General features: G+C 64.6%; 318 protein-coding genes and 2 tRNA genes (1 of these 320 running past the window's edge). 188 read left to right on the top strand and 132 right to left on the bottom strand.

What is annotated here, in order from left to right:
- Both VSR72_RS06420 and VSR72_RS06415 read left to right on the top strand, forming a co-directional pair.
- Positions 1-1,067: ABC transporter permease subunit (locus VSR72_RS06420; RefSeq protein WP_342951547.1), on the top strand; the 1,067-nt coding region annotated here is incomplete at its 5' end.
- Positions 1,068-1,081: 14 nt separating this feature from the next.
- Positions 1,082-2,416 carry a nitrate/sulfonate/bicarbonate ABC transporter ATP-binding protein gene (locus tag VSR72_RS06415; protein ID WP_342951546.1) on the top strand — a complete coding sequence of 445 codons (1,335 nt, stop codon included), beginning with the start codon at positions 1,082-1,084 and terminating at the stop codon, positions 2,414-2,416.
- 87 nt (positions 2,417-2,503) lie between these two features.
- On the opposite strand, the gene VSR72_RS06410 is transcribed toward VSR72_RS06415, so the two are convergent.
- The 3 genes from VSR72_RS06410 to VSR72_RS06400 all read right to left on the bottom strand — a co-directional run bounded on the left by VSR72_RS06410 (position 2,504) and on the right by VSR72_RS06400 (position 6,605).
- Positions 2,504-2,902 (bottom strand): FKBP-type peptidyl-prolyl cis-trans isomerase, encoded by a 399-nt coding sequence (locus tag VSR72_RS06410; protein WP_342951545.1) that lies wholly within the window; start codon positions 2,900-2,902, stop codon positions 2,504-2,506.
- 77 nt (positions 2,903-2,979) lie between these two features.
- Complete coding sequence (locus VSR72_RS06405; protein ID WP_342951544.1) at positions 2,980-3,441, bottom strand: cupin domain-containing protein; 462 nt, start codon at positions 3,439-3,441, stop codon at positions 2,980-2,982.
- A 245-nt stretch (positions 3,442-3,686) separates the two neighbouring features.
- Entirely contained in the window at positions 3,687-6,605 is a 2,919-nt protein-coding gene (locus VSR72_RS06400) for a mechanosensitive ion channel family protein (protein WP_342951543.1), read from the bottom strand.
- A gap of 446 nt (positions 6,606-7,051) precedes the next feature.
- Between VSR72_RS06400 and VSR72_RS06395 the strand changes: the two genes are divergently transcribed.
- A complete protein-coding gene (locus tag VSR72_RS06395; protein ID WP_342951542.1) occupies positions 7,052-8,341 on the top strand; it encodes an MFS transporter in 1,290 nt (429 codons plus the stop codon).
- 10 nt (positions 8,342-8,351) lie between these two features.
- Here the strand turns inward: VSR72_RS06395 and VSR72_RS06390 are convergent, their stop codons facing one another.
- Both VSR72_RS06390 and VSR72_RS06385 read right to left on the bottom strand, forming a co-directional pair.
- Complete coding sequence (locus VSR72_RS06390; protein WP_342951541.1) at positions 8,352-9,353, bottom strand: 2-dehydropantoate 2-reductase; 1,002 nt, start codon at positions 9,351-9,353, stop codon at positions 8,352-8,354.
- Positions 9,354-9,357: 4 nt separating this feature from the next.
- Positions 9,358-10,128 carry a class II aldolase/adducin family protein gene (locus VSR72_RS06385; RefSeq protein WP_342951540.1) on the bottom strand — a complete coding sequence of 257 codons (771 nt, stop codon included), beginning with the start codon at positions 10,126-10,128 and terminating at the stop codon, positions 9,358-9,360.
- A 166-nt stretch (positions 10,129-10,294) separates the two neighbouring features.
- Between VSR72_RS06385 and VSR72_RS06380 the strand changes: the two genes are divergently transcribed.
- Entirely contained in the window at positions 10,295-10,738 is a 444-nt protein-coding gene (locus tag VSR72_RS06380) for a MarR family transcriptional regulator (protein WP_342951539.1), read from the top strand.
- Positions 10,739-10,744: 6 nt separating this feature from the next.
- Here VSR72_RS06380 and hpaI read toward each other — a convergent pair whose 3' ends face one another.
- The 7 genes from hpaI to VSR72_RS06345 are packed head-to-tail and all read right to left on the bottom strand — an operon-like array spanning position 10,745 to position 16,659.
- Entirely contained in the window at positions 10,745-11,527 is a 783-nt protein-coding gene (gene hpaI / locus VSR72_RS06375) for a 4-hydroxy-2-oxoheptanedioate aldolase (RefSeq protein ID WP_342951538.1), read from the bottom strand.
- Between the two features lie 16 nt (positions 11,528-11,543).
- Complete coding sequence (gene hpaH, locus VSR72_RS06370; RefSeq protein WP_342951537.1) at positions 11,544-12,347, bottom strand: 2-oxo-hept-4-ene-1,7-dioate hydratase; 804 nt, start codon at positions 12,345-12,347, stop codon at positions 11,544-11,546.
- Positions 12,348-12,364: 17 nt separating this feature from the next.
- Positions 12,365-12,766 (bottom strand): 5-carboxymethyl-2-hydroxymuconate Delta-isomerase, encoded by a 402-nt coding sequence (locus VSR72_RS06365; RefSeq protein WP_342951536.1) that lies wholly within the window; start codon positions 12,764-12,766, stop codon positions 12,365-12,367.
- A gap of 15 nt (positions 12,767-12,781) precedes the next feature.
- Positions 12,782-13,645: a 3,4-dihydroxyphenylacetate 2,3-dioxygenase gene (hpaD, locus tag VSR72_RS06360; RefSeq protein ID WP_342951535.1), complete on the bottom strand. Its 864-nt coding sequence runs from the start codon at positions 13,643-13,645 to the stop codon at positions 12,782-12,784.
- Positions 13,645-15,102, bottom strand: a complete 1,458-nt coding sequence (hpaE, locus tag VSR72_RS06355) for a 5-carboxymethyl-2-hydroxymuconate semialdehyde dehydrogenase (protein WP_342951534.1) — start codon at positions 15,100-15,102, stop codon at positions 13,645-13,647. The genes hpaD and hpaE overlap by 1 nt, the downstream gene beginning before the upstream one ends.
- Positions 15,103-15,136: 34 nt before the next feature.
- On the bottom strand, positions 15,137-15,892 hold the full coding sequence (locus VSR72_RS06350) for a fumarylacetoacetate hydrolase family protein (RefSeq protein ID WP_342951533.1): 756 nt from the start codon (positions 15,890-15,892) through the stop codon (positions 15,137-15,139).
- On the bottom strand, positions 15,889-16,659 hold the full coding sequence (locus tag VSR72_RS06345; protein ID WP_342951532.1) for a fumarylacetoacetate hydrolase family protein: 771 nt from the start codon (positions 16,657-16,659) through the stop codon (positions 15,889-15,891). Before VSR72_RS06345 ends, VSR72_RS06350 begins: the two co-directional genes overlap by 4 nt.
- A gap of 194 nt (positions 16,660-16,853) precedes the next feature.
- Between VSR72_RS06345 and hpaR the strand changes: the two genes are divergently transcribed.
- Positions 16,854-17,252: a homoprotocatechuate degradation operon regulator HpaR gene (gene hpaR / locus VSR72_RS06340; RefSeq protein ID WP_133183917.1), complete on the top strand. Its 399-nt coding sequence runs from the start codon at positions 16,854-16,856 to the stop codon at positions 17,250-17,252.
- A gap of 100 nt (positions 17,253-17,352) precedes the next feature.
- Here the strand turns inward: hpaR and VSR72_RS06335 are convergent, their stop codons facing one another.
- Entirely contained in the window at positions 17,353-17,664 is a 312-nt protein-coding gene (locus tag VSR72_RS06335) for a thioredoxin family protein (RefSeq protein ID WP_342951531.1), read from the bottom strand.
- Between the two features lie 629 nt (positions 17,665-18,293).
- On the opposite strand from VSR72_RS06335, the gene VSR72_RS06330 reads away from it, so the two are divergent.
- Positions 18,294-18,569, top strand: a complete 276-nt coding sequence (locus VSR72_RS06330; protein ID WP_158760740.1) for a hypothetical protein — start codon at positions 18,294-18,296, stop codon at positions 18,567-18,569.
- A gap of 46 nt (positions 18,570-18,615) precedes the next feature.
- Here the strand turns inward: VSR72_RS06330 and VSR72_RS06325 are convergent, their stop codons facing one another.
- From VSR72_RS06325 to VSR72_RS06300, 6 genes are all read right to left on the bottom strand, one after another.
- Positions 18,616-19,884 carry a crosslink repair DNA glycosylase YcaQ family protein gene (locus tag VSR72_RS06325; RefSeq protein WP_342951530.1) on the bottom strand — a complete coding sequence of 423 codons (1,269 nt, stop codon included), beginning with the start codon at positions 19,882-19,884 and terminating at the stop codon, positions 18,616-18,618.
- Positions 19,877-21,622 (bottom strand): FAD-dependent oxidoreductase, encoded by a 1,746-nt coding sequence (locus tag VSR72_RS06320; RefSeq protein ID WP_342951529.1) that lies wholly within the window; start codon positions 21,620-21,622, stop codon positions 19,877-19,879. The genes VSR72_RS06325 and VSR72_RS06320 overlap by 8 nt, the downstream gene beginning before the upstream one ends.
- Positions 21,623-21,668: 46 nt before the next feature.
- Positions 21,669-22,658, bottom strand: coding sequence for a DedA family protein/thiosulfate sulfurtransferase GlpE (locus VSR72_RS06315; protein ID WP_342951528.1), 990 nt, complete (start codon positions 22,656-22,658; stop codon positions 21,669-21,671).
- A gap of 253 nt (positions 22,659-22,911) precedes the next feature.
- Positions 22,912-23,157 carry a hypothetical protein gene (locus VSR72_RS06310; protein ID WP_028207914.1) on the bottom strand — a complete coding sequence of 82 codons (246 nt, stop codon included), beginning with the start codon at positions 23,155-23,157 and terminating at the stop codon, positions 22,912-22,914.
- A 123-nt stretch (positions 23,158-23,280) separates the two neighbouring features.
- Complete coding sequence (locus VSR72_RS06305; protein ID WP_342951527.1) at positions 23,281-23,505, bottom strand: hypothetical protein; 225 nt, start codon at positions 23,503-23,505, stop codon at positions 23,281-23,283.
- Between the two features lie 100 nt (positions 23,506-23,605).
- Entirely contained in the window at positions 23,606-25,255 is a 1,650-nt protein-coding gene (locus VSR72_RS06300) for a methyl-accepting chemotaxis protein (RefSeq protein ID WP_342951526.1), read from the bottom strand.
- Positions 25,256-25,854: 599 nt separating this feature from the next.
- On the opposite strand from VSR72_RS06300, the gene VSR72_RS06295 reads away from it, so the two are divergent.
- Both VSR72_RS06295 and VSR72_RS06290 read left to right on the top strand, forming a co-directional pair.
- Positions 25,855-26,163 (top strand): hypothetical protein, encoded by a 309-nt coding sequence (locus VSR72_RS06295; protein WP_342951525.1) that lies wholly within the window; start codon positions 25,855-25,857, stop codon positions 26,161-26,163.
- A 147-nt stretch (positions 26,164-26,310) separates the two neighbouring features.
- Positions 26,311-27,177: a transporter substrate-binding domain-containing protein gene (locus VSR72_RS06290; protein WP_342951592.1), complete on the top strand. Its 867-nt coding sequence runs from the start codon at positions 26,311-26,313 to the stop codon at positions 27,175-27,177.
- A 58-nt stretch (positions 27,178-27,235) separates the two neighbouring features.
- On the opposite strand, the gene VSR72_RS06285 is transcribed toward VSR72_RS06290, so the two are convergent.
- Entirely contained in the window at positions 27,236-28,531 is a 1,296-nt protein-coding gene (locus VSR72_RS06285; RefSeq protein WP_342951524.1) for a gallate dioxygenase, read from the bottom strand.
- Between the two features lie 108 nt (positions 28,532-28,639).
- On the opposite strand from VSR72_RS06285, the gene VSR72_RS06280 reads away from it, so the two are divergent.
- From VSR72_RS06280 to VSR72_RS06265, 4 genes are all read left to right on the top strand, one after another.
- The gene (locus tag VSR72_RS06280; RefSeq protein WP_342951523.1) at positions 28,640-29,653 is read left to right on the top strand and encodes a LysR substrate-binding domain-containing protein; all 1,014 of its coding nucleotides are present in this window, start codon (positions 28,640-28,642) and stop codon (positions 29,651-29,653) included.
- Between the two features lie 375 nt (positions 29,654-30,028).
- Positions 30,029-32,230, top strand: a complete 2,202-nt coding sequence (locus VSR72_RS06275; RefSeq protein ID WP_342951522.1) for a TonB-dependent siderophore receptor — start codon at positions 30,029-30,031, stop codon at positions 32,228-32,230.
- Positions 32,231-32,370: 140 nt separating this feature from the next.
- Positions 32,371-33,054, top strand: a complete 684-nt coding sequence (locus VSR72_RS06270; RefSeq protein WP_342951521.1) for a Fe2+-dependent dioxygenase — start codon at positions 32,371-32,373, stop codon at positions 33,052-33,054.
- Positions 33,051-33,761: a PepSY-associated TM helix domain-containing protein gene (locus VSR72_RS06265; protein WP_342951520.1), complete on the top strand. Its 711-nt coding sequence runs from the start codon at positions 33,051-33,053 to the stop codon at positions 33,759-33,761. The genes VSR72_RS06270 and VSR72_RS06265 overlap by 4 nt, the downstream gene beginning before the upstream one ends.
- Positions 33,762-33,815: 54 nt before the next feature.
- Here the strand turns inward: VSR72_RS06265 and cobF are convergent, their stop codons facing one another.
- A complete protein-coding gene (gene cobF, locus VSR72_RS06260) occupies positions 33,816-34,589 on the bottom strand; it encodes a precorrin-6A synthase (deacetylating) (RefSeq protein WP_342951519.1) in 774 nt (257 codons plus the stop codon).
- A 162-nt stretch (positions 34,590-34,751) separates the two neighbouring features.
- Here cobF and VSR72_RS06255 point away from each other — a divergent pair, with 162 nt between their 5' ends.
- The gene (locus VSR72_RS06255) at positions 34,752-35,339 is read left to right on the top strand and encodes a LysE family translocator (RefSeq protein ID WP_342951518.1); all 588 of its coding nucleotides are present in this window, start codon (positions 34,752-34,754) and stop codon (positions 35,337-35,339) included.
- Between the two features lie 16 nt (positions 35,340-35,355).
- Here VSR72_RS06255 and VSR72_RS06250 read toward each other — a convergent pair whose 3' ends face one another.
- Positions 35,356-36,183 carry an AraC family transcriptional regulator gene (locus tag VSR72_RS06250; protein ID WP_342951517.1) on the bottom strand — a complete coding sequence of 276 codons (828 nt, stop codon included), beginning with the start codon at positions 36,181-36,183 and terminating at the stop codon, positions 35,356-35,358.
- Between the two features lie 136 nt (positions 36,184-36,319).
- On the opposite strand from VSR72_RS06250, the gene VSR72_RS06245 reads away from it, so the two are divergent.
- From VSR72_RS06245 to VSR72_RS06220, 6 genes are all read left to right on the top strand, one after another.
- Positions 36,320-36,862 (top strand): GNAT family N-acetyltransferase, encoded by a 543-nt coding sequence (locus tag VSR72_RS06245; protein ID WP_342951516.1) that lies wholly within the window; start codon positions 36,320-36,322, stop codon positions 36,860-36,862.
- A gap of 189 nt (positions 36,863-37,051) precedes the next feature.
- On the top strand, positions 37,052-39,421 hold the full coding sequence (locus tag VSR72_RS06240) for a HAMP domain-containing protein (protein WP_342951515.1): 2,370 nt from the start codon (positions 37,052-37,054) through the stop codon (positions 39,419-39,421).
- A gap of 19 nt (positions 39,422-39,440) precedes the next feature.
- The gene (locus tag VSR72_RS06235) at positions 39,441-40,187 is read left to right on the top strand and encodes a methyl-accepting chemotaxis protein (protein ID WP_342951514.1); all 747 of its coding nucleotides are present in this window, start codon (positions 39,441-39,443) and stop codon (positions 40,185-40,187) included.
- Positions 40,184-40,717, top strand: coding sequence for a hypothetical protein (locus VSR72_RS06230; RefSeq protein WP_342951513.1), 534 nt, complete (start codon positions 40,184-40,186; stop codon positions 40,715-40,717). The genes VSR72_RS06235 and VSR72_RS06230 overlap by 4 nt, the downstream gene beginning before the upstream one ends.
- A gap of 17 nt (positions 40,718-40,734) precedes the next feature.
- Complete coding sequence (locus VSR72_RS06225) at positions 40,735-41,721, top strand: chemotaxis protein CheX (RefSeq protein ID WP_342951512.1); 987 nt, start codon at positions 40,735-40,737, stop codon at positions 41,719-41,721.
- 40 nt (positions 41,722-41,761) lie between these two features.
- Entirely contained in the window at positions 41,762-42,127 is a 366-nt protein-coding gene (locus VSR72_RS06220; RefSeq protein WP_028229743.1) for a response regulator, read from the top strand.
- A 66-nt stretch (positions 42,128-42,193) separates the two neighbouring features.
- Here VSR72_RS06220 and VSR72_RS06215 read toward each other — a convergent pair whose 3' ends face one another.
- On the bottom strand, positions 42,194-44,521 hold the full coding sequence (locus VSR72_RS06215) for an FdhF/YdeP family oxidoreductase (protein ID WP_342951511.1): 2,328 nt from the start codon (positions 44,519-44,521) through the stop codon (positions 42,194-42,196).
- Positions 44,522-44,711: 190 nt separating this feature from the next.
- Here VSR72_RS06215 and VSR72_RS06210 point away from each other — a divergent pair, with 190 nt between their 5' ends.
- The 7 genes from VSR72_RS06210 to VSR72_RS06180 all read left to right on the top strand — a co-directional run bounded on the left by VSR72_RS06210 (position 44,712) and on the right by VSR72_RS06180 (position 52,245).
- Positions 44,712-46,184 carry a PLP-dependent aminotransferase family protein gene (locus VSR72_RS06210; RefSeq protein WP_342951510.1) on the top strand — a complete coding sequence of 491 codons (1,473 nt, stop codon included), beginning with the start codon at positions 44,712-44,714 and terminating at the stop codon, positions 46,182-46,184.
- An 11-nt stretch (positions 46,185-46,195) separates the two neighbouring features.
- Positions 46,196-46,513 carry an ArsR family transcriptional regulator gene (locus VSR72_RS06205; RefSeq protein WP_342951509.1) on the top strand — a complete coding sequence of 106 codons (318 nt, stop codon included), beginning with the start codon at positions 46,196-46,198 and terminating at the stop codon, positions 46,511-46,513.
- 39 nt (positions 46,514-46,552) lie between these two features.
- Positions 46,553-47,479 carry a LysR family transcriptional regulator gene (locus VSR72_RS06200; protein ID WP_342951508.1) on the top strand — a complete coding sequence of 309 codons (927 nt, stop codon included), beginning with the start codon at positions 46,553-46,555 and terminating at the stop codon, positions 47,477-47,479.
- A 93-nt stretch (positions 47,480-47,572) separates the two neighbouring features.
- Positions 47,573-47,998: a MarR family transcriptional regulator gene (locus tag VSR72_RS06195; protein ID WP_342951591.1), complete on the top strand. Its 426-nt coding sequence runs from the start codon at positions 47,573-47,575 to the stop codon at positions 47,996-47,998.
- Positions 47,999-48,087: 89 nt separating this feature from the next.
- Positions 48,088-49,173, top strand: a complete 1,086-nt coding sequence (locus VSR72_RS06190; protein WP_342951507.1) for an HlyD family secretion protein — start codon at positions 48,088-48,090, stop codon at positions 49,171-49,173.
- Positions 49,174-49,237: 64 nt separating this feature from the next.
- Complete coding sequence (locus VSR72_RS06185; protein WP_342951590.1) at positions 49,238-50,773, top strand: DHA2 family efflux MFS transporter permease subunit; 1,536 nt, start codon at positions 49,238-49,240, stop codon at positions 50,771-50,773.
- An 8-nt stretch (positions 50,774-50,781) separates the two neighbouring features.
- Positions 50,782-52,245, top strand: coding sequence for an efflux transporter outer membrane subunit (locus VSR72_RS06180; protein WP_342951506.1), 1,464 nt, complete (start codon positions 50,782-50,784; stop codon positions 52,243-52,245).
- A 29-nt stretch (positions 52,246-52,274) separates the two neighbouring features.
- Here VSR72_RS06180 and VSR72_RS06175 read toward each other — a convergent pair whose 3' ends face one another.
- Entirely contained in the window at positions 52,275-53,210 is a 936-nt protein-coding gene (locus tag VSR72_RS06175; RefSeq protein ID WP_342951505.1) for an AraC family transcriptional regulator, read from the bottom strand.
- 149 nt (positions 53,211-53,359) lie between these two features.
- Between VSR72_RS06175 and VSR72_RS06170 the strand changes: the two genes are divergently transcribed.
- From VSR72_RS06170 to VSR72_RS06140, 7 genes are all read left to right on the top strand, one after another.
- On the top strand, positions 53,360-53,896 hold the full coding sequence (locus tag VSR72_RS06170) for a carboxymuconolactone decarboxylase family protein (RefSeq protein ID WP_342951504.1): 537 nt from the start codon (positions 53,360-53,362) through the stop codon (positions 53,894-53,896).
- 163 nt (positions 53,897-54,059) lie between these two features.
- Positions 54,060-55,244: a thiolase family protein gene (locus tag VSR72_RS06165; RefSeq protein ID WP_342951589.1), complete on the top strand. Its 1,185-nt coding sequence runs from the start codon at positions 54,060-54,062 to the stop codon at positions 55,242-55,244.
- Positions 55,245-55,307: 63 nt separating this feature from the next.
- Positions 55,308-55,742, top strand: coding sequence for a MarR family winged helix-turn-helix transcriptional regulator (locus VSR72_RS06160; protein WP_158760710.1), 435 nt, complete (start codon positions 55,308-55,310; stop codon positions 55,740-55,742).
- Positions 55,743-55,869: 127 nt separating this feature from the next.
- Positions 55,870-57,228 (top strand): TAXI family TRAP transporter solute-binding subunit, encoded by a 1,359-nt coding sequence (locus VSR72_RS06155; protein ID WP_342951503.1) that lies wholly within the window; start codon positions 55,870-55,872, stop codon positions 57,226-57,228.
- Between the two features lie 301 nt (positions 57,229-57,529).
- Entirely contained in the window at positions 57,530-58,846 is a 1,317-nt protein-coding gene (locus tag VSR72_RS06150; RefSeq protein ID WP_342951588.1) for a DUF3300 domain-containing protein, read from the top strand.
- 26 nt (positions 58,847-58,872) lie between these two features.
- Positions 58,873-59,814, top strand: a complete 942-nt coding sequence (locus VSR72_RS06145) for a DUF2950 domain-containing protein (protein ID WP_342951502.1) — start codon at positions 58,873-58,875, stop codon at positions 59,812-59,814.
- 197 nt (positions 59,815-60,011) lie between these two features.
- On the top strand, positions 60,012-60,599 hold the full coding sequence (locus VSR72_RS06140) for a YSC84-related protein (protein ID WP_342951501.1): 588 nt from the start codon (positions 60,012-60,014) through the stop codon (positions 60,597-60,599).
- 110 nt (positions 60,600-60,709) lie between these two features.
- On the opposite strand, the gene VSR72_RS06135 is transcribed toward VSR72_RS06140, so the two are convergent.
- Positions 60,710-61,933 carry a YeeE/YedE family protein gene (locus VSR72_RS06135; RefSeq protein WP_342951500.1) on the bottom strand — a complete coding sequence of 408 codons (1,224 nt, stop codon included), beginning with the start codon at positions 61,931-61,933 and terminating at the stop codon, positions 60,710-60,712.
- A gap of 336 nt (positions 61,934-62,269) precedes the next feature.
- Between VSR72_RS06135 and VSR72_RS06130 the strand changes: the two genes are divergently transcribed.
- Together VSR72_RS06130 and VSR72_RS06125 are read left to right on the top strand one after the other, a co-directional pair.
- The gene (locus VSR72_RS06130) at positions 62,270-63,901 is read left to right on the top strand and encodes a methyl-accepting chemotaxis protein (RefSeq protein WP_342951499.1); all 1,632 of its coding nucleotides are present in this window, start codon (positions 62,270-62,272) and stop codon (positions 63,899-63,901) included.
- Positions 63,902-64,044: 143 nt separating this feature from the next.
- Entirely contained in the window at positions 64,045-65,322 is a 1,278-nt protein-coding gene (locus VSR72_RS06125; RefSeq protein WP_342951498.1) for a D-amino acid dehydrogenase, read from the top strand.
- Positions 65,323-65,349: 27 nt separating this feature from the next.
- On the opposite strand, the gene VSR72_RS06120 is transcribed toward VSR72_RS06125, so the two are convergent.
- The 3 genes from VSR72_RS06120 to VSR72_RS06110 all read right to left on the bottom strand — a co-directional run bounded on the left by VSR72_RS06120 (position 65,350) and on the right by VSR72_RS06110 (position 67,492).
- A complete protein-coding gene (locus tag VSR72_RS06120; protein WP_342951497.1) occupies positions 65,350-66,312 on the bottom strand; it encodes a TauD/TfdA family dioxygenase in 963 nt (320 codons plus the stop codon).
- 228 nt (positions 66,313-66,540) lie between these two features.
- Positions 66,541-66,617: transfer RNA gene (locus tag VSR72_RS06115), tRNA-Val, on the bottom strand.
- A gap of 71 nt (positions 66,618-66,688) precedes the next feature.
- Positions 66,689-67,492: a DNA-binding transcriptional regulator gene (locus VSR72_RS06110; RefSeq protein ID WP_342951496.1), complete on the bottom strand. Its 804-nt coding sequence runs from the start codon at positions 67,490-67,492 to the stop codon at positions 66,689-66,691.
- Between the two features lie 193 nt (positions 67,493-67,685).
- Between VSR72_RS06110 and VSR72_RS06105 the strand changes: the two genes are divergently transcribed.
- The 8 genes from VSR72_RS06105 to VSR72_RS06070 all read left to right on the top strand — a co-directional run bounded on the left by VSR72_RS06105 (position 67,686) and on the right by VSR72_RS06070 (position 77,270).
- The gene (locus tag VSR72_RS06105) at positions 67,686-69,536 is read left to right on the top strand and encodes a bifunctional 3-(3-hydroxy-phenyl)propionate/3-hydroxycinnamic acid hydroxylase (RefSeq protein ID WP_342951495.1); all 1,851 of its coding nucleotides are present in this window, start codon (positions 67,686-67,688) and stop codon (positions 69,534-69,536) included.
- A gap of 2 nt (positions 69,537-69,538) precedes the next feature.
- On the top strand, positions 69,539-70,483 hold the full coding sequence (locus VSR72_RS06100) for a 3-carboxyethylcatechol 2,3-dioxygenase (RefSeq protein WP_342951494.1): 945 nt from the start codon (positions 69,539-69,541) through the stop codon (positions 70,481-70,483).
- Positions 70,484-70,512: 29 nt separating this feature from the next.
- The gene (gene mhpD, locus VSR72_RS06095) at positions 70,513-71,301 is read left to right on the top strand and encodes a 2-keto-4-pentenoate hydratase (protein WP_342951493.1); all 789 of its coding nucleotides are present in this window, start codon (positions 70,513-70,515) and stop codon (positions 71,299-71,301) included.
- A gap of 13 nt (positions 71,302-71,314) precedes the next feature.
- Positions 71,315-72,265, top strand: coding sequence for an acetaldehyde dehydrogenase (acetylating) (locus VSR72_RS06090; RefSeq protein WP_342951492.1), 951 nt, complete (start codon positions 71,315-71,317; stop codon positions 72,263-72,265).
- Between the two features lie 4 nt (positions 72,266-72,269).
- Positions 72,270-73,295 (top strand): 4-hydroxy-2-oxovalerate aldolase, encoded by a 1,026-nt coding sequence (dmpG, locus tag VSR72_RS06085; protein ID WP_342951491.1) that lies wholly within the window; start codon positions 72,270-72,272, stop codon positions 73,293-73,295.
- Positions 73,296-73,389: 94 nt separating this feature from the next.
- Positions 73,390-74,637: a 3-(3-hydroxy-phenyl)propionate transporter MhpT gene (gene mhpT / locus VSR72_RS06080; protein WP_342951490.1), complete on the top strand. Its 1,248-nt coding sequence runs from the start codon at positions 73,390-73,392 to the stop codon at positions 74,635-74,637.
- 65 nt (positions 74,638-74,702) lie between these two features.
- The gene (locus tag VSR72_RS06075; RefSeq protein ID WP_342951489.1) at positions 74,703-75,572 is read left to right on the top strand and encodes an alpha/beta fold hydrolase; all 870 of its coding nucleotides are present in this window, start codon (positions 74,703-74,705) and stop codon (positions 75,570-75,572) included.
- Between the two features lie 345 nt (positions 75,573-75,917).
- Positions 75,918-77,270 carry an MFS transporter gene (locus VSR72_RS06070; protein WP_342951488.1) on the top strand — a complete coding sequence of 451 codons (1,353 nt, stop codon included), beginning with the start codon at positions 75,918-75,920 and terminating at the stop codon, positions 77,268-77,270.
- On the opposite strand, the gene VSR72_RS06065 is transcribed toward VSR72_RS06070, so the two are convergent.
- The 3 genes from VSR72_RS06065 to VSR72_RS06055 form a co-directional block, all read right to left on the bottom strand.
- Positions 77,267-78,169, bottom strand: a complete 903-nt coding sequence (locus VSR72_RS06065) for a DUF1932 domain-containing protein (RefSeq protein WP_342951487.1) — start codon at positions 78,167-78,169, stop codon at positions 77,267-77,269. The genes VSR72_RS06070 and VSR72_RS06065 overlap by 4 nt on opposite strands.
- A 48-nt stretch (positions 78,170-78,217) precedes the next feature.
- Complete coding sequence (locus VSR72_RS06060) at positions 78,218-79,519, bottom strand: cation:dicarboxylase symporter family transporter (protein ID WP_342951486.1); 1,302 nt, start codon at positions 79,517-79,519, stop codon at positions 78,218-78,220.
- A 171-nt stretch (positions 79,520-79,690) separates the two neighbouring features.
- A complete protein-coding gene (locus tag VSR72_RS06055) occupies positions 79,691-80,608 on the bottom strand; it encodes a LysR substrate-binding domain-containing protein (RefSeq protein ID WP_342951485.1) in 918 nt (305 codons plus the stop codon).
- Between the two features lie 119 nt (positions 80,609-80,727).
- On the opposite strand from VSR72_RS06055, the gene VSR72_RS06050 reads away from it, so the two are divergent.
- Positions 80,728-83,778 carry an FAD-binding and (Fe-S)-binding domain-containing protein gene (locus VSR72_RS06050; RefSeq protein ID WP_342951484.1) on the top strand — a complete coding sequence of 1,017 codons (3,051 nt, stop codon included), beginning with the start codon at positions 80,728-80,730 and terminating at the stop codon, positions 83,776-83,778.
- 6 nt (positions 83,779-83,784) lie between these two features.
- Here VSR72_RS06050 and VSR72_RS06045 read toward each other — a convergent pair whose 3' ends face one another.
- Entirely contained in the window at positions 83,785-84,063 is a 279-nt protein-coding gene (locus VSR72_RS06045; RefSeq protein WP_342951483.1) for a hypothetical protein, read from the bottom strand.
- Positions 84,064-84,357: 294 nt separating this feature from the next.
- Here VSR72_RS06045 and VSR72_RS06040 point away from each other — a divergent pair, with 294 nt between their 5' ends.
- Both VSR72_RS06040 and VSR72_RS06035 read left to right on the top strand, forming a co-directional pair.
- Positions 84,358-84,693: a response regulator gene (locus VSR72_RS06040; RefSeq protein ID WP_342951482.1), complete on the top strand. Its 336-nt coding sequence runs from the start codon at positions 84,358-84,360 to the stop codon at positions 84,691-84,693.
- Between the two features lie 176 nt (positions 84,694-84,869).
- Positions 84,870-86,606: an ATP-binding protein gene (locus VSR72_RS06035; protein ID WP_342951481.1), complete on the top strand. Its 1,737-nt coding sequence runs from the start codon at positions 84,870-84,872 to the stop codon at positions 86,604-86,606.
- A gap of 13 nt (positions 86,607-86,619) precedes the next feature.
- On the opposite strand, the gene VSR72_RS06030 is transcribed toward VSR72_RS06035, so the two are convergent.
- Complete coding sequence (locus VSR72_RS06030) at positions 86,620-87,864, bottom strand: DUF1479 domain-containing protein (protein ID WP_342951480.1); 1,245 nt, start codon at positions 87,862-87,864, stop codon at positions 86,620-86,622.
- Positions 87,865-87,963: 99 nt separating this feature from the next.
- On the opposite strand from VSR72_RS06030, the gene VSR72_RS06025 reads away from it, so the two are divergent.
- From VSR72_RS06025 to VSR72_RS06000, 6 genes are all read left to right on the top strand, one after another.
- Positions 87,964-88,935, top strand: a complete 972-nt coding sequence (locus VSR72_RS06025) for an AraC family transcriptional regulator (protein ID WP_342951479.1) — start codon at positions 87,964-87,966, stop codon at positions 88,933-88,935.
- A gap of 197 nt (positions 88,936-89,132) precedes the next feature.
- The gene (locus VSR72_RS06020) at positions 89,133-90,377 is read left to right on the top strand and encodes a branched-chain amino acid ABC transporter substrate-binding protein (protein ID WP_342951478.1); all 1,245 of its coding nucleotides are present in this window, start codon (positions 89,133-89,135) and stop codon (positions 90,375-90,377) included.
- Positions 90,378-90,417: 40 nt separating this feature from the next.
- Positions 90,418-91,365, top strand: a complete 948-nt coding sequence (locus tag VSR72_RS06015) for a branched-chain amino acid ABC transporter permease (RefSeq protein ID WP_342951477.1) — start codon at positions 90,418-90,420, stop codon at positions 91,363-91,365.
- Between the two features lie 39 nt (positions 91,366-91,404).
- The gene (locus tag VSR72_RS06010) at positions 91,405-92,679 is read left to right on the top strand and encodes a branched-chain amino acid ABC transporter permease (protein WP_342951587.1); all 1,275 of its coding nucleotides are present in this window, start codon (positions 91,405-91,407) and stop codon (positions 92,677-92,679) included.
- Positions 92,676-93,443 (top strand): ABC transporter ATP-binding protein, encoded by a 768-nt coding sequence (locus tag VSR72_RS06005; protein ID WP_342951476.1) that lies wholly within the window; start codon positions 92,676-92,678, stop codon positions 93,441-93,443. The genes VSR72_RS06010 and VSR72_RS06005 overlap by 4 nt, the downstream gene beginning before the upstream one ends.
- The gene (locus VSR72_RS06000; protein WP_342951475.1) at positions 93,443-94,162 is read left to right on the top strand and encodes an ABC transporter ATP-binding protein; all 720 of its coding nucleotides are present in this window, start codon (positions 93,443-93,445) and stop codon (positions 94,160-94,162) included. The genes VSR72_RS06005 and VSR72_RS06000 overlap by 1 nt, the downstream gene beginning before the upstream one ends.
- Before the next feature lie 24 nt (positions 94,163-94,186).
- Here the strand turns inward: VSR72_RS06000 and VSR72_RS05995 are convergent, their stop codons facing one another.
- Together VSR72_RS05995 and VSR72_RS05990 are read right to left on the bottom strand one after the other, a co-directional pair.
- A complete protein-coding gene (locus VSR72_RS05995; protein WP_342951474.1) occupies positions 94,187-95,374 on the bottom strand; it encodes a DUF2235 domain-containing protein in 1,188 nt (395 codons plus the stop codon).
- Between the two features lie 254 nt (positions 95,375-95,628).
- Positions 95,629-97,029, bottom strand: coding sequence for a GntP family permease (locus VSR72_RS05990; RefSeq protein WP_342951473.1), 1,401 nt, complete (start codon positions 97,027-97,029; stop codon positions 95,629-95,631).
- 203 nt (positions 97,030-97,232) lie between these two features.
- On the opposite strand from VSR72_RS05990, the gene VSR72_RS05985 reads away from it, so the two are divergent.
- Together VSR72_RS05985 and VSR72_RS05980 are read left to right on the top strand one after the other, a co-directional pair.
- The gene (locus VSR72_RS05985) at positions 97,233-97,838 is read left to right on the top strand and encodes a BON domain-containing protein (RefSeq protein ID WP_342951472.1); all 606 of its coding nucleotides are present in this window, start codon (positions 97,233-97,235) and stop codon (positions 97,836-97,838) included.
- 107 nt (positions 97,839-97,945) lie between these two features.
- Positions 97,946-98,227, top strand: a complete 282-nt coding sequence (locus VSR72_RS05980) for a hypothetical protein (protein WP_342951471.1) — start codon at positions 97,946-97,948, stop codon at positions 98,225-98,227.
- 17 nt (positions 98,228-98,244) lie between these two features.
- On the opposite strand, the gene VSR72_RS05975 is transcribed toward VSR72_RS05980, so the two are convergent.
- A complete protein-coding gene (locus VSR72_RS05975; RefSeq protein WP_342951470.1) occupies positions 98,245-99,486 on the bottom strand; it encodes a helix-turn-helix transcriptional regulator in 1,242 nt (413 codons plus the stop codon).
- A gap of 384 nt (positions 99,487-99,870) precedes the next feature.
- Here VSR72_RS05975 and VSR72_RS05970 point away from each other — a divergent pair, with 384 nt between their 5' ends.
- The 4 genes from VSR72_RS05970 to VSR72_RS05955 all read left to right on the top strand — a co-directional run bounded on the left by VSR72_RS05970 (position 99,871) and on the right by VSR72_RS05955 (position 105,159).
- Complete coding sequence (locus VSR72_RS05970) at positions 99,871-100,098, top strand: hypothetical protein (RefSeq protein WP_342951469.1); 228 nt, start codon at positions 99,871-99,873, stop codon at positions 100,096-100,098.
- Between the two features lie 105 nt (positions 100,099-100,203).
- Positions 100,204-100,497 carry an H-NS histone family protein gene (locus VSR72_RS05965; RefSeq protein ID WP_069261447.1) on the top strand — a complete coding sequence of 98 codons (294 nt, stop codon included), beginning with the start codon at positions 100,204-100,206 and terminating at the stop codon, positions 100,495-100,497.
- Positions 100,498-100,945: 448 nt separating this feature from the next.
- Positions 100,946-102,547 (top strand): peptide chain release factor 3, encoded by a 1,602-nt coding sequence (locus tag VSR72_RS05960; protein WP_342951468.1) that lies wholly within the window; start codon positions 100,946-100,948, stop codon positions 102,545-102,547.
- 248 nt (positions 102,548-102,795) lie between these two features.
- Positions 102,796-105,159: a GNAT family N-acetyltransferase gene (locus VSR72_RS05955; RefSeq protein ID WP_342951467.1), complete on the top strand. Its 2,364-nt coding sequence runs from the start codon at positions 102,796-102,798 to the stop codon at positions 105,157-105,159.
- Positions 105,160-105,168: 9 nt separating this feature from the next.
- Here the strand turns inward: VSR72_RS05955 and VSR72_RS05950 are convergent, their stop codons facing one another.
- Positions 105,169-105,714 (bottom strand): hypothetical protein, encoded by a 546-nt coding sequence (locus VSR72_RS05950; protein ID WP_342951466.1) that lies wholly within the window; start codon positions 105,712-105,714, stop codon positions 105,169-105,171.
- Between the two features lie 244 nt (positions 105,715-105,958).
- On the opposite strand from VSR72_RS05950, the gene VSR72_RS05945 reads away from it, so the two are divergent.
- Entirely contained in the window at positions 105,959-107,950 is a 1,992-nt protein-coding gene (locus VSR72_RS05945; RefSeq protein WP_342951465.1) for a tetratricopeptide repeat protein, read from the top strand.
- A gap of 28 nt (positions 107,951-107,978) precedes the next feature.
- On the opposite strand, the gene VSR72_RS05940 is transcribed toward VSR72_RS05945, so the two are convergent.
- Positions 107,979-108,812, bottom strand: a complete 834-nt coding sequence (locus VSR72_RS05940; RefSeq protein WP_342951464.1) for an IclR family transcriptional regulator — start codon at positions 108,810-108,812, stop codon at positions 107,979-107,981.
- A gap of 233 nt (positions 108,813-109,045) precedes the next feature.
- On the opposite strand from VSR72_RS05940, the gene VSR72_RS05935 reads away from it, so the two are divergent.
- The 9 genes from VSR72_RS05935 (at position 109,046) to VSR72_RS05895 (ending at position 118,261) form a co-directional block, all read left to right on the top strand.
- Positions 109,046-110,128 (top strand): sugar ABC transporter substrate-binding protein, encoded by a 1,083-nt coding sequence (locus tag VSR72_RS05935; protein WP_342951463.1) that lies wholly within the window; start codon positions 109,046-109,048, stop codon positions 110,126-110,128.
- On the top strand, positions 110,125-111,735 hold the full coding sequence (locus VSR72_RS05930) for a sugar ABC transporter ATP-binding protein (protein ID WP_342951462.1): 1,611 nt from the start codon (positions 110,125-110,127) through the stop codon (positions 111,733-111,735). Before VSR72_RS05935 ends, VSR72_RS05930 begins: the two co-directional genes overlap by 4 nt.
- Positions 111,725-112,765, top strand: coding sequence for an ABC transporter permease (locus VSR72_RS05925; RefSeq protein ID WP_342951461.1), 1,041 nt, complete (start codon positions 111,725-111,727; stop codon positions 112,763-112,765). Before VSR72_RS05930 ends, VSR72_RS05925 begins: the two co-directional genes overlap by 11 nt.
- A gap of 15 nt (positions 112,766-112,780) precedes the next feature.
- Positions 112,781-113,110, top strand: coding sequence for a UxaA family hydrolase (locus tag VSR72_RS05920; protein ID WP_342951460.1), 330 nt, complete (start codon positions 112,781-112,783; stop codon positions 113,108-113,110).
- Positions 113,111-113,152: 42 nt separating this feature from the next.
- The gene (locus tag VSR72_RS05915) at positions 113,153-114,457 is read left to right on the top strand and encodes a UxaA family hydrolase (protein WP_342951459.1); all 1,305 of its coding nucleotides are present in this window, start codon (positions 113,153-113,155) and stop codon (positions 114,455-114,457) included.
- Between the two features lie 46 nt (positions 114,458-114,503).
- Complete coding sequence (locus tag VSR72_RS05910) at positions 114,504-115,541, top strand: aldo/keto reductase (RefSeq protein WP_342951458.1); 1,038 nt, start codon at positions 114,504-114,506, stop codon at positions 115,539-115,541.
- Between the two features lie 3 nt (positions 115,542-115,544).
- On the top strand, positions 115,545-116,429 hold the full coding sequence (locus tag VSR72_RS05905; protein WP_342951457.1) for an amidohydrolase family protein: 885 nt from the start codon (positions 115,545-115,547) through the stop codon (positions 116,427-116,429).
- A gap of 169 nt (positions 116,430-116,598) precedes the next feature.
- Entirely contained in the window at positions 116,599-117,342 is a 744-nt protein-coding gene (locus VSR72_RS05900) for an SDR family oxidoreductase (protein ID WP_342951456.1), read from the top strand.
- 70 nt (positions 117,343-117,412) lie between these two features.
- On the top strand, positions 117,413-118,261 hold the full coding sequence (locus VSR72_RS05895) for an ureidoglycolate lyase (RefSeq protein ID WP_342951455.1): 849 nt from the start codon (positions 117,413-117,415) through the stop codon (positions 118,259-118,261).
- Positions 118,262-118,356: 95 nt separating this feature from the next.
- Here the strand turns inward: VSR72_RS05895 and VSR72_RS05890 are convergent, their stop codons facing one another.
- The gene (locus tag VSR72_RS05890; protein ID WP_342951454.1) at positions 118,357-118,791 is read right to left on the bottom strand and encodes a PaaI family thioesterase; all 435 of its coding nucleotides are present in this window, start codon (positions 118,789-118,791) and stop codon (positions 118,357-118,359) included.
- 290 nt (positions 118,792-119,081) lie between these two features.
- On the opposite strand from VSR72_RS05890, the gene VSR72_RS05885 reads away from it, so the two are divergent.
- Positions 119,082-120,641, top strand: a complete 1,560-nt coding sequence (locus VSR72_RS05885) for a methyl-accepting chemotaxis protein (protein WP_342951453.1) — start codon at positions 119,082-119,084, stop codon at positions 120,639-120,641.
- A gap of 64 nt (positions 120,642-120,705) precedes the next feature.
- Here VSR72_RS05885 and VSR72_RS05880 read toward each other — a convergent pair whose 3' ends face one another.
- Complete coding sequence (locus tag VSR72_RS05880) at positions 120,706-121,791, bottom strand: AGE family epimerase/isomerase (RefSeq protein ID WP_342951452.1); 1,086 nt, start codon at positions 121,789-121,791, stop codon at positions 120,706-120,708.
- 134 nt (positions 121,792-121,925) lie between these two features.
- Here VSR72_RS05880 and VSR72_RS05875 point away from each other — a divergent pair, with 134 nt between their 5' ends.
- The 5 genes from VSR72_RS05875 (at position 121,926) to VSR72_RS05855 (ending at position 125,274) form a co-directional block, all read left to right on the top strand.
- A complete protein-coding gene (locus VSR72_RS05875) occupies positions 121,926-122,612 on the top strand; it encodes an MgtC/SapB family protein (RefSeq protein WP_342951451.1) in 687 nt (228 codons plus the stop codon).
- 293 nt (positions 122,613-122,905) lie between these two features.
- Complete coding sequence (locus tag VSR72_RS05870) at positions 122,906-123,718, top strand: hypothetical protein (RefSeq protein WP_342951450.1); 813 nt, start codon at positions 122,906-122,908, stop codon at positions 123,716-123,718.
- A gap of 200 nt (positions 123,719-123,918) precedes the next feature.
- The gene (locus tag VSR72_RS05865; RefSeq protein ID WP_169739096.1) at positions 123,919-124,074 is read left to right on the top strand and encodes a hypothetical protein; all 156 of its coding nucleotides are present in this window, start codon (positions 123,919-123,921) and stop codon (positions 124,072-124,074) included.
- Positions 124,075-124,257: 183 nt separating this feature from the next.
- The gene (locus tag VSR72_RS05860) at positions 124,258-124,872 is read left to right on the top strand and encodes a flavin reductase family protein (protein WP_342951449.1); all 615 of its coding nucleotides are present in this window, start codon (positions 124,258-124,260) and stop codon (positions 124,870-124,872) included.
- Between the two features lie 105 nt (positions 124,873-124,977).
- Positions 124,978-125,274 carry a hypothetical protein gene (locus VSR72_RS05855; protein WP_342951448.1) on the top strand — a complete coding sequence of 99 codons (297 nt, stop codon included), beginning with the start codon at positions 124,978-124,980 and terminating at the stop codon, positions 125,272-125,274.
- Here VSR72_RS05855 and VSR72_RS05850 read toward each other — a convergent pair whose 3' ends face one another.
- A complete protein-coding gene (locus tag VSR72_RS05850; RefSeq protein WP_342951447.1) occupies positions 125,275-126,447 on the bottom strand; it encodes a porin in 1,173 nt (390 codons plus the stop codon). It lies immediately after the preceding gene.
- A gap of 280 nt (positions 126,448-126,727) precedes the next feature.
- On the opposite strand from VSR72_RS05850, the gene VSR72_RS05845 reads away from it, so the two are divergent.
- Together VSR72_RS05845 and VSR72_RS05840 are read left to right on the top strand one after the other, a co-directional pair.
- Positions 126,728-129,265, top strand: a complete 2,538-nt coding sequence (locus VSR72_RS05845) for a transglycosylase domain-containing protein (protein WP_342951446.1) — start codon at positions 126,728-126,730, stop codon at positions 129,263-129,265.
- Positions 129,266-129,480: 215 nt separating this feature from the next.
- Complete coding sequence (locus VSR72_RS05840) at positions 129,481-130,365, top strand: peptidylprolyl isomerase (RefSeq protein ID WP_342951445.1); 885 nt, start codon at positions 129,481-129,483, stop codon at positions 130,363-130,365.
- A 112-nt stretch (positions 130,366-130,477) separates the two neighbouring features.
- Here VSR72_RS05840 and VSR72_RS05835 read toward each other — a convergent pair whose 3' ends face one another.
- From VSR72_RS05835 to VSR72_RS05820, 4 genes are all read right to left on the bottom strand, one after another.
- The gene (locus VSR72_RS05835; RefSeq protein ID WP_342951444.1) at positions 130,478-132,478 is read right to left on the bottom strand and encodes a Cache 3/Cache 2 fusion domain-containing protein; all 2,001 of its coding nucleotides are present in this window, start codon (positions 132,476-132,478) and stop codon (positions 130,478-130,480) included.
- 267 nt (positions 132,479-132,745) lie between these two features.
- On the bottom strand, positions 132,746-135,226 hold the full coding sequence (locus tag VSR72_RS05830) for a heavy metal translocating P-type ATPase (protein ID WP_342951443.1): 2,481 nt from the start codon (positions 135,224-135,226) through the stop codon (positions 132,746-132,748).
- 183 nt (positions 135,227-135,409) lie between these two features.
- A complete protein-coding gene (locus tag VSR72_RS05825) occupies positions 135,410-135,748 on the bottom strand; it encodes a hypothetical protein (protein WP_342951442.1) in 339 nt (112 codons plus the stop codon).
- Positions 135,745-136,110, bottom strand: coding sequence for a tlde1 domain-containing protein (locus tag VSR72_RS05820; RefSeq protein ID WP_342951441.1), 366 nt, complete (start codon positions 136,108-136,110; stop codon positions 135,745-135,747). Before VSR72_RS05820 ends, VSR72_RS05825 begins: the two co-directional genes overlap by 4 nt.
- 516 nt (positions 136,111-136,626) lie before the next feature.
- Between VSR72_RS05820 and VSR72_RS05815 the strand changes: the two genes are divergently transcribed.
- Entirely contained in the window at positions 136,627-138,090 is a 1,464-nt protein-coding gene (locus tag VSR72_RS05815; protein WP_342951440.1) for a DUF1254 domain-containing protein, read from the top strand.
- Between the two features lie 360 nt (positions 138,091-138,450).
- Positions 138,451-142,230, top strand: coding sequence for a DUF748 domain-containing protein (locus VSR72_RS05810; RefSeq protein ID WP_342951439.1), 3,780 nt, complete (start codon positions 138,451-138,453; stop codon positions 142,228-142,230).
- Between the two features lie 41 nt (positions 142,231-142,271).
- Here the strand turns inward: VSR72_RS05810 and VSR72_RS05805 are convergent, their stop codons facing one another.
- Positions 142,272-143,804 (bottom strand): PLP-dependent aminotransferase family protein, encoded by a 1,533-nt coding sequence (locus VSR72_RS05805; RefSeq protein ID WP_342951438.1) that lies wholly within the window; start codon positions 143,802-143,804, stop codon positions 142,272-142,274.
- Positions 143,805-143,961: 157 nt separating this feature from the next.
- On the opposite strand from VSR72_RS05805, the gene VSR72_RS05800 reads away from it, so the two are divergent.
- The 4 genes from VSR72_RS05800 (at position 143,962) to VSR72_RS05785 (ending at position 148,428) form a co-directional block, all read left to right on the top strand.
- Positions 143,962-145,053: an ABC transporter ATP-binding protein gene (locus tag VSR72_RS05800; protein WP_342951437.1), complete on the top strand. Its 1,092-nt coding sequence runs from the start codon at positions 143,962-143,964 to the stop codon at positions 145,051-145,053.
- Positions 145,054-145,198: 145 nt separating this feature from the next.
- Complete coding sequence (locus VSR72_RS05795; RefSeq protein WP_342951586.1) at positions 145,199-146,224, top strand: ABC transporter substrate-binding protein; 1,026 nt, start codon at positions 145,199-145,201, stop codon at positions 146,222-146,224.
- A gap of 73 nt (positions 146,225-146,297) precedes the next feature.
- Entirely contained in the window at positions 146,298-147,575 is a 1,278-nt protein-coding gene (locus VSR72_RS05790; protein ID WP_342951585.1) for an ABC transporter permease, read from the top strand.
- A 13-nt stretch (positions 147,576-147,588) separates the two neighbouring features.
- Positions 147,589-148,428: an ABC transporter permease gene (locus tag VSR72_RS05785; protein WP_342951436.1), complete on the top strand. Its 840-nt coding sequence runs from the start codon at positions 147,589-147,591 to the stop codon at positions 148,426-148,428.
- 68 nt (positions 148,429-148,496) lie between these two features.
- Here VSR72_RS05785 and VSR72_RS05780 read toward each other — a convergent pair whose 3' ends face one another.
- The 6 genes from VSR72_RS05780 to VSR72_RS05755 all read right to left on the bottom strand — a co-directional run bounded on the left by VSR72_RS05780 (position 148,497) and on the right by VSR72_RS05755 (position 155,389).
- Positions 148,497-149,972 (bottom strand): amidase, encoded by a 1,476-nt coding sequence (locus VSR72_RS05780; RefSeq protein ID WP_342951435.1) that lies wholly within the window; start codon positions 149,970-149,972, stop codon positions 148,497-148,499.
- Positions 149,973-150,090: 118 nt separating this feature from the next.
- A complete protein-coding gene (locus tag VSR72_RS05775; protein ID WP_342951434.1) occupies positions 150,091-151,596 on the bottom strand; it encodes an efflux transporter outer membrane subunit in 1,506 nt (501 codons plus the stop codon).
- A 16-nt stretch (positions 151,597-151,612) separates the two neighbouring features.
- The gene (locus tag VSR72_RS05770; RefSeq protein ID WP_342951433.1) at positions 151,613-152,755 is read right to left on the bottom strand and encodes an ABC transporter permease; all 1,143 of its coding nucleotides are present in this window, start codon (positions 152,753-152,755) and stop codon (positions 151,613-151,615) included.
- A complete protein-coding gene (locus tag VSR72_RS05765) occupies positions 152,752-153,705 on the bottom strand; it encodes an ABC transporter ATP-binding protein (protein ID WP_342951432.1) in 954 nt (317 codons plus the stop codon). The genes VSR72_RS05770 and VSR72_RS05765 overlap by 4 nt, the downstream gene beginning before the upstream one ends.
- A complete protein-coding gene (locus tag VSR72_RS05760) occupies positions 153,702-154,622 on the bottom strand; it encodes an HlyD family efflux transporter periplasmic adaptor subunit (protein ID WP_342951584.1) in 921 nt (306 codons plus the stop codon). Before VSR72_RS05760 ends, VSR72_RS05765 begins: the two co-directional genes overlap by 4 nt.
- Positions 154,623-154,648: 26 nt before the next feature.
- Positions 154,649-155,389, bottom strand: a complete 741-nt coding sequence (locus tag VSR72_RS05755; protein ID WP_342951431.1) for a TetR/AcrR family transcriptional regulator — start codon at positions 155,387-155,389, stop codon at positions 154,649-154,651.
- Between the two features lie 177 nt (positions 155,390-155,566).
- Between VSR72_RS05755 and VSR72_RS05750 the strand changes: the two genes are divergently transcribed.
- Positions 155,567-156,169 carry a response regulator transcription factor gene (locus VSR72_RS05750; protein WP_342951430.1) on the top strand — a complete coding sequence of 201 codons (603 nt, stop codon included), beginning with the start codon at positions 155,567-155,569 and terminating at the stop codon, positions 156,167-156,169.
- Between the two features lie 111 nt (positions 156,170-156,280).
- Here the strand turns inward: VSR72_RS05750 and acnA are convergent, their stop codons facing one another.
- The 5 genes from acnA to VSR72_RS05725 form a co-directional block, all read right to left on the bottom strand.
- A complete protein-coding gene (gene acnA / locus VSR72_RS05745) occupies positions 156,281-158,998 on the bottom strand; it encodes an aconitate hydratase AcnA (RefSeq protein WP_342951429.1) in 2,718 nt (905 codons plus the stop codon).
- A 76-nt stretch (positions 158,999-159,074) separates the two neighbouring features.
- Positions 159,075-160,526, bottom strand: coding sequence for a bifunctional 2-methylcitrate dehydratase/aconitate hydratase (locus VSR72_RS05740; protein ID WP_342951428.1), 1,452 nt, complete (start codon positions 160,524-160,526; stop codon positions 159,075-159,077).
- A 19-nt stretch (positions 160,527-160,545) separates the two neighbouring features.
- The gene (locus tag VSR72_RS05735) at positions 160,546-161,073 is read right to left on the bottom strand and encodes a hypothetical protein (protein WP_342951427.1); all 528 of its coding nucleotides are present in this window, start codon (positions 161,071-161,073) and stop codon (positions 160,546-160,548) included.
- Between the two features lie 287 nt (positions 161,074-161,360).
- On the bottom strand, positions 161,361-162,374 hold the full coding sequence (locus tag VSR72_RS05730; RefSeq protein ID WP_342951426.1) for an aldolase/citrate lyase family protein: 1,014 nt from the start codon (positions 162,372-162,374) through the stop codon (positions 161,361-161,363).
- 201 nt (positions 162,375-162,575) lie between these two features.
- Entirely contained in the window at positions 162,576-163,562 is a 987-nt protein-coding gene (locus VSR72_RS05725) for a malate dehydrogenase (protein ID WP_254337501.1), read from the bottom strand.
- A 602-nt stretch (positions 163,563-164,164) separates the two neighbouring features.
- Here VSR72_RS05725 and VSR72_RS05720 point away from each other — a divergent pair.
- From VSR72_RS05720 to gltA, 7 genes are all read left to right on the top strand, one after another.
- Positions 164,165-164,962, top strand: coding sequence for a GntR family transcriptional regulator (locus VSR72_RS05720; RefSeq protein WP_342951425.1), 798 nt, complete (start codon positions 164,165-164,167; stop codon positions 164,960-164,962).
- A 149-nt stretch (positions 164,963-165,111) separates the two neighbouring features.
- Positions 165,112-165,528, top strand: coding sequence for a succinate dehydrogenase, cytochrome b556 subunit (sdhC, locus tag VSR72_RS05715; RefSeq protein WP_133183855.1), 417 nt, complete (start codon positions 165,112-165,114; stop codon positions 165,526-165,528).
- Positions 165,529-165,531: 3 nt separating this feature from the next.
- Entirely contained in the window at positions 165,532-165,900 is a 369-nt protein-coding gene (sdhD, locus tag VSR72_RS05710) for a succinate dehydrogenase, hydrophobic membrane anchor protein (protein ID WP_342951424.1), read from the top strand.
- A 4-nt stretch (positions 165,901-165,904) separates the two neighbouring features.
- Positions 165,905-167,680: a succinate dehydrogenase flavoprotein subunit gene (sdhA, locus tag VSR72_RS05705; protein ID WP_342951423.1), complete on the top strand. Its 1,776-nt coding sequence runs from the start codon at positions 165,905-165,907 to the stop codon at positions 167,678-167,680.
- A gap of 28 nt (positions 167,681-167,708) precedes the next feature.
- Positions 167,709-168,410 carry a succinate dehydrogenase iron-sulfur subunit gene (locus VSR72_RS05700; RefSeq protein ID WP_158760580.1) on the top strand — a complete coding sequence of 234 codons (702 nt, stop codon included), beginning with the start codon at positions 167,709-167,711 and terminating at the stop codon, positions 168,408-168,410.
- Positions 168,411-168,425: 15 nt separating this feature from the next.
- Complete coding sequence (locus VSR72_RS05695; protein WP_028202905.1) at positions 168,426-168,692, top strand: succinate dehydrogenase assembly factor 2; 267 nt, start codon at positions 168,426-168,428, stop codon at positions 168,690-168,692.
- A gap of 90 nt (positions 168,693-168,782) precedes the next feature.
- A complete protein-coding gene (gene gltA, locus VSR72_RS05690; protein ID WP_342951422.1) occupies positions 168,783-170,084 on the top strand; it encodes a citrate synthase in 1,302 nt (433 codons plus the stop codon).
- Positions 170,085-170,201: 117 nt separating this feature from the next.
- Here gltA and VSR72_RS05685 read toward each other — a convergent pair whose 3' ends face one another.
- Positions 170,202-170,666, bottom strand: a complete 465-nt coding sequence (locus VSR72_RS05685; protein WP_342951421.1) for a VOC family protein — start codon at positions 170,664-170,666, stop codon at positions 170,202-170,204.
- Between the two features lie 174 nt (positions 170,667-170,840).
- Here VSR72_RS05685 and VSR72_RS05680 point away from each other — a divergent pair, with 174 nt between their 5' ends.
- From VSR72_RS05680 to VSR72_RS05665, 4 genes are all read left to right on the top strand, one after another.
- Positions 170,841-171,689: an alpha/beta hydrolase gene (locus tag VSR72_RS05680; RefSeq protein ID WP_342951420.1), complete on the top strand. Its 849-nt coding sequence runs from the start codon at positions 170,841-170,843 to the stop codon at positions 171,687-171,689.
- A gap of 242 nt (positions 171,690-171,931) precedes the next feature.
- Entirely contained in the window at positions 171,932-172,438 is a 507-nt protein-coding gene (locus tag VSR72_RS05675) for a hypothetical protein (RefSeq protein WP_342951419.1), read from the top strand.
- Positions 172,439-172,510: 72 nt separating this feature from the next.
- Positions 172,511-173,878, top strand: coding sequence for a HAMP domain-containing sensor histidine kinase (locus VSR72_RS05670; RefSeq protein ID WP_342951418.1), 1,368 nt, complete (start codon positions 172,511-172,513; stop codon positions 173,876-173,878).
- A 41-nt stretch (positions 173,879-173,919) separates the two neighbouring features.
- Positions 173,920-174,576, top strand: coding sequence for a response regulator transcription factor (locus VSR72_RS05665; protein ID WP_342951417.1), 657 nt, complete (start codon positions 173,920-173,922; stop codon positions 174,574-174,576).
- 121 nt (positions 174,577-174,697) lie between these two features.
- On the opposite strand, the gene VSR72_RS05660 is transcribed toward VSR72_RS05665, so the two are convergent.
- From VSR72_RS05660 to VSR72_RS05645, 4 genes are all read right to left on the bottom strand, one after another.
- Positions 174,698-175,105, bottom strand: a complete 408-nt coding sequence (locus VSR72_RS05660; protein ID WP_201696117.1) for a TerB family tellurite resistance protein — start codon at positions 175,103-175,105, stop codon at positions 174,698-174,700.
- A gap of 55 nt (positions 175,106-175,160) precedes the next feature.
- Positions 175,161-175,445, bottom strand: a complete 285-nt coding sequence (locus tag VSR72_RS05655; RefSeq protein WP_342951583.1) for a zf-TFIIB domain-containing protein — start codon at positions 175,443-175,445, stop codon at positions 175,161-175,163.
- 128 nt (positions 175,446-175,573) lie between these two features.
- The gene (locus VSR72_RS05650) at positions 175,574-176,560 is read right to left on the bottom strand and encodes a TerC family protein (RefSeq protein WP_342951416.1); all 987 of its coding nucleotides are present in this window, start codon (positions 176,558-176,560) and stop codon (positions 175,574-175,576) included.
- 408 nt (positions 176,561-176,968) lie between these two features.
- On the bottom strand, positions 176,969-177,817 hold the full coding sequence (locus VSR72_RS05645; RefSeq protein WP_342951415.1) for a MipA/OmpV family protein: 849 nt from the start codon (positions 177,815-177,817) through the stop codon (positions 176,969-176,971).
- A gap of 721 nt (positions 177,818-178,538) precedes the next feature.
- Between VSR72_RS05645 and leuC the strand changes: the two genes are divergently transcribed.
- The 17 genes from leuC (at position 178,539) to VSR72_RS05560 (ending at position 198,278) form a co-directional block, all read left to right on the top strand.
- Positions 178,539-179,948: a 3-isopropylmalate dehydratase large subunit gene (leuC, locus tag VSR72_RS05640; protein WP_342951414.1), complete on the top strand. Its 1,410-nt coding sequence runs from the start codon at positions 178,539-178,541 to the stop codon at positions 179,946-179,948.
- Between the two features lie 12 nt (positions 179,949-179,960).
- On the top strand, positions 179,961-180,611 hold the full coding sequence (gene leuD / locus VSR72_RS05635; protein WP_158760568.1) for a 3-isopropylmalate dehydratase small subunit: 651 nt from the start codon (positions 179,961-179,963) through the stop codon (positions 180,609-180,611).
- Between the two features lie 34 nt (positions 180,612-180,645).
- Entirely contained in the window at positions 180,646-181,713 is a 1,068-nt protein-coding gene (leuB, locus tag VSR72_RS05630) for a 3-isopropylmalate dehydrogenase (protein ID WP_342951413.1), read from the top strand.
- 336 nt (positions 181,714-182,049) lie between these two features.
- Positions 182,050-183,171: an aspartate-semialdehyde dehydrogenase gene (gene asd / locus VSR72_RS05625; RefSeq protein WP_342951412.1), complete on the top strand. Its 1,122-nt coding sequence runs from the start codon at positions 182,050-182,052 to the stop codon at positions 183,169-183,171.
- 166 nt (positions 183,172-183,337) lie between these two features.
- Positions 183,338-185,683, top strand: a complete 2,346-nt coding sequence (locus VSR72_RS05620; RefSeq protein ID WP_342951411.1) for a FimV/HubP family polar landmark protein — start codon at positions 183,338-183,340, stop codon at positions 185,681-185,683.
- Between the two features lie 16 nt (positions 185,684-185,699).
- Entirely contained in the window at positions 185,700-186,515 is an 816-nt protein-coding gene (truA, locus tag VSR72_RS05615) for a tRNA pseudouridine(38-40) synthase TruA (protein WP_342951410.1), read from the top strand.
- 46 nt (positions 186,516-186,561) lie between these two features.
- Positions 186,562-187,251 (top strand): phosphoribosylanthranilate isomerase, encoded by a 690-nt coding sequence (locus VSR72_RS05610; protein ID WP_342951409.1) that lies wholly within the window; start codon positions 186,562-186,564, stop codon positions 187,249-187,251.
- A 63-nt stretch (positions 187,252-187,314) separates the two neighbouring features.
- Positions 187,315-188,508 carry a tryptophan synthase subunit beta gene (trpB, locus tag VSR72_RS05605; RefSeq protein WP_342951408.1) on the top strand — a complete coding sequence of 398 codons (1,194 nt, stop codon included), beginning with the start codon at positions 187,315-187,317 and terminating at the stop codon, positions 188,506-188,508.
- Positions 188,509-188,529: 21 nt separating this feature from the next.
- Positions 188,530-189,423 carry a site-specific DNA-methyltransferase gene (locus VSR72_RS05600; RefSeq protein WP_342951407.1) on the top strand — a complete coding sequence of 298 codons (894 nt, stop codon included), beginning with the start codon at positions 188,530-188,532 and terminating at the stop codon, positions 189,421-189,423.
- A 54-nt stretch (positions 189,424-189,477) separates the two neighbouring features.
- Positions 189,478-190,287: a tryptophan synthase subunit alpha gene (gene trpA, locus VSR72_RS05595; RefSeq protein WP_342951406.1), complete on the top strand. Its 810-nt coding sequence runs from the start codon at positions 189,478-189,480 to the stop codon at positions 190,285-190,287.
- Between the two features lie 156 nt (positions 190,288-190,443).
- Complete coding sequence (accD, locus tag VSR72_RS05590; protein WP_342951405.1) at positions 190,444-191,316, top strand: acetyl-CoA carboxylase, carboxyltransferase subunit beta; 873 nt, start codon at positions 190,444-190,446, stop codon at positions 191,314-191,316.
- A 190-nt stretch (positions 191,317-191,506) separates the two neighbouring features.
- On the top strand, positions 191,507-192,817 hold the full coding sequence (gene folC / locus VSR72_RS05585) for a bifunctional tetrahydrofolate synthase/dihydrofolate synthase (RefSeq protein ID WP_342951404.1): 1,311 nt from the start codon (positions 191,507-191,509) through the stop codon (positions 192,815-192,817).
- A 62-nt stretch (positions 192,818-192,879) separates the two neighbouring features.
- The gene (locus tag VSR72_RS05580; RefSeq protein ID WP_342951403.1) at positions 192,880-193,803 is read left to right on the top strand and encodes an SPOR domain-containing protein; all 924 of its coding nucleotides are present in this window, start codon (positions 192,880-192,882) and stop codon (positions 193,801-193,803) included.
- 7 nt (positions 193,804-193,810) lie between these two features.
- Positions 193,811-194,305 carry a CvpA family protein gene (locus VSR72_RS05575; RefSeq protein ID WP_069261374.1) on the top strand — a complete coding sequence of 165 codons (495 nt, stop codon included), beginning with the start codon at positions 193,811-193,813 and terminating at the stop codon, positions 194,303-194,305.
- Positions 194,306-194,430: 125 nt separating this feature from the next.
- Positions 194,431-195,975 (top strand): amidophosphoribosyltransferase, encoded by a 1,545-nt coding sequence (purF, locus tag VSR72_RS05570; protein ID WP_342951402.1) that lies wholly within the window; start codon positions 194,431-194,433, stop codon positions 195,973-195,975.
- A 149-nt stretch (positions 195,976-196,124) separates the two neighbouring features.
- Entirely contained in the window at positions 196,125-197,321 is a 1,197-nt protein-coding gene (locus tag VSR72_RS05565; protein ID WP_342951401.1) for an O-succinylhomoserine sulfhydrylase, read from the top strand.
- A gap of 81 nt (positions 197,322-197,402) precedes the next feature.
- Entirely contained in the window at positions 197,403-198,278 is an 876-nt protein-coding gene (locus tag VSR72_RS05560; protein ID WP_342951400.1) for an MOSC N-terminal beta barrel domain-containing protein, read from the top strand.
- Positions 198,279-198,293: 15 nt separating this feature from the next.
- Here the strand turns inward: VSR72_RS05560 and VSR72_RS05555 are convergent, their stop codons facing one another.
- Together VSR72_RS05555 and VSR72_RS05550 are read right to left on the bottom strand one after the other, a co-directional pair.
- The gene (locus VSR72_RS05555) at positions 198,294-199,097 is read right to left on the bottom strand and encodes an AraC family transcriptional regulator (RefSeq protein WP_342951399.1); all 804 of its coding nucleotides are present in this window, start codon (positions 199,095-199,097) and stop codon (positions 198,294-198,296) included.
- A 65-nt stretch (positions 199,098-199,162) separates the two neighbouring features.
- Complete coding sequence (locus tag VSR72_RS05550; protein ID WP_028202932.1) at positions 199,163-199,504, bottom strand: FKBP-type peptidyl-prolyl cis-trans isomerase; 342 nt, start codon at positions 199,502-199,504, stop codon at positions 199,163-199,165.
- A 155-nt stretch (positions 199,505-199,659) separates the two neighbouring features.
- Here VSR72_RS05550 and VSR72_RS05545 point away from each other — a divergent pair, with 155 nt between their 5' ends.
- Entirely contained in the window at positions 199,660-200,424 is a 765-nt protein-coding gene (locus VSR72_RS05545; protein ID WP_342951398.1) for a HAMP domain-containing sensor histidine kinase, read from the top strand.
- 102 nt (positions 200,425-200,526) lie between these two features.
- Positions 200,527-201,942 (top strand): hemolysin family protein, encoded by a 1,416-nt coding sequence (locus tag VSR72_RS05540; protein ID WP_342951397.1) that lies wholly within the window; start codon positions 200,527-200,529, stop codon positions 201,940-201,942.
- A 2-nt stretch (positions 201,943-201,944) separates the two neighbouring features.
- Here VSR72_RS05540 and treY read toward each other — a convergent pair whose 3' ends face one another.
- The 8 genes from treY to VSR72_RS05500 all read right to left on the bottom strand — a co-directional run bounded on the left by treY (position 201,945) and on the right by VSR72_RS05500 (position 221,451).
- Positions 201,945-204,833, bottom strand: coding sequence for a malto-oligosyltrehalose synthase (treY, locus tag VSR72_RS05535; protein ID WP_342951396.1), 2,889 nt, complete (start codon positions 204,831-204,833; stop codon positions 201,945-201,947).
- Positions 204,830-207,067 carry a 4-alpha-glucanotransferase gene (gene malQ, locus VSR72_RS05530; RefSeq protein ID WP_342951395.1) on the bottom strand — a complete coding sequence of 746 codons (2,238 nt, stop codon included), beginning with the start codon at positions 207,065-207,067 and terminating at the stop codon, positions 204,830-204,832. The genes treY and malQ overlap by 4 nt, the downstream gene beginning before the upstream one ends.
- Positions 207,064-208,965: a malto-oligosyltrehalose trehalohydrolase gene (gene treZ / locus VSR72_RS05525; RefSeq protein WP_342951394.1), complete on the bottom strand. Its 1,902-nt coding sequence runs from the start codon at positions 208,963-208,965 to the stop codon at positions 207,064-207,066. The genes malQ and treZ overlap by 4 nt, the downstream gene beginning before the upstream one ends.
- Before the next feature lie 31 nt (positions 208,966-208,996).
- Entirely contained in the window at positions 208,997-211,225 is a 2,229-nt protein-coding gene (glgX, locus tag VSR72_RS05520; protein ID WP_342951393.1) for a glycogen debranching protein GlgX, read from the bottom strand.
- Between the two features lie 73 nt (positions 211,226-211,298).
- Positions 211,299-213,515, bottom strand: a complete 2,217-nt coding sequence (glgB, locus tag VSR72_RS05515) for a 1,4-alpha-glucan branching protein GlgB (RefSeq protein ID WP_342951392.1) — start codon at positions 213,513-213,515, stop codon at positions 211,299-211,301.
- Positions 213,508-216,840, bottom strand: coding sequence for a maltose alpha-D-glucosyltransferase (gene treS / locus VSR72_RS05510; protein ID WP_342951582.1), 3,333 nt, complete (start codon positions 216,838-216,840; stop codon positions 213,508-213,510). The genes glgB and treS overlap by 8 nt, the downstream gene beginning before the upstream one ends.
- A 119-nt stretch (positions 216,841-216,959) precedes the next feature.
- Entirely contained in the window at positions 216,960-220,460 is a 3,501-nt protein-coding gene (locus tag VSR72_RS05505; RefSeq protein ID WP_342951391.1) for a maltotransferase domain-containing protein, read from the bottom strand.
- Between the two features lie 334 nt (positions 220,461-220,794).
- Positions 220,795-221,451 carry a DUF1345 domain-containing protein gene (locus VSR72_RS05500; protein WP_342951390.1) on the bottom strand — a complete coding sequence of 219 codons (657 nt, stop codon included), beginning with the start codon at positions 221,449-221,451 and terminating at the stop codon, positions 220,795-220,797.
- A 318-nt stretch (positions 221,452-221,769) separates the two neighbouring features.
- On the opposite strand from VSR72_RS05500, the gene VSR72_RS05495 reads away from it, so the two are divergent.
- From VSR72_RS05495 to VSR72_RS05480, 4 genes are all read left to right on the top strand, one after another.
- Positions 221,770-222,351 (top strand): sugar dehydrogenase complex small subunit, encoded by a 582-nt coding sequence (locus tag VSR72_RS05495; RefSeq protein WP_342951581.1) that lies wholly within the window; start codon positions 221,770-221,772, stop codon positions 222,349-222,351.
- 81 nt (positions 222,352-222,432) lie between these two features.
- Positions 222,433-224,034 carry a GMC family oxidoreductase gene (locus VSR72_RS05490; protein WP_342951389.1) on the top strand — a complete coding sequence of 534 codons (1,602 nt, stop codon included), beginning with the start codon at positions 222,433-222,435 and terminating at the stop codon, positions 224,032-224,034.
- A gap of 13 nt (positions 224,035-224,047) precedes the next feature.
- On the top strand, positions 224,048-225,451 hold the full coding sequence (locus VSR72_RS05485) for a cytochrome c (protein ID WP_342951388.1): 1,404 nt from the start codon (positions 224,048-224,050) through the stop codon (positions 225,449-225,451).
- 179 nt (positions 225,452-225,630) lie between these two features.
- Positions 225,631-226,371, top strand: a complete 741-nt coding sequence (locus VSR72_RS05480) for a metallophosphoesterase (RefSeq protein WP_342951387.1) — start codon at positions 225,631-225,633, stop codon at positions 226,369-226,371.
- 15 nt (positions 226,372-226,386) lie between these two features.
- Here the strand turns inward: VSR72_RS05480 and VSR72_RS05475 are convergent, their stop codons facing one another.
- Positions 226,387-227,088 (bottom strand): RES family NAD+ phosphorylase, encoded by a 702-nt coding sequence (locus tag VSR72_RS05475; RefSeq protein ID WP_342951386.1) that lies wholly within the window; start codon positions 227,086-227,088, stop codon positions 226,387-226,389.
- The gene (locus VSR72_RS05470; protein WP_342951385.1) at positions 227,085-227,513 is read right to left on the bottom strand and encodes an MbcA/ParS/Xre antitoxin family protein; all 429 of its coding nucleotides are present in this window, start codon (positions 227,511-227,513) and stop codon (positions 227,085-227,087) included. Before VSR72_RS05470 ends, VSR72_RS05475 begins: the two co-directional genes overlap by 4 nt.
- Positions 227,514-227,631: 118 nt before the next feature.
- On the opposite strand from VSR72_RS05470, the gene VSR72_RS05465 reads away from it, so the two are divergent.
- The gene (locus VSR72_RS05465) at positions 227,632-228,132 is read left to right on the top strand and encodes a hypothetical protein (RefSeq protein ID WP_342951384.1); all 501 of its coding nucleotides are present in this window, start codon (positions 227,632-227,634) and stop codon (positions 228,130-228,132) included.
- A 7-nt stretch (positions 228,133-228,139) separates the two neighbouring features.
- On the opposite strand, the gene VSR72_RS05460 is transcribed toward VSR72_RS05465, so the two are convergent.
- The gene (locus tag VSR72_RS05460) at positions 228,140-228,991 is read right to left on the bottom strand and encodes a LysR substrate-binding domain-containing protein (RefSeq protein WP_342951383.1); all 852 of its coding nucleotides are present in this window, start codon (positions 228,989-228,991) and stop codon (positions 228,140-228,142) included.
- Between the two features lie 101 nt (positions 228,992-229,092).
- Here VSR72_RS05460 and VSR72_RS05455 point away from each other — a divergent pair, with 101 nt between their 5' ends.
- Positions 229,093-229,476, top strand: coding sequence for a tautomerase family protein (locus VSR72_RS05455; RefSeq protein WP_342951382.1), 384 nt, complete (start codon positions 229,093-229,095; stop codon positions 229,474-229,476).
- 65 nt (positions 229,477-229,541) lie between these two features.
- On the opposite strand, the gene VSR72_RS05450 is transcribed toward VSR72_RS05455, so the two are convergent.
- Complete coding sequence (locus VSR72_RS05450; RefSeq protein ID WP_342951580.1) at positions 229,542-230,093, bottom strand: TetR/AcrR family transcriptional regulator; 552 nt, start codon at positions 230,091-230,093, stop codon at positions 229,542-229,544.
- A 142-nt stretch (positions 230,094-230,235) separates the two neighbouring features.
- Between VSR72_RS05450 and VSR72_RS05445 the strand changes: the two genes are divergently transcribed.
- Positions 230,236-230,898, top strand: coding sequence for a DUF3313 domain-containing protein (locus VSR72_RS05445; protein ID WP_342951381.1), 663 nt, complete (start codon positions 230,236-230,238; stop codon positions 230,896-230,898).
- A 24-nt stretch (positions 230,899-230,922) separates the two neighbouring features.
- Positions 230,923-232,497: an MlaD family protein gene (locus VSR72_RS05440; RefSeq protein ID WP_342951380.1), complete on the top strand. Its 1,575-nt coding sequence runs from the start codon at positions 230,923-230,925 to the stop codon at positions 232,495-232,497.
- Positions 232,498-232,510: 13 nt separating this feature from the next.
- Here the strand turns inward: VSR72_RS05440 and ppk2 are convergent, their stop codons facing one another.
- Both ppk2 and VSR72_RS05430 read right to left on the bottom strand, forming a co-directional pair.
- Positions 232,511-233,548 carry a polyphosphate kinase 2 gene (gene ppk2, locus VSR72_RS05435; RefSeq protein WP_342951579.1) on the bottom strand — a complete coding sequence of 346 codons (1,038 nt, stop codon included), beginning with the start codon at positions 233,546-233,548 and terminating at the stop codon, positions 232,511-232,513.
- 247 nt (positions 233,549-233,795) lie between these two features.
- Positions 233,796-234,014: a YdcH family protein gene (locus VSR72_RS05430; RefSeq protein WP_201696158.1), complete on the bottom strand. Its 219-nt coding sequence runs from the start codon at positions 234,012-234,014 to the stop codon at positions 233,796-233,798.
- A gap of 233 nt (positions 234,015-234,247) precedes the next feature.
- On the opposite strand from VSR72_RS05430, the gene VSR72_RS05425 reads away from it, so the two are divergent.
- Both VSR72_RS05425 and VSR72_RS05420 read left to right on the top strand, forming a co-directional pair.
- A complete protein-coding gene (locus VSR72_RS05425) occupies positions 234,248-235,915 on the top strand; it encodes a CHAD domain-containing protein (RefSeq protein WP_342951379.1) in 1,668 nt (555 codons plus the stop codon).
- 82 nt (positions 235,916-235,997) lie between these two features.
- Positions 235,998-236,924 (top strand): TOBE domain-containing protein, encoded by a 927-nt coding sequence (locus VSR72_RS05420; RefSeq protein ID WP_342951378.1) that lies wholly within the window; start codon positions 235,998-236,000, stop codon positions 236,922-236,924.
- Positions 236,925-236,984: 60 nt separating this feature from the next.
- On the opposite strand, the gene VSR72_RS05415 is transcribed toward VSR72_RS05420, so the two are convergent.
- Positions 236,985-237,686 carry a phosphatase PAP2 family protein gene (locus tag VSR72_RS05415; protein ID WP_342951377.1) on the bottom strand — a complete coding sequence of 234 codons (702 nt, stop codon included), beginning with the start codon at positions 237,684-237,686 and terminating at the stop codon, positions 236,985-236,987.
- Between the two features lie 296 nt (positions 237,687-237,982).
- Between VSR72_RS05415 and VSR72_RS05410 the strand changes: the two genes are divergently transcribed.
- Both VSR72_RS05410 and VSR72_RS05405 read left to right on the top strand, forming a co-directional pair.
- A complete protein-coding gene (locus tag VSR72_RS05410; RefSeq protein ID WP_342951376.1) occupies positions 237,983-239,164 on the top strand; it encodes a PHB depolymerase family esterase in 1,182 nt (393 codons plus the stop codon).
- A 101-nt stretch (positions 239,165-239,265) separates the two neighbouring features.
- Positions 239,266-239,445, top strand: a complete 180-nt coding sequence (locus VSR72_RS05405; protein WP_042269847.1) for a DUF3563 family protein — start codon at positions 239,266-239,268, stop codon at positions 239,443-239,445.
- 98 nt (positions 239,446-239,543) lie between these two features.
- On the opposite strand, the gene VSR72_RS05400 is transcribed toward VSR72_RS05405, so the two are convergent.
- From VSR72_RS05400 to VSR72_RS05390, 3 genes are all read right to left on the bottom strand, one after another.
- Entirely contained in the window at positions 239,544-240,347 is an 804-nt protein-coding gene (locus VSR72_RS05400; RefSeq protein WP_342951375.1) for a BPSS1780 family membrane protein, read from the bottom strand.
- Entirely contained in the window at positions 240,338-241,345 is a 1,008-nt protein-coding gene (locus tag VSR72_RS05395; protein WP_342951374.1) for a homoserine kinase, read from the bottom strand. Before VSR72_RS05395 ends, VSR72_RS05400 begins: the two co-directional genes overlap by 10 nt.
- Before the next feature lie 173 nt (positions 241,346-241,518).
- Positions 241,519-241,926, bottom strand: a complete 408-nt coding sequence (locus tag VSR72_RS05390; RefSeq protein WP_342951373.1) for a hypothetical protein — start codon at positions 241,924-241,926, stop codon at positions 241,519-241,521.
- Positions 241,927-242,141: 215 nt separating this feature from the next.
- On the opposite strand from VSR72_RS05390, the gene VSR72_RS05385 reads away from it, so the two are divergent.
- Together VSR72_RS05385 and VSR72_RS05380 are read left to right on the top strand one after the other, a co-directional pair.
- The gene (locus VSR72_RS05385; protein WP_342951372.1) at positions 242,142-243,668 is read left to right on the top strand and encodes an AMP nucleosidase; all 1,527 of its coding nucleotides are present in this window, start codon (positions 242,142-242,144) and stop codon (positions 243,666-243,668) included.
- Between the two features lie 83 nt (positions 243,669-243,751).
- The gene (locus tag VSR72_RS05380) at positions 243,752-244,966 is read left to right on the top strand and encodes an MFS transporter (RefSeq protein ID WP_342951371.1); all 1,215 of its coding nucleotides are present in this window, start codon (positions 243,752-243,754) and stop codon (positions 244,964-244,966) included.
- A gap of 19 nt (positions 244,967-244,985) precedes the next feature.
- Here VSR72_RS05380 and VSR72_RS05375 read toward each other — a convergent pair whose 3' ends face one another.
- Positions 244,986-245,513, bottom strand: a complete 528-nt coding sequence (locus VSR72_RS05375; RefSeq protein WP_201696166.1) for a chromate transporter — start codon at positions 245,511-245,513, stop codon at positions 244,986-244,988.
- Complete coding sequence (locus VSR72_RS05370; protein WP_342951370.1) at positions 245,510-246,127, bottom strand: chromate transporter; 618 nt, start codon at positions 246,125-246,127, stop codon at positions 245,510-245,512. Before VSR72_RS05370 ends, VSR72_RS05375 begins: the two co-directional genes overlap by 4 nt.
- Positions 246,128-246,227: 100 nt before the next feature.
- Here VSR72_RS05370 and VSR72_RS05365 point away from each other — a divergent pair, with 100 nt between their 5' ends.
- Entirely contained in the window at positions 246,228-247,154 is a 927-nt protein-coding gene (locus tag VSR72_RS05365) for a transcriptional regulator GcvA (RefSeq protein ID WP_342951369.1), read from the top strand.
- Positions 247,155-247,242: 88 nt separating this feature from the next.
- Here VSR72_RS05365 and VSR72_RS05360 read toward each other — a convergent pair whose 3' ends face one another.
- A complete protein-coding gene (locus VSR72_RS05360; RefSeq protein ID WP_342951368.1) occupies positions 247,243-248,016 on the bottom strand; it encodes a TIGR00730 family Rossman fold protein in 774 nt (257 codons plus the stop codon).
- Position 248,017: 1 nt separating this feature from the next.
- Here VSR72_RS05360 and polA point away from each other — a divergent pair, with 1 nt between their 5' ends.
- From polA to VSR72_RS05345, 3 genes are all read left to right on the top strand, one after another.
- Positions 248,018-250,819, top strand: a complete 2,802-nt coding sequence (polA, locus tag VSR72_RS05355; RefSeq protein WP_342951578.1) for a DNA polymerase I — start codon at positions 248,018-248,020, stop codon at positions 250,817-250,819.
- A 250-nt stretch (positions 250,820-251,069) separates the two neighbouring features.
- Complete coding sequence (locus VSR72_RS05350) at positions 251,070-252,446, top strand: NAD(P)/FAD-dependent oxidoreductase (RefSeq protein WP_342951367.1); 1,377 nt, start codon at positions 251,070-251,072, stop codon at positions 252,444-252,446.
- 71 nt (positions 252,447-252,517) lie between these two features.
- Entirely contained in the window at positions 252,518-253,390 is an 873-nt protein-coding gene (locus VSR72_RS05345) for a dienelactone hydrolase family protein (RefSeq protein WP_342951366.1), read from the top strand.
- A gap of 27 nt (positions 253,391-253,417) precedes the next feature.
- Here VSR72_RS05345 and VSR72_RS05340 read toward each other — a convergent pair whose 3' ends face one another.
- Together VSR72_RS05340 and VSR72_RS05335 are read right to left on the bottom strand one after the other, a co-directional pair.
- Positions 253,418-254,287, bottom strand: a complete 870-nt coding sequence (locus VSR72_RS05340; RefSeq protein WP_342951365.1) for a sulfurtransferase — start codon at positions 254,285-254,287, stop codon at positions 253,418-253,420.
- Positions 254,288-254,424: 137 nt separating this feature from the next.
- The gene (locus VSR72_RS05335) at positions 254,425-255,531 is read right to left on the bottom strand and encodes an aromatic ring-hydroxylating dioxygenase subunit alpha (protein WP_342951364.1); all 1,107 of its coding nucleotides are present in this window, start codon (positions 255,529-255,531) and stop codon (positions 254,425-254,427) included.
- A gap of 306 nt (positions 255,532-255,837) precedes the next feature.
- Here VSR72_RS05335 and VSR72_RS05330 point away from each other — a divergent pair, with 306 nt between their 5' ends.
- From VSR72_RS05330 to VSR72_RS05310, 5 genes are all read left to right on the top strand, one after another.
- Positions 255,838-256,152: an exodeoxyribonuclease VII small subunit gene (locus VSR72_RS05330; RefSeq protein ID WP_321909706.1), complete on the top strand. Its 315-nt coding sequence runs from the start codon at positions 255,838-255,840 to the stop codon at positions 256,150-256,152.
- Entirely contained in the window at positions 256,149-257,030 is an 882-nt protein-coding gene (locus tag VSR72_RS05325) for a farnesyl diphosphate synthase (protein WP_342951363.1), read from the top strand. Before VSR72_RS05330 ends, VSR72_RS05325 begins: the two co-directional genes overlap by 4 nt.
- A gap of 84 nt (positions 257,031-257,114) precedes the next feature.
- Entirely contained in the window at positions 257,115-259,016 is a 1,902-nt protein-coding gene (dxs, locus tag VSR72_RS05320) for a 1-deoxy-D-xylulose-5-phosphate synthase (RefSeq protein ID WP_342951362.1), read from the top strand.
- Between the two features lie 161 nt (positions 259,017-259,177).
- Complete coding sequence (folE2, locus tag VSR72_RS05315) at positions 259,178-259,987, top strand: GTP cyclohydrolase FolE2 (RefSeq protein WP_342951361.1); 810 nt, start codon at positions 259,178-259,180, stop codon at positions 259,985-259,987.
- A 331-nt stretch (positions 259,988-260,318) separates the two neighbouring features.
- Complete coding sequence (locus VSR72_RS05310) at positions 260,319-261,434, top strand: porin (RefSeq protein WP_342951360.1); 1,116 nt, start codon at positions 260,319-260,321, stop codon at positions 261,432-261,434.
- 20 nt (positions 261,435-261,454) lie between these two features.
- Here the strand turns inward: VSR72_RS05310 and tsaD are convergent, their stop codons facing one another.
- On the bottom strand, positions 261,455-262,489 hold the full coding sequence (tsaD, locus tag VSR72_RS05305; protein ID WP_342951577.1) for a tRNA (adenosine(37)-N6)-threonylcarbamoyltransferase complex transferase subunit TsaD: 1,035 nt from the start codon (positions 262,487-262,489) through the stop codon (positions 261,455-261,457).
- 169 nt (positions 262,490-262,658) lie between these two features.
- On the opposite strand from tsaD, the gene VSR72_RS05300 reads away from it, so the two are divergent.
- The 5 genes from VSR72_RS05300 to dnaG all read left to right on the top strand — a co-directional run bounded on the left by VSR72_RS05300 (position 262,659) and on the right by dnaG (position 267,187).
- Positions 262,659-263,879: an NAD(P)/FAD-dependent oxidoreductase gene (locus VSR72_RS05300; protein ID WP_342951359.1), complete on the top strand. Its 1,221-nt coding sequence runs from the start codon at positions 262,659-262,661 to the stop codon at positions 263,877-263,879.
- A 172-nt stretch (positions 263,880-264,051) separates the two neighbouring features.
- Complete coding sequence (locus VSR72_RS05295; RefSeq protein WP_342951358.1) at positions 264,052-264,183, top strand: hypothetical protein; 132 nt, start codon at positions 264,052-264,054, stop codon at positions 264,181-264,183.
- Positions 264,184-264,338: 155 nt separating this feature from the next.
- The gene (gene rpsU, locus VSR72_RS05290; protein WP_237575346.1) at positions 264,339-264,551 is read left to right on the top strand and encodes a 30S ribosomal protein S21; all 213 of its coding nucleotides are present in this window, start codon (positions 264,339-264,341) and stop codon (positions 264,549-264,551) included.
- Between the two features lie 226 nt (positions 264,552-264,777).
- Positions 264,778-265,224: a GatB/YqeY domain-containing protein gene (locus VSR72_RS05285; RefSeq protein WP_342951357.1), complete on the top strand. Its 447-nt coding sequence runs from the start codon at positions 264,778-264,780 to the stop codon at positions 265,222-265,224.
- 82 nt (positions 265,225-265,306) lie between these two features.
- Positions 265,307-267,187 carry a DNA primase gene (gene dnaG / locus VSR72_RS05280; protein WP_342951356.1) on the top strand — a complete coding sequence of 627 codons (1,881 nt, stop codon included), beginning with the start codon at positions 265,307-265,309 and terminating at the stop codon, positions 267,185-267,187.
- A gap of 52 nt (positions 267,188-267,239) precedes the next feature.
- Here the strand turns inward: dnaG and VSR72_RS05275 are convergent, their stop codons facing one another.
- Positions 267,240-267,449 carry a hypothetical protein gene (locus VSR72_RS05275; protein WP_342951355.1) on the bottom strand — a complete coding sequence of 70 codons (210 nt, stop codon included), beginning with the start codon at positions 267,447-267,449 and terminating at the stop codon, positions 267,240-267,242.
- 34 nt (positions 267,450-267,483) lie between these two features.
- On the opposite strand from VSR72_RS05275, the gene rpoD reads away from it, so the two are divergent.
- From rpoD to VSR72_RS05245, 6 genes are all read left to right on the top strand, one after another.
- Positions 267,484-269,742: an RNA polymerase sigma factor RpoD gene (rpoD, locus tag VSR72_RS05270; RefSeq protein WP_342951354.1), complete on the top strand. Its 2,259-nt coding sequence runs from the start codon at positions 267,484-267,486 to the stop codon at positions 269,740-269,742.
- Between the two features lie 171 nt (positions 269,743-269,913).
- Positions 269,914-270,001 (top strand) — tRNA-Ile (locus tag VSR72_RS05265).
- A gap of 374 nt (positions 270,002-270,375) precedes the next feature.
- Positions 270,376-271,533 (top strand): CoA transferase, encoded by a 1,158-nt coding sequence (locus tag VSR72_RS05260; protein WP_342951353.1) that lies wholly within the window; start codon positions 270,376-270,378, stop codon positions 271,531-271,533.
- A 119-nt stretch (positions 271,534-271,652) separates the two neighbouring features.
- Complete coding sequence (locus VSR72_RS05255) at positions 271,653-272,954, top strand: citrate:proton symporter (RefSeq protein ID WP_342951352.1); 1,302 nt, start codon at positions 271,653-271,655, stop codon at positions 272,952-272,954.
- A 35-nt stretch (positions 272,955-272,989) separates the two neighbouring features.
- Complete coding sequence (locus tag VSR72_RS05250; protein WP_342951351.1) at positions 272,990-274,156, top strand: acyl-CoA dehydrogenase family protein; 1,167 nt, start codon at positions 272,990-272,992, stop codon at positions 274,154-274,156.
- Positions 274,157-274,202: 46 nt separating this feature from the next.
- A complete protein-coding gene (locus VSR72_RS05245) occupies positions 274,203-274,955 on the top strand; it encodes an IclR family transcriptional regulator (RefSeq protein ID WP_342951350.1) in 753 nt (250 codons plus the stop codon).
- A gap of 64 nt (positions 274,956-275,019) precedes the next feature.
- Here VSR72_RS05245 and VSR72_RS05240 read toward each other — a convergent pair whose 3' ends face one another.
- Entirely contained in the window at positions 275,020-275,238 is a 219-nt protein-coding gene (locus tag VSR72_RS05240) for a hypothetical protein (protein ID WP_342951349.1), read from the bottom strand.
- 248 nt (positions 275,239-275,486) lie between these two features.
- On the opposite strand from VSR72_RS05240, the gene VSR72_RS05235 reads away from it, so the two are divergent.
- Both VSR72_RS05235 and VSR72_RS05230 read left to right on the top strand, forming a co-directional pair.
- Positions 275,487-275,654, top strand: coding sequence for a hypothetical protein (locus VSR72_RS05235; RefSeq protein WP_342951594.1), 168 nt, complete (start codon positions 275,487-275,489; stop codon positions 275,652-275,654).
- Positions 275,655-275,665: 11 nt separating this feature from the next.
- Positions 275,666-275,845, top strand: coding sequence for a hypothetical protein (locus VSR72_RS05230; protein ID WP_342951593.1), 180 nt, complete (start codon positions 275,666-275,668; stop codon positions 275,843-275,845).
- A 20-nt stretch (positions 275,846-275,865) separates the two neighbouring features.
- Here VSR72_RS05230 and VSR72_RS05225 read toward each other — a convergent pair whose 3' ends face one another.
- Positions 275,866-276,078, bottom strand: a complete 213-nt coding sequence (locus VSR72_RS05225; protein WP_342951348.1) for a hypothetical protein — start codon at positions 276,076-276,078, stop codon at positions 275,866-275,868.
- Between the two features lie 348 nt (positions 276,079-276,426).
- Between VSR72_RS05225 and VSR72_RS05220 the strand changes: the two genes are divergently transcribed.
- On the top strand, positions 276,427-276,963 hold the full coding sequence (locus VSR72_RS05220; protein WP_342951347.1) for a Uma2 family endonuclease: 537 nt from the start codon (positions 276,427-276,429) through the stop codon (positions 276,961-276,963).
- 19 nt (positions 276,964-276,982) lie between these two features.
- Here the strand turns inward: VSR72_RS05220 and VSR72_RS05215 are convergent, their stop codons facing one another.
- Positions 276,983-278,275 (bottom strand): D-amino acid dehydrogenase, encoded by a 1,293-nt coding sequence (locus VSR72_RS05215; RefSeq protein ID WP_342951346.1) that lies wholly within the window; start codon positions 278,273-278,275, stop codon positions 276,983-276,985.
- A gap of 356 nt (positions 278,276-278,631) precedes the next feature.
- On the opposite strand from VSR72_RS05215, the gene VSR72_RS05210 reads away from it, so the two are divergent.
- From VSR72_RS05210 to VSR72_RS05175, 8 genes are all read left to right on the top strand, one after another.
- A complete protein-coding gene (locus VSR72_RS05210) occupies positions 278,632-279,744 on the top strand; it encodes an alkene reductase (protein ID WP_342951345.1) in 1,113 nt (370 codons plus the stop codon).
- 668 nt (positions 279,745-280,412) lie between these two features.
- The gene (locus VSR72_RS05205) at positions 280,413-280,868 is read left to right on the top strand and encodes a ribonuclease (RefSeq protein WP_342951344.1); all 456 of its coding nucleotides are present in this window, start codon (positions 280,413-280,415) and stop codon (positions 280,866-280,868) included.
- 376 nt (positions 280,869-281,244) lie between these two features.
- Positions 281,245-281,961, top strand: coding sequence for a transposase (locus VSR72_RS05200; protein ID WP_342951343.1), 717 nt, complete (start codon positions 281,245-281,247; stop codon positions 281,959-281,961).
- 248 nt (positions 281,962-282,209) lie between these two features.
- Positions 282,210-282,746: a DUF488 domain-containing protein gene (locus tag VSR72_RS05195; RefSeq protein ID WP_342951342.1), complete on the top strand. Its 537-nt coding sequence runs from the start codon at positions 282,210-282,212 to the stop codon at positions 282,744-282,746.
- 297 nt (positions 282,747-283,043) lie between these two features.
- Entirely contained in the window at positions 283,044-284,945 is a 1,902-nt protein-coding gene (locus VSR72_RS05190; protein WP_342951341.1) for a hypothetical protein, read from the top strand.
- Between the two features lie 355 nt (positions 284,946-285,300).
- Positions 285,301-286,380 (top strand): hypothetical protein, encoded by a 1,080-nt coding sequence (locus VSR72_RS05185; protein WP_342951340.1) that lies wholly within the window; start codon positions 285,301-285,303, stop codon positions 286,378-286,380.
- 197 nt (positions 286,381-286,577) lie between these two features.
- Positions 286,578-286,847: a DUF4148 domain-containing protein gene (locus VSR72_RS05180; protein WP_342951339.1), complete on the top strand. Its 270-nt coding sequence runs from the start codon at positions 286,578-286,580 to the stop codon at positions 286,845-286,847.
- Between the two features lie 290 nt (positions 286,848-287,137).
- On the top strand, positions 287,138-288,292 hold the full coding sequence (locus VSR72_RS05175) for a porin (RefSeq protein WP_342951338.1): 1,155 nt from the start codon (positions 287,138-287,140) through the stop codon (positions 288,290-288,292).
- 98 nt (positions 288,293-288,390) lie between these two features.
- Here VSR72_RS05175 and VSR72_RS05170 read toward each other — a convergent pair whose 3' ends face one another.
- Positions 288,391-289,407: an ABC transporter substrate-binding protein gene (locus VSR72_RS05170; protein ID WP_342951337.1), complete on the bottom strand. Its 1,017-nt coding sequence runs from the start codon at positions 289,405-289,407 to the stop codon at positions 288,391-288,393.
- A 197-nt stretch (positions 289,408-289,604) separates the two neighbouring features.
- Here VSR72_RS05170 and VSR72_RS05165 point away from each other — a divergent pair, with 197 nt between their 5' ends.
- The 14 genes from VSR72_RS05165 (at position 289,605) to VSR72_RS05100 (ending at position 305,881) form a co-directional block, all read left to right on the top strand.
- On the top strand, positions 289,605-290,555 hold the full coding sequence (locus VSR72_RS05165) for a LysR substrate-binding domain-containing protein (protein WP_342951336.1): 951 nt from the start codon (positions 289,605-289,607) through the stop codon (positions 290,553-290,555).
- A gap of 258 nt (positions 290,556-290,813) precedes the next feature.
- Complete coding sequence (locus VSR72_RS05160; protein WP_342951335.1) at positions 290,814-291,854, top strand: hypothetical protein; 1,041 nt, start codon at positions 290,814-290,816, stop codon at positions 291,852-291,854.
- Positions 291,855-291,926: 72 nt separating this feature from the next.
- The gene (locus VSR72_RS05155; protein ID WP_342951334.1) at positions 291,927-292,781 is read left to right on the top strand and encodes an amidohydrolase family protein; all 855 of its coding nucleotides are present in this window, start codon (positions 291,927-291,929) and stop codon (positions 292,779-292,781) included.
- Positions 292,782-292,840: 59 nt separating this feature from the next.
- Complete coding sequence (locus VSR72_RS05150; RefSeq protein ID WP_342951333.1) at positions 292,841-294,847, top strand: tripartite tricarboxylate transporter permease; 2,007 nt, start codon at positions 292,841-292,843, stop codon at positions 294,845-294,847.
- A gap of 188 nt (positions 294,848-295,035) precedes the next feature.
- Positions 295,036-295,566 (top strand): carboxymuconolactone decarboxylase, encoded by a 531-nt coding sequence (locus VSR72_RS05145; RefSeq protein ID WP_342951332.1) that lies wholly within the window; start codon positions 295,036-295,038, stop codon positions 295,564-295,566.
- A 31-nt stretch (positions 295,567-295,597) separates the two neighbouring features.
- Positions 295,598-296,614: a LysR substrate-binding domain-containing protein gene (locus VSR72_RS05140; RefSeq protein ID WP_342951331.1), complete on the top strand. Its 1,017-nt coding sequence runs from the start codon at positions 295,598-295,600 to the stop codon at positions 296,612-296,614.
- 300 nt (positions 296,615-296,914) lie between these two features.
- On the top strand, positions 296,915-297,886 hold the full coding sequence (locus VSR72_RS05135) for an ABC transporter substrate-binding protein (protein ID WP_342951330.1): 972 nt from the start codon (positions 296,915-296,917) through the stop codon (positions 297,884-297,886).
- Positions 297,887-297,917: 31 nt separating this feature from the next.
- On the top strand, positions 297,918-298,943 hold the full coding sequence (locus tag VSR72_RS05130; protein ID WP_342951329.1) for an amidohydrolase family protein: 1,026 nt from the start codon (positions 297,918-297,920) through the stop codon (positions 298,941-298,943).
- 22 nt (positions 298,944-298,965) lie between these two features.
- On the top strand, positions 298,966-299,814 hold the full coding sequence (locus tag VSR72_RS05125) for an amidohydrolase family protein (protein ID WP_342951576.1): 849 nt from the start codon (positions 298,966-298,968) through the stop codon (positions 299,812-299,814).
- A gap of 66 nt (positions 299,815-299,880) precedes the next feature.
- Entirely contained in the window at positions 299,881-300,738 is an 858-nt protein-coding gene (locus VSR72_RS05120; RefSeq protein WP_342951328.1) for an aldolase/citrate lyase family protein, read from the top strand.
- Positions 300,738-302,288 carry an acetolactate synthase large subunit gene (locus tag VSR72_RS05115; protein ID WP_342951327.1) on the top strand — a complete coding sequence of 517 codons (1,551 nt, stop codon included), beginning with the start codon at positions 300,738-300,740 and terminating at the stop codon, positions 302,286-302,288. Before VSR72_RS05120 ends, VSR72_RS05115 begins: the two co-directional genes overlap by 1 nt.
- A 31-nt stretch (positions 302,289-302,319) precedes the next feature.
- Positions 302,320-303,213, top strand: a complete 894-nt coding sequence (locus VSR72_RS05110) for a phosphate ABC transporter substrate-binding protein (RefSeq protein WP_342951326.1) — start codon at positions 302,320-302,322, stop codon at positions 303,211-303,213.
- A gap of 25 nt (positions 303,214-303,238) precedes the next feature.
- A complete protein-coding gene (locus VSR72_RS05105; protein WP_342951325.1) occupies positions 303,239-304,546 on the top strand; it encodes an MFS transporter in 1,308 nt (435 codons plus the stop codon).
- Positions 304,547-304,681: 135 nt separating this feature from the next.
- Positions 304,682-305,881 carry an MFS transporter gene (locus VSR72_RS05100; protein WP_342951575.1) on the top strand — a complete coding sequence of 400 codons (1,200 nt, stop codon included), beginning with the start codon at positions 304,682-304,684 and terminating at the stop codon, positions 305,879-305,881.
- Between the two features lie 45 nt (positions 305,882-305,926).
- Here VSR72_RS05100 and VSR72_RS05095 read toward each other — a convergent pair whose 3' ends face one another.
- Entirely contained in the window at positions 305,927-306,256 is a 330-nt protein-coding gene (locus VSR72_RS05095) for a hypothetical protein (RefSeq protein ID WP_342951324.1), read from the bottom strand.
- Between the two features lie 128 nt (positions 306,257-306,384).
- Between VSR72_RS05095 and VSR72_RS05090 the strand changes: the two genes are divergently transcribed.
- Complete coding sequence (locus VSR72_RS05090) at positions 306,385-307,974, top strand: aldehyde dehydrogenase (NADP(+)) (RefSeq protein ID WP_342951323.1); 1,590 nt, start codon at positions 306,385-306,387, stop codon at positions 307,972-307,974.
- Between the two features lie 83 nt (positions 307,975-308,057).
- On the opposite strand, the gene VSR72_RS05085 is transcribed toward VSR72_RS05090, so the two are convergent.
- Positions 308,058-309,221, bottom strand: coding sequence for a DegT/DnrJ/EryC1/StrS aminotransferase family protein (locus VSR72_RS05085; RefSeq protein WP_342951322.1), 1,164 nt, complete (start codon positions 309,219-309,221; stop codon positions 308,058-308,060).
- 165 nt (positions 309,222-309,386) lie between these two features.
- Between VSR72_RS05085 and VSR72_RS05080 the strand changes: the two genes are divergently transcribed.
- Entirely contained in the window at positions 309,387-310,919 is a 1,533-nt protein-coding gene (locus tag VSR72_RS05080) for a methyl-accepting chemotaxis protein (protein WP_342951321.1), read from the top strand.
- 49 nt (positions 310,920-310,968) lie between these two features.
- Here VSR72_RS05080 and VSR72_RS05075 read toward each other — a convergent pair whose 3' ends face one another.
- From VSR72_RS05075 to VSR72_RS05040, 8 genes are all read right to left on the bottom strand, one after another.
- Complete coding sequence (locus tag VSR72_RS05075) at positions 310,969-312,048, bottom strand: lactonase family protein (protein ID WP_342951320.1); 1,080 nt, start codon at positions 312,046-312,048, stop codon at positions 310,969-310,971.
- 332 nt (positions 312,049-312,380) lie between these two features.
- A complete protein-coding gene (locus VSR72_RS05070) occupies positions 312,381-313,502 on the bottom strand; it encodes a helix-turn-helix domain-containing protein (protein ID WP_342951319.1) in 1,122 nt (373 codons plus the stop codon).
- On the bottom strand, positions 313,432-314,457 hold the full coding sequence (locus VSR72_RS05065; RefSeq protein ID WP_342951318.1) for a porin: 1,026 nt from the start codon (positions 314,455-314,457) through the stop codon (positions 313,432-313,434). The genes VSR72_RS05070 and VSR72_RS05065 overlap by 71 nt, the downstream gene beginning before the upstream one ends.
- A gap of 141 nt (positions 314,458-314,598) precedes the next feature.
- Complete coding sequence (locus VSR72_RS05060; protein ID WP_342951317.1) at positions 314,599-315,456, bottom strand: aldolase/citrate lyase family protein; 858 nt, start codon at positions 315,454-315,456, stop codon at positions 314,599-314,601.
- Entirely contained in the window at positions 315,453-316,454 is a 1,002-nt protein-coding gene (locus tag VSR72_RS05055; RefSeq protein ID WP_342951316.1) for a protocatechuate 3,4-dioxygenase, read from the bottom strand. Before VSR72_RS05055 ends, VSR72_RS05060 begins: the two co-directional genes overlap by 4 nt.
- Before the next feature lie 133 nt (positions 316,455-316,587).
- Complete coding sequence (locus tag VSR72_RS05050) at positions 316,588-317,868, bottom strand: MFS transporter (RefSeq protein WP_342951315.1); 1,281 nt, start codon at positions 317,866-317,868, stop codon at positions 316,588-316,590.
- 87 nt (positions 317,869-317,955) lie between these two features.
- Complete coding sequence (locus VSR72_RS05045; RefSeq protein WP_342951314.1) at positions 317,956-318,807, bottom strand: amidohydrolase family protein; 852 nt, start codon at positions 318,805-318,807, stop codon at positions 317,956-317,958.
- Positions 318,808-318,880: 73 nt separating this feature from the next.
- Positions 318,881-319,858, bottom strand: coding sequence for an ABC transporter substrate-binding protein (locus VSR72_RS05040; protein WP_342951313.1), 978 nt, complete (start codon positions 319,856-319,858; stop codon positions 318,881-318,883).
- Positions 319,859-320,196: 338 nt separating this feature from the next.
- Here VSR72_RS05040 and VSR72_RS05035 point away from each other — a divergent pair, with 338 nt between their 5' ends.
- Both VSR72_RS05035 and VSR72_RS05030 read left to right on the top strand, forming a co-directional pair.
- On the top strand, positions 320,197-321,585 hold the full coding sequence (locus tag VSR72_RS05035) for an MFS transporter (RefSeq protein WP_342951312.1): 1,389 nt from the start codon (positions 320,197-320,199) through the stop codon (positions 321,583-321,585).
- The gene (locus VSR72_RS05030; protein WP_342951574.1) at positions 321,575-322,489 is read left to right on the top strand and encodes a LysR family transcriptional regulator; all 915 of its coding nucleotides are present in this window, start codon (positions 321,575-321,577) and stop codon (positions 322,487-322,489) included. The genes VSR72_RS05035 and VSR72_RS05030 overlap by 11 nt, the downstream gene beginning before the upstream one ends.
- A gap of 26 nt (positions 322,490-322,515) precedes the next feature.
- Here VSR72_RS05030 and VSR72_RS05025 read toward each other — a convergent pair whose 3' ends face one another.
- Positions 322,516-322,779, bottom strand: coding sequence for a hypothetical protein (locus VSR72_RS05025; RefSeq protein ID WP_342951311.1), 264 nt, complete (start codon positions 322,777-322,779; stop codon positions 322,516-322,518).
- Between the two features lie 167 nt (positions 322,780-322,946).
- Here VSR72_RS05025 and VSR72_RS05020 point away from each other — a divergent pair, with 167 nt between their 5' ends.
- The gene (locus VSR72_RS05020; protein WP_342951310.1) at positions 322,947-323,171 is read left to right on the top strand and encodes a hypothetical protein; all 225 of its coding nucleotides are present in this window, start codon (positions 322,947-322,949) and stop codon (positions 323,169-323,171) included.
- A gap of 77 nt (positions 323,172-323,248) precedes the next feature.
- Here the strand turns inward: VSR72_RS05020 and VSR72_RS05015 are convergent, their stop codons facing one another.
- The 6 genes from VSR72_RS05015 to VSR72_RS04990 all read right to left on the bottom strand — a co-directional run bounded on the left by VSR72_RS05015 (position 323,249) and on the right by VSR72_RS04990 (position 328,559).
- Positions 323,249-323,611, bottom strand: coding sequence for a copper resistance protein CopC (locus VSR72_RS05015; protein WP_342951309.1), 363 nt, complete (start codon positions 323,609-323,611; stop codon positions 323,249-323,251).
- Positions 323,612-323,639: 28 nt separating this feature from the next.
- Positions 323,640-324,479 (bottom strand): hypothetical protein, encoded by an 840-nt coding sequence (locus tag VSR72_RS05010; protein ID WP_342951573.1) that lies wholly within the window; start codon positions 324,477-324,479, stop codon positions 323,640-323,642.
- 185 nt (positions 324,480-324,664) lie between these two features.
- Positions 324,665-325,063: a DUF2946 domain-containing protein gene (locus VSR72_RS05005; RefSeq protein ID WP_342951308.1), complete on the bottom strand. Its 399-nt coding sequence runs from the start codon at positions 325,061-325,063 to the stop codon at positions 324,665-324,667.
- 73 nt (positions 325,064-325,136) lie between these two features.
- Positions 325,137-326,564, bottom strand: coding sequence for an aldehyde dehydrogenase family protein (locus tag VSR72_RS05000; RefSeq protein WP_342951572.1), 1,428 nt, complete (start codon positions 326,562-326,564; stop codon positions 325,137-325,139).
- Positions 326,565-326,639: 75 nt separating this feature from the next.
- Positions 326,640-327,590, bottom strand: a complete 951-nt coding sequence (speB, locus tag VSR72_RS04995) for an agmatinase (RefSeq protein ID WP_342951307.1) — start codon at positions 327,588-327,590, stop codon at positions 326,640-326,642.
- Between the two features lie 138 nt (positions 327,591-327,728).
- Positions 327,729-328,559 (bottom strand): helix-turn-helix transcriptional regulator, encoded by an 831-nt coding sequence (locus tag VSR72_RS04990; protein WP_342951306.1) that lies wholly within the window; start codon positions 328,557-328,559, stop codon positions 327,729-327,731.
- 173 nt (positions 328,560-328,732) lie between these two features.
- Here VSR72_RS04990 and VSR72_RS04985 point away from each other — a divergent pair, with 173 nt between their 5' ends.
- The 5 genes from VSR72_RS04985 to ampC all read left to right on the top strand — a co-directional run bounded on the left by VSR72_RS04985 (position 328,733) and on the right by ampC (position 334,526).
- On the top strand, positions 328,733-329,077 hold the full coding sequence (locus tag VSR72_RS04985; RefSeq protein WP_342951305.1) for a cupin domain-containing protein: 345 nt from the start codon (positions 328,733-328,735) through the stop codon (positions 329,075-329,077).
- Positions 329,078-329,142: 65 nt separating this feature from the next.
- Complete coding sequence (locus VSR72_RS04980; protein ID WP_342951304.1) at positions 329,143-330,579, top strand: FAD-dependent oxidoreductase; 1,437 nt, start codon at positions 329,143-329,145, stop codon at positions 330,577-330,579.
- Positions 330,580-330,591: 12 nt separating this feature from the next.
- The gene (locus tag VSR72_RS04975; RefSeq protein WP_342951303.1) at positions 330,592-331,521 is read left to right on the top strand and encodes a LysR family transcriptional regulator; all 930 of its coding nucleotides are present in this window, start codon (positions 330,592-330,594) and stop codon (positions 331,519-331,521) included.
- 165 nt (positions 331,522-331,686) lie between these two features.
- Complete coding sequence (locus VSR72_RS04970; RefSeq protein WP_342951302.1) at positions 331,687-333,255, top strand: cytosine permease; 1,569 nt, start codon at positions 331,687-331,689, stop codon at positions 333,253-333,255.
- Between the two features lie 98 nt (positions 333,256-333,353).
- Positions 333,354-334,526 (top strand): class C beta-lactamase, encoded by a 1,173-nt coding sequence (gene ampC / locus VSR72_RS04965; protein WP_342951301.1) that lies wholly within the window; start codon positions 333,354-333,356, stop codon positions 334,524-334,526.
- Positions 334,527-334,546: 20 nt separating this feature from the next.
- Here the strand turns inward: ampC and VSR72_RS04960 are convergent, their stop codons facing one another.
- The 10 genes from VSR72_RS04960 to VSR72_RS04915 form a co-directional block, all read right to left on the bottom strand.
- Complete coding sequence (locus tag VSR72_RS04960; RefSeq protein WP_342951300.1) at positions 334,547-335,941, bottom strand: ATP-binding protein; 1,395 nt, start codon at positions 335,939-335,941, stop codon at positions 334,547-334,549.
- The gene (locus VSR72_RS04955; protein ID WP_342951299.1) at positions 335,938-336,600 is read right to left on the bottom strand and encodes a response regulator; all 663 of its coding nucleotides are present in this window, start codon (positions 336,598-336,600) and stop codon (positions 335,938-335,940) included. Before VSR72_RS04955 ends, VSR72_RS04960 begins: the two co-directional genes overlap by 4 nt.
- A gap of 89 nt (positions 336,601-336,689) precedes the next feature.
- Positions 336,690-337,739, bottom strand: a complete 1,050-nt coding sequence (locus tag VSR72_RS04950) for an Ldh family oxidoreductase (RefSeq protein ID WP_342951298.1) — start codon at positions 337,737-337,739, stop codon at positions 336,690-336,692.
- 102 nt (positions 337,740-337,841) lie between these two features.
- Complete coding sequence (locus tag VSR72_RS04945) at positions 337,842-338,756, bottom strand: dihydrodipicolinate synthase family protein (RefSeq protein WP_321927761.1); 915 nt, start codon at positions 338,754-338,756, stop codon at positions 337,842-337,844.
- Positions 338,757-338,925: 169 nt separating this feature from the next.
- Entirely contained in the window at positions 338,926-339,708 is a 783-nt protein-coding gene (locus VSR72_RS04940; protein ID WP_342951297.1) for an AraC family transcriptional regulator, read from the bottom strand.
- 91 nt (positions 339,709-339,799) lie between these two features.
- Positions 339,800-341,068 (bottom strand): FAD/NAD(P)-binding oxidoreductase, encoded by a 1,269-nt coding sequence (locus tag VSR72_RS04935; RefSeq protein WP_342951296.1) that lies wholly within the window; start codon positions 341,066-341,068, stop codon positions 339,800-339,802.
- Positions 341,065-341,340, bottom strand: a complete 276-nt coding sequence (locus VSR72_RS04930) for a 2Fe-2S iron-sulfur cluster-binding protein (RefSeq protein WP_342951295.1) — start codon at positions 341,338-341,340, stop codon at positions 341,065-341,067. Before VSR72_RS04930 ends, VSR72_RS04935 begins: the two co-directional genes overlap by 4 nt.
- Complete coding sequence (locus VSR72_RS04925) at positions 341,333-342,508, bottom strand: FAD-dependent oxidoreductase (protein WP_342951294.1); 1,176 nt, start codon at positions 342,506-342,508, stop codon at positions 341,333-341,335. Before VSR72_RS04925 ends, VSR72_RS04930 begins: the two co-directional genes overlap by 8 nt.
- Complete coding sequence (locus VSR72_RS04920; protein WP_342951571.1) at positions 342,490-343,449, bottom strand: 4-hydroxyproline epimerase; 960 nt, start codon at positions 343,447-343,449, stop codon at positions 342,490-342,492. Before VSR72_RS04920 ends, VSR72_RS04925 begins: the two co-directional genes overlap by 19 nt.
- Before the next feature lie 118 nt (positions 343,450-343,567).
- Complete coding sequence (locus tag VSR72_RS04915) at positions 343,568-344,284, bottom strand: TetR/AcrR family transcriptional regulator (RefSeq protein ID WP_342951293.1); 717 nt, start codon at positions 344,282-344,284, stop codon at positions 343,568-343,570.
- 64 nt (positions 344,285-344,348) lie between these two features.
- Between VSR72_RS04915 and shc the strand changes: the two genes are divergently transcribed.
- Complete coding sequence (shc, locus tag VSR72_RS04910; protein ID WP_342951292.1) at positions 344,349-346,394, top strand: squalene--hopene cyclase; 2,046 nt, start codon at positions 344,349-344,351, stop codon at positions 346,392-346,394.
- 39 nt (positions 346,395-346,433) lie between these two features.
- On the opposite strand, the gene VSR72_RS04905 is transcribed toward shc, so the two are convergent.
- The 3 genes from VSR72_RS04905 to VSR72_RS04895 form a co-directional block, all read right to left on the bottom strand.
- The gene (locus VSR72_RS04905; RefSeq protein ID WP_342951291.1) at positions 346,434-348,113 is read right to left on the bottom strand and encodes a metallophosphoesterase family protein; all 1,680 of its coding nucleotides are present in this window, start codon (positions 348,111-348,113) and stop codon (positions 346,434-346,436) included.
- A gap of 214 nt (positions 348,114-348,327) precedes the next feature.
- Positions 348,328-349,500 (bottom strand): porin, encoded by a 1,173-nt coding sequence (locus tag VSR72_RS04900; RefSeq protein ID WP_342951290.1) that lies wholly within the window; start codon positions 349,498-349,500, stop codon positions 348,328-348,330.
- Positions 349,501-349,706: 206 nt separating this feature from the next.
- On the bottom strand, positions 349,707-349,922 hold the full coding sequence (locus VSR72_RS04895; protein ID WP_342951289.1) for a TOBE domain-containing protein: 216 nt from the start codon (positions 349,920-349,922) through the stop codon (positions 349,707-349,709).
- Between the two features lie 236 nt (positions 349,923-350,158).
- Here VSR72_RS04895 and VSR72_RS04890 point away from each other — a divergent pair, with 236 nt between their 5' ends.
- Genes VSR72_RS04890 through VSR72_RS04880 form a run of 3 tightly spaced genes read left to right on the top strand, consistent with a single transcriptional unit; the run spans position 350,159 to position 354,908 of the window.
- Positions 350,159-353,071 carry a molybdopterin oxidoreductase family protein gene (locus VSR72_RS04890; RefSeq protein WP_342951288.1) on the top strand — a complete coding sequence of 971 codons (2,913 nt, stop codon included), beginning with the start codon at positions 350,159-350,161 and terminating at the stop codon, positions 353,069-353,071.
- A 13-nt stretch (positions 353,072-353,084) separates the two neighbouring features.
- Positions 353,085-353,951 (top strand): 4Fe-4S dicluster domain-containing protein, encoded by an 867-nt coding sequence (locus tag VSR72_RS04885; protein ID WP_342951287.1) that lies wholly within the window; start codon positions 353,085-353,087, stop codon positions 353,949-353,951.
- Positions 353,952-354,908 (top strand): DmsC/YnfH family molybdoenzyme membrane anchor subunit, encoded by a 957-nt coding sequence (locus VSR72_RS04880; protein ID WP_342951286.1) that lies wholly within the window; start codon positions 353,952-353,954, stop codon positions 354,906-354,908.
- Positions 354,909-354,961: 53 nt separating this feature from the next.
- On the opposite strand, the gene VSR72_RS04875 is transcribed toward VSR72_RS04880, so the two are convergent.
- The 8 genes from VSR72_RS04875 to VSR72_RS04840 form a co-directional block, all read right to left on the bottom strand.
- Positions 354,962-355,138 (bottom strand): DUF1328 family protein, encoded by a 177-nt coding sequence (locus VSR72_RS04875; protein ID WP_342951285.1) that lies wholly within the window; start codon positions 355,136-355,138, stop codon positions 354,962-354,964.
- 242 nt (positions 355,139-355,380) lie between these two features.
- The gene (locus VSR72_RS04870; protein ID WP_342951284.1) at positions 355,381-355,677 is read right to left on the bottom strand and encodes a YciI family protein; all 297 of its coding nucleotides are present in this window, start codon (positions 355,675-355,677) and stop codon (positions 355,381-355,383) included.
- Between the two features lie 12 nt (positions 355,678-355,689).
- Entirely contained in the window at positions 355,690-355,974 is a 285-nt protein-coding gene (catC, locus tag VSR72_RS04865; RefSeq protein WP_342951283.1) for a muconolactone Delta-isomerase, read from the bottom strand.
- A gap of 52 nt (positions 355,975-356,026) precedes the next feature.
- Entirely contained in the window at positions 356,027-357,358 is a 1,332-nt protein-coding gene (locus VSR72_RS04860; protein WP_342951282.1) for a TIGR00366 family protein, read from the bottom strand.
- 60 nt (positions 357,359-357,418) lie between these two features.
- Positions 357,419-358,387 (bottom strand): 3-hydroxyacyl-CoA dehydrogenase, encoded by a 969-nt coding sequence (locus tag VSR72_RS04855; protein WP_342951281.1) that lies wholly within the window; start codon positions 358,385-358,387, stop codon positions 357,419-357,421.
- 2 nt (positions 358,388-358,389) lie between these two features.
- Positions 358,390-359,091 (bottom strand): SDR family oxidoreductase, encoded by a 702-nt coding sequence (locus VSR72_RS04850; RefSeq protein WP_342951280.1) that lies wholly within the window; start codon positions 359,089-359,091, stop codon positions 358,390-358,392.
- 46 nt (positions 359,092-359,137) lie between these two features.
- Positions 359,138-360,190, bottom strand: coding sequence for a cyclase family protein (locus tag VSR72_RS04845; RefSeq protein WP_342951279.1), 1,053 nt, complete (start codon positions 360,188-360,190; stop codon positions 359,138-359,140).
- A gap of 64 nt (positions 360,191-360,254) precedes the next feature.
- Positions 360,255-360,998: a helix-turn-helix domain-containing protein gene (locus VSR72_RS04840; protein WP_342951278.1), complete on the bottom strand. Its 744-nt coding sequence runs from the start codon at positions 360,996-360,998 to the stop codon at positions 360,255-360,257.
- A gap of 290 nt (positions 360,999-361,288) precedes the next feature.
- Between VSR72_RS04840 and VSR72_RS04835 the strand changes: the two genes are divergently transcribed.
- Positions 361,289-362,611 (top strand): MFS transporter, encoded by a 1,323-nt coding sequence (locus VSR72_RS04835; RefSeq protein WP_342951277.1) that lies wholly within the window; start codon positions 361,289-361,291, stop codon positions 362,609-362,611.
- 42 nt (positions 362,612-362,653) lie between these two features.
- On the opposite strand, the gene VSR72_RS04830 is transcribed toward VSR72_RS04835, so the two are convergent.
- A complete protein-coding gene (locus VSR72_RS04830) occupies positions 362,654-363,619 on the bottom strand; it encodes a LysR family transcriptional regulator (RefSeq protein ID WP_342951276.1) in 966 nt (321 codons plus the stop codon).
- A gap of 141 nt (positions 363,620-363,760) precedes the next feature.
- Here VSR72_RS04830 and VSR72_RS04825 point away from each other — a divergent pair, with 141 nt between their 5' ends.
- Positions 363,761-365,953, top strand: the 5' portion of a protein-coding gene (locus VSR72_RS04825) for an NADP-dependent malic enzyme (protein ID WP_342951275.1). The gene runs 93 nt beyond the window's last position; the window shows 2,193 of its 2,286 coding nt (coding positions 1-2,193); its start codon is at positions 363,761-363,763; its stop codon lies off the right edge, out of view.

Here is a 365,953-nt window from a genome sequence, read left to right as displayed (position 1 = left end):
TCGGCGCGTATCTCGCCCAGGCGATTGCCGAGAAGAACCTGCACGCCGTGGGCTGGGTGATCCTCGCGATGATCGTGGTGATTCTCGCCTACGACCAGTTCCTGTTCCGCCCGCTCGTGGCGTGGGCGGACAAGTTCCGCATGGAAAACACGAGTTCGGGCGACGCGCCGGAATCGTGGCTGCTCGACCTGATTCGCCGTACGCGCCTCATTCACCGCCTGCTCGTGCCGATGGGCTTCATGCTCGCGACGCTCGCGCGCATTCCGTTGCGCGTGCAACTGCCGAAGTCGCTGCCCGTCGTCACCACGATCAGCAAGCGCTCGCGCATCGGCGACATCGTGTGGGCCGTGTTCGTGATCGCGCTGACCGTGTTCGTGGTGTGGCGCGTAGTGGCCTACGTGCGCACCGGCGTGACGCTCGACGAAGTCTGGCACGTGTTCGTGCTCGGCCTCATCACGCTGCTGCGCGTGATGCTGCTGATCGCCATCGCCTCGGTGATCTGGGTGCCGCTCGGCGTGCTGATCGGCCTGCGCCCGGCGCTTGCCGAGAAGGTCCAGCCGCTCGCGCAGTTCCTCGCCGCGTTCCCGGCGAACCTGCTGTTCCCGGTGTTCGTGATCGTGATCGTGCGCTTTCACCTCAACCCGGACATCTGGCTGTCGCCGCTCATTGTGCTTGGCACCCAGTGGTACATCCTCTTCAACGTGATCGCGGGCGCAAGCGCGTATCCGAACGACTACAAGGAAGCGGCCACGAACTTCCGCATTCGCGGCTGGCAATGGTGGAAGAAGGCCATGCTGCCGGGCATTTTCCCGTACTACATCACGGGCGCCATCACGGCTTCCGGCGGCGCATGGAACGCGAGCATTGTTTCCGAGTTCGTGCAGTGGGGCGACACGAAAGTCGTTGCGCATGGCCTCGGCTCGTACATCGCACAAACGACCGCCGCCGGCGACTTCCCGAAGATCATTCTGGGCATCGCGATGATGTCCCTGTTCGTGACGCTGTTCAACCGCGTGCTCTGGCGTCCGCTGTACACGTATGCCGAGTCGCGGCTGCGCCTCGATTGAGATGGAGTGACATCATGCTGAATCCGAAAATCGTCTCATCCGACCTGCTGCCTATGCGCCCCGTTCCCGGTCAGGAAGTACTTGACGTCAAGCATGTCTCGCGCGGCTTCGCGAAGAAAGAGGACGAGCGCCTCGTGCTAGACGACGTGAACCTCACGCTGCGCGAGGGCGAGATCGTTGGCTTGCTGGGCCGTTCGGGCTCGGGCAAGTCCACGCTGCTGCGCATCATCTCCGGACTCATCGAGCCGACCGAAGGCGAGGTGAACTGGCTCGGCAAGCCGCTCGAAGGGCCGGCCGAAGGCGTGTCGATGGTGTTCCAGACCTTCGCGCTGTTCCCGTGGCTCACGGTGCTGCAGAACGTGGAAGCGGGCCTCGAAGCGCAGGGTGTGGGCGCGCGCGAGCGCCGCGAGCGGGCGCTGGCAGCCATCGACCTGATCGGTCTGGACGGCTTCGAAAACGCCTACCCGCGCGAGCTTTCGGGCGGCATGCGCCAGCGCGTGGGTTTTGCGCGCGCGCTCGTGGTGGACCCGACGCTCCTCCTCATGGACGAGCCGTTCTCCGCACTCGACGTGCTGACCGCCGAAACGCTGCGTACCGACCTGCTCGATCTGTGGACGCAAGGCCGCTTGCCGATCAAGTCGGTGCTGATCGTCACGCACAACATCGAGGAAGCGGTGTTCATGTGCGACCGCATTCTCGTGTTGTCGTCGAACCCGGGGCGCGTGTCGGCCGAGATCAAGGTGCCGTTCAAGCATCCGCGCAACCGTCTCGACCCGGCGTTCCGCAAGCTCGTGGACGACATCTACGCGAAGATGACCGCGCGCGAAGCCGCTGAAGCGACGCATCGCCGTCTCGAAGTGGGCAGCCGCTTGCCGGACGTGTCGACCAACATCATGGCGGGTCTGATCGAAACGCTGGCGGCCGCGCCGTACCATGGCCGCGCCGACATGCCGGAAATCGCGCGTTCGCTGCATCTGGAAGTGGACGACCTGTTCCCGATCGTGGAAATGCTGCAGCAGCTCGGCTTTGCCGACGTGCGCGAAGGCGACGTGCTGCTCACGCCGCCCGCGCGCGTGTTCGCCGAGATGGGCACGCAGGCGCGCAAGCTCATGTTCGCCGATCACCTGCTGCGCAACGTGCCGCTCGCGGCGCGGATCAAGAAGGTGCTCGACGAGCGGCCCGGCCATCGCGCGCCGCGTGTGCGCTTCGAGCAGGAACTGGAGGACGTGCTTTCGGATGTCGCTGCGGAAGAAACGCTCGATACCGTGGTCGAATGGGCGCGTTATGGCGAAGTGTTTTCGTATAACGACCAGACTGAGATCTTCAGTCTCGAGGACGTCGAGGCGTAAAGCGTAAGTCTTCGTAAAGACAAAAACGGGCGGCTTGAGGTGTGAACCTCAAGCCGCCCGCTTTTTTTCGGGCAGAACCTGCTTGCCTTACTGGCCGACGCCGAGCAGTTCGATTTCGAACGTGAGGTCGCTGTTCGGCGGGATCGGGCCGACTGCGCGATCGCCATAAGCGGTCGCCGCCGGGCAGGTCAGCTTCGCCTTGCCGCCGACCTTCATCTTCTGCACGCCTTGCGTCCAGCAGGGAATCACGCGATTGAGCGGGAACGACGCCGGGCCGCCGTGCTTGTCGGAGCTGTCGAATTCGGTGCCGTTCGCGAGCGTGCCGCGATAGTTCACGCGCACGACGTCGGTGGCGGCGGGTTGCGGACCCGTGCCTTGCTTGATGTGTTCGACGACGACGCCCGACGGCAACTTTTCGATGGTGTTGGCGGCGAACGCGCTCGTTGCGACAGTGGCAGCGGCGACCAGGGCAATCAGTGATTTCATGAGATGTCCTCGTTGAATGGCAAATCGATTATATCGGGCGCGCGGCCCCGGTCCCGTTTCGTGGCCGGTGTGATGTTTCAGGGGCTGGCGTACGGCGTGCCGTCCTTGTGCAGAAACCGCCCGTCGCTGCTCGGGCTGATCATATCGACGTCGGAGCAGGTGATGACATCTGCCGGCGAACGCGAGCCGACTTCGAGATAAACGGCGACGCGATCCGACCGGTTGATCATGTGATGCCCGTTGCCGGAGTTTTTCGGAAACGCGGCACAGTCCCCCGCGCGGAGCACGGTTTCGCCATCGTCTTCGATCAAGGTCAACTCGCCTTCGAGAACGTAGACGAATTCGTCTTCGTCGGAATGCCAGTGGCGCTGGCTCGACCAGTTCCCCGGCGGCAAACGCATGAGGTTGACGCCAAAGTCGCGCAGCCCTCCGGCGTCGCCGAGCCGTTGTCGTATCCGCTCGGCGCATGGCGCGTCGAATGGAGCGGGATAGCCCGTGCCTCTACGCTCAGGCACGTGAACGACGTCGATCTTCGGCATAAGCGACTCCACGAATTGCGAAGGCAGTTGCAAAGGTGAGCTTCTTCGGGACCTGCCGCGCCAAGCGTGCGGCGCACCATGCCACTGCGCGCAGACCTTTGATTTGACGGAGAACTTTACCCCGCCCGCGTTGCGCCGCGACGTTGCTGGCGGCGTAATGGTGAGCTTTTTCGGGAGATGAGTGGTGCGAAGCGAAGGGTGAGGCCGGTGCGCGCGAGACGCGCACCGGCTGCGATGTCAGCACATCAATTCGGCTTGCCGCTCGACGACGACCCGTTACCGTCGCCCGACGCACCGGTGCGGCCATTGCGCGGCTTGCCGCCTTGCGAGGAAGTCTTCGAAGCGCCGCGCGACTGCGCCCGCGCACGATCGTCGTCGCTGGCTTCGTCGTCGTGGTCGTCACCGTACTCTTGGCCTTCGGCATCGTCACCGCGCGCCATGCCCACGAGGAAGTTGCGCTGCGGATTCGCCAGCTCGATGCCGCGCTCCGTGAAGCGCAGCAGCACGCGCTTGTTGAACTCGCGCTGCACGCCCCAGCGCGCCGAGTCCTTGCACTGGATCTGCCCGACGAGCGTCACGGTCGCGCCATCCACCTGATCGACGCCCCAGTACGCGAAGTCGCTGAGAATGCCGTTCTTGAACGCGTCTTCCTTGCGGATCTCGGCGCCGATGTCCTTGAGCGTGTCGATGGCGCGCTGCAGATCCGCGCCGTGCGCGATCTGCACCTTCACCGCCGCGTTGCCGATGCCGCGATTCGTGTTGTTCACGGTCGTCACCGAACTGAACGGCACGGTGTAGAGCGAACCGTCGCCGCCGCGCAGACGCACGGTGCGGATCGAGAGAAACTCGACGGTGCCCGAGACGCCTGCGACGGTCACCCAGTCGCCCACCTGCATGGCGTTTTCCGTCAACAGGAAGATGCCGGTGATGAAGTCCTGCACGAGCTTTTGCGAGCCGAAGCCGAGCGCCACGCCGAAAATACTCGCGCCCGCGATGAGCGGCGCGGTGTTTACGCCGAGCTGCGAGAGCGCGGTGAGGCCGACCACGACGAGGATCGAGACGAGCAGCGTGGTGCGGAACATCGGCAAGAGCGTGCGCAGGCGCGCGGCGCGCACGAAGTCGCCGGCGTCGGTCCACGCGTTCAGGCGCCGCTCGGCCGCGCCGTTCGCGAACTCCCAGATCGCGACGGCGGTGACGATGGCGATCACGATAGTCAGGAGTGCAGATCCCAGCAGATGCCCCATCGGCGCGAGCGCGAGCAGGCGTGCAGGACGCAGGCCCCAGACGTGCAGCAGCAGGTCGAGCGTCACGATCCAGATCGCCGCGACGACGATGCGCCGCAGCGCCGGGTAATAGCGATACGCACGGCGCTGGCCGAAACTCATCTTCTCCTGATCGTCGCTGAACCCGAACGCACGGCTCAACGCGCCGAGCAGCACGATGGCGCTCACGCGCGCGGCGAGCAGGACGACGAGCGAGAGCCCGCCCGCGCGCAGCAGCGCCGCGTAGCCGCCGCGCAGATCGAGCGCCCAGACGAACCACAGCGCAAGCACCACGAAGAGCGCGAAGCCGACCCAGATGTCGGCGAACCACTGCATGAACCACGCATACGAGCCGTGGCGCGCGGCGGCCGCGCGCATGGCGTCGGCCACGGGGCGGCGCAGTTGCAGGATCATCACGGCGAGCGCGAGGTGGCCGATCAGCGTCACCACTTTCACGAGCGCGAGATGCGCGTCCTCGGTCATGCCGAGCGGCACCGCGCCGCCAATCGCCCCGCCCACGCCGCCGATCACGACGATGCGCACGACCCAGCGCTGCGCGTAAGCGGCCCAGTCGTCGGGCAGCGGCACGAGGCGCAGCGCGGCCGCGTCGGGCGCGAACAGCAGCTTGCCGAATATCGCGACCACGCGGCAGATCACATAGGTGTCGACGATATGGCCCACGGCTTCGGCGGGCGCGGCGTCGTCGGCGCCGAAGAGCGAAAGCACGCCCGCGGCGCACAGGCCGAAGGCGATCACGGGTACGACTTCGAGCAGCATCACGAGCAACGCGCCCGGCAGACGCTGCAGGAGGCGCCAGTGATGCGCGCCGCGCAGCGCGTGGTATGCCTCTTTCGCGCGGTCTGCAGCGGTTTTCGAAGCGGCGTTTGCGTTGTCCTCCGCTTGCGCTGCGACCACGGTCGCGCGCGCCGCCGCGTTGGCGCTTGCGTTCGCGTTGGGGCCGGCGTTCGGATCGCTGTCCTTTTTGTCCTTGCCCTCGGCCGGTTCCATGCCGGCGGCTTCGCGCAGCGCCTCGTCCTGCGCCTCGGCTTTCGCATCGGCTTTCGCATCGGCGGCTTTCGCTTGCGAGGCGAGCGCGACGCTCGTGCCTGTCGCTTCGGGTGTTTGTGGCTGCGGCGTGGATGTGCCGTCTTGCGGGGGCTGCGCGTTCTCGCGCTGCTTCGCGGCCTGATGCGCGGCAATGGCACGCTCCGGCGCGGCGATGACGCGGCGCAGTACTGTGGCGAGCGCGAGCGCGGGCACGAGCGTGAGCAGCAGCACGCGCAGCAGGGCGAGCAGCAGCGCGTGGCCCTGCGGCGTGTTCAGATGGTCCTGCCACCAGTTGCGCGAGGACCAGAGGCCGAGCAGCGTCGCGAACGTATGGTTCAGATGCTGGCCGATCATGTGCGCGCCGTGCGCGGCGTTAGCGGCGACCTGTGCGACTAGACCGTTCGAGCGCAGCGCGCCCGCGAGCGGCGTGGATGCGGCCGTGGCCGCCGACGCGCCGGAGGCCGCCGCGGGCGCACTGGCCGGCGTCGTTGCGGAAGCGGGCACGGCCAGCGCGCCGGCGGCCGCGATGGCGCGCAGCGTGTCTTCCATGTGGCCGCGCTGCACCGGGTCGTCGAGCACCTTGAGTGCGGATTGCGCCTGGCTGGGCGTGAGCGCGACGGGGGCGGCGGGGTTGGCCGCGTTGGCGTCAGGCGCGGGTGCGGCCGGCTGGGCAGGATGCGCGGGGCTCGCGGCGGGCTTGAGCGCTTCGGCTAAGGTGGCCGGTGTCGCCGCGGTTGCGCTCGACGCGCCCAGCGTGAGCGTCAGGCCGGCAGAAACGGCGAGAACGGCAACGAGGGCATGCAGTCGCTGCAGGCGAGACGAGCGCAGGGACCGAAAGGCAGAAGAAAGGGACATCCTTGTCATTGGCTTACGGGTCGCGGCAGCGGCGACCCTTCAGTGGCGGCGGAGGAAAAGACAGCGAGACGAAACGGGGCGACACGCGCGGCTGGAAGCGCATTGGCGCGGCGCACAGCCTGCCGTCGCCCGATTCGTCGGAACGTTCGACGCGCTGCCGCAATTTTGGTGCCCACTTTGTGCCCAGATGGGCCACATGGCGTTTGCGGGACCGCAAAGAACGGCGCGGCGCGCGAAACGTGAGTGCTGACTATGGCGGGAGTATGCCTCTTTTAGCTTACGAACGCGGATGAGGCGCACACGCTGCGCGCCGATAAAAGGGACGCTTCAATGCCGTACACGCTGCGCCAACCACGCGGGTTTTGATCAGTGGCGCACGCGCCCGGACGAATGCTACCGTTGCACAGTCCACTATCCAGGCCCGCCAGAGGCCGACGAGGAGAGCCATGAACAGCGTCAGCATGACCGGAGTTCGCAAGGCCAAACTGAGCCGCACACAGTTGATCGTCGCCGCAACCATCGGCAATGCGCTCGAATTCTTCGATTTCACCGTCTACAGTTTCTTCGCGCTGACCATCGGCAAGCTGTTCTTTCCGACCATGTCGAGCTACGGGCAGTTGCTGGCATCGGTGGCGACTTTCGGCGTGGGCTTCGTCATGCGGCCGCTGGGCGGCATTGTGATCGGTGCGTATGCCGACCGCGCCGGACGCAAGCCTGCCATGACGCTCACCATCTTCATGATGGCGCTCGGCTGCATGCTGATCGGCCTCGCGCCCACCTACGCGCAGATCGGCGTGGCCGCGCCGGTCCTGATCGTGTTCGCGCGCTTGTTGCAGGGCTTTTCCGCGGGCGGCGAAGTGGGCGCTTCCACTACGCTGCTGATCGAAGCGGGCACGCCCGCCAATCGCGGCTTGCTCGGCAGCTGGCAGTTCGCGAGCCAGGGGATGGGCGTTTCGCTCGGCGCGTTAACGGCGGGACTCCTGACGACTTTCCTCGCCGCCGACACGCTGCTCGCCTGGGGCTGGCGCGTGCCGTTCCTCATGGGCGTGGCGATCGCGCCGATCGGCATGTGGATTCGCCGGCGTCTGGACGAACAGTTGCCGCAGCAGGCGAGCGCGGTGCGCATGCCGGTGCTCGCCGTGCTGCACGACCACTGGCGGTGCGCGGCGCTCGGCATCCTGCTGACGATCGGCTCCACGGTCACGGCCTACGTCGTCACGTTCTATATGCCGACGTATGCGATTCACGAACTGAAGGTGCCCGCGCCCACGGCCTTGCTGGCGGGGCTCGTTTCGGGCGTCGTGACGTTTCTGGTGGCGCCCGTATCGGGGCTGCTGTGCGACCGGTTCAGCCGACGCGCGTTGATTTTCTGGCCGCGCGTAGGTGTCTTGCTGTTGATCTACCCGGCGTTCCTGTGGCTCGCGAGCGGACCGGACGCCGCGCGTCTGTTGATCACCGTGGGCGGCCTGAGCGTGCTGCTGGGGCTGCAGGCCGCGCCCTCCATCACGATGCTGCCGGAAATGTTCCCGCGCGCCGTGCGCGCGACGGGCATGGCGATCGTCTACGGCATCGGCGTGGCGATTTTCGGCGGCTTCGCGCAAACCGTCGCCACCTGGCTCGTGAAGAGCACGGGCAATCTGCTCTCGCCCGCGTGGTACGTGATGGCGTGCGTGGCGATTTCGTGCCTCGCGCTGCCGTTCATTCGCGACCTCACGGGCAAGCCGCTCGAGGATTGACGCTCACGCGCTAGCGAGCCTCGCGCGCCGCTTCGAGATTCGCGTCGAGCTGGCGCGCAAGGCCGTAAAGCATGCCGAGCGACGGCGCCGCGGTACCCACACGCTGCGCCAGTTCATAAGGCGCGCCAAGCAGCGCTTCGACTTCGAGCGAGCGGCCCGCTTCCACGTCTTGCAGCATCGAAGTCTTGAACGCGCCGAGCTTGCGCGTGAGCGCGCTGCGTTCCTCGATGGTCATCGCAATGCGAATGCCGAGCGCTTCGCCAATCGCGCGCGCCTCGACCATGACCGTGCTCACGAGTTGCGCCGTGAGCGGGTCGTCGAGAATCACATCGGCGGTCGAACGCGTGAGCGCGCTGATGGGGTTCATCGTCATGTTGCCCCAGAGCTTTGCCCAGATATCGGCTTGAATGGGCGCGGCCTTCGTGACTTCGAAGCCTGCCTTTGCAAGCAGATTGCGCGCTTCCTGCGCGCGCCCGGCCATGCCAGGCGAACCCTCGCCGACGATCAGATGATTGCCGCCGCCCTTGCGGATCACGCCCGGCCCCGCAATCGACGACGACAGATGCACGACGCAGCCCGAAGCCTGCGCGGGCGGCAACGCCGCCGAGACGACGCCACCCGGATCGACGGCTTCGAGCCTGCCGTTCGCATGCGTGCCGCCGAATCCGTTGAGGAACCACCAGGGCACGCCATTCATCGCCGAGACGATATGCGTGTGCGGGCCCACGAGCGGCGCGAGCGTAGCCGCCGACTGCGCGAGTGACTGCCCCTTCAGGCAAATGAAAACGAGGTCCTGTGCGCCGAGCGAGGCCGCGTCGCTGGTGGCGTTGACGGCTTGCGTGTAGCGTGTGTCGCCTTCGACGATCGTGAGACCGTCGCGGCGAATCGCTTCCAGATGCGCGCCACGCGCGAGCAGATTCACGGCGATGCCCGCGCGCGCAAGACGCGCCGCGATCAGGCCGCCGATCGCACCGCCGCCGACGACGGTGATCTTCTGATTCGGGGTGTTCAAACTGTCACTCCTGATATGAGGGGTCGATGCGCGTGACGCGCCGGACCAGCGCGTCGAGCACGTTCTGGCCCGCGCCGTGAGCGGGCGAGAACTGCAACGCGTCGCGCGTCGAGCGCTCGGTAATGGCGGGCGAGATCGGCAGCGTCTGGCCGCGCATCGAATCGGTCACGACCTGCACTTCGCACGCGCGATTGAGCGTCCAGAGCAGCGCAAATGCATGCGCGAGCGTCACGCCATGCGAGAGCAGCCCGTGATTGCGCAGGATGAGCAGCCGCTTGTCGCCCATCGACTTCAGAATGCGCGACTTTTCTTCGGCGTGCACGGTGATGCCTTCGAAGTCGTGATACGCGACCATGTCGTGCAACTGCGCCGAATAGAAGTTCGTATACGCGAGGCCGCCTTCCATGCACGCGACCGCGAGCCCTGCCGTGGTGTGCGTGTGCATGACGCAATGCGCGTCTGCCACGTTTGCGTGGATCGCGCTGTGGATCACGAAGCCGGCCGGGTTGATCGGATACTCGCTCGGACTCAGGACATTGCCTTCGAGATCGATCTTGACGAGATTCGAGGCCTTGATTTCGTCATACGTGAGCCCGAACGGGTTGATGAGGAAATGCTTGTGCGGCCCGGGCACGCGCAGCGTAATGTGATTGAAGATCAGCTCGGTCCAGCCCATGAGATGAAACACGCGATACACGGCGGCAAGCTGCACGCGCGCTTCCCACTCCGCGGGGTCGCACCATTCGGGGCGCGTGCGCTGGATGTTTTCATTCATGAAAGTCTCCTCATGGCTGGCTCTGATCACGCCGATCCTACGCGCAAATAAATGCGTGTGCAAGCATCAAATTTTCCGTGGAATGCCCACAGAAAAGGGCTTTAATCGATGCTATGCTGTCGGCGTGGCCGTATTTCGCGGCAGGTGAAACCGGGCGGGAAGACGAATGACGGGGAAGTACAACATTGCGGAGCTGTTCACCTACCGGCTCCATGTGCTCAAGAAGCAGACCGACCGCACGATGAGCGACGCGTTCGAGGCAGCGCTTTCTCTGTCACTCACGGAGGCGCGGCTGCTGCTCAGCGTGGGGGCGTTCGGCTCGTTGTCGGTGTCGGATCTCGGGCGCGTGTCGAATCTCGACCGCAGCCAGGCGAGCCGCGCCACCGACGTGCTCGAACGCAAGGGCCTGCTCGCCAAGACCTCGAACGAGGCGGACGCGCGCGGCGTGCTCGTGGCGCTCACGGCGCAGGGGCGCAGCACCTACCGGCGCGCTGCAACGATCTCGAAGGCGACGAACGACGCGATTCTCGCCACGCTGAGCGAGCACGAGCGCGAGGTGCTGGCGACCGTGCTGGCCAAGCTCGTGGAGAGCGGGGAAGAGGGTGAATGAAGCGCGCTAGCCGCGCGCCGCTGGCTGGCGGAATTTCGCGGCCAGTTCGCCGGCGCTGCGTGCGAGCAACGACACGTCGCTGCCCACGGCGACGAACGTCGCGCCCGCTTCGAGATATTCGTTCGCAATAACCGGGTCTGCCGCGAGCACGCCCGCTCCCTTGCCTTGCGCACGCACGGCGCGAATACCGTTGCAGATCGCCTCGCGCACCTGCGGCGAGCCCGGCTGGCCGAGCAGGCCCATCGAAGCGCACAGGTCCGCGGGGCCGAAGAACACGCCGTCCACGCCTTCCACGTTCGCGATGGCTTCGAGTTGCGCAAGCGCGCTTGCCGTTTCCACCTGGACCAGCACACACAGTTCTTCCGCGGCATGATGCAGATAATCGGCCGAGCCGTTCCAGCGCGAGGCCCGCGCGAGCGCGCTGCCCACGCCGCGCACGCCGTACGGCGGATAGCGCGTCGCGGCCACGGCGGCGCGTGCCTCATCGGCGTCCTCGATCATCGGCACGAGCAGCGTTTGCGTGCCGATGTCGAGCAGTTGCTTGATGATGGCGGCGTCGTTGCGCACGGGGCGCACGATAGCGTGCGTGGGGTAGGGCGCGACGGCCTGCAGTTGCGCGAGCGTGCTGCGCAGGTCGTTGGGGGCATGTTCGCCGTCGATCAGCAGCCAGTCGAAGCCCGTGTTCGCGAGCAGTTCGGTTACGTACGAGTCGGCCAGCGCGGCCCACAGGCCGATTTGCGGGCGGCCCTGCGCAAGCGCCCGCTTGAAAGGATTGGCGGGTACGGACATTCGTATGGAATCCTGATCAGACAAAATTGAAGCCGATGCCGCCGAGCGGGCCGTAATCGGCATGGAACGTATCGCCTGCGCGTGCCGGAATCGGGGCGGTGAACGAGCCGCTCAGGATCACGTCGCCGGCTTCGAGGCGCTCGTCGTGGCGCGCGATCTTGTTGGCGAGCCACGCGACGCCGGTGGCCGGATGGTTGAGCACCGCCGCGGCTAACCCGCTTTCCTCCACGGCGCCGTTCTTGTAGAGCAGTGCGCCCACCCAGCGCAGGTCCACGTCGAGCGGCTTGACCGGGCGGCCGCCCAGCACGACGCCCGCGTTGGCCGCGAAGTCGGAAATCGTGTCGAACACCTTGCGCGGCGCCTTGGTTTCGCGGTCGAACTGCTCGATGCGGGCGTCGATGATCTCGATGGCGGGCGTGACGTAGGCTGTCGCGTCGAGCACGTCGAAGAGCGTGACGTCGGGCCCTTGAAGCGTGCGGTTCAGCACGAACGCCAGTTCTACTTCCACGCGCGGCGCGATGAAACGATCCGCGCGAATATTGCTGCCTGCGGGGATGAACATGCTGTCGAGCAGCGGCGCGTAGTCGGGCTCGTCGATCTGCGACGAGCGCTGCATGGCGCGCGACGTGAGGCCTATCTTGCGGCCCTTGATCGTGTGGCCCGCTGCGAGCTTGAGCTTGACCCACTCGTGCTGGATCGCGTAGCCGTCGTCGATCGTCATGTCCGGATGCGAGCGCGAAAAATGCCGCAACTGCGTGCGTGTGCGTTCCGCTTCATCGAGCTGCGCGGCCAGCTCACAAATGGTTTGCTGATCTAGCATGGCGAATTCCAGTGCGCTCAGGTTTTGAGTCGGGCGTGCAAGTTGTTGTGCTTCCACGCGCCTTCTTCGCTGAACTCGACGATTTCAAGCGAGAGCGCGAGGCCATGTGAAGCGAAGGCTTGTGCGAAGCACTGCTTGATCGCATCGAAGAGCGCCTCGCCGGTCGCACGGCGCACGGCTTGCGAGCGGCCTGCGCCAATCTTCAGGCAGCCGTGCAGGAAGGCATTCCCAGGATTGCCGTCCGCAACGAAGTACTGTTCGCAGCGCAGCGCCCGTGTGCGGATGCCGCCGCGCGGGTAGACGCGTGCGCCGTTTTCGTCGCGTTGCGCATCGAGCACATGGGCAAGCGTTTCGCAAAGCTGACCGATGCTGCTCGCATCTGAGAGATTCGCGCTGTATTCGAGAGTGAGATGGGGCATCGCTTGCTCCGTTGTTCAAACCGGCAGCGGCGTAACCGGCAGGATCGCGTTGATCTGCCCGGTGCCGGAGCTGCCGAAATACGGCGTGACGACTTCCGCGCGGCCTTCGTAGCGGTCCCAGCCGAGCGCGCCGAGCAGCATGGCGGTGTCGTGCATGCCGCCTTCGCCCCAACACTTTTCGTTGTACATCGGCAGCATGGCGCAGAAGGTTTTCCAGTCGCCGCGCTCCCACATCGCTACGACGTTGCGATCGGTCGCTTCGAGGAACGGGTCCCAGACCTTGTGCATGTATTCTTCCGCTGTGCCGTTGTTGGCGAAGTGGTGGCTGAGCGACCCGCTCGCGAGTATCGCCACCGTGCCGTCGTAGCGCTCCTCGATCGCGCGGCGCACGGCCAGGCCGAAGCGCGCGCTCGTGGCCAGGTCGTGCCACATGCACCAGCCCGCCACCGACACCGTGCGGAAATGCTCGTCGCCGTTCATGTAGCGCATGGGTACGAGCGTGCCGTATTCGAGGTCGAGCGTCGTTTCGCTGTGCGCGCGCGTCTTCACGCCCATTTCGTTCGCGACATCGGCGATCAGATGGCCAAGCTGCGGATTGCCGGGATACGCATACGGCATGTTCTTGATGAAGTGCGGCAGCTCGTTGCTCGTGTAGACGCCCTCGAAGCGCGGCGCACAGTTGATGTGATACTCGCTGTTCACGAGCCAGTGCACGTCGAACACGACGATCGTATCGACGCCTAGTTCGCGGCAGCGTCTGCCGATCTCGTGATGACCGTCGATGGCGGCCTGGCGGCAGCCCTTGTGCGGGCCGTCGAGTTCCGAGAGGTACAGCGAAGGCACGTGCGTAACCTTGGCGGCGAGCGCGAGTTTGCCCATTACACGCCCCAGTGCGGAATGTGATGTGCACCGAGCGAAACGCACACATTCTTCGGCTCGAGAAACACTTCATAGCTCCACGTACCGCCTTCGCGGCCCACACCCGAAGCTTTCGTGCCTCCGAACGGCTGGCGCAGGTCGCGCACGTTCTGGCTGTTCACGAAGCACATGCCCGCCTCGACGGCAGCGGCCACACGCAGCGCACGGCCCGTGTTCTCGGTCCACACGTAGCTGGAGAGGCCGTAGGCGATGTCGTTGGAAAGACGGATCGCGTCTGCTTCGTCTTCGAAGGGAATCAGGCACGCAACCGGCCCGAAGATTTCCTCCTGCGCAATACGCATGCGGTTATCGACATCGACGAACACGGTCGGCTGAACGAAATTGCCCTTCTTGACCGCATCGGGCAGCGCGGGCGCGTCGAGGCCGCCGCACGCGAGCGTCGCGCCTTCCTTCGGCCCGAGTTCGATATAGCTGCGCACTTTCGCGAGATGGCCCTGGCTGATCATCGGGCCGACGATGGTCTTCTCGTCGAGCGGATCGCCCACGGTGATGCGCTTCGCACGCTCGACGAAGCGCTGCGCGAACTTCGCGTAGATCGAACGCTGCACGAGAATGCGCGAGCCGGCCGTACAGCGCTCGCCGTTGTTCGAGAAGATCATGAACACGGCGGCGTCGAGCGCGCGTTCGAAATCGGCGTCGTCGAAGATCACGAACGGCGACTTGCCGCCCAGTTCCATCGAAAACTTCTTGAGGCCCGCGGCCTGCACGATGCGATTGCCCGTAGCCGTCGAGCCCGTGAACGATACCGCGCGCACATCGGGGTGTGCGACGAGCGGCTCGCCGGCTTCCTTGCCATAGCCGTGCACGACATTGAGCACGCCCGCGGGAATGCCCGCGTCGAGCGCGAGCTGGCCGAGCATCGAGGCCGTGAGCGGCGATAGCTCGCTCATCTTCAGCACGGCGGTATTGCCGAACGCGAGGCAGGGCGCGACCTTCCACGTGGCGGTCATGAACGGCACGTTCCAGGGCGAGATGAGCGCGCACACGCCCACGGGATGAAACAGCGTGTAGTTCAGATGCGTGGACGTGGGGTACGTGTGGCCGTCCACGGCAGTGCAGACTTCGGCGAAGTAGCTGAAGTTGTCGGCGGCGCGCGCCACGAGTTGCTTGCCCGTTTGCGAAATGGTCTGGCCCGTGTCCTTCGTTTCGGTCTGCGCGATTTCCGGCACGTTCTTCGCGATCAGCTCGCCGAGCTTGCGAATGGCCTTCGCGCGCTCGGCGGCGGGCTTGGCCGCCCACGCGGGGAATGCGTCCTTCGCGGCGCGCACCGCGAGATCGACTTCTTCCGCGCCGCCGCGCGCCACTTCCGCGAGCACATCCTGGTTCGCCGGATTCACGGTTTCGAAGTAGTCGCGCCCGGTGTGCGCGCGGCCGTTGATGAGATGTTCGATGCGCATGTCTAAACTGTCCCGTGTTCTGTTCGTTGCCGGATCAGCGGCCGTAGTCGGCGTCGCTCGCGATGGTGTTGACGAGGCGCCCCAAGCCGTCGATTTCGCACACGATTTCGTCGCCTGCATTCACGTTGACGACGCCTTCGGGCGTGCCGGTCAAAATGACGTCGCCGGGAGCGAGCGTCATGAAACCGCTCAAGTACTCGATAAGTTCCGCGATGCCGGTGACGAAATCGCGCGTGTTGCCGTTCTGCTTGAGTTCGCCGTTCACGTAAGTGCGCAGGCCGAGCGCGTTGACATCGGCGATATCTGCGGCGTCGACGAACCAGGGGCCCAGCACGGTGCCGCCGTCGCGGTTCTTCACGCGCAGGTTCGGGCGGTAGTAGTTCTCCAGATAGTCGCGGATCGCATAGTCGTTCGCGATGGTGTAGCCGGCCACGTACTGCATGGCTTCGTCGCGTTTCACGTTCTGCGCGGTGCGGCCGATCACGACGGCAAGCTCGCACTCGTAGTGCATGAACGTGACGTCAGCGGGGCGCCGTGTGGTGCCACGATGGCCGATCACGCTGCCCGGCCCCTTGAGGAACACGAGAGGCTCTTCCTGCTTCGAGAACTGCAGCTCCTTCGCGTGCTCGGCGTAATTGAGGCCGAGTGCGAAGATCGTGCCGGGCTCGAACGGCGCGAGCCAGACGACTTCGTGCTCTTCGCGCACGCGGCCGTCGGCGAGCCGCACGCGGCTGCCTTCGGGCGTGGCTTCGTGTATCGCGCCTGCGTAGGCAACGCGTCCGCGCATCATGCTTGTTCTCCCAGCGTTGCGCCTGCCGCGACGAATTCGATTTCGAGCGGCGCCCAGTCGCCGATGGAGATCGTTGCGCGCGCACCGGCCTGAACCACGGGCGCGCCATGCGGCACGCCGAGCGTGATGACGTCGCCGGGGGCGAGCGTCATGAAGTCGGTGACATCGGCGAGCAATTGGGCGACGCCGCGAATGCTCGTGCCCGTTGTCGCATTGAAGTCAGTGCCGCCTTCGACGTTCACGGCGATGGCGAGCTGATCGGGATCGGCCACATGTCGACGCGCGACCACGGCGGGGCCGATCACGCAAAAGTTGTCGCGTGCGCGAAACCGCACCGAGGAACGATAGACGCTCGCGTGCGGCACGCTTAGATCGGTCACGAGCGTATAGCCCGCGATGTAATCGAACGCTTCACGCACGGCGACGCGCGCGGCCGTGCGACCAATCACGATGCCGAGCGACGCGCCCACTTGAACGCCTTCATCGCTGGGCACGGCCACGCGCGCACGATGCCCGGCGAGTGTATTTCGCGGCTTAAGATAAAGAATGGGCGCGCGCGGCGGCGCTTTATAAGGGGGGGCGTTCACGGCATCGCCTAGCGCTTCCAGCGCGTGGCGGTCGTTGAGCAGCGTGCCGTAGACAGCGCCGTTCACAGGCGCCCGGCAGCGTGCGCCCGTGGCGAGGAGCGCACGCATGGCAGCGGCGCTGACGTCGCGCGGCAAGGCCTCGCCTTCGACGTGCAGCAGATGATCGGCAACGGAAAACATGGCTTGGATTCGCTTCACGGAAACACTAATATGTGAGTGATAGTGCGCTTGCTATGATCCGTCGTCAATCGTCGATGAGAATTTTTCGGGTTTCCCCTGGGGCGACCCCGCTCCTCGAATTTCCTCGTTTAGCTGAAACCGCCATGTCCGATACTTCGCGTCCGACCACTCGCGTTGCGCACCGCAATCTGCCCATGCTGCTGCTGCGCGCGCGCGAAAAGATGATGGAGCGCTTTCGCCCGCTCATCACGTCGCACGGCCTCACTGAGCAGCAGTGGCGCGTGATACGCGCGCTCAACGAAAGCGGGCCGCTCGAGCCGCGGCAGATTTCCGACCTGTGCACGATTTCCAGCCCGAGCATGGCGGGCGTGCTCGCGCGCATGGAGGCGCTCGGCCTCGTGACGAAGGAGCGTTTCGCCGACGACCAGCGGCGCGTGCTCGTCTCGCTCACGAAGAAGAGCCACCAGCTCGTGAAAGCGATCTCGAAGGAACTGGAGGCGCGCTACAAGGCGCTGGAGGCGGAGGTGGGGCCGGAGGTGGTCGAGCGTGTGTATCGCGCGATCGACGACCTGCTCGCCGGGCTGGAGGAGTGAGCGCGGAGCGCGCCTTCCGGTGCGTTCTCGAGCAAAGGTGAGGTTTTTCGGGAGCGGTCCGCGCGGATAGTTCGGACCGCGTATGAGGCCCTGGCGAGACTTAAGCGAGCGAAGCGAATGCCTCGTCGAGTTCGGCGGCGTTTTGCGGACGCACCACGCGCGCGACCTCCACGCCGTTGCGCAGGAAGATGAGCGTGGGCCAGAGCTTTACGCGAAACGAGCGCCCTAGCGCGCGGCCCGGTCCGTCTTCCACTTTCAGGCGGCGCACCTGCGGATTGCGCTCGAACGCCGCGCCGATCAGCGGTTGCGCGCCCTGGCAATAGCCGCACCAGTCGGTGCCGAATTCGACGACGGCGGCCCCGCTGAGCGAGTCGACTTCCTTGCGGGCGGGCGCTTTCGTTGCGTAGCTCATCGTGTGATTCCTCGCATTGGCATCTGCAGACATCCCCATACGATACCGCAACGCGCGGCAGCGTTCAGGCTTCGCTTCGACGCTCGCAGGGACGTTTCGCGCGAAAGGTGAGGCTTTTCGGGAGTGAGGATGTTCGCACGTGTTCACGCACCTCGGGCGGAATTGCGCGAGCGCGCTGGTGGTGCGGTCAAGTGCAAAAGTACCTTGAAAACAAGGGCGAAATGCAAAACCAGCGTCTGATGAGGTGAGAGAGAACCGATCGGCGGCCGCACTCCAGGCCGCGTGAACCCACGCCTCGAGGCACAAAGGTGAGCGTTTGCGGGAGAGGAAGGGGTGCATGCCCGGCGACGATGCGAAGCGAGGCGCGGCACCCGGCAATCCATCGTGCTAAATCCACATTAGGCCTGATTTCAAGGCGTTTTTTTTACGGCCGCACGTACCGGGGCGACAAGCCGTCGCGCCCACGGCTTCTGCGCGCGGGCGGTAAAGGTGAGAAGATTCGGGAGCACGCTTTGCGTTGCCTCTCGCGCTGCCGGGCCTCGAATGGACGCCTGCACCCGATGGGTATATAACATTAAAAAGTGCGGGATTCTTTTGACTACTGCTCACCAAGGGAGATCGACTTCATCATGACGAGCGACGACACGCAAAAGCAGGACGCTCAAAAACCTGGCGCCGGTTCATCGCAACCGGATCTGGAAAGTCTGAACGCCGCCTTGAGTCACGTCGACGAAGGCGTGAAGTCCGGCAAGATCGCGGCGGGCGCGGCCAAGGGCCTCGTCTTCAGCCTCGTCGAAACGCTGGGCGCGCTGGTGGGCGACCCTGATCTGCCGCAGCACGCGCGTTCGGGCTACGAAGGGCTGCTCGAAGCCGCGCGCGAGCTGCGCGCCAAGCTGGAGCACTAATCATTCTCAACGCGTGCGGTTGCTCGGGCAGCTAGGCGCCGCACGCTCACTCAGCCAGCAGGGCGGCCGCGAGGCCGTCCGGCGCCGTGCCGATGCGTAGCTCCGGCGTGCCGTGCCAGTCCGCGCAACGCTGCAGCGCCCGGCGCAAGTCGGCCACCAGACGGCCGCTCGCGCGCACGCCGGGCTCCAGATGCAGCGACTTCACCTCGAACACCTGCTGCGCCCGATGCGCCTTGGCGTCGATGCGCCCGACCAGTCGCCCGCGGTTCAATATCGGCAGTACGAAGTAACCGTACTTGCGCTTCGCAGCCGGCACATAGCACTCCATGGCGTAGTCGAAATCGAATAGCGCCAGCGCGCGCTTGCGGTCCCACACCACTGGGTCGAAGGGCGAGAGCAGGGTCGTGACCGTGGAGGCGAGCTTGCCGCTCGCCGTTTCGTCGATGAGCGTCGCGTGATCGCGATGCACGAACGCGTCGTGCTTCCAGCCTTCCACGCGCACCGGCAGCAACTCGCCCGCGTCTGCGAGCGCGTGCAACTCGTCGGCGTACGGGCGGCGCGGCAGGCGGAAGTAGTCCGCGGCCCAGTCCGCGCGGATCACGCCGAGCGCGCGGCACGAGCGCAAGAGCAGCTCGCGTTCCGCTTCGGCGCGTGGCGGCAGGTCGCGTGCGTCGTTCCAGTGCGGCAGCACGCGCTCGGCCACGTCGTACACACGCTGGAAGTTGTGCCGCTGGGCGACCATCAGCTCGCCGGTTGCGAACAGCACTTCCAGATGCCGCTTCTCCGGCTTCCAGTCCCACCAGCCGTTGCCCTTGTCGCCCTCGGCGCGCGCGAAGTCGGCGGAACGCACGGCGCCTTCGGTGCGGATGCGCTCGAGCAGCGCGTCGATTTCGTCGCGGTACTGGTCGTGCCATTCGGCTGCGTATTTCCAGCCCATGCCGGAAGGATCGAGCATGCGATGGCGCAGCAGCCCGTAGTCTTCGATCGGCAGGAAGCAGGCCTCGTGCGCCCAGTACTCGAACAGGCGCCCTTGCGCGAGATGCGCGTCGAGCCAGGCCGGCTCGAACGCGCCAATGCGGCTGAACAGCACGAAATAAGGACTGCGCGCGACCACGTGGATCGTGTCGATCTGCAATTGCGCCATGCGGCGGATCGCGTCGAGCACGTCGTCTTGCGTGGCCTTGCGGCGCGGCGGCGCGAGCAGCCCTTGTGCCGCGAGGTGCAGCGTGCGAGCCGCCGCGAGCGGCAGGATCGGCGTCGAACTGGCGTGGGCAACCTTGGACGCTTCTGCAGCGTCCGCAACTCGCTCACACATGGACGCCCGCAACCACCGTCGCCGGCCGCAGCGCAGCGAGCCGTTGATGGATTTGCGCGACCACGGCCGCGCCTTCGCCCACCGCCGCGGCCACGCGCTTGGTCGAGCCCGCGCGCGCGTCGCCGATCGCGTAGACGCCTTCGACCGAAGTCGCGAGACTGCACGACTCGTTATCGCCGGTCAGCACGAAGCCGTGCGGGTCGAGCTTCACGCCGCACGCGCGCAGCCAGCCCGTGTTCGGGTCGGCGCCCGTGAAGAGGAACAGGTGGCGCGAATCGAAATGGTCGACACCTTCCGGGCACGGCATCTTCAGACGCACCGCCGCGAGGCCGCTGTTGTCTTCGTCGAGGCCGCCAATCTCGCTGTGCCCATGCACTCGCACGTTCGAGAGCGAGGCGATCCGGTCGATCAGATAACGTGACATCGTCGATTCGAAGCCGGCCTTGCGGATCAGCACGTCGATCTGGCGCGCATGCGTGGAGAGATAGACGATCGCCTGGCCCGCCGAATTGCCGCCGCCCACGAGCACGATGTTTTCGTGCTTGCAGAGCTTCGCCTCGACCGGCGAGGCCCAGTAGTAGATACCGCGCCCTGTATAGCGGTCGATGCCCTCGATGGCCGGCTTGCGGTACACGGCACCGCTCGCGATCACGACGGTATGCGCGCGCACATCGCCGCTGCAGGTTTCCAGCCGGCGCGGTTCTTCATCGCAGAACAGCTTGCGCACCGTGACCGGAATGGCCACGTGCGCGCCGAACTTCTGCGCCTGCACGAACGCGCGGCCCGCGAGCGCCTGGCCCGAGATACCGGTGGGAAAGCCCAGATAGTTTTCGATGCGCGAACTGGCGCCCGCCTGGCCACCGGGCGCGCGCGAGTCGAGCACGATCACCGAGAGGCCTTCGGAAGCCGCATAGACCGCAGTGGCAAGACCGGCCGGGCCCGCGCCCACCACGCAGACGTCATAGATGCGCTCGCCGTTGAGTTCGGGCAGGATGCCGAGGCACGTGGCCAGTTCGGGCGCACTGGGGTGGCGCAGCACCGAGCCGTCGGGGCAGATCACGAGCGGCAAGTCCTCGCAGCGCGCGGCGAAACGCTCGACCAGGCGGAGCATGCATTCGTCGCGCTCGTCGAGCACCGAATACGGATGGCCGTTGCGCGAGAGGAAGCCTTGCAGCGAAACGAGCGCGGGATCGTCGTGCTTGCCCAGGAGAATTGGGCCGCCCGCGCCCTTTTCGATCAGCGAGACGCGGCGCAGGATCAGCGCGCGCACGATGCGCTCGCCGAGTTCGGCTTCGGCGACGATGGCCGCGCGCAGCTGCTCGGGCGGAATCAGGATTGCATCCACAGATTCGAGCGCCAGGCCGTCCACGAGCGCCGGGCCGCCCGAAAGCTGGCCCACTTCGGCGAGAAAATGCCCGCGCCCATGCTCGACGATGAGCCGCTCGCGGCCCAGCCCGTCGCGCTGGAACACTTTGACCGAACCGGAGAGCAGCACGAACATGCCGGGGCCGGTTTCGCCCGTATGAAAGAGCAGTTCTCCCGTCGCATAGTGGCGTTGCTCGCCGAAACGCGCGAGGCGCGCGATCTCTTCGTCGGTGAGCTCGGGGAACATCTGGTGGCGCCGCGAGGAAAGCGTCGAGAACGGTGCCTCGGCGGGTTGCGGCTGCGTGTCGGAGTGGCGGCTCGCGGAAGGAAGTTCCGCGGATTCCGGAACCTCGGCTTCGGTGATCGTGCCCATCTGGCGGTTCTCCTCGTGCGGGCGGCTCGGGAGCGGGCCGCCCGGATCAGACAGCTTTAGGCGTGATGTTGACCGGGACGTCGGCGTGGGCGTGCAACTGGAGCGACTCGAGCGTGCGGCCGGCATCGCGCCACGCGTCGAGGCCGCCAAGAAGCGGCACCACATCGGTAAAGCCAGCCTCGACGAGCTTCTTCGCCATCCAGGCCGCGGATATTTCATTGGGGCACGAGCAGTAGATCACGAGCTTCTGGTCGTTCGGATATTTGCCGACGATGTCTTCGAGCTTGCGCTCGTCGGCGAATAACGCGCCCGGAATGATGTACGGATCGAGCTTGCGCTTTTCTTCAGAACGAATGTCGAACACCACGGGAGGCGGCTTGGCGCCCATCGCATGGTAGAGGTCTTCCACCGTGATGCGCGCGTTCGCGAGCTTCTTGATGAGCTGGCGGCGGCGCTGCCAGCGGTAGGTCGCGTAGAGCACCAGCAGCACGACGATCACGACGAAGGCGAAGCGGCCAAGGCGGCTTGCGCCGCTCATCAGCATATCGATCTGCGGTGCGAACATCACGCCGATGAGCAGACCGGTGCCGGACCACAGCGCCGCGCCAATGCCGTCGAAGCCGACGAACTGGCGATAGGGCACGCCCATCGCGCCGGCCAGCGGCACGGAAACGAGCGACAGCCCCGGCACAAACTTGGCGACGGCGAGCACGCGCACGCCCCAGCGGCCGAAAAAGCGTTCGGTTTTTTTCACGCAGGTGTCGCGTGAGAGCGAGAGCTTGCAGAGCGTCTTGAGCGTGTTGCCGCCGTAGAGGCGCCCGGCCAGGAACCACACGCTGTCGCCAATCAGCATGGCGATAATGGCGAGCCCAAGCACCGGCGCGACCTGCTGGCCGATCGAACCGGGATGCATGGCCGCCATTGCGCCGAACAATACGAGCGCGGGCATCGCGGGCACGGGCAGCCCAAGCGATCCGGCAAGCACATTGATGAACACCAGCGCAGGCCCGTATTGCGCGATGAGGTCATGTAGCATCGGCTTACTTCCGTTGCGCGTTTAAGCGAGGAACGGGAAAGATAGGAGGGTAACGTAAAGATTATGGACGCATTTCGAAGGCGTGCAAGCGACCCCCTCTACGCGCGAGAGAATGCCTGCCGAGTGGGGCAGGCATGTGAAAAAAGCGCCGGATTGAAAAGCGCCAAGCAAAAAGCGCGAGGTGAGCGCAAAGCGACAGAACGCGGCACAGCAGACAACGCGTGCCGCGTTCGTGGCGCCGCTTTGCGTGCGCTTAGCGCGTGTGTGATTCCCCGGGCAGTTCGGCGCCTTGTGCGCGAATTGCCGCGATCAGCTCGGCCGGCGTGATTTCGTAACGCACTTCGCGATGGATGCCCGGCTTGCGCTCGTCGACTTCGACCAGCAAGAGGCTTTTGCCGTCGGCCGCCGATTCGAGGCGCAGTGAACGCAGTTCGCGTCCGGTCGCGTCGTCATGCTCGGTGAGCAGGGTCATGTTTCCGGAAGACCCGGTCGTGCGCATTGATGTTGTCCTCGTGCGTTGGGTGGTCGAGCCATTGTACGGGGTCGGCTGCGCGGCGTGTTCATGCAAGTGAGCGCAGACACACACAGCGAGATCGCTGTGGCGCGACCCGGGCCAGCCAGTTTAACGCGACTCGCCTTTGCAACGCCCGTTTTTGCGCGCCCTGCAACGGGCCATGCGAAATGCGTTGCGCGTTGCACCGCTGTCATGGTTGCGAAGCAAACCGATGCCAGGCGCGAGCGTATGCACCAAGAAAAAACGGCTCACCCGGGCAGGCCAGGTGAGCCGTTGAAACGCCGTTGTTACTCGGATCAGCAAACCGTGGTACGGCTTGCTGACGGTGTTCATGGTGCCGTCCGTCCGCCGCGCTGTCGAGATGGGACTAACGCCGATCTCTCAGACCAATAGACGAAGCGGTTCGACGGATCTTGCGGCGCAGTGCCGGCCGTTATGCCGCGACGTCCTCGGCCACTTCGGCAAGATTGACTGGCTGGCGGTGCGCTGGCGTGCGAGCCGGCTTCGCGCGCTTTGGCGCCTCTGCGCCCGCCACGGTGAACAGGCGCACGGCTTCGTCGAGCACGTCGGCCTGTTCGGCGAGCCGCTGCGCCGTGGCGGCGGCCTGCTCGACGAGCGCGGCGTTCTGCTGCGTGGCGCTGTCCAGATGCGCCACGGCCTGGTTGACCTGGCGGATGCCCTCGGCCTGCTCGCCGCTCGCGTTCGCGACCTCGGTGATGATCGACGAGACGCGGCTCACGGCTTCGTCGATCGAGCGCATCTGCGCGGTCGTGTTGCCGACGAGGCGCGTGCCCTCTGCGATCTCGGTCACGCTGGCGTCCACGACCTGCTTGATCTCCTTGGCCGACGCCGCGCAGCGCTGCGCGAGCATGCGCACCTCGCCCGCCACGACGGCGAACGAGCGGCCCTGCTCGCCGGCGCGCGCGGCTTCGACGGCGGCGTTGAGCGCGAGGATGTTGGTCTGGAACGCGATGCCGTCGATCACGCCGGTGATGTCGCTGATGCGGCGCGACGCGTCGGTGATGCCCGTCATCGTGCGCTCCATTTGAGCGGCGATCGAGCCGCCCTCGGCGGCGGCGGACTGCGCGTCGCGCGCGAGATCGAGCGCGCGGGCGCTGGCTTCGGCGTTGGCCTGCACGGTGGTCGTCAACTGATCCATCGTGGCGGCGGTTTCTTCGAGCGATGCGGCCTGCATTTCGGTGCGGCGCGAGAGATCGAGATTGCCGCTCGAGATTTCGTGCGCGGCGTCGAGCATGCCGTCGATCTGCGAACGCACGTCGAACACGATGGCCGTGAGATTGGCCTGCAACTGGTTGAGCGCCTGGAGCACGTCGCCGAGGTCGTCGTTCGTGGCGACCGCGAGCGTGGCCGTGAGGTCGCCCGCGGCCATGCGCGTGGAGGCCGTGGTCATTTGCGCGAGCGGTGCGCCGAGGTGGCGCGTGGTGAGACGCCAGGCGCCGAGCGCGCAGACGCACGCCGCGCCAAGCGCGCCCCAGAAGGGCAGCGGCGGTAGACCTTGCCACGCGGCGAAGCCGGCAGCGGCGAACACGGCCGGCACGGCGCCATAGCCGAAGGCAATGCGCGTGGCGACAGGCACGCGCAAGAGCGACTGCAGCGCGCCCACGAGGCCTGTGCGCACCACGGAGCCGTGGCGCAGTCGCGCGCCTTGCATACGGCCCTCGCGCATTTGCGCGTAGAAGGCTTCGGCCGCGCGGACCTCCTCGCGCGTGGGCTTCACGCGCACGCTCAAATAGCCGACCACCGTGCCTTGCTCCGAGACGGGCGTGACGTTCGCGCGTACCCAGTAGTGGTCGCCAGTCTTGCGGCGGTTCTTGACGATCGCGGTCCAGGGGCGACCTTCGCGAACGGTGTCCCACAGGTCGGCGAACGCTTCGGCCGGCATGTCGGGATGGCGAATGATGTTATGCGCCTTGCCTATCAGTTCTTCTTTCGTAAAGCCGGACACCGCGACGAACGCAGGATTGCAGTACTGAATGCGGCCCTTGAGGTCGGTGGCCGAGACGAGCATCTGCGAAGCGGGATAGTCGAATTCCTGTTGCGTGACGGGTTGATTGTTGCGCATGAGATTCCTTCGATGGGGCCGCTTGAGACCCAACAACACAGCGAGGCATAACGGCATTTCCCTTACAAACTTTAGGGGTATGCCCGCTTTGGGTGCGTGTGAGGCACGTATGAACCGATCTGTGCGCAGCGAGAAAATCTGTTGTGCTATCAATGGATTGGCGTGGATGTTGGGGGGCGTATGCACAGACTTTTCCCCGTTAACTGTGGACAAGTCCAGTGCCTCCAAAACGTGCAACTTCTCTGTCGCGTGGAGCATTGACGTTTGCGATCAGGGACTTAGGTTCGCTGTCCAGAAGTTGTGCACAGGGCTGCCAACAAAATCTGTGGAAAAGATGGGTGCGCGTCGAGGTCGTTCGAGGCGCTGTTGCCGCGATTCGGAACGCAGTGGGTTAACCGAGACGCATCAAGGACTTGATGCGGTCTTCCAAAGGTTACGCACAGGGCTGCCAACAAAATTTGTGGACAAGTCATGGTGCGCGGAACGCTTCGTGTTGCCAACGAAACCAGCCTCACCTGCCGCACAAGTTTTCGGGATGAACAATTTCGAGCCGGTGCGAAGATAGCCGCCCCTCGTCCCCCACGCCGGCGGTCCTTGCAATGAAACTCCCCACGCTATTCAAGTCGCTGTTCGATTTCGAAGCGGAGCACCCGTCGCCCGATGCGATGCCCGAGCCTTCACCTGAGCCGAATCCGCAACCGCACCCCGATGTGCAGTCGCAAGTCCAATCCGTTCAGGTCGACGAATCGACGCATGAGCCCGACCCGCTGCTCGACGCTATCGACGCTCTCGGCAACATCGTGCTTGCGCTCGACGCCCAGCTTCGCGAAGAGCGTTGCAATAGCGCGCAACTGCGTAGTTGCTTGAACGACGAGCTAACGGCGCTTCGCACGGTGCTCCTTCACTAGCGACTTAACCTTGAGTTATGTCGACGCAACCGATTTCATTTGCAGCATCGCTTCGACGCATGAATACTCGGGAGCGGCGCACAGAGCGTCGAAGGACCATCCGGAGGAGACTCAATGAAAAAAGTTGCAACGCTCGCAGCCGTCGTCATGGGATGCACGTATCTCGCGCCGGTTCAGGCGCAAGACGCCACGAGCGCTACCCTCAAAAAAATCCGCGATACAGGCGTGATTTCCCTGGGCGTACGGGAATCGTCGGTGCCGTTCTCCTACTACGACAGCGAGCAGCACACGATCGGCTATGCCCAGGACATCGCGCTGAAGATCGTCGACGAGGTGAAAAAGGAGCTGAAGCTCGACAAGCTCACGGTCAAGGAAATTCCGATCACTTCGCAGAACCGCATTACGCTGGTGCAGAACGGCACGATCGATATCGAGTGCGGCTCGACCACGCACACCAAGGAGCGCGACAACCAGGTCGCGTTCACGAACAGCTTCTTTCAATATGGCGTGCGCCTGATCGCGAAGAAGGATTCGGGCATCAAGGACTTTCCCGATCTCGCGGGCAAGACGGTTGTGACGACGGCGGGCACGTCGGAAGACCGGCTGCTGCGCGAAATGAACAACGACAAGAAGATGGGCATGCAACTCATCGCCGCCAAGGATCACGCCGAGTCGTTTCTCAACGTGAAGACGGGACGCGCAGTTGCGTTCGTCATGGATGAGCCGCTGCTGTACGGCGCGCGTGCCAAGGAAGCGAATCAGCAGGACTACCTGATCACTGGCACGCCGCCGCTCTCAGAGGTTTATGGCTGCATGGTGCGCAAGGACGACCCCGTCTTCAAGAAACTGGCCGATGGCGTGATCGCCCGCATGCAGACGTCGGGTGAAGCGGAACGGCTGTACACGAAGTGGTTTACGCAGCCTGTTCCGCCGAAGGGGATGAACCTGAACTATCCGTTGTCCAACGAGAATCGGGAGCTGTTTGCGCATCCGAATGATCGGGCGCTTGACTGATTGTCTCGCTGCGCTTCAACGCGGCGGCCACTTCGAAGCGGCCGCCGCGAACCCTCGCTTACTTCGCTTCCCCTTCCTGCCATTCGTCGGTTGCCTCCACATCCCCCGCCACCGAGTAAAGCACTCGCGTATTGCGCGTCTTGAGGAAATCTTCAAGCGTCTCGCCACGCATGGCCGCATAGATGTGAAGGTTCGAAGTCCCAACGACTGCGCCAAGCTTTTCGAGCATGAAGAAGATCACGCCATAGTGAATCAGCCCACACCAGTCGCGGCGGCGCACGAGATCCTGTTCCTCCTCAGTGAGCCCGGCCTCGGCAAACGAGCGTTCCGGGTCGGCGAGAAACGCGCGCCGATTTCCCTCGTCGATCATCGCGTGGAGATACTTGTTCAGCCGGTACGCCTTCACACTCGATTCGAGCCCGAACGGATACGTGCCCGTGAGCTTCTCCGCTCCGGCCAGTTGCCGCGCCATGTGCTGGCGGTGCCGCGCCTGCGCTTCACCCACCGGCGCCATCGCCGTGTTCTCGAGCACGAGCGTGCCGATACCCGTCATCGAAGGCAGGTAGTAGCCGCTGTGCACCTTCTTCACGTTGCCGCTCAGCGCGCCGCGCATGATCAGCCACATGATGATCTCGGCGCCTTCGAGCCCGCCTAGTTGCGCATACTCGGCATGCGTCATTTCCGCGAGCGCTTGCGGGTCGTTCGTGATCGCGTCGAGGAAGCGGTGGTCCCAGTCCACGTTGTTGAAGCCCGCATGCTCGCCGTGCACCTGGTGCGAGAGGCCGCCCGTTGCCATCACGACCACGCGCAGGTCCTCAGGGTAGCTCTCGATCGCGCGGCGCAGCGCCTGGCCGAGCTTGAAGCAACGGCGCGCAGTGGGAATCGGGAATTGCAGCACGCCTACCTGCAGCGGCACCACGCGCGTGGGCCAGCCCGTTTCCGTGCGGTCGAGCAGGGCGGACATCGGCGAGAAGAAGCCGTGGTCGAGCGGCTTGTCCTGGAAGAACGACATGTCGAACTCGTCGCTCATGAGACTCGTGCCGATATGTCTTGCGAGCGCCGCGTGTCCGCCAATGGCGGGCAGGTCGCGCGCGCCGCCGCCTTCGTCGGCGACCTCATATTCGTTGCCGATGCCGAGCGCGAACGCCGAGTAGTGGTCGAAGAAGAACGACGTCACGTGGTCGTTGTAGACGTAGACGATGGCGTCGGGCCGCTGCTCGCGCAGCCAGCGCTTGACTGGCTCGAAGCTTTCGAAGATTGGCGCCCAGGCGGGGTCTTGCTCCTTGTGCGCGTCGTGCGCGAAGCCGATGGTCGGGGTGTGCGAAACGGCGATGCCGCCAACGATCGTGGCCATGTCTCCCTGCTCCTTGTTTGCGGGTGATTAATGTGGATGGCGCCAATGTAGAGTTGACTACAGGTTATGTAAATTGACTTATTCGCGAAAATTCCATAACTTCAGATTATGGAAAACAAAGAAACCCGGCGGCGTGCGCAGGCGCCCAGGAAGGCGGACCTCAACGCAGACGCTGCCCGCGAGGCGGCCGAAGAGGCGCAGCGGCAACTGGCGTCGAGGCTGCGGCTGCGGCATCTGAACTGTTTCGTGGCGATCGCCCAGGAGCGCACGCTCGCGCGGGCGGCCGCGCGTTTGCATTTGAGCCAGCCAGCCGTTTCGAAGACGCTCGTGGAACTCGAGGAATGGGCGGGCGTGCGCCTCGTCGAACGCGGCAGAAACGGCGCGGCGCTCACAGTGCAGGGCGAGCGCTTCCTGCGCTATGCGCTCGACGCCACGCGCGCGGTCGAGGCTTCCGCCCTCGCGCTCGCGCGGCAGGACGCGCATGCAGCGCCAGCGGTGCGCCTGGGCGCGTTGCCAACCGTGGCAACGGCGCTGCTGCCCGCGGCGCTCCTGCGTTTCAAGGCGTTGCGCCCGCAAGTGGGCGTGAAGATTCATACGGACTCAAATGCCGAACTCCTGCGTGCGGTGAAAGCAGGCGACCTCGACTTGATGGTGGGGCGGATGGCCGAGCCGGCGATGATGCAGGGCGTGTCGTTCGAATATCTCTACACGGAGTCACTCCTTGTCGTCGTGCGTGCGGGGCATCCGCTTGCGAACGAAAGCGTTGCGCCCGCGCTCGGTGCGTTGCTTGCGTTTCCGCTCGTGATCGCGGGCGAGCGCACCGCGCCGCGGCATCACACCGAAGCGTTTTTCGAAACGCATGGTTTCGCCGTGCCTGAAGGCGCTATCGAAACGCAGTCGGCCTCCGTAGCGCGCTTGATCGTTGCAGGATCGGACGCCGTTTGGATCGTGCCGCAGCGAGTCGCGCAAAGCGACATCGACACTGGCGTGCTCGTGCAGATTGACGTGCCGGCCCCGCAGGGCGTGGAGCCGATCGGCATTCTCAGGCGCAGCACCGCTACGCTCGACGAGGCGATTGGCGTACTCGCGCAGCAATTGCGCGAATGCGCTCAGGCGGCATAGCGCACGGCATCGGATTTTAATTCGTTATCCGAAATAATATCCTGACACCGTGCGAAATTCATCGGATGAATCAAGCTTGTAGCAACTTGATTTCAACGCGCAAATTACATTTTCCTTAATGCCGGCGCGTCTTTCCCAACCCTCCACCGAACTGTTGTTCAAACGCCGAAACCGATTGAAAGACAATGAAACATATGGAATGATATCGATTCTCATTACCGCGGAGCCTTCCGCGGCCAAACAACAAGATCAGCCAGCCTAGCGTCGATTCCCTCGGTCCTTTCGGGGCGGCCCAGCCAGCCAATCGACCCACGTCGTCCGCGCCAGTTATCCGCGCGTCGCACGGCCGGGTCATCTGCCGTGTACAGGGACCTCATGTTGAACCGGACGCCGCTCGCGAGTGCGCTCGCGCTGACCTTTGCTGTACCTTTCGCTTCGTCTGCACTTGCGCAAAGCGCGCCTGCTGCAGCAACGGCCGCTTCGGGGACGGCCGCCGCGCAGGCGTCCAGCACCGCGAACGCCACCACACTGCCGACGATCTCCGTGTCGAGCCAAAGCCAAAGCGATGCTCAGGACTTCCAGGCAGAACGTTCGACCGTCGGTGCCAAGACGCCCACGGCGCTGCGCGATATTCCGCAGACGGTTACGGTGATCAACAAGGCCGTGATGCAGTCGCAGGGCGCCACGTCGTTCCAGGACGCGTTGCGCAACGCGCCCGGTATCACGATCGGCGGCGCGGAAGGCGGCCAGATCGGCAACAACATCAATTTGCGCGGTTTCACGGCGCAAAACGACATCTACCTCGACGGCTTTCGCGACCGCAACCAGTACTACCGCGACACCTTCGACCTCGAATCGATCGAAGTGCTCTACGGCCCCTCGTCGATGCTGTTCGGCCGCGGCTCCACGGGCGGCGTGATCAATCAAGTCACGAAGCAGGCGAACCTCAAGCCGCTCACCGAAGTCTCGACCACCATCGGCACCGACGACCGCTATCGCGCGGCGCTCGACGTGAATCGTCCGCTCGGCGATCACGCTGCATTTCGGCTGAATGCATTCGGCCAGTCGATGGGCTCGACGCGCGACGTAATGAAAAACAAGGACTACGGTTTCGCGCCCGAACTGCGCTTTGGCATTGGCACGCCGACCGAAGTCACGATCTCGGCGCTCATCCAGCACAACTACGACATGCCGGACTACGGCGTGCAGGCGGTCAACGGCCATCCGTTCGCGCCTTCGAAAAGCACGTTCTACGGCCTCACCGACGACCGCACGATTCAGGACGTGCAGACGGTTCAGGCGCGCGTGGATCACCGTTTCAACGACCAGTTCAAGATCACCAACCAGACGCAGTTCTCGCACTCGCTCACCGACGCGCGCGAAACCGCGCCTGGCGCGGTGCTGACGGGCCCGCTCTCTTCGAGCACGGCGCTCAAGAACGGCAACTTCACGAACCTGCCGCTCGAAGACCTGTACATCAAGCTGGCGAGCCACGATCGCGTGATCGAAAACCACTCGATCTACAACGATACGATGGCGCAATACAAGTTCACTACGGGCTTCCTGAAGCACGAGATGCTCGCGGGCATCGAGGTGGGCCACGACAGCTACACGAATCAGGCCTACACGCGCAACAACCTGCCGATTCTCTCGCTGCTCGACCCGGTCTACATGTCGACGCCCTCGAACGTCACGACGACAGTAGGCAATCACGCGGAGTCGGGCGCAAACACGTTCGCGGCGTACTTCAACGAAACGATGTCGATCGGCGAGCACTGGAAGCTCATTGGCGGCGTGCGTTGGGATCGCTTCCAGGCGCACATTGCGAACACGATCAACGCGCCGCTCTACGCGGACCAGACGAATACGTTCACGAGCGTACGGGCGGGGGCGATCTATCAGCCGACCGACTGGCAGTCGTATTACTTCTCGTACGGCACGTCGTTCGATCCGTCGCTCGAAGCGCTAACCGTCACGAACAATACGCAGAACCTCTCGCCCGAACATACCAAGTCGTATGAAGTGGGTGCGAAGTGGGACCTGCTGGGCGGCAATCTTTCGGTTACCTCGGCATTTTTTCAGCAGGAGATGGACAACGCGCGTACGCAAACGTCGACTGGCGAGTACACGCTCGAAGGCGATATTCGCGTGCGCGGTTTCCAGGCGGGCGCAACCGGCCACATCACCAACAAGTGGCAGGTGTTCGCAGGCTACACGTACATGGACGGCGTGGTTCTCAAGGCGCTCGACGGCACTCAGGGCAATACGCCCGCGAATACGCCGCGCAATACCTTCACGTTGTGGACCACCTACGCGTTCACGCCGCATTGGGAAATTGGCGGCGGCCCGACCTATATGTCGGCGCGTTACGCAGCGAACACGAATTACGTGGAAACCGGCGGCTACACGCGCTGGGACGCGACGGCCGCGTACCACGAGAAGAAGTGGGACGTGCGGCTGAATCTGCTGAATCTCACCAACAAGTTCTACTATGACGCCCTCATTCAGTCGGACGGCGGGCGCGCTGTGCCGGGTATTGGCCGCACGTTCCTTGCGACGGCCGATTACCGGTTCTGACGCCGCCGTGTTAAGCGTGCGTCGCGCCTTTTGCGTGCCATCACGCGAAGCCCGCATAATGCGGGCTTTTTGCGCAACTGCGCGTATGTGCAAGAGCGCGGCCGCTTTGCCGCTTATACGGCACAACGAAGGAATTGACGATGCTGGTTCACGTCCCTGATGTACTGACGCCCGAGCAGGTGCACACGCTGCGCGCGCGGCTCGACAACGCAGGCGACGCCTGGGTGGACGGCCGCGCAACGGCCGGATGGTCGGGCGCGCCCGTGAAGCGCAACGCGCAGATCGCCGAGCACACGCCCATCGCGCGGGAGCTTGGCGACATGGTGCTCGCGGCCATCGAGCGCAATCCGCTTTTCATCAGCGCGGCGCTGCCCAACCAGGTGTATCCGCCGCTCTTCAACCGCTATGAAGGCGGCATGACGTTCGGCAGTCACGTGGATGGCGCAGTGCGTGTGCTGCCCAACGGCGTGAAGCTGCGCACCGACGTTTCCTGCACGCTCTTTCTCTCGTCGCCCGATGAATACGAGGGTGGCGAACTCGTGGTCGAAGACACCTACGGCGTGCAAGAGGTGAAGCTGCCCGCAGGCGACATGATCGTCTATCCGGCCACGAGCCTGCACCAGGTCACGCCGGTTACGCGCGGTGTGCGCGTGGCGAGCTTCTTCTGGGTGCAAAGCCTCGTGCGCGATGACACCAAACGCGCGCTGCTCTTCGACATGGACACCGCTATCCAGCGCCTGAACGCGAGCGACGCCGACGCCCAGGCGCGGCGCAGCCTCGTGGGCTGCTACCACAATCTTTTGCGACTCTGGAGTGAAACATGAGCTTTCCCGAAACCGCCGAGATCGACGCGCCGGCAACGCCGCGCACGCGTCTCGACGCCGAACAGCGCGACGATCGCGCGAAGCGTTCGCGCCGCGCGACCTTCATCAAGTGGCTGCGCAAGGTGCACGGCTGGGTGGGTCTGTGGGGCGCGGCGCTCGGCCTGCTGTTCGGCGCAACGGGGGTCGTGCTCAATCATCGCGCCGAGCCGCTGCGCATTTCACCGGGCGCGCCGCAAGTCTCGACGGTGCAGATTGCCGTGCCTGACCCCGCACCCGAAACGCCGCGCGAGATGGTGAAATGGCTGCGCTCGCAACCGGATTTGAAGCTGCCCGCACGCATGGGCCGCGTGCAGAAGGAGCCCGAGCACAACGTGGCCTGGGGCGATCGCACGGTTGTGCAGCCCGAGCATTGGCAGATGATGTTCACGTCGCCCGGCGAGAGCGTGATGGTCGAGTACTGGGTGGGCAACGACAAGCTCACGCTCAAGCGCAACGACAACTCGCTCGTCTCGACGATCACGAACCTGCACAAGGGCACGGGCATGAGCGTCGGCTGGGTGCTCTTTATCGACAGCTTCGCGGGTGCGCTCATTCTGCTTTCGCTCACGGGCGTGCTGCTGTGGACGGAGCTGAACAAGCGCAAGACGGCGGGCGCCGTGCTGTTGTTCGGCTCGATTATCGTGGCCGTGTGCGTGGGGCTGGCGTAAGCGCAAACGTGTGAATCCAGCAACGGGCGCGAACGTTTCGCGCCCGTTTTCGTTTCAGTCTTTCACACCGCGCTTGCGCAGCAAATACGTGTCCATGATCCAGCCGTTCGCGTCGCGCGCCTGGGCGCGAACACGGACGATCTCGTCTTTCACGTCGTCGAGGCGGCCCGACATCAGGATCTCGTCGGGCGTGCCGACATAAGCGCCCCAGTAGATATCGAGTTCCTCGCCCGCGAGTTGCGCATACGCGTTCTGCGCGTCGAGCATGACCACCGCGCTTTCCACGTCCTGCGGAAAGCCGCCCTCCGCGAGCCGCCTTCCCGTCGTGATGCTTACTGGCTTGCCGATGAAGTTGAGTGGCACACGATGCTTCGCCGCGAGCGCCTGCACGCTGCTGATGCCGGGAATCACCTCGAAGTCGAATGCGAACCGCGCTTCGGCCAGGATCGAATCGAGAATGCGGATGGTGCTGTCGTAGAGTGACGGATCGCCCCATACAAGGAACGCGCCGCATTGGCCGTCCATCAATTCCTCTTCGATCAGGCGTTCGAATACACGCTGCTTGTCGCGGTTGAGTTCGTCAACTGCAGCCTTGTAATCGAGGCCTTCGTCGCGGCGGCGCTCAGGGCTCGTCGCCTCCACGATGCGATAGTCGTGGTCCTTGATGAAGCGCGCGCAGATTTCCTTGCGCAGCGCGACGAGCTTGTCTTTGGCCGCGCCCTTGTCCATCACGAAGAACACGTCGGCGGCATTGAGCGCTTCGATTGCCTGCACGGTCAGGTACTTCGGGTCGCCGGCGCCGATGCCGATGATGAGGATCTTTTTCACGTTGCAGTTCCGAAAATGGGAGTCGCCAGTGCGGCGCAATGATAGCGCGAGTTTCGCGCCGTGCCGCGCCCGTGCACATGGGCAATTTTCTTCAATACGCGAGCGGCGCGCGCGTCTACCCTCGACGCTTACCAATCCCAAATGGGCATAGCGAGGAAAACCGTGAGTACTGCCTTGTCGATGGCCGCCTTTGCGCTGGCCACTTCCATCACCCCTGGACCCGTGAATATCGTCGCGTTGAGCGCGGGCGCGCGCTATGGGCTGCGCGCGAGCCTGCGCCACGTGACCGGCGCCACGGTGGGCTTCACATTGTTGCTGCTGCTGATCGGCCTCGGCATGCATGAGTTGCTGGCGCGCTTGCCGTTTCTCACACGCGCGCTCGAATGGGCGGGCGTGGCCTTCCTGCTTTACGTGGCGTACCGGCTCGCCGCCGACGATGGCCGCATCGATTCCCCGAACGCCGCGCGCGGTCCCTCGCTGATAGTGGGCGCCACGATGCAATGGCTCAATCCCAAGGCGTGGCTCGCCTCGGTGGCGGGCATGGGCTTATATGCGGCTTCCGGCGAGAATGCGCTCGTCTGGCAGTTCGCCGCGATCTATTTCGGGGTGTGCTATGTGTCGATTGCGTGCTGGGCGTGGGCAGGTGCTTCGCTGCGCCAGGCCTTGCGCGAACCGTCGCGCGTACGTTTCGTGAACCGCGCGATGGCGTTGTTGCTTGCGGGCAGTGCGGTTTGGCTGGTGCTTGCCTGAGCGTGCGGCGGTTGCGTTAGCCGCGATATTGGCCCGGCGTCGCGGCAACGAACTGGCGAAACGCACGCTGCAGATGCGCCTGATCGGCGAAACCGGCTTGCGCCGCGACATCGGCAATGGCGTGCCCGCGGCGCAGTTGTGCGCGGCTGAACTCGATGCGACGGTTCACGACATACGCGTGCGGCGTCATGCCGTACTGCTCGCGAAACGCGCGGATGAGGTACGAGGGCGAAAGATCGGCGGCGGCGCAGATTTCTTCGAGCTTGAGCGCGCGCGTGTAGTTGCCGTCGATGAATTCTGCTGCGCGCGCGAGGCGCTCGTTTGGTTCGCGTGCGCTGACCGGCGCAGGATTGAGCGACTGTTGAAGCCTGGAGAAATAGGCTACGACGGCGCATTCCTTGCGCAACGCCGACTCATTCGGATCGACGAGCAGTTCATAGAGTGCGTTGAGCCCTTCGAATAAATCGCGCTCCCAGGACAAGGTCTGTTCGAACGGGCGAAAGCCTTCGTGCGCGCCGAAGCCCAAATCGTGTTGCAGTTTTGCGAGCCACGCCGTGTCGAGATAGAACATGCGATAGGCCCAGGGTTCGTCCGCGGCCGGGTTGCATGCGTGCACCACTTCCGGGTTGACGACCACCACCGCGCCCGCGCTGATATGCGAGAGCGTGCTGCCGTTCAGATAGGTGCTGCGCCCGCCCGTGACCGCGCCGATCGAGAACGTGCTGTGCGCGTGACGGCCATAGCGGACCTTGCGGCCGTCTGCGATTGCGCGCAGTTCGATGAACGGCAGATTTGCATCGCGCCAGAAGTAGGGCTGCGCGTCGGACGTCGTGGCTTGCGGCATGGAAGACCTCGGAGTGATGCTGCGTGCATGACGCGACGCAGGTGGTCCATATTAGCGCAAGGGGAGAAAGCCGGGGGACGTGATAGGCTTGTTCGAATCGCGCGGGTCATTCCCTTTCTATTGCCAGGCACTGCACATGAACGAAACGAAGCCGACGAATACAACGATTCGCCCGTTGAACGAGCAAGATGCCGAGGCGTTTCACGCCATGCGTTTGTACGCCACAGAAAATTATCCTGCCGGTATCGTCCCGACTTACGAAGAGGAATCGAAACGCTCGCCCGAAGAAAGCAGAGCCAGGGTGCGCGCCACTGAGAATCAGGTCGTGTTCGGCGCATTCGCTGGCGACAAGCTCGTCGGAATCACGGGGCTCATGCGCGAACCACGTCGCAAGCTCGCACACAAGGGGCTCATCTGGGGCGTCTTTGTCGATCCCGCATGGCGGGGCGCCGGCGTTGCAAGGCAATTGATGGAGGGCGCCATCGCTCACGCTCGCGCGCTCGGCTTGCTGCAAGTGCAACTGGTGGTGAGCGTGTTGAACCCCCGCGCTCAGGCCCTCTACCGCTCATGCGGCTTCGTGCGCTATGGCGTGGAACCACGCGGCCTGTGCATCGACGGCGAGTACGCCGACGACGAACTCATGGTGCTCTTTCTCGACGATCCAGCCGTGCCCGACTAAGCACGACAGTCATTGCCGCTCAGTGCACACAATGTGTGGCGTAACGCACAGCGCATTCAGCCGAATCATGCTCGGTCATCATTTCGTCATACCTGAGCGTCGATAATCCACCGCGAATAAATTGGCCAACGTGTCCCGAGCCGCGCAACCATAGCGCGGCCGGCGCGACGAAGGCCCGGGGATTTCGACATGACCATTCGTCACCGCATCACGCTACTCATCGTCCTGATGTTCGTCGCGTTGTCCGCCATCGGCGGCTATGCTGCCTACCAGGCCCGCCGCAGCGCCACCGACGTCCGCCAGGTTACCCAGGGCGTCGTGCCAAGCGCACTCGCCTCATCCGACCTCGTGGCGCTCGTCAAAGACGTGCAGCTCGCCACCATGACGCTCGTCTACGCACCCGACGCCACGGTCGCGTCGCTCGCGCAAAACGAGCTCAAGGACAAGGAAGCGGCGTTGCGCGCCGCGCTCGACGTGCAGCGCAAGGCGGCAGCGAGCCACGCGCAGGAAGGTCTCGTTTCGCAGGCGCAGGAAAGCCTGACGAACTACTTCTCTGCCATCGACGACACCGCGAAGATGAAGGCGAGCGGCAAGAACGAGCTCGCACAGGCCTATCTCTTCGCGAACGTCGCGCAGTACCGCGACGAGCTCGAAGGCATCGTCACGACGATGCGCGTGGAAAAGAACCGCCAGAAAGACGACGCGATCCGCACGCTCAACGGCACGCTCGACACCACGACGAGCGCGATTGCGGGCGTGACGGGCGGCGCGATTCTGCTGCTCACGCTGATCGGCTCGCTACTCTACCGCCAGATCACCCGGCCGCTTTCGCGCATGCAGGCCATGATGAGCGAGATCGCATCGAGCCAGGACTTCACGCGCCGCGTACCCGTGGGCCGCATGGACGAAATCGGTCATTCGATCGTCGCGTTCAACGGCATGATCGAGAAGATCCAGCAGAGCTCCGCGCAGCTCAAGCGCAAGACCGCCGACATTCAGGCCATGTTGCAGAACATGCAGCAGGGCATTCTCACGGTGGTGGAAGGCGCGACGATCCACAACGAATACTCCGCGTATCTCGAGGCAATCTTCGAAACGAACGAGATTGCGGGCCGTTCGCTCATGGACCTCGTGTTCTCGCATACGCATCTCGACGCCGACACGCTCTCGCAAATCGACGCCGCCGTGCAGGCCTGCCTGGGCGAAGACGACGTGAACTTCGCGTTCAACCAGCACCTGCTCGTGAACGAAATCACGCGCACGCTGCCCGATGGCCGCGCGAAGGTACTCGACCTGAGCTGGTCGGCGATTACCGACGAAAACGACGTGGTCGTGCGCCTCATGCTGTGCGTGCGCGACGTGACGGAGCTGCGCGAACTCGCGGCCGAAGCCGGCGAGCAAAAGCGTCGCCTCGAAATGATCGGCGAAATTCTCGCCGTGAGCGAAGAGAAGTTCCAGCATTTCGTCGATAGCTCGACGAGCTTCATTCACGAGAACGAGCACATCATTCGCCAGCACGACTGCGCGGACACGGGCGCGATTGCCGCGCTGTTCCGCAACATGCACACGATCAAGGGCAATGCGCGCACGTACAGCCTGCAGCATCTCACGGGCGTGGTGCACGAAGTCGAGCAGCGCTACGACGCGCTGCGCCGTGAAGACACGAGCCACACGTGGGACCAGCAGGCGCTCATCTCCGATCTGGAGCGCGTGAAGGCGGCGCTCGAGCACTATTCGAACATCAACGAAGTGAGCCTTGGGCGCGGCCCGCGTGCGGCTGGCGCGCAAACCGGCGCGGCGAGCCTCACCATTACGCGTGAAGCGATCGAAGAGACGCTGCGCATCGTCGATCGCACCGACGACAACGACCTGCCCGCGCTGCGCGCGATGCGCGCCGAACTGCGCGTCACGCTGCGCGCCATCGGCACCGAGCGCGTGGCCGATGCGCTCGCGGGCGTGACCGGCTCGCTGCCCTCGCTTGCTGAGGAGCTCGGCAAGGCCGCCCCGGCGGTGAAGATCGAGGACAACGGTTATCGCCTGCGCAGCGAGGCCGCCGGCACGGTGAAGAACGTGTTCATGCACCTGCTGCGCAACTCGCTCGACCACGGCATTGAAATGCCGGCGCAACGCCGCGCGATCGGCAAGGACGAGTCGGGGCATATCGACATCGACGCGAACGTGCAGAACGGCGCGCTGCAAATGACGCTCGCCGACGACGGCCGCGGCCTCGCGCTCGCGCGCATTCGCGGCATTGCGATCGAGCGCGGCTGGTTGCAGGCGTACGAACCGGTGAATGACGAAGCGATCGCGGCGTTCATCTTCCGCCCCGGCTTTTCGACGGCGACGAACGTGACCGAAGTCTCGGGCCGCGGCGTGGGCATGGACGCGGTGCGCGATTTCCTCGAGCGCGAGGGCGGGGCAATCGAACTGCGTTTCACCGACGAGCGCGTGGGCGCCGATTACCGGCATTTCCAGACCGTCGTGCGTTTGCCGCAGCAGTGGGCTGTCAAGACGGCGGATGCAACGCAAGCTAAGCAAGAGGAAGCGCTGGCGGGCTAAGCGCATGGCGGGGGTGGCAGTGGTCTTACCGTATTTGATCGAAGGCGCGGCTATCGTCGCGTTGGCGGCCGGCGTGGCCGCGGCGCGGCACAAGCGCGCTCAAAAGCAGGCACGCAACGAAGCGCGCGCGCAGGACGCGGCACGCGCTGACGTGCTTGCACAGGCCGAAGCGCGCCACACGGCGCAGCAGGACGAAGCCGCGCGCGAACACGCAGCGCTGGCGGCTCAGATCGAGTCGCTGCGAGCTGAACTTGCGCAGCGCAAGTCCGTGGCCGACGCGCTCGAAGCGGCGCTCGCCAGCGAGCGCGCGCAACGCGACGACGCCATGCAGCACGCCGCACGCATTGCGAGCGAGGCATCGCGGCTGAAGCTCATGTCGTCGACGTTCGAGCGCTGGCACGAGCAGATGATCTCGCTGATGGCGCAGAACAACGACATGCACAAAAAGAACCAGGAGCTGTCGTCGATCGTGAGCCATGTGCTCATCGTCTCGCTCAACGCTTCGATCGAAGCGGCGCGCGCGGGCGCGGCCGGGCGCGGCTTCTCGATCGTCGCGGGCGAAGTGCGTTCGCTCGCCACGCGCTCGCAGGATCTGTCGAAGAGCTATCGCGACAGCCTGAACCGCAACGACCTCATCACCGCCGCGACGTTCCAGGACATCCAGGCGGGCGGCAAGATGATCGCGGCGACGCTCGCGAGCGTGGAAGCGTCGTCGCAGCAGCTGCATCACCAGCTCGAAGCGACGCGCGCCGGGGCGCACGCATGATCGGCACGCACGCGAAAGACAGCATCGAGCGGATTTTTTTCGCGGCTGCGCGCATGCGTCTCGTGACCGATGCCCAGCACAACTGCGAAATCGAGCCGCGCGCGGGTGACGCGCCCTTGGGCGAGCACCTGGTCGTCCTGACGATTTCGTCGATGCAGTTCCGCCTGCTGCTGCTCCTGCACTTCGAAGACGACGAGGCCACGCAACGCTATTACGTGGGCGACGCCTCGCGTGCGCTCACCGAATGCTTCATGGAGTTCGGCAACCTGTGCTGCGGGGCGATGAACCAGCAACTGGTCGAGCATTTCCCCGACCTCGGCATGTCCACGCCCTATGCGCTCAGCAGCGACTGCCTGCCGTATCTGCGCGAACTGAAGCCGGATTACGTGCAGTCGTATGCGCTCACGATCGATCACGACGTGCGGCTCGGCGCCACGCTGTGCGTCTGCACGCAGGCGCCGCTCGATTTTGTGGCGAGCACTGCCGCCGTCGAGGCGCACGACAGCGCGGGCGAACTCGAATTGTTTTGAAGGCAGAGAACGGAAACATGAACGCGAACAAGCCAGTCAGCAAGCTGTTGCTGCTGGAAAGCGATACGGCGCGCGCCGAGGCGATTGCGCAAACCGCGGCGGCACACGACTGCGTGTGCGTGCCGGTGCGGCGCGAAGCGCTTTCGGCCGCGCTGAAGACGCACTACGACCTGGGCGGCGTGCTGCTCGGCGAGGACTTTGGCGGCTCGTTCGAAGCCGCGGCGGCGGTGGCCGTCGCGCTCGAAGCCGAGCGCCCCGAACTGCCTGTCGTGCTGCGGCGTGCGGCCAACGAACACGGCGATGCGTTGCCAGAACCCCTGCGCGATTTGCCGTGCGCCAACTGGCAGGAAAGCGATCCGCAATCGCTGATCGCGGCGCTCGAAGCGCACGTGTTCTCGCACGACTATCCAGACCCGCTCGTAGACGGCATCACCGACATGACGCTCGGGCGCTTGCGCGGCCTCTTTCCCGATCTCGAAGTGAACTGGGATACGCCGAGCATCGTGCGCGACCGCATCATCTTCGGCGAGGTGCTGACGCTCATCCCGATCGAGACCGCATGGTGCCGCGGCTGGCTTCTCATGCAGACCGAGGAGACGCCACTGATCGAGCTGCTGCCGCCGCGCGCGGGCCGCGACGAGGCGAGCGACTTCCGCGACGTGAACGGCGTGCTCGCCGAGCTAACGAATCTCGTGTGGGGTGCGTTCCGCAACCGCTATCTGGGCAACGCGCGCGCCGCCGACGAAGCGGGCTGGGGCCGCGCGCAGGTGCAGGTGCCGCTGCTCATCAACCATCGGCGGCGCTATTTGTCGTTTGGTTCCGATAATCCGCAGCTGTGCATCAAGTACCGGCTCACGTGCCCGAATACGGGCCGCGAAGTGGTGATCGACCAGCGGTTCGTGTTCAGCCTTGGCTGGTCGCGCGAAGGGTTTGACGAGACGGCCGCACAGGCCGCCGCCGCCGCCGTTGAAGAGCAGGCCAGCGGCGAACTCGAATTATTTTGATGAAAGACGCGCCATACGCGGCGCGAAGGAGATGAACAGCATGGCAAAGATTCTGGTGGTGGACGATTCGAGCACGGTGCGCGACGAAGTGGCCGGTTTTCTGCGCAAGAACGGTCTGGACGTGGACACGGCCGTGGACGGCAAGGACGGCCTCGCGAAGCTGCGCTCGAACCCCGGCGTGAAGCTCGTGGTGAGCGACGTGAACATGCCGAACATGGATGGCCTCACGATGGTCGAGAAGATCCGCAGCGAGCTGGCGAACACGGCCGTGAACGTGGTGATGCTGACCACGGAAAGCAGCCCCGCCATGAAGGAGCGCGGCAAGGCGGCGGGCGTGCGCGGCTGGATCGTGAAGCCCTTCAAGGGCGAAGCGGTGCTGGAAACGTTCCGCAAGCTCGCGAGCTAGGCAGCGCGAATGCGAAAAGGCCTCGGCGCAATTGCCGAGGCCTTAATCATGCTGGCGAAGTGACGATCAGGCTGCGATGGCCTGATCGATGAGCGCGGCCTTCGTCGGGCTCAGCAGTACCGGAATCGACTTCGAAGTCGGCGTGCCCGCGCCATCGGCGACGGACGAGAGCGGCACGAGTGGATTGGTCTCGGGATAGTACGCACCGAGGCAGCCGCGCGGAATGTCGTACTCCACCAGCATGAAGTCCTCGACGTGGCGCTCCACGCCGTCGTCCCACACGCTCGTGATGTCCACGTGCTGGCCCGGCTCGAAGCCGAGCATCGTCATGTCCTCGCGGTTCGCGAACAGCACGCGGCGCAGGCCGTACACGCCGCGATAACGGTCGTCGAGACCGTAGATCGTGGTGTTGTACTGATCGTGCGAGCGCGTGGTCATGAGCGTCATGAGCCGCGGACCGTGCTCGGCGCGCGCGCGGTGAATGGGCGTGTCGAGCGCGATGGCGTGCACGACGAACTGCGCCTTGTTGCTAGGCGTTTTCCACACGCGGTCGCGCGAGGCCACGCCCAGGTGGAAGCCGCCGGGGTGCTTCAGGCGCTCGTTGTAGTTCTCGAAACCGTCGAACACCTTCTCGATGCCGTCGCGGATCTTCGCGTAGTCGGCGGCGAGGTCGAGCCAGTTCACCTTGTCGCTGCCGAGCGTGGCGTGCGCCATGCGCGCGACGATCGCGATCTCCGAAAGCAGGTTCGTCGAAGCGGGCCGGTTCATGCCGTACGAGATGTGCACCATGCTCATCGAGTCTTCGACGCTCACACCTTGCGGCACGCCGTTTTGCAGGTCGATTTCGGTGCGGCCAAGCGTCGGCAGAATGAGCGCGTCGTGGCCGTGAACGAGGTGGCTGCGATTGAGCTTCGTGGTCACGTGCACGGTGAGCGCGCACGCACGCATGGCTTCCCACGTGCGCGGCGTGTCGGGCGTGGCGATCGAGAAGTTGCCGCCGAGACCGATGAACACCTTCACGTGGCCTTCGAGCATCGCGTGAATCGTTTCCACGACGTCGTAGCCATGCTCGCGCGGCGGCTCGAAGTCGTAGGCTTTGCCGAGGCGGTCGAGAAACGCCTGCGTGGGCTTTTCCTCGATGCCGACCGTGCGGTCGCCCTGCACGTTCGAATGGCCGCGCACGGGGCACAGGCCCGCGCCGCGGCGGCCGATGTTCCCGCGCATCATCATGAGGTTCGAGAGCAACTGGATCGTCGCCACCGAATTCTTGTGCTGCGTGAGGCCCATGCCCCACGTCGAAATCACAGCTTTGCCCTTCACGTAAATATCGGCGAGCTTGAGCACTTCTTCGATCGGCACACCCGCTTCGGCGACGATGGTGTCCCACGATTCGGCGCGCAGGTCGGCGGCGAAGGCGTCGAAGCCAACGCAGTGCTCTGCGATGAAATCGACGTCGAGCACGCGTTCCGTACCGTTTGCGAGCGCTTCGTCGTCGAGTTCGATCGTGCGCTTGGCCACGCCCTTGATGAGCGCGAAGTCGCCGCCCACGCGCGGGCGGATGAACACCGAGCTGATCTGCACGCCCTTGGGCGAGAGCATGTCGAGCGTGTGCTGCGGGCTCGCGAAGCGCTCCAGCCCGCGTTCCTTCAACGGATTGATCGAGACGATGGTCGCGCCGCGCTTCGCGCAGTCGCGCAGTTCGCCGAGCATGCGCGGATGGTTCGTCGCCGGGTTCTGGCCGAAGATGAGCAGCGTGTCGGCGTGCTCGAAGTCGTCGAGCGTGACCGTGCCCTTGCCGATGCCCACCGTTCCCGGCAGGCCCCGGCTCGTGGCCTCGTGGCACATGTTCGAGCAGTCGGGGAAGTTGTTCGTGCCGTACATGCGCACGAAGAGCTGATAGAGGAACGCGGCTTCGTTGCTCGCGCGGCCCGAGGTGTAGAACGCGGCGCGGTTCGGGTCGTCGAGCGCGTTGAGATGCTTTGCGATCAGCTTGAACGCGTCGTTCCAGTCGATCGGCACGTAGCGGTCCTGCAATGCGTCGTAGACAAGCGGATCGGTCAGGCGGCCGTGCTGCTCCAGCTCGTAGTCCGATTGCGCCATCAGCTCGCTAACCGTGTGCTCCTGGAAGAACTGCGGCGTCACGCGCTTGCTGGTCGCCTCCGCCGCCACGGCCTTCACGCCGTTCTCGCAGAACTCGAACGTGGACGCGTGCTCGCGGTCGGGCCAGGCGCAGCCGGGGCAGTCGAAGCCGTCGGGCTGGTTCTGCTTGAGCAGGGTGCGGTAATTGCCGCCCGTCACCTTCTCCTTGATGAGATTGATGGCGACCTGCTTGAGCGCGCCCCAGCCAGCGGCGGGGTGGTGATACGGCTCGATGTAACCTTGCGGCTTCTTCATGATGCGGTTGGCTTTTCGTTTTGGAGGGCGGTCTGCCCGATGACTCAAGGCTACTGTGTTCCTGTGCCCCCGGAGATCACAGAAAAACCGAAAGGCAAGGGGTACAGTTGCGGCGTTTTGTCATAGACTTGGGCGGTTCGGCCGCCCGCGCGGTCTTCCTGCCTTTCGCCTGCCTGGACGCAACCCGACCGTGACCCGCTACGAACAACTCGCCGACGATATCGAAGCCGCTGTGCGCCGCGGCGTGTTCGGCCCCGGCGAGCGCATTCCCTCGGTGCGGCGCGCGAGCCAGCAGCACGGCGTGAGCATCAAGACGGTGCTGCGCGCCTATGCGCTGCTGGAAAGCCGCAGCGTGATCGAGTCGCGGCCGCAATCGGGCTATTTCGTGCGCGCGCGCTTGGGTGCGCAGCAAGGGCGCGGCGCGGAGGGCACACCACGTGGGCAGGGCACCCAAGCCGCCTCCCCGGACAAACCCCGCCGCACAAGCGCACCGCGGCAGCCCGTGCCCGCCAACGTGGACGTGAGCCGGCTCGTGCTATCCACGCTGCGCAGCATCGGCGCGCAGGACGCCGTGCCGCTCGGCTCGCCATACCCGGACCCGGCGCTGTTCCCCTGGCGGCGCATCAACCAGTACGCGAACGCCATTGCGCGCCGCCATGCGAGCTGGAACCTCATCGACGACCTGCCGCCCGGCAACCCCGAGCTGATTCGCCAGATCGCGCGGCGCTACGCCGAAAACGGCGTGAGCGTCGATCCCGAGGAAATCGTCATTACCGTGGGCGCGACCGAGGCGATCAACCTGAGCCTGCAAGCCGTGGCCAAACCGGGCGACACGGTGGCCGTGGAATCGCCCACCTACTACGCGATGCTGCACGCCATCGAGCGTCTTGGCATGCGCGCCATCGAAGTGAGCACGCACGCGGATATCGGCATCGACCTCGACGCGCTGGAGCGCGTGCTCACGCGCCAGAAGGTGGCGGCCTGCATGGTGATGCCGAACTTCCAGAATCCGCTAGGTTTTCGCATGCCCGACGCGCACAAGGCGCGGCTCGTGGCGCTGGCCGAGGCGCACGATTTGCCCGTGATCGAGAACGACGTGTATCAGGAACTGTATTTCGGGGAAACGCGGCCTTCCACGCTCAAGCAGTTCGACACGCGCGGCCTCGTGCTGCATTGCGCCTCGTTTTCGAAGAGCCTTTCGGCGTCGTACCGCATTGGCTGGGCGCTGCCGGGGCGCTATCGCGCGCAGGTCGAAAAGCTCAAGTTCCTCAACACGCTCACGACCCCCTCGGTTCCCCAGGTGGCGCTGGCCGATTACTTGCGCCACGATGGCTACGACCGGCACCTGCGCCGCGTGCGGCGCTTCTACCGGCAACAGGCGCGGCTCATGCGGGCGATGGTCGAGCGCTTCTTTCCGGCGGGCACGCGCACCTCGGAGCCGCAAGGCGGCTACGTGCTGTGGGTGGAACTGCCGCCGCGCGTCGATTCGATGCGGCTCTATCAGGCGGCGCTCGCGCAGGGCATTACCATCGGGCCCGGCTACATGTTCTCGATGCGCAACGAGTATCACCACTACATCCGGCTGAATTACAGCTACCCATGGAACGCGCAGACCGAAGCCGCGCTGAAGACGCTAGGCGAAATGGCCGCGAAGATGGCATGAGGAGACAGACGATGAACGCAGATGAAGAACGCGATGACGCCGACGCAGACGAGTCGGGCGTCGATCCGGTGCTGATTGCCGTGCTCGAGCAGTTGTGGCGCGCGGAATGCGAGAAACACGGCCAGCCTGAGCGCCAGGGGCGCTCGTGGTCGCTCGCGAAACTCTCGAAGCAGGCCGGCGTGCCGATGAGCGGATTGCGCAGGCAACTCACGGCGCTCGTGGACAGCGGCCTGGTGGTGACAACGCAGGCCGAAGATGGGACCGGCACGGCGAGTTTGTCGGATGAAGGGCGCGTGTTTTGCGCGGAGGTGTTCGGCGAGGGTGACTGAAACGCTTTAAGCTACGCCAACTCTACATCGCACACGACCATGGACTACATCGACACCCTGCGGATCTTCCGCTCCGTCGTCGAGGCGCGCAGCTTCACGCGCGCCGCGGACATGCACAGCCTCACCACGCCCGTGGTCTCGCGCGCCATCGCGCGCCTCGAAAAGCGCCTCGGCAGCCGGCTCTTTCATCGCAGCACGCGCGCAGTGTCGCTCACCGAGGCGGCCGAGCGCTTCTACGATGGCTGCTGCCGCGTGCTCGACGACCTTGACGCGCTGGAGGCCGACGCCACCGTGCAAACGCGCGAAGCCAATGGCGTGCTGCGCCTCGTCGCGCATACCACGGCCACGGTCAATCGCCTCGTGCCGCTGATCGCGAGCTTCAAGCGCGCGCATCCCAAGGTGACGCTCGACGTGATCCTCACCGAGCGCCCCGTCGATCTCATCGCGGACGGCTACGATCTCGGTCTCGTGCTGCCGTTCATGCTCAACAACGAATCGACCGTCACGCGCCTGCTCGAGCGCATTCCGCTCGCGCTCGTCACGACGCCCGCGTATCTCGCCGAGCGTTCCACGCCAAAGCATCCCACCGACCTCGCCGACCACGTGTTCGTGCCGATGCCGCCTTCCATGCGCAAGCCCACGATCGCGTTTCGCGTAGGCGACGAGGAAGTCGTCGTGCCGTTGCACCACGAAATCGCTTCGAACAACCCCGAGTTCAACCTTGCGATGGTGCTGGAAGGCTTCGGCATTGGCATCCTTCCCACCGGGCTCTTGAGGGAGCAACTCGAGGCGGGCAAGCTCGTGACGGTGCTCGATGACTTCCCGCTCGTCGACATGCAGATCGAGATTCGCCTTGCGTACACCACGCGCACGCTGCAGCCGGCGAAGGTGCGCGCGTTCATCGACCACGCCACCGCGTTTTTCGACAACGTGTCACACGAGGCGCCTTCCAAACTGAAGGCTTAGTGAAAGCTCCGCCGCGATTATTGTCGCCGCGGCCATAATGTGATGCCGTGCGTAAGGCTTGTTCAGGGTCCGATTGGCGACTATTCTGTGCATATGCACATTTATCTGTCACCTGAGCACGACGATTGCTTTGCCGTACGCCAGGCTGCGCGACATTTGTCGCAGCTTTACGAACGGCACCTGAGCGCGGCGGGGCTCACGCCCACGCAGTTCAGCATTCTCGGCGAGCTCGGCCGGGGGCCGAGTCTCACGATGGCGGAACTCGGGCGCTCGATGGTGATGGAGCGCACTACGCTCGTGCGAGCCTTGCGGCCGCTGTTGCGCGGCGCGCTCGTGGCCGATGCGCCTGACCACGGCGAACGCCGCCGCCGCCTCGCGCTCACGCAAGCGGGCCGCGCGCGGCTCGACGCGGCGCACGAACACTGGCGCGCCGCGCAGGACGAATTCGAGCGCCGTTTTGGCGCACAACGCGCCGCGTGGCTGCGGCGCGAGCTGTTTCGCATCACACGGGCGGTTTGAAGTCGTAGTGGATTTGCGGGTCGCGTCGCGTTTCTTCATACCGCGGCGTTTTTTTCATCTTCAGTAGTGTATATGCACAGGTAAACGTCATGTCGAGTCCTTCCACTTCCGTTGTGGTCGAGCCAGCGCAGGTGAGAGAGCGTGCGCGCGTTTCGCGCATGCGTCTCGCGCTAGGCGCGGTCGCTCTCGTGCTGGCGGCCGCCGCCGGCTACTGGTTCTTCGTGCTGCGCTTCATCGAGACCACCGACGACGCCTACGTGGGCGGCAACGTCACCGTGATGGCGCCGCGCGTGAGCGGCTTCGTCGCGGACATTCCCGTGCAGGACAACCAGCACGTTCACGCGGGCCAGGTGCTGCTGCGCCTCGACTCGCGCGACTACGACGCGAAGCTCGCCCAGGCCAACGCGGAGCTGGCAAGCGCGCGCGCCGCAGTCGACGAATTGCAGGCGAGGCGCACGTTGCAGGAAGCGGTGATCAATCAGCACCAGGCCGAAGTGCGCGCCTCGAACGCGGAACTCACGCGCAGCGGTCAGGACCAGACGCGCTACCGCGAGCTGGTGAAAGACGACGCCGTGTCGAACCAGTTGGTCGAGCGTGCGGATTCCGACTACGCGAAGGCCCAGGCGTCGGTCGCGCAAAGCGGCGCGGCGGTGCTGGCGGCGCAACGCCAGCTCGACGTGCTCGCCGCGCAGATCAACGACGCCCAGGCGCGTGTCGCGACCGCCGAAGCCAACCAGCGCCTGGCACAACTGAACGTCGAATACACGACGCTGACCGCGCCCGTGGATGGCTACATCGGCAACCGCACGGCGCGTGTGGGCACGCTTGCCAACGTGGGCGCGCCGCTGCTTACCGTGGTGCCCGCCACGGGCCTGTGGGTGGACGCGAACTTCAAGGAAGACCAGTTGAAGATGATGCACGCGGGCGATCGCGCCGACGTGACGCTCGACGCGGCCAGCGGCACGCTGCACGGCACCGTGGAGAGCCTCGCCCCCGCTACGGGCGCGACCTTCAGCGTGCTGCCGCCCGAGAACGCCACGGGCAACTTCACGAAGATCGTGCAGCGCGTGCCGGTGCGCATCCGCATCGACGCCAATGCGCCGGCAGCTCTGGCGCAAGCGCTGCGGCCCGGTCTTTCGGCGACCGTGAAAGTGCACCTCTCCGAAGCACATTAAAGAGGCCACTGCGATGAACGCCACCCCCAGCGACGACCCGACGCTCGCTCCCCATCTCCAGCCGATGGCGCAACGCGCCTTCGCATTCGCGCTGATGTGCATCGGCTTCTTCATGGCCACGCTCGACATCCAGATCGTCGCTTCGTCGCTGCGCGACATCGGCGGCGGTCTTTCCGCGAGCCAGGACGAGCTTTCGTGGGTGCAAACGGCTTACCTGATCGCCGAGATCATGGTGATCCCCATGTCGGGATGGCTCTCGAAGGTGTTCTCCACGCGCTGGCTCTTCGTGGCTTCCGCAGTGGGCTTCACCATCACGAGCATGCTGTGCGGCCTCGCATGGGATATCAACTCGATGATCGTGTTTCGCGGCCTGCAAGGCGCGCTCGGCGCGGCGATGATTCCCACCGTGTTCACCACGGCCTTCGTGCTCTTTCCCGGCAAGCAGCGTCTCGTTGCGTCCACAACCATCGGTGCGCTCGCCTCGCTCGCGCCCACGCTCGGGCCTGTGATTGGCGGCTGGATCACCGATCAATGGTCGTGGCATTGGCTCTTTTATCTGAACCTCGTGCCGGGTGTGGCCGTCGCTGCGCTGGTGCCGAAGTACGTAAATATCGACAAGCCCGATCTTTCGCTTCTCAAACGTGGCGATTATCTCGGCATTGCGCTCATGTGCGGCTTTCTGGGCTGCCTTGAATACGTGCTGGAAGAAGGTCCGCGCAAGAACTGGTTCGGCGACGACGTGATCGTCGCCTGTACGTGGATCTCGGCGATCTGCGGCTTTCTCTTCATCGTGCATGCACTGACGGCGAAGGACCCGATCGTCGATCTGCGCGCGCTGCTCGTGCGCAACTTCGGCATTGGCAGCCTGCTTTCGTTCGTCACGGGCATCGGCATTTTCGTGGCCGTTTATCTCACGCCGCTCTTTCTCGCGGAAGTGCGCGGCTACAGCTCGCTGCAAATCGGCTTGTCGCTGCTTTCGGTGGGTGTGTTCCAGTTGCTCGCGCTTGGCGTATACGCCTTCGCCACGCGCTTTTTCAGCATGCGCTCGCTGCTGCTGTTCGGGCTGATCTGTTTCGGGCTGGGCTGCTACCTGTATGTGCCGCTCACGCACGACTGGGGCTGGCAGCAGTTCCTCGTGCCGCAAGCGCTGCGCGGCATTGGCCAGCAATTCGCGATTCCGCCCATCGTCACGATGTCGCTCGGCTCGCTGCCGCCTTCGCGGCTGAAGTCGGCGAGCGGTCTCTTCAATCTCATGCGCAATCTGGGTGGCGCGATCGGCATTGCCGTGAGCGCGACGATGCTCAACGACCGGCTCAACTTCCACTATCTGCGCCTGAACGAGAGCGTGACCGGCGGCACGCCACAGGTGCAGTTGCTGCTGGCGGGGCGCACTGCGTACTGGTCGTCCGTGGCGGGCAACGCCATCGATGCCGCCGAAGCGGGGCTCGCGCAACTGCACGCGCTGATTCTGCGTGAGGCGCTCGTGATGACGTTCTCCGATACGTTCTTCGTGCTCTCGCTTTGCTTCCTGGTCGCCATTGCGAGCGTGGCGTTCTCAAAGCCGATTTCGCTGGGTGGCCCGCCGCCCGATGCCCATTGAGGTACCCCATGAAAACCCCCGAACGCTCATCGACCCCCATGCGCCTCGTGCTCTCGCTGCTCTCAGCCGCCGTGCTCGCCGCTTGCGCGGTGCAGCCCGCGCAGCATCCCGACCTGCCCGCCACGGTGCATGAAACGGCGCCTGCGGCATGGCGCATCGACGCGCCGCAGGACGCCATCGCAGCGCGCGCCTGGTGGGCGCAATTCGGCGATCCGACGCTCGATACGCTGCTCGCCACGGTGCTCGAAGGCAACCTCGACTTGCAGGCCGCCGCCGAGCGCGTGAAGCAGGCGCAAGCGATCACCACGCAAAAGCACGCGGCGTTGCTGCCGCAGCTCGACTTCACCGCGCACGGTGTCTACGAGCGCCAGAACACGCCGCCGCCGCTCGGCTACGTAAAGCAGGCGGGCGCGGGTCTCGCGCTGAGCTGGTCGCCCGACGTATTCGGCGGCGAGCGGCTCGATCTGCTCGCGGCTCAGGCGAATCTCGTGGGCCAGAAGCACGCACTCGATGCGGTGCGCCTCGCGCTGGCGGCGAATACGGCCTCGGCGTATGTCGATCTGCGCTATGCACAGGCAGAGTTGAAAATCCTTCAGGATAACCTGGAGATTCGCAAGCGTACCTTGCTGCTTACGCAGGACCGGTTGAAATACGGCCTTTCCACGCAACTGGACGTGGCGCGCGCGCAAACGCAGCTAAGCGAGTTGCAAGCGCGCATTCCGCGCGCGCAGGCGAGCATCGATCATCAGTTGAACCTGATCGCGGTGTACACGGGGCGCACGCCGGAGTCCGTGGCGCAGCTCGCGCTCGCCCAAACCGCGCCCATTCCCGGCGTGCCGGCGAGCGTGCCGCAGATGCTGCCCTCCGAAGCGCTGCTGCGCCGCCCCGACGTGCAGGCCGCCTACGCCACCGTGCAACAGCGCGCGGCCGAAGTGGGCGTGGCGCGTGCCGAGCGCTATCCGAAGTTCACGCTCAATCTCACGGACGGCATTCTTGCCGCGTCCTATCTTGGCATGCCCACGCTCACGGATAACCTCTTTAGCGCGGCGATTGGCGCGACGAGTCCGATCTTCAACGCGGGGCGCATCACGGCCGACATCGACCAGAGCGAGAGCCGCATGCGCGAGTCGCAGCTCAATCTGCAGCAGACCATGTTGCAGGCGTTGCGCGAAGTGGAAGACAGCCGCAGCGATCTCGTGAGCACGGCGAGTCAGACGCAGCAGTTGAACGACGCGCTGACTTCGTCGGCGCAATCGCTCAAGCTCGCCAACCAGCTTTACAAGGGCGGCGCCACGGACTTTCTCGACGTGCTGAACGCGCAGCAAACCTTGCTCGCCGACCAGGACCTGCTCAACGACGCGCAGCGCGAGCGCGCGCTCGCGGCGGTCGCGCTTTACCGCTCGCTTGGCGGCGGCTGGAGTCAGAGCGGCGACGTGGTGCTCGCTCAGGAAACCCCCGCGCACGGCGGCTAAAAGGCACGGACCGACCCATGACCTTGCGCTCAAGCGCCGGAAGCCGCCTCGTGTGCCTGCGCGCGCCACTGCGCGGGCGTCATGCCCACGTGGCGCTTGAAGCCGCGCTGGAAGGCGGCGTCCGACTGGTAGCCCACGAATTCGCCGATCTCGGCCACGCTCTCGTTGCTTTGCGCAAGCATGCGGCCCGCGAGCGTCATGCGGATATCGGTGAGCACGTCGGCGGCCGAGCGGCCGATGGCCTCGTCGAAGTGCCGCGCGAACGTCGCGCGCGACATGTGGCAAAGCTCCGCAAGCTCGGGCAGCGTCCAGGGCTTGCCGGGCGTTTCGAACATGGCGTCGATGGCGGGTTGCAGGCGCGGGCGCTGTGCGAGCGCGAGCAAGCCGCGCGGCGGGGCGTCGCCGGCGCTGGCGTAGCGCAGCGTGAGCCCGAAGAGCGCACCCGAAAGATGGTTCACGAGCGACTCGCTGCCAGGCGCCGCCTCATAGGCTTCGTCGCGCAACAGCGAGATCAGGCGCACGAGACGTTCGGGCGGTTGCGCCCCATCGCGCGTGCTATGCACGACGAGGCGCGCGGGCAGATTCTCCCGCAGCAGGCGCTGCGGCACGGCGGGCAGCAGGAAGCGGCCGCACAGCACGTCGGCGGTGGCGCCGTCGCCCGTATTCGTTTCGACGGTCACGCCGTTTTCCATGCGCTTGGCGACGGTGGCGGGCGCCGCGCCGCTGCCATCGTGCAGCACGTGCGCGCTGCCCGAGGGAAACAGCACGATGTCGCCCGCATGCATGGCGACGGGCGCGCCGTGCGCATCCTCGACGATGGCGCGCCCGGCAATCAGCACGTGATAGCGGATCTCGCGCTCCTTCGCGCCGGGTTCATCGATGCGCCATGGCGCGCCGAAATGACAGCGCACGTCGAGGCGGCCGGCAACGGGCATCAGCGCGAGAAGGCGGCTCAGCAGATCCATGGTGGGCGAGTGAGACGATTGAGCATGAAGTCGCGCCATTCTGGCATTAAAAGCGCAACGGTGCGCGCATACACTGCATCCATGCCATCGACGATGGCAACGCGACACAGACACCCGCTCGCGACCACGCAACGTTTAAGGAGCACAACATGTCCCGTCTTTCCGCCATCAAGCCTGAAGCCGCCACCGGCGCCGCTGCTGAAATCTTTGCAAAGATCCGCAAGGCCGTGGGCAAGGTGCCAAACGCCTACGCCACCATCGGCACGCATAGCCCCGAAGCGCTGGGCGCGCTGCTGGGCGTCGAAGCGGTGATCGGCGCCGGCACGCTGTCGAAGCCCGACGTCGAAGCGATCAAGCTCGCGGTGAGCGAAGTGGCGGGCTGTGACTACTGTCTCGCGGCGCATACGCTGGCGGGCAAGTTCGCAGGCCTGGCGCCGGAAACGATGAAGGCGGTGCGCGCAGGCGATGCGACCGGCGACGCCAAGCGCGACGCGCTCGTGCACTTCGTTCGCGTGCTGGTCACCACGCACGGCACGCTGCCCGAAGGCGAAGTCAGCGCGATTCGCGAGGCCGGTTATACCGAGCGCCAGATCGTCGAAATCTCGCTCGCTGTGGCATCGATCACGTTCACGAACCTCGTGAACCGCATCAACGATACGACGCTGGATTTTCCGGCCGCGCCGTAATGTAGCGCAAACAGTTTTACCCACCCCGCGTGCGCTGGACACGACATCAATCGTGCCAGCGCACGCGAGCGCTTGTTCCACAAAATCGTTTGAAAGTGTGCATATGCATACATAGAATGATGACGGAGCGGCGTACACGAAAGGAGAGTTGTCCATGAGCAAGCTGAATTCGCGCGAGATCGTTTTGTGCCAGCCGGTGCGTACGGCAATTGGCGGTTTCAACGGTGCGTTCAAGGGCGTTCCGGCCACGGAGCTAGGCGCGGCGGCGGTGCGCGAAACGCTCGCGCGTGCGAAGCTCGATCCCGCGCGGCTCGGCTCCGTGGTGCTCGGCAACGTGGTCCAGGCGGGGAACAAGATGAATCCCGCGCGCCAGGCCGAGCTTGGCGGCGGCGTGCCGGTTCAGGTGCCCGCGCTCACGGTCAATCGCGTGTGCGGGTCAGGCGCGCAAGCCATCGCGAGCGCCGCGCAGGAGGTGATGCTGGGTCTCGCCGACGTCGCGCTCGCGGGCGGCATGGAGAACATGGACCGCGCGCCGTATCTGCTGGACGGCGGCCGCTGGGGCTATCGCATGGGCAACGCCGAGATTCATGACAGCATGCTGCGCGATGGTTTAGTCGACGCATTTTCGGGCCAGCATTCGGGTTGGCACACCGAAGATCTGGTGACGCAGTCTGCGCTCACGCGCGCGGAGCAGGACAACTGGGCCGTGCGTTCGCAGCAGCGTTTCGCAGCCGCACAAGCGGCGGGGCGCTTCAAGGAAGAAATCGCCGCGGTGGAAGTGAAAGGCAAGAAGGGCATGGAGCGCATCGATACCGACGAAGCGCCGCGCCCCGACACGACGCTCGAGGCGCTCGCGAAGCTGCGTCCCGCGTTTCGCCCGGACGGCACGATCACAGCGGGCAACGCACCCGGCCTGAACAGCGCTGCGAGTGCGATGCTCGTGGCCGAGCGCGGCTTTGCCGAAGCCGAAGGTCTGGCGCCGATGGTGAAGCTGGTGGCGTGGGGCGTGGCGGCGGTGGAGCCTGGCATGTTCGGCTTGGGCCCCGTGCCCGCCGTGCAACTCGCGTTGGGGCGCGCGGGCTGGTCGCTTGGCGACGTCGATCGCTTCGAGATCAACGAGGCGTTCGCGGCCGTGCCGCTCGCGGTCATGAAGCAGCTTGGCATTCCCGAGGACATCGTGAACGTGGAAGGCGGCGCGATCGCGCATGGACACCCTATCGGCGCGACGGGCGCGATTCTCACCACGCGTCTCGCATGGTCGATGCAGCGCGACGGCGTGCGTCGCGGCGTCGTAACGCTTTGCATCGGCGGCGGCCAGGGTATCGCGCTCGCGCTCGAGAAAGTATGATGGCCGGATGACATTGAGGCGCGATGGACTGCGATGCGGACTGGGATACAGGCGGGGAACACGATGACGAAGCGGATCACACGCGAGGAATGCAACTGTTTTGCGCTGCGGCAGGCAGCGCGTTTCGTTACGCAGTTGTACGAGCGGCACCTCTCGCAGGCGGACGTCACGGCCGCGCAGTTCACCATCCTCTCGCGCCTCGCGGGTAGGCCCGACGCCACGGCCGCCGAACTTTCCGACGACCTCGTGATGGACCGCACGACGCTCGTGCGGGCGCTCAAGCCGCTGCAGCGCGACGGCCTCGTGCTCACGGCGGCGGCCGAACACGACACCCGTACGCTGGTCTACCGGCTGTCGGCTGCGGGCTTGCGTCGCTATGACAAGGCGCACGCGTTATGGCTCGACGCCCAGGCCGAGTTCGAGCAGCACATGAAGCGCGACCGCGCGAAGGCGCTACGCACTGAACTGTTTGCACTGACGAAGGCCGCGGCGGGCTGACACTCCACTTACGCACGCACGCGTTTCGTAAGCCCTTCAGGCGAGGCGGCCACGCCAGCGATCAGATCTGGCGCGAAAATGGCATCATGAGAATTCCAGGAGTCTGACGCTCTGCCGCCGGGTTCTCATGAGACGATATCGACCGCCGCCACCCAACTTTCTGCGTGACCACGCGCACCCAGCCTGGCGCGATATCGCTTTGACCACGCTGCCCGTGGCCCTGTTCTGCGCGGTGGTGGTCGGTCTTGTCTTCTGGCTCGTCGATCCCGCGCCGCCGCATACGATCACGATCAGCGCGGGCCCCGCCGACAGCTCCTTCATGCAGATGGCGCAAGCCTACCGCGCGATCCTCGCGCGCAACGGCGTGGCGCTCAAGATTCTCGAATCGGACGGCTCGGTGCAGAACCTGCAACGCCTGCTCGATCCAAAGCAGCACGTGGACCTCGCGTTCGTGCAGGGCGGCGTGGCCGACGGCGTGGACACACGCTCGCTTATGTCGCTCGGCAGCGTGGCTTATTTGCCGATCATCGTGTTCTATCGCGGCTCGGGTCTCACGCGGCTCTCCGAGCTCGAAGGCAAGCGCATTGCCGTTGGCCGCGTGGGCAGCGGCACGCGCGAGCTTGCGCTCAAGCTGCTCTCCGCGAACGGCATGGACCCCGGCGGTGAGTCCACCTTCCTGCCGCTCGACGGCATGGACGCGGCCACCGCGCTCGTGTCCGGCCGCGTCGAGGCCGCCATGCTGAGCGGCGACTCGACCACGCGCGCTCTGATGCTGCGCCTGCTCGACATCCCCGGCATCTCGGTGATGAGCTTCGACGAAGCGGCCGCTTATACGCGGCTCTTTCCCTACCTCGATGACGTGGACCTGCCGCCCGGCGTGCTCGATTTGCGCAGGCGCCAGCCACGCGAAACGGTGCACCTGATCGGCCCGACTGTCGAACTCGTTGCGCGCGACACGCTGCATCCCGCGCTTTCCGATCTGCTCATCGAAGCGGCGGGCGAGGTGAATGGCGCGCCTGGACTCCTGCAGCGCGAAGGCCAGTTTCCAAGCCCGGCGGTACATGACTTCCGCGTGAGCGAGGACGCTACGCGCTACTACAAGTCGGGCAAGAGTTTTCTCTATCGCGCGCTGCCGTTCTGGCTCGCGAGCGTGACGGACCGCTTGCTGGTGCTGCTGCTGCCATTGGCCGTGCTTGTGATTCCCGCATTGCGCACGATACCGGCGCTGTATCGCTGGCGCGTGCGTTCGCGCATTTATCGCTATTACGGTGCGCTCATCGCCATCGAGCGCGACGCGCTCAAACATACGAACGAAGAAGAGCGGCGCGCGCTGGTCGAGGAGCTCGACGAGATCGAACGCTCGCTCAACACGTTGCGCATGCCACTCGCGTACGCCGACGCGTTTTACGTGCTGCGAGAACACGTGGGTTTCGTGCGTATGCACTTGAGCGCAAACGAGTCGCAATCGCACTCGAGCGAGGTCTGATTGCGGTCGCGAAATTATTATGCTCAACGTAGTGTTGTCTGCCATTGATGCATGTCGCGTAACCGCAGTGTTGATACACATCTTCCGTTGACACGGTGAGTCTTGGCCCTTTATTTTCCTGAAGCACGCCGTAGCGTTTAGCGATTGTGTAGTTTGAAAAAGTAGTTCGAGAATATTTCGATCGCGGCAAAAGTCAGCAACACTATTTCGTAACCGGGAGGACCGTAACGTGAAATCAACCGGTGTAAGCCAGCGCTTCGCCTGGCTCGTGTGCGCCACACTCGCAGGCGCACCGCTTTTCGTGGGACCGTTTGGGCCCACTGTCGCGCTCGCGCAGAACGCGGCACATCTTTCGAACCAGCAACTCGATTCACTCACAGCGCCCATTGCGCTCTATCCTGACGCGTTGCTCGCGCAGGTGCTCATGGCCACCACGTTCCCGCAAGACGTGTCCGCTGCCGCCGCGTGGTCGAAGTCCAATCCGAACCTCAAGGGCGACGACGCGGTGAAGGCCGTGGCATCCGAGCCGTGGGATCCGAGTGTGCAGTCGCTGGTGGCGTTCCCGCAGGCGCTCGCCACCATGGCTTCGAAGCCAGAGTGGGTTCAACAAATCGGCGATGCGTTTCTCGCGCAGCCCAACGACGTGATGGATTCCGTGCAGCGCCTGCGCGCGCAGGCGCAGAAGGCGGGCAATCTCAAGTCCAATGAGCAGCAGAAGGTCGTGGTGCAGCCGGCCTCGGGTACGTCGACCACGCAAACCATCGTGATCGAGCCGACCAATCCGCAAGTGGTCTACGTGCCGACGTATAACCCGACGGTGGTCTATGGCGCGTGGCCGTATCCGGCCTACCCGCCTGTCTACATGCCACCGCCTCCGGGATATGCCATGGCCACCGCCTTCGTGGGCGGGCTTGCGTTCGGCGCGGGCGTGGCGGTCGCGAACTCGCTGTGGGGCGGCGTCAACTGGGGCACCAACAACGTCAACGTCAACGTCAATCGCTACAACAACATCAACGTCAACAACCGCATCAACACGGCAAACGCCACGCAGAACTGGAATAGCAACGCCAACGTCCAGCGTCGGCAGAACTACAACAACGCGAACATGAACGGCCAGCGCAACCAGTACCGTGGCTACGACCAGTCCCGCACGCAGGCCATGCAGACCTTGCAGAACCGCACTGGCCAGAACATGAGCGGCAATGCACAGCAGAGATACCAGGGCATCGAGCAAGGTGGCCGGCCGAATGCCAACGGCGGCAACGGAGCGAACGGCAATCGCGGCAACGAGCTCAACAATCGCGCACAAAACGGCGCGCAAAACGCGAACCGTGGCAACGAACTCGGCAACCGCGGGCAGAACGGCGCGCAGAACGCGAACCGCTCGAACGATCTCAACAACCGGGCGCAGAGCATGAATCGCGATAACGCGTTACGCGGCGCGGGCGATGGCAACAATGCGCGCCTCGAACAACAGCGCGGACAGCAAAGCCGCGATGCGTTCCAGAGCCATGGCGGCGGTGGCGGGTTTAACGGCGGCGGTGGGGGCTTCCATGGCGGCGGAGGCGGCGGCTTCGGCGGTGGTGGTGGCGGTGGACGTCACATCGGCCGTCGATAACGTTGAATATCATGAGGAGTCTAGAAATGATCCGCATCTCCGCACGCCGCCTGCCGTACGACTATGCGCTCGCGCTCGGCACGGCACTCGCGCTCTTTGGCGCGCCCGCGCTGCTGCCCGCCCAGTTCGGCGGCGCCGCTTACGCGCAAGCTGTCTTCGCCACGCCTGAAGCCGCCGCGAACGCGTTCACCGACGCACTCGCGACCAACGACCAGGGCGCCATGAAGCACGTGCTCGGCAACGATTTCACGCAGTTCATCCCCACGCAGAGCATCGGTCAGGACGATATCGACGACTACCTTGGCGCCTGGGCAAAGGGCCACCGCGTCGTGCCCGACGCCACCCCCGTTGCGGGCAAGGCGAGCGCTCATGTCGAGGTGGGCGACAGCGGCTGGACGCTGCCCATCCCCCTCGTGCAGTCGGGCAAGGGCTGGCATTTCGACCCGCGTGAAGGCGCGAGCGAAATCCTCACGCGCCGCATTGGCCGCAACGAGCGTGCGGCCATGCTCACCTCGCTCGCCTACGTCGACGCGCAGAACGACTATCGCAAGCTCACGCAGCACTATGCGCAGCGCCTCATCAGCACGCCGGGCACGCACGACGGTTTGTACTGGCCTGTCGAGCCGGGTGAGACCGAAAGTCCGCTCGGACCGCTCGCGGCAGCCATGCCGGGCAATGCGAAGATCACGCCAACAGAGGGCTATCACGGCTATCACTTCCGCGTTCTCACCGCGCAGGGTGCGCACGCCAGCGGTGGTGCACGCAACTATCTCGAGAACGGGGATCTGAGCGGCGGTTTCGCGCTCGTGGCCTGGCCGGCGCAGTACGGCAAAACCGGTGTGATGAGCTTCATCATCAACCAGGACGGCCAGCTGTATCAGAAAAACCTCGGGCCAAACGGCGCGCATGCGGCAGCGGCGATCAAGGCGTTCGATCCCGACTCGACCTGGCAGGCCACCAAGCCCTGATCGACGATCCGCCGTCCTTCGGGCGGCATGATTGCTGACGTCGTTCTCTGACAGACGCTGCACACGGAATTCGGGCACAATCAAGCCACGGCGACGTGGCTGTCGCCCGATGCGGGCTTTGGCCATCGGAAGCGGAGAAGTCGGGCATGCGGCTTGCTAGACCATCTCCGCACTCTCATTCGTGTGGAGATAACCAAATGCAACGACGCAACTTCATGCTAACGGCGGCGGTGACCCTCGCCTCGGGCGGTCTCACGCTCGCGGGCTGTAGCACCACGACGCCTTCGAGTTCCACAGCGTCGCAGAACATGTCAAAGCGCCAGTCGATCGACGCGTCTGTGGATGGCACCCTCTCGCGCCTGACTTCGACCGTGAAGGGCTCGCACGAACTCCTCGCGAAGTCGCGCGGCGTGCTGGTGTTCCCCGAAGTGCTGCAGGCCGGCTTCATCGTCGGCGCGCAGTATGGCGAGGGCGCGTTGCGCGTGGGCGGCGCGACGGTCGGCTACTACAGCACCGTGTCGGGCTCTTTCGGCCTTCAGGCCGGCGCTCAGTCGAAGGCGCTCATCTTCGCCTTCATGACGCAGGACTCGCTCGACAAATTCCGCGCGACGGACGGCTGGGCCGCGGGCGCCGACGCATCGGTCGCGCTCGTGACCGTGGGCGCGAACGGCGTTGTCGACACCAACACGGCTACGCACCCGGTGGAAGTCTTCGTGCTGACCAACGCGGGCCTGATGGCCGACGTCTCGCTGGCAGGCACCAAGGTCACGCGTCTGAATATCTGAAGAGGCGCGCTCCGGTAAAAAGCGCCGGATCATGTAAAAAGGGGCAAGGCGTCAAGCCTTGCCCCTTCGTCATTTCTGTGCGGCCCGAACCGTCGGACCGGCTGACGGCCTTAGCAGCCCGTATTCTTCACGCGCTCGACTTCGAGCCCGAACAACGGGCGCAGCTTCGTGCCGAGCACATTGCCCGCGAACGCGCACACGAGCCACAGCCAGCCGTGCAGGCTGCCCGAGACGATGCCGCTGAAATACGCGCCGATATTGCAGCCATAAGCGAGGCGTGCGCCATAGCCGAGCAGCAGGCCGCCGATCACGGCCGCCACGAGCGAGCGCAGCGGAATGCGCCACACCGGCGCGTAGCGGCCCGCGAGCGAGGCCGCGGCCATGGCGCCGAGCACGATGCCGATGTCCATGACGGTGGTGACGTCGTGGCTTGCCGGGGCGGCGAGCGCCGCGGCGTTCGGGCCGGCCATCCAGTACTTCCAGCTCGCCACGTCGATGCCAAGCGTTGCGAAGCCCTTCGCACCCCACAGCGCGAACGCCGAAGTCACACCCCACGGGCGGCCAGAGAGCGCGAGCGTCGCGAAATTGAGGATCGCAAGCGCGACCGCGCCGGCAAGCAGCGGCCACGGACCATGCAGCCACGGCGAGGTGTGCGGTGCGCGCGGCTCGTTCACGAGGCGGCCGTGGCGGCGCTTTTCGACGACCACCGTGAGCGCAGCGATGAGCGCGAACACCACGAGGTTGAGCGCGATAGCGGGTGCGGCGCCGAGCGCGTTCACGAACGAGAACGGCTTCAACTGCGGCATCGACGTCCAGAACGGCATGTGCGCCGTGGCGATCACCGAGCCCACGATAAAGGCGATGAGCGTCACGACCATGCGCGTGCTGCCGCCGCCCACGGTGTAGAGCGTGCCCGAGGCGCAGCCGCCGCCCAGTTGCATGCCCACGCCGAACATGAACGCGCCGACGATGACCGACGTGCCCGCGGGCGAAACGAGACCGGTGACCGGATGGCCGAACAGCGTTCCCGCCGAGAGCGCCGGAAAGAACAGCAGCACGCCGATGGCGAGCATGACCATCTGCGCGCGCAGACCGGCGCCGCGGCCGTCGGCGATGAACACGCGCCACGCCGAGGTGAAGCCGAACGCCGCGTGATAGAGCGTCATGCCGAGCAGCGCGCCGACCACGTAGAGCGCCGCCTGGCGCGCGCTCACGGTCTGCGCGAGATACACCGCGCCGAGCGCGACGAGTAACAGCGCGATGCCTAGCGGCTTGGGATTGATGGAGTCGAGTGGGCGCGGCGCGCGCGCGAGCGGCGTGGAAAGGTCGGACATGTGTGGGAGAGCGGGGGCAGCCGGAGGCGCTGCCAGGAAAAACAATCGGTGAAAGCAAAACGATAGCACGAATCGCCAATTGGTCTGACAGCGCCCGCAGGCCGACGTTTCGCGACCCGCGCGCAGCCCTCGGAAATCGCCCGAAACCCCGTCCAGGCGGGGTTTTCCCAGACATTGGGACGATGCCCTGGCAAACCTCGCGTAGCCCTGCGGACATCATGGATTTCCCCTATCCAGCGCCGGGCACCATCTGCCGTTAGGCGAGACGAGGTGCGAAGGCGCGTCGGGCCGCGCAGCTTCGCATCGGCTGGAAGATAAAAACGCAACGGAGACCTCATGCTGGGAAACATCACCATTCGCCGTGGGCTGACGCTCGTTATCGGTATCTTCGTCGCGTTTCTGCTGACGGTGATCGGCGTGTCGTATGGCGCGCTCAAGATCACCAACGACAGCCTGCACGACGCCCAGCGCGGCGCGCAGTCGCTCGACGCCCTCAAGACCAGTTCGGAACGTCTGCTCCAGGTGCGCCTCGCGCTCGGCGGCTACGAGACGCTGTTCAGCGTCGGCAAGGCCACGGACGGCTTGCTCGACAAGGCGCACCAGGTGCTCGTGAATTCGAACAAGGAGTTCGCGCAATACAGTGCCGGCCCGTTCGAGGATCCCGAAGAGGCGCGCCTCGCCCAGGCCGTGAGCAGCGCGCGTGAGGCGCTTGTCTCGCAGGCGCTCGAGCCCGAGTACAAGTCGCTCGTCGACAACGACTTCAACACTTTCCGCACGATCCAGGGCGAAACTGCCGACCGCTATTACGCCGCCTATGCAAAGGCGATCGATGCACTCGAAAGCTGGCAGGCCGCGCGCCAGCAGCAGGATGCCGACACCGCCGCGCAGCGCTTTCGTCTTTCGCTCATCGTGTTCGGCCTGATCGGCGTGGTGGGTGTGGCGATCGGCGTGATCGCGCGCGTGGGTCTCGCCGCCGCCGTGGTCAAGCCGGTGAACCATGCGATTCGCCATTTCGAGCGCATCGCCGCGGGCGACCTTACGGTGGACGTGCGCGTGCGCTCGAAGAACGAAATGGGCCAATTGCTGAGCGCGCTGCAGACCATGCGCGACGGCCTCGTGAACACCGTCTCGCGCGTGCGCGGCAGCACGCACGAAATCACCCAGGGCGCGAAGCAGATCGCGTCGGGCAACGTCGATCTGTCGGACCGCACGGCGCAGCAGGCAGCGGCGCTCGAGGAAACGGCGGCGAGCATCGAGGAGCTTTCGGCGGCAGTGCGCCAGAACACGGACGGCGCGAAGGAAGCGAGCGGCCTCGCCCAGACCGCGCTCCAAACGGTCACGCGCGGCGCCGAAGTGGTGGCCCGCGTGAACGCGACGATGAGCGACATCACGGCTTCGTCGCAGAAGGTGGAGGAGATCACCGGCATCATCGAGGGCATTGCGTTCCAGACCAACATTCTCGCGCTCAATGCGGCGGTGGAGGCAGCGCGCGCGGGCGAGCAGGGCCGCGGCTTCGCGGTTGTGGCGAGCGAAGTGCGCAGCCTCGCGCAGCGCTCGGGCACGGCGGCCAAGGAGATCAAGGAACTGATCGCGGCGTCGGCGGCGACCGTCGGCGCGGGCGCGCGCCTCGTGGAAGACGCGCGCCGCACCATGGACGAGGCGCGCAGCGCAGTGGCGCGCGTGAGCGGGATCATGAGCGAGATCGAGACCGCGACGCACGAACAGAGCGACGGCATCGAGCAGGTGAACCACGCGATTGCGCAGATCGACGAAGTCACGCAGCGCAACGCGGCGCTCGTGGAGGAAGCGGCGGCGGCCGCGCAGTCGCTCGAATCGCAGGCCGATTTGCTGCGCGAGGCCGTGGCGGTGTTCAACCTGGGCGGCGCGGGGCAGGCGGGGGCGCGCCCGGCGCATGGCGCTGCGACCGACGCGCGCGCGGCTCGTGGGAAGGCTCCTGCGCTCGCCTGAGCTTGGGCTTGCAAGTTGTCCTTGCCGTTGCAAGGACAACTTTCGTCCGCATTACGCTTTAACCTGAGGTTATACCCCGCGCGCAATTCGCAATTGAGTTCCCCGTCGTTCCCGGCGAGACTGGCGGCATAGGCTGCGAGGGTTTGGCCGTAAGCGAAAGAGAACAACGGACTATGCGAGTTTGCGTTTTGGGCGGTGGGGTGATCGGCGTGAGCACGGCGTATGCGCTCGCCCGCGATGGGCACGAGGTCACGCTCGTCGAACGCCATGTCGACGTGGCGCGCGAAACGAGCCACGCCAATGGCGGTCAGCTCAGCTACAGCTACGTCGCGCCGCTCGCCGACCCCTCGGTGCTCCCCAAACTGCCGCAATGGCTCTTCTCGCGCGACGCCGCGCTGCGTTTCGTGCCGCGGCTCGATCCGCACCAATGGCGCTGGTGTGCCGCGTTCCTGCGCGCCTGCACGCGCGCACGCAGCCGCGCGACCACGGCCGAACTGCTCGGCCTCGGCTTTCTGAGCCAGCGTCTCATGCACGAAGTGGTCGAGCGCGAAGCGCTTGCGTTCGACTACGTGCGCAACGGCAAGCTCGTGGTGTATCGCGATCAGGAAGGGTTTGAGGGCGCGCGCAGCCAGGCGGAGTACCAGGCGAAACTGGGCTGCGTGCAGCATGCGCTCGACGGCGCGGCATGCGTGGCGCTAGAACCGGCGCTTGCGCATATCGGCGGCGAGATCGTGGGCGGCATACACACGCCAGGCGAAGAGGCCGCCGACTGCGACCAGTTCACGCGCGGCCTCGCGCGCGCGGCACAGCGCGATGGCGTGAACCTGCAACTGGCCACGGAATTTTCTGGACTGCGAACGAAAGGACTGCGCGTGCTCGCCGCACAAACCTCGCAAGGCGACATCGAAGCCGACGCGTTCGTAGTGTGCATGGGTTTCCAGAGCCAGCCGATGCTCGCCTCGCTCGGCGTGCACGTGCCCGTGTATCCGCTGAAGGGCTACAGTCTCACGCTCCCCAACGCGAACGCGCAGGGTGCGCCGCGCGTCTCGGTCACGGACGCGCATCACAAGGTCGTCTATGCGCCTTTGGGCGAGCGCCTGCGCATTGCGGGCATGGTCGATCTCACGGGCATGAACCCGCACGCCGACGACGCCCGCATCGCGCTGCTCACGCGCCAGGCTCGCGAGACCTTCCCCCACGCCGGCGACTACGACGCCATTCAGACGTGGACCGGCATGCGTCCCGCCACACCGGACAGCAAGCCCGTGATCGGTGCGACGCACTTTCGCAACCTGTGGCTCAACACGGGGCATGGCGCGCTCGGTTTCACGCTCGCGCTCGGCAGCGCGCAACTGCTCGCCGATTTGCTGGCGGAGCGCGAGTTGCCGATCGACGGCGACGCTTTTGCGCCGGGGCGCTGAACGATCCGTTGACGCCCCGGCCTGCGCTTATTGCAGCGTCGCGCCTTCCTCGCGCACGACCACGCTCGTGCGTCCGTCGATACTCACTGGCACCTCGCCGCGCACGGTCGCGCGGCGCACGATGCGGCGCGCGTCGCCGTAGTCGTTGATCGCGTAGTGCTGCGTGGCGCGGTTGTCCCAGATCGCGACGTCGCCTTCCTGCCAGCTCCAGCGCACCGTGTTTTCGAGCCGCGTCACATGCTCGTGGAATACCTGCAGCAGATGCGCCGAATCGAACGACGAAAGCCCCTTGAGCCGCTGCACGAAGTGGCCGAGCACGAGCGTGCGTTCGCCCGTTTCAGGGTGTACGCGCACCACGGGGTGTTCGGTTTCGTAGAGCTTCGACGTGAAGACTTCGCGGTAGCGCTTGAGTTGCGAGCTGTCGGCGTTCGCGTGTGTGGACGCGTAGTCGTAGGCGTTGGTGTGCAGCGCCCAAAGCGTGTCGGCGAGCGCGCGCAGCGGCTCGGGCAGATGCGCATACGCGGCTGCCGTGTTGGCCCACACCGTGTCGCCGCCAAATGGCGGAATCACCACGGCGCGCAGGATCGAGACTTTCGGGTAGGCGTCGACGAAGGTGACGTCGGTGTGCCACGAGTTGGCGCGCGCGCCGTGCTGCGAATCGAGTTCCAGCAGGCTGCCGCCTTCCACCGAGGGCACCGTGGGATGCGCGACCGTCACGCCGAAGCGCCGCGCGAAGGCTTCCTGCGAGGCGTCGTCGAGATGCTGCTGGCCGCGGAAGAAGAGCACTTTGTGGCGCAGCAGGGCGGCGTTGATGGCGTTGAACGTGGCGCTGTCGAGATTGGCGTGAAGACGCACGCCGTCGATGCGCGCGCCGATGCGGCCCGCGACTTGATGGAGGTCGAGTGCGGTATCGGCGTGTTGCTCCGGCGTGGCGTGCAGATGCGTGGACGAAGCGGAAACGGCAGGGCGCTGCGTTTGAACGTCGGACATCGAAAGTCTCCTCGGCTGGACGTGGAGCGCCCATTCAAGCAGCCTTGTGCTGCGAGAAGAACTGACGATTTCTGCGAAGCTAAGTGCGCGTCGGCGCGCAATGCATAGATGTCTGCGTAATTAGCATGCACCAAAAGAAAATGACGCAGACCCGCGAGGGAATGCGTCATTCGCAATGTTGCTGCAAGGTACAGCTTCTTTACTGCTTGTTCGTTCTGCTTTGTTCGTTGGTAGGCTCGATTGGATTCGAACCAACGACCCCCACCATGTCAAGGTGGTGCTCTAACCAACTGAGCTACGAGCCTGTCGAGGCGCGAATTATAGAGACACTCGTGCGCGCTTGCAAGCGCTTTTCTCGAATCGGGTGAAACGAGCCTTAAGGATTCGTGTTTTCCTCTTGCGCCTCCAACGCCGTCACCATTTCCCGTGCGGCGCGCTGCAACTCGGGCACGAAGCGGCGCACGGCCTCCGCCGGATTGATGGCCTGCTCCAGGTAGATCACGTTCAGGCTCGCGATTACGCGCCCGTGTGCCTCGATCGCCGTTGCGAGCGCACCGATCTTGCGTTGATCCGACCAGTCGCCGTGGTTCGAGCCGAAGCCGTCCGCGCGGGTCTGGCGCACGAGATTGCGGATATAAGCCTGGTCGCTGGCGAGTTTCTGCTGCTGCTCCCCGCCCGCACCCGCGCGCAACAGTTCCAGAATGTCCTCGCGCTCCGCCTCGGGGCACATCGCGAAGTACACGCGGCCCGCCGCCGTGAGCAGAATCGGCAGGCGGCGGCCCACCATCGCACGGTGAAACGAAAGCGGGCTGAAGCGGTGCGTGGTCTCGCGAATCACCATGGAGTCGCCATCGGGCGTCGTGAGGTCCGATGGCCACACCGTGCGCTGAAGCATTTGCGCCATGATCGGCGGCGCGATGGTCGCGATCAGCTCGTCGTCGGTGAAGCCTTCGCTCAGGCCCCGCACGTTCATCGTCAGACGAAAGCTGTCGTCAGACGCGCTGCGGCGCACGAACTTCTCCTCCACCAGGGTTTCCAGCAGGCGTCTCACCGTCGTGCGGTGCAGGCCCGTTGCCTCGCTCAGTTGCTGGCTCGTGGCGCGCCCGTTCTCCATGGCGTTGAGCGCCTGGAGCACCTGCAGGCCGCGCGCCAGCCCCCGCACGTTTGCATACTTCGTCATAGAAAAATGCCTTAAGAATCAATTGTGTGCATTCTATGCACATTTCTCTAAAAATGTTGAGCGAGCATCGGGCGGAACCTAGACTCGCTTTCATTCACCGGACTGTGACAAAGCGTCCAACCGGGTGATCCGTTTTCAGGCACCCCCTGTCAGCATCCGCAGCGGCCCCATAAGCCGCGCGAGAAGGAGACACATGAACACCCCCCTCGCCCAGGCGGCGGATACCGTCCGCCCTCGCCAGATTGTCACCGACGTCGCCATCATCGGCGCGGGTCCGGTCGGCCTCATGATCGCCAACATTCTCGGCCTGCAAGGCGTGCGTGTCACGCTCGTCGAAAAGCTCGACCAGATCATCGACTACCCGCGTGCAATTGGTTTGGACGACGAAGCATTGCGCGTGTTCCAGTCGATCGGTCTCGCCGACGCGCTGCTGCCGCACACCACGCCTGACCACTGGATGCGCTTCGTCACGAAAGACGGCCATGTCTTCGCTTCGATCGAGCCGCGCACCGACGAGTTCGGCTGGCCGCGCCGCAACGCGTTCATTCAGCCGCTCGCAGACCGCGTGCTGTACGAAGGGCTCGCGCGCTTCGAGCATGTGGAGGTGTTGTTCGGCCACGCTGTCAACGCGTTCGAGCAAGACGCGCAGGGCGTGACGATCGATGTGAGCGATGCGAATGGCGAGCGCCGCCTGATCCGCGCAGCGTACCTGGTGGGCGCGGACGGCGGCAACAGTTTCGTGCGCCGCGCGCTGAACGTGCCCTTCGAAGGCCGCACGAAGCCGAATCAATGGATCGTCGTGGACGTGCGCAACGACCCCATCGGCTCGCCGCACATCTACATGCATTGCGATCATCAGCGCCCGTATGTTTCGGCTGCGCTGCCGCACGGCATTCGCCGTTTCGAATTCATGGTGATGCCGGGCGAGACGGAAGAGGAACTCTCGAAGCCCGAGAACATGGCCGCGCTGATCCGCAAGGTGGTGGCCGACCCCGACAAGGTCGACTACATCCGCAAGCGCGTGTATACGCACAACGCGCGCCTCGCCGAAACGTTTCGCGTGGACCGCGTGCTGCTCGCCGGCGACGCCGCGCACATCATGCCTGTATGGCAGGGCCAGGGCTATAACAGCGGCATTCGCGACGCGAACAACCTGGGCTGGAAGCTCGCGATGGTCGCGAAGGGCCAGGCCGATGGCCGTCTGCTCGACAGCTATACCGTGGAGCGCCGCGCGCATGCGCGCTCGATGATTCACCTCTCCGAAGTCGCGGGCGATATTTTCGCGCCCACCACGCGATTCGGTGCGCGCTTTCGCGACACGTTCGTGCGCTACATGAACGTGTTCCCATCGGTTAAGCGTTACTTCGTGGAAATGCGTTTCAAGCCGATGCCGCGCTATGAAGCGGGCGTCGTGCTGCTGCCTCCGCCACAGAAAACGGGTGGCTGGCTCGCAGGCCTGCTGGAGCGCTCGGGCAACTCGGCGCCGGGCCGTTTGCTCGGCTTGATGAGCCAGAAGCGCGATTCGCTGATCGGCCGTCTCGCCTATGGCCGCGATCCGCTCGCCGCCTCGCCCGTGGGCCGCATGTTCATCCAGCCGTGCGTGCGCCTGGCCGATGGTCGCGTGGTGCGCCTCGACGACGCGATCGGCAACGGCTTCGCGGTGCTCGCCTGGGGCGCGGACCCGACCTTCGGCCTCACGCCGCAAGCGCGTGCGTTGTGGGAGCGCCTTGGCGCGCGCTTCATCTTCGCGAAGCCGGACGTGCAACTCGAATACTGCGACGACGTGCCCGAGGGCGTACTCGCGCTCGGCGACGTGCAGGGCCGCCTGAAGGAGTGGTTCAGCCGACTGCCCGAATCTGTCGTGCTGCTGCGCCCGGACCGCTTCGTCGCTGGCGTGTGCACGCCGCAAGAAGTATCGGACTCGATCGTCGAACTCGCGAGCAAGCTCGGCATCGCCGAATCCGCTTTGCGCGAGGCGAGCGCCGCTGCCCCGCAAAACCGTCCCGTGCGCGGCGTGGCCGTTGCGCGCACAGCAGGAGCATGAGCATGCCGATTCACCTCGAATGTCTGTCGCATACGCCGTTGCATGGCTATTTCGACCCCGCGCCGGAAGTAGTGGCGGAGGTCGAACGGGCAGGCCGCGCCGCGCGCGAACGCGTGGAAGCGTTCAACCCCGACCTGATCGTTGCGTTCGCACCCGATCACTTCAACGGCTTCTTCTATGACGTGATGCCGCCGTTCTGCATTGGCGCGCGTGCCCAGGCGATTGGCGACTTCAAGAGCATGGCCGGTACGTTGCCGGTGCCCGAAGCGCTCGCGCACAAGCTCGCCGAAAGCGTGCTCGACGCCGATATCGACGCGGCGCTTTCGTACCGTATGCAGGTCGATCACGGCTGCGCGCAGGCGCTGGAAGTACTCACCGGCGGCCTCGATCGCTACCCGGTGATTCCGGTGTTCATCAACTCCGTTGCGCCGCCCATGGCGACGCTGCGCCGTGCGCGCCTGCTCGGCGACGCGATTGGCCGCTTCTTTTCGCGCAGCGATAAGCGTGTGCTCGTGGTGGGCTCGGGCGGTATTTCGCACGAGCCGCCGGTGCCGGAACTGTTCGGCGCGACGCCGGAAGTGGCCGAACGCCTGATCGCGGGCCGCAACCCGTCGGCGGATTCGCGCGCCGCGCGCCAGGCGCGCACCGTGGCCGCGGCGAAGTCGTTCACGGCGGGCGACAGCCCCTTGCATCCGCTCAATCCCGAATGGGACCGCGCGTTTCTCGCGCGCCTCGAATCGGGCGAATTGACTGCCGTGGATGGCATGACGAACGCCGCGATCACGCGCGACGGCGGCAAGTCGGCCCATGAAATCCGCACGTGGGTCGCGGCGTTCGGCGCGTTGGCCGCTTATGGACCGTATCGCGCATCACTCGATTACTACCGCGAGATTCCCGAGTGGATCGCGGGCTTTGCCACCATGCACGCCATGCCCGACGCGGCGTGATAGATCAGTACGGACTCCGGAGAATCAACATGACAGATCCGAAACTCGTCGCGGCGCTGGCCGCGCGCCTGCACGAAGCCGAAGCCTCGCGCAACGTGATCGAGCCGGTGCGCGGTGAGATCGCGTTAGACGACATCGCCACCGCTTATGCAATTCAGCAAGCCAACGTCGATCTGCGCGTGGCGACCGGCGAGCGCATCGTGGGCCGCAAGATCGGTCTCACGTCGCTTGCGGTGCAAAAGCAACTGGGTGTCGATCAGCCCGACTTCGGCGCGCTGTTCGCTTCGATGGCTTACGGCGATGCCGAAGCGATTCCGCTTTCGCAACTGATCCAGCCGAAGGTGGAAGCTGAAATCGCACTCGTGCTGGAGCACGACCTCACGTTCGAAAAGCACACCTTCGTCGATATCCTGCGCGCCAGCGCGTATGCACTGGCCGCGATCGAAGTGGTCGACAGCCGCATCCAGAACTGGGATATCCGCTTCGTCGATACGGTGGCCGACAACGCCTCGAGCGCGCGCTTCGTCGTGGGGAGCCGCCCCGTGCCGCTCTCGCAGATCGACTTGACCGCTTGCGCGATGGAACTTTCGCGCGACGGTGAAGTGCTCTCGCGCGGCAACGGCGCCGCATGCCTTGGCAACCCACTCAACGCCGCGGTGTGGCTCGCAGACCGCATGGTTCACCTCGGCACGCCGCTGCGTGCGGGCGATGTGGTGCTCACGGGTGCGCTCGGGCCCATGGTCGCCGTGAAGGAACCCGGCACGTACACCGCGCAGATCGAAGGCCTCGGCAGCGTTCGCGCGACTTTCTCCGCCTGATACAGGAATTCATATGGCTTCCGAAAAACTCAAGGCCGCGATCATCGGCTCCGGCAACATCGGCACGGATCTGATGATCAAGATCATGCGCCACAGCAAGCATCTGGAGATGGCGGCGATGGTCGGCATCGACCCGAACTCCGACGGTCTCGCGCGCGCCGCGCGCCTGGGCGTCGCGACCACGCACGAAGGTGTGGCTGGCCTCACGCGACTGCCCGTATTCGACGAGATCGACTTCGTGTTCGATGCGACCTCCGCTGGCGCGCACGTGAAGAACGACGCGCTGCTGCGCGCGCTCAAGCCGTCGATCCGCGTGATCGACCTCACGCCCGCCGCAATCGGACCGTACTGCGTGCCCGTCGTGAACATCGACGCGCATATTGAAGCGCTCAACGTCAACATGGTGACGTGCGGCGGGCAGGCCACGATTCCGATGGTCGCCGCTGTGTCGCGCGTCGCGAAGGTGCATTACGCAGAGATCGTCGCGTCGATCAGCAGCAAGTCGGCGGGCCCCGGCACGCGGGCCAACATCGACGAATTCACCGAAACGACGTCGAAGGCTATTGAAGTCGTGGGTGGCGCCGCGAAGGGCAAGGCCATCATCGTGCTGAATCCGGCGGAACCGCCGGTCATGATGCGCGACACGGTTTATACGCTCTCCGAACTGGCAGATCGCGAGAAAGTCGAGCAGTCCATCGAGGAGATGGCCGCGAAGGTGCACGCCTATGTGCCTGGCTATCGCCTGAAGCAGAAGGTGCAGTTCGACGAGATTCCCGCGAACGCGCCGCTCAACATTCCGGGCCTTGGCAAGTTCAGCGGCCTGAAGACCTCGGTGTTTCTCGAAGTGGAAGGCGCCGCGCATTATCTGCCTGCTTATGCAGGCAATCTCGACATCATGACTTCCGCCGCGCTCGCCACCGCCGAACGCATGGCGCAGACGCTCGTGAACATGCAAGGAGCCTGACGCGATGAGCAAGAAACTCTACATTTCCGACGTGACGCTGCGCGACGGCAGCCACGCCATCCGCCACCAGTACTCGATCCAGAACGTGCAGGACATCGCCCGCGCGCTGGACAAGGCGAAGGTGGACAGCATCGAAGTCGCACATGGCGACGGCCTGCAAGGTTCGAGCTTCAACTACGGCTTCGGTGCGCACAGCGACCTCGAATGGATCGAAGCCGTGGCCGACGTGGTCACGCACGCTCAGATCGCCACGCTGCTGCTGCCCGGCATCGGCACGATTCACGACCTGAAGGCCGCGTACAACGCGGGCGCGCGCATCGTGCGCGTGGCAACGCACTGCACGGAAGCCGATATTTCGAAGCAGCACATCGAATACGCGCGCGAACTGGGCATGGACACCGTGGGCTTCCTGATGATGAGCCACATGACCACGCCGGAAAACCTCGCCGTCGAAGCGAAGAAGATGGAAAGCTACGGCGCGACCTGCATTTACGTGGTCGATTCGGGCGGCGCGCTCACGATGAACGACGTGCGCGACCGCTTCCGCGCGGTCAAACAGGTGCTCAAGCCCGAAACGCAAACGGGCATGCATGCACACCACAACCTGTCGCTTGGCGTGGCGAACTCGATCGTCGCAGTAGAAGAAGGTTGCGACCGCATCGATGCATCGCTGGCGGGCATGGGCGCCGGTGCGGGCAACGCGCCGCTCGAAGTGTTCATCGGCGCGGCGGAACGCATGGGCTGGAACCACGGCACGGACCTCTACACGCTGATGGACGCCGCCGACGACATCGTGCGCCCGCTGCAGGACCGTCCGGTTCGCGTGGACCGCGAAACGCTTGCGCTCGGTTATGCGGGCGTGTATTCGAGCTTCCTGCGCCATTCGGAAGTGGCCGCACGGAAGTACGACCTGAAGACGGTGGACATTCTCGTCGAACTCGGCAAGCGCCGGATGGTGGGTGGCCAGGAAGACATGATCGTGGACGTGGCGCTCGATCTGAAAAAGCGCCAGGAAGCATTGCAGTCCTGATCAAGCGCGCCGCGCGTCGCCTTTGTGCGATGCGCGGCGTTGCCGCATATCGCCGCCGGTAAGAGCGGCTCGCCTATACATATGGAGACTTTTAATGACGTCGCGAAACGGTAGTGCTAGCGCAAGTGGAACGAGCAGCAAGGCAACCATCGCCCTGTGTCTGGCGATTGCGCTGCTCGAAGGGCTGGACCTGCAATCGGCGGGCGTAGCGGGGCCGCGAATAGCGAAGGAATTTCATCTCGCCGTGGCGCAAATGGGCTGGGCGTTCAGCGCGGGCGCTATTGGCCTGCTGCCCGGCGCGGCGCTGGGCGGGCGGCTCGCCGACCGCTTTGGCCGCAAGCGTGTGCTCATGTGGTCGGTGACGCTGTTCGGGCTGTTCTCGCTTGCCACGACCATGGTGTGGAATTTCGAAAGCCTGCTGGTTGCGCGTCTGCTCACGGGTCTCGGCCTCGGTGCGGCCATGCCGAACCTGATCGCGCTGTGCTCGGAGGCGGCGGGTCCGCAGCAGCGCAGCACGGCGGTGGGCGCGATGTACTGCGGCATGCCGTTCGGCGCGGCGATCGCCGCCGTGATCGGCATGCTCGGCACCGGCGATGCAAGCTGGCGCCACGTGTTCTACGTCGGCGGTGTCGGTCCGATCGTGATGGTGCCGCTGCTTGGCGTGTTCCTGCGCGAGTCGCAGCAATTCGTGGCTGCGCAGGCTTCGAAGATCGCGAAGGAAGGCGCGCCGAGCGTGGCGCAAGCGCTCTGGCAAGAGGGCCGCGCGCGCACCACGATCGCGCTGTGGATCAGCTACCTTGGCACGCTGATCGTGCTGTACTTCCTGATGAACTGGTTGCCCTCGATGGTGCTTGCACGCGGCCTTTCGCGCGTGCAGTCGAACCTAGTGCTGATGATGTTCAACATTGGCGGCGGCATCGGTGCTGTTGCGATCGCAACGATCATGGACCGCTTCGGCCGTCGCGGCACGGTGATCGGCATGTACATCGGCATCGTCGTGGCGCTCACCGTGCTCGCAGGCGCGGGCGGTGCAGGCTCGACGGCCGTGGGTGGATTGCTGTGCGGCTTCTTCATCGTGGGCGGCCAGTCGGTGCTCTACGCACTCGCAGGCCATGCGTACCCCACGGAAGTGCGCGGCACCGGTGTGGGCGCGGCAGTGGCCGTGGGACGTCTGGGTTCGATCCTCGGGCCCCTCGTGGCGGGCCAGTTGTTCGCGCTCGGCCAGAGCCCGTCGATGCTGGTGGGCTCGAGCATTCCGCTCGTCGTCGTCGCGGCGCTTGGCGCGCTCAGCGTGGTGGGTGCATTCAGGCAGCGAAGCGCAATGGGCGCGCAAGGCGCATGAAATTGAAGGGGAGAAGGCACACGCCTTCTCCGGCATGGGTTACTACGTTTTAAAGGATGGTCATCGTGACTAATACGGCACAAGCAATCACCGAAGCCTCGACGAGCAAGTTCGCCCGCGTGAAGGACGGCGAGATCGAGTTCCAGATTCACTACAACGACGCAGGCGCTGGCGCCGAAACCGTCGTGATGCTGCACGGCTCGGGTCCGGGCGCGAGCGGCTGGGCCAACTTCAACCGCAACGTCGAACCGCTCGTCGCGGCCGGCTACCGCGTGATCCTGATGGACTGCCCAGGCTGGAGCAAGAGCGACCCTGTCGTCTGCACGAGCTCGCGCTCCGATCTGAACGGCCGCGTGCTCAAGGGCCTGCTCGACGTGCTCGACATCGAGCGCGTGCATATTCTCGGCAATTCGATGGGCGGTCATAGCGCCGTCGCGTTCGCACTGGCGAACCCGCAACGCGTGGGCAAGCTCGTGCTGATGGGCGGCGGCACCGGCGGCCCGAGCAGCTTCATGCCGATGCCGACCGAAGGCATCAAGCTGCTGCAAGGTCTCTATCGCGATCCGACCATCGAAAACCTCAAGCGCATGATGAACGTGTTCGTGTACGACGCGAGCGCGCTCACCGACGAGTTGATGCAAACGCGCCTCGACAATATGCTTGCGCGCCGCGACCACCTGGAAAATTTTGTGAAGAGCCTGGCCGCGTTTCCGAAGCAGTTCAGCGACTACGGCCCGCGCCTTGGCGAGATCGCCGCGCCCACGCTTGTGATCTGGGGCCGCGACGACCGCTTCGTGCCGATGGATATCGGCCTGCGCCTGCTGGCCGGTATGCAGAACGCGCAATTGCACGTGTTCAACCGTTGCGGACACTGGGCGCAATGGGAGCATGCGGAAGCGTTCAACCGCATGGTGCTCGACTTCCTGAAGCACTAAAAAACGAAAGCACTTGCGGCAACGATGCGGCGCACCTCACGGTGCGCCGTTTTTTTTGCGTGCGCTGGATTCGCCGATGGCAAAGCTTTTATATGACGAAACCGCGAGCCACGACGCCATCGACAGGCTTGCCTGAAGACAAACCCGGACAAACCCGCATTAGCGTAAAACGAAACGATTCGTCATTGACAAATTAAACCTGCCCCACCTATGATCGGCTCACTGCCTGGAGACGTGCGAACTGCACGCGTCCGGGCGAGCCGCGCAAGGCGCGCAAGACGCCGCGCATCAACGGTCTGCCGAGGCTTGCCTGGGTGAACCGGAGTCATGTTTGGAGACAGGCAGATGCCCCAATCGATTGCCCCGGACCGCCGGTCCGAAGCCGCGCGCGCGTTCGCTACGTCCGCGCAGAACCCCTCGCAGCAAGACGACGCGCTCTATCGCAAGGTGTCGGCGCGCGTCATTCCGTTCCTGTTCGTTTGCTACGTCGTGTCGTTCCTCGACCGCATCAACATCGGCTTCGCACAATTGCAGATGAAGCACGATCTGGGTTTCAGCGACGCGATGTACGGGCTCGGCGCCGCCGTGTTCTACGTGGGCTATGTGTTGTGCGAAGTGCCGAGCAACATGCTGCTCGCGCGTTTTGGCGCGCGCCGCACGTTCATGCGCATCATGCTGCTGTGGGGCATTGCCTCGACCAGCATGATGTTCGTGTCGAGCCCCACGCAGTTCTATGCGCTGCGCTTCCTGCTGGGCGTGTTCGAGGCGGGCTTCTTTCCGGGCATCGTGCTCTATCTCACGTACTGGTATCCTGCGCGCCGCCGCGCCGCTGTGTTCTCGATCTTCTTTGCGGGCGTGGCGGTCGCGGGCGTGCTGGGCGGCCTCATCTCCGGCTGGATCATGCGCGACATGGCGGGAGTGGCGGGCCTCACCGGCTGGCGCTGGATGTTCGTGATCGAAGGGCTGCCCGCCGTGCTGCTCGGCCTCATGGCGGCGTTCTGGCTCGTAGACGGCCCCGAGAAGGCGCGGTGGCTGACCGATGCGGAAAAGGCTCACCTGCTCGCACAACGCGACGGCGAAGGCGATCACGCGCATTCCACACGTTCGTTCGGCGCTGCGCTACGCAACCCGCGCGTGTACCTGTTCGCGTTCATTTACTTTTCGCTGACCTGCGCGTCGCTCACGCTGAACTTCTGGATGCCGCTCATGATTCGCGATTTCGGTGTGCATGACGTGCTGGCGATCAGCCTCTACACGGTCATTCCGAATGCGGTGGGCGCCGTGGGCCTCATGTGGATCGCGCGCCGCTCGGACCGGCGTGGCGAACGGCGCTGGCACTTCGCGGCATGCACGGTAGGCGGCGGCATTGCGTTGGCGCTGCTCACGCTGCATCTTGCGAGCTTCGCGGCGATGATGGCGATTCTTTCGATCGCAGCAGTGCTGATCTTCGCCGCATTGCCGATCTTCTGGGCGGTGCCTTCGGCGTATCTCTCGGGCAAGGCGGCGGCGGCGGGGATCGCGCTCATCAGCAGTATCGGCATTACGAGCGGCATTGTGAGCCCGTGGGCGATCGGGCTCATCAAGACGCATACGGGCAGCATGGATAACGCGCTATATCTGCTCGCGGCGCTGCTGGTGGTGAGCGGTGCGGCGCTGGTGGCCGGTGTGCCGGCGGTGGCTAGCCGTCAATCACATTAAGCAGGCTTGAGCAGCGTGCGCCATTGCGGCAGTCTGCCCTTTTCGTCGAGCGCCTCGACGAGCGGCGCAGCGCGCTCGGCCAGTTCCTGCTGAACATTCGCAATCGCGTTCGCCAGCTCGCTCGACATGCCGAGTCCGTCGAGCATCGCTGCCGCCTCGCGCATTTCTTCGGAGCGCCGCTGGCCGTGCTCCACCACGCGGCCAATCAGGTACGACTCATAGCCTGTGTCCCAACCCATGCCCGGGAAGCTCGCCGCAAGCGAAGCTAGCACGCGGTCGTCCACGCCGAACTGCTTCGCGGCGAGCATCGATTGCACGCACATCGCTTCCATGCCTTTGATCATGATGCTGCGGCACAACTTGATGGCGGAAGCGAGTCCCACTTCGGCGGCCACGCATTGCGCGCGCATGCCGAGCGCGTTGAGCACGTCGGCGGTGCGCTCGGCTGCGCGTCCGCCCAGCAGCATCGGCACGCGGATGCCTTGCGGGGGCACTGGCGCCATTACCGCTGCCTCCACATAATCCGCGCCATTGCGCTCCACCGCCAGGCTGTTGCGCTGCTTGACGGCGGGCGAGACGGAATTCAAGTCGATAAACGTCTGCCCCGTCACCAGATGCGCAGCGCACGCGCTCGCCACAGCTTCGGCCTGGCTCGCCGTGACGGCGGAGAACACGAGTTGCGCGCCCTTTAACGCAGAGGCGAGATCGTCGGCTACGTGTGCACCGCTTTCGCTAGCCCGTTGGATGATCGTCTCGCGCGTGGGGCTCTCTTGCAGCTTGATGTCGAAAGTCGAAACGTGCAGCCCGGCTTGGGCCAATGCATGCGCAAAAATAGGCCCCACTTCGCCGAAGCCGATCATCGCAACGCGTGTTACTGGCCGTTGGTCTTGCTGTTCCATGCCTGACACTCTCTCGAAGACGTTAATGAAAAGACAAACCTTGCAGGTTTACACGCGCGGTTCGCTCGCCTGAACTGGGGGCGACTCCGTATGGGCCGTGAGACGCCGGTGCATATGGGCCTCGAACTTGTTCTTGTCGAACATCTTCTCCCATTTCGACAGGACGAGCACGGCCACCGAATTGCCGATCACATTGGTCGTGGAAGTCGCAATGGCGAGCACGCGGTCGATGCCGAACAGCAAGCCCACGCCCGCGAGCGGCAGCGCGCGCGAGGTCTGGATCGTAGCCGCGAGCTTGACGAGTGCGCCGCCCGCCGCGCCCGCACCGCCCTTGGAAGTGAGCATCATGACCGCGAGCAGGGCGAGTTGTTGCGAGAGGCTCAAAGGCGTATCGGTCGCTTGCGCGATGAAGCCGACGCCGCAGGCCATATAGAGGCACGCGCCATCGATATTGAAGCTATAGCCCGCTGGCAGCACGAAGCCCACCACGACCTCGTCGCAGCCCGCCTGTTCGAGCTTGCTGACAAGGCGTGGAAACGCGACTTCGCTCGCGGCCGTACCCATCGCGAGAATGGCTTCTTCCTTGATGAGCGAAAGGATCCGGAAGATCGAAAATCCGGCCAGCCCCGCCACGACGCCGAGCACGATGAACACGAAGCACAATGTGCTCGCGTAATAGGTGAGCACATAGCGCAGCAGGAAAAGCAGCGTGACGCCGCCGTAGCTGCCCACGGCCGCGGCCATGGCGCCGAATGCGCCCAGCGGCGAGAGCCGCATGATGAATCCGAGCATTTTGAAAACGACGGTTTGCGCTTCTTCGATCAGGCGGAATACGACCCAGTCCGGCTTCGCGCAGGTGGCGAGCGCGAAGCCTGCGAGCAGCGAAACGAACAGCACGGGAAGAATGTCGCCGCTGACGAACGCCGAAACGAGCGTATGCGGAATGATGGAGGTGAGAAAGTGCGTGAACGAGAAGTCGCCGCTCGTGCCCGCCTTGATCGCCTCTGCGGCGCCGGCGCTCGCGCTCAGCGAGTGCGCATGGAGCCCGTCGCCAGGGCGCACGATATTGACGACCGTAAAGCCCGTCAGCATGGCGAGCGTGCTGACCACTTCGAAATAGAGCAGTGTCTTCACACCGAGCCGGCCAAGGCGCTTGAAGTCCTTGATGTGCCCAACGCCATGCACGACGGTGCAGAAGATGATGGGGCCGAGCATCATCTTTAGCAGCGCAATGAAGCTCTCGCCCAGCGGTTTCATTTTCACGGCCTCGTGCGGCGCGAGCAGGCCGAACGCAATGGCCAGCGCGATAGCAATCAGCACCTGGATGTACAGCTTGCGCAACAGCCTCACTGTCTCCTCCGTTGTGATTATTCATACGGAATTATGGAGGGCGACGCTGGTATTCAGGCTTTGCGAAACGCTAAATAAGCCATCTGTTTTTCTTATCGGTGCGATTGTGATCAGGAGGATGGCTGTGCAGCAATTTTCATTCCGCAGCCCCTTGCGGATGCAACCTTGCAATCACTGCTGTCCGGTAAGCTCCTCCAGCAGCCAGTCGCGAAACGCAACCAGCACGGGGTGGTGCTGAGCGCGTTCCGGGTAGACCAGGTAATACGAGCGCGAGCTTGGCACGGCTTCAAACGGGCTGAGAAGCCGGCTCTCCTTCAACTCGTCTTCCACCAGCATGCGCGGCACGAGCCCCACGCCGATACCGGCCACGACCGCCTGGATCAAATGCGAGGTCAGTTCGAAACTCGGGCCCGGCCGCAGCGCGTCGTGGGGCAAACCGAAGTGCGCGCACCATTCGCGCCATGCGTCGGGAAAGCTGCGAACGCGCAGCAGCGTGAGGCCTTCGAGGGCTTCGATGGTTGGCGTGGCGGCCCTTCGCCTTGATTTTCGCGCGAACGGCAACGCGGCAGGGTTGCCGACCAGCACCAACTCTTCCGCGTAGAGCCTGTGCGCTGTCACACCCGGCCATCGGCCGTCGCCCACCACTATTGCGGCGTCGAGGTCCTGGGTCGAGAAGTCCGCGGCCTCGATGCGCGAGTCGAGATCGATCTGCAAATCGGGGTGCGCCTGATAGAAGCGCTGCAGGCGCGGCAACAGCCACTTGGCGCCGAACGTCGGCAGGGTCGCAACGCGCAATTGCGTTTTCGGCGCGTTGGACGTGAGGGCCTGCAGCGTCGCGCTGCGGATCAGCGTGAGCGCGTGGGAGATCTCGGCCATATAGGCGCGGCCGATGTCGGTCGGGATGATGCGCTTGCCTTCGCGGGTGAAAAGCGCAAGGTCGAGCATCGCTTCGAGCGCCTGAACCTGGCGGCTCACGGCGCTTTGTGTGAGCGACAACTCCTCGGCAGCACGCGTGAAGCTCTCATGCCGCGCCGACGCTTCGAACGCGAGCAGCAGTGACATGGAAGGCGTGAGCTTGCGGTAATTCATTCATAAACCTCATGATCAACCCAACGAATATACGTTTGCCGGCCGCCGGTCCGCACGCGACAATGCGTTGCCATAAGGGGCTGTATAACGCCCTATGCGAGACTTCGATCGAGAGCGACATGACCATTGCCCGGCTTACCATCGGCGAATTCAGCAAGCCGCTGATCCGTCAATTCTTGCATGAATTGGAGGCGTCGGGTTTCGAAGGCGAGGTGGATGCGACGCACGCCACGCGCACGGTGCTGGCGACGGACAACTCGATCTACCAGAGCTATGCGCAAGCGGTGGTGTTTCCGCGCCATGCGAAAGACGTCGAACGCATGGCGGGCCTGCTCGGGCGCGAGGCGTTTCGCGGCGTGGCGGTCGCGGCGCGCGGCGGCGGCACGGGCACGAACGGGCAGTCGCTGACCGAAGGCATCGTGGTCGACATGTCGAGGCATATGAACCGGATCCTCGAAATCGATCCCGTCGCGCGCACGGCGAGAGTGGAGGCCGGTGTCGTCAAGGATCAGCTCAATGCGGAACTGAAGCGGCACGGACTCTTTTTTGCGCCGGAGCTGTCGACGTCGAACCGCGCGACCATCGGCGGCATGATCAGCACGGATGCGAGCGGGCAGGGCAGTTGCACCTACGGGAAAACGCGCGACCACGTGCTCGCGCTGGAAACGGTCCTGGTCGGCGGCGAGCGGTTGTCTGGCGCGCCAGTCGACCATGCCGCGCTCACGGCGCTCTGCGCGCGCGAGGACAAGGTCGGCGAGGTGTTGCGCACCGCGCGCGATATCAGCGAGCGCGAAGCGGGCCTGATACGCGAGCGCTTTCCCGAACTGAACCGCTGCTTGACGGGCTACGACCTCGCGCATCTGCGTGACGGCGAAGGGCGCTTCGACATCAATAGCGTGCTGTGCGGCTCGGAAGGCACGCTCGGCTTCATTGTCGAGGCGACGCTGAATGTGCTGCCGGTGCCGAAGCACGCCGTGCTCGTCAATATCCGCTATGAGGGGTTCATGGATGCCCTGCGCGACGCGCGCGCGTTGATGGCCCACCGTCCGCTCTCGATCGAAACAGTGGATTCCACCGTGCTGCGGCTGGCGCGCGAGGATATCGTCTGGCAAAGCGTGGCTGAGTATTTCCCCGACGACGAAGGCGTCGAAGGCGGTGCGAGCGGCATCAACATGGTCGAATTCAGCGGCGACGACGAGGACGGATTGCGCGCGCGCGTGGCGGCGTTCGTCGAGCACCTTGGCGAGGACAAAAGCGTAAAGCGCCTGGGCCATACGATTGCCGATGGCGAGGCCGCGATCAATCGCGTCTATGCGATGCGCAAGCGCGCGGTGGGCCTGCTGGGCAACGCGCGCGGCCCGAGCCGGCCGCAGCCTTTCGTGGAAGACACCGCCGTGCCCCCCGAAAATCTGCCCGACTATATTGCGGAGTTTCGCGCGCTGCTCGATGGTTTCGGCCTGCGCTACGGCATGTTCGGCCACGTCGATGCGGGCGTGCTCCACGTGCGCCCCGCGCTCGACATGCGCAATCCCGACGACGCCGCGCTCGTGCGGCCCATTTCGGATGCTGTGGCGGCATTGACGATGAAGTATGGCGGCCTCCTGTGGGGCGAGCATGGCAAGGGCGTGCGCTCCGAGTACGTGCCGGAGTATTTCGGGCCTTTGTATCCGGCGCTCCAGCGGCTCAAGGCGGCATTCGATCCGCACAATCAGCTCAATCCCGGCAAGATCGCGACACCGGCGGGCGCGAGCGCGGCGCTGCTGAGAATCGACGCGACGACGCTGCGCGGCGAGCTGGACCGGCGCATCGACGAGCGCGTCTGGCAGGCCAACGCCGACGCCGTTCACTGCAACGGCAACGGCGCCTGCTACAACTTCGATCCGAACGACGCCATGTGTCCGTCGTGGAAAGCCACACGCGAGCGCGTGCAGTCGCCCAAAGGCCGGGCTTCGCTCATGCGTGAATGGTTGCGTCGGCAACAGGATGCCGGTGCGGATCTCACCGCCGCGCCGGTTGCCGCGGCGTTGCCCGTGCGCATCGTCAATAGCGTGCGCAAACGCCAGGGCGAGCAGGACTTCTCGCATGAGGTCTATGACGCCATGGCGGGTTGCCTCTCGTGCAAATCATGCGCGGGGCAGTGCCCCGTGAAGGTGAGCGTGCCCGAGTTCCGCGCGCGCTTTCTCGAGCTTTATCACACGCGCTATTTGCGGCCGTTGCGCGACTATTTGATCGGCGCGCTTGAATTTACGATGCCGAGCGTAGCGGCGGTGCCTGGCGCGAGTCGCATATACAACGCGTTGATGAGCGCCGGCCTCGTCAGATCCTTGCTTGCGCGCGGCCTTGGTCTTGTCGATAGCCCGTTGTTGAGCCGTGTGTCATGGCGTGGTGTGCTGCGCAAGTCGCGAGCGGAGATCGCTACGCCCGAACGGCTCGCAACGCTTGGCGAAGCCGAGCGTCAGCGCAGCGTGATCGTGGTGCAGGACGCGTTCACACGCTACTTCGAAACGCCAGTCGCTGCCGCATTTCTGGAACTCGCCACGCATCTTGGCTTCAAGGTATTTGTCGCGCCTTATCTGCCAAACGGCAAGCCGCTGCACGTGCAGGGGTTTCTGCCGCAGTTTCGCCGCGCCGCGCGGCGCAATGCGGCGCAACTGGCCGCGCTTGCCAGATCGGGCGTGCCGCTCGTTGGCATCGATCCGGCCATGACGCTCGTGTACCGCCAGGAGTACCGCAAGGTGGATGGCATCGAGGTGACGCCGGAGGTCCTGCTGCCGCAGGAGTGGTTGATCAGTGCATTGCGCGCACGAGAGACTAAGCATCGCGCATCGGGTTCGTTCAGCCTGCTACCGCATTGCACTGAGCGCACCAATGCGAGCGCCGCCACGGGCTTGTGGAAAGACGTATTCGCGGCAGCGGGCCTTGCGCTGGCGACGCCGGCTAGCGGATGCTGCGGCATGTCGGGCACGTACGGCCACGAGGCGCGCAACCGCGAGACTTCGGAATCGATCTTCGAGCAATCGTGGGCGCGGCATGTCGATGGGGCAGCTGCGGCGGCGCATGGGGAGGAAGAACTGCTCGCCACCGGTTACTCATGCCGCTGCCAGGTCAAGCGCCTGCGAGGGCGTCAGTTGCGTCACCCGATTCAGGTGCTGCTGGACGCCCTGCGCTGAGTGGGATCAGTAGTAGTCCGAACGCCCGCGGTCGTGCCACTCGCGTTCGCGCCACTGCCGTTCGCGCCATTCATGCTCACGGCGTTCGCGCTCGCGCCATTCGTGTTCCCGCCAGCGCCGCGCGCGCCAGTCGTCGTCTCCTCTCCAGTCGGTCTGGACAGGAGTTGCCGAATACGTCGCGCCTGGCATGTAAACGCCCACGGCCACGTCCGTGTGGGCCAATGCAGCGGTCGAAGCCGCCAATGCCGCTGCGCCCAGGACCAGGCCGAGAATCGTCCTCTTCATATCGCGACTCCTTCGCACGTTGCGTGCGTTCTTGATGAGCACGGTTCCGAGTGTAGGTGTGGCCCAACGACACAGGTGAAACGGTGATGCTAGTTTGGTAACAACGCGTTATGGGCGTGCGGCGTTGCCGTTATGCGAATCGCGCTGTGAATTGATCAGTACGACGATGTATTCGTCCAGATATGGCGTGCGAGCGGGATCGCGGGCGGTTGCCATTGGCGGAATCCGGGTACACTCAGAGCCGATCGCCTCCCCGCTCCAGCCAGCTTTTCGCGCCCGATGCCGAAACGAATCTTGCTAGTCGACGACAACCGAGAGGTCGCGGATGCGCTCGCGGCGCTCGTCGAGTTCAATGGTCACGACGCCCAATGCGCCGCAGATGGGCATGAGGCCTTGCTCGTCGCCGCATCGTTCCTTCCCGAGATTGCCTTCGTGGACTGGAAGCTGCCAGACATGAGCGGCGGCGAACTGGTGGGCCAGCTTCGGCTCAACCCCGCTCTCGCGAATACCCGGTACGTTCTGCTATCGGGACACATCGATCCGGACATCGTGGCCAAGGCCGCTGCAGCCGGCTTCGACAAATGTCTGATGAAACCGGTGCGGTTCGAAGACCTGCTGGACTGTCTGTGACGCCAGTCTGACCGGCGGCCGGGTTGCCGCCGGTTGCCCGCTGTTTTTGCGTTGACGGGTCCCGCCGGGACCCGGAACAATAATTGCGCACCCTGTCTCGCTCGTGGCGGCCTCGAATCTCCACGAACATCGTGGTTCCGATTTCCAGCAGCGTCTCCTCGGAGCAGAGTCGCGTCATGAACAAGGAAGTTCCACCGCCGATCGAGCGCCCCTCGACCCGCTGGCCGGGTGAAATGGCGGAGCGCATCGCCGCATTCGACTGGCGCGACACGGCGCTCGGCCCGCGCGAAACGTGGTCGGCGAGCCTCGTCGCCGCGATCAACATGCTCCTCGCCTCGCCTTCTCCGCTCGTCATGCTATGGGGCCATGAAGGCACGATGGTCTACAACGACGCCTACGCGTTTTTCGCGGGCGGCCGGCATCCGTTCCTGCTGGGCAAGCCGGTCGAAACCGGCTGGCCGGAGGTAGCGTCGTTCAACCGCAATGTCGTCGATACCTGTCTCGCCGGCGCGACCCTGGCCTTTCAGGACAAGCAGCTCGTGCTGTATCGCGAGGGCCACGCCGAAGACGTCTGGATGGACCTGAGCTACAGCCCGGTTTTCGAAGACGACGAGCGGCCGGCAGGCGTGCTCGCCATCGTGTTCGAAACGACCGCGAAGATAAAGGCGGAAAAGCAGCGCAAGGTGGCAGAGGACGCGCTGCTGCAACTGACCCAGACACTGGAACAGCGCATAGCCGAGGAAGTGGGCGCGCGCGTGGCGATGGAGGAGCGGTTGCGCCAGGCGCAAAAGCTGGAGGCGATCGGCAGTCTGACGGGCGGCGTGGCGCACGATTTCAACAATGTCCTGCAGGTCATTTCCGCCAACCTGCAACTGATCGAGCTTTCGACGAAAGGCAACGCGGCGCTCGAGCGGCGCGTGGCGGCGGTCAGCAACGCGGTGTCGCGCGGCGCGAAGCTTGCCTCGCAACTGCTGGCCTTTGCACGCAGGCAACCGCTCGCGCCGGCCGTTCTCAATCCCTTCCGGCTGGCCGAAGGCATGGCCGAGATGTTGCATCGCACGTTGCCGGAGACGATCGAGCTCGTCATCGAGCGCGCAGAAGAGAGCTGGAACATCTGCGCGGACCGCAGTCAGCTGGAAAGCTCGCTCTTGAATCTGGTCATCAACTCGCGCGATGCGATAGACGGCCCCGGACGCATCGGCGTTTGTCTCGCCAACATCGACGCGGGCAACGACGAAGGGGCGCGCCGCGATGGCGTGCCTGCGGGCGAATATGTCCGCCTGAGCGTTTCGGACTCGGGCAGCGGCATGCCCGGCCACGTGAAGGCGCGCGTGTTCGAACCGTTCTTCACCACAAAGGCCGAGGGCCAGGGCACGGGACTGGGCTTGAGCATGGTGCACGGGTTCGTGGCGCAGAGTTCGGGCCACGTCTTCATTGAAAGCACGGAAGGCGAGGGCACCACGGTCAACCTCTATTTTCCGCGCAGCCTCGAAGCGGAATACGACGCGTACAAGCCGACGGTCGCGAGACAGGAGCGCGGCGGCGAGACCATTCTCGTCGTCGAGGACGATGCCGAGGTTCGCATTGCCGCGATCGAAATGTTGGCCCAGCTCGGCTACAAGGTGCTTTCGGCGCAGGACGGGGAGAACGCGCTCAAGCTGATCCAGAGCGGCCAGCGTTTCGATCTTCTGTTCACTGATGTCGTGACGCCGGGCACGGTGAGAAGCAGCGAGCTGGCCCGCATTGCCAGCGGGCCGCCCTATTACGCCGAAGTCCTGTTTGCGTCTGGCTACACACGCGACGTCATTTTCCACGACGGCAAGCTCGACGAAGGAGTCGCGCTCATTAGCAAGCCTTATCGTTTCGATGAGCTTGCCGTTGCGGTGCGCAATGCGCTCGACAAGGACGAATGACACCGCTGCGGTGCTAGCTCTTCAACCCGATCTGCGCGCGTCCGAGCGGCGACAGGTCATCGATCGTTGCGCGCCCAACGAAATCGACTTCGAAATGATCAGTCGGGAAATCTGGCGGACTCTTGCCTTCGAGGAAGCTCGGCAGTTGCCGCGCGAGGTACGCGTCGTTTTTGGCGCAGGACGGCGCCGAAGCGATGTACATCACGTTGCTGTAGCCCTTGCCGCGATGCGCATCTTCCACCGCATGAATCACGTCGCTATGCCAGAAGACGGTGTCGCCCGGCTGCATCAACGGAATCGACGAGAGCGCGTGGAAAAGCGGCGCGTGGTATTCGGGCTTGATCGACAGCGCGCGGCCCGGCATTGCGCCGCACAGGTCGTCGTCCGCAATGTCGTCCTGCAGCGCGCGCAGCAGGATGTAGACCATGGCGTTCGCAATGGGCACGAGTTGCAGCGTGCCGTCGCCGGGGCCTTGCTGCGTGAGTGCCGTCCAGCCCTGAAACGTGCGGAACATCGAGCAGACGGCAGGTGACGGAATCTCTTCGACCTCGGTGCGCCAAGCCGCGTCGAACGCGTCGTAGTCGCGCCAGTTCCCGGAGAAGACATGACGGTAGACCTTGCGGAAGTTCGCTTCGATCCAGCGCTCGACTGAACCGCCATCGCAATGCGCGGAAAGACCCAGCGACTCGGAGCCAGGCGGGCGGCGGCGCAGGCGGTCCGCGTACACCGGCACGTGATTCGGGTCGAAATGCACGCGGCCTTCGCTCTCGGTGCGCCACAGCCGGTTCAGGAACACGCGCGCCTGCGTCAGCTCCGGCGACTGGCGCGCCAGCACTTGCGGCTTCGACCAGTAAACGCCGTAGATCTGCGGCTTGCTCGAAGCGAGCTGGCCGAAGTATTTGTCTTCGGCGCGATGGAGCAGCTTCCGGTCGAGATCGTTGCGCTCGACATAGTCCGCAATGTCGTTGTCCCACTGTTCCACCAGCGATCTGCCGAATACCTTGCGGATGACACAGGCGCCGCGCGCCTTCACGCTTGCGATTTGCTGCGTGCTAACCCGATTGCCGACGATGTCCGCGAACGCGATTTCGGGAATGACCGGCTCGCCCCGGTCACGAAGCTGGGCAATGCGATGCGCCTCTTCGTGCATGGCGGCTTCGACCTCGGCGAACACGGTCTTGTAGGTCGGCAAGTGCTTGCGCAGTTCCTGCTTCGCCAGGCGGATAGCCGCGGGCAAGTCGTCGATATGCAAAGCCATTTCGTTGTCTCCACCGTCGTGATTTCGAATGATGGAAGCGTACGCCGGCGCAACGCTCGACAGTGATACTATCGAGTCAATCTTTTTGCGATTTCGGCCATGAAAGCAGCGTACGAGCACGTCGACTTCGGCAGCAGTTGCTCGGTGCGGGTTTACCACCGGCGCTTGCCGCGCATTCCGTTCGAGTGGCATCACCACCCGGAATACGAACTCACGCTGACGATGAACAGCCAGGGCAAGCGCTATATCGGCGACTCGGTCACGGTGTATGGCGCCGACGATCTCGTGCTCGTGCCGCCGGACATGCCGCACACCTGGTCGTCCAATCGCTCGATCGATCCGGCGGACTCGCAGGTCGCCATCGTCATCTGGTTCGAAGGCAACTGGGTGCAGCGTCTCGCCGACGTTTGCCCGGAATACGCGAACCTGCGCAACCTGCTGCGTCGCGCGGCGTGCGGGCTGGTTTTCGAAGCGGGCGCTGGCGCGCATATGCGCGGCTATCTGGGCCGTCTTTTGTCGGCGGACCCGCGTGAGCGTCTTGCGGCCGTGCTGGACATCCTCGTCTGGCTGACTGATTTGCCCGCCACCCAGTTGACGACACCCAGCGCGTTCGAAGGCCGCGTCGGCGCATCTTCGGGCTATGAGCCCGAGCAACTGAACCGGGTGCTGGCGCTGATCGAAACGCAGTTCTCGCAACCCTTGCGGCTTTCGACGCTCGCCAAGGCCGCGGGTCTGTCTGAACGCACGCTGACGAGACATTTCGTGCAGCACACAGGCGAAAGCGTGGGTCAGTACCTCGCGCGGGTTCGAATCGGCCATGCCTGCCGGCTGTTGACCGACACGCAGATGCCTATCTCCGTGATCGCCGCCCAGTCAGGTTTCCCCAACGCCGCGAACTTCAATCGGCAGTTCAAGGCCACGAAAGCGTTGACGCCCGTGGCGTACCGGCAGCAATTCGCGGGCGCGAAACGCGCCGACGATCATGCGGCGCCGTCCCTCACCGAGCGCTCGCCCTCCCTCGAGCCTGTGCGGCGCAGGGCGGGCGGCAAGCCGGACCCAGGCGTTCCGTAAGCGAGGTGCATGGCTCAATTGGGTTGCGCGTGTCAATCACGCCAAGCACCATTTTGAGGCGCTATGCCTGGTCACCTCAGCGATTTCCCTGGAGTGCTGTCATTAGCGCCAGGAATGTGTTGATATAGCGAAAAATCGCACGGTCGGACAGAAAAATTCACGCACGATAAGAAATGCCCAAACAAAGGAGACAGTCCATGAGGATGTTGCGCTCGTTGCTGGTTGGTGCGGTTGTATCGTCAGCGTTGGTAGCAGGGGCCGCGCAAGCGGAGACAGTCAAGATTGCCTTTATCGATCCGCTGTCCGGTTTGATGGCGTCTCTCGGAACGAATCAGCTGCACAGCTGGCAATACACGGCCGAGTACGCCAACGAGCATAACTGGGCAAACGGCACGAAGTTCGAGGTGGTGGGATTCGACAACAAGCTTTCGCCGCAGGAAAGCCTCACCCTGCTGAACCAGGCCGCCGACCAGGGCATTCGCTATATCGTGCAGGGTAACGGTTCTTCCGTGGGCCTCGCGCTCGAGGATGCGGTTGCGAAGTACAACTCGCGCAATCCGGGCAAGGAAATCGTCTACCTGAATTACGCCGCGGTGGACCCGGCCATGACCAACGCCCGCTGCGACTACTGGCACTTCCGCTTCGACGCGAACGCCGACATGAAGATGGATGCGCTCACCACCTTCCTCGCGCGCGACAAGGACATCAAGAAGGTCTATCTCATCAATCAGGACTACTCGTTTGGTCATGACGTTTCGCGCGTGGCGCGCGAGGACCTGAAGGCCAAGCGCCCGGATATCGTGATCGTCGGCGACGATTTTCATCCGCTCGCGCGCGTGAAGGACTTCTCCCCTTACGCCACCAAGATCAAGGCGTCCGGCGCCGACACGGTGATCACGGGCAACTGGGGCAGCGACCTCGCGCTGCTCGTGAAGGCGAGCAAGGATGCGGGGGTGACGTCGAACTTCTATACCTATTACGCGGGCACGACCGGTGTGCCGACGGCCATGGGCGCGTCCGGCGCCGACCATGTGAAGTATGTGGGCGTGTTCGGCCCGAACACGGCGAACAACCCGCCGGTGGTGGGACAGATCATCGAGGGCTACAAGAAGAAGTACAACGACGACTACTACCTCGCTACGGCCTACGCCGGCATGGCCATGTTGAGCAAGGCGATGAACGCCACGAAGTCGACCGACCCCGTGAAGGTGGCCAAGGCCATGGAGGGCATGACCGTCGACGGCATGAACGGTCCGGTGGCGATGCGCGCCGCCGATCACCAGGCGCAGCAGTCGCTCGTGATCGCGACATGGACCAAGGCGGACGGCAAAACGGTAAAGTACGACCAGGAGAACACCGGCTATGGCTGGCGCACCGACGTCCAGCTTGGGCCGACCGCGGCAACGCAGCCGACCACTTGCCAGATGAAGCGCCCGGGCTGAACGTGCTCCCGCTACGACACTTCACAAGGATCATCGGGCAGTGGAATTCCTGACCATCTCTCTCTTGAACGGCATCGGCTATGGGCTGCTGCTGTTCATGCTTTCGTCGGGCCTCACCTTGATTTTCAGCATGATGGGCGTGCTCAACTTCGCGCACGCCAGCTTTTACATGCTCGGGGCCTACTTCGCCTACACCATTGCCAGCAAGATCGGTTTCTGGCCCGCGCTGGTGGTGGCGCCCGTGCTCGTTGCGTGTGTCGGCGCGCTCGTCGAGCGTTTCGGCTTGCGCACCGTGCACAAGTACGGGCACGTGGCGGAACTGCTATTCACCTTCGGCCTCTCGTATCTGATCGTCGAGGGCGTCAAGCTGGTCTGGGGCCTCGCCGCGGTGCCGTACGCCATTCCGCCCGAACTGAACGGGGCGCTGTTCAAGGTGTACACGTCGGAGTTCCCGAAGTACCGCGCCTTCATGATGCTGATCTCGGTCGCGATGCTCGTGGCGCTGTATCTGGTGTTGACGCGTACGCGCATTGGCCTCGTGATTCAGGCTGCGCTCACGCACCCGGACATGGTCGAGGCGCTCGGGCACAACGTGCAGCGCGTGTTCATGCTGGTGTTCGGCGGCGGCGCCGCGCTAGCGGGCCTCGCCGGCGTGATTGGCGGCAATGCGTTCGTTACGTCGCCTTCGATGGCGGAGTCGGTGGGGACGATCGTGTTCGTGATCGCCGTGGTGGGCGGCATGGGCTCGCTGCCGGGCGCGTTCATCGCGTCGCTGCTGATCGGCATCATGCAGACCTTCGCCGTCACGATCGACGCATCGCTCTCCGATCTGTTCTCGCTCGCCGGCGTGACGGTGACGGAGAGCACGGCGCTCTCGTCGCTGTTGCGCATGCCGGTATCGCAGGTTGCGCCAATTCTGCCTTATCTGCTCATGGTGCTCATGATGATCCTGCGACCGCGCGGGCTGCTCGGCAAGCGGGAGGGCTGAACGATGAAACCGCTCATTCAGGCCAGCCCCGGTTCGGCCATGCAACGCCACGGATGGCTGCATGCCGCGCATTCGCTGCGCTGGATCATCTGGGGCGCCACGGTGCTCGTGATGATGGTGCTGCCGCTCGTGTTTTCCAGCGGCTTCGCCATCGCGCTGCTTTCGCAGATGGGCATCATGATCATCTTCGCGCTCTCGTACAACATGCTGCTCGGGCAGACCGGCATGCTCTCGTTCGGGCACGCGGTGTACTCCGGGCTCGGTGCTTTCGTGGCGGCGCATGCGCTCAACCAGATCGGCGCGAGCCATTTCCCGTTGCCCGTTTCGCTGCTGCCGCTGGTGGGCGGATTCGGCGGCATGCTGTTCGGCGTGCTGTTCGGCTATGTCACCACGCGCAAGTCGGGCACCACCTTCGCGATGATCACGCTCGGCATCGGCGAAATGGTAGCCGCGAGTTCGCTCATGTTTCCGGGGTTCTTCGGCGGAGAAGGCGGGGTGCCGACCAACCGCACGGTTGGCCACGCGGTGCTCGGCATCACTTATGGCCCGGCGATCCAGGTGTACTACCTGATCGCGGCGTGGTGCCTCGTGTCGATGATCGCCATGTACGCCTGGACGCAAACGCCGCTTGGCCGCATTGCGAATGCCGTGCGCGACAACCCCGAGCGTGCTGAATTCGTCGGCTACAACACGCAGCGCGTGCGTTTCTTCGTGATGGTCCTCTCTGCGTTTTTCGCGGGCATTGCGGGCGGTCTCTCGGTGATCGACTTCGAGATCGTGACGGCGGAGAACGTCGGCGCCGCGCAGTCCGGCGGCGTGCTGCTGGCGACGTTCATCGGCGGCGGAGCGTTCTTTTTCGGGCCGATCATCGGCTCGATTCTGTTCGTGCTGTTTGCGGTGGCGTTGTCCAATCTCACGCCGGCATGGTTGCTGTACCTCGGGTTGTTCTTCGTGCTCGTGGTGATGTACGTGCCGGGCGGCGTGTCGAGCCTGCTGATGAAACAGGTTCCTCTCATTGCAGCGCGCAAGCTGCACCGCATGCTGCCTTCGTATGCGGCGACGCTGGGCGCCGCGCTGATTTTGCTTGGCGCGCTCGTGCTGACGGTCGAACTCGTCTACAAGGTGCAGATCGATAGCGACAACGGCACGGCAATGGCGTTCTTCGGCCTGAGCTTCGATGCCGCGTCGTGGAAGCCCTGGGCCGTCGCGGCGGTGCTGTGGGCGCTGGGCGCGCAGGCGGGACGCCTCGCGGCCGCGCGCGTGCGCGACGCGTGGGATGGCGTGCAACGGGAAATCGCAGGGAGCAACGTATGACGGCCGCACTGGAGTTGCGTGAAGTGCGCAAGAATTTCGGGCGCACGGAGATCATTCGCGGTGTGGACATGAGCATCGAGAAGGGCGAGCGTCACGCGCTGATCGGCCCGAACGGCGCGGGCAAGTCGACGACGTTCAACCTGATTTCGGGGCGCATGGCGCCGAGTTCCGGCACGGTGAAACTCAACGGCGTCGATATCGGCGGCCTGCCGCCGTACAAGATCAACCGCATGGGGCTCTCGCGCAGCTTTCAGGTGACGAACATTTTTCATCGCCTTTCGGTGTTTGAGAACTTGCGCTGTTCCGTGTTGTGGTCGCTCGGCTACCGCTATTCGTTCTGGCATCGTCTCGAGCAATTGCGCGACGCGCGCCAACGCGCCGAAGAAGTGCTCGAATTGATCGGCTTGCAGGCGCGACACGATACGCTTGCGGGGCTGTTGACTTACGCCGAGCAGCGCGCGCTCGAAATCGGCATCACGATTGCGGGCGGCGCCGAGGTGATCCTGCTCGACGAACCCACCGCGGGCATGAGCCGCTCGGAGTCGGATCACGCGGTGGATCTGATTCGCCGGGTTACTGTCGGCAAGACGCTGGTGATGGTCGAGCACGACATGAGCGTCGTGTTTGGTCTCGCCGACCGCATCTCCGTGCTCGTGTACGGCGAGGTGATCGCCACGGACACGCCGCAAGCCATTCGCAACAACCGCCGCGTGAAGGAAGCCTATCTGGGCACCACGCTGGACGAACCCGCAGGTGCACATTGATGGCGACCGCGAATTCCATGCTGGAGGTGCGCGACCTGCATGCGTACTACGGCAAGAGTCATATCCTGCACGGCGTCGAGATGAGGGTGGGCGAGGGCGAGATCGTCGCCTTGCTCGGCCGCAACGGCGTGGGCCGCTCGACATTGGCAAAAGCCATCATGGGACTCGTGCGATGCGAGGGGCAGATTCTGCTGCGCGGCGAGGAAGTGCACGGGCTGCGCACCTTCGAGGTTGCGCACCGGGGCATCGGCTATGTGCCGGAGAACCGCGATATTTTCCCGACGCTCACCGTGCGGCAGAATCTGATGCTCGGCGAAAAGCGCAACCGCTCACGCCAGAAGCCGCGCTGGAACTTCGACGACATGTACCGTATGTTCCCGCGCCTGAAGGAGCGCGAGGACACGCCCGCGGGCCTGCTCTCCGGCGGCGAGCAGCAGATGCTGACGCTGTGCCGCACGCTCATGGGCGACCCCGACCTCATCATCATCGACGAGCCGACCGAAGGGCTCGCGCCGCTCGTCGTCGCGCAGGTGGGCGAGTACCTGAAGACGCTGAAGGCGCGCGGCATTTCGGTGCTGCTCGTCGAGCAGAAGCAGGCGATTGCGCTCGATATCTCGCAGCGCGTGTACGTGATGGGGCACGGCCAGATCGTGTTCGAGGGCACGCCGCAGGAACTGAAGGCCGATGCGCGCGTGCGCCAGGAATGGCTGGAAGTGTAGGGCGCTCTGCTGCGGATATCCCGCCTAGCGTGGCGGCAAATTGCCCGGTGAATAGATGGGCTGCTGACCGGCGGCCCCAAAAAGATCTTCAGGCTGACCGTTCATACGCTGCCGTATGTTGTCGTTGACGACCATGCCTGCGGGGAAGGCTCGCGCGCCCACTCCGGCGGCCAGCCAGACAGGATCCTCTACCCATTCCCGGTGTCGCGGCCCCAGTGGATCGGATTGGACGGCAACGGGCGGATGAAGGCCAAAGTTCAATCCCACGTCCGTATGCTGCAGCCTGTCCACGATCCAGAGCAGGGGGCCGTCGGAAAGGCCGTGATCGGGATAGCCGCCGCCCACATCGCAATGGCCGCCAGGAAAGAGCGCTTGCGTCACGTTCGGGTTGGGATTCCACAACGTCGGTACAAACGGCCTGCGTTGCTCGTCGAGCGAGACCGCGTGCACGCCCAGGCCAATGTCCGGGCTGAGATTCAGATCGCAGAAGCGGAACAGATCGATGGCGGAGCCCTGGTAGTAGATTGGGATGCCGAGCGAACCCACCGTATCCCATACCGCCACCGCGGCGATTTTGGCGTCGACGAAAGAGTTGGCGTCCAACGGCTTTGGGTTGGAGAAGGCGCTATGGATCGTCAGGAACTCCAGCAATCCGTCCGCTATCTTCTGGAACGTCGTATCCTGGCCGTGTCTCCATCGATACCACGCCAGCACAGCGGTGTCGTAACGATTCGCATCGTCGATGGCGGCGAGTTCGGGCCGAAGCAACCCCTGCCCCGCAATGAGTCCCGCAAGGGCTCGCGCGGTGTACGCGCCGCGGCTGAATCCCACGATCACGATGTTGTCGCCCTCCTGGAAGTTGCGCGAAATATAGGTATAACCGCGAGCGATACGGGCGACGACACCAACGCCAAATGCGCCGCCAGCGACTTTATCGAGCAATTGCTGGGAGTTTCCGACCCCGTGAATATATTTCGCGATTTGTACGAGTCTGCCGTTTGCGTCTGAAAGCGCCTTTTCCATCTCGACGCCGCCCCAGTCGGTTCCTTCAGGCAGCATGCTTCCATCGAGCCACGCGAAAAGCTTGCATACGTTAGTCAGTTCAGGCTGGCATCCTGCCTCGGCATCGGGAGCGGCGCCATCGCCTTTTCCTGCCGGATCGTCGGGGCCGTTCCACGTACCGTCTGCGCAAAAGACTATCGTTTTGGACATCGCTGGCTCCTCACGCACAATCCAACTGCCGCACACGGCGAGTTGATGTCAAGCTTGTTCGCAATCCTGAATATTGTGTCGGGCGTTACCTCCGCAAATGCGGTGTCGCGTGCGATGCGCGTGCCGAACGTTAGATCTACAAATATAGCTTCTGCGCCGCGGATTGCGAGGCCAGGAATGTGCGATGGCGCACGTGAGACCGAAACCGGCAGGGCTCGCAGCGGCTGAATCAGCGCGGCTGCGAGCACTTCCTGTCAAACAAGTCCAGTCGTGTAATACACAGTGATCACGAAGAAGACGGCCAACGTCTTGATCACCGTCACCGCAAAGATGTCCCGATACGACTCGCGGTGCGTGAGTCCCGTGACCGCGAGCAGCGTGATGACCGCGCCGTTGTGCGGCAGCGTGTCCATGCCGCCGCTCGCCATGGCCACCACGCGGTGCAGTACTTCCATCGGAATATGCGCGGCCTGCGCGCTCTTGATGAAGAGATCCGACATGGCCGCGAGCGCGATGCTCATGCCGCCCGAAGCCGACCCCGTGATACCCGCAAGCGCGCTCACCGAAACGGCGGCGTTCACGAGCGGATTCGGAATGCTCTTGAGCGCATCGCTCACGACGAGGAAGCCGGGCAGTGCCGCAATCACACCGCCGAAGCCGTATTCAGAGGCGGTATTCATCGAGGCCAGCAGCGCCCCGGCGACGGCCGCTTTCGTGCCATTCGCAAAGCGGTCTTTCACGCGGCCGAACGCCGTGAGGAGCACGAGCACGATGCCGGCGAGCAGCGCGCCCTGAACCGCCCAGATCGCCACGACCTGCTTGACGGTGGCCGTGACCGGCGTATGAATGCCGGGCAGCACTTCGGGCGGAACGGTCACGGTGTCGCCGTACCAGACGGGAATCCAGTGCGTGAGCAGGAAGTTCGCCACACCCACCAGCACGAGCGGCGCGATGGCCAGCAGCGGGTTGGGCAGGTGCTCGGTCTTCACGTGTTCGGGTTCGTTCACGAGCGAGGTGCCGTAGCCTTCGCCCTTCGCCATCGCGCCGCGGCGGCGCCATTCAAGGTACGAGAGGCCCACCACGATGATGAAAAGCGAGCCGATCACGCCCAGCGCGGGCGCGGCCCACGCGGTGGTCTTGAAGAACGTGGTGGGAATGATGTTCTGGATTTGCGGCGTGCCGGGCAGCGAATCCATCGTGAACGAGAACGCGCCGAGCGCGATGGCGCCCGGCATGAGGCGCTTGGGAATATCGCTCTGGCGATAGAGTTCGGCCGCGAACGGGTACACGGCGAACACCACCACGAAGAGCGAAACGCCGCCGTAAGTGAGCAGCGCGCACACGGCCACGATCACGGCGTTGGCGCGCGAACTGCCGATATAGCGGATGGCGGCGTGCACGATCGCTTCCGAAAACCCGGATAGTTCGATCACCTTGCCGAATACCGCGCCGAGCAGGAACACGGGAAAGTAGAGCTTCACGAAGCCCACCATCTTTTCCATGAAGATGCCGGAAAAGACGGGTGCGACAGCGGCGGGTTCGGTGAGGAGGACCGCGGCGAGCGCGGCGATGGGCGCGAAGAGAATCACGCTGTAGCCGCGATACGCGGCGAGCATGAGGAACGCGAGGGCGGCGAGAACGATAACAAACGACATGGAGTCTCCTGCGGATCGATCGTGTTGCGCGGTGCGGCGTGTTGCGTGCGCGATGGCTTTAGATGCTTTTTTTCATGCGGCGCGGCCATGGTGCTTCGCGGCGATTGTAGCGAAAGGATGTGTCTCGTTATTGCGAGCGTGGCCGCGCGGTCCTATCGTTGCGCAAGTGAGCAAGCCGGAATTCGCCGGCGAGGTGACAGTCGATGAGCGCAATCGGTGTGAACAGGCAAAGCGCGGGGTGCGCGCGGGCGGTGCGGCTTGCGGCGGCGCTCGCTTGCTCCGGTGTGCTTGTGGGCTCAGGCTCACGCGTCGCGCTGGCGCAGACATCCGCGAGCCCTTCCGAGGCCACTTCTGCGCCGGCCTCGGCGGCGGCCGATGCCCAGCGCAAGAACTGGTACAACGATCCGTTCTTCGCACTGTCGAGCGCGATACAGGCCTGCCCGCAGCCGCTCGGCCCGCTGATGACGAAAGCCGAAGCCGACGACGACGCCCATTATCGCGTGGAGCGCGGCACGACGTGCTGGCTCGCGCACAAGTGCTCGAAGCCGAATTCGTATCTTTACGATGCCGACATTGCGGCGGCGATTCGTCAACAACTGCAAGGCGATGCCCTGTTTGTGGGCACGAGCATCTGGATCACGGTGCAGCGCCGTTTCGTCTACGCGGAAGGTTGCGTGGGCCCAGGCTTCGACAGCGCGGCGCTGGAGCGCAAACTCACCGCGATTCCCGACGTCGAGCAGGTCTTCGTGCGTGTGAGTTCCGATCCGCGAGGCGCACTGCCTTACAAGACTCTCTCTAGCGCGCCTTGATCTCGCCCTGAGCGCGCGGGCGTCGCTCGCTGCGATGCATCGCACGTGGCTCGCGGCATGGCACAATCGCAGCGTCGAAAAACTAGAAGCCCATCGGGGTGCTCCAAATGACTCGTCCAGGTTCGTCGTTGTTCCGTTTGCGCAGATTGCCGTTCGCCGCATGCGCGTTGACCTTGATCGCAGGGCTCGCTGCGTGCAGCAGCGGTCCGCCGCTGTTCCTGTCGGACGGCCGTCCGACGGTCCAGGTGCAATGTCCGGCCTCGGGCGATCGCGATTCTTGCGCGCAGCAGGCGCGTGCGCGCTGCGCCGGCGCGGGTTACGACACCGTTACGTCATCCACCGACAACGGCAACTACACGCTCGTGTTCGCCTGCCGCAAGGCCCAATAAGTCTCGCAGGCGCCGTTTTAGCCTTCGGCGGCGGCGCCCGTGCCGCGCGCCGGCAGATTCAGCAACAGGCGCAGCAGGTCGGGCTGGCGGCGCGTCGCCGTCTTCTGAAAGATCGATTGCAATTGTTTGCGCACGGTATCGTGCTGCACGCCAACGTGCGCGGCGATTTCCTTCTGCGTGAGACCTTCCGCGAGCAGCAGCGCAATACGGCATTCGGCCGGCGAGAGATCGAAGGCCGTGGCGAGCACCCGCTCGTCGACCAACGGCGCCGAACGCGGGTGATAGAAGGTCAGCGCCGCGAAGGCGCGCAGTTCCGAGGCCGAGGCGTCGTCGGCCGTCACCACGTTATAGAACGCGTAGAGCACCTCCTGCTGGCTCGCCGAGGCTTGTGCGCGGCCCGGCTCGCTGTGCGGGTCCGGTGAAGCGGCGGCGACGTCAGGCGCATCCGCCGCGTCCGTGCCGTCAACCGCGCCGACGATGCGCAACGCGCGAAAGCGCGCCGCCGCCGCCCGCGCGCCGCTCGTGCGGCTGCGCAGGCGCGCCTCGCTCACGGCGATGTCCTCGAGCAGGCGTGCGTGATGGGGCGCCGCGAGCGTGAGCCGCCGTCCGCGCACGCGCACGAGCGAGGTCGCCTTCAGGAGCCGCTGCGCAGGCTCGTTGCTGTGGAGCACCTCGCCCAGCGCGCTCACGAGCATGGCGGGCGGACGGGAGCGGTTTGCAAGCGTGTCCGCGTTCAGCGTGAAGCGGCGCACGTAAAGGCGCACTGCGCGCACGAGGTGCGGCGTGAGCCGCTCGAGCAGTTCGCGGCGCTCGTCCGGGAGCGGCCCTGTCTCGGCGCCCGCGCGGCACGCGAGCATGACGGCGAGCCCGTTCTGTTCGATCAGCTTGCACAGCGCCACGCAGCGATGGCCTTCCTCGAGCGGGCAGAGTTCGAAGCCGGCTGCGCAGGCGTCGTCCGCGCAGTCGAGCTCGATGCCGCAATGCAGCCACTTGCCCGGCGGGTAAGCGCGCAGCCATGCAAGGCGCGCGTCGTCGCGGTAAAGCGGCCGAATGCGCTCCAGCGGTTCTGCGCCGGCGAGTGCGAAACCGTCGCTCCAGGAAAAAAGATCGCGCTGCCGGTCAAAGGCAAACAGATGAATCGACGCCACCCCGGTCGTTTCGCGCAATTGCGCGCAAAAATCCTTCCAGGCGCAAGGATTATCGAGTGTGTCGTAAATAAGATGCAGCAGGCGGTCGTATTCTGATTCGTTTGTTCTCACGCCATTCTCGTTGTTCGTATTGTGAAAGGCTTGCGGCCATAAAATGCGCTCCGCATAGCGTTCCACAATTGAGGAATATACAGATGCAATAGCCCTCGTTAATCTGCCTTCGGATATGGATGCGGATACAACCGTCAGCGTGGCCGAGCGGCCTTTGAGATTCCGTGCGGTATCCAACGGATAGCCGGGCGAGCTACCTTTATTCTGGTCTGACGGTACGAACAAAAGCCGAAAATCCGCGGCGGCGTGCATTTAGCATCGCCGGCCGGCGTGATTACCAAACTGACCGATTATCCGCAGCGTGCGGAAAAGCGGCGATGCGACGAAAGTGAGTGCGCGCTATTTGCGCATGCTCGATAAAACTTGTCATTACCGGGGGCAGCGATGAATCATCACCAACTCGAAAAGGACATTGAGCATCTCGAACACATCATCGGGCGGCTCTCGGGGCGCGACCGTATTCCGCTCTCTTATTGGCGCGGCCGGCTCGAGTCGGTTTCCAGCGCGAACCTCGTACCTTCGCAGGTGCAGCGCGTGAAGCGGCTCAACGACGCGCTGCGCGCGCTCGAAAGCCGCCTGTCGCACGAATCGATGCAGCAACGCGAGCGCTAACGCCAACGTTTGCGGCAGCTTTGTAAAAAAGCGCGCCTTCGCGGTCGCGCGGGCTCCAAACCGGTCACAATGGCAGTCTCGCGACCGAACTGGAGATGACGTTTCATGCCGAGCTACAAGCAACTGACCGCCCAGCTGGAGAAGCTTCACAAGGAAGTGGCTGCGGCGCGTGAAAAGGAAATTGACCAGGCGATCGCCGAGATCAAGGAAAAGATCGCGGAATACGACATCACCGCGGAAGAACTGGGCTTCACGAGCCGACGTGCAGGCCCCGCGCGCAAGAAGGCGCTGCCGGCCCGCTACATGAACCCGAAGACCGGCGAGACCTGGAGCGGCCGTGGCCGCGCGCCCGGCTGGCTGGCGGGCAAGAACCGCGAACGCTTCCTCATCAAGGAATAACGGGCCGATTCCGGTCAGGCCGTTGCGCGAGGGGCGCGCCGCGCCCGACGTGACGGCCGCACCGCTGCATTTCCCGAAAAAGCTCACCTTACGCGCTGTGCCCGCGCGAGAGCGGTTATGCGCTCGTATCGAGGTCCTGTAAAGGCTCACCTTTAGTCAAGCGGCGCCAACCTGCACGTCTAACCCGTTCGAACCCCATCAAACCTTTAGTCGGCGGCGCGAATGCCGTGTATCATTCGGTCCCGGCGCCTTTTCGCTTTTTTGCGCGGGCACGCGCGGGACATTCCCGATCGCTCGTGCTATTTGCTGTGCGTAGCCGCTTGGCCCACATGCCGCGCATGTGCTGCAAGCGTTGCTCGAAAACGCGCCCGCAAGCGCCGCCGCGCTCGCCGCAACCCCCGCCGCGCGGCCCGGTTGCCCGAATTCATCCGTGATACCCGCCAGATCCATGTCAGTAGCCGAACTCAGACGCCGCCGCACGTTCGCGGTCATTTCTCACCCGGACGCGGGCAAGACCACGCTCACCGAAAAACTGCTGCTGTTTTCGGGCGCGATCCAGATCGCCGGTACGGTGAAGGGCAAGAAAAGCGGCCGCTTCGCGACCTCCGACTGGATGGAGATCGAAAAGCAGCGCGGCATTTCGGTCGCGAGCTCGGTCATGCAGTTCGAGTACGGCGACGCCGTGATCAACCTGCTCGACACGCCGGGCCACGAGGACTTCTCGGAAGACACCTACCGCGTGCTCACGGCGGTCGACGCCGCCGTGATGGTGATCGACGGCGCGAACGGCGTTGAAGCGCAAACGCTCAAGCTGCTCGAAGTCTGCCGCAGCCGCAAGACGCCGATTCTCACGTTCATCAACAAGCTCGACCGCGAAGTGCGCGAGCCGCTCGACCTGCTCGACGAAATCGAGCAGCACCTGGGCGTGGCAGCGGTGCCGTTCACCTGGCCCATCGGCATGGGCAAGGAATTCCAGGGCGTCTACGACATCCAGCGCGACCAGGTGCGGGTGTTCCGCGCAGGCCAGGAATCGCTTGGCGGCGCGGTGGAAACGCTGCAGAACATCAGCGACGCCGATGGCGAAGCGCGCTTCGGCTATCACTGGAAGCGCACCAAGGAAGAAGTCGAGCTGATCACGGGCGCGACGCCCACGTTCGATCGCGACGCCTTCCTCGCGGGCGAGCAGTCGCCGGTGCTGTTCGGCTCGGCGATCAACAACTTCGGCGTGAAGGAAATTCTCGACGCACTGGTCGACCTCGCGCCGCCGCCGTCGCCGCGTATGGCCGTGCAGCGTCCGGTTTCGCCGGAAGAGCCCAAGTTCACGGGCGTCGTGTTCAAGGTGCAGGCCAACATGGACCTCGCGCACCGCGACCGCGTGGCGTTCATCCGCGTGTGCTCGGGCCATTTCGAGCGCGGCATGCAGTTGAAGGTCACGCGCAACAACAAGACCTTCCGCGCGAACAACGTGGTGAGCTTCCTGTCGCAACGCCGTGAAACCGTGGCCGAGGCGTACCCTGGCGACATCATCGGTATTCCTAACCACGGCACGCTGAGCCTCGGCGACACGCTCACCGAAGGCGAAGACCTGCAATTCACGGGTCTGCCGTTCTTCGCACCGGAAATTTTCCAGACCATCGAAGTGGTCGATCCGATGCGCGCGAAGCAACTGGGCGAAGCGCTCAAGCAGCTTGGCGAAGAGGGTGCGATCCAGGTGTTCCGCCCGATCCACGGCGGTGCAACGATTCTGGGCGCGGTCGGCCAGCTGCAGTTCGAAGTGGTGTCGCACCGCCTCGCCGCCGAGTACAAGGTTGCGGTGCGCCTGATGCCTGCGCGTTATCGCCTCTCGCGCTGGGTGACCTGCGACGATCCCGCCGAGCTGCGCCGTTTCACCGATTCTTACGAGGCGCGTATGGCCCACGACGCGTCGAACGCGCCGACCTATCTCGCCTCGCACGTCTCCGAAATCGAGGTCGCGCAAAAGGCCTGGCCGAAGATCGTGTTCAATGAGCTGCGCGAGCATTCGGGCGCGCCGTTCAAGAAGTCGATGTAAAACACGCGGCGCGCTCGCGCCGCGTTTTCAAACAAGCGAAGTTCCTTCTCGCGCATCGTGGCGCATTGTGGTCGAAGCACGCCCTGAGCGGCGTGCGACGCCATGCCGCCGCCTCTGCGCTCACCTGCGCCGGGCGAAAAACGCGCACCGCCTGCGCGCTTGCCCTATCCTCTTCTCGTAACGGTAAAGACGACAAACAGGCGTCCGCCATTAGCGGTGCACGCCCGATCGACCAACGAGGAGTGCCTGTGACCGTACGCAATCTCGACGCGGTGTTCCAGCCGAAATCCGTGGCCGTGATCGGCGCTTCGCAGCGCCCCGGCAGCATCGGCAGCATGGTGTGGCGGCGGCTGATCGAAGGCGGTTTCACGGGCCCGCTCTGGGCCGTCAATCCGCGCCATGCGGGGGACTTCGAAGCCTTCGACGGCCGCCCGGTGCTTGCCGACGCAGGCGACCTGCCGGAGGCGCCCGGCATCGCCATCATCTGCACGCGGCCCGCCACGTGGCCCGCGCTCGTGCATCGCCTGGGCGGCATGGGCACGCGCGCGGCGATCATCGTGGGCGAGGTGCGCGACGAGGCCGATCAGGCCGATCTGCGCCACGCGCTCGCGGCGGCGCGCCCGCATCTGCTGCGCATCGTCGGCCCCGGCAGTCTCGGCGCGCTCACGCCCGCGCTCAACGCGCAACTGGGCGCGGCGGCATCGATTGCGCGCAAGGGCGGCGTGGCGTGGGTTTCGCAGTCCAACGCGCTCACCAACGCCGTGCTGCGCTGGGCCGCGCCGCGGGGCCTCGGCTTCTCGCACGTGATCGCGCTCGGCGACGAAGCCGACGTCGACGTGGGCGACGTGCTCGACTATCTCGCGAGCGACCCCGGCACGCGCGCCATCCTGCTCGAAGTGGACACGATCCGCGCGGCGCGCAAGTTCATGTCGGCGGCGCGCGCGGCGGCTCGCAACAAGCCTGTCCTCGCGCTGAGGAGCGGCCGCGACGACAAGGGCGACGCGCTCTACACGGCGGCGTTCCGGCGCGCAGGTCTCGTGCGCGTGGATACGCTCGACGACCTGCTCGACGAAATCGAAACGCTCGGCGTGGGCCGCGTGGCTGCGAGCGACTCGGCCACGCTCATCACGAGCGACCGCGGCGTGGCCACGCTTGCGCGCGACGCCTTCATGAAGGCCGGCGACACGCTCGCGCGCTGGAACGACGAAGCGATCGCGGCCGTTCAGGCCGCGCTGCCGCACGCGCAGGCGGGCAATCCGCTCGTGCTGGGCGACACCGCGAAGCCCGAGCACTTCGGTCTCGCGCTGGAAACGCTCGCGACGCACCGCTCGAGCGGCACGGCGTTCGTCGTGCATGCGCCCACGCACAGCGCGCCGGTCGACGCGGTGGCGCGCACGCTGATCGAGCAGCAGCGTTATGCGTATCGCGGCATGCTCGCGTGCTTTTTCGGCGGCGTGGACGAAAAAACGCGCGACGAGCTGCACGCGCACGGCATTCCGGTGCACACCACGCCGCGGCGTCTGGCGCGCGCGTTTGCCCGTCTCGTCGATTACCGGCTGGGCCGCGAGCTGTTGATGCAGACGCCCGAAACGATGCCCGCCCAGGGCCCGGCCGCGATCGAGGCCGCGCAAGGCGAGGCGCGCGCGGCGCTGGCCGCCGGGCGCACGGAGCTGAAAGATGAGGAGGCTGGCAAGTTGCTGGCCCTGTTCGGCTTGGTCACGCAGGCGCAGGACGAGCCGGGCGTGAAGCCAGTGGTGGACGTGTCGATCGACTTTCGAGACGACGACAACTTCGGCCCGGTGTTCCGTTTCGCTGCGCCTTCGCCGGACGAATTTTCGCCAGCGCTGCGCGTGTACAGCCTGCCGCCGCTGAACCCCGTGCTCTCGCGCGACATCGTCGCGCACTCGCCCTATGCGCGCTACGCGGCGCCCGAGCCCACGCTGGCCGCGCTCACCGAGCTATCGCAGTTCGTGTGCGAGGTGCGGGAAATCGTGGGCATGCGTCTGACACTGCGCGTGCTGCCCGAGGCGGTTGTGGTCGTCGCACCCTGTCTGCAGCTCGCGGAAAAGCGCAGCCGCTTCGCGATCATGCCGTATCCGCGGCGGCTGGAAGAAACGCTCGACTGGCACGGCGAGCGCCTCACGATCCGGCCGATCCGTCCCGAAGACGAGGAGATGCACCGCACGTTCGTCGAATCGATGACACCCGACGATTTGCGCCTGCGCTTCTTCTCGGCGGTGCGCAGCTTCGATCACACGCAGCTCGCGCGCATGACGCAAATCGACTACGACCGCGAGATGGCGCTCATTGCGGTGGTGCAGGGCGAGGACGGACAGCCGCGCACGCTGGGCGTGGTGCGCGCCGTGGCGGACCCGGACAACGAGACCGCCGAATTCGCGGTCGCCATCCTGTCGAATCTCAAGCGGGGCGGCCTTGGCCGCTTGCTGATGACGCGCATCATCGAGTATGTGCGCTCGCGCGGCACGCACTGGCTGCTCGGCGAGGCGTTGCGCGAGAACGCGCCGATGATCGGCCTCGCGCGCGCCATCGGCTTTACCGTCACGCCCACGGAAGACCCGGGCGTGGTCGGTTTCCGCATGCCGCTCGACTGAGCGGGAACCTTAAGCGGCCAGCTTCGCGAGCGCGTCGTCGATCTGGCCGCGCGTGAGCGCCAGCTCTTCGAGCCAGGCCTCGCCGTACTGCGCGCCAGTTTCCTTTTCCAGCCGCGCGATGGTCGCGGCGCAGCGTGCGGCGTCCTTGGGCGTGGCAATGAACGCCTTGACCGACTGGCCACCCTGGAACGCCTCGAACAGCGGCGTGCGGATTTCCTCGGGCAGCACGCGCGTGGTCCACTGGTGCGTCTTGCCGTTGAAGGTGAGCGAAGGCGGCAGCACGCGCTCCTTGCGCGTGGCCGGAATCAGGCCGAAATTGCGCGCGGCTTCGGCGATCTGCTCAGCCGTGAACAGCTCCTCGGGGGCGATCTCGAATTGCGCGATGGCGGTTTCGACGGTCTTCATCGCGTCGGCGCGGTCATCGCGCTTTTTCTGCGCGCGCGCGACGATGTCGCGCAGCTCATCGGCTTCTTCGGGCGTGATCGTGAAGCTCGCCTGTTTCTGCTGAAGCTCGGAAAAGCGCTGGAATTCTTGATCGGTCAGGAGTTTCGCCATGGGTTTTCGGGGTCTTCGAATGCGCAGCCTTCAATTGCCGGGGAAGGCAAGGCGCACAGTTTTTTGAGAGGGCCGCCATTCTAACCGTTTTGCGTGGCGGCCTTCCATTTGCTCAGAACGGACTTGCATGTGCGCGCAGCGCATATGTAGGACGTGTCCGATTTCTTCGGGTGAAGGCGCTCCCTATCATCGCCGGATGAACTCATCGCGCCCCTCATCTCATGCCGATTCGCGCCCGGAGGCTTTGCTTCAACGCGGCATCGGGCACCTGCACGACGAAAAATACAGCTTCGCCGAAGCGCTCTTTCGCGAGATCCTCGCGCAAGAGCCTCAGCATGCCGAAGCGCTCCATCAACTCGGCGTGACGCTCGCGCGGCAGTCGCAGTTCGAGGCGGCCGAGCAGTCATACCGGGCTTCGCTCGCCCAGCGCGAGAGCGGACCGTGCCGGCGCGATCTCGCGTGGACGCTGCTATGGCAGGGCCGCGACGGCGAGGCGATCGAAGCGTATCGCGCCGCGATCGGCGCGGGCGTGCGCGAGGCGCGTGTGTTCAGCAACCTCGGCAATCTGCTCAAGAAGCGTAACTCGCTGCCGCAAGCGGAGGCCTGCTACCGTGAAGCCATTGCGATGGAGCCCGGCTACGCGCTCGCCTACAGCAATCTCGCAATGCTTCAGCAGGATGCCGGCCAACTCGAAGCTGCCGAGGCCAACCTCAAGCAGGCACTCACGCTTGCCCCGAACTCGGCGCATCTCTGGCAGTGCTATGGCGGTTTGCTGGAACGACTGAACCGTATCGACGAAGCCGATCAAGCCTATTGCCGCGGTGGCCGGTGGGAAGCCGCGCAATACGTGCGCCGCCGCGAGGCGCACTGGCAGCAGCTTGCCGAGATCGACGCGGCGGCGCTCACCATGGTGTCGGCGGGCACGGCCGACAATCTCACGCCCTGGTGCCTGCTCGGCATTCCGGCGCTGACGCCGCAACTGCATCGCGAAGCGGGGTCGCGCTTCGCGCAGAGCCGCTGGCGCGGCGAACTGGCCGCGGCGCCGCTCGTGGCGCGCGGCGCGGGGCTTGCCGCCGCGCTTGCACGCCGCGCGGCGGGCGAGCGGCTGCGCATCGGCTATCTTTCGGCCGACTTTTACGATCACGCCACGCTGCGCCTGCTGGCGGGCGTGCTCGAACTGCACGACGCCACGCGCTTCGACGTTCATCTGTACTCGTACGGGCCCGACCCCGACGCCGCCACCCGCGCGCGCTTCACGCATGTGCCGGGCACGTGGCACGACATCGGCGGGCTGTCCGACGCCCAGAGCGCCGCCGAGATCGTGCATGACGGCGTTCATCTGCTCGTCGACCTGAAGGGCTATACAACGGGCTCGCGGCTTGGCATCACGGCGCTGCGTCCCGCGCCCGTGATCGTGAGCTGGCTGGGCTATCCCGGCTCGCTGGGTCACGCCCGGTTGGCCGACTATCTCATTTCCGACGCCGATGTCACGCCGCCCTCGGCAGCCCCGCACTACAGTGAGACGCTGGCGCTGATGCCGCATTGCTACCAGCCTGTCGATCACCGCCGGCAGAGCGCGCCGCCGCCCTCGCGCGCACAAGCGGGCTTGCCTGAAACGGGCTTTGTGTTTTGCAGCTTCAACCAGACGTTCAAGTTCAATGCGCCGATGTCGGCGCTGTGGGCGCGCCTGCTCAAGGCCACGCCCGGCAGCGTGCTCTGGCTGCTCGATCCGGGTTCGGAGCGCGCGAAAGCGAATCTGCGGGCTTTTTACGAGACGCAAGGCGTCGATCCCGCGCGCGTGATCTTCGCGCCGCGTGTGTCGCAGGAAGCGCACCTTGCGCGCCTGCAACTCGCGGACCTCGCGCTCGACACGCTGCCGGTGGGTTCGCACACGACGGGCAGCGACGCGCTCTGGGCCGGCGTGCCGATGGTGACGGCGCCCGGCACGTTGTTCGCGGGCCGCGTGGGCGTGAGTCTGCTGCACGCGGTGGGGCTTTCTGAACTTGTCGCGCGCGATCTCGACGCGTACTTCCAGATCGCGCTCGGCGTTGCCACCGACGCGGCATGGCGCGCCAGGGTGCGCGAAAGGCTTGCAGCCGCGCGCGCTACGTCGCCGCTGTTCGATACGGCGCGATTCACGCGCGACCTGGAGCGTCTCTACGTGGCGATCGTGGAGCGGGAGGCGCAGGCGGTAAGGGGTGAAGTGGACGATCGGACGCCCGTGGTCGTGCGCTAGGTGCAGTCAGGTGTGGCGTGCTTTCGCGTCACGCCCCACCGTCCTCGCGAAACATCGACAACGTCTGCACGGTCGCGCTCAGCATTTGCGTGGCCTCGTCGAGCGAGGGCGCGACATAGTCGTCGATGCGTTTGAGGAACGGACAGGTGAGCGCCGCGATCGCCTGACCCGACGGCCCGAGCACCGGAAACGTCACGTCCGTCACGCCGAAAATCTGCTGGCTGTCCTTGCGCGAGAATCCCGCCTCGCGCACCTGTTCGCACGCGGCTTCGAGCGCCGCGTGGTCGATCGCCACCTCGCCCTTCACCTGCGTATGCTCCGCGAGCATGTGTGCGCGCTGCTCCGGCGTTTGCCAGGCAAGGAGCGTGCGGCCCGAACTCGTATCGACGAGACCCACGCGCGAACCCAGCCGAACCGCGATGCCCCACGTGCCCGGCCCGTCCACCTGCGCGATCACGATCAGGTTGCCGCGGTCGTACACGGTGAGGTGGCAGGACTGCTCGGCTTCGTCGGCGAAGCGCTGCATGAGCGGCAGCGCTTCAGAGATCAGTCGTTCCATGGGCGGGTGACGGTGCGCGAGCGCGAAGAGCTTCAGGCTCAGCGCATAGCGGTCGCCGCCTTCCGAGCGGATGACGTACTGGCGCGCCACCAGCCGCTCGAGCATGCGATAGATCTCGCTCGCGTTGCGCCCTAGCGCCTTCGTGATCTCGGCGCGCGTGAGGCCGGCGCGCTGCTCCGCAAGCAACTCGAGGATGTCGAGCCCCTTGTCCAGCGCGGGCGCGCGATAGCGATCGGCGTCGTCTTTCTCTTCGGTTTCTTCGGGCACGTTGTCCATCTGGCTATTTTTCGCGTTCTTTTCCATTCGATGTCCCCAGGGAAATCACGGACCCATGTTGCACTGCACTTTCCTTGACCTCGTGCGGTGCGTATATGAATAATATGTTCACTGGTGAATAAACGCCAGTGTCGTCAGGTAAGGAAGAGGCAGTTGCAACGGGTCGCCGGCGCTTCGAGCATTTCCACGTGGGCGCGGCAAACACATGCGATTCATCAACGACAGAATCGGCGTGCCACGCGCGTCGACAGGAGACACACATGGCGTTCGCATCCGGGCTCTCGAAGGCCCGCCGCTCCACCGCAATTCATCAAGCACGCGGCTCCTTCGCCCGCGCCGCCACTAAAACGCTTTGCGTCGCCGCGGCCTGCGCTGCGGCGTTCGGCGCGTCGAGTGCCGTCAATGCCGCCGAACTCGGCAAGGTCGGCCTGGGCCTGCCGCTCCTCACGTCGCCGTTCTGGCAGTCGTACAACAACTACCTCGGCGCCTACGCGAAGCAGGACGGCATCGACATCCTCGCGCCCGTGAACTCGAACAACGATCCCGCCCAGCAGATCACGGACATGAACAACATGATCAACCTGGGCGCGAAGGGCATCGTGGTCGGGCCGATCGATTCGGCGGCGATCAGCCGCGCGCTCGGCAACGCCGCCCAGAAGAACGTGAAGGTCGTGGCCGTGGACGTCGCGCCCACGCAGGGCAACGTGGCGATGGTCGTGCGCGCCGACAACCGCGCCTACGGCGAGCAGGCCTGCAAATACATCGGCGAGCATGTCAAGTCGGGCAAGGTCGTGCAGATCATGGGCGACCTCGCCTCGGTGAATGGGCGCGACCGTTCGGAAGCGTTCCGCGCGTGCTTGAAGAACTATCCGAATCTCTCGCTGCTGGAAATTCCGGCCGGCTGGAAGGGCGACGTGGCCGCGAGCGCGCTGGACAGCCTGCTCACCGCGAACCCCGACGTGAAGGGCATCTACATGCAGGCGGGCGGCGTGTATCTCTCGCCCACGCTGCAAACGCTGCGCCGCAAGCAGTTGCTTGTTCCCGCGGGCGATCCGAAGCACATCGTGATCGTCTCCAATGACGGCATTCCGCAGGAGTTCGAAGCAATTCGCAAGGGTGAGATCGATGCGACCGTATCGCAGCCCGCCGACCTCTATGCGAAGTACGGCCTCTACTACATCAAGGCCGCGCTGGAGGGCAAGACATTCAAGCCGGGCAAGACCGATCACGACAGCACGATCATCCAGCTGCAGTCGGGCATCCTCGAAGACCAGTTGCCGGCGCCGCTCGTGACGAAGCAGAACGTCGACGACAAGAACCTGTGGGGCAACACCGTCAAATGAACGATCGAACGAGCGATCGGGCCGTAGCGCGGGTCGTAGCCGATAGCGCGCCGCCGTGGGGCGGCGCGGTATCCGTGGGCAGCCGCGAGGCGGCCGCGCGAGCCCTGCCGCCGGTGGTCGAGGCAAGCGGCGTGACGAAGCGTTATGGCTCCACGGCGGCGCTCGCCGACGTGAGCCTGCGCGTGATGGCGGGCGAGTCGCACGCGCTGGTGGGCCGCAACGGCGCGGGCAAGTCCACGCTCGTTTCGATCTTGACCGGCCTGCGCAAGCCCGACGAAGGCAGTGTGCGTTTCAACGGCGAAAGTGCGCCCGCGATTGCTGACCGCGACGCCTGGCGCGAGCGCGTAGCCTGCGTGTATCAGCATTCCACGATCATTCGCGATCTCACAGTCGCGGAAAACCTCTTCATCAATCGCCAGCCAAGGCGGCGCGGCGTAATCGACTGGCCCACCATGCGCCGCGACGCGCGTGCGCTGCTCGACCACTGGCGCATCGACGTACGCGAAGATGCGCGCGCGGGCGACCTCACGGTCGAAGCCCGCCAACTCGTGGAGATCGCGCGGGCGCTTTCGTATGGCGCACGATTCATCATTCTCGACGAACCGACTGCGCAGCTCGACGGCGAGGAAATCAAGCGCCTTTTCCGGCGTATCGACGAATTGCAGCGCGAAGGCGTGACGTTCCTGTTCATCTCGCACCATTTGCAGGAGGTGTACGAGATTTGCCAGGCCGTCACGGTGCTGCGCGATGCGCGGCATATCGTAAGCGCGCCTGTGTCCCAATTGCCGCGCGAGAGGCTTATTGAAGCCATGACGGGTGAGCGCGGCGGGCTCAATGTCGCCGATGCGGCGGCGCGTGCGGCGCTGCCCGCCAACGCACCGATGGCGCTAGAAGTGCGCGGTCTCACAGGGCACGACTACCACGATGTGTCGTTCACGCTGAAACGCGGCGAAGTGGTCGGCCTCACGGGCGCGACGAGCAGCGGCCGCACGAGTGTGGGCGAGGCGATTGCGGGACTCACCGCGCAGCGCGCAGGCGAGATTCGCGTGAAGGGCGTGCCGCTCACGCCCGGTGACGTGCCCGCGGCGCTGGCGAGCGGCGTGGGCTGCGTGCCGAAGGACCGCCATCACGAAGGGCTCGTGCTCACGCAGTCGGTGGCCGAGAACGCTTCCATGACGATCGCGGGATTGCTCGGGCGCTTCGGTTTCGCGCCGCCCGCGAAGAAGCAGGCATTTGGCAAGCGCATGATCGAGTCGCTCGGCATCGTCGCGCAAGGACCGGACCACGTGGTTTCGGGGCTTTCGGGCGGGAACCAGCAGAAGGTGGTGATGGCGCGCGCATTGGCAAGCAATCCTGACGTTCTCGTGCTCATCGACCCTACCGCGGGCGTGGACGTGAAATCGAAGGAAGCGCTGCTCTCGGTCGTGGACCGCGTGCGCGACGAAGGCAAGGCCGTGCTCGTGGTGTCGAGCGAACTCGACGACTTGCGCACCTGCGACCGCGTGCTCGTGATGTTTCGCGGCGAGGTGGTCACCGAAATGGCGGCCGGATGGCAGGACCACGAACTGATCGCATCGATTGAAGGAGTCGATCTCCATGAAGAATAGTGTTTCGACGCCCGCGTTTGCGGCGGCGCAGGCCGATGCGGCCGCTCAAGGGCGCAGTGCGCGTCCCCGCATCGAACTGGCGCGCCTGCGCGATTTCGCGCTGCTTCCCGCGCTGGTGCTGCTGCTCGTGATCGGCGGCTTCGTGAGCCCGAGCTTTCTCACGCGCGCGAATCTGATCAGCGTGCTCGGGGCTTCCGCCGCGCTCGCGCTCGTGGTGCTTGCCGAATCGCTCATCGTGCTCACGGGCAAGTTCGATCTTTCGCTCGAATCGACCGTGGGCATTGCGCCTGCCGTTGGCGCGATGCTCGTCATGCCGGCCGCTTCTGCGGGTTTCGGCACGCAGTGGCCGGCGTTCGTCGGGCTTGCCGCCATCGTTCTGGTGGGCGCGCTGATCGGTTTCATCAACGGCTTTCTCGTGGTGCGGCTGCGGCTGAACGCGTTCATCGTCACGCTCGCGATGCTGATCGTGCTGCGCGGGATGCTTGTGGGCGCAACGAAGGGCGGCACGCTCTTCGACATGCCTTCGTCGTTCTTCGCGCTCGCCACCACCATCGTGCTCGGCCTGCCGGTTTCCGTGTGGCTTGCCGCTGCCGCGTTCGCGTTCGCCGCGTTCATGCTGCGCTACCACCGAGTGGGCCGCGCGCTCTACGCGATCGGCGGCAATCCCGATGCGGCGCGCGCAGCGGGTATTCGCGTGGAACGCATCACGTGGGGCGTGTTCGTGCTCGGCAGCGTGCTCGCCGCGATTGGCGGCTTGATCGTCACCGGCTACGTGGGCGCGATCAACGCGAATCAGGGCAACGGCATGATCTTCACCGTGTTCGCGGCGGCCGTGATCGGCGGCATTTCGCTCGATGGCGGCAAGGGCACGATGCTCGGCGCGCTTTCGGGCGTGCTGCTGCTCGGCGTGGTGCAGAACCTGCTCACGCTCGCCCAGGTGCCGTCGTTCTGGATTCAGGCGATTTACGGCGCGATCATCCTCGGCTCGCTGATGGTGGCGCGGCTCGCGGGCGGCGAGGCACAGAACTGAAAGCGGAGACTATTTGTGAACGGCAACGCACCCCATACCGACGCCCGTCTCATCCTGCTCACTCCTGAGGACAACTGTCTGATCGCGGCGGCGCGTCTGGCAGCGGGCGAGACGGTAGCGATAGAAGGCGAGCGCGTGACACTCGCGAAGACGATCGAACTCGGTCACAAAGTGGCGCGCCGCGCACTTGCCAAAGACGAAAAGGTGCTGCGCTATGGCGCGCGCATCGGCCACGTGAACGAGCCGGTGGCGCGCGGTGAGCATCTGCACACGCACAACCTGGAAAGCGATTATTTGCCGACCTATACGCACGACGCGGGGCACGAGTTCGTGCCGCACAAGTAACGCCTCCACGATGCGGCACGCGCCGCGAGCAGGATTCAAGTTATGAGCGATAGCAACGTCACAAATTCACAAGCCGCCGCGCCCATGCTCGAAGGCTGGCTGCGCAGCGACGGTCGCAAGGGCATTCGCAACGTGGTTGCGGTGGCCTATCTCGTGGAATGCGCGCACCATGTGGCGCAGGAAATCGTCGCGCAGTTCCGCGAGCCGTTCGATGCTTTCGACGACCCGGCCGCTCAACATGAGCCGCCGGTTCACCTGATCGGCTTTCCGGGCTGCTTCCCGAACAGCTACGCCGAAAAGATGATGAAGCAGCTCACCACGCATCCGAACGTGGGCGCGGTGCTGTTCGTCTCGCTTGGCTGCGAGAGCATGAACAAGCACTACCTCGTGGAGCAGGTGCGCGCCAGCGGTCGTCCGGTAGAAGTCCTGACGATCCAGGAAAAGGGCGGCACGCGCAGCACGATCCAGTACGGTCTCGACTGGGTGCGCGAAGCGCGTGCGCAACTCGCCGTGCAAAAGAAGGTGCCGATGCGGCTCGACGAACTCGTGGTCGGCACGATCTGCGGCGGCTCGGACGGCACGAGCGGCATCACCGCGAACCCGGCCGTGGGCCGCGCGTTCGATCAGCTGATCGCGGCGGGTTCGGCCTGCATCTTCGAAGAAACTGGCGAGCTGGTGGGCTGCGAATTTCACATGAAAAGCCGGGCGGCCAGGCCCGAACTGGGCGAAGAGATCGTTGCGTGCGTGGCCAAGGCGGCGCGCTACTACTCGGTTCTCGGCCACGGTTCGTTTGCCGTGGGCAACGCGGACGGCGGCCTCACCACGCAGGAAGAGAAGTCACTTGGCGCGTATGCCAAAAGCGGCGCCTCGCCGATCGTCGGCATCGTGAAGCCGGGCGACGTGCCGCCCACGGGCGGGCTCTATCTGCTCGACGTGGTGCCCGACGGCGAGCCGCGCTTCGGCTTTCCGAATATCAGCGACAATGCGGAAATCGCGGAGCTGATCGCCTGCGGCGCGCACGTGATCCTGTTCACGACGGGGCGCGGGTCGGTGGTGGGTTCGGCGCTTGCGCCCGTCATCAAGGTGTGCGCGAACCCGCTGACTTACCGTAACCTCGCCGGCGACATGGACGTGGACGCGGGCCGCATTCTGGAGGGCCGCGCGACGCTCGACGAAGTGGGGCGCGAAGTGTTCGACCGCACGCTGGCGGTGGCGGGCGGCGAGCGCTCGAAGTCGGAGACGCTCGGGCACCAGGAGTTTATCCTCACGTACAAGACCTTCGAACCAGTCGGCCCCGCATGCCTGCCCGCCAGTGCGCGCGTGCCGATCGTCGAAGCCGCGAACTGAAACGGCAATCGTTGTGGACCCAACCATCTCCAGGAGGTGACGAGCCATGGCGCAAGAACAGCATCCCAGGGTGGCGCATACGCGCCGTATCGGACGCACGGCGCTCGAAGTGAGCGCATTGGGTCTCGGCACTGCGCCGCTCGGCGGCTTGTACCGCGATTTGTCAGAGGAAGAAGCGCAGGCCACTGTCGACGCCGCGTGGCAAGCCGGCATCCGCTTTTTCGATACCGCGCCGCACTACGGCCACACCAAGGCCGAGCACCGGCTGGGCGCGGCGTTGCGGCGCTATCCGCGCAACGAGTACGTGATTTCCACGAAAGTGGGCCGCCATTTCGTGCCGCGCACGCATCCGTACGACGGCAGCGAGGGCTGGCAAAACCCGCTGCCCTTCGAAGCGATTTTCGACTACACGCGCGACGGCATCCTGCGTTCGTTCGAGGACAGCCAGCAGCGGCTTGGCCTCGTCGAAATCGACATTCTGCTCGTGCACGACATCGGCCGCTTCACGCACGGCGAGCGCAACGAGCACTACTGGCGGCAACTGAGCGACAGTGGTTTCAAGGCGCTCGACGAATTGCGCAGCGCGGGCGCGATCAAGGCGGTCGGCTTCGGTGTGAACGAGCGCGAAGTGATACTCGAGGCGATGCGGGAATTCGACATCGACTGTGCGCTGCTCGCGGGCCGCTACACGCTGCTCGAACAGGCGCCGCTAGACGATCTGCTGCCCGAGTGCGAGGAGAAGGGCGTAAGCATTCTGCTCGGCGGCGCGTTCAATTCGGGCATTCTCGCGCACGGCCTGCTTGGCGAACTCAAGTTCAACTATGCCGACGCGCCGCAGGAAGTGGTCGAGCGCGTGGCGCGGCTCGAAACGATCTGCCGGACCTACGACGCGCCGCTCGCCGCGGCGGCGCTGCAGTTCCCCTATGCGCACCCGGCTGTGGCAACGGTGCTCAACGGCGCGCGCAGCCCGCAAGAGGTGCGTGAGAACGCCGCCTCGTTCGAGACGAAATTGCCTCGCGAGTTGTGGCTCGCGCTGCGCGACAAAGGTCTTCTCGATCCGCGCGCGCCGCTTCCGCAGGTTTGAGCCATGGCTACGATCACTACGATCGAGGCGATCGACGCCCATCAGCACTATTGGGACCCCGCGCGCGGCGATTACGGCTGGCTCACGCCTTCGATGACCGCGCTTTATCGCGCGTTTGGTCCCGCTGATCTCGCGCCTTTGCGCGCGTCGTGCGGCGTGGCGCGCACGGTGGTCGTGCAGGCCGCGCCGACCGTCGAGGAAACGCGCTGGCTGCTCGACCTCGCGCGCAACGAGCCATCGATTGCGGGCGTAGTGGGCTGGGTGCCGCTCGACGATCCGCACGTCGGCACGTTGATCACCGAACTCGCGCGCGAGCCGAAGCTGTGCGGCGTGCGCCCCATGCTCCAGGACCTGCCCGACGACGACTGGATCGAGAATGCCGATACCGCGCGAGGTGTGGAAGCGCTCATCGCGCACGATCTCGCCTTCGACGCACTCGTTTTCACGCGCCATGCGCATGCGCTCGCGACGTTTATCGCGCGCAATCCCGCGCTGCGCGTGGTGATCGATCATGGCGCGAAGCCGCCTATTGCCGATGGCGCAGAAAGCGGTTTCGCCGAGTGGTCGCACGCCGTCTCGCGGTTCGCGCGGTTTCCGCAAGTGCATTGCAAGCTTTCCGGGCTCGCGACCGAAGCCGCGCCTGGTTGGGACGACGCCACGCTTGCGCCCTGGGTCGCGCATCTGCTCGCGTCGTTCGGCCCGAAGCGCCTCATGTGGGGCAGCGACTGGCCGGTGCTGAACCTCAATGGCGACTACGAACGCTGGCATGCAAGCGCGCAACAACTCACGAAGGCGCTATCCGCAGACGAGCGCGCCGCTGTTTTTGGCGGCAATGCAGCGGCTTTCTATCGGCTTAAAACCGGGCTAGGGGACGATCCAGCCGGTTAGAAAACGTCCGCCGAACGCCACGAGGCGCGCCTGCGTCGCCATAATGGCCGTTCGCGTCATCCCGACTTCTTCCCGCGATTTCATCGCTCGATCGCGGCACGGGGCGCCTGCAGCAGTACCGGGTCTCACCGTGCCTCGCTTTCAACCGCGCTTTCAACCGGAGTGGCAGATGGTACAAAGACTGGCCGGCAAGACGGCCTTGATCACCGCGGCGGGCCAGGGCATAGGCTACGCGGCCGCCGAACTGTTCGCGCGCGAAGGCGCACGCGTGATCGCCACGGACCTGCGCATCGACGCGCTCTCGGCGCTGCCGGTCGAGGCGCGCAAGCTCGACGTGCTCGACGGCGCGGCCATCACCGCGCTCGCGCAGGAACTGGGCACAATCGACGTGCTGTTCAACTGCGCGGGCTTCGTGCACGCGGGCTCGATACTGGAAGCGAGCGAAGAAGACTGGGACTTCGCGTTCGATCTGAACGCGAAGGCGATGTACCGGACCATCCGCGCCTTCCTGCCGGCCATGTTGACGAAGGGCGGCGGGTCGATCATCAACATGTCGTCGGCGGCGTCGAGCGTGAAGGGCGTGCCCAACCGCTTTGTGTACGGCGCCTCGAAGGCCGCTGTGATAGGGTTGACGAAGGCCGTAGCCGCTGACTTCGTGACGCGCGGCATCCGCTGCAACGCGATCTGCCCCGGCACGGTGTCTTCGCCGTCGCTCGAGGAGCGCATCGCGACGCAAGCCGCGGCGCAGGGCACGAGCGTGGACGCGGCGCGCGCCGCGTTCGTCGCGCGCCAGCCGATGGGGCGCGTGGGCAAGCCCGAGGAAATCGCGGCGCTCGCGCTCTACCTCGCTTCCGACGAATCGGGATTCACGACCGGCCAGGCGCATGTGATCGACGGCGGATGGTCTAACTAGTTAGCCCCGAATCTGCCGCAAGCGATTCTGACCGACTGCATAGCACTCAGACACACGAGGAACACAGACGATGAAACTGCTTCGCTATGGCCCGAAGGGCCACGAAAAACCGGGCCTGCTCGACGCCGAAGGCCGCATTCGCGCGCTCTCAGGCAACGTGGCCGACATTGCAGGCGACGTGCTTTCCGATGCCGGCCTCGCGCAACTGCGCACGATCGATCCGGAAACGCTGCCGCTCGTCGAAGGCAATCCGCGCATCGGGCCCTGCGTCGGCCATATCGGCAAGATGGTCTGCATTGGCCTGAACTATGCCGATCACGCTGCCGAGTCGGGCATGCCGGTGCCGAGCGAGCCAGTCGTCTTCAACAAGTGGACGAGCGCCATCGTCGGCCCGAACGACGACATCGAGATCCCGCGCGGCTCGAAGAAGACCGACTGGGAAGTGGAACTGGGCGTGGTGATCGGCAAGCACGCGAAGAACGTGAGCGAGGCCGACGCGCTCAACTACGTGGCCGGCTACTGCGTGATCAACGATGTGTCCGAGCGCGAATGGCAGATCGAGCGCGGCGGTCAGTGGGACAAGGGCAAGGGCTTCGATACGTTCGGCCCGACCGGCCCGTGGCTCGTCACGCGCGACGAAGTGCCCGATCCGCAGAATCTCTCGATGTGGCTCGAAGTGGATGACCATCGCTACCAGAACGGCAGCACGCGCACGATGATCTTCACGGTCGCGAAGCTAGTTTCGTATCTTTCGGAGTGCATGAGCCTGCAGCCGGGCGACGTGATCTCCACTGGCACGCCGCCTGGCGTGGGCATGGGCGTGAAGCCGAACCCCGTGTTCCTGAAGGCGGGGCAGACGGTGCGTCTCGGTATCGAGGGTCTGGGCGAGCAGCAGCAGAAAACGCGCGCGGCGGAATAAGCGCGCCTGAAGCATGAAAAAGCGCGCGAGGGGAAGCGGGGCAGACCCGCTTCGCCTCGCGCGCTTCGTTTTGCGGCGCAGACGTTTCTGTTTGTCTAACTTTTCTCGTCCGGCCCATTGCCTTCCGGCAGCCGGTTAACCGTCCCCTGGGCGAGCGCCACGAGCTTTTCGTCGCCGTTTTCCATCACGTACACGCTGCACTGGCACGTGGCCTGATGCCGCCCCACGTGCACCACGCGCGCCCGCGCCATCAGCGTGCCCTTTAGCGCCGGGCGCAGATAGTTGATCTTGAATTCTGCCGTCACCACCCGCGGCCCGAGAGCCAGCGCCCCCGCGAAGGTCAGCGCATTGTCGGCGAGATAACTGATCACCCCGCCGTGCACGAAGCCGTGCTGCTGCTTGAGGTCGTCGCGTACCGGCAGCCTCAGCGTCAGCTCGTCGGCCCCCACGTGCGTCAGTTCGGTTCCGAGCAGCACGCTGAACGGTTGGGCATGCAAAGCGCCGCGCGCGCGATCCACGAGATCTGTCATCGTCGCATTCCCTGGGTCTATCCCCGAGTGGTTTCCTAACCACTCTAGGAAGCCTCGGCGTCGAGTCAAGGTGAATCGAACCGAGTCGGCATTTTATTGTTGCGAGAAATGCAGAGAATGCTCGTGTAACCATTGCCGAAATGATCTGCTATGCATTTTAGGGCGTTTTCTCACGGTTTATTCACGGTTTAGGGCTCAAAAACCGGGTTTGCGCGGCCGTAAACGCAGTGCGGGCCCGAGCGATCACATGCTCGTGCCTCACTCATTCACTGCCATCCCAGGTGTCCCCGATGTTCAGCAAGATCAAGGTCGCATCCGGCCTGTTGTGTGTCCTCGTCGCGTTCTGTGTACTGCAGCTCGTGACCGCAGGACTTGGTTACTGGTCGCTCACACGTACGCACGACGACGTGGCCGACCTCTCGAAAGTGGCGTTGCGGCAGGCAAGCGCCGCCAACGTCATCACCCAGCAGTTGATGGACGCCCGCATCAACCTCTCGCGCGCGGGCACGCGCATGGTCCGTGGCGGCACGGTGCCGACCGACATGGTCAATCACGCGCGCGACCAGCTCGCCGCCGCCGACACCACTTTCGCGGCCCTCATGGCCGTGCCGCCGATCAACGACGACAACCGCGCGCGCGTCGCCGCGTTCGGCGAGCGCTACCAGGTGTACCGCAAGGCGCTTGGCGAGCTGATCGACGACCTCAATGGCAACAATCTGCAGGCCTTCCTCGACCAGCCGACGCAGTCGTACCAGGACGCCTATCTCGCGGAGCTGCACGCCTTCGCGCAGTTCAGCGCCGCCGCGAGCCGCGCTTCGCTCGATTCGATCGACTCGCGTCTCGCGCTCTTCCAGGGCGTGGGCATCTTCATCCTGGTACTGCTGATCGCGCTCGCGACCGGCGTGCACTTCGCGCTGCGGCGCGGCGTGGTGGAGCCGCTCGAGGAAGCGGGCCGCCATTTCGACCGTATCGCGCGCGGACGCCTGAACGAGCGCGTCGCCGCGCGCGGCGAGAACGAGATCGGCCGGCTGTTCCAGGGCCTTTCGCTGATGCAGTCGAGCCTGGCTCGTACCGTCCACACCGTGCGCGAAACGGCGGGCTCGATCAACGTGGGCGCCGACGAGATCGCCACGGGCAACGCCGATCTTTCGGCGCGCACCGAATCGCAGGCGGCTTCGCTTGAGGAAACGGCGGCGAGCATGGAGGAACTCACGGGCACCGTGCGCAACACGGCCGAGAACGCGCGCGAGGCGAACGCGCTGGCCGAGGCGGCGCTCGACGCGACCGCGCGCGGCGGCGCCGTGGTGGGCGAGGTGGTCGAGCGCATGCGCGGCATCGCGCAAAGCTCGGACAAGATCGCGGAGATCATCGGCGTGATCGACGGCATCGCGTTCCAGACCAACATTCTCGCGCTCAACGCGGCCGTGGAAGCGGCGCGCGCGGGCGAGCAGGGCCGTGGTTTCGCGGTCGTGGCGGGCGAGGTGCGCGGGCTTGCGCAGCGCAGCGCGCAGTCGGCCAAGGAAATCAAGACGCTGATCAGCGAGTCGGTTTCGCAGATCCGCGGGGGCTCGGAGCTCGTGGAGCGTGCGGGCGAGTCGATGCGCGAGGTGTCGAACTCGATCTCGCGCGCCACGCAGATGATGGCGGGGATCAGCGCCTCGTCGCTCGAGCAGAGCACGGGCATTGATCAGGTGAATCAGGCCGTCTCGCAGATGGACCAGATGACCCAGCAGAACGCGGCGCTCGTCGAGGAGGCCGCGGCTGCCGCGGCCTCGCTGCATCAGCAGACGCGCCAGCTTTCCGAGGCCGTGGCCGCATTCGAGATTTCGCCGGCGGTGCTGGCGGCCTGATCGGGTTGAGCCTCACGTAGGCGGGTTTGCGCCCGCCCACGTTGGCGCTTCGAGTGGTTGCGCCTCAGACGCCCATACCCTGGTAAGCGGTCAAGAGGTGATACGGCGTCGTGGACGGCATGTCCGCGCGCGCAACCTCGCCGTTCACATTGCGGCATTCCACCCAGCCTTGCGGCGTGAGAAAGCGCGGCGCGAAGCGCGCGACTTGCGGCGCGACCGCGGCGCGCACCGTGGCGTCGCCGTGCGTGGCGAGCGCGCGCAAATATTCCGTTTGCGCCCAGATGCGCTGCGTTGCATCAATCACACGGCCGTGCTCGTCGAGCGCGGCCGCCACTGCCCCCGTTTCCGGGTCCACGCCGTGCTTCTGTGCGAAGGCGAAGGCGCGCGCGAGCGCTTCGTCCAGACCCGACGCGCCCAGCCGCGCGCCCGCGCGCGTTGCCAGCCAGAACCATTCGAACTGATGTCCGGGCTCGAGGCGGTTGTCCGCCGCGCCGAGGGGCAATTCGGCGATGCAGCCCGTCGGCTCGTGCAGGAAGCCGCGCGCGAGCGCCTCGACGAGGCGCGTGATTGCCGTATCGAACGCGCTGTCGCCGGTTGCCTCGCTCGCCACGAGCCAGGCTTCGGTGAGGTGCATGAGCGGATTCTGCAGCGGGCCGCCGGTGACGCTCGCGAAGGAAGCGTCGAGCGCCGAGTTGAGCAGGCCGTCTTGCGCGGCGAAGCGATCGACGATCAGCGAGGAGGTTTCGCGCGCGACATCGAGCGCCTCGGCCGAGCCGAAGCGCTGGCCGTAGGCCGCGGTTGCGAACACCACGAAGGCGTGCGTGTAGAGGTCCTTGGTGGTGTCGAGCGGTGCGCCGGCGGCGTCGACGCTATAGAACCATCCGCCGTGCTTCGGGTCCCGATAAGTGTGGCGCAGCGTTTCGAAGAGCGTTTGCGCGTGCGCGGCGTCGCCGGCCTGGGTGAAGACGAAGAGCTGGCGGGCGCATGCCATCGCGCGGTAGCGCGTGACGGGCAGCGGCTTCGTACCGGCCGCATCGAGCGCCTCGTAGGGCAGGCGCAGTTCGGCATTGAAACCCGGGCCGCGCCACATCGGCAGGACGATACGGTCGAAATGCTCGCGCAGGCTGGCTGCGCTCGTAGGTGTGTTCATGGCGAAAAGGTGCGGCGAAGCGCGTCACTTCAAAGGGCAATGCCGGCGATTGTACGCATTCGCAAAAGGCGCGGGAAATTCCACCTTGCCGCGGGGCGCGCGCCCATGACAACAAGACCAGGAGGGTGAAAACAATGATCGGAAACTGGGAACTCATTGCGCGGCTGGTGCTGGCCGCCCTGCTCGGCAGCGTGATCGGCTTCGAGCGCGAGCGGCTTTCGTGGGCGGCGGGGCTGCGCACCCATATGCTCGTGAGCGTGGGCTCGGCGCTCATCATGCTCGTTTCGGCCTACGGTTTCGCCGATGTGCTCAAGGACGACCACGTCGTGCTCGATCCTTCGCGGATGGCGGCGCAGGTCGTCTCGGGCATCGGCTTTCTCGGCGCGGGCTCGATCCTGCTGCGCGGCGAGGTCGTGCGTGGCCTCACCACGGCGGCGAGCCTCTGGTCGGTCGCCGCCGTGGGCCTCGCGGTGGGCGGCGGGCTTTACACGGGCGCGATTGCCGCGACCGTCATCATTCTCATCATCCTCGCGGGCATCAAGCCGCTCGAGCGGCGCTTCATTACGTTCCGGCAGCGCCGCCAGTTCACGCTGCTCGTCAGCCGCGGCGCACTCACGTTCCACTCGCTGCACGACGCGCTCGGCACGTCGAGCCCGCGCGTGAAGCAGTTCGTCGTCCAGCAGAGCGACGACTCGCCCGAGCTGGACGAAGTGATGATCACCTTGAGCCGGGTGTCGTCGATGGAGTACGAGGCGATTTGCGCGACGCTGCGCCGCTTGCCCGATGTGAAGGAGTTCCGCGAGGACGGCGTGCCAGGTTGACCTATGCGGGGTGTTGGTCGATGCCCGCTGGGTAAGTCGGGGGAGAGTATCTGGCGGCGCGTTCCGGCATGCGACAATGGGTGTTCGAACCAGAACACGAGGACGTCGCCAAACGGCCGTGACCGGCCGGCGCGCGACGCGAACCGCATCGCTGACCCATGGCTGATTACGCAGATACCGCATCCTTGAGCTCTTCGCATCCTGAACGCAGTGCACCGTGGCAGCCCCGCTCCACGTCCGCGCCGTCCAACGTTACTGAATCCCCTGTTGTATTCGAATCCGATGCTTCGCAGGTGCTGGCGGGTGAGAGTCTTGCCGCCGTCGCCGAAGCGGATGCCGCCGCCGTGCGCCAGGGTACGCTGAGCGGCTTCGAGAACCCTGAGCCGGCTCAAGCTGCGGCGGCGCCCAGCGACGAGGCGAGCGTTGTGAGCTCCGTTGCGACAGCAACGACTGCGCGCCGCGCGCCGCGCGCGAAGCGTGCCGCTGCCCCTGCCATGGCCGAAGCCGCGACGGCGGGCCTTGGCGAAGTGCAAGAACCGGATGCCGCAGCGTTCGTCGCGGAGCCGTCGTTCGCCGCCGACAACGCCGGGCGCGTCGAACCCACTGGGTTCGCGCCCGAAGCCGCTCAAACGGCGACTCAAACGGCCACGGAGCCGGATGCGCTGGCGCAGCGTCTCGACGCGCTCCAGGGCGCGCTCGCCGAGCAGCGCCGCATGGCTGCCGTGTCTTCGCGGCAGCTCAAGTGGGTGCTTGCTGCTGCTTCGGCGGCCGTGCTCGCTTCGGTGGGGTTCGGGATCGCGCAATCGGTGCGGTTCGACAGCTTCGCAAACGAGTCCCGCGCCGAACAGGCGCGCCTCGAGCAATTCAGCCTGAAGCAGCAGTCCACGCTTGACGATCTGTCGCAGCGCCTCACGGCGCAGGCCGCCGCCGCAACAGCGGCTGCCGCTGCGGCGGCCGCTGCCGTGGAGAGCCAGGCGGCGCCTGCGGCCCGCGCGGTGGCGAAGACTTCGCCCGCCAAGGCGGCTCCCACGCCCGCGCGCCATGCAGCAGCGGCGCATTCCACCCGTGCGGCTCACGCTAAAAGCGCCCAGAAAACCAGTCGCTGACCGGCTTCGCCCCGCGATCCCACCCCTTTAGCTCAAATCTCGATGCGTTGTTCTGTTGCAACGCATCGATTGCGCTCGACCCCGTGCGACGGCGCGTCGCAGTTTTTTTGCTGCATTGCACTAGCGCTTCCCTAGGGAAAACCCTATAATTCGTTCTGTCTTAGGGAAAACCCTGAACTGCAGCCTAACTGGGAGTCGCCATGAGCTTCATCTTTGCACTGTTCCAAAAGGTGAGCGATCTCTTCGCGTCGCCGTATCTGCCGATGGATTCGGAATACTCGTACGCAGCGCGTCACCGCGAAGCCGAGCGCGTTCGCCGCTCGCACTACATGCCGTTCGGCATGCCGCGTGACTGATCGAAGCTGAGGCGCTTCGGACGGCGAGTGCCGTCCAACGCGTTTCTCCGGTCAGACCGCAAGATTTTCAAGCAAGGCCGGCTTTCGAAAGAGAGCCGGCCTTGTTGCGTTCTGGTCTGACGGCAGTCGCGCGCGGCTCGTGGCATAGTGATGCCGCTTCGAAATCGCTACGCCTCACACCACATGTCCAATACCTACTTCTACGATCCCGCTCAGGGCCATGGCCTGCCGCACGACCCGTTCAAGGCGATCGTCGCGCCGCGCATGATCGGCTGGATCTCTAGCCGCGCGAAAAGCGGCGCGCTCAATCTCGCGCCCTACAGCTTCTTCGGTGCGTTCGCCACCTTTCCGCCGATCATCGGGTTCTGCAGCGAAGGCCGCAAGGACAGCATCAGCAATATCGAAGAGACCGGTGAGTTCGTCTGGAACCTCACGTCGAAGGCGCTGGCCCCGCAGATGAACCGCACCTCCGCACCGGTTGCCGCCGATGTCGACGAATTCGCGCTCGCGGGCCTGACGGCCGCGCCGGGGCGCAGTGTCGCCGTGCCGCACGTGGCCGAGTCGCCGGCCGCGCTCGAATGCAAGCTGCTGCAGATCGTGCGGCTCAACACGGTGGACGGCACACCCATGGACAACTGGCTCGCGCTCGGGCAGGTGGTGGGCGTGCACATTCGCGAGGAATTCCTGAAGGACGGCCTGTTCGACACGCACGCCGCCCAGCCCGTGATGCGCGCGGGCTATCGCGCCGACTACGCGCAGATCGGCGAGATGTTCCAGATGGTGCGCCCGAGCGCGTAAGCCGCTTTAGGCATGACCGCGGCGCGCGCAGGGCACGACGTTGCCGCGTCCCGCCCGCCCGCCGATAATGGGCCGACCGCGCCAAGCGCGCGACGGAGGCAATCCATGCAATCTCCGACGGGATCGGTAGTGGCGCTCAGCTCGGCCGCCTCGACGATGTTTTCGATCGGCATGATCGCGCTGGGCTACTGGGGGCTGCACGAGCCTTCGGCCTGGCGTATCGGCGACCGCGTGGTCGTCGGCATCGCGCTCGCGGGTTTCGCGTGCCTCGGCAGCGTGCCCTGGCTCGCCACGTCGCCCGCGAAGCCCAACGACGAATCGCGCTTTCTCATGGCGCGCCGCGCCTTTCTCTGCGGCGCGGCGGCCGTGTGGGTGTCGATCGCGCTATCGCTGGTGCTGTGATTAGAAGCGTGCGCGCAACCCCACCGTGCCCACCACCTGATTGGCCGTCGAAGAGGCGCCGCCCGCCGTGTTGATGAACGCCACGTAGTTGTGTCCCGACGCGTGCTGGTACATGGCCTCGCCGTAGAGGTCGGTGCGCTTCGAGAGGCGGTACACGACCTGTGCGTCCACCTGGTTCCACTTCGGATCGGCGCCGTAGGTGGTCGTGTTGCTCACGTGGCCATCCGTGAACGTGTAGGCGAGACCCAGGCTCCACGCCGGGTTCAACTGATATTTCCCGTTCACTTCGTAATTGTTGAAGCTCATGTCGCCGCCTTGCGAGCCGAACGAGTTCGTACCCGAGTATTCGCTGCGCGTGAACACGAAGCCCGCCGTGGCCGGACCGAACGAGTAGTTGATGCCGCCGCCGAACGAACGCAGACGGTCGGCGCCGAGCGCGAAGCCGCCCTTGCCATTGGCCGTCGATTCCGCGAGATCCACTGCGCCGGGGCTGCTCGCCGTGGCGCCCTGCGTGCCGTTGAGTTGCAGATAACCCGCCGCGATGGCGAGCGGCCCGTTGGTGTAGCTCGCGCCGAAGCTGTAGGCGCGGTTCACGGCGAAGTCGGTCTGGTTCGAGAACGCGTAGAGCGCGCCGAACTTCAGGCCGCTATAGGTATTGCTCGTGAACTTGACCGCGTTGCTCATGCGCAGCGAGTGGTTCAGGTTGTCGTTGTCGAACGGATGCGCGAAGCCCGTGTCGCCGAAGGTGCCCGCCGTGGCGGAGAGCGGGGCGACAAAGTCGACGAGCGAGTCGTACTGGCGGCCGAGCGTGAGCGAGCCGAACTGGTCGCTCGCCAGGCCCACATAGGCCTGGCGGCCAAACATGCGGCCGTCCTGGCCGAGCTTGCCGTTCTGCACGTTGAAGCCGTTTTCGAGCACGAAGACCGCATGCAGGCCGCCGCCCAGGTCCTCGCTGCCGCGCACGCCGAAGCGGCTGCCGTTCACGTTGCCGCTCGTCGCCTGCCAGAGCGCGCCGCCGGACTTGCCGCTCGCGACGTTGTTCGTGTACATGATGCCGGCGTCGATCAGGCCGTAGAGCGTGACCGAGCTTTGTGCGTGGGCGGCGGGCGCGGCAACCACGCCGAGAGCGCCGAGCACGGCGGTAGCGGTGGTGAGCGAGACGGTGTTCTTCATTCGAGGTTCCTGTAGCGTTGTTGTTTCGTAGCGAGTGCAACAGCGACAGGAGTGTAGGGAGTGAAATGCGCCGGAAAACCGGCTGTGACTGGAGAGGATTCTTCCTCGATCTGGAAGGATGATTTCATCTCCTTGTCATAAATCGACTCGTGGCGATGTAGGGCGTGCGCCCGGCGGGATGACGGAGTGGCCCTGGGAGTTTGGTACGATTCACGCTTTGCCAGCCAACCCTACCTGCCGCGTGAAGCGTTACGTGCCGTTGATCCGCGATCGAATCGCGATGCAGTTTTCCCGTCTGAAGCCCGCCGCCGCGCGGCTTGGCGCGTTTTTACGTCCGTTCGCGGCGCGTGCGCTCCATCACCTTCGGCATCCCACGCGGCGCGGCGTGCTCATGGCCATTGGCGCGCTGCCGGCGCTCGTCGCGCTCTACGTGCTCGTGCTGATTCCGTTCACGCCGAGCATTGGCGACATCCGCAAGGCGCGTGTGGACGAGCCGGCGCAGATCCTTTCCGCCGACGGCAAGGTGCTCGCCGAGTTCAAGCCCTCGAACCGCGAATGGGTGCCGCTCGCGCAGATCTCGCCGCACATGGTCGACGCGCTGATTTCCACCGAGGATCACCGCTTCTACGAGCACCACGGCATCGATTTCAAGCGCACGGCGGGCGCCGCGCTGCACACGTTCTCGGGCGAGCGCCAGGGCGGTTCGACCATCACGCAGCAGCTCGCGCGCAATCTCTATCCCGATGAGATTGGCCGTGCGCCCACGCTCACGCGCAAGATCAAGGAAGCGATCACGGCGTTCAAGATCGAGGCGGTGTACAGCAAGCAGCAGATTCTCGAAACGTATCTCAACACGGTGCCGTTTCTCTACAACGCCTACGGCATCGAGATGGCGTCGCGCACGTACTTCGGCGTGTCGGCGGATCAGCTCGATATCCTTCAAGCCGCGACGCTCACGGGCATGTTGAAGGGCAATGCCTATTACAACCCGGTGATCAACCCCGAGCGTGCGCTCGCGCGGCGCAACACCGTGCTCGGCCAGATGGTGAAGTACGGCAAGCTCAGCGAGGCACAGTACGCCACGCTCTCGAAGAAGCCGCTGCGCCTCGACTTCGAGCGGCAGACCGAGCCGCCCGGCCCTGCGCCGCACTTCGCGCTGCAACTGCGCAAGTGGCTCATCTCATGGGCCGACCGCAACGACTACAACATCTATTCCGATGGCCTCGTGGTGCGCACCACGATCGATTCGCGCCTCCAGCAGATGGCGACCGCCGCGCTGCGCCAGCACACGAACCAGCTCCAGGGCATCGCCAACGGCGCATGGAGCGGACGCAACGGCTGCGTGGCCAGCAACGACCTGTTCGCGACGTTCATGCGCGAAACGCAGGACTACAAGAGCGCGCGCGATGCGGGCGCGAACGACGCCGACGCGCTCAAGCAGCTCACCTCCGACCGCACCTTCATGCGCAATCTCTGCAAGAGCAAGACCGCGGTGGAGGCGGGCTTCCTCGCCATCGACCCGCGCAACGGGCAGATCAAGGCGTGGGTGGGCAGCCGCGACTTTACCGACGAACCGTTCGACCACGTGCAGCAGGCGCGCCGTCAGCCGGGCTCGACGTTCAAGCCGTTCGTGTACGGCGCGGCCTACGCGGCGGGCGCGAAGCCGACTGACACGTTCATCGACCAGCCGGTGGAGATTCCGCTTGCAGGCGGCGAAATCTGGAAGCCGACCGACGACGTGCCGCCGAGCAACCGCCCGATGACGCTGCGCGACGCGATCGCGTTCTCGCGCAACCGCATCACCGCGCAGTTGATGCAGACCGTGGGCCCGGACAAGGTCGCGCGCCTCGCACGCGCGATGGGCGTGCGCGACAGCCAGCTCGAGCCGGTGCCGTCGCTTGCACTCGGCACGAGCCCTGTCACGCTGAAGGAGATGGTCTCCGCCTACAGCACCATCGCCAACGACGGCGAGTATCTCGAGCCGCGCATGGTCACGAGCATCGAGGACCACAAGGGCAACGTGCTTGCGCAGTTCGAGAGCGCTTCGCCTGAGCGCGCGCTTTCCGCTGAAGCGGACCGCACGCTGCTCGACACCATGCGTGATGTCGTGAACCGCGGCACGGGTGCGGCCATCCGCTCGCGCTTTGGCATTCGCGGCGACGTGGCGGGCAAGACCGGCACGACCCAGGGCAACACGGACGGCTGGTTCATCCTGATGGACCCGCAGCTCGTGGCGGGCGCGTGGGTGGGCTTCGACGACGGCCGCGTGACGCTCGACGACTACTGGGGGCAAGGCGCGCGCAGCGCGCTGCCGATCGTCGGCGACTTCTTCCAGCGTGCGCAGCGCCAGCGCCTCGTCGATCCGCGTGTGCGCTTCGACACCGAAGTGACGCCGGGCGCGTTCGAAACCTTCCGCGAGAAGCTGCGTGCGTGGATGGACAAGCTGGTCGGCACGCACGAAGCGCCGCCGCCGCAAAGCGGGCCGGTGCGGCATGCGCCGCCGCCGCGCGTGACAGCGGCGCCTGCGCCTGCATCCGTGCCTTCCGCGGCTTCGGAGGCGGGGGCATCGGCGCCTTCGGTGGCATCGGCGCCGTCTGCCGCTTCGGCGGCGGCTGCAGAAGCCGCCGCGCGCGCGATCATGGGCGTGCCGCCGATCGTCGGGCCGTCCAGCGCGCCGCCTGCGCAAGCCCCGCAGCCTTCGTATCCGGCGCAGGCGCCGGCGCTCGCGCCGACTCCGACGCCCGACGAAGCAGAACCGGACACGCCGCCCGCGAGCGCGAGCTACACGCCGCCGGTGGCGCAGCCGCAAGGGCAATGAACGCATCCGCCCGCGCCGTCGTCCGAGGTTGACGGCGCGGGCGGACACCACGCGCTTGACCTGCCGCAAGCTTCCATTGCGGCACCGCGTCCGTTTGACACTTCCTGACAACAGCCCTTCGAGATTCCGCTAGATTCGCGCGGATCAAAGTCTGGCCCTGGCGAACATTGCGCCCGGGTTTTCCGAATACGCTGGAGTCAATCGAAATGTCACGCATGTCCCGATCCATCCGCGCGCTGTGCCTGCTCTCGTTCGCCTCGGTGGCGGCGAGCACGCTGGCGCCCACGCTCGCCCACGCCGTCGAAGCGGCACCCCTCGCTCCGGCGTCCGCCGCGCTGCCCGCGGGCGCCGCCGCGCTCGTCAACGGGCAGGTCATCCCGCGATCGGCGCTCGACACGGCGGTGGCCAACGTGGTTAGCCGCACCGGCGCGCCCGATACGCCGCAACTGCGCGCCGTGCTCAAGGACGACCTGATCGCACGCGAACTGCTGCGCCAGCAGGCCGTGCTCGGACACTACGACCAGCGCCCCGAGGTCGCGCAGTTCCCCGACGCCGAAAAGACCGACGCCGAGATCCGCGCGTGGATTCTGGACAACGTGCACGCGCCGAAGATCACGGACAGCGATGTCAAAACGCGCTACGAGTCCGTGATCGCAACGTTCGGCAAGGAGGAGTACAAGCCGCAGGTGATCGCCGTGGCCGACGAGGCAACCGCGAACACCGTGCTCGCGGCGGTGAAGGGTGGCCAGCCGTTCGCCGGGCTTGCACAGCAGTACGGCATCGGCGCGACGAAGGCCACCGGCGGCGAGATGCCCTGGGTGAGCTTCAAGCTGCCGCTTACCGAAGGCAACACCCACGGCGTGCCTATGCCGCTCGCGCAGCTCATCACGAGCCTCGCTGCCGGCGAAACCGCGTCACAGCCGCTCAAGGCCGGCGACGGCTGGCTGATCGTGCGCCTTGAAAGCAAGCGCCCGATGCAGGTGCCGACGTTCGATGCGGCGAAAGAAGACATTCGCCGCCAGTTGCAGGACGAGGCCATCCAGGCAGCGCTCGGGCAACGCGTGGCCGAACTGGCGCGCTCGGCGACGATCGTGGAGTGAGACGGCGCGCGGCGAATGCCGCGCGGTCAACGAAAAAAGGCAGCGTCCCGGGACGCTGCCTTTTTGTTTGCTGGGCACTGCGAAGCATGCCCTGACGGCGCGACTACACGCGTTACTCGCGCACCTTGAACACAGAAACGAGCTCGGAGAGTGCAGCCGCGTGATCGTTGAGCGCGGCGGCGGCGCGCTCGGCGTCGCCCACGAGCGCGGCGTTCTGCTGCGTCGCCGCGCCGATCTGCGAAACCGCGATGTTCACCTGCTCGATGCCGCCCGACTGTTCGCGCGAGGCCACGCTGATCTCGCCGATGATCGAGCGCACTTCATCCACGCGCGCGACGATGCCGCGCATGGTCGTGCTCGCTTCGCCGGCAATGCGATAACCCGTCTCGACCGTCGACGACGATTCGGTGATCAGCGCCGAGATTTCCTTCGCGGCCGCCGCGCTGCGCTGCGCGAGCGCGCGCACTTCGCTCGCCACCACCGCGAAGCCCTTGCCGTGCTCGCCCGCACGGGCCGCTTCCACGGCCGCGTTGAGCGCGAGAATGTTGGTCTGGAACGCGATGCCGTCGATCACGCCGGTGATCTCGGCGATCTTCTGCGAGGCGCGGCTGATGTCGTTCATCGTTTCCACGACGCGGCTCACGGCGCGGCCGCCGTCGAGCGCGGCTTCGGCGGCGCTCGACACCACGGTGTTGGCGCGCGTCGCGTGGTCGGCGTTCTGCTGCACGGTGGAGGTGAGCTCTTCCATGCTTGCCGCGGTTTCCTCCAGGCTGCTCGCCTGGCTCGCGATGCGCGAGGCGATCTCGCCGCTGCCTTGCGCGATGCGCGAGGTGTCCTCGCTCATCTGCGCCGTGGCGCTGCGCACCTGCGCGACGATCTGCGCGAGGCCCACGCCAATGCCGTCGATGGCGCGCGTGAGGCGGCCGATCTCGTCGGCGCCCGCTGTGCCCTGTGCGTCCGCTGCGTTGCCGATGCCCGCGCGGTTGCCGTTGCCGATCCTCACCGTGAGGTCGCCAGCGGCGAGCTGGCCGGCGGCTTGCGCTGCGGCGTCGAGCGGCTGGCTCACGAGGCGGCGCGCCGCGTAGATCGAAAGCGCCGCAAAGAGCGCGACCAGCACGAGGCCGATGGCCGCGAAGCGGTCGCGCGTGGCGTTCACTTCCGCCATGATCTCGTCGCGCACGGCGACGCCGCCCACGAGCCATTGCCACTGCGGCACGCTCACGAACGAGACGAACTTCGCGCGCGCATCGCGCTCGTCGCGCGTCGAGTCGGCGGAGGTGTAGTCGAGCGTGCCTTCGCGCGCTTCGAGCATGCGCGACCAGGGCGCGTTCGCGTCGTCGTAGTGTTTGCCGACGGCGCTCGGGTGCACGAGGAAGGTGCCGCGCGTCGGGCCGTTCGAAGCGTCCATCACGAAGTAATAGCCGCTCTCGCCGATCTTGAGCTTGGCGATCTCGCTCTTGAGCGCATCGATCTGCGCGCCCACATCCACGCCGACGAAAAGCGCGCCGATCACGTGGCCGCTCGCGTCGAGAATCGGCTTGTACTGCGTGATGTACTGCTTGCCGAACAACTGGGCGAGGCCGGTATACGTGCGGTTGGCCATCACCGGGCCGTACGCGGGGCCCTTGCGGTCGAGCAGTGTGCCGATCGCGCGCGAACCGTCCTGCTTCTTGAGCGAGGTGGTCACGCGCACGAAGTCGTCGCCGCTGCGCGCAAAGATCGTGGCGATTTCGCCGCTGCGCGCGAGAAACTGGTCGGGGACCGTGAAGTCCAGGTTCAGCACATGGTCGCCGGACTTGAAGACCGGCGTGGCCTTGCCGCCGATGTCGACCGTTTGCGTGGGATCGAGCGTGAAGGCGCCGGGCAGGAAGCTCTCGAAGAGCTGCATGGCGCGGTCGACTTCGGCAGCGAGCGCGCCGTCGATGAGCGAGATCGACGAGGCGACCGACTGGTCTTTTTCGGTGATGCGCGCGCGCACCTGGTCGCCGACCTGCGTTGCCGCCGAGTGCGTGATCGCCCACGTGAAGGCGGCGAATATCGCTGCGACGAGCACGCACGATAGCAAGGCGAGACGTACGCCGACGCTCGCGCGGCTTGTTAAGCGTGAAAACATGAATTCGGTTCCGGAATAGAGCTTGTGAGGAAGGAACCTGCGCCTTCGAGGCGCTGGCATGACGCATTACGGCGCGCGCGAGCGATCCTTTAGGGCTGGACCGAAAAAACCTTACAGTTACGTAAAGATTACCGATAGGTCATGCCATTTCGGTGTGCAGAATGTGGGAAATTTCGGATTCCAAAGAGAAGGCGATCCACGAAAAAGGGCGCACAAAGCGCCCTTTCGCTATATTTCGCGCGATACGTCGATCGCGCTTCGCACGGGTTAGCGGCGAGCCCGCCACGTCCTGAGCAGCAGCGCGTTGGTCACGACGCTCACGCTCGAAAACGCCATCGCCGCGCCCGCGAGCATGGGGTTGAGCAGGCCGAAGGCCGCGAGCGGAATCCCGATCAGGTTGTAGATGAACGCCCAGAACAGGTTCTGTTGAATCTTGCGCCACGTGCGCCGCGAAATGTCGATTGCGGCGGCAACGAGCGCCGGATCGCCGCGCATGAGCGTGATGCCGGCCGCGTGCATGGCGACGTCGGTGCCGGTGGCCATGGCAATGCCGATGTCGGCGGCGGCGAGCGCCGGGGCGTCGTTGATGCCGTCGCCGGCCATCGCGACGATGCCGCCGCTCTGGATCTTGAGGTCGCGGATCGTGCGCGCCTTGTCGTCGGGCAGCACCTGGGCGTGGACTTCGTCGATGCCGAGCTGCGCGGCCACGGCGGCCGCACTGCCCGCGTTGTCGCCGGTCACGAGCACGCTGCGGATGCCCATCGCCTTGAGGCTCGCAATGGCTTCGCGTGCCGTGGGCTTCACCGTGTCGCCGAATGCAAGCAGCGCGAGGACAGCTTCCCCTTGCGTTTCGTCATGCAGTGCAAAGAGCCAGGACACCGTATTGCCTGCTTCTTCGAGCGAACGCGCGCGCGCCGCCAAAGCGGGCGGGACCGTGAGCGCGAGCTCGTCGAGCCAGCGGCCGCTGCCGATCGCGAGCCGCCGGCCGTTCACTTCGGCCTCCACGCCGCGCCCCGGCACCGCACGCGCGTGGGCGGCGTTGGCCAAAGCGGTGCCTTTTGCCTGGGTTTCGTACGCCTGCACCACGGCCTTCGCGAGCGGGTGGTCGCTTTGGCGTTGCACGGCGGCGGCGAGCGCGAGCGCCTCGTTGCGTGCGAGACCGCCGGCCGCTTCGAACGCGGTGAGCGAGGGCTGGCCGAGCGTGAGCGTGCCGGTCTTGTCGAAGGCGACCACGCTCACGTTGTGTGCGGTCTCCAATGCTTCGGCGTCCTTGATGAGCACGCCATGGCGCGCGGCCACGCCGGTCCCGGCCATGATCGCGGCGGGCGTGGCGAGGCCGAGCGCGCACGGGCAGGCGATCACGAGCACGGCCACGGCGTTGAGGATCGCCGTTTCGGCGCTCGCGCCTGCGAACAGCCAGCCGCCCAGCGTGATGGCCGCGATCACGAGAATCGCAGGCACGAACACGGCGCTCACGCGGTCGACGAGACGCTGGATCGGCGCTTTCTCTGCTTGCGCGCTTTCCACGAGGCGGATGATGCGCGCGAGCGTGGTTTCCGCGCCGATGGCCGTGGTGCGCACGAGAATCGCGCCTTCGCCGTTGATCGAGCCGGCCGTGACCGGGTCGTCGGGCGCTTTCGGCACCGGCAGGCTTTCGCCCGTGATGAGCGATTCGTCGATGTGGCTGCGGCCTTCGAGCACGACGCCGTCCACGGGCAGGCGCTCGCCGGGGCGCACGACCACCACGGTGCCCACGCGCACCAGGGCGAGCGGGACTTCGCGTTCCTCTGCGTTGGCGCCATTTGCGCCGTCGACACGGATGCGCGCGCGATCGGGCCGCAGCGCGTTGAGGGCGCGGATCGCGTCGGTGGTCTGGCGCTTGGCGCGCGCCTCGAGCCACTTGCCGAAGCGCACGAGCGTGATGACGACCGCCGAAGCCTCGAAGTACAAGTGCGCCATGTCGCCGGGGTGCGCGAGCATCGCGTAGACACTCACGCCATAGGCGGCCGAGGTGCCGAGCGCGACCAGCAGATCCATGTTGCCCGCGCCCGCGCGCACGGCCTTCCACGCGGCGCGGTAGAAGCGCGCGCCGAACACGAATTGCACGACGCTCGCGAGCGCGAGCTGCGCCATCGCGGGCAGCATCCAGTCGAGGCCGGCCCAGTGGCCGAACATCGGCAGCATGAGCGGCGCCGTGAGCACGGCCGAAATCAGCACGGCGCGCCATTCGCGGCGCGCCTCGTCGCTGGCGGCGGCGTTTTTCGCCGGGGCGGCGTCTACGTCGGCGGCGAGCGGCGTGGCTTCATAGCCGGCCTTCTTCACGGCGGCGACAAGCTGGTCCTGCAATTCACCCGTGAGCGGCGCACGCAGGTTGACGGTGGCCTGCTCGGTGGCGAGGTTCACGCTCACGCCGGCCACGCCGGGTACGCGCGCAAGCGCTTTCTCGACGCGGTTCGCGCACGAGGCGCATGTCATCCCGCCGATGGCGAGCGTGGCGGTTTCCGTGGCGACGGGCACGGCTTCGTAGCCGGCCTTTTCGACCGCGGCGACGAGCGCGGCGGGCGCCACGCCGCCGCTCGCCTCGACCGTGGCCTTTTCGGTGGCGAGGTTGACCGAGGCGCGCGTGACGCCCGGCACTTTGGCAAGCGCTTTCTCGACGCGCATGGCGCACGAGGCGCACGTCATGCCGTGGACCTCGAGTTCGGCCACGGCGGTATCGGTGCGCTCTGCAACGAGGGGTTCGTTCATGATGTGGGTGCGAGCACTGGCTGTAATCGATGTTAAGCAGTATCTACGTTCCCATCATGGGAAGGTCAAGGGGCGCGTCACTGTGTCCACAATGCGCTCGCGTTTGGCGCCAAAAAAAAGCCCCGGATTTGTTCGCGGGGCGCCACAACGTCAGACAGCGAGAACGGTCGTCACCCCGGCAACTTAAGGCCCGCCGATCTTTCGCGAAACGACGTAGACGTCCACCCTGCCCATCGAGCATTCTTCCGATGATGCCTCGCTCGAGGTAATGACGCGGATTTCCTTGCCGGATTTCTCGTGATAGGTGATGTCGTAGATTTGGCGATAGCGGTCTTTGCCGACTTTTTCGGTCGCCAATTCCACGGCCTTCGTTCTGGATTCGTCTATTCGAGCGGGATCGGCGATCCCCGCATTCTTCAGATGAATAAGCGCCATGTCAGTCGGCCAGTTTGCACAGTGTGGGGATGCCGCGAAACACACAGCGGGTAACGCCAGCACAATCCCGGGGAGCATGCGCATCATGGCACGACCTGGAGCGTGCGATCGCCACTCGTCCATACCTGATGGCGGGCGCTGTAGCTTTGGATCACACAGCCTTCGGATGCTTCATCGGGATGGCGAGCACTGTCGCCGTGCATCATGAATCCGCTACGCCCAAAAGTGTTGGTGCCAAGCTGTGGCGTGAGTCGCATCGTGTAGTTGCCGGCGTGGTTGTGATGGAAGGGCGCGCTGATGGTATAGGTACCGCGCGGGATCAGGGCGGCGCCTCGCGAACGCTGCATGCTCCCGTTGTTTCTTCCCGCTCCGCGACCGGAATAACCGGTTCCTGTGGTTACCCCGTTTCGCGTCAAGCGGCCCGTGCTCTGGCTGTAAACCCAAGGCATGTTTCAAACTCCTGTTGGTTGAGGGACGGTATGAAACCCGACTTCCCAACCATAACCTTGGGATCTGCACGGATCTCATTCAAAGGTGCGACTCATTTGAGCTGTTTCGGATGGAGCGCGTGCGGCGATCCAGGGAGCATAGGAAGGTGAAGCGGCCGTGCATTCAGTTCGACGTCTGAGTTTCGATGCTCGGCACGGCGTCTGGCTCAGGTTGCCGTGTCCGAACGACCGAGACGACCAAGAGGGCGGGAAACGGGTTGCAAGCTGGGGACATGGTCAGCAAGCAGTGCGTGCGTGTCCTATAACGCTGCACTGCCATAGAGCAACCTACGCGGCTGTAAGGCAATATTCCACCCTGTAGGCTTTTCAGGCCCATGCCTGAGCGATACGATACGAATCGGCGGCATTGGCGCCTTGCCGCGCGCCTTTCACCACGGCCCTGGGGGGGCCCGCGCGCGGAGTGGGTAGCCGGTCGACGTCACTTCATGGACCGCCCGCACCGAATACAACCAACAAATGACAACAATACATCGAGCATTCTCCTCGTACCGTGGCTGCTCCGCGCTTGCCTGCCTTGCCCTGATTGCCGGATGCGCCTCGGCGCCAAGCGACGTTGCGCCGAAAAGCAACGGGTGGATGAAGGACGAAGTCTCCGACTCCTATGTGTTCGGCTATCCGCTCGTGCTGATGGACGTGTCGCGTGAAGCCGCCACGGGCACTGGCCCCGGCCAGGCCGCGCCGAACACGCTGCGCCACGCGCAGTCGTTGCCGCCCGTCGGAGCCTCGAGCCCGCCCGAACCCAACCTCGACACGCTGGCTTCCAGCGGCTGGCTCGACGTTTCGAGCGAACCGGTGCTCGTCACGCTGCCCGACACGCACGGCCGCTACATGGATGCGCGCGCACTCGACATGTGGACGAACGTCGTCTGGTCGACGGGCGCAGCGCTTAGCGGTGAACGCGTCAGCGGTCTGAAAGCGCAAACGATTGCTTTCGTTCCGGCCGGCTGGAAGGGCACGCTCCCCGCGCGCGTGAAGCGCGTGGAGGTATCGACGCGCTACGTGTGGTTCCTCGCGCGCATCCAGACGCGCGGCGGCGGCGATCTCGCGGCTGTGCGGCGGCTGCAACACGGCCTGCAGGTCACGGCGCTTTCCGAGTGGGACGATCGCAGCTCGCGCGGCAAAGCCGGTGCACACGGCAAGGGCGGCGGACACGGCAACGAGCCGACGGGCGCCACGCAGAGCGGCGATCCGGCGGCCCCGGGCACGCCGTCCGCCCAGGTCGCGGCGCTCGACGCGAACGCTTTCTTCAACCGGCTCGCGCAGGCGCTGGAAGACAACCCGCCCGCGGCTGACGACGCCCATGCGCTCAAGATTCTCGGCGACATTGGCGTGCAACCGGGCGACCCGGCGCAACTGCCCTCGGGCGCGAAGGACGCCGCGGTCGTGAAGGCGGGTCTCGCCGATGGCCGCACGCGCGCCGCGACGCCGCCGCCCAACCTGCTGGCGGGCAACGGCTGGCTCTGGGTGGGCGACGACGCGGGCAACTACGGCCCCGACTACGCACTGCGCGCCTACGCGGCGTACACGTCGCCGGGTCTGCCGACGACCCGCGACGAAGTACGCGCGCGCGTGAGCCAGGACAGCGACGGTCATGCGCTCAACGGCGCGAACCGCTACACGATCCACTTCACGGCGAAGCAGTTGCCGCCGGTGCGCGGTTTCTGGTCGATCACGGCCTATACGACCGATGGCGCGCTCGACGCCGACGCGCCCGTGCGCGTGGCGTTCGGCGACCGCAGCGGCGCGCGGCGCAACCGCGACGGCTCGCTCGACGTGCACGTGAGCGCGGAGCGGCCGCGCGGCGGCGCGAACTGGGTGCCGGCGCCGCATGGCGACTTCCGCCTCGTGATGCGCCTTTACGCGGCGAAGCCGCAAGCGACCGACGGCAGTTGGCAGCCGCCCGCCGTCGAGCGGCAGTGATCGCCGGACCGGGCTGAACCGGGCTGAACCAGACTGAATGAAGCGTCGGCGGGGCAGTGTCCCGCCGACGCTTTTTTTGCGCCGTTTGTGTCCGCTGGAGCCTTCACGAGCGCGTCGCGCCCGCGTTCTGCGCCCGCATTTTCATGCATCGCGCAACACGCGCGACGCACGCGAGGCATAGGCCAGTCAATCGCTCTCCCGCTGTTACTTCTTGTTGCGCAATACCTGCGCCACAGGCGGCGTTTTCCCGCCGTCCAATCTTCTATCGGACCTATACTTCCGGCTGTCGGCATCCCCGGATTTCCGACTTCAGACCCACATCCCGCGGCGGGCCTGTTGCCGCCTTATCCGCAAGCAAGCATGGCAAGCCTGAACAAAGCGTCGCTCAACTCTTCCTTGCAATCGGTGCGTGCCGTCGCGCGCGCGCCACGCACCCGGCACATCCTCACGGGTGTCCTCATCTTCCTCGTTGTGTTCGGCCTGGTCGGCTTCTTCGCCGCGCCGCCGATCATTCGCCATGTCGCCGAGCAGCAGTTGAGCAAGCAGCTCGACCGGCCCGTCACGATCGGCCGCATCGCGCTCAATCCGTACACGCTGCGGCTCGAAGCGGACCGCGTGCATATCGGCGAGCGCGGCGGCAACGGCGACTTCTTCGATGTGTCGCGCGCCGTCGTGCAGGCTTCGTGGTCGTCGATCTTTCGCGCGGCGCCCATTGTGGACGAGCTGCGGCTCGACTCGCCGCGCGCCACGATCGTGCGGCTCGACGCGCAGCATTTCAACTTCTCGGACCTCATCGAGAAGTTCTCGACGCCCTCGAAACCGGGCAGCAAGCCCACGCAATTTTCGGTTTCAAACATCCGCATCGAAAACGGCCAGATCACCTTCGACGATCGCCTGCTCAACGAAAAGCACGTGATCGACCGCTGGTCGCTCGGCATTCCGTTCATCGCCACGCTGCCTTCCAAGACCGACATCTTCGTCCAGCCGATGCTGCGTGCGCGCATCGACGGCGCGAGCACGCTCGCCATCGATGGCAGGACCAAGCCGTTCTCCGCGACGCGCGAGTCGGAAGTCGAGCTGCGCCTGACCGACCTCGACGTGCCGAAGCTGCTGACCTACTCGCCCACGAAGCTGCCCGTCACGGTGAAGAGCGGCAAGCTCTCGACCAACCTCAAGCTCGATTTCGTGATGTCGGGCGAGAAGCCCACGCTGCGCGTGACGGGCACGACCGACCTCAACGACTTCGACTCGACCGACAACGCCAACGCGCCGTTCTTCGGCGCGCGCAGTCTGCACGTGGCGGCGGCCTCGCTCGAACCGTTCAGCAACGTCTATCGCTTCGACGACATCCATCTCGACGCGCCCACCGTGTGGGTCGCGCGTGACAAGCAAGGCGTGCTGAGCGTCGAGAAGTTGATGGGCGCGCCGGCCGCGCAACCTGCGCCGTCGGAGAACAAGGCTGCGAGCGCCGCGCCGGCCTCGGGCGCCTCGGCTGCCCAGAGCGCGCAGGCGGCGCCCGCAGAAGAGAAACCCGCGCCGCTCGATCTCTCGATCCGCCAGTTCGCGCTTACGAACGGCACCGTTCACGTCCAGGACGATCTGCCTGCACGTCCGGTGGCCATCGAGCTCACCCAGCTCACCACCACGCTCACAAACTTCTCGAGCACTTCGAAGGAAGGCGCGCCATTTACGTTTGCCACCACCGCAAATGACGGCGGCACAGCCAAGGCGTCGGGCAAGTTCAGCATGGCGGGCAAGAACGCCGAAGCCAACTTCGCGCTCGAGCGCGTGAGCCTGCCGCCGATGCAACCGTATGTCGACAATTTGAGCACCGCGCAGGTCCTGGACGGCAAGCTGAACCTCACGTCCACGCTCAAGGCCGACTGGGCGCAGCAGCCCTCCGTCGTGCAGGTCGGCCAGAGCACGCTCGGCCTCGAATCGCTCAAGCTCGCGGCGCGCGGCGCGAAGGCGCCTGCCATCTCGCTCGCCCAGGGCACGGTACAACTGACTGGAGTCGACCTCAACGCGCGTCTCGCGCAGATCGCCTCGGTGGAGGTGACCGGTCTTGTGGTGAACGCCGAGCGCCAGAAGGACGGCAAGATCGATCTCGCGCAGCTCGCCGCCACGCATCAGGCGATGCCCGAGCGCACGGCGATTCACGCGGCACGGAAGTCGGTGCAGGAAGGCCCGGCCTGGCGCTACACGATCGACGCATTCACGCTCAACAACGGCACGATCAACTTCACGGACAACTCGACGCAGCGCCCGGCCAAGCTCGCCATCACGCCGTTCGACCTGAAGATCCAGCAGATCAGCGACGATCTGCGGCACCCGCTGCCGATCGACCTGAAAGCGACCGTCAACGGCAAGGGCACACTGGCGCTAAGCGGCAAGATCAACCCCACGCCGCTCACGGCGCAACTGAAGATCGACGCGAACCGGCTCGACGCCGCCGCGTTCGAGCCTTACTTCGGCAACCAGCTCAATGCGGTGGTCGCGAGCGCGCTGCTGAACATGAGCGGGCAGCTTTCGGTGGAGCAGGGCAAGGCGCTCAAGGCGAACTATCGCGGCGACGCGGCGCTCGTGGACGTGCGCATGCTCGACAAGGCCACGTCCGGCCCGTTCGCGGGCTGGCGCTCGCTCGCGCTCACGAACCTGAAGGCGAACTACGACGACGCGCGCGGCACCGACGTGGACGCGGGACGCGTCACCTTCGCCGGCTTCTATGGCCGCGTGCTGCTCGACGCGCAAGGCAAGCTCAATCTCAAGGACGTGGTCGCGCATCAAACGGGCGCGGCGCAGTCGCTCACCCAGGACACGAGCAAGCCAGGTGCGCGCGAGCCCGTGCCGCTCACGCCGCAAGCGGCGAGCGCGCCGGTGCGGACCGCTTCCGCTCCCGCGGCGGCATCCGCGCCTGCCACGGTCGTGGCCGCGCAGGCGCCGAAGAATCCGGTGCGCCTGCACTTCGGCGAACTCGTGCTGCAAGACGGCCGCGTGAACTACACCGACAACTTCATCAAGCCGAACTACACCGCCGACCTCGTGCAGATACACGGCACGGTGGGCGCATTCGGCACGGAGTCGACGACGCCCGCGCCGGTGGACGTTTCCGCGAAGCTCGCGGCGAACGGGCCGCTCTCGATCAAGGGCACGGTGAACCCGCTCATCGAGAAGCCCTCGCTCGACCTGACTGCAAGCGCGCACGACATCGAACTCACGAACCTCACGCCGTATTCGGCGAAGTACGCGGGCTATCCGATCACGAAGGGCAAGCTCAACGTCGACCTGCACTACGCGCTCGCGAACGACCAGCTCACGGCGAACAACCATATCTTCATCGACCAGCTCACGTTCGGCGATCACATCGAGAACGACACAGCCACCAAGCTGCCGGTTCGGCTCGCGATCTCGCTGCTCAAGAACCGCAAGGGCGAGATCGACGTGAACATTCCGGTGTCGGGATCGCTTTCGAACCCCGAGTTCAGCCTGGGCGGGCTGATCTGGAAGGCGGTGCTCAACCTGATCGCGAAGGCGGTGACTGCGCCGTTCACGCTGCTCGCCAACGCATTCGGCGGCGGCGGCGAAGATCTGGGCTATGTCGAATTCGCAGCGGGCACGGCCACGCTCACCGACGCCGACCAGAAGAAGCTCGACACGATCGTGAAGGCGCTCGACGACAAGCCCTCGATCAAGATCGACCTGATCGGCCGCGTCGATCCGGCCGTGGACACGCCCGCGCTGCGCGAGCAATACGTGGATCGCCTCGTGCGTCTCCAGAAGGTGAAGGACACGGTGGGCAACGGTGAGAGCGTGGATACCTCGCAGGTCAAGGTGGATGACAAGGAGTACGAGAAGTACCTCACGAAGGCCTATAAGGATTCGGACTTCAAGAAGCCGCGCAACATGGTCGGCTTCACGAAGACGCTGCCCGTGGACGATATGAAGCAGGCGCTGGCGGATCACGCGCCGGTTGACGACGCGACCTTGCGCAATCTCGCTCAGCAGCGTGCGCAAGCGGTGCAGCAGTATTTCGAAGGCAAGGTCGATCCGAGCCGCGTGTTCATCGTCGCGCCGAAGCTGGATGCGAAGGGCATCGACGACAAGGGCGCGACTACGCGGGTGGATTTCGGGCTGAAATAGGCAGGCCCCTTTGGCGATTCAACGCAGCGGCGCGCTTCGGTTCAACCGGCGCGCCGCAGCTTTTCCGGTTTCGCAAACGCCTGTTCCTCGATCACCCGCGCGAGCGTCGCAAAGGCCGGCTCGATTTCCTCATGCGGCACGCACGCGTAACCTGTTAGCAATCCTTTGCGATCCTGACGCCCGCTGTAATAGGCTGCAAGCGGGCGCACGATCACGCCCGCGTCATAAGCGGCGGCGGTGACGGCGCGATCGTCGGCGTGGTCGGGCAGACCGAGCACGAAGTGCAGGCCCGCTTCGTCGCCCATGACCGGCAGCGCGTCGCCGAAGTGGCGCGTGACCGCGTCGATCAGCAACTGGCGCCGCTCGCCATAGAGCGTGCGCATGCGGCGCACGTGCGAGGTGAGATAGCCGTCCATGATGAACTCCGCGAGCACGGCTTGCTGCATGAGCTGGCCTTCGCGATACAGCTCCGCCACGCCCGTGCGGAACGTGGCCGCGAGCCGCTCGGGCACGACCATGTAGCCGACGCGCAGGCCCGGAAACAGCAGCTTGCCAAGGCTGCCCACGTAGATCACGCGGTCCGACTCGTCGAGACCCTGCAGCGACGCGAGGGGCCGGCTGCCGTAGCGGAACTCGCTGTCGTAATCGTCTTCGATGATCCACACCTTATGCTGGCGCGCGTATTCGAGCAGCGTGCGGCGGCGCGCGAGGCTCATCACCATGCCGAGCGGGTATTGGTGCGAAGGCGTGACGAGCGCGATGCGCGGCGGGTCGCGCAGGTCCTGTTCGCGCGGATTGAGGCCTTCGTCGTCGACGGGAATGGGCGCGAGTTTCAATCCTGAGGACTGCAACACACTGCGCGCGCCCCAGTAGCAGGGTTCTTCCACCCATGCGGTGTCGCCGTGGTCGGCGAGGAGGCGCACGGCGAGATCGATCGATTGGTGAATACCCGTAGTGATGATGATCTGGTCCGGCGTGCAGCGCACCGAGCGCGCCACGCGCAGGTAGTCCGAAAGCGCGCGCCGCAGCGGCCGGTAGCCGCCGCCGGGCGCGTAGGTAAGCAAACCATGATTCGCCGATTTCCACAGCCGCGCCTGCAAGCGGCTCCATGTGCGCGCCGGAAACTCGGCCACGTCGGGCACGCCCGGCATGAAGGCGCCCCACTGCTTGGCGGAGACGCCCGCCTCGTCGATGAGCCGCTGGCCGCGCATCGACATGTCGCCGCGCGGGGAGGCGCCGCTTTCATCGTCGTCCTCGTCGGCGGGGGCGGCGGCTGGCGCTGCCGTGCTCACGGCGGCCGAGTCGGGGCGTGTGTCGGCGACATAGGTGCCGCTGCCCGTGGTCGAGATCACGTAGCCCTCGGCGCTCAGCTGGTCGTAGACGTGCAGCACGGTGTTGCGCGCCACGCCGAGGTCGCCTGCGAGCGTGCGCGAGCTGGGCAGCTTGGAGCCGGGCGCGAGCCGGCCCGTCAGGATGGCCTGTTGCATGAGCTGCAGCAGCTGACGGTAGGCGGGCTCGGCGCTTTCCTTGTCGAGTTGCGCCGCGAGCCATTCGGACAGGATGACCATGGCCAAGTGGTTCCATCGATAATAATGAAATGGCTCCATTGAATAGAGCCGGGACGATCTATATTAATTCGCACGTCAGGTTCGGTTAATGCCTGCGACAGGATTTATTTAATCGCGTCAGAAGGGCCGGCCGGGAAAAGAGCAAGCAAAGGAGACAGGGCGAATGAAGACCTCGGATGTGATCGTCAGCTTTCGCGGCGTACGCAAGACCTACGACGGCGAAACGCTGGTCGTCAAACAACTTGACCTTGATATTTATCAAGGGGAGTTTCTGACACTGCTCGGGCCTTCCGGCTCGGGGAAGACCACCTGCCTGATGATGCTCGCCGGGTTCGAGTTCCCCACCGGCGGCGAGATCCGTCTGGAAGGCAAGCTGCTCAACAACGTGCCGCCGCACAAGCGCGACATCGGCATGGTGTTTCAGAACTACGCGCTCTTTCCGCATCTCACGGTCGAACAGAACGTGGCTTACCCGCTCGGCGTGCGCAAAGTGCCCACCGCCGAGCGCGCCCAACGCGTAAATGACGCGCTCAAGATGGTGCGCATGGAAGGCTTCGCCAAGCGTTATCCCGCGCAACTCTCGGGCGGCCAGCAGCAGCGTATCGCGCTCGCCCGCGCGCTCGTGTTCCAGCCCAAGCTCGTGCTGATGGACGAGCCGCTCGGCGCGCTCGACAAGCAGTTGCGCGAACATATGCAGTACGAACTGAAATCGCTGCACGAGAAACTCGGCGTCACGTTCGTCTACGTCACGCACGACCAGGGCGAGGCGCTCACGATGTCGGACCGCGTGGCCGTGTTCGACAAGGGCATCGTGCAGCAGCTCGACAGCGTCGACCGACTCTACGAGTCGCCGTGCAACGAGTTCGTGGCGAACTTTATCGGCGACAGCAACCGGCTGCGCGGCACCATCTCCGCCGTGGAAGGCGAGTACTGCGAAATGCATCTCGCCGACGGCACGCGCCTGAAGGGCCGCAACGTCGCCGGTGCGCAGGCGGGGGCTTCGGCTATCGCCTGCATTCGCCCCGAGCGCATGAAGCTCGCGAACGGTTCGAAGGGCATTGGCGCAAACGCGCTGGCCGGGGAAGCGCGCGGCCTCATCTATTTCGGCGACCACGTGCGCATGCGCTGTGGCCTGCCCCAGCAGGACGAGTGCTTCGTGAAGGTGCCGCTCGGCACCGACGCGCTCGACGGTTTCGCGCCCGGCCAGCCGGTCGCACTGGAATTCGCGCCTGAGCATCTGCGCGTGTTCGCATGAGGCGCGCGGGCGCGGCGCGCAATTTCGCGCGCCGTTGCCTCGCAAATCAAGCGTTTTGACGATCGGGCCACGTTTCTCGCATCGAAGGGCCCGGCAAGACAAACCACCTAGGAGAAGGGACTCAACCATGAAGCAGATCGGCAACATGCGCGTTGCAGCGGTCGCGGCCGCGCTCGCACTTTCGTTCGGCGTGGCGAACGCCGCGGAGCTGACCGTCGTGAACTTTGGCGGCGCCAATGGCAATGCGCAGAAGGCGGCGTTCAACGAGCCGTTCCAGGCGCAGACGGGCAACAAGATCACCGCGGTCGAGTACAACGGCGAGCAGGCCAAGGTGAAGGCCATGGTCGACGCGAAGCACGTGGACTGGGACGTGGTGGAAGTCGAAACCGGCGATATCGCGCGCGGCTGCGACGAAGGTCTCTACGAGAAGCTCGACTGGGCCAAGCTCGGCAACAAGGGCGACTTCATGAAGGCGGCGCAGCAGCCCTGCGGCGCCGGCTTCTTCGTGTGGTCCACGGCGCTCGCCTACAACGCCGACAAGCTCAAGACCGCGCCTACGAACTGGGCGGACTTCTGGGACGTGAAGAAATTCCCGGGCAAGCGCGGCATGCGCAAGGGCGCCCGTTACAACATGGAGTTCGCTTTGATGGCCGACGGCGTGCCGCCGCAGGACGTCTACAAGGTGCTCGCGACGAAGGCCGGTCAGGACCGCGCTTTCAAGAAGCTCGATGAACTGAAGCCGAACATCCAGTGGTGGGAAGCCGGCGCGCAGCCGCCGCAGTTCCTGGTCGCGGGCGACGTGGTGATGTCCACGGCGTACAACGGCCGTATCGACGCCGCGCAGCGCGAAGGCAAGAACCTCAAGGTGGTGTGGACCGGCAGCATCTACGACCTCGACTACTGGGCGATCCCGAAGGGCGCGCCGAACAAGGCGCTGGCCGAGCAGTACATCGCCTACACGCTCTCGCCGAAGCCGCAGCAGGCGTACGCGCAGCACATCGCGTATGGCCCGGTGAACGCGAACGCGATCAAGGCGCTCGACGCGAAGACTCTCGCCAACCTGCCGAATTCGCCGGACAACGGCAAGACCGCTATCCAGGAGAACCTCACGTTCTGGACCGACCACGGCGACGAACTGGAGCAGCGCTTCGCCTCGTGGGCCGCGAAGTAAGGGTGATGTGGACGCTCCGGTGCGCAAGCGCCGGAGCGTTTGGCTGCATGGCTGGAGACCAGGTGTGACAACGATGACGACCGTGACCAACGTTGCCGGCGCGGCGCGCGAAGAAACTGCGCGCCTGAAGCGCGAACTGCGCGTGGCGCAAGCGAAGAAGCGCACGATGGCGCTCATGCTGATCGCGCCGCTCGCGATCTTTCTGCTGCTGATTTTTGTGGTGCCGATCGCGGCGCTGCTCACACGTGCGGTGCAGAACCCCGAAGTGGCGGCGGCGCTGCCGCACACCATTACGGTGCTGCGCGGCTGGGACCGCAAGAGCGCGCCGCCCGACGCGGCTTACGCGGCGCTCGCGCAGGACCTCGCCGTCGTAAAGGAAGGCGACGCGATGGGCGCGCTGGCGCGCCGCCTGAACGCGGAAATCGCGGGCTTCCGCTCGCTGGTCGCGAAGACGGCGCGCGCCATGCCGCTCGCCGACGACGACGGCAAACCGCTCACGCTCACGCCCGCGCAAACGCGCGCCAAGATCGTCGAACTCGATGACCGTTGGAGCGATGTCGCCTACTGGCAGGCCATCGCGAAGAATAGCTCGCGCTATTCGCCGTTCTACCTGCTCGCGTCGCTCGATCATCGGCAGGATGCGTTCGGCCGCATCGTGGCCGCCGACCCTGAACAACAGATCTATCTCGACGTGTTCGGCCGCACCTTCGTCATCAGCGTGTTCGTGACGGTGTTTGCGTTGCTGCTTGGCTACCCGCTCGCTTACTGGATCTCGACGCTGTCCGAGCGCCGCGCGAATCTCGTGATGATTCTCGTGCTGATTCCGTTCTGGACGTCGATTCTCGTGCGCGTGGCCGCGTGGATCGTGATTCTTCAGGGCGAGGGTCTCGTCAACAAGGCGCTCATGGGCACGGGCCTCATCTCGCATCCTTTGGCGCTGCTGTTCAACCGCGTGGGCGTCTACATTTCGATGACGCACATCCTGCTGCCGTTCATGGTGCTGCCTCTGTATAGCGTGATGAAGTCGATTCCGCCTACCTACCAGCGCGCAGCGGTGTCGCTCGGCAGCCATCCGTTCGCGGCTTTCTGGCGCGTGTATGTGCCGCAGACGTACCCCGGCGTGGGCGCGGGCGTGCTGCTCGTGTTCATTCTCTCGATCGGCTACTACATCACGCCGGCGCTGCTCGGCGGTCCCGGCGACCAGATGGTCAGCTACTACGTGGCGTACTTCACTAACGTGTCTATCAACTGGGGCATGGCGTGTGCGCTCGGCGCGTTGCTGCTCGTGGCGACCACGGTGCTGTATTTCATCTATGGGCGCTTTACGCGCACGCAATTGAGCCTCGGCTGAGGGAGGCGCGACCATGAAATTCGCCAAACCGCTTTTTGCGCCGCATACGTCGGCCGTCGAACGCGTGTGGTACTTCGCGCTGCGTGCGCTCGTCGTACTCACGCTGCTGTATCTGATCCTGCCGGTGCTCGCGATCGTGCCGCTGTCGTTTTCGTCGAGCACGTTTCTCGTTTATCCGATTCCGGGCTGGTCGCTGCGCTGGTATGAAAACCTCGTGATGTCCGACGAATGGCGCATGGCTGCGAAGAACAGCTTCATCGTGGGACCGGCAGCAACGCTCGTGGCAACGGTGCTGGGCACGCTCGCGGCCATTGGCATCACAAAGGCCGATTTCCGCGGCAAGGCGCTGCTCATGGCCGTGCTCATCTCGCCGATGATCGTGCCCGTGGTCGTGGTGGGCGTGGGCATGTATCTGTTCTTCGCGCCGCTCGGCCTTGCCAATACGTACATCGGGCTGATTCTCGCGCATGCGTCGCTGGGTGTGCCGTTCGTCGTGACCACGGTCGCGGCGACGCTGCAAGGCTTCAATCACAATCTCGTGCGCGCGAGTCTTTCGCTCGGGGCGAATCCCGTCACGACGTTCTTCCGCATCACGTTGCCTGTGATTGCGCCGGGTGTGATCTCGGGCGCGCTGTTCGCGTTCGCCACGTCGTTCGATGAAGTCGTCGTGACGCTGTTCCTGGCGGGCGCGGACCAGACTACCTTGCCGCGCCAGATGTTTACGGGCATCCGCGAGAACATCAGCCCGACGATCGCTGCGCTCGCAACGATCCTGATCGTGTTCTCTACCTGTTTGCTGCTCGCGCTCGAATGGTTGCGCGGCAGGAACGCGGCCCGCGCGGTGAAGGCGTGATGCTGTGAAGCGTCGATTTCGACGTAAAAAAGGCAGCGCCGTGGCGCTGCCTTTTTTGTTTATGCGCGTTACGCCTGAAGCGAGGGCGGGACACGCCGCTTGACCCACTGCGTCGCTTGATCGTACGCGTGGGCGAGTTGCAGCACCGAAAGGTCCGCCTGCGGCTTGCCGATCACCTGTAGCCCCATCGGCAGGCCTTGCGCATTGAAGCCCGCAGGCACGCTGATCACCGGCAGCCCCGCGAGACTGCCGCCAATCACGACTTCCATCCAGCGGTGATACGTATCCATCGTGCGGCCCGCAATCGACTTCGGCCAGTGCTCGCTCGCGTCGAACGGGAAGAGTTGAGCGCTTGGCAGCACGAGGAAGTCGTAGCGCTCGAAGAGCGCGAGCAGCGTGTTGTACCACTGGCTGCGCGTGAGCGTGGCGTTCCACACGTCTTCGCCCGAGAGCTTCAGGCCGCCTTCCACTTCCCATTGCGCTTCGGGCTTGAGCCGCGCGCGTTTTTCCGGGTCGCGATAGAGCGCGCCCAGCGTGCCCGCGCAAGAGAAGTGGCGCAGCGTGAGCCACGTTTGCCACAGGCGTTCCATCTGGAAGTCGGGGCGCGCAGCTTCGACCTTGCAGCCGATCGATTCGAAGTCCTTGAGCGCCGTTTGGCACAGTGCGAGCACGCCGTCTTCCATCGGCAGGTAGCCGTCGTAGTCGCCTAGCCAACCGATGCGCGCGCAACCAAAATCGCGTTCGAGCGAGCCCGCGAACTGTGCGGGATCTTCGGCAATGGAAAGCGGCGCGCGCGCGTCGTAGCCCGCCTGCGTGGAGAGCAGCTTCGCGAGGTCGAGTACGTTGCGGGCCATCGGGCCCGCGTAGCCGAGCTGGTGGAAGAACAGCTCGTGAGCGGGCACGGAGGGCACGCGCCCTTGTGACGGACGGAACCCGAATACGTTGTTCCATCCGGCGGGATTGCGCAGCGACCCCATCATGTCGCTGCCGTCCGCCACGGGCAGCATGCGCAGCGCAAGCGCCACGGCCGTGCCGCCGCTGCTGCCGCCCGCGCTGCGCGTAGGGTCGTAAGCGTTGAGCGTCGGGCCGAACACCGTGTTGTACGTGTTCGAGCCAAGGCCGAATTCCGGCGTGTTCGTCTTGCCGATAAAGATCGCGCCCTGTGCGCGCATGCGCGCGGCCATCAGGGAGTCGGCCGCGGGCACTTCGTTGCGGAACAGCGGCGAGCCTTGCGTGTAGGGGATGCCGGCCACGGCAGTGAGATCCTTCGGCGCTTGCGGCATGCCGTGCATCCAGCCAAGGTATTCGCCCCGCGCGAGCTGGGCGTCGCGAACGCCCGCCTCGGCGAGCAGCGTGGCGCGCTCGCGCAGCGAGACGATGGCGTTGGCCGGCGTATTCACGCGCTCGATATGGTCGAGAAACGCGGTCATCACTTCGCGGCAGGACACCTTGCGCAGGCGTATCCATTCCGAAAGCTGGAGCGCGTCGGCCGCGACGAGATCGTTGGGGGACAGTCCTGCGGGGGAGAGCGATGCCTGGTTCATACGTGTCTCTCGTTTGCGGATGGAACAAGGGGAGGGTCATTGTCGCGCAGCAGGAGCGCAAGCGGAAGGAAACGAATGGTTGCCGTTGCGGGCTGCCGGTTGCCGCGTGGGCAGCCGGTTATCGAATGGGCGCGGTGGGTGCCGGTTTGTCGTTGCCGGCCGTGGGCGGCTCGGTGGCAGGGAGTGGGGCGCCGCCCAGGGCTTGATAGAGCGCTGCGGTGTCCGTTAGCCGATCCGCATGAACGCGCGTGCGGTCGAGCAGCGTCTGGAGTGCCTGGCGTTGTGCGTCGATCAGCGAAAACTCACTGACGCCACCCGCGTTGTAGCGCGTTTGCGCGGTCGCTGCGTTGGCCTGTGCCTCGCGGGCGGCGTCGTCGCGCGCCTGCAGTTCGGTCGCGTCGTTCTGGAGCGCCTGGAGCGAGTCGGCGACCTGCTGCAACGCTTGCAGAACGGTCTGACGATAGTCGGCGAATGCGGCCTCATAGGCAGCTTCCGACGCACGCTTCTTCGCGCGCAATTCGCCGCCATGGAACAAGGGCTGTGTGAGGCCGAGCCCGACGTTCCAGATATTCAGCCCGCTGATAACGTCCTCGATATGCGTGCGCTCCGAGCCTATGCCCGCTGAGAGCGAGATCTGCGGATAGAGATTGGCGGTCGCGACCCCCACGTTCGCGCTTGCCTGGTGCAGCAGCGCCTCGGCGGCGCGTATGTCGGGACGCTCGCGGGCCAGCGTGGAAGGCACAGTGAGCGATACCGTGTTGGGCAGATGCAGCGTATCGAGCGAAAGGGCGTCGAGCGGCGCGGCGAACTGCGAAGGCGCTACCCCCAGCAGGGTTGCAAGCTGATGCTCCGCGGCGTCGCGCTGCGTTTCGAGCGGCGGCAGCGAGGCGCGTGTTTGCGCGAGCAGGGTGCGCTGGCTGCGCACGTCGATCTCCGCCACGCCGCCGGCCGCATAGCGCGCTTGCATGATCGCGAGTTGCCGTGCCTGCGTTTGCGCGAGTTGCATGGTTAAGTCGATCTGGCGTTGCAGCGATGCGCGGCGTATGGCGGTCGACACCACGTTGCCGGCCACCGAAAGCCGTGCCGCCTGCATTTCGTACGCCTGATAATCGACCTGGGCGAGTGTGGATTCGAGCGCACGACGGTTGGCGCCGAACACGTCGAATATGTACGAGACACTGACCGATGCGTTGTAAAGCGTAAACGGCGGCGGGTTCGGCACTTGCGTAATGCCGAACGCGGCGAGATCGACCTTCTGGCGCGTGCCGGAAAGCTTCAAATCGACGGAGGGAAAGTTCGTCGCGCCTGCTTGCGCGTTGTAGTTTTCACGCGCTTCAACGAGTTTGGCTCGCGCCGAGTCGAGCGTGGGGCTCGCGCGCAAGGCCTGATCGACGAGCTCGTTCAACTGCGCACTGCCGAATTGTGTCCACCAGGTATCCGGCGCGTGTTCCGCGCTGGCGAAGGTCTGTGCGCTGCCGCCGGGCCCGGTTGCGCTGGCGGTCGACGCGGGCAAGGGCTCGCGCGTCCAGCCCGTGGCATCGGGCGCGGCGGGCGTGTGAAAATCGGGACCCACGGCGCAGCCTGCGAGCATGAGCACAAGTAAAAAGGCGGCGTCGCGCTTCATGGTCGGGTGCCTCGCGCTAGTCGAGCGTGCGACGGTAGAAGCGCACGGCGATCGCCATGACCGCGATCGTGAATACGGCGAGCGGCCACACCGCGGGCCACAGGTCGGTCCAGCCGTTGCCCTTGAGCAGGATGCCGCGCACGAGCCGGTTGAAATACGTGAGCGGCAGCAGGTTGCCGATCCACTGCGCCCAACGCGGCATGCCGCCGAACGGGAACATGAAGCCGGAGAGCAGCAGGCTTGGCAGGAAATAGAACATCGTCAACTGCATGGCCTGCAACTGGTTCTGCGCGAGCGACGAAAGGGTGATGCCCACCGTGAGATTCGCGGCGATGAAGAGCAGCGCCGAAAGATAGAGCGTGACGAGACCGCCCGCGAACGGCACATGAAACACATAGCGCGCGGCGAGCACAATGATGGTTGCCTGAATCAGCCCGATCGCCACGTACGGAATGATCTTGCCCGTCATGACCTCGATGGGCAGCACGGGTGTGGCGAGCAGGTTCTCCATCGTGCCGCGCTCGCGCTCGCGCGTGATCGCGAGGCCCGTCATCATCACCATCGTCATGGTGAGGATCACGCCCATCAAGCCGGGCACCACGTTGTATTGCGTAATGCCCTCGGGGTTGTAGAGCCGGTGCACCTGAACGTCGAATGCGGCAGGCGTGCCGTTCAGGTGCGCGAGCGGCCCGGTGAGGTCCTTCGCAGCGACGGGCGCGATGAGCCCAGGCAGAGCAGCGACCGCCGTGGTGATCGCGGTGGGGTCGCTCGCGTCGGCTTCAAGGAGAAGCGTGGGTCTTTCGCCGCGCAACAGGCGCCGCGAGAAATCGACAGGAATGCTTAGCACAAACTGAACCGTGCCGCGCGCGAGGGCGTGGCGTGCCGAGGCTTCGTCGGGCAGCGTTTCTTTCACGTCGAAATAGGCGGAATTGCGCATGCCCGCAACGAAGCTGCGTGCGAATACGCTGTCCTCGCCCACGACGATGGCCGTGGGCAGATGCTTGGGGTCGGTATTGATCGCATAGCCGAACAGCGTGAGCTGGATGATCGGCAGGCCAACGATCATCGCGAACGTGATGCGATCGCGCTTGAGCTGCAAGAACTCCTTGAGCACGATGCTCCACCAGCGCGCCACGGAAAACGGGAACGACGCGCTCACGACTTCACTCCGTAGTTGTCTTGAGCATGACTCATCAGGTAGATGAAGACGTCCTCCAGGCCGGTGTCGATGCGTTCCGCGCGCAGCGGCTGGCCTTCCACGGCGCGCTCGACCGCAGCGGCGAGCGCGGCATGATCGCGTCCGCTTGCGTGCAGCGCGGAGCCGAACACCACCGTCTGCTCGATGCCAGGCGCGTCGCGCAACTGCGCAGCCAGCGTGCTGAGCCGCTCGCCATGAATCGCCCACGTTTCGAGATTCTGTTCGGCGATCACTTCGGTGGCGGTGCCCTGCGTGAGCAGCTTGCCGTAGGCGATATAGGCGAGCTTGTGACAGCGTTCGGCCTCGTCCATGTAATGCGTGCTCACGAGCACTGAAATGCCTTGCGCGGCGAGACGGTGCAATTCCTCCCAGAAGTCGCGGCGCGCGGTGGGATCGACGCCTGCAGTCGGTTCGTCGAGCAGCAGCAGTTCGGGCTCGTGCAGCATGCAGGCCGCGAGCGCGAGCCGCTGCTTCCAGCCGCCCGAGAGCGCGCCCGTGAGCTGGCTCGCGCGGCTCGCGAGCCCGAGCGATTCGAGCGCGCGGTCGACGGCCTCGCGGCGGTTCGGCATCTGATAGATGCGCGCAACGAAGTCCAGGTTCTCGCGTATCGTCAGGTCTTCCCAGTACGAGAAGCGCTGCGTCATGTAGCCCACGTGACGCTTGATCTGCGCGCTCTCGCGCAGGATGTCGTAGCCAAGGCAAGTGCCCGTACCGGAGTCGGGCGTGAGCAGCCCGCACATGAGCCGGATCGATGTGGTCTTGCCGCTGCCGTTCGGTCCGAGAAAGCCGAATATCTCGCCGCGCCCCACACGCAGCGATACGTCGTTCACGACGTGCTTGCTGCCGAAGTGCTTGTTGAGATTGCGCACGTCGATCGCGTAGTCGCCGGTCAATTGATCAGGTGTGCTCATTGCAGCGTCACCTCGACCGGCTGGCCCGGATGCAGCTTCACGGCGTCTTGCGCAGAGGGCCGCGCCTCGATCATGAAAACGAGCTTCGCGCGGTTCTCGTTGCTGTAGATGACGGGTGGCGTGTATTCGGCGGCGTTCGAAATCCACGTGATGGTGGCGGGAACCTGGGCGGCGCAGCCGTCGCAACGCACGTTCACCTTGCGGCCGGGCGCGAGCGATCCGACGATCGTTTCGGGCACGAAGAAGCGCACCTTCACGTTTTGCGGCGGCAGCATCTGCACGACGGGGTTGCCCGCCTGCACCCACTCGCCCACGCGAAATAGCGTGTCGTAGACGAGGCCGCCGCTCGGCACGTTCACGCGCTTCTGATCGAGCCGCCACTGCGCCTGCGCAAGCGAGGCGCGCGAGGCTTCGACATCGGCGGCTTGGGCGGCGATTTGCGCAGTACGCCCCGGCAGATTCGCCACGCGCACCTGGTTTTGCAGCTCGCGCACCTGGGCGGCAGTGGAGGCGGCCTGCGCGCGCGAGTCGTCGAGCTGCGCCTGGGCAATGCCGCCCGCGCGCAGTTGCGCCTCGTCGCGCGTGAGCTGAAGCGCGGCCTTGTGTGCGTTCGCCTCGGCCTGAGCGAGTTGCGCCTCGGTCACGCGCACCTCGGGCGGGCGCTTGCCGGTCTGGAGGTCGGCGAGCTGCTTCTGTGCGGCCGTGAGCCGATGCTGCGCCTCGTCGCGCGCCGCCGCTTCCTCGACGGAATCGAGCGCGAAGGCGGGCGTGTTGGCGGCCACGGTTTGCCCGCGTTGCACTTCGAGGTGCGTGAGCGTGCCCGACTGCGACGACGCGAGATAGACGTACTCCCCTTCGGCATAGCCCTGCCAGCCAGGCGGTTCATGCCTGGAACACGCGGCGAGTGCGAACACCATGGCGCACAGGCAGACATTGCCGCGCGTCATGGCGTGTTCCCCTTGCGGGCCGCAGCGGGGCCCGGCACGCGGCGCACGCGCCTGTCTTGCGGCGCGGGCCGCAAAGCTGCGCTCAACAGCGCACTCACATGTCGATGCAACGCCTCGCGCTCGATCTTCGGAAAGCCGCGCGTGCTTTGCCAGAGCTTCGAAGTGGCGAGCGGCAGCATGACGAGCGCGAGAATCGAGATGAAGAGCAGCGGCGCTTCCAGTTCGGCGTTGACGCTGCCGTGGCGCTGCGCCTCGGTCACGCGCGCGGCGAATCGCTGCAACTGCTCGATGGGCAGTCGCTTGAGCATGCGCTCGCGCAGCAAGCCACCTTCGTTGACGATTTCGCGCAGCCAGAGCGGCGGCAACCAGGGCATGCGCGCAGTGACTTCGAAAAGCCGCGCGACCAGTTCCTCCACGAGTGCGTGGGGGTCCTGAGCGATATCACTTTCCACGCTCTCCCACACGAAAGCGATCGAGCGCGCGATGCGCTCGTCGACCACGGCATCGAGCAGCTTTTCGCGGTTGGTGAAGTAGTAGTGAACCATGGCGGACGTCACGCCCGCGGCCTCGGCGATCTGCGCAATGGTGGTGGCTGCAATGCCCTGCTCGCCGAACAGTTGCGTGGCGCTGGCCAGCAACCGCTCGCGCATGTCGAGGTCGGCGGCGGCGCGGCGCCGGCCGCGCGGGCGGGGCGTATCAGCAGTATCAGCGGCGGCGGTGCGGGTGCGCGTGATCATCGTTCCACTTTAATTCACGCGTTAGTTAAATTCAAACTGCGCGCGCAGTGGGTTAACCCTGCGACCGTACCTCGAGAGTCGTTTCAGAACTTTCCTATACAAAAACGATGCCATGTCGTTCAGGCTGTGAGATTCCCGCTGAAGGCTCAAATAAAACACTCCGCCATGGAACAGATAATGAAACGCATCGTGGTAATCGACGACCATCCGATCGTGCTGAAGATGCTCGCCAACGTGCTGAATACGGAGTACGAACTGGTGGGAGAGTGCAGCGACGGCGAAGAGGGCCTGCGCCTCGTGCAGGATTTGCATCCCGATCTGGTGATCCTCGACCTCGAGTTGCCCAAGCTCGACGGCCTCTCCGTCATCCGTGGCATTCGCGTGAAGCAGCCCGGTGCGCGCATTCTCGTGCTCTCTGCGAAGCCCGAATTGGTCATGGCCAATCACACGCGCGTGGCGGGTGCGAACGGCTATGTGAACAAGAATCGCGGCGTGGAGGAGCTGTGCGGTGTGGTCAAGGCGGTCCTGCTCGGCTACGACTGCTTCCCGGCGGGCAGTTGCGGCGGCGGCCGCGACGTGGCGCTCAACGGGCTGTCGCCGCGTGAAGTCGAAGTCCTGCAGTATCTCGCGCGGGGCATGAGCAACAAAGGCATTGCGGCGCGGCTCGGGCTGTCCGATAAAACGGTCAGCACGTATAAGACCCGCGTGCTGGACAAGCTAGGCGTGTCGTCGCTCGCGGCGTTGATCGAGTTTGCTACGTTGAACAAACTGATCGAATAGCGCCACCCAAAGCACAGCCGAAAAAAAAGCCCGACTTACGTCGGGCTCGAAGTGTGACCGCACCCGTTGCCGGGCGCGGCACCTGCAAAAACTCCGTACTTGCGCCGCCAGTTAAGCAGCCAGGAGCGAGCGCAGCACGAACGGCAGAATACCGCCGTGCTTGTAGTAATCCACTTCGATCGGCGTGTCGATGCGCAGCAGCACCTGCACGCGTTGATCCTTGCCGTCCTTGTGGTGGATCACGAGCGTCAGGTCCTGTTGCGGCTTGAAGTCGTCCGTCAGGCCTTCGATGTCGAACGTTTCTTCGCCGGTCAGGCCGAGAGACTGCACGCTGTCCGAACCCTTGAACTGCAGCGGCAGAACGCCCATGCCAACGAGATTCGAGCGGTGAATACGCTCGAAGCTGCGTGCGACTACGGCCTTCACGCCCAGCAGTTGCGTGCCCTTCGCCGCCCAGTCACGCGACGAACCCGTGCCGTACTCTTCGCCAGCGAACACCATCGTCGGCGTGCCGGCGTCGATGTACTTCATGGCGGCGTCGTAAATCGACAGCTGTTCGCCACTCGGCTGGTGAATCGTCAGGCCGCCTTCCACGCGCGTGCCGTCGGCCTTGGCCGGGATCATCAGGTTCTTGATACGCACGTTCGCGAAGGTGCCGCGCATCATCACGTCGTGGTTGCCGCGGCGCGAGCCATAGCTGTTGAAGTCGGCCTTCTGCACGCCGTTCTCCTTCAGCCAGCGGCCTGCGGGCGAGTCTTCCTTGATCGAGCCAGCCGGGCTGATGTGGTCGGTCGTAACCGAGTCACCGAAGATGCCCAGTGCGCGCGCGCCCTTGACCTCGGCCACCGACGACGACGGCGTCATCGAGAACTCGCTGCCGAAGAACGGCGGTTCGGCGATGTACGTCGACTTCGGCCAGTCGTAGACCTGACCTTCTTCGCCTTCGATCTTGCTCCACAGGTCGCCCTTCTTCGTGAGCTGGCTGTAGTTCTTCTGGAACGCGTCCGGGTCGAGTGCGAACTTGAGCAGCGCGTTGACTTCGTCGCTCGTCGGCCAGATGTCGCCGAGGTAGATGTCGCGGCCGCCCTTGCCCTTGCCGACCGGTTCCGTCATCAGGTCGCGCGTGATGTTGCCCGCGATCGCGTAAGCGACGACCAGCGGCGGCGAGGCCAGGAAGTTCGCGCGAATGTTCGGGTGGATACGCGCTTCGAAGTTACGGTTGCCCGAGAGCACCGCAGCCGCGACGACGTCGTTCTTGACGATCGACTCGTTCAGTTCCGGCGTCAGGTCGCCGGCGTTGCCGATACAGGTCGTGCAGCCGTAAGCCGCGAGTTCGAAGCCGAGCTTCGAGAGGTACGGCAGCAGGCCCGTCTTCGTCAGGTATTCCGTGACGATGCGCGATCCCGGAGCGAGCGACGTCTTGATGTGCGGCGCGACCGTCATGCCCGCTTCCACGGCCTTCTTCGCGAGCAGACCGGCGGCCAGCAGCACGCTCGGGTTCGACGTGTTCGTGCACGACGTGATCGCGGCGATCAGCACGTCGCCGTTGTGCAGCTTGACCTTCTCGCCCGCCGCATATTCGGCCGTCAGGTCGGCGGCCTTCTTGTTGAATCCGTTTTCCGCGACCGGCTTCGAGAACAGGTCAGTGAAGGTCGACTTCACGTTGCCGATTTCAATGCGGTCTTGCGGACGCTTCGGACCGGCCAGCGACGGCGCGACCGTGCCGAGGTCGAGCGTGAGCGTCTTCGTGTATTCGATGTCGCCAGCCTTCGGCACGCCGAAGAGTTCCTGCGCCTTGAAGTAGTTCTCGAAGGCGTCGATTTCGGCTTGCGTGCGGCCCGTGCCCTTGAAGTAGTCGATCGTCTTTTCGTCGACCGGGAAGAAGCCCATCGTGGCACCGTATTCCGGCGCCATGTTGCCGATGGTCGCGCGGTCGGGCACGCCGATCGACGCCGTGCCTTCGCCGAAAAATTCGACGAACTTGCCGACGACCTTCTCCTTGCGCAGCATTTCGGTGATGGTCAGCACGAGGTCGGTTGCCGTGCAGCCTTCGCGCAGCTTGCCCTTCAGCTCGACGCCGACCACGTCAGGCGTGAGGAAGTACACCGGCTGGCCGAGCATGCCGGCTTCGGCCTCGATGCCGCCCACGCCCCAGCCCACCACGCCGATGCCGTTGATCATCGTGGTGTGCGAGTCGGTGCCGACGAGCGTGTCCGGGTAGTAGACGGTATCGCCGCCTTCAGCCTTCTTGTGCACGCCGCGCGCGAGGTATTCGAGGTTCACCTGGTGGACGATGCCGATGCCCGGCGGCACGACCTTGAACGTGTCGAACGCCTGCATGCCCCACTTCATGAACTGGTAGCGCTCGTTGTTGCGCTGGAATTCCAGCTTCATGTTCAGGTCGAGCGCGTCCTTCTGGCGGAAGTAGTCGATCTGGACCGAGTGGTCGACGACGAGATCCACCGGCACGAGCGGCTCGATGACCTTCGGGTCCTTGCCGACCTGCTTGGCCACGCCGCGCATGGCGGCGATGTCGGCGAGCAGCGGCACGCCCGTGAAGTCCTGCAGCACGACGCGGGCGACGACGAACGGGATTTCGTCGACGCGCGAGGCGTTCGGCTTCCAGTTCGCCAGTTGCTCGATGTGCTCTTCCGCGATCTTCTTGCCGTCGTAGTTACGCAGCACAGACTCGAGCACGAGACGGATCGAAACCGGCAGACGATTGATCTTCACGCCAAGCTGCTTGCCGAGTTGCGGCAGCGAGTAGAACTTGCCTTTGCCGGAACCGCTGTCGAATTCTTTTAGCGTTTTGTGGAGATTGTGGGCCATAGTGTTTTCCTTCGTTTAATCGCGGAAATAACGCTTACTGCTCGTTTGCTGCTGTCACTGATACCTGTCTGATTGCTCAGATCACATACATGTCGACGTACTCGTTGACGGGCAGGGCGTAAAGCCTGGCTTCGTCGAGCGAGACATCGAGAATCGCCTGCTGCTGCTTCGCGGGGAAGCGGCGCGCAAGGTTGATTCGAAACTTCTCGATCAAAAGCGGAATGCCTTCTTCGCGGCGCCGCTTGTGGCCAATCGGGTACTCCACGACGACCTCGTCGAGCGTCGTGCCGTCGCTCAATTCGATTGTGAGCGCGTTCGCGATCGAACGCTTGTCCGGGTCGTGATAATTCTTCGTGAACTGCGAGTCTTCCACGCATACCGTTTTCGCGCGCAGCGCGTCGATGCGCGGATCGCTCGCGATTTCGTCTTCGTAATCGGCGGCGGTGAGGCGTCCGAAGATCAGCGGCACGGCGACCATGTACTGGATACAGTGATCGCGGTCGGCCGGATTCGCAAGCGGGCCGCTCTTGTCGATGATGCGGATTGCCGCTTCGTGCGTGCGTATGGTGATGCGCTGGATGTCCCCAACCGTCAAGCCTTTTTGCGCGAGCACGCCGTGCAGCGTCATCGCGGCTTCGGCGGCGGTCTGCGCGTGGAATTCGGCGGGGAACGAAATCTTGAACAGCACGTTTTCCATCACATACGTGCCGTAGGGACGCTGGAACCTGAACGGCTGTCCCTTGAATGAGACGTCGTAGAAGCCCCACGTTTTTGCCGTGAGCGCCGAGGGATAGCCCATCTCGCCCGTTTTCGCCATGAGCGCGAGGCGCACGGCCCGCGAGGTGGCGTCGCCGGCGGCCCACGACTTGCGCGAGCCCGTATTGGGCGCGTGGCGGTAGGTGCGCAGCGACTGGCCGTCGACCATCGCGAGCGAAACGGCGTTGATGAGTTCTTCGCGCGTGAGCCCGAGCATTTGCCCGACCACGGCGGTCGAGGCGAGTTTCACGAGCAGCACATGGTCGAGACCGACCTTGTTGAACGAGTTCTCCAGCGCAATGCAGCCCTGGATCTCGTGCGCCTTCACCATGGCTTCGAGCACGCGCTTCATGGTGAGCGGCGCTTTGCCCTGAGCGATGGCGGTGCGCGAAAGCCAGTCGGCGGTCGCGAGGATGCCGCCCAGGTTGTCCGACGGATGGCCCCATTCGGCGGCGAGCCACGTGTCGTTGAAGTCGAGCCAGCGGATCATCGCGCCGATGTTGAACGCGGCCTGAACCGGATCGAGCTGGAACTGGGTGCCCGGCACCTTCGCGCCATGCGGGACGATCGTGCCCGGCACGATCGGTCCCAGCAGCTTGGTGCAGGCGGGGTAGGAGAGCGCCTCGAGTCCGCAGCCGAGGGTATCGATCAGGCAATGCCTGGCCGTTGTCAGCGCGAGCGCGCTGTCTACCGGCAAATTCAGGACATAGTCGACGATATCGACCAGTACCTGGTCCGGCTGCGGCCTGACGTTGGAGATCAGGGCGGACATCGAGGCGATCCTGCGGGTCTTACTGGCCCGCGGCGCCGCTGGCGGCTGCCGGAGCGCGGTTAGCCGGGTTCAGCGCGTTGGCCTGCGTCGGCGCCATTGCGCCTTGCTGCATGGCAACCGTCTTGCACTCGTCGGCCAGACGCGAGCTGTCCTTGTCCGAGAACAGCATGGCCTTCGTCGGGATCACGACGAGGTCGAGGCCGGTGGCGGCGTCGTGGAAGCGGTCAGCGCCCGTCGTGGTGACCTGACGCGGCAGGTTGTAGTTCTTGTTCGCCCAGTGAACGGTAACGATCTGGTCACGCGCCATGTCGCCCTTCAGGTCGAATTGTGCGCCTTCAGCGCAGCTCCAGTGCTCCGAGCCTTCCGGGACCGGATCCATCTTCGCTTCCTTGGCCGGGTTGGCCTTGCGCTTGATGATGCGGTGCTTAGGGGCCGGCTTCTTGGCAGTCGTGGTCGACGTCGTGCCTTGTGCGGCGGCGTCGGTGGCGGCCAGCATCAGCGTCGAGGACAGCGTGCCGATGACAGCGGCGATCAGCAGTTTCTTCATGAGTGTCAAACCTTTATCTATCGAAAAGCGGTTGATCAGTGCGCGGTTGAACAGGCAACCGCCGTTTGCACTGCGCGCGCCCTGTAAGCGCGCAGCGGACGCTATTTTCACCTATTTATCGCCATGAACTTCAATTTCTCCGGCCCGGTGTTGTTTGCGCCTTGGTTCGCAAGTAACTGCCTGTAACTGTCCGTGACTGCCGTCGCTGCGCTATGTGTCGCGAGGCCCGCTTCAGTGCCGCGGCGCCATACGTTGAAAACGTTTTCGGCGGCCGTTCGCGGCGCGCATCAGGCCGACTCCTGCGCGAGTTCGCCTCGCGCGAACAACGGCGCCGCTTCGGCCGGCACGGCGCGCCCCGTGGCGCGCGCGCGGCGCAGCACCGACCAGTAATAGCGGTAGCTCGCGCGGTCGTGCAGCGTGTCGCCGTGGCGTGTCGGACCCCATTGCGCGTGTTGCGCAGCCAGCAGGATGTCGGCGGCTAGCGCGATTTCTTCGTCGCGCGGCGCGAAAGCGGCCACGATCGCGGGAATCTGCGCCGGATGAATGCTCCACATGCGCGTGTAGCCGAACTCGTTGCGCGCGCGGCGCGCGTCGTTCGCCACGACTTCCATGTCGCGCACTTCCGTGCTCACGTTGTGCGAGGGCACGCGGCCGAACGCGTGGCACGCGGCCGCGATTTCGAGCTTCGCGCGGCGCACGAGCGGGTGGTCGAACTGGCCGGGCGAGCGCATGGCCGTGTCGGGAATCGCGCCGTCGTGCGCGGAGACGAAGTCCATCAGGCCGAAGCTCAGCGACTCGACGCCGCGCAGCGCGGCGAGGTCGAACACGCGCGCGAGCGCGCCATGCGTTTCGACGAGCAATTGAACGGGAATGGGCTTGTCGATGCCCATCTCGACGCGCGTGGCCTCGATGAACGCCGTCATTTCGGCGGCGTCGCCTACGGCGCGGATCTTCGGCAGCGTGATGAAGGCCGGCGCGCGCTTCGCGGCGCGCAGGATCATGCGCACGTCGTCGCGCCAGTGCGGGTGATGGAAATCGTGGATACGGACGCCGACGCGGCCAAAGCGGTCGTGCTCGCCGCCGATGAACGACGCCACGAGCTCGGCGTGCTCGGCTTCGCGGCCGACCTGCGCACCGTCTTCGCAGTCGAGCGTGATGTCGAATACCGGGCCCAACTGCTGCTGCAGTGCGAGCGATTTGAGCATCAGCTTCTCGCTGCCCGCGTAGTGATCGCATGCGGGCAGGATGGCGGGCGGCGCTTCGCCGTCAAACAGCACTTCTGCTGGGAGAATGGCGCGCATCTTCGGCGTCGGGAGTCGAGTTTTGTAGGAGATACCGGATTCGGATGCGTCCTGTCTGGCAAGGCGCATGCGGATCGGGGGGCCCGCCTAGGGCGGCCCGCGTAGGGCCGCGGAGGCCAGATGGCCTGCGGAGCTTGCCCCACAGGCCCATAAAGCAGAACGGAACGGGCGTAAATCGCGCGTTCCGTTCGTACAGCAGGCTTACTTGCCGAGCAGGTGAGCGACGCCTTCGCGCTCTTCGAGCAGCTCGTTGAGCGTGCCGTCCATCTTCTCGCGCGAGAACGCGTCGATTTCCAGGCCTTCCACGCGCTTGTATTCGCCGTTTTCGCAGGTCACCGGCACGCCGTAGATGATGTCTTCGGGGATGCCATACGAGCCGTCCGACGGGATACCCATCGTGACCCACTTGCCGTTCGTGCCGAGGACCCAGTCACGCACGTGATCGATCGCTGCATTGGCCGCCGATGCAGCCGACGACAGGCCGCGCGCTTCGATGATCGCTGCGCCGCGCTTGCCGACCGTCGGGATGAACGTGTTGCGGTTCCATTCGTCGTCGTTGATCAGCTTGGTCAGCGACTGGCCTTCGGCCGTGGCGACGCGGAAGTCGGGGTACATCGTCGGCGAGTGGTTGCCCCACACGGCGAGCTTCTCGATCGAAGCAACCGGCTTGCCCGACTTGGCGGCCAGTTGCGAGAGCGCGCGGTTGTGGTCCAGACGCAGCATGGCCGTGAAGTTCTTCTTCGGCAGGTCCGGAGCCGACTTCATGGCGATGTAGGCGTTCGTGTTGGCCGGGTTGCCGACGACCAGCACCTTCACGTCGCGGCTGGCGACGTCGTTCAGCGCCTTGCCCTGAACCGTGAAGATCTCGGCGTTGGCCGACAGCAGGTCCTTACGCTCCATGCCCTTCGAGCGCGGACGTGCGCCAACCAGCAGGGCGACGTCGGCGTCCTTGAACGCGACCTTCGGGTCGTCGGTGATGACCACGCCCGCGAGCAGCGGGAATGCGCAGTCGTCGAGTTCCATGACGACGCCCTTGACGGCAGCTTGCGCTTGCGGGAGGTCCAGCAGTTGCAGGATGACGGGCTGATCCTTGCCGAGCAGGTCGCCATTCGCAATGCGGAACAGCAGGGAGTAAGCGATCTGACCTGCGGCGCCGGTGACGGCAACGCGCTTTGCGGGCTTAGCCATTGAAAATCTCCAGGAAGATGCGTTAGACGCCAGGGTAAAACGCCATTCTATATGCGCGATACACGAAGCGTAGGTGAAACAGGCGGTCTTTAACGCTTGCGTGCGCGCTTCACTGGATCAACAACGACTGCCAAGCCGTGACGCGGGCGCCGCCGGCGCGGACCGCCGTGCCGGTAACCTGTGCAACATGGCAAGAGGTGAACGGGGCGCCCTTCGAGGGACGCCGGGCGCTGGCCGCTTCGCGTGTGCCGACTCCTGCAACAGCTCGCTCGGGCTCTCCCACAGACGCGCGGCGCGCAACGACTCACGCGTGCCGGCTGGGCGGATCGAAACCTCTACTGCGTTTACTGCATGAGGGAACAGCATCGTGCAAGGCGGCTCGCGGCGCATTCGCCACGAGGTGGATGCAGCCGGCGGCTCTTCTTCGTCATGCCGGGTTCATGTCCTGAAATTAGCATGCAGCCTGCCCGCAAACCCTTGCTCGATCGGGAGTGTAGGAGTCGACAGGGTCAAAGTCAACAGTATCTTATGTCTTATATAAGACATAACTATTGCAGGCAAAATGCTTGATGCGTAGGGGGCTTTATGTTGAAATGCGCGCCATGAGTGCAAACCCGGCCAGCAACGCGAATTCCACCGCTCCCGAGAGCGGGGTTCCAGCGTCTGCGCCCGCGGTTCCGCCGTCCCCCACCTTCAGTCCGCTGTACCAGCAGATCAAGGGGCTCATTACACAGAGCCTCGAGTCCGGCGAGTGGAAGCCCGGCGAAATCATCCCCAGCGAAGTCGAACTGGCCGCCCGTTACAAGGTGAGCCAGGGGACCGTACGCAAGGCGATCGACGAGCTGGCTGCCGACAATCTTCTGGTGCGCCGTCAGGGCAAGGGTACATTTGTTGCAACGCACAATGAAGAGCGCGCCCAGTTTCGCTTTCTGAGACTACTCGCCGACGACGGCGCGGAGCACCCGCACGTGAGCAAGCTGCTCGAGTGCCGGCGCCTGCGCGCCTCCGCGGAGATCGCGCGTCAACTCGACCTCAAGCCCTCGGACCCGGTGGTGCTGATCCGGCGTCTCCTGCAGTTCGACGGCGAAAGCACCGTGCTCGACGAGATCTGGCTGCCCGGCGGCGTGTTCCGCGGGCTCACGATCGAGCGCCTTGCCGAGTACAAAGGCCCGCTGTACGCCATGTTCGAGGCGGAGTTCGGCACGCGCATGATTCGTGCGACCGAGAAGATCCGCGCCGTGGCTGCGGAGCCCACGGTGGCCGATCTGCTCAAGGTCCCGGCAGGTTTTCCTTTGCTATCGGTCGAGCGAGTGTCCTATACCTATGGAGACCGGCCGGTCGAGGTACGCCGCGGCTGGTATGTCACAACTGGGTACTACTATCAGAATGATCTGAGTTGACGGGCGGCCGCGCGAAAGGCGCGGCGGCCCTCCCCACGTGCCTTTGCTTGCGCGCGCCACCAGCCTTACCCGTCGTGGATTTCGCTGCAGCGCGATATGAAAAGGCGCTAAAATTGCGAATTAGTGTTAACACATAGTAGGGGTCTAGCATGGCAGAAGCCGCAAAAAAACCGAGGCCGGAATACCGGAACATCGGGCTTGGGCAGATATTGTTCGCATACCGCCTGCCTCTGGCCGGCCGTGTGTCGATCGGCCACCGCATCAGCGGTGTGCTGTTGTTCCTGTTCTTGCCTTTCATCTTGTTCCTGTTGGACCAGAGCCTCACTTCGGAGCTTAGCTTCGAGGTATTCAAGGGCTTCCTTTCCAACATCATCGTCAAGCTCATCGTGCTGGTCCTCGGATGGGCGTTCCTGTTTCACTTCTGCGCTGGCGTGCGTCACCTGTGCATGGACTTCAACCATGGCCTCGTGAGCAAGGAAAAAGGCAAGTCGACCTCCCTGGTCGTCGTGATCATCTCCACGGTCCTCACGATCGCCTTTGCGGCAAAACTCTTCGGAGCGTTCTAAAAAATGTCGGCTAAAAACGGTATCGGTCCGAAGCGCCTCGTCGTCGGCGCTCACTACGGCATTCGCGACTGGATCGCGCAACGCGCCACCGCCGTGATCATGGCGATCTACACGATCGTGCTGCTCGTCCTGTTCTTCGGCGCGCACGACTTCTCGTATGACGGCTGGGCGTCGATCTTCGCCGCGCAGTGGATGAAGCTGGCCACGTTCGTCACCCTGGTCGCGCTGTTCCTGCACGCGTGGGTCGGTGTGCGTGACATCTGGATGGACTACATCAAGCCGGTCGGCCTGCGCATCACGCTGGACGTCCTCACGATCGCATGGCTGCTGGGCAGCCTCGGCTACGCCGCTCAGATTCTCTGGAGAGTGTAAAAGAATGGCTGCAATCAAGAATTCACTGCCGCGTCGCAAGTTCGACGTGGTCATCGTCGGTGCTGGCGGCTCGGGGATGCGCGCTTCGCTGCAACTCGCGCGCGCTGGCCTGTCGGTTTGCGTGCTCTCGAAGGTGTTCCCCACGCGTTCGCACACGGTGGCGGCGCAGGGCGGCATCGGCGCCTCGCTCGGCAACATGAGCGAAGACAACTGGCACTACCACTTCTACGACACGATCAAGGGTTCCGACTGGCTCGGCGACCAGGACGCGATCGAGTTCATGTGCCGTGAAGCGCCGAACGCCGTGTACGAGCTCGAACACATGGGCATGCCGTTCGACCGTAACGCCGACGGCACGATCTACCAGCGCCCGTTCGGCGGCCACACGGCCAATTACGGCGAAAAGCCGGTTCAGCGCGCCTGTGCTGCTGCTGACCGTACCGGCCACGCGCTGCTGCACACGCTGTATCAGCAGAACGTCGCGGCGAAGACCACGTTCTTCGTCGAATGGATGGCGCTCGACCTGATCCGCGACGCCGAAGGCGACGTGCTCGGCGTGACCGCGCTCGAAATGGAAACGGGCGACGTCTACATCCTCGAAGGCAAGACCACGCTGTTCGCCACGGGCGGCGCAGGCCGGATCTTCGCGGCATCGACCAACGCGTTCATCAACACCGGTGACGGCCTTGGCATGGCGGCCCGCTCGGGCATCGCGCTGCAGGACATGGAGTTCTGGCAGTTCCACCCGACCGGCGTGGCCGGCGCGGGCGTGCTGATCACGGAAGGCGTGCGCGGCGAAGGCGGCATTCTGCGTAACTCGAACGGCGAGCGCTTCATGGAGCGTTACGCGCCGACCCTGAAGGACCTGGCGCCGCGCGACTTCGTTTCGCGCTCGATGGACCAGGAAATCAAGGAAGGCCGTGGCGTGGGTCCGCACAAGGACCACGTGCTGCTCGACCTGTCGCACATCGGCGCCGAGACGATCATGAAGCGTCTGCCGTCGATCCGCGAAATCGCGCTCAAGTTCGCCAACGTGGACTGTATCAAGGAGCCGATCCCGGTCGTGCCGACCATCCACTACCAGATGGGCGGCATCCCGACGAACATCAACGGCCAGGTCGTTGGCACGCCGAAGGGTCACGAAGAAGTCGTCAACGGCTTCTACGCCGTGGGCGAATGCTCGTGCGTCTCGGTGCACGGCGCTAACCGTCTGGGCACGAACTCGCTGCTCGACCTCGTGGTGTTCGGCCGTGCGGCTGGCAACCACATCGTCAAGCACGTGAAGGAACTGCGCGAGCACAAGCCGCTGCCGGCCGACGCCGCCGACTTCGCGCTCTCGCGCCTGGCCGAACTCGACAAGTCGACCTCGGGCGAGTACGCGCAGAGCGTTGCGAACGACATCCGCGGCTCGATGCAAAAGCACGCTGGCGTGTTCCGCACGTCGAAGCTGCTGGCAGACGGTGTGAAGGACATCGCTCAGATCGCCGAGCGCGCGAAGCACATCCACCTGAAGGACAAGTCGAAGGTGTTCAACACGGCGCGCGTGGAAGCGCTCGAAGTGGCGAACCTGGTCGAAGTTGCGCGCGCAACGATGGTCTCGGCTGAAGCCCGCAAGGAAAGCCGTGGTGCGCACGCACAGAGCGACTTTGAACACCGCGACGACGAAAACTGGCTGCGCCATACGCTCTGGTTCAGCGAAGGTGACCGACTCGATTACAAGCCGGTCCACATGAAACCGCTGACCGTCGAGTCCGTGCCGCCGAAGGCGCGTACGTTCTAAGGCACACGCCAGTCAAAAGGAATTGGAAATGGCCAAACGCATTTTTGAAGTCTATCGCTACGACCCGGACAAGGACGCGGCGCCGCGCATGCAAACGTACGAGCTGGAACTCACGCACGAGCGCATGCTGCTCGACGCGCTGGTCAAGCTCAAGGAAGTGGACGAGACGCTGTCGTTCCGCCGTTCGTGCCGTGAAGGCGTGTGCGGTTCGGACGCCATGAACATCAACGGCAAGAACGGTCTCGCCTGCCTGACGAACCTGAACGACCTGCCGGCGAAGATCGTGCTGCGTCCGCTGCCGGGCCTGCCCGTCGTGCGCGACCTGATCTGCGACTTCACGCAGTTCTTCAACCAGTACCACTCGATCAAGCCGTACCTGATCAACGACACGCCGCCGCCCGAGAAGGAGCGTCTGCAGTCGCCTGAGCAGCGTGACGAACTCGATGGCCTGTACGAGTGTATTCTGTGCGCTAGCTGCTCGACCTCGTGCCCGAGCTTCTGGTGGAACCCGGACAAGTTCGTCGGCCCGGCAGGTCTCCTGCAGGCTTACCGCTTCATCGCGGACAGCCGCGACGAAGCGACCGGCGAGCGCCTCGACAACCTCGAGGACCCGTACCGTCTGTTCCGTTGCCACACGATCATGAACTGCGTCGACGTTTGCCCGAAGGGCCTGAACCCGACGAAGGCGATCGGCAAGATCAAGGAACTGATGTTCCGCCGCGCGGTTTGATGCTGCTGTTCTGAAATGGAATCGCACCAGTCTGACCCCCATCGCCGCGCGCGCCTTCGCTGGCGCGCGCGGCGCGGCCTGCTCGAAAATGATCTGATTTTTGAGCGGTTTTTCGAGCGCTATGAGCATGAACTCAGCGACGCCGACGTGGGCGCACTCACGCGCCTGCTCGAGCTGAGCGATAACGACCTGATGGACTTGCTGCTCGCGCGCAAGGAACCAGAAGGCGACCTTGCCGACCCGGACGTGAAGCGGGTGCTGGAGCTGCTTCGGAACGTCTGAGCGCGGCGGCGTCCGCAGTTGTCTTGCAGGCGCCGCGCCGGACGTACAAAACTATCGAATCCCGTGTTTATCTTCGATTGAGGATGTGCTATGACCCCGTCTGATGTAAAAGCCACGCTATCGTTCAGCGACAATTCGCCGAGCGTCGAACTGCCGATCTACAAGGGCACGATGGGCCCGGATGTGATCGACATCCGCAAACTGTACGGTCAGACCGGCAAGTTCACGTATGACCCGGGCTTCATGTCGACGGCGGCGTGCAACTCGGCGATCACGTACATTGACGGGGACAAGGGCGAGTTGCTGTACCGCGGCTACCCGATCGACAACCTCGCGCAAAACGCCGACTTCCTCGAAACCTGCTACCTGCTGTACCGCGGCGAACTGCCGAACGCGGCGCAGAAGGAAGAGTTCGTGCGCACCGTCACGCAGCACACGATGGTTCACGAGCAAATGCAGTTCTTCTTCCGCGGCTTCCGCCGCGACGCGCACCCGATGGCGATTCTCGTCGCCGCAGTCGGCGCGCTGTCGGCGTTCTATCACGACTCGCTCGACATCAATAACCCGAAGCATCGTGAAGTTTCGGCGATCCGCATGATCGCGAAGCTGCCGACGCTCGTCGCCATGGCGTACAAGTACTCGATCGGCCAGCCGTTCGTGTACCCGCAGAACAATCTGTCGTACAGCGCGAACTTCATGCGCATGATGTTCTCGAACCCGTGCGAAGAGTACAAGGTCAACGACGTGCTCGTGCGCGCGCTCGACCGTATCCTCATCCTGCACGCCGACCACGAGCAGAACGCTTCGACGTCGACGGTTCGTCTGGCTGGCTCGTCGGGCGCGAACCCGTTCGCGTGTATCGCGGCCGGTATCGCTTGTCTGTGGGGCCCGGCGCACGGTGGTGCGAACGAAGCTGCACTGAACATGCTCGAAGAAATCGGCTCGCCGGACAAGATTCCTGAGTTCATCAAGCAGGTGAAGGACAAGAACTCAGGCGTGAAGCTCATGGGCTTCGGACACCGCGTGTACAAGAACTACGACCCGCGTGCGAAGCTGATGCGCGAGACGTGCTACGAAGTGCTGAACGAACTCGGTCTGCACGACGATCCGCTCTTCAAGCTCGCCATGCAGCTCGAAAAGATCGCGCTGGAAGACGAATACTTCGTGTCGCGCAAGCTCTACCCGAACGTCGACTTCTACTCGGGTATCGTGCAGCGCGCACTGGGCATCCCGACCTCGATGTTCACGTGTATCTTCGCGATGGCGCGTACGGTGGGCTGGATTGCGCAGTGGAACGAAATGATCGCCGACCCCGAGCAGAAGATCGGCCGTCCGCGTCAGCTGTTCATCGGCGAAACGCCGCGCGAAGCGAAGCCGATCGCTCAGCGCTAAGCAGTTTCGCCTGGCCATGCCGCGCGCTTGACGGCGCGCTGCGTGCAAGCCTTCAAGCAAACGCCCCGACGGGTTATCGCCCGTCGGGGCGTTTTCTATTTGCGCCAGCGGCCGCGCTCAAACCCAGCCGTCGATCTTCAGCCCGCTCGCCTTTTCCGCTTCTTCGCGCGTGACCTCGCGCACCGTTTCGCCAAAGCTCCACACGTGGCCTTCGGGGTCGCTTGCCGCATAGACGCGGTCGCCGTAGAACTGGTCCGCCGGCTCGCGGACGATCCTGGCACCGGCGGCGCGGGCGCGCTCGCAATGCGCGTCGAGGCCGCTTTTCAGTTGCACGTGGACCGACTGCGTGTTCTTGCCTTCCACATCGGCCGGGCTCGAGTACGGCATGCCGGGCCAGCCGCCGCAGATCATCACGTAGCCGTCTTCGAAGCGCATTTCCGAGTGACCGAGTTTCCCGTCGGGCGTGGTCACGACGAACTGACGCTTGAAGCCGAACGCCTTTTCGAGCCAGTCGAGCGCGGCGAACGGATCGCGATAGTAGATGGCAGACCCGAAAGCCGGACGCGGGGAGGTGTTGCTCATGCTTGTCTCCTTTTGGCAGTACGTGTGAAGAATCTAGCACCAGCATGGTGCGGCTGCGCGCAACGCGTCCTTGCAGCGGATGCCTAGCCATTACCTCCGACGTAATCGTCAGCGCGCACGGCTTCGGCGACCATGGTCCTCATCGGCACACCCCACCCGCAAGGAGCGACGACCATGGCACGCGACACCCTCAATGCCCGCCAACCCGGCTACATCCGCATCGACGACGACACGGCGCTGCACTACCGCGACTGGGGCGACGGCGCGCCGCTCGTGTTCCTCTCGGGCTGGACGCTCAACGCCGACATGTGGAACTACCAATGCGCGCCGCTCGCGGCCGCGGGCTTTCGCTGCGTGACATACGACCGTCGCGGACATGGGCGCTCCAGCGACCCGGGCCGCGGCTACGACTACGACACGCTCGCCGACGATCTCGAAGCGGTACTCGACGCCCGCGGACTGGCGCGCGTGACGCTGATCGGCCATTCGTTCGCGAGCGGCGAGATCGTGCGTTATTTGAGCCGTCACGGTTCGCGCCGAGTAGCGGGCATCGTGCTGCTTTCGCCAGCATCGACGCCGTATTTGCTCAAGACTGCTGATAATCCCGGCGGGCTCGATGCGAGCCTCTTCGAAGCGTCGATAGAAGAGATGCTCACGTCGTTTCCCGACTGGATCGAGCGGCGCGCCGAGGCTTACTTTGGCCATGGCACCTCGCGCGCGGTCATCCAGTGGACGGCCGACATGATGCTGGCCACGTCGTTTTGCGCGGCCACGCAATTGCCCCGCATACAGATGGTTACCGACTTCCGCAGCGAACTGGCCGCCATCGATGTGCCGGCGCTCGTGCTGCACGGCGACTGCGATGCCTCGGCCCCGCTCGAGATCACCGGCCGCCCCACGGCGGCGGCGCTCGAACGTGCGACGCTGAAGGTTTATGAGGGCGGCACGCATGGCATGTACTTCAACCACGCAGCACGCGTGAACGACGACATTCGCGCGTTCGTCACGCGGTGGCAGGCATGAAACAGGCATCAAGCAGGCATAAAGCGCGACACGGCCAGGTCACGGATACAACTGGTAATCAGGGCACGGCCACTCGCGCCAGGCGCAAGGGAATAGCGCCCGTACGCCCCTCGTTTTGCAGATGACACGCGGCTCGCGCGAGCGAACTCACGCGCCGCGTGCGAGGCATACCGATGGAGTCTTCACGGCTACGGCGCGCAGCCTGCGCGCCGCGAGGCCGGTCCATCGAGAGGGGCGACATCATGCGCAAACTTCTCGCCTTCAGCGTGCTGGCCTGTCTGCTGGGCGCCTGCTCGACGCCGGTCGTGTCGCAGCAGGCCGCGGACGGTACTTACAACGGTACTTACCCGCCGCCCGCATGCCGCACCGTCACTGGCGTTGCGGACATCGACGGCACGCCGCAGCAAATCAGCGGCCTCGCGTGCCTGCAACCCGACGGCACATGGCAGATCGTGCAGGGCGATGACACGCTCGTCTACCCGATGGCCTGGCCCGACGCGACAACCTGGTACGCCGGCCCGTGGTACGGCTGGTGGCCGCCGGTGTTCGTGGGTGGCTCGTTCGTGTTCGTCGATCACTTCCACCACTTTCATCACATGGATCACGTCTTCCCGGGCGGCCCGCATATGCATCCGGCGCCGGGCATGCACGGCGGCTTTCATGGCGGTGGCGGATTCCATGGTGGTCATGGCGGTGTCTGGAGCGGAACGGGTGGCATGGGTGGCATGCACGGCGGCTCTCATCGCTGAAACATGGCGCACAGCGAATTGCGCACGACGAATCCTTTATGATGGAGCGCGCCTCCCCACCCGAGACGCTCCATGTTCTTCGCCGCGCATTCCCTGCATCGCCGTCTGAGCATTGCGATCGGCACGCTCGCGATCCTCGTCGGCGTGCTGGGCGCGCTCGGCACGTTCCTCGTCGTGCGCAGTCTCGCCGCCGAATTCAACACGACCCTGCGCGACGCCGCCGCGCACGTGCAGACCGGCGTGCCGCATCGCGCGATCGAGCCGCGCGGCGACAACGAAGCCGCCGACAATTTCGTCGTGCAGATCTGGTCCGCCGACGACGGCGAAGTCCCGAGTCGCACGAGCAACGCCCGCGTCGCGCTGCCGCGTGCGCAAAGCGGCTTCTCGTCGATCGAATACGACGGCGAATCGTGGGACGTGTTCGCGCTCGCCGCCGGCGACGAATACATTCAGGTCGCCGAATCGCGCAGCATGCGCAACCGCAACGCCTTGCGCGTGGCGTTCTGGAGCCTGCTGCCCGTGCTCGCGCTGCTGCCGCTGCTCGCGCTCACGATCGCGGTGACGGTGCGCGTTTCGCTGCGGCCGCTGGAGCGCGTCGGGCGGCGCGCGGCGAACGTCGATCTGCACGACCTGAAGCCGCTCGAAGTCGGGCAGGCGCCCGTCGAGCTACGGCCGTTCGTGGAGTCGATCAATCGCATGATCGAGCGCCTTTCCCTGCTCGTGAACGCCGAGCGCATGTTTATCGCCGATGCCGCGCACGAACTGCGCTCGCCGATCTCCGCCATGCAGTTGCAGATCGACAATCTGCGCAATGCGCCGCCCGAGCAGTACCCGGAGCGCTTCGAGGAACTGCGGCGCGGCATCGTGCGCACCGGCTCGCTGATGTCGCAACTGCTCGGTCTTGCGCGCGCCGAAATCGGCAGCGCGCAACGCGTGCTGACCGAGGTGCCGCTCGCGCAGGTCGTCACCGACGTGCTGTCCGACCTGCTGCCGCTTGCCGACGCGCGCGGCGTCGATCTGGGTGTGACGCGCCTCGACGACGTGGCGGTGCGCGCCACCGAAACCGACATGCGCGTGCTCGTGCGCAATCTCGTCGACAACGCAATTCGCTACAGCCACGAAGGCGCGCATGTGGACGTGGCGGTGTACCGCGAGGACAAAGGCGTCGTCGTCGAGGTGACCGACAACGGGCCCGGCATTGCCGATGCCGATCTGCCGCGCGTGTTCGACCGGTTTTTCCGCGCGGGCGGTCACCGGGTTGATCAGCGCGATGACCATGACTCGCACGGCAGCGGCCTCGGGCTCGCCATCGCGCAGGCGGTGGCGCAGAGCTATCGCGGACGCGTGACGCTCGCGAACCGGCGCGACGGGCAAACGGGCATCGTCGCGCGTGTCGAGATACCGCGCGCATTGCCGCGCCAATCCAGCGCAGGCAAGTAAGGCAAAATCCCGGGAAGCATGCGAAACAAAGGACGGACACGATGCGGATTCTGCTGATCGAAGACGATCTGCTGATCGGGCCCGCGCTGCTGCGCGCGTTGAAGGACGCGTCATACAGCGTCGACTGGGTGCGCACGGGCGAGAGCGGCCGTGACGCCATTCGCGACGGCTCGTACACGGCGATCCTGCTCGACCTCGGTCTCGGCGACATGAGCGGACTCGACGTGCTGCGCGGCCTGCGCGAGTCGCAGGACGCCACGCCCGTGCTCATCATCACGGCGCGCGACGACGTGGACACGCGCGTGGAAGGCCTCGATCTCGGCGCCGACGACTATGTCGTGAAGCCGTTCGAGAGCAAGGAACTGCTCGCGCGCATCCGCGCCGTGGTGCGGCGCAAGTCGGGCTTCGCCTCGCCGACCATGGGCAGCGGCCGCGTCACGCTCGACATGAATGCGCGGCGCCTCACGTTCGATGGCCAGTCCGACGATCTTTCTGCGCGCGAATACGCACTCATGCTCGCGCTGCTCGAGCGGCCGGGCGCGATCCTGTCGCGTCAGCAAATCGAGGAACGGCTCTACGGCTGGGGCGAGGAAGTGGAAAGCAACGCGGTGGACGCCGTGATCTACAGCGTGCGCCGCAAGTTCGGCCATGCGGTGATCCGCAATGTGCGCGGGCTCGGCTGGGCCGTGTGCGCGTAAGCGCCGGGAAACACGGACATAAAAAAGCGCGCAAGACGCTGCGCGCTGTAAAAACCGCGGCGAGCGGAGGGGCTCGCCGCGTGGCGCGTTGCGCGGGGGAAGGCACGCAGCGCGCGTGAACTTACGCCAGCAGGCGCTGCCAGGGTTCCTTTTGCCAGGCGCGGCTAAGCGAGGCGAGCAGCGCGACTTCGTTTTCGGCCACGTGCCGGTCCGAATACACGGCCACATGGCACAGATTCAGCACTTCGGCACGCAGCGCGGGGTCGTCGAGCTCGCGCATCACTTGCTGCATCACGTCGGAGTCGAGCTTGCACGCGTCGCTCCAGTTCAGGTGCGAGGTGGTCTGCAAATCTTCGCACAGGCCCTTGAGGATTTCGCCGAATTCGCCCGGCGCGAGGCCGAGCCGGTCGGCCAGGCGCGCGCGATGGACTGCTGCAAGCTCCTCGCTGCTCAGGTGGCCATCCGCGAGCAGCGCGACAGCGACGATCCGGCCCGCGGCTTGCGGGCTGTTGCAGGTATAGGTACGCATGTTCAGGAATCCTCTTGAAACGTGATGTCGATGGAACGGTTGGCGTAGCCGCGGCTCAGTCGAAGATGTCCTGAAGCCACGACTTGCGGCGATGGCCATTGCCGCTGTAGCTGTCGTGAGCGCGGCGTGGGGCGTAGTCACCGTGCGGCGTGCCGTGATGGCGGCTTGCCTGCGGCTCGCTTTCGTCGCGGTATCGCCGGTTGCCGCTGCTGCGTTCGATCAGCTTGTCGAGTTCGCCGCGATCGAGCCAGACGCCGCGACACTGCGGGCAGTAGTCGAGTTCGACGCCCTGACGCTCCGCGAGCGAGAGGGTGACGTCAGGGCAGTTGGGGCATTTCATGATGCGCTCCGTGATGAGTGACAGGTCATCGAGGCCCTTGCCGTCTTGCGTGAAGGGCAATGCGGTCTCGATGGAAACCATCCTGGCAGAGCAAAATGAGCGAAGAATGAGGAGCGCCCAGCTTGCGTTCACGAAGTGCCGAGCGTGTCCTTCGGCTTTTGCGTCTTGGCGAGCGACACCACCACGCCGCCCGCGAGCAGCGCAGCCGTCACGCCAAGGCTGAACAGCGCGGGAATCTTGCCGATGATGCCCACCAGAAATATCTTCGCCCCGATGAACACCAGCACGAGCGCGAGCGCGTGCTTGAGGTAGTAAAAGCGGTGCGCCATGGCCGCGAGCGCGAAGTAGAGCGCGCGCAGACCGAGCACGGCGAAGATGTTGCTCGTATAGACGATGAACGGATCAGTCGTGATCGAGAAGATCGCGGGGATCGAATCGACCGCGAAAATCAGGTCGGCGAATTCGATCATCACGAGCGCGAGGAGGAGCGGCGTGGCGAGCAGCGCGGACTTGCCGGTGCGCGGATGCGCTTGCCGCACGAGGAACGCGCGGCCTTCGAGCTGCGGCGTGACCGGCAGCTTGCGGCGCAGCCAGCGCAGCAGGGCGCTGTCTTCCACGCCGTGCTCTTCCTTCGGGCCGATCAGCATCTTCACGCCGGTCACGGCGAGAAACACGCCGAACACGTACAGCATCCACTCGAACTGTGCGACGAGCGCAGCGCCGAGTCCGACCATCAATGCCCGCAGCACCAGCACGCCGACAATGCCCCAGAACAGCACGCGATGCTGAAGGTGCCGCGGCACGGCAAGCGCGCCGAAAATCGACGCAATGACGAACACGTTATCTAGCGAGAGCGACTTTTCGATCAGATAGCCGGTGATGTACTCGGTGGCCGGCTGCGCGCCGAGCTGCCACCAGACGAAGCCGCCGAACAGCACGCCCACGGCGATATAGCCGAGCGAGAGCCACAGGCTTTCGCGGATGCCGATTTCGTGGTCGTCGCGATGCAGCACCCCGAGATCGAGCACGAGCAGCACGATCACCACCGCGAGGAAGGCGATCCAGAGCCACGCGGGCTGACCGAGGAAGGAGGCTGTGACGATCGGCGCGAGCATGGTCGATCCTTTGAACGTAGAGGGGGACGTGGCCCCCGTGCGCGGTTTTCGCGGGCACAGCCGGCCTGCTGGGCCTGGCGCCCATAGGGGCAAGCATAGAGGCAAAGAATGAGCCGTGGATGAGCGGTGGCCGGGCAGGTGCTTCGTTTCGCGTAGCGCTGTGCGTTGACGCAGGTCAGGCGGCTGCTGACGCGACTACGATTTCGCCTTTGTCTTTTGGAGGTGTGTCATGGTCGCCCGTTTCCTCATCGCCCTGTTTGGGCTGATCGCGCTGGCGGGTGGCGAACGCCGTCGTGCCGAATTACGGCCGCGACGGTGAGCAGGCGAATACGTTGCAGCGCTACTACCAGCGTAATGACGCAGAGAAGGCGTTCAACGATCTTGGCTGCCGATAGCGGCGCAGCAGCGTTAGAACTGGTAGTTGATCGAAACGTCGCAAACGCCGCCCGTCTTCGACTGGATGATCGGGCTGTGCGAGGCGCTGCCGAGCAGACGCTTGATCGCGCCGTCTGCGCTCACAAACCAATGTTTGTTGACGAAGTAGACCATCGTGATACCGAATCCGGCTGACTTCAGGCCCGCGCTCGCGTCGTACTGACGGTAGCCAGATGCGGCAGCCTGCTGCGGCGTCACGCCAAACCAGCTCTGCATGTAGTTCGAGTCGGCGAATGTGACCGAGGGGCCGGCGAACCAGTAGAAGTTCTCGTTGCTGCCCGGCAGCGGCATATAGGCGCCGAGGTCCGCGGTCCAGCCATTCGAGCCGCCGAAACTGCGCGTGAAGGCTGTGCGGAACACGAGCGGAAAGTCCTTCGAAATCACATACTCGCCAGCGATCTTCAATTCGGGCGCCGGGTTGATGTTGCCCATGCCATACAGCCGCGTCGGATCGTCCTGCCCGCGCCGTCCGAGATCGTAGGCCGCGGCAACGCTCACGCGCCAGTTCGGACCCTGCAGAACGTTGACGCCGAAGCCTTCGCCCGTCGAACCGAACAGGATGTCCTTGTAGCGCAGGTCGATGCTCGGACCGACCAGTGTGTGATAGCGGTCCGAGCCGTCGTAGCGCGGTTCGAAAGTCGCGCCCACGCCGAGCCGCGCCTCGAAGTCGGGACGGTTCGGCTCGAACATCTTTTCGAGCGGAATGCCAGCTGAGTACTGCCATTCGCCGAGCGGCGAGGGCGTCTGCGCCTGGGCGCGCGGGGCAAGCGCGGCGAGAGCGCACGCTGTAGCCGCGAGGGACGCGCGCCGCAGCGTGCACAAGCGGCAAGGCGCCGTTGGTTTTTTTCTGCTTGTTCTCTGTTGCGCAGTGCGGATTGCGAGTGGCATGAAGCCTCCGGGTTGGCGTGGTCGGCCGCGGCGTTGTTTGTTGAGTGTGATGAAATCACAAAGTGAACTACCGTGCGGCCGGGCTCGTCACGCAAACCTCGTGCCTGACCCTGCGGCGTGCAAGGCTGCGTTACGGTTCGGCACTCCCCGGCGGCTCGCCTCGCTCACCGGTGAATACGGCCGTCAATCGCGGGAAACGAGCACGGATAATCAGGATCGCTAATTGAATTGCGGGCGCTCCGGCGCACCATTCTGGAGCGCCGCATTCGCCCCGATTAAACCCTTGCGCCAAATTGCCGTTAGACAGCTATGGACGTCGGTGATGCGGCCCCCCCTGTGTCGCGGAAGCCGAAGCCCATGTTTGACCGTTCTCACAGCGGTAACCAACTTGCGCCGGTCGTGGTCGGGCCGGCGCATCTCCTTTTTGCATCCGATCCCTTCAGCGAGCGGCCGGCGTACGCCTGATACGCCGCGGCCCGAATGCGCCACGACACCCGAGTTCGCCGGGTAACGCTGATACAGGTATCGCGACTACCACCATAACCCCCTGTTTTTTATCGCTTTTTTTCAGAAAAGGCCCTGTAGTGAGCGGGTTTCGCGTGGCATAATCAATTCACACCGTATTGCCCCGCAGACAAACATTTCCCCGCACATCATGGCAAAGACGCTCTACGACAAATTGTGGGACACGCATGTGGTCCACACGGAAGACGATGGCACGACGATTCTCTACATCGACCGCCATCTGTTGCACGAAGTCACCAGTCCGCAGGCTTTCGAAGGCCTGAAGCTGCACGAGCGCCCGGTGTGGCGCATCAGCGCGAACCTGGCTGTTTCCGACCATAACGTGCCCACCACCGACCGCAGCCACGGCATTGCCGACCCGGTCTCGAAGCTGCAGGTGGACACGCTCGATTCGAACTGCGACGCCTTCGGCATCACGCAGTTCAAGATGGCCGACCAGCGCCAGGGCATCGTGCACATCGTCGGTCCGGAGCAAGGCGCGACGCTGCCTGGCATGACCATCGTCTGCGGCGACTCGCACACGTCCACGCACGGCGCGTTCGGCGCGCTCGCGCACGGCATCGGCACCTCGGAAGTCGAGCACGTGCTGGCCACGCAAACGCTCCTGCAAAAGAAGAGCAAGAACATGCTCGTGAAGGTCGAGGGCCAGCTGCCGCGCGGCTGCACCGCGAAGGACATCGTGCTCGCCATCATCGGCAAGATCGGCACGGCGGGCGGCACGGGCTACGCCATGGAGTTCGGCGGCTCGATGATCCGCGGCCTCACGATGGAAGGCCGCATGACCGTGTGCAACATGGCGATCGAAGGCGGCGCGCGCGCGGGCATGGTCGCGGTCGACGACACCACGATCGAATACCTCAAGGGCCGTCCGTTCTCGCCGCAAGGCGCGGAGTGGGACCAGGCCGTCGAATACTGGAAGAACTTCCGCACCGACGAAGGCGCGCACTTCGACCGCGTGGTCGAACTGAGCGCGGCCGACATCGTGCCGCAGGTCACGTGGGGCACGTCGCCGGAAATGGTCACGTCCGTGGACAGCCGCGTGCCGGACCCCGAGCGCGAGAAGGACCCGGTCAAGCGCGATGCGATGGAACGCGCCCTCCAGTACATGGCGCTCGAACCGAACACGCCGATCGAATCGATCAAGCCGGACAAGATCTTCATCGGTTCGTGCACGAACGCGCGCATCGAAGACCTGCGCTCCGCCGCTTACGTCGTGAAGAAGCTCGGCCGCCGCGTGGCGCCGAACATCCGTCTCGCGATGGTCGTGCCGGGTTCGGGTCTCGTGAAGGCGCAAGCCGAGCGCGAAGGCCTCGACAAGGTGTTCACGGAAGCCGGTTTCGAATGGCGCGAGCCGGGCTGCTCGATGTGTCTCGCGATGAATGCCGACCGGCTGGAGCCGGGCGAGCGTTGCGCATCGACCTCGAACCGCAACTTCGAGGGCCGTCAGGGTGCGGGCGGCCGCACGCACCTCGTGAGCCCGGCCATGGCAGCCGCCGCGGCAATCGAAGGCCATTTCGTCGACATTCGCAAGCTGGGCTAAGGCTACACGATCATGGAAAAATTCATCGTACACACCGGCGTCGTGGCGCCGCTCGATCGCGAGAATGTCGATACCGACGCGATCATTCCGAAGCAGTTCCTCAAGTCGATCAAGCGCACCGGTTTCGGCCCGAATGCGTTCGACGAATGGCGTTACCTCGACCACGGCGAGCCGGGTCAGGACAACTCGAAGCGCCCGCTCAACCCGGACTTCGTGCTGAACCAGCCGCGTTATCAGGGCGCTTCGGTGCTGCTCACGCGCAAGAACTTCGGCTGCGGCAGCTCGCGCGAGCACGCGCCGTGGGCGCTCGACCAGTACGGTTTCCGCGCGATCATCGCGCCGAGCTTTGCGGACATCTTCTATAACAACTGCTTCAAGAACGGTCTGCTGCCGATCGTGCTGTCCGAGTCGGACGTCGATCACCTGTTCAACGAAACGTACGCGTTCAACGGCTTCCAGCTCACGGTCGATCTGGACAAGCAGGTCGTGCGCACAACCGACGGTTCGAAGGAATATCCGTTCGAAGTCGCCGCGTTCCGCCGCTATTGCCTGCTCAATGGCTTCGACGACATCGGCCTCACGCTGCGTCACGCCGACAAGATCCGCCAGTATGAAGCCGAGCGCCTCGCGCGCCAGCCGTGGCTGAACAACCGCGTGCTTTGATGGACGCAGAACAAAATACAGCGAGGAAACAAAGATGAAGATTGCAGTGTTGCCGGGCGACGGCATCGGTCCCGAGATCGTCAAGGAAGCCGTTAAGGTGCTCAACGCACTCGGCGAAAAGTTCGAGATGGAAGAAGCGCCCGTTGGCGGCGCGGGCTACGAGGCGAGCGGCCATCCGCTACCCGAGGCCACGCTCGCGCTGGCCAGGTCGGCCGACGCGATCCTGTTCGGCGCCGTGGGCGACTGGAAGTACGACAAGCTCGAGCGCGCGCTGCGTCCCGAGCAGGCCATTCTCGGCCTGCGCAAGCATCTGGAACTGTTCGCGAACTTCCGCCCGGCGATCTGCTATCCGCAGCTCACCGGTGCGTCGTCGCTCAAGCCGGAAATCGTTTCGGGCCTCGACATCCTGATCGTTCGCGAACTGAACGGCGACATCTACTTCGGTCAGCCGCGCGGCACGCGCGAAGCGCCGGACGGCAACTTCAAGGGCGCGCGCGAAGGCTTCGACACGATGCGCTATGCGGAGCCCGAAGTGCGCCGCATCGCTCACGTGGCGTTCCAGGCTGCGCAAAAGCGCCAGAAGAAGCTGACGTCGGTCGACAAGGCCAACGTGCTCGAAACGTCGCAGTTCTGGAAGGACATCATGATCGATGTCTCGAAGGAATATCCGGACGTCGAGCTGTCGCACATGTACGTCGACAACGCGGCCATGCAGCTCGTGAAGGCGCCCAAGGCGTTCGACGTGGTGGTCACGGGCAACATGTTCGGCGACATCCTCTCGGACGAAGCCGCGATGCTCACGGGCTCGATCGGCATGCTGCCTTCGGCCTCGCTCGACAAGAACAACAAGGGTCTGTACGAGCCGTCGCACGGTTCGGCGCCGGATATCGCGGGCAAGGGCATTGCCAACCCGCTCGCCACGATCCTCTCGGCCGCCATGATGCTGCGCTACTCGCTGGGCCGCGCTGAACAGGCGGACCGTATCGAGAGCGCGGTGAAGAAGGTGCTCGAACAGGGCTATCGCACCGCCGACATCATCACGCCGGACTGCAAGCAGGTCGGCACGGTGGCGATGGGCGACGCGGTGATCGCAGCGCTGTAAAGTCGCACGAAGGGCATGCCGTTTCAGGCGTGCCCTTTTTTGTTTCGCGTGCCTGAAGAACGGGCTGGCAAATAGCGGAAAGTATGGTTTTTTCCGCGCAAATTAACTGTTTCGTGTATATTGCTTCGATGGCGAAGATCTCCCCGATCACGACTGTTACGAACATCCGCGGCGAAAAAACGGCCCGCGCGATTTCGCTCGCCATCACCACGAAAGCAACGAAAGCGATTACGAAAACGATCACCACGCGTTGATCGCTCGTCGTGCCCGCTCATCTTCCCCGCGCGGCCACGCCGGGCGAGCGAAGCGGGGAAGTGTCCAAATCAAGGGTTAGTCATGAACGTAGGTCTCGTAGGTTGGCGCGGCATGGTCGGCAGCGTGCTGATGCAGCGCATGCAGGAAGAACGCGATTTCGACCTGATCGAACCGGTGTTTTTCAGCACCAGCAACGCAGGCGGCGCGGCTCCGTCGTTCGCCAAAAACGAGACGAAGCTCAAAGATGCGAACAGCGTCGACGAGCTCAAGAAGTGCGACATCATCATCACCTGCCAGGGCGGCGACTACACCAACGAGGTGTATCCGAAGCTGCGCGCGGCAGGCTGGACTGGCTACTGGATCGACGCGGCCTCGGCGCTGCGCATGAAGGACGACGCCGTCATCATTCTCGATCCGGTCAACCTCGACGTCATCAAAGATGCTCTCGTCAAGGGCCAGAAGGACTTCGTCGGCGGCAACTGCACGGTCAGCCTGATGCTGATGGCGCTGGGCGGCCTGTTCCGCGAGAACCTCGTCGACTGGATGACGGCCATGACGTACCAGGCCGCTTCGGGCGCGGGTGCGCAGAACATGCGTGAGCTGCTCTCGCAGATGGGCGCGCTCAACGCGTCGGTGGCGAGCGACCTGGCGAATCCGTCGTCGGCGATCCTCGACATCGACCGCAAGGTGCTCGCCACCATGAACAGCGACGCCATGCCGACCGAGCACTTCGGCGTGCCGCTCGCGGGCTCGCTTATTCCGTGGATCGACAAGGACCTCGGCAACGGCATGTCGAAGGAAGAGTGGAAGGGCGGCGCGGAAACCAACAAGATCCTCGGCAAGCCGGCCATGGGCCAGCCGGGCTCGATTCCCGTCGACGGTCTGTGCGTGCGTATCGGCGCGATGCGCTGCCACTCGCAGGCGCTCACGATCAAGCTGAAGAAGGACGTGCCGCTCGACGAGATCGACGGCATCCTCGCTTCGGCCAACGACTGGGTCAAGGTCGTGCCGAACCAGCGCGAAGCGTCGATGCGCGATTTGTCGCCGGCCGTGGTCACGGGTACGCTGTCGGTGCCGGTGGGCCGTCTGCGCAAGCTGGCGATGGGCGGCGAGTATCTGTCGGCCTTCACGGTCGGCGATCAGCTGCTGTGGGGTGCGGCGGAACCGCTGCGCCGCATGTTGCGCATTCTGCTCGACAAGTGAATGAATTAAACTACGCGGCTAATGACGCGTAGACAGGGTGAAAAGCGCCGCGCCAGTCGCGGCGCTTTTTTTATTGCATGCTTTTTATTGCATGCATCGATGCAATCGCCCCGAAGCACACTCCTATTTGATCGACAGCCGCAAGAGCGGTATGCCAGGGCAACTGATGATCGTTCGATTTGATTCTGTTTCCGCCGCGCCTCGCGCGAAGCGCGCCCAAGGGCGGCGCGCCATCCGCGCCACTGTGGCGGCGGCGAGTTTCCTGTTCTGCGGCCTCGCCGCTGCGCAGGGCGGTGCGAGTGCGGCGCAAGCCGGCGCGGCAAGTGCTGCGTCCGCTGCCGCGGCGCCTGTGAGCACCGCGGGGCAATACACCGTTCATCCCGGCCAGTCGCTGCACGACGTGGCCGTCGACCTTACGCAGTCGCACGATAAAGCCACGCTCGCACGCATGAGCCAGGCGATCTTCGATGCGAACCCCAATGCGTTCATCAAGCAGGATCCCAGCCGCATGCGCGTGGGCGCGACGCTGAACGTGCCTGCTACGCCGGACCTTTCGAGCGCGGCGGCGGGCATGACGGCGGCTTCGGGCGGCGCGGCTGCGGCTGCGGCTGCGGCCAGCGCGCCCGCCACGGCGCCTACTGCGTCTGCTGTGTCTGCCAGCACACCTGCCGCTGCTTCGAGCGCTGCTGCCCAGGCTGAAGCGGCTGCATCGTCGGCTGCGGCCGTTGCAACGGCTGGTGCGAGTTCGGCCAGCGCTGCCGCGACTGCGGCAACTGCCTCGGCAGTCCCGGCGAGCGGCCCCGAAGCGGCCGCGCAAGGGGCTTCCGGTGCCGCTGCGGTGGGCGCCAGCGCCGCAGCGCTGGCGTCGGCGGCCAGCGACTCGCACGTGTGGAGCGGTTCGATCCAGTCGGCCCCGGCCAGCGGCGCGGCTGGCGCATCGGAACACGGCGCGAAGGGCACGGTGATGGTCTCCAGCCTGCAGCAGCTCCTCGCATTGAAGAACCGCGTGCTGATGGCGTTGCAGCAGCACGGCATCGGCAAGCCGGCGCAGACGGCGGGCGGTGCGTCCGCGGGTGCACCCGCCGCGCAGGCCGGCGCACCTGTGCAGAACGGCGCGGCGAATGCCGGCGCGGCTGCCGGTCAGCCGGAAGTCTCGCCGATCGCCATGGGTGCCGTGGCGGCGGTCGTCGTGGCGTTGCTGGCGCTGTTCGTGCGCCTGCTCATGCGCAAGCGCAAGAAGCCTGCGGAGCAGGCGCCTGACGTCTCGCCCGAAGCGGCGCATGAGCCGACGCCGTCTGCATCTGCCGCCGCCGTTGCCGCCGCACCTGTGGCCGAGGAGCCGCCGGTTTTGCGCGAGCCGATTTCGCACGCCGGGGGGGAACCGGATGCGCACGAGATTGCACCTGCGGCTGAAGCCGAATTCGTGCCGCCCGTGGCGCCCAAAGCAGACGAAGTCGTGATCACGCCGGTGCCTACGCCCGCCGTCTCGTCCGAGCCGCTGGAGCACGACGCAACGGCCGCGCATGCCGCTGGCGCGGGCGTGGACACGACTGCCGGACTCGGCGCCGAAGCGCTGCCGCCTACGCTGACCGAGACGCTGCACCCGGCCACGCCGCAAGCGCCTTCGGTCGCGCAGGAAGCACAGGCAACAGCCGATCTGCCGCACGATGTCGAAGCGGGCGAACCGCAGACGCTCGCCGACGCGACCGATGCCGCCAGCCTTGCCGCCGCGGCGGAGCTTGGCGCGGATGCGCTGCCGCCCGAAAGCCTCGGTGCGCCGCGCACAGCCGAAGACGCCGAGGCGCTGGCGCGCACGCATGAAGACCCGGCGCGCGTCCAAAAGCCTGCGACGCCCGATATGGCGCTCAACTTCGGCGACGGCGAACCGCAAGCGGTGCAAGCACAGCAAGCAGCGCAAACGCCGCCCATCACGGAAGCCTTCGAGCGCCCGCCCGCGCCGCTTACCGCACCTGAAATTCCATCAGTACCCGCAGTCACCGCAGAAGACATGAGCTACGCCGAAGTCCCGATCGCGTTCCCGCACGATGCGATCGAAGCGCTGGGCGGCCTCGATCTGCCGCTGCCGCCGCGCATCGGAGAACCGGTCATGCCCACGGCGCCGCTCTCGACCGAGCCGGCCGCCACGCCCGAGGCGTCGGCGCGTCTGTCGTCGCCGTTCTTCGAGCCGCCGCCTCCGCTGGCGGGCGAGGCCATCGAGGCGGGTACGGCGGGCGCCGGCGCGCTCGCCGGCCTCGGCGCACCGCGCTTTGGCGCACTCACGCTCGACTTCGACCTGAACCTGCCGCCCGATTCGGCCGAGCCGCTGCCGGTCTTCACGCCCGAGCAGCTCGCCCGCATCGCGCGCAACAAGCTCGATCTCGCGCACGAATACATCGCGCTTGGCGACGTATCTGGCGCCCGCTCGCTCATCAACGAAGTCATCGAGTCGAACGACCCCGCCACGCGCAGCGACGCGCAGGCGTTGCTGTCGACGCTCGCTCCGCTTTCGTGACGCTGCTGCAAGCCGTATGCGTATCGCGCTAGGAATCCAGTACGACGGGGCCGCGTTCTGCGGCTGGCAGTCGCAGCCGCATGGCAAGACGGTGCAGGACGCGCTCGAGCGCGCGCTGCGCGAGTTCGCCACCGTGCCGCTGTCGACCGTCGTCGCGGGCCGTACCGACACGGGCGTGCACGGACTTGGCCAGGTGGTGCACTTCGACACCGACCTCGACCGTACGCCGTTCTCGTGGGTGCGCGGCACCAACGCGTTCCTGCCCTCGACGGTGGCCGTGCAGTGGGCCAAGCCGATGCCCGAGGCGTTCCACGCGCGCTTCGCGGCGTTCGAGCGCACCTACTACTACGTGCTCTACGTGAACCCCGTGCGCTCGCCGATGCTGACGGCCCGCGCGGGCTGGATCCACACGCCGCTCGATGTCGATGCCATGCGCGAGGCGGCGGCGCACCTCATCGGCGAGCACGATTTTTCGTCGTTCCGCTCGTCGGAGTGTCAGGCGAAGACGCCGGTGAAGCATCTGTACCAGATCGATATCCGGCCGCAGGGCGACTTCATCCACTTCCGCTTTCGCGCCAATGCGTTCCTGCACCACATGGTGCGCAACCTCATGGGCTGCCTCGTGGCCGTGGGGCGCGGGCGCTATCCGGCCTCATGGATGGCCGAGGTGCTGGCGGGGCGCGACCGCACCGTGGCCGCGCCGACCTTCATGCCCGACGGCCTGTATCTCGCCCAGGTAGGCTATCCTGATGAGTTCGCGGTACCGGCGCCGCATACGGCCAGCGTGCCATGGAGCGCGATCTGGAGCGACACGCCCGAAGGCCGTGCCTGAAGCGCCGCCCGCTTGAATCATCGAGACCAACACCGCATCTAGAGCCATGACGTCAGCCGAGCAAACTGCCACCACCGTCGCGCACCACCGCACCCGCATCAAGCTGTGCGGACTTTCGACGCCCGAGGCGGTTGCGCACGCCGTTGACCTCGGCGCCGACGCCGTCGGTTTCGTGTTCTATCCGCCCAGCCCGCGTTCGGTGAGCGTGGCGCAGGCGGTCGAGCTCACGCACGACCTGCCGCCCTTCGTTTCGGTCGTGGGTCTCTTCGTGAACGCCACGCCGCAGTGGATGAGCGAAGTGGCGAGCAATGTGTCGCTCACCATGCTCCAGTTCCACGGCGACGAAACGCCCGAGCAGTGCGAGTCGCTTGCCTCCGTTGCCGGTTTGCCCTGGTTGCGCGCGCTGCGAGTGGCGGCCGATACTCAGCAGGCCGATTTGATAGAATCGGCTAATCGTTATTCATCAGCCAGCGGCCTGCTGTTCGACACCCATGTCGAAGGTTACGGCGGCGGCGGAAAGGTCTTCGATTGGTCACTTATTCCCGCAGGGCTCGCGCGTCGGGCCGTTTTGAGTGGTGGCTTGAACGCGCAAAACGTCGGTGATGCGATTCGCCAGGTGCGTCCGTTTGCCGTCGATGTCTCCAGTGGCATCGAGGTTCCGGGCGCAAAGGGCGTGAAGGATCACGCCCGCATGGCGGCGTTCGTGCGCGCAGTGCGCGAAGCGGACGCGGGATGAATTCTTTGGCCGGCACGGTCCACGCAACGTGGGCCTTCCCAAGACCGGCCGAGCGAGTGACTTATGTACAATTTGCCAGATGAACGCGGCCATTTCGGCCCCTATGGCGGCGTATTCGCTGCCGAAACCCTCATGCAGGCGATCGACGAGCTGCGCGACGCCTACGCGAAATACAAGGACGATCCCGACTTCCGCGCCGAATATGAGCGCGAGTTGAAGCATTTCGTCGGCCGTCCGTCGCCGATTTATCACGCACAGCGCTGGAGCGAGCTGCTGGGCGGCGCGCAGATCTATCTCAAGCGCGAAGACCTGAACCACACCGGCGCGCACAAGGTGAACAACGTGATCGGCCAGGCGCTGCTCGCGAAGCGCATGGGCAAGCCGCGCGTGATCGCCGAAACCGGCGCGGGACAGCACGGCGTGGCCACCGCGACCATCGCGGCGCGCTTCGGCATGGAGTGCGTGGTGTATATGGGCGCTGAAGACGTGCGTCGCCAGGCCGCCAACGTCTACCGCATGAAGCTGCTGGGCGCGACCGTGGTTCCGGTCGAGTCGGGCTCGCGCACGCTCAAGGACGCGCTCAACGAAGCCATGCGCGACTGGGTCACCAACGTCGAAAACACCTTCTACATCATCGGCACGGTGGCGGGCCCGCACCCGTACCCGATGATGGTGCGCGACTTCCAGCGCGTGATCGGCGACGAATGCCGCGTGCAGATGCCCGAAATGACGGGCCGCCAGCCCGACTCCGTGATCGCCTGCGTGGGCGGTGGATCGAACGCGATGGGCATCTTTTACCCGTATATCGACGACACTTCGGTGCAGTTGATCGGCGTTGAGCCGGCCGGCGACGGCATGGAGACGGGGCGTCACGCCGCCTCGCTCGCGGCGGGCACCGTGGGCGTGCTGCACGGCAACCGCACCTACCTGCTGCAGGACGAGAACGGCCAGATCATCGAGACGCATTCGGTTTCGGCGGGCCTCGACTATCCGGGCGTCGGTCCCGAGCACGCGTGGCTCAAGGACATTGGCCGCGCGCAGTACGTCACCATCGACGACGAGGAGGCGCTCAAGGGCTTCCACGACTGCTGCCGCATCGAAGGCATCATTCCCGCGCTCGAATCGAGCCACGCGCTCGCGTATGCGGCGAAGCTCGCACCGACGTTGCCGAAGGACAAAATCCTGCTGGTGAACCTGTCGGGCCGCGGCGACAAGGACATGCACACGGTCGCTGAGCGATCGGGCATCCAGTTCTAAGCGCCCGGAGCGACGTAAGCGATGCGTGACGAGTTCGACGAGCCGGAAGTGCCGGCACCCGTGGGCGAGATGAACGCCGAAGCGGCTGCTTTGGAGGCCGCGGAGGCGGTCGCCACCGCAGCAGCCGTGCTGCCCACGGTGCCGGAAACCATCCGGCTCCTGAACCGCGATTTTCTAACCGATGCAGCCAACCTGCCCGACGCCTCGATCGATCTGATCGTCGCCGACCCGCCTTACGGGCTCGGCAAGGACTACGGCAACGACTCCGACATGCGTTCGGGTGAGAACTTCCTCACCTGGACGTATGAATGGCTCGACCTGGCGATTCCGAAGCTCAAGCCCACGGGCTCGCTCTACGTGTTCTGCACGTGGCAGTACGCGCCCGAGATCTTCGTCTATCTCAAGTCGAAACTCACGATGATCAACGAGATCGTCTGGGATCGTCGCGTACCCAGCATGGGTGGCACGACGCGCCGTTTCACCTCGGTGCACGACAACATCGGTTTCTTCGCGGTGTCGAAGGACTACTACTTCGATCTCGATCCCGTCCGCATCCCGTACGATGCCGTCACGAAGAAGGCGCGTTCGCGCAAGTTGTTCGAAGGCAGCAAGTGGCTGGAGCTCGGCTACAACCCCAAGGACGTCTGGTCCGTCTCGCGGCTGCATCGCCAGCACGCGGAGCGCGTGGATCATCCCACCCAGAAGCCTTTGGAGATCGTCGAGCGCATGGTGCTCGCGAGCTGCCCGCCGGGCGGCCGCGTGCTGGACCCGTTCATGGGCAGCGGCACCACGGCAGTGGCTTGCGCACGTCAGCAGCGCGAATTCGTCGGCTATGAAATTAACGAAAGTTACTGCGCGATCGCGCGCGAACGCGTAAGCGCGGCCGCCGCAAGCGCCGTCGCGGCTGGCGCCTGATGCGCCGCCGCCGGACCTGACGCGCAGTAACGCCTAAAAGCTGAGGACCCTGAAATGTCCCGTATCAAGACCACCTTCGAGGCGCTCGCCGCCCAAGGCCGCAAAGGCCTGATCCCGTTCATGACGGCAGGCGACCCCGATCCCGCGCGCACCGTCGAGTTCATGCACGCGCTGGCCGCTGGCGGCGCCGATGTCATCGAACTGGGCGTGCCGTTCTCGGACCCGATGGCCGACGGCCCCGTGATCCAGCAGTCGTCCGAGCGCGCACTCGAGAAGGGCGTGACGCTCAAGAGCGTGCTCGCCGACGTAAAGCGTTTTCGCGAAACCGATAACAAGACGCCTGTCGTGCTGATGGGCTACGCGAACCCCATCGAGCGCATGGGCGCCGACGCGTTCGCGCAGGCCGCGAAGGAAGCAGGCGTGGACGGCGTGCTCGTGGTGGACTATCCGCCCGAGGAGTCGGTGGAATTCGCGGCGAAGATGAAGGCCGCCGACATCGATCCGATCTTCCTGCTGGCACCGACCTCCACCGATGCGCGCATCGCCGAAGTGGGCGGCGCCGCGAGCGGCTATGTTTACTACGTGTCGCTCAAGGGCGTGACGGGCGCTGCGAATCTGGACGTTTCGAGCATCGCGAGTAAAATCCCGGCGATCAAGAAGCATGTCTCGCTGCCCGTGGGTGTGGGCTTCGGCATTCGCGACGCGCAAACGGCCGCTGCCGTCGCGCAGGTTTCGGACGCCGTGGTGATCGGCAGCCGCATCGTCCAGTTGCTCGAACAGGCAACGCCGGAGACGGCCGCCGACACGCTCACGCAGTTCATCACCGGCATTCGCACGGCGCTGGACGAAGTTGCTGTCAGATAGTGCTGCGGGCTGGCACAGTTGGCTAGATCAGAGACTGCTGTAAAATCCACTTTTCGCCATGCGCGGTCGGGGTCGGAACCCGGTCGTTTTTACCGATCGGCTAGATAAATCGATCCGCCGCGCCCGCGCATCACGAAGGTCAAGGAAGGAACATCAATGAGCTGGCTCGATAAACTGCTGCCGCCCAAGATCAAGCAAACCGATCCGAAAAGCCGCAAGAGCATTCCGGAAGGGTTGTGGATCAAGTGCCCGTCGTGCGAAGCGGTTCTGTACCGCAACGACGTCGAGGCGAATCTCCACGTCTGCCCGAAGTGCGATCACCACATGCGCATTGGCGCGCGCGAGCGCCTGGATGGCCTGCTCGATCCGGAAGGCCGCTATGAAATCGGCCAGGAAATCGTCCCGGTCGACGCGCTCAAGTTCAAGGACAGCCGCAAGTACCCGGACCGCCTGAAAGAGGCGATGGACGATACCGGCGAAACCGACGCCATGGTGGTGATGGGCGGCGCGATCCGCACGCTGCCCGTGGTGGTCGCATGCTTCGAGTTCTCGTTCATGGGTGGCTCGATGGGTTCGGTGGTGGGCGAGCGCTTCGCGCGCGGCGCGCAAAACGCGCTCGAGCAGCAAGTGCCGTTCATCTGCTTCACGGCTTCGGGCGGCGCGCGCATGCAGGAAAGCCTGCTTTCGCTCATGCAGATGGCGAAGACCACGGCCATGCTGACCAAACTGGCCGAAGCGAAGCTGCCGTTCATTTCCGTGCTGACCGACCCGACGATGGGCGGCGTTTCGGCGAGCTTCGCGTTCCTTGGCGACGTAGTGATCGCCGAACCGAAGGCGCTGATCGGCTTTGCCGGCCCGCGCGTGATCGAGCAGACCGTGCGCGAAAAGCTGCCGGAAGGCTTCCAGCGCGCCGAATTCCTGCTGCAGAAGGGCGCGATCGACATGATCCTGGACCGCCGCAAGCTGCGCGACGAAATCGCGCAAATGCTCGCGCTGATGCAGCGTCAGCCCGCCGACGCGGTGGCCTGAACCCGGCTTTGAGCGATCTGCGGCGCTGCACGTGCCGCAAGCCGCATCGCTTTACCCAACGCGCCGCGAGCGAAAGCAAGCGGCGCGTTGTCATTTCCGCGATAATGCCGTTCTTTCGAAGCGGATCATTCGTGTGAACCCTCCGCGGTTGGCGGCGTCTCACGCGCAGCACCAGGCAATTTCTATCCCGATGAGTACCTTTCCCACCCTCGACGCGTGGCTCACGCACCTTGAAACCGCGCATCCGGTCGGCATCGACATGGGGCTCGACCGCATCCGTCAGGTGAAGGACGCGCTGGGCCTCAAGTTCGAATGCCCGATCATCACGGTCGGCGGCACGAACGGGAAGGGCTCGACCTGCGCGATTCTCGAAACGATCCTGCTCAAGGCGGGCTATCACGTGGGCAGCCACACGTCGCCGCATTTGCTCGCGTTCAACGAGCGCGCGCGCGTGGACGGCCGCGAGGCCAGCGACGCCGAGCTGCTCCCGCACTTCGAGGCCGTGGAAGCCGCGCGCAATTCGCTCGCCAAGCCCGTTACGCTCACGTACTTCGAGTTCACGACGCTCGCGATCATGCATCTGTTCGCCTCGCGCGGGCTCGACGCCGTGATCTTCGAAGTGGGTCTGGGCGGGCGTCTGGACGCCGTCAATGTGCTCGACACCGACTGCGCGATCATCACGAGCATCGACCTGGATCACACGGAATACCTCGGCGACACGCGCGAGAAGATCGGCTTCGAAAAGGCTGGCATCTTCCGCGCGGGCAAGCCCGCAATCTGCGCCGACCCGATGGCGCCACAGTCGCTCATCGACCATGCTGAGGCGATCGGCGCCGAACTGTGGCTCTTCGGTCGCGATTTCCGCTATGAAGGCCAGCCTGGCAGCGAGCGCCAGCAATGGAGCTACGTGGGCCCGACCATGCGGCGCTCGGCGCTCGCCTATCCGGCGCTGCGTGGCGCGAATCAACTGATCAACACATCGGCGGCGCTCGCGGGCCTCGAGTCGCTGCGCGACCGCCTGCCAGTTTCCGCGCAGGACATTCGTCTCGGCCTCGCCAATGTCGAATTGCCGGGGCGCTTCCAGGTGCTGCCGGGCAAGCCGTCGATCATCCTCGACGTCGGCCACAACCCGCACGCAGCGGCCGTGCTGGCGCAAAACCTCGGCAGCATGGGCTATTTCCCGTACACCTACGCGGTGTTCGGCGCGATGCGCGACAAGGACATTACTGGCGTGATCGAGCACCTGAAGGGCGAGATCGACCACTGGTGCGTGACCGATCTGCCGCTGCCGCGCGCGGCCACGGCCGAACAGCTCGAAGAAGTGCTGCGCGATGCGGGCGTGACGGACGGTGCCGATAGCAGCGTGACGCGCCATGAAAATCCGGCCGCCGCCTTCCAAGATGCGCTAAAACGTGCAACTGAAAATGATAGAATTATTGCTTTCGGAAGTTTTTTGACGGTTGCCGGGGTGATGGCCTGGCGAAAGTCGCAGCAACACTGACCGCCCGGCACCCGCACGCCGCCCACGTAAGACAGGCCAGGTAGGCCAACAGCAAGCCATACATGGGAATTTTCTCGTTCGGCAAGAAAGATGACGCTGACGCGCCCCGCCGGCGCGGCACTGAGTCCGGCTCCAGCCGGCGCAGCAATCAGAGCACGCGTGTGGAGCGGCGCAGCCGCCGGCCGGACCGGTCCGGCGACGCCGAGGCCATGCTGCTCGACCCCACGCTCCCTGAAAAGCAACGCGCGCGCCGCCGTCTCGTCGGCGCGATTGCGCTGGTGCTCGCGGCCATCGTGATCCTGCCGATGGTGCTCGATTCGCACCCGAAGCCCGTCACTGACGACATCGCCATCGACATTCCGAGCCGCCCGGCCGACAAGGCCGCCGCGCGCCAGCACGACGCCGAAGACACGCAAGCCGGCGTCGCCCCCGACAATCCCGCAGCCGCTGAAGCGACGCCTGGCGCGTCGGGTCTCGCGGCCGCTTCGGGCGCCGCGGCCACGCAAACCGCCCAAAGCACGGATAAAGCGCCGGAAACGACCGCCAAAAAGCCCGCGCAGGCTGCGACCGCTCCGGCCCAATCGGCCCAATCGGCCCAAACCGCCCAGACGCAAAAGCCCGCTGCCAAGCCGGCGGTGTCGGCCAGCACGACCGTCGCTGCGAACAGCAAGCAGACGACCGCAGCAACAGACACCAGCGACAGCAACGGCGCGAAAGCCGAATCCGCCACGCCGGCGGCGCCCCCGGGCGCGCGTTTCGCGGTGCAGCTCGGCGCGTTCTCGAACGGCACGACGGCGAACAACTGGGTCACGAAGTTGAAAGCGGCGGGGGTACCCGCATATACCGAACAGCGTAAGGAAGCAGACGGCACGACGCGCACGCTGCTGCGCGCCGGCCCGTTCCCGGACCGCGCCTCGGCCACGGCGGCGATCGCCAAGGTGCGCGGCGCCGGCCTGATGGCGGGCTCGAACGCCAACGCGGAATAAGCAGTCGATGTTCACCGCATTCGACTACGCTGTAATGGCGGTGATGGGCCTGTCGGCGCTGCGCGGCGCATGGCGGGGCTTGATCGGTGAGATTTTTGGATTGATCGGCTGGATCGCGGCGTTGCTCGTGGCCTGCCGCTACGTGGACCACGTGGTGCCCTGGATTCCGGCGAACTGGCCGGGCGGGGCGCTCACCCAGTGGCTGATCGCCTTCGCGCTGATCGTCATTGCCGTGGTGCTCGTGGCCGGCGTGGGCAACGCACTGATCGGCCGTCTGGTGCAGGTGAGCGGATTGTCCGGTGTGGACCGTTCGCTCGGGATGATGTTCGGCCTCGTGCGAGGCGTCGTGCTGGTGCTGATCCTCGTCGTCCTCGGCGGGCTGACCGAGCTGCCCCAGCAGGACTTCTGGCGCCACGCGCTGCTGCGGCCGTATGCCGTGCAGGGCGTGCTCGAACTGAAACCGTTGTTGCCCGAGGCGCTCGCGGCCTACGTTCACGTCTGATCAGAAACTGATCGGACGCGATGCGAGGCGGAGCTCCCCGGCAACACTGCCCATTTGCGGCGCTCGACCGGTGTTGATGAACCTGGGCGGCCCGCTACCGATTTCGTTTTTTTGAAGGACCTGCCATGTGCGGCATCGTAGGCGTAGTTTCCCGCTCTCCCGTCAACCAGCTCCTCTATGACGCGCTGCTGCTCCTGCAGCACCGCGGTCAGGACGCGGCCGGCATTGCCACCGCGAACGGCAGCACGTTCCACATGCACAAGGCCAACGGCATGGTGCGCGACGTGTTCCGCACGCGCAACATGCGAAGCCTGCCCGGCACCAGCGGCATCGGCCAGGTGCGCTACCCGACGGCCGGCTCCGCGTCGAGCGAAGAAGAGGCCCAGCCGTTCTACGTGAACGCGCCGTTCGGCATCGTGCTCGCTCACAACGGCAATCTCACGAACTGGCAACAGTTGAAGGAAGAGATGTTCCGCGTGGATCGCCGCCACGTGAACACCAACTCCGACACCGAAGTGCTGCTCAACGTGCTCGCGCACGAAGTGCAACTCGCCACTTCGGGCCTCGAACTCGATCCGGCGACGCTCTTCAAGGCGGTTTCGGGTGTGCATCGCCGTCTGCGCGGCTCGTACGCGATCGTCTCGCTGATCGCCGGCCACGGCCTGCTCGCGTTCCGCGACCCGTTCGGCATTCGCCCGCTGTGCATCGGCAAGATGGAAACGCCGGAAGGCACCGAGTGGATGCTGGCATCGGAATCGGTGGCGCTCGAAGGCATCGGCTTCGAGTTCGTGCGCGACGTTCGTCCGGGCGAAGCGGTGTTTATCGACTTCGACGGCAACTTCCACTCGCAGCAATGCGCCACGGCGCCGACGCTCAACCCCTGCATCTTCGAGCTCGTGTATCTCGCGCGTCCGGACTCGGTGCTCGACGGCGTGCCCGTGTACAACGCGCGTCTGCGCATGGGCGACTATCTCGCCGAGAAGATCAAGCGCGAGCTGCCCGACGTGAAGATCGACGTGGTCATGCCGATTCCCGATTCGTCGCGCCCCGCGGCCATGCAGGTCGCGAACAAGCTCGGCGTGGAATACCGCGAAGGCTTCTTCAAGAACCGCTACGTGGGCCGCACCTTCATCATGCCGGGCCAGGCCATGCGCAAGAAGTCGGTGCGCCAGAAGCTCAATGCCATGGGCATCGAGTTCAAGGGCAAGAACGTGCTGATCATCGACGACTCGATCGTGCGCGGCACCACTTCGCAGGAAATCGTGCAGATGGCGCGCGACGCCGGCGCAACCAAGGTGATCTTTGCTTCGGCGGCGCCGCCCGTGAAGTACCCGAACGTCTACGGCATTGACATGCCTACGCGCGGCGAACTCGTGGCGCACGGCCGCACGGATGACGAAGTGGCGCGCATCATCGGCGCGGACTACCTCGTGTATCAGGACGTGGAATCGCTCAAGCAGGCAGTGCGCGACATCAATCCGGAGTTGAACGGCTTCGAGGCTTCGTGCTTCGACGGCGACTACATCACCGGCGACATCACGAGCACTTACCTCGACAACATCGAGACGGCGCGCCTCGCGCCCCAGGCGCAGTCGGACCGCGACGCCGCAAGCGACGCGATGGACGGCGGCTCCCGCTCGCAGTTGCACCTGCAACTCTCGGTGGAGTGATCCCCCCGGCAAACGCGAGCGTGAAGCTCGCGTTCTTGCCGAATCCGAAAGCCCGCTTTCTGCCAACGCAAAAGCGGGCTTTTTTGCGCCCGCGCGTGCAGGATTGAAGCAAGCTGGTTCAGCACACGGAGAACAAGGAGAACACGAACATGGACGACACCCTCAACTTCGACACGCTGGCCGTTCGCTCGGGCACGCTGCGCAGCGAGTTCAACGAACATTCGGAAGCGCTCTATCTCACGTCGAGCTTCTGTTTCGGCAGCGCCGCCGAGGCCGCCGAGCGCTTCAAGAATTCCGAAACCGCCTATACGTACGCGCGTTTCTCGAATCCGACCGTCACCATGTTCCAGGAGCGTCTCGCCACGCTCGAAGGCGGCGAGGCGTGCGTGGCGACGGCTTCGGGCATGGCGGCGATCATGTCGGTGGTGATGGCGGCGCTCCAGGCGGGCGACCATATCGTCAGCTCGCAGAGCATTTTCGGCTCGACGCTCGCCATGTTCTCGCAGATCTTCAGCAAGTTCGGCATCACGACCACCTTCGTCGACCCGACCGATCTCGACGCGTGGAAGAACGCTGTGCGCCCGGAAACGAAGATGTTCTTCCTCGAAACGCCGTCGAACCCGCTCACCGAAGTGGCCGACATCGAAGCCGTAAGCAAGATCGCCAAAGCGGCGGGCGCGCTTTTCGTGGTCGATAACTGCTTCTGCAGCCCCGCGCTGCAACAGCCGCTCAAGTTCGGCGCGGACGTGGTGATGCATTCGGCCACCAAGTTTCTCGACGGCCAGGGCCGCGTGCTGGGCGGCGCGCTCGTGGGCTCGAAGGCGTTCATGATGGAGAAGGTGTTTCCGTTCGTGCGCACCGCGGGCCCGACGCTCTCTGCGTTCAACGCGTGGGTGCTGCTCAAGGGCATGGAAACGCTGTCGCTGCGCGTGGAAAAGCAGTCGGACAACGCGCTCGAAATCGCGCGCTGGCTAGAGACGCATCCGGCTATCAAGCGCGTTTTCTATCCGGGCCTCGAATCACATCCGCAGCATGCGCTCGCCATGCGTCAGCAGAAGCTGGGCGGCGCGATCGTCTCGTTCGAAGTGAAGGGCGATACGCCGGAGCAGCAGCGCGCGAACGCGTGGCGCGTGATCGACGGCACGAAGATCTGTTCGATCACCGGCAATCTCGGCGATACGCGCACCACCATCACGCACCCGGCCACGACGACGCACGGCCGTATCACGCCTGAAGCGCGCGCGGCGGCCGGCATTACCGAGGGGCTGATCCGTCTCGCCGTTGGGCTCGAAAACGTGCAGGACGTGCGTACCGATCTGGCGCGCGGGCTCGATGCGGCGCATTAATCTGTTTTAAGTATCGGTTGTATGATCGTGGGTCGAGCGCTGTTTGGCGCTTGATCCATTTCTTTTTCTTGTGAGTTCGCCATGCCCATTGTTCGTGCGTTGTTCGTCTATCCCGTGAAGTCATGCGGCGCGATCGCGCTCGACGATGCGCAGCTCGGCCTGAAGGGCATCGAGTGGGACCGCCACTGGATGGTCGCCGACGAGAAGGGCCGCCTCGTCACGCAGCGCCAGTACGCGGCGATGGCGCGTATCGTGCCGACGTTCGCCGAAGATGGCGTGCGCCTCACCATGGAAGGCATGAGCGAAGCGCTCCATCTGCCGTTCGCGCCGCGCGGCGGCGAGGCGCGCGTGCCGGCCTCGGTCTGGGACGACGACTTCGAAGCGCTCGACGAAGGCGATCACGCCGCGCAGTGGTTCACGCAGGCGATCGGCGCGCCGGTGCGTCTGCTGCGTTTCGCGCATGACGTGACGCGTCTCGCGAGCAAGAAGTGGACGAACGGAGAAGACGCGCCCACGCAATTCGCCGACGGCTTTCCGATTCTCGTCACGAGCGAGGCTTCGCTTGCCGAACTCAACGAGCGCCTCACGGCGAAAGGCGCGCCGCCCGTGCCGATGGCGCGCTTTCGTCCGAACATCGTCGTCGGCGATATCGGCGAAGCCTTCGAGGAAGATTTCATCGACACGCTCGCCATCGAATCCGCTTCAGGCGGCGAGGAGATCGTGCTGCGCTTCGTGAAGCCCTGCGCGCGCTGCCCGATCACGACGATCGATCAGCGAACGGGCGAGCGCGACGCGCAATGGCCCAGCGAACCGCTCGACACGCTTCAGGTATTCCGCGCCGATCCGCGCGTGGACGGCGGCCTCACATTCGGCCAGAACGCGATGGTGGTGACGGGCGCGGGCAAGCACGTGGCGGTGGGCGCACGTGCAGAGTGGGAATACCGCTTCGACGAATGAGCCGCGCTTGCGCGCTCAGTGTGACGGCAGCGCGCGCCACTGCCCAGGCGCGAGCCCAAAGCGGCGCGTGAACGCGTGCGTGAACGCGCTCTGGTCGCCGAAGCCCACTTCGAGCGCGATGTCGGTGAGCGAGGCTCGCGGGTCGGCTAGCAACGTAAGCGAAGTGTCGAGCCGCAGCCGTTGCAGATAGCGATGCGGCGTCTCGCCGAACGCTTCGATAAAAAGCTGATGAAAGCGCCGCATGCCGAAGCCGCAATGCGCGGCGAGATCGGCAATACGCAGTGGCTGAGCAAGATGCGCGCGCAGCCAACGGTCGATGCGCGCGAAGTCCAACCCGGCCGCCGCGCTGAATTGCGCGCCTGCTGCCACACCGGTTTGTGCGATGAATGCCGCGCATAGGCGCGCCGAGGCGTCCCAGTGAAAGCGGCGCGCGCGCAGGTCGGCGCTGTCGCGAGCCGGCGTGGCCGCGGCGGCGCGCTGTGCGATCTGGCTCACGAGCTGCGTGAGCGCGGGGTCGAGGCGCACGGCGCGCGCGGTGTCGAACAGCCGCTCGGGCACCGCGAGCGTTGCCGCGGGCAGGTCGAGCACGAGCTGGCGGTTGTCGCCAATGCCCATGTAGTCGTGCCGTGCGCCCGCCGGAATGAGCCACGCGGAACAACTGTCGATGCGCTCGCCCCGGCCGTTCACGGTCATCTCCATCTCGCCGTCGAGACCGAGCACGATCTGGTGAAAATCGTGCAGATCGGTTTCCTCGATCGCGCCGTAGCGGCGCAGTTCGAGGCCGGGCGCGGTGACGGGAGCGTGGTGATGCGGATTCATGATGACCGGTTGCGGTTGCAAAAAAGGCGAGCGCTGTGAAGCATCAAGCGAGTATCAAGCGAGCGTCAAACGTCGAGCAGCTCGACTTCGAACACGAGCGTCGCGTTCGGCGGAATCACGCCGCCCGCGCCACGCACGCCGTAGCCCAGTTGCGGCGGAATCGTCAGCTTGCGCACGCCGCCCACCTTCATGCCCTGCACGCCTTCGTCCCAGCCCTTGATGACCATGCCGCCGCCCAGCACGAAGGCGAACGGGTCGTTGCGGTCCTTGCTCGAATCGAACTTCTGGCCGTCCGTCAGCCAGCCGGTGTAGTGCACGCTGACGGTCTGGCCGGCCTTGGCTTCGGCGCCGGTGCCTTCGGTCAGGTCCTCGTACTTGAGGCCGGATTCGGTGGTCACGATAGACATGGAAAAACTCCTGATTCGGATAGGTTGAACCCGTTATTGTAGGCGCTTTGCCGGGCCGGGCGGGCGCGGCCCTGTCAGGCACGCGGGATGCTCGCTAGCCGCTGCCTATAATGGGGGACCGCTCGCCTGGCTTGAGGCGAAATACGAGGAATCAGATGGTGTCGACTTCGCAAAACCGTACCGAGCGCACGGCGCGCCTATGCGCCGAGGCAGCGTTGTTCATGCGCGACCACGTGCTCTCGCGCGTCTCCCATGATCTGCGCAGCCCGCTCAATGCAATCCATAGCTGGGCTTACGTGCTCGAGCGCAAGATCGACTCCGCCGACGCGTCCGCGCAACGCGCGCTGGGCGGCATCCGCACGGGCGTGGAGCAACAGGTTCGGCTGCTCGAAACGCTCGTCGACACCACGCGCGCCGAAACGCGCAAGCTGCGTATCGAGCGCGTGCCATTTGCGCTCGCGGCGCTGATCGGCGAGGCCGTGGACGATGCCCGTGCCGCGCTTGGCGATGCGCGCGGCGTGACGTTCGCGGTGCACGACACGACCGCCGCGGCGACGCTCGACGCCGACCGCGAACGCATTGCACAGGCGCTATGGCTGATGCTGGTGTTCGCGGCGGAAACGAGCGCGCAGGGCGCAAGCGTGACGCTCACGGCGAGCGCGAGCGCCACCGCCGCCCACCTGGAAGTGAAATGGCCCGCCACGCGAGCGGCGCTCACCGACAACGCACTGGCGCACGTGCTGGAACCGTTCGCGCGCGCCCAGGCGAGCGAGCAGCAGGAGGCGGGGCGCTACGCCTGGGTGCTGGCGCTGTGCCACCGCGTGGCCGAGGCGCATGGTGGCCGCTTCGAGGCGCCGGCTTTCGTGGGAGACGGCGAGGAGGTGGCGCTTGTGTTGAATGTGCCGCTGAGCGGGGCGTGAGTGCTTGCAGACGGCGCACGGGCAACGCGCCGTTGTCGCCTCGCACCTTTCATCCACCTTGCACCCTTATACTGAGCGCTTCGTCTTTCGGAGCCATGTGTCTTGATCCAGCTTCTCGCCCTTATCGGGGCGTTCCTGCTCGTTGCCCTCAACGGTTTCTTCGTCGCGGCGGAATTCGGCCTCGTCAAGCTGCGCGCCACGCGCGTGCAAAGCCTCGCGCAGCAGCACGGCCTGCGCGGCCGACTGCTCGCGAAGGTTCATGGGCAGCTCGATGCCTACCTTTCCGCGTGCCAGCTCGGCATCACGCTCGCTTCGCTGGGCCTTGGCTGGATCGGCGAGCCGGCTTTCGCGCAATTGCTCGCGCCGGTGTTCGAACTGCTAGGCGTGCAATCGGCGGAACTCGTGCACGCCATTTCGCTGGTGTTCGCGTTCACGGTGATCTCGTTCCTGCACATCGTGGTGGGCGAGCTTGCGCCGAAGTCGCTCGCCATTCGCCAGGCCGAGAAGATTTCGCTGTGGACGGCCATGCCGCTCTACGGCTTCTACTGGACCATGTATCCCGCGATCTGGGTGCTCAATTCGAGTGCGAACGCGGTGCTGCGTCTCGCAGGCCTTTCCTCGGAGCATGGCCACGACACGCACTATTCGACCGACGAACTCAAGCTGATCCTGCGCAGCCGCCGCGCCGCCGCCCAGGCCGAGGCACATGACGCGCTGCGCGAGCAGCGCGGCGCGAAAGGTGCAAGCGGCGCAAACGGCGCGGTGCCGCTGCTCCCCGCGCCAGCCGCGAACGCCTATAACGCCGACGAATGGAATACGCTCGCCCATTCGCTCGACTTTTCGCGCCTCACCATTTCCGACCTCATGCGGCCCACGCACGAAATGGTGGGCCTGCGCCGCGACCTGTCGCTGCGCGAGAACATGCAGATCGTGGCGCGCCACCGCTTCAGCCGCTACCCGCTGTTCGAAGATGCATCGGGCGAACGGGTGGCGGGCCTCATCCACCTAAAGGACCTGCTGCTCGCGCGCGAGGCGGGCAACGCACTGAGCGATCTCGGCAAGTTCGTGCGCCCTGTGCAGTACGTGCGGCCCGACACGCCCGCGCTGGCGCTGTTCCGCCGCTTTCGCAAGGGCGCGCCGCATTTCGCGCTGGTGGGGCACAAGAACGCGCGTCCGCTTGGCTTTCTCACGCTCGACAATCTGCTCGGCGCACTCGTCGGCCAGATTCACGACGAGTTTCACCAGGCCGACACCGACTGGACCCGCATGGACGACGGCACGCTGATGGGCCGCGGCAGCCTGCCCGTCGTGTCGCTGGAGCAGGCGCTCGGCATCGACATCGACGAAGGGCGCGCGGAATCGGTTGGCGGCCTCGTGATTCATGCGCTCAACGATCTGCCCACCGAAGGGCAGCGCGTGGAGTTCGACCGCTTCGATATCGTCGTGAAGAAGATGAAGGGTCCGCGCATCGTGCTCGTGCGCGTGTATCCGAAAGATCTCGAGGACGAGGGCGGCTGAGCTTAGCTGCGTGTCAGTGTGGAGAGCACGGCCACCGGCATTGCCGTAAGGACGTCGCGCAGCGCGAGCGTGCCGCCTTCGCGCACCGTGTGCGTTGCGTCGCTGAGCCAGTCGTGCAGCGTGGCTTGCGCGCAGCCCTTCGGCAACTCCACTGTCGTATCTTCCCAGCGTTCGGGCGCGACGAGCGGCATGTCGCCATCCAGCAACCCCGCCGCGAGGCGCGTGCCGATCACGACGGCCCACGCATTGCCATGGTGGCGCGCGAACGCGATGACATGCGCGGCCTGCGTGCCGCTCACCGTGAGCGGTTGATACTCGCCTTCGCGCAACAATTCGGGCGCTTTAGCTCGCAGTGCGAGCAGGCGATGTACCGTGGCGAGCTTCACCTGGGCATTGCGCCACGCGGCCAGCTTCGCGGCGGGCGCCTGATCGTCGAGTGCGGCCGCACGGGCGGCGTAATCGACAGGCCGCCGGTTATCCGGATCGACGAGGCTGAAGTCCCATAGTTCGGCGCCCTGATAAAGGTCGGGCACACCCGGCGAGGTGAGCCGCAGCACCGTTTGCAGCAGCGTATTGAGCGCGCCTGCGGGCGCCACACGCGCGACGAATTCGGCAAGCGCCTGCAAGAAGCCGTCGCGCCGCTGCGGCGCGAGGATATCGAAGAGAAATGCCTGGCACTCCGATTCATAGGTTTCGTCGGGCGAAAGCCAGTTCGTGCGCAGCTTCGCTTCGCGCAACGCCTTGAGCAGCCACTTCGAGACGCGCTCCGCCAGCGCATGCACGCCCGCTTCGTCGCCGGGGTCCAGTTCGGGCGGCCAGCAGCCCACCAGCGTTTGATAGAGCATCGCCTCAGCGGTCGGTCCCGGCGACCAGGCCGCGCCGGCCGCCCCGTCGTTGCGGCGATGCGTCTGGTTCAGCGTCGACCAGGCCCGCAGCGTGGCGCTCCAGTCGCCGGCAATTTCGCTCAGTACAGCGAGCCGCGCGCGCACGTCCTCGCCGCGCTTGTGGTCGTGCGTGGCCGTCGCGAGCAGCCCATAAGGACGCCGCTGACGCACGCGGTTCGTCGCATGAAAGTCGTGCGGCGAGCGAGCGAAATCGTCGGGGTCTGCGCCCACTTCGTTACGCGAAAGCAAGCGGCCGTAGCGATAGAGCGCGGTGTCCTCCGTGGCCTTCGCCGCGAGCGGGGCGGTGAGCTGGGAGAACAGCGCGAGCGCCGTGCGTTGCGCGATGAGCGCGTGGCTGAGCGGCGTATTCGTCTGGCTGCTTCCCGCACCGCCGCCCGCATTCGCATTCCCTGCGGCTGACGCGGCGCGTGGCGCCTTGGCACCGCCGCCGCCACTGTTGCCGCTGGCGGCGTTGATCGGGGCCGGTTCTGGCGCGCGTCCGCCAAGCCAGCCATCGACCAGGTCGAGCGCCGCGAGGCTTGCGCGCGGCAGCGCGCGTCGCGCGGCTTCGAGCGCAACGTCGAAATAGCGGTTGTCGAGCGCGCTGCGCAACCCGTTCAACGGATAGATGCGGTAGATCGGGAAGTACATGGCCAGATGCGCGGCCACGCGATGCACCGACGCATAGGTCGTGTCGCGCGTGCCGGGAAGCTCGCGCGCGATGCGGTGCAGCGCGCGCGTTACGTGATCGAGTTCGGCGGGGAGATACGCGGCCAGCATCTCGCGGCGCGCATCGAGCGCGTAGGCCGCGAACGGCCGGTCGTCGCCCGCAATGGTGGCCCACGCTTCGGCGAGCGGCGCGGCGCCCGCGGGATCGTGCAGCAACGCACCAACGTCGTTCATGAAGTCGTAGCCTGTCGTGCCTTGCACGGGCCAGTCGTCGCGCAGCGTTTCGCCTTGCGCGAGGATTTTCTCCACCACGATGAAGGGTGGCGTGGCGCGCAGCGTGGCGAGCCGTTGCCGCAGGCGTTCGCAGTACTCGCGCGGGTCCGCTAGCCCGTCGATGTGGTCGATGCGCAGGCCGTCGATCACGCCGTCGGCATAGAGGCGGAACACGAGCTTGTGTACGGCCTCGAACACGTCGTGGCGTTCCACGCGCACGCCGGCGAGCGCTGTGATGTCGAAGAAGCGCCGCCAGTTGATCTCGTCGGTGGCGGTGCGCCACCAGGCGAGCCGGAAGTGCTGACGCTCCAGCAGGCGGTGCAGCCGGTCGCGCGGCACGGGGTCGGCGCTTGCATAGGATTCCAGAACGAATTCGATGGGATCCGTGCCGGCACGCTCGACGAACGCGCGCAGCGCGTCGCGCCCAGCGGCGGCGCGCGCCTGATCGTCGGGCTGGGTGGTGATGCCCTGGAACGGTCCGGCGAGCGTGTTGAGATCGGCGCGGTTCGCGGACTGCAGGAGCGTGGCGTAATCGGCCGGGCAGATCGGGCACACGTGCGGCCCGTACTGCACGTAAAAGCGCGCGGCGGCGGGGTCGAACTTCAGCTCGATACGGCCTGCCGCGAGTTCTTCGCCGTACTGCGCACCGAGAAACGGCATCAGCACCTTGCCGCGCAAGGCAGGGTCGGGCGAGTGCCAGTCCACGTCGAAGTGGCGCGCGTAGGCGCTGTGCCGCCCCCATTCGAGGATGTCCAGCCACCAGGCGTTGTGAGCGCCGCCCACGCCCATGTGATTCGGGACGAAGTCGGCGATGATGCCCATCCCGCGCTCGTGCACTTTCGCGGCGAAGCGGCGCAGCGCGCCTTCGCCGCCCAGCTCCGCGCTCACCGTGCCGTAGTCGACGGTGTCGTAGCCGTGCATCGAGCCGGGCTGCGCTGTCGTGACCGGAGAAAGGTAGAGATGGCTCACGCCGAGTGCGGCGAAGTAGTCGAGTTGCGCGAGCGCGTCGTCGAATGTGAAGCCGTGATGGAGCTGCAGGCGCAGCGTCGCGCGAGGGTGTGTCATGGCGTCGGCTTCTTTTCAGGCGCGCGTGGCGCGGCGCTGGCGGTTGGGTTGGCATCGTTCGCGCCGGCGCTCGCGTCCGCCTGCGTGCGCGCGACGGCCTCGCGTGCGCGTATGACGGCTTCGACGCGCGCGGCGACGGCCGCATCGCTGAACAGCGACTCGACGGGCAACTGCAGGCGGCGGCGCCAGTTCGGATGCTCGTCGATCGAGCCGGGCAGATTCGGCTGGTCGGAGAGCGCGAGCAGGTCCTCGAGCGGGCAGGTGACGAGCGGGCTCCTGGTCGCCGCGACATAGGCGAGCGCCGCATTCACGGGCGGCTCGTCGGCTGGCGGCGGATCGGTGTCGCGCGGCGCGAGGCCGCTTTGCTGCAGCGCATGCCAGAGCGCGATGCGATCGGTCGCGCGCCGCGCGTGGTCGAGCGCGACGGGGTCGAGCCCGTCGGCGCGCGGGAGCGTCTGGCCGATGCGGTTGCGCCAGTCGATGTCCGCGCCGCTCCACCAGCCTGCGACGGTCGGCAGATCATGCGTGGTGGTCGTCGCGACGCCATGCGGGTCCCAGCGCTCGGGCGCGAGAAAGCCTCTGCCGTCGTGCTCGAACCACAGCACGCGAATGCCATACAGGCCGTGCGCGGCGAGCCGCTCGCGCAGCCCTGGCGGCACGGTGCCGAGGTCTTCGCCGATCACGATCGCGCGATGCCGCCACGACTCGAGCGCAATGAGCCGCACGAGGTCGTCGAACGGATAGCGCAGATACGCGCCGTGGCGCGCGCTTTCGCCTTCGGGCACGAGCCAGAGGCGCCTTAGGCCCAGGATATGGTCGATGCGCACGCCGCCCGCATGGGCGAACGCGGCGCGCAGCATGTCGATGAATGCGCGAAAGCCGTTGTTGTGCATCGCGCGCGGCGAGAACGTGGTGAGGCCCCAGCTTTGCCCGGCCTGGTTGAAGATGTCGGGCGGCGCGCCCACCGAAACGCGTTGCAGCATGTCCTGCGGCAGCGACCATGCGTGCGAGCCCGCGCCGTCGCAACCCACGGCGAGATCGGCGACGAGGCCGATCGCCATGCCCGCTTCGCGCGCGCTGCGCTGCGCGCTCGAGAGTCCTTCCGCTGCAAGCCATTGCAGGAAGCAATGAAAGTCCACTTCGCGCCGATGCTCCTGCGCAAACGTCGCCACGTCGGCGCTGCGCGGGTCGCGCAACGGCTCGGGCCAGTCGCGCCAGTGGCGCTCGCCGCCGGGCCCGCGCAGCATGGCTTCCTGCAGCGCCTCGAAACGCGCGTGGTCTTCGAGCGCTTCGCCGCCCTGCGCGCGGAATGATTCGAACGCTGCGGCACGCGGCGAGCCGCTCGCGCGCTCTTGCGTCTCGAAGCGCTCGAACAACGCGCGCAGCACCTTGAGCTTGAGCGGCAACGCACGCTGCCAGTCCACGAGCGGCGCGTCTTCGAGTTCGCGCCAGGCGTCGCCCTCATTCGCGGCCACGCTCGCGTCGTGCGCGGCCTTGGCGCCGAATACCGCGGCGGGGTCGATATGCGCGACATTGACCCACAGCCGCGACGAAGGCGAATAGGGGCTGAAGTGGCCCGGCTCTGCGCTGAACATCGCATGGGTGGGGCTCACCGCGAGCGCTTGCGCGCCGCGGCGCGCACTTTCCGTTGCGAGCGTGGCGAGCGCGGTGTAGTCGCCGATGCCGCCGTCGCCATTGCGTCGGAGTCCATACAATTGCGCGGCGAGTCCCCAAAGCGGCGGCACTGCGCCGCTGTCGCCATGACGGTCACGCCAGGCGTCGGCGACGGTATGGCAATGTTGCGGCGCGACCGCAATCGTCAAGCGGTGATCGTTGACCGTGAGCGTGTGATAACCCGGCTCGGCAAGCGGTGCGAGCAGCGCGCTCTCGCCGCGCGGCGAGGTGAAGCGGCCTTCGATATGCTCGCCGCTTTCCAGGTCGATCCGATAGTGGCTGCCCGCGCGCACGGCCGAAGGCGGCAGCTCGATGGCGCTGTCGTATTCGGCGGTGATGAGCGGCGGCAAGCGCCGCGTCGACTGCTCCGCGTTGAGCGCGGAAGCGCTCTGGCGGATTTGCGTGGCGTTGGCGCAAGGCAGGCCCGCGCATTCCAGCAGCGCCGCGAGCGTGCTGTCGGGCACGCGCTGCACGGCGCCGTGCGCGTCGGTCCATTCGACCTCGAAGCCCGCGCGGGCGGCAAGGGTCGCGAGCGTTTCGCTGCGGCGCGCCGTGCTCATGCGTAGGGCTCCTCGCGATGCGCGACGCGCGCGTCGTGTTCGCTCGAATACTCGGGTACGTTGCCAGTGAGCCACGCGATGCACGCGCTTTCTGGCAGCACGCCGTTGTCGGCGTAATCGCGCGCGCGCGGCGGCGTTTCGAAGATCACCATGCCTTCGGGGCGCGGTTCGAGCGGCACGCCGTCGCGGCCCAGGTTCAGCGCGATCGTGAGCGTTTCGCCGTCGTCGAGGCGCCAGCGCGCGACGAGCGCGGCGAGGCCGTTCGCGGCGTCGTCGGCGAGCACGGTCGCGCCGAGCGCGCGTGCGTGGCGCAGGCGCGGCATGAGCAAATGGGCGCGCACGCATAGCGCCGATTTGTAGAAGTGCATCCATTCGAGCCGTTCGCCGTCGAGCGGTGCGTCGGCAGGCGGCGACGAATTCACGAAGGTCTGCAGATCGTTCGGATCGGGAATGCGCGCGCGGCTCGCTTCGTCGTTGAACGCGCTGAATGCCTTGAACTCGCGGCGGCGGCCTTCGCGCACCGCGTCGGCGAGTTGGCCGGTGAAGGCCGTGAAGAACTGGAACGGTTGCGTCGAGCCATATTCCTCTTCCATGAAGAGCAGCGGAATTTGCGGCGAAAGCAGCAGCATGGCCGTGGCCGCGCGCAGGGCGTCGTCGTCGGCCAGCGCGCGCAACCGGTCGCCGAGCGCGCGGTTGCCGATCTGGTCGTGGTTCTGCAAAAACATCACGAACGAGGTGGGCGGCAGATGCGCGCTCGGTTCCCCGCGCGGCTTGCCCGCATGCACGGGCGATGGGTCGCCCTGGTACACGAAGCCTTCGCCGAGCACGCGCGCGAGCTTGCCGATGGGGGAATCCGTGAAGGCGCGATAGTAGCCTTCCGATTCGTCGGTCAGCAGCACGTGAAAGCAGTGATGCGCGTCGTCGTTCCATTGCGCGCTGAAGTGCGATTCGAGCAGATTGGCTTCGTTGTGCTCGTTTTCGAGCACGAGGTGCACATGCCGGCCGGGTTCTACGCGTGCCTTCACGTGGTCGGCCAGTTCGCGCAGCCAGTCGATGTTGCCGATCGCATGCGCGGCGTCGATACGCAGACCGTCGAAGCGATATTCCTTGAGCCAGTAGAGCGCGTTGTCGCAGTAGAAGTCGCGCACTTCGAAGCGGTCGAAGTCCAGCGCTTCGCCCCAGGGCGTCTTCACGCCCTCGCGGAAAAACGGCTTGGCGTAGTGGCCGAGCCAGTTTCCGTCGGGGCCGAAGTGGTTGTACACGACGTCGATGAACATCTGCAGCCCCAGACCGTGCGCGGTATCGACGAGCGCTTTCAGTTCATCAGGACTGCCATAGGCTGCGTGCGGCGCGTAGGGCAGCACGACGTCGTAGCCCCAGCCGCGCTCGCCTGGATAGTCGTTGAGCGGCATGAGTTCGACGGCCGTCACGCCAAGTGCTGCGAGCGCCGGCAGACGTTTCATTACACCTTGATAGCCACCCAGCGCGCCCACGTGCAGTTCGTAGATCACGGTCTCTTCCCAGGGGCGTCCTTGCCAGTGCGCATGCTGCCAGGCGTACGCGCGCGGGTCGAGCACTTCGCTCGGTCCGTGCACGCCCTGCGGCTGGAAGCGCGATGCGGGGTCGGGTACGCGTTGCTGGCCGTCGATGCAGTAGCGGTACAGCGTGCCCGGCCCGCACGGCGCCTGTGCTTCGAACCAGCCGTTGCCGGTTGGCGTCATGTCGAGCGGCGGCGCGTCGTGCGCATTCTCGAACACGACCTGCACCGTTTGACACGACGGCGCCCAGAAACGAAAGCGCGTATGCGGCTGCGTGTGCGCCGCGCCGATCAACTGCGCGCCGAACGGCAGGCAATGCATGTACTGGCGGGCGTGCGGATCGTGCGAAAGCGGGGACATGGTGGATTCCTGGTTGCGTCCTTACCTGTACCTATCGTTCCTGGCCGGCGGCGCTTTCGCCCGGGCCTGCATGGGAGCCCGACTCGGGCGCGCCCGGCGTGCGGCGCGGGTCCGGCGTCGGCGCGTCGCTGCGCGTGTCGTGCGCCCGGTGCGTGTCGGCACGCGCCGGACGGGCGCGGAGTACGGCGAGCGCGCGCGCGGCCAGTTCGTACGTCGTGTCGGGCAGCGCATAGGGCGCCGCGTCGGGACGCGCGGTATCGAGCAGCACCTCCCATGCCATGCGCGGCGCGGGCGCGACGAAGGTCACCGCGCCCTGCGAAGCGTTCAGCATCATCAACAATACTTCCATTTGGCCGTGGAGTCCCGCTCCCGCGCGCCGCATCGTGAACGCGCTCGCTTCCGGGTCGTGCCAGGCCTCGGGCGACAGCGGCTCGCCGCGTTCGTCGAACCAGTCGATGTCGTGCACGCCGGGCATCAGTTCGCGCTCGCCGAACAGAAAACGCGTTTCGCGCAGCAGCGGATGTTCGCGTCGCAGCGCGATCACGCGCGCGGCGAAACGCGTCATGGCCTTGCCCTGGGGCGTTTGCGCTAGCGCCCAGTCGAACCACGAAATGTCGTTGTCCTGGCAGTACGCGTTGTTGTTGCCGCGCTGCGTGCGACAGGCCTCGTCGCCGGCGAGCAGCATGGGCGTGCCGAGCGCGATGAGGAGCGTGGCCATCATCGAGCGGGCCACGCGCGCACGCGTGGCGAGGATGGCGGGGTCGTCGGTCGGCCCTTCCACGCCCCAGTTCGCGCTCCAGTTTTCATTGTGGCCGTCGCGGTTCTCTTCGCCGTTGGCCTCGTTGTGCTTACGCTCATACGAAACGAGGTCGGCGAGCGTGAAGCCGTCGTGCGACGTGACGAAATTGATCGACGCCCACGGGCGGCGTTTGCGCTTGTCGAACAGATCCGCGCTGCCGGTCAGGCGTGCCGCGAGGTCGGCGCGCTGGCCTGGCGCGCCGCGCCAGTAGCGCCGCACGCTGTCGCGGAAACGGTCGTTCCATTCGGAGAAGCCCGGCGGATGGTTGCCGAGCTGGTAGCCGCCGGGGCCCACGTCCCACGGTTCGGAAATCAGCTTGCATTGTGAAAGCACGGGGTCCTGGCGCAGCACGTCGAAGAAGCCGCCGTTCGGGTCGAAGCCCGCGGGCTCGCGCCCGAGCGTCACGCCAAGGTCGAAGCGAAAGCCGTCGATGCCGTATGACGTGGCCCAGTGGCGCAGTGAGTCGGCGACCATCTGCAGCACGCGCGGGTGCGAAAGATCGAGCGTGTTGCCGCAGCCCGTGTCGTTGATGAAGTGGCGCTCGTCGCCGGGCACGCAGCGGTAATAGCTGGCGTTGTCGAGGCCGCGCCACGAGACAGTAGGGCCCATTTCGCCGCCTTCGCAGGTGTGGTTGTAGACCACGTCGAGAAAGACCTCGATACCCGCCGCATGAAGCTGCCGTACGGCAATACGCATTTCATCGGTGTCGTAGCCTACGAGATAGCTGGGTTCGGGCGCGAAGAACGCAGCCGCGTTGTAGCCCCAGTAGTTGCGCAGTCCACGATCGATCAAGAAGCGCTCGGAGAGAAACGCGTGGACCGGCAGGATCTCGATGGCCGTCACGCCGAGCTTGTGCAGATGCTCGATGAAACGCGGCGCGGCCAGCCCTGCAAACGTGCCGCGCATGTGTGTGCGCAAATCGTGACGCTGCATCGAAAGCCCGCGCAAATGGGCCTCGTAAATCACGGTGTCGCCCCACGGCGTATTGGGCCGCCGGTCGCGCGACCAGTCGAAGTTGTCGTTCACGACCACGCACTTTGGCATGGCCGGGGCCGAGTCGCGCCGGTCGATCGAGAGGTCCACGCGGTTCGAATGCGCGCGATAGCCGTACAGCGTATCCGACCATCGAAACTGGCCGATGAGCTGTTTCGCGTAAGGGTCAAGCAGCAGCTTGTGCGGATTGAAGCGGTGCCCCAGATGCGGCTGATAGGGCCCGTGCGCGCGCAGGCCATAGACGGTGCCGGGATGCGCGCCCGGCAAATAACCGTGCCACACTTCGTCGGTGCATTCGGGCAAAGTGTAGCGAATGCGTTCCTTGCGGCCGGTGGGGTCGAACAGGCACAACTCGATGCGCCAGGCGTGGGTCGAGAACACGGCGAAGTTGGTGCCGAGGCCGTCCCACGTCGCCCCGAGCGGCCAGGGGGAGCCGGGCAGCAGGCGCTCAGGCGGACCGTTTGCCATGACGATGCTCCTTGTGTTGTTCTTCGTTTTGCATCGGGTTCCTGATCAAATCCCGCCGCCGCGCCAGATCTCGCTATCGGCGCAGGCGCAGGATCAACGTGCCGAGCGGCGGCAGGACGAGCGCCGCCGACTGCGGCTTGCCGTGGCTCACCACGCTCTCCGTAACGACGAGGCCCCCGTTGCCCATGTTCGAGCCGCCGTACACTTCGGCGTCGGTGTTGAGCGCTTCTTCCCACTGTCCCGGCTGCGGCATGCCGATACGGTAGCCGTGACGCGGCACCGGCGTGAAATTGCAGACGACCACGATCTCCCGGCCCGAGCCGTCCACACGCCGCCACGCGAGCACGCTGTTTTCGTTATCGTCGGAAACCAGCCATTCGAAGCCGCCGGGTTCCGAGTCGAGCGTATAGAGCGCGGGCTCGCTGGCGTAGAGGCGATTGAGGTCGCGCACGAGCGTTTGCACGCCGCGGTGCAGCGGGTCGTCGAGCAGGTTCCAGTGCGGCGTGCCGTCGTGATCGAATTCGGCCATTTGCCCGAACTCGCCGCCCATGAACAGCAGCTTCTTGCCGGGGTGCGCCCACATGAAGCCGAAATACGCGCGCAGGTTCGCGAACTTCTGCCAGCGATCGCCCGGCATCTTGCCTAGCAGCGACCCTTTGCCGTGCACCACTTCGTCGTGCGAAAGCGGCAGTACGAAGCGCTCGGACCACGCGTACACCATCGCGAACGTCATCAGGTGATGGTGATAGCGGCGGTAGACCGGGTCTTCGTGCATGAAGTGCAGCGTGTCGTGCATCCAGCCCATGTTCCACTTGAACTGGAAGCCGAGGCCGCCGTCCTCGGGGCGCGCCGTGACGCCGGGCCATGCTGTGGATTCCTCAGCAATGGTGATGACGCCGGGGCGTTGCGGAACGTATTGCGTTTCGTGATTCAGGCGCTTGAGAAACGCGATCGATTCGAGATTTTCGCGGCCGCCATAGATGTTGGGCACCCATTCGCCCTGCGCGCGCGAATAGTCGCGGTAGAGCATCGAGGCGACCGCGTCCACGCGCAGCGCATCGACGTGATAGCGCAGGAGCCACGCAAGGCCCGACGCGACCAGGAACGCGCTCACCTCGCGGCGCCCCAGGTTGTAGATCATCGTGTTCCAGTCGGGGTGATAGCCCTCACGCGGGTCGGCATGTTCGTAGAGCGCCGTGCCGTCGAACTCGACGAGACCGTGCGCGTCGTTCGGGAAGTGCGCGGGCACCCAGTCGAGAATCACGCCGAGCCCCGCTTCGTGCGCGCGATCGACGAACGCGGCGAAGTCTTCCGGCGCACCGAGACGCGCGGTGGGGGCGAACTGCGCAAGCGGCTGATAGCCCCAGGAGCCGCCAAACGGATGCTCCGCCACGGGCAGCAATTCGATGTGCGTGAAGCCCATGCCCTGCGCGTAGGGGATCAGGCGCTCGGCGAGCGCGGCCCAGTCGGGCGCGGGGGCGTCGGCGCCTTGCGTGGGCAGCCACGAAGGCGCATGCACTTCGTACACCGACATGGCCGCGCGCGCGTTCTGCCGTTCCGCGCGTGTTTGCAGCCACTCCTGATCGCGCCACGCGTAGTGGTCGATTGCTTCGACGGGCGCGACGATCGAAGCCGTGCCTGGCGGACATTCCGTCTGCAGCGCGCAGGGATCGGCCTTGAGCGGCAGGACCGAACCTCGCGCGCCGAGTATCTCGTACTTGTAGCGCGCGCCGGGCGCCACACGTGGAATGAAAAGCTCCCATACACCCGCTTCGTGGCGCAGCCGCATGGGGTGACGCCGCCCGTCCCACGCGTTGAAGTCGCCCACGACGGAGACGCGCTTCGCATTCGGCGCCCAGACGGCGAAGCGCACGCCGGGCACGCCATCGCAGGTCAGGGGCAGCGCGCCGAGGCATTCGAGCACGGCGTAGGGGTCGCCGTCGGCGAGACGCACGAGTGCTTCGTGCGAGAGCTGCGGGCCGAATGAATAGGTATCCTCGATTTCCTGGCTCACGCCATGCCAGTCGACCTCGAGACGGTACGGCACTGCTTCCGCTAGCGGGCCCGCATAGAGTCCTGCTGGATGCACGAGCGTGAGTTCGCCGAGCGTGTGGGCGCGGTCGCGCGCCACCACGCTCGCGCCCGAGGCGTTCGGCAGCCACGCGCGCACATAGGGCGCGCCGTCCACCCAGTGCAGCCCGAGCACGGAGAAAGGATCGGAGTGGTATGCGCCGGCAAGTGCGTCGGCGTCGTGCGGATTCAGGCCAGCCTGAGGTGTGCGTTCAGCCATGGCCACCTCCGCCGGAATGCGATTGTGTCGATTGCGTGGGCGTCGGTCCGAGCACGCGTGCCGCCAGTGCCGCGAGGCCGCGTACCGGCAGCGCGAGCCAGGTGGGGCGGTTCGCCGCCTCGTAGCGGATCTCGTAGGCCGCCTTCTCGATCAGGAACAGGTCGAGCAGCGCCTGCTCCTGCGAAGCGCTCACGAGCGTGAGCGGTCCTTCGGCCACAGCCGCGCGATACTGGCTCAGGAACGCTTCGGCCGCATAGCCGCGGAAACGCTCGAAGAGGGCGCGCTTGCGATCGACGACTTGCTGCGGCGCATTTTCGAGCGTCGATTGCGCGGCGGCGCCCGCATAGGAGAGCGAGCGCAGCAGGCCCGCTACGTCGCGCAGCGGCGAGGCTTTCGAGCGCCGGTATTCGAGCGCTCGCGCGGGCTCGCCTTCGAAGTCGATCAGATAGGCGTCGCCCTGAGAAAGCAGGACTTGGCCCAAGTGGAAATCGCCGTGGATGCGGATGCGCGCGGCCTTCGTGTCGTCCGGCACGAGTTCGTCGACTTTCGCGAGGAGCGCCTCGCGGCGATCGATCAGGCTGCGCGCGAGATCGCGAGCGTCTTCGTCGAGCGTTTGCTCGTCTTCGCCCGTATGCCGTGCGACGATGTCGAGCGCTTCCTTGAGCATCGTCTTCGTGTCGGCGACCCATGCACGCACGTCGTCGGGCGTGGCGGCGACGGGCGAGAAGGCTTCGTCGTCGCTGGGCCGCGATAGCATCGCGTGCAGTTCGCCCAGGCGCTTGCCGATTGCGCCGATCACCGTGCAATAGCCTTGCACGGCTTCTTCCTCGTGCGCCTGGTCGACGCTCGTGTCGTCGTCCATGGCGAGCGCGAGTTCGTCGATCGTGCGGCGCAGATAGTCGAGCGCCCAGTCCCACGCATTGCCCTGGTTGTCGATGAAACCCTGCACGATGATGAGCGTGTGCGGCACGCCCGCGGGGTCCACGCGCACGACTTCGCCATAGAGCGGCGCGGTGTTCGCGTAGCCGAGCTTCGTGAGGTAGCGGCTCATTTCCGCTTCGGGGTGCACGCCGGCCATCAGCCGGCGCACGATCTTGAGCACGAGCGTTTCCGCGATCACGAGCGAGCTGTTGCTCTGCTCCGCGGCGAGCCAGCGCACTTCGGGCGTGTCGCCGAGATCGAGTTCGTCGAGGCGCTCGGTCGGCTCGAAGCGGATCGTGCTCTGCTGGACGGTAGGCACCGTGGCGCGCTCGCGCAGCTTGCGCAGCACGCCGTAGGCGAACCACGGCAGCGAGAACGCGTCCGTGAGATAGCCCACCGTGCGGCCGCGCCGCACGCGCGAGAGCGCGAGTTGTATGTGCAGCGGCGTGGTAATTTCGGTGCCCCACGTGATGGCGATAGGGAGTACGTAGCGCTCGCTCTTGCCATCTGCGAGCTCGGCCTCGATCTCCGTGAATGCGAAGCCCGCGCCGTAAATCGTCGTTAGCGCCGCGAGGCGCACGGCGCGCAGCGGCTTGTCCTTCGAGGCGAACCAGCGGCGACGCGAGAGCCACGAAGGCAGCACTTCCGATTCGAGGAGGCGCACGTTTTCGGGCGTCGCACCCGCCTGGCCTTCGCGCAGCACCACGGTCACGAACTCGGGCAATTGCTCGGAGGTCGGCTGGCTCCAGGAAGGCCGCTGATCGCCGGAGCTCAGCAGGAACCACAGGAAGCCATAGGGCGGGAAGGTCAAAAGATAAGGCAACTGCCCGATGGCCGGGAACACCGAATCCGCCGTCATTTCCACGGGCGCCGTGCCTGCGAATTCGGAAAGGTCGAGTTCTACCGCCTGCGGTGCGCGTGACAGATTCGCCACGCACAGGATCGGCGCTTCGCCCGGCATTTCGCGCAGGTACGCGAGGATCTTGCGGTTCGCGGGCCGCAGGAAACGGATCGTGCCGCGCCCGAACGCCTGCTTGGCGCGGCGCGTGGCGAGCATGCGGCGCGTCCAGTTGAGCAGCGAATGCGGGTCGCGGCTTTGCGCTTCGACGTTGATGGCGTCGTAGCCGTAGAGCGAGCCCATGAGCGGCGGCAGCACGAGCTGTTCGGGGTCGGCGCGCGAGAAGCCGCCGTTGCGGTCCGACGACCACTGCATCGGCGTGCGCACCCCGTCGCGGTCGCCCAGGTGGATGTTGTCGCCCATGCCGAGTTCGTCGCCGTAATAGATCACGGGCGTGCCGGGCATGGAGAGCAGCAGCGAGTTGATGAGTTCGATGCGGCGGCGGTCGCGCTCCATGAGCGGCGCGAGACGTCGGCGAATGCCGAGGTTCAGGCGCGCGCGCCGGTCGCTCGCGTAGGTGTTCCAGAGGTAATCGCGCTCGGAGTCCGTGACCATTTCGAGCGTGAGTTCGTCGTGATTGCGCAGGAAGATCGCCCACTGGCAGGTCGGCAGCAAGTCCGGCGTCTGCTTCATGATGTCGAGAATCGGGAAGCGGTCCTCGCTCGCAATCGCCATGTAAAGGCGCGGCATGAGCGGGAAGTGGAACGCCATGTGGCATTCGTCTTCGTTGCCGAAATACTCCTGCACATCTTCCGGCCACTGGTTCGCTTCGGCCAGCAGCATGCGGTTCGGGTAGTGTTCGTCGATGGCCGCGCGGATGCGCTTGAGAATGCCGTGCGTTTCGGGCAGGTTCTCGTTGTTCGTGCCTTCGCGCTCCACCAGGTATGGCACGGCGTCCAGACGCAGCCCGTCGATGCCCATGTCGAGCCAGAAGCGCATCACTTGCAGCACTTCGCGCAGCACGGCCGGATTGTCGAAGTTCAGGTCGGGCTGATGCGAATAGAAGCGGTGCCAGTAGTACGCGCCCGCCACGGGGTCGTGCGTCCAGTTGGACGGCTCCGTGTCGATGAAGATGATGCGCGTGCCCTGGTACTTCTGGTCGGTGTCGGACCACACGTAGTAGTTGCGATGATTCGAGCCGGGCTTGGCGCGGCGCGCGCGCTGGAACCACGGGTGCTGGTCCGAGGTATGGTTGATGACCAGTTCGGTGATCACGCGGATGCCGCGCGCGTGCGCCTCCTGAATGAAGCGGCGCACGTCGGCGAGCTGGCCGTAGTCGGGGTGCACGTTGCGATAGTCGGCGATGTCGTAGCCGTCGTCGCGGCGCGGCGAGGGATAGAACGGCAGCAGCCAGATTGCCGTCACGCCCAGGCCTGCAATGTAGTCGAGTTTCGCGAGCAGCCCGGGAAAATCGCCCACGCCATCGTTGTTCGAATCGAAGAACGATTTCACGTGCACCTGGTAGATGATCGCGTCCTTGTACCACAGCGGGTCGTCGGAAAGCATCGACGGTTTGCCGCGCCGTTGCGTGCCGTGTTCGTCGTGGTGTGGGTCCTGTGCGGTCGAGTCTCGCGTGACGGTCTGCATATTGGTTGCCACAGGCTCGTGCGTTGCGGGGTCGCGTTTCATGTCGCTCCTCCGGGCGGGAAGTCCGCGTCGAGTTCGGGATGGCCCTCGACGTGCTCATCGTGTTCGTCGTGCTCAGGCAGCGGCTCTTCGCGCGGCAAGCCCTTTGCGGGCTCGATGCGCCAGATCGCAAACGGGCGCGCATGCGGGTCGAGCCGCACGTGCTGCCAGCGGCCATGCCACTCGAAGCGATCGCCCGTCATTTCGTCGACGACATTGAGCGGGGCATGGTCGTCGAGGTGCCAGCGCTGGAACGTCGCCCACGAAAGTTCGAAGTCGGCGCCCTGCTCGTTGAAGGCGTCGAGACTGATGGCGACGACGAGCACGTTGTCGCGCGCGGGCGTGGCTTTCTCGAAGCAGAGCAGCGAGTCGTTGCGCGCGTCGAGGAACGTGATGCCGAGATGCGTCTGCAGCGCGGGGTTGGCGCGGCGAATGCGGTTGAGCGTGGCGATCTCCGCGACGATATTGCCGGGGCGATGCCAGTCCCAGGCGCGCAGCTGATATTTTTCGGAGTCCAGATATTCTTCCGAATTGGGCATGGCGCGCCCTTCACACAGCTCGAATCCGCAATACACGCCCCACAGCCCCGAAAGCGTCGCGGCCAGCGCCGCACGGATCAGGAAGCTCGAGCGCGCGCCGGTCTGCAAATGGCGCGGATTGATGTCGGGCGTATTGACGAAGAAGTTCGGGCGATAGAAGTCCCGCACCTCGGTTTGCGTGAGTTCCGTGAGGTACTCGGTGAAATCGCGCTTCGACTCGCGCCACGTGAAATACGTGTACGACTGCGAAAAGCCAAGTTTGGCAAGGCGGTACATGAGGCGCGGCCGCGTGAAGGCTTCGGAGAGGAAGATCACATCGGGATGGCGCGCGCGCACGTCGGCGATCATCCATTCCCAGAACGGCAGCGGCTTCGTGTGCGGGTTGTCCACGCGGAAAATGCGCACACCCGTGTCCACCCAGAACAGGATCGCGTCGCGCAGCGCGAGCCACAAATCGGGCTTCGCGTCGTGCGCGTAGAACTCGGGGTTCACGATGTCCTGGTACTTCTTCGGCGGGTTTTCGGCGTAGCGCAGCGTGCCGTCGGGCCGCCATGCGAACCAGGTGGGATGCGCCTTCAACCACGGGTGGTCGGGCGAGCATTGAATTGCGAAATCGAGCGCGATTTCGAGGCCTTGTTCGTGCGCCGCGGCGAGCATGCGGCAGAAGTCCTCGAGCGTGCCCAGTTGCGGATGCACTGCGGTGTGGCCGCCTTCGGCCGCGCCGATCGCATAGGGGCTGCCCACGTCGCCGGGCTGCGCATTGAGCGTGTTGTTGCGCCCCTTGCGGTTTGCGAGGCCGATGGGGTGGATCGGCGGGAAGTACAGCACGTCGAAGCCCATTTCGCGAATGCGCGGCATCTTCGCGATCACGTCGTCGAAGGTGCCGTGGCGCGATTCGTCGTCGCTCATCGAGCGCGGGAAGATTTCATACCAGTTCGCGAAACGCGCGGCGCTGCGTTCCGCGTCCACCCGATTGACGATGATGTCGCGCGAAAGGAACGGGCGGTGGCGCGCGGCGCGCACGGCCGCGGCTGTAGAAGGCGCGGCAATGATCGCGCAACGTGTTTCGGTGTCCGCAGCAATGAAGCGCTTGACGATGGCGTCGAGCGTTTCGTTGCTGCGCTTCTGGTCATCGCCGCTCGTGCCCGACGTTTCCGCCGTGGCGAGCACGAGTGCGAACAGGCGGCTCGCTTCCTCCAGTTCCAGATCGACGGGCTGGTTCGCCACGCGCTTCTTGTGCAGATGTTCCGCGAGCGAGGCGAAGTCGTCGCGCCAGGCGATCACGACGTACTCGTAGCGTCCCACGCGATCGAGCGGAATGTTGCCCGCCCACAGGTCGGTGCCGGGGGGCGCCACGGGCGACATCGGCGACTCGTGCCACGCGGTTTCGTCGGCGGCGCGCCAGAGCACGGCGGCGTCGATTTTGTCGTGGCCTTCGGCGAAGATCGCCGCGCGCACTTCGCAGCGCTCGCCCACGGTGCGCTTCGCGGCGAAGCGTCCGTGATCGACCGAGGGCTGCGCGCTCTCGATCGCAATGCGCGGCGCGGCGATCGCCTCGAGCACGCTCTTGTGGCCGCTCGTGTCCGTCTTGCCGCGATCTTCGGGCGGCGCGAGCACCACGAGCGGGCTCGCGAGCGCGCGGAACATCCAGCATGCGCCAGCTGGCAGCGCGAACGTGTCGGGGATCGCGCTCGCGTCGCGAGACGCGGGCAGGCGTGCGCCGCGCAGCGTTTCGGCGTCGAGCGGCGCGAAGCGCGTGAAGCCGCCAGGCACGCCGTCGAGCAGGCGAGAGAGATCCACGCGCACCGGCGCGGCGAGCGCGGGATTGATGAGCGTGAGCACGGCGTCGCCCGCATCGCGCAGGTCTGCGCGGTCGCCGCGCAAGAGCGCCGCGACGCTCGCACCAGGACCGTTGAGCGCGCGCAATTCGCCGTTCGTTTGCAGCGTCCACGTTTCGCGTTGCAGCGCGTTGGCGTGCGCGACGTCTGCGCTCAGGTCGAATGGCGCGCGCGCTTTCGCAGCTTCCCACGCCTGCGCGCTGTTGCCGCTGTGCGCGGTCGCTTCGTCCACGCCGTATTCGAAGCCCATCGGCATCAGCCAGCCGGTGCCGAGCGCGGCTGCCGTGCGCAGCATGCGGCGATACGCGCGCTCGACGGCGCGTGCATCGGCGGCGCCTTCCTGGTCGTGCGCGTAGCGCGCGCCATAGGGCGGTTCTGGAAACGTTATCGGCGAGCCCACGCGGCGCAGTGCGGCGTGCTCCTCGACCATCCAGCTCGACGAGAAGTCCCACCAGCGCAACGAGGAGAAGGCTGCGTCGAAGCCTGCACCTTCGAGGTGCGCGATCGCTTCGCGCGGCAAGCCGGGCGTAGCGGCGAGCCAGCGCGTTTGCGGAAAGCGCGCACGCACGGCGTCGAAGATCGCGCGCAGCACATGGGGCGGCGTGCTGTGCGGCGAGTCCACGCGAAAGCCGCCGATGCCCGCTTCGACGAGCGCGACGGCGTGCGCGGTCCACCATGCAATGAGCGGCGCGCTCGCGCGCTCGAAATCGGCGTACGCAACGTTGGCTTCGCGATGGCCGTGGCGTGGATCGAGGCGCGCGTCTTCGGGCTCGAAGGGGTGGAACCACTCGGGATGGGCGGCGTAGAGCGCGCCGTCGGCGGCGCTGCGATCGAGCACGAGGTCCGCGAGCAGCGTGACGCCGCGCGCTTGCGCCGCGAGCGCGAGTTCGCGTATGGCGTCGGCGGCGGGAAGCTTGCTGCCGAAGGCCGCGTTCAGGCGCGCATGGTCGGCGACGATGCGGTCGTCGCCCGACGCGCCCGAGGCGAACAGCGCGCCTATCAGGACGTGATCGAAGCCAAGCGACGCCGCGCGGGCGATGTGCGCCGGCCACGCGTCGAGTGGTCCTGCAAGCACGGAATGGACGAAGTAGATCCGCGGCGCGTAGGCGTGGGGAGGTTCCATCGGTCGTATTCCAGGTACGTCAGGCGAAGGGGATGCAATTCGACGTTAGCCGAAATGCGATCGCGCCGCCCGGGGGCTGCCGGAGCGTGCCGCGCTGCGCGTGTGGACAGGCACCTGTTCAGAGTAGTGCAAGAGCAGGCCGGAACCAAACCGCTTGCGCCGCGTGGCGACTTGCGTTGGAGGGGAGCAAGGCACATGCCCATGTGGAGCGCGCCTGCACGCCGCCGCGCGCTGGCGCACGTTCGCAAAGCCTGGGCGAAAAAAGCGCGCGAAAAATCCGCTACGGCCGGCGGCGATTGCCGGTATCCGTTGCAGCGAGGAAAAAGGAGGCGGACTAGCTACCGACCATGCTCGCGGCGATGTTCACACATAGCCCTAGCACAGAAACGTTGAAATAGAACGACAAAATCGATTGTGCGAGCACACCGCGGCGCGCACTGCGCCCGCGCAGGCCGATATCGGCGGTTTGCGAGGCACAGGCGATGGTGAACGAGAAGTACAGAAAGTCCCAGTAATTCGGCGTGAGCTTTTTGTCGGGAAACACGAGGGCGGGCTCGTCGGGATCGGAGCCGTAGTACACCCGTGCGTAGTGCAGCGTGAAGATGGTGGGAATGAGAAACCACGCGCCGATGAGCGTGGCGCCCGTGAGCAGCGAATGCAGCACTTTCGAGGCCGTGTCGAGGTCTTTCGTCGTGCCCAGTTCGATGACGATGGCGACAATGCTCGCGACCGTTGCGGTGCAGATGAGAAACAGCACGGTGCCCGCGTTTTCATCTTCGCGGCGGGCGTTCGCGCGCACGCTCTCTTCGTTTGCGAACACCATGTGCACCCACATCAGGACGAGATAGGTCCACACCGTCGCGTCCCAGCCTAGCAGGACGCGCGCCGAAGTGTGGATCCTGGCGGGCGCGAATGCGCCGAGCACGACGCCCACGGCGATGGCGATCATCATGTGCGGCCGGTTGCGCAGTACCTGCGGAATGAGGTTCATGGCGTATGGCGTGAGGGATGCAGATGAATTGCGGCGATTCTACCGTGCGAGCCTTTGCGTGGTGGCGCGCTGTTATGCCGGGCATGCAAGCTTTCGGTTTGTCTTATCGGGTCATAAGGGGCTATATTGCTTGCGCAACGCGGCAACGGTGCATATGCAGCGATGCGCGTTGAACGACGATAACAAACGTTTATTGTCGACTCAAAGTATCAAGCGCCGCCCGCGCCGGCGGCAAGCGTGTTTCGCCCCCCAGCCAGGGGAACCTGGCGGGGATCGACCTCATCTGGAGCGCTCATGACAGATGTGACACAACACGGGATGTCTCAGGCGCCGCACGATCTTCCCGCCGCATTTGACCGCCACGGCCGTCCCGGCCGCAGGCGTTTCGTTTCGGGAGCGTGCGCAGCGGCGCTGCTCGCCTTCGCGGCTGCCGGGGGTTCTCGCGCGCCCTTCGGCATGGGCCGCGCGCTTGCAGCTACACCCGCGGCAACACCCGCATCCGGTAGCGGCTATGACGCTTTCATCAAGCTATCGCAACGCCTCACTGGCCGCACGAGTTTCAACGCCGTGCTCGGCAAGCGCGTCTACGCTGCGCTCGACCACGCGAGCAGCCAGTTCGACGCGAACGTCGCCACGCTCAACACGTGGATTCAAGGCCACGGCGGCGTGCCCTCCGATACGGTGACCGCTGCGCTCAAGACCGATCAGCCGGAACTCGCTTCGATGGTGGGAGACATCATGCGCGCGTGGTATCTCGGTCTCGTGGGCGAGATGCCGAAGGTGCAGGTGGTGGCATTCGAAAAGGCGTTGATGTTCGACCCCGTCAACGACGTGCTCACGATTCCCTCGTACTGCCGCGACGTACCGTTCTACTGGAAGCTCAAACCCGGTGGCGAATAGCGGAACAAAAAGCGACACGACGAGCGCACATAGCGGACCGCGCCAGGTCCCCACAATGAAAGCCAAAGGAAGAGGTCGACAATGGCGATAGGATATTCCGCCGACGTGGTCGTCGTCGGCTCCGGCGTGGCGGGCGCTCTGGTGGCGCACCAGCTCGCGCAGGCCGGCGCTTCCGTGGTCCTGCTCGAGGCGGGGCCGCGCCTCGCGCGCTGGCAGATCGTGGAGAACTTTCGCAACTCTCCCGCCAAGGTTGATTTCGCCACGCCGTATCCTTCCGTAAGCTACGCGCCGCATCCTGAATACGTGCCGCCCAACGACTATCTCGTGCAGAAGGGCGATTATCCGTACAACTCACAGTATTTGCGGCTCGTGGGCGGCACCACGTGGCACTGGGCCGCCGCCGCGTGGCGTTTGTTGCCCGCGGACTTTCGTTTGAAGACGCAGTACGGTGTGGGCCGCGACTGGCCCTATCCTTATGACACGCTGGAGCCGTGGTATCAGCTCGCGGAAATGGAGTTGGGCGTGTCGGGACCGGACGCGACGTACGATCTCGGCTCGCCGCGCTCGAGGCCGTATCCAATGAGCATGTTGCCGCTTTCGTGGATGGATCAGCGCTTCTCGCAAGTGCTGAATGCGAATGGCTTTCACGTAGTGCCCGAGCCGGTGGCGCGCAACAGCCGCCCGTTCGATGCGCGCCCCACTTGCTGCGGCAACAACAATTGCATGCCAATCTGCCCGATCGGTGCGATGTACAACGGCGTGGTGCATGCGGACAAAGCCGAGCATGCGGGCGCCAAGCTCGTGCCGCAGGCCGTGGTTTATCGCATCGAGGCCGACAACAAAGGGCTCGTCACCGCGGTCCACTACAAGGACCCGAACGGCAGAAGCACGCGTGTGACCGGCAAGCTCTTCGTGCTCGCTGCGAACGGCATCGAAACGCCCAAGCTCATGCTGATGTCGAAGAGCGATGCGTTCCCGCACGGCATTGGCAACAGCTCCGGCCAGGTGGGTCGCAATCTCATGGATCATCCGGGCACGGGCGTCACGTTCATGGCCAACGAACCGCTATGGCCGGGGCGCGGGCCCATGGAAATGACCTCGGTCGTGAACTTCCGCGACGGTGCGTTCCGCTCGGAATATGCGTCGAAGAAACTGCATCTCTCGAACGCGGTGCCTACGATGGCCGTCACTGCCGCGCTCATCAAGAACGGCTTGACCGGCGCGGAGCTGGACCGGCAGATACGCGAGCGCACGTCGCGCACGCTCACCATCAACAGCTTCCACGAACACTTGCCCGAGCCGCAGAACCGTGTGCTGCCATCGAGCGATCACAAAGACGGGCTCGGCATTCCGCAGCCCGAGATCTATTACTCGATCAACGACTACGTGAAGAAGAGCGCGGCGAACACGCATGATCTCTACGCGCAGATCGCGCAGCTTTTCGGTGGCACGGACGTCGTGTTCGACGACACGTTCGCGCCGAACAATCACATCATGGGCACGACGATCATGGGCGCGAACGCCGCCGATTCGGTCGTCGATGCCGACTGCCGCACGCACGACCATTCGAATTTGTTCGTCGCCAGCAGCGCGGTGATGCCCTCGGCCGCTTCCGTGAACTGCACGCTGACGATCGCCGCACTGTCGCTGAAGCTGGCCGACAAGCTGCGCCACGAGCTTTGATACGAGCCAGACGATGAAAACAACGAAGTCTTCCACCGCGGCCATCGCCAGTCACGAGCGAGAGAGACGCGCGCGTGCCGCCGTCGCGGCCGCGCTTTTCTGCGCCTTCGCGCTCTATATCGCGTGGCACGCCGCGCACGAATCGCAAACGCGCCCCGTCGACGAACTGCCGATGTCCACGGCGCGCGGCGACGACACATCCACACCCGATGCGGACGCCGACAAGCCCGAGCTCATCAGGCGCGGCGCTTATCTCGCGCGCTTAGGCGATTGCGCCGCGTGCCATACCGCGGACCCAGGCAGGCCATTTGCGGGCGGCCTGCCCATCAGCACGCCGTTTGGAAAAATCTACACGCCGAACATCACGCCGGACCCCGACACCGGCATCGGCCAATGGAGCGATACCGACTTCGTGCGCGCGCTGCACGAAGGCATCGGCAAGGGCGGCGAGCGGCTCTATCCGGCCTTCCCTTACGTCGAATACACGCGCATGACCGAGCAGGACATGCTCGCGATCCGCGCGTATCTGAATACCGTTGCGCCGGTGCATTACACGCCGCCCGCGAACGAATTGCGCTTTCCGTTCAATCAGCGCTGGCTGATGATCTTGTGGAATCTCTTCAACTTCGAGGAAGGCCGCTTCGTGCCGGACCCGAAGCAAAGCGCCGAATTCAACCGCGGCGCCTATCTGGTCGAAGGCCTCGCGCATTGCGAGGAGTGCCACACGCCGCGCAACTTCATGCAGGGCCTCAAGACGACCGAGCGCTTTTCGGGCGCGACGCAAGCGGGGTGGCAGGCGTACAACATCACGCCCGACCGCACGAGCGGCATTGGCCACTGGAGCGACGACGCGCTCATTGCCTACCTTTCCACGGGGATTGCCGCGGGTCACGCAAGTGCCGCGGGCCCCATGGCGGAGGTGATCCAGCACTCGACGCAATATCTGACGCACGAGGACCTGCGCTCGATCGTGGCGTACCTGCGGGCGCTGCCGCCGGTATCGGGCGGCGTGACGCGGCCGCGAGATGCGTGGGGCAAGCCCGCCGTGGACGACATTACCGCGCTGCGCGGCACGGCGATCGCGGCCGCGAACGGCTTGCAGCTATTCGTGGCGAATTGCGCGAGCTGCCACCACTGGACCGGCGAGGGCGTGGGGGGAAGCGCGCCGGGGGCGTATCCGTCGCTCATACACAACAGCGTGGCGGGCGCGCCGAGCGCCGACAACCTCGCGATGGTGATCCTGCACGGCGTGAGGCGTCAAACGAAGGACAGCGACGTGTTGATGCCGGCATTCGGCGATGAATTGAACAACGAACAGGTGGCGGCCATTTCCAACTACGTGACGAATCAATTCGGCAATCCGCAGGCCACCCTTACGGCCGGCCAGGTCGCGGCGCTGCGCGCCCAGCCGCGGTAACTCCCGGACGACGGGACTTTGCGCTGCGTTCGCGCCAGCAGTTGCTTCTGCAAACGCGTATGCTGTAGAGCAGGCACGCCACTTGCATGCGGTCTGCCTCGTGGCGCGCCTGTCGCTATCGAATTTTTTACGATATTTGGCGCTCATATGGCCCACTCACACAGCGCTATGATGAAGTAATGACGCATACACCCGACGCTCTCGTGCAGCACCATGCCGCCAACCTTGCAGGTCGCGATTTCGTAGTAGGCGATTTGCATGGTTGCGTGGAGGCGTTGCGCTATCTATTGCGTGAAGTCGAGTTCGACACCGCGCGTGACCGGCTGTTTTCGGTGGGCGATCTCGTTGACCGCGGCGAGCGCGAGCAATGCGAACAGGCGCTCGCGTTGCTCGACAAGCCGTGGTTCTATGCCGTGCTCGGCAATCACGAAGACGCGCTGTGCGCCGTGGCCGAAGGTCGGATGCCGCGCAATCGCTGGTATGGCATCGGTGGCGGCTGGGCGCAGAGCGTGCCCGACGCCGAACTCGTGCACTACGCGCAACGGCTGCGCCAGTTGCCGCTTGCCCGCGTGGTGGGCGAGGGCGAAAAGCGCTTCAACATCATCCACGCAGAATTTTTCGGTGACGACGCCGCGCTCGACAGCGGCCAGTTCGACTCCGTCGTGCGCGAACGCATGCTTTGGGGGCGCGATCTCGTGCTCGGCACGGGCGACCCGGCGCGTCATGCGCTCTCGCTCACGTTCTGCGGGCATACGCCGGTGCGCGAAGTGCGGCAGATCGGCTCGCAGGTGTTCATCGACACCGGCGCGTTCATCACCGAAGGACGCCTCAGCATGGTCGAGGCGCTCACGTCGCGCATCTGGTCGGTCTCGCAGGTCGAAGCGCTCGCGCACGGCGCGGCCGCGATCGTGTTGCCCTGAGGCTCGCCGTTCGGGCTATACGATGCGGTTCAACTCGAACACCATGTCGACGGTGTGCCCATTCCAGTTGTATTCCAGATACGCCGCGTGATGGCACGCGCGCAGCAGCGTAGTGCTGAGCGCGGCGAGGCATTCGCCGTCCTCGTCGCGCACCGACGGATAGGCAATGCCGGGCGCACGCGCCTCGCGCGCGACGCGGCCTAGCGCCTGGCCGGCCGTGTAGTCGTTGGGCGAGAGCACGCCTGGGTCGAGCGCGGGGTCGTCGCGCAGATCGATCACCTCGCCATGCGCGATCACCGTGTAGAGCCGCATTTGCTGGCGGATGGGCGGCTCGTTCGTGGCCGCGAGAAAAAGCCCCGAGTGATAGCGCGTTTCCGCAACGGCGGTCGCGCGCGAGCGCGCGCAGTAGAACACGCCGTAGGTGCCATCGGAAAAACGGCTGCCCTGCGGATTCAGATGCGTGAACGCCGCCATGATCGGCCCGTAGCCGGGACCGAAGCGGCGCTCCTCGCGCGGCACGAGATCGAGGTCGCCGGTTTCGGTGCGCAGGCGGTCGTTGGTCAGCGCTTCGAGCGCGTAGAGCGCCTCGAAGTCGTCCGCGGAAGCCACGCGATCGAACAGGTTCACAGCGGGAAAGCGGGTGGGTATCACCCTGAACGCGGGTGACCAGGTGAGCTGCGCGCTGCGCCAGCGGTCTTGCCAGTTCGTTTGCGTCACGCCCAGCCGCCTCGCATTGCGTCGAGATACTGGCGCACCGCCACGAGGTCGCTGACATTGCCGGCCAGCATGCGGTCGAGCGCGCGCCGGCCGCCAAAGGGCGGCGCGCTGTTGGGGCGCTTGATCCAGGTGTCGGCGGAGGTGGGTTGGGGCAGGAGAATCTGCAGCGCCTTGTAGATGCCGAGCAGCAGCGAAAGGCGCTCGAGTGTGTCGCGGCCCAGCCGGGCGGTTTGCGGGGACTGCTTCCACTTGAAGTACGTGGATCGGCCCGGCGAGCCGAGCAGAATAATCTGCTCTTCGGCGCTCAGGTCCCAGTCGCTCGCAATTCGGAAGAACGCCCTCAGCCCCGCCGCCGACATTTCGGTGAGCGAGGGTTCGGCGCCGGGACGGCGCGACGGAGAGACGGAAGCAGTGGCGGGTGACATGGTGGTCGAGTCCTGAATTGAACTTTTAGTAGATATTAGTCCATATATGGATTATTGCAAGTTTTGACTCGGTATAATTCTCGCCGGACATTGGGACGGCATTTTGGGGAGAGACGGGGTGCGGGCAGGCGTATTGATGGTCGCGGCAATGGTTTTTGCCGCGCCGGTATGGGCATTGGGGCAGGGGAAGACGGCGGGGGCGCATGCGGGGCAGGCAGCGGATGCTGCCCGGCAATCGCACGGCGCGCAGACATCCAAAGCGCGTGGCGGGCGCGGCGGTGCGGCGTCTCACACGACCGGACACCACACGCACGCGGCGGGTTCCACGACGCATGCGAGCGCCCCGCGCAGTGCTGCGAAGGCCGGCAAGCCTTCGCACGCTAACGGCCACGTCGCGGCGCAGCGACACACGCCCGGCGAGGCCCACGCGGCGGCAGGCGCGCATCATCCGGCTTCTGGCGCAGCGCCCGCGCCCCAAACCGTCACGCAAAAGCGTCCCACGCCGAAGCCTGCCGCGGTGCGTCCCGCGGCGCGCCACAAGCTCGTAGTGGATGCGCCGCCGCCGCACATCCAGCGCGCGATTCCCGCGCCGCACGCGCTGCCGCCCATCCTGAGCTGAGCGCCGTTCAGCCCGTGCCGAGCCCCGAAGCGAGCAATTGCAGCGTCGCAGCGGTCCTGGGCTCGCGCACCCGCGAGTGAAGCATCACATGCGAAACCGGCAGCGCGGGCAAGCCGAGCCTTGCGCCGACGTCGATGAGTTCGCGCGGCGCGACGCGGCGCGCCAGCGGCGAGACCGCCAGACCCGCGGCCAGCGCCGCACCCACCGCGGCGACGCCGCCGCCCACGAACACTTCGGTCCACGCCACGCCCGCGGCGTCGAGTGCGCGAACTGCCGCGGCCCGCACCGCGCAAGGCGCGGCGAGCAGCGCGAGCGGCAGCGCCGTGCCGGACTGCCACTGCCACTGCGGCGCCGCTAGCCAGACCAGCGGCTCAGCGAAGAGCCGGCGGGCATCGCCGCGCGGCGCCTCCTCTTCCTCCTGTCGGACGATGACGGCATCGAGCCGCCGCTCGTCGAACTGCGCGAGCAGATGTGCCGAGAGCCCCAGATGCAGCTCGATGACGAGCCCCGGATCGTGAACGCGAAGCTGGGCGAGCTGGCGGGCCAGGTTCGCGTCCGCGACATGCTCGCTCAGGCCGAGCGCGAGCCGCCGCTCATCGCCCGACAGCGCCCCGAGCGCGCGCTCGTGCGCGCCCAGCAGGTCGCGAGCCGCGGCGAGGAACGTGAGCCCGTCGGCGGAGAGCCGCACGACGCGCGGCGTGCGTTCGAGCAACTGCTTGCCCAGATGCGCTTCGAGCCGCTTGAGCTTGAGGCTCACGGCCGATTGCGTGGTGTCGAGGGCGTCGGCGGCGCGCGTGAAGCTGCGCAGTTCGGCGACGAGCACGAAGGCGCGCACGGCGTCGAGATCCAGTGGTTTCATTTCAAATGGAAATGGATGAAATATCTATCTATGCCTGTTTATTATGATAGATCGCGCCTAAGCTCGTGTCATGTTCAAACCCACCGAAGAAGGAGATCGACATGCCATTCACCCGTATCGCTGTTCGCGCAGGCAAGCCCGCCACGTATCGCAAGGCGCTTACGCAGGGCATTCATCAAGCGCTGATGGAGGTGTTCAAGGCGCCCGAGGACGACATCTTCATGGTCATCACGGAGCACGATGCCGACAACTTTGTGTTCGGCCGGAACTACCTGGGAATCGAGCGCAGCGACGATCTGGTCATGATTCAGATCGCCGTGAGCAATACGCGCGGGCAGGATCAGAAGAAGGCGCTGTTCGCGCAGATTGCCGAAAACCTCGCGCGCGATCCGGGCGTGCGGCGCGAGGATGTGTTCGTCAATCTCGTGGATGTCGCGCGGGAAAACTGGTCGTTTGGGAATGGGGTGGCGCAGTACGCGACTTGAGCGCGGCGCTCGATGCCGCCTCTGTCAACATGCCTCGCGATGATTTCTTTCGCGAGGCTTTTGCCTCACCACTTCTTCTCGTCGAGAAGCCGGTCGAACAGGCGTTCCCGCAGCGCATCGGGCATGGCGGAAAGCCCGAGCAGCGTGCTGAACGCGATGCCGCTCGCGGCAAAGTAGCGTAGCAGCGAGAGTTCGAGATCGCGAGCCTCTGCCTGCAGCCTTTCCATCTTGATCGCGTCGTTGGCCTTCAGGTCGTCGAGCAGCGCCGGGCTTTCGATCAGGGCCGCGAGCACCGCGCGTGCAACGGAGTCTGGCTGGTTGATGGACTCCCTGAAGACCGCGATCTGCGATGAAAGCACCGGTTCTTTCCGGGTCTGGCTGCCCGCTGCCAGGTGATCTTGCGCGATCTGCTCGAATTGCTCGCGCTGACGATCGAGCAGCGCGCGCAGCACGCCCAGCTTGTTACGGAACTGGTGCAGCAGCCCGCCTTTGCTGATGCCGCTTTCGCGCGCAAGCGCATCGAATGTCAGTCCGCCGACCCCGTCGCGGGTCAGGATCGCAAGCGCCGCGTCAATCGCCTTTCTGCGGGAAATCTCGGAACGTGTCTGGTTATCCATGGGCGTGATTGTACCCCTGCATCCTTCTGTAAACAAACCGGATAGACGGTTTACATCCTTAGAGACCGATGCTACGCTTCGTCTCGTCGTGAACCCAGCCGGATGCCAGGCGGTATCCGGCAACTTTTAAAAGGATGCTTCCGTGCTCAACCCCCGCTTTCTTTACACGTCGTCGGCTTGCGTAGCATTCCTAACGTTATCCGCGTGTGCGGGCGTGCAGCCCGTTGCCTATAGCAGCCTCGCCTCGTCTTCCCAGCTCAAGGAGAACCGCGATAAGGACGCCGCTCAAACGCCATTCCGCTATGCGGCGCCGGTGCTGTGGTCGCGCTATTCGCAGGTCATCGTCGATCCGGTCGCCGTGTATCAAGGCGGCGACAATCAGTTCGGCGACTTGACGGAGTCTGACAAGGACGTGCTCGCCGCGTATATGCACAAGACGTTTGCCGACACGCTTTCGAAGCGTTTCGACCTCGCGACCCAGCCGTCGTCCGCGACGCTGCGCGTGAAGCTCACGCTGACCGGCGCAGAGAAAACGACAGCCGTGATCGGCCAGGCGATGCATTTCGACATCGCGGGCAATCTCTATAACGGCGTCCAGGCGATCAGGGGCGGAAAGGGGGCGTTCAGCGGTTCGGTGTCGTATGCCGTGGAGGTTTACGACAGCGCGTCGGGTCACCTGCTTCGCGCCTATGTGACGAAGCAATATCCGAACGCGATGAATCTGCCCGCAGCGTTCGGCTCCCTGAGCGCGGCCAGGACAGGCATCGACAAGGGCGCCGATGCACTCGTCGAGCAGTTGCGCTAACGGCGCGGCCGTAACGGGGAAGTTGTGAATGCCCGGCGGCGATGGCGCTCAGCAGTCTGGGTCGCCTGGCTTTTTGCGAACCTCGCTGGTGGCTTGATGTTGGCTTATTCGTTGGCTCATACGCTGGCGCATCACGGTACTCGGGTAACAGTGAGCTTCGTGTCGGGCGCAGGGCTGGCCGCCGGGAAAACGCCGGTGCGATATCGAGGCGTGGCGATTGGCCGGCTCGAACGTCTGCATGTGTCCGCGGACGGTCAGCGCGTCGATGCCGAACTGCGGCTCGATGCCGCCGGGCAACGCGCCGCCATGTGCGGCACGAAATTCTGGGTCATGCGTCCGCGCATTGACGTGAAGAACATCTCGGGGCTCATGACCGCCATATCGGGAACGTGGATCGATGTCGATATCGATGTTCATTCGCGTACGGCATGCGACACATTCATCGGATTCGACACGCCGCCGGCAATCACCAGCGACGAGGAAGGCGCGCGGTTCGTGATTCGCGCGTCGACGCTTGGCTCGCTGAACGCTGGCTCACCCGTTTATTTTCGCGGTGCGCAGGTCGGGCAGGTGCTCGGCTATTCGCTGGCCCCCAGTGGCGGTAGCGTCCGTATCGGTGTTTTCGTCCAGAAACCTTTTGATCGCCTGGTGACCTCCGATACGCGATGGTGGCAGGCGAGCGGTGTCGAACTCAAGGTAGATTCCAGCGGCATGCGGCTGGATACCCCGCCGGCCGCGGCGCTGCTCGCGGGCGGGCTGGCGTTCGAGACGCCGCGTGGGGACGTGCGTGCCGTATCCGCCACGAGCGTCGAGGATTTTCAACTCGCGGATAGCCGCACAGACGCGCTGCGCGCGAACGAGGGGCCGCCCGCCGTGGTGCGCATGCGTTTCGCGCAATCGGTGCGCGGGTTGTCGGTGGGGGCGCCAGTCGAATTTCGCGGCGTCGGATTGGGCACGGTCACGGCGATCGATATCGACCTCGGATCTGAGGGCGGCCATTTCGACATGCTGGTGACGCTGAGCCTTTATCCCTCCCGGCTCGGACGGAAGTATCGCGACGCGCTCGGCGATGGCGCGGGCACGGCGGGCAAGAATCTGCTGCGCCAGCTCGTCGCTCAGGGGCTGCGCGGACAGCTACGCACGGGAAGTCTTTTGACGGGGCAGAAGTACGTCGCACTCGACGTGTTCCCGCACGCACCGACGGCCCGTGTGGACACGGATCGCGCGCCAGTTGAACTGCCGACGGTGCCCAATTCACTTGAAGCGCTTCAGGATCAGCTGTCGAACATCGTGCGCCGGCTCGACCGCATGCCGCTTGAGGAGATCGGCCACAATCTGGATGCTTCGTTGCAGCAGTCGAATGTCTTGTTTGCGCGGCTCGATGCGGAACTCGCGCCGGCTGCGCGTTCGACACTCGAATCGGCGCAACAGGCGTTTCGTTCCGCGAACGAGCTTCTCGACCAGGGTTCGCCGTTGCAGAGCGACGCGCATCAGGCGTTGGGCGAGTTGCGACGTACGCTGGCCAGCCTGAACGCCCTGGCCGATTATCTCGAACGCCACCCGGAAGCATTGGTCTGGGGCAAGCGCGCAGACCCATGAGTCAACGAGGCGCTTACAGCACCCGACTTACCAGCAACGGATCCACCGCCCCGATCGCCTGCGCATCCCGGCTCGCATAAGGCAGCTTATGCAGCACGAACCGCATGGCATTGAGCCGCGCGCGCTTCTTGCAATCGGAGCGAACAACGGTCCACGGCGCATCGGCGGTGTCCGTTTGCGAGAACATCGCCTCCTTCGCCTGTGTGTACGCCTCCCACTTGTCGAGCGAAGCGAGATCGACAGGACTCAGCTTCCACTGCTTGAGCGGATGCACCTTGCGTTCCTTGAAGCGCCGCCGCTGCTCGGCACGGCTTACCGAAAACCAGAACTTGATCAGATGGATGCCGCTGCGAATCAACTGCCGTTCGAATTCCGGCACCTGCTGCATGAAATCGGCGTATTCCTCGGGCGTGCAAAAACCCATCACATGTTCGACGCCCGCGCGGTTGTACCAGGACCGGTCGAACAGCACGATCTCTCCCGCCGAAGGCAGATGCTGCACATAGCGCTGGAGATACCATTGGCCGCGCTCGACTTCGGTGGGCTTTTCGAGTGCCACCACGCGGGCGCCGCGCGGGTTCAGATGCTCCATGAAGCGCTTGATCGTGCCGCCCTTGCCGGCTGCGTCGCGGCCCTCGAAAAGGATCACCACGCGCTGACCGGTTTCGCGCACCCACGCCTGGAGCTTGAGCAGTTCGACTTGCAGCCGGTACTTCTGCCGCTCGTAAGCACGACGCGACATCAAGTTGCGATACGGATAGCCGCCCTCGCGCCAGCCGGCGGCGAGCTCCTCGTCGGGGTGGCGCGTGCGCGAGTTGCGCCAGTCGGCGGGGTTGCCTTCGAGGATCAGGCTGCGCAACTGGGCGGCTTCGTCGGGTGACATGCCTTGCATCAATGCCGCGATCGACTCGAGCAATACGGCGGGCGGATTTTGCCCGGTGTGAGCGCGCGTGACGAGATCGTGGACAGCGCCCGCGATCATCTCGCTCGCGGACTCAACGGCGCTGTCGACCGTGCGTAATTCGGCGCTGTGGGGCGTCACGAGCGGCAGTCGTGCGGTGGGGCTGGTGGTGTCGGAGGCGGGGTAGGGAATGGATTTGGGCATGGTGTCGGCGGCTGCGGGGAGGGGAGTGCGTGCGGAGTGACTCGCATTCAAAGCGGGGGCATCGGAGCGTGTGCGGCAATGGAGCGCGGGGAAGTCGTCGCGGCGCTGATTAGTCGCGCCAGGGCGAAGCCGGCGGCCGATGGCCAGCGCCGGCCCGCTGACGACTGGCGGCCAGCGCTGGATGCCGTCGGGCTCAGGCGTTTGCCGCCTTTCTCAGGATCAGGTAGAGCGAATCCTTGAGTTGAAGCTTTTCCTTCTTCAGCTGCTCGACTTCCATGCCATGCGAAGCCACGACGCCAGCCTCCATGTTCTTGATCTGCTGATCGAGCTCGTTGTGACGATGAAAAATCCTGGCGAAATGGTCGTCCTGGACCTTGAGGCGCGAAATCAAATCTCTGTACTCAGGGAACACTCAACACTCCTTACAGATATGCAAAATGAGAGAGAATGAAACGTAAATATTTTTCCACCGTCTCGCCGTGGCAGTCTTGACCATCATCAGACTCCGGTTGCCGAAGGGTCAGGGACGTTACCTGGCGCGTCGAGGCGCGCCCGCGTGTACCATCGATCGCGTCGTCGCAGTTTCTGGCTCTCCATCCGCTTGCACTGTTCCAAGCCGTCGCCCTACAGAACCCTGGAGCGTTCATGGATCGCGTTCTGGAAATCGTGCTGGATGTCGTGATCCCGGCAGCGCCGGGTAGAAAAAGCGCAAAAGCCGCCGGCACCACGGGAGTGGCGTCCGGGGCGCACACCAGCCCGAATCCTTCGGAGCGGGCCGCGAGCCTGCGTGCGGCCTTGCCCTCGCTCGTGGCGCTGCCGGACGCGCGCGAGCGCGTGACGACGGTCGCATTCGACCGTGGCGGCGTCCTTGGCGGGCTCGGCTGGCGCGTGGCCGTGGAATCGTACGGCGACACGCAGCACGTCGTCGTGTCGAGCCGGTGCGTTCATACGCCGGGGGTCACCGTGGTCGCGCCGATCTTCGAGGCGCCGCTCGATACGAGCGGCATTGCGCATGCGCTCTTCGACGCCGCGCCCGAGCCGTTTCGCGAGGCGCTGGGCAGCGCGGACGATCTCTCAGCAACGGCCACGCTCGTAGCTACGCGCAGCCGCTGGCAGTGGCCGCGCGACGGTATCGAGGTCCTGCTCACGCTCGACGAAGACTTGCACGTGCCATCGGCCCCGCAGCCCCCGCAGCAAGAAGCGGTGGCCCAGGACGCTCACGGCGCGGAAACGGCGCCCCTGTCCGATTCGCATGACCTGCACGAGTTGCGCGTGAGCGCCCCCTGGCCCGAAGGCGGCGACGAGCGGCCCATCGTCGATGCGCTTTTTGCCTGTGCCGCCGACCTGATCGGGGTGCTGCCCGCGTTCGTGCGCATGACCGACGCGCTGGAGCGCGCCGCTGCCGGCAGCGTGACCGGCGACGCCGAAGCCATCAAGGCCGAAGCCGTGTCTCTCGGCGGCGCGGCCACGGCCGAAGCCGCGCTCGTGGCGATTGGGCGCAACATCAGCGCGCAGTGGTTCGGCAATGACGCGGGCGTGCGCGATAGCACGAACGGCGAATTCATCCATCAGATGCGCGTGTCTCAGCGGCGGCTGCGCACCGCCATGCGCATCTTCTCGCGCTGGAGCGACGAGACCTGGGAGACGCGCATCGAGCCGGAGCTCAAATGGCTCGGCTGCCTGCTCGGAGACGCGCGTGACCGCGATGTCTTCGTCGAGTCGACGCTGCCGGCGCTCGCCGCCGCCGATCTCGAGCCGGGCCGCTGGGACGCGATTCGCGACGAGGCGAATGCGCAGCGGCTCGCCGCACGAGCCCGGCTGCGCGAGGCGCTGGCGTCGCCGCGCTACGCGTTGGCGGCGCTGGCGTGGCTCCAGTGGCTCGACACGCTCGCGCGGCGTGCGCGCGACACCGGCGACGCCGGGCTTTCGCTGCACCGCCACGCAAAGAAGCGCGTGCGGCGTTATTACGAGCGGCTCGCGAGCACGCAAAAACTCACGGCCATCGACGAGGCGAGCCGCCACCGCGCGCGCATCAATGCGAAGTATCTGCGCTATACGATCGAATTCTTCGCCACGCTCACGTCGCGCCGCACGCGCATGGAAGTGGCGCGCACGCTAGCGCGGCTGCAGAGCGTGCTCGGCGACGGCAACGACGCCGCGGTGGCCCTGCGCTATCTCGAGCGCATGGATGCCGAGCCGTATCAGCTCGGATTCGCGCGCGGCTGGTGCGAGGCCGTCAAGCGCTATACCGCGAAGGAAGGCGAGCGCCTGCTGCGCGAACTGGGCGAGCCAAAGGTGCCGCGCGGTGCTTGAGGCGCGTCTCTATAATCGCTGGCGGTTTGGCGAACCGTGCTGAATCTTTGCTCATCCCGTCTTGTTTTGGCTTGTTTTGCGCATGATGAATCCCACTGACTCGAACTCCCCACACATCGGAGCCGGCGACGCCGACGCCGGTTCCACTGCGCCATCCACCCCCTCCGAAGCGCCGGAGCTGGGCCTGGGCGGCTCGGTCTGGTTTCAGTCCGGCCGGCAGATGCTCGGTGGCGCAGCACGCATCGCGCTGCTGGAAGCCATTCACGCGACCGGTTCGATCACGGGCGCTGCGAAAGCGGTCGGCATGAGCTACAAGGGTGCCTGGGACGCCGTAGACGTCATGAACAATCTCGCGGGCGAGGCGCTCGTGGTGCGCGCGACGGGCGGCAAGGGCGGCGGCGGTACGACGCTTACGCCGCGGGCGCTGAGGCTCGTCGAAACGTTTCGCGCCATCGAGCGCGAGCACCAGCGTTTTCTCGAGCGTGCGGCGCACGCGCTCGGGGCCGTTTCGGGCGAAGGCGACGACGCGCAGGCTGGCGGGTTCGCGCGCGATCTGGCCGTGCTTGGCCGCTTCGCCATGCGCACGAGCGCGCGCAATCAGCTCTTTGGCACTGTTTCGGAGATCGTGAGGGGCGCGGTGAACGACGAGGTGTCGATCGCGGTGCCCGGCGGCGAAGCGCTCGTGGCCACGGTCACGCACGAGAGCGCCGAAGCCCTCGGGCTTGCCGCGGGCGCGCCCGTGGTGGCGCTCGTGAAGGCGACATCGGTCGTGCTGGTCGCGAGCGCGGCGGATGCGGCGCGGCTCTCGGCGCGCAACCGGCTGAGCGGGACGATCGAGGTCGTGCGGCGCGGCGCCGTGAACGCCGAAGTGACGCTCGCGTTGCCGGGCGGCGCCGTGATTGCGGCGATCGTGACCGACGCGAGCGTGGACGCGCTGGGATTCGCGCCGGGGCAAGCGGCGACGGCCGTGTTCAAGGCTTCGAGCGTGCTGCTAGGCGTGGCAGGCTGAGCGGTTGAGCAATCGGCAGCCGGTCAGCCGGTCAGCCGGGACTCGGCAGCGCAGGCGGGATCAGGCGTGGCGCTGCGCGGGCGGGGTGAGGCCGTTGCGGGTTTGCGAGACGGGCGCGACTGGCGCGCGGTTGGCGCGATTGGCCTTCCATTTGGCGCGCACGTAAGGCCGGTCGTGACCTGAAACGGTCAGCGCGATGTTCGTGACCCAGCGATGCGTGGGCACATGCACGTTGTGCAATGCGACAGTGAGCGCCGCGAGGCTCAGCGCGACAACGGCCGCCGAAATGCGCTGGGCCTGCGCGTGCCACCAGTAGCGCGCGAATACCAGAGCGGTGAGTGCCCCGACCACACAGCCCGTGACAGCCTCGGAAGGCGAGTGGGCGTCGAGCACGACGCGCGAGAGCGCGACCGCGAGCCCCACCGCGAGCCCTATGGTGACGCCTGTGGCGCGCACGAAGGACGGCGCGCCTTGCAGCATCAGGAAAAACGCGACGGGATAGACGGCCGTGGAAAGCATGGCGTGGCCGCTGATACCCGTGAAGTCAAGCTCCCTTACCCCCACGCCCCAGCCGAGAAACGCGATCTTGGTGAGCGTCACAAGGCCGATCGCCAGGCCGAGCACCAACACCCAGCTCGCCGCCATACGCCACGAGTAGCCGACCACGAGCCACAGCGCGATAGCCAACGCGAGCGGCAGGGTAAGGCCTGCGCCGCCGAGGTTGGTAATCGAGTACCAAAGGTGAATGGGCAAATCTGGCATGAGTCTGCGCTGCCGGCTGTCTGAAGAGGATCCTGAGGTTGCACGTGCTTAGCCAGCACTTGCGCTACCTCATAGCGACTCAACGCGCGAGCCGCCTGGCTGGCCGACACGCGCGTGAGACAAGTATCCAGTATAGCTGCGTCGCATAAACGCAGTCGTGCCCTGCCGTACGTACACACGGACGGAATTGAACTGTTCCGATCTGCAGCCGCGTTCAAATGGTGTTATTGTGCGTTGCACAACGACGGATCGCGGCAAAACGCCACGATGTGTCAGACCCTTTTATGAGGCCATAGATGACGAAAAATCTGACGAAGCTATGGGCCGGTGGCATGCGACGTCTGCTCGCCATCCAGACCCGGGCAACCCGCGACGCCCTCAAGGGCGCGGGGATCGATACGCCCAAGCCGCAGGCAATCTGGCGCGCCGCTCAGGCTGCAGCCGAGCAGGCGGCAAAGCACGTTACGCCGGCGCAGGCGCGCAGCGGCGCGCCGGTGCGCGAGTCGCGCGTGGGTCCGCGTGCGGCCGCGTGGGCCGCGGGCGAATGGCGCCGCGCGGAGCACCTCGTACCGGCGAACGCCCAGCACGTCGGGCGCTCGCTTTCTTATGGCCTCTATCTGCCGCCAGGGCGCAAGACGGCCGCCATGCCGCTCGTCGTGATGCTGCACGGCTGCAAGCAGTCGATGGACTCCTTCGCCGAAGGCACGCGCATGAATCTGCTCGCCGACCGCCACGGCTTCGCGGTGGTGTATCCCGAGCAGTCGGAGCGCGCGCACCCGCACCAATGCTGGCACTGGTACGACTCGCGCGACGCGGCGGGCGGCGGCGAGGCGGCAGCCATCGTCTCGCTGGTCGATACGCTCGCCGAGGAGCATGGCTTCGACCGCTCCCGCGTCTATCTGGCGGGATTGTCGGCGGGGGCGGGCCTGGCGATGCTGCTCGCGGTGCGCTCGCCCAGCCGTTTCGCAGCCGTCGCGCTGCATTCCGGCCCCGCTTTCGGCGAGGCGCGTTCCGGCGTGACGGCGCTCGACGTGATGCGGCGCGGCGTGCACCACGATCCCGTGGCACTCGTCGATAGCCAACTGGGCCCGCGTATCCATCCGGGCATGCCGGCGATCGTCGTGCAGGGCGACGCCGATGCAGTGGTCGCGCCTGTCAACGCGGAACAGCTTGCGGTGCAACTGCTCCGCTTGAACGGTCTTGCCGACGCGCGCGGCGTGCGCCAGGGCGTCGTGTCACACGAGGCTTTCAAGGACGGCTATCGCGAGCAGGATTACGAACTCGACGGCGCGAGCGTTGTGCGGCTGTGCCGCGTGGCGGATCTCGACCATGCCTGGAGCGGCGGTGACGACACCGTGCCGTTCCATTCCTCGACGGGACCGGACGCGAGCACGCTGATCTGGGACTTTTTCGAGTCTCATCGCCGCGAGGCCTTCGACGAGGCCTATGACGACGAATTGACGCAGGACGCAGGGTAATAGCGTTCACGAGCAACTTAGGGGTTTACCCTGAACAGGGTTTACCCTATAATGGCTTCATTCGATTCGCGGGCACGTGCCCGTCAAAGAAGGGCCAAATCATGTACCTGCTCAGCCGTCTTTTCCTGTTCCTCTCCGAAACCGCCGAAGCTCGCCGCCAGCAGCGCGAGGAAGCGTATCTCGCGCAGTCCGTCGACATCTACGATCTCGAGTTCCGTATGCGCAAGATGGATCGCGAGAAGGCCACGCGCCACCCGTCGTGGATGAACCACTACGGCTAAGCAGGAATGCTGTGCCTCTCCATAACGAGGGGCAAAATGAAAACGGCGCCACAAGGCGCCGTTTTTGCGTTCTGGGCGAGCGTGAATCGCCGCGCCGGTCAGCGGCCCGAGTCCGGCATTTCGGCGGGCTGCTTTTCCTGCACGCCGTAGCAGCCGCGGTACGTCGCGTAGAACGAGCAATAGAGCATCGTCGTCACGATGATGAGCGCGGGCATCAGGATCGCCACCGTGAAGTCGCCCGCGCCGAGCGCGCGCAAAAGCGCCGACAAGCCGATCGATACGACCGTCGAGACCGCGAACCACAGCGCGCCGTACACCATGAACGCGCCCTTGTTGCGCCAGCAGCTAACGATGCTGAAGAACATGGCCTTCACGGGCGGCACGTCGTGCCACGCCGTGAGCACAGGCGCGAACCAGAACAGCATCGACACCGGCACGTAGCAGAGCAGCGAGGCGAGCACCGCGAGCGGTACGTCGCTGTTGGCGAGCGCTTCCGCGTCGAGATCGCCGCCGATCGTCATCAGCCGCAATAGCGCGCCGCCGTCCACGAACGCAGACGAAGCCAGCACCAGCAACATCGCCACCACGTAAATTGCGCCGAGCACCAGCAATTGCTTCGCGACATTGCTGCCGTAAGAGCGGAAGCCGTCGATCAGAATGGTCGGGAATACCGGTTTGCCGGCGATCGTGTCGCGGCACGCTGCCATGAAGCCGACCGCTACGCCGGGCACGAACACGAGCGGCAGCACGCCGCCGATCACGGGAATGGCGGAAATCAGCGTCATCGCCAGCAAATAGGCGAAAAACAGCGTGAGAAACGCGAGCGGATTGCGGCGGAACAGCCAGATACCCTGGCGGAACCAGACGTAGCCCGTCTTCGCGGGGACTTCAATTAGTTGCATGGGCGATGGGGCAAGGCGTGATGGGAGCCCGCCTCGCTACTGGCGAGGCGCTCGCGCAGGATGCGCTCGAAGTGGCCGGGATCGTGCGGCTTGAGCATTTCGGCCGAGCGGGGCAGGTGGAAATCATACAGGCGCGAGACCCAGAAGCGGTACGCGCCTGCGCGCAGCATGTCCATCCAGTGGCGCGTTTCCTCGGGCGTGAATGGGCGCACGGTCTGGTAGGCGCGCAAGAGCGCGTCGGCGCGCGCCGTGTCGAGCTTGCCCGTGGCGAGGTCCACGCACCAGTCGTTCACCGTGACGGCCACGTCGAAGAGCCACTTGTCGCAGCCGGCGAAATAAAAGTCGAAAAAGCCGCCGAGGCGCACTTCGTGGCCCGGCGCGGGGTGCGAGTGCGCGAACATCGCGTTGTCGCGGAACAGGTCGCAATGGCACGGGCCGCCCGGCAGCGCCGCGTAGTCGGCCGAGCCGAAGAACGCGCGCTGGTGGTCGAGTTCGCTCGTGAGGAGCGAGCGCTGGGCGTCGGCGAGGAAGGGCAGCACGGTCGGCACCGTTTCTTCCCACCACGAAAGGCTGCGCAGATTCGGCTGGGCGCCGCGGTAGTCGCGGCCCGCCAGGTGCATGCGCGCGAGCATCTGGCCCACTTCCGCGCAGTGCTCCACGCCGGGCGCGAGTTCGGGCTTGCCTTCGAGCTTCGAGACGATGGCCGCGGGCTTGCCGTGCAGCAGGCCGAAGAGGGCGCCATCCCTGCGCGGCATGGGGTCGGGTACCGGCACGCGATGGGACGCGAGGTGCCGCATCAGGTCGAGGTAGAACGGCAGTTGTTCGGCCGTCAGCTTTTCGAAGATCGTCAGGACGTATTCGCCGCGCGTCGTCGTCAGGAAGAAGTTGCTGTTCTCAATGCCGGACTGGATGCCGCGAAATTCGACGACATCGCCGAGATCGTAGTCGCGCAGCCATTGGGCAAGCTCTTGGTCGGTGACAGCGGTGAAGACGGCCATGCAAGAAGGTCGGTTGATGTGTGAAAGCGGGTCGGCGAACGCTGCGGCGTACTGCCCGATGGGCTTGCGAGCGTGTCCGGCTCAGGCGCGATGGCTGCGGCCCGGCTTATGGGGCGGCGCACATGGCGTTGGCGCGGGCGTGCCCCATAAAGGCGTGCCCGCGCTCAGAGGGCTCAGTAATGCAGGTTGATCGACGGCAGGCGCGTGCTGGCCTGGCCGTTGCTACGCACTTGCGGCGAAGTGTCGGGGTTCGCGCTCATCGTGTAGCGCGTGCCGAAGTTCGAGTGCACGTTGATTTCGACGGGCTTGCCCTTGTCGCGGTATTCGGTGATTTCAGTGCCGTTCCGGCTCACTTCGTGGTAGCTGGGCACGCGCGGCACGTCGTTGATGTTGACCTTCGAGGTGACGCGAGCGGCCGGCTTGTTGTTGATCGCAGCCAGATCGGGCAGGCCCGCGCGTTCGTTCTCGGACTGCGCGGATTGTGCCTCGACGGCGGTCTTTGCGTCGTCGGCCGGCGCGGCCGTGGCGACCCCGCTGAAAGCGAGCGTCACCGCAACGGCGGCAAGAAGGTGCGACTTCATGGTCATTCTCCGATGGGATGCTGCAATTCTAGCAAATCCGGGCGCTTCTCCCCATGTCGCGCAAGCGCTGCGGCCCGCGCCCGGCGGGCGGTGCGCGGCGCCTGCAGCCAGCGCGCGGCGGGTGCCGCAAAAGCCTTGGGCGCGGCGAGGTCCGTCGCCAGAAAGTCGCACCTTCCGTGGTAATGTGGACCCATCAAACGGAGAGGCGAACGAAGATGAACAACGACAGCTACCTGCGGCCCCTCATGACGCCGGCGCACGATTTCCCGGACGAGTTTTTCGATGACGCCGCCGACGCCGTGGCGCGCCTTTCGAGCATCTACGAAGCGAATACGTCTTTCCTGCGCGACGCGTTTGCGCGCTATCGCCGCGGCGAGGCCTTCGAGCGCCGTGTGCGCGCGTGCTACCCGTTCGTGCGCATCCGCACCAACGTCAACACGCATATCGACTCGCGCCGTTCGTATGGCTTCGTGGCCGGCCCCGGCGTGTTCGAGACCACCGTCACGCGGCCCGACCTTTTCGGCAACTACTATCGCGAGCAGTTGCGCCTGCTGGCGAAGAACCATCACGTGGGCATCGAAGTGGGCGTATCGGATCAGCCCATTCCCGTGCACTTCGCGTTCGCCGAAGGCATTCACCTCGAAGGCGATCTCGACCGCGAGCGCCTCTTCGCCATGCGCGACGTGTTCGATACGCCCGATCTCGCGCAACTCGACGACCGCATCGTCAACGGCACCTACGAGCCGGAGCCGGGCGAGCCGCATCCGCTTGCGCTCTTCACCGCGCCGCGCGTGGACTTTTCGCTGCATCGGCTCAAGCACTACACGGCCACGTCGCCCACGCACGTGCAGAACTATGTGCTGTACACGAACTATCAGTTCTATATCGACGAGTTCGTGAAGCTTGGCCGCGCGATGATGGCGCATACCGACGACGCCGACCTGCGCAACTATCGCAGCGAATACACCTCGTTCGTCGAGCCCGGCGACGTGGTCACCTACAACGCGAACCTGGGCGAGCAGGACGACGAAGGCACGGTGCCGGCGCGCCTGCCGCAAATGCCGGCCTACCACCTCAAGCGCGCGGACGGCAGCGGCATCACGATGATCAACATCGGCGTGGGGCCGTCGAATGCGAAGACGATCACCGATCACATTGCGGTGCTGCGTCCGCATGCGTGGATCATGCTTGGCCACTGCGCGGGCTTGCGCAATACGCAGCGTCTGGGCGACTACGTGCTTGCGCACGGTTATGTGCGCGAGGATCACGTGCTCGACGCCGACTTGCCGCTGTGGGTGCCGATTCCTGCGCTCGCTGAAGTGCAGCTCGCGCTCGAGCGCGCGGTCGCGGATGTCACGAAGCTCGACGGCGTGGAGCTCAAGCGCGTGATGCGCACGGGGACGGTGGCGAGCGTCGACAACCGCAACTGGGAACTGCGCGATCATCGCGAGCCTGTGCTGCGTCTTTCGCAAAGCCGCGCGATCGCGCTCGACATGGAAAGCGCCACCATCGCCGCGAACGGGTTCCGCTTTCGCGTGCCGTACGGCACCTTGCTGTGCGTTTCGGACAAGCCGCTGCACGGCGAACTGAAGCTGCCCGGTATGGCCGATTCGTTCTATCGCGCGCAGGTCGATCAGCATTTGCAGATCGGCGTGAAGGCGATGGAGATTCTGCGCACCAATGGCTTGCATAAGCTGCATAGCCGGAAACTGCGCAGCTTTGCGGAGGTGGCGTTTCAGTAAGCGTGCGTTGAGCGGCGGCGGCCGGCCACAGGCGCGCCGCCGGTTTGTCTTGTCGTCCTCGCTTACCTACCAGGATCGCCGGCGTGCGCGGGCACCTCAGACTCCTCTACCTCTCACTGCTGCTCACGCGGCTCGCAGATCAGATCCTGCTGTTCACCGTGCCGCTCGTCGTATTCAAGCTGTCGGGGAGCGCGGCATGGTCGGGCTTCGCGTTCTTCTGCGAAGCATTGCCGCGCTACGCGGCTTTTCCGGTTTGCGGTGCGCTGTGCGACCGTGTTTCGACGCTCAAGCTGATTCGCTGGAGTCAGCATTGGCGCTCGATCGTCTGCGTGGGCGGCGTGGCTGGTTTCGCCATGCATGGCAGCCTCGCGTGGCTCATCGTCATTTCGGCGGGCGCGGGCGTGCTCACGACGCAAGGTTTCATGGCCCGCGAAGCCATGCTGCCGCGCATCTTTCATGGCGACGCCTACCGTAAAAGTCTCTCCTACACGCAGATCGCGGATCAGTTGGGAACCGTCCTTGGACCACTCGCCGCTGCAGCTTTGCTAGGCGTCTCGGGCTGGGAATACGTAGTGTTGGCCGCAGCCGCGATTTTCTTCGTGTCCGATATCGCGTTCTCGCTTTGGGCTGCGGGGCAGCAGGTGCCGGTGATCGATCGCGGGGAGTCTCCGCGAAACTGGCTCGCGCCGTATCGCGTTGCGCTCATGCACATCGTCGCGATACCCGGCCTGCTGGAAATGATCCTGCTCGCCGCGGGCGTGAATCTCGTGGTCGGCGTGACGCTCGCGACATCGGCGGCCATGTTCACGGGTGTGTATGGCCAGACGGCTTCAGCCTATGCGTGGCTGCAGGTTGGCGGCTCGATCGCAACGGTCCTCGTACTGATGTTCGTCGCTCATGTGAAGCTGCCCGCGCGCGTGTCGGGCGCGGCCTCTTATCTGCTGATCGTGCTGGGTGGTCTGCTGACGGGCTGGGTCTCGATGCCCTTCGTCTATGTCGCCGGTTTTCTCGCGGTCATTGGCTTTGACAAGAGTTTCAGCGTATTCATGCGCGGCGTGCGGCAACGGCTGATTCCCGCTGAAGACTTCGGCAAGACCGTGGGTCTGATCGCACTGCTCAACAATTTGACCCAACCGCTCGCGGGGCTGCTGGTTGGGTTCTGTGCGACGCGTCTGGGTGCGGGGCCTGTCATTCTCGCGCTGACGTTGTGCATGGCCTTGATCGGAGTCGTGCTGGTCGCGCTGGCGGCATCTGGCGGCAGGCGTGCGGCGTGGATGGCGAATATCGAGGAAGCCTGAAGTCACACGAGCCATCACCTCACTGCCCAAACCCCATCAACCCAATCAAACTCCCCGCGCCAAGCAGCCACAGCGGATGAATCTTCGTGCGAAACGCGAGCACGGCGCACACGCCGGTAATCGCCCAGGCAATCCACGAAGGATCGGAGGCCTTCGCGATCAGCACTGCGCTTGCGGCCACAAGGCCCGCCGTCACCGGCACGAGCCCCTTCTGCGCGATGCGCCGCCACGGGCGGTCCTTGAAGCGATCCCACGCATGGAGCGCGGCGATCGTGACGAGCGACGACGGCCCGAACTTCGCAATCGACGTGACCAGCATGCCCGCCCAACCGGCTACGTGCCAGCCCACCAGCGTCACGACCATCATGTTCGGGCCCGGCGCGGCCTGAGCGAGCGCGAAGAGCGCGCTGAATTCGCTCGCGGGCATCCAGTGGTGCACCTCCACGACCTGACGCTGCATCTCGGGCAGGATCGTGTTGCCGCCGCCGAATGCGAGCAGCGAAAGCTGGCTGAATATCGCGGCGAGCGCAACGAGTGTGGCGGTCATCGCGAACCTCCTTCCTTGCGCGCCGCGCGGGCCGCGAGCGCGATACCGACTGGCGTGAGCACGAGCATGGTGGGCAAAAGCGGCGTGCGCAGCACGGCAATGGCCACGAAGCCGAGCGCGGCGACGACGGCCGCGGCGGGATCGCGCCGCAGCGGCAGCACGATCTTCAGCGCCATCGAGACGAGCAGCCCGGCGGCCGCCGCCGCGAGCCCCACGAACAGATGCCGCACGTGCGGGTCGTTTTGCGTGCGCTCATAGAGCACGCCAAGCGCGATCACGACGAGCGACGGACCCGCGATCAGGCCGAGGATGCCCGCGAGCGCGCCGCGCCAGCCCTGAAAACGCATGCCGAGCGCGACCGAGAGATTGATGACGTTGCCGCCCGGCAGAAACTGGCAGAGGCCGAGCAGGTCGGTGAACTCGCTGGCGGTGAGCCAGCGGCGCTGCTCGACGATGGTGCGGCGCGCCAACGGCAGTGCGCCGCCGAACGACGTGAAGCCGAGCCCGAGAAAGCCGTAGAACAGATCGCGCACCGTAGGCGTGTGCAGGCCTTCGTCCGTGCCGTGTGCGGTAGACGCAGCGGCAGCGGCGGGCGATGAGATGGGTTGTTTCATGAATGGAAGGGACCTCTGAGGCAAGCTCCGAGGTTAAGCCCAATCGCGCGCGCGGCAAAACGATTTCTATGGCGCGTTCTTGTGATCTACACTCACAAGCATGGCACGCTCCCTTCCCCCCTTTCCCGCGCTGCGGGCGTTTGAAGCCGCCGCGCGGCACAACAGCTTCTCCGCCGCGGCGGGCGAGCTCAATGTGACTCATGGTGCCATCAGCCGGCAGGTTGCCGCGCTCGAGACGTGGGTCGGCGTGCAGGTGTTTCACCGTCATGGCAAGCGGGTCGCGCTGACCGAGGACGGCCGGCGCTACCTGGCCGCCGTGCAGGCGGCATTCGATGACATCGCGCGCGCAACCAACCAGCTGCGCGACACGGGCGTGGTGCACGTGCTGCGCGTGAACGCATTGCCGACCTTCGCGATGAAATGGCTGCTGCCGCGGCTCTCGCAGTTCCAGCGTCTTGCGCCGAACGTCGAGTTGCGCTTGTCGACCTCGAACGCGCCGGTCGAAACGCTCGAAGGTTTCGATGTGGCCGTGCGGCGCGGTCCGGCGCATTGGCCCGATTGCGAGGCCGGTCATTTTCTCGACGAGATGGAACTGCCGGTGTGCAGCCCGGCGCTGCTCAAACGCGCGCCGATTCAACAGGCGAGCGATCTTGCGCGTCATGTGCTGCTGCATTCGGACACGCGGCCCGATGCGTGGCGCACCTGGCTGGCGGCCGCAGGCGTGAAAGCCAAATGCCGCAAGAAGCAGTCGTTCGACCACTTCTATCTGGCCTTGCAGGCTGCCGTGGATGGTCTTGGCGTCGCGCTCGGCCCGCTGCCGCTGCTCGACGACGAACTCGCATCGGGGCGTCTCGTCACGCCGCTAGCGGGACCGCATCTCGACGCGCGCGGTTACTGGTGGGTGGCGCGCCGCGAGGTGGCGCAAGCGCCGCTCGTAGCGCAGTTTTGCCGCTGGCTGGAGGAGCAGGCGAGCGCACGGGCGCCGCACGGTGTAACCGGCGTGCCCGCAAGCGCGGAGAAGGCATGAGGCAGTGATGCGCTTGAGCGCGAGCGGTGCGGAGGCCTACAAAAAAATTATCCGTAGGCCACCCACACGCTGCGCCAACAGCGATGCATCAGAGATAGAACATCCGGTCTTCGTCGGAGTCGCGATCGCGGTCGCGGCGCGCCGGGTGCTCCTTGCCGGTATCTTCAGCGGTGTCCGCATCTTCGTAGAACTTGAGAACGGCTTCGAGCACCTGGTCCGGGTCGTCGATTACCTGCATCAAATCCATGTCTTCGGGATTGATGAGGCCCATGGGCACGAGCGCCGAGCGGAACCAGTCGAGCAGGCCTTTCCAGAATGCGGCGCCTACCAGAATGATGGGCACGTGACGCGACTTTTTCGTCTGGATGAGCGTGAGCACTTCGGCCAGTTCGTCGAGCGTGCCGAAGCCGCCGGGCATGACGATCACCGCGTCCGAGTTCTTCACGAACGTCACTTTGCGCGTGAAGAAATGGCGGAAGCGCAGTGAGATGTCCTGCCACTGGTTGCCCGACTGCTCGTGCGGCAACTCGATGTTCAGGCCCACGGAAGGCGACTTGCCCGCATGCGCGCCCTGGTTCGCGGCTTCCATGATGCCGGGGCCGCCGCCGGAGATCACGGCGAAGCCCGCGTCCGACACTTTGCGCGCGATGGTGCTGGCGAGCTGGTAGTACTCCGACTCCGGTTTCAGGCGGGCGGAACCGTAGATGCTGACCGCTGGCCGGATCTCGGACAGGTACTCGGTCGCCTCGATAAACTCTGCCATAATCGTGAACATCTGCCACGATGCGCGCGCCTTCTTGGCCGTTGCGCGCTCTTGATCTGCGAGTGAACGCAGACTCGGAATCACTTTTCTCTTGTCCATAATGCCTGAAGAACTACGCGTGGAAACGAAGCTACAAAATGAGCTGGAAGGTAAGACCCTGTTGCTGGTCGACGGTTCTAGCTATCTCTATCGTGCCTTCCATGCGATGCCGGATCTGCGCGGTCCCGACGGCGAACCCACGGGCGCGCTATACGGCATCATCAACATGCTGCGTCGCATGCGCAAGGACGTTACGGCAGAGTATAGCGCGTGCGTGTTCGATGCAAAGGGCAAGACGTTCCGCGACGACTGGTACCCCGAGTACAAGGCCAACCGGCCTTCCATGCCCGAGCCGCTCGCAGCACAAATCGAGCCCATTCACACGGCCGTGCGTGCGCTCGGCTGGCCGCTCCTGATGATCGAAGGCGTGGAAGCCGACGACGTGATCGGCACGCTCGCTCACCAGGCGGAAAAGCTCGGCATGAAGGTGGTGGTTTCCACGGGCGACAAGGACCTCGCGCAGCTCGTTACGGACCACGTCACGCTCATCAACACGATGACGAACGAAACGCTCGATCGCGAAGGCGTGATCGCGAAGTTCGGCGTGCCGCCCGAGCGCATCATCGATTATCTCTCGCTCATTGGCGACACCGTCGACAACGTACCGGGCGTGAACAAGTGCGGCCCGAAAACGGCGGTGAAGTGGCTCACGCAATACGATTCGCTCGACGGCGTGATCGCGAATGCGGATGAAATCAAGGGCGCCGTGGGCGGTTATCTGCGCGACGCGCTCGACTTCCTGCCGATGGCGCGAAAGCTCGTGACGGTGGAAACGGCATGCGATCTCGCGCCGCATATCGAATCGATCGAAGCGTCGCTCGTCACGCGAGCCGAAGCGCGCGAAGAACTGCGCGATATCTTTGCGCGCCACGGCTTCAAGACCTGGCTGCGCGAAGTGACCGAAGCGAGCCAGCAGAGCGAGACGGTGCCCGCCGCGACCAAAGGCAACGCGCCCGAGAAAGACGCGATCGTGCAGCCCGCACTTTTCGTCGACGCCCCGCGCCATTACGACACGATCCAGACGTGGCCGCAGTTCGATGCGTGGCTCAAGAAGATCGACGCCGCCGAACTCACCGCGTTCGACACCGAGACCACGGCGCTCGACCCGATGGTCGCGAAACTCGTTGGCATGTCGTTCTCGACGGAGCCGGGCGTGGCCGCTTATTTGCCGCTCGCGCATCGCGGTCCGGACGCGCCTGACCAATTGCCGCTCGACGAAGTGCTCGCGCGCCTGAAGCCCTGGCTCGAAAGCGGCAAGCACAAAAAAGTCGGTCAGCACATGAAGTACGACGAGCAGGTGCTCGCGAACTACGGCATCGAGCTGAACGGCGTGGAGCATGACACGCTGCTCGAATCGTATGTGCTCGAATCGCATCGCAGCCACGACATGGACAGCCTCGCGCTGCGCCATCTCGGCATCAAGACGATCAAGTACGAAGAGGTCGCGGGCAAAGGCGCGCAGCAGATCGGCTTCGACCAGGTCTCGCTCGAGAAGGCCGCGGAATACGCTGCCGAAGACGCCGATGTCACGCTCCAGCTGCATCGCGCGCTCTATCCGCAGATCGCGCCGGAGAAGGGCCTCGACTACGTGTATCGCAACATCGAGTTGCCCACGGCGCGCGTGCTGCGCAAGATGGAACGCAACGGTGTGCTGATCGACACTGAAAGGCTCGACAAGCAGAGCGCCGAAATTGCCGTGCGGCTGATCGCGCTCGAAGAGGAAGCTTACGCGCTCGCAGGTGGCGAATTCAATCTGGGCTCGCCCAAGCAGATCGGCCAGATCTTCTTCGAGAAGCTGCAGCTGCCGGTCGTGAAGAAAACGCCGAGCGGCGCGCCGTCCACCGACGAAGAAGTGCTGCAAAAGCTCGCCGAAGACTACCCGCTGCCCAAGATCCTGCTCGAGCATCGCGGTCTCGCCAAGCTCAAGTCCACGTACACCGATAAGCTGCCGCGCATGGTCAATGCGCAAACGGGCCGCGTGCACACGAACTACGCCCAGGCAGTAGCGGTCACGGGCCGTCTTGCGTCGAACGACCCGAATCTGCAGAACATCCCCGTGCGCACGGGCGAAGGCCGGCGCATTCGCGAAGCGTTCATCGCGCCGCCGGGCCACAAGCTCGTTTCCGCCGACTATTCGCAGATCGAGCTGCGCATCATGGCGCATATCTCCGGCGACGAGTCGCTGCTCGCGGCGTTCGCGCGCGGCGACGACATTCACCGCGCCACGGCGGCCGAGGTGTTCAGCGTCACGCCGCTCGAAGTGAGCGCGGACCAGCGACGGATCGCGAAGGTCATCAATTTCGGCCTGATTTACGGCATGAGCGCGTTCGGGCTCGCATCGAATCTCGGCATTACGCGCGACGCGGCGAAGCTTTATATCGACCGCTATTTCGCGCGCTATCCGGGTGTTGCGCGCTACATGGACGAGACGCGCATGGACGCGAAATCGCGCGGCTATGTGGAGACCGTGTTCGGCCGCCGCCTGTGGCTGCCCGAGATCAACGGCGGCAACGGTCCGCGCCGCCAGGCCGCCGAGCGCGCCGCCATCAATGCGCCGATGCAGGGCACGGCCGCCGACCTCATCAAGCTTTCCATGGTCGCGGTGCAGAAGTGGCTCGACGAACGCAAGATCGGCACGAAGATGATCATGCAGGTGCACGATGAACTCGTGCTCGAAGTGCCCAGCGACGAACTTGCCGAGGTGCGCAAGCGCTTGCCCGAGTTGATGTGCTCGGTGGCGCAGCTCAAGGTGCCGCTCGTCGCCGAAGTGGGCGTGGGCGAGAACTGGGAAGAGGCACACTGAACGCGCTTGAAGTGCTTAGTGAAGCTCTACTAAGCACATACTGAATGAATGCGCTGTACCGCAACAAAGACTTAACTGCGCGCGCGCGATAAGGCAAGCCTCGCGTGCGTGATGTCGCGAATGCGCGCCGCAAGGGTTGCCGCCGCGCGCTCCGTCAGCCGACAATGACCTGATTGAAGGCCGATGCCTCGCACTTGATGTTGTCGATGCATCGGCCTTTCTATCGCCTTTCGACATGCACGGAGAGTCTATGCATCGCTTTATCGTTGTAGGAGGAGGCGCAGGCGGGCTGGAACTGGCAACACGGCTCGGCGATCGTTACGGCGAAGCGCGCGCGAAGCGGGGCAAGCCGCAAGCGGCATCGATCACACTGGTCGACCGCAATCCAACGCATATCTGGAAACCGCTCCTGCACGAAGTCGCGGCGGGCAGCATGGATCCGTTCACCCATCAGCTCGAGTATCCGGCGCAGGCGCGCTGGCACGGCTTCGAGTTCCAGCAGGGCGAGCTGACCGGGCTCGACCGCGCGGCAAAGCGCATCACGCTCGGGCGCGTGCTCGACGAAGACGGCGCGGAAATGCTGCCCGAGCGCGTACTTGAATACGACACGCTCGTGCTCGCCATCGGCAGTACGACGCACTTTTTCGGCGTGCCGGGCGCGGCCGAGAATTCCATCGCGCTCGATACCGTCGAGCAGGCCGAGCGCTTTCGCAAGCGCCTGATCGCCGCGTGCATACGCGCCGAACATCAGGCACCCGAAAGAGTCGCAGCGGAAGTGACGGCAGACGACCTCGCGCCGGCCATGAATGCCGGCGCCGAGCCGCGCGTGCAGGTGGCGATCATCGGTGCAGGCGCGACGGGCGTCGAGCTGTCCGCCGAACTGCGCAACACCGCGCAGGTGCTGTCGGCCTACGGACTGCATAAGCTCGATCCGCGGCATGACGTGGGCATCGTGCTGATCGAGGCGGGCCCGCGCATTTTGCCCGCGTTGCCCGAGCGCGTTTCTTCGGCAACGGGCGAACTGCTGCAGAAGCTCGGCGTGAAGCTGCTGACGAGCGAACGCGTGACCGAGGTTGCGCCTGGCGTCGTGCGCACCGCGAGCGGCAAGAACCTGCGCGCGGACCTCACGGTCTGGGCCGCGGGCATCACCGCGCCGGCCGTGCTCTCGCGGCTCGACGGCCTCACCGTCAACAAGCTCGGCCAATTGATCGTGCGCCGCACGCTGCAAACGGAACTCGACGACAACATCTTCGCGCTGGGCGACTGCGCGGCCTGCGAATGGCCGGGCCACGAGCGCGGTGTGCCGCCGCGCGCGCAGGCCGCACACCAGCAGGCCACTTTCCTGTTCAAGTCGCTTGGGAATCTGCTCGCTGGCAAGCCGCTGGAGGAGTTCACCTATCGCGACTTCGGCTCGCTGGTCTCGCTCGGCCACTTCAGCGCGGTCGGCAATCTGATGGGCGGGCTGATCGGCGGGAATATGTTGATCGAAGGCTTGTTTGCCCGTTTCATGTACATGTCGCTGTACCGGCTGCACATCGCCGCGCTGCACGGCTACGCGCGCATGGTGCTCGATACCTTCGCGCACTGGCTGCGCCGTACGACGCTGCCGCGCGTGAAGTTGCACTGAGCCGCGCTTGCGTTCAGGGGACGCGGCGCTGCCCGGATTGTTTCTGCTGTTTGACCTCCAAGGAGCGCTGCATGCTGAAACCCGAAGTCGATAGCCTCGTCCCGCACGTGCCATTCAACCGGCGCACTTTCATCAAGGCGGCGCTCGGCAGCGGATTCGCCGCTGCCGTGCTGCCCGTCTCCGCGCAAACCATCCATACCGACAGCGAAGGGCTCGAAGCCAGCGAGATCGGCTTCGAGTCGGGCGGCACGCTGATCCCGGCGTATCGCGCGCAGCCTCGCGGCAAGACGCATTTGCCGGTCATCATCGTCATTCACGAGATCTTTGGCGTGCACGAGCATATCGCCGATGTGTGCCGCCGCTTTGCAAAGCTCGGCTATCTGGCCATTGCGCCGGACTTCTTCGTGCGCCAGGGCGACGCCTCCGTGTACCCGACGATTCAGCAGATCAACGAAAACATCGCGAGCAAAGTGCCCGACGCCCAGGTGACAGGCGACATCGACGCCGCCATTGCCTGGGCGGGCGAGCATGGCGGCGACACGAAGCGCGTGGGCATCAACGGCTTTTGCTGGGGCGGGCGCTATGCGTGGCTGTATGCGGAGCACAACCCGCACATCAAGGCCGCGGTGGTGTGGTATGGGCGCGTGGCTGGTCCGCACACGGCGAACGCGCCGAGCAATCCGCTCGATCTCGCAAGCAGCTTGCAGGTGCCGGTGCTCGCCATGTACGGCTTGCAGGACCAGAGCATTCCGCAGGACACGCTCGAGCAGATGAAGGCTGCCATCGCGCAAGGTCCGCAGGGTGGGCGCAGCTCGCAAATCGTCGTGTACGACGATGCAGGCCACGCATTCTTCGCGGACTACCGCCCGAGCTATCGCAAGGCCGACGCGGAAGACGGCTGGAAGCGCGCGATTGCCTGGTTCAAGGAGCACGGCGAGGTGTGACGCCGCGCTCAGTTTCGGGCTGCCAGCTTAGGGGGTGGGACCCGTGGCGACTGGCCGCGACGGGTCGGCGCTCCATTCGCTCCACGATCCGGGGTAGAGCGCCGCGCCGTGCAGGCCGGCGATTTCCATCGCGAGTGCGTTGTGGCAGGCGGTCACGCCCGAGCCGCATTGCAGGACCACGTGTTCGGGCGTGACGCCCGGCAGCACGGCCGTGAAATCCTCGCGCAGCGCATGCGCCGACTTGAAGCGGCCATCCGGCGTGAGGTTGTCCTGATAGAACCGATTGCGCGCGCCAGGAATATGGCCGCCCACCGGGTCGATCGTTTCGTTCTCGCCGCGATAGCGGTCGGCGGCACGCGCGTCGACGACCGTGAGTTCGTGCGTGGCGAGATTGCGGACGATGGCCTGCGCGTCCACCGTCACCTGAAGCGGCGCGCCGGCCTTGAAGGTGCCGCGTGCGGGCGCGGGCACGTCGCGCACGAGCGGGAAGCCCGCCGCTTCCCACGCCTTGAGGCCGCCGTCGAGCACCGCCACCGAGTCGTGGCCGAGCCAGCGCAGGAGCCACCATAGGCGTGCGGCATAGGCGCCGCCTTGTGCGTCGTAGGCGACGACTTGCTGGCCTTCGTTGAGCCCGCGCAGCGAGAGCGTGGCGACGAGCGCCGAGCGGTCGGGCAGCGGGTGGCGGCCGTTCTTGCCGGTCTTCGGGCCCGAGAGGTCGCGGTCCAGATGCAGGTATTGGGCGCCGGGCAGATGGCCGAGCGCATAAGCGTTCTCACCTGCGGCGGGATCGGCGAGATCGAAGCGGCAGTCGAAAACCAGCACGCTGCCCGGCGCGGCGGTCAGGCGTTCGTGCAGATTGGCGGCCGAGATCAGCGTGGTGTAGTGCGTGTGGGGCATGACGGCTCCTTGAATCGTGCGAGGCCGGCTATGCATAGGTGCGGCGGCCCGATGCCGTCAGTCTAAACAAAAAGACGGGCCTAAGCCCGTCTTTCCGTGATGCGTTCGAGTGCCCCGAGGCTTGCGCCTGCCGGGCGTCAGATCGGTCCCAGTTCGCGGCGCAGGAACTCGTGGAAGTGCTGCATGCCGTCTTCCATCGGGCTCTGATACGGGCCGACTTCCGAGACGCCGCGCTCGAAGAGCGCGCGGCGGCCGGCGTCCATGCGCTCGGCGATCTCGTCGTCTTCGACGGCCGTTTCCATATAGGCGGCGCGTTCGGCCTCGACGAACTCACGCTCGAACAGCGTGATTTCCTCGGGGTAATAGAACTCGACGATGTTCGTCGTCTTCTGCGTGCCCTGCGGGATGAGCCACGAGACCACGAGCACGTGCGGATACCACTCGATCATGAGATTCGGGTAGTACACCATCCAGATCGCGCCGAACTCGGGCGGCACGCCGTTGCGGAAGCGCAGGACCTCGTCGTGCCACTTGCGGTACGTCGGGCTGCCCGGCTTGCCGAGGTGATTGTGCACGCCGACCGTCTGCACGCTATACCACTCGCCGAACTCCCACTGGAGGTCGTCGCACGACACGAAGTTGCCGAGGCCCGGGTGGAACGGCACGACGTGATAGTCTTCCAGATAGACCTCGATGAAGGTCTTCCAGTTGTAGTTGCACTCGTGCACCTCGACGTGATCGAACATGTAGTCCGTAAAGTCGAGGTGTTTGGCCGGCCCAAGGCGTGCGAGATCGCGCGCGACGTCGCGGCCCGCGGATTCGAACAGCAGCCCGTTCCACTTTTGCAGCGGCGAGCTGTTCAGGTTCAGACACGGCTTGTCCGCAAAGTGCGGTGCGCCGAGCAATTCGCCCTTGAGGTCATAGGTCCAGCGATGCAGCGGACATACAATGTTGTCTGCCGTGCCGCGACCGTTTAGCATGATGGCCTGGCGATGCCGGCACACGTTCGAGAGCAGTTCGATTTCGTCGCTCTTGTTGCGAACGAGCACGCGGCCTTCTTTCTCGCCGGGCAGCGCAAAATAGTTTCCCGCCTCGGGCACCATGAGTTCGTGCCCGACGTAGCGAGGACCCTTCTGGAAAAGCGTGTCGATTTCGCGCTTGAGTAGCGCTTCGTCAAAATAAGCGGTGACTGGCAGCTGGCTGTGGATAGACTTCAGCTGCAATGCATTGCTCAGATTGGACATTCCCACTCCCGATTAGACGTGAAAGCAGTGAACAACCCAACCATCGAAGATTCGATTTAGGGAGCCGGCGATTATACCCGGTTACCCCGTCATGGGGTAGCTAAGTGACTGATTTTTGCCAAAATTACACCGGAAAGACGGCAGGAAATCAGGAAATATGAGACAAATGCACGGGGAATCGGACCTTCTGGAACCGATTTGTACTGGCCCCGAGCGTGTGGTCGAGAGGGTACACAAGCCGGGGAGCGGGTCGAAAAGGACCTTTTGCCGTAGAATGTCCGCCTTGTTTCATTCTGGCGACGACTCATGGCGAAATCCGCAACGAAAGACCGCGCTGGCGCGGGCGAAAGCGCAGCCGGGCTGGCCGAGGGCGAAACCCTGCCCGAGAGCTACGAGGCGGCGCTTGCGGAGCTCGACGGGCTCGTAGCACGCATGGAAGGCGGCAGCCTGAGCCTGGAAGAATCGCTTGCGGCATACCGCCGTGGCGCGGCGCTCGTGCGCTTTTGCCAGCAGCAGCTCGAAAAGGTTGAACAACAGGTGCGCGTGCTCGACGGCGAGACGTTGCGGCCCGTGCCCCTCAATACGACAGACTCCGCAGCGGGCGGAGACGACGATCTATGACATTTGACCAATGGACCCGGCAGGTACTCGACCGGGTCGAAAGCGCGCTCGATCACTATTTGCCGGCTGCGGACGTGCTGCCGGCGCCGCTGCATGACGCCATGCGTTATGCCGTGATGGGCGGCGGCAAGCGGGTGCGTCCGCTCCTGTGCCACGCAGCGGGCGAACTCACCGGCGCCACGCCCGAAGCGCTCGACGCGGCGGCCTGCGCGCTCGAAATGATCCACGTCTACTCGCTCGTGCACGACGACATGCCGTGCATGGACGACGACGACATGCGTCGCGGCAAACCCACGGTACACGTCAAATATGACGAACCGACGGCGCTGCTGGTGGGCGATGCGCTCCAGTCGCAAGCCTTCGTCACGCTGACGTCGGATGTGCTCAGTGCTCAGCGCCAGGCGTCGCTCGTGCGCGAACTCGCGCTGGCTAGCGGCTCGATCGGCATGGCCGGCGGCCAGGCCATCGACCTCGCGAGCGTGGGCCATTCGCTCACCCGCGAGCAACTCGAAACGATGCACCGCCTGAAGACCGGCGCGCTGTTGCGCGCCGCGGTTCGCATGGGCGCGCTGGCGGGCGAGACGCCTTCGGCGGAAAGCCTCGCCGCACTCGACAAGTACGCAGCAGCCGTGGGCCTCGCATTCCAGGTGGTGGACGACATTCTCGACGTCACCGCCGACTCGGCAACGCTCGGCAAGACCGCGGGCAAAGACGCGAAGGACGGCAAGCCGACCTACGTGTCGATTATCGGTCTTGATGCCTCGCGTGCACTCGCGCAGCAGTTGCGCGCCGATGCGCACGCGGCGCTCGAACCGTTCGGCGCGCGCGCTCAGCGCCTCGCCGAACTCGCTGACCTGGTGGTGAACCGGGTGAGCTGACCGCGCAACCCGCCCACGCGCATGAAAGGGAAGTAATGCGCAGAAAAAGTGCGGGAGCGCCAGTTTTCCTACAATGGAACGACGATGTACGACTTGCTGAAAACCATTGACGACCCGGCGGATTTGCGCCGCCTCGATCGCCGCCAGTTGCAACCGCTTGCCGACGAACTGCGTGCCTTCGTTCTCGAGAGCGTCTCGCAAACGGGCGGCCACCTGTCGTCCAACCTCGGTACGGTCGAACTGACGATCGCGCTGCACTACGTGTTCGACACGCCGCGCGACCGCATCGTCTGGGACGTGGGCCATCAGACCTATCCGCACAAGATCCTGACGGGTCGCCGCGACCAGATGTCGACGCTGCGCCAACTCGGCGGCATTTCGGGCTTCCCGAAACGCGACGAGTCGCCGTACGACACGTTCGGCACCGCGCACTCGAGCACGTCGATTTCGGCGGCGCTCGGCATGGCCGTCGCGAGCAAGCTCAAGGGCGATAACGCCATGGGCATCGCCGTGATCGGCGACGGCGCGATGACGGCCGGCATGGCCTTCGAAGCGCTGAACAACGGCGGCGTCGAAGACGACGTGCCGCTGCTCGTCATCCTCAACGACAACGACATGTCGATTTCGCCGCCGGTTGGCGCGCTCAATCGCCATCTCGCGCGCCTCATGTCGGGCCGCTTCTACGCCGCCGCACGCGCGGGCGTGGAGCGCGTGCTGCGCCATGCGCCGCCGGTCCTCGACCTCGCGCGTAAGCTCGAAGAGCACGCGAAGGGCATGATCGTGCCGGCCACGCTGTTCGAGGAATTCGGCTTCAACTACATCGGGCCGATCGACGGTCACGATCTGGATTCGCTCATCCCGACACTGCAGAACATCAAGGAACTGCGCGGTCCGCAATTCCTGCACGTCGTGACGAAGAAAGGCCAGGGCTACAAGCTCGCCGAAGCCGACCCGGTCCTGTACCACGGTCCCGGCAAGTTCAACCCGGCCGAAGGCATCAAGCCGTCGGCAACGCCCGCGAAGAAGACCTACACGCAGGTATTCGGCGAATGGCTGTGCGACGCGGCCGAGCTCGACCAGCGCGTGGTCGGCATCACGCCTGCCATGCGCGAAGGCTCGGGCATGGTGGAGTTCGAAAAGCGCTTCCCGGATCGCTACTACGACGTTGGCATCGCCGAGCAGCACGCGGTGACGTTCGCGGGCGGTATCGCTGCCGAAGGCCTCAAGCCCGTGGTCGCGATCTACTCGACCTTCCTGCAGCGCGCCTACGACCAGCTGATCCACGACGTGGCACTGCAGAACCTGCCGGTCGTGTTCGCGATCGACCGCGCGGGCCTCGTCGGCGCCGATGGCGCGACGCATGCGGGCGCGTATGACCTCGCGTTCATGCGCTGCATCCCGAACATGATGATCATGGCGGCATCCGACGAAAACGAATGCCGTCAGATGCTCTACACGGCGCTCCAGCAGGACTGCCCGACGGCCGTGCGCTATCCGCGCGGTGCGGGCACGGGCGTCGCGACCGTCAAGCAGATGGCCGCGTTGCCGGTGGGCAAGGGCGAAGTGCGTCGCGAAAGCAATGCGCCGGCAGGCAGCCGCATCGCGATTCTCGCGTTCGGCACGATGGTTGCGCCGTCGCTCAAGGCCGCCGAGGAACTGGACGCCACCGTGGCGAACATGCGCTTCGTGAAGCCGCTCGACGCGGACCTTGTGAAGCAGCTCGCCGAAACGCACGACTACCTCGTGACCGTCGAGGAAGGCTGCATCATGGGCGGCGCCGGTTCGGCCTGCGTGGAAGCCCTCCTTGAAAGTGGGGTTATCAAGCCCGTACTACAATTGGGTCTCCCCGACCGCTTCATCGACCACGGCGACCCGGCAAAGCTGCTGGCGGGCTGTGGGCTCGACGCAGCAGGGATCGCGAAGTCCATTCGCGAGCGCTTTCTCGACAAGGCGGTGTCTGGCAAGTCGGTGATGCGCGTCGCGTAAGGTCGATTGAGGCCGCCATCGGCTGATTGGCGCCTCGCGACAACCCACTTCACATTTGAACTGGCGGGCGGGTCTCGTACCCGGTGACCGCCAGCAAACGCCGGCGCATGCCGGCGTTTGCCATTTGCGCGCCGCGTTCGGCGCGGCTTGAGGATAAGAACATGAATCAGATGAACCCGGCCTTCGTGATGCCGGACGTCCAAAGCTCCGTCGATACCCGTCAGATCGTGATCCAGCGCGTGGGCGTGAAGGCCGTGCGCCATCCGCTCACGGTGAAGACGGGCGCGGGCGACGTCCAGCCGAGCGTCGGCATGTGGAACCTCGACGTTCATCTGCCGGCCGACCAGAAGGGCACGCACATGTCGCGCTTCGTCGCGCTGCTCGAAGAGAACAAGGCGCCGCTCGAACCCGCCACGTTCCGCGCGATGCTGGCCGCGATGCTCACGAGGCTCGAATCGCAGGCGGGCCGTATCGAAGTCACGTTCCCGTACTTCGTGAAGAAAGTGGCGCCGGTGTCGGGCGTGGAAAGTCTGCTGGACTACGAAGTGACGCTCACGGGTGACGCGCGCAACGGTCAAACGCGCCTCTTCCTCAAGGTGCTCGTGCCCGTGACGAGCCTGTGCCCGTGCTCGAAGAAGATCTCGCAATACGGTGCGCACAACCAGCGCTCGCACGTGACGATGAACGTCGAGTTCGAAGGCGATTTGCCGGTGGAAGACCTCATTCGCATTGCGGAAGAAGAGGCGTCGTGCGAACTGTGGGGCCTGCTCAAGCGCCCGGACGAGAAGTTCGTGACCGAGCGCGCGTATGAGAACCCCAAGTTCGTCGAAGACCTCGTGCGCGACGTGGCCGTGCGCCTGAACGCCGACGCGCGTGTGATCGCCTATACGCTCGAAGCCGAAAACTTCGAGTCGATTCACAATCACAGCGCCTATGCTGTGATCGAGCACGACAAGCGCGTGGCGGGGTAATACCCGGCCTGGCCGTCGCCCGTGCGAGTTCCGCCAGGGCGATGTCCGGGTTGCGATTTAAGATCCTTCTCACCCGATTCTATTTCTAACAGAATCGGAGTTCGTCTATATTGCCTGGTTGTCCTGACATTATTTTCTTGTATGTCGCGCTTTCGCCAGTGCAGCAAACGCCGTTTTCGCAAAGACGGACGCTTCTTTGAGGTGTGGCAATGCCGCACCCTGCCTTCGTCGTTATAACTCCACTCCATTGCGTCGTCATCGCGCGCCGGCACACGTAGCGTGCGAGCGATCGTGGACTCATCAATGAGAAGAAAAACGTGGAGGAGACATCATGCGCTTTTGCAGCAAAAGCATTTTCGGTGCGGCGTTGGTTCTGGCTGCGGCTGCCGCGCATGCGCAATCGAGCGTCACGCTGTATGGCGTGGCGGACGTATTTGTCCAGTTCCTCAACAATGGCGGCAAGCAATCCTGGTCGGAGCGCAGCGGCGGGAGTGTGCCTTCGCGCTTCGGCATAAAAGGCTCAGAGGATCTCGGCGGCGGGCTGAAGGCCATGTTTACGCTCGAAAGCGGCTTCAACATCAACAATGGCACTGCCTTTAGCGATACGAGCATGATGTTCTATCGCCAGTCGTGGGTAGGCCTCACACACGAAAAATACGGCACGCTCTCGCTCGGCCGCCAGTACCAGCCGACTTTCTGGGTGCTCTACCCAGGTGACCCGTTCTACGCGAATGAAGTGCTCTCCATGCTAGCCGCAGCGGGCAATGTCGTCGACCGCAATACGATCGGCATGCAGGCCAGCGGCGGGCGCTCGAGCAATTCGGTGGTGTATCGCTCGCCGAGCATGAAGGGGCTGCAGTTGTTGGCCATGTACGCGTTCCAGTCCAGCGTGACGCAGCCTGCGCCGCAGACGAATGGCAATATCATCGACATCGCCGCGATCTGGACGGGCTACGGCCTTACCGCGGGAATTGCATACCAATATCAGCATCCGGGCACGAAGACGCTGGCCAGTCTGCCGTCCGCTCTCAATACGGTTGGCACCGAGCATTTCAACAGTGTGCTCGCGTATCAAACAGGCATCGTCAATCTTCAGTTCATCTACGGATATCACCGCCCGAAGCAAGACGATTCGAGTCAGCTCGCGACGAGGCTTGGGGCGGTGCATTCGTACAACCTGATGCAAGCGGGCGCGACGATTCAGGCCACGCCTGCGGATGCAATCGAAATCGCGGTGCTGCAACGCAACGTGCGCGGCGTGCATGACAACATGTGGGGATTGCAACTGGGCGTGGACCACAGTCTCTCGAAGCGCACGTCCGTTTATGCGCGCGCGGGCTACATGAAGAACAACGGCTCTTCTACGATGAGCTGGACCGGCGTGAGCGTCACGGCGCCCGGTACCAGGCAAACGCTGGCGGTCGTGGGTATGACGCAGCGTTTCTGACGCCGGCTATCGACTACTCGCTATTGAGCGCCGCCTGCGAGCGAGGTCAGATCCCAGCGCGGCTTCACCGTGAACGCGTAGTCGCGCGTGGCCTGCTCAGGCCAGCGTTGCAGGCGCAGCGCGCCCGCGAGTGCGATCATCGCGCCGTTGTCGGTGCACAGCGAGAGATCGGGGTAATGCACCTCGAAGCCGCGCTTTTGCGCTGCCGCCGAAAGCGTTTCGCGCAACTGCTTGTTCGCGCCTACGCCGCCTGCCACCACGAGGCGCTTCATCTTCGTGCGCTTGAGCGCGGCGAGCGATTTCGCGGCCAGCACCTCGACGGCTGCATCGACGAAACCGCGCGCGATGTCGGCTTTGCCCTGCTCGCAGATGTTCGTGCCGAGCTTCTTCACCTGCGTGAGCACGGCCGTTTTGAGGCCGCTGAAGCTGAAATCGAGATCGCCGGAATGCAGCATCGGGCGCGGCAGTTCGACCGCGCCAGGCGTGCCGAACTCGGCCAGGCGCGAGACTTCCGGGCCGCCTGGATAGCCCAGGCCAAGCAGCTTGGCCGTTTTGTCGAAGGCTTCGCCGGCGGCGTCGTCGAGCGTTTCGCCGAGGGTTTCGTACACGCCCACGTCGGTCACGCGCATCAACTGCGTGTGGCCGCCCGACACGAGCAGCGCGACGAACGGGAACGGGGGCGGCGCATCGACCAGCAGCGGCGAAAGCAGGTGGCCTTCGAGGTGGTGAATCCCTACGGTCGGCCGATTCCAAGCCATGGCGAGCGCATTGGCGATGCTCGCGCCCACGAGCAGCGCACCCGCGAGACCGGGCCCTTGCGTGAATGCGATGGCGTCGATGTCGCTTTTCGCCGCGCCGCTCTTCGCGAGCACTTCTTCGAGCAGCGGCAGCGCGCGGCGGATATGGTCGCGCGAAGCGAGCTCTGGGACGACGCCGCCGTACTCGCGGTGCATGGCGATCTGCGAGTGCAGCGCGTGCGCGAGCAGGCCGCGCTCGCTGTCGTAGAGCGCGAGGCCGGTTTCGTCGCAGGAGCTTTCGATGCCGAGAACGAGCATGGTGTGGGGCGCGGCGACGGTTTTGCTCAGCATACGCGGGCAAAAACCGTCGCTAAATCAAGAATTAACAGAGCACAAAAGTATAGCAGTGCGCGTCAAAGCCGGCTGAGGGTGGCAAACCAGGTCCGCCGCGGGCAAGCCCCGTCGCGGCGCAGGTAGAATGCGCGCCATGGAATCTTTCGACATCGCCGTGATCGGCGCAGGGGCGGCCGGCATGATGTGCGCGGCGGTGGCGGGCCAGCTGGGCCGCCGCGTGGCGCTGATCGACCACGCGCCGCGCCTCGCGGAAAAAATCCGCATCTCGGGCGGCGGGCGCTGCAACTTCACGAACCTGCACGCGAGCCCGGCCAACTACCTTTCGAACAACCCGCATTTCTGCCGGTCGGCGCTGGCGCGCTACACGCCGCGCGACTTCCTCGCGCTGCTGCGCCAGCATCGCGTGACCTGGCACGAAAAGCATAAGGGCCAGCTTTTTTGCGACCAGTCGAGCGAGGCGATCATCGACGTCCTGCGCGCCGAATGCGACGCAGGCCAGGTGGCATGGCGCCGGCCGCTGCCGGTGGAAGCGGTGAGCCATGCCGACGGCGCGGGCTTCACGCTCGGCACGCCGCAAGGCGCGATACGTACGAAAGCGCTCGTGATCGCGACGGGCGGCCTGTCGATCCCGAAGATCGGCGCCACTGACTTCGCGTATCGCATCGCGAAGCAGTTCGGTCACAAGCTCATCGACACGCGCCCGGCGCTCGTGCCACTCACCTTCGCGCAGGACGAGTGGGCGCCCTATGTGCCGCTCGCAGGCGTTTCGCTCGAAGTTCACGTGGCGACAGGCGAACGCAAGACCGGCGGCGCGTTCGACGAAGACCTGCTATTCACGCACCGCGGCCTTTCCGGCCCAGGCGTCCTGCAGATTTCGAGCTTCTGGCAGCCGGGCCAGTCGATCCGCGTGAACCTGCTGCCCGAACACGATCCGGCTGCGGCACTGATCGAAGCCAAGGGCGCGACGAAACGTCAGATCGGCAATCTGCTAGCCGAATGGGTGCCGGCGCGCCTCGCGCATGTGTGGCTGGAGGCGCATCAGGTCAAGGGTGATGCGCGCATCGCCGATCTGCCCGATAAAACGCTGCGCAAGATCGGCGAAGGGCTCGCGCAGTGGACGCTCACGCCCACCGGCACCGAAGGCTACAAGAAGGCCGAAGTCACGCGCGGCGGCGTGGACACGCGCGAACTCTCCTCGGCGACGATGATGAGCCAGCGCGTGCCGGGCCTCTATTTCGTGGGCGAAGCGGTGGACGTGACGGGCTGGCTTGGCGGCTACAACTTCCAGTGGGCGTGGGCCTCGGGCGTCGCCGCCGGGGAAGCCGCCGCGCAATATGCGGTGAGCGCAACCTGATTTCCTGACTGATACGAACTGCCGAATCTCTCGCGGTTGACCCCCGCCATTGTTGGCTGGGCGCCCGAGGTTCACGCTTGAATGCCTGACCACGAGGAAAAGGTACGAAACGTGAATCGAGAGGAACAGCAGCACATTGGGGCACTGAGTGGGCCACTGCGTCGAATCATGATTGCCGTGGACGATTCGAAAGCATCCACGCAGGCACTGGGGCGTCGCGCGCTGGCTGCCCGGCAGTGTCGCCCAGCAAGCCATCGAGGTCACGCACGTGCCGTTGCTGCTCGTCGGGCCGGGTGCGGCGTGATCGCAGTTTGATGCCCGGCAGCCCCGCCAGGGAAGGCTCGGAGCGCGTTCGACACCGTTGCCGGAATTGGGGTTTCCCCCCAAACCGGCAAGCGATGGCCAAATCCGGAACTGCTATACTCAATCCTCTCTTTAGCCCAGATCCGTTATTGGAAAATGACGACCATCCGCGTAAAAGAAAACGAACCCTTTGAAGTCGCCATGCGCCGCTTCAAGCGCACGATTGAGAAGAATGGTCTCTTGACCGAACTTCGCGCGCGCGAGTTCTACGAGAAGCCTACGGCTGAACGCAAGCGCAAGAAGGCGGCGGCGGTGAAGCGCCACTTCAAGCGTCTGCGCGGCCAGATGTTGCCGAAGAAGCTGTACTGATTCTGGCGTCGCCGTGGCGCGTGGCCGCGCAATTCCAGCGTGGACCTCGCGTGAGTCTCGCGGCGACGTGGACAGCGGGTCCGCGGCCTTGGGTTACATCGTGCAACGCGAACCGCCGCTGTCCTCTGGTGTGGTCGCAACCATGTCGAATTTGCGCCAACCCGCCTGGAAGCGTTTCCAGGCGGGTTTTTGCATTCCAGCAACCCCAACGTATTTCAGGTGAGTGATGAGTCTCAAAGACCAGATCAACGACGACATGAAAACCGCGATGCGCGCGCGCGAAAGTGAACGCCTCGCCACGATTCGTCTGCTGCTCGCCGCTATCAAGCAACGTGAAGTCGACGAACGCGTGACGCTCGACGACGCCGGCATCACGGCCGTCATCGACAAGATGATCAAGCAGCGCAAGGACTCGATCAGCCAGTTCGAGGCTGCGGGCCGCACCGATCTCGTCGAGAAGGAAGCTGCCGAGCTGACCGTCCTGGCCGCCTACATGCCCGCGCAGCTCTCGGATGCCGAGATCGCCGCCGAAGTGCAGGCCGCCGTCGCCCAGGTGGGCGCAGCGGGCCCGCAGGACATGGGCAAGGTGATGGGTGTGCTCAAGCCGAAGCTCGCCGGGCGCGCCGACATGACGGCCGTCTCCGGGCTCGTCAAAGCCGCGCTCTCGAAGTAAGCGCACCCGGCTCGCACGCGGCGCCGCCCCTGCCCTAGGGCGACGCCGCGCGAGCACCGGCTGCCCAAGCGCGTTCGCTTCGATGATTCCGCATTCGTTCCTGCAAGACCTGCTGAACCGCGTCGATATCGTCGACGTGGTGGGTCGTTACGTGCAGCTCAAAAAGGGCGGCGCGAACTTCATGGGCTTGTGCCCGTTCCACAACGAGAAGAGCCCTTCGTTCACGGTTAGTCCAACCAAGCAGTTCTATCACTGCTTCGGCTGTGGGGCGCACGGCACCGCCATCGGCTTCCTCATGGAGCACGCGGGGCTGACGTTCCCCGAAGCCGTCGAACAACTCGCGCAGTCGGTCGGCCTGTCCGTACCACAGGAGCCTTCGCCCCTGCGGGGCGGCGGCGGTGGGGCTGGCGCGGCGGGCGGCTACGCTCCGGCGGTCTCGAAGGCCGTGACCACCGCGCTTTCCGACATCATGCAGGCCGCGTGCGACTACTACCGCAAGCAACTGCGCAGCGCGCCCAACGCCATCCAGTACCTCAAGAAGCGTGGTCTCACGGGCGAAATCGCCGCGCGTTTCGGCCTGGGCTACGCGCCCGATGGATGGCAGAACCTCGAAACTGCGTTTACGAACTATCGCGACGATGCGCTGGTCGAGGCGGGTCTCGTCATCGTCAGCGAAAAGCAGGACGCACAAGGCCAGTCGCGGCGCTACGACCGTTTTCGCGACCGCGTGATGTTCCCGATCCGCAACGTGAAGGGTCAGGTCATCGGTTTTGGCGGCCGGGTGCTGGACGGCGGCGAGCCCAAGTATTTGAATTCCCCGGAAACGCCGCTATTTAACAAGGGCAGCGAACTGTACGGGTTATTCGAGGCACGTCTCGCGATCCGGGAACAGCGCTATGTTCTGGTGGTCGAGGGGTATATGGACGTCGTCGCGCTCGCGCAGCTGGGTTTCCAGAACGCCGTGGCGACGCTTGGCACCGCGTGCACGCCGATCCACGTGCAGAAGCTGATGCGTCAGACCGATACGGTGATCTTCAGCTTCGACGGCGACTCGGCGGGCCGCCGCGCCGCGCGCCGTGCGCTCGACGCGTGCCTGCCGCACGCGGCCGACAACCGCACGATCCGCTTCCTGTTCCTGCCCCAGGAGCACGACCCGGACAGCTACGTGCGCGAATTCGGCACCGAGGCGTTCTCGGAGCAGGTCGAGCGGGCCATGCCGTTGTCCCAGTTCATGCTCAACGAGGTGCTGGCGGACAAGGAGCTGGACCAGCCGGAAGGTCGAGCCCGGGCGCTGTTCGACGCGAAGCCGCTGCTTCAGGCGCTGCCGGCGAACGCCCTGCGGGCGCAGATCATGCACATGTTCGCGGACCGCCTGGACGTGCCGTTCGAGGAAGTGGCCGCGCTATGCGAAGTCGACGCGCGCATCGCCCAGGCAGCGCGCCAGGCGCCCGCGCGCAAGGACCGGCACCTGGTGACCGGTATCGAGCGCAAGGCGCTGCGCAACCTCGTGATGCACCCGCGCATCGTGCTGCAACTGGACGAGGAGGCCGAAAAGGCGCTGATCGGATTCACGCGCCACGGCGAGCTGTTCGAGGAAGTGACCACTCACGCGCGGGCACTGGGCGACGCGGCGGAATTTCAGCTCCTTTCGGACCTGCTGAGAAATGGGGCCAATGCTCCAACCTTCGAGGAGATTTTTCGCGAAATTCTGGACTATGATGAAAACGTTCGGGATTTGCTGATGAAAAATCCGGAAGACGGCTCCGCAGTGGAGGAGCGCCGCGAGCAGGAGCGACTCGTGAGCGAAGAATTGACGGCGGCAATCCTGAAAATGCGGTACGACGCCTGTTGTGAGCGCCTGGACGCGCTTTCGCGGCAGTCGCGCCATACGCCTGAGGAACTTGCCGAATTGATGTCACTGAACCAGACGCGGGCTGACATGAAACGTCAGCTCGGTTTGTAAGGGAAGGATCGCGCAGGGGGATTATTGCCCTGCGTGGTAAAATAACAGGTTTTCAGCGGTTTGTTTTTTGTTTTTTCCGGGTGGGCATAATGGGTTGGGGTAACCCGTCAATGTCCAGTTTTCCAGCAAGGGGCGGAATGGCAATGGCAAAGACTACAGGCGGAAAAAAGGCAACAGGCAAGGGCTCGACGGAGCCGACCAGCAAGGTCACACCGGCCACAGTTGTCAGTTCTTCCGCCCGGTCGTCGGGCAGTGAGTCCACCAACCGTTCTGAACCGGCTACCCGGAAGAGGTCGATGACTGTTTCGGCTGCGCGAGCAGCGCCTGTGCGTGCGGCGAAAGCCGTTACGCAACCGGCAACGAAGCGGTCCGGTTCGAGAAGTGCAAGGGAAGTGCCTGCCGTCGAGGACGATGCGGCAGAGCGCGAGGCTCAAGCATCCACGGTTCAAGAGGCTGTTGTCCAGCAGCCGCGAGTCGAGACACTAGCCGGTACGGCGAACTCCATGACGAAAAAGCTGAATGAAGTACCCGTCGATGACGACGCAAACCAGAGCGAAGACAGCACCCCCGCCGCGGGCAAGGTCGAAAAGACCGCCACCCGTGCGCGCGACCGGCGAGCGAAGGAGAAGGCGCTGCTGAAAGACGCGTTTGCGTCGTCGCAGCCCGGCACCGTCGAAGAGCTCGAGGAGCGCCGCACGAAGCTGCGTGCGCTCATCAAGCTCGGTAAGGAGCGCGGCTTCCTCACCTATGCGGAAATCAACGATCACCTCCCGGACAACTTCACGGAAACCGAGGCGATCGAAGGCATCATCAGCACGTTCAACGACATGGGCGTGGCCGTCTACGAGCAGGCGCCCGACGCCGAAACGCTGCTGCTCAACGACAACGCGCCCAACGCTTCTTCCGACGACGAAGTCGAAGAAGAAGCGGAAGTCGCTCTCTCGACCGTCGACTCCGAATTTGGCCGCACGACCGACCCGGTGCGTATGTACATGCGCGAAATGGGTACGGTCGAGCTGCTCACGCGCGAAGGCGAAATCGAAATCGCCAAGCGTATTGAAGACGGCCTGAAGCACATGGTCATGGCGATCTCCGCCTGCCCGACCACGATTGCCGACATCCTCGCCATGGCCGAGCGCGTGGCGAACGACGAGATTCGCGTGGACGAACTCGTCGACGGCCTGATCGATCCCAACGCTGAAGACACCGACGGCTTCAACGCCAAGGAAGCGGAAGAGATCGAGAACGAGGACGAAGAGGAAGAAGAGGCAGAGGAAGAAGAAGAGGAGGAGGAAGAGGACGACGGCGCGGCGCAGGCGACGGCCAACGCGGCGCAGCTCGAAGCCCTCAAGCGGGCCTCGCTCGAGAAGTTCGCCCTCATCAGCGAATGGTTCGACAAGATGCGCCGCGCGTTCGAGAAGGAAGGCTACAAGTCGAAGTCCTACCTCAAGGCGCAGGAAACCATCCAGAACGAGTTGATGTCGATTCGCTTCACGGCACGCACCGTCGAGCGCCTGTGCGACACGCTGCGCGCCCAGGTGGACGAAGTGCGCCAGGTCGAACGCCAGATTCTTCACACGGTCGTCGACAAGTGCGGCATGCCGCGCTCGGAGTTCATCGCGCGTTTCCCGGGCAATGAAACCGACCTCGAATGGTCGGAGAAGATCGTCGGCGAGAGCCATGCGTATAGCGGCATTCTCTCGCGCAACATTCCGGCCATTCGCGAACAGCAGCAGCGTCTGCTCGACTTGCAGGCGCGCGTGGTGCTGCCGCTCAAGGACCTGAAGGAAACCAACCGTCAGATGGCGGCCGGTGAACTGAAGGCGCGCCAGGCGAAGCGCGAGATGACCGAGGCGAACCTGCGTCTCGTGATCTCGATTGCGAAGAAGTACACGAACCGCGGCCTGCAGTTCCTCGACCTGATCCAGGAAGGGAACATCGGCCTGATGAAGGCGGTGGACAAGTTCGAATATCGTCGCGGCTACAAGTTCTCGACCTACGCGACGTGGTGGATCCGTCAGGCCATCACGCGCTCGATCGCGGACCAGGCGCGCACGATCCGCATTCCGGTTCACATGATCGAGACGATCAACAAGATGAACCGCATTTCGCGGCAGATCCTGCAGGAAACCGGTCTCGAGCCGGATCCAGCAACGCTCGCCGAGAAGATGGAAATGCCGGAGGACAAGATCCGCAAGATCATGAAGATCGCGAAGGAGCCGATCTCCATGGAAACGCCGATCGGCGACGACGACGATTCGCATCTGGGCGACTTCATCGAGGACAACAACACGGTGGCGCCGGCCGACGCCGCGTTGCACGCCTCGATGCGCGATGTCGTGAAGGATGTGCTCGACTCGCTCACGCCGCGCGAAGCGAAGGTGCTGCGCATGCGGTTTGGCATTGAGATGAGCACCGATCACACGCTCGAAGAAGTGGGCAAGCAGTTCGACGTGACGCGTGAACGCATTCGCCAGATCGAAGCGAAGGCGCTGCGTAAGCTGCGTCACCCGAGCCGTTCGGACAAGCTCAAGTCCTTCCTCGAAGGGAATTGAGCCCGGTTAGTTTTAATGCACGGAAGTCGCGTGCACGATGGCCAGGCCGGGGTGGTTTCGTGTAGTATGTCGGCCTGTCGTCGAAAAGCCCGGCCTTTGGGTAGACCGGGCTTTTTTGTTGATGCTGCGTTGTTGCTGTTCTTCTGTTCTCGCTACGCTTCGTAGCTTCGTGGGCCGGACGCCGTGTTGGTTGCAGGCAGCGGACTCATAATCCGCCGGAGAAATCCCGTCGTCGGTTCGAACCCGACCCGGCCCACCAAGGGTTTTCGCGATTTCTGGAAGCGTATTCTTCTCGCTCCGCAAAACCCTCCTCACTTCGCAATTTCCCCCGCTTTTTCCGCTCTCGCCTTACTACTTGCCGCCGATAGAGGCAGGCAGGCCAGCGGGCGTTGGCCATTGCGCACCAGGGACATTCCTGGGGCCACGTTTTAGCATCCCGCTTGACCTCGTGCATTCCCGTGTGTGAATATTCATTCATGGCAGTGAATTTGTTCGTGTGCACTCACGTCGAACCGACGCGAGGTGACGTAGCCGTTCTCTAACGTCAGATACCTGTTGGCAGTTCGCCAGCCGGCTGCCCGGCAAGGGTGACCCTGCAAATCCAGTTCCTATCAATTAGTAGTGCAGATAAAAATGGATATTCCTACACTTCCAGCAGCGGGATCGCTTCACGGCTTGCGCGTTGTGGACCTGTCCCGTGTCCTCGGCGGCCCATACTGCACGCAGATTCTTGCGGACCATGGCGCGGAAGTCATCAAGATCGAGCCGCCCGGCGGCGACGAAACGCGCGGCTGGGGGCCGCCGTTCGATGGCGAAACGGCTTCGTACTTTCAAGGCGTCAATCGCAACAAGCTGGGCGTCGTGCTCGATCTCACACAGCAGGCGGAGCGCGAACGGCTGCTCGCCCTGCTCGAAACGGCCGACGTACTGGTCGAAAACTTCAAGATTGGCACGCTCGAGCGATGGGGGCTCGGTTACGACACCGTGCTGGCCAAGCGTTTTCCGCGGCTCGTGCATTGCCGCGTGTCCGGCTTCGGCGCGGACGGTCCGCTCGGCGCCTTGCCCGGCTACGATGCGGCGATCCAGGCGATGACCGGTCTCATGAGCGTCAATGGCGAGGCAGGCGGTGCACCGCTGCGCATTGGCGTGCCGATCGTCGATCTCGTGACGGGACTCAATGCGGCCCTCGGCGTCCTGATGGCGTTGCGCGAGCGCGAAGTGAGCGGGCGCGGCCAGTTCGTCGAATCGACGCTGTTCGATTGCGCGCTTTCGATCCTCCACCCGCACACGCCCAATTACTTCTACTCGGGCAAGGAGCCGCAGCGCACCGGCAACGCCCATCCGAACATTACGCCGTACGACATGTTCCACACCGGCAGCGGCGACATCTTCCTCGCGGTCGGCAATAACACGCAGTTCCGCGCGCTTTGCCGGCTGATCGATGCGGAGCACCTCGCCGACGCACCGCGCTTTGCCGACAATCGCTCGCGCAGCCAGCATCGGAGCGAACTGCGCGCGGAGCTCGAACAGCGATTCGCGGGCTGGGATGGCCCGCAGCTTGCCGACCTGCTCGTGCGCCACGGCGTGCCCTGTGCGCCGGTGCTTGGCGTGGGTGCGGCGCTCGCGCATCCTCACGTCGACCATCGCGCGATGAAGGTCGAGATGGGGTCCTACCGCGGCATCGCGTCGCCGATCAAGCTGGGCCGCACACCGGCCACCTACCGAAGCGCGCCGCCGGCGCTCGACGAACACACGGCGCAGGTCTTCGGCGATCGATCGCGCGAGGCGTAGCCGGCTCATCGCCAGGCAGTCCGATATAACCACGACAGCGGCCCACGCAACGCCGCGCAGGAGACAAGAATGACACCCGCCAACCAGGCAAGGAGCCTTATGCTCAGGGAGACTGGATCATGCTCGCGCTAATCGGTACGCTGGCGATCGTCGCCCTGTTCACGCTGATCATCACGAAGCGGCTCTCGCCGCTCGTCGCCCTGATCGCCGTGCCCATCGTCGCTGCGCTCGCTGCGGGGTTCGGGCTCTCCACCGCGAAGTTCATCGTTCACGGCGTGCAGAATATCGGTCCGGTTGCGGGCATGTTCGTTTTTGCGATACTTTTCTTCGGCATCCTGACTGATGCCGGAATGCTCGACCCGATCATCAACGGCGTCCTGCGCGTGGTGGGTTGCCATCCTCCGCGCATTGTCATGGGCTCCGCACTGCTTGCGCTGCTTATCCACCTCGACGGATCGGGCGCGGTCACGTTTCTTGTCACGCTGCCCGCGATGATGCCGCTCTACACGCGCCTCGGTCTCGATCGCCGCATTCTTGCGTGTGTCGCGTCGATGGCCGCGGGCGTCAACTTCCTCCCCTGGGTCGGGCCAATGCTGCGCGCTTCCGCAGCCCTGCATATTCCGGGCACCGTCATTTTCTATCCGATGATTCCCGTGCAGATCGTCGGGCTGGTTTTCGTGTTCGGCACGGCCTACGTGCTCGGAAAGCGCGAGGAAAGGCGCCTTGGTCTCACGCGCGAGCGTGCCGCCGGCATCGCCGCCACCCCGCGCGTGCTCACGCCCGAGGAGCTTGCGCTGCGCCGGCCCCAGCGCTTCTGGATCAATCTCGTGCTGACGCTGGTCGTGCTCGTGACGCTCGTATCGGGCATTGTCGATCCCATGGTCATGTTCATGATCGGCACGGTGCTGGCGCTGGTCATCAACTATCCCGATGTGAACCAGCAGCGAGAACGCGTCGACGCGCACGCGAAGGCGGCCCTGATGATGGCGAGCGTGCTGCTTGCCGCGGGTGCATTCACCGGCATCATGACGGGCACGGGCATGCTCAATGCCATGGCCGAAGTCGTTGTGCGCCACGTGCCCGCCGATCACGCACGCCATATGCCATTCGTGCTGGGACTCGTGTCGATGCCGCTCAGCCTGCTTTTCGACCCCGATTCGTTTTACTTCGGCATCCTTCCTGTTCTGGCGAAGAGTGGGGAAATGCTGGGCGTGCCCTCCGTGCAGATGGCGCAGGCGGCGCTCCTCGGTCAGATGACGACTGGCTTCCCCGTCAGCCCGCTCACACCGGCAACGTTCCTGATCGTCGGCCTGACGGGCGTGGAACTTGCCGAGCATCAGAAGTTCACGATTCCGTTCCTGTTTGCCGCCACGGTGCTGATGGTGTTCACCGCGGTGCTGGTGGGCGTGTTCCCTCTGTAACACCGTTTTTGTTTATGCCTTGAGAGGAAGTCAGCATGAATTTCAACCTCAATGAAGACCAGCAGTCGATCGTCGCTGCCATCGAAAAGATCTGTGAGCGCTTCGACGACAGCTACTGGCTCGAACGCGACCGCGAAGGCGGCTTCCCGCACGACTTTCATCGTGCACTCGCCGATGCCGGCTGGCTTGGCATTGCGATGTCGACAGACTACGGCGGCTCCGGACTCGGGATGACCGAGGCGGCGCTGATGATGCGCACGATCAGTGCTTCCGGCGCAGGGCTCTCGGGTGCGTCGGCCGTGCACATGAACATCTTCGGACTCAATCCGGTGCAGGTGTTCGGCAACGAAGCACAGAAGCAGCGGTTTCTGCCGCCGCTCATAGAGGGCCGCGACAAAGCTTGCTTCGCTGTCACCGAGCCCGACGCTGGCCTCGACACGACGCACCTGAAAACGCAGGCCGTGCGCGATGGCGATCACTACGTGCTCACCGGCCGCAAGATCTGGATCTCGACGGCGCAGGTTGCGAACAAGATGCTCATCATCGCGCGCACGACGCCGCTGGACCAGGTAGCGAAGCCCACCGACGGCCTGAGTCTTTTCTATACCGACCTCGACCGCACGCGCGTCGAAGTCCGCGAGATCGAGAAGATGGGCCGCAAGGCCGTCGATTCGAACATGCTGTTCATCGACGGCCTGCGCGTGCCGGTTGAGGACCGCATTGGGGAGGAGGGCAAGGGCTTCCACTATCTGCTGCATGGCCTGAATCCCGAGCGCATCCTGATCGCCTCGGAAGCGGTGGGGCTCGGCCAGGCGGCGTTGCGCCACGCCACTCAGTACGCGAAAGACCGTGTCGTGTTTGGACGTCCCATCGGGCAAAACCAGGCCATCCAGCATCCGCTCGCGCAGGCGTGGATGGCGCTCGAGGCTGCGAATCTGATGGTGATGAAGGCCGCGACGTTGTACGACGCGGGCGAGCCGTGCGGCGCCGAAGCCAACGCCGGGAAATACCTTGCCGCGGAAGCTGCGTTCCAGTCGTGCCAGACGGCCATCGCAACGCTGGGCGGCATGGGCTACGCGAAGGAATACCACGTCGAACGCTATTTGCGGGAGTGTATGATTCCAAGGCTCGCGCCGGTCAGCCCGCAAATGATCATGTGCTTCATCGCGGAAAAGGTGCTCGGGCTGCCGAAGTCTTACTGAACAGTGCAAGGGGCATCGAGCCGTCTTGCGATCAATTGCCTGACCCATGGACGTTAAACTCGTTGCCCGCACGCTCGACCTGTTCGAACTTTTCGCCGCCGAACAGAGGCCACTGGCGCTCGCCGAAATGGCGCGGCTTCTGGAGGTGCCCTCGTCGAGTTGCCTCGCGCTTGCCCGCACGCTCGTGAGCCGTGGCTATCTCTACGAAGTGCGCAAGCGCGGGGGCTACTATCCCACGCGGCGGCTGCAACTGCTCGCCAACGCGATCAACGCAGTCGACCCGGTCGTTCAAATGCTGCATCCCCGGCTTGTCGAACTGCGCGACGCGACAGGCGAAACCATCGTGCTTGGCAAGATCCACGGCACGCAGGTCATCTACCTCGACGTGGTCGAATCGGAGAAGGCGGTGCGCTATGCCTGCGCGCCCGGGTCACTGCGCCCGTTGCATGCAAACTCGATCGGCAAGGTGATTTGCGGCGAACTCGATGCGCCCGCGCGCGATGCACTCTGCGCGAAGCTCCATTTCGAGCGATTCACGGGCGCCACCGTTGCCGATTGCGCCACGTTCATCGATCAGGTTAGCGCGGCGCATGAGCGAGGCTGGTACGCGAATATCGGCGAAAGTGCGCCCGAGCTTTCTGCGGTGGCCGTCGCACTGGATTTCGGCGGCGACATCTACGGACTCTCGATTGGCGGCCCGACCGAACGGATCCGCGAGCAACTGAGCGAGCACGTGGCAACGCTGACCACGGCGAAGCAGCAGATTCTTTTGACCTGGCAAAAAACTCAGGCTGACTGAGCGGCGGCGTTGTGACGTTGACGTGCCGATCGAACTCCGCAACGGACTGTAGTGTGCCGCAGCACTAACCGTGCGTGTCGACCCACGCCTTTGCCCAGGCGATTCCCGCGTCCTGCGCGTCTGCTTCCGAATCGAACAGGTCCAGCACGCCGGACGTGCAAATGAGCTTGTTACCCTGGATGATGGTGCCGCCACCCGCATAGCGCTCTGGCGTGAGCAACTCCGCCTGTTGCGCAATGGCGTGACCCCATAAATCGTAGCCTTTGTATGTCTCTCGTTCCATCTTTCTGGTGCCCGAAGACGGGAGCAGTTGCCTATCTCGTTCTCATCTTAACGTCTCTCATCTACGAGGGCGTGCCGCCAGGTGCCGTGATGGCAGCGCGCGCTTCCGAATCGCCTGACCGCCGAGGCTTTCGTTCTGTCGGCGATGTTTAAGCTTGATTTAAGCGACGCTATCTACTCTTCGTAAGACTCCTTGAGAGGACAACGACTCCAGGCATCCCCGGACGGAAAGAGGTTGAGATGGTGTACTTGATTACCGACCTGCAGATGGTCAAAAGCTACGGCCGCATCAAGGCTGACAGCGGCAAGGATGCGCTGGAAGCGTTTGCGCTCAGCAACGGCTTCCTCAACCTGATGGAGTTCGCCAGTGAGCGTCCCACGTTCGTCAACGACCTGATGGCTGTTCAACTGCAATAAGGAATACCGACGTGGCCATGACTTTGGGGCAGGCCCTGGTGCACGCTGAGCAACTGGAAGTCTACGGTGTGATTTCCAAAACGGCGCAGGCGCTCATCCGGCTGAAGCAGGAGTACCGCGACGCAGTTGGCGCGGAAAAATATGAGCAGATTATCGAGGAAGCGGGCCTGACACATCCGGACGCGCAGTGAGCTGTTCCTCACAACCACTGCTACTTTTGCGACTCGAGCATGTCGAGGTTGGCTTGCGCGGTCTCCTCGGGGTGTATCGAGCAGTAAGCGTCGAACAGGGTCGAGCATAGTTGGGCGAGCGCCGCGAGATTCGCAGCCTGGCCCGCATGTTCAACTTCTCCGGCGTTGAGGATGTCGTCAACGACGGGGGCGAGTCGGCGCAGTCGCCGGAAAGTCTCCGCATCGATTTCCATTGCACTTCTCGTGATCAAGCGAAAGGGCGCGCTCGGCAAACCCTTACGGTAGCACTTCAACGGCGCGCCCGCAGAATGGGACTTCGGCCGAAGCAATTCGGCAAACGCTGATGTACTCTTTGCATGAGTCTTGATGCATTGCACCATAAGTATAGCTGCTGGGCAGATTCGACCACGACATCAATATGGGCTTGATGCGCAGGCCCTCCGAATATGGCCCGATAAAACATCCAAAATCGGCTCCATGCGCGTTGCGTAATTGATTGTGCGATGCACATAAGCAATGGCTTTTCAGCGGTCGACAAAGGGAATACCCTTAGTGAAACGCCCTATTGGAGGCTTGTGGTTGTGTCGACTCTTCTTGAGCAGGACGGGCTTGTAGCCACCTGGCGCCGGATTCACCCCAATTCGGATTCTGGGTCGTGGGAATGCTGTGAACTCGATGGCCGCGGTGAGGCGGTGCCGCATCCTCAACCCTCGGCCAGGCGCCAGATTGTCCTGACTGATGTGTACTGCCAGATCGCCGAGCAGATTGGTCACGTGGCGGCAATGTCGGTCGCTGTGGCGACGCCGTCATTTGGCATCCGCGTGCCCGACGTCGTCTGGATGCCGCCTGAAAAGTGGGAAGGGTTTGACCGGGACGATCCCGTTCCGTTTGTACCGGATTTGTGCGTCGAGGTGCTCCTTGACCGCAAGCATGCGCATGACATCGGCGCACGAGTGAGGGCGTATCTCGAGGGCGGCGCCCAAGAGGTCATTGTGATCGGCCAGCGCGGCGAGCTGCAATTCCATGACGCGAATGGACCGCAGCAAACTTCCCGGTTCGGAATCACGCTCACACTCGAGCTCATGTACTTCGAAGCGTTCGCTGCGTCGTCACACTGATCCAACGTCGCGCGACTAATTAGTCCAGCGCGAAATCCGCCGGCGCCTCCGGTTCCCTCGCGTAGCGGAACACGTTGAGGTCGTCGTGCTGGATCGCGGGCTTCTTGCCTGAAATCAGATCGGCGAGAAGCTGTGCCGAGCCGCAGGACATCGTCCAGCCCAGCGTGCCATGGCCCGTGTTCAGGAAAAGGTTGGTCACGGCGGTGCGGCCGACAATGGGCGTACCGTCCGGAGTCATCGGCCGCAGCCCGGTCCAGAACGTCGCCTTCGATGTGTCGCCGCCGCCCGGGAACAGGTCGTTCACACACATTTCGAGCGTCTCGCGCCGAGCCTCGCGCAGACGCTTGTCAAATCCGACAATTTCAGCCATGCCGCCCACGCGAATGCGTTTGTCGAAACGCGTGATGGCGATCTTGTACGTCTCGTCAAGGACAGTCGAGACCGGCGCGCGCGCTTCGTCCACGATAGGCACCGTGATGGAATATCCCTTGAGCGGGTAGACCGGAATTTTGACCAGGCCCGACAGGAAGCTCGTCGAATAAGAGCCAAACGCGACAACGAACGCATCGGCATGGATGAGCTTGGTCCCATGATGCACGCCCGCGACTTTGCAGTCTTCTATGACGAGGGCATCGACTGTCGTGTTGTAGCGGAACGTCACGCCTGCTTGCGCAGCGAGGGCGGCAAGCCGGGTTGTGAACAATTGGCAGTCGCCAGTCTCATCGCCGGGCAAGCGAAGACCGCCGGCTAATTTATGCGAGGTCGCGGCGAGCGCGGGCTCGACGCGCGAGAGTTCGCTTGCGGTCAACAGCTCGTATGCAACATGCGCCTCTTTGAGTACGGCGATGTCCTTTGCTGCGCCGTCGAACTGCTGCTGCGTCCGGAAAACCTGCAGCGTGCCGCCGGTTCTTCCTTCGTACTGGATACCCGTTTCAGCGCGCAGCGCCTTCAGACAATCGCGGCTGTATTCCGCGAGTCGCACCATCCGGTTCTTGTTGATCGCGTAGCGCTCTGCGGTGCAGTTCTGCAGCATCTGCCACATCCACTGGAGCTGGAACTGCTTGTCCGCGTCATCGGGGCGAATGGCGAGCGGAGCGTGCTTCTGGAACATCCACTTAACGGCTTTGAGCGGAACGCCGGGTGCAGCCCACGGCGCTGCGTACCCCGGCGAGATTTGCCCGGCGTTCGCGAAGCTCGTCTCGAGCGCGGGACCTTGCTCGCGGTCGATGACCGTGACTTCATGGCCGGCGCGCGCCAGATAGAACGCACTCGTCACGCCGACGACACCGCTACCCAGGACCAGGACTCGCATATTCGTCGTCTCCATAGCCAGGAGGCCGTAAGTCGTTGATCAACGCCGCCGGTATTGGATCGGCCAGTCGATGAATGAATGCTAGCGACATGTGGGCCGTTTTCAATGCCAATTGGAGCGTGGTATCACGAAAGTTTTCAAACCTGTTTCCGGGCTCGATAGCGCGCAATAGAAAGCGGATTGTTTACGAAACGCGAGAACAGTATTGAAAGTAATCGGGACAAATTAATCTATGTGTGCATATACACTGCATTCCATCGATGTCGCGGTGAAGCAAGCCAGCTATCCGGTCTCTCCGCTGTTACGTCGCACCGCCCGTAATCGACTCGCTTTCCAAACTTTCTCTCAGGTGAATCATGTCCAAGCTCTTTTCTGAAGTCAAAGTCGGTCCTTACACGTTCTCGCACCGGGTCGTTCTGGCACCGCTCACCCGTATGCGTGCCGAAAGTGGCGCAATTCCTGGCCCGCTCATGGCGGAGTATTACGCGCAGCGTGCGTCGGCTGGCGGCTTCCTGATTGGCGAGGCCACCATCGCTGCGCCGAATGGCAACGGCTATCTGGGGGCGCCTGGTTTATACGACGATAGTCAGATTGCTGGCTGGAAGCGCGTGACCGATGCCGTTCATGCGAAGGGCGCGAAGATCTTTCTTCAGCTTTACCACGCTGGCCGCCAGTCGAACTCGGAACTGCAACCCGATGGTGGGCGCCCCGTTGGTCCCTCCGAACTGCCTCACGGCGGCGTCGCATACACGGACGCCGGCTGGGTCCCGAATACGCCGAACCGCGCGCTGGAGACTCATGAAATTGCGGGCATCGTCGAAAGCTTCCGCGCGGCGGCGGCACGCGGCGTCGCCGCGGGCTTCGACGGCGTGGAACTGCATGCCGCAAACGGCTATCTGTTTGACCAGTTCCTGCAGGACGGCAGCAACAAGCGCACGGACATCTACGGGGGTTCGTTCGAAAACCGCGCCCGCCTGTTGATGGAGGCCACACGTGCCGTGATTTCGGTGTGGGGAAGCGACAAGGTTGCCGTGCGCCTTGGGCCGAGCGGGTCGTTTGGCGATATGTCGGATAGCGACCCCGTCCGGCTGTTCACGTATGTTGCACAAGAACTCGCGAAGTTGAATCTCGCGTACCTGCACCTCATCGAGCCCCGCATTCTCGGCAATGTCGAAAACGAGAACGTCGGCCCCGATCCGATTGCCGCGCAGCTCATTCGCAAGCACTATGCGGGCACGATCATCGCGGCAGGAGGCTTCGACGGTGAAAAGGCCGAAGCGATCCTGCAGGCCGGCGATGCAGATCTGGTTGCATTCGGTCGCCATTTCATTGCGAATCCCGATCTTCCGGAGCGGCTGCGTCGAAACCTGACGCTCAACCCGTACGACCGCCCGACGTTCTTTGGCGGCACACACATCGGTTATACGGACTACCCGTCCTATCAGTCGGAGGCGCAAGCGGTGGCCTGAGCCGCGAGCGGTCTCGGGAGGGGGCGCCCCAATTGCGTGAACTGGGCGTCATATCGGGCTCGTCTCGGGCAATTGGTTCCCCCCGTCTACGTCTACACTGACTTTCATGGAGCGAGTCGTTGGCTCCGTCCCAGGATTCCCCTCCTGCGGTCGAGTTGGACCATACCGTGTACCAGTTGCAGAACAGTAGGCCGGCAGCAGCAGTCGTATCTGGCAGAGCGTATCGATTCTAGTCGAAGCACCACGCTGTTTAATCAATGAGGAGTGCAGGGCAACGCGCAGTTGAAGTGCAAAGCAACACGCAGTTGAAGTGCAGAGCAACACGCTGTTGAAGCACCGCATCAACCAGGTATTAAGTGATTGCAAGTCCAGGCCGCTTACATCGAAACGGGTGTAAGCGGCCGCCGTTCGTCCAGCGCGCGATCGACCTGATGTCCGCGCGTTAGGGTCTTCACCGGCGCCTCATGCCGCCTCGCTGTCCGCTCACCCATTCAAATGTCATGCCGCGACGGCGGGGGCGAGTTTCGCCGTCGAAAACGGCACGCCGGCCTGCTTGTCGTGTCTCGAGTGCCAATTTCTGGCCGAACATTGCTTCGCTCCGCCATTAGCGATACCTTTACATCTGTCCTGGTCGTCGAGTTCCTGGTCAACGAGGGGAGAACCGTTTCGTGAATAGGGCGTGGGCTTTCACCTGCATCGTCGCCTTGAGCGCGATCCTCGGCGGATGCGGCAAGCAGGGTACGCCCACCGCCACGCAAGCATCGGGCGCATCCGCGAGCGAGGCGCCGGCTCAGCCGGCACAGAGCGCGAGCGGAGCTTCCGCGGCATCGGGCACGCTGGTGACCGTCACGAAGACACAACTGCCGGCGGAAGCGGCCGAGACACTGCGGTTGATCAAATCGGGCGGCCCCTTCCCTTTTGCAGACGACGGCGTATTGTTCCGTAACACTGCACTTTTGCTGCCAAAGCATCCGCGCGGCTACTATCACACATACACGGTTCGCACTCCTGGTGCGACGGATCGCGGGCTGCGCCGGATCGTATGCGGTGGACCGCGCAAGCAGACCGGCGACTGCTATTACACCGACGACTACTACGTCAGTTTCAAGCGCATTGCAGAGTAAGGACGGATGCATCGACCACTTTGGACGACGCGCCGGTCATTTCTCCCTCCATCTGGCGCCAATTTTCGGATCCGGATTCCCGATATCATTCGGACACCTACGGATTGAATTCGAGAGCCACGTGATGCGAGCCATCGACCGCTCCAGTCGGGCAGCGACGGAGAGCAGGGGCGTGCCGCCGCTATTCAGCGGTGGCGTAAAAGAGACGCTGCTTGCGATCGGCAAATCAGCGAAGTGAGGCCAGAAAACAGGCCTGTTCGTCATGAAGCCGTGCGCCCGTGACCCATAGAATTTTGGCGTAGGCACACATTACGGACCGTCACGCGTCCGATACTGTCGGACCGCTTTCCCACATCGGATTTCCGGTTAATTCAGCATGACACGGCTCGCACGGCACTACGTCCCAGAACAACCGCAGCACGTTATCTTGCAGGGGCTCATGGGGCCCGCATTTCTCGACGAAGGAGACTACCTATACTTCCTCGCCTGCCTGGCAGACGCCGCGCGCGTTGCCGATCTGGCAGTCCACGCTTGGGTGCTCATGCCCGACGCGATACAGTTCCTCGTCACGCCTTCATACGAGTCGAGCGTGGCCATGGCGATGCAGGCTGTTAGCCGTCGCTATGTCGAAACATTCAACCGCCGCCACGGACGCCGCGGTACGGTATGGCGTGGCGGATACCACGCAACGGTGATCGAACCCGAGCGGTATTTCCTGCTCGCGAGCCAGATCATCGATCATGCGCCTGTGCGCAACCACCTTGTGGCCGAGCCGGGAAACTATCCGTGGTCGAGCTACACGCACCACATCGGGCTGCGTGTCGATCGCTTCATCAAGGACCATCCACTCTATCGGGCGCTCGGCAATACGCCTTTCGAACGCCACCAGTCGTACCGCGATCTGGGTGCGCAGCCTCCTGATGAACACGAAATTGAAAACCTGATGCAGTCGACGCTCAAGGGCTGGGTGCTCGGCAGCCCCGCGTATTGCGAGTGGGCCGCGCAGACGGCCAACCGGCGTTTAACGCCGCTGCTGCTGCGCGACCGGCCGCCCAAGGTTCGCACGGCACCTGTCCTCGCACCGGTGGGCTAACCGGAATCAAGCAAGGGAATCTTGTTTGTCTGAGCCCTGCAAGGCCGGGACAGAGCGCGTCAATCTGCCCGGCCGGTATCGCCGAGTCGCTCGAAGGGAAAACGATTCGGCCGCGGCGATCCGGTTCTCTCCTGGAGGCGCATAATCATTGCCTGGCGTAGGCGTCATTCAAGCCGGCTCGACGATGTAGCAATCCGGATCCTGACGTTTCCGCCCGGCGCACCGATATTGCGTGCAGGACCTGCATCGTGACCTTCCCTTTCTTCACAATTGGCCATTCCGACCGCACGCTCGATGATTTTATTGGGCTATTGAGAGGCGCTGAAATCGGAATGCTGGCCGACGTGAGAAAAATGCCACGGTCGAGAACGAACCCGCAATTCAACGAGGAGACATTGCCCGTTGCGCTTGCGCAATTCGATATCTCCTACGAACACGAAACCGCTCTCGGTGGTTTGCGCGGTAAATCGCGAACCGTATCTGAGGACGTCAATGGCTTCTGGATAAACAGCAGCTTTCATCATTACGCCGACTATGCGCTTTCCGAAGCATTTCACGCGGGCATCGATCATCTGGTCGAACAAGGCCGCGAGAGGTGTTGTGTCGTGATGTGTTCCGAAGCCGGATGGTGGCGGTGTCACCGGCGTATCATCGCCGACTATCTGATCGCGCGCGGTGAAACGGTTTTACACATCATGGGTGGGCAACGTCACGAACCCGCACGGCTAACTGCGGGTGCGATCGTTCGGCCCGATGGGTCCATTGTTTATCCACGGGTCGAATGAGGCGAAAACGTGGATCGCCATCCAGGCGATGTTTCCGGCACGCACCGCCCCCGTACCCAGTATGATTCCTCCGCGCCGGGTTCAGCGCTAGCGAGCGCTCTCCAAACCGGAGAGCCGGCATCCGGGTTCCTCTACGCATCCCCAGCTCCTAAAAAGTGCCAGCGAATCTGAAAATTGTATAGGGACACCACGGCGTCCCGGGCATATCTTTCTGCCAGCGAATCCGATGTCCGGCGATTTGCGGGTTGCTGTGACGCTGATAAGAAAATGGAGACTAGTGTGCGTGCTTCGCTTCAAATGAAAAACAAGATCCTGACGTGCCTCGCCATCGCCGCCGCGACTGCGTGCGTGCCAGGCGCGGATGCCGCGACGGCAACCAAGGGCGACTTGCTGATTTACCGCATCGGCCCGACCACCTCGGAACTCTATGTCGCCAATGCCGACGGCAGCGACGAACACCGGCTGATTCAGTCCAACGGGTTTGACTATCACGGTTCCTTTTCGCCGGACGGCAAATGGATCGTGTTCACCTCGGAGCGCGACGGTCTCGGTCATGCCAGCCTTTATCGCGTGCGCGTGGACGGCACCGGTCTGCAGCGTCTGACCGACTCGATCGGGGTGAGCGACGCCGCTGTCTACAATCCGGCCGATCCGAATGTCATTGCGTTCGTGTCGTCGCGACGTGGCAAGGATAGCTGGGGCACGACGAATATCTGGACGCTCGACATCAAGACGGGCGCGCTGCATAACGTGACCGGCGATATCAAGTTCGACCCGGACAAGCCGCACAGTTTCTTCCGGCCGTCGTGGTCGCCGGATGGCAAGTGGATCGCGCTGTCGTCGGACATCGGCAGCGACTGGCGCGGCCATAACCTGCCGGTCGGCTGGGAGCGAACCCAGGAAACAGGCATCTACGAGATCCATCCGGACGGCACGGGATTCAGGCAGATTACTGCGCGCAACGGCTTTGCAGAAGGCTCGCCGTCGTGGTCGGCGGACGGCAGGCATGTGGCGTTCTATGAAACCCCGGTCGAATCGACCTGGGGCGCGCACCGTCCCGAAGCCATCGGCAAGGTCGATTCGCAGATCGTGCAGGTCGATGTGGCCACGGGCGAGCGCAAGGATCTGACGAACACGGCGGGATTCAAGGTGTTCCCGCAATACGTGGGCACAAGCGACGTCGCTTATCACATCAAAAATGGCGCTCAGGAAGGGCTCTTTACGACGAGCGGTCAGTCGCGCGCGACGGCGGGAAGCGGTATCCGCTCGCCGCATTATTCGGCTGACGGCAAGACGGTCGTCTACGAGAAGGTGGTGTACGCCAAGCCGTTCCACCCGAACGGCACGCCGCTCTACAGTTTCGATCCGCAATGGAACTACCGTTTCGTCGATGTGTTCCCGCAACTCTCGCGCGACGGAAAATCGCTCGTGTACACGGAAAAGGCGGTTGGCTCATCGATCATGGTGGCGAATACCGACTTCACCGATGCCCGCCGTATCTACGATCCGGTTACCAGTGGCCTCGATCCGAAGATGATCACAATGGGGCTGGCGGGTGCGTTTCAGCCGACCTGGTCGCCGGACAAGCAATGGGTGGCCTTCGGCGTGGGCGGGTGGTTCTTCACGCGCGCTCACATGCCGGGCCGCATCATGCGCATCAAGGCCGACGGCAGCATGAATGGCAAGCCGGAGATTCTTACCGACGGCAAGGAGAACGCAGGCTTTCCGAGTTATTCGCCGGACGGCACCCGCATCGTCTACCGCGTGTGGAGCGATACGGACAAGGGCCTGCGAATCCTCGACCTGGAGACGCACAAGACCACGGTGCTGACCACCGAGCCGGACAACCTGCCCGGCTGGTCGCCGGACGGCAAGAGGATCGTGTTTACGCGCAAGGAGGTCAACCCGAATGACCCCAACAAGTTTCACTACGACGTGTACACGATCCACCCGGACGGCTCGGATGTACAGCGCGTGACGCCGCCGGGTTCCAATCAGGCCCACGCGACCTGGACATGGGACGGCCGCATTGCGTACAGCTCAGGCGAGTACGGATTCCGCGACGAGTTATCGCTGTACGACGACACGTTCCAGCCCGATGGCCAGAACTGGGTGATGAATGCGGACGGCAGCGATCGGCATGCAATTACCGACACGCTTTGGGAAGATTCGATGCCGCTTTATATCCCCCGGCTGTAAGTTCACCCCGCAGATTTGAATGACAAAGGCACCGCGCACAGGCGCGGTGCCTTTTTTTATCGTGGCTATCGTGGCGAATCCAAGAAGATTCGAATGGCAGTGCTTACTAATGAAAGAGCGCGAATCAAGGTTCAATGCGGTCGAACTGCACGCGAGTTGTGGATTACCCGAACACATACCCATTCTTATAAAAAAGTGCCAGCGAAAATCACTTTTGTGTAAAGGCATTCACGCGCGTATCGCATACATTCCATTCCACCACGGCGGCCTCTGTCACGTTGAATAACGGAAGTCGCTGCCGGCGGTGCGAAAAATCGAGAGTCGTAAATCGACCGCATCTTGCATATCGATAAATATGGAAGGAGACATGAAAAAATCCACAGCTATGTGCATGCCGCTGTTCGGTGTTGTCCTTGTCGGCTGCTTCGCCGGAGTCGCCCATGCGGCGGATGCATCACCGACTGCAGAGGGCGGGACCCAGGCAGCACAGGTTGCCCAGACGGACAGCAAAGCACCTGACGCACCGCTGAATCCGGCCGCCGCTCCGCTGACGCTGTCCCAGGCGAGCACGGTCACCGCGCCGCTCTCGCCGCCGCCAGGGCTCTACGCCCCGCCGACTTCGTGGAACGACACGTATCTCGGCTATCGCGTGGGCACCGACTTTTACTACCCCGGTGTGCGAACCCAGGCGGGCGCACCGGCGAAGATCACGCAGAACATCGGCTATCTGACGACCACGGGCGGCTTCCGGTTCGGTAGTTACGCGTTCAACGTGGACTACCTGGTCTCCAGCATGGCGAACCCCGAGGCGGGGCCGACCAATGCATATGGCTACCCGACGCCGGGTTCGGGCGGCGCGCAGGAACTCTACAGCGTCGGCCGCGTCAGTTTCAGCGCAAGCAAGATCTTCGGCAAATCGTTTTCCTATGGCTTCATGCGGGACTTCGGCCTGACCATTGGCTATGAATTCGGCACCAAGAACGATGCCTATGCGGAACGGGCTCGCATGGTGGTTGTCGGACCCACCATCGACCTTGCCATACCAAACGGCTTCTGGAACATCACGCTCGGCGTTCGCACCGAGAGCAATCACAATGGCATCGAGAACGTGGAAGTGCATTTCAACCCCGCGGTGCATCTCGAGAGCTCGTGGCTCTATCCCTTCCGTATCGGTCCCGTTCCTTTGGTCTTCAAAGGTTTCGCGAGCGTTACCGGGCCGAAAGGAAAGGATGGTTTCGGAGTCCAGACCACTACGGAGTTCCTGACCCGCGCGTATCTGCTGGCAGACCTCGGATCATTCGCCGGCCATCCGCGCACGGTGTATGCGGGTCTTGGCTACGAGTACTGGCACAACATGTACGGCACGCCGGCATCCGAACAACCGGGCACCACGCAGACGTCCGTCCCGATGTTCGTGGCCGAAGTTCACTTCTGATCGAGCGATCAGGCAAGGGCGGCCATCGGCAACCGTAGTGCCTGTTGTCGATGGCCCCTATAGCGGGCGGGATTTAACGAAACACTCAACATGGCGGCGTTTTTATTCAATGGTCTAAGTATTTACCCTAGTGTCAAATGCTAACTTCGTTGCAGCGGAAAACGCTGCAGCCAACCAAAAGTTAGAAGGGTGTAAATATGAACTTGTCGATCAAAGCTGCTTTCTTCGCCGCCGCTGTGCTGGTTCCCGCGTTCGCGTTTGCCCAGTCGAGCGAGCCGCTCACGCGCGAGCAGGTTCGCGCGCAACTCGTCCAGCTCGAAAAGGCTGGCTACAACCCGCTCGCCGATTGTCCGGGAGAATGCCCTGAGGGCCTGCGTCGTGCCGAGGCGCGCGTCGAGCAACAACAGGCTAATGCGAATGCGGCGTACGGGCCGGCCTTGAATGGCACGGTCCAGTCAGGGAAATGAGCGGGTATCGCACTCCCTGCAATTGAATGACGCACGCCTTCCTGCGACATTGCCATCCTTCTTCGGTCTTCGGGACCCTGCCTGAACGACCACCCGCCCGCGCGCATCGCGAAGATTAACCAATCGCTCAATCGCGAAGCTATTTTTCTCAATGGACCAGTAGCGGCGCGCTGGACAAAATTTCGTTGCGTTACAAAGAAACCTAAAACGGGACACGCACCTGCGCGGTGGCTGATTTCAGCTTGCTGCCAAGGCGAATCATGGCCCAATACAAGGAGACAGCAACGATCATGAAGTACACGACCGCAATCTGCGCTTGCGCTTCGCTGATGTATATCGCGCCAGCATTGGCACAAGATAAAGATGAGGCCGCGCAAGCCACACAATACGTAAGTGGAGGAACCAGTACGGTCACCATGTACGGATTGATCGATCAGGGGATCGAATACGTCAACAATGTCGCGAAGGGTAAAAATTCCACGACCAACGCGTTTCGCATGGGCGACGGCACGGCGACGTCCTTTTTCGGCATTCGGGGCACCGAGGATCTTGGCGGCGGCACGAAGGCTATCTTCGATCTGCAAGGCGGTTTCATGCCGAGCAACGGAACCTCGAGGCAAGGCGGGCGTCTGTTCGGACGGCAATCGTACGTCGGTCTGGACGACGCCACTTACGGTCGTCTAACGTTCGGCCGGCAATACACGATGCGGTTTTTCGCCACCTCGTTCATCAATCCGTTCGGCACCGGCGCACAGGGCCTCACAACACTCGACAATGGCATCGCTAATGCTCGGGCTGATAATTCCGTGAGCTATCGCTATTTCCGTGGTGGCTTCGAAGGTGGCGTGAACTATAGCTTCGGTCGTGACGCCGTCAATGGTGACCCGGCAAGCGTTGCCGCCGCGAACTGCCCGGGGCAGACCACGCCCTCGAACGAATGCCGCGAGTATTCGGCCATGGTCAAATACGACGCACACACCTGGGGCGTGGCCACCTCATACGAGCGCGACTATGGCGGCACTTCTGGCACGTTTGGCGGCCTTACTTCGCCGAAGCTGACGGACAGCCGGTTCACGCTGGGCGGATACTTCAAGATCAAGGATGCCAAGGTTGGGGTGGGCTGGATCCGCCGCGATGACGAGGGCATCAAGACGCCGAAGAGCAACCTGGTCTGGGTGACTGGCACGGTGCCCGTGACACCGTTCTTTTATGTCGACAGTATGGTTGCCGGCATCAAATACGACAATTCGCCCAACAAGGCGCTGGTGCTCGTATTGCGTGGCGAGTACTTGCTGTCCAAGCGCACCTTCCTCTATGTGACGGTTGATCACATCCACAACTATGGCACGCTCGCGGATGCGGCGACCACCATTACGCCGGTTCCCACGCCTCCGGCTGGCGGCTCGCAGGTCTCCGTCATCGCAGGTATCCGGCACACGTTCTGACGCAGGGCGGAACACACGCAGCGCAGTTGGATGAAGTGAACCCCAAAGGCCGGATCGCGATCCGGCCTTTGGGGTTCTTGCCATGGCGACGCGAAGATTCAGCCGTGCAGTTTCGCCGCTGCATTCGCCGCCGACATGTCGGCCACATCGTCGAAAGGCTGCTTCTGCTGCAGGATGCCGAGGCCGACGTACATGTCCTGCAGATAGCCGATATCGTCGCGGGTGAGCGACAAGTCTTTCGAGTACGGCCGCTGCGTTTCGTTGAAAGTCCAGATCGCCTCAGCCGATGCCTGGTCGAACTGCTTCTGCGCGTGCTTGCGCGCTTCGAAGAGGGCGTCGCGCGAGGCCGGCGACATCAGGAATTCGTAGAGCGCGCCATAGGCCGCCATGACGGCGACCATGCCCTCATGTTTGTCGCGGACCGCAGCGTTGGATGCATAGGCGGTCTGGAATACGCATTTGGGCAGCGCTTGCCACATGTTGGCGTCATTGAGAACCACGAGCCCGTCGTGATCGTTCAAATGCGAAATGCTGGAGCAGCACGCGTCGACTTCGCCCTTGACGACGGCCTCATGGCACTCGTCGTTGCTGCCTCTATTCACGAAGTTAACCTGCGACGCGTCGATCCCTTTTTCCTTCATGAGCTGCAGCATCAGCGAATGCAACAAGCCCCGATCCGGGCCGACAGCGACGGTCTTGCCCTTCAGGTCTGCGAGCGTCGCGATACCCGCGGGCCGCGCGAAGACCGTGAGCGCGCATTTCTTCATACCGGCGCCAACGATCTTGACCTTCGCGCCCTGCGCGATTCGCGACAACACGAGGTTGTAGCCGGAAACCATACAGAGGTCTCCGGCGCCGGCTGCGATTGCATTGAAAGGGCCCGTTGCGCCGGGGATTTCGGCGATCAGCGCATTCACGCCGAATTGCCTGAAATAACCGAGTTCGTCCATCAGCGCGTTGAGCGTGGCGTTCTCGAGCCCGGGGTTGCTGACGATCCGGATCTGGGAGGAAGCGCCGCGCGCGATATACGGCGCGGCGAGGCCGGCGGCAGCGACGCTCAGGCCGAGTACGCCGGCGCTGCGCAAGAAGCCGCGCCGGGTGAGGGTTTGCGTCATCAGGTGTCTCCCTGGGCCGGTTGGGCCGGCGGGTCGTTGTAGTGGATTCGACAGTCGCAGCCGGCGCGGCAAAAGAGAGGGAATGCCGTATGCGCAACTACGCGCAGCGTGATCGTGCCTGTGAACCCGACCGCACGGCAATTGAGTAAAATGGCCGCAGGCTTAACCAGATCGTAAAACGGGGAGAGGTACGCGACGTGTCGGCGCTTGACTGGTACTTGCAGATCAACCTGAAGGCACGGCATTTGCACCTTCTCGTAGCAATAGATACCTACCGCAATCTCACACAGGTAGCAGAAGTTACCCATGTGACGGTGCCCGCTGTCTCGAAGGCGCTCGCCGAACTCGAGCGGGGGCTCGGACTCACGCTGTTTTCCCGCACCGCGCAAGGCCTCGTGCCCACGCCCTATGGCGATTGCCTCATTCGTCACGCGCGGGAAATGCTGACCATCCTGAATCAGGCCCGCGACGAGTTAAAGGCCCTGAGTTCCGGGGCTGAGGGCAAGGTTCATATCGGCATGCTGCCGGCCTCGGCCTCCGTGTTGCTGCCGCAGGCGCTGAGCCTGCTCAAGCAGCGCTCCCCAGGCACCAATGTGGTGGTGATAGAGGGCACGACGGCCACGCTGCTGCCCGAACTCTGGCAAGGCAAGCTCGATCTGGTCGTAGGCCGCCTCCCCGCGCCGGATACGCTCGGCAGCTTCGAAGAGAAGGAGCTTCTCGAGGACCCCGTGACGCTGGTGACAGGGCGCCACCATCCGTTGGCGCGCAGGAAAAACCTCAAATGGGAAGACCTGCATCCTTATCCGTGGATATTGCCGCCGCCAGGTTCGATATTGCGGGACCCGCTGGAGCGCGCACTCGAAGTGCATGGCGTGCCGCTCACGAGCAACTACATCGAAACGCTTTCGATTCACGTCGTGCGCGCGCATTTGCAGGTCTCCGATTTCATCGCCGTGATGGCCGACACGCCCGCCAACGACCCCGCCCAACCGCTCCACACGCTGCCGTTGAGCCTGCCGCGGCTGCTGCGCCCGGCAGGGGTGCTGTGGAACCGCAATCGAGGCCTCACGCCCAGCGCCCAACTCATGGTGTCGTGCCTCGACGAGGCCGCGCAACATCTCGCCGCGAAGAGCCACGGCGAGCAGTAAGCGTCCTTCCAGCGATCGTGCCCTCCGCCCGTCAACCGGGCGGGCGCTCGCCACGTCTTAACCCCTCGCAAGCCTTAACCATTTGCTCAAACCTTGGGCAAATTTTCTCAATTCTCCCTGTGTCGGCGGGCTGGCAGAATTTAACTGCGTTCACTCGATAGCTGAACGGAGACGACGCGATTCACGCTACGGGACTGCAATGGTCTCGGGCTTGCCGCAAAGGCGAATCGCGAAACATGACCGGAGACAGGGACGACCATGAAGTTCACGACCGCAATTCGCGCTTGCGCGGCGCTCATTTGTATTGCCGCGATGGCGATTGCCGGACCCGCTTATGGTCAATCGGTCGAAGACTTCTATCACGGCAAGATCCTGACGATCGTCGTCAGCGCCGACGCCGGCACGCCAACGGACATCATTGCGCGCCAGTTCGCGCGCTTCTTCGTGAACTACATTCCAGGCAAGCCCCGCGCGGTGGTGATGAACGTGGTAGGCGCGGGCGGGATGGTTGCGGCCGCATCGCTCCAGACTCGACAGCCGAACGACGGCACCGTGATCGGCTTCCTCCAGCGCAATAACCTCTACATTCCGCTGCTCGATCCGCGGCAGAACCGGTTTGATCCGCGCAAGGTGCGGTGGCTGGGCAGTCTCAACAAAGTCGAGTACTGCATTGTTTCCATGACGCGCTCTGGCGTCACCACGGCGGGCGATCTCACGAAGAAGAAGATGTATATCGGCGCGACGGGCTTCGCGAATGAGGACAGGACGCTGCCCGCGCTGCTCGACGAGTACCTGGGCGCGAAGATGAGCATCGTGCCCGGCTACACGGGGCGCGGCGAAGTGTATCTGGCGATGCAGCGTGGCGAAGTCGACGGCTGGGCCTCGACGATCGACGGGCTGCAGCAGGGCGAGCCGGTGCGCCTGCTCGCCAACGGCAAGATGAAGGTGTTGCTGCATCTGGGCTGGAACAGTCCGGCGCCCTTCGCCAACGTTCCCAACCTGAGCACCTACATCACCAATCCCGACGTGAAGGCGCTGTTCAACCTGTTCCTGCTGCCATTCGATGCGGGCAGGCCGATAGCCGTGCCGCAAGGCGTGCCTGAAGATCGTCTGGCTGCGCTGCGTGCCGCCTTCGCGAAGACGATCGCCGATCCCGAGTTCATTGCCGCGATGAAGCGCTCAGGATACCCAATCGATCCGATCGACGGCAGCGCGGTGGAGCAGATCGTCAGCAAGCTCTATGCAACGCCTGAGCCGCAGATCGAGAGCGCGCGCAAGCTCATTTTCAGTTCGCATTGAATACGCCGGAACAGAGAATGTCATGAACCTGATGCGGGCAAGTGACAGTCATTCACCCAGAGGTTAAATCGTATGACACCCGAAATCATCGACATTCATCCCCATATCATCTCGGCGGATACGGTTCGCTATCCTGTCGCTCCGCAGAACGGCCATCGCTCCAGGTGGTCCGCCACGCGCCCCGTGACGTTCGAGCAACTGGTTGCCGAGATGGATGAAGCCGGCGTTGCGAAAGCGGCGATCGTGCATTCGTCGACGACCTACGGCCACAACAACGCGTATGTCGCCGATAGCGTGGCGAAGGACCCGAAGCGCTTCACGGGCGTCTATTCCTTTGACCTGCTGGCCTCCGATGCCTTGAAGACCTTCGATCACTGGCTGGCCAACGGCATGGGCGGCATCCGGCTCTTCACGGGCGGCGCGACGCATCAAGGCGACGGCAGCTGGCTCGTCAATCCGGCGACCTTTCCGGTCTGGGAGCGCTGTGCCGAACTTGGCATGACCATGGTGGTGCAGACCACGCCGGAGGGGTTGTCGATGGTGGCCGAACTGGCCACGCGTTTCCCCACGGTGAAGATCGCGCTCGATCACTGCGGCAGGCCCGATCTCGAAGACGGCCCTCCCTACGCGCGTTGCGCGGCGCTGTTCGAACTGGCGAAGTACCGCAACGTGTACCTGAAGATCACGCCGAAAACGTTCGATCTCGCGCAGGCTGCGCCGGGTGGCGCAGAAGCATTTTTCGCGCAACTGGTGAAAGTGTTCGGCGCGGACCATCTGGCCTTCGGCTCGAACTATCCCGCCTCCGCAGGGCCGCTGAAGAACCTGATCGAGCAGGGCAACGCATGCTTCGCGGCGCTGAGCGAGGAAGAGCGCGCATGGATATGGGGCCGCACGGCGAAGGTCCTGTACCCGTCGCTCGCCGACTGAACGCGCAACGAGGTCGAAGACTCAGGCGGCTTGTGCCGGCTATTTCATCAGGATGACGCATGGAATTTTTCAACGACGCAACGGTAGTGGCAGCAGGCCATGCGCTGTCTACGCTTCTGCAGTTCAACCGTCTGATCTTTCTCGTTTTCGGCGTCATGGTCGGGCTGGCGATCGGATTGCTGCCGGGCATCGGGGGGCTAACGGGCTTTGCGTTGCTCGTGCCGTTCACCTACACCATGGACCCGTATGCGGCCTTCGCCATGCTGCTCGGCATGGCCTCGGTCATTACGACTTCGGACGTGATTCCGGCCGTGCTCTTCGGCGTGCCGGGCCACGCGGCTTCGCAGGCAACCGTGCTCGACGGGTTGCCCATGACAAAGCGCGGTGAAGCGTCGCGCGCACTCAGCGCGTGCTATATGTCCTCGTTGATGGGCGGCTTGATCGGCGCGATTATCCTGGCCATTTCACTGCCGTTGGTCCGCCCGTTCGTTCTTTCGATCGGCACGCCCGAAATGCTGGGGCTCACGATTTTCGGCGTTTCGATGGTGTCGGCGCTCTCGGGCAATGCGCCGCTTCGGGGTGTAGTCGCCGCGTGCTTCGGCATTCTGGTCGGCATGATCGGCACCAATGTCGAAACCGGGCAAATGCGCTGGACAGGCGACCTGCTTTACCTGCAAGACGGCATTCCGCTGGTGCCGATCATTCTCGGCATTTTCGCGCTGCCCGAGTTGTGCGAACTCGCTATCCGCCGTACAGCAATTGCCGACAATGTGCAGTTCAGTTCGCGCCAAGGCATGCGGCAGGGCGTGAAAGACAGTCTGCGCAACTGGTTCCTCGTTCTGCGTTGCGGCGGGCTAGGCGCGATCCTCGGTGTCGTGCCCGGTATCACGGGTGCGGTGACGGACTGGATCGCTTACGGTCACGCGCTGCAAACCTCGAAGGGTGCAAAGGAATCCTTCACAAAGGGCGACGTGCGAGGCGTGATCGCGCCTGAAGCGGCGAATAACGCACGGGAAGGCGGCAGCCTCGTGCCGATGCTTTCGTTCGGCGTGCCAGGCGGTGCAGCGCAGGCCATCCTGCTCGGCGCGATGATGGTGCACGGGTTCATTCCCGGCCCCGACATGCTGACCAAGCATCTGGACTTCACCTATTCGATGGTGTGGTCCATCGCGCTCGCCAATATCTTCGGCGCGGGCTTGTGCTTCTTGCTCAGCGGGCAATTCGCGAAGATTTCGACGCTGCGCTACACGCTCATCCTGCCGGTCATCATGCCGATCATCTACGTCGGCGCCTTCCAGGGCTCGCGTAGCTGGGGCGATCTTTTCGTTCTGCTGATCGCCGGGGTGATCGGCTGGACCATGAAGCGCCTGCGCTGGGCACGTCCGCCGCTGATCCTGGGCCTCGTGCTCGGTACGTTGATGGAACGCTACATGACGATCTCCTTCGTGCGCTACGGCACGGATTGGGTCACGCGTCCGGTCGTCATGGTGCTGCTCACGCTCGCCGCGCTGGTCTTTTTCAAGCCGCTGTTCAACGCGCTGCGCAGCGGCGGTCTCGCGCGCATGCGGCCGAGTGGAAAGATCGTGTTGAAGCTCGAAGACCTGGTTTATGTGTTCTTCATCGGCATCGGGCTCTACATGCTGGTGACGGCGCAGAGCTGGCTGTTGATGGCGAGAATCGGGCCGACGGTCATTGCGAGCATGCTCGTTATCGCCGGAACGCTCAGTCTTGCGTACAAGGTGTTTGTCATTCCCGCACACGCGGGCGCGGCGAAGGCGGGTGGCGGCATCCACATGGATGTGTCGGGCGACCACGGCGAAAAGCTGTCGAACAAGGTAACGCTGATAAGGGCCGCGCGGTTCTTCGGCTGGTTCGTGGCGTTTCTCGTGTGCATGTCCTTGATCGGCATGATCCCCACGGTGCCGATCATGATCGTGGCGTTCATGCGCGTGGAAGGCGGCGAGTCTTGGAAGCTCAGTCTGATTTTCGCAGCCTGCGTGACGGCGCTCATCTACGGCATCTTCGACCAGATCATCCATATCCCCTGGCCGAGCAGCCTTTTCTAAAGCGGTAATCGGGACGATGCGAGAGAGCGCTGTGCACAAATGCCACTTCCAGTTTCTATGGCGGACGCGCGACAACGAGATTCGATGGACGTGTCGCACATGCGGGGTGCTGCTGATGCGCGGAAGACTCTACGGGCCATTGTGAGCGGCGCGACGCGAATGCATATCGAACATTGAAAGGAAATGGAATGACGAAGAACCGACTCGAACGTATCGATCCGGAGAAGGCCACCGACGATCAGAAGAAAGTGATCGCGCGCCTGGGCGAAGGGCGAGGACGCATCCCCACGCCGTTCAACATCTGGCTGCACAACCCGAATCTGGCTGCAGGCATGGAGATCATCGGCACACACGTCGATCGTTCGCCCGTGCTCAGCGAGGCGGAAACCGAAGTGGCGATTCTGTCGACGGCCGTGTTCTGGAACGCGCCGTACGTGATCGCCAATCATCGCCGCCATGCGCTCAAGGCGGGTGTGCCCGAAGCGGTGGTCGATGCGATCCTGGAGAAGCGCCGGCCGGGTGCAGGCGACGATCGTTTCGGTATCCTCTGCGATGCGGTTTGCGACATCCTGGCGGGCGGCGCCATCGACGACGCGCGGTTCGAGCGCTACGACGCCGGGCTGGGCCGCGCGGCGATTGCGGAACTGCTCGTCACCGTTGGCTATTTCACCTCGATTTCGCTTGGCATGACACTGCACGCGCTCGAGCCCAAAGACTGAACGAGCGGGTGAAACCGCAGAGGTACATAACGTGTCCGCTCTCGACTGGTACCTGCAGATCAACCTGAAGGCGCGGCACCTGCGCCTGCTCGTGACGATCGACACATACCGCAACCTGACCCAGGTGGCCGACGTCACGCACGTGACTGTGCCTGCCGTTTCGAAGTCACTGGCCGAACTCGAACGCGGCCTCGGCCTCACGCTGTTCGCACGAACGGCGCAGGGACTCGTGCCCACGCAGTATGGCGATTGCCTCATTCGCCACGCGCGGGAAATGCTGACCATCCTGAATCAGGCGCGCGACGAGTTGAAGGCGTTGAGTTCGGGAACCGAGGGCAAGATCCATATCGGCATGTTGCCCGCCTCGGCTTCGGTGTTGCTGCCGCAGGCGCTGAGCCTGCTCAAGCAGCGTTCGCCAGGAACCAACGTGATGGTGACGGAAGGCACGACCGCCTTGCTGTTGCCTGAACTCTGGCAAGGCCATCTCGACCTCGTGGTGGGCCGCCTGCCGCCGCCCGATACCCTTGGCAGCTTCGAAGAGAAGGAACTGCTCGAAGAACCCGTGACGCTGATGACGGGCCGCCACCATCCGCTCGCGCGCAGGAAAACGCTGGACTGGTCGGATCTGCGCCCCTTCCCCTGGATATTGCCGCCGCTCGGCTCAATACTGCGCGATCCGCTGGAGCGCGCGCTCGAAGCGCACGACGTGCCGCTGACGAACAACTACATCGAAACGCTCTCGATCCATGTTGCGCGCGCGCATCTGCAGATTTCGGACTTTATTGCGGTGATGGCGGGCACGCCGGGTGGCGACACGGCCCAGCCGCTTCATACGCTTCCGTTAAGCCTTCCGCGTCTGCTGCGGCCGGCGGGCGTGCTGTGGAATCGCAATCGTGGGCTGACGCCGAGCGCGCAACTCATGCTGTCGTGCCTGGAGGAGACGGCTGAACGGCTGAGAACGGGCACTGGCATCGCTGCACGGGCGGTGGCGCAGCCGGCTAAGCCTGGCCGGCTGCCGACTCCCACTGAGCGCGTTGAGCGGCCCTAAAAGCCGTACTTAGCCATTCGCTCAACATAACCGAAGCCTCAAGCCTTGAAGCCGAACCTCGCCACACGCTCGCTTCATCAACGCGATCGAGGCCCCGGCAGCAGCCAGCCACAGCGCTCGGCGGGGGGCTTTACCGAATGGTTAACTCACCCGCAGGTTAATTCAATAGACGGAAAACCAGCGCGGAAAGATCATCTACACAACGAGATCACCTGAACAGCCACGCAACGTCCCCACAGCGGGCATGACACAGCGATCGGAGACAGGTTGAATCGATTGTCCAGGTCCAAGGAGACTACATTGACCAAGAAAGTCCACCTCAAGCTCGCCATCGCCGAGCATCCGCACACCGCTGCCATCCGTGACGGTTCCATTCCCATCGAAGGCGTAGACGCCGAGTTCATCACGGTTCACCCGCAGATCGGCGCATTCCGCCGCATGGTCCGCGATGTCGAATTCGATGTGTGCGAACTCGCGCCGACCACGTACATCATCGCGCGTGCTTACGGCGCGCCTTTCGTTGCGCTGCCGATCTTCGTGGTGCGCCGCTTCCATCACTCGGGCCTGCTGGTGCGTCCCGACGCTGGCATCAAGACGCCCAAGGACCTCGAAGGCAAGAAGGTCGGCGTGCGTGCCTATTCGGTGACGACCGGCGCATGGACACGCCAGGTGCTGATGGACGAATACGGTCTGGATTCGTCGAAGGTCACGTGGGTGGTCGACGACGAAGAGCACGTCACGCAGCTCAAGCTCCCGCCGAACGTGATTCACGCGCCGGCCGGCACGTCGCTCGCCGAGATGATGGCCAAGGGCGAGCTGGTTGCGGGCTTTCACGGCAACGCGGGCATCGGCCGCACCGGCGACCCGAATGGCGGCTGGAAGGAAGTCGAGGCCAACTACCCGGACATGTTCCCGAACGCCGACGAAATCGAAGCCGAGTACTACGCGCGCACCGGCGTCTATCCGATGCACGGCACGATCGTCGTGAAGGATTCGGTGCTGGCCGAGCATCCGTGGGTGGCCAAGTCGATCTACGACGCTTTCGACAAGGCCAAGAAGGACTGGCTCGCGAAGCTCAACGCGGGCGAACTGACCGACAAGAAGAACAAGAAGTACGTAGAACTGCAGAAGATCGTCGGAAACGACCCGCTGCCCTACGGCATTGAAGAAAACCGCAAGACCATCGAAGCCCTCGAGGCGACGGCATTCAAGCAGGGCCTCACGCCGCGCCGCATGAGCATGAGTGAGCTGTTCGTCGATCCCCGCGCTTGAACTGCGTTTTGAACTCCGTACGGAAGAAAAAATGATCATCGATTGCCACGGTCACTTCACGACCGTTCCTGCCTCGTTCCGCGACTGGCGCGCCAAGCAGATCGCCTCCGCCAACGATCCCGCCAACGCGCCGGCGCTCTCGGGCGCACACGTCAGCGACGACGAGATCCGCGAAGGCGTGGGCAACGGCCAGCTGCGTCTGCAGAAAGAGCGCGGCGGCGACCTCACGTTGTTCTCGCCCATCGCGGGCCTGATGAGCCACCACCTCGGCAACGAACGCACGAGCCTCGAGTGGGCCGAGGTCTCGAACAACCTCGTGCGCCGCGTGTGCGACATCTACCCAGACAACTTCGTGCCCGTCTGCCAGTTGCCGCAGTCGCCGCTCGCGCCGCCGAAGAACTCCGTGGCCGAACTGCGCCGCTGCGTCGAGGAAATGGGCTTCGTTGGCTGCAACCTGAATCCGGACCCGAGCGGCGGCTACTGGACCGGCAAGCCGATGACGGACCGCGAGTGGTATCCGGTCTACGAGGCGCTGTGCGATCTCGACGTGCCGGCCATGATTCACGTCGCCGCTTCGTGCAACGCGTGCCATCACGGCACCGGCGCGCATTACCTGAACGCCGATACGTCGGTCTTCATGCAGTTGCTGCAGGGCAATGTGTTCAAGGACTTCCCGACGCTGCGCCTCGTGATTCCGCACGGCGGCGGCGCGGTGCCTTATCACTGGGGCCGCTACCGCGGCATGTCGCTGGAAATGATGGACCGTCCGCTCGAAGGACTGCTGAACAATATCTTCTTCGACACGTGCGTGTATCACCACCCGGGCGTGGAACTGCTTACGAAGGTCGTGCCGACGAGCAACGTGCTGTTCGGCTCGGAAATGATCGGCGCCGTGCGCGGCCGCGATCCGGACACCGGCGAGTACTTCGACGACACCAAGCGCTATGTCGACGCCTGCACCGCACTGAGCGACGCCGACCGCCACGCGATTTTCGAAGGCAACGCACGCCGCGTGTACCCGCGCCTCGATGCGCACCTCAAGGCCAAGGGTCTGTAACGGAGCCGATAGCTGAACGGACATCATGAACTTCATCGACATTCATCCTCACATCATCTCGGACGATGAGAAGCGCTATCCGCCCGCGCCGCTGTTCGGCAAGCGCTCGGACTGGTCGCAGGAGCGCCCCAATACCGTCGAGGCGCTGATCAAGGCCATGGACGAGGCCGGTGTTTCGAAGGCCGCAGTCGTGCATTCTTCGACGACCTACGGCTTCGACAACAGCTACGTCGTGGACGGCTGCAACCAGTACAAGGACCGGCTCGTGGCCGTGGGCTCCGTGGACATGCTGGCCGACGACGTGCCTGCGGTCATCAAGGGCTGGGCCGACAAGGGCCTTGCCGGCCTGCGCATCTTCACCGGTGGCTCGACCAAGGACTTCGATCCGAGCGAGCTGGACAATCCCAAGTCCTTCAAGGCATGGGAAATGCTCGCAGAACTGCAGTTGCCGATGTGCATCCAGACGGGGCCGATCGGTCTGCCCCAAGTGCGCATGCTGGCCGAGAAGTTCCCGGGCGTGAACATCATTCTCGATCACCTTGGCCGCCCCGACGTGCTCGACGGCGCGCCGTATGCGAATGCCGCGAGCCTCTTCGCACTGGCCGATCTGCCAAACATCTACATGAAGCTCACGCCGCGCATTTTCGGCGACGTGAAGAAGGAAAAGGCCAGCGCAGAGACGTTTTTCCCGCGGGTGGTCGAAGCCTTCGGCGCGCAGCGCATGGCGTGGGGCTCGAACTTCCCGACTTCGCCCGGCACGCTCGCGGAGATTCTCGCGACGGCTGAAGAAGGGCTCGCTTGCCTCGGCGCGGAAGACCGCGCCTGGATTTTCGGCAAGACCGCACAGAAGCTGTACCCCGCCCTGGGCTGACCGAACATTGCCAACCGCGCGTGCGGCCGCCACCGCGCCGCCGCGCAGCGAGAAAGAGAGATTCCCATGTCCAACACTCGTCTAAACAGCATCATTCGCGCGTTCGAATCGGGCAAGGCCGCGCATGCCGCCTTCTCGAAGCTCGATAAGCAAACCGCCATCGAAATGAGCGATTCGCCCTATGACGGGCTCGTCTTCGAGATGGAGCACAACCCGTACGACGTGGCTGCGCTCGGCGACGCGCTGCAGTACATGCTCAGCCGCAAGCAGATCGCCGAGTCCGCGTCGGTGGCGCCGAAGGTGACGCCAATTGCGCGCATTCCCGCCAACGGTGTGGAGATGAACCAGAGCTTCGCCAAGCAGGTGCTCGATCGCGGCGCCTACGGCGTGATCTGGCCGCACGTGGCGACCGTCGAGCAGGCCTATAACGCCGTGGCGTCCTGCCGTTATGCGCGGCCGAAGAATGCACCGCTGTACGAGCCGAAAGGCGTGCGCGGAGATGGCCCGGCCAACGCGGCGCGCTACTGGGGCCTCAGCATGCCCGAGTACTACAAGAAGGCCGACGTGTGGCCGCTAGTGCCCGAGGGCGAGATTCTCGTGGGCCTGATGTGCGAGAGCACGCAGGCGATCGAGAACCTCGACGACATTCTCGCGAATGTGCCGGGCATCGGCTTCATCCTCATCGGTGAAGGCGACCTCAGCCAGGAACTGGGCTTCCCGCGTCAGTACGAGCACCCGGAAGTCATCGACGCGATGCGCCAGATCGTCGAGACCTGCAAGAAGCACAACGTGATCGTGGGCCATCCGCACGTCACGGCGAAGAACCATCGTCGCCTGAGCGAAGAGGGCTATCGCTTCCTGATGTCGGCGCCGCAACGCACGTACGGCGTGGTCGGTCTCGCTCGCGACATGGCAGGCTACTGATGAACGGCGCCGAAAGTCTCGTCGCGACCCTGGTCGATCAGGACGTCGAAGTTTGCTTCGCGAACCCCGGCACCTCGGAGATGCACTTCCTCGCCGCTTTGGGCAACAATCCCGGCATGCGCAGCGTGCTGTGCCTGTTCGAGGGCGTGGCCACGGGCGCCGCCGATGGCTGGTACCGGATGAAGGACAAGCCGGCTTCGACGCTCCTGCACCTGGGCCCGGGTCTCGCGAACGGTCTCGCGAACATCCACAACGCGAAGCGCGCGTCGTCGGGCATGGTCAATGTCGTCGGCGAGCATTCGGTGTCGCACCTCAAGTATGACCCGCCGCTCACCTCCGATATCGAAGGCCTCGCGCGGCCGCTGAGCCACTGGGTCCGCCGCGCCGAATCGGCGGACACCATCGCGTGGGACACGGCGCAAGCCGTGGCCAAAGCGAGCGGGCATCCGGGGCAGATCGCCACGCTGATCCTGCCGGGCGACACCTCGTGGCAGCGCACGGACGCTGAGCCCGTGCTGCCGCCCGCGGCCGTGAGCCGTCGCAAGACATCGAGCGCAGCGCGTATCGAGCATGTCGCTCGCGTGCTGCGCTCCGGCGAGCCGACGCTCATCATCCTCGCGAACAAGGGCACGCGCGGCGCTGCGCTCGAAAAGGCTGGCCAGGTGGCCGCGGCCACCGGCGCGCGGCTGGGCTCGCAGTTCTTCACCGCGCGCATCGAGCGTGGCGCGGGCCGCGTGCCCATTGCGCGCATTCCGTACGCGGTGCCGCAAGCCATCGCCTTCCTCAAGGACTTCAAGCACATCGTCACGGTGGAGACCACCGAACCGGTGGCCTTCTTCGCGTACCCGGACAAGCCGAGCCTGCTCAAGGCCGAGGGCACGATGGTCCATGCGCTCGTCGAAGCCGACGAGGACAGCGAACTAGCGTTCGACATGCTGCTGCAGGCACTCGGCGCCGTCGATGCGAAAGCGGTGGTGCAGCCGCGCATCGAAACGCCGGTGCCGACGGGCGCGCTCAATCCCACGAGCATCGCTCACGCACTTGCCGCCGCATTGCCCGAGCATTGCATCGTCGTCGACGAATCGCTCACCACGGGCCGTGAATCGATGAGCCTGACCATGGGCGCGCGGCCGCACGATCTCATCAACAACATGGGCGGCTCGATCGGCTACTCGACACCCGTGGCGACCGGCGCGGCGCTCGCGTGTCCTGACCGGCGCGTGTTCTGCATGGTCGGTGACGGCAGTGCGATGTACACGATCCAGTCGCTGTGGACGCAGGCGCGTGAAGGCCTCAACGTCACGACGATCATCTTCGCCAACAACAGCTACGCAATTCTCAAGGCCGAGTACGCCAACATGGGCGCAGGCACGCCGGGCGAACGCGCGCTCTCCATGATCGACATCGACCGTCCGCGCATCGACTGGCTGGCGATGGCGAAGAGCATGGGCGTGCCGGGCGTGGCCGTCGAGACGGCGGAGGGCTTTTACAAGGCGATGGTCGACTCGACCCGCGAGCCGGGTCCGTGCCTTATCGAAGTTCGGCTGTAACTCAGATCAACAAGCAACAGGAGAGACATTCATGACAACGACGTTGACTGGCGTGCCGACGTTGCGCACCAATCTGGCCGAATATGCGGTGACGAAGGCGATGCGTGATTCACGCGTAGCGTCGGATCTCGTGACGCTGGACTTTTGCGGGCCAACCCCGGCGCACAACGGCTTCAAGGCCATGGTGCGCGAGAACAAGTTCGACGCCGGCGAGCTGGCTATCGTCACGTTCTTGCAGGCCAAGGCTTATGGCAAGCCATACGTTCTGCTGCCTGCGCCGATTTCGGGACGCTTCCAGCACCACTGCGCCGGATTCAACATCGACTTCGGCCATCTGGATCCCAAGGATATCGAAGGAAAGAAGGTCGGCGTGCGCACTTACACGCAAACGACGGCGCTCTGGATTCGCGGCATCCTGCGCCACGAATACGGCGTGGATCTCGACAAGGTGACGTGGATGACGTTGGGCGACGGACATCTCGCCGAGTACAGCGATCCGGAAAACTGCCAGCGGCTCCCGGCAGGATCGTCGATTCCGGAGATGATGCTCAAGGGCGAGCTTGCCGCCGCATTGCTCGGCGAAGACATGCCGAAGGACGAGCGCGTGCGCACGCTGGTGCCGGATGCGCATGCGGCCGCGAAAGACTGGTTCTCGCGCACGGGCGTCGTGCCGATCAACCACATGTTCGTGGTGCATGAGAATCTGTCGAAAGAACGGCCGGACATCGTTCGCGAGCTGTACCGAATGGTCGTGGAAAGCCGCTCGCTGGCTGAAGGCGTGCCGGCGATCTTCCCGCCTATCGGGATGGAAGCGAATCGCAAGGGTCTGCAACTGGCGGTAGACTGGGCGCTCGATCAGAAAATCATTCCGCGCCGTCTCTCCGTCGACGAATTGTTCGACGACGTGACGGGCAGCCTGGGCTGAGCTGGGAAATCATCGGAGACGGCTGGTGGAGATCACGGTACAAAAAGCGGCGCGCCCGGAAAATCGCTGGGGCATTCTCGTGCTGCTTGCGCTTGGGCTGATGATTTCCTTCGTAGACCGAACGAGTATGTCGGCGGCGCTCGCCGACCGTCAATTCGTACACGAGTTCGCGCTGACGCACATCGAGCGCGGCTGGCTCGGCTCCGCCATGTTCTGGTCCTATGGCCTGTTGCAGATGCCGATGGGCTGGGTGGTGGACCGTTACGGCGTGAAATGGCCTTATACGGTCTGTTTCCTGTTGTGGTGTCTCGCGGCGGCGGCAACGGGCGTCGTAACCACGCTCTCCGCGCTGATCCTGGTGCGCCTGTTGATCGGCGTTGCCGAGGCGGTGGTGGTTCCGGCCACCTATCGCTACCTCGCCAACAACTTCGACGAGGCGCACAAGGGCACGGCGCTCGGCATTTACTCCATCGGCGGCAAGATGGGGCCGGCGCTCGGCGCGCCGATCGCGGCGTGGCTCATCGCCATCAGTTCGTGGAAGACGATGTTCGTCGTGACGGGGCTTGCCGGGCTCGTGTGGTTGCTGCCGTGGCAACTGATGCTCAACAACGATTCCCCATCGAAAGCCGAGCTTGCCGTGGCGAAGCGCCGCGCGGCCTCGGTTCCGCTTGGTAATCTGCTGTCGAGTCCGGTGGTGTGGGGCGGCTTGATCACCAACTTCTGCTACAGCTACTTCGTGTTTTACTGTATGACGTGGATGCCGGCATACCTGGTCGAACAACGCGGCCTCTCTCTGCGGCAGTCGGGGCTGTACACGTTCTTTAGCTTTGCTGGCATCGCAATCGTGGCTGCATTGGCCGGGTGGGCAGCGGACCGGTTGATCGCGCGAGGTCATGACGCGGTCGTGGTGCGCAAGTCGTTCATCGTGGCAGGCTTTATCAGCGGCACGACCGTTTTAATGGGCGCGTATTCGCGCTCGCCGCAAATGGCGTTGTTCTGGAATATCGTCTCTCTTTCCCTGCTGGGTCTCGTTACCGCGAACAATCTCGCGCTAGTCAAGCTCACCTTGATTCCCAAACAGGCCGTGGGCTTGAATACCGGCTTGCAGCAGGTCGCCACGAGTCTTGCGGGTGGCGTTTCCGCCAGTCTCTCAGGCTGGCTGCTTCATGTCGGGCGCAGCTACACGCTGCCCATGCTGGCCATTTTCGTGTTCCTTATTCTGGGCGCCACGAGCACGGTGATACTGCTCCAGCGGAAATGGGCGCCGAAAGTCAACGAGAGCGTGCCCGAAACGCAGCAGGCGGAAGCCGGGCAACACCACGCTGATTCGTGAGTCTTTCCGCAGTCTCTGCTTTATGCCAGAAGAATCTTTCGAAAATAACCCGCGCGTGAGCCACGCAAAAGATTTGAAGTCCTTATGAGTCAAGCCAACGAAACATCGTCGCCAGCACTGGAGGCGCCCACCGGCATGACGCCCCTGCTGCGGCACTCGTCGCTAACCCGCTTTCTGATTGCGCGCGTCGGTTCGATCACCGCCCAGCAGATGCTGATGCTCGCAATCAGCTGGCATATGTACGACCTCACATCGAGTGCCTGGTATCTCGGTCTCGTTGGACTCTTTCAGTTCGTTCCCGGGCTTGCCACGACATTGGTTGCTGGGCATTGTGCTGATCGCATGCATCGCGGCCAGATCGTCGCGGTCTGTCTCGCGGCCCAGGCGGCCATTGGCACGGTGCTCGCGGTGGCGACCCTCTCGCATGCCGTGAGTCGCGAACTGCTGCTGGGTCTCTCGCTCGTGCTTGGCGCAATCCGGCCGTTTCAGATGTCGGGTCAACAGGCGCTGTTGCCGATGCTCGTTCCGCAGGCCTTGCTGGCAAGGTCGATGGCGCTCAGCACAGTGGTGCAGCAGGTGTGTGTGATCGCCGGACCGGCGTTGGGCGGGTTGCTATTCGCAACCGGCGTGAACGCACTCTATTTCACTTGCGCGGCGCTATTTTGCGTGAGCGCCGCCATGTATGCCCTGATCCGTTACGATCACGTGGCGCCGCCGCGCGAACCGGTGACGGCCGAGACCGTGCTCGCGGGCCTGCGCTTCGTCTGGAGCAATCCGCTCTTGCTCGGCGGCATTTCACTCGACCTCTTTGGCGTGCTGTTCGGGGGCGCGACCGCGCTCTTGCCGGTGTACGCGAAAGAGATTCTGCATGTCGGGCCGCAAGGTCTGGGCTTGCTGCGCTGCGCGCCTGCCGTAGGCGCGCTCTGTGTCGGGCTCATGCTCTCGCGGCGCGCCATCCGCAGCGGAGTGGGCAGGAAACTGCTGATAGCCGTCGCGGTTTATGGCGCCGCTATCGCCGCCTTCGGATTTTCACGTTCGTTTCTAGTTTCGTTGTTGCTGCTGGCGATATCGGGCGGTGCCGACACGATTAGCGTAATCGTTCGCCAAACGCTCATTCAACTGGAAACGCCGGACCGCATGCGTGGCCGCGTCGCAGCCGTGAACACGCTTTTTATTGGCGCAAGCAATCAGCTCGGCGAATTCGAATCCGGCCTCACGGCTACGGCATTTGGCGTGGTTGGCTCGGTCGTGCTCGGCGGCTGCGCGACCATTCTCGTGAGCGCGGCCTGGAGTCAATTGTTCAAGCCGTTGGCCAGACGGGAAACGCTGCATTGACTGCGCCGGGCGTTAACGCTTCGGTTAAACCCCCAACGATTAACTTCAATGGACGACACGCGGCCAGCAATCGATGATGACCATACCGTCCTGACTTCCCCAGTTGATGAACGCCAGATCGGGTCGTTTGGTGTTGGCGCGCAAACGAAATTGCTGCGGAAAAGCTTTGTGGATTCGCCAACACGTCCGCGAAGCGCGGAGACACCTATGAGCGGTCAGCGCAAATCCCTTCGCGCCCTGGTCAATGACTGGTTTGGAAATGGAGAGAATCTCAACGTCACGCGACCATGTCGCTCGACGAAAATGCCTTGGCGAGTCGTACAGGTTGAAGTCGCGCGTTCGTCTGGCAGTTTGACGATTATCTTCTTCCGGCACGACGACGGCTCATGGTGCGTTTATCCGCCGCCCATCGTTCGGCCTGCAGTGAACTGGCTATTCAACTAGCCGCCGTGCGAGTGCCACGGCGAAAAACAACAACACACAACGCGTTCCAGGAAATCGACATGACTATCAATGGCGACATGCTTATCGGCTTTGCTTCGGTGCGAGGTACCGAGGGCGAGCAACGGGCATTCAATCCATCCAGCAATTCGGAAATCGCTGAGCCGGTGTTTGGAATGGGCGGTGCTGCGCAAGTCGATCGCGCGGCAACGCTCGCTGCCGCCGCTTTCGACGGTTATCGAAATGCCTCGCTCGACAAGCGCGCGGCGTTTCTCGAGGCCATTGCCGACAATATCCTCGACCTCGGCGACGAACTGATCGAACGCGCACAAGCAGAGACGGGCCTGCCTGCGCAGCGCCTTCAAGGCGAACGCGCGCGCACGGTTGGGCAGTTGCGCTTGTTTGCCAAGGTCGTACGCGACGGCCACTTTCTCGCAGCAACGATCGATCGTGCTCAGCCGGCGCGCGAGCCGCTGCCTCGCGCGGATCTTCGACTGGCAAAAGTGCCCCTGGGTCCCGTCGCGGTATTCGGCGCGAGCAACTTCCCGCTCGCCTTCTCGGTTGCGGGGGGCGACACGGCATCCGCGCTGGCCGCGGGCGCACCCGTCATTGTGAAAGCGCACAGTGCACACCTGGGAACGTCGAAGCTCGTAGGCCTCGCAATCCAGAAGGCCGTCAAGGAGCAGGGCTTGCCCGAGGGCACGTTCTCGCTGCTGTTCGGCGCCGGCCGCAAGCTGGGCGAAGCGCTGGTTTCGCATCCGGCGATCAAGGCAGTGGGCTTCACGGGTTCGAGGCAGGGCGGTATTGCGCTCATGCGCCTGGCAAACGCTCGCCCCGAGCCGATTCCTGTGTACGCGGAGATGAGCAGCATTAACCCGGTCTTTCTGTTCCCGCACGCGCTCGCGAACCGGGCCGAGGCAATCGGCAAAGCGTTCGCCGATTCTCTGACCATGGGCGCCGGTCAGTTCTGCACGAATCCGGGTCTCGTGCTCGCCGTGGACGGTCCGGACCTCGACCGGTTCATCGAAGCGGCTGGCGCGGCACTGGCCTCGAAGGCGGCACAGACGATGTTGACGCCGGGCATCTTCGATGCGTACTGCACCGGCACGCAAAACACGGGCGCAGTTTCGGGCGTGACGAAGGTGGCCGAGGGCGAACCCGCAGGCGCGCGCCAAAATGCTGCGCAGGCGGTCCTTTACGTGACCGATGCCGCGCGCCTCCTTGCCTCGCCGGAACTGGAGGCCGAGATGTTCGGTCCGGCGTCCGTTGTGATTCGTGCCCGCAATTTCGGCGAATTGCTCGAGCTCGCCGAGCATATCGAAGGGCAGCTCACCGTCACGCTTCAAATCGATGCGGCAGACCACGCAGATGCAAAACGCCTCTTGCCCGCGCTCGAACGCAAGGTCGGGCGCATTCTGGCTAATGGCTTTCCGACCGGCGTAGAGGTTTGCTATGCGATGGTTCACGGCGGCCCCTATCCGTCGACCTCGAATTCGATGTTCACGTCGGTGGGGGCGATGGCGATCGAGCGCTTCCTGCGACCTGTCTGTTATCAGGACTTGCCGGATACGTTGCTTCCTGACGCATTGCAGGAAGCCAATCCGCTTGCTGTCTGGCGTCTCGTCGACGGGGCACCGGTTGCGCCGGTGTAACTGGCAAAGCCCTTTAGTGCGGTTGCGAGAGTGACGCCGCTATAAAGCGGCGTCACTCTCGCTTTCGACGAAGAATGCGAAGCTTACTTCGCAGACTTCTCGACGATGTCGTTCACTGCGCTGCACACGCGCGCCACGTCGGCTTCGTTCATCTGCGTAAAGAGCGGCAACGTCACCGTGCTCGCGCCGAAGCGCTCCGCGTGCGGGAACATGCCCGCCTTGAATCCGCGCTCGCGGTAGAGCGTGAAAAGGTGAATGGCCGGGTAGTGCGCGCCCGAGCCGATACCGCGTTCCTTCAGCGCCGCCATGAAGCCGCCGCGATCGATGGCGAGCTTCTCGAGCGGCAGCGTGATCTGGAACATGTGCCAGTTGCTGTTGACGAAATCGGCGAGCGGCAGGCCCATGCCGAGCTTCACCGCTGCGCCGCCCTCGAGGCGTGAGAAGTAGGCTCGCGCAAGCGCACGCCGCTGTTGCGTGAAGCGCTCGATGTGCTTGAGCTGGCCGAGCCCGACGCGCGCCGCGACATCCGTGAGGTTGTACTTGCCGCCAAGTACATCGCAGTCCATACCGTCGAAGCCAGAGCGTGTGATGCCTTGCAGCCGGTACTTCTGCGCGAGTGCTGCTTCGGCTTCGTCGTTGAGGACGAGCGCGCCACCTTCGATCGACGTGAGGTTCTTGTTGGCATGGAAACTGAACGAAACGATGTCGCCGATCGCGCCGATGCGCTTGCCGTTCCAGCTCGAGCCGAACGCCTGCGCCGCGTCTTCGATCACGCGCAGCTTGTGCTGACGTGCGATTGCGTAGAGGCGGTCCATATCGACGGGCAGGCCCGAGAGAAACACCGGGATGATGGCCTTCGTCTTCGGCGTGATGGCGGCTTCGAGCTTGTTCAGATCGATGTTGCGCGTTGCAGGGTCGATGTCCGCGAAAACAGGCGTCGCACCGACTTCGTAGATCACGTTGCTCGTGGAGACCCACGAGGCGGGCGTCGTGATGACTTCGTCGCCGGGACCCACGCCGGCGATGCGCAAACCGATTTCGAGCGTTGCCGTGCCCGAGTTGACCGTGCGCACGGGACGGCCGCCGCAGTATTCGGAAAGCGCCGCCTCAAACGCCTGGTTTTGCGGGCCGGTGGTAATCCACCCGGAACGCAGCACTTCGGCGACGCCCTGTATGGTTTCCTCGTCGATTTCGGGGCGCACGAACGGCAGGAACGGAAGGGATGACTGCGAAGATGACTGACTCATGAATGCTTGACTCGTTGCACTGGAAAATGAGAGGCGGCACAAGACGGTTCGGAAATGAATATCCCGGCGAATCGCGGTTTCGTCCAAAGCCATTCCCTCGATTGTCCGTTACTCTCGACCGTGGAGACAATCCCCTTAGAAAAGGGGTTTTTTACAAGGTGATACATGAAACTTGTCCATCAACTACCGCTGGCGTTGGGCGCCGCGTTGCTGGTCGCTTCGGGGGCGGGACTATTCGGTGTCTTGCAGATGAACCAGGCCGCGCACACCTATGAGCGGCTGGTCTCGGTTGACGATGCACAGGCGCGCGCGGTGGACGACGCACTTGTCGCATTCAAAAACCAGGTGCAGAACGGCAAGGATATTCTGGTGCGAGGTAAGGACCCCGAGCAATTCAAAAAATACTGGGGCGCATTTCAGAAATACGAAAGGACGGCTCAGAGCATAACGGAAGAACTGGCGCGCGAGTTGCCGCCCGGTGAGGCGCGCGAGAGAATCGAGCGCTTCAACGCGTTGCACAAGGAGATGGGCGCAGCGTTTCGTGCGGCGCTCGGAAAGTTCGAGGCCTCGGGCTTCGATATCGCCGTCGGCGACCGGGCTATCGACGGCATCGACCGCGACTCCGCCATCACGCTGCGCGAAGCGGGCGAAGCCATTGTCGCGCGAACGACTGCCGCCATCGCGCTTGCGAAAGCCACGCAAAAACGCGCCATGATGGCGAGCGTTGGTGTCATGGCGATCATCGTGCTCGCGGGTGTCGCGGCTGCGCTGAAATTCTCGCGTGCGATCACGAGCAAGCTGGGCGGCGAGCCCGACGACGCGCGCGACGCCGCCCGCCAGATCGCGCAAGGCAACCTCAACGTCGACTTGCATCTGCGGCCAGGCGACACCGACAGCCTCATGGCCGCGATGCGCGCAATGACGGTGGCGCTCGCGGGTATCGTCGAGCAGGTGCGCACGAGCAGCGACGCCATTGCGACCGGATCGGCGCAAATCGCATCAGGCAACGCGTATTTGAGCCAGCGTACCGAAGAGCAGGCGAGCGTGCTGCAGGAAACCGCGGCTTCGATGGAGCAGTTGAGCGCCACCGTGAAGCAGAATGCCGCGAACGCGCTCGAAGCCAGTGAGCTTGCGACCGGCGCATCGTCGATCGCCGTGCAGGGAGGGAGTGTTGTCGGCGCCGTTGTCGAGACAATGAAGGGCATCAACGAGGGCTCGCGCAAAATTGGCGAGATTATCGGCATCATCAACGACATCGCAGCGCAGACCAATATTCTTGCATTGAACGCGGCGGTGGAAGCCGCGCGTGCGGGCGAGCAGGGCCGGGGGTTTGCCGTCGTTGCGACCGAGGTGCGCTCGCTTGCGAAACGCAGCGCGCAGGCCGCGCAGGAAATTCGCGGATTGATTACGTCGAGCGTAGAGCGCGTCGATCAAGGCAGCGCGCTCGTCGACGAGGCGGGCGCGACAATGACGCAGGTCGTCGGGGCGATTCAGCGCCTGAACGTGCTTGTTGCCGAGATCAGCAGTGCGAGTGCGGAGCAGAGTACCGGCGTCGGGCAGGTCGGCGAAGCCGTCAACCAGATGGATCAGACCACCCAGCAAAATGCGGCGCTTGTCGAAGAGAGCGCAGCAGCGGCCGAGAGCTTGAAACAGCAGGCTGCGAATCTGGTCGACTGTGTCGCGCAGTTCAGGCTTTGATTGAGCGAATGGCGGCGCTGCGAGGCGCCCCCATTCGGGACACCTGGCGTTACTTCACGAACGCGATGCTCGTGGGATCGGGGACATTAGCCGACTGTCCGCTAGCGCTAACCTTGCCCGTGGCGCGATCGATCTGGAAGACGCTCACATTGCCGCTGCGCTGATTGGCCACGAACAGCCACCTGCCCGAAGGGTCGATCGCAAAGCCCCACGGCTTTTCGCCGCCGGAGGGTGTGCGCTGGATTTCCGCGAGTTCTCCGGTTGCGGCGTCCACGCGATACACGACCAGTTCATTTTCGCCACGGTCTTCAACATACACGAATCGCCCGTCGTGGCTGAGCGCCATCTCTGCGCCGCTCTTTGCGCCTGCGAAGCCTTCGCTGCTGATCGGCAGCGATTGCACGAGCGTCAGTTGGGCTTTCGACGCATCCCAGCGCAGCACCATCAGCTCAGCGCTCATTTCGGTGAGCACATACGCGTACTGTCCCGTCGCGCCGAATGCCACGCGCCGCGGTCCGCTGCCCGTGGGCGCGACGAAGGCACGCGGCGCGGCGCCGTCGAGTTGCGTGAGGGTATGGGTCTTTCGGTTGAAGCCGTAGATGAACACGCGATCGGAACCGAGATCCGGTACGAGCGCGTAGTGGCCCGAAGGGTCGATCGTCACGCCATGTGCGTGCGCGCTGGCCTGACGCGGGCTCGGTCCGGAGCCGGTCTCGTCGATCGTCGATTCGAGCGTGCCGACGCTGCCGTCGTGGTTCACCGTCACGCTCGACACGGACCCGCTGTTGTAGTTCGCGCCGAGCAACGTGGAGGACGGCGTGTCGAAGTGCAAAAACGTGGTGCCGCGGCCGCCCGTGCGGACGTTGTTGATGGGCGCCAGCGAGCCGGTGTCGCGATCGACTGCGTATGCCGTGATGCTGCCTTCCTTGTCTCGATCGTCGTCGACTGCATACAGGACGGGCAATACGGGATGTGCCGCGACCCACGTGGATTTGAGCCCTTGGGCGACAGGGCCGATGGAGGTCAGTTCGCCGGTAGTGACGTCAAAGCGCAGGGCGCTGATTTGCTGGTGCAGCGTGCCCACGTAGACGTATTCCGTGCCGGCGGTCGCCGGCAACGTCGTGGCCATTGCTTGGGCCGAGAGCGCGCATGCGGCAAGGAGAGTCAGGGTTGCGTGCCGCGCCTTGCGCGTTGGCTTCACGAGTTGCGCCATATTCGAATTACCCGGATCAAGAGAGAAAGTGAATCGTTGGCCGCTTTCATGCAACGCAAACACGGCAAGCCGGAAAATGCGAAAAGGGTATTCGCGGCGCGTGGGCGGGTCCCTGCACAAAATCGGGATTCGCTGGCACTTTTCCGTTGAACCAGGGAAGATACCGGTGCGAAATCCGCGAGTGAAACGCGCGTGGTAAGGAGCGGAAAGGAATTTCCGTGCGCGCCTTTGACGGTGAAACGCTGACGCTATCGCCGGGCTTCGCTGCGAAACTGGCTGGGCGCCTGCCCGACTTCCCTGCGAAAGAAGCGCGTGAAATACGCGGCATCCGCGAAGCCCAGCCAGAACGCGATTTGCTCCACCGACATGTCGCCGAAAATCAATTCACGTTTCGCTTCGGTAATAATGCGCGCGTGAATCATTTTGGTCGGGCTCTTTTCCGCGGCGGAGGCGCATGCGGCGCGCAACTGCACCAGCGACACCGCGAGCATCGACGCGTACTCCTGGAGCGGTAAGTTACTGCGGTAATGCTCGTCGATCAGCTTGCGGAACCGCTCGACGAGGCGCACGTCGTGGCGCGGCATGCTGTCGTTGACGGTCTGTTCGATCCGGGCTGCGCGAATCAGCGTCAAAAGCAGCATCGTGAGCAAGGCTTCGGTTCCGGTAACCTGGCCCACTGCGTCGGACTCCACTTCCTGCTTCAGGCGCTGAACCAGGGTGTAGAACTCACTGGCGGCGTCGGCGCAATGTTCGAACGGAATCATGCGCGGAGAAGACCAGAGCGCGATGAACTCGTGAAGCTTCGCGTTGACCTGCGTGAGATAGGCCAGTTCGATCGTGACGACCCACCGGTCGACATCGATTTCATAATCAAGGCCGTGGATACACTCGGTCGGCACGAGCAGCGCGCACGGTCCTTCGAACGGAACGCTGCGCCCTTCGAGATTCATGACGCCGCGGCCGTTGCGCACGAAGATCAGTTGCCCGTATGCCGGATGCGCGTGCGGCTCGGTGCGCCAGCGCCCACGTTCGGTCACATGGCCGACGTGCACAAACCAGTTTTCTTCCTCGGGCTGCTCGACGTAGAGCCGGACCTTGGGAACCGTGGTCAAACGGCTTTCGCCGGTCGTTTTGCGCGGGGGTTTAGCAATCATTGCACCGTGAGCCATGCCGTCTCCTGGACGGCCGTTCGTGCGGCCGTGAATATCCTCATATTTTTCCATAGGCTGCCGGCAAGGCGAATTGCGATATACCCCAAGACCGGCACCGGAACTTTTCGGCGCCGGTCTCACATTATCCTCAGAAGGTATGCACCATGCCGAGAATGACGCCGCGCGTATTCGAACCCGGCGCCACGGCGACGCCACCATATGCCGTGCCGTTGAGTGTGAATTGTGCGCGATTGCGGTTATTGATGAACCCGGCCGACGCGTAAAGTGTCGTGCGCTTCGAGAGATAGTGCTCGTAGGTCATGCCGATCTGCTGGGCGTTGTTGCCCTGGCCGGTGCGGTCGTGCGCGTAGCCGTACATCAGCGCGAGCTGGTCCGCAGGGCTGAAGTTCCAGGAGCCGGAGCCTTCATACACGTCGCGCTTGATGCTGTTGTCGGTCTGATGTTCGGTGTGGTACGCGAGATAGAAACGCGCCGGGCCGACGCCGACCGACGCGCCCGCGTTGAACACTTTCAGCGTCGAAGTGCCGGTGGCGTTGTCGGCCTGCTCGTAGCCTGCCGCGATCCTGAACGGACCGTTCTCGTAGCGCGCGGCCGCGTTGTAGAACTGCAGGCCGTTGCTCGGCTTGGTCGTCGCATCGCGCATCGCGACCATGAACTGGGCGCTCAGCCCATAAACCGTAGGCGTAAAGTACGAGATTGCATTGTTGACGCGGATCGTCAGCGAGTTGAAGTTGAGCATGGGCGAGCCCATGCTCATCACCGCGACCGGATCGAGTTCCCGGTTCAGGAAAATATACTGCGGCGTATTTTGCAGGCCAAAACGCACCTCGCCAAAGCCGCCGGAGAGCCCAACCCACGCTTGCCGGTTGAAGGCTTCCGCAGAATTCGCGGCCGCACCGGTCATGGCGGAAAAACCCTGTTCGAGCTGAAAATTGACATGCAGGCCGCCACCGATATCCTCGCTGCCTTTCAGGCCATAACGGCTCGCAAAAAGGCCGCCCGATGTCGCGCGCACTACGGCTCCGGCACCGCCGTTCTGATATTCGACGGCGTTGTCGATCACGCCATAAAGGGTGACGGACGATTGGGCATAAGCGGTATTGAAAAGGCACGCCGACGCGATGCCGGATGCCAGGACTAGCACTTTCTTCACTGTTGTCTCCAATGTTGCTTATAGTTATTGCGCTCTTTTACCCGCAGGAGCAGCGGAAATAATCGTTGTTACTCTTCCAGAAATTTCGTAGACCTAATGAATAGATGCGGCTTTCGGGCAGAAAATCCCCAGCCCGACTGATCAATAGCCCGCCATTTCGCGCGCCGCGCCGGCCACGCCATAGCTGCGCACGGGCGCCGACATGAGGAAGCGGTACCCTTCCTGAACGAGCCGCTCGTGATTTTTCGCCGTAACGTGAGGATTGCCGACCACGACGTTATGCTTGCGGCAGATCTCGACGATCTGGCGCATGGCGTCGAGCACTTCCGGGTGTTCGTACTGTCTCGGAAAGCCCAGTTCCTGGCTGAGGTCGCCTTCGCCGATCAGGATGAAGCCGATGCCCGGCACATTCGCAAGAATGTCGTCGAGATTCCCGATCGCCTGCGTGCTTTCGCACATGAGGCCCACGAGAATCTCGCCTTGCGGGGCGAGCGGCCATACGTCGGCCTTCTCGTAGTACTCCTGCATCGAAAGGCCCCAGTAGCGCGCCGCATTGGCCGGGCCGTCGCCGCGCACGCCCTTGGGCTCATAAAGCGGCGCGTGCTTCGGGCGTGCGTAGCGGCACGAGGCCACGGCGTTATAAGCCTGCTCGACAGTGGCGATGTGAGGCCACACGACGCCGTACACGCCGCGATCGAGCACCTGCTTGGCGAAAGCCTGGTTCATCTCCGCGCCATTCGCGGGAATGCGTGCGATGGGCGTGACGCGCGGGGCGACCGAGCCGGACTCGGCAATCTGCTTGCGGTTGAGCATGTACTGCAATGCGTCGCCTAGCGCGGCCACGTCGTACGGATTGTGCTCCATTTCGAACACGATGCCGTCGTAGGGCGCTTCGCTCATCTCGATGGCGGTCTGCTTGTCGAGCTTGGAGAATGCGGCGAAGGCGGGCTTGCCGGATTCGAACGCACGAATGATGCCGTTCAGGCGCGTGTTGTTCATCGGTCTCTCGCTTGGTCTGCCGCTTTCCAGTACATGAAGCCCATGCCCTCGCCGGTGCCGGCCGGGGTGCGCCAGCAGGGGACGTAATCGACCAGTGTCATTTCGGCGCCGGTTTCCTGCATCGCTTTCATCACGCTCACGTAGAGCTTGATTTCCGAGGTGCCGGACTGATACGAGCGGTCGTCCACCGCGGCAAGGCCTTCGTAGTCGTAAGTCGCCAGCATCTTCATGATGCGGTGGTCGAATTCCTCGTCGTTCACGAAGTGCGAAAGTCCGCCTGAGGCGAAGATGCCGACGCGCACGTCTTCGGGCCACGCCTTGATCGCATCGCGCAGCACGCGGCCGAACTCGATGCAGCGCGACATGGAAGGCTGCGTCGGCGGGTAGAAGCAGTTCATGATGATCGGCACGTGCGGCGGCGGATTGTCGTCCATGATCTGGTGATAGACGAAGCTGTACGCGTGCGGCACGACCGGATATTCAGGGAGCGGCTTCATCCACACGTTGTCGGGCCACGCGAACAAATCGGTGAGATCGAAGCCTTCCGTCTGGAAGTGGTTGATGAGGTACCCGGCCAGTTCCGGATGACAATCGTGCGTGACATGGTAGTCAGGCGCGTAGACGGATCGCTGCGGCGGCCCGTTATGGACTTCCTCTCCGCTGTAGATCGCGATGGAAGGCGAGAAGTCCGTAAAGATTTCCTTCTGGTCCTTGCCCAGAATGATCGCCACGTCGATTTTGGCGTCGCGGTACGCGGCGGCCATCGTGTCGAGCGCCGTCCTGCAACGCGCCGCGCGCGCTGTGCGCTCCTCCAGCGTGAGGAACGGCTCGAACGCGGCTTCGCGGTGAGCTTCAAGTTCGGGGTAGGTCCACGTCCGGTTGCGGAACCACAATTCCGGATTGTTGCGGTCGCGCTCGCCGTTTTTCAGCCAGTCTTCCGGCGCCTGTCCGAGCATGCCGCTGTGCGGCACCGCCATCCCGAATACGATCTTCGCCATGTAGGTTGTTTCCAGTTTTTCAGTCGATTGCCACGGAGCAGGCCGTTGGCGTTGTTGAGGTGGGGCGCGCAGGCGTGTGCCACCCGATTGTTTGCCGTTTGCTTCGGACTACGATTAATAGCTTGGCGCGAGGTCACGCCTCGCTCAGTTCGCGTTGCGGCTCGCTGATCTTCGGCGCCCAGTCGGGGCGATACAGAATCGCGGTAGCCGCAGCGCCCACGAGCAGGAACACGAAAATCACCATCATCGGCAGGTCGTAGCTCTTGCCCACGTGCAGCAGCCAGCCCGAGAGACTTGCGGCCACGCCGCCCGCGAGGCTGGTCGCGACCTGCTGGACACCGGTCACGAGCCCGACGGTTTGTTTCGGGATCAAGGTGAGCCGCGATAGCACGAGATTGTTCGCGGTGGTCAGGCCGAGCAGCGAAAGCGAGAGCACGTTCCAGAAGAGGGCGGTTTCGAGCGTGTTCGCATACGCGCCCAGCAGCACCGTGCAGCCGCCAAAGAAGCCCGCGATGATGAACGCCTTGCGCACGAGAATCGCATTGGCGCCGCGCGCGATGATGCGGTCCGCCGCCCAGCCCGCTATGGCCGCGACGATAGCGATGCCCGCGAAACTGAAGAACGTGAAGATGCCCGATTTACCGATCGACAGGCCGCGTTGCTCGACGAGGTAAGCCGGCATCCATGTCATGCAATAGAACGTGAAGTAGCCGTAGCAGAAGTTCGTGATCATGCCGCCCCACACCACCGGGCTCGACAGGATGCTGCCGAAGCTGACCGTGCGTGCGCTGCGATCGGCCTGGCGCACGGAGTCGCGCGAGGGCAGGTCGTTGCGTACGAGGAGCAGCCAGGGCACCAGCCAGAGCAGGCCGACGAGACCCGTTGCGACGAACATCGCCTTCCACGAATAGTTGACGATGAACCACGCGGCGACCGGCGCGCCGATGGCCGGACCGAACTTGTTGCCCATCGCGAGAATGCCCACGGCGAGGCCGCTCTGGCTTTCGTGAAAGTTGTTACGGATCCATCGGTAGCTGGCCGGGATCACGATCGCCTCGGCAATACCGACGAGCAGGCGCATGACGACGAGGCCCGCAAGCGTCGTGACGGCGCCCATCAGCGCGGTTGCGGCGCACCACAGCGCAAAGCAGATCGCGTAGGGCCATTTCACGCCGTAGCGGTCGGAGACCCAGCCCATTGGCACCTGAAAGAGCCCATACGACCAGAAGAAAGCGGAGTTGATCCAGCCGCGATCGACGTTGGTCAGCGAAAAGTGCCGAATGAAGTGGCTATCCGCGAGAACGCTGGAAATACTGGTGCGGTCGATAAAGGACGTCAACACGCCGATTGCGAGCAGGGCAAGCACGCCCCAATTGCTCACGACGCTCGATCGTTCTGTTTTGCTCGTCTCCATCTGCTTTTTTCGTACCTCAGTCAATTCTGTTTCATGGCCGACGGCGCGCAGGTTGCGTGCCGCCGGACACATCGCAATGGCGCCGGCTCAGAGTAAAGCCGGATACAGCTTGTGTGCGGTCTTGCCGAAAATCCACGCGCGGTCCGCGGCGTTCAGGCATTGCAGCCCTGCCTGCGCCGTCGCAAGAATATCCTGCAGCGTCCCCGGCGAAGTGGGGAAATTCGACCCCCATGCCATGCGCTGCGCGCCGAAGGCGTCGACCACGCGCGGGAAGAACGTTTCGGCGCTCGCCCGTTCCTTCTTCACGTCGCCGAAAATGCGCGGCGTGAGTTTCAGGAAGATGTTCTCGTGCTGCGCGAGATCGAAGAGGCTTTGCGCCTTCGCGTACGGCGCGCCATCGGTCACGTCGGGGCGTCCCAGGTGGTCGAGAATGATCGGCACGCCCGGAAAGCGCTTGGCAAGCGCCGTGACCTGCGGCAGTCCAACCGGTCCGGTCTGGATACACATCGGCAGGCCGAGGTCCGCGCACAGTTCCCATGCGGGAAACGCGCGCGGATCGTCCAGCTCGCTCGGATCGAATTCCTTCGTACTGCCACCGGTAAAGAGCCGCAGCCCTTCGAGGCCGCGCTCGACCCATTCGCGAATGCGCTGCGGCGCGTCGGGCTGCAATACGTCCACTGAGCCGACGGCCACGAGACGATTCGGATAGCGCGCGCAACTGTCGGCCACGTAGCTGTTGTCGAACCCGTAGGTGGTCGACGAATGCACCACGGCGGCCTTGCCGACGCCCGCTTCATCCATCGCGGCGATCAGCGTTTCGACGGTTGTCGGGCGCTCCTGCGACCAGTCCGAGCGCTTGCCGAAGAGGGGCGCGGGCGGATAGCGCCCTTCGTTGTCGGAGATGATGTGCGGGTGAATGTCGACGATTGAGGATGGCATGGGTGTCCCGGTTGTTTTTCGATTGCCTGCTGGGGAGCGAAAATCATTTGCCGCGCGCGTTCAGCCGAGTGGATCAGCGGGCCAGCGGGTCCACGAACAGCTCGCTCATGGACATGCGGCGCGGGGTGAGCCCCTGCTTGAACGCGGTCGCTTCGAGCGCCTCGATCGTCTTGCGGTTTTCCTCGATGCCATAGGGCAGCGGGTCGTGGCCGACGATCTTTCGCAGTTCCAGGTATTTCTTGTCTCCGTCGCTGGTGGCCTCGCCTGCGTCGAGACGCGCGAGCCATTGCTGCTTGGCTTGTGCGAAGGCGTCGTAGAGCGATTTCGCGATCCACGGATGCTCGGCGAGCACCGAGTCTTTCACGACGATGGTGCCGTGCATCGGGTAGATGCCGGTGCGCGCGTAGTATTCCTTCTCGAGTTCGGCGGCTTGCGGCAGCAGGTCGGGGTAGTCTGCCTCGACTTCTTTCCAGCCGCCCGTGGGCGCGCCGGTGCGGCCAATGCCTGCCGCCGCCGCGAAGCCCGCCGCGAGTTCGCCGCTCGCCATCATGTCGGCGAGTGAGCTGCCAGCCGGTGCGTGCACGACGTTCGAGGGCAGCTCGAGCTGCGTGACGTGCTCCTCGTCGTCGACCACCCAGGTGACCTTGGACGAATCGAGCCCGAACTCGTCGATCAGGACCTGGCGCGTCCAGACGCCCGTCGTGACGGAGTAGGCGCGCACGCCGACCTTGCGGCCTTCGAGGTCCTTCGGGTGCTTGATGCCGGCTTCGGGGCGCACGAGCAGGCCGCCGTGGTGGAAACGGCGCGTGACGAAGATGGGCAGGCCGACGAAGGGCGCACCATAGGCGCGGGCGATGATATAGGTGGTGGGGGCCAGTTCGCAGACGTCGAACTCGACGTCGCGCACCATACGGCGGAATGCGCCGATCTGCGGCTTAACCGTGATGAATTCAGCGTCCACGCCCTCGATGGGGATCGAACCGTTACGGATTGCCGAGGTATGCGGGTGTTCACCGACCGCGAGTTTGAGCCGCACTTTCTGAGCCAACATCCTTCTCCCTGAAATTTGCCGTCGGGGCCCGGCCAGGGGCCGATGCCGGACGGAGCGCTTCGATGGAGAGAGAATATTTGACCTGAGTACGCGCGTCCCTATACAAAAGGGAGATTCGATGGCACTTTTTGCAGCCCCAAATAGCGGGAAATGCGCCGCCCGTTAGTCTGAACAAAATTCCCCGTTCCAGAAAAACGAATTCCCCTCTCCCTGTATTGCGAGCAGTCTGGCAGCCAATTCCGGCTGCGCGAACCGATGCGTCCTATGTCGATGCCCGGCGTATCGGCCAGCGGCATCGACCCACGTCGCGCTAGCCCGGACCCAACACAGGAGACAGCATGGCAATCGTCAATTCCGGCGCCCGACTCGACCGGCTACCCATCGGCCGGTTTCACTGGAAGATTCTTGGCTTGATCAGCGCGGGCGCATTTCTCGATGCCTTCGACATCTATCTCGCCAATGGCGCCTTGGCGGCCATGGTCAAGACTGGCTTTGCCGACCTGCGAGTCGGCTCGTTTTTTCTGTCCGCAACCTTTCTTGGCATGATGATCGGCGCGGGTCTTTCGGGCTACCTGGGCGACCGCTACGGTCGCCGCTTCTCGTACCAGGCCAACCTCGCCATCTTTGGCGGCGCGTCGTTTATTGCAGCCTTCGCGCCCAACATCTACTGGCTGATCCTGCTGCGCTTCATCATGGGCGTCGGCCTCGGCGCCGAACTGGTGGTCGCGGCGGGCACGCTGTGCGAGTTCGTGCCGCCGGCGAGCCGCGGCCGCTGGACGTCGCTGCTCGCGCTCATCACCAATTCGGGCCTGCTTGCGGCCACGGCCGTGGGCTACTGGGTCATTCCCCATCTCGGCTGGCGTTACATGTTCGCGATCGCGGGCGTAGGCGCCATCGTCGTTTGGGCGCTGCGTCATCGCATGCCGGAGTCGCCGCGCTGGCTGGAGACCGTGGGCCGGCTGGAGGAAGCCGAGCGAACGGTTGCCGCCATCGAGCAGGAGGTCCAGCGCCACAACGGCGGCACCCTCCCGCCTGTTACCCGCGTGACGGCCCACGAGACGTCGGCCGCGCCGTTCTCCGCGCTCTTCGCGCCCGGCATGAAAGGCCGAACGTTCGTGGCAGCGCTCACTGCCATTGCGGTGAACGTTTCCCTTTACGGCTTCGTGGCGTGGTTGCCCGCGTTCTTCGTCAATGAAGGCCTGAGCATCACGCGTTCACTCGGATTCGTGTTTCTGATGTCGTTTGGCGCACCGGCGGGGGCCGTCGTCGGCTTTGCCATTGCTGACCGTCTCGGCCGCCGCAGGGCACTGATCGCCAGCGCGCTGGTCTCGATCGTCCTCGGTTACTTCTATGTGCAGATGCGCGACCCCGTTGCCATTTCCGTGATGGGCTTCGCGCTGGTCACCGCGCTCTACACGGTCTGCACGCTGGGTCTGTTCGTCTATATCCCGGAGCTGTTTCCAACCACGCATCGTCTTCGCGGCACCGGCGTTGCCGGCACCTGCGGACGGGCCGCGTCGATGTGCACACCGTATCTCGCGGTGCTGCTCTATTCGCACTTTGGGGTCTCGGGCGTGGTAGCGATGGTGGCCTGCGTGCTGGTGGCGCTGTGCGTCGCATTGCTTTTCCTTCGCGTCGAAGCGAGCGGCCAGACGCTCGAGGCCGTCTCCGCACCGGTTGCGCAGGAGGAATCGATCAAACAACCCGACAGCCACCATGCATTTTGATTTCGTCGATCTGCGTTTGCTCACGGCGCTTGGCGAGACAGCCAACCTCGCGCGCGCCGCGAGCCTCTGTCACATGTCGGCTCCGGCGGCCAGCAGCCGCCTGAAGAATCTCGAGGACTGCATGGGGGTGCGGCTGTTGTACAGAACGAGCCAGGGCATGATTCCGACGCCGGCGGGCGAGTGCTTCATCCGTCACGCCTTGCTCATGCGTGAGCAGGTGGAGCGGCTTGCCGGGGATATCGAGCAGTTCGGCAGCGGGATGACTGGCCACATTCGCGTGTGGACCAACACGACTGCCATTACCGGCGCGCTGCCGGACACGCTGGGACGTTTTCTTTGCGAGCACCCCCATGTGAATATCGAACTGCGCGAAGCGCCCAGTGACGATATCGTGCGAGGGGTGACCGGCAACCTCGCGGATATCGGCATCGTTGCCGGCAACATCGATGCTGGCCAGCTTGAGATGTTGCCCTACCAGAACGAGAGGCTGGTGCTGGTGACCCAGCCGGATCATCCGCTGGCCCAGCGCGGCACCGTGTGTTTTGCGCAGACGCTGGACAACGATTTTGTCGACCTGCCGGCATCCACTGCCATTCACGCCTTCGTACACCGCGCTGCGGCCGCGCTTGGCAGGACGCTCAGAATACGCATCGAAGTGGGTTCGTTCGACGCGGCGTGCCGGATGATTGCCGCAGGCGCGGGCATCGGAATCGTGCCGGCCTCCGTTGCGTGGAAGCACGCACGCGTGAAGGATATCGTCATGGTCGCGCTCAAGGACGATTGGGCAGAGCGGCGCCTGAACATCTGCGTGCGCAACGTGGGGGAGCTTCCGCTGTTTACTCGCGAACTTGTTGGCATGCTGGCCGACGAAGTGGTGGACTCGACGCGGCGCATGCAAGCGTGATTCAACAAGCGGTGGGTCGTTTCGCTTTAGTTGACTGATCCGCTCGAACAATATCGTGCGAACTGTTCCTGGGACACGGCAAAACCCTTCTGTTTCGCCAGTTCCCAGGGCCGCTCGCAACGTTGCGTCGCGTCACACCACGAATATCCGGCCGAACCGATGCACCCATGCGCGTCGCGATCGGCGCCGGTCATATTCGATGGCACATTGGGCGATGCGCTGGCGCAGGCGGCAAGCACACTTGCCATTGCAGCAGCGGCCAGAAAAGCCGAAGAGAATATTTGACGCATGGAACGTGCCTCCAGAAAGGCCAACACCGTACCACGGTCCAACCGGCGCTCAGAGCCAATACCCGTTCGCCCTTGACCGAAAACCGAATCGCCCCCGTTTATTTCCTCCTGCATTTCCCCGCCGTTGCCTCTAAAATTCCATGATCCTGCTGTACTGGAGCACCACCATGGAACGAAAGAAAGCTGAACACATCCTGCTCGAAGCCGACGAGATCGCCGGCCTGGTTCTCAACGGCTTCGACATGACGATGGAAACCGACGCTGGGCGCGCGCTCTACGATCGCGCGTTCACGGCGTATGTCCACAACGAAATCGGCGACTCGCCCGTTGCAGAACTGTACGACGCGTTGAACGGTTCGCCTGAGGCCTTTACGGTCACCACGCCGCATTAAGTCCGCCCAACAATCACGCGAGCCAGGCTGCAATATCGGACGAAATTGCATTCTGGCCTCGTTTCATCTTTACACGTTCACTTCACGTCGAACGAGTAATGTCCGGTCGTGCGATGCCCATCGGCGGCAACCGCGACCCACACCACCGAATACTTCCCTGGCGTCAGCGCGTTCAGCGCAACCGACATGCGCTTGCTGTTGTTCGCATCGACCGTGGCTTTCTCGCGAATGACGGATTTGCCCTGCGCGTCTTTCACGTCGATGGAGCTGAACGCAGGCTCGAGCCCGTCGTCGAAGTCGATCACGACTGCGCTGAGCGTGGCCGGCGCGGTCGATCCAGCCGGCGGTTCCTGATGCTTCGGATAAGCATGCGCCCAGGCGAGGTGGGCGGCGAGCAGCGCGACCGAAGCGACTGCCGTGCGCAATGTAGCGAGTTTCATGGCGATAGTCCTGTGTGTATGTGCGGGCTTACTGGAAAAGCGGCTTGCCGATCGAGCGCGGCGCGACATCGTCGAAGAAGATGTGCACCTGCGCGAGGATGCCGACGTGCGAGCCGCTCGCCCGGTTGATCGGTATCTGCGCTTCGATGCCGAGCTGGCCGTAGCGGTTCATCCAGATGAAGCCGGGGTTGACGGTCCCGGTCGTTTGTCCCTGGCTGCGCGAAAGGGGCACTTCGACCAGTGGAATGAGGTTCGAAAACGGCTGCGGCAAGCCGAGGTCGTGTACGTGCTGTTGCAGATAGGGCAGGCTGTACTGGAACGTGAAGCCGTAGTCGAACGAATTCGGCTGGCCGCCGCCGGTCGTGAATGACGGCCCCGCTTCGCCGGTGATGGCGATGGGCCGCAGCCACGCGAGCGAGTCGGGCAGGTCGCCCATGCCCTTGCCGGCGAAGACCGTGGGCGAGATCGTCGAGAAGTTGTCGGCGATCGCGCGGCTGCCCGTGCCGCCGAGTTCGGCGTTCACGCCCACCGACGTCATGAACTCGTGCGCGTCGTTTACGTAGAGCAGGTACTTCAGGCGCACGCCGAAGTTGTCGAAACCGCGCGCGGTGGGGTTGTTCTGCGTGACGTAGCTGCCGTCCACCGAGAACGCGAGCCGCGGCGTGATGAGCTTGTCGTACTCGAAGCTGAACGTGTTGACGCTTTGGTCGCCGGCGTCGCCCGGCACGCGCTGGTGACCGTATTCGAGGTTGGCTTCGTCGCCTACGCCGGGATCGTCGACGGAGAGCGTGGAGGGAAATACGCGGTCGCCCGCGATGGCGTGCGCATGGGCCGCGCACGGCCCGAGCAGCAGCGCGCAGCCGATCATGCGGCCCACTAGTTGATTGAGCGCGCGTACGTGTGCGAGCCCGCCCAGCGCCATACGGCCGGGCAGCGATTGGTCAGACATGCGTTGTCCTGTCGAGGAGCGAGGCACGCGCGAACCGCGGCGGCGCGCGTGCAGGCCCGGAGACACGCTGGGCGTGTCGTCCGGGATTGGCTTGTTCGATCGGGTCAGGACAGGGGTGGGGCGCGTGCGTGGATGTGGCTCGCGGGCGCGACGAGACGAACGCTTTCGAACTGCGCCTCGATGCGCGCCTGCACGAGCTGGCCGACGACAAACAGCGCGACGGGTACACCGGACACGACGGGCAGGTGTGCGAAGAAGCTGCAATAGCCGCAGTCCTGCATGTCGCCCGGCGTTGCGTGGGTGGCGTTCGTGCCCGCTGCGCCGCTCGTGCCGTGAACGTGGCGCTCCATCGAAGGCATGCCGCAGGGCGCGCGTTCCACCGTGCCTGGCGCCCTCTGCATGGCCTGGGCGGCAAGCAGGTGCGAGACCACGGGCGCGAGCGTCGCCATGAGGAGCGCAAGCGTCCCCAATAGACTGCCCAGCCTGAGATGGAATCGGCGCACGGCGTAGAGCGGAAAGTGACGGAAATAGTGCGGGGATTATGCCACGCGAGCCGCTACTCCCGCCGCGCCGCGATCAACCGCGCAGGCCGACCGTGTGACGCAATTCCTGGTAGCTGCGCAAACCCGCGACGCCTAGCTCGCGGCCAATGCCGCTCAGACCGAAGCCGCCCCAGCACACTTGCGGAAAGATCAGTTGCGGAGTGTTGACCCAGACGAGCCCGGTGCGAAGCTGCGCCTTGTAACGTCGCGCGGCCTTTTCGTCGTTCGTCACGACGGTCGCGACGAGTCCGTAGCGCGTATCGTTGGCGAGGGCGATTGCTTCGTCATCCGAACGGAATGATTTCACACATGCGACGGGCCCGAAGATTTCGTCGGTCCACAACACATTGTCCGCAGCGGGCTCCGCGACGACGACTGGCGCCATGAAGAAGCCGTCGGCGCACGCGGGATCGAGCCGGCCCGCGAACGCGATCTGCGCGCCCGCTTCGACACCTTCTTTCACGAGCGCTGCCACGCGTGCATGTTGTGCGGCGCTGATGAGCGGTCCCATCGCAGTGTCCGCACCCTGCGGCGGCGCTACGACGACGGCTCGCACCGCTGTCTCGAATGCGGCCATGAACTTGCGATACACGTTGTCGTGCACCAGTATGCGCGCCGTTGCCGAGCACATCTGCCCGGCATTCGCAAACGCGCCGCCCACTGCGAGCGAGACCGCTTGCACCACATCGGCGTCTTCGCGCACGATCAGCGCGGACTTGCCGCCCAGTTCGAGCGTGAGGCGCTTCATGTCCTGCGCGGCGGCCTGCATGACCTTGCGGCCCGACGCCGTGCTGCCGGTGAACGAGATCTTGTCCACGAGCGGATGCGTCGTGAGCCACGCGCCGACTTCACCGCCGCCGTTGACCACGTTCACGACGCCATCGGGTACGCCCGCTTCGCTCACGATCTCGGCAAGCATATGCTCGGTGGGCGAGGTGAGTTCCGAAGGCTTGATGACGACCGTGCAGCCCGCAGCCAGCGCCGGCGCGAGTTTCCATGCCGTCGTGACCATCGGGAAGTTCCACGGCACGATCAGCGCCGCGACGCCAACCGGCTCGTGCACGCGTTCGGCCAGCAGCGCGTCGTCGGGCACCGCGACCGGTTCGGCGGCGAACACCGACGCGTCTTCGCACAAACCCACGTAATAGTTGAACGTCGCGATGGCGTCGCTCACGTCGAGGTCCGCTTCGAACGGCGGCTTGCCGCTCACTCGCATCTGCATGGCGACGAGGCGCGTGCGGTCGGCTTCCAGCAGTTCGGCGATCTTGCGCAGCAGCTTGCCGCGCGCGGCGGGCGTCGTGTGGCGCCAGGCGATCAGGGCATCGTGCGCGGCATGCACGGCGCGATTGACCATCTCGGCCGTGGCGTGCTCCTGCCAGCCGATGGTTTCGCCCGTGGCCGCATTGCAGATGCGCGTGCACACTTCGCTTTCCGTTGCGCAAAACGTTGCGCCCGCAATCATTGCGGCGGGCAGCACAAAGGCCTCGCCGTCGATATGACGTTCGTTTTTCGTAGCCATGATGTTTCTCCTCGCGCCCTAGCGGTAAGTGACGCCCGGCATGATGCAGAGCATTTCGTAGGCGAGATTCGCGCCCACGAGCGCAGTCGTTCCGGCCTGGTCGTATGGCGGCGAGACTTCGACGAGATCGGCGCCCACCACGTTGAGCCCCTTCATGCCGCGCACGATTTCGAGACCCTGCTGCACGGTGAGTCCGCCCACCTCGGGCGTGCCGGTGCCGGGCGCGAAGGCGGGATCGAGTCCGTCGATATCGAAGCTCAGGTACACGGGCGTATTGCCCACGCGTGCGCGCACTTCTTCCATGAGCGGCGCGAGCGAGCGGTTCCAGCATTCTTCGGCCTGTACGACCGTGAAGCCCTGCTTGCGGCACCAGTCGAAATCTTCCGCGTGATAGCCGGTGCCGCGCAGCCCGATTTGCGTGACCTTGTCGCATTGCAGGAGGCCATCTTCAACGGCGCGGCGAAACGGCGTGCCGTGCGCGATCTTTTCGCCGAACATGGTGTCGTTCACGTCGGCGTGCGCGTCGATATGCACGACGGCCACCTTGCCGTACTTCTTGTGCAGCGCGCGCAGGATCGGCCATGCGATGGTGTGGTCGCCGCCGAGCGTAATCGGGCGGCAGCCTGTCTCGACGATGCGATCGTATGCAGCTTCGATCAGACGAATGGAGTCTTTCAGGTCATACGGATTCGTTGCGACGTCACCGATATCGGCCACCTGCAGCGAATCGAACGGCGCCGCGCGCGTTGCCATGTTGTACGGCCGCAGCAGCACCGATTCCGAACGGATCTGGCGCGGTCCGAAGCGCGTGCCCGAGCGGTTCGAGGTGCCGATATCGAGCGGCACGCCCACGAAGCAGACGTCGAGGCCCTCGGTGGTCTCGGCCTGCGGCAGGCGCATCATGGTGGCGATGCCGCCGAAGCGCGGCATCTCGTTGCCGCCCTGCGGCTGGTTGAACTGGCGCTCCATCTGGTGTGTCTCCGATCGTTAGAGTCAAATCGATCGGGCGATGGTAGGGGAGATCCCGCGCGGCCAAATATTGAAGTTGAGATGTTTACATCGGCGGAAATCGATGTATGTGGGCCCTTAATAGACCCAACCGCACGCCTAAACCGCCGCGTGGCCCCAGGCGATCAGCTCGCGCTTGGTGCGCACGCCCAGCTTCGCGAAGGCGCGCTTCACGTACGACTCGGCGGTGGCCACCTGTACGCCCAGGATCTGCGCGGCTTCGGGCACGGTCTTGCCCGTGATGAGGTGGGCGCAGGTTTCGTATTCGCGTTTGGAAAGGCGCACGTTGTCTGCTGCGATACGCGCGTCGAACTGCGCGAGCGGATGCATGAACGGCGCCGCATGGGCAATGCGCCGGGCGGCACTCGTGGAGGCGTGCAGTTCGAGCAGCGGAAACAGAAACTCACTCACGCTGCGAAAACGGTTCATTTCCACGAGCGTAAACGGCGGCTCGCGCAGCCCGCGTTCGAGCGCGATGGAGTCCTGCGCGTGGCGCGTGCCGCGTGCGAGCACGCATTCGTGGGCAATGCGCGCCTCGTCGAAGAGCCGCTGGCGAAACTCGCCCGGCGGTATCGCGCCGATGTCGCGCACGACCAGCATCGTGCCCAGCTTGCCGCGAATGCCCGCGAAAAGCGGATCGCTTTCGTAGAAGCGGTCGTAGTAGAGCGTCATCACGTCCGAAATCGCGCCCGAATCGATTCCGACCCCGCCACTGCCGATCCATTCGCAGCGATAGCCCATGGGCATCGTGCTGTCCGCGCGCGAGCGCTCGATATGCACGACGTTGACGGGCACGACCTCGTTCACCAGCAGCGTGAGACGCGGCACGAAATCGGGCGTGCCGACGGCCTCGATCACGTTGCCGAGGGTCTTGAACGAGAGCGGAAAGTTGGGTTGATCGCGGTTGAGCGGGGGTACGTTGAGCAGCATGGCGCGCCCCTTCGTGATGGCTAATTGATTATAGCGGATGGGTATTGGCCGCCAAAAAAGCACAAACCGGGCAGCAAAACACCGCTTGCCCCCCCTGAGGGGGGGCATACCGCGGCCGCGCCAGTCGGTAACTTTGGCGTTACTCAATCAACATCAACTGGAAAGCCAGGCAAATGAGCAAACTGATTCAGGACATCGTGCCGCTGGGCGCAGGCATCGGCGAATTCACCAAGCTGGAATACGGCATGGACGAAAGCGACTGGCGCGCCACCGTCGGCAAGAACAATAACTACGTGATCGGCTGGTGGGAAGGCAAGGTCGGCGCGGTGGATTTCCCGGCCACGACCGCCGACGAAGCCGTATGGCTCGTGGAAGGCAAGATCGCCCTGACCGACGCAAACGGCGGCCGCAAGGAATTCGCGGCGGGCCAGGGCTATCTCCTGCCCGCCGGTTTCGCAGGCCGCTGGGAAACCCTCGAGGACGCGAAGAAGTTCTACGTCGTGCTCGAACAGGCCTAAGGACCCAGGCGAGCTGCCTTCCACGGGAGGCGGCTTAGTTTCTCCCGTTCCATGCAGTCAAGCCCATGATGCCTACCCCTGCAGAAATTGAAGTCGAATCGCGCCCGCCCGCTGCGCTAAGCGTGCAAGAGGCGCTTTCGCGCACACGGTTCTTTCCGTACTGGCTCGACAACCCCGCCGAGCCGCCGACCGAACCGAAGCTCACCGCCAATCTGGAGGCCGACCTGCTGATCGTCGGCGGCGGTTTCACGGGGCTCTGGGCCGCGGTGCAGGCGAGGGAGCAGATGCCGCACCTGAACGTCGTGCTGATCGAGGCGGGCAGGGTCGCGCACGGCGCGTCGGGCCGCGCAGGCGGCATCATCTCGACTTCGGTGATGCATGGCTTGCCCAACGCCGTGCGGGTATTCCCTAACGATATTGCGCAGCTCGAAGAATTCGGCCATCACAATCTCGACGGCTTCGAGGAAACACTGAAGCGCTACGGCATCGACGCCGATATCGAATGGAACGGCGAAATGACCGTGGCGGTCGATCCCGAGCATGTCGAGCATTTGCGCGGCGACTACGAGCTTCACAAACAGTACGGGCACGATGTCGTTCTGCTCGATGGCGAAGCGACACGCGAGCAGCTGAATTCACCGTTGTTCGCAGGCGGGCTGTGGTCGCGCAATCGCAGCGGCATCGTGCATCCGGCCAAACTCGCATGGGGCCTCAAGCGCGCGGCGCTATCGCTAGGCGTGAAGCTCTACGAGCACACGCCGCTCATCGACGTCATCGACGAAGGCCAGACCGTCTACGTGAAGACGCCCGAAGGCAGCGTGCGCGCGCCGCGCGTGGTGTTCGGCAGTGGTACGGCAAAGGTTGGCATTCCTGATATCAACCGGCGCGTGCTCCAGGTGCGCGACCACGTGCTCGCCACCGAACCGCTTACCGACGAGCAACTTGCGCGCATAGGCTGGAACAATCGCCAGGGCATTTACGACACGCGCACGCAGCTCAACTACTTCCGCCTCACGAAGAACAACAACATCATCTTCGGCGGTCTGGTGAGCTATCACTTCGACGGCGATCCGAATCCACCGCAGGACGAGAAGGCCGAGACCTACTATCGGCTCGCGCAGGCGTTCTACCGCACCTTCCCGCAGCTTGCCGATGTGCGTTTCTCGCACGCGTGGGGCGGCCCGATCGACTACTGCTCGCGCGGCTCCGTGTTCGCGAAGCGCTATCTGAACGACAAGGCCGTTTTCGTGGCGGGGTACACGGGCTTCGGCGTGGCGGCGAGCCGCTTCGGCGCGTTCATGGGCCTGAACATCCTGTTCGATCGCAACAGTCCCGAGCGCGTGCTCGATATCGCCAACCAGAGCCCGACCTATATCCCGCCGGAGCCGGTGCGCTGGCTGGCCGCGAAGGTCACGTTCCATGCGTTCGACGGCGCCGACGCCGAAGGCGGATGGAAGCGCGCGTGGATCAAGGGTATCAAGGCGATGGGCTTTCCCATGTGAGTGACTAGCGGCATGTTCTCCAATACTTCCGATCTCGACCTGCGGCTCATCCGCGTGTTTCTCGCCGTGGTGGACGCGCGCGGCATCACGGCGGCCGAAGCCACGCTAGGCGTGCGCCAGTCCACCATCAGCACGCAACTCTCGGCGCTGGAGGCCCGCGTGGGCTTCAAGCTCTGCGAGCGCGGGCGCGGCGGCTTTCGGCTTACTTCAAAGGGCGAACGCTTCGTGCCATCGGCACGCGCGCTCGTTGCGGCCACAACCGAATTCGTCGCGCGCGTTCGCGATATCGACCGCAAACTCGTCGGCACGCTCGGCATTGGCCTGATTGGCCAGGCTTCGCATGTCGAGAACGCGCGGCTCGCGGAAGCGATCGGCGCGTTTCGCAAACGCGATCAGGCCGTGCGCTTCACGATGAAAGTCGCGGCGCCGCAGGAACTCGAGGAAAGCCTCGTCAATAACCAGCTCGATATTGCGATCGGCTACTTCTGGCACCGCGTGGCGGGTCTCGATTACACCGAGTTGTTCAGCGAGCGCCAGGTGCTGTGCTGCGGGCGCGGACACGCGCTATTCCACAGTGCGCCGCACGTCAACGTGGACGATCTGCGCGAGCACGACTGGGTCTGGCGCAGCTATCCGATTCCGGAGGAGCTTGCGGGCATCGGCGACCGGCAGGTGACGGCGATTGCAGACAGCATCGACGCGGCTACGGTGCTGATCCTCTCCGGCAGCCATATCGGCTATCTGCCCGCGCATCACGCCGAGCCGTTCGAGCAGCGCGGCCTGATCCGCGCGCTTGGGCGCACCACGTTCGGCTTCGACGTGCCGATGCATCTGGCCGTCAAGCGCAGCGCCGCGGAGAAGCCCATCGTGCGCGCGTTCTGCGACGATCTGCTCAACGTCTATGGCCAACACGCCGACGTGCCTGAGTCGCTGGTCGAGTGAAGTCGCCGGTGCGTGCGCACCATACATTGGCTGAACGCAATGTAAAGGTATGGAATCCAGAATAAATAGCCCACGACGATCGATTAAAGTGGGCGAGAGACGTTGATAGTGCGTTGACCGGTTGCCTGCATGAACAACCGGATCGGCGCTGCAAGGAGTGAGACAATGAGCGATAACAGCATTACCCAGATCGAGACATTCGGTTTCGAACGCATTCCCGATCCATCGCGCTACGCGCGGCCCATCGATCTTTTCCGGCTGCTGTTCGGCGGCTGCAATACCTTTTCCACTTCGGTGTTGGGCAGCTTTCCGGTGCTGGTCGGTCTCTCGTTCAAGGCGGGCGTGTGGTCCATCGTGCTCGGCGTGCTCGCCGGCACCTGCATTCTCGCGCCCATGAGCCTGTTCGGGCCGCGCAACGGCACGAGCGATCCGGTTTCGTCCGGTGCGCATTTCGGCATACATGGGCGGATCGTGGGCTCGTTCCTCGCACTGCTGACATCGATCGCCTTCTTCGCGCTCGCCGTATGGAGCTCGGGCGACGCACTCGTGGGCGGTGCGCACGACATGGTCGGCGTGCCGGTCAACACGTGGACGCTCAGCGCCGCTTACATGGTGTTCGCCGTGCTCGTGGTGGTGGTGTGCATCTACGGCTTTCGCTTCATGCTGTGGGTGAACAAGATCGCCGTGTGGGCAGCGAGCCTCATGTTCGTGGTGGGCGCCTTCGCGTTTGCGGGCGCATTCGATCCCAGTTACGCCGGCACGCTGCACGAGGGCGGCGCGGGCTTCTGGGTGGCGTTCGTGAGCGCCGTGCTCGTGGCGTTGAGCAACCCGGTGTCTTTCGCCTCGACGCTCGGCGACTGGGCGCGCTACATTCCGCAGCACACGCCGCGCCATCGTGTGATGGGCGCTGTATTCGCCGCGCAGATTGCGACTTTCGTGCCATTCTTCTTCGGCCTCGTCACGGCCACGCTCATCGCGACGAAGGCGCCGAGCTATATCGCCTCGAACGACTATGTGGGCGGGCTGCTGGCCGTGTCGCCACGCTGGTTCCTACTGCCTACGTGCCTCATTGCGATCATCGGCGGCATGTCTACAGGCACGACCGCGCTCTACGGCACCGGACTCGACATGTCGAGCATGTTCCCGCGGCTCCTGAACCGCGTGCGCGCGACCATGCTGATCGGCACGCTGGCCATTGGCTTCATCTTCGTTGGCCGCTTTGCCTTCAATCTCGTGGAAAGCGTCTCGACGTTCTCCACGCTGATCTGCACGTTCAGCTGCCCGTGGATGGCGATCATGGTGATTGGCTTCATCACGCGGCGCGGCCACTATCTCGCCGACGATCTCCAGGTCTTCAATCGCGGCGGCCGCGGCGGGCACTACTGGTTCACGCACGGCTGGAATCTGCGCGCGATGGGCGCGTGGTTGCCGGCGGCGTTCCTCGGTCTTTCGTTCGTGAATCTGCCGGGGCAATTCGTCGGTCCGCTGGGTTCGCTGGCCGGCGGGCTCGATCTGAGCGTGCCGGTTTCGCTGGCGGTGGGCGGCATGATCTATATCGTATTGCTAACGATGTTCCCCGAGCCGGATGCCGTATATGGCCGTGAAGGGCGTCGCTTCGTGCGCGGCGGCGCGCGCGGGCAAGCCGTTGCGGCGGTTCACGCCACGCGTCTGCGTGAAGAGCAGCCTGCTAGCGCGGTGCGTGAACTGCAACGCAGCCCGGAGTATGCAGAGTAAGGCGCGAGCAAGTCGCGAGGCACGGGGGCCTCGCGCGAGGCCGTTGCGCGCAGACCGGGTAAGATCACGGCTTTTACGCACCGCGTAAGGAGGCGATCTTGCTTCGTTCACTCGCAAGGGCATGTGCCGGCGTTCTGCTCGTAGCCATAGCCCTGAACCGTGCCGCCATTGGCGCAGAACCCGCCGCCGGCAGCGACGCAGAGATACGCGAAGCCGCGCTCGCGTTCATGCGCGAAAACGGTATCCCGGGTCTCGCGATTGGGGTCGCCGTGAACGGCACGGAGCGCTTCTATAATCTCGGCGTTGCATCGAAGGAAACGGGTGCGCCCGTCACGAACGAAACGCTGTTCGAACTCGGCTCGATGAGCAAGACGTTCGCAGCAACCCTCGCCGGTTGGGCGCAGGTGAACGGCAAGCTTTCGCTCGATGCGCCGGTGAGCGCTTATCTGCCCGAGATGCGCGGCACGCCGTTTGGCGCGCTTACGCTCATCAATCTGGGCACGCATACTGGCGGCGGATTCCCGCTGCAGGTGCCCGACGAAGTCACGAACGATGCGCAGCTGATGGCCTGGCTCAAGGCATGGCGCCCGCGCTATCCGGCGGGCACGCAGCGCACCTATGCGAACCCGAGCATCGGCATGTTCGCGCGTATCGCGGCGCAGCAGCTCGGCATGAGCTACCCGGATGCGGTGGAGAAAACGCTCTTTCCGAAGCTGGGGCTCGCCCACACGTTCATTCGCGTGCCCGCTGCACAGCGCGCGGCCTATGCGCAGGGCTACAACAGCAGGAACATGCCCGTGCGCGTGAACCCCGGCGTGCTCGCCGACGAAGCCTACGGCGTGAAATCGGATACGCGCGACATGCTGCGCTTTCTCGAAGCGAACATGGGCCAGGTCGACGTGGAGCCGGAGTTGCAGCGTGCGCTGGAGGCCACGCATGTGGGCTATTTCCGCGCCGGCCCGTTCGTTCAGAACCTGGTCTGGGAGCAGTACGCGCAGCCGGTTAGCCTGAACGATCTCGTGAAAGGCAACGCGAACCGCATGGCGCTGGAGGACAACCCGGCCACGGCCTTGAACCCGCCGCTGCCGCCCCAGCCCGATGCGTTGCTCAACAAGACGGGCGCGACCAACGGCTTTGGCGGCTATCTGGCGTTCGAGCCTTCGCGCAAGACGGCCATCGTGATACTCGCCAATCGCAATCACCCCACCGAGGCGCGCGTGCGGTTCGCGTATCGCGTGCTGGAACTGGTGCAGGGCGCGCCTAAGCAGTGATGCGCAGTGAGTGTGCGGCCTTAAGCCGAATCGCTCGTTGCGCGGGCCGGTCTGCTGGCGGGGGTATTGGCTGCCGGGTCGCCGTGCGGCACCAGTCCGCTCACCGCCGCCGTGAGCCCGCGTCCGCCCGGATTGTTGCGCAGCGTGAACGTCAGGCCCTGACGCTGTGCGATGCGCGCCACGATCGACAGGCCGAGCCCGCTGCCCGAGCCCTGGGCATGATCGCCGCGAAAGAAGCGGTCTAGCACGCGCTCGAGGTCGCTTTCGGGAATGCCCGGCCCGTTATCGATGACTTCGAAGCCAAGCGTGTCCTGCGAGCGCGTGAGCACGAGATCGATCTTGCCGCCTGCCGGCGTGTAGCGGATCGCGTTGTCGAGCAGGTTGTTCAGCAAGGTGTTCAGGCCGTGCGCGTCGGCGCTCACGTTGCAGATGCACTCGGCCGTCACGGGCGGGCGAGACTCCAGGCCGAGGTCGATGCCTTTTTCCTCCGCAAGCAGCGAGAAGTCGCCGATGGCCTGCTCGCCCAGCCGACGCAGGCTCACGACGGTGGCGGGCGTGCTCGCCTGCGCATCTTCGCGTGCGAGCGTGAGCAATTGCTGCACGAGGCGAATGGTCCGGTTCAGGCGCGTTTGCATGCGCTCGAGCGTGCGCGCCTCGCCGTTCAGCGTGCCGTCGTGCAGCGCCGCCTGCCATTGCAGCTTGAGCGCGGCGAGCGGCGAGCGCAGTTCGTGCGCTGCGTCGGCGATGAACGTGCGCTGCGCCTGCGAGGCCGCATTCAATCGATCCAGCAGATCGTTGAGCGCGACGACGAGCGGACGCAGTTCGTCGGGCACCGAGCCATCGACGCGCAACGGCTCCAGTTCATGCACCGAGCGCGAAGCGAGCAGCGCCGACAACGCGCGCACGGGCGCGAGCCCGCGCGTCACCACGAACAGCAGGAGCACGATGGCCACCGGCACGAGCAGCGCGAGCGGCCACAACGTATGCAGCGCGAGGTGCAGCGCCAGCGTATCGCGCACGGAAATGGGCTGCGCGACCTGTACGAAACGCTCTGGCTGCGCGATGCCGTACACGCGCCAATGCACTTCGTCGTGCTCGATCGTGCGAAAGCCCGTGGCCTGGCGCGGCAGCACGGGCGTTTCCTGCGAGCGGTAAATCAGCTTGCCGTCGCGGTCCCAGATCTGGATGAGAATGCGGTCGTCGGCGATCTCGTCGAAGCCGGGGCCGGCCTGCTCGACCTCGCGCGCCGTCGCGACGTTAGCGGGCATCGAACGCGCCACGGCATGCAACTCGTAATCGAACAGTTCGCCCGCTTCTTCGCGTGCGCTGTGAAAAATGCCGTAGCCCGCCACCACGGAAGCGGCCGCGAAACCGCAGATGAGCCAGCCCAGCAGGCGGCGGCGGATGGAATTCATTCCGCTCTCTTGAGCCGGTAGCCCACGCCGCGCACGGTCACGATCTGGTCGGTGCCGATCTTGCGGCGCAAGCTGTGCACGTGCACTTCGATCGCATTGCTGCCGACTTCCTCGCCCCAGCCGTACATGCGTTCTTCGAGTTCGGCCTTCGTGAACACGCGCGCGGGCTGTTCGATGAGCACGCGCAGCAGCGCGAACTCGCGCGGCACGAGCGCGACGCTTTCGCCGTCTTTCGTCACCTCGTGCGCGGCGGGGTCGAGCGCAAGGCCGCAGTGCGTGTACACCGGCTGCTTCTGGCCCGTGCGGCGGCGTAGCATGGCGCGCGTGCGGGCGGCCAGTTCGTCGAGATCGAAGGGCTTGATCAGGTAGTCGTCGGCGCCGGCGTCGAGCCCGGCGATGCGGTCCGTCACCGAGTCGCGCGCGGTCAGGATCAGCACGACCGCTTCGCCGCCCTTGCGGCGGTAGCCGTTCAGCACCTCGATCCCGTCCTTCTTCGGCAGCCCGAGGTCGAGCAGGACGAGGTCGTACACGTCGTTGTCGAGCGAAAGCTCCGCTTCCCGCCCGTCGCGCGCCCAGTCGACGGCATGACCCTCGCGGCGCATCGAGTCGAGCACCGTTTCGGCAATCATTTCGTCGTCTTCCACCAGCAACAGGCGCATCGCTCGCTCCCCCAATATTCAGCCTTACATTGTCGCTCATCCCGGCTTAACCGGTGCTTAAGCGGTGCGCTGAGGGGGCGGCCAGGCGTTTAGTCGAGCAGTTTCAGCACGTCGTCGTAAAGCGCGCGCGGCACCTTCACGCCATCGCGTTCGCTGCGCTCGCGCGCCTCGAACCGGCGCTGCGACGGCAAGCGCGCGCCCTGCGCCGTGATGGCGGCGAACAGCCGTTCGGCGCGCGCCTGGCCGGCTTCGTAGCCGTCGCCGCCGCTGTTGCCACCAAAGCGCCGGGGATCGATGGCGATGACGAGTTCGCCGTGGCACGGGCTCGCGCCTGCGCCGCCGTCGAAGGCCTGCGACTCCATGCTCGTGAGGTCGCCGATCAGGGCGCCCGCGAGCAGTTCGATCATGGCCGCGAGCGCCGAGCCTTTGTGGCCGCCGAACGTCTGCATCGCGCCATCCAGCGCGGCACGGGCGTCGGTGGTGGGCTGGCCGTCGCGATCGAGCGCCCAATGGGGCGGAATGGGCTTGCCCTCGCGCGCATGCAGTTCGATGTCGCCGCGCGCAATCGCGCTCGTGGCGAAGTCGAACACGAACGGCAGGCCACCTTCGCGCGGCCACGCGAAGGCGAGCGGATTCGTGCCGAATACGCCGCGTGTGCCGCCCGCCGGCGCGACCCAGCTATGGCTCGGGTTCATGGCCATGCCCACGAGTCCTTGCGCCGCGATCGCTTCGACCTCGGGCCACAGCGCCGAAAAATGAAAGCAATGGTTGATGGCCATCGCCGCGATGCCCTGGCTGCGCGCTTTCTGCGCGAGCATGGGCAGGCCGGTTTCGAACGCGAGCAGCGAGAAACCGTAGTGCGCGTCCACGGCTAGCACGCCGGGCGCGATGTCACGCAGCGTGGGTTCGGCGCGCGCATCGACCTTGCCGCTCTTGAGCGAGCGCGCGCACACGAGCAGGCGATAGATGCCATGCGAATGGCATTCGTCGCGCTGCCCTTGCGTGATGACGCGCGCGATCGCATCGGCATGCGCCGCGGACATGCCGTGCCGCAGCAGCACGTTGCGCGAGAGGGTGAAGACTTCGTCGAGCGTGAGAATGACCGGCGCGGGTGTGTCGTTCGTGACGGTGGTGGTCATGGCATCCCGTGTACAAAGACAAACCGGGCCAACGCGGCCCGGTTTCGGTGATTCGAATGAAGATTGCGAGAGTGGCGCGTTGAGTCGACGCTTAGTTCACGCTTACAGACCGACGTCCGGCAGGGCGGGGCGCGTAGCGAGCGCCTTCTCGACCACGGCCTTCACATGGGCGAGCGCTTCGCCTTCGAGCGGCAGGCGCGGGGGCCGCGTGACCGCGCTGCCACGGCCAACCAGTTCCTCGCACAGCTTGATGCACTGAACGAGGTCGGGGCGCGCGTCGAGGTGCAGCAGCGGCATGAACCAGCGATACAGCGCGAGCGCTTCGTCAAAGCGCTTTTGCTTCGCGAGACGGAAGAGCGTTTCGCCTTCCTTCGGGAACACGTTCGACATGCCCGAGACCCAGCCTTGCGCGCCGACGGCCACGCTTTCGACCACCACGTCGTCGAGTCCCGCGAACAGCACGAAGCGGTCGCCCACGGCGTTGCGCAGATCGATGAAGCGGCGCGTATCGCCCGACGAATCCTTGAAGCAGACGATATTTTCGCAATCCTGAAGAGCGATCAGGATGTCGGGCGTGACGTCGTTCTTGTAGATCGGCGGATTGTTGTAGACCATCACCGGCACGTCGGTGCTCGACGCCACGGCGCGAAAGTGCGCGGCCGTTTCGTGCGGCTTCGAGGAATACACGAGCGCCGGCATGACCATCACGCCGTCCACGCCCACGCGCGCCGCTTCTTTCACGGTCTGGCGCGCGAATTCGGTGGTGAATTCGGCAATGCCTGCGATCACCGGCACCTTGCCGCCGGCCGCGTCGCGCGCGGCTTCGATCACGGCAATCTTTTCATTCGTCGCGAGCGACGTATTCTCGCCGACGGTGCCGCACACCACGAGGCCCGACACGCCGTCCTTGACGAGATTGCTCACCACCCGGTGCGTAGCGTCGATATCGACCGAGAAGTCCGCCTTGAACTGCGTGCTGACGGCGGGAAACACCCCGCTCCACTGGATAGCGCTCACTGTGACTCACTCCTTGAATGCGTAGCGGCTCGCGCCGGTACCTGTTGAATATGAGTGGAGTATCGCTGTCCAAATCGATTGGCGCTTGGGGCCTTTCGCGCTTCAGGAAGACGAAATCTGCATAGTCGAGCAGGGCTCAGGGAGAACCCTGGGCACGCTGGCGCGAGGCTCAAGCGCCGGGCGTCTGCGCGCTTCCGGGCGATTGCAGCAACGCGCGATACTGGCTCGGCGTGACGCCCACCGTGGCCTTGAATTGCCGCGTGAACGCGCTGTGATCGTTATAGCCGCACTGCGTAGCGATGTCGGTGATGCTCTGGTCGCTCGCGAGCAGCACGGAGGCCGCGTCAAGACGCGTCTTGAGCAGCATCTGGCGGGGCGTGAGGTGAAAGATCTTGTGGAAGTACCGCTCGATCTGCGCGACCGACATGTTGATGAGCTTGGCCAGGTGCGCAAGCTTGAGTGGTTGCGCATAGTTGTCCTGGATGTACTTCGCGGCGACGGCGAGCCGCTGGTAAGCGGGATGCGTGCCTTCGGCAGCCTGCAGGTCGCGCGAAATGCCCGCCACGCCCAGCACGCGGCCGCGCGCGTCGTGCAGCGGGACTTTCGAGGTGAGGCACCAGCCCGGCTGCCGGCCCGGATAGAGATGCAGTTCGAGCTGGTCGATGAGACTGCTGTCGAGGCGCACCACGGCCTGGTCCTGCGCGGTATAGCTGTGGCCGAAGCGCGAGGGAAAGACCTGCTCGGCGGTTTTGCCGAGCAGCGCGCGCTTTTCCTTGAAGCCGCAGCGCGCCGCGAGCGTGGTGTTGACGATCACGTAGCGCGCTTCGTCATCCTTCACGAAGAACACCACGTCGGGCATGGCGTCGAACAGCGGTTCGAGCATGGTGAAATGCGCGACCATCTGCGCAAACGTGGCGTTTTCGAGGGCGGCGGGCAGGACCAGTTCGGGCATCGCGAGGCGCTTGGGACGGGATCGGCGGAAAGCAACATTGTGCCGATTTGCGCACGCTCGCGCATCTGCAATCAAAAAAGCGGGTGCTGCGCTATTGCGCGGTTTCCACGTGCAGCAAGGTGTCGATCCGCGCGGGAGAGAACGGCGGGCGCTGGCCGTTTTGCGGCCAGCCGAAGCAGAACGCCGCCGCCTCGCCGCAAATCTTGCCCTGGCAGGGGCCCATGCCGCAGCGCGTTTGCAGCTTGGCGTCGCGCCACGATGCGTGACGCGCGACGTCACGATACGCGACGTCCTCGCAACGGCAAAACACGGTGTCCGGCTGAGGGAGGGCGCGCAGCGCGGGAGCGAGTTCGAACGCCGCGTGCAGGCGCGCGGCGAATTGGCGATAGCGTTCGCGTTCGGCGCACAGGCGTTGCGCGCTTGCGCTGTCGCCGAGGGCGGCGTATGCCGCGATGCGTCCTTCCACCGCCGCGAGTTCCATGCCGCCCACGCCGGTGCATTCGCCAGCCGCGTAGATGGCTTCCGCGGAGGTCTCCTGCCATTCGTTCACGGCGATGGCGGGAGCGCCCGCAAGGGTTTCGAGGCGGCAACCCAGCGCCGCGCCGACGCCCGTATTCGGCACGAGCCCATAGGCGCAAGCGAGCCGGTCACAATCGATCAGCACGTCGTCGTTGCCGCGCCGCACGCGCACCTGCGTCACGCGCGTTGTGCCGATTGCTTCGGTCACGTACGCATCGCACCAGTAGGGCGTGGCGCGCAGATCGAAGCGCAAGCGCAGCGCCTGCGCGAGTTTCGCGGGCGTATGAATGAGGCCTGCCGCGAAGCGGCGCACCGCTTGCGGCGGTGCCTGCTCGACGATAGCGGCGATCGTCGCGCCATGCTGGCGCGCGGTCACGGCGGCGGCCCACAGCAACGGCCCGCTGCCCGCGATGACAATGCGTTCGCCGCGCACGGGCATGCCGCCCTTGATGAGCGCCTGCAAGCCGCCCGCGCCCGTTACGCCCGGCAAGGTCCAGCCGGGGTAGGGCAGGAAGCGCTCGCGCGCGCCCGAGGCGACGATGAGCTTGCCGTAAGCGAGCGTCAGCGCACGGTCGGCGTTTTCCGCGAGCAGTTGCCGCCCCGGCAGTGCTTGCACGATGCGCGTGCCGCTCAGCAGCGTGACGTTGGGGTGCGCCGCGAGAGCATCGAGCAGGGCGCGTGCGGTGCCCGCGGCGCGGTGCCCAGGCCCCTGACGCCAGATCTGGCCGCCAGGCAGCGCATTGTCATCGACGATGCCTACGCTCGCGCCCGCCTGTGCGGCGCTGCGCGCGGCGTTCAAACCCGCCGGTCCGGCGCCAATGATCAGGATATCGAACTTCATGGCGCGGCATTCCCGGTGACGACATTCATGCCCGCGACGCAAACCGTCTGGCAGGCGAGCCGATGCGGCACGCCGTCGATGGTGACGCGGCATTCCTGGCAGATGCCCATGCCGCACAAGGGCCCGCGCAGCGCGCCGCTTACCGAACGGCGCGTGACGGGCGCAGCGTGTTGCGCATTTGCGGCGATGGCGATGGCCGCCGCCACTGAACTGCCCGGCGCGACGCCCACTTTGCGCCCGTCGATCGTCAACGTCGTATTGGCTTCAGACATGCACGGCCCCCTGGGCAGCGAAGCGCGCGGGGAGATACGGGGTCGCGTCGATCTCGGCTGCGCGTCCAAGCATTTGCGCGGCAATCAGCTTCGCGGTGCCGAGCGCCGTGGTGACGCCGAGGCCTTCGTGCCCGGTGGCGAGCCACGTGGACGGATGGCTGTCGTCTTCGGCGAACGAGGCAGCGGGGCCGATCAGCGGCATGCCGTCGCTCGATGCAGGGCGAAAGCCCGTCCATGCGCGAATCGCGTTGAGCGTGGGCAATTGCGGCAGATATTCGGCGGCGCGGCGCAGCATGCGCGCGAGTATCGCAGGCTCGATGGCGGGGTCCGCGCTGTCGAACTGGCGCGACGAGCCGATCAGCAATTGCCCGGTCGGCCGCGGCTGCACGTTGAACGCAACCGAGGTGCCGCTCGCGTTATGCGCGCTCTTGATATAGCCGAGTTCGAGAATCTGATGGCGAATCGTGCCGGGATAGCGGTCGGTAATGAGCAGGTGTCCCTTCTTTGCCTGGAGCGGCAGGCGCGGCAGCAAATCGACCGCTTGCAGGCCGTTCGCGATCAGGACCGCGCCCGCGCCGATGACCTCGCCATCGGCGAGATGCACACCCGCGCGGTCGATACGCGCGACCTGCGTTTGCGTGCGGCAAGTCATGCGGCCGCGAACGGGTTGTTCGAGCAACCATGCTGCCACGGCGGGCGCGTACACCACGGCGTCGTTGTCGACGATCATCCCGCCTACGAGGCCGTTGCGCAGACCGGGTTCCGCTTCGCGCAACTGGTGCGCGTCGAGCATCGAGCACGCCACGCCCTGGCGTTGCAGCGCCTGCTGGCGCGTTTGCGCGAGCGCCAGTTCTTCTTCGTCGGCGGCGACCCAGAGCGTGCCGCAACGTACGAACGCATGGCGTTCGTCAAGACGCGGCGCGAGCGCGTGCCACAGTGCCAGCGACCATGCGCTGAGGGCAAATTCGGCAGGCGTATCGTCCATCACGACGAGGTGGCCCATGCCGGCGGCCGTCACGCCGCCGCCCACGCCCGCTCGTTCGATGACGAGCACATTCAGACCCTGCGCCGCGAGTTCATGCGCGCACGCCGCGCCCACGATGCCCGCGCCAATTACGACGACATCGTGCTGACCGCTCGAACCTTGCCTCACGCGGGAATGCCCCACGCGAACGGATCGTCGTCGGCGAAAATCAGTTTGGACTCCGCACTAATATGCGCGCTGCCGCGAATGCTCGGGCGCACATGACCTGCGGGGAGCTCAGGCGAGACTTCATAGCTCGCTTCGAACACACTGCCGATGATGCTTTCCTGCCGCCACTGCGCGCCGGGGGCGAGCGTGCCGTCCGCGGCGAGGCACGCGACCTTCGCGCTCGTGCCAGTGCCGCACGGCGAACGGTCGTAGGCCTTGCCGGGGCACAGTACGAAATTGCGGCTGTCGATGCCCGCGACGTCCGAATGCGCGAAGAGTTCGATATGGTCGATCAGCGCGCCATCCGCGCCGGTAATGCCGTTCGCTTCGAGCGCTTGACGCATGGCCCACGTGGCTTCGGTGAGCGCTTCGACGTTGCCCGCTTCGAGCGTGAGGTTGTGATCGGCGACGAGGAAGAACCAGTTGCCGCCCCAGGCGATGTCGCCATGCACGCGGCCGTAGCCGGGCACGTCGAGCGCCACGGCCTGGCGGTAGCGATACGCGGGCACGTTGCGCACGGTGACGCTGCCGTCGGTGTGCAGTTCGGCTTCGACATTGCCCACCGGCGTTTCGATGCGATGCACGCCAGGCGCAATGCGCCCGAGATGTGCGAGCGACGCGATGAGGCCGATGGTGCCATGCCCGCACATGCCGAGAAAACCGACGTTGTTGAAGAAGATCACGCCGGCTGAGCAGGACGGATCATGCGGCTCGCACAGCAGCGCGCCGACCATCACGTCCGAGCCGCGCGGCTCGTTGACGACGCCCGCGCGCACGCGGTCGAAGTCGCGGCGGAAAATGGCGAGGCGCTCGGCGAGCGGGCCGTGGCCAAGCTCGGGGCCGCCCGCGATCACGAGGCGCGTGGGTTCGCCGCCCGTGTGGGAGTCGATAACGGTCAGGGTTTTCATGCCGACAATCGTAGGTCGCGCCATTTTGGCCGTCTTGGTCGAACGGCCCTTGCGCGGTGACGATTTCGGCATAGTGCGCCGTGCGTGAATGCGCGGCGCTCAGGGTGATCCCTGGCGCTTGCTTTCTTTAGTCTTTCACGAGCGCCAGTTGCTCGAGTTGGCGCACCACTTCCGCGCGCAGGCGCGGCGGCATGTTCTGATAGCCGAGCAGGTCGGAGATCCACAGGCCGTCTGCCGCGAGCCGGCAGATCATGAGGCGGGCGGCGGCTTCGAGCGGTAGCGGGTCGGGGCGTGTCCACTTGCGCATGGGCGCGGCGTAACGTTCGCGAATCGCGGGGTCGGTCATCATCGCGGCGACCAGCACGCGCAGCACGTTGGTGCTGGCGGCGGGGCTCGTTTCGTCGATCGTGGTGTGCAGGTAGGCGCGCGCGGCGGCGCCGTGTTTTGGCGCGCCTTGCGCCACGCCTTCCTCGATGCGCGTATGCATCTGCTGCTCGAAGCGCGTGAGCGTCTGCTCGAACAGTGCATCGAGCAAGCCCTGCTTGTTGGCGAAGTGATATTGCAGCGCGCCCTTGGTTACGCCCGCGCGTTCGGCCACGGCGTCGAGCGTGACGGCGGGCACGCCCTGATCGGTGGCGATATCGGAAGCCGCCTGCAGCAATTGCGCGCGCACCTGGGCCGGGGCTTTCTTGCGGCGCGTGCCGGCGGCAGGCGCCGCGTCCTTGCGTGGGGAAAGGGGCTTCGATACCACGGGGGCAGTCGGAGCCGAGGGGGCCGCTGCGTCAGCCGCCTTCGCGCTGCGCCTTGTCGCGCGCGCGGGCGCCTTGACGGAGGAGTCTTTCATGGCGGCGATCATACCATTGCAGGCTTCGGCGCTAAACATTCCGTACGGATGGTATGATCCGCCGATGAAAAATTCCAACCTGCCTTTTACCGCCTCCGCAGCCGCCATGGCGGCGCTCGAAGCCTCGATCATTCGGGGCCGCGAAGCGCTCGTGCGACAGCAGGATGCCGATGGAAGCTGGTGCTTCGAACTCGAATCGGACGCCACGATCACCGCCGAATACATCCTCATGATGCATTTCATGGGCAAGATCGACGTGGTGCGTCAGGAGAAGATGGCGCGCTATCTGCGCGACATTCAGCGTCTGCAAACGCACGGCGCATGGGACCTCTACGTGGATGGCGCGCCCGATGTCTCGTGCAGCGTGAAAGCGTACTTCGCGCTGAAGGCTGCGGGCGATCCCGCGAACGCGCCGCACATGGTGCGCGCGCGGGAAACCATTCTCAAGCTCGGCGGCGCGGCGAAGTCGAACGTGTTCACGCGCATTCTGCTCGCCACCTTCGGCCAGGTGCCGTGGCGCGCCACGCCGTTCATGCCGATCGAATTCGTGCTGTTTCCGAAGTGGGTGCCCATTTCGATGTACAAGGTCGCCTACTGGGCGCGCACGACCATGGTGCCGCTGCTCGCGCTCTGTTCGCTGAAGGCGCGCGCGGCCAATCCGCATGACGTTTCGATTGCCGAGTTGTTCGTCACGCCGCCCGAAGAGGAGCGCGAATATTTTCCGCGCGGCAAGGGCATCCGCTGGCTCTTTCTCGCGGCTGACCGTGTGCTGCGCCATGTCGAGCCGCTGCTGCCGCGCGCGCTGCGCCAGCGCGCCATGAAGCACGCCGAAGCCTGGTGCGCCGAACGCATGAACGGCGAGGACGGCATGGGCGGCATCTTCCCGCCTATCGTCTACAGCTACCAGATGATGCAGGTGCTTGGGTATCCTGACGATCATCCGCTGCGCCGCGATTGCGAAAATGCGCTGGAAAAGCTGCTCGTCGAGCGAGCGGACGGCAGCGTGTATTGCCAGCCGTGTCTCTCGCCGGTTTGGGACACGGCGTGGAGCACGATGGCGCTCGAGCAGGCGCGCTCAGTCGTGCCTGCATATCCGGCAGCGGCCGCCATCAGCGACCAGGAACTGCAGCAGCGCATCACGCGTGCATACGACTGGCTCGCGGAGCGCGAAGTGACTGACGTGCGCGGCGACTGGATCGAGAACGCGCAGCCCGACACGCCGGTTGGCGGCTGGGCCTTCCAGTATGAGAACCCGTACTATCCGGACATCGACGACACGGCCGTGGTCGCTGCCATGCTGCATCGTCGCGGGCGCTCACAGGCGCGCAAAACGGGCGTGGACCCCTACGCCGCTCGCGTGACACGAGCGCTCGACTGGATGCGCGGCCTGCAATCGCGCAACGGCGGCTTTGCCGCGTTCGACGCCGATTGCGACCGCCTCTATCTGAACGCGATCCCCTTCGCGGATCACGGCGCGTTGCTCGACCCGCCAACGGAAGACGTATCGGGCCGCGTGCTGCTGTGTTTCGGCGTGACGGGCCGCGCCGAGGACAAGGCGGCGCTCGCGCGCGCCATCGAGTACGTGAAGGCCACCCAGCAACCCGACGGCAGCTGGTGGGGCCGCTGGGGCACCAACTATATCTACGGTACGTGGAGCGTGCTGGCGGGCCTCGCGCTCGCGGGCGAGGACCCGAGGCAGCCGTACATCGCACGCGCTCTCGCATGGCTGCGCGCACGCCAGCATGCAGACGGCGGCTGGGGCGAGACCAACGACAGCTATATCGACCCGCGCCTGGCCGGCACCAATGGCGGCGAAAGCGCGTCGAACTTCACCGCGTGGGCGTTGCTCGCGCAAATGGCATTCGGTGATTGGGAATCCGAATCGGTGCGGCGCGGCGTGGCGTATCTGCTATCCGTGCAGCAGGAGGATGGATTCTGGTGGCATCGCTCGCATAACGCGCCGGGCTTTCCGCGTATTTACTACCTCAAGTACCACGGATACACGGCGTATTTCCCGCTGTGGGCGTTGTCGCGTTATCGGCGGCTGGCTGGCGGCGCGGCCGATGCGGTTGTCGTGCGAGAAGTGGAAGAAGCCACACTCGCGGATTAAATGCAACGCGGGGCGCAAGCGCCCCGCGTCGTTTTTTGCTTACCGCGACTTCGCCAGCGTAATCGTTTCGAACAACTCATAATTCCCGGTCGGCGTTTTATCGGCGCCGGGCGCGTGATAGTAGTTCATCGTGATCGTCGTCTTGCCGCCGTGCGTGCCCGGATCGACGTCGAACACCGCAATGCCATTACCCGTGCCCGTATCGCGCTGCGCCGACCAGATCGCGTCTTCGAGCGCATCCGCCGTCGGGCGCGCGAAGGTGCCTGCCGTCGTGCCCGGCACCGGGTGGTTGGGCTTCGTGAACACCTGGGCCTGCGGATTGCCGTTTCCGGCGTCCACACCGTACACGTCGAGCGGTGCGCTCGTGCCGCCGCCGCCCAGGATCAGGTGGATCGTCCCGTGGCTCGTGTCGAACGTGTTGCCCGTGCCCTGAGCGTGCGTGACAGGACGCGGCTGGAGCGTGTCGACACTCACGCCGGTCTTCGCATCGACGCCCGCGTGGTGATTGCAGCCGCGCACCGGGTAGCTGCGCTCGTAGTCATGATCGTGACCGCACACCACGAGATCCACGCCATAGCGGTCGAAGAGCGGCAGCCATGCTTCGCGTATGCCCTTGTCCGACCCATTGCCCGTTTTCGACGAACTGAGTGCGTCCTGGTGCATCTGCACCACGATCCAGTCGATATCGTCGTCGTCCTTCGCCTGCTTCAGGGTCTGCTCGAGCCAGCGCGTTTGCACGCCGTTGCTGTAGCCGCGCACGTAGAACGACGTGCCGGGCTGGACGGGCGCGTTGCCCGTGCTGGCGGCAGGCACGAGCGGCGAGGGGCCGGCCACGAAGGCGGCGGCGTCCTGGTAGACCACGTCGTCGGCGTCGAGCGAGACGAACAGCACGTTGCTCACGCGGAAGCTGTACCAGCGGCCCGGAAACTGAGTGCCGTTATGAGGCAGCGTATAGCGCGTGAGATACGAATTCAGCCCTTGCGACCCGTTGTAGAACTCGATCTCGTGATTGCCGGGGCAGGGCATCCACGGACGGTTCGCGGATGACGTCTGGTTGTTGTTGCCGAAGTCGCGCCACACGTCGGTCTGGTGCGCGGGATTCAGGTTCGCGTAGCAAAGGTCGCCATTGAGCAGATGAAAGAGCGGCTGGAAGCGCTCGACGGCTTCCACGGCGAAGCGGCTTTGCGGCGACGAAAGCACCCAGCCCGTGTTCGGCGTGGCGAGGTCGCCGTAGCTCGTGAAGCGAAACGGTGCGCGAGCGCGCGGCGCCGTGGCGAAGCTCGAAGAAAACGGGCTGCCCGCGTGGCTGTCGTTATCGGCGGTGACTTCGTAGCGGTAGGTCGTGGCCGGCTCCAGAGCGTGCAGCCGTGCGTGATACGTGAAGACGACGACGCCCGTGAGCCCGTCGGTATAGGTGCGCTGAACGGCGTGCACCGTCTCGCGTTTGCCGCGATCGGCGCTGTAGATTACGCGCGGATTCGTGGAGGAGGCGAGCGACGCCCACGAAACGACGACTTCGCGCGTCGGATCTTCGCCCCAGGTGAGATGGATCTGCTCGGGTGTGCCGTCCGGTGTGGAGGCATCGGCCTTCGCGGTGCCCGCGAAAGCGCTGGCCGCGCTCGCGAAGCCGGAAGCGCCGGCAAGCTTGAGGAAGCCGCGGCGCGAGACACTGGCGCCGCTTTCGGTGGATGCATTCTCGGGGATGTCTTTTTTCGTCATGTCGTCTCGCCTGGGGAGCAGAAGGCGAAGCCGGCGCTAGCGGACTTGCATGACTGACGCGCGCGGGCGCAAGCATCGCAGGGTGAGTGTCTGCGCAACGATGGCTGGCTTGCATGACCTGGCGATGACACTGCCCTTATTCTATGCAGCGCGACGGGCCGCGCTTTCTCGCGCGGTCCCGCCGTTACCCCGCAGTTACTCGTTAAGCATGAGCTTAGAACTTCAGGCGCATACCCGCCGCGACGACGGCTTGCGTATTGCTGGACGAAGCCGCGAGGTTGTAGATCGACGCATTGCCGAGCACCGGAATGCCCTGCGCACCGGAAACGCGCTGATAGACGCCTTCCAGATAAACGTCGGTGCGTCGGCTCAGTGCATAGTCGGCCTGGAGCATGAACTGGTTCCAGTGCGGTGACGCGTTGCCTTCCGCGCGGCTGACCGAGCCGTCGGTATAGGTATAGGCGCCGCCCAGGCTCAGTTGCGGCGTGAGCGAGTAACGGCCGTTCACTTCGAAGTTATTGAACGTCAGGTAGTCGGCCTCGAACGCATTGAGCGAGCCGCCCTGGGCGATTTGCGTGGGTTCGTTGACCATCGTGCGGGTGAACACGAGGCCCACCTTCGCCGGTCCGATCGTATAGCTGCCGCCCGCGCCGAGCGTGCGCGTGCGCGCGGCCACGAACATCGGATCGTTGTCGGTGCCGCTGCCGGCGCTCAGCGCGCCGTTCGTGGTCGAGCCGGGTTCGTTGCCCTGGAAGTAGGCCACGGCCAGGTTGATCGGGCCGCCGTTCCACGAAGCCCCCATCGTGTAGGCGTTATTGTTCGAGAAGCCGCCGCCCTGGTTGCTGAACGCGTAGGCGCCTTCCACCTGGAAGCCTGCGTAGGTCGCGCTGCGGAACTTGACGGCGTTGTTCATGCGCACGTCGTTGTTGAGGTTGTCGTTGTCGAACGGGTGCATCGCGAGGTTGCCGCCGAAGCCCGAACCCGTGGCCGACATGGGCGCGATCATGTCCACGAGCGCGTCGTACTGACGCCCGAGCGTGAGCGTGCCGTACTGGTCGCTGCCAAGCCCCACCCATGCCTGCCGGCCGAACATATAGCCGCCGTTGGAGCCCTTGCCGTTGACGACCGAGAAGCCGTTCTCGAGGTCGAAGATCGCCTTGAGGCCGCCGCCCAGGTCTTCCGTGCCGCGCAGGCCCCAGCGACTCGTGCTCACGTTGCCGGACTGCACGCCCCACGTCGTGCCATGACCCGTGGACGACTTCTGATTGCTGATGTAGTCGAGGCCTGCATCGACCGTGCCGTAGAGCGTGACGCTGCTTTGTGCTTGAGCGCTCGTGCAGGCGGCGGCCGCCGCGAGCGCGAGGATATTCAACAACGCTTTTTTCATTTCGGTTCCGAATCTTCGTGTGTGGCGGAACCGGAAATTTAGGCGAGGGCAATTACGCAAACGTGTCGAAAACGGCCCTTAAAATGAAACTTCGTTCAGGTTCGTGATACGTTCCGTTCATGCGAAATGCCAGTTGCGGGATATCGTTGACAAATCAACCATAACTCGAGGGATGGGTGCGATGGCTGCCCGATCGAAAGGGTGCGTCAAGGTGCCGCAAGCTTCACGTCAGAGGATTTGACGATTGCAACGACGATTGAGCCGGCTTTCAGGCCGAGCTGGTCCAGAATCCGGGTCTCGATGACGGACGTGAAGATGCCCGCTGCGGTGGCGATATCGACCTCCGAATGCTCGGCACCTCTGATAATCCCGACGATCCGGCCGGGGAACTGGTTGCGAATGCGGGTTGTTGGAATATCCATGATTCGCAAACGTATAGGCTAGGGCAAAGGGCTGGACCATACCGCGCGACGCGGCTTTCGGGAAATCGGGGTTTCCCGCAGCCGGGGCGAGCTGATCGAAACTATCGGATTTCGTGATGACTGGTATCCGGAATGCAAAGTTGAGTAGTCAATCATAGAGGCCTACCATTTCTAGCGCATGGATGGCGTGAGCCGGCGGTTCACGGACACCTGTCAGACGTAACTGGAGGCCTCTAGTGGACCACGGCGCTCGAACGCAAGACGAAAAGCTCGAAATCAAGACCACGACCTGCTACATGTGCGCGTGCCGCTGCGGCATTCGCGTACATCTGCGTGAAGGGGAAGTGCGTTATATCGACGGCAACCCGGAGCACCCCTTGAACCAGGGGGTGATCTGCGCGAAGGGTTCGTCGGGGATCATGAAGCAGTATTCACCGGCGCGTCTTACGCAGCCGCTCAGGCGCAAGCAGGGCGCCGAGCGCGGCGAAGCGCAGTTCGAACCCATATCGTGGGACGTGGCGCTCGAAACCATCGAGAAGCGCCTCGCCCATCTGCGGGCAACCGACCCCAAAAAGTTCGCGCTCTTCACCGGCCGCGACCAGATGCAGGCGCTCACCGGCCTTTTCGCCAAACAGTTCGGCACCCCCAACTACGCCGCCCACGGCGGCTTTTGTTCCGCGAACATGGCCGCGGGCATGATCTACACGATGGGCGGCTCGTTCTGGGAGTTCGGCGGACCGGACCTCGACCGCGCGAAGCTCTTCATCATGATCGGCACGGCGGAGGATCATCACTCCAATCCGCTGAAGATCGCCCTTTCGAAGTTCAAGCGCGCGGGCGGACGCTTCATCGCCATCAACCCGATCCGCACCGGCTACGCCGCCATTGCCGACGAATGGGTGCCCATTCGCCCCGGCACGGACGGCGCGCTGTTCATGGCGCTGATCCACGAGCTGATCGAGGCCGACGCGTACGACCACGAATTCGTCAAGCGCTTCACCAACGCGGGCGAACTGCTGGATATGCGCACGGAAAGCGACACGTTCGGCCTCTTCGTGAAGGACTCGAATCTCCCCGAGGGCAATCCGCTGTTCCCGCAAAACCACCTGTGGTGGGACGAGAACACGGGCAAGCCCGTGCAGCATCACACGCCCGGCGCGCAGCCCGCGCTCGACGGCCGCTACGTGCTGGACGACGGCACGCCAGTGGCGCCTTCGTTTGCGCTGTTGCGTGAGCGCTTCAAGGACACGACGCCTGAATGGGCACAGGAGATCACGGGCATCGCGGCCGAAACGATCCGCCGCCTCGCGCGCGAGATGGCGCAAACGGCGCGCGACCACAAGATCACGCTGCCGATTCCGTGGACGGACGCCTGGGGCATGAAGCACGAAAGCGTGACGGGCAATCCCATCGCGTTTCATGCGATGCGGGGGCTGGCTGCGCATTCGAATGGCTTTCAGTCGATCCGCGCGCTCGCCGTGCTCATGTCGCTGCTCGGCACGATCGACCGGCCTGGCGGTTTTCGTCACAAGTCGCCGTATCCGCGCGCGGTGCCGCCGTCTGCCAAGCCGCCAAGCAGTCCGAACGATGTCAAGCCAAATACCCCGCTGCCGTCCGGGCCGCTCGGCTGGCCCGCCGCGCCGGGCGACCTCTTCATCGACGAAGCCGGCGAGCCGGTGCGCATCGACAAGGCCTTCTCGTGGGAATATCCGCTTGCCGTGCACGGCCTGATGCACAACGTCATCACGAATGCGTGGCGAGGCGACCCGTACCCCATCGACACCTTGCTGATCTTCATGGCCAACATGGCGTGGAATTCGTCGATGAACACGAGCGAGGTCCGCAAGATGCTGACCGACCGCGGCCCGGACGGCGAGTACAAGATTCCTTTCCTCGTGGTGTGCGACGCTTTCCAGTCGGAGATGACGGCCTTCGCCGACCTGATCCTGCCCGACACGACCTACCTCGAGCGGCACGACGCGATGTCGATGCTCGACCGCCCGATTTCGGAATTCGACGGACCGGTGGATTCCGTGCGCGTGCCGGTGCTCGAGCGCACCGGCGAGTGCCGCCCGTTCCAGGAAGTGCTGGTCGAACTCGGTAGCCGCCTGAAGCTGCCGGCATTCACGACGGCCGAAGGCAAGCGCAAGTTCAAGGACTATCCGGACTTCATCATCAATTTCCAGACCGCGCCGGATTCCGGCGTCGGCTTCCTGATTGGCTGGCGCGGCAAGGACGGCGACAAGGCGCTCGTGGGCGAGCCCAATCCCCGCCAGTGGGAGCAATACGCGAAGAACAACTGCGTGTTCCATTACACGCTGCCCGAAGAGCTTCAATACATGCGCGGCGTAAATGGGCCCTACCTGCAGTTCGCCGTGGAGAAAGGCTTCCGCAAGTTTCACGAACCGATCCTCATCCAGCTCTATTCGGATGTCATGCAGAAGTTTCGCCTCGCCGCGCAGGGCAAGACGCAAGGGCGTCGGCCGCCCGAGCACCTGCGCGAGCGTGTCGAGCGCTACTTCGATCCGCTGCCTTTCTGGTATGCGCCGCTCGAACTCGCCACGACCGATCTCGAACGCTTTCCGCTCGCGGCCGTCACGCAGCGTCCCATGGCGATGTATCACTCGTGGGATTCGCAAAACGCGTGGCTGCGGCAGATTCACGGCGAGAACTACCTGTATGTGAATCCGCGCATGGCGCAGGAAAACGGCATCGAGGACGGCGGCTGGATCTACGTCGAATCGCAGTGGGGCAAGGTGCGCTGCATGGCGCGTTACAGCGAGGCGGTCGAGCCCGGCACCGTGTGGACCTGGAACGCCATCGGCAAGGCCGCCGGCGCGTGGAATCTCGGCCCGGACGCCAATGAGTCGCAACGCGGCTTCCTGCTCAATCACCTGATTACCGAAGAGCTGCCTTTCGGCGATGGCCGGCGCGTTTCGAACTCGGATCCCATTACGGGGCAGGCCGCGTGGTACGACGTGCGCGTGCGAGTGTATCCGGCCGAGGCCGAGGCCGACCACACGCTTCCGCAGTTCGCGCCGATGCAGCCCTTGCCGGGGTCGACGCGCACGGTCAGCCGGGTTCAGGCGTATTTCGCGGGCGGCGGAAAGTTCGCTGCGCGTCTGCGCAATGTTGTGACACGCAAGTAAGGAGGACCCCGAAATGACGCAAATGGCGTTGGTGATCGACCTGAACGTCTGCGTGGGGTGCCACGCGTGTGTGACGAGTTGCAAGGAATGGAATACCTCGGGGCAGGCGGGGAGCCTTTCGGATGTGCGCCCTTACGACGCCGATCCGTCCGGCACGTTCTTCAACCGCGTGCAGACCTACGAGGCCGGGGAGTTTCCGAATTCGGAGACCATCCACTTTCCGAAATCGTGCCTGCACTGCGAAGACCCGCCGTGCGTGCCGGTGTGCCCCACAGGCGCAAGCTTCAAGCGCAAGGAAGACGGGCTCGTGCTCGTCGACTACGACAAGTGTATCGGCTGCAAGTACTGCTCGTGGGCCTGTCCTTATGGCGCGCGCGAACTGGACGAAGAGCGCAAGGAGATGACCAAGTGCACGCTGTGCGCGGACCGCATCTATAACGAGGCGTTGCCCGAGCGCGATCGCAAGCCCGCTTGCGTGCTCGCGTGCCCGACATCGGCGCGCATTTTCGGCGACATTCACGACCCCGAGTCGGATGCGTCGAAAGCCATTCAGGCGCGCGGCGGCTATCAGTTGATGCCGGAGTGGGGCACGAAGCCGTCGAATCACTATCTGCCGCGCGTGAAGACCGAAAGCAGTTGCGGCAGCGGTTCGTGCGGGTGCAGCGGTGGCGCGTCGGCGGCGTCGCCCGCGAGCATGCTCGATGCCGGCGAGCCGATCAACCTCGCGAGCCTCGCGACCCGGCGCGGCACGCCGGCCATGTCGCGCGAAAGGCGGCTCGACGATCAGCTGGATTCGGGCAAGCTCAATCTGGCCGCCTTCGCAACGCGAGTGAAGTCGCTGTTCTCGCGCCCGCGACCGGTCGCGACCAAGGAGATTTGAATGAGACCCGCATTTTCTGTTGTGTTCCTGACTACGCTCTCAGGTGCGGGGCAAGGCCTGTTGATCGCGCTGTTCGGCGTCGAGTGGCTTGCGCGGCTGCACCCCGAATGGACGGCGTGGCAACTCGTGACGCCGCAGTTCTACATTTGCGGCGCTGCACTCGCACTCACGCTTGGCGTGCTCGGCCTCGTCGCCTCGGTCTTTCATCTTGGGCACCCGGAGCGCGCGTGGCGCGCCATCGCCATGTGGCGCACGTCGTGGCTTTCGCGCGAATGTCTCGCGCTGCCTGTATTTCTCGCAACGACTTTCCTCTACGGTCTCGCGCACTGGATGCATGCGTCGTGGTCGCTCGCCATCGGCGCGATTGCGGTGATCGCGAGCGTAAGTCTTTTTGTCTGCACCGCGATGATCTATGCGTGCCTGCGCTTTCTTCAGGAGTGGGCTACGCCCCTTACGCTCGTGAATTTCGTGCTGCTCGGCTGCGCGTCGGGTTTCACTATCGCAACGGCGAGCGCTGCGTGGCTTGCCCCCGGCATCGTGCCAGGGCTCGGGTTCGCGGCGGGCGTGCTGATCGTGGCGGCTTGCTTGAGCCGCGTCGCCACGCTCGCACGCAATCAACGGCTGCATCCGCGCTCCACGCTGCAAAGTGCTACCGGCATCAAGGCCGGGAAAATCAGGCAGATTTCACGCGGCTTCACGGCTAGCGCCTTTAATTTGCGCGAGTTCTTTCACGGCCAGTCCGACACCGTGATGCAGCGGGTCAAGTGGGGGTTTCTCGCGGGCGCGTTCCTCGTGCCGCTCGTGCTGCTTGCGCTGGCGCTGGCGCTGCATACGCTGTCGCCGACGCTGCTCGTCGCGGCGTGTGTCATTCAGTACGCGGGCCTCGTTGCGGAGCGCTGGTTCTTTTTCGCGCAGGCGCGTCACCCGCAAAACCTGTATTACCAGCGCGCGGCTTGATGAAGACGAGGGCATCGGCAGCGCCGATGCCCTCGGCGTTGCTCACGCCTGGGTCAATCGACTATCTTCTTTGTGACGACGAGCGCGATCACGAGGAACACCACGCACAGCACCACAAAGATAAAGAACAGGAGCTTCGCTATCGCGGCTGCACCGGCCGCAATGCCCGTGAAGCCGAACAGGGCCGCGATTACCGCGATCACGGCAAAGAACAGGGCCATTTTTAGCATGGTCGATTTCCTCCTCGCGTGAAGGCGCGGCCACATGGGCTGCGCTGCTTGATGGACTAACGGCGCACCTGCTCAGCAATCGATGTGCCCAGCTGGGGAGAGACATGAAAAACGGCCCGGCATGCGCAGGCGCAAGCCGGGCCAAAACGGCGCCGCACAGGGGAGCACGGCGCCGTCGAGGGTCGATCATTCGATAACGAACCGAACGTTAGAAAATATCCTGCATGTTGTGCCCGTTGCGCCTACAGGTACGAGGTCCCGTCGATATAGGCCTTACGCCAGCGAACGATCTTCACGCTCTCGAAGAGCCCGGCATGCGTGAACGGGTCCTGCGCAATGAAGCGCTCGGCTTCCTCGCGCGTTTCGAGGTCGACGATATAGATGCCACCGCCCGCGCTGCTGCCGTCGTCGTTGAGCTTCGCGCCGCAGGCGAGCAGCAGAGCCTTGTTGCGCGCGAGAAATTCCAGATGCACGTCGCGCTCACGCGAGCGCACCTCGGCGTGGCCGGGCTTGTCGAACGTTTCGATGAGAAAAGGCATGGCGCGTTCCGCTTAGTTGGGCGCGATGGCCGACGGATGCTGGGCCAGCGGCGTCACGCTGATCTTCAGGAACGGGAACAGCGGCAGCGCGCTCAGCAGCGTATGAAGTTCGTCGTTCGATTCGACATCGAACACGCTGTAGTTCGCGTATTCGCCGGCCACGCGCCACAGGTGGCGCCATTTGCCTTCTCGTTGCAGCTTCTGCGAAAACGCTTTCTCCTCGGCCTTCAGGGCGTCGGCATAGGCGGCGTCGGTGCCGTGCGGAATCTGTACCTGCATGTGCACGAGATAGAGCATGAATGGTCTCCGGTGAGGATAGGGTTCAGGGAAGGGCGCGTATCGGAACCGATCAGCCCCAGGCGAGAATCGCAACCGAATAGACGATGCCGATCCAGAACATCATGATGACCGTATAGCCCATGATGTCCTTGAGTTTGAGCTTGGAGAGCGCGAGCGCCGGCAGAATCCAGAACGGCTGCACGAGGTCGTTCCACGCGTTGCCGAGCATCACGGCCGTCGAGGTATGGCCCACGGAAGCGCCGATGGTCTTTGCCGCTTCGATCATGAACGGTCCCTGAATGACCCAGTGGCCGCCGCCCGAAGGCGCGAAGAAGTTGATGACGAACGAGCTGATCAAGCCCCAGAACGGCAGCGTGCCAGGTGTGGCGACCTTCACGAATGCTTCGGAGAGCGTATTGACGAGACCCGAAGACGCCATGATCGCCATGATGCCCGCGTAGAACGGATACTGCAGAATGATGCCGCTGATCGTGCGAATGCCCTCGTTGAGCTTCTCCACATAGCGGATGGGCGTGCCGAGCAGCAGGATGCCGAGAAACAGAATGAAGAAGTTGATGAGGTTCAGGTCGATCGAGCCGCCTTGCACGAAGTGCAGCGCGACATAGCCCATGCCGATCAGGCCGATCACGTAGCTCAGAATGCGGCTGTTGTTCAGGCGGTTGGCGAGCGTGTTGCCTTCGTCGAGATCCACGCCAAGCGCGGCGGCCTTCTGCTGCTTGTCTTCCTGGGCACGGTCGATTTCCTTGATCGGCTGGCCGGGCTTGGGGTGCAGCCACGCGTTCAGGAGCGGCAGCGTGACGATGGTCACGAGGCTCGTAATCAGCATGGTGGGCGAGAAAATCGTTTCGGAGAGCGGAATGACGCCCATCTGCGCTTCGAGCGGATGTCCCTTCGTGGAGATCAGCACGGGAATGCTCGCCGAAAGCCCGAGGCCATAGAGCGTAAAGCCGCTATACGCCGAAGCGATGATGAGCGGGTAGTGCACGCCTTTCACACGCATGGCGAGCTTGCGCGCGACGATGCCGCCCACCACGAGGCCGAAGCCCCAGTTCAGATAGCTGCCGATGCCGCCCACCAGCGTCGCGACGATGATCGCCATGCGCGGATCGTTCACGCGCGCCACCACGCGGTTCAGGAAGCGGTCGGTGAGCGGCGCGGTCGCCAGCACGTAGCCCATTGCGAGAATCACCGCCATTTGCGTGGTGAACGCGAGCAGCGCCCAGAAGCCCTTGCCCCAACTTGTAGTGAGGGCCGTGACGGCTTGCCCTTGCACGATCACGGCAAGCGCCATCGTCAACAGCGTGAGGCCGATCGCGAACACGAACGGGTCGGGCAAATACCGGCGCATCAGCTCGGTAAAGAAAGCGGTGACTTTCTGCATGGTGGTTGTCTCTATCTGATTCGTAGTAGTTGTCGGGTCTCTTCGCGTCTTTCGAGGCGCTTATGAGTCGTCGTGGTGTTGAGTCTTGCGATGGCGGGCGAGATGCATGAGCTGGCGGTCGCGCCAGCCCACGCGCGTTTCCCACTGATCGAGCGCCAGCGCCGCGCGTCTAGCCGTCTCGACCTGCGTGACGAGTTCAGGCGTCCACGGGTCGTGCTGGCCGCGTTCGGCGCCCATGCGTGCGTACGATGGACCCATCTTCTGCGCATGCGAGGCGATGCCGCCGCGCGTGTTCAGATCGACGGTCTCGAACGGACCGATCACCGACCAGCGCGGGCCGAGGCCTTCGCGCATCACGGTGTCGATGTCTTCCACCGACGCCACGCCGTCGCGCACGAGGCAATACGCTTCGCGCAGTACGGCGCCTTGCAGGCGGTTGAAGATGAAGCCTTCCACTTCGTGCTTCACGCGCACGGGCTTCATGCCCGCTTCGGCGTAGAGCGCGATGGCGCGCGTGGCCGCTGCTTCGGACGTGAAAGGCGCGGGCACGACCTCGATCACTGGCACGAGGTAGGGCGGGTTGCCGGGATGAGCGACGAGACAACGTGCGCGGCCTGGCAGCGTATCGTCCACGAACTTCGAAGCCGCGAGAAACGACGAAGCGCTCGCAAGGATCGCTTCGGGCGGCGCGGCGCGGTCGAGCTGCGCAAAAATTTCGCGCTTGAGTTCGGCACGCTCGGGCGCGCATTCCTGCACGAGATCGGCGTGCGACGCGGCGGCTTCAAGCGTATCGACGATCGACACGCGCGCGGCGATCTCGCTCGCGTTTTCGTCGAGCAGGGCGTATTGCGCGAGGTCGCCGAGGCGCAGCGCAATCTCTTCAGGCGCGGCGGCGCGGCGTGCCGCGTCGGGATCGTAGAGGCGCACGCGCCAGCCCGCCCGCGCAAAGCAAATCGCGAACGCCACGCCGATGCTGCCCGCGCCGACAATGCCCGCGCGGCGCTGCGTGCGCGTGTCGAGGGCCGCCATCGTCAAACTCCCGCGACGCCGACAGTCATGCCGCCGCACACGTAGAGCACCTGGCCGGTCACGAAGCCGCTGCGCGAGTCGAGCAGATATGAAGCCGCGTGGGCGACATCGTCGGGCGTGCCTACGCGCTTCACGGGCACGGCATTGATGATTGCTTCGGTGCGCGGCGCGCCAGGCGGATTGGCGCGGTCGAACAGCTCTGTGCGGATCGGGCCTGGGCCAATGGCGTTCGCGGTCACGCCGAACGCGCCCAGTTCGAGCGCCCACACGCGCGTCATGCCGATCAGCGCGGCCTTGGTGGCCGAATAGGCCGTGCGCAACTCTTTACCGAGCGCGGCGCGCGACGACATGTTGACGATGCGCCCGAAGCCCGCGGCCTTCATGCCGGGCAACAGCGCCTGCATGCACTGCTGCGCGCAGCGCACGTTGAGCGCCCATGCGCGTTCGAGTTCTTCGAGCGTCTGGTGTTCGGCGTCGTTGGGCATGACCACGCCCACGTTGTTGATGAGGCGCGTGATCGGGCCGCCTTCCAGCGCGCGGGCGAGCGCGCTTGCCGTCGCCTGGGTGTCGGAGAGATCGGCGACGATGCCGTCGCCCACGCGATCGATCACAACGGCTTCGTAACCGTCGGCCTCGCAGCGCGCGGCGCACGCGGCGCCGATGCCGGCGGCGCCGCCGGTAATCAGGACTCTTTCTTTAGCCATGTTCTTGCTTGTATCCAGACAAAACGAAGGATTGCGAATTAGTTCGTCAAACCGTTGCGACGGGCGTGACGGGCGATCCCATCGCGCCCGGCAGCCGCAGCGGCGGCGCGGTGAGCATGAAGCGCGAGCGCTTGTGCTCGCGCAGCCACAACGCGAGATCGCGCAAATACCAAAGCTCGCCCAGCGGCAGGCCGAGCTTGAAGAGGCAGTGGTGGTGCAGCGGCATGAGCGGGTGCTCGCCGGGCGCGGCTGGCGCACGCGCGGGATAGCGTTCGACGGCGTAGTTGTCGGCGGCGAGCGCCGCGATGCCCGAATCGGTGATCCATTGCAGCAGGCGTTCGTCGCGCCCGTCGAGTGCGCTGCAGTGGCTCGACAAAACGGCTTCGTCGGGCTGGCGGTTCATTTCGAGCACCATCTCCGCGAAGCCGGTGCGCAGCACGAGCATGTCGCCGCGTTCGACGTCCACGCCGTCGGCCTCGATCACACGCATCAGGTCGTCGTAGCCGACGGTGCGAAACTCGCGGCCAAAATGCGCGGCGAAATCGATCAGCACGCCGCGGCCTTGCATGCCTTTTACGGCAAGGTGCTCGATTCCGAGCACATCGGCGTGGCTATGCTCGCCGCCGCAGGCGTGTGGCGCGAAGTTGTCTTCCGCGCGATATTCCATCGGGCCGACCACGTCCACGTTCGCGCGATAGCCGTTGTAGTACACGCTTTCGGCCACGCCGTCGCCGTTGGCGTCGAAGCGCGCGCCCACGTGCGCGAGCGAATCCCACTGCGTGGAATATTGCAGCGAGAGCAGCACCTGATCGTCGCTCACGACGTCGGTTGCGCCCGCTTCATTGCGCGCAAAGGGAAAATTCACATAGGGCAGGCCGTCGCGGAAGGTGGGGCGCAGCACCGGCGGATGGCGGCGCACGTTGAGCTTGCTGTCGCCGGGGAAGTCGAGCGGCAGCGAAAGCGTGAACGTGAGGCCCGCGCGAATTTCCTGCGCGCCCTTGAGCACCTGCTCCGCGCCGATGAGATTGGGGCGGCCCAACTGATCGTCGGGACCGAAGTCGCCCCAGTTCGAGCCTTCCGGCCGGTTCTTCCAACGCATGCTTTGACCTCCACTTCAGGAATTCCCGCGCTTGCGCGTCGCGATAGCGAGCGCCTGAGGCGTCTCAGGCAGCAAGGAGCGTTGGCGGGATTTGCGCGTACACCTCGAGCAGCGCTTTCACGGCGTTCTGCTCGTTCTTCAGAAGCCGCGCCTTGGGCGCGCCGATGACGAGCGCAAACGCCTCGCCATGAATCAGGAAACCGCGCGCGAGGCCAGCTACGTCCTCCACGCTTTCACCGGTCGAGCGATGCCAGCCGTCTGTCACGCCCTGCTCGACCTCGCGCTCGAACGTGGCGCGGTCGATCGCGGCGCCGCTGGCCGAGTGCAGCTGCGGCGCGAAACTGTCGAGCAACTTGCTGCGCGCGGCCGGGGCGAGCGCACCGAGCAGCGCCTTGCCCGCGGCGCTCGCGATGGTCATGAAGCCGCCCGGCTCGTCGCTGTAGCGGATCTTCTGGCGCGACTCCATCACGTCGAGATAGACGACGCGGTTGCCCGCCAGTGTGGCGAGCGCGGCGGTTTCGCCGGTGGCGTCGCGCAACGCGGAAAGCAAGGGCTGGAACATCAGCGTGAGCGGGTCCTCGCTACAGATGTCGCGCGCCACGTGCAACAGACGCTGCGTGGGGTAGTAGCCCGCCTTCACGCCCGGCGCGTACAGATAGCCTTTGGCCACCATCGTCTGCAACAGCGCGTGGCAGCTCGACAGCGGGATCTCGGTTCGACGCGCAATCTCGCTGTAGATCATCGGTTGCCGGACTTCGGCAAAGAGGTTGATCACGTCGAAGACGCGCACTGCAGTTTTCACATCCATGAGAGCATTATCGGCATACCGATAACCAGCTGACAATACGATTACGGGTAAACACCTAAATCGTCGTAATCGCGGCCCGCTCGGGCGGCGAGAGAGACAAGGGTTATCCCTTGGTTGACGCTAACGAACGACCGTTTCATAGTCCGCACCTTCCGGCGCTTTGTTCGCTAATTGAAAGACGGTTCGTAAGGCGAACGTTCTCGCAACGGATTTTCGAAGCGAAAAAGCCCGGGAAATGGCGCGTTTCGATTCGGAAGCCGCCGCTCGAAATCGAAATCTGGAGACGTCTCTTGGCAGCAACCTCCCTCGACACCCAGCATCGCCAGGCTCGCAAGGCGGGCATCGCATCGTTCGTCGGCACGACGATCGAGTGGTACGACTTCTACGCGTACAGCACGGCGGCCGCGCTCGTGCTCGGCAAGCTCTTTTTCCCAACGACGAATGCGCTGATCGGCACGCTGGCCGCGTTCGCGTCTTTCTGGGTAGGCTTTCTCGCGCGCCCGATCGGCGGCATCGTGTTCGGCCACCTCGGCGACAAGGTGGGCCGCAAGAAAACGCTGATCGTCACGCTCATGCTGATGGGCGGCTGCACCACGCTCATGGGTCTTTTGCCCACGTATAACCAGGTGGGCGTGCTCGCGCCGGTGCTGCTGATCCTGCTGCGTCTTACTCAGGGCATTGCCATGGGCGGCGAGTGGGGCGGCGCGGTCGTGCTTTCCTCGGAGCATGCGCCCAAGGGCAAGGAGATTTTCTATTCGGCGTTCGCGCAGCAGGGTTCGCCCGCGGGCAATCTGCTCGCCACCGTCGCGTTTCTCGTGATTTCCATGCTGCCCGATCACCAGTTCATGACCTGGGGCTGGCGCGTGCCGTTCCTGATGTCGGCGGTGCTGGTGGCCGTGGGGCTCTTCATCCGCATGAGCGTGGAAGAGTCGCCCGCCATGAAGGAGCTGCAGGCGAAGAACAAGGTGGCGAAGCTGCCGATCGCCGAAGTGCTGCGCCATCACAAGGGCCTGGTGGCGATGGGCGTGGGCGCTTGCGTGATCGCGCTTTCGGCCACTTACTTCAAGACCACGTTTGCGCTTTCGTGGGCCGTGACCTCGATCGGCTTCGACCGCACGCAGTTCCTGAGCGTCATTACGTTCGCGATTGTCGTGCAGTTGATCGTGCAACCGTTCGGCGCGGTGCTCGCCACGAAGATGGATCTCAAGAAAGCGATCATTTACATGCTCGTGCCCGAGATCGTTGCGCTGCCGCTGATGTTCTCGATGATCGCCACCGGCTCCACCAAGCTTGCGATGATCGGCATGGCGCTCGCCTCGATTCCGCATTCGCTCTACTACGCGGCCATGGCGGGCATGCTGGCGAAGGCCTTCCCGGCGCAGGTGCGTTACACGGGCATTTCGCTCGCGTACCAGATTTGCGGCATGGTGTTCGCGGGCACGACGCCGATTCTCGGCCAATACCTGTTGAGCGCCACAGGCAGCATTCTTTCCGTGGTCGCGCTGGGCGTGGTCCATGTGCTCATCACGCTGGTTTGCGCGCTGATGCTGGTCGCGCGCATGCAGGGCGAGGGCACGCTGGAAACGCAGCGTGTAGTGAAGGCGCGGGTTTGATCGGCTGATTGCCTGTGATGCATGGAAGCGGGGCGCGGGTGATCACCCCCGCGCCTTCTCCGCCTCCTGATACAACTCGCGCAGCGACTGCCCGAAGGTGGCATCGACATCGCGCAGCACGCCTGCGCGCGTGAAGATTGCAACCGGCGGCAGCGTCCAGTCGAGCGTGTACGGCACGATCGCCACGCCCGCGAAGTGCACGAGTTCCTCGGCAATATCGGCGGGCACGATCGACACGGCGTTCTCGTTCGTGCTGATCATTTCGCCGATCAGCCGCGACGTGTAGCTCTCCACGATAGGTACGGGCGGCGCCACGCCCGCGTGCAGGAAGAGGTCGGAAATCTGCTCGCGGATGGGCGTGTGCGGCGCGCCCAGTATCCAGTCCAGTTCAACGAGCTTTTGCCAGTCGAGCTTGCCGCGCGCAAGACGCGCCGCCAGGCGCCGGCTCGCGATGAGACGCGGCTTTTGCTGATGCAGCACCTCGAAGCGCAACTGCGAGACATCGACAGCCGAAGACGCGCGCCCGATCACGATATCGAGCGTATGGTCGCGTAGCTGCGGCAGGAGCGCGTCGCTCGTGCCTTCGTGAATCGTCATGGTGACGCGTTGCGGCAGCCGCGACTGGGTGAGGCGAATGGCCGCAGCCAGCGTGCGCCCCGAGATGAACGGAATCACGCCGACATGCACACGTGTGGCGTGGCCGGCCACCACGGCTTCGATGTCGCGCGCAAGGTGGTCGAGGTCGTGCAGCATGGCCTGGGCGCGCGCGAGCACCACATTGCCGAGCGCCGTGGGCGTCATGCCGCGCGGCGTGCGGTCGAAGAGCGGCGCGCCGAACATGCTCTCCATTTCAGCCAGCGCGTTGGTGACGGCGGGCTGGCTCGTCGCCATGTGTTCCGCCACGCGCGTGAGCGAGCCGTGCTGGCGGATCTGCAGGAGCAGGACCAGATGGCGCATTTTCAGGCGCGTATTCAACCGCCTCGTCACGTCGTCAATGCTGAAAGACACGATTCCCCAGGGTATTACGAAAAAATGATGGCCCCATACTAAATCAAAATGGGCAGGTTATGAGGGCTCTCTAGAATCGCCTCATTCGAACACGCCGGGCCGCGCCAGCGAGCCGGGCACCTTCCATAACGAGTGAGGAACATGAACAAGACCGATCGTCAGGCCGCTCTGGAATATCACGAATTTCCCACCCCGGGCAAGATTTCGGTGACGGCCAGCAAGCCGCTCGTCACCCAGCGCGACCTCGCGCTCGCCTATACGCCGGGCGTGGCCGTGGCCTGCGAGGAGATCGTCGACAATCCTCAGAACTCGTTCCGCTACACCGCTCGTGGCAATCTGGTGGGCGTGATCACGAACGGCACGGCCGTGCTCGGTCTCGGCAACATCGGCGCGCTGGCCTCCAAGCCGGTCATGGAAGGCAAGGCCGTGCTCTTCAAGAAGTTCGCCGGCATCGACGTGTTCGACATCGAAGTCACCGAAAGCGACCCGGACAAGCTCGTGGACATCATCGCGAGCCTCGAAGCCACGTTCGGCGGCATCAATCTGGAAGACATCAAGGCGCCCGACTGCTTCACGGTCGAGCGCAAGCTGCGCGAGCGCATGAAGATTCCGGTCTTCCACGACGATCAGCACGGCACCGCCATCACCGTTTCCGCTGCGTTCATGAACGGCCTGAAGGTGATCGGCAAGGACATTACGAAGGTCAAGGTCGTGACTTCGGGTGCGGGCGCGGCGGCGCTGGCCTGTCTGGACCTCATGGTCGATCTGGGCCTGCCGCTCAAGAACATCTGGGTGACCGACATCGACGGCGTGGTCTACCAGGGCCGCACGACGCTGATGGACCCGGACAAGGAACGCTTCGCGCAGGACACCTCGGCACGCTCGCTTTCCGACGTGATCGAAGGCGCGGACGTGTTCCTCGGCCTTTCCGCGGGCGGCGTGCTCAAGCCGGAAATGGTCAAGAAGATGGCCGACAAGCCGCTGATTCTGGCGCTTGCCAACCCCACGCCGGAAATCTTCCCCGAGGTCGCGCTCGAAGCGCGCCCGGACGCGGTGCTCGCCACGGGCCGTTCGGACTTCCCGAACCAGGTCAACAACGTGCTGTGCTTCCCGTACATCTTCCGCGGCGCACTCGATGTGGGCGCTACGACCATCACGCGCAACATGGAAATCGCGGCTGTGCACGCGATCGCCAAGCTCGCGGAAGAAGAACTGAACGATTCGGTGGCCGCCGCTTACGGCGCCTATGATCTGCGTTTCGGCCCGAAGTACCTGATCCCGAAGCCGTTCGACTCGCGCCTGATCGTGCGTATCGCACCGGCCGTTGCGAAGGCGGCGATGGAAGACGGCGTGGCCACGCGTCCGATCGACGACTTCAGTGCCTACACGAACGAGCTTCAGCAGTTCGTGTACCACTCGGGCGCATTCATGAAGCCGATTTTCGCGGCTGCGAAGCAGTTCGTGCGTGACGGCGGCAAGTCGCGCATCGTGTTCGCCGAAGGCGAGGAAGAGCGCGTGCTGCGTGCGGTGCAGGTGATCGTCGACGAGAAGCTCGCGCGTCCGATCCTGATCGGCCGTCCGGAAGTGCTGCTCGCGCGCATCGAGAAGTTCGGCCTGCGCCTGAAGCTCGGCGAAGACGTGGAAGTCACGAACCCCGAGTACGACGAGCGCTTCCACCAGTACTGGACGACTTATTGGGAACTGCGTTGCCGTGACGGCATTTCGAAGGAAATGGCGCGCGTGGAAATGCGCCGCCGCCTGACGCTGATCGGCGCGATGATGGTGCGTCTGGGCGACGCGGACGGCATGGTGTGCGGCACGGTGGGCGCGTATCACGACCACCTGCGCTTCGTCGATGAGGTGATCGGCAAGCAGCGCAACGCGAATACGTACGCGGCGATGAACATCCTGCTGCTCGACAAGCGCACGGTCGCGATCGTCGACACGCACGTGAACGACAACCCGAACGCCGAGCAGATCGCCGAATTCACGCTGGCGGCCGCTCGCCAGATGGAATGGCTGAATCTGCAACCGAAGGTCGCGCTGCTCTCGCGTTCGAACTTCGGCTCGGGCAGCTCGGCTTCGGGCACGAAGATGCGTGAAGTGCTCAATCTCGTGACGGAAAAGAATCCCGATCTGGAAATCGACGGGGAAATGCACGGCGACTGCGCGCTGGACGAAGCGCTGCGCCTGCGCATCCTGCCACATTCGAAGCTCAAGGGCGCGGCGAACCTGCTCGTGTGCCCGAACGTGGACTCGGGCAACATCGCCTACAACCTGCTCAAGACGGGTGCGGGCAGCAACGTGGCGGTCGGCCCGTTCCTGCTGGGCGTG

Source organism: Paraburkholderia sp. JHI869, from assembly GCF_038900775.1.
Taxonomy (GTDB): Bacteria; Pseudomonadota; Gammaproteobacteria; order Burkholderiales; family Burkholderiaceae; genus Paraburkholderia.
This window is presented reverse-complemented; position numbering and strand designations above follow the sequence as displayed.

Bases quoted from the DNA above. Each gene is read 5' to 3' on its own strand.
- VSR72_RS05750 (WP_342951430.1), top strand. From the start codon at position 155,567: ATGAAACGCATCGTGGTAATCGACGACCATCCGATCGTGCTGAAGATG.
- VSR72_RS04950 (WP_342951298.1), bottom strand. From the start codon at position 337,739: ATGACCACCACCGTCACGAACGACACACCCGCGCCGGTCATTCTCACG.
- VSR72_RS05985 (WP_342951472.1), top strand. From the start codon at position 97,233: ATGAGCGCAATCGGTGTGAACAGGCAAAGCGCGGGGTGCGCGCGGGCG.
- hpaD (WP_342951535.1), bottom strand. From the start codon at position 13,645: ATGGGCAAACTCGCGCTCGCCGCCAAGGTTACGCACGTGCCTTCGCTG.
- gltA (WP_342951422.1), top strand. From the start codon at position 168,783: ATGACCCCGTCTGATGTAAAAGCCACGCTATCGTTCAGCGACAATTCG.
- VSR72_RS05260 (WP_342951353.1), top strand. From the start codon at position 270,376: ATGGATATTCCTACACTTCCAGCAGCGGGATCGCTTCACGGCTTGCGC.
- VSR72_RS05400 (WP_342951375.1), bottom strand. From the start codon at position 240,347: ATGCAACTAATTGAAGTCCCCGCGAAGACGGGCTACGTCTGGTTCCGC.
- VSR72_RS06415 (WP_342951546.1), top strand. From the start codon at position 1,082: ATGCTGAATCCGAAAATCGTCTCATCCGACCTGCTGCCTATGCGCCCC.
- VSR72_RS06215 (WP_342951511.1), bottom strand. From the start codon at position 44,521: ATGAAGAAGCCGCAAGGTTACATCGAGCCGTATCACCACCCCGCCGCT.
- VSR72_RS06090 (WP_342951492.1), top strand. From the start codon at position 71,315: ATGGCTTCCGAAAAACTCAAGGCCGCGATCATCGGCTCCGGCAACATC.
- VSR72_RS05555 (WP_342951399.1), bottom strand. From the start codon at position 199,097: ATGAATCCGCATCACCACGCTCCCGTCACCGCGCCCGGCCTCGAACTG.
- VSR72_RS06140 (WP_342951501.1), top strand. From the start codon at position 60,012: ATGCAACGACGCAACTTCATGCTAACGGCGGCGGTGACCCTCGCCTCG.
- hpaH (WP_342951537.1), bottom strand. From the start codon at position 12,347: ATGCTAGATCAGCAAACCATTTGTGAGCTGGCCGCGCAGCTCGATGAA.
- VSR72_RS05730 (WP_342951426.1), bottom strand. From the start codon at position 162,374: ATGCGCGCCATTCTCCCAGCAGAAGTGCTGTTTGACGGCGAAGCGCCG.
- VSR72_RS05425 (WP_342951379.1), top strand. From the start codon at position 234,248: ATGGATCGCGTTCTGGAAATCGTGCTGGATGTCGTGATCCCGGCAGCG.
- mhpD (WP_342951493.1), top strand. From the start codon at position 70,513: ATGACAGATCCGAAACTCGTCGCGGCGCTGGCCGCGCGCCTGCACGAA.
- VSR72_RS06320 (WP_342951529.1), bottom strand. From the start codon at position 21,622: ATGGGCACGATCACCGAAGCCGAGGTTCCGGAATCCGCGGAACTTCCT.
- VSR72_RS05245 (WP_342951350.1), top strand. From the start codon at position 274,203: ATGGACGTTAAACTCGTTGCCCGCACGCTCGACCTGTTCGAACTTTTC.
- VSR72_RS05390 (WP_342951373.1), bottom strand. From the start codon at position 241,926: ATGAAGTCGCACCTTCTTGCCGCCGTTGCGGTGACGCTCGCTTTCAGC.
- VSR72_RS05500 (WP_342951390.1), bottom strand. From the start codon at position 221,451: ATGAACCTCATTCCGCAGGTACTGCGCAACCGGCCGCACATGATGATC.
- VSR72_RS05375 (WP_201696166.1), bottom strand. From the start codon at position 245,513: ATGACCGCCACACTCGTTGCGCTCGCCGCGATATTCAGCCAGCTTTCG.
- VSR72_RS05880 (WP_342951452.1), bottom strand. From the start codon at position 121,791: ATGAACACACCTACGAGCGCAGCCAGCCTGCGCGAGCATTTCGACCGT.
- VSR72_RS04855 (WP_342951281.1), bottom strand. From the start codon at position 358,387: ATGGCGGCCCTCGACACGCGCACGCAGCGCCGCGCGGGCATTGTCGGC.
- truA (WP_342951410.1), top strand. From the start codon at position 185,700: ATGCGTATCGCGCTAGGAATCCAGTACGACGGGGCCGCGTTCTGCGGC.
- VSR72_RS06205 (WP_342951509.1), top strand. From the start codon at position 46,196: ATGAACGCAGATGAAGAACGCGATGACGCCGACGCAGACGAGTCGGGC.
- VSR72_RS04940 (WP_342951297.1), bottom strand. From the start codon at position 339,708: ATGCCCGAACTGGTCCTGCCCGCCGCCCTCGAAAACGCCACGTTTGCG.
- dxs (WP_342951362.1), top strand. From the start codon at position 257,115: ATGTACGACTTGCTGAAAACCATTGACGACCCGGCGGATTTGCGCCGC.
- rpoD (WP_342951354.1), top strand. From the start codon at position 267,484: ATGACTGTTTCGGCTGCGCGAGCAGCGCCTGTGCGTGCGGCGAAAGCC.
- VSR72_RS05145 (WP_342951332.1), top strand. From the start codon at position 295,036: ATGACGAAGAACCGACTCGAACGTATCGATCCGGAGAAGGCCACCGAC.
- VSR72_RS05420 (WP_342951378.1), top strand. From the start codon at position 235,998: ATGATGAATCCCACTGACTCGAACTCCCCACACATCGGAGCCGGCGAC.
- VSR72_RS05620 (WP_342951411.1), top strand. From the start codon at position 183,338: ATGATCGTTCGATTTGATTCTGTTTCCGCCGCGCCTCGCGCGAAGCGC.
- VSR72_RS05740 (WP_342951428.1), bottom strand. From the start codon at position 160,526: ATGTCCGCCCTGATCTCCAACGTCAGGCCGCAGCCGGACCAGGTACTG.
- VSR72_RS05670 (WP_342951418.1), top strand. From the start codon at position 172,511: ATGTTCTTCGCCGCGCATTCCCTGCATCGCCGTCTGAGCATTGCGATC.
- VSR72_RS06185 (WP_342951590.1), top strand. From the start codon at position 49,238: ATGGCGCAACGCGCCTTCGCATTCGCGCTGATGTGCATCGGCTTCTTC.
- VSR72_RS05580 (WP_342951403.1), top strand. From the start codon at position 192,880: ATGGGAATTTTCTCGTTCGGCAAGAAAGATGACGCTGACGCGCCCCGC.
- VSR72_RS04875 (WP_342951285.1), bottom strand. From the start codon at position 355,138: ATGCTAAAAATGGCCCTGTTCTTTGCCGTGATCGCGGTAATCGCGGCC.
- VSR72_RS06180 (WP_342951506.1), top strand. From the start codon at position 50,782: ATGAAAACCCCCGAACGCTCATCGACCCCCATGCGCCTCGTGCTCTCG.
- folC (WP_342951404.1), top strand. From the start codon at position 191,507: ATGAGTACCTTTCCCACCCTCGACGCGTGGCTCACGCACCTTGAAACC.
- VSR72_RS04905 (WP_342951291.1), bottom strand. From the start codon at position 348,113: ATGACGAAAAAAGACATCCCCGAGAATGCATCCACCGAAAGCGGCGCC.
- VSR72_RS05765 (WP_342951432.1), bottom strand. From the start codon at position 153,705: ATGAGCACACCTGATCAATTGACCGGCGACTACGCGATCGACGTGCGC.
- VSR72_RS06020 (WP_342951478.1), top strand. From the start codon at position 89,133: ATGAGGATGTTGCGCTCGTTGCTGGTTGGTGCGGTTGTATCGTCAGCG.
- VSR72_RS05325 (WP_342951363.1), top strand. From the start codon at position 256,149: ATGACATTTGACCAATGGACCCGGCAGGTACTCGACCGGGTCGAAAGC.
- VSR72_RS04880 (WP_342951286.1), top strand. From the start codon at position 353,952: ATGAGACCCGCATTTTCTGTTGTGTTCCTGACTACGCTCTCAGGTGCG.
- VSR72_RS05610 (WP_342951409.1), top strand. From the start codon at position 186,562: ATGACGTCAGCCGAGCAAACTGCCACCACCGTCGCGCACCACCGCACC.
- VSR72_RS06045 (WP_342951483.1), bottom strand. From the start codon at position 84,063: ATGAAGAGGACGATTCTCGGCCTGGTCCTGGGCGCAGCGGCATTGGCG.
- leuB (WP_342951413.1), top strand. From the start codon at position 180,646: ATGAAGATTGCAGTGTTGCCGGGCGACGGCATCGGTCCCGAGATCGTC.
- VSR72_RS05255 (WP_342951352.1), top strand. From the start codon at position 271,653: ATGCTCGCGCTAATCGGTACGCTGGCGATCGTCGCCCTGTTCACGCTG.
- VSR72_RS06240 (WP_342951515.1), top strand. From the start codon at position 37,052: ATGACCATTCGTCACCGCATCACGCTACTCATCGTCCTGATGTTCGTC.
- VSR72_RS05310 (WP_342951360.1), top strand. From the start codon at position 260,319: ATGCGCTTTTGCAGCAAAAGCATTTTCGGTGCGGCGTTGGTTCTGGCT.
- VSR72_RS05180 (WP_342951339.1), top strand. From the start codon at position 286,578: ATGAACTTGTCGATCAAAGCTGCTTTCTTCGCCGCCGCTGTGCTGGTT.
- VSR72_RS06135 (WP_342951500.1), bottom strand. From the start codon at position 61,933: ATGTCCGACCTTTCCACGCCGCTCGCGCGCGCGCCGCGCCCACTCGAC.
- VSR72_RS05150 (WP_342951333.1), top strand. From the start codon at position 292,841: ATGGAATTTTTCAACGACGCAACGGTAGTGGCAGCAGGCCATGCGCTG.
- VSR72_RS05215 (WP_342951346.1), bottom strand. From the start codon at position 278,275: ATGCGAGTCCTGGTCCTGGGTAGCGGTGTCGTCGGCGTGACGAGTGCG.
- VSR72_RS05415 (WP_342951377.1), bottom strand. From the start codon at position 237,686: ATGCCAGATTTGCCCATTCACCTTTGGTACTCGATTACCAACCTCGGC.
- VSR72_RS05210 (WP_342951345.1), top strand. From the start codon at position 278,632: ATGTCCAAGCTCTTTTCTGAAGTCAAAGTCGGTCCTTACACGTTCTCG.
- VSR72_RS05250 (WP_342951351.1), top strand. From the start codon at position 272,990: ATGAATTTCAACCTCAATGAAGACCAGCAGTCGATCGTCGCTGCCATC.
- VSR72_RS05865 (WP_169739096.1), top strand. From the start codon at position 123,919: ATGAGCTTCATCTTTGCACTGTTCCAAAAGGTGAGCGATCTCTTCGCG.
- VSR72_RS05070 (WP_342951319.1), bottom strand. From the start codon at position 313,502: ATGGTGGCGTCGCCGTGGCGCCGGGTTCGAATACGCGCGGCGTCATTC.
- VSR72_RS05735 (WP_342951427.1), bottom strand. From the start codon at position 161,073: ATGAAGAAACTGCTGATCGCCGCTGTCATCGGCACGCTGTCCTCGACG.
- treZ (WP_342951394.1), bottom strand. From the start codon at position 208,965: ATGTCCCCGCTTTCGCACGATCCGCACGCCCGCCAGTACATGCATTGC.
- VSR72_RS05050 (WP_342951315.1), bottom strand. From the start codon at position 317,868: ATGGAGACGAGCAAAACAGAACGATCGAGCGTCGTGAGCAATTGGGGC.
- VSR72_RS05110 (WP_342951326.1), top strand. From the start codon at position 302,320: ATGACAACGACGTTGACTGGCGTGCCGACGTTGCGCACCAATCTGGCC.
- VSR72_RS04860 (WP_342951282.1), bottom strand. From the start codon at position 357,358: ATGCAGAAAGTCACCGCTTTCTTTACCGAGCTGATGCGCCGGTATTTG.
- VSR72_RS04930 (WP_342951295.1), bottom strand. From the start codon at position 341,340: ATGTCTGAAGCCAATACGACGTTGACGATCGACGGGCGCAAAGTGGGC.
- VSR72_RS05350 (WP_342951367.1), top strand. From the start codon at position 251,070: ATGCATCGCTTTATCGTTGTAGGAGGAGGCGCAGGCGGGCTGGAACTG.
- VSR72_RS06385 (WP_342951540.1), bottom strand. From the start codon at position 10,128: ATGAATGAAAACATCCAGCGCACGCGCCCCGAATGGTGCGACCCCGCG.
- VSR72_RS06400 (WP_342951543.1), bottom strand. From the start codon at position 6,605: ATGTCCCTTTCTTCTGCCTTTCGGTCCCTGCGCTCGTCTCGCCTGCAG.
- VSR72_RS05800 (WP_342951437.1), top strand. From the start codon at position 143,962: ATGAAGACCTCGGATGTGATCGTCAGCTTTCGCGGCGTACGCAAGACC.
- VSR72_RS05925 (WP_342951461.1), top strand. From the start codon at position 111,725: ATGAAGAATAGTGTTTCGACGCCCGCGTTTGCGGCGGCGCAGGCCGAT.
- VSR72_RS05825 (WP_342951442.1), bottom strand. From the start codon at position 135,748: ATGATGCGCATGCTCCCCGGGATTGTGCTGGCGTTACCCGCTGTGTGT.
- VSR72_RS05000 (WP_342951572.1), bottom strand. From the start codon at position 326,564: ATGATTGCGGGCGCAACGTTTTGCGCAACGGAAAGCGAAGTGTGCACG.
- VSR72_RS05820 (WP_342951441.1), bottom strand. From the start codon at position 136,110: ATGCCTTGGGTTTACAGCCAGAGCACGGGCCGCTTGACGCGAAACGGG.
- VSR72_RS05680 (WP_342951420.1), top strand. From the start codon at position 170,841: ATGGCACGCGACACCCTCAATGCCCGCCAACCCGGCTACATCCGCATC.
- VSR72_RS05815 (WP_342951440.1), top strand. From the start codon at position 136,627: ATGACAACAATACATCGAGCATTCTCCTCGTACCGTGGCTGCTCCGCG.
- VSR72_RS06365 (WP_342951536.1), bottom strand. From the start codon at position 12,766: ATGCCCCATCTCACTCTCGAATACAGCGCGAATCTCTCAGATGCGAGC.
- VSR72_RS04985 (WP_342951305.1), top strand. From the start codon at position 328,733: ATGAGCAAACTGATTCAGGACATCGTGCCGCTGGGCGCAGGCATCGGC.
- VSR72_RS04990 (WP_342951306.1), bottom strand. From the start codon at position 328,559: ATGCTGCTCAACGTACCCCCGCTCAACCGCGATCAACCCAACTTTCCG.
- speB (WP_342951307.1), bottom strand. From the start codon at position 327,590: ATGGAGCGCCAGTTCAACCAGCCGCAGGGCGGCAACGAGATGCCGCGC.
- VSR72_RS04955 (WP_342951299.1), bottom strand. From the start codon at position 336,600: ATGCGCCTGTTGCTGGTGGAAGACGACGAAATGATTGCCGAAACGGTG.
- VSR72_RS05845 (WP_342951446.1), top strand. From the start codon at position 126,728: ATGCAGTTTTCCCGTCTGAAGCCCGCCGCCGCGCGGCTTGGCGCGTTT.
- VSR72_RS05090 (WP_342951323.1), top strand. From the start codon at position 306,385: ATGACTATCAATGGCGACATGCTTATCGGCTTTGCTTCGGTGCGAGGT.
- VSR72_RS05790 (WP_342951585.1), top strand. From the start codon at position 146,298: ATGACGACCGTGACCAACGTTGCCGGCGCGGCGCGCGAAGAAACTGCG.
- VSR72_RS06405 (WP_342951544.1), bottom strand. From the start codon at position 3,441: ATGCCGAAGATCGACGTCGTTCACGTGCCTGAGCGTAGAGGCACGGGC.
- catC (WP_342951283.1), bottom strand. From the start codon at position 355,974: ATGCTCTATCTCGTGCACATGCAGGTACAGATTCCGCACGGCACCGAC.
- VSR72_RS05100 (WP_342951575.1), top strand. From the start codon at position 304,682: ATGACGCCCCTGCTGCGGCACTCGTCGCTAACCCGCTTTCTGATTGCG.
- VSR72_RS06050 (WP_342951484.1), top strand. From the start codon at position 80,728: ATGACCATTGCCCGGCTTACCATCGGCGAATTCAGCAAGCCGCTGATC.
- VSR72_RS05365 (WP_342951369.1), top strand. From the start codon at position 246,228: ATGGCACGCTCCCTTCCCCCCTTTCCCGCGCTGCGGGCGTTTGAAGCC.
- VSR72_RS05655 (WP_342951583.1), bottom strand. From the start codon at position 175,445: ATGAAATGCCCCAACTGCCCTGACGTCACCCTCTCGCTCGCGGAGCGT.
- VSR72_RS05830 (WP_342951443.1), bottom strand. From the start codon at position 135,226: ATGAACGAACCCCTCGTTGCAGAGCGCACCGATACCGCCGTGGCCGAA.
- VSR72_RS06070 (WP_342951488.1), top strand. From the start codon at position 75,918: ATGCCCCAATCGATTGCCCCGGACCGCCGGTCCGAAGCCGCGCGCGCG.
- accD (WP_342951405.1), top strand. From the start codon at position 190,444: ATGAGCTGGCTCGATAAACTGCTGCCGCCCAAGATCAAGCAAACCGAT.
- VSR72_RS05995 (WP_342951474.1), bottom strand. From the start codon at position 95,374: ATGTCCAAAACGATAGTCTTTTGCGCAGACGGTACGTGGAACGGCCCC.
- VSR72_RS06230 (WP_342951513.1), top strand. From the start codon at position 40,184: ATGATCGGCACGCACGCGAAAGACAGCATCGAGCGGATTTTTTTCGCG.
- glgB (WP_342951392.1), bottom strand. From the start codon at position 213,515: ATGGCTGAACGCACACCTCAGGCTGGCCTGAATCCGCACGACGCCGAC.
- VSR72_RS05075 (WP_342951320.1), bottom strand. From the start codon at position 312,048: ATGGCCACGACGTTGCCGGCGACCGCCGGCACGGAATACGTCTACGTG.
- VSR72_RS05410 (WP_342951376.1), top strand. From the start codon at position 237,983: ATGACGAAAAATCTGACGAAGCTATGGGCCGGTGGCATGCGACGTCTG.
- VSR72_RS05545 (WP_342951398.1), top strand. From the start codon at position 199,660: ATGGTGTCGACTTCGCAAAACCGTACCGAGCGCACGGCGCGCCTATGC.
- VSR72_RS06275 (WP_342951522.1), top strand. From the start codon at position 30,029: ATGTTGAACCGGACGCCGCTCGCGAGTGCGCTCGCGCTGACCTTTGCT.
- trpB (WP_342951408.1), top strand. From the start codon at position 187,315: ATGTACAATTTGCCAGATGAACGCGGCCATTTCGGCCCCTATGGCGGC.
- VSR72_RS05860 (WP_342951449.1), top strand. From the start codon at position 124,258: ATGTCCAATACCTACTTCTACGATCCCGCTCAGGGCCATGGCCTGCCG.
- VSR72_RS05300 (WP_342951359.1), top strand. From the start codon at position 262,659: ATGGAATCTTTCGACATCGCCGTGATCGGCGCAGGGGCGGCCGGCATG.
- VSR72_RS05905 (WP_342951457.1), top strand. From the start codon at position 115,545: ATGGCTACGATCACTACGATCGAGGCGATCGACGCCCATCAGCACTAT.
- dnaG (WP_342951356.1), top strand. From the start codon at position 265,307: ATGATTCCGCATTCGTTCCTGCAAGACCTGCTGAACCGCGTCGATATC.
- VSR72_RS04895 (WP_342951289.1), bottom strand. From the start codon at position 349,922: ATGGATATTCCAACAACCCGCATTCGCAACCAGTTCCCCGGCCGGATC.
- VSR72_RS06280 (WP_342951523.1), top strand. From the start codon at position 28,640: ATGGAAAACAAAGAAACCCGGCGGCGTGCGCAGGCGCCCAGGAAGGCG.
- VSR72_RS05480 (WP_342951387.1), top strand. From the start codon at position 225,631: ATGACGCATACACCCGACGCTCTCGTGCAGCACCATGCCGCCAACCTT.
- VSR72_RS04975 (WP_342951303.1), top strand. From the start codon at position 330,592: ATGTTCTCCAATACTTCCGATCTCGACCTGCGGCTCATCCGCGTGTTT.
- VSR72_RS06285 (WP_342951524.1), bottom strand. From the start codon at position 28,531: ATGGCCACGATCGTTGGCGGCATCGCCGTTTCGCACACCCCGACCATC.
- acnA (WP_342951429.1), bottom strand. From the start codon at position 158,998: ATGGCCCACAATCTCCACAAAACGCTAAAAGAATTCGACAGCGGTTCC.
- VSR72_RS05010 (WP_342951573.1), bottom strand. From the start codon at position 324,479: ATGATCGGCTGCGCGCTGCTGCTCGGGCCGTGCGCGGCCCATGCGCAC.
- sdhA (WP_342951423.1), top strand. From the start codon at position 165,905: ATGGCTGCAATCAAGAATTCACTGCCGCGTCGCAAGTTCGACGTGGTC.
- VSR72_RS06190 (WP_342951507.1), top strand. From the start codon at position 48,088: ATGTCGAGTCCTTCCACTTCCGTTGTGGTCGAGCCAGCGCAGGTGAGA.
- sdhD (WP_342951424.1), top strand. From the start codon at position 165,532: ATGTCGGCTAAAAACGGTATCGGTCCGAAGCGCCTCGTCGTCGGCGCT.
- VSR72_RS05775 (WP_342951434.1), bottom strand. From the start codon at position 151,596: ATGAAGCGCGACGCCGCCTTTTTACTTGTGCTCATGCTCGCAGGCTGC.
- VSR72_RS05785 (WP_342951436.1), top strand. From the start codon at position 147,589: ATGAAATTCGCCAAACCGCTTTTTGCGCCGCATACGTCGGCCGTCGAA.
- VSR72_RS05240 (WP_342951349.1), bottom strand. From the start codon at position 275,238: ATGGAACGAGAGACATACAAAGGCTACGATTTATGGGGTCACGCCATT.
- VSR72_RS05175 (WP_342951338.1), top strand. From the start codon at position 287,138: ATGAAGTACACGACCGCAATCTGCGCTTGCGCTTCGCTGATGTATATC.
- VSR72_RS05015 (WP_342951309.1), bottom strand. From the start codon at position 323,611: ATGAAACTCGCTACATTGCGCACGGCAGTCGCTTCGGTCGCGCTGCTC.
- VSR72_RS05565 (WP_342951401.1), top strand. From the start codon at position 196,125: ATGGACGACACCCTCAACTTCGACACGCTGGCCGTTCGCTCGGGCACG.
- VSR72_RS05760 (WP_342951584.1), bottom strand. From the start codon at position 154,622: ATGGTGTTCGCACTCGCCGCGTGTTCCAGGCATGAACCGCCTGGCTGG.
- VSR72_RS05940 (WP_342951464.1), bottom strand. From the start codon at position 108,812: ATGGAAAAGAACGCGAAAAATAGCCAGATGGACAACGTGCCCGAAGAA.
- VSR72_RS04970 (WP_342951302.1), top strand. From the start codon at position 331,687: ATGAGCGATAACAGCATTACCCAGATCGAGACATTCGGTTTCGAACGC.
- VSR72_RS04935 (WP_342951296.1), bottom strand. From the start codon at position 341,068: ATGAAGTTCGATATCCTGATCATTGGCGCCGGACCGGCGGGTTTGAAC.
- sdhC (WP_133183855.1), top strand. From the start codon at position 165,112: ATGGCAGAAGCCGCAAAAAAACCGAGGCCGGAATACCGGAACATCGGG.
- VSR72_RS04850 (WP_342951280.1), bottom strand. From the start codon at position 359,091: ATGGCTAAAGAAAGAGTCCTGATTACCGGCGGCGCCGCCGGCATCGGC.
- VSR72_RS05330 (WP_321909706.1), top strand. From the start codon at position 255,838: ATGGCGAAATCCGCAACGAAAGACCGCGCTGGCGCGGGCGAAAGCGCA.
- VSR72_RS05040 (WP_342951313.1), bottom strand. From the start codon at position 319,858: ATGTTGGCTCAGAAAGTGCGGCTCAAACTCGCGGTCGGTGAACACCCG.
- VSR72_RS06335 (WP_342951531.1), bottom strand. From the start codon at position 17,664: ATGAGCTACGCAACGAAAGCGCCCGCCCGCAAGGAAGTCGACTCGCTC.
- VSR72_RS06395 (WP_342951542.1), top strand. From the start codon at position 7,052: ATGAACAGCGTCAGCATGACCGGAGTTCGCAAGGCCAAACTGAGCCGC.
- VSR72_RS05660 (WP_201696117.1), bottom strand. From the start codon at position 175,105: ATGCGTACCTATACCTGCAACAGCCCGCAAGCCGCGGGCCGGATCGTC.
- VSR72_RS05460 (WP_342951383.1), bottom strand. From the start codon at position 228,991: ATGAAACCACTGGATCTCGACGCCGTGCGCGCCTTCGTGCTCGTCGCC.
- VSR72_RS05025 (WP_342951311.1), bottom strand. From the start codon at position 322,779: ATGCGTCAAATATTCTCTTCGGCTTTTCTGGCCGCTGCTGCAATGGCA.
- VSR72_RS05725 (WP_254337501.1), bottom strand. From the start codon at position 163,562: ATGGCTAAGCCCGCAAAGCGCGTTGCCGTCACCGGCGCCGCAGGTCAG.
- VSR72_RS06010 (WP_342951587.1), top strand. From the start codon at position 91,405: ATGCAACGCCACGGATGGCTGCATGCCGCGCATTCGCTGCGCTGGATC.
- VSR72_RS04845 (WP_342951279.1), bottom strand. From the start codon at position 360,190: ATGCGTTGGAAGAACCGGCCGGAAGGCTCGAACTGGGGCGACTTCGGT.
- VSR72_RS05200 (WP_342951343.1), top strand. From the start codon at position 281,245: ATGACACGGCTCGCACGGCACTACGTCCCAGAACAACCGCAGCACGTT.
- VSR72_RS06265 (WP_342951520.1), top strand. From the start codon at position 33,051: ATGAGCTTTCCCGAAACCGCCGAGATCGACGCGCCGGCAACGCCGCGC.
- rpsU (WP_237575346.1), top strand. From the start codon at position 264,339: ATGACGACCATCCGCGTAAAAGAAAACGAACCCTTTGAAGTCGCCATG.
- VSR72_RS06350 (WP_342951533.1), bottom strand. From the start codon at position 15,892: ATGATGCGCGGACGCGTTGCCTACGCAGGCGCGATACACGAAGCCACG.
- VSR72_RS05720 (WP_342951425.1), top strand. From the start codon at position 164,165: ATGAGTGCAAACCCGGCCAGCAACGCGAATTCCACCGCTCCCGAGAGC.
- VSR72_RS05035 (WP_342951312.1), top strand. From the start codon at position 320,197: ATGGCAATCGTCAATTCCGGCGCCCGACTCGACCGGCTACCCATCGGC.
- VSR72_RS06220 (WP_028229743.1), top strand. From the start codon at position 41,762: ATGGCAAAGATTCTGGTGGTGGACGATTCGAGCACGGTGCGCGACGAA.
- VSR72_RS05600 (WP_342951407.1), top strand. From the start codon at position 188,530: ATGCGTGACGAGTTCGACGAGCCGGAAGTGCCGGCACCCGTGGGCGAG.
- VSR72_RS06310 (WP_028207914.1), bottom strand. From the start codon at position 23,157: ATGCGCACGACCGGGTCTTCCGGAAACATGACCCTGCTCACCGAGCAT.
- VSR72_RS05560 (WP_342951400.1), top strand. From the start codon at position 197,403: ATGCCCATTGTTCGTGCGTTGTTCGTCTATCCCGTGAAGTCATGCGGC.
- VSR72_RS05550 (WP_028202932.1), bottom strand. From the start codon at position 199,504: ATGTCTATCGTGACCACCGAATCCGGCCTCAAGTACGAGGACCTGACC.
- VSR72_RS06000 (WP_342951475.1), top strand. From the start codon at position 93,443: ATGGCGACCGCGAATTCCATGCTGGAGGTGCGCGACCTGCATGCGTAC.
- leuC (WP_342951414.1), top strand. From the start codon at position 178,539: ATGGCAAAGACGCTCTACGACAAATTGTGGGACACGCATGTGGTCCAC.
- polA (WP_342951578.1), top strand. From the start codon at position 248,018: ATGCCTGAAGAACTACGCGTGGAAACGAAGCTACAAAATGAGCTGGAA.
- VSR72_RS05055 (WP_342951316.1), bottom strand. From the start codon at position 316,454: ATGGCGAAGATCGTATTCGGGATGGCGGTGCCGCACAGCGGCATGCTC.
- VSR72_RS05890 (WP_342951454.1), bottom strand. From the start codon at position 118,791: ATGACAGATCTCGTGGATCGCGCGCGCGGCGCTTTGCATGCCCAACCG.
- VSR72_RS04900 (WP_342951290.1), bottom strand. From the start codon at position 349,500: ATGAAAAAAGCGTTGTTGAATATCCTCGCGCTCGCGGCGGCCGCCGCC.
- VSR72_RS05935 (WP_342951463.1), top strand. From the start codon at position 109,046: ATGGCGTTCGCATCCGGGCTCTCGAAGGCCCGCCGCTCCACCGCAATT.
- trpA (WP_342951406.1), top strand. From the start codon at position 189,478: ATGTCCCGTATCAAGACCACCTTCGAGGCGCTCGCCGCCCAAGGCCGC.
- VSR72_RS06030 (WP_342951480.1), bottom strand. From the start codon at position 87,864: ATGGCTTTGCATATCGACGACTTGCCCGCGGCTATCCGCCTGGCGAAG.
- VSR72_RS05895 (WP_342951455.1), top strand. From the start codon at position 117,413: ATGAAACTGCTTCGCTATGGCCCGAAGGGCCACGAAAAACCGGGCCTG.
- VSR72_RS05455 (WP_342951382.1), top strand. From the start codon at position 229,093: ATGCCATTCACCCGTATCGCTGTTCGCGCAGGCAAGCCCGCCACGTAT.
- VSR72_RS05340 (WP_342951365.1), bottom strand. From the start codon at position 254,287: ATGCCCCACACGCACTACACCACGCTGATCTCGGCCGCCAATCTGCAC.
- VSR72_RS06145 (WP_342951502.1), top strand. From the start codon at position 58,873: ATGATCCGCATCTCCGCACGCCGCCTGCCGTACGACTATGCGCTCGCG.
- VSR72_RS05840 (WP_342951445.1), top strand. From the start codon at position 129,481: ATGTCCCGATCCATCCGCGCGCTGTGCCTGCTCTCGTTCGCCTCGGTG.
- VSR72_RS05160 (WP_342951335.1), top strand. From the start codon at position 290,814: ATGAAGTTCACGACCGCAATTCGCGCTTGCGCGGCGCTCATTTGTATT.
- VSR72_RS05060 (WP_342951317.1), bottom strand. From the start codon at position 315,456: ATGAACAACACGCGCCTGAACGGCATCATTCGTGCGTTCGAATCCGGC.
- VSR72_RS06300 (WP_342951526.1), bottom strand. From the start codon at position 25,255: ATGCGCAACAATCAACCCGTCACGCAACAGGAATTCGACTATCCCGCT.
- VSR72_RS06025 (WP_342951479.1), top strand. From the start codon at position 87,964: ATGAAAGCAGCGTACGAGCACGTCGACTTCGGCAGCAGTTGCTCGGTG.
- VSR72_RS05020 (WP_342951310.1), top strand. From the start codon at position 322,947: ATGGAACGAAAGAAAGCTGAACACATCCTGCTCGAAGCCGACGAGATC.
- VSR72_RS06345 (WP_342951532.1), bottom strand. From the start codon at position 16,659: ATGTTTTCCGTTGCCGATCATCTGCTGCACGTCGAAGGCGAGGCCTTG.
- VSR72_RS05700 (WP_158760580.1), top strand. From the start codon at position 167,709: ATGGCCAAACGCATTTTTGAAGTCTATCGCTACGACCCGGACAAGGAC.
- VSR72_RS04840 (WP_342951278.1), bottom strand. From the start codon at position 360,998: ATGGATGTGAAAACTGCAGTGCGCGTCTTCGACGTGATCAACCTCTTT.
- VSR72_RS05965 (WP_069261447.1), top strand. From the start codon at position 100,204: ATGCCGAGCTACAAGCAACTGACCGCCCAGCTGGAGAAGCTTCACAAG.
- VSR72_RS05835 (WP_342951444.1), bottom strand. From the start codon at position 132,478: ATGTTTTCACGCTTAACAAGCCGCGCGAGCGTCGGCGTACGTCTCGCC.
- leuD (WP_158760568.1), top strand. From the start codon at position 179,961: ATGGAAAAATTCATCGTACACACCGGCGTCGTGGCGCCGCTCGATCGC.
- VSR72_RS06005 (WP_342951476.1), top strand. From the start codon at position 92,676: ATGACGGCCGCACTGGAGTTGCGTGAAGTGCGCAAGAATTTCGGGCGC.
- malQ (WP_342951395.1), bottom strand. From the start codon at position 207,067: ATGAGCACGGCGCGCCGCAGCGAAACGCTCGCGACCCTTGCCGCCCGC.
- VSR72_RS06225 (WP_342951512.1), top strand. From the start codon at position 40,735: ATGAACGCGAACAAGCCAGTCAGCAAGCTGTTGCTGCTGGAAAGCGAT.
- VSR72_RS05875 (WP_342951451.1), top strand. From the start codon at position 121,926: ATGATCGGAAACTGGGAACTCATTGCGCGGCTGGTGCTGGCCGCCCTG.
- VSR72_RS05990 (WP_342951473.1), bottom strand. From the start codon at position 97,029: ATGTCGTTTGTTATCGTTCTCGCCGCCCTCGCGTTCCTCATGCTCGCC.
- VSR72_RS05980 (WP_342951471.1), top strand. From the start codon at position 97,946: ATGACTCGTCCAGGTTCGTCGTTGTTCCGTTTGCGCAGATTGCCGTTC.
- VSR72_RS05810 (WP_342951439.1), top strand. From the start codon at position 138,451: ATGGCAAGCCTGAACAAAGCGTCGCTCAACTCTTCCTTGCAATCGGTG.
- VSR72_RS05385 (WP_342951372.1), top strand. From the start codon at position 242,142: ATGAACAACGACAGCTACCTGCGGCCCCTCATGACGCCGGCGCACGAT.
- VSR72_RS05170 (WP_342951337.1), bottom strand. From the start codon at position 289,407: ATGACGCAAACCCTCACCCGGCGCGGCTTCTTGCGCAGCGCCGGCGTA.
- VSR72_RS05470 (WP_342951385.1), bottom strand. From the start codon at position 227,513: ATGTCACCCGCCACTGCTTCCGTCTCTCCGTCGCGCCGTCCCGGCGCC.
- VSR72_RS05575 (WP_069261374.1), top strand. From the start codon at position 193,811: ATGTTCACCGCATTCGACTACGCTGTAATGGCGGTGATGGGCCTGTCG.
- VSR72_RS06290 (WP_342951592.1), top strand. From the start codon at position 26,311: ATGGGATGCACGTATCTCGCGCCGGTTCAGGCGCAAGACGCCACGAGC.
- VSR72_RS05755 (WP_342951431.1), bottom strand. From the start codon at position 155,389: ATGATCACGCGCACCCGCACCGCCGCCGCTGATACTGCTGATACGCCC.
- asd (WP_342951412.1), top strand. From the start codon at position 182,050: ATGAACGTAGGTCTCGTAGGTTGGCGCGGCATGGTCGGCAGCGTGCTG.
- tsaD (WP_342951577.1), bottom strand. From the start codon at position 262,489: ATGCTCGTTCTCGGCATCGAAAGCTCCTGCGACGAAACCGGCCTCGCG.
- VSR72_RS05650 (WP_342951416.1), bottom strand. From the start codon at position 176,560: ATGCTCGCGCCGATCGTCACAGCCTCCTTCCTCGGTCAGCCCGCGTGG.
- VSR72_RS05910 (WP_342951458.1), top strand. From the start codon at position 114,504: ATGGCGCAAGAACAGCATCCCAGGGTGGCGCATACGCGCCGTATCGGA.
- VSR72_RS05695 (WP_028202905.1), top strand. From the start codon at position 168,426: ATGGAATCGCACCAGTCTGACCCCCATCGCCGCGCGCGCCTTCGCTGG.
- VSR72_RS05360 (WP_342951368.1), bottom strand. From the start codon at position 248,016: ATGGACAAGAGAAAAGTGATTCCGAGTCTGCGTTCACTCGCAGATCAA.
- VSR72_RS04885 (WP_342951287.1), top strand. From the start codon at position 353,085: ATGACGCAAATGGCGTTGGTGATCGACCTGAACGTCTGCGTGGGGTGC.
- VSR72_RS06195 (WP_342951591.1), top strand. From the start codon at position 47,573: ATGCACATTTATCTGTCACCTGAGCACGACGATTGCTTTGCCGTACGC.
- VSR72_RS05960 (WP_342951468.1), top strand. From the start codon at position 100,946: ATGTCAGTAGCCGAACTCAGACGCCGCCGCACGTTCGCGGTCATTTCT.
- VSR72_RS05080 (WP_342951321.1), top strand. From the start codon at position 309,387: ATGAAACTTGTCCATCAACTACCGCTGGCGTTGGGCGCCGCGTTGCTG.
- VSR72_RS05665 (WP_342951417.1), top strand. From the start codon at position 173,920: ATGCGGATTCTGCTGATCGAAGACGATCTGCTGATCGGGCCCGCGCTG.
- glgX (WP_342951393.1), bottom strand. From the start codon at position 211,225: ATGGCAAACGGTCCGCCTGAGCGCCTGCTGCCCGGCTCCCCCTGGCCG.
- VSR72_RS05780 (WP_342951435.1), bottom strand. From the start codon at position 149,972: ATGAACCAGGCATCGCTCTCCCCCGCAGGACTGTCCCCCAACGATCTC.
- VSR72_RS04960 (WP_342951300.1), bottom strand. From the start codon at position 335,941: ATGAATTCCATCCGCCGCCGCCTGCTGGGCTGGCTCATCTGCGGTTTC.
- VSR72_RS05900 (WP_342951456.1), top strand. From the start codon at position 116,599: ATGGTACAAAGACTGGCCGGCAAGACGGCCTTGATCACCGCGGCGGGC.
- purF (WP_342951402.1), top strand. From the start codon at position 194,431: ATGTGCGGCATCGTAGGCGTAGTTTCCCGCTCTCCCGTCAACCAGCTC.
- VSR72_RS05915 (WP_342951459.1), top strand. From the start codon at position 113,153: ATGAGCGATAGCAACGTCACAAATTCACAAGCCGCCGCGCCCATGCTC.
- VSR72_RS04980 (WP_342951304.1), top strand. From the start codon at position 329,143: ATGATGCCTACCCCTGCAGAAATTGAAGTCGAATCGCGCCCGCCCGCT.
- VSR72_RS06100 (WP_342951494.1), top strand. From the start codon at position 69,539: ATGCCGATTCACCTCGAATGTCTGTCGCATACGCCGTTGCATGGCTAT.
- VSR72_RS05185 (WP_342951340.1), top strand. From the start codon at position 285,301: ATGGAAGGAGACATGAAAAAATCCACAGCTATGTGCATGCCGCTGTTC.
- VSR72_RS05485 (WP_342951388.1), top strand. From the start codon at position 224,048: ATGAAAACAACGAAGTCTTCCACCGCGGCCATCGCCAGTCACGAGCGA.
- VSR72_RS06065 (WP_342951487.1), bottom strand. From the start codon at position 78,169: ATGGAACAGCAAGACCAACGGCCAGTAACACGCGTTGCGATGATCGGC.
- VSR72_RS05930 (WP_342951462.1), top strand. From the start codon at position 110,125: ATGAACGATCGAACGAGCGATCGGGCCGTAGCGCGGGTCGTAGCCGAT.
- VSR72_RS05120 (WP_342951328.1), top strand. From the start codon at position 299,881: ATGTCCAACACTCGTCTAAACAGCATCATTCGCGCGTTCGAATCGGGC.
- VSR72_RS06315 (WP_342951528.1), bottom strand. From the start codon at position 22,658: ATGCTACATGACCTCATCGCGCAATACGGGCCTGCGCTGGTGTTCATC.
- VSR72_RS06270 (WP_342951521.1), top strand. From the start codon at position 32,371: ATGCTGGTTCACGTCCCTGATGTACTGACGCCCGAGCAGGTGCACACG.
- VSR72_RS06295 (WP_342951525.1), top strand. From the start codon at position 25,855: ATGAAACTCCCCACGCTATTCAAGTCGCTGTTCGATTTCGAAGCGGAG.
- VSR72_RS06105 (WP_342951495.1), top strand. From the start codon at position 67,686: ATGAACACCCCCCTCGCCCAGGCGGCGGATACCGTCCGCCCTCGCCAG.
- VSR72_RS04915 (WP_342951293.1), bottom strand. From the start codon at position 344,284: ATGAAAGACTCCTCCGTCAAGGCGCCCGCGCGCGCGACAAGGCGCAGC.
- VSR72_RS05395 (WP_342951374.1), bottom strand. From the start codon at position 241,345: ATGGCCGTCTTCACCGCTGTCACCGACCAAGAGCTTGCCCAATGGCTG.
- VSR72_RS06120 (WP_342951497.1), bottom strand. From the start codon at position 66,312: ATGTCCGACGTTCAAACGCAGCGCCCTGCCGTTTCCGCTTCGTCCACG.
- VSR72_RS05970 (WP_342951469.1), top strand. From the start codon at position 99,871: ATGAATCATCACCAACTCGAAAAGGACATTGAGCATCTCGAACACATC.
- VSR72_RS05450 (WP_342951580.1), bottom strand. From the start codon at position 230,093: ATGGATAACCAGACACGTTCCGAGATTTCCCGCAGAAAGGCGATTGAC.
- VSR72_RS06055 (WP_342951485.1), bottom strand. From the start codon at position 80,608: ATGAATTACCGCAAGCTCACGCCTTCCATGTCACTGCTGCTCGCGTTC.
- VSR72_RS05855 (WP_342951448.1), top strand. From the start codon at position 124,978: ATGCAATCTCCGACGGGATCGGTAGTGGCGCTCAGCTCGGCCGCCTCG.
- VSR72_RS05155 (WP_342951334.1), top strand. From the start codon at position 291,927: ATGACACCCGAAATCATCGACATTCATCCCCATATCATCTCGGCGGAT.
- VSR72_RS06035 (WP_342951481.1), top strand. From the start codon at position 84,870: ATGAACAAGGAAGTTCCACCGCCGATCGAGCGCCCCTCGACCCGCTGG.
- VSR72_RS05495 (WP_342951581.1), top strand. From the start codon at position 221,770: ATGTCTCAGGCGCCGCACGATCTTCCCGCCGCATTTGACCGCCACGGC.
- VSR72_RS05285 (WP_342951357.1), top strand. From the start codon at position 264,778: ATGAGTCTCAAAGACCAGATCAACGACGACATGAAAACCGCGATGCGC.
- treY (WP_342951396.1), bottom strand. From the start codon at position 204,833: ATGACACACCCTCGCGCGACGCTGCGCCTGCAGCTCCATCACGGCTTC.
- treS (WP_342951582.1), bottom strand. From the start codon at position 216,840: ATGCTTTCCGACGACCCGCTGTGGTACAAGGACGCGATCATCTACCAG.
- hpaR (WP_133183917.1), top strand. From the start codon at position 16,854: ATGCTGCTGCTGCGCGCGCGCGAAAAGATGATGGAGCGCTTTCGCCCG.
- VSR72_RS05850 (WP_342951447.1), bottom strand. From the start codon at position 126,447: ATGAAGAACACCGTCTCGCTCACCACCGCTACCGCCGTGCTCGGCGCT.
- VSR72_RS05405 (WP_042269847.1), top strand. From the start codon at position 239,266: ATGTACCTGCTCAGCCGTCTTTTCCTGTTCCTCTCCGAAACCGCCGAA.
- VSR72_RS06305 (WP_342951527.1), bottom strand. From the start codon at position 23,505: ATGAACACCGTCAGCAAGCCGTACCACGGTTTGCTGATCCGAGTAACA.
- mhpT (WP_342951490.1), top strand. From the start codon at position 73,390: ATGACGTCGCGAAACGGTAGTGCTAGCGCAAGTGGAACGAGCAGCAAG.
- VSR72_RS06380 (WP_342951539.1), top strand. From the start codon at position 10,295: ATGACGGGGAAGTACAACATTGCGGAGCTGTTCACCTACCGGCTCCAT.
- VSR72_RS05085 (WP_342951322.1), bottom strand. From the start codon at position 309,221: ATGAGTCAGTCATCTTCGCAGTCATCCCTTCCGTTCCTGCCGTTCGTG.
- VSR72_RS06130 (WP_342951499.1), top strand. From the start codon at position 62,270: ATGCTGGGAAACATCACCATTCGCCGTGGGCTGACGCTCGTTATCGGT.
- VSR72_RS06200 (WP_342951508.1), top strand. From the start codon at position 46,553: ATGGACTACATCGACACCCTGCGGATCTTCCGCTCCGTCGTCGAGGCG.
- VSR72_RS06330 (WP_158760740.1), top strand. From the start codon at position 18,294: ATGACGAGCGACGACACGCAAAAGCAGGACGCTCAAAAACCTGGCGCC.
- VSR72_RS06410 (WP_342951545.1), bottom strand. From the start codon at position 2,902: ATGAAATCACTGATTGCCCTGGTCGCCGCTGCCACTGTCGCAACGAGC.
- dmpG (WP_342951491.1), top strand. From the start codon at position 72,270: ATGAGCAAGAAACTCTACATTTCCGACGTGACGCTGCGCGACGGCAGC.
- VSR72_RS06110 (WP_342951496.1), bottom strand. From the start codon at position 67,492: ATGACGAAGTATGCAAACGTGCGGGGGCTGGCGCGCGGCCTGCAGGTG.
- VSR72_RS05190 (WP_342951341.1), top strand. From the start codon at position 283,044: ATGAAAAACAAGATCCTGACGTGCCTCGCCATCGCCGCCGCGACTGCG.
- VSR72_RS05225 (WP_342951348.1), bottom strand. From the start codon at position 276,078: ATGGAAATCGATGCGGAGACTTTCCGGCGACTGCGCCGACTCGCCCCC.
- hpaI (WP_342951538.1), bottom strand. From the start codon at position 11,527: ATGTCCGTACCCGCCAATCCTTTCAAGCGGGCGCTTGCGCAGGGCCGC.
- VSR72_RS05115 (WP_342951327.1), top strand. From the start codon at position 300,738: ATGAACGGCGCCGAAAGTCTCGTCGCGACCCTGGTCGATCAGGACGTC.
- VSR72_RS04870 (WP_342951284.1), bottom strand. From the start codon at position 355,677: ATGCCTTTTCTCATCGAAACGTTCGACAAGCCCGGCCACGCCGAGGTG.
- VSR72_RS05030 (WP_342951574.1), top strand. From the start codon at position 321,575: ATGCATTTTGATTTCGTCGATCTGCGTTTGCTCACGGCGCTTGGCGAG.
- folE2 (WP_342951361.1), top strand. From the start codon at position 259,178: ATGAATCAGATGAACCCGGCCTTCGTGATGCCGGACGTCCAAAGCTCC.
- VSR72_RS05505 (WP_342951391.1), bottom strand. From the start codon at position 220,460: ATGGAACCTCCCCACGCCTACGCGCCGCGGATCTACTTCGTCCATTCC.
- VSR72_RS05685 (WP_342951421.1), bottom strand. From the start codon at position 170,666: ATGAGCAACACCTCCCCGCGTCCGGCTTTCGGGTCTGCCATCTACTAT.
- VSR72_RS05345 (WP_342951366.1), top strand. From the start codon at position 252,518: ATGCTGAAACCCGAAGTCGATAGCCTCGTCCCGCACGTGCCATTCAAC.
- VSR72_RS06250 (WP_342951517.1), bottom strand. From the start codon at position 36,183: ATGCCGCAAGCCACGACGTCCGACGCGCAGCCCTACTTCTGGCGCGAT.
- hpaE (WP_342951534.1), bottom strand. From the start codon at position 15,102: ATGCGCATCGAACATCTCATCAACGGCCGCGCGCACACCGGGCGCGAC.
- VSR72_RS06325 (WP_342951530.1), bottom strand. From the start codon at position 19,884: ATGTGTGAGCGAGTTGCGGACGCTGCAGAAGCGTCCAAGGTTGCCCAC.
- VSR72_RS05490 (WP_342951389.1), top strand. From the start codon at position 222,433: ATGGCGATAGGATATTCCGCCGACGTGGTCGTCGTCGGCTCCGGCGTG.
- VSR72_RS05130 (WP_342951329.1), top strand. From the start codon at position 297,918: ATGATCATCGATTGCCACGGTCACTTCACGACCGTTCCTGCCTCGTTC.
- VSR72_RS05795 (WP_342951586.1), top strand. From the start codon at position 145,199: ATGCGCGTTGCAGCGGTCGCGGCCGCGCTCGCACTTTCGTTCGGCGTG.
- VSR72_RS05045 (WP_342951314.1), bottom strand. From the start codon at position 318,807: ATGCCATCCTCAATCGTCGACATTCACCCGCACATCATCTCCGACAAC.
- VSR72_RS06160 (WP_158760710.1), top strand. From the start codon at position 55,308: ATGACGAAGCGGATCACACGCGAGGAATGCAACTGTTTTGCGCTGCGG.
- shc (WP_342951292.1), top strand. From the start codon at position 344,349: ATGAAAAATTCCAACCTGCCTTTTACCGCCTCCGCAGCCGCCATGGCG.
- VSR72_RS05950 (WP_342951466.1), bottom strand. From the start codon at position 105,714: ATGGCGAAACTCCTGACCGATCAAGAATTCCAGCGCTTTTCCGAGCTT.
- VSR72_RS05370 (WP_342951370.1), bottom strand. From the start codon at position 246,127: ATGAAACAACCCATCTCATCGCCCGCCGCTGCCGCTGCGTCTACCGCA.
- VSR72_RS05885 (WP_342951453.1), top strand. From the start codon at position 119,082: ATGTTCAGCAAGATCAAGGTCGCATCCGGCCTGTTGTGTGTCCTCGTC.
- VSR72_RS06170 (WP_342951504.1), top strand. From the start codon at position 53,360: ATGTCCCGTCTTTCCGCCATCAAGCCTGAAGCCGCCACCGGCGCCGCT.
- VSR72_RS05335 (WP_342951364.1), bottom strand. From the start codon at position 255,531: ATGTCCAATCTGAGCAATGCATTGCAGCTGAAGTCTATCCACAGCCAG.
- VSR72_RS06155 (WP_342951503.1), top strand. From the start codon at position 55,870: ATGAGACGATATCGACCGCCGCCACCCAACTTTCTGCGTGACCACGCG.
- VSR72_RS05675 (WP_342951419.1), top strand. From the start codon at position 171,932: ATGCGCAAACTTCTCGCCTTCAGCGTGCTGGCCTGTCTGCTGGGCGCC.
- VSR72_RS06175 (WP_342951505.1), bottom strand. From the start codon at position 53,210: ATGGATCTGCTGAGCCGCCTTCTCGCGCTGATGCCCGTTGCCGGCCGC.
- VSR72_RS06245 (WP_342951516.1), top strand. From the start codon at position 36,320: ATGAACGAAACGAAGCCGACGAATACAACGATTCGCCCGTTGAACGAG.